Source organism: Serratia symbiotica, assembly GCF_000821185.2.
GTDB lineage: Bacteria > Pseudomonadota > Gammaproteobacteria > Enterobacterales > Enterobacteriaceae > Serratia > Serratia symbiotica.
Genome location: NZ_CP050855.1, coordinates 1491466 through 1952838, shown reverse-complemented (window position 1 = coordinate 1952838; position 461373 = coordinate 1491466). Strand labels below are relative to the sequence as shown.

The window sequence follows — 461373 nt, the reverse complement described above, 5'->3', positions numbered from 1 at the left end:
ATGGATCTAAATGCACAACGTTTATGTCTAACTATACCCCGCATCTTTCCGCCGCCAAGGGCAGTGCAAAACCAGCATTAGAAATCAGTAACCAAGGCAATAAAGATGCGGTAGCGGCATTATTGCTTCACCGTGAGGGAGATTTTGCCACTTATTTTGGTTTAGATACCGATAATGCATTGGCCATAGGCGGATTCTCTCTGGATGGGAAACGGTATCGACTTTATCACGAAGGGTTTACCGGTGGCCTGGCGAGGATGTCTGAAGGGGTAGGTTGGCGTAAGGATGAGAACACCGGATTTATCATTCAATGTGGACAAACGGTCACTCGAGGCATTAATGAGGATGCCAATATTTGGCAAAGTTTTAACGTCCCTTTTCATGAAGGTGTCTGGGCAATATCGCTAACACCGTACTGGCCGGGGCGTAACGCCTGGGATAAGTCATATGACTACGGGCCACTACTGGGCGGTTACAACAACGATGGGTTTAACTGGAATAAACAAAGTTTTGGAACGGTTCGCTATGACTGGGACTGTGGCATGCACTGGTTGGCGATAGGAAAATAACCATGGACTACATGTTTAATGCAAAAAATGCGTCTTTCTACCCACTTGTGATGAAGGAAGATTACGAGGCGTCTGGCACATGGCCAGCGGATGGGGTATTGGTGGATGAAGATGTGTTTAAGACCTTTATCGGTCAGGCACCTCCAGGTAAGATGCGTGGTGCAGACGAAAAAGGCTACCCGGCATGGGTAGATATCCCACCACCCCCACCGCCCACGCATGAGCAACGGGTATCGTCGGCAGGCTATCAACGGGAGCAATGGCTGACCAAGGCAGGACTGACGATAGGCCCGCTTCAGGATGCTGTCGATCTCGATATCGCAACGGAAGAAGAACGCACCAGGCTAACCGAGTGGAAACAGTTTCGGGTAGCGGTATATCGTATCGCCCCCACGCTAGCGCCTGATATTGATTGGCCTGAGCCGCCGCGCGGTTTTGAATAACCGCGTTGGGGTTTTGAATTGTGATAGCTCCTCTGGCAGGAGAGGGGGGCTATCCATTCTTGTGCCCCAAAATTTGGAAAAGTCCAGACTGGATTAGTGAAAAATTTGAGGTTTTAATATATGTGAGGGAATGGGATAGTACGAATACTTTATTAAAAGAAGTTTATTCGGGCTGGCATTTTACAATCTTAACAAAGGGTTTTATAAACACTGACCAAAGAAATTTTTTTACTTTGCAGATTATCGGCGTTGAATTTTTCATTTCAAGCCAACTTTTTTTCTTACAGGCTTTCGTAGATTCCAGTTCTCTGCCTGTTATGGTTGTAATGCATTCAAAGTCTGGATGAGTATTGAGTACTGCCGGGATGGTAGCGTGTAACTTTATAAAGCCCATTTGGTAAAATAACGTCCATTGATCTGCAACACACCATACTGGTAAAAGTTTCTCTAAGAGTTTTCTTGCCGCAGATCTGTTTATTATATACCCATGAGCAAATGCAGCGTCAATAGTTCTAAATACTCCCTGGCCATTACTTAACTCATAAACTGGTTTATTGATGTATTTATTTACTTTTGATAATAATGTAACCAATTTTTTTTCATCATCATTTCTGTTTACGATCTCATTTATTATATTTTTCAGGTTGCTTGGAATGATGACGTCATCTTCAATAACTAAAGCAACTTCATTATTAGAATCGATCAACTTTCTATATGCCTTAAGATGACTCAGGGCACATCCAACCTCGCCTTTAGTTACTGCACAACTTATGTCCCTTCTGAAGATGAACATTTCTTCATCTTTAATTTTTTCCCCATCGAAACCTACAATTATCTCAAATGGAATATCTAAGCTCTCCATTTGTTTCGTCATGAGTTCCAATCTATCTTTATGCTCAGGAAGGTTGATGATATAAACCTTTATTATGGAGTTGAGTTTTTTGGATTCCATATTCCATTCCTTTATCTGTAAATATCCCAACGTTATTAGGATAGACAGTGCTGAAAAAATCTCGGTAGCACGGGCTTAATCATAATTATTTTCTTCATAGTGCGGTGTCTTATCTGATTTTAACTCCCGCATTATAAATGCATGAAAAAATACCAATATAATTATTATCGAAATAATGCTGATGATTGACATAAAGGACTCCAGAAAATGTTGTTAAAGCATAATGGATGTTGCTAAAAAGCTCTGACCCATCGGCGTTCAGCAACGATATAGCCTTCATCAGGAAGGCCAAAATCATGCGACTCATATCCACTCTTTAATCTAGTATCACGCCACGTACAAGAACCATCCCACCAATAAGTCTGACCTTGAATACACACTAGGCGTTTTGCCCATTCTGGAGCATTGTCGAAATCCTGCTCATTTCCTGACAGGATTATCCAGTGCATATCTGGAATACTGGTTGGGGCATCATTTTTTTCCTTCATGCACAACATTCTCAGAGTGTAAAAATAAATGCAGCAAACATACATAAACATGGCTGACATATTCAAATGGATATTAGCGATCAATGTTAGGGTGATTGATCGCTTTTAACGATCAGTTGGAGTGTGACCGTGCTTCACCTGCTACTTGATGTAGATGAAATAGGGGGTATAGGAAAAATCTAGGAAGCCTCGCCCTGCTCGATGAGGGGCAGGGTGGATCTATGTGTTGTCTGCTTCAGAAGATTGGGGATTTCTAGGATAAAAGCAAGGTCAAAATGATTGTTAACTTATTGATTTTAGGTAGTGAAAATGTAGTAAATTGGCGTATTATGTAGCTTGTTTTATAAACCATAAATCACTTAACTTATTGAATTTAATCGAATATTTGCAATGCATGAGCGCTTTACCTTGCAAAGGTTCCCCCTCAGGTTTGTGCTGTTCAGCCGACTGTGGCAGGGCAAATGCCCATGTGTAGCCCAGCGTGATGATAGTGTCGCTAAGATGCCGTTGAAAGCCTGGCTGGGTTTTCAACGATACCTGAAAAATAGCGGCGCATTATACCATGCGCCCCCCACTAGCGATATAAACCCTGCAACCCGATATAGCGCTGCACCGAGCGTGGCAGAAGATCGTCGCAGTTTAGCCCCTGATGACGACGCTGGCGGATCTCGGTAGCGGAAATTTCCAGCTCTGGTGTGTCAGCCAGGTAGATATAGCCATGCGGTTGCTGGCTGAGCAGCATGGCATCGGTAACGCGATGGCGTTCCAGCCACTGCTGTAGCTCCGGCGTATCCAGACGATCATGGTAACCTGGGCGTGCCAGTACCAGTAGGTGGCAAAGATCCAGCAGTGACTGCCAGCGATGCCATTTATGCAACGTCAACAGCGAGTCCTGGCCAATGATAAACGCCAGCGGCTGCATCATGCCACGTTCTTCACGCACTGCCTCCAAGGTTTCGATAGTATAAGAAGGGGTGGTGCGGTGCAGTTCGCGATCGTCAACTGTAAACATTGGGTTGCCGGTGATCGCCAACTCCACCATTTTTAGCCGTTGTTGCGCGTTGGCTTCAGGCTGTGGGCGGTGCGGTGGCACGTGGTTCGGCAACAGGGTGACACGATCCAGGCCCACTTCTGCGGCCAGCGCTTCAACCGGCCGCAGATGACCATAATGGATCGGATCAAAGGTGCCACCAAACAAGGCCTGCAGTGCGCTGGTGCTTGGCGGATTATTGACCATAGGTAAAACTCGCAGGCAGGGTTTTGCCGCACAGCAGCATTGACAGGGTTTCTAACGCGGGCCAAACCGACTGACCATAGTCTTGCTTGAGGGTCAGTTCAATCTGCACCAGTTGTTGCACCGCCTGCTGCAGTTGGCTGGCAGACAGCCGTTGTACTGCTTGGGTCATCAGATTGCGGCGATTTTGCCAGACTTTGTGCTGATCGAACAGCGTGCGCAGCGGCACTGAAGCCATACGGCGTTGTAGGGTCAGCAACAGCAGCAGTTCACGTTGTAAAATACGTAGTAGGATCGTCAGTTCGACATCCTCCTGCTGCAACTGTTGCAAAATATGCCAAGTGCGTTTGCTCTTGCCTGCCAGTAGGGCATCCAGCCAATGGAACGGTGTAAAGTGGGCGGCATCGTTAACTGCCTGCTCGACGCGCGGTAGGGTGAGTTTGCCGTCAGGGTGCAGTAGCGATAGTCTTTCCAGCGCCTGCGACAGCGCCAGCAGGTTGCCTTCGTAGCAGTAACACAGCAATTGATTAGCTGCGTTGTCTAATTCCAGTTTCATAAGTTTGGCGCGAGCCGCAACCCAGCGCGGAAGTTGCATTTGTTCCGGCGCTTGGCAACTGACGCAGACAGCCTTTGGGCTGAGTGATTTAAACCAGGCGCTGTTTTCCTGTGCCTTGGTCAAACGTGGGCCGCGCAATATCAGCAATATATCGTTATGCAGCAGGGCAGACAGTTTGATCAACTGATCTCCAATCGGCGCAGTCGGGCCGTTTTCCGGGAACATTAGCAGCAGTGTTTGGCGGCTAGCGAACAGGCTCATCGCTTGGCAAATGCTGAAGATGGCATCCCAGTCGGTATGGGCATCGAGAGAAATGCTGTGGTGCTCGCTGAACTGCTGCTGCTGCGCGGCCTGTCGGATTAAATCCTGGCTTTCCTGTAACATCAGCGGCTCATTGCCGCTCAATAAATAACACGCGCACAGCCCTTCTCGGAGCTGCGTGGCAAGTTGCTCAGGGTAAAGGCGGATCATTACGCGGCGTCACTGGTCGATTTTTCACCGATGACAGCGGCTTGCCGATGGGTTTCTTCTGCTGCTGCATGCACCGTCAGCAGTTTACGCACTAGTTGCTGTGCGGCCTGATCGCGCATTTCCTGACGAATGATTTCCTGCTCGGAATCTTTTGCCAGCGCGGTCAACGGGTTGTCAAAGAATGAGCGGAACACGCTTACTGACAAGGGGTAGAGATCTTGACCAGGAAGCAGTACCTGCGCTTGCACCGTCAGTACCATTTGGTACTCGGCGGTTTTACCGTTCTGGAAGATTGACGCGGTGTCCTGGCTCTCGCGAGTGGTGACGATGCGCAGGGATGGAACGTCCTTACGCTTTGCATCTTTGACGATGGCAACGCCGTTCAGGCGTAATTGTTCATGCACTGCACGGGTCAACGGCCCGTAAAGATCCGGGCTGTCCAATATCAGCGTTTTCATTTCCTGAGGAACCTGCGTGGTGCCACGCAGGTGAAAACCGCAGCCAGCGGTGACCAGCATCGCTAACCCCAGCAACAGCGTCAGAATACGTTGTCGCACAATTCCTCCTTGTGTTAACCCACTACCAAGTTAAGCAGTTTACCCGGAACATAGATCACTTTACGAAGTGTAACCCCGTCCAGATATTTAGCCACCAGATGTTCATTGGCAGCGCGCGCTCGCACCTGTTCTTCGGTTGCATCGGCTGCTACGGTGATTTTTGCACGCACCTTGCCGTTAACTTGCACGACCACCAGTTTGGAATCTTCGACCATGGCTTGTTCATCGGCAACGGGCCAAGGCGCGGTGTCAATATCGCCTTTGCCGCCCAGTGCCTGCCACAGCGAAAAACCTATATGCGGGGTGAACGGATAAAGCATACGAACCACGGCCAGCAGTGCTTCTTGCAGTAGGGCGCGATCCTGTTCGCTTTCCTGCGGTGCACGCGCCAGCTTGTTCATCAGCTCCATCACGGCGGCGATCGCGGTGTTGAAAGTTTGTCGGCGGCCGATATCATCGCTCACCTTGGCGATGGTTTTGTGCAGATCGCGGCGCAGCGCTTTCTGATCTTCATTCAATGTGGTGACGTCCAGCGGCTGTACCGCGCCTTTCTCAAGGTGATCGTAGGTCAGTTTCCAGACGCGTTTCAGGAAACGGCTAGCCCCTTCCACACCGGACTCTTGCCATTCCAGCGTCATTTCAGCCGGTGAGGCGAACATCATGAACAGACGCACGGTGTCCGCGCCGTATTTCTCTACCATCTCTTGCGGGTCGATGCCGTTGTTCTTCGACTTCGACATTTTGCTCATGCCAGCATAGACCAGTTCGCGCCCTTGTGGATCGGTCGCTTTGACAATACGGCCCTTGTCGTCACGCTCGACGGTGGCGTCAGTTGGGGAGACCCAGATGCGCTCGCCGCTATTGCCGGTGTAGTAGAAAGCATCGGCCAGCACCATACCCTGACACAGCAGGCGTTTGGCCGGTTCGTCGGAGTCCACCAGGCCAGCATCGCGCATCAGCTTATGGAAGAAGCGGAAATACATCAGGTGCATGATGGCGTGTTCGATACCACCGATATATTGATCGACCGGCAGCCAATAGTTGGCGGCAGTGGGATCTAGCATGCCGTGATGGTACTGCGGGCAGGTGTAACGCGCGTAGTACCAGGACGACTCCATGAAGGTGTCAAAGGTGTCGGTTTCGCGCAGTGCTGGCTGGCCGTTGACGCAGGTTTTTGCCCACTCAGGATCGGCTTTGATCGGGCTGGTAATGCCGTCCATCACCACGTCTTCCGGCAGTATTACTGGCAGTTGGTCTTTTGGCGTCGGCATCACAGTGCCATCTTCCAGCGTCACCATCGGGATTGGCGCACCCCAGTAGCGTTGACGGGAGACACCCCAATCGCGCAGACGGTAGTTGACTTTGTGCTTAGCCACGCCGTTGGCGACCAGTTTGTCGGCGATGGCATTGAAGCCAGCTTGGCTCTCCAGGCCGTCGAACTCGCCGGAGTTGAACAGTGTGCCTTTCTCGGTCATTGCTGCGGTGTGCACGTCCGGCTGGCTACCATCGCGGTTCAGGATAACCGGTATAATTGGTAGATGATACTGAGTGGCGAACTCCCAATCGCGTTGATCGTGAGCTGGCACCGCCATCACTGCACCGGTGCCGTATTCCATCAACACAAAGTTAGCCACCCAGATCGGTAGCTTTTCGCCGCTCAATGGGTGGGTAACGAACAGGCCGGTCGGCATGCCTTTCTTTTCCATTGTCGCCATTTCGGCTTCGGCGACTTTGGTGTCACGGCACTGTCGGATAAATTCAGCCAGTGCCGGGTTGTTGCGTGCGCCCTGTTGCGCGAGTGGGTGGCCTGCGGCCACGGCCACATAGGTGGCCCCCATAAAGGTATCGGGGCGGGTGGTATAAACCGTCAACTTCTGATCGCTATCGGCAACCTCAAAGGTGATGTCCACGCCTGCGGAGCGGCCAATCCAGTTGCGCTGCATAGTTTTGACCTGCTCAGGCCAGCTTTCCAGGGTATCCAGATCGTTCAGCAGTTGATCCGCATAATCAGTGATCTTGATAAACCACTGCGGGATCTCTTTGCGCTCGACCTTGGTGTCGCAGCGCCAGCAGCCGCCGTCGATAACCTGTTCATTGGCCAGTACGGTCAGATCGTGTGGGCACCAGTTCACCGCCGAGGTTTTCTTGTAGACCAAACCTTTTTCGTACAGCTTGGTAAAGAACCACTGTTCCCAACGATAGTAGTCAGGTTGGCAGGTAGCGATCTCGCGATCCCAGTCATAGCCAAAGCCCAGCAGTTTCAGTTGGTTCTTCATGTATTCGATGTTGTCGTAGGTCCACGGAGCTGGTGCGGTGTGGTTCTTCACCGCAGCGCCTTCCGCCGGCAGGCCGAAGGCATCCCAACCGATGGGTTGCAGCACGTTTTTACCCAGCATGCGCTGATAGCGCGAGATGACATCGCCGATAGTATAGTTACGAACGTGCCCCATGTGCAGCCGACCAGAGGGGTATGGCAGCATGGATAGGCAGTAGTATTTTTCCTTGCTGGCGTCTTCGGTAACCTTAAAAGTTTGCTTCTCTTGCCAGTGAAGTTGTACGCTCGATTCTATGTCTTCTGGACGGTATTGCTCTTGCATGGCGGCTGATGATCCTGTAAGTAAAACCGTTATCCTAGTCAGAGATAACGCAATGGCGATGTAATATGCGTAGATGCGCATAGCATAGCTGATAAGACCTCCCGGCAACAACACCGAGCGCCCGACTCAACGCATTAAAAACTTGGCAGGATATAGCACGCAACGTACAGATCCTACGTGTCGCACACTAGCCAAAATGAACACTGCGTTATTGCCACTTGCAGGCTAAGAACCTATCCCATTAGGCTATTTTATTTGCCATTTTAGCTCTGGGGGATTATTTGCGGCGTTGGCCGAGCATCAGCGCCCAGCCACCTAGCAGCAAGGTGATGATCCACAATGGTGTGGCACCAAAGCGGGCGTAAGGTGTAACTCCGGTGGTTGGGGTGACGTTCACTTCCAACACACGGCGGGTGAACTGTGGGATTTCGGCGATCACCTCACCGTTAGCATCCACTGCTGCGGTTACACCGTTGTTAGTGCTACGCAGTAGCGGGCGACCCAGTTCCAGCGCCCGCATACGGGCCATCTGTAAGTGCTGCCATGGGCCGATAGAGTGACCGAACCAGGCGTCATTGGAAAGGGTCAGCAGGAAGTGGGTGTCTGGTCGGAAATTGTCGCGCAACTGCTGGCCCAACACGATCTCATAGCAAATGGCAGTCGTCAGGTGGTAACCCCTGACGCGCAGTTGTGGCTGGATGTTATCGCCTTGGCTGAAGGAAGACATCGGTAGGTTGAAGAACGGTGCCAGCGGGCGTAGCAGGGTTTCCAGCGGTACAAACTCGCCGAACGGTACCAAATGGTGCTTGTTATAGCGTTCTTTGGCCGGATAGCTGTAGAGTGCAGGTTCGCCTAATACGATGGCGCTATTATAGATCCTCTGGCCTTGTGGCGTGTCACGCACATCGACAATGCCGGTGATCAGGCTGCTGTTTTCTGCGCGCATCCGTTCATCCATCATGGTCAGGAAGCTATTCTGGCTGGCTTCATAATCCGGGATGGCGGACTCCGGCCAGATGATGATCGGAGCTTTGCCCATATAAGGACGGGTTTCATTCAGGTAAGTTTGTAGCGTGCTCACCAGCGCTTTCGGAGACCACTTCAACGATTGTGGGATGTTGCCCTGCACGATGGCGATGTTTACCGCCTTTTCTGGCAATGGGGTAAACCACTGCCAGTGGCGCAACAGCCCGGGCAACAGTAGCAGCGTGGCGGCAATCACCGCAGGCGCTATGCGGCGCTGGTTAACGGCGTATACTAACAGCCCGGCGATGGTCATTAGCATAAAGGTGATGGCGTCAACCCCTAGCAGCGGCGCTACGCCCTTCAGCGGGCCGCTAATCTGGCTGTAGCCAAATTGCAGCCAGGGGAAACCCGTCAGTACCCAGCCGCGCAGGAATTCGGTCACCTGCCACAGCACGGGCGCTGCGATCGCCAGCCGCCACCAACGGGTGGCTGGCCAGAGGCGCGCCAATAGCCCGGCGAACAGCCCGGTATACAGTGATAGGTAGGCGGCGAGCAACGCTACCAGGAAAATGTTGATGACCAACGGCATGCCACCGAAGTTGGCAATGCTGACATACACCCAGTTAACCCCGCTGCCGAACAGCCCCAATCCCCAGCAGAAACCGAGCAGGGCAGATTGTTTTACGGTGCGATTCAAGGTGACGGCCAACAGACCGAATAGAGAGATGATGGCCGCTGGCCAGAAATCGTAAGGAGAGAATGCCAGCGTTCCGCAGGCACCGGATAATAGCGCCAGCAGGGCGCGAACCCGCTGGCGCTCAAAGTAGGAAGCTTTAGCCATGTGGGTTTATTCTTCCAATTTCGGTGGTGGAGAATCGTCTGGGATTTTCACATGAACTTGGATAATACGTCGGCTGTCGGCCATCGTAACTTTAAATAGGTAACCTTCAATTTCAATGGTCTCTCCGCGTGCAGGCAGGTGGCCGAATGCCTGCATCACCAAACCGCCGATGGTATCGACCTCATCGTCGCTGAAGTGGGTGTTGAAAGCTTCATTGAAGTCTTCGATCGGTGCCAGCGCACGTACGGTGTACATATGGCGGCTCAGTTGGCGGATATCCAAATCTTCTTCATCGTCGTATTCATCTTCGATTTCGCCGACGATAAGCTCCAGAATATCTTCGATAGTCACCAGGCCGGACACACCACCGAATTCGTCAATGACAATCGCCATATGATAACGCTGGGAGCGGAACTCTTTCAGCATCCGATCAACCCGCTTGCTTTCCGGCACCACCACTACGGGCCGTAACACCTTATTGATGCTGAATGGCTCGGAATCGTTGCGCATGAATGGCAGCAGATCTTTGGCCATCAGGATGCCTTCAATATGATCTTTGTCTTCGCTGATCACTGGGAAGCGCGAGTGGGCAGATTCGACAATCACGTCCAAGCAGTCTTCAAGCTGTTGGTTGCGTTTGAGCGTGACCATCTGGGAGCGCGGGATCATGATGTCGCGCACGCGCTGCTCCGCGATATCCATCACACCTTCCAGCATATCGCGGGTATCAGGATCAATCAGGTCGTTTTGCTCGGAATCACGGATCAGTTCTACCAGATCGCCGCGGTTTTTGGGTTCACCGTGGAACAACTGGTTAAGGATAAGCGTAAAGAACCCCTTCTTGGGGCTGGGGCTGTCATTGCTTGATGAATGGTCGTCGCTCATGGCGTTCTAGTTAATATCACTCATGTTAGAGTTAAGGGGCGTCAGCGACAGCCTTGCTAGGGGCTGTGGGGGAAATGGCTGACATCAGACGGGATCTTTTTCCGCCAAGTACGGATCAGGATAGCCCAGCCCGTGCATGATTTCGGTTTCCAAAGACTCCATTTCTTCGGCTGCATCGTCTTCGATATGGTCATACCCTAACAGATGAAGACTACCGTGGACAACCATGTGCGCCCAGTGTGCCTCCGACGTTTTGCCTTGCTCGGCGGCTTCCTGTTCAACCACCTGCCGGCAGATGATCAGATCGCCAAGCAGTGGTAGCGCGATGCCCGGTGGGGCTTCGAACGGAAAGGATAGCACGTTGGTCGGTTTGTCCTTACCGCGATAGGTTAGGTTCAACTCGTTACTTTCGGCCTCGTCAACCAGGCGTACTGTCACTTCGGCCTCTTCTTGGAACGGTAGCAGCACAGCCTCTAGCCAGCGCTGGAAAGCGGTTTCATCCGGCAGATTGTTGCTGTCTTCACAAGCAATTTGTAAATCCAAAATCACCTGACTCATGGCGTATCCTGCGGTGAATCGACATTCACTGTGCGCTGACGTTGCTCGGCGATCGCGTCTTTGCGTTTCTGCTCGGCGGCTTCCCAGGCTTCGTAAGCGATGACCACGCGAGCCACCACCGGGTGACGTACCACGTCTTCGCTGTGGAAGAAATTAAAGCTCAGCGCTTCCACGTCTGATAGTACCTCCACCGCATGGCGCAGGCCGGATTTTTGGTTGCGCGGCAGGTCGATCTGGGTGACGTCACCGGTGATCACGGCCTGTGAGTTGAAGCCGATGCGCGTCAGGAACATCTTCATCTGTTCGATGGTGGTGTTCTGGCTTTCATCCAGAATGATAAAGGCATCGTTCAGCGTGCGGCCGCGCATATAGGCCAGCGGCGCGACTTCAATCACATTGCGTTCGATCAGCTTCTCCACGCGCTCAAAGCCGAGCATTTCGAACAGGGCGTCGTACAGGGGTCGCAGATAAGGATCGACCTTTTGGCTTAGATCCCCCGGCAGGAAGCCCAACTTCTCGCCAGCCTCGACGGCTGGGCGCGTCAGCAAAATGCGACGGATTTCCTGGCGCTCCAGTGCGTCTACTGCGGCTGCGACCGCCAGGTAAGTTTTGCCGGTACCGGCTGGGCCGATGCCGAAGGTAATGTCGTGGGCGAGAATATTGGCGATATACTGCGCCTGATTTGGCGTGCGCGGTTTCACCATACCGCGTTTGGTCTTGATGGTGACCGCCTTGCCGTAGTCCGGCACGCTGTCAGCGACCTGTTCCAGCACCCGGCTCTCTTTGATCGCCAAGTGGATTTGCTCCGGATCGATATCAGGGATCAGGTTGCGGATCGGCGCGGTATCCACGTACAGATGGCGTAGTATATCGGCGGCGGCCACCACGCACAGCTTCTTGCCGACCAGTTTGAAGCGGTTATCGCGGCGGTTGATTTCGATGCCTAGCCGGCGTTCGAGCTGTTTGATATTGTCATCAAGAGGACCACACAGGCTGAGCAAGCGCTGATTGTCTGCGGGTTCTAACAAAATTTCTTGTGTTGCGACGTTCAAACTATTCCTCAAGGCTCACATCAAGCCTGGTTGATGAAACATCATGCGTCGATGACGCGTGTGTTTAGGACATCTAGAATTATCTATACCTTAAATAATTCGAGTTGCAGTAAAGCGGCAATGCAGCGACAAATCGGTCGGGAACCGATTTGGACCGCGCTTGCGCTGGGCCGCAGGCTGAACCTCAGGGATGAGGTTCATTAACCCCCAAGCGCTTACACCCGTCAGTGACTGGGGTGAGCGAGGAAAGTTAACGCACAGGCTACTTGAAGTATGACCGGTATATCTGTTCAGCAACGGCGTAATTCAAGGCTGGAGAAAGAAAAAGTGCGGCCTGCTGCTGGTCGCGTGATCACCGATCAATGAGGGTGAGGATCAACTCTTCTTCACAAATTCGGATTTTAGCTTCATGGGGCCGAAACCCTCGATTTTGCAGTCAATGTTGTGATCGCCTGCCACCAAGCGGATGTTTTTCACCTTGGTGCCGATCTTCAACATTGACGCGCTGCCCTTGACCTTTAGATCCTTGACCACGGTCACCACATCGCCATCCGACAGCAAGTTGCCGTTGGCGTCTTTGACAATCAGTTGGTCTTCGTCTTCTGTTGGCGCGCTGTCGTTCCATTCGTGGGCGCACTCAGGACAGATAAACATGGCATGATCCTGATAGGTGTATTCGGAGTGGCACTGAGGGCAGTGTGGGAATTGCATATTATATCGCCTCTTATATAAAAAGAAAAAGCATCCGTCGGACGTGAGCGCCCGGCAGAGAAATCATCAATAAGGATAATGGCTGGAGCGGTGATGCTTGTTCACACTGCCATCGCGTCAAGGCTGGTAAATGCCAACACCCAACGCGTTCTCTTTGCGGGTACGGGTGATCACCGACTGCGGGGATTCATAAACGCGCAGATCCATCTGCTGTTCGGTGCGCACCACGGTGCCACGCAGTGAGTGTGCCCACACCTCGGTAATTTCCACATCGACGAACTGACTGACCATCTCTGGCGAGCCTTCGAAGTTCACCATGCGGTTGCACTCGGTGCGGCCAGCTAGTTCCATCACGTTCTTACGCGAGGTGCCTTCCACCAGAATGCGTTGCACGCTACCCAGCATGCGCCGACTGAACTGCAACACTTGCTGGTTGATGCGATCTTGCAGGATATACAGCCGCTGCTTTTTCTCTTCTTCGCTGACATCGTCGATCATTTCTGCTGCCGGGGTGCCTGGACGTGGGGAATAGATAAAACTGAAGCTGGCGTCGAAGTTAACCTCGGCGATGAGCTTTAGGGTCTGCTCGAAGTCGGCCTGAGTCTCGCCGGGAAAACCGATGATGAAATCTGAGCTGAACTGCATATTTGGCCGCACCTTACGCAGCTTGCGAATGATCGCCTTGTATTCCAGCGCGGTGTGCGCCCGTTTCATCATAGTCAGGATACGATCTGACCCGCTCTGCACTGGCAGATGTAGGAAGCTGACCAACTCCGGGGTGTCCTCGTACACTGCGATAACGTCATCGGTAAACTCTATCGGATGGCTGGTGGTAAAACGGATACGATCGATGCCATCAATAGCTGCCACCAGGCGTAGCAACTCGGCAAAGGTACAGATGTCGCCATCGTAGGTGGTGGCGCGGTATGCGTTGACATTCTGGCCGAGCAGATTCACTTCACGTACGCCCTGCGCGGCCAATTGGGCGATTTCGAACAGCACATCATCGCTTGGTCGGCTCACTTCCTCGCCACGGGTGTAAGGCACTACGCAGAAGGTGCAATATTTGTTGCAGCCTTCCATGATCGAGACAAAAGCGCAAGGGCCTTCAGCACGTGGCTCCGGCAACCGGTCAAATTTCTCAATTTCCGGGAAGCTGATGTCGACGATTGGGCTGCGGGTTCCTTGTACATGATTGATCATTTCCGGCAGGCGGTGCAGGGTTTGCGGGCCGAACACCACATCTACGCAGGGCGCACGGCTGCGAATATGTTCACCTTCCTGTGAGGCAACACAACCGCCCACACCGATGATCAGCGCTGGGTTTTTCTCTTTCAGCAATTTCCAGCGCCCCAACATGGAGAAAACTTTCTCCTGTGCTTTTTCACGGATCGAGCAGGTGTTCAGTAGCAGCACGTCTGCTTCCTCGGCGTTTTCGGTCAACTCGAAGCCGTGCGTGCTGTTCAACAGGTCAGCCATTTTTGATGAATCATATTCATTCATCTGGCAACCCCAGGTTTTGATATGTAGTTTTTTCGTCATTGATTTGCCATTACTCAATGCGGAGAGGAAATTGTGTTACGCGACATGCAGAACGTGCCGGGTATTGTAATCATTTGATAGCGTTATGACCAGCGTGGGGAAACGGCATCTGGCCTGAAACTGGATTAAAAATCCGGTACACTGCGAACCAATGCTATACCGGTTAGGGTAGCGATATTTACAAAGAAAACATAACCAAATGAACAATACATTTCAAAAAGGGTATGACGCAGTGGTGGTGGGCGGCGGAATGGTCGGGGCGGCGGCGGCGCTGGGGTTGGCGCATGCGGGGTGGTCGGTGGCGCTGCTGGAGCATCAGGCACCACAGGTGTTCGAGGCGCAAAATCCGCCGGATCTGCGCATTTCGGCCATTGGCTGCACCTCGGTAGGGTTATTAAAGCAGTTGGGGGCGTGGTCAGCGGTGATGGCGATGCGCACCGCAGCGTACCGTCTGCTGGAGACTTGGGAGTGGGGATCGTCGCGCGTGGTGTTTGATGCGGCCTCTCTCGGCCTGCCAGAGCTGGGGTTTATGGTCGAAAACCGCATTCTGCAACTGGCGTTGTGGCAACAGTTGGCACAGTGCGACAACCTGGTGCTCCGCTGTCCGTCTCGGCTGCAATCGCTCCAACGGGTTGATGGGCGCTGGCGTTTGACGTTGGACAGCGCGGAAACGCTGGAGGCACGTCTGGTCGTGGGGGCAGATGGCGCGCAGTCACAGGTACGCCGCTTGGCGGCCATCGGTATTGACGGCTGGCAGTACCGCCAGTCGTGCATGCTGATTACCGTCGATACCGGCGTGCCACAACAGGACATCACCTGGCAGCAGTTTTTCCCGTCCGGGCCGCGTGCCTTCTTACCGTTATATGACCAATGGGCTTCGCTGGTGTGGTACGACAGCCCGCAGCGCATCCGCCAGTTGCAGGCTATGCCACCGTTGCTGCTCGAAGGTGAAATCGCTGAGGCTTTCCCGGAGCGGTTGGGGGCGGTAAGGGTGCACGCCGCCGGCGCCTTCCCGCTGGTGCGCCGCCATGCACAGCGTTATGTGTTACCGGGGTTGGCGTTACTGGGGGATGCGGCACATACCATTAATCCGCTGGCTGGTCAGGGCGTCAATCTGGGCTACCGCGACGTGGATGTCCTGCTGAAGGTACTGGGTGAAGCGCGAGAGCAGGGTGAAGACTGGAGCTGCGAGTCTGTGCTGATGCGTTATCAGCGCCAGCGCCGTCCCGACAACCTGCTGATGCAGAGCGGCATGGATCTATTCTATAGCGTTTTTAGCAATAATTTGGCACCGCTGAGTGTAGCACGCAACTTGGCCCTAATGGCCGCACAGCGGGCGGGTAAGTTAAAACAGCATGCGTTGAAATACGCGCTGGGGTTATAACGCAAACGGGTTAGTTTGGCTTGACCTGTTGTTAATATTGCCGAGTGGTTGCCCAGCAAAAAGCCCGCCAAAGCGGGCTTTCCTAAATATGGCTGGGGTGCCAGGATTCGAACCTGGGTATGCTGGTATCAGAAACCAGAGCCTTACCGCTTGGCGACACCCCAATAGTTGGTGGCTACGACGGGATTTGAACCTGTGACCCCATCATTATGAGTGATGTGCTCTAACCAGCTGAGCTACGTAGCCAATGCTACTGTCTACTTATTTGAGCTGCAAGCAGTTTATTATGGCTGGGGTACCTGGATTCGAACCAGGGAATGCCGGTATCAAAAACCGGTGCCTTACCGCTTGGCGATACCCCACCTGCGAGCAAATCTAATGTTGAAAGCTTTCACCCCAAGGGTGATGGCTGGGGTACCTGGATTCGAACCAGGGAATGCCGGTATCAAAAACCGGTGCCTTACCGCTTGGCTATACCCCATCAGCATCGGTGCCGACGATAAAGGAAAATGGTGCGGGAGGCGAGACTTGAACTCGCACACCTTGCGGTGCCAGAACCTAAATCTGGTGCGTCTACCAATTTCGCCACTCCCGCAAAATATGGTGGCTACGACGGGATTCGAACCTGTGACCCCATCATTATGAGTGATGTGCTCTAACCAACTGAGCTACGTAGCCCTCTTTTTGCTTTGCCTTCATCAGCGTTGCGGGGCGCATTATGCGTATATGGCCGATTTGCGTCAACAAATTTTTTCCCGATAAAGTGGTCAGAAAGGCCGTTTGTCCGGGTTGTGAACATTGTGGTGAAAAAAGCACCATATCAAACAATTGATGTTAGCAAACATCAACTAAAAGGCTCGCCTGGGTGATAAAGCGCAGTGTGGTTAGTTGTAGGCAGCCTGGTGCACCCCTACTGCCCGGCCAGAAGGATCGTCCATCTTTTTGAACGATTCGTCCCACTCAATGGCCTTGGCCGAAGAGCAGGCGACTGATGGGCCGCCCGGCACACATTCGGCGGCGCTGGGTAGCGGGAACAACGCCTCGAAAATTTCACGGTACAGGTAGCCTTCTTTTGAGGTCGGCGTGTTGTATGGGAAGCGGAAACGCGCGGTTTCGAGCTGTTGATCGCTGATCTGCTGTGCAGCCACCTCTTTCAATGTGTCAATCCAGCTATAGCCCACGCCGTCGGAGAACTGCTCTTTTTGACGCCAAGCCACGCTGCTTGGCAGATAGGACTCAAAACATTCACGAATGATGTGTTTTTCCATTTTTCCCTGGCCGCACATTTTGTCTTTCGGGTTGATGCTCATTGCCACATCGAGGAATTTTTTATCTAAGAATGGCACGCGGGCTTCAACACCCCAGGCGGACATCGCCTTGTTGGCGCGGGCGCAGTCAAACATATGTAATGCCAGTAATTTACGCACCGTTTCATCATGGAACTCGCGGGCGTTCGGTGCTTTATGGAAGTACAGGTAGCCGCCGAACACTTCATCCGCACCTTCGCCAGACAGCACCATCTTGATGCCCATCGCCTTGATCTTACGCGACATCAGGTACATCGGTGTAGAGGCACGGATGGTGGTGACATCGTAGGTTTCAATGTGATAAATCACGTCGCGGATGGCATCCAGCCCTTCCTGCACAGTGAAGTGGATCTCATGGTGCACCGTACCCAAATGGTTGGCAACGTCCTGTGCGGCGTGCAGATCTGGGGAACCTTCTAGGCCAACGGCAAAGGAATGTAGCTGTGGCCACCAGGCTTCGCTGCGTGCCTGATCTTCTACGCGGCGTGCGGCGTATTGCTTAGTGATCGCCGAGATCACTGAAGAATCCAGCCCGCCGGAGAGCAACACGCCGTAAGGCACATCGGACATCAGGTGGCTTTTCACCGCGTCTTCCAGTGCAGTGCGCAGGGCGCTGGCATCGGTGGTGTTGTCCTTGACGTTTTCGTAATTGAACCAGTCGCGCTGGTAATATTCACGGATCTCGCCATCCTGGCTCCACAGGTAGCTACCGGCTGGGAATGTCTTGATAGTGCGGCAAACCGGCACCAGCGCTTTCATTTCAGAGGCGACATACCGGTTGCCATGCGCGTCGTGGCCCATATAAAGCGGGATGATGCCTAGATGATCGCGACCGATCAGGTAGGCGTCTTTTTCGGTGTCGTACAGTACGAAGGCAAACATGCCTTGCAGATCGTCGAGGAATGCTGGGCCTTTCTGCTGATACAGCGCCAGGATCACTTCACAGTCAGAACCGGTTTGGAACTCATAGCACTCGCTTAGCTGCTGGCGTAGCACCTGATGGTTGTAGATTTCACCGTTGACTGCCAGGACATGGCTGTGCGCAGCATTGTACAGCGGTTGGGCACCGTTGTTGACGTCGACGATCGACAGCCGCTCGTGCACCAAAATGGCATGATCACTGGCGTAGATGCCGGACCAATCCGGGCCACGATGGCGCATCAGACCTGACAGCTCCAGCGCTTTTTTGCGCAGTTCAATGGGATCGGACTTAAGATCGAGCACACCGAAAATAGAACACATGCTGCTTCTCCTAACGACTTTTTAGACGGTGATGGTGTTTTACGGTTATGGGCAACATTGCCAGTTTGTCAGTGCTGACGTGGTTTTGCTGCACGATATTTATGAAAATGCGTCAAAAGCGCTAGAGTATGCAAGTGTTTTAGCGTTGTTCTGAAAATTAGTTACTTGTATGGTGGTGAATATTAGCGAATATTCAATAATCACCCTAAAAAATTGAGAAATGTTCAATTTTTTAGGGTGTGGACAAATCACCGATTATTAGACGCTCAACGGCTATAGGCAGCGGTGGATTGGCCGATAATGTGGAGGGTTGTGCGTGTAGGCCTTGGTGGTTCAACTTTCCAGCAATCGCTGTAAGAGCACACCGTTGAGCATTGCCCGCTTAGCCAAGGAAAAGGCCCCGATCGCCGAGCGATGATTAAGCTCGGAGGTGACTACTGGTAGATTTTTGCGGAAGTCTTTCAGCACTTGAGTATTGATGCAGCTTTGGATCGCTGGCAGCAGCACTTTGTCCGCCTCAGTGATTTCACCGGCGATCACCACCTTTTGTGGGTTGAACAGGTTGATGGCGATAGCCACCGCCTTGCCCAGATAGCGGCCAACGTGTTCGATCATTTCGACGGCCAGCCGATCGTTGCGGTTAGCGGCCATACAAATAGCGTTAATGTTGCAATCGTCCAGCTTCAGCTTGCTTGGATAACCTTGCGTCAGCAACTGGCGCACGCGGTGTTCGATCGCCGCACTGGCGGCCACAGTTTCCAGGCAACCGAAATTGCCACAGTGGCAGCGTTCGCCCAGTGGATCGATCTGAATATGGCCGATCTCGCCAACGTTACCGTTGTTGCCGAGGAAAACCTTGCCATTGACGATAATGCCGGCACCCGTGCCGCGATGCAGGCGCACCAGGATCGAGTCCTCACAGTCACGGGTAGCACCAAAGTAATGTTCGGCCAGTGCCAAGCTGCGGATATCGTGGCCGACGAAGCTGGTGACGTTAAAGCGCTGTTGCAGGTTATCTACCAACGCCCAGTTGTTGACGCTGATGTGCGGCATGTAGTGTATTACGCCCAAAACCGGGTCAACTAAGCCGGGTAGGGTCACCGCGATGGCGATCAGTTCGCGCAGCTTGCGCTGGTGGTTGTCGATAAAGTGCGCGATAGCGGTAAATAGGGAATTTTCCAACGTTTCTTGAGTACGCTCCGGCAGCGGGTAGTGTTCTTCACCGAGCGATTTCGCACTCATGTCGTATAACGTGATGGTGGCATCGTGACGACCAAGACGCACTGCGACGGTGTGGAAATGGCGGGTTTCGGAGACGATGGAGATAGCGCGGCGGCCACCGGTGGAGGCTTGCTGATCGACTTCTTTGATCAGCCCGCGCTCCAACAATTGGCGAGTAATTTTAGTGACGCTGGCAGGAGCTAGCTGGCTGAACTCGGCAATTTGAATACGCGAGATCGGCCCCTGCTGGTCGATCAGGCGATAAACTGCCGCGCCGTTGAGCTGTTTGACTAAGTCAACATTCCCTATCTGTGCTTGTACGCCAGTGCTCATCAATGATCTTACTCGCTATTCATTAAAATAAACCTCGTTACCGTTAACGAGCGTTTTAGTGATCTTAAAATCAGGTGTGATAGCGGTCAGGTTGGCTATCTTGCCAGCCTCAATGGTGCCCAATTGGTGGTCAACGCCGATGGCACGTGCCGGGTACAGCGTTGCCATACGCAGTGCTTCGTCCAACGCAATCCCGACATGCTGTACGCTGTTTTTCACCGCCTCGATCATGGTCAGTGCAGAACCGCTCAGCGTGCCGTTCTCATCCACGCACAGACCATCACGATAGTATATTGTTTTATTGGCAAAAATAAATTGGTCAATATCGGCACCGGCTGGCGCTGTGGCATCGGTGACCAGCACCAACTTATCCCCTTTTAGGCGCTTAGCGTTACGGATACTCGCCCAAGCGACATGATGACCATCGGCAATGATGCCGGTATAGACCTCAGGTGTATCGAAGATCGCCCCCATCAATCCAGGTTCGCGACCAGTGATAGATGGCATGGCGTTATACAAATGGGTGGCGAAGCTGATGCCGGCAGCGAAACCGCTGCGAGCTTGATGATAAGTGGCGTTTGAGTGGCCAGCAGAAACTATAATGCCAGCATCGCTTAACTGACTGATAAACCGAGGCTCTACCATTTCTGGTGCCAGCGTCACCTTGATGATCACATCGGCGTTGGCGCACAGGTAGTCGATCATCTCGCTGGTGGGTTGGCGGATAAAAGCCGGGTTATGGGTGCCTTTCTTCACCGGGCTAAGATATGGCCCTTCTAGGTGTAGACCGAGCGCCTGATTACGGTGCGTTTTAAGGTAGGTACGCATCACCGCGATGCCGTGTTTGATAAATTCGTCGCTGCTGGTGATCAGCGTTGGCAAATAGCTGGTGCAGCCGGATTTTTCATTGGCGCGCTGCATGATTTCTAGTGTCTGTTGCGAAATGGCGTCCAATGAATCGTTAAATTGCACGCCGCCACAACCGTTCAGTTGCACATCGATCAATCCGGGGACCAGGAGTGTGCCACTCAAATCGTGCGTTTCGATGCCGGCTGGCAATTGAGCCTCTGGGCAGACACGCTCAATCAGCCCGTTAGCGATAATGACGGCGTGGCCGTCAAGTACATCGTAGCCGGTAAAGACGCGGCCTTGGGTTAAAGCGAACATCATAGCCCTCTGCTAAGATTAAAGACTTTTAACGTTTTCCGCTTCTAACTTACGGAAATATTTAACAGTTTTGACTTTCAATTCCATGGTGGAAGGCTCATCGCACACCACCACCGCTTTGGCGTGCAGTTGCAGGCAACTGATGGTCCACATATGGTTGATGCCGCCTTCCACTGCAGCTTGCAGTGCCAGCGCCTTGGTGTGGCCGGTCACCAGAATCATCACTTCTTCTGCGTCAAGCAATGTCCCTACGCCAACGGTCAGCGCATATTTCGGCACCAGGCTGACATCGCCGCCAAAGAAGCGCGAGTTGGCGATGCGGGTGTCCTCAGTCAGCGTTTTGATGCGGGTTCGTGAGGTCAGTGACGATGCGGGTTCGTTAAACGCGATATGGCCATCAACGCCAACGCCGCCCATGAACAGGTTAATTTTACCGTAAGATTTGATCTTTTCTTCGTACCGGTAGCACTCGGCGTCGACATCTGCGGCATTGCCGTTTAGCAGGTTGATATTTTCGCTTGGGATATCAACATGATCAAAGAAATTGTGGTGCATAAAGGTATGATAGCTTTCCGGGTGCTCCTGTGGCAGGCCAACGTATTCATCCATGTTGAATGTCACAACATGCTTAAAGCTTACTTCACCTGCTTTGTACAGCGCAATCAGATGCTTGTAGGCTTCCAGTGGTGTGCCGCCGGTTGGCAAGCCAAGGACAAATGGGCGCTCTGCGGTGGGGTTGAATGCGTTGATGCGTTGAACGATATGACGTGCGGCCCAGTTGCCGACTTGTGCATTATCTTTCAGTGGGATAAGTCTCATCTAACACCTCTTAAAATAAGTAAAATAAAGCTATACTGTGCGAGCCTGGAGGAAAGGCTAAGAACCTGTCCCATTAGGCTATTTTATTTGCCATTTTGGCCCTGGGCAGTGCTCACCCTCCTCACGGACTCCCTGTATGCTGCGGTTGTTGCGCATTGTCCGTATGCTTGCTGGCTGCAACAATGTACACCTACTGGGATAGGCTCCAAGCGTAACCCAGATGTCTGATCTACGCGGCATCGTCCATCCTGTTTTTTTAGATCATAAAATAAGTCGTGTTATATGGCGAGCATTCTGGCAGTTAAAGATGATTTAAAAGTGATATTAATCACAAATACGGAGGTTATTATTTGCGATGCGAAATATTTTTTTTACACTTCACATCAGGGGTAGGTGCCATGCTTTATTTTGCTAAAAGAGTGAAAACCTCTAATAAACGATCAAAATAGTGTTCGTCCGTGAACAATGTAGGGGAAAAAAGTGAACATTCTTAATTATTTGCAAAAGGTGGGGCGCGCGCTGATGGTGCCGGTGGCCACGCTGCCTGCAGCTGCCATCTTGATGGGGATCGGGTACTGGATTGACCCTGTCGGCTGGGGAGGTGGCAATGTTCTCGCGGCTTTCCTGATTAAATCCGGTTCTGCCATTATCGATCACATGTCGGCATTATTCGCCGTTGGCGTGGCTTACGGCATGTCCAAAGACAAGGACGGTGCCGCTGCGCTGACCGGCTTTGTCGGCTTCCTGGTGCTGACTACCCTCTGTTCGCCGGCCGCCGTGTCGATGATTCAGAAAATTCCCCTCGATCAGGTTCCCATTGCGTTCAGTAAAATTGAGAACCAATTCGTCGGTATTTTGGTCGGTATCATCTCCGCCGAAATTTACAACCGTTTCAGCGGTGTAGAGTTGCCGAAGGCACTGTCATTCTTCAGTGGCCGCCGACTGGTGCCGATCCTCATTTCTTTTCTGATGATCTTGGTAGCTTTTATCATGATGTCCATCTGGCCGATGATCTTCAACGCTTTGGTGAGCTTCGGTGAGCAAATCCAGAAATTGGGTTCTGTCGGCGCGGGCATTTACGCCTTCTTTAACCGATTGCTGATCCCGATAGGCTTGCACCATGCGCTGAACTCGGTGTTCTGGTTCGACGTGGCTGGCATTAACGACATCCCTAACTTCCTCGGCGGCCAGCAGTCTATCGACGCTGGTAAAGCGGTGGCTGGCATTACCGGCCGATATCAGGCGGGCTTTTTCCCAATCATGATGTTCGGTATACCGGGGGCGGCGTTGGCGATCTACCAGTGCGCGCATCCGCACAATAAGGCCAAAGTTCTGGGTATTATGATGGCGGCCGCCTTTGCCTCCTTCTTTACCGGTATTACCGAACCGCTGGAGTTCTCCTTCATGTTTGTGGCACCGATGCTGTATTTTATCCATGCGGTGCTGACGGGTATCTCGGTATTTATTGCGGCTTACATGCACTGGATCTCCGGTTTCGGTTTCAGCGCTGGTCTGGTGGATATGGCGTTATGGGTGCGCAACCCGCTGGCGACCCACTGGTATATGCTGATCCCGCAGGGGCTGGCGTTCTTCGTGATCTACTACGCGGTGTTCCGCTTTACCATTAACAAGTTCAACCTGATGACCCCAGGGCGCGAACTGGCGGTAGCCGGTGAAGAGACTGACGGCTACGACACCGATGTCAGCGCTGATAAAAACGAAAACGATATCACTACCCTGGCGCGTCGCTATGTGGATGCCATTGGCGGCTATGATAACCTGACCAGCATTGATGCCTGCATTACTCGTCTGCGTCTAAATGTAAAGGACGCCGCGCGGGTGAATGACGCGTTGGCGAAACGCCTGGGTGCTTCCGGCGTGATCCGTCTTAACAAGCAAAGTGTACAGGTGATTGTCGGCACCCGTGCGGAGCTGATCGCCAGCGCCATGTACAACCTGGTTGCGGCTGGCCCCGCAGCTGAGGACAAGCCACAGGATGTGCCTAGGGTGGCTCTCGAAACATTGCTGGCTCCAGTGACTGGTGAAGTGGTGGCGCTCGATCAGGTACCTGATGAGGCTTTTGCCCGTAAAGTAGTAGGTGATGGTTTGGCCATTCGCCCGACTGACAAAATTGTTGTGGCACCGGCGGACGGTACTATCGTTAAAATTTTCAACACCAACCACGCCTTCTGTCTGGAAACTGACAAGGGTGTGGAGATTGTGGTGCATATGGGCATCGACACCGTTGCGTTGAATGGTCAGGGCTTCAAACGTCTGGTTGAAGAGGGCGCTGAGGTGAAAGCTGGTCGGCCAATTCTCGAATTGGATCTGGACTTCCTGAACGCCAATGCTCGCTCGATGATAAGCCCGGTGGTGGTCAGCAATGCTGGCGATTACGCTGGTCTGACGGCATTGGCGACTGGTTCTGTGGTATCTGGCCAGACCAAACTGTTTGAGATCCAGAAATAAATCGATTTACCTGATAGTACTTGGGAGTTCACCCTCGTTTTAGCGGGAAGAGAACAGGCTCTTCCCGCTTTTTTTATTTTTACGTGGCCCTGCGATGGAATGTTGCACCATGGGGCAGCCGTGTCCTGCATTTTGCTGAAACAAACGGTTGTTTCCGAACGTGGCTTATTGGAACATAGGCAGTTATGTGTAGCGCTTTGCATTGAGGAATAATGAAATGAGTGAGGCTGAAGCCCGCCCAACCAATTTTATCCGTCAGATCGTCGATGAAGATCTGGCGTCAGGGAAACACACGTCGATACATACCCGTTTCCCGCCGGAGCCGAATGGCTATCTGCATATCGGTCATGCTAAATCCATCTGCCTGAACTTTGGCCTCGCCAAGGATTACCAAGGCCAGTGCAACCTGCGTTTCGATGACACCAACCCGGTGAAAGAAGACATCGAGTTCGTAGAGTCGATCAAGCACGACGTGGAGTGGCTGGGCTTTGGGTGGAGCGGCGACATCCGTTATTCCTCCGATTATTTTGCTCAACTGTACCAGTATGCAGTTGAACTGATCACCAAAGGCTTGGCGTATGTCGATGAACTGTCACCTGAGCAGATCCGCGAATACCGTGGCAGCCTGACCGCACCGGGCAAAGATAGCCCATACCGTGGCCGCAGTGTGGAAGAGAACCTGGCGCTGTTTGAGAAAATGCGCCATGGCGAGTTCGCTGAAGGTACTGCCTGCCTGCGTGCCAAGATCGACATGGCTTCACCGTTTATCGTCATGCGCGATCCCGTGTTGTACCGCATCAAGTTCGCCGAACACCACCAAACCGGCAATAAGTGGTGCATCTACCCGATGTATGATTTCACCCACTGCATTTCCGATGCGCTAGAAGGTATCACCCATTCGTTGTGTACCTTGGAGTTCCAAGATAATCGCCGCCTGTATGACTGGGTGCTGGATAACATCACCATCCCATGCCACCCGCGTCAATACGAGTTCTCACGACTCAATCTTGAGTACGCCATTATGTCGAAGCGCAAGCTGAACCAACTGGTGGCGGAAAAGCATGTTGAAGGCTGGGATGACCCGCGCATGCCGACCCTATCTGGTCTGCGTCGCCGTGGCTATACTGCTGCTGCTATCCGTGAGTTCTGCCAGCGCATTGGCGTGACCAAGCAGGACAATAACGTCGAAATGGTGGCACTGGAATCCTGCATTCGTGACGATCTGAACGAGAACGCGCCGCGCGCCATGGCCGTGCTGGAACCGGTGAAAGTCGTCATCGAGAATAGGGGCACAGGGGAAGAAATGCTCACTATGCCTAACCACCCGAATAAACCTGAGATGGGCAGCCGTGAGGTGCCGTTCAGCCGCGAGATTTATATCGACCGCGCTGACTTTCGCGAAGAAGCCAACAAACAGTACAAACGTCTGGTGTTGGGCAAGGAAGTGCGCCTACGCAACGCCTACGTGATCAAAGCCGAGCGGGTTGAAAAGGATGCAGTAGGGGAAATCACCACTATTTTTTGTAGCTACGATGCCGAGACGCTGAGTAGAGATCCGGCCGATGGCCGCAAGGTGAAAGGTGTGATCCACTGGGTTTCCGCTGCTCACGCATTGCCAGCAGAAATTCGCTTATACGATCGCTTGTTCAGCGTGCCTAACCCGGCGGCGGCGGCAGATTTTCTCGCCACTATCAACCCAGGATCACTGGTGATCAAGCAGGGTTTTGTCGAGCCGAGCTTGGCGGCTGCACAGCCGGAGAAAGCCTATCAGTTCGAGCGTGAAGGTTACTTCTGCGCTGACAGCCACTGCTCTTCGGCCGAACACCTGGTGTTTAACCGCACCGTTGGCCTGCGTGATGCCTGGGCGAAAATCGGAGCCTGAGCCTCACCCAGGTAATGTATTGAAAGCGCAGTTTCGGCTGCGCTTTTTTATTTCTGTTGCTGTCTAGGCTTTCCCTTTAATGCGTATTTCCTCCGCCGTTTTAAATTCTCACTTGCGGTTTTTGTGATCGGCTTATTGATATAACTCATTGTTTATATCATATTTTAAATTATTTTCGTGAAGCGAATTAATTGGGTGTGAAAAATGCTAGCCTATTTTTTTTAGTTGAAAACGTTAATCTTCTCTGATTGACCCGATATCGATATTTTTTCTTATCTTACTGAATTTTTTATCTATAATCCTGTTTGCATCACGTCGTAACGAAATCTCATCGATATGTGCTCTTCATCATAGTTTGAGGAATTCCTCTCATTTTTTACTTGATAATTCGCATCGCGAAAAATAGGCTGTTTGCAGCAATAAGTGCTGTGGTGGTCAAGCTGTGGTCATATTTTTACCCGGTTGGTTTTTTTATTAGCGGTTATACAGGGTGGTAGTAAACACCGGCGGCGGCAACTTTTAATATTAAGCGCCTATCCCAGTAGACGTGCATTGGGAGTCCATGAGGAGGGTGAGCACTGCCCTGGTACAAAATGGCAAATAAAATAGCCTAATGGGCTAATGGGCTAATGGGATAGGTTCTAAGTCAAAGAGGATTGCATATGGGTGTGCATGGATCTCAACGTAAAACGTTGGCGCTCGCTGTGGCGGGCGCGCTATTGGGAGTAGGATTTGCCGTGGTTCCTGAGGCGCAGGCCGCAGGGATTATCGATGATTCCACGTTGACGGGCAGTATTTACTACTGGCAACGTGAGCGTGACCGTAAAGATCTCAACCCGGTCAGTGGCGATGACCACAAATACACCACCAACCTGTCGCACTCTACCGCCAACTTGAGCCTGGACTTCTCCTCAGGCTACGTCTGGAACATGTTCGCACTGGATGTGGGGGCCTTTACCGCCATCGAATTGGCTGACTCCAACGCCAGCAGCCACCCGAACGAAATCGCGTTTTCCTCGAAAAATCGTACCTATGACGAAGATTACTCCGGCGATAAAAGCGGCATCAGCCTGTATAAAGCTGCCGGTAAATTTAAATACGGCCCGATCTGGGCGCGTGTCGGTTACATCCAGCCTAGCGGCCAGACGCTGCTCGCGCCGCATTGGAGCTTTATGCCGGGTACTTATCGTGGCGCGGAGGCGGGAGTTAACGTTGACTACGGTGACGCCGGCATCCTAAGCTTCTCCTATATGTGGACGGACAAATACAAGGCACCGTGGCATAGCGAGATGGATGGCTTCCGCCAAAACGATAAAAAAACCGGCGTTGCCTATTTGCACTCTTTGGGTGTCAAGTATGATTTTAAAAACGATCTGGTACTGGAAGCCGCCTTTGGTCAGGCTCAGGGCTATGTGAACCAGTACTTCACCAAGGCATCTTATAAATTTGCTCTGTTGGGCAACCCGCTGACCACCCGCTACCAGCTCTACGGTGCGCAAGACCGCATCAGCGACAAGGACGATCTGAACAACATCTACGACGGTTTGGCTTGGTTGCAGGCGCTGACCTTCGGTTATACCACCGGCCAGTTCAACTGGCGTCTGGAAGGCACTATGGTCAAAGCGGAAGGCAACCAGGGCTTCTTCCTGCAACGCATGACGCCGACTTACGCCTCCTCCAACGGCCATCTCGACGTGTGGTGGGATAATCGTTCTGACTTCAACGCCAACGGGGAGAAAGCGCTCTATGCTGGGGTGATGTACGATCTTAGCAATTGGAGCCTGCCGGGTATGGCGGTCGGCGGTTCCTACGTTTACGCTTGGAACGCCAAGCCGAGCACCAACCCGATCTACGATCAGAGTCAGCGTCTGAAAGAGAGCGCCTGGAGCTTGGATGCGATGTACACCGTCCAGGAAGGGCGCGCCAAGGGTACTCAGCTCAAACTGCACTACACCCAATATGCTAACCATACCAACATCCCAAGCTGGGGTGGCGGTTATGGCAATATCTTCCAGGACGAGAAAGACGTCAAATTCATGGTCACCGCGCCATTCACCCTTTTCTGATGCAGTTGATTGCGCCGGGAAGACTTAACGGGAATAAAACGATGAAGAAGATGAATAGATTCAAGTTGCGTGCTTTTGCCGCGATGACGGCAACCCTTGGGCTATTTAGCGGCGCGGGGAACGCGCTTGCCAATCAGCAGTTGGTGGATCAACTGAGCCAACTGAAACTGAATGTGAAAATGGTGGATAACCGTGCCGCCGACAGCGGCCTGAACTGCGCCGCCTTGGGTGGCGACTGGGCGGCCTGCCACCGGATGTTGATCACCCTGAGCAATGACGGCCAGGCGATCAAGGGCAGCGACTGGGCGATTTATTTCCACAGCGCCCGTCAAACCCTGAAGGTGGATAATGATCAATTCAACATAACGCATTTGACCGGCGACCTGTACAAGCTGGAACCGACCAATAAATTCAGCGGATTCCCGGCTGGCAAGGTGGTGGAGATCCCGATCATCGCCGAGTACTGGCAACTGTTTAAAACCGACTTTGTGCCTCGCTGGTACGCCACCTCCGGCGACGCCAAACCGAAAATCCTGCTGAATACTGATACCGAAGACCTGAGCCAGTTCGTGATGCCCTTGACCGGCGACCAGTGGAAACGTACCAAGGATGACGACAACATCCTGATGACGCCAGCTTCGCGCTTCATTAAAAACGCCGAGCTGAAAACCTTGCCAGCCGTGGTGCTGCGTGGCCAGATTGTGCCGCCGCCGATGGAAGTGAAGGTACACCCGCAGGACATCGATCTCAGCAGAGGCGTGGCGCTGGAGTTGAGTGCGTTGGTTAAACCGACAGCAGAGGTCATCAGCCAGCGTTTCGCGCTGCTGGGCGTTGCCGCCAACGCAAAGGGGTATCCAATTAAGACTGCCATCCAGCCGGCTAAGTTTAAAGGGCTATCGGCAGTGCCGGGTGCCTATGAGCTGAAGATTGGCGAGAAGGAAGCGCGGGTGATCGGTTTCGATCAAGCCGGGGTGTTCAACGGTCTGCAATCGATCCTGTCGCTGGTGCCGACCGATGGCGGTAGCAACATCGCCACTCTGGATGCCAAAGACGCGCCACGCTTCCAGTATCGCGGCATCTTCCTCGACGTTGCGCGCAACTTCCACCATAAAGACGCCTTGCTACGCCTGCTAGATCAGATGGCGGCCTATAAACTGAATAAATTCCACTTCCATCTTAGCGACGATGAAGGCTGGCGTATCGAAATACCGGGCCTACCGGAACTGACCGAGGTAGGAGGGCAACGCTGCCACGACCTGAGCGAAACCCGTTGTCTGTTGCCGCAGTATGGTCAAGGGCCTGAGGTTTACGGCGGTTTCTTCTCCCGTCAGGACTATATTGATATCGTCAAATATGCTCAGGCGCGCCAGATTGAAGTGATCCCGGAAATAGACATGCCGGCGCACGCCCGTGCTGCGGTGGTTTCCATGGAAGCTCGCTACAAGAAACTGCATGCGGCTGGCAAAGAGCAGGAGGCCAATGAGTTCCGCCTGGTGGATCCGACCGATACTTCTGACACCACGTCGGTGCAGTACTTTAACCGACAAAGTTATCTGAACCCGTGCCTGGATTCATCCAAACGTTTTGTCGACAAAGTGATCGGCGAAATCGCCCAAATGCACAAAGAAGCCGGTCAGCCGCTGCGTACTTGGCACTTTGGTGGTGATGAAGCGAAAAACATTCGTTTAGGAGCTGGCTATACCGATCGCGTGAAACCTGAGCCGGGCAAAGGCGTTATCGATCAGAGTAAAGAAGATAAGCCTTGGGCAAAATCCCAGGTGTGCCAAGCGATGATAAGCAACGGCAAGGTGGCCGATATGGAGCACCTGCCGAGCTACTTCGCGCAAGAAGTCAGCCAACAGGTGAAGGCACACGGCATTGACAGAATGCAGGCTTGGCAGGACGGATTGAAAGATGCGCAGGACGCCAAGGTATTCGCCACGTCGCGCGTGGGCGTGAATTTCTGGGATACCCTGTACTGGGGCGGCTTCGACAGCGCCAACGATTGGGCGAACAAGGGATACGAGCTGATCCTTTCTAACCCGGATTACGTCTATATGGACTTCCCGTACGAAGTGAATCCAGACGAACGCGGTTATTACTGGGGTACCCGCTTCAGCGACGAGCGCAAGATGTTCAGCTTCGCGCCGGATAACCTGCCGCAGAATGCTGAAACCTCGGTGGATCGTGATGGCCACCGCTTTAGTGCCAAAAGCGGCAAACCCTGGCCGGGTGCCTATGGCATTTCCGCCCAGATGTGGAGCGAAACCCAACGCACCGATCCCCAGATGGAATACATGATCTTCCCGCGTTCGCTATCAGTGGCCGAACGTGCCTGGCATCGTGCTTCCTGGGAGCAGGATTACCAGGCTGGTCGTGTGTACCAGGGTGGGGAAACGCACTTTGTTGATGACAACGCCTTGGAGCAGGACTGGCTGCGCTTCGCCAACCTGATCGGCCAGCGTGAGTTGGCCAAGCTGGACAAGGGGGGCATCAGCTATCGCCTGCCGGTACCGGGTGCTCGCGTCATCGGCGGCAAGCTGGAAGCCAATATCTCTTTGCCGGGGTTGGGCATTGAATATTCTAGCGATGGCGGCAAGCAATGGCGGCGTTACGATGTGCAGGCCAAGCCGGTGGTAACAGGTGAAGTATGGGTTCGTGCGGTAAGCCCGGACAACAAGCGTTACAGTCGTGCTGAAAAAGTGTAAGGCAGGTTCCACGGAGACGGAGGTAGCCGGTTACCTAATCCTTTACCCGACCAGCAAAGAGGATTTATTCGATACGGGTGGTTATTCGCGTATTTAATAGCCTGCTGAAATCGGGAGAAAATAGTTGGTGATCAACACAGTATCAGACTGTTCTTAAGTAAGAACCTATCCATTAGGCTACTTATTTGCCATTTTGGCCCTGGGCAGTGCTCACCCTCCTCATGGACTCCCTGCGCGCTGCGGTTGTTGTGCGCTGTCCGTGTCCAAAATGGCTGCAACAATGTACGCTTAGTGTGCGGTACTTTCTTCAGTGACCTGACAAGGGACAAGGGCGGGGCCAGCCGCGTCAGTGCCGGGTTTAGTCTGCTAATCAATAATCCCGCTAGTGGGATTATTTCTTGTCGTGCAGCGTATCGTCTTCGCGGCAATCACCAGTTTCACAGTGGCCGTACAAGTACAGACTGTGGTTGGTGAGTTTGATACCGTGTCGCTTGGCGATATCCCGCTGACGCGTATCGATGGATTCATCACTAAATTCGATCACTTTGCCGCAGTCCAGACAGATTAGGTGATCATGATGGTACTGTTGAGTCAGCTCGAACACTGACTTGCCGCCTTCGAAATTGTGACGCGTCACAATGCCCGCATCATCAAACTGGTTCAGCACGCGGTAAACCGTCGCCAGCCCAATTTCTTCACTCATATCTATCAGTTTTTTGTACAAATCTTCCGCACTGACGTGATGGCATTCCGGATTTTGCAGTACTTCCAGGATTTTGAGTCGCGGAAGCGTGACTTTTAAACCAGCCTTCTTTAATGCGATGTTGTTGTCAGTCATGCGGATTCAGTCCTGTTGCTATACTAATCAACGTAAGGCGTTTTCACCTGTGTCATTGGTTAGCATAAAGAGTTAATTGCGTCTCATTATAGAACTGGTTGTTCTAAATGGAAACCGCACATTGTTAGTAGTGATATGATTAAATTCCTTTACTATATCACCGCAACGCTTTGATGGCTAAGATAAACCGATGACGCAGTTTACCGTGACAATGTGGGAAGCTACAAATGTGTCGCTTCTAATTACAGCAATCTGTACTGCTGATAATACTATGCACTTGGCTGGGCCTACGTTCAACTGTTGGTCAACAACAATGGCGCTCAGCCGACGATATCACCCAGGCTCAGTTCTTCGACGATCTGCGTAACCCAGGCTGAAACGCGCTCGTCGGTTAGCTCGGGCTGGCGGTCTTCGTCGATCGCCAGCCCGATGAAGTTGTCATCGTCTGCCAAGCCTTTGGATGCCTCGAAGTGATAGCCCTTGGTTGGCCAGTGACCAACGATGGCGGCACCGAGCGGCTCGATAATGTCGCGGAGGGTGCCCATCGCGTCACAGAAGTATTCCGCGTAGTCTTCTTGGTCGCCGCAACCAAACAACGCAACCAGCTTGCCGCTGAAGTCCACGTCTTCCAGCATTGGAAAAAAGTCATCCCAGTCGCACTGTGCTTCACCGTAGTACCAGGTTGGTATGCCCAGCAGTAGGATATCGAAACCTTCAAGATCTTCTTTGCTGCTTTTTGCGATATCGTGAACTTCAGATACCCCATCGCCAAACTGTGTCTGGAGAATTTTCTGAATCATTTTGGCAATGTTTTCGGTATTGCCAGTGTCGCTGCCAAAGAAAATGCCTACCGTAGCCATATCGCGTATAACCTTTTATTTCAATAGATTGCATTACACGATGTTAGGGATAACTCCGCTAACATCGGTTGAAATAGTACCCGGCAAGAGTTTGGAGCACCCTAGCGGCGCGCGTTCTTACCGGTAAACATCTTATTCTGAACGCTGCGACGCCTGTGTGGCTAAAGCGATCAATGTTCTGGTCACTGCTCTGCCAGTTGCGCCAGCAGCATGTGCTCGATAAGCTCGCTGCGGCTAATATTGCGCTGTTCCGCCAGTTTGTTCAGAGCGTCTACCGCATTTGCGTTGATTTTCAGCTCCACGCGGCGCAACCCACGCACTTTATCGCGCTGTAGCTGATTGCGCTTATTGATTCTAAGCTGTTCATCTCGAGATAGTGGGTTGGTTTTCGGGCGTCCCGGACGGCGTTCATCTGCGAATAGATCCAGCGTCGTGCGATCCGTTTGTTCTTTTGCCATAGGTAGCGGTGTACTGCAAGGGAGTATGCATCAAAAAGCGCTTATACCCGTCACACTTCAAGTTGCATGTGCGTTAGCTTTCCTCGCTCACCCCAGTTACTTACTGCTGTAAGCCCCTGCGGGAGCGCTGCGTTGTTGCCTTCCTGCAACTTGAATGATTTAAGGTATACATGCTTCTAGACGGTTCGGTTAACACACTTCGGGCCAATTAAACCCTTACTCAAATTTACCCCCAGATTGACGTTAACGAACACGCTGTAAATGGCGGTAAAATCATAACGAGGTATATTACCCCAGCAGGTAGAGCAACGACAATGCCTAACTAAGCCATAAAGGTGCCAAGTGGTTATCTTTAGTACGTTTTCCACCGTTAGTAGGGGGAACTGTCAAGCCTCGTCGAGAAAACGGTGCAGGACACGCAGCACTATTTCCGGTTTTTCGGCATGCACCCAGTGCCCGGTGCCTGCCACCACATGTGCACGAGCCTGCGGGAACTGGCGCACAATGTCTTCGCGGTCGCTGTCTTGTACATAGGGTGATAGGCCTCCACAGATGAACAGCGCCGGATGCGGCCATGCAGGCACTTCTTGCCAACCGATGATATTTTTGTACTGGGCGATCAGCACCGGCAGGTTAAAGCGCCATTCACCGTTATGGAAGGATTTCAGTAGGAACTGGATCACACCATCCTCGCGCAGAGAATGACGCATCAGTTGGGCGGCCTGTTGGCGCTGGGTGATGCCAGCGGCGTTGACGGCTTCCAGTGCGGCAAAAATTTCGTCGTGACGGCGGGTGCGGTAATGCACGGGTGCCACATCGATGACAACCAGCTTATCGACGCGATGGGGTGCAATGGCGGTTAGCGCCATGGCTGCTTTGCCGCCCATTGAATGACCGATGACAATAACTTGCTCCAATTGCAGATCGTCGAGCAGTGTTAGCAGATCCTGCGCCATGGCCGGATAGGTCATCTCTTCAGAACGCGGTGATAGCCCGTGGTTGCGCAGGTCGACCTTAATGACCTTGCAGTGCTGATTCAACTCGCGCGCTAGCACGCCCAGGTTGTCCAGATTGCCGAACAGGCCGTGGATCAGCACCACCGGCAGGGCATCTGACTCGGCGACCAGCAGTTGATAATGTAATTTCATCGAGAAGTTCTTACTAAGAGATATTTAGATTAGGGTATCATGATCGAATCGCATGATGAATAACGCGGATTTTAACGGCGCAAGCTTGGCAGAATCCATTATAGATATTAGTCTGCATTCTCCGTTCTGCGGCCTGCAGTGGTGCTCGCCCCCGCGATTTTAACCGTATAATCCCATAGCTTGAACGTAAGGTTTGGCTTTAGGTTCTAAGTAGAAAAACAGTACTGGATAAAGATGAAAACTATCGAAGTTGATGAAGAACTTTACCGCTATATTGCCAGCCACACGCAACATATTGGTGAAAGCGCGTCCGATATTTTACGCCGCATGCTGAAATTTACCGCAATGCAACCGGTGGCGACTGTCAGCCCGCGAGAAAAAGCGCTGCCTGCGCCACTTGCGTCTGACCGCGTGCGTGCCATGCGTGAACTGCTACTGTTGGATGAATATGCCAAACAGAGCAAGGCCATTGAGCGTTTTATGCTGGTGCTCTCCACGCTTTATACCCTTGATGCCGCCGGTTTTGCCGCCGCCACCGATGCGTTGCATGGCCGTACCCGTATTTATTTCGCCAGCGAGCAGCATACCCTGCTGGCTAACGGTAGGCATACTAAGCCGAAACACGTTCCAGGCACCCCTTATTGGGTGATCACCAATACCAATACTGGTCGCAAGCGTAGTATGATCGAACACATTATGCGCGCGATGCAGTTCCCGGCGGAACTGACGGAGAAGGTTTGCGGGACCATCTGACACTAGCCAACAGTGATAAGAAGGAGATGTCGATGGCAAATAATCCACGTGCTGGGCAACCCGCCCAGCAAAACGATTTGATCAACGTAGCTCAGTTGATATCGCAGTACTACGTGCTGCTGCCAGAGGCAGGCAACGTTGCCCATGCGGTGAAATTCGGTACATCCGGCCACCGGGGTAGTGCAATGCGCCACAGCTTTAACGAAGCGCACATCCTCGCCATTGCTCAGGCGATCGCTGAAGTCCGCCATCAGCAGGGGGTGACTGGCCCTTGCTACGTAGGTAAGGATACCCATGCGCTGTCAGAACCGGCCTTTATTTCGGTGCTGGAAGTACTCACTGCCAACGGTATTGATGTGATCGTGCAGGAAAATAACGGTTTTACGCCTACGCCGTCAGTATCGCACGCTATCCTATGCCATAACCGTCAGGGTGGGGCGCAGGCGGATGGTATCGTCATCACGCCCTCCCATAACCCACCGGAAGACGGCGGCATCAAGTACAACCCGCCGAATGGCGGCCCAGCCGACACCCACCTGACCGCGATGATCGAAAAACGCGCCAATGAATTGTTGGCGCAGCGCTTGAAGGGCGTGCAGCGTCAGTCGTTGGATAAGGCTTGGCACAGCGGTCATCTGCATACTAAAGATCTGGTGCAGCCATACATTACAGGGCTGGTGGATGTGGTTGACATGGCGGCCATTCAGCGGGCCGGCCTAAAGTTGGGGGTGGAGCCACTCGGCGGTTCAGGCATTGCCTACTGGCAGCGCATGGCCGAGCATTACAAGCTGGATCTGACGTTGGTGAATGACTCTATCGATCAGACTTTCCGTTTTATGCATCTGGATCATGATGGCATCATCCGCATGGACTGCTCGTCCGAGTCAGCGATGGCCGGTCTGCTGGCACTGCGCGGCAAATTCGATCTGGCGTTCGCCAACGATCCAGATTACGACCGCCACGGCATAGTGACGCTACAAGGTTTGATGAACCCTAACCATTATCTGGCGGTGGCCATCAACTATTTATTCCAGCATCGTCCGCAATGGGGCGCTGATGTGGCGGTAGGCAAAACGTTGGTTTCCAGTGCGATGATTGACCGCGTAGTCGCCGATCTGGGCCGGAAACTGATGGAAGTGCCGGTCGGCTTCAAATGGTTCGTTGATGGTTTGTTCGACGGTAGCCTGGGATTTGGCGGCGAAGAGAGTGCCGGTGCCTCGTTCTTGCGCTTTGACGGCATGCCATGGTCGACTGACAAAGACGGTATTATCATGTGCCTGCTGGCGGCAGAAATCACGGCGGTGACCGGCGAAAATCCTCAGCAGCATTACGATGATCTGGTCAAGCGCTTTGGCGCACCAAGCTACAACCGTATTCAGGCTCCGGCTAGCCATGCGCAGAAAGCCGCGTTATCCAAGCTATCACCGGACAGGGTTAAGGCCAGCATGTTGGGGGGAGATCCGATCACTGATCGCTTGACTAGCGCACCAGGTAACGGGGCACCGATCGGTGGCCTGAAAGTGATGACCGACAACGGTTGGTTCGCTGCTCGCCCTTCAGGCACTGAAGAAGCCTACAAGATCTATTGCGAAAGCTTCCTGGGTGCTGAACACCGTGAGAAGATCGAGCATGAAGCAGTAGAAATCGTCGCTGAAGTGCTAGCCTCTGCCAAATAATCTCCTTCTATTGATCTGATAAAAGACGCTGTTTTCGCAGCGCTTTCTTATGCCTACCACCACGCACTGAGACTCAGGTTGCCACTTATGAATAGCTCAAAGCTGTGGTTTTTGTCTATAGAGGCAAGGTCGTATTCTGCAAGCCCTTCCTCTACACTTCTACCATTATCCAGCACAGTCGGAGAGCACGATGAGCGATAAGATCCCACTCGGCATCAGCGCCTGCCTACTCGGCGATGCGGTGCGTTTTGATGGCGGCCACAAGCGCTTGGCTTTTGCGGTAGAGCAACTGGCCCCTTATGTGCGTTTTGAGGCTATCTGCCCGGAAATGGCGATTGGCCTGCCGACGCCCCGCCCGGCGCTGCGGCTGGTTAAACAGCCGCAGCGGACAGCGCTGCGCTACAGCAACGATGCCAGCGTCGATCTGGCCGATAATATGCAGCAATTCGCCGGACGGCAAGTGGCAGCATTGCAGCATTTGTGCGGCTATATCGTTTGTGCCAAATCCCCCAGTTGCGGTATGGCGCGGGTACGGGTTTACAGCGAGGACGGTAAAGACTCGCGCAAAAATGGCATTGGGCTGTTCACCGCTGAACTTCTGAGTCAAATGCCATGGCTACCGGTGGAAGAAGATGGTCGACTGAATGATGTAACGCTGCGGGAAAACTTTATCGAACGAGTTTATGCACTGTACGACCTGAATATGCTGTGGCACAAAGGGCTGACCCGTGGCGGTTTGATCGCCTTCCATAGCCGCTACAAGCTGTCGCTGTTGGCGCATTCGCAGCCCCAGTATCGCCAACTTGGACGCTTTGTCGCTGGTATTGGTGAATGGGATTCACTGGAAGCGTTCGCGGTTGAATACCGTCGTCGCCTGCTGGCGTTGCTGGCACTCAAGGCGACACGGCGTAATCACACCAACGTGTTGATGCATGTACAGGGTTATTTTCGCCAGCAACTGAATGCCGCTCAACGGTGCGAACTGGCGCAATTGATCGACCGCTATCGGCAGGGCATGCAGCCATTGCTGGCACCGATCGCGCTGCTCAAACACTATATGGCTGAATACCCAGATAGCTATCTGGCGGATCAACGCTATTTCGACCCTTACCCTGAGGCGTTGCGTCTGCGTTACGGCCATGATTCGCAAGGAGCTTTATGAATGACTACGCACTTGGTCTGGTTGCGTAATGATCTACGTATAACTGATAACAAAGCACTGCATGCTGCCTGCAACGAGCCTGATGCTAGGGTGTTGGCGGTGTTTATTGCCACCCCGCAACAATGGCGGCGGCATGACATGGCACCTCGCCAGGCGGCACTGATCCACGCTAGCCTGAAGCAGTTGCAACAGGCACTGGAGCAAAAAGGCATTCCGCTGTATTGCCATCAGTGCGATGACTTTGCTGCTTCGATTGACTGGCTGACGGACTACTGCGCAAAGCAGCAGGTGACGGTGTTGTTTTACAATCGGCAGTATGAGCTAAATGAATGGCGGCGCGATCAACAAGTGGAACAGCGCCTGGCTGGCCGGGTGCGCTGCCAGCATTTCGATGACAGTCTGCTGTTACCACCGGGGAGCGTGCAAACCGGCAGTGGCGAAATGTATAAAGTTTACACGCCGTTCCGCAACGCTTTTATCCGTCGCTTGACCGAATCTGACGTGCGTTGCCTGCCGGCACCACAACCATGCGCCGGTGCTCTGCCAATACCGGATGCGCCTCCAGCGTTTGAGTACCCGCATGCCGATCCAGGGGAGGATTTCCCCGCTGGCGAACAGGCGGCGCTACAGCGGCTGCGGGCTTTCTGTCGCCAGCAGGTGCAGGATTATCTCACCCAGCGCGACTTGCCGGCTATTGCTGGCACCAGTAGCCTGTCGCCCTATCTGGCGATTGGCACACTATCTCCTCGCCAATGCTTCAATCGGCTGTGTGCTGAGCATCCTTCGGTGTTGGAAGAACGTGAAAGCGGCGCTTTCGGCTGGCTCAATGAGCTGATCTGGCGTGAGTTTTATCGGCATCTGATGGCGGCTTATCCGGCATTATGCAGACATCGGCCCTTTATCGCGTGGACAGATAAGGTACGCTGGCGGAACGATGAATCGCTGCTTCAAGCCTGGCAACGGGGGGAAACGGGCTATCCGATCGTCGATGCAGCCATGCGCCAACTGAATAATACCGGTTGGATGCACAACAGGTTGCGGATGATAAGCGCCAGTTTTTTGGTGAAGGATTTGCTGATCGACTGGCGCGTCGGTGAGCGTTATTTTATGTCGCAATTGCTGGACGGCGATTTGGCGGCCAATAACGGTGGCTGGCAATGGGCGGCTTCTACCGGCACCGATGCTGTCCCCTATTTCCGCATTTTTAATCCGACCAGCCAGAGTGAACGATTTGATCCACAAGGCACATTTATCCGTAAATGGTTGCCTGAACTGGCAGATGTGCCGGACAATGACATTCATCAACCCCACCTTTGGGCACAGAAGCAGCAGCTTGTGCTGAATTATCCACTGCCGGTGGTCGATCATCGGCAGGCTCGTCTGGAGACTCTGGCGGCTTTTGAAGCGGCGAAACAGGGAGGATTTTAAGGCAATGGCAAGGCGCACTGAAAGATTCTCCGGTAGTGATCGGCTATATCAAGCTCAGCCTGGAATGAAGGTATGCGCATCACCATTAAAGCAAGGTAACGATCTGGGGGAGAGGGGGGGGTTGTCCTGATGGGCGTAAGGTGGCCATCAGACATTTACCTATGAAGAGAGAAGATTATGCGTAACCTCGATCTGGAAAATCTGATCAACAGCGAGCTAAATACGGCGGCGTTTCAGGACTATGGGCCTAATGGACTGCAAGTGGAAGGGCGTGCGCATGTACAACGTATCGTCACGGGGGTCACTGCCTGCCAGGCGTTGTTGGACGCGGCGTTGGAACAGCAGGCTGACGCTATTATTGTACATCATGGTTATTTCTGGAAAAACGAAGCGCCAGTGGTGTGTGGCATGAAGCGCAATCGGCTGAAAACGTTGCTGACCAATGACATTAATCTGTACGGTTACCATCTGCCGCTCGACGCGCATCCGGTGCTGGGCAACAACGCACAGTTAGCGCAGGCGCTCGGCATCCGGGTGATTGGCCAGGTGCAACCGCTGGTGCCGCACGGCGAGTTTGACCAGCCACTGACTGGCACTGCATTGCAACAGCGCATCGAGAACTGTCTGGGTCGTAGCGTGCTGTATTGTGGTGATAATGCGCCAGCGCATATCCGCCGCGTGGCCTGGTGTACCGGCGGTGGCCAGGGCTTTATCGACAGCGCGGCACGTTTTGGCGTCGACGCCTTTATCAGCGGTGAAGTATCGGAGCAGACCATTCACAGCGCACGGGAAATGGGGGTTCACTTCTTCGCCGCCGGCCACCATGCTACCGAACGCGGCGGTGTGAAAGCGTTGGGCGAATGGTTGGCGCAGCAGCACGGCTTTAGCGTGACCTTCATCGATATCCCTAATCCCGCCTGATGTCTCTTCTCATGATCCCGCCCGGTTTCACCGTCGGTTGTTGCGCGCTGTCCGTGTGCAAATGGGCGGCAACAATATACGCCTACTGGGATAGACTCTTAACGCGTAACGCGACCTGCGGGTGTGGTTGGAAACCGCCCAGAGTGCCATTTTGCTCTATAGTACCTCGGATATCACCCTGGGGCCGAGTTTACTGGCCCCCTTGCTTTGCTGTCAGACACATGCAAAAGAATGCCGCCCAATCGGGCGGCGCTGTGCGGCATTAGCCAGGGTAAAGCTGCATTATGTGTTCTTAAGCTGGGGTTTGAAATCACGCTCAGTATAGCCGGTGTACAACTGGCGAGGGCGGGCAATTTTGATGCCTTCATCGTGCATTTCGTTCCAATGCGCGATCCAGCCGATGGTACGGGCGATGGCGAAAATAACGGTAAACATGGAAGAAGGAATACCCATCGCCTTCAGTATGATGCCTGAATAGAAATCGACATTCGGGTACAGTTTTTTCTCGATAAAGTATGGATCATTCAGCGCAATGTGTTCTAGCTCCATCGCTACCTGTAGCAAGTTGTCGTCCTTTTTGTTCAGTTCTTTCAGCACTTGGTGACAGGTTTCACGCATCACGGTGGCACGCGGGTCATGGTTCTTATACACGCGGTGGCCGAACCCCATCAAACGGAACGAGTCGTTCTTATCTTTGGCACGCTTGATGAATTCTGGAATGTGATCGACGGTATTGATCTCTTCTAGCATTTTTAGTGCAGCTTCGTTGGCACCACCGTGCGCCGGGCCCCATAGAGAAGCGATACCAGCTGCAATGCAGGCGAACGGATTGGCACCGGAGGAGCCTGCGGTACGTACGGTAGACGTGGAGGCATTCTGTTCATGGTCAGCATGCAGGATCAAGATGCGATCCATGGCGCGTTCCAACACCGGGTTCACTACGTATTCTTCGCATGGGGTAGCAAACATCATGTGTAGGAAGTTGCCAGCGTAAGAGAGATCGTTGCGCGGATAAATAAACGGCTGGCCCAGAGAATATTTGTAACACATCGCCGCCACGGTCGGCATTTTTGACAGCAGGCGGAAAGCGGTGATCTCGCGGTGACGTTCGTTGTTGATGTTCAGCGCATCGTGGTAGAACGCGGCTAACGCGCCGGTCACGCCGCATAGCACTGCCATCGGGTGCGAGTCGCGGCGGAATCCACGGAGCAAATGGGTGATCTGGTCGTGGATCATGGTGTGGCGGGTCACGGTGGTTTTAAAGGTATCGAATTCTTCTGCGGTTGGTGCCTCGCCGTATAGCAGGATGTAGCACACTTCCAGATAGCAAGACTCTTTCGCCAACTGCTCGATCGGGAAACCACGATGCAGCAGAATGCCCTTGTCGCCATCGATGAAGGTGATTTTTGATTCACATGAGGCGGTAGAAGTAAAGCCGGGATCAAATGTGAAATAACCTTTGGAACCGAGAGTGCGGACATCAAGGACATCAGGCCCCAGTGTTGGGGTTAATAAACTCAATTCGATCGGGGTTTCGCCATCATTACTAATCGTTAGCGTCGCTTTCTTATCAGTCATTTATGTCTCCTTAGCGCCTTAGAATCTATCCCACTAGGCTATTTTATTTGCCATTTTGGCCCTGGGGCAATGCTCACCATCCTCACGTACGCCATGTACGCTGCGGTTGTTACGCGCTGTCCTGATCCAAACTGGCTACAACAATGAACGCCCACTGGGATAGGCTCTTAATTTTAAAAACGCCTAAAACCTGAAATACCTTAAATCTTGTCAGGTTGCCCGCACAAAATGGAGCGGACGTTAACCCTATGAGCGACATTTGCTTTTTGCGGTAAAGCTGGGCGGGAAACCACAGCTATCGGGATAGGCTTGACAGGTACACTGTTACATATCTTGGATAATGGAGAAGGTGTAGCTGCTGACCTAGAGCGCATCATAAAACTTTTTGCAATCAATATGTAATTCAAATGCTTACTTATTGTAAATTTAAGCGATTAATATCGTAATAATTGTGAGATGTGTGATCTGAATCACTGTTCGGTAGAAATATTATCAAAGTGATTGTATGTTAATTGTAATAAGAATGTAACCCTTCTATACTGCCGCGAGGTCTCCGGATTACCACGAAGTTGGGACTCCCAGCGTTATAAATGCGCGCCGTTTGAGCACAGAGGATATTGATGTTTAAGCGCGTGACGCGTAGGGGTTTTGGCTCTTAACGCTGTTTGATTCTTACCCAGACCCGGAGGAAGGAAAATAATAAGAGCTGTGTGGAATAAATGTGAAAAAAAAACGACCTGTCAATATGGATCTGCAAACGATCCGCTTTCCCGTAACTGCAATAGCCTCTATCTTACATCGAATCTCTGGCGTAATTACCTTCATTGCTGTGGGCATTCTCCTTTGGCTACTGGGCCTGTCTCTCTCTTCCCCTGAAGGTTTCATGCAGGCGGCCGCCATCATGAATAGCTTCATTGTCAAATTCATATTCTGGGGCATCCTCACGGCGCTGGCCTATCACATTTGCGGTGGCGTGCGTCACTTGCTGATGGATTTTGGCTGCATCGAAGAGAGTCTGGCCGCTGGTACCCGCTCAGCTCAGGTGGCGATCTGTCTGACCATTGTGCTATCAGTTTTGGCTGGAGTTTGGGTATGGTAAACAATGTTTCTGCATTAGGGCGCAACGGCGTGCACGATTGGTTGTTGCTACGAGCTTCCTCCATCATCATTATTCTGTATGTCCTGTATCTCCTTGGTTTTTTTATCTTGGCCCCAGACCTCACCTATGAAATCTGGCACGGCTTCTTCGCTACCTCCATGACAAAAGTATTCACCTTGCTGACCTTGCTGTCGATTCTGGTTCACGCTTGGATCGGCTTGTGGCAGGTACTGACGGATTATGTCAAACCGCTGGCGGTTCGCTTAGTGTCGCAACTGGCGATCGTTGTCGTATTGTTGGTCTATTTACTGTATGGAACTATCGTCGTGTGGGGTGTTTAAATGAAACTGCCGGTCAGAGAGTTTGATGCAGTGGTTATCGGTGCCGGTGGCGCAGGTATGCGTGCTGCGTTACAGATTTCCCAAGCGGGTTTAACTTGCGCCCTGCTGTCCAAAGTATTCCCGACCCGTTCCCATACTGTCTCTGCGCAGGGTGGTATCACTGTTGCGCTCGGCAATAGCCATGAAGACAACTGGGAATGGCATATGTATGACACGGTGAAAGGTTCCGACTATATCGGTGATCAGGATGCCATTGAGTATATGTGTAAAACCGGCCCGGAAGCCATTCTGGAACTGGAACATATGGGGCTGCCGTTCTCCCGACTGGACGATGGCCGAATCTATCAACGCCCATTCGGTGGCCAATCGCTGAACTTCGGCGGTGGGCAGGCAGCACGGACTGCTGCGGCTGCTGACCGTACCGGTCACGCACTGCTGCACACCTTGTACCAACAGAACCTGAAGAACCACACTACCATCTTCTCCGAGTGGTATGCGCTGGATCTGGTGAAAAACTCGGAGGGTGCCGTAGTGGGTACTACCGCTATCTGCATCGAAACCGGTGAAGTGGCTTACTTCAAAGCCAAGGCTACGGTGCTGGCCACTGGTGGTGCAGGCCGTATTTATCAGTCTACCACCAACGCCCACATCAACACCGGTGACGGTGTCGGCATGGCGCTGCGTGCTGGTGTACCGGTGCAGGACATGGAAATGTGGCAGTTCCATCCGACCGGTATCGCTGGTGCTGGGGTGCTGGTGACTGAAGGCTGCCGTGGTGAAGGCGGCTATTTGCTGAACAAACACGGCGAGCGCTTCATGGAGCGTTATGCGCCGAACGCCAAAGACTTGGCAGGGCGCGATGTGGTTGCCCGTTCCATCATGATTGAAATCCGTGAAGGCCGTGGTTGTGATGGCCCTTGGGGGCCACACGCCAAGTTGAAGTTGGATCACTTAGGCAAAGATGTGCTGGAATCCCGTTTACCGGGCATTCTGGAACTGTCACGCACTTTCGCGCATGTCGATCCGGTGAAAGAACCCATTCCGGTTATCCCGACCTGCCACTACATGATGGGCGGTATTCCGACCAAAGTGACGGGTCAAGTGCTGACTGTGAACGATCAAGGCGAAGATGTGGTCATTCCGGGGCTGTTCGCTGTGGGTGAAATTGCCTGCGTATCGGTGCATGGTGCTAACCGTCTGGGGGGCAACTCGCTACTGGATCTGGTGGTATTCGGCCGTTCTGCTGGGCTGCACCTACAAGCTTCGCTTGAAGAGCAGGGCGAGAACCGTGACGCCAGTGAGTCTGATGTAGCAGCCTCGCTGGAGCGTTTGAACCGCTGGAATAATACCCGCTCAGGTGAAGACCCGGTTGAAATTCGTAAGGCACTTCAATCCTGCATGCAGCACAATTTCTCAGTGTTCCGTGAAGGCGATGCGATGGCCAAAGGGCTGGAAGAACTGAAAGTGATCCGTGAACGTCTGAAGCATGCCCGGCTGGACGATACCTCCAGCGAGTTCAACACCCAGCGTATCGAATGCCTGGAGTTGGATAACCTGATGGAGACCGCGTACTCCACTGCGGTGTCGGCCAACTTCCGTACTGAGAGCCGGGGCGCACATAGCCGTTTCGACTATCCGGAACGTGATGACGCCAACTGGCTATGCCATTCGCTATATCTGCCGCAATCGGAAAGCATGACGTGCCGTAAGGTGAATATGCAACCGAAGCTGCGTCCGGCATTCCCGCCGAAAGTGCGTTCTTACTAATTGCGGAGATTGATTGATGAAACTCGAATTTTCGGTTTATCGCTACAACCCGGATGCCGATGATGCGCCGTACATGCAGGATTACACCCTGGAAGCGGAAGAAGGGCGTGACATGATGCTGCTGGATGCATTAATCCAACTGAAGGAGCAAGACCCGACTCTGTCATTCCGCCGTTCATGCCGTGAGGGCGTGTGCGGTTCCGATGGGATCAATATGAACGGCAAAAACGGCTTGGCGTGCATCACTCCAATCTCTTCGCTGCGTAAAGGCCACGACAAAATTGTGATCCGCCCGCTGCCGGGGTTACCGGTGGTACGCGATCTGGTGGTAGATATGGGCCAGTTCTACGCTCAATATGAAAAGATAAAACCTTATCTGCTAAACGATGGCAAGTATCCCCCGGCGCGCGAACATCTACAGTCACCGGAGCAACGGGCTAAACTGGATGGTCTGTACGAGTGCATTCTGTGTGCTTGCTGCTCAACGTCTTGCCCATCGTTCTGGTGGAACCCTGACAAGTTCATCGGCCCGGCAGGGCTACTGGCAGCGTATCGCTTCCTGATCGACAGCCGTGATACGGAAAAACAAGAACGTTTAGATGATCTAGACGACGCTTTTAGTGTTTTCCGCTGCCATAGCATCATGAACTGTGTCAGTGTATGTCCTAAAGGCTTGAATCCGACGCGTGCTATTGGGCATATCAAGTCCATGCTGCTGCAACGCAGCGCATAAAGGGAATGAGAGGCTGCGCCGGGCAGTGTTCCGGCGCATATCGCACGGAAGGGAACCGCTAAAAGCTGCCCCGTGGTTGTGGTGTTCCATACAGCCTGATTTGTTCGCCGGTTTTTAGAGGTTCCTTGTATAAGGAACCCAAGGTTCATAACAGCGTATATCAGTTCTTTTAGTGGCTATAAGATACGTCTAGTGAATCGTTTACGGATAACCGTATTTATCACGGTAATTATGCTAACTACGGCGAAAACTAAAGCTTCCAAGCTTAAGGAATCATGATGCAGAACGGCGCAATGAAGGCCTGGCTGGATTCCTCCTATCTGACGGGCGCGAACCAGTCTTACATAGAGCAACTCTATGAAGATTTTTTAACTGATCCTGGCTCCGTTGAAGATAGCTGGCGTTCCATTTTTCAGCAATTTACCTCTGGGGGGACAAAATCCGATCATCTTCACTCTAAAATACGCGATTACTTCCACCGCCTGGCGAAAGACACCACAGGGTACAACACCACGAACACTGATCCAGAAACCGATGCCAAACAAGTCAAGGTATTGCAACTAATCAATGCCTTCCGTTTCCGTGGGCATCAGCATGCTAACCTCGATCCGCTTGGCCTGTGGCAGCAGGAGAAAGTGTCTGACCTTGATCCCGCTTACCACAATCTGACTGAAGCCGATTTCCAGGAAACCTTTAACGTGGGGTCTTTCGCCATCGGCAAAGAAACCATGAAATTGGGTGACCTGTACGCTGCGCTGAAGCAGACCTACTGCGGTTCGATTGGTGCAGAGTACATGCACATCACCGATACCGAAGAGAAACGCTGGCTCCAGCAACGCATCGAATCGGTGGTGGGGCACGCTAGCTTTACCCGCGATGAGAAACGCCGTTTCCTGAATGAGTTGACCGCAGCGGAAGGTCTGGAACGTTATCTGGGTGCCAAGTTCCCTGGCGCGAAGCGCTTCTCGCTAGAAGGTGGTGACGCGTTGGTGCCCATGCTGAAAGAAATGGTGCGTCACGCGGGCAAGAATGGCATGCGTGAAGTGGTATTGGGCATGGCTCACCGTGGCCGCCTGAATGTGTTGATCAATGTGCTGGGCAAAAAGCCATCCGACCTGTTTGACGAGTTCGCTGGCAAGCATAAGGAACACCTTGGCACTGGTGACGTGAAATACCACCAGGGCTTTTCCTCCGATGTAGAAACTGAAGGTGGCATGGTTCACCTGGCACTGACGTTCAATCCATCGCACCTGGAGATCGTCAGCCCAGTTGTGATGGGCTCGGTACGCGCTCGCCGCGATCGTCTGGACGAAACGCGCAGTAATAGGGTGCTGCCAATTACTATCCATGGTGACGCGGCCATTACCGGTCAGGGCGTAGTGCAGGAAACCCTGAATATGTCGCAGGCGCGCGGTTACGAAGTGGGCGGCACGGTGCGCATCGTCATCAACAACCAGGTGGGTTTCACCACCTCCAATCCGCTAGATGCCCGCTCCACCCAGTATTGTACCGACATCGCCAAAATGGTGCAGGCACCGATCTTCCATGTCAACGCGGACGATCCAGAAGCGGTGGCGTTCGTCACCCGCCTGGCATTGGATTTCCGTAACACCTTTAAACGTGATGTGATGATCGATTTGGTCTGCTACCGTCGTCATGGGCATAACGAGGCTGATGAGCCAAGCGCCACCCAGCCAGTGATGTACCAGAAGATCAAAAAACACCCAACGCCACGCGAAATCTACGCTGATATTCTGACCGAACAAAAAGTAGCCAGCCTGGAAGATGCCACAGAAATGGTCAATCTGTACCGTGACGCGCTCGATCGAGGCGACTGTGTGGTTGAAGAGTGGCGTCCGATGAACCTGCATTCCTTCACCTGGTCGCCATACCTGAACCATGAGTGGGATGAGGAGTACCCAAGCAAAGTCGAGATGAAACGCTTGCAGGAGCTGGCTCGCCGCATCAGCAGCGTGCCGGAAGCGATCGAAATGCAATCACGCGTAGCGAAAATCTACCGTGACCGTGCAGAGATGGCCGCAGGTAACAAACCGTTTGACTGGGGGGCGGCTGAAACGCTGGCCTATGCCACCCTGGTGGATGAAGGCATCCCTATCCGCATCTCTGGTGAAGACGCCGGCCGTGGCACCTTCTTCCATCGCCATGCGGTGGTGCACAACCAGAAAAACAGCTCGGTCTATGTTCCGCTGGCGAATATCCACAGTGGCCAGGGCGAATTCAACGTCTGGGACTCGGTACTGTCTGAGGAAGCCGTGCTGGCGTTCGAATATGGTTACGCTACCGCTGAACCACGCACACTGACCATTTGGGAGGCGCAATTCGGCGACTTTGCCAACGGTGCGCAAGTTGTTATCGATCAGTTCATCAGCTCCGGCGAGCAGAAATGGGGGCGCATGTGTGGCCTGGTGATGTTGCTGCCACACGGTTACGAAGGCCAGGGGCCAGAGCACTCTTCGGCGCGTCTGGAGCGTTACTTGCAGCTTTGTGCAGAGCAGAATATGCAAGTATGCATCCCATCTACTCCGGCGCAGGTTTACCATATGCTACGCCGACAGGCACTACGCGGAATGCGCCGCCCGCTGGTGGTGATGTCGCCTAAGTCACTGCTGCGTCACCCGCTGGCGGTTTCTTCCCTGGAAGAGTTGGCCAATGGCACTTTCTTGTCGGCTATCGGCGAGATCGACGATCTGGAGCCGAAAGCGGTCAAACGCGTGGTGCTGTGCGCTGGCAAAGTGTACTACGACCTGCTGGAGCAGCGCCGCAAGAATGAGCAGAAAGACGTCGCCATCATCCGTATCGAGCAGTTGTATCCGTTCCCGCATCAGGCGGTTCAGGCGGTGCTGGAGAAATATGCACATGTGCATGATTTCGTTTGGTGTCAAGAAGAGCCGTTAAACCAGGGGGCCTGGTATTGCAGCCAACACAACTTACGAGAAGTGGTGCCATTCGGCGCTTCTTTACGTTACGCCGGACGTCCTGCCTCTGCCTCTCCGGCGGTGGGTTATATGTCGGTACACCAGAAGCAACAGCAGGCTCTGGTGAATGACGCGCTGAATATTGATTAGTGCTTGTTCATTTGCTAGCAAATGAAGGGTAAAAACATTAAGGGGAAGCTAAATGAGTAGCGTAGATATTCTGGTTCCTGACCTTCCTGAATCGGTTGCCGATGCAACGGTAGCCAACTGGCACAAGAAACCGGGTGACAACGTTCAGCGTGATGAAGTCCTGGTGGAAATCGAAACCGACAAGGTAGTGTTGGAAGTGCCGGCCAGTGAAGCGGGTATTCTTGATGCGATCGTGGAAGAAGTGGGTGCTACTGTGCTGTCTCGCCAGATCCTTGGCCGCATCCGTCCGGGCGACAGCTCCGGCAAACCGACCAGCGAGAAAAGCCTGGCACCTAAAGACGCCACCTCTGTTCAGTGTGCTACCGCCAGCCTGGAAGCAGCAAGTAATGACGCGCTCAGCCCGGCAATTCGCCGGCTGATCGCTGAACACGATCTCGACGCCAGTGCCATCAAAGGCAGCGGTGTAGGCGGCCGCATCACTCGTGAAGACGTGGAAGCGCATCTGGCTAACGGCAAGCAAACGGATAAACCGACCGCTGAAGCGGCACTACAACCGACTCTGAGCAATCGCTACGAAAAACGCGTGCCGATGACCCGCCTGCGTAAACGCGTGGCTGAACGCCTGTTGGAAGCGAAGAACAGCACTGCCATGCTGACCACCTTCAACGAAATCAACATGCAGCCGATCATGGATCTGCGTAAGCAGTACGGTGAAGCCTTCGAGAAGCGCCACGGTGTGCGTCTAGGCTTTATGTCCTTCTACATCAAGGCGGTGGTTGAAGCGCTGAAGCGTTATCCAGAAGTGAACGCGTCGATCGACGGTTCTGATGTGGTTTATCACAATTACTTTGATATCAGTATCGCGGTATCTACCCCACGTGGCCTGGTGACGCCAGTGCTACGTGATGTAGACACCATGAGTATGGCAGATATAGAAAATAAAATCAAAGAGTTAGCTGTTAAAGGCCGCGACGGAAAATTGACTGTAGAAGAACTGACCGGCGGTAATTTCACCATTACCAATGGCGGCGTATTCGGTTCATTGATGTCCACCCCAATCATCAACCCACCCCAGAGCGCTATTTTGGGTATGCATGCCATCAAAGATCGCCCCATGGCGGTTAATGGTCAGGTGGTGATCCAACCGATGATGTACCTGGCGCTGTCTTATGACCACCGCTTGATCGACGGCAAAGAGTCCGTCGGTTACTTGGTGACAGTTAAAAATATGTTGGAAGATCCGGTTCGTCTGCTGCTGGACGTCTAGTAACCCTGATGGGCGCAATACCTTAGCTGCATCGCGATGGCAACGGAGCGAACCCCCAGGAGCATAGTGAACTATGCTCCTGGGGGGAGAGAAGGCAACCAACAAAGATGCAGCTTTAAGTATGACGGGTATAACGCCGCGCCCATATTTTGTACTACGTGGCCGGAAAGTCATGCGCATTATCGTGCATCCCTGACCCGGCTAAAACCTTCAGAACTGAATGGATAGAACACCATGAATTTACACGAATATCAGGCAAAACAGTTGTTTGCTCGGTATGGTATGCCAGCACCTACCGGCTACGCTTGTACCACGCCGCATGAAGCAGAAGAAGCCGCATCCAAAATCGGCTGTGGCCCGTGGGTGGTTAAATGTCAGGTTCATGCTGGCGGACGAGGTAAAGCTGGCGGCGTTAAAGTGGTTAACAGTAAAGAAGATATCCGTGCTTTCGCGGAAGCCTGGTTGGGCAAACGTCTGGTGACCTACCAAACTGACGTGCTGGGCCAGCCAGTACACCAAATCCTGGTAGAAGCAGCGACCGACATCGATAAAGAACTGTATTTGGGCGCAGTAGTTGACCGCAGTTCCCGTCGCGTGGTGTTTATGGCATCCACGGAAGGCGGTGTTGAGATCGAAAAAGTGGCGCAAGATTCCCCGGAGCTGATCCACAAAATGACCATCGATCCGTTGGTCGGCCCACAGCCTTACCAGGGTCGTGAGCTGGCCTTCAAGTTGGGGCTGACCGGCAAGCAAGTCAGTCAGTTCGCCAAGATCTTCATGGGGTTGGCAACGCTGTTCCTGGAGCGTGACCTGGCGATGGTTGAGATCAACCCGCTGGTGATCACCAAACAGGGCGACCTGGTGTGCCTGGACGGCAAACTGGGTGCCGATGGCAACGCCTTGTTCCGCCAGCCTGAACTGCGCGAAATGCGTGATCTTTCTCAAGAAGACGAGCGTGAATCCCGTGCGTCACAGTGGGAGCTGAACTACGTAGCGCTTGACGGCAACATCGGCTGCATGGTTAACGGTGCTGGATTGGCAATGGGTACCATGGACATCGTTAAACTGTATGGTGGAGAACCGGCTAACTTCCTGGACGTAGGTGGTGGTGCAACCAAAGAGCGTGTCGCTGAAGCATTTAAAATCATCCTGTCCGACGATAAAGTGAAAGCGGTGCTAGTTAACATCTTCGGTGGTATCGTGCGTTGTGATCTGATCGCTGATGGCATCATCGGCGCAGTGGCTGAAGTGGGCGTTAACATTCCAGTGGTGGTGCGTCTGGAAGGGAATAACGCCGAACTGGGTACCAAAAAATTGGCGGACAGTGGTCTGAATATCATTGCTGCGACCAGCCTGACTGATGCGGCTTGGCAAGTTGTTGCGGCAGTGGAGGGTAAATAATGTCCATTTTAATCGATAAGAACACCAAAGTAATTTGCCAGGGTTTCACCGGGAGCCAGGGAACTTTCCACTCCGAACAAGCTATCGCTTACGGCACCAAAATGGTTGGTGGTGTGACTCCAGGCAAAGGTGGCACTCAGCATCTGGGGTTGCCGGTGTTTAATACCGTGCGTGAAGCGGTTGAAGCCACGGGGGCGAATGCATCGGTGATTTACGTTCCTGCACCGTTCTGCAAGGACTCTATTCTGGAAGCCATTGATGCTGGCATCAAATTGATCATCACCATCACCGAAGGCATCCCAACGCTGGACATGCTGACGGTGAAAGTGAAGCTAGATGAAGCTGGCGTGCGGATGATCGGCCCGAATTGCCCAGGCGTTATCACCCCAGATGAATGTAAAATCGGCATTATGCCAGGCCACATCCACCAGCCAGGCAAAGTAGGTATCGTTTCCCGCTCCGGCACCCTGACCTATGAAGCGGTGAAACAAACCACCGATGCCGGTCTAGGCCAATCCACCTGTGTGGGTATCGGTGGCGACCCCATCCCCGGCTCCAACTTTATTGATATTCTGAAGCTGTTCCAGCAAGATCCACAGACCGAAGCAATCGTGATGATCGGCGAAATCGGCGGCAGCGCTGAAGAAGAAGCGGCAGCCTACATCAAAGAATACGTTACCAAGCCGGTGGTCGGCTACATTGCTGGTGTCACCGCGCCTAAAGGCAAGCGTATGGGGCACGCTGGTGCGATCATTGCTGGCGGTAAAGGCACGGCAGACGAGAAGTTTGCGGCGCTGGAGGCGGCGGGGGTGAAAACCGTGCGCAGCCTGGCTGATATTGGTGATGCAGTGAAAGCGGTGTTGAATCGTTAATACGACAATACTATGCCCTATGGATTTCAAGCGATAGCCAGGCGGCGTTCGCCCATCATCGGGAACTTACGTTAGCCAGTGACTGGGTTGGGCGAGTGCAGCCACATATCTTGATCTTTTTGGTCGCCTAGAACGCGTTCATAATTTTGGGGCTAGTTAAAAGTCACAACACCATCATCACGTTTGTCGAGGCAGTTCTCAAAATAAATCGCTTACCAGGGCAATGTCACGTTCCCACTTTGGATTGGCATTGTCCTTTTTCTTGCACATCCATTACCCCCTGATAAAACGGCTTCAGCCAACTGTTTTCAGTAGAGTGGATCGCATCCCGCCAGACTAAGGACTCTACCGCTGTCGGTGCTTCAAGCGCCGAATAACTTTCGGTGATGGCGCTAATCGTGGTGATGGAGACACGGAGGTCATACAAGTCTTTTCACCGCTGCGGCAAAAGTGCCGTTACGGGCGCGTGGCATGACCAGTTCAAAAGCACTGGTAGGTGATTTGGCTGTTACGGTTAGCCTCAATAGCCTGAGTGAGATGAGGATGCTGTTCAGCAGCCAGGTTAGCATCGACAAAAATGCAAGTCATACCTGCATTCCACTGGTATTTACATAGCCATTCAAGCTCTTGGTGTTCAACTTCCCACCGTTTGCAGCCCAAGGTGAAACGGATATATATCGCCATAGAAATGTCATATTTTTCGTTTAGCTTGGCTACCAGCATGGTTAACTTCTCGATGAAAAAAGGATGATTTATGCGCACTCGTTTCACATTACTGACTGCTACGCTGCTGGTTAGTTTATCCACCCAAGCAAAAAACGCGGCCGACCTGCCGCAGGTGGCGGCGATGGCTACTGAAACCACCATGGCGAGCAGTAGCACCGCTTTCGTTGCGCTAGAAAAACAGCTGCAACATTCGCTGATTGACGCAATAAAAGGGGTAAGAGGTACGCTGACCCGTAGCCAGCTTGCATCGGCTAAGCAGGGTAAGGTGCTGGCAAACAAAGATTGGATACAGTCTGCCGGTTACGATTTTGGCAAAAAAGACCAGCAGCAAGCAGGCATTGCGCTGTTAGGTGCTTTTAGTAAGCTGCCAGCCCACACGTTGCAACAGAACTTGGCAGCGGTAGAGAGTATTAACCTTAGTGCGACAGACGGGCTGCGACAGCAGGCGCTGATAGATGCTGAAGGACAGAATTATCTCTTTTTCCTCGCTGATGCGTTAGGGCCACGTCTTGGTCAGGCATTTATCCGTGCTTATGAGAAAGGCGAACTGAATAAGGTGGCTGCACTGATCAAGGCTAGTGAAGTCAGTACCCGTGAAGCGAAAAAGTACTTCGGCTACCAACGTCCGTTCCTGATCCCTGATAACAGAATTCATCTGGTGCCGGACGATGCGGTAGTGAAAGATAGCCATCGGTACATCGCCGATGGCGGTTCGTTCCCCAGTGGTCATACCAATACCGGCTATACCGATGCCCTGTTGCTGGCTGAGATGGTGCCGGAACGCTTTGTTCCGCTTTTGGATCGCGCAGCGCGCTACGGCTATTCGCGCATCGTGCTCGGTGTGCACTACCCACTGGATATCATTGGTTCACGTATGATAGCGCAGCGTAATGTGGCGCATTACCTGAATGATCCGCAGTACCGCACCCTGTTCAAAATGGCTAAGACACAGTTGCGCATGGCACTAGAGAAGGAGTGCGGAATGTCGTTGCGTGCCTGTGCACAGGTACCGCTAAAAGACGATCCTTACGTAGTGGCATCAATGCAAACCTTTTATCGCTTTACCCTGACCTACAATCTACCGGCCAAACGGGTGTCGCCAGCAGTGATGATGGTGCCGCAGGGAGCTGAAATGCTGCTGGAAGCGCCATTGCCCCATCTAAGTGTGGCGCAGCGTCGTCAGATAATGGTGAAGACGGCGCTAGCGGACGGCTATCCGTTGTCGGGCAACGCCGACCAGAGCTTCTGGCAGCGCTTGAACTTGCATGATGCAGTAACCACAGCGTATTACCCACCCGCGAATCACCCATCAGTTTTTACGGCTGGAGGATCAAAAACTGTTAAGCGCCTTTAGTGGCATGGGGTGCAATGGGTTAAAGCCGCATCACTGTTTGTGGCAAATAAAACGTTATACCCGTCATACTTCAAATTACCTGTGCATTAGCTTTCCTGGCTCACCCCATTCACTTACTAGTGTAAGCGCCTGGGGATTAATAAACCTCATCCCTGAGGTTCAGTCTGAGACCTAGCGCAAGTGCTGTTCAAACTGGTTTCCGACCGATTTATCGCTGCATTGCCGCCTTACTGCAACTCGAATTTTAGACTATAGTTATTTCACTAAAAAATCACCAGAAGTGCGATATTGTTTTTTATAATTACACTTAAATAACACTGAATCATAATTAAAAAACAATTAAACCATTGAGCAACATGAACTTAAAAAAAACAGGAGGAATGCGCGGGTGAATATAGAAATAAAATGCCGATAGGATTAAATTGTGGCGAATCAAATGACGCCAGATGACCTCATTTGGCTGAAGTTTGGTTTTGAATCAAAAGCCTAATCCACACCACACCAAAACCTATTTATTGTGTGGGATTGGGCGAGTATCACCTATGTTGTGATTGTGGGTGGTTGATCTTGTTGTATTTGTTACCTGTTATCGGTTTTTTGGTATGCTTGGCCTTGGTCGGTGTAGTTTTGTGCTGAGGGAATGCTAGAAAGCGGAAAAGCTGGATCAAATTTGTTGTGTTTAAGGGCATTCACTGTAGGCATTACAGGCGGCTTTGAAAACGCCATACCAATGACCCCATGCTGGAGCCTTTCTGTTAGGAGCAAGAGTCAAGATGTTTGATATTGTCGAACTATCGCGCTTACAGTTTGCTTTAACGGCAATGTACCATTTCTTATTTGTTCCACTAACGCTGGGTATGGCGTTTTTGCTGGCAATTATGGAAACGGTATATGTACTGTCAGGCAAACAAATCTATAAAGACATGACCAAATTCTGGGGCAAGTTATTTGCAATTAACTTTGCTCTGGGGGTGGCCACCGGTTTGACCATGGAGTTCCAGTTTGGGACTAACTGGTCTTACTTCTCCCATTACGTCGGAGATATTTTCGGTGCCCCACTGGCTATCGAAGGTCTGATGGCGTTCTTTCTTGAGTCAACGCTGGTCGGCCTATTCTTCTTCGGCTGGGATCGTCTGAGCAAAGTGCAGCACATGGCGGTCACCTGGTTTGTGGCCCTCGGCTCCAACCTGTCTGCATTGTGGATACTGGTCGCCAACGGCTGGATGCAGAACCCGATCGCCTCCGACTTCAATTTTGAAACCATGCGCATGGAAATGGTCAGTTTCTCCCAACTGGTACTGAACCCGGTTGCGCAGGTGAAGTTCGTTCACACGGTGGCAGCCGGCTACACCTGTGGTGCTATGTTTGTGTTGGGCATCAGCTCCTACTATCTGCTAAAGGGGCGCGATGTCGCCTTTGCCAAGCGTTCTTTCGCTATTGCTGCCAGCTTCGGTATGGCGGCGATTCTGTCTGTTATCGTGCTGGGTGATGAATCCGGTTACGAAATGGGCGACGTGCAGAAAACCAAACTGGCCGCTATCGAAGCAGAATGGGATACCCAGCCGGCTCCGGCTTCCTTTACCCTATTTGGCATCCCGAATCAGGATAAAATGGAGAACGCCTACTCGATTCAGATCCCGTATGCGCTTGGCCTGATCGCCACCCGTTCCACGGATACCCAGATCGCTGGCCTGAAGGATCTGATGGCGCAGCACGAAGTGCGTATCCGCAATGGCATGAAAGCTTACCAGTTGCTGGAAGAGTTGCGCAGCGGTAATACCGAGCCTGACGTGCGTGACGAGTTCAATAAAACCAAGCAGGATTTGGGCTACGGCATGCTGTTGAAGCGCTATACCCCAAACGTCACCGACGCAACGCAAGCGCAGATCCAACTGGCGGCCAAAGACTCTATTCCACGCGTAGCACCGCTGTACTTCGCCTTCCGTATTATGGTGGCCTGTGGCGTACTCATGCTGTTGATTATCGGTCTGTCATTCTGGAACGTGATCCGCAGCCGCATCGGGCAAAAGAAATGGCTACATCGTGCGGCATTATATGGCTTACCGCTGCCCTGGATCGCCATAGAATCCGGTTGGTTTGTGGCGGAATATGGCCGCCAGCCTTGGGCGATTGGTGAGGTGCTGCCGACTGCGATCGCCAACTCTTCACTGACAGCGGGTGACATTCTGTTCTCAATGGGGCTGATCTGTGGCTTGTACACCCTGTTCTTGGTGGCTGAAATGTACCTGATGTTCAAGTTTGTGCGTCTGGGGCCAAGCAGCCTGAAAACTGGCCGCTACCATTTTGAACAACCGACTGCCGCCGTGCAGGAAGCACGCTAAACAGGAGTCCACGATATGTTTGACTATGAAGTACTGCGGTTTATTTGGTGGGCTCTGGTTGGCGTACTGCTAATCGGCTTCGCTATCACCGATGGTTTTGACATGGGCGTGGGTATTTTGGTGCCCATCATCGGTAAAACCGATACTGAGCGTCGGATAATGATTAACGCCATCGCTCCGCACTGGGATGGCAACCAGGTTTGGCTGGTCACCGCTGGTGGCGCGTTATTTGCCGCTTGGCCCATGGTCTACGCCGCCGCCTTCTCTGGCTTCTACGTTGCCATGATCCTGGTGTTGGCTGCCTTATTCTTCCGCCCGCTCGGTTTCGACTACCGTTCCAAGTTAGAGTGCAGACGCTGGCGCAACATGTGGGACTGGGGCATCTTTATCGGCAGCTTTGTACCAGCATTGGTGTTTGGCGTGGCGTTCGGTAATTTGCTACAGGGCGTGCCGTTCCATATAGATGAGTATATGCGTCTGTTCTACACCGGAAACTTCTTCCAACTGCTGAATCCGTTTGGCCTGTTGGCAGGCATTGTCAGCCTGACCATGTTGGTGACTCAGGGCGCGACCTATCTACAAATGCGCACTACTGGTGAGATTTACCTGCGTTCGCGTGTGGCGGCTCAGATCGCTACGCTGATGATGGCGCTGTGCTTCCTGCTTGCGGGTATCTGGTTGATGAAAGGTATCGACGGTTACGTGGTGACCTCAGCGCTGGATACCATGGCGGAATCCAACCCACTACGTAAAGCAGTGGCACATCAGGCTGGTGCCTGGTTGATCAACTTCAACACCTATCCGCTGTTGTGGGCGTTGCCTGTGCTGGGTGTGGTGCTACCGCTGTTTACCGTACTGTTCTTGCGTTTGGAAAAAGGGGCGCTGGCATTTATCACCTCGTCGCTGACCATTACCTGTGTGATCCTCACCACCGGGATCACTATGTTCCCGTTCGTGATGCCTTCAAGCACGGTACCTGGCGTCAGTCTGACCATGTGGGATGCCACTTCTAGCCTGTTGACGCTGAAAGTGATGACCATTGTCGCGTTGATCATCTTGCCTATCGTTCTGGCGTACACCAGTTGGTCGTACTACAAAATGTTTGGCCGCCTCGACAAGAACTACATCGAAAACCACAAGCATTCGCTGTACTAAGGATAAGGATCTAAACCATGTGGTATTTTGCCTGGATTCTCGGAACGCTGCTGGCTTGCGCCTTTGGCATCATTACGGCACTGGCGCTTGAGCAAAGTGAAGTGACTAAAACGCAGCAAGATGGCAAGTGATGGGTTGGTCACTGGCTGATAAGTTGTACGCCATCACTGACAAGGGCCTCATTCGGGCCCTTTCACTGGCGTTAGCGCTGATTTTGGCGGGTTGCATTTTTTGGCAACCAACGCGTTTTGCCGCCAAAACCAGCTCGCTGGAGATTTGGCAAGGGCTGCTGCTTATTTGGGCAGTGTGTACCGGCGTGATCCATGGCTTCGGCTTTCGGCCGCAGCGTAATTTCTGGCGTGCTCTTTTCGCGCCACTTCCTGCCATTGTGGTTTTGTGTGCAGGATTACTTTACGTTTCTTTATAATCTCCGTGATATCCCCATGTGATAGGCTAATGCAGCCCATAATTATTTTCATTCTAACTTACCCCCATTTCCAACCCGATCCGTCTTGCGTATAGTAACAGCGTTAAATCGCATTATCGGGAAATAGAGTCAGAGTGAGTAATATGTTGTTTCGATGGCCGGTTCGTGTTTACTACGAGGATACCGATGCCAGTGGTGTGGTCTATCACGCCCGTTATGTTGCTTTTTTTGAAAGAGCGCGCACTGAGATGCTGCGTCAGCATAACTTTCATCAACAGCAACTGCTCAGTCAACATGTCGCTTTCGTTGTCCGGCGTATGGCGGTGGATTACCTGGCTCCGGCTCGTCTCGACGAACAACTGGAAGTGCAGAGTGAAATCACTGTTATCCGCGCGGCTTCTCTCATGTTTGCTCAATGCATTGTCAACTCAGACGGAACTCTGCTGAGCCAAGCCAATGTATTGATTGCATGTGTTGATCCACACCTAATGAAGCCGAGAGCGCTTCCTAAGTCTATTGTCGCGGAGTTAAGCAGTGACTGACATGAACATCCTAGATTTATTCTTGAAAGCGAGCCTACTGGTTAAGCTTATCATGCTGATTTTAATATGCTTCTCGGTAGCCTCCTGGGCGATCATCATCCAGCGCACGCGCATCCTTAATGCGGCAACGCGCGACGCCGAAGCCTTTGAAGACAAATTCTGGTCTGGTGTCGAGCTTTCCCGTCTGTACCAGGAGAGCCAGGCGCGTCGCGATAGCTTGACTGGCTCAGAACAGATTTTCTATGCGGGTTTTAAAGAGTTTGCCCGTTTGCACCGTGCCAACCAGCATGCGCCGGAGTCGGTTATTGAAGGGGCATTGCGAGCGATGCGCATCTCAATGAACCGCGAACTGGAAGCGTTGGAAAACCATATTTCGTTCCTCGGCACCGTTGGTTCGATCAGCCCGTATATTGGTCTGTTTGGCACCGTGTGGGGGATCATGCACGCCTTTATCGCACTGGGTGCGGTGAAGCAGGCTACGTTGCAGATGGTGGCACCGGGTATTGCCGAAGCGTTGATCGCCACCGCGATCGGACTTTTCGCTGCGATCCCAGCTGTGATGGCCTATAACCGCCTCAACCAACGTGTCAACAAACTTGAGCAAAATTACGGCAACTTTATGGAAGAGTTCACCGCTATTCTGCACCGTCAGGCTTTCTCCAGCGACAGCAAATAAGTAGGGGGTAGCATGGCGAGAATACCTGGACGCCATCGGCGCGAACTGAAGTCCGAAATTAACATCGTTCCTCTGCTTGATGTGCTGCTGGTGCTGCTGCTGATCTTTATGGCAACCGCGCCAATTATCACGCAGAGCGTGGAGGTTGAGCTACCGGATGCCGCCGATTCCAAAACAGTGTCCAGCGCTGATAATCTGCCGGTGATCCTTGAAGTTTCCGGTGTGGGTCAATATACCCTGGTGATGGATCACCAGCGTATGGCATTGCTGCCACCGGAGCAGGTGGCAGCCGAAGCCAAATCACGCTTGGTAGCCAATCCGAAAACGGTCTTTTTGATCGGCGGGGCGAAGGATGTTCCTTATGATGAAATTATCAAGGCATTGAATATTCTCCATCAGGTGGGTGTAACGTCCGTGGGGCTGATGACTCAGCCAATTTGATCGTAACGTATGGCACCTGGTTCCTGTGCTGTGGCTCAGGAACCCCGTATAAGCAACAGCAGTTTTGGGAACTTATTTTGGTAAAGGCAACTGAGCAAAACGATAAACTTAATCGTGCCGTTATTGTTTCGGTCGTGCTGCATTTGATACTGATTGCCCTTCTGATTTGGGGATCGTTGCAGGAAAACATCATGAGTGCTGGCGGCGGTGGCGGTGATGGTTCCGTTGTCGGCGCGGTAATGGTCGATCCTAATGCCGTGGTGGAGCAATACAACCGCCAGCAGCAGCAGAGCAATGACGCACAGCGTGCCGAGAAACTGCGTCAGAAAAAAGTGCAGCAGCAGGCCGAGGAACTTCAACAGAAGCAGGCGGCGGAACAGCAACGCCTGAAAGCGCTGGAAAAAGAACGTCTGGCGATGCAAGAAAAAACCGCGCAGCAGGCCAAAATGCTGGCGGAACAGCAGAAAGCAGCGGCAGAGGCCAAAGAACAGCAAAAGGTTGCGGAAGTCGCAGCGGCGAAAGCCAAAGCAGAGGCTGATAAACTTGCCCTAGCGCAGGCCGAGGCGCAGAAGAAAGCCGAAGCCAGGAAACGGGCGGAAGAAGCCAAGAACGCCGCAGAACAAAAAGCCGCAGCGCAAGCCAAGAAGAAAGCTGCTGCCGCAAAGCAGTCCGCAGAAGTCGATGATCTGTTTGATGGCCTGTCGGACGGCAAGAACGCGCCCGAAGAGGGGGGCAAACAGAAGGGGGACGGCAAGCCTGCGGGGCAGGGTAATGCCAAGGCCGCAGGAGCTAGCGGTGCGGATATCAACGGTTATATGGGGCAGATTCAGGGCGCGATCCAAAGCAAGTTTTATGACCCCGGTTCGTTCACCGGCAAAACCTGTGATCTGCGCATCAAGCTGGCACCGGATGGCTTGCTGATCAGCGTGCAGGAGGTAGGCGGCGATCCAGCGCTGTGTCAGGCGGCAGTCTCTGCTGCTAAGCTGGCACAGATGCCTAAACCGCCAAGCGATGCCGTTTATCAGCATTTTAAAAATTTTACATTGGGATTTAAGCCGCAATAACGCCCGATTAACACAGCGATGCTACAGGGATATACTAGGCTGTGTCCCTCAATGGTTCGTGAGCGCCGCTGGTGGTCATTTTTCACACGTAGCAAGGCGCGGGCCAGGAGGGGGGCCAAAAATCAGCGGATCGTCACTTAGATGCGCGCCCAAATGGCCCTAAGCCCTGCGGGTCGCGTCCCAAAATCCGGTACTCGGTGTTATCGGTTTTGGACATAGGCCCGCCCCTTCGCCTTGATTACCGGCTTTTGGGTTTGCTATGGTGCCAGGGTCAATGACGGAGCACCGCCTAATGGTAACCAATAGAGATTATGCAGCTTTGTTTGCGTTGGGTTATTAAAATTCTGCTAATTTATCGCAGGCATTCTGCTTGGATAAGGGAGATGAGATGAAGCAAGCATTTCGAGTAGCGCTAGGCTTTTTAATACTGTGGGCTTCCGTTCTTCACGCGGAAGTTCGCATTGAAATTACCCAAGGGGTCGATTCTGCTCGTCCGATTGCTGTGGTGCCGTTTAAGTGGGCTGGTTCTGGCACGCCTCCAGAAGATATTGGCAAGATTGTCGGCGCAGACTTGCGCAACAGCGGCAAATTCACCCCGATTGATGTGGCACGCATGCCGCAGCAACCCACCACCGCATCTGAAGTGACGCCAGCGGCCTGGACTGCACTGGGCATTGATGCTGTAGTTGTCGGCCAGGTGCAACCTGGCGCAGACGGTAGTTACCTGATCTCTTATCAATTGGTGGATACCTCAGGTTCCCCAGGCAGCGTATTGGCACAGAACCAGTTTAAAGTGACCCAACAATGGTTGCGCTATTCTGCACATACTGCCAGCGACGAAGTATTTGAAAAGCTGATCGGCACTAAGGGGGCTTTCCGCACGCGTATCGCCTACATAGTGCAGACCAACGGCGGGAAATTTCCCTACGAACTACGTGTAGCAGACTATGATGGCTACAACCAGTTTGTGGTGCACCGCTCTCCTGAGCCGCTGATGTCACCAGCGTGGTCACCGGATGGTAGCAAGCTGGCCTACGTGACCTTCGAAAGCGGCCGCTCGGCGCTGGTGGTGCAAACTTTAGCTAACGGGGCAATCAGCCAGATCGCCGCGTTCCCGCGTCACAACGGTGCGCCGGCGTTCTCCCCGGATGGCAGCCGCCTGGCGTTTGCGCTGTCCAAGAGCGGTAGCCTGAACCTGTACGTGATGAACCTCGGTTCCGGCCAGATGACGCAAATCACCGATGGTCGTAGCAACAACACCGAGCCAGCCTGGTTCCCGGATGGTCAGACGCTGGCCTATACTTCCGATCAGGGGGGCCGTCCGCAAATTTACAAGATCAGTGCTAGCGGCGGAGCGTCGCAGCGACTGACATGGGAAGGCTCTCAGAATCAGAACGCTAAGGTCAGTTCCGATGGTAAATTTCTGGTGATGGTGAGTTCCAATAATGGAGTTCAGCATATCGCCAAACAAGATCTTGGTTCGGGAGCCGTTCAAGTATTAACCGGCACTCTCCTTGACGAAACGCCTAGTATTGCGCCAAACGGCACTATGGTTATCTATAGTTCCATGCAAGGTATGGGTTCCGTGTTGCAACTGGTATCAACTGATGGGCGTTTTAAAGCGCGTCTTCCGGCAACTGATGGACAGGTCAAATCCCCTGCCTGGTCGCCGCATCTGTGATGCATGTGCCAATATGTATGGCAAACTATAAGAGGATCAAAGAAATGCAATTGAATAAAGTGCTGAAAGCGCTTCTGCTGGCATTGCCCGTTCTGGCTGTAGCAGCTTGTAGTTCTAACAAAAGCGCAAACGACGATCAATCTGGGATGGGGGCTGGCACTGGCATAGAAAACGGCAGCAGCAACCTGTCTTCTGAAGAGCAAGCGCGTTTGCAGATGCAAGAACTGCAAAAGGAAAACACGGTATACTTCGGCCTCGACAAGTATGACGTCAGCGCTGATTTTGCTCAGATGTTGGACGCACATGCGACGTTCTTACGTAATAACGCGTCTTACAAAGTGACTGTTGAAGGCCACGCGGACGAACGTGGTACGCCGGAATACAACATCGCTCTGGGCGAGCGTCGTGCTAACTCGGTTAAAATGTACTTGCAGGGAAAAGGCGTTTTAGCTGACCAGATCTCTATCGTTTCCTACGGCAAAGAAAAACCAGCCGTACTGGGTCACGACGCAGCGGCTTATGCTAAAAACCGCCGTGCCGTTCTAGTTTACTAAGAAAATCGTATGAATAGTAACTTCAGATGTCATGTGTTCAGTCTGTCGTTGCTGATTGGCGTAGCGGCTCCATGGGCCGCTGCTGCCCAAGCGCCAATCAGTCATGTGGGTTCCGGTTCGCTTGAAGAGCGCGTCACCTTGCTTGAGCGCATCAGCAATGCTCAGGGCCAGCTTTTAAACCAACTCCAGCAACAACTCTCTGAAAATCAGCATGATATTGACGCCTTGCGCGGGCAGATTCAGGAAAATCAATATCAATTAAACCAAGTGGTCGAGCGCCAGAGGCAAATCTATCAACAGATGGATAACCTCAGCCAGGGCAGTGCTCAGGTGGGGGGAGTTACAGACGAGGCAGCAGTAGCTGGCACCTCTAACGGCAGCACCAGCACGTCTGTGGTACCCCCCAACCAAGGGGATGAAAACAGCGACTACAATACCGCTGTTTCTTTGGCACTGGAAAAAAAACAGTATGACCCAGCGATCTCTGCTTTTCAGTCCTTCGTAAAACAGTACCCAAAATCTACCTACCAGCCTAATGCCAATTATTGGCTGGGTCAGTTGTTTTACAACAAAGGTAAAAAAGATGATGCGGCCTACTATTTTGCGGTGGTGGTGAAGAATTACGCAAAGTCACCTAAAGCGCCGGATGCCATGTACAAAGTAGGTATCATCATGCAGGAAAAAGGGCAGGCTGATAAAGCCAAAGCCGTGTTCCAGCAGGTAATTAAACAGTATCCAACCAGCGCGGCGGCCGCACTGGCGAAAAGTCGCGTAGCCGGTTAACAAGGGGAAAGCCGCCTGAAAATTAGCCAGACTGACCGATTTTTGGGCTGGTCGTCTGAAGAACAAGCAGTTAAACCTATTAATCAAAAATTTAGGTTGCGCTAAAAAGATAAATTAGTAATATATGCCGCCGTTGCCAAGACATCTTGCCCGGTGTTAAAGCAGCAAAGAAATTGGGTCGTTAGCTCAGTTGGTAGAGCAGTTGACTTTTAATCAATTGGTCGCAGGTTCGAATCCTGCACGACCCACCAGTTTAGAAATGAAAAAAGAAGTGGCATCAGCAACAATAATATCACCTAGTGATAATGCCAAAGGGCAAATAATTTTGTACGTATGTCACTTTCTGAAGAAGTAGCCATAACCAGACAGTGGGTGATTAGCTCAGTTGGTAGAGCATCTCCTTTACACGGAGGGGGTCGGCGGTTCGAGTCCGTCATCACCCACCATTTCTGCGGGTCGTTAGCTCAGTTGGTAGAGCAGTTGACTTTTAATCAATTGGTCGCAGGTTCGAATCCTGCACGACCCACCAATTCCAAAATGAAAAAAGACGTGAAATCGGCAAGGATAGCATCCTCCAGTGATGGCCTTGAAGGCCGAGCTATCTGGCATAATCCACCACGCTAAAAAGTGATTGAACGTGAAATCCACGTTTATTGCTATCTCTGCATCAAACACCTCTCCTGGCATATTGCCGTTTATTAGCATTTAATAAATTAAATATTCTTGCGCATATATGAAAATATCTGCGGACTTATCGCACAATTTTAGTTATTTTGTTTAGTATATAAAACAAATGGGTGTTGTGCGGGGGAGTACAGCCGAAAGCGCCCAGCCTAGCATGAGATTGTAGTGATGAGTGAAATGTTTGATGCCAATGGATATCCCTTCCCACCCAAACCGGTTCCGTTGGACGTTGCGGCTACGCTGTACTACCGCGAGCGGATTAAAACCTTGCTCAAGAAGCATAACGCGGTGATGGTTGCCCACTATTATACCGACCCGGAAATTCAGGCACTGGCGGAAGAAACTGGCGGCTGTGTGGCGGATTCGCTGGAGATGGCACGCTTTGGCAGCGCGCATCCGGCTTCGACGCTGTTAGTCGCTGGGGTGCGTTTTATGGGGGAAACCGCCAAGATCCTCAGCCCGGAAAAAAAGGTGCTGATGCCAACATTGCACGCCGAATGCTCGCTGGATCTGGGCTGCCCGGAAGAAGCGTTTCGCGCATTTTGCGATAGTCACCCCGATCGCACCGTAGTGGTCTACGCTAATACTTCGGCGGCGGTCAAAGCGTGCGCCGACTGGGTTGTGACCTCCAGCATTGCCGTTGAGCTGATTGAACATCTCGACAGCCTGGGTGAGAAAATCATCTGGGCGCCGGATCGCCATCTCGGCGGCTATGTGCAGAAGCAGACCGGGGCCGATGTACTATGTTGGCAAAGCTCCTGTATTGTTCATGATGAGTTTAAAACTCAGGCACTGAGGAATATGAAGGCGCTGTACCCCAACGCGGCGATATTGGTGCATCCAGAGTCGCCACAGGCGGTGGTCGAACTGGCCGATGCCGTAGGATCAACCAGTCAACTGATCCAAGCAGCGAAAACGTTGCCGAATAAACGGCTGATTGTGGCCACAGATCGCGGTATTTTTTACAAGATGCAGCAGGCTTGCTCGGACAAAGAGTTGTTTGAGGCACCGACAGTCGGTGAAGGAGCGAGCTGCCGCAGTTGTGCGCATTGCCCGTGGATGGCGATGAACGGCCTGAAGGCTATCGCCGAAAGCCTGGAGCAGGGGGGTATTGAGCATGAGATACAGATAGACGCTACGCTGCGTAAAAAGGCGCTAGTCCCCCTGAATCGTATGCTGGATTTTGCCGCCCAGTTGAGCATATAGGCCAAAGGGAACGCTTAACCGTTTAATTTAATGAGGAACACTGCATGAGTTTCTTTAGTACCGGCAATATATTGGTGCATATCCCCCTCGGTGTGGGCGGTTACGATTTATCGTGGATTGAAGCTGTCGGCACACTGTTTGGTCTGTTATGCATTTGGTGCGCCAGCAAAGAAAAGATCATCAATTACCTGTTCGGCCTGATTAACGTCACGTTGTTCGCGGTGATTTTCTTCCAAATCCAGCTCTATGCCAGCCTGTTGCTGCAACTGTTCTTCTTTGGTGCCAATATCTATGGCTGGTATGCTTGGAGCCGTCAGACGCACAACCATCAGGCTGTGCTGCACATCCGCTGGTTGTCGCTGCCGAAGGCGCTAGTATGGGCAGCAGTGGGTACCAGCGGCATTGCCCTGATGGCGGTTAATATCGACCGCGTGTTTGCTTGGCTCACGCAGATTGCGGTAGCGATGATGCAGGCGCTGGGGATCAGTGTGCAGATACCGGCCTTGCAGCCGGATGCCTTCCCGTTTTGGGATTCAGCGATGACGGTGTTGTCTATCGTGGCGATGATCCTCATGACGCGAAAATATGTCGAGAACTGGCTGCTATGGGTAGTGATCGACGTGATCAGCGTAGCTATTTTCGCCTATCAGGGCGTCTACGCGATGGCGCTGGAATACATCATCCTGACCCTGATCGCCCTCAACGGCTCTTGGCTGTGGATCAAAAGCGCCCGCCAGAATGATTCCTGCCCGTTATCTTCCGCACAATAATTTATGCAAAGGGGGCATTTTGCCCCCTCCTGATATCTAGTGATGATGCATGCGTGATGGATAAGCCGATGCCGATAAAACAGCTTAATTTGGCCGTTCGGCAAAGGTGATTTATAGTGCCGTTCACATAGGCTAGATTGGTGGGATCTATGCACTATGAAATACCCTTCTATACCAATGGAAAAGCAATGAATTACCAAAACGACGACTTACGCATTAACGAAATCAAGGAACTCTTGCCACCGGTTGCTCTGTTAGAGAAGTTTCCGGCCACTGAACGCGCGGTAGAGACGGTATCGCAAGCGCGTAGCGCCATTCATAATATCCTCCGCAGCAGCGATGATCGCCTGCTAGTGGTGATCGGTCCATGCTCTATTCATGATACTCAAGCGGCCAGGGAATATGCGGCACGCCTGCTAACTCTGCGCGAAGAGCTGAACGGCGAGTTGGAAGTGGTGATGCGCGTTTACTTTGAAAAGCCGCGAACTACCGTGGGTTGGAAAGGGCTGATTAACGATCCGCAGATGGATAGCAGCTTTCATATCAACGATGGCCTGCGTTTGGCGCGTAAATTGCTGCTGGGAATCAACGATAGCGGCTTGCCAACTGCTGGCGAGTTCCTTGATATGATTACCCCGCAGTACCTGGCAGATCTGATGAGTTGGGGGGCCATCGGCGCACGCACGACCGAATCTCAGGTGCACCGTGAGCTGGCTTCCGGCCTGTCTTGCCCGGTCGGCTTCAAAAATGGCACCGATGGCACCATCAAGGTGGCGATTGACGCCATCAACGCGGCCAGCGCCCCGCATTGCTTCCTGTCGGTGACCAAGTGGGGCTATTCGGCGATCGTTAACACCAGCGGTAACGGCGACTGTCATATCATCCTGCGCGGCGGTAAAGAACCGAACTACAGTGCAGCGCATGTCAAAGAGGTCAAAGATGGCCTGACCAAAGCAGGGTTGACGGCGCAGGTGATGATCGATTTCAGCCACGCCAACAGCAGCAAGCAGTTTAAGAAGCAGCTTGACGTGAATGCCGATGTTTGCGGCCAGATCGCTGGTGGTGAAAAAGCGATTATCGGTGTGATGATTGAAAGCCATCTGGTGGAAGGCAATCAGAGTTTGGAAAGCGGCGAACCATTGGTTTACGGCAAAAGCGTGACCGACGCTTGCATCGGTTGGCAAGATACTGAGACCGTGCTGCGGGAACTGGCGGCGGCAGTGAAAGCGCGCCGCCGTGGCTGATGTTTCTACTTGTTTTGTGCCTGGCTAGTCCTACTATAGGTTGACACTTTTCAGCCTTATAACGCCCGATGAGTCTCATCGGGCGTTTTTTATTTTAGCGGCAGAGGGGGAGGCATCTAATTAGTAGAACCTGTGTTTTTCAGTAAAGGAAGCGATGGCTTTTTCATGTAGCGCAATAGAACGTGAGAAGCAGAGAGTTTTGCGAACCACTCTTTTGAGGCGTGTACTATTCGCTTCAGCGCGAGTTTTTTAACGTGCGAATAACCCTGTTGATACCGATTTTAAGCGTTGTTGCTGTATCGCGAACCCAGCGCCATATCAACGATTGGCTCTTTAACGCCGGGCTTTCTGCCTGATAAGTGTAGGTGAGCTGGAATACACACCGGCACTCACGATAGGGAAGCGCTCCTGGCCCTATAGGGTTTGGTACGCTGAAATCATCTTAACGAGTTCGGCAGTATCGATGAATTGAAGCAAGCGATGGCGGAATACCTCCATGACTACAACACCGAACGAATCAGTCTGAAACCCAAAGGCCTGAGTTCGCTAGAATACCGAACCCAGTCCCTGAAAGCCGCTTAATCTGGACTGTCCAACTGAATGGGGTGCAGTCCATTTTCACTGGACTTTTTGTCACATCAACGGATAAAAATTATTTCGCCTTACCCTGGTTTGCCACGGCAGCCGCTTTAGCGGCGATTTCGTCGGCATTGCCCAAATAGTAGCGCTTGATTGGCTTAAAGTTGTCATCGAACTCATACACCAATGGCACTCCGGTTGGGATGTTCAGCTCAAGGATCTCATCCTCGCTCAGGTTATCCAGGTATTTCACCAGTGCGCGCAGCGAGTTGCCGTGAGCCGCCACGATAACGCGCTCACCGCTCTTGATGCGTGGCAAGATCTCTTCGTTCCAATATGGAATAACGCGATCGATGGTCAGCGCCAAGCTTTCGGTTAGCGGCAGCTCTTGCTCAGTGAGCGCACTGTAGCGCGGATCGTAGCCTGGGTAGCGTTCGTCTTCTTTAGTCAGTTCTGGCGGGGTCACAGCGAAACCACGACGCCATTGTTTGACCTGTTCATCGCCATATTTCTCAGCGGTTTCTGCCTTGTTCAGGCCTTGTAGAGCGCCATAGTGACGCTCGTTCAGCTTCCAGGATTTTTCACTGGGTAGCCAGGCTTGGTCCAGCTCGTCGAGGATATGCCACAGGGTGTGGATCGCACGCTTCAGTACGGAGGTATAGGCAAAATCGAAAGAAAAACCTTCGTCTTTCAACAAATTGCCTGCTGCTTTCGCTTCAGCACGGCCTTTATCGGACAAATCAACATCATACCAACCGGTGAAGCGATTTTCGTTGTTCCACTGGCTTTCGCCGTGACGCACAAGAACCAGCTTAGTTACAGCCATAGCTTAACTCCTCAATAATCTGACAGTTCAATAATAACGAAAATCATTATATTGCCGCTGCCTGGGCCTCGGCAATGGATAGCGTTTCACCATAGCCAATTTATCGCTGCAAAGTAAGGGGGGGGCCGAGGAAAAGCTGAATCGATCAGGTGGGAGGGGCTGGAAGAAGAGGCGCGGCGAAGCTTTATCTCGCCGCACCCTGGTATGGAAAAAATCAGGCTGATTTCTTCAGGCAGGCGCTCATAAAGGTTTTACGCTCATTGCCTTTCAGGCTTTTGGCTTTGGCATCAGCATTACAGTCTTTCATTTTTTGCTGCTGCGGGGTCAAGGATTTGCCCACAGTGGAGGAGCTTTTAGCCTTCAGACAGGTGCTCATAAAGGTAGAGCGGTTTTCGCCTTTCAGCGATTTGGTGGAAGCTTGATGGTTGCAATCGGTCATACGTTTTTGCTGGGCCGCCTGCGCCGGAGAAGGCGTTTTCACCGCCGTATCGGCTGCCATCAGGTTAGTACTCAGCATGAAGCTTCCCAGAACCAATAATGGAAATGCAGTAATCAAACGCATAAATATTCCTTAAGCTATTGATGGGCCAGCATTGGCCGAAAAATGTGACGTCATACTAGACGTTGTGCTTATCACGGTATACCCGTCATACTTCACGTTGCTTGGGCGTTAGCTTTTCTCAATCACCCCAGTCACTTATGGGGGTAAGCGCCTGGGGATCTGCCGCCTTTTTGCAACTCGAATTATTTAGGGTATAGCACTGATTTTAGTGCGCACTTTGGAATAAGGAAAGGTAAACACCAACAGACAAAATGGGTACAAAGGTAAGTATTTATAAAAATCTCATGCTACAGGGGCATTGATACTTCGTTCTCAGGGCTGAGGTTTATGGCTGTTGATACCATGGAAAGGTGAAGAACAACAGGTGAGCCAAGTTAAGCCCGAAATGGAACAGGGTCGGCACCCACAGCCGACCACTCCACATCCAGGCCAGGCCATAAATTAAACCGGCCAGTGTGGCGAACATCACCATCCACATGCCGCCAGCCAGGTGCGCTGTGCCGAATATTAGCGCTGTGATAATCAACGCTGGCCAGGCACTTAGCCACTGGCTGAGACGTTGTTGCAGGTAACCGCGAAACAGTGCCTCTTCAGCCATACAGGTGAAGAACAGATTGGCCATGGCATACTGTAAGAGCCAGGATGGGGTATGCCACTCTATCTTCAGCCTGCCTAGCGTGACGGCCAACAGCAATAACGCGGCCATGCTGATCAACAAGGCTATCCAGCCCGCTTTGCCAACGCGCTGGCCGCTATCGGCGGAAAATAACGTTGGCAGGCAGGCGAACAGCAGGAACGGCACCAGCGCTTTATCGAAGTGGTAATATAAGGTAAAAGGTGGGCTGAGAGGGCCGGTTTTTTCACCGTTTATCATCAAGGGGTTATGAATGCCTGGCACCAGGTGCAAGAAAAGCGCCAGGCAACTGGCGACCAGCAATGTTTCAACGGTTATCGCCAGGTGACGTATGGCGTGAAAGTGATATCGCAGCCATGCCAGCGCGGCGATAACCAGCAGGTATCCTAGGCTGAGCGGCGTCAACACGCCATGATAAAGCCCCATAGCCGCAGACGCAGCCAAAATTAGCCAGGCTAACAGTCGGTTAAACGGCAAGAAAAATAACGAAGCAGCAAGTACGCCCCACATAAAGATATCCCTTTAAATGTCTACGGCGCTGAGTGCCAAAGTGCCGCGCAAATATGGTGAAGTGAAGTTGAGTACCAGGTTGGATAGTAGCACAGCAAGGGAGCATATCCAGGGTGTACAGGGTTTTGCCATCGTTCAATCATATCTCCAGATGCTGTTGCCCCTATTCCAAGGGGGCGACGCGGATTGGCGATCCGCTTTTAGAGTTTCAGGTAAGAAGAATTTCGGCCTGTATAACGCGCCCTGTCGGCTGTAAAAGTTTTAGTACCTATCCCATTAGGCTATTTTATTTGCCATTTTGGCTTTGGGCAGTACTCACCTTCCTCACGGCCCCCTGTACGCTGCGGTGGTTGCGCGCTGTCGGTGTATAGACTGGCGGCAACAATATACATCTACTGGGATAGGTTCTTATTGTTGCCGATTGGGTCGTTAAAGCGCCAAAAGCCACGTTTGTGGGCGGTTACTAATTTTTCCCTGTGTCTAAAATAACCGCGTTTTGCCGATATTTTAGGTTAAACTACTCATTTCGCAGCGGCGTGCATTGTCGCTCAATAGGCAGTTAAGTGAGGCTACCGTGCTGGAATTATTGAAAAGTCTATTGTTTGCTGTGGTAATGGTGCCGGTGGTTATGGCCATCATACTCGGTCTGATTTACGGTTTGGCAGAAGTGTTCAACCGCTTTTCCAGCCTTGGCCGTTCAAAAGAAAATCGCCGTCAAACGCACTAAGTGTCTTCCCCCTTCAATGCCTGTCGGCACTGTTCGGTGGGTGTTATCTTCTCCCTATCGATCAACCGCGTGATAAGCTAGCGCACGCGGTTGTCCCCATCAGACTTCAAGTTGCCTGGGTGTGAGCTTTTCTCGCTCACTCCAGTCATATGATTTTTATATAACGAAGAGTGATAATACGCGTTAACTTACGGAGAAAAACCATGAAACAGCAATTGATCAAATGGGTTGGTGGTTTTGTCATAGCATCCTGCCTGGTGATGCAGGCGGCGGCGGAGAAAATTACCCTGTTTGCTGCCGCATCATTGACTAACGCACTACAGGACATCGCCAGCCAGTATCAAAAAGACACAGATGTGCAGGTGATGTCTTCCTTTGCTGCGTCGTCAACCTTGGCGCGTCAGATTGTACAAGGGGCACCGGCCGATCTGTTTATCTCCGCCGATCAGCAATGGATGGATTATGCGATTGATAAGCAGCAAATGGTGAAAGATACCCGTTATACACTGCTGGACAACGAGCTAGTGCTGATCGCACCTCAAGACGCTAAACAGCAGAAAGTCACCCTCGACAAGCAGACTGACTGGAGCGCGTTACTGAATGGTGGCCGCCTGGCGGTGGGCGATCCCGATCATGTGCCTGCTGGTATCTACGCCAAAGAAGCGTTGCAGAACCTCGGCCTCTGGCGTGCGCTGGAGCCTAAGTTGGCACGCGCCAATAACGTTCGCAGCGCCATGGCGTTGGTGGAACGCGGTGAAGCAGCGCTGGGCATCGTTTATGGCTCTGACGCGATAGCCAGCGACAAGGTCAAGGTGGTCGGGCGCTTCCCAGAGGGTAGCCATAAACCGGTTGAATATCCTATGGCGATAGTTAAAGATCACCGTACCCCGGCAGTCAATGCTTTTTATAGCTATCTGACCAGCCCGGCAGCGGCAGCTATTTTTAAGCATTATGGATTCATCCCGCGCAAATGATGCTGAGTGAGTACGAGTGGCAGGCGGTTGAACTGAGCTTGCAAGTGTCTGTGTTAGCGGTGATCTGTAGCCTGCCATTTGGCATTCTTATGGCTTGGCTCCTGGTGCGCTGCCAGTTTCCCGGCAAAGCGCTACTGGAGGGGGTTATCCACCTGCCGCTGGTGTTACCGCCGGTGGTGGTGGGTTACATGCTGTTGATCGCCATGGGGCGGCGTGGCGTGATAGGTGAGAAACTGTATGACTGGTTCGGTTTCAGCTTCAGCTTTAGTTGGCGTGGGGCGGCGTTGGCTTCTGCTGTGGTGGCGTTTCCGTTGATGGTGCGCGCCATCCGGCTAGCGTTGGAGGCGGTGGACATCAGGTTGGAGCAGGCGGCGCGTACGCTGGGAGCCACCCCGTGGCGGGTATTTTTCACCATCACGTTGCCGTTGTCTTTGCCCGGTGTGATCGTCGGCGTGGTATTGGCCTTCGCCCGCTCGCTGGGTGAATTTGGCGCCACTATTACCTTTGTTTCCAACGTTCCCGGCGAGACCCGTACCCTTCCCTTGGCGATATACACCTTGATTGAAACACCGGGGGCGGAAACTGCCGCCGCGCGCCTGTGTGTGATCGCCATCGTGCTGTCGCTGGTTGCGCTGATGGTGTCCGAGTGGCTGGCTCGCTGGAGCCGTAACCGGATGGGGATATAAATGCTGGAGCTGGATTTTTCACAGCGGCTGGGCGACCTCGAACTGGATATCTGCGCCGATCTGCCAGCACAGGGTGTTACCGCTATCTTCGGTTTGTCTGGGGCAGGTAAAACCTCATTAATTAATGCGATTGCTGGCTTGGCGCGTGTGCAGCAGGGACGTATTGCGCTCAACGGTCGCTCATTGGTGGACACCGTCAGCGGGGTATGTTTGCCGCCGGAAAAACGCCGCATCGGCTATGTGTTTCAGGATGCTCGCTTGTTCCCGCATTATCGAGTACGCGGCAACTTGCAATATGGCATGGCGGCTGGCATGCGTACCCAGTTGAATGACATCGTGGAACTGTTAGGCATCGGGCCGTTGTTACACAGGTTGCCGCTCACGTTGTCCGGCGGCGAAAAGCAGCGGGTGGCGATTGGCCGTGCCCTATTAACGGCACCGGAATTGTTGCTGATGGACGAGCCGTTGGCCTCGTTAGATCTGCCGCGCAAGCGCGAGCTATTGCCGTATTTGGAGCGACTGGCACAGGACGTCAATATTCCCATTCTCTATGTCAGCCACAGTATGGATGAGATCTTGCGCTTGGCCGAACAGGTGATGGTGCTGGATCGCGGTCAAGTGCGGGCGTTTGGCAGCCTGGAGGCGGTTTGGGCCAGCAGCGTACTGCGTCCATGGTTGCAACGTGAGGATCAGAACAGCGTGCTGCTCGTCAGCGTAGTCGAACATCATCCGCGCTACGCCATGAGCGCGCTGGCTCTCGGTGAACAGCGCTTGTGGATTAGCGGCATCGACGCCGCGTTGGGCAGCCAACTGCGCATCCGTATCAACGCCGCCGAAGTATCGCTGGTGTTGCAACCGCCGATCAACAGCAGCATCCGCAATGTATTGTTGGCGAAGGTGAGTGAGTGCATGGAGGTTAACGGCCAGGTTGAAGTGAAGTTGGCGCTGGGGGAACATGTGCTGTGGGCCTGTATCACGCCCTGGGCGCGTGACGAACTGGCGATCTGCCCCGGAAAGTGGTTGTATGCGCTGGTGAAAAGTGTCGCCATCAGCCGCGAGCTACGCTGAAAATGTGGGAGACAAAATTTTACTGCCCCAACACCCGCGTGCGGATCACCTCGGCGATGCCGGGCTGCATGTGATCGGCGATGGTCAGATCAGCACGCGCTTTGATCGCGTCATCGGCATTGCCCATCGCTACCCCCAAACCGACCGCCTCCAACATACTGAGGTCGTTATAGTTATCCCCAAACGCCACCACCTGATCCATGCTCAAGCCCTGGGCGCTAACCCATTGTTGAAGGCGTTTGCCCTTACTGTTACCACTTTTGGCGATATCTACCTGATCGTGCCACGACCACTCGCAGGCTAACCCCAGTTCTTTTTCCAGCGCCTCGGCAAAGTGGCGCAGCGCCGGGATATCCGCGTGCGAGAGGGCAAATTTCCAAATGGATTGTGCTTCGTCAGCGGCCTGAGCCAGGCTGTTAACCTGCTGTAGCGTTGGCCGTTGTGCCTTTGGCAATGTCTCTGCCCAGGCCAGCGAACGGATAACATTGCTGCTTGGCACCTGATACAGCATGGCATCATCCACATACATCAGAGCGTTGATATCGCTCTGTTTCAGCATTTGCAGCACTAGCCTGGCCTGGTCTTGCGGCAGTGGATCGGCTGCCAACACTTTTTTCTGCTGAAAGTCATACAGATAGGTGCCATTGCAGCAGATGGCCGGGGTTGTTATCTGCAACGCTTGATAGAACGGATGGATGGCGATATGGTGGCGACCCGTGACCACCACCACCTCGACACCGGCGGCGCGCGCTTCCGCCAGCGCAGCCAGTGACTGCGGCAAAATGCGTTTTTGGTTATCCAGCAAGGTGCCGTCCAGATCGAGGGCGATAACACGGTAGTTCATAGGGATCCCATTATTGTTAGCGACAAAACTAACCTGATAGTACACCGGATAAGTGAGGGATAAAACTGCGTAGATTTCAGGTGAACAACAGGGCTGTTAGGTCGTCGATGTAAAAATAAGTCAGGGAAACCGAGCAACTGAATCGGTTTATCTTTTATCCTTGCAAGGAGAATAAATGAAGCAAGTTGTTTATGTTGGCAGCCCGGAAAGCCAGCAAATTCATGTCTGGCAGTTGGACGATGCTGGCGCGCTGGCGCTGCTACAGACTGTTGATGTGCCGGGGCAAGGGCAACCGATGGCCATCCACCCAGATAAAAGCCATTTGTATGTCGGCGTGCGCCCACTATTTAGCATTGTCAGCTACCGCATTCAGGCGGACGGTACGTTATGCCAGGCTGGTATAGCACCGTTGCCGGGTAGCCCAAGCTATATTTCCACCGATTTGCTGGGGCGCTACCTGTTTTCTGTCTCCTACAGCGGCAATTGCGTCAGCGTCAGCCAGATTGGTCATGACGGCGTGGTAACGGCACCTATCCAGCAGATCGACGGCCCGATTACACCGCACTCTGCCAATATCGATCCGGCTAATCAACGCTTGCTGGTGCCTTGCTTGAAGGAAGACCGCATCCGTTTGTTCAACCTTGGCTTGGACGGCCAATTGACGACGCATGTGCAGGAAGCCGTAAACACTGCCACTGGTGCTGGCCCACGGCATATGGCGTTCTACCCTAACGGCAAGTATGCCTACTGTGTGAACGAGTTAGACGGTACGGTGGACGTGTTGACCATCTCGGAAAATGGCAGCAAATACCGTGTGACGCAAACGCTGGACATCATGCCGGTGGGGTTTGCTGGCACGCGCTGGGCGGCGGATATTCATATCACGCCAAATGGCCGCTTCCTGTATACCAGCGAGCGCACTGCGAGTATTCTGACTATCTTTAGCATTTCCGCAGACGGCAGCACGCTGTCGGTGGTTGGTCATCATCCAACCGAAGTGCAGCCGCGCGGCTTCAACATCGACCACAGCGGTCGCTTCGTAATTTCGGCCTGTCAGCAGTCTGGCCATATTGTGGTGCATGAGATTGACCAAAGCAGCGGCAAACTGAGTACGCTGGCGCGTTATCCGGTGGGCAAAGGCCCGATGTGGGTGAGCGTATTGGCGCAATAACCGACGAAGGCGCAGCAATGCGCTCCAGATTGAGACAAACCCCAGATGATGTCTTTCTAGGGTTTGTTTCTAATGCGCCTTGGCGGGCGCTGTCCTTTGACTGTGGGGGTTAAAGGGCAACTGGGAGGTGAAAGTCCTCTACACACCTGATGAGGGGAAGGGTTAGCTGAACAGCCAGGTGCTCATCGCAAGGTGGGATCTAAAGAAAGCTGAAAGCAAAATGCTGGCCTGACGAACAGGAAGCGGCTTAGGCATGACAGTGGGGTGATGCGGTTGTAACGGTCAACTGAAACCGGACACTTTAAGCGATGCTTATACTCATCCGGGCTGATATTTCCCAGAGGCGATAATGGTGCCGACGGCTGTGATAAAATAAGCGGTAACTGTCAGATCAGGTCTGAGCTAATACAGGTAATCCATCACGTCCCGCGTTCTTTCACTCCGACTTTCTTCACGACGCCAGTTCACTCACTCTGATTTTAGGCTACGGAAAAATCTCTCCGTCAGCGCATTATCCAGGCCGTTCCCACCGCGACTCATACTGCAAAAGATCCCATTCACCTGCCGTATTTTCCAGCGGCCGACGGTAAAACCCTGCTGCCAGTTTTCGGTACACCTCCGTCGACTACCGTAAGTAGCATCATTTTTCCGGTGAATATGCCGGGCAGCGGCGATTGGGCCATTACAATAATGATTTTTAACGTGGCACAGCATTCTGAACACTCTTAAGTTCACCGTGTGCTTACGATCTTTTTACACTCCCGTATCTACGATTATTTTATCCTTTTGCAACATTTTTCCTAAAGCTTTCCACTTCGCTGCCGTTGCTCTCGTTAAGGTGTGAAACATGCTACAACCCGGCAGTTGCACAATCGGTACTCCTTACACTGCGCCGATGAAGCTACTGGTTAATGCAGGGAATGTGCTGCGAGAAGTAACCCCTGCACGTCCGTTTTTAATGACTAAAAACTAAATGGATTCAGGATATTTACATGAATAAGCAGTTAGTTTCTTTGTCCCTGCTGGTTGCAGCATCAATGGCCTCGCTGCCGACCTCAGCGGCAACAAATTCTATCTCTAAAACAGCCGCTGCGAAAATGTTCACTGTCCTTTCGGATGGACGCGGCATGCCAGCCATCACCTTTTTTATTCTTTCCCCATCAAATTTCTCGTCTGCCACAGTTAACAAACCTAATACTCTGTCTAGCGTTGCCTATTCAATTGCCGCTTATCCAGTTTCATTGACTGACACAGTACAACTCTGCTATTACCGCCCATATACTGCCGCTCCATCCCTGTGTAGGGGCGTAACGAGTGGATCAACTTCGGCCACCCCTGATTTTAATAGTTTACCTTCGATAACGGAGCAGGAATAGAAATCATGCACACCTAGTTCGCGACTTAAGCCTTCACGTCAGGAAAATATCACCTATACATATAGCTACTAATCGCTAAGTGCCAAATAATTTTTAAACAGGCTGGAGTGAACCAAATTATGAAAGTCGAAAAATCAACCAATGTTAGTAGCGATGTAAAAAGCACATTGGGTAACGTTGCTAAAACAACCGGCTCCCCGCCTGCCGTAGCAAGCCGTGCCACGCTAGCACAATCAACCTTTTCGGGCCAAACGAAGATAAGTGGTCAGGGGCTGATGATCTCCCGTCTGTTTGGCAACACAAACACCATCCCGCCGGTGCAGACACAATTAACGAAAGAAGCATCGGGCATGAATGCAGTGAACTTCCTGACCCAGGGCGATCGCAATATGTTGTCAGATCTCTACGCGCAGGCACAAGATCAGGGAACTGACCTTCGCTATGTAGACGATTTAGCGCGTGATTTGGGAAAATACAGGAAGTTTGGTAGCGAATCGGGTAACCTTAATACCGGTAATACCTATGATAAAGCCGGGCATAAACAAACAATTGAATTTACTCAAAAGGATGCGGCTACCGCTTTACGCATTCTCAATAGTGGTAATGTTTCCCGCTCTGTACTGGATCCGGGCTTTCTGAAATATGAGCTTGATTCCGGTTACTCTTTTAGTCATAAAGCTAATTTCGAATATCTGGAGTCAATTGTGAACAACTTCGGTCAAAATAAAACTACTGCGCATCAGAGTCAGGCCACTAAGTTCTCCACCTATGTAAGTCAGGGACAGAATAATTTTATTGTTAACACCGCCAGCGAGGTGACTTTTAAAGCTGATGAGCCGGATGTAATCAATAAAGATGGTGTGTTCTATGTAACAGAAACCGGAAAAAAACATGGTTTCCGCTTGGAAGATAAAGACGTAGTGCAGGATAACGGATTTCCATTGATTGTCTCTCAGCCTAAGACGCTAACCAGGTTATTAGATCATGTATTCAAGATATTGATCATTTTGTAAAATTGTTCTTTTACAGAGAGCATGTGATGGCTAATTTTGACGTGTAACGGTCAACTCAAACCGGATACTTTTTCAGATATATTCTTTAAGCGATGCTCATACTCATCCGGGCTGATATTTCCCAGGCGATAATGACGCTGACGGCTGTGATAAAATAAGAGGTATTCCATCACGTCCCGCGCTCCTGCACACCGACTTTCTTAACGACGCCAGTTCACTCGATCTGATTTCAGGCTACGAAAAAATCTCTCCGTCAGCGCATTATCCAGGCAGTTCCCACCGCGACTCATACTGCAAAAAATCCCTTTCACCTGTGGGACTTTCCAGCGGCCAAGGGTAAAACCCTGCTCCCGGCGTTCAGTACACATTCGTCGACTACCATAAGTAGCATCTTTTTCCCGGTGAATATGCCGGGCAGCGGCGATTAGACTATTACAGTAATGATTTTTAACGTGACACAGAATTCTAAACGCTCTCGATTATTCAGCACAGAACTGATATTGACCGATAAAAGCGACATACAAAAGCAGCCGTAGCGCATGAGATGATGACAAAAAGAGAGAGCATGACGTTACTTGGATAATAATGCTGATGGGAAAGGGAAGTCGTTGAAGGTGTGAGAGGTCGGCGGGAGCGAACCCGCCTCCTATTCGAGAGTTGATGATGCTTAACTTATTGATTTATATTGCCATGATGAGGTGGTTAAGTTACCGCTACCGGATCTGACAGCACTTTGTCAGCAGCCTGAGGCGCAGCCATGCGCCCTTTTTACTGGCGGAAAATCAGGTGTATTTCACCGTCAGGGTGGCGCTGCCGAGGTGGTGGAAGTGCACATTAAAGCCCACCAGCGCCCCGCTACTACCTTCATCCACTTCAATGCTGTCTACGTCTAACGCATGTATGATGAACTGATAACGGTGGCTCTCGCCCTGCGGGGGGGCTGCGCCGCCGTAACCGGTTGAACCGAAGTCAGTACGGGTTTGAATGGCGCCGGCTGGCAGCGAAGCCTTACCGGAACCCGCACCTTGCGGTAATTCACGCGTGTCCTGCGGAATATTGGCTACCACCCAGTGCCACCAGCCGGAACCGGTTGGGGCATCGGGATCGTAAAGGGTGATCACGAAGCTTTTGCTGCCTTCCGGTACGCCATCCCAGGCCAGGTGTGGCGATAGGTTGCCGCCGTGGTAGCCCATGCCATTGAATACCTGTTGCGCGGGCATTTTTGCGCCGTCTTGCAAGTCGTTGCTGTACAAGCGAAAAGCCATAAAGACCTCCAGTTGTCGGTAAGAATGGAGCTTTTAAGTTAGGTCGTTTGGCTAGAACAATGCAAGTCCATCGTCGGCAATAGGCTATAGACGCGGGTTATCGGCAGCCGAATCTGTTGCTTCAGCGCACTGCGGCCGCTACCGCCGCAGTCAGACGGCTAAGCGGCTCCGGCTCGATAATGTAGGGAGGCATCAGATAAATCAGCGTGCCGAACGGCCGTAGCCACACTCCGCGCTCGACGAATTCGCGCTGTAACTGCGCTACATCTACCGGTTTGCGCATTTCCACCACTCCAATGGCCCCTAACACCCGTACATCCGCCACTTTTGGCTGTGTAGCCAAGGGCAACAACTGCTGTTTAAGCTGCGTTTCGATAGCGTTTACCTGTGCCTGCCAGCGATTTTCTGCCAGTAGCGTCAAGCTGGCTTCAGCCACCGCACAGGCCAGCGGGTTGCCCATAAAGGTTGGCCCGTGCATAAAGCAGCCAGCGGCACCTTTGCTGATGGTGTCCGCGACCTGGCGGCTGGTCAGGGTGGCGGAAAGCGTCATGTAGCCGCCAGTCAGCGCTTTGCCCAAGCAGAGAATGTCCGGCACCACCCCGGCATGCTCACAGGCAAATAGCTTGCCGGTACGGCCAAAGCCGGTGGCTATCTCATCGGCTATCAGCAGTACCTGATAATGGTCGCATAGTTCGCGTACCCGCTTGAGGTAGGTTGGGTGATAGATGCGCATACCGCCAGCGCCTTGTACTATGGGTTCGAGGATCACAGCGGCCACCTCGTCAGCGTGCTGTTGCAGCAACGCGGCGAACGGCGCAATGTCTTGTTCATTCCACTCTTCATCGAAGCGGCACGGCGGCGCAGGGGCAAACAAATGCTGGGCGAGGAAGCCCTGATACAAGCGGTGCATCGAGTTGTCGGGATCGCACACCGACATCGCGCCAAAGGTATCGCCATGATAACCGTGGCGCAGGGTCAGCATATGCTGCCGCCGTTCTCCGCGTGCCTGCCAGTATTGCAGCGCCATCTTCAACGCCACTTCTACTGCCACTGAACCTGAGTCCGCCAAAAATACGCATTGCAACGCCTGCGGCGTCATCGCCACCAGCCTACGGCATAGCGCGATGGCGGCGGGGTGGGTAATACCGCCGAACATCACATGCGACATTTTCTCCAACTGCTGTGTGGCAGCCAGGTTCAACTGTGGGTGGTTATAACCGTGGATCGCCGCCCACCAGGAGGACATGCCATCTACCAGACGCCGCCCATCAGCCAGATGCAACTCAACGCCAGCGGCTGCTTCAACCGGATAGCAGGGCAATGGATGGCTCATAGAGGTGTAGGGGTGCCAGATATGGTGCTGGTCGAACGCCAAGTCAGACTGGGTGACAGACATGATTGTAAACCAATTTGAATTAAGAATGGTTGACAGTATATCCACAATATTTACACTGACGACACTTTATTCGTTTTGGAGACGCCATAATGGCCGATCGCATTCACTGGACAGTGGGTCTTGCCCAGGCCCTGTTTGATAAACCGTTGCTTGAGCTGTTATTTGAGGCGCAGACAGTACACCGCCAGCACTTTGATCAGCGCCAGGTTCAGGTCAGCACGTTGCTGTCGATCAAGACGGGGGCCTGCCCGGAAGATTGCAAATATTGCCCGCAAAGCTCGCGCTATAAAACCGGCCTGGAGTCAGAACGTTTGATGCAGGTGGCCCAGGTATTGGAGGCCGCCCGCAAGGCCAAGGCGGCCGGTTCTACCCGCTTCTGTATGGGGGCTGCGTGGAAAAACCCCCATGAGCGCGATATGCCGTATTTGCAGCAGATGGTGCAGGGGGTGAAAGCGCTGGGGATGGAAACCTGTATGACGCTGGGCATGCTGGAGGGTAGCCAGGCCGAACGGCTGGCGCAGGCCGGGCTGGATTATTACAACCATAACCTCGACACCTCCCCGGAGTTTTACGACAGTATCGTCACTACCCGCAGCTATCAAGAACGCTTGGATACGCTGGACAAGGTGCGTGATGCGGGCATTAAAGTGTGCTCCGGTGGTATTGTCGGATTGGGCGAGACAGTACGCGATCGCGCCGGGCTGCTGGTGCAACTGGCTAACCTGCCAAAGCCACCGGAGAGCGTACCGATCAACATGCTGGTGAAAGTGAAAGGTACTCCACTGGCGGACAATGAGGACATCGATCCGTTCGATTTTATCCGTACCATTGCGGTGGCGCGCATCATGATGCCCGCTTCCTACGTGCGTCTCTCTGCGGGGCGCGAACAGATGAACGAACAGACTCAGGCAATGTGCTTTATGGCTGGAGCCAACTCGATCTTCTACGGCTGCAAGCTGTTGACTACGTCTAACCCGGAAGAAGACAAGGATCTGCGGTTGTTCCGCAAGCTGGGGCTGAATCCGCAACAGACTGCCACCGAGTACGGCGATAATCAGCAACAGCAAGTATTGACTGAGCAACTGATGCATGCCGATAGCGCTCAATTTTACAACGCGGCGTTGTGATGAGCTGGCAACAACGCATCACGCAAGCACTGGATGAGCGACGGCAAAGCGCGACTTACCGCCAGCGGCAGGTGAATCGAGGCGGTAATGCTCGCCAAATTCAGCTTGGCGGTGAACATTATTTGAATTTTTCCAGCAACGACTATTTGGGCCTGAGCCAGGATGCACAGGTGATCGCCGCCTGGCAGCAGGGAGCGCGACAGTATGGTGTGGGCAGCGGTGGCTCCGGCCACGTCACCGGCTTTTGCACCGCGCATCAGGCGTTGGAACAGCAGTTGGCGGAGTGGCTCGGCTCTCCGCGTGCGTTGCTGTTTATTTCCGGCTATGCCGCTAATCAGGCGCTGCTGGCGGCATTGATGCAGGCGGGCGATCGCATTCTGGCCGATCGTCTCAGCCACGCTTCGCTGCTGGAAGCGGCCAGCCAGTCGCCAGCGCCGTTGCGCCGTTTTCGTCATAACCACCCGCAGTCGCTGGCTAATCTGTTGGCAAAACCCTGTGTAGGGCAGCGGTTGGCGGTGACTGAAGGGGTGTTCAGCATGGACGGCGATCGCGCACCGCTGGCGGCGCTACATAGTCTGACCCGTGCGGCAGGGGCCTGGCTAATGGTGGATGATGCGCACGGCATTGGCGTGTGCGGCGAGCAGGGACGCGGCAGTTGCTGGCAGCAGGGGGTGCGGCCAGAACTATTAGTGGTGACCTTTGGCAAGGCGTTTGGTATCAGTGGCGCGGCCGTGTTGTGCGACGAACCCACCGCAGAATACCTGCTACAGTTCGCCCGCCACCTGATTTACAGCACCGCGATGCCGCCAGCGCAGGCCTGCGCACTGCGGGCGGCGCTACGGCGCATTCAGCAGGGCGACGCATTGCGCGCCCGGTTGCAGGACAACATCCGGCGCTTTCGCCAAGGGGCGGCTCAGTTGTCGTTGGCGCTGACAGCGTCCGATACCGCCATCCAGCCGCTGTGGGTGGGTGATAATCAGCGCACCCTCGATCTGGCGCAGCATTTGCGTGAGCATGGCCTGTGGGTGAACGCCATCCGCCCGCCCACGGTGCAACCGGGTGGCGCACGTTTGCGCATCACCCTGACCGCCGCCCACCAGCCACAGGATATTGATCGCCTACTGGAGGTCTTGCATGGCGTCAACGTTTAAGTGGGTGAACAAGCAGGCAGTGGCATCGGCCTTCAGTCGGGCGGCTGGCAGCTATGATGCGCTGGCGACGGTGCAGCGTGAAGTCGGTGAGCGTTTGCTGGGGATGGGGAAAGATCTGCCGGGCGTGCAACTGCTGGATGCTGGTTGCGGCACCGGCTATTTCAGCCGCCGTTGGCGTGCGCTGGGGAAGCAGGTCACCGCGCTCGATCTGGCACCGGGCATGCTGGCGTTTGCCCGCCAGCAGCAGGCGGCGGATCACTATTTGTTGGCGGATATTGAGCAAGTGCCTTTACCTTCTGCGGTGATGGACATTTGCTTCAGTAGCCTGGTGGTGCAGTGGTGCAGCGATCTGTCGGTGGCACTGACAGAACTGTATCGGGTAACGCGTCCTGGTGGCGCGATCCTGTTTTCCACGCTGGCGCAGGGTTCGCTGCATGAATTGGGCGATGCTTGGCAGCAGGTAGATGGCGAGCGTCATGTGAACGATTTTCTGCCGCTGGCGGCTATTGATGCTGCCTGTGCGGGCTACCGCCACTGTCTTGAGGCGCAATGGCGAACCCTGAACTACCCGGATGTGATGGCACTGATGCGCTCACTGAAGGGCATCGGTGCGACGCACTTGCATCAAGGGCGCGAAAGCGGGCTGATGTCACGCCGACAGTTTGCCGCATTGCAAGCGGCCTATCCGCGCCTTCAGGGGCAATTCCCGCTTAGTTATCATCTCATATATGGTGTGATTTACCGTGATTAAACGTTACTTCGTCACCGGCACCGACACCGAAGTGGGCAAAACCGTGGCCAGTCGTGCGCTGCTACAAGCGGCTAACCGGGCGGGTTACCGCAGTGCTGGCTACAAGCCGGTGGCCTCTGGCAGTGCAATGACCGCCGAGGGATGGCGCAATGGTGATGCGCTGGCGTTACAGGCCAACAGCAGCGTGGCACTAAGCTACGACGAAGTGAATCCTTACGTTTTTACCGAACCAACCTCGCCACATATCATCAGCGCCGCTGAAGGTCGGCCAATCGAACTGGCGCGGCTTTCCGCTGGTTTACGCCATCTGGAACTGCGAGCCAACTGGCTGCTGGTTGAAGGCGCGGGGGGATGGTTCACGCCGTTGTCGCTGCAATACACTTTCGCTGACTGGGTACGTAGGGAACAACTGCCCGTGATTTTGGTGGTGGGTGTCAAGTTGGGTTGCATCAACCACGCGTTGCTGAGTGCGCAGGCGATTTGGCAAGCGGGTTTGCCGTTGGTTGGCTGGATCGCCAACGATGTCATTGTGCCCGGCAAACGGCATGAGGAATACCTGGCAACGTTGTGCCGTATGCTGTCAGCGCCGTTGCTGGGCGAGATCCCCCATTTGCCTGATGTTGAGCGCCAGACTCTGGGGCCGTATTTAGATATCAGCCAGTTGTAATCCTGCTGGGGCAGCTTGGGTTTCCTCATTGAATTGCCAGAGTAGCATTGCTCAATGGTTCAATGGGGTTCCCAGGGGGGATATATCCTAGCGCGCTGCTGATGTCCGCTGGATGTTGGGGGCAATAGGGCGGGAAACGTTAACGCGGACACGGCCTGCACACTTCCCAAGTTGTACGCATCGTTATTAGGCAAACGATTTGGCTGCTTGCAACCTGCCGGACAGGGCTTGAAATGACTTCAAAATAGGATTTTTAGCATTAATTGGCATAAAAAAAAGGATATTTTTATAAAAAATAACTAAAAAGGTCGTTTAGCTGTTCGGAAAAGTGAAAAATAATATTTCTGCAACTCCCGTCATGGGCGGGATGATAAGAGTTATCCACTATTCCTGTGGACAACCATGTGTATTAGGTTTAGAAAAGCGGCGTAAAGCGAGAGGGGACGCGGGTTTATACGCTTTGCCGCCATTCTCGGCTTTTTAATTAAGTTGTTATATATCAACTTGTTATTTAAAATCAAGCCACTGACTATTGATCGGATTTTTATGTACGTGTTATACCCCAGAACTATAAATAGGGTAATTTGAGATAAATTCTGTGGATAAATCTATCACTGATACCAAAAATGTTATGGCAGGATCACGCTAAGAAGGGTAGCCACTCCGGGCTAATGCACGCTAAAGTGGCAACTTCCGCTCGAGTCTGGTTTTATACCCAGTCACATAAGCACTGGCGTAAATTACCGCCGCTTTCCATACTCAACAGGGTGGGTCACTCGGCACCTCCCCCGACGATCATTTGTCCGCGTATATCTCCACAAGGCAGCCGAAGCAATGAGTAAAATTTTCAAACTTCATGCGGATTTCAAACCGGCTGGCGATCAACCGGAGGCAATCCGTAAACTGGAAGCGGGGCTGGAAGATGGCCTGGCTCACCAGACGCTGTTGGGGGTCACTGGTTCAGGCAAAACCTTTACTATCGCTAATGTGATCGCCGATCTTAATCGACCCACCATGGTGCTGGCACCCAACAAGACGCTGGCAGCGCAGTTATACGGTGAGATGAAAGGGTTCTTTCCTGAAAATGCGGTGGAGTATTTTGTTTCTTACTACGACTACTACCAGCCAGAAGCTTACGTACCCAGTTCCGATACCTTTATCGAAAAAGATGCCTCGGTGAACGAACACATCGAACAAATGCGGCTTTCCGCCACTAAGGCGTTACTTGAACGCCGTGACGTGGTGGTGGTGGCTTCCGTCTCGGCGATCTACGGCCTGGGCGATCCAGATCTGTACCTAAAGATGATGCTGCACCTGAACCAAGGTATGATCATCGATCAGCGCGCCATCTTACGTCGGCTGGCGGAATTGCAGTACAGCCGTAACGATCAGGCTTTCCAACGCGCCACCTTCCGCGTGCGCGGCGAGGTGATTGACATCTTTCCAGCAGAGTCGGACGATCTGGCGCTGCGCGTTGAGTTGTTCGACGATGAGGTGGAACGGTTGTCGCTGTTTGATCCGCTCACCGGGCAGATCGAACAGGTGGTGCCGCGTTTTACTATTTACCCCAAGTCACACTATGTAACGCCGCGCACGCGGATACTCCAGGCGATGGAGGAAATCAAAGCCGAATTGGCCGAGCGTCGCCAAGTGCTGTTGGCTAACAACAAGCTGCTGGAAGAACAGCGCTTAAGCCAACGTACTCAGTTTGATCTGGAAATGATGAATGAACTGGGTTACTGCTCAGGCATTGAAAACTATTCGCGCTACCTGTCCGGGCGCAGTGCAGGTGCGCCGCCGCCGACGCTGTTTGACTACCTGCCAACAGACGGCCTGTTGGTGGTGGATGAATCTCACGTCACTATCCCGCAGATTGGTGGCATGTTCAAAGGGGATCGTTCGCGCAAGGAAACCCTGGTGGAGTACGGTTTCCGGTTGCCGTCGGCGCTGGATAACCGCCCGCTGCGCTTTGAAGAGTTTGAGGCGCTGGCACCGCAGACCCTGTATGTATCCGCCACGCCGGGTAAATATGAGCTGGAGAAATCCGGTGGTGATCTTATCGATCAGGTGGTGCGCCCCACCGGGCTGCTGGATCCGGAAGTGGAAGTGCGCCCGGTTACCACCCAAGTGGATGATTTACTCTCGGAGATCCGCAAACGGGTAGCGCTCAACGAGCGTGTGCTGGTAACCACGTTGACCAAGCGCATGGCAGAAGACCTGACCGACTACCTGGAGGAACACGGTGAACGCGTGCGCTACCTGCACTCAGATATCGATACCGTGGAACGCGTTGAAATCATTCGTGACCTGCGCCTGGGTGAATTTGACGTGCTGGTGGGCATCAACCTGTTGCGTGAGGGGCTGGACATGCCTGAAGTGTCTCTGGTGGCAATTTTGGACGCAGACAAAGAAGGCTTCCTGCGCTCTGAACGCTCATTGATCCAGACTATCGGCCGTGCGGCGCGTAACCTCAATGGTAAAGCGATCCTGTACGGTGACCGCATCACTGACTCGATGGCCAAAGCGATCGGTGAAACCGAGCGGCGGCGTATTAAGCAGCAGGCGTACAACGCAGAAAACGGCATTGTGCCACAGGGGCTGAACAAGAAGATTGGCGATATCCTGCAACTGGGCCAGCAGCCGGGCAAGCGTCACAAGGGTAAAGGTAAAAGCCAGGCCAGCGAAAACGCCGCTCAGTACCAAAGTCTTACGCCAGCAGCGCTGGAGCACAAAATCCGTGAGCTGGAAGCGCAGATGTACAGCCATGCGCAAAACCTGGAGTTCGAGCAGGCCGGCGCACTGCGCGACGAAATCCACCACCTGCGCGAGCAATTTATCGCCCGTTCGTGACAGCGATGCGGCAGCGGTTGCCTTTGTACGGGTAACGAAATTTCTTATCGCACCCAGCAAAGTTGATGTAAGGTGTGCGGCTTATTTGACGACGACGAGCATCGACCATGACCCCACATCTGTCCAAAGATCCGTTGCATGGCGTTACGCTGGAACAACTGTTGAACAAACTGGTGGAAAGCTATGGCTGGCCAGGGCTGGCTGAGCGCATTCGCATCAATTGCTTCAGAAGCGATCCGAGCATCAAATCCAGCCTGAAGTTTCTGCGCCGTACCCCCTGGGCGCGCCAGCAAGTGGAAGATCTTTATATCGATATGCTCAGTCGGGCCTCTAGCGACAACCCCTGGCTGCGTGGGCGCGACGGCACATCAGACGCGGGCGGCTAGCCCTACCAATGCTTGATCCAACGCCTGACGCAACAGTTGGCGATCATGACGATGTGGGATGTCGCTGGCCTCCAACGGTTGCTGAATCACCACCCGCTCCCGTATCTGACGAGTGTCAACGCCGGGGCCGACGATCAGCGCATCGATCATTTGGCGGCCAATTTTTTCCTCCATCAGTACCAGCTTGTCTTTCAGCGGTAGCGACGCGGCGGCAACGCTCAACTCGCGGCCCAAGTTGTCGATATAAATCATATTGGCGCTGCTGCGGCGCAGGGCTTGGGTGAGGTCATCCAACAATAACAACGGCATCAGGCTGGTCAAGAAACTGCCTGGCCCAATCAGGATCACATCGGCTTGGGCAATGACCTCCAGGGCTTCACGCGTGGCCGTGACCTGCGCTGACAGCATCAATTCCCGTGGCATGTTGATTAACTGATCGACATTCACCTCGCCGTAGACGTGGTTGCCTTCGTGGTCATACGCCACCAGATCAACCGGCTGCTCGGACATTGGGATCAAGGTGGCGTCCACTTTCAGCAGGCTGCGTACCAGATTGATCGCCTCCAGCGGGCGTACACTGAGGTGATCCAGCGCTTTCAGCATCAGGTTGCCGAGGTTGTGACCAGAGAGTTCACCGTTACCGCTGAAGCGGTACTCGAACATCGCCGAGGCTACGCTGGGTTCGGCAATCAACTGGTTTAGGCAGTTGCGGGTATCGCCCCAGGCAATACCGCCTTCTGAGCGGCGTATGCGGCCAGTGGAACCGCCATTATCAGTGGTGGTGACGATGCCGGTTAGGCGGGAGCCCAAAGACGACAGGGCAGACATCAGGCGACCAAGGCCATGACCACCGCCTAATGCTACCACCCGATCAAGATCAGCCAGGGTTCGATTTCGCATAAATTTCCTTACAAAGGCGCTGACGGCCCGCATACCCTAGCCTATCTGCGTGGTGAGGGTCAATTCGTCTGTACAATTGGCGTTTATTCAGGCTTGGCAAGATCTACCCCATGTAAAAACGCTGTAGAGACAATTGTATAGTGACATTGGCTATCACCGCTGTTTAGCGCTAGACTTCTGCCGAGAATCTCGGTTTCATTCCGCTCGCGCAGACAGCGACGATTGCAATCAAAACTCCTGGCCTTTGATCCTACGCTGTTCTTTCAAGACAATATGGCGCTTGGGCCGTGGCGAAGGGAGCCACCAGGGTGCAGAGTGGAAACGCTCGTATCTCCCGACTTAGGAAAGGTGTGATAGTGCCGCAACTCACAGATGCTTATGAGCGTAAGTTTTACTATTTGCGTTTATCGATCACCGACGTGTGCAATTTCCGTTGTACCTACTGTTTGCCCGGCGGTTACACACCTACCGCCCGCCCTAAATCTTTTTTATCGCCGGATGAAAGCCGGCGCGTCAGCCGCGCGTTTGCAGAACTCGGCACCGAAAAGGTGCGTTTGACCGGTGGTGAACCGTCACTACGCCGCGATTTTACCGAGATTATTGCCGCAGTGCGTGAAAACCCGGCGATCCGCACACTGGCGGTCACCACCAATGGCTACCGTATGGCGCGCGATGCTGCCAGTTGGCGCGACGCCGGCCTGACGGCGATCAATGTCAGTATCGACAGCCTTGATGCCCGCCAGTTTCACCTCATTACCGGTCAAGACAAGCTCCGCCAGGTGATGGATGGCATTGATGCCGCTTTCAGCGCCGGGTTCAAGAAGGTTAAAGTCAACACAGTGCTGATGCGTGATGTTAACCATCAGCAGCTTGGTGCCTTTTTGCATTGGATTAAGCCCCGTCCAATCCAACTGCGTTTTATCGAACTGATGGAAACGGGCCAAGGTGGCACTCTGTTCCACCAATGCCATCTATCCGGTGAAGTGATTCGCCTGCAACTGGAGCGGCTGGGTTGGCGGCGTCAGCCGCGTGGCCGCAGCGATGGCCCGGCGCAGGTGTTCAGCCATGCGGACTATCAGGGGGAAGTCGGGTTGATCATGCCCTATGAAAAAGACTTTTGTGCCAGTTGCAATCGGTTACGGGTCTCCGCTGTTGGCAATTTGCACCTATGCCTGTTCGGCGAGCAGGGCATCCCCTTGCGCGATCTGCTGGCGGATGATGACCAACTTGCTGCATTGAAGGATCGTATCGTGCGCAGTCTACTGAGCAAAAAGCAGAGCCATTTCCTGCATCAAGGCAACAGTGGTATAACACAGAACCTGTCATTTATCGGGGGTTAGGTTATGTCGCGTCATTGACCGTAGCACTACCGCAGACCCGAGAGACTGGGGCCACTAGAACCATCGCCGATGCACCACATCCAGCCACATTTCATTTGAAGAAGCAATAAAAGATGACACAACTAACCCACATTAACGCTGCCGGCGAAGCCCGTATGGTTGATGTTTCCACCAAGGCGGAAACGGTACGCGAGGCGCGCGCCGAAGCCTTTATCAAGATGTTGCCCGCCACGTTGGCCATGATTATCGACGGCAGCCATCACAAGGGCGATGTGTTCGCCACGGCGCGCATCGCTGGTATTCAGGCGGCCAAACGCACCTGGGAGTTGATCCCGCTGTGCCATCCACTGCTGCTGAGCAAGGTTGAGGTACACCTGGAGGCGCAACCGCAATACCATCGGGTGCGCATTGAAACCTGCTGCCGACTGAGCGGCAAAACTGGCGTCGAGATGGAAGCGCTGACTGCCGCCTCAGTGGCGGCACTGACCATTTATGATATGTGCAAAGCGGTACAAAAAGATCTGGTTATCGGCCCAGTGAGGCTGCTGGCAAAAAGCGGCGGTCAGTCCGGTGATTTCAAGGTGAATGCATGATTGATATTCTTTTTTTTGCGCAGGTGCGCGAACTGGTGGGCATTGGCGCTTTGGCGCTGCCAGCCCACTATCCAACGGTGGAATCGCTGCGTCAGGCGTTGTGCACACGCGGTGACCGTTGGGCGTTGGCGCTGGAGCCAGGCAAGCTGTTGATGGCGGTCAATCAATCGTTGGTGGCGGCAGATCATCCATTGCGCGCTGGCGATGAGGTGGCGTTCTTTCCACCGGTAACAGGGGGGTAAGCATGGAGAATACCCGTATCCGCGTTGGTGAAGCCCCGTTCAGCATTGGTGATGAATATCAGTGGTTGGCGCAGCGCGATGACGATGGTGCGGTAGTGACCTTCATCGGCAAAGTGCGCAACCACAATCTGGGCGCGGATGTCAGCGCACTGGCGCTAGAGCACTACCCAGGCATGAGCGAAAAAGCGTTGGCGGAGATCGTGGCACAAGCGCGGGGCCGTTGGCCATTACAACGCGTGACGGTGATCCATCGTGTTGGCGTATTGTTCCCCGGTGATGAAATTGTGTTTGTTGGCGTGACTAGCGCGCACCGCAACATGGCGTTCGCCGCCAACGCATTTATTATGGACGACCTAAAAACCCGCGCGCCGTTCTGGAAGTGTGAGACCACCAGCCAGGGTGATCGCTGGGTTGATGCGCGAGCCAGCGATCATCGGGCGGCGGGATCTTGGCGGCGCGGTTAAACAGCGGAAACAAAATCACCCTTTCGTGCCATAGTTTCTGTGGTAGGCTTATTACAGGCTAGACCCGTTTTCCCGCTACGCTTTTCATGGCGGCAACGTGAAATTCATTGGGAATATAGGGTATAGAGAAACATTTAAAATCTTATTCCACATGCAAAAGGTAATCGCCATGGATCGATATCCACGCTCTAATGGTTCTATCGTCGAACGTGCTAACAGTGGCATTCAGGCTTATATGGCGCAGGTTTATGGCTGGATGACCTGCGGCCTGTTGTTGACGGCGTTCGTCTCCTGGTATGCGGCTCAAACGCCCGCCATCCTCAACTTTATCTTTTCTAGCCAGATCACTTTCTTCGGCTTGATCATCGCGCAATTGGCACTGGTGTTTGTGATTTCCGGCATGGTCAATCGTCTTAGCGCTGCACTGGCTACCTCGTTGTTTATGCTCTACTCGGTGCTGACCGGGCTGACGTTGTCGAGCATCTTTATCGCCTACACCTACAGCTCGATCGCCAGTACCTTTGTGGTCACCGCTGGCATGTTTGGCGCAATGAGCCTGTACGGATACACCACCAAGCGCGACCTGAGTGGTTTTGGCAGCATGCTGTTTATGGCACTGATCGGCATCGTGCTGGCATCGCTGGTGAATATCTGGTTAAAAAGCAGCGCACTGATGTGGGTGATCACCTATATCGGGGTGGCGGTGTTCGTTGGCCTGACCGCTTATGACACCCAAAAATTGAAGGCGATGGGCGAGCAGTTAAATACTGATGATCACGACAGCTTGCGCAAATACGCCATTGTCGGCGCACTGACACTGTATCTTGATTTCATCAACCTGTTCCTGATGTTGCTGCGCATTTTCGGCAATCGTCGCTAACAGCGCTTTATCGATATTGCGACATGGCCTGCGGTGTGATTATCAGCATCACACCGCAATTAAAAACAGATTGATGTGTTGTTAGCGTGTAAAGTTGCCGCTTGTAGTTCGACTTCTGTTATAATCTCTTCCATGTGGTGCACCGCAGTTTGTGCCAATCCCTCGTGGTCATATTTAATGCCCCGTCTGAATTATCCTCCCAAGATACTGCGCCCAACACTAATAGGTTAGGGAGGATCTGGAGTTTTTCTCTATTATGTCATTTAAAACCCTCGGCTTAAGTGCTGAAATATTGCGCGCTGTTGAAGAACAGGGCTATCGCGAACCTACGCCAATTCAGCGTCAGGCTATTCCTATGGTGTTGGCAGGGCGTGACCTGATGGCCAGCGCCCAGACCGGTACCGGTAAAACCGCTGGCTTTACCCTGCCGTTGTTGCAATTGCTCAGTCAACATGAGCAGCCGGCCAAAGGCCGCCGCCCGGTGCGTGCGCTGATCCTGACGCCCACTCGTGAGTTGGCGGCGCAGATTGGCGAAAACGTCGATGCCTACAGCAAATACCTGCGCCTGCGTTCATTGGTGGTGTTTGGCGGCGTGAGCATCAACCCGCAGATGATGAAACTGCGGGGTGGCGTTGATATCCTGGTGGCGACCCCAGGTCGCCTACTGGATTTGGAACATCAGAACGCCGTCGATCTATCCAAAATTGAAATTCTGGTATTGGACGAAGCTGATCGAATGCTGGATATGGGCTTTATCCATGATATCCGCCGTGTGTTGACCAAACTACCGGCCAAGCGTCAAAACCTGCTGTTCTCTGCCACCTTCTCCGACGATATCAAGGCGCTGGCGAATAAGCTGCTGCACAATCCGGCATCAGTTGAAGTGGCGCGCCGTAACACTGCCTCTGAGCAGATCGAACAGAGCGTGCACTTCGTCGATAAGAAGCGTAAGCGGGAACTGCTGTCGCAGATGATAGGCGCAGGTGATTGGAAGCAGGTGCTGGTATTCAACCGCACCAAGCACGGTGCCAACCATTTGGCCGAACAGCTTAACAAAGACGGTATCACCGCAGCGGCGATCCACGGCAATAAAAGCCAGGGCGCGCGTACTCGTGCACTGGCCGATTTTAAAGAGGGCAAAATCCGTGTGCTGGTCGCTACTGACATCGCGGCGCGTGGTCTGGACATCGACCAACTGCCACATGTGGTGAACTACGAGTTGCCTAACGTACCGGAAGACTATGTGCATCGCATTGGTCGTACTGGCCGCGCTGAGCGTACCGGTGAAGCGATTTCACTGGTGTGCGTGGATGAGCACAAACTGCTACGCGATATTGAACGCTTGCTGAAGCGTGAGATCCCGCGCATTGCCTTGCCGGGCTACGAACCGGACCCAACCATTAAAGCTGAACCGATCATCAACGGTCGCCAGGGGCGTGGGGCTATGCGTGGCGGTGGCAATAGTGGTCAGCGTGAAAATCGCAGTGGCGGCAACGCTCGGCCACAGGGGGAAGGCCAACGCCGCTCTGGTGCGCCTTCGCGCGGTTCTCGCAGCCGCAAGCCAACCGAATAAGCTTTAGTGCTCATAGCATAGCCGCCAAAATCTGGCGGCTTTTTAGATTGTGGTGGTGTCTGACAATGGCCCGTGAGCGCCGGGCGCGGGCCGTGGGGTCTGATGGGCCATGTTCAAATGACCCCAGCCCTTTAGGTCGCGTCCCCAGAGCCGATACTGCGCGTTGTCGGGGTTGTACATAGGCTTGTCCTGCCCCACCTGCTTAATTACGGGCTTTTGGGTCTGCGAGGCCGCCACGGTCAATGACGGAATACAACCTAGTTTAGGGGAGGAGCATGCGCGTATTATTGGCTCCGATGGAGGGTGTACTTGATTCTTTGCTGCGTGAATTGCTCACCGAAGTGAACGACTACGACCTGTGCATCACCGAATTTCTGCGCGTGGTCGATCAACTGCTGCCAGCCAAGTCGTTTTACCGCCTATGCCCAGAGCTGCATCACGCCAGCCGCACCGCGTCTGGCACCCTGGTGCGTGTTCAACTGCTGGGTCAACATCCACAATGGCTGGCGGAGAATGCTGTGCGTGCGGTCGAACTGGGGTCTCACGGTATCGATTTCAACTGCGGTTGCCCATCGAAGCTGGTCAACGGCAGCGGCGGTGGGGCGGTACTGCTGAAAGATCCGGCGTTGATCTATCAGGCGGTCAAAGCGATGCGTATCGCCGTGCCAAACCCGCTGCCGGTGACGGTTAAAGTACGTCTGGGTTGGGATTCTGCCAGCCGTAGCCTTGAGATTGCCGATGCTGTGCAGCAGGCGGGGGCCAGTGAATTAGTGGTGCATGGGCGCACTAAAGAGGACGGCTACCGGGCGGCGTGTATCAATTGGGCAGCGATTGGCGAGATCCGCCGGCGCCTGACCATCCCGGTGATCGCCAACGGTGAAATCTGGAACTATCAGAGCGCGCAGGATTGCCTACAGGTGACCGGCTGCAACGCGGTGATGTTAGGGCGTGGTGCGCTCAACGTGCCGAACCTGAGCCGGGTGGTAAAATATAACGAACCGCGAATGCCCTGGCCACAGGTGGTGCAACTGTTGCAAAAATACGTTCATTTGGAAAAACAGGGCGATACCGGCCGATACCATGTGGCGCGTATCAAACAGTGGCTGGGCTATTTGCGCAAGGAATATGACGAGGCAACGGTATTGTTTAGCAACATACGTACTCTGACCCATTCCAAGGATGTCGCGCGAGTGATTTGCCGCTGACGAGAAATAATCGCCCCGTCAGCGGTGGCTAGGCTCAATTTAGTGAGAGCCTGGTGCTTCGTGGATCTGCTGCTCCTGCTTAACTTCCTGCGCATGTTTGCGTAGGCCGAACCAACCGAGCACCAGCAGCACGGCCAGCACCGGAATGGTGGCGATAGTCCAGGTGCCGTTAGGGTAGTCGAACGCCATCATAATCACCACCGCCAGTAGGAACGCCAGCGTTAGCCAGGAGGTGAATGGCGCGCCGGGCATCTTGAAGGAGACCGGCTTTGCGTGGCCTGCGTGGATGGCTTTGCGCAGACGCATTTGACAGACGATGATAAATGCCCAGGAACTGATAATGCCCAGCGAGGCGATGTTTAGCACGATTTCAAATACCCGCGAAGGCACCAAATAATTCAACAATACACCGATTACGTAGATGCCGCAGGTTACCAGGATGCCGGCATAAGGCACCTGCTGGCTGCTCATTTTGGCCATGAATTTAGGCGCAGATCCTCCCATCGACAGCGAACGCAGGATACGGCCGGTGGAGTACAGGCCAGAGTTGAGGCTGGACAACGCGGCGGTCAGTACCACGATGTTCATGATAGTGCCGATATAAGGCACCCCCAGTTTGCTGAAGAAGGTAACGAACGGGCTTTGACCTGCCTGGTAGGCATTCCAGGGTAGCAGCAACACCAGCAGTACCACGGAACCTACGTAGAACAGGCCGATACGCAAGATAATGTTGTTGATCGCCTTCGGCAGCATTTTTTCTGGCTCCCGGCACTCGCCAGCGGCGGTGCCGATCAGCTCAATGCCAGCAAAGGCGAAGATCACCCCTTGCACCAACACTAGCGCTGGTAGCAGGCCATGCGGGAACATCCCACCGTTTTCGGTAATCAGGTGCAGACCGGTGGTGTTGCCTGCCACCGGGGTGCCGATGCCAAGGAACACCACGCCAGCTATCAAAAACAGCGAGATGGCGGCAACTTTGATCAGCGCAAACCAGAACTCCATTTCAGCAAACCACTTCACGCCGATCATGTTCATGGTGGCGACCACCCCAAGGGCGCAGAGCGCGAACAGCCACTGCGGCACTTCGGCGAAGGTACCCCAGTAGTGCATATACAGCGCAACGGCGGTGATATCGACGATACCAGTCATCGCCCAGTTAAGGAAGTACATCCAGCCGACGACATAAGAGGCTTTTTCGCCGAGGAACTCACGCGCGTAAGAGACGAAGCTGCCGCTGGTGGGGCGGTGCAACACCAACTCGCCCAACGCGCGCAAAATGAAGAACGAGAAAACCCCGCACACCAGATAAACCAGCGCTAATGCAGGCCCAGCCATTTCCAAACGGCCACCGGTGCCAAGGAACAGGCCGGTACCGATTGAGCCGCCGATGGCGATCATTTGTATCTGCCGGTTGCCCATGCTTTTGTGATAACCGGCTTCATGGGTGTCTAACCAACGTCTTTTGGCTGTGTGCTTGTCATGTGCAGATTTGCTATGTGATTGCATCATCCGTCCTGTTTACCTGTCTATGATTAACCCTGTGTTTGCCAAAGGGAAACGTTTACTACCGCTATTCGTTATGAGAATGAGAGCTTGGCATCATTCTGTTGTTTATTGTGTATATAGCTGCTACCGAATAACGGCGGGACATGCTACCTGTTCTCGGTAAATGAGGCAAAAAAATACTGCGGAAATGCACCGTGAGGCATGGCGTTGCAGCAGGGAAGGGGGGCGGATTGCTTTATCCGCTGTGCTCTATTGCTCGATGGTTAGGGATCTCAATCGCTTTTTTTAAGAGCGCCTGACCATGACTGCTGGCACGCTTCATCCCATTGATGGCACGTGGCTGATATAGCGGCCAATCATCTCTTCCTGTGTCAGCGTCTGTTGCCGGTGCCGTTGCGTCTGGTGGTCATAACCCTGATCCGAATGAAACAACAGCCGCCCAGTATGTTGTCGCGTTTCCACAGCATTACGCAAAGCCCTGCACACCAAATCAGCATCGGCGGTTAATGAAAGGGCTGAACCGATAATTCGGCGTGCATATAAATCAACGACAAGTGCGAGATAGCATCATGTGTCCTGCAGGCGAATAAAACGGATATCACCACACCAGACGCGGTTTGGGGCTGCAGGGTTAAACTGCCGACTCAATAAGTTCGGCAATGCCGGACTGTTATCATCGTTTTTTCGGTAACGGGGTTTAACCGGCTGGCTGCTTGTCAGTCCGCACTCTTGCATCAGGCGTCGCGCCAGCCATCGGCCCGCATCAATCCCACCCTGTCGCAGCATCTGGCTGATTGTTCGGCTACCTGCGGCACCACGACTAAGAGCGTGGAATGCGCTGACCCGACTTCGTCACTCAACTCTTTGCACATTTATGGGGCTTTTCAGCTGCGCGTAATAAACGCTACGGTGAACACCGAACAAATGACAAAGAACCCGTACAGGCCATTTCGTTTTTAGCCGTGTGATTAACGCGATAATTTTCCGGGGATTTCGCTCATCAGCCGGCTTTAGTATTTCTTTTTCCATCTCAAGGCGCTTTATCTGCGCTTTAAGCCGCTGAATTTCACGTTGCTCGGGTGTAATGGCATTCCCAACCGGCCCAATACCCAGAAGTTGACAGTGCTTGCCGCCACGCTCGCGCTGTCATCATGTTCACTGAATGAAATCAGTAAAATGGACAAAGAGGCCATGGGTCAGGCAAACACCGCTCAGTGTGTTCTGCATAGCCAGCAGGCCGTGTCACAGCCCTCGGTGATCTGGTCTGATAAGCCGTGGGTTAACCTGCAACCGCCGTGCAGTAGACCGAAGGGCTGATGCGTAATACTTTTCACCTGCATGGTGGCTTCCAGCGTTTCTGCGGTCAGCGCTGAAAACTTAATACCAAGGTGGTCGATCAGCGTGTTCTGACAGCGCTGATTTAGCTCATCGAGCGAGATGGAACGTGTAGATCATCAGTTTCCTTATGGCGCATCAGAGCGGGCTTGGCCCGGCGTCGTATTCAGGCACCAAGCGTGGCACCACCGTCAATCACGATATCCTGCAGCGTGATATGGCTGGCGGCATCAGAGGCAAGGAACAGCACGCTGTCGGCAATTTCATCCGGCTGAGCCACTTTCCCGAGCGGGATCCCCAGCTTGAACTGCGACGGCAATCCGTCGATTAGCCGCTGCTGTGCGGCGGGATCTTCGCCCAGCATGCCCTTCAGCATTGGCGTCAGGGTTGATCCGGGGGATACAAGGTTACAGCGCACTCCGTAAGGTGCCAGTTCAAGCCCCACGCTCAGGCACAGGCTACGCATCGCGGCCTTAGAGGCGCAGTAAACCGCCATATTGACGCGCGGAACGTGGGCGGTATTGGAGGCGACCGAAACGATACTTCCGCCGCGTTGGCGCTGAAAGTGCGGAACCGCTATACGGAACAGGTTAAAAACCGCACCGGCGTTGACGTTCAGCGACTGCTGCCAGTCTTCCCAGCTAAGCTTTTCTATAGTACCTAAGCGAAGAATGCCGGCACCGTTGACCAGAATATCCAGACCGTCTTTCTCCAGAAGTTCGGTGCCGATCTTATTGACCGCTTCCGGAGAACTGACGTCCAGGCGAATACAGCGAAACGGCACATCATCGCGCTCGAAAGCAAGATCGAGTCCGATGACCGAAGCGCCGGATTCAGCAAATCGAAGGGCGATTTGTTGCCCGATACCGCGCCCCGCGCCTGTAACCCAGACAACTTTATTTTTGAAACTCATCATTACGCCTCCTGACGGGCGTTCAGCAGCGTCAGCCAGGCTTTCAGCGTGGGCTGCTTTACCAGCGCAACAAAGTTGAGCTTGTGTCCCTCTTTGCGCCAATGAGAAGCCAGGGACATGATGCGTACTGAATCCAGGCCGTAGTCCAGCAGGTTGTCGTCATCGGCCAGCGCTTCGGTATCTTCATCCAGAGCGTTGGCCAGCAGGGCAAGCAGCTTTTCTTTGTTCCAGGCCCGATCGTCCGAGGCTTTAAGCTCCGCCAACGCGGCTTCCGTGCTGAGTATTCGTCCGGAGCGCCCTGCGGTATAGCGCAGCGCCATTTCATGCTCCTGCTGGCTAAAGTCGGCAAGCGCGTCTGCCACCATAAATGGCTGAATATCTCGCATAAAAGCGTCGGTGGCGGTGGTCAGGCAGCCGATATGTGCGTACACCCCGCCGATAATTAACTGGTCGCGCTTTAGTTCCCGCAGACGAGACTCCAGGTCTGAACGCTGAAAAGCGCTGTAGCGCCATTTAACCAGCACGGTGTCCTGCTCCGCCGGGGCCAGAGGTTCGACGAACTGTTGTTGTTCCGGGTGTCGGTTAAGCCCTGGCCCCCACATATCGTTGAGCAGCGCGCGATCCTCTGGTTGTTGGTGATTAGGCATCCCGGTGTAAAACACCGGGATGCCAAGCTGGTGGCCGCGTTCGCGAAGGGCCACCAGGTTCGCAATTACCTGGCGGATCATCGGGCTTTGCTCATCCCAGAAATTGAGGAAATAGTTCTGCATGTCGTGGATCAACAGAGCGCAGCGTTTGGGTTCCAACTGCCAGCTAACCCTATTTTCCGGCAGCGTCTCTGTGTGGGGTGGCAATCATTTCTGGACTATTACAGGGCAAGGTGATCTAGCCGCTAAGCCTTCATTGGCGCGGTATCAGACTGGTTGGCGTTTTCTGGACTATCTGATAGAAAATGACAAAAAATTGAGTTTTTTGCATTATTTTCTGGATTGCTATGACAGTAGTTTGAACTATTTTTAAGGCCGTTTTGACATTGGAATCAATGATTAATATGTATATCATCCAAGTTTGATGGATTAAACGGCCTTCTTGTGTTTGCTGGTAAGGCCTAACTGCGTTGATTTTTCTGCCTCAGGGCTAGCACACACTTTATTATTATTTAAAGCCTCTGCTGAATTTGCTTGGTGCGCAGTGAGAATTTGCTCCTTTAGAACACTTGGAAGCTGTAATAGTCTGATGTTGTCATCATTTAGCAGGTAGAGTATTGTTACTAACCCCTTCATTGTTAACTGTTTTGTTAGTGCCTCAAGTTCATTTTCCCCCAATAAAAATAACATTTCTGATAACCGCTTATGCCATTGGCGTTCTTCAACAGTTATTCCACATCTTTTGTTTTTGGACTCAAATGAATCCTTTTCACCGAGGAGCCATTCTACTGAGACGCCTTCTACGTTTGATATCTTGGATAGAACTTCATATCGAGGCTTGGCATCTGGTCTAGAGAAGTAGTTCTTTAGGGTACTTAAGTTGATACCCCAGTCTTCTGAGCACCTGCGTACTGTTCTACCTCTCATGAGCATTTTTAATTTATTGGCAAATGGTTCTTTATCATTGGAATCAAAAGAACCTTCATGTTGTTTTTCATTACTGACGTTTTTTTCCATATAATCACCATTAAATCATGTATTTAGAACAGAAAACTTTAATTTTTATTTTTACTCAAAAGAACCTTGAAAATGTTTCTTTTGAGTATTATTATTTATCCGTAGAGATAACCGCGCGATTACCCGGGCGGGTAACTTTTTAGGATAGATGAATGACGAGTCAAAAAGAAGATCAGCGTGCTGATTGGCACCCTGAAATCATCAAGGCAGAGATCCACAAGCGTGGCCTGTCTTTCCGTACGCTCTCTTTAAACGCTGGTTACAGCAGGGATTCACTTAAAAGTGTCCTCCGCACCCCCTGCAAGCCTTACCAACAAGTGGTTGCTGACGCCCTGGGAATTGCGCCAGAAGTTATTTGGCCCAGCCGTTATAGAACAGAAAGCTACATGCGTAAGGCGTCCTGATATGTATGTAGTCGCGAAAGAATTATTGGGTTTGCCAGGTCTTCCCACGACAACAAAGGGAATTCGTGAAGCGCTAAGCCGTTATTCGGGCGGATTGCCTGAGATGGTACGTAAACGCGCAGGTAGCAAAGCATTCGAATATCACATTGACTGTTTACCAGCTCAGGCCAGAGAGGCCGTTCGCCAGCGCCACTTTAAATCGGTGCTTGAGCAGTCAGGCTGCAAGTCTGACGGCCTGCCGATCAAGCGCAATTCCTTGGTTAAACCGCGTGAAGAACTGGAGATCATGCGTCAGTGCCCGGCACTGGTGGAGCGCGAGGTCGCCACACTGACCGACGACCAGAAAAAAGTGGCCGATGCGCGCGCCCTGCTGGCTCAGGAGGTGGAGAAACTGCGCGCTGCCGGTATGTCCCGAATTGCGGCGGTAACATTCATCGCCGACGGTTCTCGCCAGGGAACGCTGCCCGCGCGGGTCATGGTAGCGGCTGGGTTGGCCAACGCCCGCAAAGGCTCGAGTCGTATTGGCGTCAGCAAGAGCTGCCTGCAGGCGTGACTGACCCTCTATTTGACTACCAAGCCAGGCCTGGAGCGGTTGGCGTTATTGGCACCCGGTCAGCCCAAACGCAAACGCCCGGAAGACGTGGTCTGGTTCTTCGGCATGTTCTGGCCACACTACAGCAACCAGAACGGCCCCAGCGTCAAAGAGGCATACCGCTCGTTCAAGCGCGACTGGTACGAGACGTACAGCGACCAACCCGCCATGCTGATGGCCCTGCCATCGTATGACGCGGTAATACGTTTGGTGGATAAGCTGCCATTGCGGGAGCGTATGCGCGGACGCGTGTCGGGGTCAGCGGCAAAAGCCTTTGAAGTTTATCAGCAGCGTGACTGGTCACAAATGCCGGTGAACGGGTGCTGGATTTCGGATGGCAAGTCGCTGAATCTAAAAGTGGCGCATCCTATCCATGGCAGACCTTTCACGCCGGAGCTGACGCTGGTTATTGACGGCCGTACACGCTATATCGTTGGCTGGAGCGTTTCCCTGGCGGAGAATGCCATTGCGGTGGCCGATGCCTACCGGCATGGCATGAAACATTACGGCAAGCCACTGTTCGTGTATTCCGATAACGGCGGCGGGGAAACCAACAAGATGCTGGATGCGGACATTACCGGTATTTTTCCGCGCTTGCACATCGAGCACATGACCGGTATTCCCGGTAATCCGCAGGCGCGCGGCATCATTGAACGGTTGAACGGTGTAATGCCTGACCGACTGGCCAAGCGGTTCCTGACCTACAACGGCATCGGAGCCGACCCTAACGCTGTCCGTATTCGGGGGCAACAGATACTCAGTCTGTCAAACGCCTTGCGGGATGGGCGCGAACTGACCGCGCAGAACAAGAAAACGTTGAAGATCCTGCCCACCTGGCGGCAATTGATTGACGCCGTACAGGAGGAAATAGACGACTACAACAATCACCACGGGCATAGCGAATTACCCAAGGTTAATGGGAAATGGATGTCGCCAGCAGCTTACCGCCAGTGGGTACTGGAGCAGGAAGGTGACGACATCGAATACATGACGGACGGTGAATTGCGCGAAATGTTTATGCCGGAAGTTAAACGTGTTGCGCAGCGTGGCTGGATAGCCTTGGAGAATAACCAGTATTTTTCGAAAGAACTGATTACTGTTGACCGGCAGGAAGTCCGGGTGGCCTTTGATATCCATGATCCGACTGAAGTCATTGTTCGCCAAATGGATGGCACCTATGTTTGTACCGCCATCTGGAATGGTAATACCGCATCGCCAGTGCCGGTGGCCAGAGTCCAGAAAGCCCTGGAAGAGCGCGCGAAGCGTAAAATTAAACTGGCAGAGACCAAAATTCAGGATGCGGAAGACGAGTTGCGTCCCGCGCTGGAGCATAAAGCCGACACTGATTTCAGCAAATTCATTCCGATGGAGTCAAAACCGGATCGCATAAGCAGTAGACCCTATTTATTCGAATCCGAATATGAAGATGATTTAAAAAAGTACGGTAATTACCGTTAAGGCTTAAAAATGACTGTGATTGATAATTTAAATCGCCTGATGGCGAGGAAGTGTTACACCCAAAGCAAGGTTGCAGCGAAAACTGGCTTGAGTCCTGCTGTTATCTCGCAATATTTGAAAGGCGTTTATAACGGCAATATAGATAACGTTGAAGCGGCGATTAATAACTTTATTACCCGTGAGGGAGATAAAGAGAAAAACCGTGAGGTCAAAGCGTGTTTTGTTAAAACGCAATTATCCAGTAAATGCCTGACCTTGCTGAGAAACACCCATCTGGATGCCGATATCGGTGTAATTTATGGCAACGCAGGGTTGGGCAAGAGCATGGTATTGCGTCAATACGCCAGCAGCTATAACGACGTGATTTTAATTGAGGCTGACCCTGGCTATACCACCAAGGTGCTGCTGCAGGAGTTATGTGACCGTTTGGGGGTCAACAAGCGCGGCAATATCCACGACCTCAGTGAGAACTGTATCACCGCGTTACATGATACGGGCTGGTTGGTGCTTATTGATGAGGCTGAGTTGTTGCCTTACCGCGCCCTGGAAGCGATGCGGCGTATCCATGACCGGGCGGGTGCTGGTGTCGTGCTGGCTGGTATGCCACGCCTGCTACTCAACCTCAAGGGTCGCCGGGGTGAATATGCCCAACTTTATAGCCGCGTGGGTATGGCTATCGATCTGGATAGAGAAAAAGCAAAGCATGACCGAACCGACTTTGATCGCATTCTGGTGAGTTTATTACCCACTAATGACGATGAAAGCAATATCAAAATGCTACCTGAGTTAGCTGATGCCTTTTATAAGGCCTCAAAGGGGAATTACCGCCGTTTATTTAAATTGGCGCGGGGTGTAGTCCGCGCCAGCGGTATCGGTGATCAGGGTATTTCGGTGGCCCTGGTTGAAGAATATTCCAGCATGTTAATTAATTGATAATGGGAGGGGCTATGCAAGCCAGCGATTTTGATAATAACGCCAACACGTCATTGATCTCTGCGATGGTACGCGCTGAGTCCGTCATTCTGTCTTTAACGGCACGTGGTATCACGGTTCAAAGCATTATGTTTCATGGCGGTAAACCGGTCATTCGTATCAACTGCCATGCGTATTGTGAGCATATGGCCAGCACGGGCGAGGCCAGTTACCTGCATTTTGGTAACGGTCGCCAGGGCGAGTTTAAACAAGGGGTATTCGTCCAGGACGGATGCCGGGTTATTTGGTCTGAATCATTACATTAACAGGAGAGTATATGGCAAAGGTTATTTTTGATATTACTGAGAATGATGCTGTACCTACTGATAAATCCGGGCACATATCTGTCCCAGTCACCATCAGTGTAGGTATTGAAGGGCTTAATGATGGGCGGCCTGGGCATTCTGAATGCCTGGCGTTAATCATGAAACAAAATGCCGCTGACATTCTCATGATAATAAAGGAAATTTACATTATGAAATTAAAGGGTTCTGGCAATATTGAAGTCAACGCCGCGTTATTCAACGTTAATGAGCAGCAAGGAGATAAAAATGTCCACTAATACTACTGAAAATACCATTCCAGCGGGTTACTGGAAAGATGCACGTGGCATCCTTACCCCGGAAAGCCTGATTAAACCGGTAGATAAAGAGCGTGATGCGCTGGTTAAAGCCATTGTTGAACGCGCCAAGCCACTGCAGCAGGCATTGCGAGACTTTAAACAGGATACCTTTGCCGATATTCAGGCGCTGGTTGACCTCTCTGCAGAGCAGTACGGGGCGACCATTGGCGGCAAAAAAGGCAATGTCACCCTGTACAACTATGATGGCCAGTTTAAGGTTCAGCGAGCCATGCAAGACCGCATCGCCTTTGATGAACGTATCCAGGCCGCTAAAGAGCTGATTGATGCCTGTGTGGCTGAGTGGACTCAGGGCGCTCGCCCAGAACTGCTGGCCATCATTGACCGCGCATTCTCCACCGATAAAGAAGGCGAGATCAACCCTGGCCGCGTACTGCAGCTGCGCCGCCATGATATTACCGACCCTCGCTGGTTACGGGCGATGGATGCGCTTGCCGAAGCTGTCCAGGTGGTCAGCAGTAAAAGCTATATCCGTCTCTATGAGCGTATCGGTGACTCCGACCAATATGTGCCGATCTCTTTGGATATTGCCGGGGTTTAACATGCGGATTAATGAAAAGGAAGTTAATAACAGTTATATGGCTTATGCACGTGGCGCTGTTCGCGCCGAGCAACGCGGCGATTATACAACTGCGTCAACCTTATGGAATAAGGCAGCAACTGCAACATGCAATAGCCATAATCTGCACTGGGCATTATACCGTAAATCCCACTGCAATCATGCGGCGACAAAACAGTGGAGTAATCCAAATGCAAGCCAAGCAGTTTAATGAGACCTACAAGGTCGGATGCCATTTCATCTATACACCTAACCCTATCTTACGCGGTGGCCGGATAGTCAAGACGGTGGATGTGGCGCGTGATTTAAGTGAGTCCACCGTGGTGGAAATTAATATTGAACCTTGGTTTGCAAATATTAAATCGTTAACGCCTGCGGGCTGATTTAAATCGATTTCAATCATTATTTAATTAATGGCGTAAACCCGCAGGGGCAGGCTTGCGCCAAATTCAGGAAAACCCCGTATGGAAAATAATGACAAACTTCTCGCCAAAATTAAAAAGCTGTTGAATCTTGCGCGTAAAAATACCAATTCGCATGAGGCGTCGCTGGCGCTGGAGCGGGCGCAAAAAATGATGCGCGAACATCGGGTGACTGAGACTGACGTGGCGTTGACGGAAATCAGCGAGGCCAGCAGTGAAGGTGCCCCCTCCCATGCCAATAAAACGCCCCGCTACATGTCCATGCTTATCGAGATTATTCGCCAGGCTTTTGGCGTACAGAGTTATCTCGCATGGCGTATCGGCAAGCGCACGGTGGTGTTTTATGGGCCTGATGAACGTCCGCAAGTCGCGGCCTATGCTTTTGACGTGTTGACGCGCCAGATGATGTCCGCCCGCCGTGAGTTCAGCGCGGGTCAGCGCAGGAGTGTCAAGCGAACCACCAAGACAGGGCGGGCTGATGCATTTTGTGAGGCGTGGGTGCATGGCGCGTACCAGGTTATTGACGCATTTGCTGTGACACCTGCCGAAAAAGGCCTGATGGAAGCTTACTACAAAAAAATCAGCCGCAATTTTGTCACGGTGGCGCATCGTCCCGCTAAAAAAGTGCGCGGTGATGAGGATGCGCGTGGAGCAGGCTATGTCGCTGGCACGAACGCCAGGCTGAGTCATGGTGTGGATGGCAGCTCCAGCGCCGAGCAAGAACCTCTGCAGATTGGGAGGTAAGGTCTATGTATCTTTGCGTCAGCGGTTGCGAGTACCAGGATAACGGCGATCGGCGCATCTATCACCTCAACGACAGCAGTACCGTGGTGGAGTGCCCGAAGTTGCCAGGTAAATCCCGGTTCAAGTTCTATGACGGCCATAACCGCACCGTCTATACCAGCCAGGCCAGAACGGCGATGAAAAGCGCCGTTGAACGTCATAAAAAGCAATGGAGAATTCAATGAACAACATCATGATCGATATCGAAACCCTGGGTAAGAAGCGCGGCTGTCCGGTGCTCTCCATTGCTGCCGTACAGTTTGATCTGCAGACCGGCAGTGTCGGCGAGACCTTCTATGAACGAATGAGCTGTGATGCGGCTCTCACCTATGGCCTGCCTGAAATTAGCACCCTGGAGTGGTGGGATAAACAGAGCAACGAGGCACGCGATGCCGCCTTTAACGGTACACGCCCCCCTGTCAGTGTCGCCGCTGAACTGCGAGCCTTTCTGCAACGCACTGGCGGTGGTCGCTGTATTCCTTGGGGCAATGGGTCGGTCTTTGATATCACCATTTTGGAGGGCTGGTTTGACCGCGTAGACCCACAGGTTGACGCCAGGGGGGACGACATCTACCCGTGGAAGTTTTGGAATATTGCCGACCTGCGCACACTAGTGAGCTTATCGGGGATTAATGTGAAAACGATCCCGTTTGCCGGTGAAAAGCACAATGCGCTGGCCGATGCTCTGCACCAGGTAAAAATTGCCCATGCAGCCTGGCGACAGCTATTCCCAAGATGGAATGTTGATCATTACCAGCGTTGTGAGATCCGCACGGAGCCGCTGTCGTCCAATGATGTGGCTCCGTGTGAGCGAGTATTGAGAACACTAGGGCACTGGCCAATACAGTCCTGTCCGGGGGAAATGAGCATTTATCCACTCGGTCAACACCCCCATGGACACAAAACGTTTATCTGCAATTTGGGACATAACCACATTGGTGAGTATATGCCTGAACCAAGCAGTGACGGTCATGACCATTCCGTTTTTATCAGGAAGCAAGACGATGAAAAACAACCCTAATGTGGATCGCCTTAAACTGGCGCGGCGGCAGATTAATCGACTGAAAACGATGTCGCGCAATCTGACGGATATGAGCATTGACTGGGATGGGTTGGACGGTGGTATGGAGGCCGATTTTGAAGCTTTAGCCTCTACAGTTGAAGCCCAAATAAAGACCCACAATGAAATGATCGACGAGTGGAGGCAGTGATGAATAAAGAGATTTCAAAGCGTGATTATTACGCTTCGGGTTTGTTAGCCAGCGGCTTCACACAAGTGGAAGTCGCCGCACTCACTCAATTTTTGGATGCGCCAGCTGATAGCCTCTCATTCCAGGATGAGCTAATCCATAGTAAGCAACTGAAAATAGCCGAGGCTTTGAGCATATATGGGATCGTGAGCCATCTGCGCCGCCTGGCCGAAAGCCCCGATCATAAAGCTGCCGTTGCTGCTGTGGGGCTGCTAGTGCAACTGTCGCAACATACTGGAATGCTTGACATTTTGACGCATCCTAACCGTATTCATACTGCTCGTACCAACATACACGGGGGGTAACCGGATGATTATTCTCTATGTTCCAACAGATAACGCATTGCTGGATATCATTTCAAACCATCCATTATCAAAGGATTGGGACGGGAGCTACAGTCTGGCGACCTGGAATATCCGCAATGCGATCAGAAAGTTGCATCCCAACCAGCATGTAACGACGGCAGCGCTTCGCAAGCACCTCCGTGGTATGGCATTGCGCGGGCTGCTTAAATCGACCAACAGTAACGGAAACAATATTATTTGGACGCTGGTTGTACCATGTGGGGGGGATAATGGCGAACCTGATTAAAGTAATCCACACCGGCAAAAAAGCCCTGGGCTGGGACGACGAGACCTACCGTGCCGTGCTGGCGCGGGAGACCGGCAAGCGCAGCGCCCGTGACTGTAGCGATGCCGAGCTGGAGCGCATGGTGCGGTATATGCGTTCGCAGGGCTTTGCCCCGGTTGCCAGTCACGGCAAAAAGCCAAACGTGGCTGCAGGGCGTAAAGCCATGGTCAGCAAGATGGAGGCGTTGCTGGCCGAGGCCAATCGCCCCTGGTCATATCTGGACGGCATCATCAAGCGGATGCTGGGCGAAGTGAAGCCGCTGGCGTGGCTGAACGACGAGCAGGTGCGCAAGGTGCTGCAGATGTTGATTATCGACGCCAAACGGCACGGGAGGCTCTAACATGCAGACCCTCCACCCTGACTATGAGCAGGTGCAGGAATTGCTGCCGGAATCTGTTCAACAGATTGCCAGTCTGATAGGCTTTCCCGCAACCAGTAAGCTGATCCAACAGTTTGGAGGCGTCCAGTTTCGGATTGGCAAGGGTTTGCGCAGCTCCGGCCAGCGCCGCATTGCGTTACTGCAGGAGACGCTGACGCCGGAGCAGGTCGCGCTGCTGATGCAGCATTTCAGCGGTGAAGACCTGTATATCCCTCGCTGCCAGGATGCCTGGCGAGCATGGCGTAACCGCTGCTTTCTGGCGGAGATTGAGCAGTTGAAAGCCGAGGGTGAGTCCCTCACGATGGCGTTGACATTGCTCTGCCCTAAGTACGGCATCGCCGCCACTCGTGCCTGGGAACTGCTGCGCCCCCGCCATTCTTCATGCGATAGCGAACAGCCCTCCCTATTCTGAAAAGTACCCACTACGCCCCCGTAACGGGTTAGCCACAGCCACTTTCCCCACAATAACCCTCATCAACAGATGAGGGTTATTTTTATGTCTCGCTTAATCAATCTCCTGATCGTGCACTGCGCCGCCACCGCGAACGGCAAAGCCCTGGGTAACGCCAAAGAGAACGCCGCCCAGGTTATCGACCGTTGGCACAAAGAGCGCGGCTTCCACCGCGTCTCGCCAGGCAACAGCAATGGGCTGACCAGCATCGGCTACCACTGTGTGATCGACACCGACGGCACCTTGCTGACCGGGCGCGATGAGTCGGAGGTCGGCGCACACGTCGCCGGGCACAATGCCACCTCGATCGGCGTCTGCATGGTCGGCACCGACAGCTTCACACCGGCCCAGTGGGCGACGCTCAAAAGCACCATTCTTCGCCTGCGTGACAAATACCGTAACGCGGAGATCTGCGGCCATAACCAGTTCGCCAACAAGATTTGCCCCGGTTTCCACGTGCCTGACTGGGTCGATGGCGAGTTTGCGCCACTGCCGGGTCATATCGTCGACCCGCAGTGATGACCTTACTGCGCCTGCTGGAGCTTATCAGCAATCCGCACGGGCGGATCTCGACCTCGGACACCACGGTGGTGGGTGCCTTTATCGTCAGTTCCCTGGTGCTGCTGTGGTGCGCCTTCACCCGCCAGATTAATGACCTGTTGTTTGGGGCGTATCTGGCGGCCTGGGTGGCGCAGAACCAGGCGTCGAAGTTTGCCGCCCTGAAACGTGACCGCGAGGTGCCCAAAGATGGCAATCGTCCTGACAACACTGATTAAGCGCCTGACTCCTGGTATTGCGGGATGTTTGGCGCTGGGCACTGCCGGGTGGTTCCTTCACCACCAGGGCTATGGGCAGGGCTATAACCAGGCCGAACTCCACTATCAGGTCAAATTAAGCCAACAGCAGTCCGACTGGGATATCGAACGCCGCCAGCGTGCCGAGAAAAATCAGGCGGTGCTGCAGGCGGCGCTGGCCAAACAGGCGGAGCTGGCCGAGCAGGCGCGATTGTTGAGCCTGAGCCTGGAGGCTACGCAGCGCCAGTTAGCCACCACCCAACAACAGCTTAAAAAGAGGATCGCCCATGCCGTACAAACCGATGGTCACCATTTTACTGGTCTTGGCCCTGACAGCCTGCGGCTCTACCGCGCCGTCCTTGGCTACCCCAACACCGGTGCTGCAGGTGTGTCAAACACCACCGGTGGCGCTGCTGAGCATTCCGCCGATGCCCGCACCGCCGGGGGAATAAGTCCTGGCCCCTTGCTTGACCATGCGACCGAGTACGGTGCCTGGTGCCTGACGCTACGCAATAAACTGGAAGCCTTGAATGCCTTTTACACCCCTGGGAGCGCCCCCAATGACCATTGATATGGCGTTCAACCTTGCTATCGGGATCATCGCGTTTTTGGGCGGGTTATGGGTGCGCACCCTGCAGGAAGATATCAAGGGTGTGCGCGGTGATTTGATGAATGTCCGGCAGGACTACCAGCGCCGAGAAGACGCCCAGCGGGACATGACGTTAGTCACCGGCATGATGCAGGACATCAAGAACAGCGTGCAACGCATAGAAAACAAACTCGACCGCAAGGCCGACAAATAAACGAGAAAGCCATGGCCAGAAAACACAGTACCCGCCGTACCCGTTGCAACCGCATCGCGCCCGAACTGGCCGAACTGCGAAAAATCAGCACCCAGCTCGACAGCATCGAGCTGCGCCTGGACACCATGCAGAACGCCGCCGTGAAAAGCGGTGCCATTGCCGGTGCGGCGGCGGGCGCGGTCACAGGCGGCATCGTGGCTGCCGGTCTTGCCATGATCAAGGCTCGATTGGGGTTTTAATGGCACATCCAAAGGAAACCCGTGACGCCCTGCGCAGGGCTTATGTGTTCAGCACCCTGTCTCTGGAGCTGGCGGCTATCCAGTGCGGCGTCAGCTTTGCTACGGCAGGACGCTGGAAGAAAGAGGCCAAAGAAAACGGTGATGACTGGGACGTGATCCGCAGCGCCAACATGCTGGCCAGCGGCGCGCCGGAAGATGTGGCGCGCTCCATCCTGGCCAGCCTGATGACCCAGTTCCAGGTCACGCTGGAGAAGGTCAACACCGCCGACGACATCCCGGCCCAGGAGCGCGTCACGCTGCTGGCATCGTTGACCGATGGCTACAGCAAGGCCATTGCAGCAAGCAAGAAGATTTTGCCGGAGACCAGCCAGTTGGCGACGTCGATGGAAACCATGAAGCTGTTTTCCACCTTCATCCAGGAACATTACCCTCAGCATTTGACGGCGTTCGTCGAGGTGCTGGAAGCCTTCGGGCCAGTATTGGAGAAAAACTATGGCTAATAAACTGATTGCGCTGACGGCAGAGACCACTGTCCGGGCTGACGAGATAACCAGGGTCTGGGTCAGCAACGACGGCGACGTCTTTGCCAAACTGCGCGACAGCGCAATCCACACCGTCGATCGCCAGTACGGTGAAACCCCTTTCCAGGCGTCAGCGCGTATCAAAGCCCAGATAGAGGCGGCGCTGGCATGAAACAACTGATTGATGCCGGGAACGGCGTATATGTCGATCCTGCCGAGGTCAGCGCCGTTATGGCAGAACGCCAGGGACGCGTGTGCATCCTGCTGCGTGGAATTTCGCAGCCGCTTCTCGTGCGCTGTGAGAACGGTGCCGGTGCGGATGTTCTGGCCCAGGCAATGACGGCTCGCATCAATGCCGTGATGGCCGACCGCTACAACGGCGTTTAAAGCGTATTTACAGGGTATTCAGGGCGAGATATGGCGGCTAAATTTTCCATCCGTGAGTTCCAGAAATCGCTGGCGGAGCTGGCCTCCAGCCTGCGCCGGACGATTGAAGCGGAGTGCATCGGCTTCGATACCGGCGCGGCGGCCATGGCACAGCGACGCCAACTGGTTGCCGATCCGCAGAACGGCTACCGCTATTTCGTGCAAACCTACTTCCCGCACTATGTCCGCCATGCTGACCCCAGCGAGCTGCATCTGTACCTGTTTAGCCGTCTGCCGCAAATCGTGGCCAGTCGCAAGGGCGAGCAGGACGCCATCGCCGCCCCCCGTGGCGAGGCAAAGTCGACGCTGGTCAGTCAGTTGTTTGTATTGTGGTGCATTATTCGCGCTATCAAACGCTATCTGGTCATCATTATGGACAGTATCGACCAGGCGTATCCGATGCTGGAGGCGATCAAGGCGGAGCTGGAGTTTAACCCGCGTCTGCTGGCCGATTTTCCAGAGGCGTGCGGCGCGGGCCGTGTCTGGCAGATGGGCACCATCCTGACGCGCAACGACATCAAGGTACAGGTCGCCGGTAGCGGCAAAAAGCTGCGCGGCCTGCGTCACGGCCCATACCGTCCCGATCTGGTGGTACTTGATGATATCGAGAACGACGAGCAAGTCCGCAACCCCGACCAGCGTGACAAGGTCGAGAACTGGTTAAAAAAGACCGTGCTGCCGCTGGGCGGTGCCGGTGCCAAAATGGACGTCGTCTATATCGGCACTATCCTGCATTACGATTCGGTGCTCTCCCGCACCTTGCGCAATCCGCTGTGGCGTCACGCGCGGTTTAAAGCTCTGCGCCAGTGGCCCGCCAATATGTCGCTGTGGGATACCTGGGAAGAGATCCTGCGTAACGACGGCGACGATGCCGCCAACGACTTCTATACGCTGCACCAGGCGGAAATGACCGAAGGCGCGGTGGTGTCCTGGTCGGCGCGTCCGCTGCTGGCGTTGATGCTTATCCGCGCCCGTGATGGCCACGGCACCTTTGACGCCGAGTACCAGAACGACCCGGTCAGTGGTGAAGGGGCGATATTTGCCCATTGCCTTCAATTCTGGGTTAACCGGCTCAACGAATGGCTGTTTTACGGCGTATGCGACCCCAGCCTGGGCAAGGCCGGTGCCAGCCGTGACCCGTCGGCGCTTCTGGTGGGCGGTTTCAACCGCGCGACCGGCATTCTGGACGTGGTCGAAGCCCAAATCCGCAAACGTCTGCCGGACAAGATAATCAGCGACATCATCGACCTGCACATCGAATACCGCTGCCTGGTCTGGGGCATCGAATCGGTGCAGTTCCAGGAGTTCCTGCGCACCGAGCTGGTCAAGCGTTCGGCGGCGCTGGGGTATCCCGTTCCGGCGCGGGCCATCATTCCCCACGCGGATAAGCTGCTGCGTATCGAGACCCTGCAACCCCATATGGAGAACGGCTTGATCCGCCTGCACGCCACGCAGAACACGCTGATCCAGCAGTTGCGCCATTTTCCCAAAGCAGACCATGACGACGGCCCGGATGCCCTGCATATGCTGTGGAGCCTGGCGGTCAGCAGTACACCGTCATTTGAGTACCGTTCCGCTACTTCATCCCGTGGCCGTCGTGGGCGCGGTGGTTTTTCTAAAGGAGGCTGGTGATGCCTACATTGGTTGATATTCACGGCAATCCCCTGTCATCCGGGACGCTGAAACAGCAGCAATCAGAGACCACCGGGAGCTACCTGCGCCGCCAGTGGGCAGAGCATCCCTCTCTGGGCATTGATATTCGTCGGCTGTACCGCATTTTTCAGGAAGCCGAACAGGGCAACCTGACCCGCCAGGCGGACTTTTTCAGCGATATGGAGGAGCGCGACGGCCACCTGTTTGCCGAACTGAGCAAACGCCGCCGCGCAGTGATGCCGCTCAGCTGGAGCATAGCGCCGCCACGTAATGCCAACGCCCGCGAAAAAGCCATGGCGGCGGAGGCCACCGAGTGGTTTCAGGACTTGCCGGACTTCGAATCGCTGTTGTTCGATATGCTGGACGCCATCGGGCACGGCTTTTCGCCGGTTGAGCTGGAGTGGGAACGCGCCGAGGGGATCTGGTTGCCTAAAGCTTTCCACAAGCGCCCGCAACGTTGGTTCCAGACGCCCCAATTCCAGGGCAACACCATTACGCTGATTGACGGCTCCCAGGACGGCGCACCGCTGCAGCCGTTCGGTTGGTTGTTACACAAGTACCGAGCCAAAAGCGGCTGGCTGGCCGAAAGCGGCCTGTTCCGTGTCCTGGCCTGGTCGTATCTGTTCAAGAACCTGTCCGCCCGTGACCTGGCCGAGTTCCTGGAGATCTACGGCTTGCCCATGCGCGTGGGTAAATATCCGTCGGGCACCACCGAAGACCAGAAAGACATCCTGATGGACGCCATCATGAGCCTGGGACACGATGCGGGCGGCATTATCCCCGATGGCATGATTATTGATTTCCAGTCTGCCGCCCAGGGCCAGGTTGATCCGTTCCAATTCATGATCGAGTGGTGCGAACGTACCCAGTCAAAAATTATCCTGGGCGCGACGCTGACCGCGCAGGCCGACGGCAAGAGCAGCACCAACGCCCTGGGCAATGTGCACAACGAAGTCCGTCATGACCTGATGGCCAGCGACGCCGTACAGCTGGCGGGCACCTTGACTCGCGAGCTGCTGTACCCGCTGCTGGTGCTCAACGGCTACGGCGATATCACGCCGCGCCGGATGTGTCGGTTTAAATTTGATACCCGTGAACCGGACGACTTGGCCCAGACCGCCACCGCCATTGACCGGCTTGTCCGCGCCGGGGTACCGGTCACTGTGGATTGGGCCTTGGAAAAAACCGGGATGCCTGCACCGAAAAAAGGCCAGGCGCTGCTGCAGCCGATAACGTCCAGTTTTGGCCCGGTGGGACTGAGCCAGTCTGCTGCTCTGACGCGGCTGGCCGCGCTGAACACTGCCGGAGCAGCAGTGGAAAACGACCCTATCCAGGTGGCGATTGATGATGCACCGCCGTCAGTTGCCGATGCCGTTGGCCAGGCCATGGACAAGATGTTGTCGCCGGTGATTGCCGCGTTAGATCGGGGACACTCGCCGGATGAGGCCATGGTCATGTTGGCAGAGTCCTACCCACGACTGGACGACGGCGAGCTGCGCCAACTGATTGCCCAGGCCATTTTTGTGGCAGACGTGTGGGGGCGACTCAATGGACGTTGACCTGGGGTTCGCCATGACCCTGCAGCCGGAGAAGGCGATCGCCTACTTCGAGTCGAAGGGCTACACCATTGGCTTCAACTGGCACGATGTGAAAGATTCAGCCCATGCCACTGCCTTCACCGTGTCCGGTATCCTGAAGCTGGATGTGCTGACCGATATCAGCACTGCCCAGGCCAACGCACTCAAAGAGGGCAAATCCCAGGCCCAGTTCAAGAACGAACTGCTGCCCGAACTGGCCCGCAAGGGCTGGATCGGCAAGGGGCTGAAAGCCTCCCCGGACGGAGAGCTGGAGGGCAAGCAGCTGCTGCCGTACCGGCTGGACACCATCTTCCGCACCAACATGCAGTCCAGCTACATGGCGGGCCGCTACCAGAGCATGATGGAAAATGTCGCTTTCCGCCCCTACTGGGAGTACAGCGCGGTGATGGATACGCGTACCCGCCCGTCCCATGCCTCGCTTAACGGGCGCGTTTACCGCTATGACGATCCGTTCTGGGATACCTTCTTCCCGCCGAACGGTTACCACTGCCGGTGCACCGTTCGCGCCCGTAGCGAACGCGACATGGCCAACCATCCGATCGGCGTCGAAGCGACGGGCGACCGTCTGGAGACCATCCAGCAACCCTATGGCACCGACGGTAAAACCCGCCCGGTGACAGCCTATCAAGACCCCAAGTCCGGGCGGCTCTTTACGCCGGATGCCGGGTTCCACCTCAACCCCGGCAAAGGGTACATGCAGGAATTGGGGCAACAGCTGCTGCGCAAGGGCGATACAGCACCGCCGCCGCTCACGGCCCAGGCGGTAAAAACGGTATTTTCTTCCCCGCGTGAGCTGGAGACGTTTACCCGTGACCTGTCCGACTGGGTACGCCGTGCGGCAGCCGACCCGGCACTGCACCAGGACTGGCGTTATGCCGGAGCCTTGTTGCCGTCGGTGTTGGATGCGCTGCAGGCTGCCCCGCAGCGTGCAGCCATTACGCTGACGGGCGCGGCGGTGCGTGATGCCGGGAACGCCTCACTGTCCAATGCCTGGCTACGACTGCCCGCGCTGCTGGCGCATCCCGACGTGGTACTGCGGGAGACCAATGGCGACCTGGTGTATGTGGTCACGCAAAGCGCCACACCACGCGCCGCACAGGTTAGCCTATTCACCGGTAGCCCTGTCGTTAAGCATACCTGGCTGTTGTTTGACGGCGATGAGGCGGAGCTGATGCACCTGCCTGTCCTGGTGGGAGAGTGGCACGATGGTTGAGTTGTTTATTGACGTGCCCGACACGTTGCGGCGTGCCCTGGAGCGCATGGTGCGTTCGCTGGAAAACCGCCAGCCGCTGATGCAGGCGATCAGTGAAGACATGCTAAGCGCGGTAATGGAGAACTTCGAACAGGAGGGGCGGCCCAAGTGGCTCCCTGTCCAGCGGGCGGGAAAAATACTGCAGAACACCCGCCGCCTGATGTCCTCCATCGACAGCGACGCCGACAACAATATGGCGGTGGTCGGCACCAACGTGGTGTACGCGCGCATCCATAACGAAGGCGGCACCACGCGCCCGCATGTGATCCGCCCGCGCTACAAGCAGGCGCTGGCCTTCAACGGTCGGTGGTCAAAAAGGTCAATCACCACCGGCTCGTGTTATCCGGAGCGGCGCTTCCTGAGCTGACGGAAAGCGATCACGACACCATCAACCACACCATCCAGGACTACCTGGGCAGCGCGCTGGATGATTAGCGCCTGTGAACGCCTCTTCACGCTAATGACCGCCTGAAATGGATACGATGTTACCACCCCAGCCCCGTTAACCGCTTATACGGCGATTTAAAACGGGGTTTAAAGGGGGTGTCGGTCGCCGCGTTTGCCTGTTATCTTCTTTTCTCCGCATTATCCTTGTTTTCGCCCCCACGGTATTACCCACTACGCCCCGGTCACTGCTTGCTGTTTCCCCCTCCCGGTAAAGTGCTACCTATCAGCCACTTTCGGGAATGACTACTCTGTGAAATCACCGTTACGCCTCGCCGCGCTCAGTGTTGCTATCAAAAGTGCCGGGCCGCGTGTGCAACTGTTCCCAGCCGGTGCCTTTTGTGCCAGGGACGGCAGACCCACCGATGCACCGCACTGGTATATCGATGCGGCTCTGGCACAGGGGCTGATTGATGAAGCGGCGCAGCGCAACACGCCGTACTGCTTCGACTACGAACACCAGACCCTACACAGCAAAACCAACGGCAAACCCAACCCTGCAGCGGGCTGGTTTACCCGGCTTGAATGGGTGGAAGGCGAAGGCCTGTTTGCCATTGATGTGAAATGGACAGACGCCGCCCGCGCCATGATTGAGGCCGAGGAATACTGCTTTATATCTCCGCTGTTTAATTACGACTGCCAGGGAAACGTAAAGCATTTGATTAACGCCGCGCTGACGAATACGCCTGCGCTGGATGATATGGAGGCGCTGATTGCGGCGGCGTCTCAACAACTGACGGGAGAGAACACCGTGGACGACGATGAACTGTTACAACAACTGCGCTGGCTGTTGACGCTGCCGCTGTCTTCGACGGCAGACGATATCAAGGCCGAGCTGCAAAAGCTGATTAACCGGCTTTCCAACAACCAGGGCACTGCGGCGGCCAGCGTCAACCTGCTGGAGCTGCTGACCCAACAGGATGATCGCATCGCGGCGCTTTCAGCCCAGGTACCTGGCGTGCCCGATCCGGCCAAGTTTGTGCCGGTGAGTGTACTCACTGCCGTGCAGCAACAGTTGGCCGCGCTGAGTGAGAAAGTGACTGGCGGTGAAGTGGATGGGCTTATCCAGGCTGCGCTCAGCGACGGTCGTCTGCTGCCGGATATGCAGGAGTGGGCCAAATCATTGGGCAACAACGATATTGCATCGCTCAAATCGTACCTGGACAAAGCGCCGAAGGTTGCTGCTCTCAGCGCACTGCAAACCGGTGGCAAACCGCCCGCCAATGCCCAGGATAAAACGGGCCTGGATGCGGATGCCCTGGCCGTCTGTAGCCTGTTCGGCCATGACCCAAAAGACGTCGCCACCTTATCACAGGAGATCTAACCATGGCAGCCACTACCCAAGACCGTAACACCCCGTACCGTGATTGCGAACTGACGCCCATCCCGGTCGCCGCCAAGGAGAAGATCCCCGCTGGCGTCATTGTCTGCATCAACGCGGACGGCTACGCCATCAACGGCAAGGAAGCCCCCGGCTTGTTCTACGCCGGGCGCGCCGATGATTCGGTGGACAACAGCGACGGCGGGAACGGCGAGCAGTACATCCTGGTGCGCAGCCACAAGGCGTTCTGTTGGGAGAACGACGGCAGCATCACCCAGGCGCACCTGGGCAAACGTGCCAGCATCCTCGACAACCAGACGGTGACGGCGGATGACGGCAGTGCTCCGGCGTCCGAGGATGGCAAGACAGCAGCCACGGCGGCCACCCGTTCCCAGGCAGGCACCATCATCATGATCGACACTGACGGTGTCTGGATCTACTAAGGAGTAAAGACACATGTTAGTTAACGCATCGACGGTCAAGGCCATTTTCGTCAACCTTAAACTGACCTTTAACCAGGCGTTTGAGGCGGCCCCTTCGCAATGGCAGCGGGTGGCCACCCTGGTGCCGTCTACCGGCAAATCGAACGATTATTCCTGGCTCAGCAACTTTCCGAAAATGCGCAAGTGGATCGGGGACAAGCAGGTCAAGGCGTTGGAGGCCAACGGCTACAGCCTGATCAACGACGACTTCGAAGCCACGGTGGCCGTCAAGCGCAATGATATCAAGGACGATCAACTGGGTATCTATGCGCCCCAGGCCCAGGACGCGGGATTCAGCGCCAAGCAGTGGCCGGATGAAATCGTATTTGAACTGCTTAACCGTGGCTTCAGCGCGCAATGCTATGACAAGAAGCCGTTTTTCTTTGACAAGCACGCGGTGGGCAAGGCGTTTTACTCCAACAAGGGTAACAAGCCGCTGTCCATCGATACCGTGGCAGCAGCCAGGGCGTCGTATGGGGCCGCCCGTACCCAGATGCGCAAGGTGAAGGACGAGGAAGGCCGACCGCTGAACATCCTGCCCGACCTGTTGGTGGTGCCGCCAGCGCTGGAAGATGTGGCCAACGCGCTGATGACGGCTGACCGCCTGGAAGACGGCAAGGTCAACCCGTACAAGGGCACGGCGGAAGTGCTGGTTGAGCCGCGTCTGACCTCCGACACCGCCTGGTTCCTGCTGGACACCAAACGCCCGCTCAAACCGCTGATCTTCCAGCAGCGTGAAGCGCCGGAGTTTGTGTCGCAAACCGACATGAACGCGGACGACGTCTTTATGCGCGGTGAGTTCAAGTTCGGTGCAGAAGCGCGCGGCCAGGCCGGTTTCGGCTTCTGGCAGATGGCCTTCGGCTCCACCGGCGACGGGAAATAATCATGTACGCCACCCGCGACGATATGGTGACCCGGTTCGGTGAACGGGAAGTGATCGCCCTGACTGACCTCACCTATACCGGTGCGATTGACGATCAGGTGCTGGCAGGCGGGTTATCCACGGCCAGCGACGAGATCAACGGGTATATCGCGGGACGTTATCGTCTGCCGTTGCCCAAGCTGCCGCCGATTCTGAAAGGGCTTGCCTGTGACATTGCCCGCTACCGGCTGAGCGGCACCGAGCGCGTCTGCAGTGACGAAATTCGCGACCGTTACCGGGATGCCATCCGCTATCTGGAAGGCGTGGCGGCGGGTCGCGTCAGCCTGGGCACCTTTGACGATACCGGTACCACCGTACCCTCCAGCGCTACAGGGGTGAAGTTCTTTTCCGGGCGGCGTACCTGGGCACGGCGCTCTACCGGTGGAGGGGGTTACTGATGATTAACGAAACCGAACTGGCCATGATTGAGCGCCTGCGTACCGGACTGGGCGACATGGTGAAAGAAGTGAGCAGCTATGGCGGCGAACTGGACGACGTCGGGGCTATCGTCCGGGCGTTACCGGCAGTGTGGATCACCTTTCTGGGTATCCAGAGCACCACGCCGGTCAGTACGCATAAAAACCGTTTTCGCGTGAATGCCCGCTTTGCGGTGATGGTCACGGCGTACAACGTGCGCCAGGAGGCGGCGCAGCGTCGTGGCGGGCCTCGACTCGATGAAGTGGGATGCAATCTTATTATCCGCTCCGTTCGCCGCCTGCTGACCCGCCAGGATATGGGCTTGCCGATTGAACCGCTGCTACCGGGCCGGGTGCGTTCGCTGTTCAGTTCCCGGCTCAATGAAAAAGCCATGTCGGCCTATGCCTGCGAGTTCGACACCGTCTGGATCGAAGAGGCGCTGGAGTGCGGCCACTGGCCCGCGCCGGAAGGTGACGACGACCCCGACCGGGTGTTTGCCTGGTATCGCGGGCGGCTCGATAAGCCTTATCCGATGCATGAAAGCACCGGGCTGGCGTATCACCTGGATGGCCAAGGCCCGGCGGTAGCGCAAGACATTATTTCTACAGAGGCAAAAGACCATGATTAACGTGATCGCCCGCAACGGTGTCCGGGTGCCGAAAGAAGAGACGCCCGATCGTTATATCACCGACCGCGAAGCGGTCAGCGTGGCGCAATCCGCTTACTACCGCCGCCGCTTGCGCGAAGGTGATTTGTTGTTGGCCAAGGACGCGCCGTCAGGCGATGAACCGGCGGCCAGCGCTCCAGATGAACAGGCTATTCCCACCAAGGTTAAGGGGGCGAAATGAGCATTGATGCCACTATCCCGATCCCGACGTACAAACCGGGGTATTACTTCGGGTTTAACACCACACTGGCCTCCCGCGCCCTGGCGACCAATGACCAGAAACTGCTGATTTTGGCCCAGCGTACCACGTTGCCTACGGTGGCGGAGCGATTGACGCCGGTCGATGTGTTCAGCGACGAAGAAGCTGCCGTCTATTTCGGGCGCGGCTCCCAGGCGCACCGTATGGCCAAGGCAGCGATTTACGCCAATGGCTCTCTGCAGCTGGCGATTGTCGGCCTGGAGGATGCGGCGGCCGGTGTGGCGGCAACCGGTGCCCTGGCGTTGTCGGGTGCGGCCACCGGCACGGGCCAGGCGCGGCTGTCGGTCTGTGGCGTCACCGTTGCCACCGCCGTGGCCAGCGGCGATACGGCGGATGTGGTGATGACTGCGCTGGCGAAAGCCATCAACACGCGCCAGGAACTGCCCCTGTCTGCCAGCGTGGAAGACATCCCGGTGGAAGGCGGAGCCAAAGCGACAGGCAAGCAAATTACCCTGATTGCCCGTAATAAGGGCACCGTGGGCAATCAGGTCGGCTTGACGGCCACGGTGAACGCTGCCGGGCTAACGGCCACCTTGAAGGCCATGAGCGGCGGCCAGGGCGACCCCCAACTGGATGATGCCCTGGCGGCTATCTTCAGCGCCGGTCATACCCTGGTGATTTCGCCGTACTCCGATGCCGGTTCACTGCGCACCTTGTCCACCTACCTGGATAAGGTCTCCGGGCCGCTGGAGCAGCGCGGCGCGGTTGGCGTCACCGGGTGGAACGGCACGCTGTCCGCTGGCACCACGCTGACCACGACTGTTAACGCCGCGCGCATCACGATGGGCTGGTACAACGGCTCCGCACTGCCGAACGGTGAGCTGGCCGCCGTGTATGCCGCCATCATGGCCAGCGAGTCCGATCCGGCGCGCCCGCTCAACACGCTGACACTGCCGGGGCTGGATATCACCGCGCAGGACAAGTGGCCGGGGCGTACCGAACAGGAGAACGCACTGAGTAACGGGCTGACGCCGTTTGAGGTCAGCGGCAGCACCGTACAAATCGTGCGCGCCGTCAGTACCTACGTCAAAAACGCGCTGGATGTCACCGACCGGTCACTGATGGATATCACCATCATCCGTTCCCTGGACTACGTGCGCCTGGCGTGCCGTACCCGCATGACGCTGCGTTTCCCGCGTGAAAAGCTGACCGATACCCGCCGGGCGCGTATTCGCTCCGAACTGCTGGACGTACTCTATAGCCTGGAAACGTTAGAGATCGTCGAGAACGTGGACACGCTGAAAGACCAGCTCCTCGTCACGCGTAATCGGCAGGACGACACCCGCGCCGATGCCACTATCCCGGCGTCCATCGTTCGCGGCCTGCATGTGTTCGCGGGCACCATTTATCTGCTGTAAAGGGGGCCAAGATGGCACTGGAATACACAGGCTCTATCGTGCTGGAGGTTAACAGCACCGAAGTGGAGGTGACGGAGTTCAGCCCCCGCGAGACCACCGGTAAAAAGCTGGTCAAGACCATGAACAGCGCCGGACGCGCCAAGGGCTACACGCAAGGGATTGCGACCTGGGAGCTGTCCATCACTGCCGTGGTGCCGCTCGACCAGAACATCAACTGGGCGAAGATTGCCGGGGCGAAACTGACCCAGTACCCGCTGACCGGCGGCAAACGTACCACCTATCAGGATGTGTTTGTGACTGAGGTGGGCGAGCAATACACCGTTGATAACGAGGCCCGTATCAACATCAGCGCCTTTGCACTTAACAAGATTGAGGAGTAACCGATGGAGTTTACCCACAGCGCCACCTTGCCGATCGGCGTCTTTTATCAGGGACAGCTGCACCGTGATTTTACCATCCGCATGAGCACCGTCGGCGATGAGATCGCCGTGGTGGAAGACGGTATCCCGGACTCCGGCACCCTGGTCGGTGTGCTGGCACGCTGCCTCACCACCTTGGGCAGCATTCCGGAAGAGGAGATCACTTATCAGTTGTTGTGTGATGCGCTGGTGTCCGAGGACTACCAAGCCCTGCGCACCGCCCAGCAAGAGGCGAAAAAAAAGCTCAGCGAGCTGAGGAACGCCTCGGTGATTACCGATACGCCATTATCCGGCTTGGCCAGTACGGCTTCAGCGAAGAACGCGTTAGAGGACTTAGCGCTGTAGCATTGAGCGGGGTTCTTGATGCCATCCACCGACTGGAGAACCCCAAAGGCTGGAAAAAGAACACGTCGAACACCGTTAAAAGTCTCCGCCGCCCACGTAGCGGGCGCGGTGGCTCTCCTGCCCGCTGCCGTAAGCACAACCGGAAATAGCGTATGGCCCGTGAATTTGATACCCAGATAAAGTTTGGGGTAACGGATAACACGACGCCGCGCATCCGCGCCCTGTCTGCTGAATTCCGCCGCATGAGCAGCGCCCGCGAGACGCTGGGCATCCGCTCGGAGCGTAATATTCAGCGCGAGATCGCCCGCACTATGGCCGCCTATAACCGCCTGGAGCGCAGTGGTACACTGTCGGCCAACGAACAAATCCGCGCCTATGACAAGATGCAGTCGAGCATTGCCCGGCTGCGCCAGGAGATGGCCGGAGCCGAACGTCAGCAGCGCAGCTGGGGCAAGGCGGCATTCGCCATCGGCAGCGGTATAGCGGCAGGAGCCATGACGCTGCGCAAGCCGATCAACGACCAGGCCAGCTACAGTATGCACCTGGCGGAGCTGGCCAACCTCGCCTTCAATAAAGAGGACGTGGCCGGACGCATCACGGGCAAAAAGCAGCTGGATGCCAGTATCCGTAGGGCGCTGCGGTTGGGAGGTGGCACACCGGAGCAGGCGTTTGCCGCCCTGCAGTCGATGATCCGCTCCGGCTCCATGACCGTGACCGAGGCGCAGCAGTCGTTGCCTGGCGTCATGATGAATGCCTCCGCCACCGGCTCTGACCCGGAGGCCGTGTCTAACCTGCAGGCCAGCGCCTATAACTTCGGCTTGTCAAAAAAAGATGCACTCTCCGCGCTGAGCGTGACCACCACGGCGGCGCAGCATGGCCGCGTCGGCGTACCGCTGCTGGCCAGGGAAATGCCCAAGGCGCTGGAGTCGGCGAAATCAGCCGGTTTTAAAGGCCGTGCGGGGTTCTCCCAGGTCGCGGCGCTGTTTGAAGCTGCCGCCATCGGTGCCGGTACGCCGGAAGAGGCGGCGACCAACGTCACCAACCTGTTGGCCGAACTGACCTCCAGTAACCTGTCCAACAACGCCAAGCACATCACGATCAAGGGGAAAGGCGTCGATTTTAAGGCGCTGTCCGTCAAGGATGCGGCCAAAGGGCTGACGCCCCTCGACACCGTCAATAACCTGGTCGATACCGCCCTCAAATATGACAAAAACTATCAGGGTCTGGGTAAGAAACTGGCCAGCACCCAAGACGAAGGCGAACGCACCTCGCTGGAAGCTCAGCGTGATCTGATTGAGGGACAGTACATTTCGCAACTGTTCCCGAACCAGTATTCTAAAAACGCCTTCCAACTCTATCGCCGGCAAATACCCTATTTCAACAAGCTGCAGCATGAGCAGATGGCGCAGTTTGATCTGCCGGCAGAGAAGCGGTCTGCCGAGCTGGACTTTGACCTGATCAAGCAGGAGCCGGAGTTCCAGATGCACCAGGCGCAGAACGAGAAGCGGTTTGCCACTAACGACGCCATAGCCCCAGTTGCCAAAACCCTGGGCGATCTGGCCGACTACAGTTCCAAGCTGGCCCATGAGTTCCCAGGGCTGACCACAGCGGCAGCCGGTGCAGCCGTCGCCATTACGGCGCTGGGGGCTGCTGCTGCAGTGAAATCTGGTGCTGACCTGCTGATGAGCCGTGGCGACGATAGCAAGGGCGGCAAGGCTGGCGGTGGCGTGCTGGGTAAGCTCAAGGGACTTTTCAGCAAAGGCAGTGCCGGAGTGGCCGAAGGTGCAGTGACTGCCGGTAAAGCGGCGGGCATGTTGAAGTGGGTGCCATTCCTGGGCGAAGCCGCGATGGCTTATCAGGGTTCACAGGATTTTCCGCTGATTGATATCCAGCGCGGTAAAGATCAGGCCGCCAAGGCCCGCGCCAGGGGCGGCGAATCCAACCCGGCAATGATGGCGCTGATGCCCAAACCTGCCGGAGCGCTGGATACCCTGGACGAGATCCGCAAGTGGTTCTCCGGCAGCGGCCAGGATAAAGCTGCTGCAGCGGCACCTGCGCCAGCAGCACCGACCGTTAATCTGGCGGTCACGCTGGATGGGCGCGAGATTGCTACCGCTGTAGAGCAACGTTTTGACCGCGATGGGAGAAGAAAATAATGGATGATATCGTGCATGACCTGGCAGGTGCGCTGGGCATCGATACGCTGCTTCCGGCCTCGTTCCGGGGCGTTGAGTTCGATTGCCTCTATACCCGTGACACGCTGTCCAGGGATACCGTGGCCTATGAGTATCCTTACCGCGACGGGGCCGAGGTCGAAGACCAGGGCATGAAGGCGATGAATTTTCGTCTTTCTGCGTTGTTCTGGGGCAACCGCTATCAAACCGAACTGAAAGCTTTCCTGAAGACGCTGAAAAAGGCCGGTTCTGGTGAACTGATCCACCCGGTCTATGGCTCCATCCCCAAGGTGCAGTTTTTGGAGGCCGGTGTCGAGCATGAGGTCGAACCGCTCAATGCCGTCACCGTTGAGCTGGTCTTTATCGAGGCGACCACCGAGCAGGCGCTGTTTGCCACAGTCTACCCGGAGACCAGCACCGACAGCCTGCTGGACAGCGTGAAGAAAGGCTTCAGCGATACCATGGGCTGGGTCAAACAGGGACAAGATACGCTGGGCCGGGTCAGTAACATTATTGCGTCGGCGGAGTACGTGGTGCAATCGCTGGCCAATGAGATCCAGAGCACCCTCGGCAGTGCCCTGAACTATCTGGACTACCCGGCAGCCTTTGTCTCAGACCTGAAAACCCTGCTGTCGGCCTTTACCGATCGCCTGGACTTCAACGAGGTGACACGCCTGACTGATTGGCAGGCGGTACGCGCCCTGGGCAAGCAAGTGATCACGTTGCAGGACAACCGTTTCACCGCCTCACACTCTGCCGATAGCGGCGGCGTGTTTGTGTCAACGCGGCACCGCGCCAGCATCATGCCCCAGGAAGACAGAGACCGGGTCAATCAGGTTGTCCGATTGACCGTTATCAGCGAGTGGGTGGAAGTTGCCGCCGATATCATGCAGTACGAAAGCGAGACGCCGACGTTGGCCGCGACGGATATCGAGCGCATCACCCATGATGTCCGGTCACTGATTGTTGAGGCCATCCAGGTACAGCGATCCATGGTGGCCACGTGGCAGCAGCAGGCGCAATTGACCTATGGTGTTACGCAGGATATCAGCAATGATGCGGCACAGATTGCGGAGCTGCAGGCGTTGGCCTACACGCTGCAGACGTTGGCCAGGGGCGTTATCTTGACGTTGCCACCGTTGGTACGCCGTGAAGTTAAACGCGCTTGTAACCTGCATTTACTGGCGTTTGAATGGTATGGTGATCGCCACCGTGCTGTCGAGCTGGCGCGGCTCAATCCGACCTTACGTCATCCCAACAGTTTACAGCCGGGGGACGTGCTCTATGCCTTCGCTAAATGACGGTGCCGAGCGTATTACGCTGCGTATCGGCGGGGTGTCCCATAATGACTGGCTGGACTTCGAAGTCGATTCCGACTTGCAGACCCCTGCCGATGGCTGGTCGTTCTCCGTTGGCAATGTGGAAGCGGTGTTACCGGCAGAAGTCCAGGCGGGTGCCAGGGCAGAGCTGCGCACCGGCGACGATGTGATCATGACCGGCCAGGTGGATGAAATCACCGATAATATCGGCAGAAATCAGCATAGCCTGGGGCTGTTTGGCCGTGACGCGTCGGCAGTCTTGGTAGATTGTTCTGCGCCTATCTTCACCGCCCGTGACATGACCCTGCAGGAAGTGATTGCCCAAATCGTCAAGCCCCTGGGCGTCACGGCGATCCGTATCCAGGCAGAAAAACCGCTACCGTCGAAGAAAGCAAGCGTCGACCCAGGCGACACCGCCTGGGATGTACTGAAGAAAGCGGCGGAGGCCAGCGGCCTGTGGCCCTGGGTCATTGCGGACGGCACGCTGGTGATCGGCGGGCCGGATTACAGCACACCGGCAGTCGATACGCTGATCATGCGCGAGGATGGCCAGGGCAATAACCTGCTACGGCTGTCCGTGACCCGTAACGTCAGCGCCCGTTATTCCGAGGTCACGGTACTGGCCCAGGGGCACGGCAGTGCGAAAGCTGACGGCAAGCATGACCGACGCTGCACGGTGCGCGACACCTCCGTGCCGTTCTACCGTCCCCTGATTGAGGTGGTGGCCGATACCGACAGCGACGAAGAGGTACAGTTTCGTGCCCGTAAGCTGATGGCTGACGCCCGGTTGCAGGGTTTTTTGATGACCGCCGTCGTCAAAGGACTGCGCACAACCTCCGGGCAACTTTGGGAGCCGGGGCAACGTGTCCAGGTCAAGAGTGAGAAGCACGGTATTGACGACATTTATTTTGTGATGCATCGCCGCTTCAGCGGCGGACGTGGCCAGCAGCTGCTGACTACGCTGACCCTGCGCGAAGACGGCATCTGGTTGCCGGATGCCTTCCCTAAATCCAAGCGCAAACGCAAAGGGAAAGGCAAAAAAGCCCTCTGGAGCAGCTGGGAGCAGATCGACAATGGCTAATTTGACAGATTTGATTGATAAACGTATCCGCCGCGCTCTGGGCGGCCTGCGCCTGGCGTATCGTGGCGTGCTTAAGCGGGTGAATACCGAGGGTGGCGTCCAGATGACGCAAGTCTCTGGTCTTGCCAGCGAGACCCACCCGGAGGTGGAGTTCTTCCAGCATTACGGGCTGACGTCTGTACCGCCCGACGGTGCCATGGCCATCATGCTGCCTGTCGGCGGCGCGACCTCCCACAGCATCGTTATTGCTACCGAGCACAGCCGCTACCGCCTGCAGGGGCTGGAGGGCGGCGAGGTGGCGCTCTATACCGACGAGGGAGCCAGCATCATCCTCAAGCACAACAAGGTGATCGCCGTCGAGTGCGATGATTACCAGGTCAAATGCAAGCGTTACCGCGTAGAGGCCGAAGAGAACGCCGCCTTCGACACGCCGGAACTGACGGCTACACAGCAGGTCATTGCCGAGGGCAAAATCAGCGGCAACGGCGGGATGGCCATCAAGGGCGGAAAAGGCGCGACCGCCAGCTTCGAGGGTAACGTCGAGCACACAGGCGGCACAATCAGCAGCCCCGACGTCGAGATCAACGGGGTCAAGCAAGGCACCCACAAACACACTACGCCGTCCGGGCTTTCCGACGGCCCGATCAGTGGGTAAACTGGTTCTGGCGCGGCAATACCCGCGCCAATCTTACCCACTACGCCTCCGTCACTGCCCACCAGACCCCACATTTTCTATTCTGCGCCCTATGGACGCACTCATTGACAGCCAGACCGGCGACTACACCGGCACACGCACCTATGACCTTCACACTGCGGTTTATCTGCGGTTGAAAACCCCGCTGGCCAGCTACTGGGCCGACCCGTGGTTAGGCTCTCGGTTGCATGAGCTGGAACGCGCCAAGGACTCCGCCACAACCCGCCGTTTGGCGCAACAATATGCCGAACAGGCACTGCAACCGTTGCTTGATGACAAGCGTGCCACCGCGTTGGCCGTTGGCGTGAGTCGCCAGCAGGATGGCTGGCTGTTGCTGACGATTGTCGTCACGCAGGCCAATAGCGCCGTCCAGACCTTCACCCATTCGGTAAAAGTGATTTAAACGGGGTTTACATGGCGTACACACTACCGCTGCTGGATGATACCGCCGCCACGCTGCTGCGGGATATCAGCAACCAGTTGCCGGATGCCGACGTCGGCAAAGACAGCGATTTTGCCATCCGCGCCAATTCCATCGCCAGCGCGGTGCAGGGACTCTACCAGCACCAGGTGTGGATTGTCCGCCAGATGTTCCCCGACACCGCCGACCATGATTACCTGGTGATGCATGCCCGGACACGTAACCTGCACCCCAAACCCGCCACCTATGCCGGTGGCAAGGTGCAGCTCACAGGCAACACCGGTGTTGCGGTAAAGGCCGGTCTGCAGTTTCGCCCCAAAGGCAGCAGCCTGCTGTGTCAGACCACCGAAGATGCAATCATCAGCAGCGATGGCAAGGTGGCGGTAGCGGCCAGGCCGCTGGAGACCGGCACCGTGGGCAATCTGGCCGACAATACGCCGGGGACGTTGCTTATCGCACCGGAGGGCATCGACAGCGACGTCACCATCCTGCACATGACCGGCGGCACTGACGACGAGAAAGATGCCTCGTTGCTGGCCCGATTGCTCGAAGTGATCCGCCGCCCTGCAGCCGGAGGCAACAAGTACGACTATCACCGCTGGGCGGTTGAGGTGCCGGGTGTCACAGAAGCCTACGTGTACCCTCTGCGCCGGGGCTATGGCACCGTAGACGTGGTGATAGTGGCCAATAACAGTATGCCGTCAGAGGACACCATCAAGGCCGTCCAGGCACATATCGATGAAGAGCGCCCGGTCACGGCGAAAAATACCCTGGTACTGGCCCCGGAAGAGGTTGTAACGGATGTGTCCGTCAAGGTTAAGTTATCGGGACTTTCGCTGGATGAAGCAAAAAAACAAATTAGGGTTGCCATAACCGATTATTTTAATCGCCTGGCACCGGGTGAGATTGCCGTTTTAAAACAAATCGGCGGGAGTATTACCAATATTGTCGGCGTCATCGATTACGACTTTATTAAGCCCACGGGAAATATTGTGCCCGTGGTGGATAAAACCAAAGTGCAATGGATACGCCTGGGCACCGTGACCGTGGATAACATGCCATGAACGGCCAGGATTACGCCGAGCTACTGGGGCTGTTGTTGCCGCCTAAAAGCTATTCCCTGGACGGCAAGCAATTAAGCGCGGAGCTGCTGGCGGAAGGCAATTGCCTGGCGCGCACGGAAATCAAGTCGGACGAGGTATTGAATGGGATTACGCCGTTCTTTGCCGTCAGCCTGCTGTCGGACTGGGAACGGGTGCTGGCTATCAGCGTTGACAGTAGCATGACAATACAGCAGCGCCGCCAGCAGGTGCTGGCCAAGATTAACGCCACCGGCGGCCTGAGCCGGAAATATTTTATCAACCTGGCCAAATCGCTGGGCTACAACATCACTATTGACGAACCGGAACCCTTTAGAGCGGGCATTAACCGCGCAGGTGATCGTCTTTGGGTGCCGGAAATTATCTGGGTCTGGATAGTGAATATCGACGATGCCCAGGTGCCGGTGTATCGCTTCCGGGCAGGCAGTTCGGTCGCAGGTGAAAGGCTTATGACATTCGGCCAAAACTTGATTGAAAACATATTCCAGGATTTAAAACCTGCACATACGCAAGTGGTCTTTAATTACAAGGAGAAACCCACGCCATGAAAGACATTATTTCTCCGGTCAATACTGAGGACGGCCTGTTTCATGATGGTGACCCGTCAACAGGTATAGAAGGCACTGCGGTGTCTGCCAAATGGCTGAACCCAGTACAGGGTGCCATTATCGGCAACCAGCAAGAATTAGCCTCCGTACTTAAAGAAGCGGGAATTAAAATCGACCCGTCCAAGCAAGACCAATTACTGGCGGCAATCAAGAAAATCACAGGCACGGCAACGGAAGGATTTTTGAGGGTCGGTGATTTTGGTTTGGGCAGAGGCTCAAGGCATCTTGATGATGCGCTAAGTGAGTTATATCAATTTTACCGGGTTAATAATACATCAAAAAACAGGCCGGGAGACGGCGTTTATGGAGTTGTTAGCCTGCCTTGCGATGGTGGCCCCTCAGCTGGTTATCTGGCTGTATCGAACAACGGAGAGCTGTGGGTCGGTAATTCGAACGGCACTGCAATGAAATGGCGACGAACTTTAACGTCGGATAATGAAAACTATCCGATCGGCGCGCCCATTCCCTGGCCAAGTGACACGCCCCCCGCAGGTTACACGTTAATGCAAGGCCAAACGTTTGATAAGGAAAAATACCCTGCACTTGCAGTCGCTTATCCTAATGGCGTGATCCCTGATATGCGTGGCTGGATGATTAAGGGTAATCCAGCCAGTGGCCGGACTATATTAAGCCAAGAACAAGATGGCGTAAAATCACATGCTCATACAGGCACAGTGAGCGTAACGGATTTAGGCAGGAAGAATACCAGTGGTTTCGATTATGGTTCTAAAGAAACTACAGTCTTTGATCATGGTACAAAAGGGACGGATGTGCAGGGACATCATGCACATGGCGGGGTGCCGTCTCGTAACCATCCATGGGAAATTGGTGGTGATAACTGGACATCATTTAACTATCAAGAAGTGGGGGCCACTGACGGCGCGGGTGAGCATGCACACAGTATCTATATCGGTGGGCACACTCATCGGGTAGTGATTGGTGCTCATAACCATTATATTGATATTGGCGCTCATGGCCATAACGTAACAATCAATGCGACAGGCAATAGCGAAAACACAGTTAAAAACGTTGCGTTCAATTATATTGTGAGGCTTGCATAATGTTTAAATTCTCAGATAATGCACAAACTATTCGCGTCTTCAATTTTCTGGCAGACACCAAGGAATTCATTGGCGCAGGAGATGCATATATTCCTGCAAACACAGGCCTACCTGCTTGCTGTACTGAAATTGAAGGCCCGCAGCCAGAGAAAGGATGTGTTATCTGCTTTGATCCTGATAAACAAGCATGGTTTCAAATTGAGAACCACCGAGGCGAGGTGGTTTACGATAAAGCTACAGCGCATGAGCGGGTCATTGAGCTTTTAGGCCCATTGCCCGATGGATATACTTACGTGAAGCCAATCGGAGATTATGTTAAGTGGGATGGTGAGAAATGGGTCAGTGATATCGAAGCTGAAAATGAGGCATTGATAAGCCAAGCGAGAGCTAAAAAAGCTCAACTTACCAGAGACGCCGACTCAATCATTAATACACTTACTGATGCCATTGAACTGGGCATGGCTACTGAGTCAGAGAAAAACAAACTGATCGAATGGAAGAAGTACCGTATCCAACTAAGCCGCATTGATTGCACTATTCCCGCTGATATTTGCTGGCCAGCCATATCAGCGGAATAAATAATTACAGTGACAAAATACGCCCTAGAGGCTCTTTTCGACACCATCTGTCCTTGTATGCAGCTGTGGGGCGTCCGAACGAATAGCGCATGGTTTTACCGGTTGAGTTACAAAGTTCATAGGCTGACTTTATATTGACCCAAGTTACGATCGTACCAGGGCAAAAAGAGTGATGAGTCTTGTCGTAGCCACCGTTGACATAATCAAAATTGATCCACGTAGGACTGTCAGCTTTGGTAATGAATTGAAAGGCACAGGGCTTACCAGCAAGAAAAAGAACATGACCAAAGAAGAATGATCGAAGTGAGGTAAGCATATCGACGGTTTCTAAGTAATTGTCTGGCCGATGCCCCCATCGAGATTCAAAAAGGTCAAAATAGATTGTTGTAAGTTCATCAGGTGAGAAAATTGATTGTTCAACTATTTCGCCACCGGCAGCAAGAAATTTATTTAGCTCTCTATTTCTGCTATTTTTAGTTTTTGAGGAAAACCCATTATTACCACATCCTTTGGCTATACATACGGCACGATCACTGTTTAGTTTAAAAGTTGAATTAAATATATTAGCTCGATTAAGCGAGGATATTAACTTTGTCCTAAATGGGAGGATGCCTCTTAATTTTTGGTTAAAGGGTAGAATTATTTCATCTTTATTAAACGGGTAACGCTCGATACCTAATTTTTGTGTTATAGCAATATCCCCGGCAAGGTGCGCTTTCTTCCATGCACAGAAAGCGCCGAGCAACGCACCATTAGAATCTCTTTTTATGTGGACAGAGGGAGAGCAATCAAAACGGGCGTGAATGAACGCCAACACATCAGGATGCGTGATGAAACTGCCACCGTACATGTGATGGCACATCTCGTAATCTAAGGCGGTTCCCAAACTCCAGCCCAGGAAAGCTGGATTTATCAATTTTTTTAACATAACAGTCAGTTGAGTGCGTCTCTATAAAGGACGATATTTTATAGGTGAAATTGGTCTGGATGAAACATTTTTACAGCTGCTCATGCAGTTTTTTTAGTCTCTTGACAAATTTGATCGGTTTAAGCGATTAAATTGCATAAATTGATCTATTTGGTCGATCATATTAATAACTAAGGAGATTTACATTGAGTAATCCAATCGTCCCTTGGGTGGGAGGAAAACGCCGTATGGCAAAGCATCTGTTACCCCTTTTTCCTGAGCATAAGTGCTACGTTGAGCCATTTTGCGGCGGGGCAGCACTTTTTTTCAGAAAAAATGCTTCAAAGGTTGAAGTCATTAATGACGTAAACGGTGAGCTAATTAATCTGTATCGCGTGGTCAAAAATCACCTGGAGGAGTTTGTTCGCCAGTTCAAGTGGGCGCTTAGCAGTCGGCAGATATTTGAGTGGGAAAAAGCAACTCCAGTTGAAATATTGACCGATATACAACGGGCGGCTCGGTTTTATTACCTCCAGAATATGGCCTTTGGGGCAAAGGTCGAGGGACAAACTTTTGGAACCGCAACGACTGCTCCAGTAGGTATTAATCTGTTAAGGTTGGAGGAAAACCTCTCAGCAGCTCATCTGCGGCTTGCTCGTACAACGATAGAACATCTGAGCTGGCTTGAATGCATAGAGAAATATGATCGTCCTCATACCTTGTTTTATCTTGATCCTCCCTATTGGGGCACGCAGGGTTATGGTGTTGAGTTTGGGCTGGAACAATACGATGCCATAGCCAAAATGGCTCGCAAAATCAAAGGTAGCATGATCATATCGGTAAATGACATCCCGGAGATGCGACAAACGTTCTCTGGCTTGAACATTGAAGCAGTCGAACTTAAATATTCAATAGGCAGCAACCGTCATCAGGGAAAAGAGTTAATCATCAGTAACTTTACCTGACGGCTATTTGCAAACAATTCCGGACTGTCCGAATCACACGTTTTTTATGGGGTTCAGCAGTTCAGAATTACCTGCAAAACAGTCCGGAATTTTTCGCCGCGCTACATCTGGGGCTGGCAGTGGGTAATCCTGTAAGCGTGGAATACTCATAGTGCGTCTCCTTGTGTTTGCGCAGCGGCGGCCATTGCCCGCAACTGCTGTTTGTTGATTTTCCCGACCGGCGTCAGTGGCAGCGACGCCAGATACTCAAAACGGTCTGGCAGTTTGTAGTCGGCGATGTCCTGTTCGCGCAGATAACGGCGTAACGCAACGGATTTAACCGCCTCGCGGCTTACGATAAAGGCGCAGCTTTTTTCCCCCATCAGCGGATCGGGCACGGCAACCAGCGCGGCGTGTAGCACCGAGGGATGGCGCAGCAGCAGGTGCTCAATTTCTTCTGCGGCGACCTTTTCACCGCCACGGTTAATCTGATCTTTTTCACGACCCACCACCTGCAAATAACCATCGGCATGCTGAATGACGACGTCGCCCGAGCAGTAAAAACCGTCTTTATCAAACACCATCTGGTTATGCTGCGGGCTGTTGTAGTAGCCGCGGAAGGTATAGGGGCCACGCGTCATCAGCAGCCCGGCTGAGCCATGCGGGAGCGGATTGCCCTCGGCGTCGGCGACCCAGACTTCATCGTCTTCGCTGATAGGGCGACCCTGAGTAGTGAAGATATGCTGCTCGTCGTCATCAAGACGGGTGTAGTTCACCAGCCCTTCAGCCATGCCGAACACCTGTTGAAGCTGGCAGCCCAGCTCGACTGGAATGCGGCTCGCCAGGCTGGCTTCGAGCCTTGCACCGCCGACCTGTAGCAGGGTCAGGCTCGCCAGCGCGCTGGCGTTACCGGCAAGCTTTACAGCTTCCAGCCAAACGCTAAGAGCGGGAGGGACCAGCGCGGCGAGGGTGATATTGTAGCGCGATATCAGCGGGAAACAGCTGTCCGGGCTGGGGTCGGGTGCCATGATGACGCAGCCGCCCGCGTAGAAGAGGCCGAGTGCGCCGGGGGAGCTCATCGGGTAGTTATGTGCCGCCGACAGAGCGCACAGATAGCGGGTTTGCTCCGTGACGCCGCACAGCGGGTTGCTGGCCCGGATACTGTAGTAGTAATCGTTATGTGTGCGTGGGATAAGCTTTGGCGTGCCCGTGCTGCCGCCGGAAAGCTGAAAGAAAGCGACTTCATTGGCGGGCGTTGGCGTGGGGATAAATTCACCCACCTCTTCTTCCATCAAAGAGCCGAGCGATTCTTTTCCATCCGCATGATGCAACAGCACGGTTTGCAGCGTAAGCAGGCGATTCATTAGCGATTCAATGAAAGTCTCCTCTGCAAACAAGCGATGCCGCTTGTCGGCAATCAGCAGCGCCGGGGCTACCTGGTCGGCATAGGCCGTTAGTTCGCTGCGCTGGTGACTAAACAGGGCATTGACCGGCGTTACGCCAAGATGCAGCAGCGCGAAAAATACAATGTAGAACTCAGCTTCATTGCCCAGTTGCACCAAAGCGGTTTGCCCCTGACGCACGCCACGCCTTGCGAGCGCAGCGGCTAACCTGAGCGCGCTATCGTTCAACTGTTGATAGCTGACGTGTTTATCGTTGCAGATAACGGCCGTATTCGCATTTTCAGCGTGGCGGGTGAGAATGTCGGTCATCGGGAGATCGAGCCAATATCTCCGTTCGCGGTAGCGCCGGGCGAAAGAATCTGGCCAGCGGTTGAAGGCAATCATGATGCGTTTTCCTGGGTCTGCATAAAGCCGAGCGCCCTCAGCATGGTGCCGAGCTTCACGCTGGTTTCGTGCCATTCACTTTCAGGTTGGGAGTCGGCGACGATCCCGGCTCCGGCGAACAGCGTTATCTGCTGTGGTTGGATATAACCGCAGCGAATGGTGACGACCCATTCGCCGTTGCCCTCGTCGTCGCACCAGCCGACGATGCCGCCAAACCAGCCGCGTTTGAACGGTTCCAACTGGCCGATAAGTTCGTGTGCCCGTTGGTAGGGCGTGCCGCAGAGGGCCGGCGTAGGGTGAAGTCGGCAGGCCAGCGAAAGGGCATTTTCCTGCGGATTTTGTACCCGTCCGTGGATTTGGGTGGCGAGGTGCCAAAGGGTTGGTGTGCTGAGCAATTCTGGATCGGGTATGGTCAACTGCAGGCAGTGTTCACCTAGCCTGCGGCGAATGGCTTCGATGACAATCCGGTGTTCATGCTGGTCTTTGCTGGAGGCAACCAGCGCTTGCTTCAGCTTGGCATCAACCGCCGAATCATCGGCACGACGTGCGGAACCTGCCAGCGGCGTGGACAAGATCTCGTCGCCCTGCTTGCGCAGCAGTAGCTCTGGGCTGGCGCCGATCAGCGTGCCGCCCGCCAGCGGTAGGTGGAAGTTATAGCTTGCCGGGTTTTGACAGTTTAACTGCTGCCAGAGAAGCAGCGCGTTTTGCGGTTGGGACGACGTGATGTGCAACAGGCGCGACAGCACAACTTTACTCAGTTCGCCCGCTTTAAGCTGGCTGACCGCCGAGCTGACCATCTGGCAAAAATCGTCGTGGTTCGGCTGAAAGCGGCACTCCCCCTGAATATGGCTGCCAGAGGTGGGCTGAGTCCAGGCCTTACGGTCGAGCCAGTGATAGCTTTCAGGCGTGAAAAGCGCACTGGGCTGGCTTTTATCAAAGGGGATTGCCCCTATCACAATCGGCCTCTCCACCCCCGCGCGGCGAGCTTCGCCAAAGAGTGCCTGAAACTGCTTGCTGAACTCGCTGTTGTCGAGATGGGCGAATTCGGTGGGATGGGCCAGTGAAGCAATCCTTCCCCGGGCCAGCAAACTCCTGTGCGGAGAGAGGAAAATTGCGTCTCCCCGCTGTGGGAGCGGAGTTATACGGGGAACGTTGGCGATACCAGACAAAATAAAATCCCTCTTGTTGGCTTGGACTGCGCCGAGCCTTTCCTTCTGATATCGGAAGAGATGCCCCTGGCCGCAGGAGATGCGGCAGGGGCACCGGGCGCTATTACCAGCTGTAGCTGACCGTAGCGAACATCGTGCGGCCGGAGCCGTAGAAGCACGCTGAGGTTCCGCCGCAGGAGGCGACGTAGTGCTTATTGGTCAGGTTGTTGACGTTGAACTGAACGGTGGTGCCTTTCAGGGCAGAACTGGCTTCACCCAGGTCGTAGCGGGCCATCAGGTCATACAAGGTGTAGGCAGGGACTTTGAACGTTTCGGTATTGTCGCCGTAGCTGGTGCCGGTGTAGCGCACGCCGCTGCCCAGGGTGAAACTTTTCAGCGGCCCTTGCTGGAAGGTGTAGCTGCCCCACAGGGAGGCCATATGGTGCGGGATCACGGCCAGTGCTTTATCGATCTGAGCGGCGGTATTGCTCTCTTTGATTACCGCGTCGGTCAGGGTGTAGTTGGCGATTACGGCGATTTCAGGGGTCAGTTGCGAGTGAAGCTCAGTTTCCACGCCTCTTGAGCGCGTTTTCCCGATCTGCTCGTTGTAGCCAAGGATACTGTTGTACGAGGTAATGTTCTTCTGGTTGATGTCGAACAGCGCCAGGCTCAGCATGGTATCGCTGCCCTTAGGCTGGAACTTCAGGCCCACTTCCGTTTGTTCGCCGGTGGTTGGTTTAAACGGTGCCGCACCCGGTGCACCCCGGTCGAGGTTAGGCTCGAATGAAGTGCTGTAGCTGACGTAAGGCGACAGGCCGAAGTCAAAGGCGTATAACAATGCCGCGCGTCCGGTGAACTTGCTGTCGTTCTGCTGCATTTTGGTATTGTTGGTGCGATCCTGTGTGCGAATTTCGCTCCAGTCGTGGCGGCCGGACAGCAGCAGGTTCCAGTTTCTCCACTCCAACTGGTCTTGCAAATAGAGGCCAATCTGGTCGAGCTTTTTCACGCTGTCGATGGTTTTGGACATCTGGCTTTCATCGACCGGAATGCCGTAAACCGGGTTCGCCCAGTCGAAATAGTATTTCTCTCCCCCTACGCGCCGCAGCTCGCTGGTGCTTTTGCTCCACTTATAATCCAGCCCGCCGACGACGTTATGAGACAGCGCGCCGGTGTCGAATTTGGCGTTCAGGTGGTTATCGAAAGAGAGCTCATCGGCGCTGGTATCTTCGCGCTGGGCACGGCGCGCGATGTTGGTCTGGGATATCTCCGGGTTGTTCCACGTGTAGACCATGTACTTGTATTTACTGTTCATGGTCGAGTAGCGCAGGTTCTGCACCAGGGTGACGTTTTCGTTGAAGCTGTGATCAAACAGATAGCCGACCGACGTTTGTTCGCGTTTCGAGAGGTTATAGGTCGGATCGCTGACGTTTATATCGTAAGGAATGTACTGCCCTTTATCGGTCGCGGTGACGGTGCCAAGGGAAGGCAGGAAGTTGCGATAGCCGGATTTAGGATCGTTCTGGTAGCTGGTCAGGAGGGTAAAGCTGGTATCGCTATTCGGTAGCCAGGTGAGGGCTGGCGCAATCGCCACACGCTGCTCTTTGTAGTCTTTCACAAATTGGTGCTGGGTACTGGCGATACCGTTCAGACGGTAGAGCAGGGTATTTTCATCGTTCAGCGCGCCACCGAAATCGAATGCCACTTCACCGAGATGCTTGTTGCCGCCGCGTGCCTGAACGTTATGGATTGATTCGGCGGTCGGGCGTTTGCTGGTCATGTTAATGAGTCCGCCCGGGTTCACCTGGCCGTACAACACGGATGCCGGGCCGTGCACCAGCTCCACCCGCTCCAGTAGCCACGGGTCAATTTTCCCGGTTGTGCTGCCCTGGCCACCAAGGCCGTAGCTTAATCCGTCGAGGAATTTAGGCGCGTAGCGGAAGCCGCGCACTACCACTTCATCGTTGCGGTTGGAAGAGCCGCGATAGTTGGTGAATGCACCGCTGGTGTAGTTCAGCGCATTAGAAACCGTAGTTGCGCCCTGGGCGTCCATCTGGGCGCGTGTCACCACCGAAATGTTCTGCGGCGTTTTTACCAGCGGAACCGCCGTTTTGGTTCCGGCATCGCTGTTTTTGGCCACCAGGCCCTTAAGCGGGGAGGAGGGCACTTCAGGGGCCGTTGCCGTAACCACCAGTGTTTCTTCCCGCTGGTCTGCCGCGTGCAGTGGGAAAGCGGCGGCCAGCAGCGTGGTGAATACGGCAAGACGTTTCTTGCCGGTGAGCGGCGAGGTGCTTGTTACCGCCAGATGTTTGTTTTTTATCATCATCAATGTCTCTTGAAATGTCCGTTTCTGAAAAAGCACTGAAAATTAAATGCTTAAGATGTATCGGCGGGGCTTTGTTGCCGTTTCTTTGGGTGAAACCGCTCGGCATTGTGATGAGTTGAAACGGCGCTCCTGTCCGAAACGTCAATAATCGTATTGTAAACGCAGATCGTTATCAATATCATTTGTATTAATATTTGATGTGAAAGTGTTCGCTATTGATAACTGCCGTGGTACGCGGTTTTCACGCATAAAAAAAAGGAGGGGGTATGGTGCGACATCCGGCCGGAGCGGCCGCCGCTTTGCTGGCAGAAAACGAGGCTGGAAGTCCGGCGTGGTGGCAACGGGTTGCTGAGGTGGGAACGCCGATAGTGGAGGAGGTGCCTGGCTTCCCGCATCTAAAACTGACCTTCTTCTGGCGCGATCCTCAGGGCGATGAATCCACTTCTCCCATTTGTCGGGTCTACCTCGATATAAACGGCGTCACAAATCATCACAGTTTTTCCCCCGCCAGTCTGGAACGCCTGCCCGGCAGCGATATCTGGACCACATCTCTTCAGCAAGCTAATGATTGGCGCGGAAGCTATAGCCTGATCCCGGTAAACGCAGCGCAGCTTCCGCCGGAACCAACCGGTATGCCTGAGCAGCAGCGTGAATGGTGGTGCTCGCTCTTTCCTTTCACCCTCGCCGACCCGCTAAACCCTTACGCGCCTCACGGCAACGCACGTGGGATGCGTTTGTCCGGTATTCACCTGCCGGAAGCACTCAGCCAGCATGACTGGCGTGAGGTTGATTCAGGTCGCGCTCCAGAAAGGGATGAAAAGCATTTTCGACTCGAATGGAAAAGCGCGCGGCTTGGCAATCAGCGGCGCTGCTGGCTCTGGAGGCCAGAAGGTACAGAAGAGATGGCGCTGCCGCTGGTGGTGGTGCTGGACGGGCAAAACTGGGCAACCCAGATGTCGTTACTTCCGGTACTGGAACAGCAAACCCGGCGGGCGGGCCTGCCGGCTGCGGTATGGCTGATGATTGACGCCGTCGACGACGCGACCCGCTCCCGCGAGCTGCCTTGTAATGCCGACTTCTGGCTGGCGGTACAGGAAGAGCTTCTCCCGCAGGCCCGTAACCTTACGCCTTTTACCGATGACCCTGCTTTAACGGTGGTGGCCGGGCAGAGCTATGGCGGCCTCTCGGCACTATACGCCGGGCTTTACTGGCCGCAGCGATTTGGCTGCGTGCTTACCCAATCAGGTTCTTTCTGGTGGCCAAACATGAAGTTTATGACCCACTACGAAGCGCGCGAGCAGCATGAAAAAGGCTACCTCACTCAGCAGGTTTCACGGCGGCCTGGCGCTGCCCCGCTGCGCATATTTCAGGAGGCCGGGCTGCTTGAACAGGACATCCATTTTGTGAATCAGCAAATGCTTCAGGCTCTGCTTGAAGCCGGGCACGAGGTGCACTACCGCAGCTATCACGGTGGCCACGACGTGCTGTGCTGGCGAGGTGGTTTGATGGATGGCGTTCGCTGGCTGCTTGGGGATCGCCCGGCGGCAGGATTTGATGCAGACAAGGAAAAGAGATGAGCCAGCAACATCAGAATCCGTTTGATGACGAGTCGCAGCCGTTTTTCGTCCTGATGAACGCGCAACAGCAGTATAGCCTGTGGCCAGAGTTTGCGGCCATTCCGGCAGGGTGGCAGAGCGTATTTGGCCCGGAGAGTCGCGCCAACTGCATCGCGTGGGTTGAACAGGTTTGGTAGGACATGCGCCCGGCCAGCTTACGCACTACGGCTTACTAAAGGCGATATGCCAGGGATACGATTTATGACCGATACGCAGAATAAAGCGCATTTCTCTTCAGCTTTGCCGCTGGTGGCGGCTCAGCCAGGGATCTGGATGGCGGAGCAGGTAGCCGAGCGTAGCGGGACATTTACCGTTGCCCACTACGTTGAATTTCATAGTGAACCAAACTGTGCGCTGTTTGATGAAGCCGTTCGTCGTGGGCTTGCCGACGCCGATATGGTGCATGCCCGGTTTGGCGAAAACGATGCCGGTGAGCCGGTTCAATTCCTGTGCGCCGGCATCACGCCGGCAGAGATTAATGGGCCAGAGTGGCTGGACTTTAGCCAGGCTGCTGATGCCGAAACGCAGGCGCTTGCCTGGATGAAAGCCGAAATGACCCAGCCGCTTTCCACCGCTGGTGAAGCGCCGCTTTGGCATCAGGCGTTAATTCGCGTGGAAGCCTTCCCGGCTCCACGTTGGTTCTGGTATCAGCGCTTTCACCATCTGCTGCTCGACGGCTTCAGTTTTACCGCGCTAACCGCGCACATCGTCGCTATTTATCAAGCGTTGCTGGCAGGGGAAGCACCTCCGGCGTCGCCGTTCACCTCTTTTGCTGCCGTCGTTGAGGAGTACCTTGCTTTTAACGGTAGTGAAGCAGAACAGAAAAGCCGTGAGTTCTGGCTTCAACATGCCAGAGACCAGGCCGCACCGGTCAGCCTGGCGTTGCCTGAAGAGATCGCGGATGCTGAAGCGGTACTACCTTTACAACAGCATTGCTCGCTTGAGGGCATTGATTTCAGGGCTGCCGACGGTCAGGCCGCAGCGCTGTTAATGGCCGGGCTTTGCCTCTACTTTGGGCGCATGAGCGGCGAGCGCAGGCTTAGCTTCGGTGTTCCCTTTATGCGTCGTATGGGTTCCGCAGCGCTCACTGCCGTTGGGCCAGTGGTTAATGTGCTTCCTTTGCAGTTGGAATTCGGCGTTAAAACATCTCTTCAGGATGCCGCCACATTGCTCGCCAGGGAACTGAACACGCTTCGTCGTCATCAGCGCTATGAGGCGGAACAATTGCGCCGCGATTTGGGGCTGGTTGGCAGCGACAAGGGACTTTATGGCCCGGTACTGAACTACAAGGTCTATCACGAAGAACTGTTGATAAACGGACAACCTACCGTCACCCATACGCTCTCAATGGGGCCGGTGGACGATTTGGACGTTGAAATTGCCCAACATGACGACGAGCTGCATCTGCGGCTGGTGGCTAACCCTGAACGTTATTCGCAGACAACGCTACAACGGCACGCTAAGCGGATACAGAACCTGCTGACTAAGCTGTTTGCCGAGCCAGAAAAACCAGCGTGTTGTTTCTCATTGCTGACCGATGAAGAAGATAAACATATCGCAGCATGGTCAACGGGCGGGCGTATTGCCCCCGATGAGGGTGAAACTTCCGTATTGGACTGGTTGGTTCGCCGTACTGCGCAGACACCTGATGAAATCGCGGTTGTCAGCGGTGAACAGCGCCTTACCTGGCAAACGCTGCACGACAGAAGTATGCGGCTTGGGCGGGAGCTGATTGCCCGTGGTATCGGCGCAGAAGACGTGGTGGCGCTTGGCCTCGCGCGCAGCGAAACAAGCGTAGTGGCTATCTTCGGGGTGCTGGCAAGCGGCGCTGCCTACCTGCCGTTGGATATGGATTACCCTGCAGAGCGCCTGGCGCTGATGTGCGAGGACGCTCGCCCGGCGCTGATACTTGCCAGCGGTTCTACCGCTTCCCGCTTACCCTCGAATTTCGCCATTTGCAGGCTGGACGCTGATGAAACACTGAAACAGTTTGCGCGCCATGCATCGGGATCCATCTCCGACGCAGAGCGGCGTGAACCTCTGCATGGCGACCACCTCGCGTACATGATTTACACTTCCGGCTCTACCGGCAAACCGAAGGGCGTGATGAGCACCCATAAAGGGTTGCTGAACCTGCTGGTTTCCCACGCCAACCGCCTGTTCGGGCCGGCAATAGTCTCGCTGGGAGAGAAATACCGGCGGAAAATTCGCGCAGGCCATACGGCTTCCTTCTCGTTTGACTCCTCATGGGAGCCGTTGTTCTGCATGCTGATGGGCGCGGAGCTGACCCTATTCGACGAGGAAATGCGGCGCGACGCCTGGGCAATGGTGCAGTTCATGCGCCATACGCCGGTAGACATCATGGACGTTACGCCTTCCTTCCTGTTGCAGATGATCGACAGCGGCCTACTGGAACCGGAGCAGCCAGCGCCCCACGTCATCATGATCGGCGGCGAAGCCGCTACGCCTCGCCTGTGGGAGATCATGCAGGCTAACCCACAGATCGCTTTTTATAACTACTACGGCCCGTCTGAATACACGATTGATACGCTCGGTACGGCGGTCAGCGCCTGCAGCCAGCCGGTTATCGGCCATCCGGTCGCGAATACGGACGTCTGGTTACTGGACAACCAGTTGCAACCGGTGCCCGTTGGCGTTGCCGGAGAGTTGTATATCTCCGGAACCGGGATAGCCCGTGGCTATCTGCGCCGCCCGGATCTGACGGCGACCCGTTTTGTGGCTAATCCGTTTGTGCCGGGCGAAGTGATGTACCGCACCGGCGACCTGATGCGCTGGCGTGCCGATGGGCAACTGGCATTTATCGGGCGAGTGGATCACCAGATTAAAGTGCGGGGCTTTCGCGTGGAACTGGGCGAAGTGGAAAGCGCTCTCGCCGGGCTTGAGGATATCAGCGGAGCAGTCGTTATCGCTCAGCCGCACGGTGCCAGCTGGCGTCTGGTTGGCTACTGCGCGATTGCCGATGCGGAAAGACGCAACCGGGAAAATGTAGTCAGCGAATTGCAGTCCGCGCTGGCTCAGCAATTGCCAGAATACATGGTGCCCGGCGTGCTGGTCGTGCTGGACGCGCTGCCGCTCACCGTTAACGGCAAAGTCGACCGCCAGGCGCTTCCGGAGCCACTTGAGGTGCCCTGTCAAAGCGGGCGATCGGCGAATACACCGCAGGAGCGGCTGATTTGTCAGGCGATGGAGAAACTGCTGAACCTGCAGGTCGTTAGCGCCGAGGATGACTTTTTCGCGCTGGGCGGCGACAGCATCTTTGCCATGTCGCTGGGGAACCAACTGCGGCGCGAAGGCTGGAGCCTGCGTCCGAAAGAAATTTTTGCCGGCAGAACGCCAGCCGCAATGGCGCGCCTGATGATGCCGTTTGCTGATGAACATGCCTCTGCCTCTCAGCGTAGCGGGGCAGTGGACAGCCTGCCCATCTTGCGCTGGTACAATCAACAGGGCCAGCAGGCTTTTTTGCATGGCGTCTGGCTTAATACGCCTGCCGGGTTAACCGTGCCGCAGCTTGTGCTAATCATGGGGCAGCTATTGCAGGCGTATCCAACGCTGGGCGCGACTCTTAACGGCGAAAGCTTGCTTATTACGCAAGCGGATGGGGCGGAGCAACAGTGCCAGGCTCTCGCGGTGGACATTACCCCGGAACAGAGCGCCGGGCAGGCATTTGATTTGGCTATCTCGCAGATTGATCCACAGGCTGGCAGGCTCTGGCACGCAGTTCTGCTGGAACAGAATGGCCGCGCAGAAGGCGTGGTGTTGGCTATTCACCATCTTGTGACCGACGGCGTCTCTTGGCGATTGCTGCTGGAAGCGTTGCCCGCTGCGTCGCAGGCGGTAGATAACGGAACGGTGTTGCCAGCCTCCACAGGGACGTCGTTGGTCGACTGGAGCCATTGGCTGGCTGAACATCATGAGCGCTACCGTGCAGAGTTGCCGTTCTGGCGTTCGATGCTGGAAGCGTCTTGTGCCTGGCCGGAAACAGGGCCGCTCGACCCACAAGTCGATACTCAGGCTACACGCGGCGAAATTCGAACCTTATTATCACCTGAACACAGTGCGGCGCTGCTTGGCTCCTCACCTGGAGCATGGCGAACTCGCACCGACACGCTGTTGCTTGCGGCACTTTTGCTTGCATGTCGCGCGCGAACCGGGCTGAGAGAGTTGCGGGTAAGCGTGGAGTCCCACGGCCGCCCTGACGGTCTGTCTGGAATCGATCTTTCTGACTGTGTGGGTTGGCTGACGGCCGAATATCCGCTGCTGTTAAGCCTGAGTGACAACACCGATAGTGACGCTTTAGCGGCCGTACGGGCGGTGAAAGAGGTTATGGAGGCGGTGAAGGATTACGGTGTGGGATTTGGCGTGCTGCGCTACCTGCTGCCAGACGATCCGCTGCGCGAGCTGGCCGTCAACAATGCAGCGCCGGTACTGTTTAACTACCTGGGGCGGCTGGGGAAAACCAGTCGCAATGATTGGGCACCGCGCCAAACTTCAGGCCTATTCCGCGATACCCTGGCGGTTCATACCTGCCCGCAAATGCCGCTTTCTCACCTGTTGGAAATCAATATTTTTGCCGGGCAGGGCGATACCCCGCAGATAGCGATCCACTGGGGCTTTGCCCGCCGCTGGCTGAGCGAAGAGAGCATTGTTGGGTTGTCATCCGCCTTTGAAGCGGCGGTCGGGCAATTGATTCAGTTTGCTCAGCAGCATCCGCTGGAGGCGCAGGATACTCTGGTGGCGGCGCAAACAGGCATTCCGTCGCTAACCGCGAAAGGCGTTCAAGCGTTGCGCAATGAGCATGGTGCACCAGCCGATATTCTGCCACTGCTCCCGCTTCAGCAGGGCCTGCTTTTCCATGTACGAACCGACAGCACCGTCGGCCGCTATAACTCTCTGACTCGTCTGACGCTGCAGGGGGAGCTTTGCGAAGCCCAACTGGCCCGCGCATTGAATCAGGTTGTCGCTCGCTACCCGCAGCTCGCAGCTCGTTTTGATAGCGAGAATGCACCCCAGCCGGTTCAGATCCTGCCGTTGGCGGGGGACGAGCGTCTGCGCTGGCCGCTGACCTGCGTCACGCTCGATCCTTCTGAGGGAGTAGAGGTCGCTCTCGCCCGGCATGAGCAGGAAGAGCTGGGCTGGCCTCTGCTGGAAGGGCAAGGGCCGATGTTACACGCTCGCTGGGTTCGTCATGCCGACTTTCACACTCACTCGCTCTTCCTGACGGCACACCATCTTGTCGTTGACGGCTGGTCAACGCCGGTAATTACCGGCGATCTGATGGCGCTGCTAAGTGATGCAGAAGCACAGTTGCCTGCACTCCCAATGCCTTATGGGACTTTGGTTCGCCAGCTTGCGGCTCGCGATGCGCAGGTTTGCGTGTCAGCCTGGGCCGAAAGGCTAGAAGGGGTAAGCCCGACGTTGCTGTTTGCAGAGCAGCCGGATAACGGGCCGGTTTCAACCCTTACGCGGACCCTTAGCACTGCCCAGGAACAGGCAGTTAATCAGCTTTGTCGTCGCTACGGGCTAACGCTGAACACAGTTATGCAGGGGATCTGGGGGATGTTGCTGGCTATCCAGTCCGGCAATGATGACGTGGTGTTTGGCTCTCCGGTTTCTGGCCGCATGGCGTATGCCGAAGCACTTGAGCAGCAGGTTGGCCTGTTTAGTAACACCTTGCCGGTCAGGGTGAGCTTCGATATGAAGCGACCTTTAGTGCCGCAGCTACAGGCGCTTCAGCATCATCAAATCGCGCTGCTGGAACACGACAATATTGGCCTGGCAGACATTCAGCGCCAGGCTGGAGCAGGGACGTTGTTCGACACGTTGCTGGTGGTGGAAAACTATCCGGCACCCCATGAGAGCAAAAGTTCTCCCTCCGTGTTGCATTGCGTGGAAATTCATAACCGCGGCTATACGCACTACCCGGCGACGCTGCTGGTGCTGCCGGCAGAAGGTATTTCTCTCCACCTGGAGTACCGTCCGTCGCTTCGGGATCCGCAGGCGTGGCTGGATCGCTTTGAGTGGCTGCTGGCACAACTCATTGCCAGCCCTGAACTGCCGTTGTGGCAGTGGTCGCTGCAGACAGAGGAAGAGGCGGCCTTTATTCACCGGGTTAACCAAACCGCTTATGCCGTGAAGAGCGAAACATTGTATTCGGCTATTCAGAACCAGTGCGCCGCCACGCCGGACGCGCTGGCGCTCCAGGACAATGAACATCGCCTGAGCTGGTTCGAAATGCATCAGCAGGTTTGTGCGCTGGCACAACGTTTGCGTGACGCCGGCGTCGTGCCTGGGGATGTGGTGGCGGTTGCGTTGCCGCGTTCCGTGCGGCTTAGCCTGGCCTTACAGGCCATTGTCGCGCTCGGCGCGGCGTGGTTGCCGCTGGACGTTGGTTATCCGGATGAGCGCCTGCACTTGATGCTGGAGGATGCTAAGCCGCGGCTGGTGATCGCCAGCTACGATCAGGCTCCTCGTTTTGATGCCGTCGCGGTCTGCCTGCGCTTTGATGATCTGGCCCCTAAAGCGGTTTGCCGGCTGGTGTTGCCAACGGTTTCACCGCAGCAGGCAGCCTATGTCCTTTACACCTCCGGCTCTACCGGGCGGCCTAAAGGCGTAGTAGTTAGTCATGAGGCGATTATCAACCGTCTGCGCTGGATGCAGGCCGCTTTCCCACTTAGCGCGCAGGATGTGGTACTGCAGAAAACACCGAGTAGCTTTGACGTCTCGGTCTGGGAATTTTTCTGGCCGCTGATGGTAGGCGCATCGCTGGTGATGGCTCCGCCGGATGCCCATCGCGACCCGGAGGTGCTGCAGCAGCTTATCGAAGATTATCGCGTGACTACGTTGCACTTTGTCCCGTCGATGCTGGCGACCTGGATAGACACGCTTATGCAGCAGTCGGAAAGTGCAACCCGTTGTGCCAGCTTACGGCAGGTATTTTGCAGCGGCGAAGCGCTATCGGGTGAGCTGGCACGGAGGTTCCGCCAACTGCTGAGCGCTGCGCTACATAATCTTTATGGTCCTACGGAAGCGGCGGTGGATGTGACCTGGCAGCCGGCCGATGAGGCAACGCTGGCGCAACTGACCGGTCCGGGCGTACCGATTGGCAAGCCGGTTTGGAACACGCAGTTACGTATTCTCGACCGCTGGTTGCGCCCCGTTCCTCCCGGTGCGCCGGGGGAGCTCTGGCTCAGCGGTATACAGCTTGCCCTGGAGTACCTGAAGCGTCCGGATCTGACGGCAATCCGCTTTGTCGCCGACCCGTTTGCCCCTGGGAAGAGGATGTACCGCACGGGGGACATCGCCCGCTGGCTGCATGATGGTGTTGTGGAGTACCTGGGGCGCACCGACGATCAGCTCAAGATCCGCGGGCAGCGCATCGAGCTGGGTGAGATTGAACAGGTATTGCTGAGCCTGCCGGGCATTGCTCAGGCTGCTGTTGCGCCAAGAGAACTGAGTCGCGGCAGGGCGGGAACGGACAACCGGCAACTCGTTGCCTGGCTGATTGCCAGCGGCGAACGGCCCGACCCGCAGGAGATACAGCGGGAGCTGGCTACGCGCCTGCCTGCCCATATGGTGCCGGTGCGTTATCTGTATCTTGAGCATTTCCCGTTAAGTCCTAGCGGCAAACTGGATCGTAAGGCACTACCTATGCCGATGCTGGTTGAGAGCGGTAGAGAGATGCCGATAAGCGATGCTGAACGTCGAATCGCCTCACTGTTCATGCAGTTGCTGGGCGTTGAGCAGGTGTATGCCGACGACGATTTCTTCACGCTTGGCGGCCATTCTCTGCTGGCGATGCAGTTGGCGCTGGCGCTACGTCGACAGTTTGAGCGCCCTATCACTATCGGGCAGGTCATGGCGGCTCGCAACGTTCGTCAACTGGCGTCGCTGATGGACGGTAGCCAGCAGGGAGAAAGTGCAGAGCAAAATGGGGCCGAGGAAGTCTTGCCGCTTAGAAACGGTGAAGGTGCTGTCCTGTTCTGTTTCCATCCTGCGTCCGGGTTCGCCTGGCAGTATAGCGGGCTGTTGCGCTATCTGAGTGGCAGCTATTCGGTTATTGGCCTACAGTCGCCGCGTCCCGGCGGCGTAATCGCCAGCGCAGCCGATATTGACGTTGCCTGTGAGCGCCACCTTGCCACGTTGCGCAGGCACCAGCCGCATGGCCCTTATTATCTGCTGGGCTACTCACTTGGCGGGACGCTGGCGCACGGAGTGGCCACGCGCTTGGTTGAGCAGGGCGAAAAGGTCTCCTTCCTGGGGTTACTCGACACCTGGCCGCCGGAAGGGCAGGACTGGAGCGGGCCGGGTGAAGATCAGGCCCGGGAAGAGGTGGCGCGTGAACAGGCTGAATTTATGGCCGACACCGGGCAAGAGAGCGATCCGTATTTGCTGGCAGAAAAGCAGGCGATGTTCAGCAAGATCGTCGCCAACTACCAGGATGCGGTGCGCCTGCTGTCCGGGGCGAGCACCGTAAGGTACCCAGGGAAGGCGACGCTGCTGATGGCTACCCGAACGCTTCCGCCGGCTATGGATCCTCAGCAGACCTGGGCGCCTTATGTTGGCGAGCTGGACGTGTTCCCTCAGGACTGCGAGCACGCGGACATTCTTTCTCCATCGACGCTCGTCACGCTTGGGCCATTGCTTAACCAACTTATTCAGCCTGAAGAAAAATAGGCTAAACGGGGCGGAGCTGCCAGCGGCTACGCCCGATACCGGAATGACGCCGCGCGGGTTGCCCGGCAGAAATGGAATGCTATGCGTAAAAAATCTATCTTTCTCGACTTCAGCCTGCTGAAGTCAAACCGCTACTTCCGGGCGATTTTCATCGCTCGCATGCTGTCGGTCTTCGCCCTGGGGATGCTGGCCGTCGGCGTCCCCGTTCAGGTACAGCAGATGACCGGTTCCACGCTTCAGGTTGGGGTAGCGGTGATGATTGAAGGTGTTGGCACTTTCGTCGGCCTGCTATGGGGCGGCGTTCTGGCCGATCGCTTCGATCGCCGCAAGCTGATCCTGTTTGCCCGCAGCACCTGCGGGATCGGCTTTGTACTGCTGAGTATCAATGCTTATGCATCTTCGCCGTCTCTGTGGGTACTTTACGTGCTGGCGGCATGGGATGGCTTCTTCGGTGCCTTGGGGATGACGGCGCTGATGGCATCGATCCCGAACCTAGTGGGGCGTGAAAATCTTGCGGCGGCAGGTGCGCTAAGTATGCTGACGGTGCGCCTGGGGGCAATCATTTCCCCGGCGCTCGGCGGCATTATTATCGTTGCGGGTGGGGTGGGGCTTAGCTTCGCGGTGGCGGCTGCCGGGACGCTGGGGACGCTGATCCCGTTGGTGCGTTTACCGGCGATGAAACCGGAAGCCAGCGAGCCGGAACATCCGCTGCGAGCGATGCTGGGTGGCGTGCAGTTTGTCTGCCGTCATCCCATCGTGGGTTGTGTGGTGCTGTTGGGCTTATTAATAAGCGTTGCCGGAGCGATACGTATCTTGTTCCCCGCGCTGGCCCAGGACACGTGGCACGTTGGCTTCTCTCAGGTCGGGCTGATGTATTCTGCGGTACCGCTGGGGGCAATGATCGGCGCGTTTACCAGCGGTTGGATAGCGCATCATCAGCGCCCCGGTGTGATGCTGCTGGTTAGCGCCTGCGCGGCTTTCGGCGCAGTGGCCTGTCTGGGGATCGTCGGGCACTACGCGCTGGCGCTGGTGGCGCTGGTTTGCTATGGCTACTTCAATGCTATGGCTTCTCTGCTGCAGTTTACGCTGATCCAAAGCCATACGCCGGATCGCCTGCTGGGGCGGGTTAATAGCCTCGGCACGGCTCAGGACGTTAGTGGCGATTCGCTGGGGGCGCTTGGTCTTGGCGCGCTCGGACGCGTGCTGCCGCCTTCGCTGACGGCGCTGGCTTTCGGTGCTTGTGCGATGGGAATTGGTCTGCTGCTGAGCCTACTGGTCACGCCTTTACGCCGTTGTCGCTTTACTTCTTCGGAAGAGGAAGCGGTCGCTGAATCTTAATCAGTAAATAATGGTGGTTACGCCGTTATCCTGACTATCGCTACTGGCGAATATAGCACTCACGTCTTCATCTGAAGGGACAGGAATTGTCTGGTGTTTATCCAGTTCAGCAAAAGGGATACGCACGAATTTACTGTTGCCTGCGTCATGATAAACCACATAGAGTGAATCAAGACTGATGCTTAACGGCGTTAGCTCGCCATTTGACCAGTTCATCACTGGCTCCCGAGCGGATGTTGGCGCGGCCAGATCGACTCGTGAGATATTATAACCGGATGAGGAATTATCACTCGCCAGATAAATCCACCTCCCGGAATAGACAAAGGCAGAGACATTTTCAACGGCATCAACGATTTTCGACCAGGTGAGTCTGCCATTGTTATCAGCGTTTTTTTAGCGGAAAAAAGATACCCGCCATAACCGCTGATTGATTTTGAAAAGTTAACAATGAGGTATTCAGAATCAGGAGATGAATACAGATTAACGTTTTCACATGATTTTTGCGCGAATTCTGAAATAACACGCCAGTCAAACGTCATGACATCTCTTTCACTGCCTAAACGATGAAGATAGACCTTGCCACAGGTTTGTCATCCTGAAGCCTGAGTGGTGGCGTTCAGACTGTAATAAAATGACTGATTATCCGCTGCCCAGACAACATTGGGGTAGCGAACATGGTATTTATTCTTTCTCTGTCAGGCTTTTTCATTTCCCGTGTGTTAAGCGCAATATCGGATACACGTTCGTTATGAAGATGGATCATGCGCAACCTCATCAGAAAATTGGTGAGTGACCAGATTCTGTCGGCAAATTGTTCCCTGAATACGCCGAAAGCGATGAACATGCCAATCGTCATAGCATTATCCATGACGAGTCTAGAACCCAGCCATAGGATTGCTATCTGTTCGCAGGCAATGATAAAGTCGTTTACACCACCAAAAAGCAAATCTATTTTGGTGATTTTTATTTCAGTGTTGATTGTGTCAATTTCCAGATTTAGCCAGTGAGTACCTCTTCGTTCATTCAAACCCTGCATTTTAACGGTCGCGATACCCTACAACGTTTCCATAAAATAAGACCGGGTGCGGGCATCTCTGATGAGAGTTTCTTCCGATAATTCGCGATAGGTACTGCATAAGTCTGGTAAGGACATACAGTGCGGTAAAGCCAATAACAACGCCAGTGAGCCAGCCGCCATAAAGTACCATCATCACAATGACACCAATTACCATCGTTCCGTCGATGAGTGCCCCAACGATGCTACTGGTAAAGGTTTCCCGAAGCGTGTTCAGCGACCCAAAACGCGACTGAATATCACCAAGCTTGCGCATATCCCAGTGCAAGATGCAGGGGGCCTTAAGCGCACTGAGTTCATGAAGTCCCAGGGATAAACAACGTGATGCGAGGCCGAGTTGTTCAGCCATCTGAGTCATACCTGCCAGCGTGGTACCGCGTGCAGACAGATTAAATTGCTGGCGCAAGGCGATAAGATTGCTCTGTTTGCCGTAGTGACTACAGATCATCGCCAGGCATGCCAAACCACACTCTGGGGATTCCGTTTGATGAACCAGCGGAACCCGTGGGCGTAGTTGAAACTCCAGTTGTCCGATGAGTGTTTTAAAAAAAACGTTTACTCATTTACCGGACCCTCGGTGCTATTTTTCATATCGTAGAAGGGAGAGAGCATCCACTGGTAGATCTTCCTTTTTCCAGAAATAAGGTGCTTTGGGCTGGCATACCATTACCTAAACTCAGACGCTTGCCAGCGTAGGCAATGTTTTGTCTGTCGGGCCTGATAATAATTTTGTAGTAGGGTGCAGCCGAAGATGAGGCCGCTTTAAGCGACCCCTGATAGGTTTGCATCTCCTGAGGGGAGGCAGGAGATCGTGAGATAACCGAAATGGTCCCGCCAAACATGCCAAATTTTTGTGCGGGAAACGCTTCGTAGCGTATATTCACGCGATCTCCAGCAGAAAGATAGGGGACGGCATCATTGGGTACCCAGGTGACAAGGGAAAAATGATCGATAATTTGCAGGAGGCTGTCGCCAGGTTTAATCATCTGCCCGACCGTAACGCTAAGGGAATCTATCCGCCCGTCAGCCATGGCCCGGATAATAATCTCGCCCCCCGCATCAATATTCAGACGCTCTTTTTGTTTTTTTAGCATTTCAATGGTGTTTTTTTATTCTCCTGGAGGAGAGCCATGATTTGAGAAATGCGCGCGAGTTGGTTATCGACATCCATTCGCTGATTATCACTCACAACACCACTACGCGTACTTTTACTGACATCTACTATGTATATGGCATCGCCTGTTTTGATCAATTGCCCTTCTGTGACAAATTGTTTAACCACAACGCCCTGGACACTGGCATAAACGTTGGATGAGCGAGGATAAGTGGATATTTCACCCATCACCGTGACCCTTCTTGTATAGGTGAACGTTATAATGAAAACCAGAAAGGCGACAACAAAAAAACAGATAACCCTGCAACAAGCCAAACCGGAACCCCTGGCATTAATAAGGCCTTTCCTTGCCATCGCATTTTTTGTGTTCAACCGCTTTTTGGCGATACACGCATGCTGTTCCTTTTGTAAAACGATCCTTTGAATTTAAACGTAATAGACCAGGCGACATTTTAAGTTCAATGGCACCTGATTATTCTGCATATTCAGGGGGTTGCACACATGGTTTTGATAATTATCTGTCTCTTGATGTCAGTCGTTAGGGTTTGGCCAGACAGGTCACTAGAAACTCGCCCTCCCCATCAAATAAACAAATCAGCGGGAACGTTAAAACGTGATGCCAACGCCTTAATGTGCTTCACAGTCAATGCGCGGCGACCACTGAGAATGTTACTGACATTGCTTTTAGATCCCAGTTCGTCAATCAGATTAGCCGCTTTTAAACCATGCTGATCCATCAGGGTATGCAACGCGGCGACCCCGGTAGGGATCTCAGCCAAGCGACGGTTAAACGCCTCAAATTCCGGGGCGCTGTTTTCATATTCTGTAATTTTGGCCGCAAGCGGTTCAAAAAGCGGGTTGCTCAACTCGTCGCGATCGACAAGATATTCAATCAGCTCAAGGGCTTTGTTATATTCAGCCTCGCTTTTATCACCCGTCATTAGAGGAATGCATTTCACCGCGTTGGCAAATGTCGCGATCATGCTTTCGGCACTGGCGGTGTCGATATGAGTTGCAACAGTCATTCTTTATGCTCCCTATAATACTTGGTTAACTTATCGTATTCGGCATGAGTCGCAATGTGCTTAACAAAAACCTTTTGCTTTTCAAAGTCAATGAAGGCCATCAGCCGCACCGTGTTACCGAACACATCGATGACCCACCACTTTTTTCGGTACTTGAAGTTATTCAGTGAAGGGATCGCTCTTTTCATCTCATCCGGACTGTTGAAGGTTTTTTTTTCCAGAACCCTCATCAGATACAGAAGCGCCAACGCGCTATTAGGGTATTTCCCGGCAGCCTCATTAAACGGTTGTCTGCTGATCACATGCACCGCGAATCCCTCAACCCTGTTTTCATTTTGAAAACGATGGTGCCCTCTGACGAAATTATTTTCAAGTTGAAAACTCATCTTTTCCACACAGTACACGCTTTTTCCCTCATTCCCCTCACTGGGGGCGGATCCATGGACTTCATCAGTCTGATCCAGTCCCACTCACGTTGAGACAGCTTATTAGCGGCAACGGAGAGCAGGACGGTGTCGATACTTTTACAGGTCATCATGGGGGAAAGCGCTGAGAAAAATAGGTTGTCAGATCATACATATTTCGCTCACTGTATGGCAACTACGGGGCTAGAAGATGGCGGGGTTTAAATTTGCGGCCGTTTTGCTGATAAATTCTGCCAATCCCTTTGATATTGCCGACATAATAGGTGTCTTGTGCACCCAGATAGCCTGGGTGCTGTGTCTCTATTTCACCGTGAGATTCTCGTTGGGATTTAGCTTGCTCCAGTGCCTGCAACTGAGCCTCGGTGAGAACACCGTCCTCCTGAGCCATCTTGGTTTCCAACGCGGTGAGCCGCTTTTTAAAGCATTCCAAATCATATCGTCACCAAACAGAACGAACCCCGCTGCCTGAAATCAGTATTCCTTGCCGGGTGAGTTCCTTGGCGACACGGTGCTGGCCATATGCGGGGAATCCATAGGCCATATTTATGACGGCTTGTTCGATATGAGCTTCAACACGATTTTTTTCGATAGGTTTTTTACGACTGATTTCCTGTAGCGCCAACTCGCCACCTTGTTCGTAAAGCGTTTTGAAACGATAGTAGCGGTCTCTGCTGTAGCCCATGATTTTACAGGCTTCCCGAACATTACCCAGTTGTCGTGCCAGTTCTCACAAACCGAGTTTAGGTTTAATGATTTTTGCTGTCCGATTCATTTTTCACCTCTCTGGTATTTTTTATATACAACAAGAGAGGTCAGATCAAGGTTGTATTAAAAGCGACTACAGGCTGTCAGATTGTTACTTTTTCTGGCAGTCTACTATGCTTTTTCGGTTTCTACTGGTGGTATGTGACCGATACGTTTGAGCCATCTGCGATTGTTATACCAGTCCACCTACGCCAGTGTTGCCAGCTCCACCTCTGCGTGGTTTTTCCCGCTATTACGGTGTATGACTTCAGCTTTGTAAAGGCCATTGATACTCTCGGCCAGTGCATTATCGTAGCAGTCACCTGTGCTGCCCGTTGATGCCAGCAGATCCGCGTCCTGCAGCCGCTGCGTGTATGCCAGCGAGACGTACTGCGTTATGATGGATGGTTCCCGCAGGGAAGCCCTCACGGAGTCACTGACGCCAGATTTTTCGTGCCCCATAGACGCGGTAATTTTCTTCGTAAACGCATTTTATCTCCTGGCTGATTTGAGCATCGTGCTTTTCTCGTTGGCTACATTTTTCAGGATGCAGCCGACGTTGCTGATGCCAGTAATATGCCTACGGGGCAATCTCCAGCTCGCGACATACCGGCCCGACCCCGTGTGTGCCACTCAGACGCTGCATAAGCTTAAGGTCAATCGCTGTAACGCCGCTGCCACCAGAAGCGTAGCAGCAGGAAAGCGACGATCACCAATGCCACCAGCAGCAGGCTGGAAAGCTTTTTGTTAAAGCCGGTGACGAAGCTTTCTATCGCTTGGCCGCCAAAGTAGCCGAGCATAACAAAAAGAGTGGCCCACAGGATGGCTCCGAGGATATTCAACGGCACGAAATGCGCAGGTGGCAATCGGCTGGCACCGATCAGAACCGGGCCGATAATGCGCAGACCATACATAAACCGCACGCCAATCACGAACAGCACCGGATGACGGGCAATCAAACTTCTGGCGCGTGCGAGGTGTTTTTCTTGACTTTTAAGACGCGAAATTACCTGGCCTTCGTAGCGGCGTCCAACGAAGTACAGCAGTTGATCGCCCAGTGTACCGTCAAACGCCACCACCGCAATCACCCATGGCCAATGCAGCAGCCCATCATGGGCGGCGATGCCTCCCAGCAGGGTGAGAGTTTCACCTTCCGCCAGGCAACCAATAAACAACGCCCAGTAGCCATATTGCGTAATGTAGTGAGCTAGATCGGTCATTTTTACTCCTTAATGTCGCCGACGCCGAAGAGCCTATGCCAGTAGGTGTACATTATTGCCGCCAGTTTGGACACCGGCAGCGCGCAACAACCGCTGCGAACAGAGAGTCCGTGAGGAGGGCGAGCACTGCCCAAGTGCAAAATGGCAAATAAAATTAGCCCAATGAGATAGGTTATAAGTATAGGTTTATCACCATCATGAAAGGCATGGGCTTGGTGGTTTTTTCCGGTTTGAACCTGTTAGGCCGTTGGTGGCGTTTCATCACCTCACATCGTTTACCAGCAGCTTGTGCTGCGTGATAACTTTATGATTTGTCACAAGCGCAGCGCAGAATTACCGTGCCAACCGCCGATCCTTCACTTATAATTGGCTAAGTTCAAGCCCCAATTTCAGAGTAATTCCGGTGAAAATACGTGTTTTGCTACTCACCCTGCTCACTTTCCTGGCGGCGGGAGCAGGTTTTGCGCCGTACACCTTAGCTAGTGGCCAACTGCAACTGGCGTCTGGCAGTGCGATGGTGGTGGATATGCAGACTCACCAGGTGCTGTATGCGCACAATCCCAACAAAGTGGTGCCGATCGCCTCGCTCACTAAGCTGATGACGGCGATGGTGACATTGGACGCCCATTTGCCGCTGGGTGAGAGGCTATCGGTGGACATTCACCAGACGCCGGAAATGAAAGGGATTTACTCGCGGGTGCGTCTGAATAGCGAAATCAGTCGCCAGGATATGCTGCTGTTGGCGTTAATGTCTTCGGAAAACCGCGCTGCCGCTAGCCTGGCGCATCACTATCCAGGCGGCTATCACGCCTTTGTCAGCGCGATGAACGCCAAAGCCAAATCGCTCGGCATGATCGATACCCATTATGTGGAACCGACAGGGCTGTCAATTCATAATGTCTCGACCGCACAGGATCTGACCAAACTGCTGATCGCCAGCCAACAGTATCCGCAGATCGGCCAGCTTAGCACCACCACCGAGTGGCTGGCCCGTTTCAAAGCGCCGAGCTATACGCTACCGTTCCGCAACACCAACCACCTGGTATATAACCCGAAATGGCACATTCAACTGACCAAAACTGGCTTTACCAACGAAGCGGGCCACTGCCTGGCAATGCGTACCATGATCGGTAGCCACTCGGTGTCGCTGGTGGTGTTGGACGCGTTTGGCAAGTATACCCACTTTGCTGATGCCAACCGTCTGCGTAGTTGGATTGAAACCGGCAAGGTGACGCCAATTCCGCCCGCTGCCCGTGACTATCGCCACCAAAAAGATGCCCGCCTGGCGAAGCGCACAACCGAATCACTCTGATAGTTTGCCGCGTTTGCTCAGGCCAGAACTGGGGCACCAGCGACCAGGCTGAAACGTGACGAAGATGATAACCTGACTCCCGTATGCCTGGACGCAGGGGAAATCTTACCGGGAATGGTCAGCGCAACCTTTGCGCTTGCTGGTCTTCCCGATGCCAGGGTTGAAACTGTTGCTCGGATCGGCAGCACGGTAGAATGCCTGTAGATCCGGCTTGGCTTGATACAAGTGGCCGACGTTATGTTCAGCTGGGTACTCGGCATCGCGCTGATCGAGGATCTTAAGCATCTTTTTTTTCAGTGCATGGCTGTCAACGCCTTTCTTCACCACGTAATCCTGATGGAACACATGGCACATAAAATGACCGTAATACCGCTTATGCACCAGTTAGCTGTCGATGTCTGGCGGCAGGGTTTCAAACCAGTTGGTATCGTTGCGACGCAGTGCGATATCTAACGCCAAAATGTCTTCCACCTGCTCGGCGTGCACCGCATGGTAACGCACAGCAGCACCGGTGGCGGCAAAGCGGTGCAGAAATGCTTTCTTACCCTCTTCGGCAGTGCAGGAGAAGAACGCGCCTGCGGCCAGGGCGAAGACTGGTTCAGGTAGTGCTGTGCTTCTTCAATTCCCGATCCGGCCATCTTTAGCAGCAGATGGTTTCGTAGCGCTCGTGGTACTCTTTCATGCGTTTGGGCAGATGGCTGGGAGCCAGGTGGCTCAATCCCTGCATCAGCCGATCTGTCAGGTTGAGTGGCAGCAGCGGCAGCTTATTCAGGCTAGCGTCTATACGCCCCTTAAGGGTGAAGAAGCAAGGCATTTTGCCAGTGCCGAGTTTGTCGATCATCATAAAAGTGTCTTTGCCATACAGCTCCGCGATGTCGAAAATATCGCGGTGCAGGTACTCGCCAACCACGTGCAGATGCTCGAACTTGCTCAGCATATGGCGGCGGAACTCAGTCAATACCGCTGTGTCATTGGTGCCGATATAGAACACCTGTTCTTTGTCTTCCTGCTCGAAGGTATCGAGCCGCACCGTAAACACCGCCAGCTTGCCAGCGCAACCTGAGGCTTTGTACAGGCGGCGTTTGTCGGCATTAAAGCGGGCTGGGGTGTCAGCATCAATATCGCGCACCCGGCTGGCGTATTGGTGATCGGAAGCGCACAATTTGCCATGTTCGACGTCTTCCGCCCGATAATCGCCTTTCTCCAGCCGAGTGAGGATCGCTTCCGGCGTATCGCCCAGCTCAATCCCCAAATGGTTCACCAGCTGCAACTGGCCATCCTCAGCCAATTGGGCGTAAAGCGCCATTTCGGTGTAGGCCGGGCCACGCTTCACCAGCGATCCGCCGGAGTTGTTGCACACGCCGCCTATCACTGCGGCACTGATGCAGGAAGAACCGATCACCGAATGGGGTTCACGGCCATAGGGCTTCAGTAATTTTTCCAACTGATTCAAGGTACGGCCGGGGAAGGCGACCACCTGTTTGTCGGCGTCCAGCACCTGTACCTGATTGAGGCGCAGCGTGCTGATGATAACGATATCTCGGTCATAATCATGGCCACTGGGGGTAGAGCCTTCGGTCAAGCCGGTATTGGCTGCCTGCATGATGACAATTTTGTCGGCAGCCACGCAGGTTTCTAGCATGCGCCACAATTGCAGCAGATGGCTGGGGAATACCACCGCCAGTGCTTTACCTGCGCCGGAGCGGAAGCCCTTGCGGTAACGTTCGGTGCTGCGTTCGCCAGTCAGCAGTTGCGCACCGCCGACGATATCTTTGAGCTGAGTGAGAAACCTCCGGTTGCCTGCATGATTCATACTAATCTTCCTGTGAAACCATAGGGTTATTCATTATTAGCGTAATTTTGTCTAGCACTGTTCGTCACCTGGCGCCAAGATCAATCTGGCTGAATGATGGAATGCCGTGGCGCTTTGCCTCATCGAACCTGGTGTTCAGCACTGAGAGAAAATCATGTCGCTTGAGTTGATCTACGCTAGGTTGTGTCCCGTCATTGACTGTGGTGGTATCGCAGACCCAAAAGCTGGGTGGGTGCAGGGCCCATATTCAAGCCAGCCTAAAGGTAAACGGAAATTGCGTTGGGTAATGATAATCTGATGGAGCTTTACCAACGTCACATGCGGCATATTTATATTTCCCATTTTTTACCGTCAGTATTAGCCTTTATATCAGGCAGATATTAAAAACTTATCCCCGTAGGGTATTTTTTTTGCCATTTTTCACCTGGGCAGTGCTCGCCCTTCCCAGATACTCCCTGCACGCGGCGACTGTTGCGTACTGTCGGTGTGCAAGCGGGCTGCAACAACGTACGCCTATTGGAATAGGCTCTAAATAAATGGAAATAATTTTCCTTAAATTACATGGGATTTATTTTTTTTAACTATTTCAACGGCACATTTGTTTGATTTATGACGAAATGAATAATATGTTTATCTTAGATTAGGTGCATTATCAGCAGTTTTATAAAATAGGGAGTGATAATGAAAAAGTATTCCAGGCTATTAATTGCTTTGTTTATTATTTTGGTGTTGGCGGCTGTGCTGTGGTTTTGGAACGGGCGCAACAACTCGGATTCGGTTACCTCTTCGGATGCGCTATGGCACACCATCAGCCAGCAGTGTATACCCAACCAGCAGCAGAATAATGATCCCGCGCCTTGTTTGAAGGTCGATCTGGCCGAGCGTTATATATTGTTTAAAGACCGTAATGGGCCTTATCATGATTTGCTGATACCAACAGATAAAGTCAGCGGCATTGAGAGCCAAGATCTGCAAACGGGAAAAGCGCCGCCGTATTTTTATCTGGCTTGGGAAAACCGTGGCCATATATCCACTGAATTTGGTAAACCGCTAAAAGATCCACTGATATCGTTGGCGATAAATTCGCAATATGGTCGTTCTCAGAATCAATTACACATTCACATTGCCTGCTTGCGTCAGGATGTTTATAACATGCTGGGCAAGCTCGCGGACAAAATAGGCCAAAATTGGCAGCTGTTGCCTGAAAAATTGGCTGGAGATCACTACCTGGCCAGAAAGCTGGTCGGCACCGATTTGATCAAAGAAGATCCTTTCAAACTGTTGCAGCAGTATGCCGTTGAGCAGGGTGACAGCGTGGCCAATTATGGGCTGGCGCTGGCGGTGACCCCGAAAGGCGAGATGCTTTTATTGGCTAACCGCTTGGATCAGGCTAAGCAGAACACAGGCTCTGCCGTCTTGATTCTGGACTTTCAGTGCGAGATAGGCGGACAGTGATCGAGAGGGTCTCGGTTCGCCTGGCCCGGTCAGTTGACCGGGCCAGGTTGTTTCGGTCAGTTGACTGGAGTAGGGCCGCAGGCCCAAAAGCCGGTAAGCAAGGTGGAGGGGGGCGGGGCCTATGCTCAAGCCCGACAACGCGGAGTATCGGCTTTTGGGGCACGACCCTAAGGGCCAGAGCCATTTGAACGCGATGGTGCACCAATCCTCTCGGCCCGCCCCTTGCTAGGCGTTTAAATGGCCGCCAGCGGCGCTAACCTGCCATTGCCTCAATCCTTTTGGTTGCGTGCCATCAGTTGGCGCTGGTGCTCTTCGCTGGCAACGTGGATCTCTGCCAACACTGAGCCTATGTCGGCGCGGGTGCTGCTCTCGATAAACTTGCCGCTGAGTATGCTCTCTTGCGTCAAATTGCCTTCCTGATACAGCGCCCAGATTTCCTGTGCATACTTACTGCTGAGCAGTTCCGGCGCATACTGACCATAATGCCGTGACATATTGTTAATGTCGCGCTCGAACATGCTTTTGGCGTGGTTGTTGGCGGCGGCATCCACCACCTGCGGCAGATCGATAATCACCGGCCCATTGTTGTCCATCAACACGTTAAATTCTGATAGGTCACCGTGCACCAACCCAGCGCACAGCATGCGCACTGCGTAGTTCATCATCAGCGCGTGGTCGTTTCGCGCTTGTTCCGGTGTCAGGGTGACATCACTCAGCCGTGGTGCCACCCGTCCTTCTTCGTCGGTGATCAGTTCCATCACCAGCACGCCATCCAGACAGATATCCGGCTGCGGTACGCGCACTCCGGCCTTGGCCAGCAGGCACAACGCCTCCATTTCAGTTTGCTGCCAGGTTTTTTCTTGTTGCTGGCGGCCAAATTTGGAGCCTTTGCTCATGGCGCGTGCATTACGGCTATTGCGTACCTTGCGCCCTTCCTGATAGTGAACGGCCTGCTTGAAGTTGCGTTTTTCTGCTTCTTTATACACTTTGGCACAGCGGATCTCTTTGCCACAGCGTACAATAAATACATCGGCTTCTTTGCCACTTTTTAAACGGCGGATAACATCGTCGATTAAGCCATCATCTACTAATGGCTGGAGTCGTTTTGGAATTTTCATACAGCCTTTTACCCTATTTAGGCCCCGCTGTGAATGGTTTGCACAGTTTGATGGCGTAATATTAGTTCAGAAAGGCAAAAGCATTGGCAACAGAGGAAACTCGATGCGGGTGGCCGCTTGCGGCCACCCAGGGAGGGGGGTTAACGCTGGCTGGCGTACTGCGGTGAACGCGGGCCATAGAGAATGTCGCCGTTCTGGCCGGTAGCCGACAACAGCCGGGTATTTGCGATGGCACCGATATCGAAGCCTTTATCGCTGATAGTATCGGCGATTTGTGCAATGGCGGCGTTGATCACCATGCCTAGCAGACCGCCGCTGGAGTTATTGCTATTTTCGTTGCTGGATGCAGTGGCGGTGCCGGACCAAAGCTGTTTACCGTTACGCAGATCGACCAACCGGGCGTTGACGGTAACCCGCGTTTCGCTATCAATCACTCTATAACTGGTGCCGTATTGTGTGACATCCAGATACAACACGGCATCAGCGCCAAAAATCGTATGCAGCTTTTGGAGGCTGACGGCGCGAATATCGTTGGCGTTGGTCAAGCCGTTTTGCTGGAAGGTTTCTTCCACCACAGCAACGGGCAGCACATAGTAGCCAGCTTCCGCCAGCGGCAGTGTGGTGCTGGCAAGCACGCTATGGCTGGCCTTGACATCCGGCGACTGATTGACTGGGGGCAGCACCAGTATCGATTTCGGCTTGCTCTGATGGAACGCTGCGTAATCATAAGGTGTGTTTTTAGCGCAGCCGCTCAGCAGCAGGGCGACAACAACGCTGAAGAAAGCTAATGCGCGTTTCATTGGAAACTCCCTTTATCTTTGGCCCTTAGGAAATTCATAAACGGTGCTGATTCCGGGAACAGCGTTTTTTCGGTATTGAATTCAGCCAGTGCTTGCCCGTTATTGCCGGTCTTGCTGTACAGCAACCCGAGTTGTGCATGTAGCCCTGGCGGCACGGCTTTATCCCTGGCCCGTGATTTTTCAACGATTTCCTTCAGCGTCATGATCTGTTGTTCAGGGCTGAGTCCGTCCTGTTGATAATATTGATAGATCGACGTTTGGTAGCCATCCCAGTTGTACAGCGTTTTCGGTGCTGCGCAGCCAGCCAGCAGGGCCGCTGTGCACAACACCCCAGCTATTTTTTTAGTTATCATATTTTTGCCTCAATTCCGTTAGTTAGCAGGGTGCCATGCGCCACTTTCGATGCCAGCGACCAGATTGTTAACAGCTTCACGCACCGCCAAATCCAGTACTTTACCGTTGAGGGTGGAATCGTAGCTGGCGGTACCGCCGAAACCGATGACTTCACGGTTCGACAATACGTATTCCCCTGCGCCCTGCGAGGAGTAAACGACCTCAGACGTTTGCACGTTGACCACGTTCAGGTTGATTTTGGCATAGGCCACTTGCGATTTGCCACGTCCCAAGATGCCCCACAATTGCTGATCGCCCACTTCTTTACGGCCAAACTCGGTCACATCGCCAGTGATCACAAAGTTGGCCCCTTTCAGCGTTTGTGCTTTACCTTTAATGCTGGCCTCGGTTTTCAACTCTTCCATGTTGGCGCGATCCAGCACATTGAAACGGCCTGTCTGCTGCAAGTGGGTGATCAGGATGGTTTTAGACTGATTGCCCAGACGATCAACGCCATCGGAGAAGATGCCGTTCATATAGCTGGAACGGTTATCGAATTTGCCAACAGCGATTGGGCTGCGCTGGCCTTGGTAGTGGGTCTGGTAGGAGGCGACTTTCGGCACTTCCAGAGAACGGGAGGATTCGGTGGCACAGCCTGCCAGCAGGCTGATAGAAATGGCTATGGAACAGACAATGAGTGATTTTTTCATTGGAATGTCATCTCTCTACGATGATAGAACAGCGCAGGGCATGCAGCCGTGCGCCCAATGTTTATAAATCAGCGGGGATTGACCACCTTTAAATAAACGGCGCAATCGTGCCATGGATAGACAATAAATGACAACAAGATATTAACATCAGCCAAGAAGCCAAATTGATTGAGAAACCCCTCATCGAGTCCTATACTGCCGCAAAGGATTATTTGTCTCGCCCCGTTTTTTGCCCCTCCCCTTGGCTAATGACCCAATTACAGCTAGGCGGCAACGGAATGAACCCCAATGCAGTTCCAATTATAAAAGGTATAAGGTAATTCCATGATCAACAACGATGTGCTGCGCAGCGTGCGCTACATGCTGAGTATTAATGATGCGAAAATGGTTGAGATTATCAAGTTGGATAATGTTGATGTCGAGATCTCAGCAATGGCCACTTACGTCCTTAAAGAAGGCGAACCGGGCTTTGCAAAGTGTCCAGACGAGGTGATGGCGCACTTCCTGAATGGCCTGGTATTTTTTAAGCGTGGCAAAGACGACGCCTTGCCAGCACCGGAGATTGAACTGCCGATCACCAATAATCTGGTGTTGAAAAAGCTGCGTGTGGCGTTCGAGCTAAAAGATACCGATCTGCACCAGATCTTTAGCGCTGTGGATTTTCGCATCTCTAAGTCGGAGCTGAGCGCGCTGTTCCGTAAAGCAGGCACTAAAAACTACCGCCCGTGTGGCGATCAGATGTTACGCTATTTCCTTAAAGGTTTGGCGCAGCGTGTTCGTGGCGCGTAATTCACCAGCGACAGCGATGCAAGGAGCAATGGCAGTATTACGCTTTTTTATTTCCGTTAGCCCCCAGCACCATGAGTCGTTATTTGTTGTATGGCTTCCCTGTGCTCACTTTATTATCACCGTTCGTCGGTGATAACGATGCTCACGGCAACAGGCTATATCATCTCGCGGTAAAAAAGAGCGCTAAATAATGATGATTAACGAAATTAACTTATCACGTCTCAGTTGCATCATTTTGTCACTGTTTCCGGCACTCTGGGGGATCTTCAGCCTGCTGAATAATATCGCGGATTTTGCCAACACCGCCCGGCATGCTGTGGGGCCACTGCTGGCGATGCAAGATACTTATCAGGTTCCCGCACTGATGTGGCGTGCCCTTTCCGGTCAATGGGCCGGTATGGTTGGGTTGGGTATTATCACCGTGTTGGAATCGCTGGCTGGGATGGTTGCAGCGGTGGGTGTTGTGCTGATGGTGAAACATTTGAGCCACCCCTACGAGATGTTCGCCAAAGGTAAAGCCTGGGCGATGCTGGGGGCACTGTGTGCGATTGTGGTGTGGGGCCTCGGTTTTATGGTGGTCGCCGGTGACTGGTTTATGGCCTGGCAGGCCAAAGAAAACCCGCTGGCGATTCAGTTGGGCGCGTTGGTGTATATGCTACCCAATACGCTGGTGTTAATAGTGCTGATGCAACAACGGGACAAGCGTTAACCTTTGTTGGCATAGCAGCTCTGACGGAACGCTTTAAGGCGAACCGTTGGCAGGCTTACCTGCTGCGCTGGAGTGACTTCTGTGCGATCGGTTGCTTGCCGCTGAGTGCCCCCCATTCTGTCCAGGATCCGTCATACAGTTTGACCAAAGGCGCACCGAGCGACAGCAGGCCGAACGCCAGCACTGCCGCCGTTACGCCGGAGCCACAAGTGGTGATGATCGAACCCTGGATGTCTACCCCTTTCTCGCTAAAGGTTTGCTTGAGTGCAGTGAGCGATTTGAAGTGGCCGTTTTCTAGCAGATCGCTGTAAGGAATATTGATGCTGCCGGGAATATGGCCGCAATGCAGACCTGGGCGTGGCTCTGGCGCTTCGGCATAGAAGCGCAGCGCAGCGCGGGCGTCCAGAATTTGCACCTCACTGTTCAACGCCTGCTCCACCTCTTGCATATTCGCCACCGCATCGGCGTTGAAACGTGCGTTGAAGGTTTGTGGTTTCGGCTGTGCCGATCCGCTTTCCAGTGGTTGGCCCAATGCCTGCCAGCCGCTCAACCCTCCGTCTAGTACATAGACATTCTGTGCGCCGAAATGGCGGAAAGTCCACCAACCGCGCGGTGCCGAGAACGAGTCGCCATCGTCATAAAAGACGATGCGCTGCTGTTCGTTGATGCCCAGTTTGCCCACTGCTTTGCTGAACGCCTCTGCTGTTGGCAGCATATGGGGTAGGTCGGTGTTTTTGTCCGCCACATCATTGATATCGAAATACACCGCGCTCGGAATATGGCCGTTGGCAAACGCGTCGTGCATAGCCTTTTTCGGCGATAGGCCAACCGGCGGCATACGTACATCGACCACCACCAGATCTTCATCGTTGATATGTTGCGCCAACCATTGGGGAGTCACCAGAAACGGGGATTTCATCGTCATTGCTTGTTCGCATAGAGTGAAAACGGAATTTCACTATACACCAGATCATACGAGAGGGGGATGATGTTCTGTCAAAGGCATAATGGAGTCAGCCTTTGGTGCTGCCCGCACTGAATGGACGATCATGGGGCTTGAATGTTTTCTACTGGGGTTGGTGTGGCGTCAGTTTCTTCTAGCGGCGTGGTGGAACGAGTATAGATGTTTAACCCGGCGAGGAATACGCCGCTCAGAGAACCAAAGGCGCACAGGACGATGATGACGATGAACGCTTTTTTCAACATAGGAATGATTCACAGGGGGTTCAGATTAGCAGCAATTATAGACGCTTCACCGGGTGAAACAAGCCGCGTTTTAGTGGTGTTTTGTCAGTTTCTCTTTTGTCAGGGCAAAGATCGTTGAACTTCACCCCGCAATATTTTTTCAACTGCGGCCAGCTCACGGCTGGCAAAGAGATGGCCCAGCCGATCGGGATCACTAACAGCATGATTTCCGGCGGCACGTCTGACTGCAATATTTCTAACTTCCAGCAGAGGGCATAGGTGAAAGGCTTGACAATGGCACCAGACAACGCCAGCGGCCAAGACGTAACCAGATAACCTTTAACAGCCAATACCATCAGCAGCCAAAGCCAATCCACAGTGCTACCATCCATAGTGGTAGGCTGACATGATCGCTGTAATGCAACACGCCACTATAACTCCATAGGCCATCCATTCCGATGCTGCTCATCGCGGTCAACAGTGCACCTTTACGCCGGGCGGCAGGTGTGAAGAACAGAGCCAGCACGCTACCCGCCAGCAGCACGCCGTTGAACTGGTCGTGGGTCAACAAGACCAGCAGCCAGCTCATGCCAAGCTCCAACATTGCCAGCCAGAACCCGACATGGGGCTTGTTCATATTTTCCTCACCTTGCAATTTTCAGCCTCTTGCAATGCTAGGTTCCGTTTGTTCAATCAGTCGGACACTACTGCCAATAACGCGGATATTCAGCCCTAACGACCACCATTCGGCCAGCATCTTTTGTTGTAGGGTATTTGGCTTGTCTCTGGAGTGAATGAAATAGTGATCGGCTTTAAACAGTTGGGGCTGCGGATGCGTTAGCGTCCCCGGCAGAATATCGATATGCATACCGTTCTTCGCCAGTATGATGGCCTCTAGCCACAGCTCGATGTGGTCGACATTGTGCCATCCCAGTAATAGGGCGGTGGGGCCGGTTTTTTTTCGTGCGCGGATCATGCAGAAGGTGGCGTACTCGATGATGACACCGTCCAGCAACCCGCGCAGCATTTGCAGCAGTTCATGATCACCGCTCAGTTGGCTGCGTAATGGCCGCAGAACGTTTTCAATCAACCGTTCCGCAGGGTATTCGCGGCCTAGTTCGAACAGGCGTCTGCGTAGTTTACTGGGTGAGGGGGTGTGCAGGAGTGTTAACAGTTGCTGCTGCAACAGCGCCCAGTTGGCGGTGTGATCCGGCTGCGCTTTGCCGTCCAACAGCGCTTTGACCATATTGACAGGCACGCCGCGCTCTATCCAAATGCGGATGGCACGAATACGCGCCACGTCCTCGTTGTCAAACAGGCGGTGGCCGCCTTCGCTGCGTTTCGGTTTCAGCAGCCCGTAGCGCCGCTGCCAAGCGCGTAGCGTGACGGGATTGATGTCGCAGAGTTGGGCTACTTCACCGATGCTGTAAAGGAGCATATCCTTCTCCTAGCTTAAAATATCGAACACTAAACCATAGCGGGGAAGGCTAAAGTTGTACAAAAAAATAACCTGTACAACTTTAGACGCTGTGGAAAACGTGAGCTACAACCTGGAAAGGCGATAAGTACAGCGAGACATAGCCTACCACTCATCCTTAACTCAAGCTGACGTGCTAGCCGGTCTGTGGAACAATACGCCATCATTTCGTTTAGATAAGAGTCAAATGTCGCTCTCCTGTGCAATTAAACATCAGATCGGGCAGTGGTACAAAGCTTTGCAGCAGCAAATACCGGATTTTATTTCCCGTACTTCCCAGCGCCAGATGATCGCCGAAGTGGCGAAAACTCTGGCCGGTGATTCTCCGCGCCATCTGGCGATCGAAGCGCCGACGGGTGTTGGCAAAACGCTGTCATATTTGATCCCTGGCATCGCCGTGGGGCGGGCGGAGGGCAAGCCGCTGGTGGTCAGCACGGCTAATGTGGCGTTGCAAGATCAGATCTACAGCAAAGACTTGCCGCTGCTGAAAAAGATCATCCCCGATTTGAAGTTCACTGGGGCCTTTGGGCGCGGGCGTTACCTGTGCCCACGCAACCTGGCGGCGATAAGTTCTGATACCCGGGAGCAAGGCGATTTGCCGCTGTTTCTCGACGACGAACGGGGATCTTCCAGTGGAGCAGAGTTGGCATTGTGCCAGAAGCTGGGCAAGGCGTTCAGCTGCTGCGAATGGGATGGACTGCGTGATCACTATTCCCTATCGATCGATGATCCCCTGTGGGCCAGGTTGAGCACCGATAAAGCCAATTGCCTAGGGCGCAACTGCCATTATATCCGCGAATGCCCGTTTTATATCGCCCGTAAAGAGATTGAGAGCGCCGATGTAGTGGTAACCAACCATGCTCTGGTGATGGCGGCATTGGAAACTGAGTCGGTGTTGCCGAACCCGAAAGCGCTGCTGCTGGTGCTGGATGAAGGGCATCACCTGCCTGATGTGGCGCGCGATGCGTTGGAGATTAGCGGTGAAATCACTGCGCTGTCGGCCAACCTGCAACTGGATATGCTGGTGCGTCAGGTCGAACAGTGTATGAGCCAGTATCGGCCGAAAAACCCGCCAGGGCTGGCCAATAGCGCGCGACTCAACCACCACTGTGAGACGTTGCGCGAGCAGGTGCAACTCTTCGAGCGCCAGGTCAGCGCCTATCTGCCCAGCGACAGCGTGGTGGCCGAGCACCGTTTCGAGATGGGGGCATTGCCAACGGAAATGATGGAAAACTGTGTGCGCTTGTTCAATCTCACCGATGCCCTACGCGGGCTGACAGGGTTTGTGCTGAACGCGCTCACCGAACAGACTGGCAAGCACGACATCATCGCTTTGCAGCGTTCAGTTATTCAGCTAAGCCGTACCCTGGGTTATCTGGAGGCGATGAGCAAATTGTGGCACCTGGCAGCACTGGATAACTGTTCTAATGCGCCAATCTCCAAATGGGTGACGCGTGATCAGCGCGATAATGTGAGCCATCTTTACTTGCACTGCGTTGGCATCCGCGTCAGCGAGCAGTTGGAAAAACTGCTGTGGCGCAAGGTGCCGCATGTGGTGATCACCTCGGCAACGCTGCGTTCGCTAAACAGCTTTGCGCGGTTACAGGAAATGAGTGGTCTGAACGAGCAGGCAGGCGATCGCTTTATGACGTTGGCATCGCCGTTTAACCATGTTGCACAGGGCAAGATCATTATCCCGCAAATGCGTTTTGAACCGGTAATTGCCACCGAGGCGCAGCACTTGGAAGAGATGGCGCGCTTTTTCCGCGCCGAGCAGGCCAGCGGTCAGCACCAGGGCATGCTGATCCTGTTCAGTAGCCACCGGGCGATGCAGACTTTTCTCGGCTACGTGACCGATCTGCGCCTAACGTTGCTGGTACAGGGCGATCAGCCGCGTTACCGCCTGGTGGAAGAGCACTGCAAACGGGTGGAAAAGGGGATCGCCAGCGTGTTGGTCGGCTTACAGTCGTTTGCCGAAGGGCTGGATCTGAAAGGTGAGTTACTGACTCAGGTGCATATTCACAAAATAGCCTTCCCGCCGATCGACAGCCCGGTGATCGTTACCGAGGCCGAATGGCTGAAATCGCTGAAGCGCTATCCGTTTGAAGTACAGAGCCTGCCGAGCGCCTCGTTTAACCTGATCCAGCAGGTGGGCCGCCTGATCCGCAGCAACCAATGCCACGGCGAGATAGTGATCTATGATCGCCGGTTGTTGACCAAAGGCTATGGCGCAAGGTTGTTGGCGGCGCTACCGGTGTTCCCTATTGAGCAGCGTGCGCTGCCGGAAGCTGACAAAGCATATTTGGCGGCGTTGAAATCTGCCGCAGCAGCGGCGCAGAAAGAGAAAAAACGCCGCCACAAGCGTTAGGTGACCTAAACAAAATGATGGGCGCAAAATCGCCCATCATTGAGAGGGATAAATCAGGAAACGTGCTGGAGGAACTCCTGTAAACGCACGCTGGGTGGATGATTGATCAAATCGTGGGGATGACCGTCCTGCGCAATTCGTCCTTGGTCGATGAAGATCAGACGCGATGCCACTTTTTCGGCAAAGCCGATTTCGTGGGTGACGATCACCATGGTCATGCCTTCTTCTGCCAGATCCTGCATAACCTTCAGCACTTCATGGCGTAGTTCTGGGTCGAGCGCGGAGGTTGGTTCATCAAACAGCATCATTTTCGGCTTTACCGCCAGTGCGCGGGCGATCGCCACGCGCTGCTGTTGTCCACCGGACAACTCAGATGGGTAATGATGGGCTCGTTCGGCCAAACCTACTTTGGCCAACAGCTCACGTGCCAACTTTTCTGCTGCTGACTTCTTCAAACGGCGTACGCGGATCGGGCCGAAGGCGACGTTTTCCAACGCTGTCAAGTGAGGGAACAGGTAGAACTGCTGGAACACCATGCCGGCTTCTTGGCGGATCAGACGATCGTCCACCTTGGGATCGTTAGCCTTCAGGCCATCGACGATCAGCTCACCGCTGGTGATCGCTTCCAACTTATTGATGCAACGCAGCAGAGTGGATTTGCCGGAGCCGGAAGGCCCAATAATCACCACCACTTCGCCCTGGTTAATCTTCAGATCGATATCATGCAGCACCTGGGTTGAACCAAAGTGCTTGGAGACGTTGTTAAATTCAATCACAGGATTTTCATCCTTCTTTCCAGACGCCGCAGCACGAAGCTCAGCACCAAAGTAATAATCAGATAAATAACTGCCACAGCGCTCCAAATTTCCAGTGCGCGGAAGTTACCGGCAATAATTTCCTGACCTTGACGGGTCAGTTCCGCTACGCCGATCACGATGAACAGCGAGGTGTCTTTAATGCTGATGATCCATTGGTTGCCCAGCGGTGGCAGCATGCGGCGTAACGCCAGTGGCATAATGATGTAGCGGATGGTTTCACACCGCGATAGGCCGAGTGCCAGACCGGCTTCACGGAAGCCGTTATGGATCGACAACACCGCGCCACGGGTAATTTCCGCAATATAGGCCCCGGAGTTGATCATGATGGTGACCACTGCGGCGCTGAACGGATCGATGCGCAAATCGCTAAAGGCCATCGGCAGGGCAAAGTAGATGAACATCACTTGTACTACGATCGGCGTGCCACGGATTATCTCGATAAATACCAAGGCGATATGGTTGACAATCCAACCGCCGTAGGTGCGGGCAATGCCGGCGACAAGACCAATAATCAGCCCACCAATCAGACCGAGGGCCGAAATCCACAAGGTCATTTTTGCGCCTTCTAACAGAATGGGGATGGTGGGCCAGATGGCGCTCCAATCGAACTGCATGGTAATTCTCCCGGTGAACTCACAACATAAAGATCAGACGCAACAAAACTCAGGGGTTAAGTGATTCCCCCCTGGGTTTAAGTGAATATTGCTACTGTCTGAATTACTTAGGCTCAATACCGAACCATTTTTTGTAGATTTTGTTGTAGGTGCCGTTGTCGCGCAGGGTTTTCAGCGCGCCGTTCACCTTTATACGCAACTCATCGTTACCCTTCGGAAAGGCGATGCCATACTGCTGAGCTTCCAGCGAGTCGCCCACGGTTTTAAACCTACCAGCACCTGCGGTCTTGATGAAGTACAAGATGTTGGGCGTATCGTGCAGCACGGCATCAGCGCGCTTGGTGCCTAATTCCATATAGGCGTTGTCGATGTTAGGGAACTGACGTAGATGCGTGGTGTTGATGTGTTGCTTGGCGTAGTCCACCGAACCGGTGCCGCTTTTTACCGCGACCACTTTGCCGTTCAGATCGTCGATACCTTTTACCGTGGTGTTGTCGGCGTTGACCATGACCAGCAGACCGCTGGTGTAGTAGCCATCAGAGAACTCGACAGCTTTCTTGCGTTCGTCGGTAATGGTGATGCCAGCCAGAGCTAGATCAATGTTCTTGGTTTGCAGGGCAGGGATGATACCGCCGAAGTCCATGGGTTTCAGGGTGTAATTTAGCTTCAGCTCTTTTGCCACCGCCGCCCATAGATCGATATCGAACCCTACATAATGCTCGCCCTGCTTGAATTCAAAGGGAACGAAGGCGGTATCGACAGCGACAACCAGTTTATCTACTGCGTGAGAACTTACGGCAAAGGCTAGGGAAAGTGCAGCCAATAAGAGATTAAATACTGATTTCATATGAAGAATTCCTGTACAGGTTGCGGGTTACCCATTTTTTATAATGCAGTCGTTGCTATGAAAAAAGCGTGCCATGTCTGCAAATTTTATAAAAACAATAGGTTATAACCAAAAAAGAGGCCTGAGAGGCAGACTGTTATTTTTATGCACCAAAGCAAGGCGCTAAAATGAGGCGTTAGGTCTTATTTTGGTGCGCTGGGTTATCATTAACAGAGAATGGGGTGTGAAACAATCAATTGATAACATTTTTGTTTCAATATTGATAACTGGATATAACTTTTTCACCATCCATGAGTGGGGCTGGTGCACTGAGGAGGAAAACGGGGTAACGCTGATACACCAAATGATCGTGGTGCATCAATTCATTTGTTGCCGCATTAGCTAACGGTACGGCACGGGTATCAAAGGTTACGGAGACCGCGATGGAACTTCAGGCTAGAGACGTTGCCGACACACCACATAGTTTGTGCCGGTGTCGCTTTGGCGGTAGACATCACCCTCGCCCAAGGAAACGTAATAGTGCTGGCCGCTACTAGCCTGCTCTGACGTCCAATGGTTTAGGCCAACAAAATCAGACCCAGAATAACCACTAATAAACCCCCATTCACTCCAAAGCGCGCCTAGCGTGCCACGGGTGCCATCATCATGGCTGGCATTCCCGTTCAGTTGTTCCACCGTAGGCTGGCTGTAGCCGGTCTGGTTACTACAATATGCAGCGGCGTTAGACCAGGTCATTTTCGTACCATCGTTGCTGATATACCAGTCCTTTAGTGTGAAGGTGTAAGTAATTTCCGTACCCGCTCCGTTCTTCGGTGTACCTGTAATGGTGACTTTGTCTCCTGTGGCTTTACCCGTGAAGGTGACCTCGCCGTTGCGCACTGATATCCATGAAGCATTGGATGCCCAGATATAATCTGACGCGTTGCCGTTGCTCAGTTCAAGGGTGAAGGTCGCCTTTTCAAACCCGGTGGTTGGGAAGCCCTCATCAGGTTTGAAGATATAGCTGTTCACGGAGATATCTTTTATCGCGGCTGGTTCGCTGATGGCGTAGGCTGCTGATTCATCCGCGCTATTCCAGTCCGGGAGTTGCAGCGTGGCTTTCAGGGCGCTGCCCGCCTGTTGCGCGGTATAGGTGCGGGTGTAGATGCCGTTTCCGGCGTCTGTCCAGGCCGTGGCCTTGGCGGCGGCATTGGCTACCTGCACCCGGTCATCGGTCAGGGCAGAGGCCTGGCCGCTGACCGGGTTACCCTGCGCATCCTTGAGCGTCACTGTCAGCACCATCTCGCTGCCTGCCAGGTAGCTGTCCTGGTCACGCGCGATGGCCGAGTTGGCCTGCGCGGCTTCCCCGGCGCTGATGGTATAGGCTGCTGATTCATCGGCACTATTCCAGTCCGGGAGTTGCAGCCTGGCTTTCAGGTTAGTACCGGCCTGTTGCGCGGTATAGGTGCGGGTGTAGGTGCCGTTTCCGGCGTCTGTCCAGGCTTCCGCCTTGGCCGTCGCATTGGCTACCTGCACACGGTCATTGGTCAGGGCCGCCGACTGGCCACTGACCGGGTTACCCTGCTCATCCTTGAGCGTCACCGTCAGCATCATCTCGCTGCCCGCCAGGTAGCTGTCCTGGTCACGCGTGATGGCCGAGTTGGCCTGGGTGGCTTCCCCGGCGCTGATGGCGTAGGTGGCCGATTCATCCGCGCTATTCCAGTCCGGGAGTTGCAGCGTGGCTTTCAGGGCGCTGCCCGCCTGTTGCGCGGTATAGGTGCGGGTGTAGATGCCGTTTCCGACATCTGTCCAGGCCGTGGCCTTGGCCGTCGCATGGGCCACCTGCACGCTGTCATTGGTCAGGGCAGAGGCCTGGCCGCTGACCGGGTTACCCTGTGCATCCTTGAGCGTCACCGTCACCATCATCTCGTCGTCAGCCAGGTAGCTGTCTTTATCACGCGTGATGGCCGAGTTGGCCTGGGTGGCTGCTCCGGCACCGATGGTGTAGGCGGGCGAGCTATTGGCACCGCGCCAATCGTTGAGTTGCAGCCTGGCTTTCAGGTTAGTACCGACCTGTTGCGCGGTATAGGTGCGGGTGTAGATGCCGTTCCCGGCGTCTTTCCAGGCCGTGGCCTTGGCCGTCGCATGGGCTACCTGTACGCGGTCATTGGTCAGGGCAGAGGCCTGGCCGCTGACCGGGTTACCCTGCGCATCCTTGAGCGTCACTGTCACCATCATCTCGCGGCCAGCCACGTAGCTGTCCTGATCACGCGTGATGGCCGAGTTTTCCTGCGCGGCATGACTTTCAGTGATCACTGGGGCCAGTACCGTGACCCTGATTTCGCTGCGCTCTGTGCGATTCCCCCGGGTGTCCACTGCTACGCCACTCAACAGGTAGGTGTTTATCTCTCGCCCCACTTTCTGGTACGGCGGCAGTACTACGCTGTAATCTACGCCGACCTGCACGATTTTACCGCCTGAAGCCAGCAGTGTCGGTGCCGTCCATTCAATGTGTGCCAGACCGTATTTGCTGGTCACCGATACGCCCAGCGACTTTTGCTCGCCCGTGTAGCCGCTTACCTGTTCTGCCGTTTGCAGGTGTATCACCTGCTGCTGATGGTACTCCAGGAGGATATTGTTGTTACGTGCCACCAGGTCGTAGCGGCTGCCTGCCAGGCTGCGCATCGCTGCCACCGCCTCTGGATTGAGCTGCTGATGCCAAGGCACGCCCAATTGATAGTGCAGCTCAACACCCAGATGAGTGTCGCTTTTGCCGTGCTGTCCCTGACGCTGTTCCGCACTGAAGGTGATGAGAGGAACTGGGGTATAGTCCAACCCGGTTGTGAGGGTGTGGGGGTTGTGCTGCCGGGTCTCCTTTCCAAACAGTGCCACTTCTTTACCGTAATACTGCTGATACGCCAGTTTCACGCCAAGCTGAGGCAGTGAGGGTAGCCAAGCCTGCGCATGCACGTCCCAGCCGTTGGCAGGACGAACTTCATAGTCTTCCACATCCGGTGAATCCTTCCAGCCTGTCAGACGTCTATAGCTGTTGGCATTCAGCTTCAGGAAATCACGCCAGTATTCTACGCCAATGCCTGCCCGTGCGTGTTCTTGGGATAAATCATAATCACCAAAGACATTGCCGCCCAGCATGTAGCCGGGTGAAAAGTGGCGGAATCCCACCCCGATATTTGACTGGGTTCGGTCATCAGTGCGGTGCAGGCTGCCTTGGGTAAAAACCAGCCTATCCTTTTGTTCGTACAAAGGAACAAGCAGGTCAAATTGTGAGTTTTTCAGGGAAAAGTTTTTGTCGGTATCAAGCTGCACGCGAGCAGTACCAAACTGGTTCAGCCATTGCTGGGTCTTGCCGCTGACCACACTATTTACTGTTCCTCTGGCTCTGTTTGCTGCGGTGTCCCCCGTCGGATTATTGGACAGGAAATCCCCCATTTGTGAGGCCAGACTCGCTATTTTCTGCAACTGCCCATCATCACGTTGTTCCGCCGCTTTAGAGATGGCTGCATCATTCCATATGATTTCGGGAAGCGGTGCCAGCGGCACATCCAGCTCATCACCAGGTTGTAGATGCTCAAACCCGTGCGCAAAGGTGCGAAACTGATTAAGTTTGCGCAGCTCCTCCAATGTCATGTGATATTTTTGAGCCAGTAATGCGCTATTTTCGCCGCTGGAGAGGATATGCACCTGCGTTTGCAAAGATGTATCCGCTGGCTTTTTCAGGAAAGGGTTATCGCTGCCAACCTCTGACCCATTCAGGGTGCCCGTAGCGGCCAAAGGAAAATTAAACTGCGTTACAATAAGCAGCCATACAAACAGTTTTGTACGAAACGAGACAGCGTTGGGTAACATTGCTTTTATAAAGCCTTTTCTCAAAAAAACTCTTCCGCTAAAGTCAGGATAGCATCTATTGAAAACCGGACAGCCTTTCAGGCATTTTTATTAGTATCATTGAGTTGAAATGAGATCCTCCCAATCAAAAAAGTGGCTTTAACGGCATGGGCAGAATGCTGAAAATTGTTTGCTACAGGGTTATTTGCGCTTTAAAAATTCACGCTACGAAGGATAACTTTTTCACCTGTGGTTCACGCTGATACGACATTTTCCATGAGCTTCGGGTAATCAACAGCAATCCGCGTATAGACAGGCTCCTGTGGCAGACTTCGCTGTGTTTGTAAGATGTATACATGCAAGCAATTTACTGAACTTAATCGTAAAATATCTTCCTGATTGATATAAAGGGTTAATAACCTGTGAGAGTGATTCTCTCAATAAATCTATTCTAGTGTAGAACACACACAAGATTATGGTTGTGAATTTTGGCACGTTTCATTTTTCCCAACGTACTGCTGAATGCACAGGAGCGATAGTTTCGTGGCAATCAGCATGTCGCCAAATACCCTCTGTTACTTCGCGGTGCAGTGGATACCTTGGTACAAAAAAAGCTGAGCGAACTTTCACCGAGGGTTGAATAGCCACTGATTACGGATCGGTTTAGGCAACGGGATTTTGTCTGTTTATGTTTAGGGCATATTTGGGCGGCCAGTGACACACAGCAGATTGATCGGGATCAGTGCCTATCGCTTTTAAGTTATATCGAATTGATTATGCCTACCGCAGCAACTGTTCAGGTAATAAAGCTAATGTTGCTATTGTTTGTTCGGCTTTACTCGTCGAAAAGTGCTATAACTGGCATCAATATGAACGGTTCACGGTGGACGGCAAACTCAGGGCGTGATATCCGCCAACGTCGTTGTGCCAAATTTTTGACCTTTATCGCAGTAGCTAGCACCACTGGCGGGGTGGAACCAATAAACTATTAATATTTTTCTAATGCGATGATGTTGCCGCTGGTGCACTAAGGAGGGAAATGGACACTGATGTGCCGGTAATATTACCGTAACTGGCTGTCTTTACTGCCGCGCCGGTTATATAAGCTACTGGCAGTCTGCTTTTTAATCTGACAGGACAGGCAGTAGCGCACGCCTGTGGGATCTCTTCGCCGCATTCCTGACAAACACGTTCACTCTCGCCGCCCCCCAACGCATCGCGTGCACGTTGCACCGCATCATCAACGGTAGAATCAATTTGATCCTGTACGGCACCGTCCGGCCCCCAGCCGCTCGCCATTGTGACCTCTCTTCATCTTACCGTCGTCTCTGGGTTTTAACCTACTGGTGTGATGACTTTCTATACAACGCAACTGCGACGCAAGAAAAGCAGGCTGGGGCAAAGCTCGCAGCCTGTCATCGGTGTTGCGCCAAAAAGCGTTTATTCAATATTTGATTCGATAAACCACAGGAATTTGTCCAGATCGCGTGATGCGGCGGTGAACATGTCAGCGGTGTCTTCATCTGCCACTTGGCTAACCGCTTGGCGAATGTCGTTTGCTACCGCGCCGTAACGGTCGGCCAGCGCTTTCAGGTGATCCTGTACGCTGTGGATATGGGTTGGGTAACTTTGCAACGGTGTTTGGTTATTCACCACCTGTACCGTACCTAACGCTACACCGCCCAACTGCACTACGCGTTCAGCAAAGTTATCCTGATGCTCTATAATGGCGGCGCGGAAGTCATCCAGCATTTCATGAACCGCGATAAAGTTGGCGCCACGCATGTTCCAGTGCGCTTGTTTGGTGATCAGCGACAAGTCGATGAATTGCACCACCTGATGATTCAGAGCATCAATGGCGTCCAGTTTGGTTTTGTCGTCCAGATCATTGCGGGTGTACAGCAGATCAGAAGATTTCGTTTTCACCAGTTTAGCGGTACTCATATTTGATATCCTCGTAATTAGTCATCGTCCTATTCGGTTACCTAAATCATTATAGCAGCGTTAATTATTCTTGCAGAGTGATACGGGCTATTGGATAAATAGGATTGGCCGAATGAAAAATCACTAACCCAAACTGCATAGTTATCACTTTTTTCGCATTAAATTGCGTTAAATAAAACATTTATAGGGATAGATGAAATAATTGAAATTTCTATTTCAATTATTTAGCGACATAAATAATGAGATGGTAGGCGCTGTTCACGTTGCCCCTATTATGTTCAGGAGAGATTTTCGGCCAGGGGGCTAGACCTTATCGTTAATGTGGCACCCATTGAGGCGGCGATGATCGCCGCCAGTGCCAGCCATTGCGTATTGGTCAGGTGTTCGTTGAGGAACAGCATACCGGAAAATGCCGCCATTGCTGGTTCAAGGCTCATCAGTGTGCCGAAGGTGCGCGCCGGGATTTTCGGCAGCGCAATGATTTCAAGCGAATAAGGCAGCGCGGTGGAGAGGAGAGCTACCGCTAGTGCGCTGGGTAAAATGTCGAGGTTCAGTAATGCGCTGCCAGTTTGCCACACGCCTATCGGGCAAAAAATCACGGCGGCAATCAACGAGCCGACTGCGACAGAGCCTGGGCCGAGATCGCCGCCCGCTTTCTGGCCAAAGATGATATAAACCGCCCAAAAGGCCCCAGCGCCTAGCGCACAGGTGGCACCAAACGGATCGATGTGGCCCATGTTATGGCCCAGCGGGAGTAGGAACCACAGGCCAGTTATCGCTAACACGACCCACAAAAAGTCGATCGGTCTGCGCGATGAGAACATAGCGACCACCAGGGGGCCGGTGAATTCCAATGCTACGGCAATGCCGAGTGGCAAGGTGCGCAGCGACAGATAAAACAGGTAATTCATCGAGCCTAGCGCCAGGCCGTAAATCAGCAGGGGCAAACGGCTACCAGCAGCAAAGCGCATCCGCCAGGGCCGGAAGATGATAAACAAAATGAGTGTGCCAAAGCCCAGCCGCAGCGTGGTGATGCCTTCGGCCCCAACCAGCGGGAACAGACTTTTGGCTAACGAGGCACCGCTCTGGATAGATACCATGGCGACGATTAACAAGCAGATGGGCAACAGCGTGGATGCTGTTTTGCCGGATACAGATAAAGACATCTTTATAGACCTTATTAATTATGTGCCATGCCACAGCCATGGGAAGAGGGTCAACATTGCGGGTGCGAGCAGTATAAATGAAATGAGGTTAATCTGTCTGGCAAAAGGGAACGTACCGGTGAGATTTTGCCGTAGGATGGCTTATCGTTAGCAAGTTATGATCAAAGAGTGCACTTTTTTTAAGGATTACCTAGATATTTAATGGGTAATTTGTGTCACAGAAAAACCTAAAATACAGCCGAAAATAGAGCGAAAATAATAGGATATACTAAACCTGTAACTTTCTGTTACAGGATATAAAGTGTTAGACATCTAATTCAAGGCAGAGTTTCACGCTATTTTTGTTATAATTTTAGGGCATGAATTAATAGATGTACTTAAAATAAAACGCGTTTGAGGTGGTTATGAAAAAAAATGCATGTTTTTCCGCAGTAGTAGCTTGCCTATTTGCCGTGAGCGCAGGTAACGCATTTGCTGGTCAGAGCACCGTCTCCGCTGGCTATGCGCAGGGTGATCTCCAAGGCGTTGCTAATAAAGCCGATGGTTTTAACCTGAAGTACCGTTATGAGTTCGACGACAGCCTGCTGGGCGTGATCGGTTCCTTTACTCATGTGGAAAAGAACCGTTCCCAAAGCGGTTACTACCATAAATCCCAGTATCACTCCCTCACTGCCGGTCCCGCATACCGCTTCAATGATTGGGCGAGTCTCTACGGTGTGATTGGTGTTAGCTACGGCAAAAACATCGACAACGCTCAAAACGGTAACCACCACAGCAGCAACAGCGATTATGGCTTCACCTATGGTGCTGGCTTGCAGTTCAACCCAATTCAGGACATTGTTCTGGATGTGGGTTACGAGCAGAGCCGTATTCGCAGTGTTGATGTTGGCATCTGGAATGTCGGCGTAGGCTACCGCTTCTAAGATTTCTCCACGCTTGGCGTGAGCCTGTGGTGTAGGTTGTCGCACCAGATAAAAATCCGCCTTGGTGAAGTGAACCCCATATATTGGACACTTTGCCTCAACTGGCGGCTGATATGGCCTGAGTTCGATATTGTACCGGACTCAGGCCGTTCAGTTTTACCTTGATTCGCTCGTTGTAGTAGTGGAGGTATTCTTCCACTGCGTCTCTCAGATGTTCCGTGTTTTCTTACTCTTCGTGATACCAGACATTCTGTCTTTAAACAGACCAAAAAAATTTTCTATCACGGCATTATCCAGACAATTCCCTCTACGTGACATGCTTTGCTTTATGTCTTTCGCTTTCAACGTTTCCTGATACCGGGCCATCTGATACTGCCAGCCCTGATCAGCGTGAAGAACCCGTTCGCCGCCCGGTTTCAGGGTTTTTAGGGCATCACTAAGCCTATCTTCGACCAGACTCATTCCCGGATGCGTCGTCATATTCCAGGCTATTATCTCGCTGTTGTACAGATCCAGCGCCAGCGACAGATACAGCTCTTCCCCTTTTATCTTAAACTCGGTAACGTCCGTGACCCATTTCTGGTTTGGGCCGTTGGCCTTAAAGTTCCGCGCTAAGATGTTTGGCGCCACTTTGCCGTAGGTGCCTTTATATGACTGATATTTCTTGCTTCTCAGGCATCCCATCTTACGCATCAGCTTTCGAACTGTTTTATGATTTATGCCATAGCCTTCATTCCGTAATGCCAGAGTCATACGCCGGTAACCGTATCGCCCTTTATGGTGATGGAACAACGCAACTATTCTGTGTTGTTCCTCCTCATAACGGCCACTACGGTCACCTGACTTTAGGTGTCAGTGATAGGTAATACGGGATAATCCGGCAATATGAAGTCACATTTTCAGCTTATGGCTTTGCCTTAATTCGGTGATTATTTTCGCTTTATCTTCTGTTTTTCCCGAATCAAGGCATGAAGCTTTTTTAGGTAGGCATTCTCGGCCCGCAGCTATTCCAGCTCTTCCTCAGTACTAGGGAACTCTGGACGGGTATTGTTATGTTCTTTATCTGACGTATTGTTCTTCCCTGACTTCACCGGGTGCCCTCTGCGTTAGTCACGTAGGGCGATGATACCGCCTTCACGATAAAGACGCTCCCATTTGCTGACGGTACAGGCTACAGCGATACAAAACTTCGTAGCAGCTTTCCGGGATGACGGGTTGTGTTCCTGCATCCAGCGAACAACGGACTCTTTAAACTCGGTAGAGTAAGCTCTGGTTGGAATGGTAAAGTCGTTCACGCCATTCACTTTCCAGTGTTCAGTCCAGCGCCGGACTGCACCGTGGTTGACGCCAAACAACCAGGCTGTTTTTTCGCACCGTCATCGCTGTTCAGGTAGTGATGAACAACTTGCTGCTTGCATTCAAAAGAGTATTTTTTCTGCCCATTGAAACGCAAAACCCTTAATCGTTGGATGTCCAACTTTCGGGGTTCACTTCATTCCGGGCGGTTTTTGGCTTGCTTTCCCTTCTTCTGCTTCTTTAGCGCTATGGCGAAAGATGGGCGGTAACCATCTGCAACGTACAATCCGCTTGCTGTTGAGCAGTAATCGTTATAATTATCTTATTAATTATTTGTAAATTAAATTAATTTTCATTGGTCGATCATTTTAATTTATTAAATCTTTGCCGAAGGTGCAGTGACACGCTGAGCCAGCGCTATCGCCGGTGGTCAGTTGTAACAGTGGCTGGGTTGCTGCGTCACCGCCCGTGTTCGGATAAACACTTCACGCTGAAAAAATCGCAGTTTGATCTGCTGGCTCCGCTGTATGACCAAGGCGACAACCTGCTCTTACAACAACAACTACTACGAAAAGTGGGTTGCGTGTTGACAACGCCTTTAAGCTTTAGCGTTTAGTTTTTATCCTTCCCCTGTAAGGGATCACTGATCCTCTACACTTCGCGTCTGTCGGGGGCGCAGTTCACTAGACTGCGCCCTTGTGTTGTAGGCCATTGCATTAGCTATATACTGCGTAGCGGTTGCTTACCAGCGACAAAAATGGTGCTCATGCTGTTAAGCCGCAGCTTTCTCATCGCGCTGTATTTCTGCGAGAAGATAGTTTTGGGGTGTGTGCCACGTTTTTCCGCGATGTGCAGTAGGCTATCACCACGCAGCAAGTTAAAGAGAACGTCGCTCTCTGCCGGGCTTAGTTCACGAGTTTTTTGCACTTTGATCCCACCAGGTTCATAGCTTTCCAGTAGTCGCTGTATTTTTTCTTGCAGCGAATAAAGTGAGATACGGCTTGATACCAACTCAACAGAAATACCCATTATCGACAATAGTTTTACTACACGCTCATCATCATAAAACACCAGAATACGCGTCTTAGCGCTGTATTGTTGATGCAAGAGCACTAGACTTTCAATTACGTTGACGCTTTGTTCCAGATTATGTGAAGTGAAGATCAGGGCAATATCGTGCTTGATGATTCTTTCCGCTTTTGCCCCCCCCTGCTTAAAATCGGAAAATAGCCGAATATTGTAAGCACCATAATGTTCCTTCAGCAGCCTCGACATGCCGATATTACTGTACTTACACTCACTAATGACCAAAATATTGTTTTTAGACATAATGGAAAACACCATACTGAGTTAAAAATATTTAGCTGCAAGTAGGGAATTCAAATCCGTAATGCTGGATTCTTTCCACAGTTTTCCTTGCAGTGCGTAATAGGGCATTTCGTCCAGCCATTTTTTATGTTCGAGAGTTTCAATTCCTTCGATGATTACTTTGTAATGATTAAGGTAAAAGAAATGTAACAAGGCGTGCATTAAACTTTCACCACCGGATTTTTTCATTAATTCCCATAATAAAAATCGGTCGAGCTTAACAAAGCGGAACGGGCTGTTATAGAGGGCGGAAAAGCCTGCATAACCCGTTCCAAAATCATCGAGCCAAAATGAATAATGATCCAGTGTAGGAACGCTGTGAATGTACTGTTCCGTCAGCCGGGTTGCGTTCTCACTGATTTCGAAATGGATACAGTGCATGGCATTAATTTTTTCGGCAAAGCGGCTGTTGGCCAACTCTCGCAAAGAGTCATCGTCCACGTTCAGCGTGGCTATTACCTGATTTTTATGAAACCAATATTTATATTTTTCTATCAGGTTGACCTGATCTAACAGAATCTCAACTCGGGTTTCACTATCGGCATATCGAAAGAACTGTTCGGGAGAAAAATGAGCATATTCACTATTGAAAGTGAAGCGAGATAAGCACTCAACGGCCAGCAATTGTCCAGATTTCGCGAACATAGGCTGAAAGACATAATTGATACCGTTATTTTTTTCTCTGAAGAAACCACCCATTTTTACAAACCTTAGATTTGTATTTAAATTGTTGATTTAAATTTAAAAAAATAATAAACCTGCTATGAATAGGTGATTTTCCTATTCATAGCAGCCGGATGACCAGGTGCTGCTAACAGGCACATGCGATGTGCATTAATTTCTCAAGTTAAAATGCTTCTAAATGTAACAAAAAGTAAATTACCGGTATGATATCCTGATTTTCTCGCCTTAATGACAAATTAATCGCTATATGAACTTTTATACACAGACTATTCTCATTCACATGAATCGTCAATATTGATCTATAGGTGTTTTTTGATAGTTTATATCTATCAAGAGAAGGGTTATAAATGTTATAAACGATTTATCAATAAGAATCGTCGTGTCCTAATATTACGTTGCGAAATGGATTCATCAAGGCTGCACCCTCTTTATCAGCAAGGAATGCTATCGACATGTGTATATTCAGTTTCGGATATATAAGCCCGTCATTGAATTGATTCTTTTATTTTTTTATATTTTTCTACGGAGATGAAAATGAAAAAATTATTATTGCCTGTGGCTACACTGGTATTGTCTGCTGTTGCCTGCAACGCAATGGCCGCCAATGGTAACGTAAAATTCACCGGCGAAATTGTACAGTCTACCTGTAAGATTGTTGATAAAGACCAAAGTAAAGAAGTTTTCCTGGGTAAATACCCTACTACCGCATTCCCAACTGCTGGTTCTGCCAGTGGCGATAAAGCGTTTGATATTAGCCTGGAAAAATGTGACGAAGGTAACTACACCCTGCGTTTTGATGGCAACACCCCGGCTGGCCACCCAGACCTGTTGGCTGTGACTGGTGGCGCTGTTGGTGTTGGCGTTGAAATCCTGAATAACAAAGGCGAAACTCTGCCAATCTCTCAGGAAGTGACGGGGCCAGCTGAGGTGACTGTTACCAGCGGCGGTGACAAGCCCGGCACTGCGACGTTCAACCTGCGCGCTCGTTATAAATCTTACCAGAACCAGATCACTGCTGGTCAGGCAAACTCTAACGCTACCTTCACCATCGCATACAAATAATTTTTGTGTAGTATAGCGAGCGTTATTAGCCAAGGACGGCTAAATTCTGAGAGTTGAGATATCCCGATGAAAAAGTTTCTTTCTTATATTTTATTCGCGTTTTCCATTCATGCTTTTGCCGGTATTCAGGTCAATGCAACGCGTGTAATTTATAATAGCACAAGTAAATCAGCATCGCTTTCAATCAGCAATGACAGCGACGACACCTACATGGTGCAAACTTGGCTGGACACGGGGGATGCCAGCCAGATGCCGAAAAATTTGCCGATCGTCGTGACGCCACCGATTTTAAAACTGGCGACCAAAAAAGAGGCTATTTTGCGTTTTATCTATTCGGGCAGCGGGTTACCCCAGGACAAAGAATCTCTATTTTGGGTCAACGTACAGGAAATACCACCGACACCTAAGCAGGAGAACGTATTGCAGGTGGCGATCCGTACTCGCATAAAATTGCTTTACCGCCCGGATTCGCTAAAGACCAATCTGCAACAGCAGGCGGAAGCGTTGAAGTGGCAGCATCAAGGCGGCAATTTGCTGGTAACCAATGAGGGGCCACTGCATGTCACCTTGGGTAAGCTAATGCTGAAAAGCGGCGGCAAAAGCTGGACAGTGAATGCTGATATGGTTAAGCCGCACGATAGTCTGCGGGTGTCTCTGCCTCAGGGCGCGCAGTCGGCCAATAATATGTCATTCACTTATATCAATGACTACGGTGGTTACACGGAAATTAAAAATATTGCTATACATTGATTGAAACATTTTAAGGGATGATAAAAATGGCACGTAAAAAAATAACAACCTCCACACCAGGTTATTTGGCCAGGCTTATTAATGGTATAATCTATTTTTCTGCTGTGCCATTTTCATTCTCTCATTTGGCCATGGCGGAGGAGCAGTTCAATACCTCTTTCATCCATGGTGATGATAACGTTGCTCAGGTAACCGCCCTGGATAGTGGCGATGATATTCTGCCGGGTAAATATCCGTTTGATATTTATCTGAATGGGCAGCGCATTGACCACCGCGATATTGAATTTAAAAAAGTAGCCAAAGATACACCCGTGGTTCCTTGCCTGATGGCGCAAGATTATCAGGATTATGGGGTTAAGCTGCCGGACGACTTGACTATGACGCAGTGTTACGCGTTGTCGCAACAAATATCAGGTGCCAAGTTGAGCTATGATGCCGCTATCCAGCGGATAGATCTGGATGTGCCACAGGTTTTTTTAGTGCCGCGTCCGCAGGGCGCTATCCCGCCAAAGGTCTATGATCGCGGCATCAATGCGGGCTTTGTCAATTACAATTTCAGCGGCAATCATAACCGTTACAGCAACACTCAGAATGGTAAAACCGCTGATTATTACTTCCTGGGCTTGAACAGTGGTCTGAATCTGGGCGATTGGCGTTTACGCAATAACTCCGCGATGAACCAGCAATCTGGCGTAAGAGCGCACTGGAACAATATTTCCAGTTGGGCGGAAACCGACATCGTTCCCCTGCGTAGCCGTTTGGTGATCGGCCAGTCCAGCACCCACAAGGAGGTATTTGACAGCATTCAGTTTCGTGGCGTGCAGCTATCAAGCTCCAACGACATGCTGCCTGAAAGCCAACGCGGTTATGCGCCGGTGGTACGTGGCGTGGCATCGAGCAATGCCCGCGTTGAGATCCGCCAGAATGGTTACACAATATATAGTACCAATGTGCCACCTGGCCCATTTGCGCTGACGGATATTTTCCCTAGCACCTTGAGCGGTAACCTGGACGTCATGGTGATCGAGGCTAACGGGGCGATCAGTAGCTTCGTCGTGCCGTTCTCTTCGGTGCCGAATATGCTGCGTGAAGGGCTATGGAACTATCAGTTGACTGTCGGTAAATACCATGATGGCAGCAGCCGTTATCAGCCAAAGTTTATGCAGGGCACCTTATCGCACGGTATGACGTTTGACGTCACTCCCTATGGGGGGGGGCTGGTGGCGGAAAACTACCGTTCGGCGGTGGTAGGGTTGGGTAAAAACCTTGGCAACTGGGGAGCACTCTCCTTTGATATGTCGTATTCTGACACCCATTTGGTCAATGGTGACGACAAACAGGGAGAAAGTTTCCGCTTCCTGTATTCCAAATCGCTTAACGACTGGGGTACTGAATTCCAGATCGCCGGCTACCGTTATTCGACTTCAGGTTATTACGATTTCACTGATGCCGTGGCCGAGCGCGATCGCTATGAAGATGGCTATTACCATAATAGTTATTACGACGAAACTGACCGCAATCTGGGCGTACCAGATTGGGCTGAGTCACGTCGTCGTACCTATTATACTCACCGCTTTAGAAACAAACGCCAGCGTGTGGAGCTGTCTGTCAACCAACGTATCGCTGGCAGTTCAACGTTGTACGCCAACCTCAGTAATCAGTCCTACTGGGGCGGCTCTGGCGAGGATCGCTCGGTGCAGGTTGGTTTTAACAGCAGTTATAAAAATATCAGCTATGGTGTGTTCTATCAGGACAACCGCAGTAACTACGGTTACGAGGATCACAGCGTCAACTTGATCGTATCGATCCCGTTCAGTTTCTTCAGCAAGGATTCGTCTGATATGAGCGCCAGCTTCAATGCTGGCCACAGCAAACAGAGCGGCAACACCTATAGTGCTGGCTTGAACGGTACTGCGCTGGACGATAATCGGTTGAATTATTCAGTGCAGAGCGGGCACGATCGCCACTCCGGCCAGATAACTTCTGCCAATATCGGCTACCAGAGCAGCATAGGTACAGTCAATGCCGGTTACAGCTACAGCAACGGTTACCAGCAGTCTTCACTGAGGGTAGCGGGGGGCATCGTGGCTCACGCTGGCGGCGTGACCTTGACCCAGCCGTTGCAGAATAGCTTTGTGTTGGTAGAAGCCAAGGACGCCAAAGGGGTTCGCTTGGAAAATCAGCCGGGGGTAGCCATCGACCGCTTCGGCTATGCGGTGATGACCTCCGCTTCGCCTTACCGCCATAATCGGGTGGCGCTGCGCACCGAGGATATCGGCAACGGCCTGGATATCCCGATGGCGGCAAGAGATGTAGTGCCGACTTACGGCGCGATCGCCCGCGTGAAGTTTGAGACCCATACTGGCCAGAGCCTGCTGGTACACAGCAAAATGGCAGACGGTAGTGTGCCGCCGATCGGTGCTAACGTATTTAACGCCGATGGTAAAAATAACGGTATCGTGGGTACCAATGGCGATATTTATATTTCCGGTGTCTTGGCAGGGGATCGTCTGTTGGTGAAATGGGGCAGTGATATCGGCGAAAGCTGCTCGCTGTTGGTGCCAGATCTGCAACCTGCCACCAAACAGTTGATGGGCTATCAGGAACTGTCATTGAGCTGCGGAAAACCGCACAAGGAATAAACATGTCATCTTTGTCAAAATATAAACACTTGGGGCTAGCGACTGGGCTGCTCGTCACGCTGGGGGCTGTCTCGCAGAACAGTTACGCGCTGTCGTGCAAACAGAGTGGCAACATCCGCCAGGACATCGTGCTGGATAAGCCGATCAAGGTCTCCACTGCCAACACCAAGCCCGGTACGTTGCTCTGGCGTTCGCAGACTTATACCTCGACATTTCAGTGTGTAGATGATCGGAATCACCCTCAAGGGGAAGATGCCTTTTTGCATTGGGATCCCGAGGCGCGTATGGGGAAGATCCACAATTCGCTCGAAGTCGGCGTGACCTATAACAGCGTGGATATCAAACCGGTCAAGGGGCTGAAACAGAGCGTAGGCCCTGGCACTGCGTGCAACCGCGACAGCCAAGGCAAATGCCAGCCGCCAGCACAGTCGCTGTCGGTGACAGTCTCCTACGCCGTTTATATCAAGGCCACTGGCAACCCGCCGCCACCGGGCGGTAAGATCGAAGACAACAATGCGTATTCGGTTTTTCAGGTCGATGGCGTATTGGGCTTGAACACTAAGCCGAATAGTAATTTTAACGCCTATATTTCTGGGCTGGGCAATATTCAGTTTATTTCCTGTAACCCGACAATTACTGTGATGGCCAATGGGGGGGCCAGTGTGGATTTTGGCGCTATTCCGCAACTGAAAGCGGTAGTGGGTAAGATTGAAAAACAGATGCCATTCTCTATTGCTGCTAACATGTCTGGCCCTGAGAGCGGCCAGGATTGCCAGGGTGAAACGCTACAGGCTAGCTTCAGTTCCACCTACCCGGTTCAGGACAACAGTGTGATCCTGCCGACCCGCGACAGCGGCTTCGGTATTTATATCTCGCAGGAGGAAACGCCGGAGACACCGATCATGATGAACACCCCGGTAGATCTGGGTCTGATCGATGGCACCCGTGTTGAGAAAAACTTTATCGCCAGCTTGCAGTGGCTAAGCAATGATCCAAAGGTTGGCCCCTTCACTGCCTCGGCGAATATCGACGTGACCTTCAAGTAGTCTCGGTTAGCACTCCCTTCTAGCGCCCAATGAACGTCATTGGACGCTTTTTTATGTGCGCCATGTATGGAGTCTAACTGAACCGCACCGGGTTTCTTGGAGACTAAACTCGCAGTGAAAGGAGATCCTAAATGAAATCAAAATCAGCAAACCGTTATCCGCTAGAGTGATGTGAACCTGCCGTCAGCATGATTCTTGAACATCGTGGTGAATATGACTCTGAGCCGGGTGCCATTTGTGCCATCTCATCAAAAATTGGTTGCCATTACGATATCCTTCAGGCCTGGTTGCGGCAGCACAGAACTGACGTTCGTGGTGATGTGTCCCCCATAAGTTCTGATGATGGGGGACTTACTAGCGATAAACGCCAACCTTTAAGAGAGCTGGAACGTGAGAATCGGGAACTGCGCCGCAGCAATGACATATTGCGCCAGGCCTCCGCTTATTTTGCTTGACCGCCACTGGAAAAAATAATGCCACTTATGCAGCGCCTGAGTGGCACACACGGGGTCGGGCCGGTATGTCGCGAGCTGGATATTGCCCCGTCGACATATTACTGGCATCAGCAACGCCGGCTGCATCCTGAAAAATGTTGTCAACGAGAAAAGCGTGATGGTCAAATCAGCCAGGAGATAAAACGCGTTTACGAAGAAAATTACCGCGTCTATGGGGCACGAAAAGTCTGGCGTCAGTGACTCCGTGAGGACTTCAGTGTTGCACGATGTACCGTTGAACGCCTGATGAAAATCATGGGGCTTTTCTTTACCCGCAGTGGTTCAAAGGAGCTGTCGCGATCGCGGGGAGTACGCAGTTCCAGTGTGCCATCACTGGTGCTTACGCGCTTTGCTGCATAGCCGTTACGGGTATTGGCTGCGGATTTGGGCTGATTTTTTCAGTAAGCGATCGAACGAGTTGAGATCCTCAGGAGGTTTGATATTTTTGGCCAGTTCATTAGCCAGAGCCTGCATCTGTTTTTCGCCCATAAATTAACTTTCATTTGATGCTGGGTTGAACATATCAAAATCAGGTAATTACACAAATTTATGTACAGGCTTCGCCTCCTACTCTATGGGGCCATTGAAACAAAAAGCCGCACGACAAGCGAGCGGCCTTTGCAGCAGAAGGTGACCAGGATTAGTTCGCTTCTGGCTCTACTTCAATGTAGTTCAGACCCAGCACACTGCTGGTATAGCTACGGATTTTGTTGGTCATTTCAACGTCGCCGTTCAGCTTTTTGCCATAAGACGGGATGATCTCTTCCAGTTTACTCTGCCATTGCGGCGTTGCTACCTTATCTTTAAACACTTTCTCCATTAGGTGCAGCATGATTGGCGCTGCGGTTGATGCGCCCGGCGAGGCACCAAGCAGAGCAGCGATACTGCCGTCTTCAGCACTGACGACTTCAGTGCCAAACTGTAGCACACCGCCTTTATTAGCGTCTTTCTTGATGATCTGCACACGCTGGTCTGCGGTCCACAGCGTCCAGTCTTGCTTGTTGGCTTGTGGATAGTACTCTTGTAGTGTCGCTAAGCGATCATCGTCGTTCATCATCAGTTGGCCAACCAAATATTTCACTAGATCGAAATTATCCAGGCCAACGTGGATCATCGGGATTATGTTTGAGGTGTTCAAGGAGTGCAGCAGATCGAATATGGAGCCATTTTTCAGGAATTTGCTGGAGGAGGTGGCGAAAGGCCCAAACAGCAGCACGCGTTTGCCATCCAGCATGCGGGTATCTAAATGTGGCACCGACATCGGCGGTGAACCTACGCTGGCCAAGCCGTAAACTTTAGCCAGGTGCTGATTGGCCACTTCAGGGTTGGTGGCTACCAGGAACTGACCGCCGACGGGGAAACCGCCGTAGCCGTCTGCTTCTGGAATGCCAGATTTTTGCAGCAGCGTTAGCGCAGCCCCACCAGCACCGATAAAGACGAACTTGGCATTAACGGTGGTGGCTTTACCGTCGTGGCTCAGATCGGCCACAGTTACGCGCCAGGTGTTGTCAGCATTGCGTTTGATATCGCGGACTTCGTGCTTTAGGTTTAATGTGAACTTGTCGCTCTGGCTCAGTGCAGCAACCAACTGATGGGTGATCACACCGAAGTTGACATCGGTACCCAACGGCATACGAGTGGCGGCAACTTTTTGTGCCGCGTCGCGGCCATCCATCACCAGCGGCACCCACTGTTTGATCTGGTTGGTGTCTTCTGAGTATTCCATACCTCGGAACAAGGTGCTGTGTTGCAGCGCTGCGTAGCGTTTGCGTAGGTAATTGACATTGTCGTCACCCCAGACAAAGCTCATGTGCGGCACATTATTAATAAAGGATTTTGGATCTTTCAGGACGTTATTTTTCACCTGATAAGACCAAAACTGGCGAGAGATTTCGAAAGATTCGTTAATGCCAATGGCTTTACTGATATCGATGGTGCCATCGGCTTTTTCCGGGGTATAATTCATTTCACAGAATGCAGAGTGCCCGGTACCGGCGTTATTCCAGCCGTTGGAGCTTTCTTCCGCCACGCCATTCAAACGTTCATACATGTTAATAGTCCAGGTCGGTTCCAACTCATGCAAGTAGGTACCCAAGGTGGCGCTCATGATGCCGCCACCGATTAACACAACATCGACGGTTTTATTCTCTTCCGCTGCAACCTGTTGCGTGACGCCAAACAGGTTTAGACAGAAGATCAGAACGAGTAATTTTCTCATTAAATAAAGTCTCTTGTGTATAAATTCTTTTACTTGCAAGTAAAAGAATTTATTGGGTGTACCCCAGGTAAAGTTGATGAAGAGAACCAACCATGAGTGGCAACCCACTCCCTTTTGTTAATAAAGCTTTAACGAAAAGTGAGTTATCATCGGTTGCCTGAATACACATTGATCGGCTCATGGCGACTGTCAGGATATTATTGGTTGCAATTAATGTTAAAAACCACTTTTGTAACTAAAAAAATCAAATCCAATAACAAATCCCTGTTTAGGGCAATAAGCCGGGGCTGAGGATGCTCACGATGTTAGGCCCGAGAGCGACAAATGAGTGGTGCAAGCCGTTCCCTGCCCATGCCAGCGTGATATAAGAATTTATCCCATTAGGCTATTTTATTTGCCATTTTGTACCTGGGCAGTGCTCCCCCTCCTCACAGACTTCCTGTACGCGGTACGTCTACTGGGATAGGTTCTCAGTGACTGGGGTGAGCGAAGCAGGCTAACGCACAGGAAGCTTGAAGTATGATGGGATAACTGTAGACGATCCTGCTGTCACATTGTGGCATAATGTGTCCAAAATCACATTTCTAGAAGGGTAAATCCTTTGCTATTAAGTAACAACATCACGATGCAATTTGGCAGTAAGCCATTGTTTGAAAATATCACCGTCAAATTCGGTGGCGGTAACCGTTACGGTTTGATCGGCGCTAATGGGTGTGGCAAGTCCACCTTTATGAAAATCCTCGGCGGTGACTTGGTGCCAAGCGGCGGCAACGTGTTCCTCGATCCCAATGAACGTCTGGGGAAACTGCGTCAGGATCAGTTTGCCTTTGAGCAGTACAGCGTGCTGGATACGGTGATCATGGGGCACAACGCATTATGGGCGGTGAAGGAAGAGCGTGACCGCATCTACGGCTTGGCCGAAATGAGCGAAGAAGACGGCTATAAAGTCGCCGATCTGGAAGTGGCTTACGGTGAGATGGACGGTTATACCGCTGAAGCGCGCGCCGGTGAATTGCTGCTCGGCGTGGGGATCCCGGTTGAACAGCACTACGGCCCGATGAGCGAAATCGCACCAGGCTTCAAGCTGCGCGTATTGCTGGCGCAAGCGTTGTTCTCCGATCCGGAAATCCTGCTGCTCGACGAACCGACCAACAACCTGGATATCGATACCATTCGCTGGTTAGAGCAGGTGCTAAACGAGCGTAACAGCACCATGATCATTATTTCGCACGATCGCCACTTCCTGAACATGGTGTGTACCCACATGGCGGATTTGGACTACGGCGAGCTGCGCGTGTATCCGGGCAACTATGACGAGTACATGACCGCCGCCACCCAGGCGCGTGAGCGTCTGATGGCCGATAACGCCAAGAAAAAAGCGCAGATTAACGAATTGCAATCGTTCGTGAGCCGCTTTAGCGCTAACGCCTCCAAGTCTAAGCAGGCAACCTCGCGCGCCCGTCAGATCGACAAGATCCAACTGGCAGAGGTAAAGGTTTCCAGCCGTCAGAGCCCGTTCATCCGTTTCGAACAGGACAAAAAATTGTTCCGTAATGCGTTGGAAGTGGAAGCGCTGAGCAAGGGCTTTGATAACGGCCCGCTGTTTAGCAAGCTCAATTTGATGGTTGAAGTGGGTGAAAAAGTAGCGGTGCTAGGCCCGAACGGTATTGGTAAATCCACTCTGTTGAAAACATTCGTGGGTGACGCGCAGCCGGACAGCGGCACGGTGAAATGGTCTGAAAATGCCAAGATCGGTTACTATGCGCAGGATCATGAATACGAGTTCGATGACACCCTGACAGTGTTCGAATGGATGAGCCAGTGGAAGCAGGAAAAGGACGACGAGCAGGCGGTACGCAGCGTGCTGGGGCGTTTACTGTTCAGCCAAGACGATATCAAGAAGAAAGTAAAGGTACTGTCCGGTGGTGAAAAGGGGCGTATGCTATTCGGTAAGCTGATGATGCAGCGTCCTAACATTTTGGTTATGGATGAACCAACCAACCACCTGGATATGGAATCCATTGAGTCGTTGAACATGGCGTTGGAAATGTACGAAGGTACGCTGATCTTCGTTTCCCACGACCGTGAATTCGTCAGTTCGCTGGCCACGCGCATACTGGAAATGACACCGAACAAGGTGATCGATTTTACCGGCAACTATGAAGATTATCTACGCAGCCAAGGTATCCAGTAGCCTGTGCGATAAAATAATAGAGCGGGAATGCCCCGCTCTGTTTGCCTCTGTTAATTCCTGCTACATACCTCACATTGCGGGTGTTTTAGCAGTGTCATTTCGCAAAATTGCATGGTCATGGCGTCGAGTATCAGCAGCTTTCCGGCCAGCGTGTGGCCGTAGTTCGTCAGCAGCTTGATGGCCTCCATCGCTTGCAAACTGCCGATAGTGCCGACCAGCGGTGCTATGACGCCGGACTCGACGCAGGTCAGGGCATTTTCACCGAACAGCCGGCTCAGGCAACGATAACATGGCTCCCCCGGCTGATAAGTGAACACGCTGAGCTGGCCTTCCAGGCGGATCGCCGCACCGGAGACCAGCGCTTTGCGCTGTGCATGACACAAACGGTTCAGTCGGTCACGCGTTGCCACGTTGTCGGAGCAGTCCAGCAGCAGATCGCAGGCGGCGATGTGCGCCGCCATGTGTTTATCGTCCAGTTGGTCATTGATGGCATCGATGCGAATATGTGGGTTGATGGCGCTCAGCTCTAGCTGCGCCGATTCAACCTTGGGCATACCGATGCGCTCGTCACGGTGCAGGATTTGACGTTGTAAATTAGAGAGCGTAATACTGTCGAAATCGACCAGAACCAGATGGCCTACCCCCGCCGCCGCCAGGTAGAGCGCGGCAGTACAGCCTAGGCCACCCAGCCCGACGATCAGCACCCGCGAGGCTTTCAGCTTCTCCTGACCCTCTAAGCCAAAGCCGCGCAGCACAATCTGACGATTATAACGCAAGGTTTCAGCATCGGTTAATTCCGCCGACATACTTAACTCCTCAGCAGGGCATTGAACGGTTCAATCTTGACCCTTTCACCCACAGCGACCGAACCACGTTCGCGCTCTAGCACGATAAAGCAGTTGCCTTGGCTGTAAGAACTGAACACATGCGAACCCTGATGACCGGTGGTGCTGACTTCCAGTTCACCCTGGGCGTTACTGCTGAATACACCGCGTTGGAAGTCGAGGCGGCCGGGCGTTTTCTTCAATGGGGTTAACGCCCGTGCAGTTAGGCGTGGCGGTAAATGCCAACCACTGTGACCAGCGAGTTTGGCCAGCAGCGGCTGCACCAACTGATAGAACGTCAGCACGGCAGAAACCGGGTTGCCCGGTAGGCCGCAAAACCAGGCCTTGCTTAATTTGCCGAAGGCGAAAGGCTTACCGGGTTTGATCGCCAACTTCCCAAAGTTGACTTGGCCCAACTCGTCCAGTATCTGCTGGGTGTAATCGGCTTCTCCTACTGACACGCCACCGCTACTGATCACCACATCAGCCTGGCTGTCGGCTTGTTGGAAAGCGGCGCGCAACGCGTTGGGGGTGTCGCGGATGATGCCCAGGTCGATCACCTCGCAACCCAGTTGCGATAGCATCAGGTGCACGGCAAAACGGTTGGTATCATAGATTTGGTCGGGTTGTAGCGGCTGGCCGATCGGCTGTAACTCGTCACCAGTGGAGAAGATCGCCACCTTCAGTTTGCGTATCACCTGCACTTTGGCAACGCCGAGTGAGGCCAGCAGCGGCAACTGTGTTGCTCCCAGCATAACGCCGGCTGGGAGCACCTCTGCGCCCTGGCGAATGTCTTCACCCGCCAGCCGGATATGTTGTCCGGCGTGCACCACAGCATTGAAGCGTACCCCTTGCTCGTTCACCTCAGCCTGTTCCTGCATGATCACCGCATCGGCACCGGCTGGAATAGGGGCACCGGTCATGATGCGTATGCAACTGTTGGCTGACCATTCACCGTTGAACGCTACGCCGGCAAAAGCTTTGCCGGAGACCGGCAGCGGCGCGTTGGCGGGCAGCTCAGCGATGCGCACCGCGTAACCGTCCATTGCCGCATTGTCAAACGGCGGTACGTCGATCGGGGAAATCACTGGCGTGGCGGTAATGCGGCCAGCGGCGGCGGTCAGGGTGATGGATTCGGTCTGTTGCAGGGGGGAAAGCTGGCTGAGCATGTTATCCAGCGCCTGCTCCAGCGAGATAAGGTCAGAAGTAGAGCAATGATCCATAAAAGACACTCCGTGATCAGGGGGGCGCGAGATTCTCGGCAAGGTAAAGTTATTATGAAGGATGCTATGCTGAAGTAAAATAGCAGGCAACCTCATGGACAGAAATGAGTTTTTAGGCGAGGAAAGCGTTGGTCACAAGGTTAGCAAGGATCGCGCTCATCCACGTTGTATTATTAACAAAAAACCTCGCGATTATTTCCGTGCAGTAAGCTCTCCTCTAGATTTATTCCACTACGCTATTTAAGTGTGCAAAAAGAGTCTAAGCGGATTAGGCTAAACGCTGGGCGTTGATTTGATGCATTACTAGAAATGTCGGGCTGAATATATAGCCTAAAAATGCCAAATAATAACGGCTTGCTGAGATTAACACAGGGTATCAGGCCAATGAGTAAACCAGTGATTACCATGCACCATGGCGTAGGTACCCTTCAACCCACGGCCAACTCTGGGTTGCCGTTGCCAGCGCAGCGCGTGTTGACGGTGCGCGATCTGAGCGTCAACTTTTATCAGCAGGGCGGCACTGTCGAGGCGGTGCGTAACCTGTCCTTTGAGGTCAATCGTGGCGAAACGCTGGCGATTGTCGGTGAATCCGGTTCTGGTAAGTCGGTGACCTCGTTGGCGCTGATGCGGTTGGTTGAACAAGGCGGCGGCTGCATCGTTAGCGGCAGCATGCCATTTTGCCGCCGCAACGGCGAACTGCTTGATCTGATGCATACGTCCCAAAACACACTGCGCAAAGTGCGTGGTGCCGATATGGCGATGATCTTTCAGGAGCCAATGACCTCGCTCAACCCGGTATTTCCCGTAGGGGAACAAATCGCCGAGTCGTTGCGGTTGCATCAGGGCATGGATCACCGTAGTGCCAGGCTGGAGGCCCTGCGTATGCTTGATCTGGTTCGCATCCCGCAGGCCCAAGCCGTGCTTGGCCGCTACCCATATCAGTTGTCTGGCGGTATGCGCCAGCGGGTGATGATCGCCATGGCGCTGTCCTGCAAGCCATCGCTGCTGATTGCTGACGAACCGACCACTGCGCTGGACGTCACCATTCAAGCGCAGATCCTGCAACTGATACGCATGCTGCGCCAGGAAATGCAGATGGCAGTGATCTTCATCAGCCATGATATGGGGGTGGTGGCGGAAATCGCCGATCGGGTGCTGGTGATGTGTCGTGGAGAACAGGTAGAACAGAACACCGTACACAAGCTGTTCGCCGCGCCGCAACATCCTTACACCCAAGCGCTGCTGGCGGCGGTGCCGAGGTTGGGGGCGATGGCAGATCAACGCTTTCCGGCCAAATTTCCCTTGCCGGACGGCGGCGAAAACGGCGTGCCGCAGGATACCGTGCCGGCCAACGCCCCGCCGATCTTACGAGTGGAACATTTGGTCACGCGCTTCGATCTGCGCAGCGGCATTCTGAACTGTGTCACCCGTCAGGTGCACGCGGTGGAAAATGTCAGCTTCGATCTCTACCCCGGTGAAACGCTGGGGCTGGTGGGCGAATCTGGCTGCGGCAAATCCACTACCGGGCGTGCGCTGCTGAAGTTGGTGGATAGCCAGCGCGGAACCCTCACCTTCGATGGCCGTCAGATCAATCCGCTGCATGGTTCGGCGTTGCAGCACCTGAGGCGTGACATCCAGATTATCTTCCAAGATCCCTATGCGGCGCTCGATCCGCGTCTGACGGTCGGTTTTTCCATTATGGAACCACTGTTGGTACATAACGTGATGCGTGGCAAAAAGGCGCAGCGGCGAGTAGCCTGGTTACTGGAGCGGGTCGGGCTGTTGCCAGAGCATGCGCGCCGCTATCCGCATGAATTTTCCGGTGGCCAGCGCCAGCGCATTTGTATTGCGCGCGCACTGGCGCTGAACCCAAAGGTGGTGATCGCTGATGAAGCAGTATCAGCACTTGATGTGTCGATCCAAGCGCAGATTATTAATCTGTTGCTCGATTTGCAACGTGAGTTCGGCATTGCTTTCCTGTTTATCTCGCATGATATGGCGGTGGTGGAGCGCATCAGCCATCGCGTGGCGGTGATGTACCTTGGGCAGATTGTGGAAATTGGCCCACGGCAGGCGGTGTTTGACCACCCGCAGCATGCTTACACCCGCAAGCTGATGGCGGCGGTGCCGGTTGCCGATCCTAACCACGTCTACCAACGCCAGCCGCTGCGGGTGGATGACATGCCCAGCTCGATCCGTACGCTGGGCGATGAACCGGTTACCGCACCGCTAGTACAGGTTGGCCCTGGGCATTTTGTTGCCTGTCATCCGATTGCGGGTGCCTTTTAAAACATCTGGAGAGAAAAGCGACATGAAGCACACAATCAAACGTAATGCGCTAGTGGCCGCCGTACTGCTGGCAGGAACCGGTTCGGTCTGGGCGGCAAAGGATGTAGTCATCGCTGTGGCCTCCAACTTCACCACGCTCGATCCCTATGATGCCAACGATACTCTGTCGCAGGCAGTCGCCAAGTCGCTTTATCAGGGACTGTTCGGTTTTGACAAAGACATGAAGCGGGTGAACGTGCTGGCGGACAGCTACGAGGTTAGTAAGGACGGCCTTACCTACACCGTCAAGCTGCATCCGGGCGTCAAGTTCCATGACGGCACCCAGCTCAATGCCGAGGCGGTGAAAATCAACCTTGATCGTGCCAGCAACCCAGACAACCACCTCAAACGCTATAACCTGTTTAAGATGATCGATAAAACCGAGGTGGTGGACGCTAACAGGGTGAAAATCATGTTGAAGGCCCCGTTCTCAGCGTTTATCAACAATCTGGCGCACCCGGCGGCGGCGATCATCTCGCCAGCGGCGCTGGCGCAGTACCGCAAGGATATCGGCTTCCACCCGGTCGGCACTGGGCCGTATCAGTTCGTCACCTGGAATCAGACTGAATTCGTTAAGGTGAAAAAATTCGATGGCTACTGGAGGCCAGGGTTGCCGAAGCTCAGTAGCATCACTTGGCGGCCGGTGGTCGACAGTAATACCCGTGCTGCGATGTTACAGACCGGTGAGGCGACTTTCGCCTTCCCGATCCCCTACGAGCAGGCTAAGGTGCTGGCCGGCAACTCCAAGCTTGATGTGATGACAGCATCGTCGATCCAGCAGCGCTATATCAGCTTGAATGTCACCCAGAAGCCGTTTGATAACCTGAAGGTGCGGCAGGCACTGAATTATGCCATCAATAAGACCGCGCTGATCAAGGTGGCGTTTTCTGGCTATGCGGTGCCGGCGGAAGGGCCGGTGCCGCCAACGATCGACTTTGCTGCTCGCTACCAGCCATGGCCGTATGATCCTGCCAAGGCACGCGAGTTGCTGAAAGAGGCGGGCTACCCGAACGGTTTCACCTCCCCCTTGTGGTCTTCCCATAACCACAGCACCGCGCAGAAAGTGTTGCAGTTCGTTCAGCAGCAACTGGCGCAGGTAGGGGTGAAAGTGACGGTGACCGCGATGGACGCCGGGCAACGCGCGGCTCAAGTGGAAAGCGTCGGGGTGAAGGATACCGGTGTACGCATGTTCTATACCGGCTGGTCGGCATCGACTGGCGAGGCAGATTGGGCGCTGTCGCCGCTGTTCGCCAGCCAGGCTGCTCCGCCGAAGCAATTCAACACCGCGTTTTATAGCAACCCGCAGGTGGATGATGATTTGAGCGCTGCATTGGCCACCACCGATCGCGCCGAGAAGCAAAAGTTTTACCAGGATGCACAGGATCGCATCTGGGCTGATGCGCCATGGATTTTCCTGACGACTGAACGCCTGCTGTCGGCTAGCAGCAAACAACTGAGCGGTTTCTATGTGATGCCTGACATGTCGTTTAACTTTGATCATGCCGACCTCCAATAAAGTATTGCCGCCTCCTGCTTCCTGCGTGGGGCGAGAGGGATGAAAGGGATCGACCTGAAATGCTTGATTATTTTCTGAAACGACTGCTGGGGTTGATCCCAACGCTGCTGATGGTGGCGGTACTGGTATTTCTGTTTGTACATATGATGCCCGGTGATCCGGCGCGGCTGGCTGCAGGGCCAGAGGCCGATGAAACCGTGGTGCAGTTGGTGCGCCACGATCTGGGGCTGGACAAACCGTTGCCGCAGCAGTTCATGCACTTTTTTGTTAACGTGCTACGGGGGGATTTCGGTACTTCGATGGTGTCAAAACGCCCGGTGAGTGAAGAAATCGCCTCGCGTTTTATGCCGACCTTTTGGCTGACGATCACCAGCATGCTGTGGGCAGTGATATTGGGTCTGGCGGTTGGTATGGTTTCGGCGGTATGGCGCAATCGCTGGCCAGACCACCTCGGCATGATGTTGGCAATATCGGGGATTTCATTCCCAGCTTTTGCACTCGGAATGCTGTTGATGCAGGTGTTTTCGGTCAATCTCGGCTGGTTGCCGACGGTCGGTGCCGACAGTTGGCGGCACTACATCCTGCCGTCTATCACCTTGGGGGCCGCAGTGGCGGCGGTGATGGCACGCTTCACCCGCGCCTCGTTGGTGGAAGTGTTGCAGGAAGACTATATACGCACTGCGCGCGCCAAAGGTGTACCGGAGAGCCTGGTGGTGGTGAAACACGGGCTGCGCAACGCGATGATCCCGCTAGTGACCATGATGGGGTTGCAGTTCGGCTTCTTACTCGGCGGTTCGATCGTGGTGGAGAAAGTGTTCAATTGGCCAGGGCTGGGTCGGTTGCTGGTCGATGCAGTGGGGATGCGTGATTACCCAGTGATCCAGGCTGAAGTGTTACTGTTTTCGCTGGAGTTCATTTTGATCAATCTGCTGGTGGATATGCTGTATGCGGCGGTTAACCCAACAATACGCTACCAATGAGGGGGCAACATGATTAAACATTGGCGGCGCAACGCGGCACTGAAGGCGATGCCGATCCTTGAACCCAATGCGCTGCGCACGCCGTGGCAAGAGTTCTGGCGGCGTTTCCAGCAGCAACGCGTGGCGATAGTCGCCGGGCTGGTGGTGGTGGTGCTGCTGCTGGCCGCGCTGCTGGCTCCGTATCTGGCCCCTTTTGATGCCGAGAACTATGTCGATTATGATCGGCTGAACGATGGCCCTTCGCGAGTGCACTGGATGGGCGTGGATTCGCTTGGACGCGACATCTTCAGCCGCATCCTGATGGGGGCCAGCATCTCGTTGGCGGCGGGAGTGTTCTCGGTACTGGTGGGTGGGTTAATCGGCACCTTGCTGGGGTTGCTGGCTGGCTACTATGAAGGGTGGTGGGATCGTCTCACTATGCGTGTGTGCGATGTGCTATTTGCCTTTCCCGGTATTCTGCTGGCGATCGGCGTAGTGGCGCTCATGGGCAGCGGCATGGCCAATGTGATCGTCGCGGTGGCGGTTTTCAGCATACCGGCTTTCGCTCGGTTGGTGCGCGGCAATACGCTGGTACTGAAACATTTGACTTATATTGAGTCGGCGCGCAGCATCGGTGCTTCGGACTGGGCTATCATTCTGCGGCATATTTTGCCGGGTACCCTTTCGTCGCTGGTGGTGTATTTCACCCTGCGCATTGGCACCTCGATCATTACCGCTGCCAGCCTATCGTTCCTTGGCCTTGGCGCGCAGCCGCCAACGCCGGAGTGGGGGGCGATGCTCAACGAGGCACGGGCCGATATGGTGATTGCGCCGCATGTGGCGGTTTTCCCCATCCTGGCGATATTTATCAGCGTGCTGGCATTCAATCTGTTGGGCGATGGACTGCGGGATGCGTTAGTTCCGAAACTGCGTGGGTAAAGGAGTATCGAGCGAAGAGGCAACACAATGACTGGATAATCACCACACGCTCCTCTACAGTGGAACGAAATTTTGACCGGGTTACGTATCAGCTACCGGAACTCTGCCACTAGGAAAGTCAGCCATCCGCTTACCGTGCTGCAATAGGGGCATCGGCGGGGTGAGGTTCGTTGGAGAATATAAATGACATCACGACTCAGTAAAGAAGCTGCGCTGGTTCATGCAGCGCTGGAAGCCTGTGGCTTGGAAACCCCGTTGTGGGGGGATGTGTTGGATCGCGAAACGCGTAAACGCCGGATTAAAGAGCACATGACGGAAATCATGCAACTGCTCAATCTCGATCTGTCTGATGACAGCCTGGCAGAAACGCCACACCGCATTGCTAAAATGTACGTCGATGAGATTTTTTCCGGCCTGGATTACGCCAATTTCCCAAAAATCACCGTTATTGAGAACAAGATGCAGGTGGACGAAATGGTGACGGTGCGCGACATTACGCTGACCAGCACTTGTGAGCACCACTTTATCACTATCGATGGCAAGGCAACGGTGGCCTATATCCCGAAAGACGCGGTGATCGGTCTGTCGAAAATCAACCGCATTGTTCGGTTCTTTTCCCAGCGTCCACAGGTGCAGGAACGTCTGACCCAGCAAATCCTGGTGGCTTTGCAGACCCTGCTGGGTACTAATAACGTCGCGGTATCTATTGATGCAGTCCATTATTGTGTTAAGGCTCGCGGCATCCGTGACGCCACCAGTGCGACGGCTACCACCGCGCTAGGCGGGCTGTTTAAATCCAGCCAGAATACGCGTCAGGAGTTCCTGCGTGCGGTGCGTTATTGCCAAAAGTAATGGATTATTGAGCGGGGCTTAGCGCCTAGCCTACAGGCACCTCTCGGTGCCTTTTTAATGATTGAAATACAGCGGCATAGAAATGAACAGTGACACATTGCCCCGTATCGCCACGCTGGACTGTGTACGTGGTATCGCCATTTTCGGTATCTTATTGCTGAATATCTGCGCGTTTGGTCTGCCTAAGGCGGCCTACTTGAACCCGGCCTATCTGGGGATGCCTTCATCGCGTGATGCTTGGAGCTGGGCGCTACTGGATATTTTCGCCCAGGCCAAATTCCTGGCCATGTTTGCGCTGTTGTTCGGTGCTGGGCTACAGATGCTGTTGCGGCGCGGCAAAAACTGGATACGCGCACGGCTGTCGTGGCTGGTACTGTTTGGTCTCGGCCATGCGATCTTACTGTGGGATGGCGATATCTTGCTGGCTTACGGCCTGATTGGCCTGCTGTGCTGGCGTATGATCCGTGATGCTAAAGAGTCAGCCCAACTGCTGAAAACCGGCATGGTGCTGTACCTGTGCGGTGTGGGGGTGCTGCTCGTGTTGGGCTTTATTTCACCCGGCGAACCAGGGGACTTTTGGCAGCCCGGCGTTGCTGAGTTGCAGTATGAAAAAATTTGGAAGCTGCGGGGCGGTTTCGATGCCTGGTGTCATCGCGCCGACCTGCTGTCTTCCAGCCTGTTGGTCATCGGCGTGCAATACGGCTGGGAACTGGCGGGGTTGATGTTATTTGGTGCCGGGTTGATGCGCAGTGGCTGGTTGCGTGGCAGCTATTCACCGGGTGACTATCGCCAGCAGGCCGTGTGGCTGATAGCGATTTCATTGGTTATCCAATTGCCCGCAGTGGCGCTGCAATGGCATCTGCACTGGGGTTACCGTTGGAGCGGCTTTTTACTGCAAGTGCCGCGTGAACTGAGCGCACCGTTGCAGGCGATGGGCTATCTGGCACTGTGTTACGGGTACTGGGCAACGCTGTCGCGTTGGCGCATCGTCCATTGGCTGTCGCAGGTTGGGCGCATGGCGCTGAGCAACTATCTCTTGCAGACGCTGATCTGCACCACATTGTTTTACCGCTTCGCTTTGTATCAGCAGTTCGACCGGTTGCAACTGCTGGCGTTTGTACCGCTGGTATGGCTGGCTAACCTGCTGTTTTCACACCTCTGGTTGTGCTATTTCTCCCAAGGGCCGGCAGAATGGCTATGGCGCAGCTTGACGCTGAGGGCTGCGAGCAACAATAGACCCAAAAATCAGCACTGAGATTTGGCATTGGAACAAACAGGCTAAAAAGCATTTCTCTACCTTGCAGACCCCCTCCACCGCATGGCTGCGGTTGTGCCTATCAGGGCTGTTTGGCCTTGTGCTTTTCTTGCGCCAGCTTGTGCTCCAATTCAACCAATTGTTCCGGTGAGACCGCCGGGTAGCCTTGGGCATCCTCCGGCACGCTGTGTATGGCGACGATCGGGAGCTGCGGGCCGAGAAAGCGTGGTTCGCGCTTGAGGATGTACAAGTCGGTGAGTGCCGCGAGGCGGGCGAAAATTTCACGGGCGCGAACCGTCATCATGTCTTTCGGTGAAGGCACCGCATAGCACTGCGCTTGAATCCCCCTATACAGGGCGATAAACAGCGCCCGCTCGCAGTGGAAACGCTGGGTGATAATAATGAAATCGTTGGTGTCGAACACTTTGCGGGTGCGCACGATGGAGTCCAGCGTGCGGAAACCGGCGTAATCCAGCACGATATCGCTCGGTGCTACGCCAGCAGCGATCAGATCGCGGCGCATGGTCATTGGCTCGTTATAGCTTTGTTGGGCGTTGTCACCGCTCAGCAACAGATATTGCACCTTGCCGCTGTTGTAAGCATTAATCGCCCTCTGGATGCGATAGCGGTAATACTGGTTAATAACGCCGGTGCGGTAATACTTGGCAGTACCGAGCACCATGCCTACTTGGCGATAGGGCAGGCTCTGTAGGTCGTCATAAACGTAAGGTGCCGTTTTCCAGCTTATCCAACGGTCAAGTGCGATAGCCGCGAGCATCAACAGCGCAATGATGATGAATAAGGTGATGATCAGGCGTTTCCACATGTTATTGCTTAATGCGCTCAGTGGCTAAAAGAGAGGGCTCAAGGCTACTTTACCTGGCTGGCTGAGGCAAGCTGTCCAAGGTTACCAGCCCACATACCGAGCCTGGGGCTTTTGAGCGCCAAGATCAAAACGAGGTACGCTTGTAGCTGCGGTACTGTGGCCGCCAGAAGTTATGCTCGATAGCTTTCGATAGCACATCTTCAGAGGTGACCATCGCCACGCCCTGCAACTGCGCCGCTTTGCCCACCGCCATCGCGATGCATTTTGATACCCCCTTAATATCATCGATATTCGGCAATAGTGCGCCGTGGCCATCAGTGGCCAGTGGCGAACAGTCGGCCAGCGCGCGGCTGGCAGCCATCAGCATGGCGTCGGTGACGCGGGTGGCACCGGAGGCCAATACGCCCAGCCCGATGCCTGGGAAGATGTAAGCGTTGTTGCACTGGGCGATTGGGAACTGCTGCGCTTGGTAGGTCACCGGGGCGAACGGGCTACCGGTCGCCACCAATGCGGCACCTTCAGTCCAGTTGATGATGTCTTCTGGGCGGGCTTCCACACGGGAGGTTGGGTTGGACAGCGGCATCACAATCGGGCGGGCGCAGTGCTGGTGCATTTCGCGGATCAGTTCTTCGGTGAACAAGCCAGGCTGGCCGGACACGCCGATCAGAATGGTCGGCTTGGCGTTGCGTACCACATCCAGCAGCGAAATGGCCTTGCTCTCTGTCTGCCAGGTGGTCAGGTTTTCGTGCTTTTGCACCAGCTTGCTCTGGAACTCCAGCAGGTTAGGCAGCTTGTCAGTCAGCAAGCCGAAGCGGTCAACCATGAATATACGGGCGCGCGCTTCGTCTTCGCTTAGCCCTTCAGACTTCATTTGCGCGATGATCTGCTCGGCAATGCCGCAGCCTGCGGAGCCTGCGCCTAGGAAGGTCACCGTTTGGGCGCGCAACTGGCTACCGGCGGCGTGGCTGGCGGCGATCAAGCTACCGAGCGTGACTGCGGCGGTGCCTTGAATGTCATCGTTGAAGCAGCAGATTTCGTCACGGTAGCGGTTAAGCAATGGGGTGGCATTGTTCTGCGCGAAGTCTTCGAACTGCAACAAAGCGTTCGGCCAGCGGCGCTTGACTGCTTGAATAAACGCTTCGACAAAGGCGTGGTATTCGTCGCCAGAGATACGCGGATGACGCCAGCCCATGTACAGCGGATCGTTGAGGCGCTGCGGGTTGTTGGTGCCGACATCTAGCACCACCGGTAGCGTGTAGGCCGGACTAATGCCGCCGCAGGCGGTGTACAGTGATAACTTGCCGATCGGAATGCCCATGCCGCCGATGCCTTGGTCGCCGAGGCCGAGAATACGCTCACCATCGGTGACGACGATCACCTTAACGTTTTGCTTAGTGGCATTTTGTAGCATGTCATCGATGCGGTTTTGGTTCGGGTAGGAGATGAACAGCCCTCGCGCGCGGCGGTAGATATCAGAAAAGTGCTCACAGGCTTCACCGACCGTTGGCGTGTAGATGATCGGCATCATCTCGCTTAGGTGCGAGTCCAGCAGGCGATAAAACAGCGTTTCGTTGGTGTCCTGAATATTGCGCAGATAGAGGTGCTTGTCGTTGTCGTTTTTAAAATCCTGGTATTGGCGATAAGCGCGCTCAACTTGTTCTTCGATAGTTTCTACCGCTTCTGGCAACAGGCCATGCAGATTGAAGTGGCTACGTTCTTCCTCGGTGAAAGCACTGCCTTTGTTAAGCAGCGGAGACTCCAGCAAAATTGGGCCGGCGTAAGGGATGTAAAGAGGGCGTTTGTTTTCGTGTTCCATTAGTTTCACTTTTTGCGTATCAAATAATTTTATTGTTGGCTGATCCTAAAAGATAGGGAGAATATGTACAGCATTTGTTGCGAAATAGCGGTTTTGTTATTGGCTTTCAAAAGCTGACGCGGCTAACGTTGTGGCAACCTAGCGCTGCCAGAGTGGCGCGGGTCATATCCCATTGGCTAAGGATAGCACTCTGCGGTTCGGCCAGCACCGCGCGGCGGATTTTCATACAGTCACCGCCTAGGAGGTTGAACAGGATCAGTGCGGCCTGCAACGGCGGCAGACTTGGGTTAAAGGCGGCGTTTTCAGCATAGCGACCCGCATACACCCGGCCATCTTCCGCTGCTAACGCCAGGCCGCTGTGGGCGTTGCTGTACGGCGCATAGCTTTGATTGGCCGCCGCCAGCGCCAACTTATCAGTCAGTGTCAATTGATAACCGTGATTGATCTGATCCATCAGCAGTGTGGCGATGCCCAGATCTTTCGGGCCAAAGGCATCCGGCAGGTGATCCGCCAGTGTTGTCGGTTCAGCACCCGGCAGACGGATTTGTAGGCCAGCGCCGCTGTTCAGCTCATTCATAAACTGGCGGCAGTGGCCGCACGGCCTGTAGTTGACAGTGATGGCAACCAGCGCTGTTTCACCGCGTAGCCAAGCATGGATCACCGCAGATTGCTCGGCATGCACGGTTTGCTGCATCGGTACCCCGCTGAATTCCATGTTGGCACCAAAATACAGATTACCGCTTTGCCCTTGGGCGATGGCACCCACGTTGAAATGTGATATTGGCGCTAACGAGTAAGCTGCTGCCAAAGGCAGTAGGGCACATGCCAGAGCATCATCATCCAGCCCGCTGAGCTGGCGGATCGCCGCTGTTTGCTCAGCCGTCAACATCGCCGGAAAGTCAGGTGCAGCGATATATGGCCGCAAGGCGGATTGCAATGTTGCAGGCAATTTACCGAAGGCACTGTGAAAACGTAGGTGCATAAAAAGTCTCTCAACAGGTTAACGGGATAACATGCTAGGTAGCTCGATCAGATAGAAATGTGATTAAGTCGTCTTTTATTGATGAAATGACGGCGATAAAACATTTTAATGTGAGATTACTGGCAATTTTTACTGCTGTCAGGCGCACAAACGCAGCAGCACCGGGAATAGGATGGGGGCCAGCAGCGAGGTGATGATCCCACAGATCACCAGCGCCAGAGAACTGAAAGCCCCTTCTTGGTAATCCACCTCCGCGCAGCGCGCTGTTCCGAGCGCATGGGATGCCGTACCCATCGCCAGCCCACGCGCCAAAGGGGGGATGATTTTCAGCATGTTGAATAGCGCATGCCCGAACACCGCACCGAGAACACCGGCGAACATCACGCAGACTGCGCTGATTGCCGGAATGCCGCCAAGCGATTGCGCCACTGCCATGGCGATAGGCGTGGTAACCGATTTCGGCATCACTGAAGCGGTGATTTCTGGTGTAGCGCCCAGCCATAGTGCAATGACGACACCGCTGATCATTGCGGTCATACTACCGATAAAGCATACCGCGATGATTGACTTCCAGCGGGCGCGGATCTGGTGCAACTGCTCATACAGTGGGAAGGCCAGTGCCACTACCGCCGGTTGCAGCAAATCATTGAGAATTTTACTGCCCTGAAAATAGCGTGGGTAGGATATGTCGGCCAGTAGCAGCAGCGGAATAATCACCGCTATGGAAACCAGCAGTGGGTTGAGCAGCGGCGTGTTAAGCCACTGTGCCAGCCTGCGGGCGGCAAAATAGACCGCCAGCGTCAATGGCAGTGACCACCAGATTTCATGGATCATTTCCCTTCCTCCGCCTCGTCTGGCTTACTGACAATGCGGCGCTGGCGCTGGAAATAATGGGCGCTGTAACCGACCACCACCAGCACAAGCAGCGTGCTGACCAGGCAGGAAATGACCAGTGGGCCGAGGTTAGCGATGATCTGGGGGGAATATTTCATGATGCCTACGCCGATCGGCACGAACAGCAGCACCATGTAGCGGATCAGCAACTGGCAGCCGGGTTTGACCCATTTTGTTGGCAGGATTTGTAGGGAGAGCAGGGTGAACAGCAGCAACATGCCGATGATGCTACCGGGAATGGCGATGGGCAGCAGTGCCGCCAAGGCATCACCGGTGAACAGACAGAGGTAGATAAGGGCGATTGCCCTTAGGTATTTCCAGCAGAGCTTAAACACCTTGGTTATACTCCATTGCCTGTTTAATTAACATATTTATCATACAATTAAGCCCATGAGTAATGCCACCGCCCACACCATGAATTCTCGCTATGCGCTCGCTAAGGTAGCGGGTAATGAACGGCAGCATCACGCGTGACCGAGGGCCAACCCCGGTGGACGAAAAGGCCAAGCATGCTCGGCCCTTGCAACAGGCAATAGCACAGTTATTTAACCGGCATGCCCGGTTGGGCGCCGCTGTCTGGGCTGAGCAGGAAGATTTCTTTCCCCCCTGAACCCGCCGCCATCACCATGCCTTCGGAGATGCCAAAGCGCATTTTGCGGGGTGCCAGGTTGGCGACCATGATGGTTAAACGGCCTTCCAGTGCTTGCGGGTCTGGATAGGCAGCACGGATGCCGGAGAAGATCTGGCGTGATTCGCCCCCTAGATCCAGTTGCAGTTTCAGCAGTTTGTCAGAGCCTGCGACAAACTCGGCGCGGGTGATCAGCGCGATGCGCATATCCACCTTGGCGAAATCATCAAAGGTGATGGTACTCTGAATCGGATCATCAGCTAACGGGATGCCCACCGATTGGACAACGGTCATATCTTCTTTCGAGGCGTTGACCATGTGGTTTACCTGGTCGAGATCGATACGCTTGAATAAAGTGCTGAACACGTTGATCTGATGTCCCAGCAGCGGCTGCTGAAGTGTATCCCAGCGCAGTTCGGTGTTGAGGAAGGCTTCGCTGCGCGTAGCCAACATTGGCAGCACCGGTTTCAGATAGGTCATCAGCACGCGGAATAGGTTGATGCCCATCGAGCAGATGGTCTGTAGGTCGGTATCGCGGCCTGCTTCCTTCGCCACTACCCACGGCGCTTGCGTATCCACATAGCGGTTGGCCAGATCGGCCAGCGCCATGATTTCGCGGATCGCACGGCTGAATTCGCGGCTGGCGTAGGCGTCACCAATACGCTCTGCCGCATCGACGAAGGTGTGATAGAGCGCCGGATCAGCCAGTTTATCGGCCAATTGACCGCCAAAACGCTTGCTGATAAAGCCGGCGTTGCGGGACGCCAGGTTGACCACCTTGTTGACGATATCGGTATTCACACGCTGCACGAAATCTTCCAGGTTCAGGTCGATATCGTCGATGCGCGAAGACAACTTAGCGGCGTAATAATAACGCAGACAGTCAGCATCCAGATGCTGTAGATAAGTCCCAGCTTTAATAAAGGTACCGCGTGATTTAGACATTTTGGCACCGTCCACGGTCACGTAGCCGTGCACGAAGAGGTTGGTTGGTTTGCGAAAGTGGCTACCTTCCAGCATCGCTGGCCAGAACAGGCTATGGAAATAAACGATGTCTTTGCCGATAAAGTGATACAGCTCGGTGCTGGCGTCTTTACACCAGAACTCGTCGAAATCCACATCACTGCGCTTGTCGCACAAATTTTTGAAAGACCCCATGTAACCGATGGGCGCGTCCAGCCAGACGTAGAAATATTTGCCCGGTGCATCTGGGATTTCGAAGCCGAAGTATGGCGCATCGCGGGAGATGTCCCACTGCTGTAGACCCGACTCGAACCACTCCTGCATCTTGTTCGCCACCTGCTCTTGCAGTGCACCAGAACGGGTCCATGCTTGTAGCATTGCGCTAAACCCAGGCAAGTCGAAGAAGAAATGCTCGGAATCACGCATCACTGGTGTAGCGCCGGAAATCACAGATTTTGGCGCGATCAGTTCGGTCGGGCTATAGGTTGCGCTGCACACTTCGCAGTTATCGCCGTATTGATCCGCTGCTTTGCATGTTGGGCAGTTGCCTTTCACGAAACGGTCAGGCAGGAACATGCCTTTCTCTGGATCGTACAACTGGGAGATGGTGCGCTTCTTGATGAAGCCGTTTTCCTTCAGGCGAGTGTAAATCAGGTTCGACAGCTCACGGTTTTCATCACTATGGGTTGAATGATAGTTGTCATAGCTGATGTTAAAACCGGCGAAATCCTGTTGGTGTTCTTGGCTCATTTCCGCGATCATTGCCTCCGGCTTAATGCTCAATTGCTGTGCTTTCAGCATGATTGGCGTACCGTGCGCATCGTCTGCACAGATGAAATAAACCTCGTGGCCGCGCATTCGTTGGTAACGAACCCAGATATCTGCCTGGATGTGCTCGAGCATGTGGCCGAGATGGATGGAGCCATTTGCGTAAGGTAGCGCGCACGTCACCAATAATTTTTTCGCGACTTGAGCCATAGTGAGAATTTGCTTTCTGTTGAATAAAAAGGGCCTTTGATGTTAACCGATTAGGCTCTTTGCGGCTAGGGTGGTTTCTTGCAAGTTATGTGCGCCAGCCGTGCGGCAGTTCTGGTATGCTTGCCACCAGTGCCTCATTTAAAATCAAGGAGCCGGGATGAATGCGAAATCCCCTGAGCCAAGCAACTCCGAAGTTCTGCGTGCCTTGGTGACCGGTGTATTGGCCGCCTTTGAGCACCCAACGTTAAAAAACAATCTGACCGTACTGAAGGCCATCCATCATTGCGTGTTGCTCGACGGTGTGCTGCATATTGAATTGATCCTGCCATTTGCCTGGCGCAGCGGCTTTGAGGCGCTGAAGCAGCACGTGGGTGGCGAATTGCTACGCGTGACCGGGGCCAGCGTCATTGACTGGCAGCTCAAGCATGATATCGCCACGATGAAGCGGGCCAATGGTCAGCCTGGCGTTAAAGGCGTACGCAATATTATTGCCGTCAGTTCCGGTAAAGGTGGGGTAGGGAAATCCAGCACCGCCGTCAACTTGGCATTGGCGTTGGCCGCCGAAGGTGCCAACGTCGGCCTGCTAGATGCCGACATCTACGGCCCGTCGATCCCCACTATGTTGGGTACCGTGCATGAGCGTCCGACTTCGCCGGATGGTCAACATATGGTACCGATTAGGGTGCATGACTTGGCGACACACTCCATCGGCTATCTGGTCAGTGATGATCGCGCTATGGTGTGGCGTGGGCCGATGGCCTGCAAGGCACTGATGCAGTTGTTGCAGGATACCTTGTGGCCAGATCTGGATTATCTGGTGCTAGACATGCCGCCGGGTACCGGCGACATCCAATTAACGTTGTCGCAGACTATTCCGGTGACCGGCGCGCTGGTAGTCACCACGCCGCAGGACATCGCGCTGCTGGATGCGGCCAAGGGCATCGTGATGTTTGAGAAAGTGCAGGTGCCGGTATTGGGCATTGTAGAAAACATGAGCGTGCATATTTGCAGCCACTGTGGCCATCATGAACCGATCTTTGGCACCGGCGGGGCGGAAAAGCTGGTGAAGAAATACCACAGCCGCCTGCTGGGGCAGATGCCGCTGCATATTTCGTTGCGTGAAGATTTGGATCGCGGTGCGCCAACAGTGATCAGCCGCCCGAACAGCCCGTTCACTGAGTTGTATCGCCAGCTTGCTGGCCGCGTTGCTGCGCAGTTGTATTGGCAGGGAGAGGCGATCCCTACGGAGATTGCGTTCCGCGCGCTGTAATTGATGGTGTCGAGAGAGTGGCGTAAAGTCTGCTGACTCCCTATAATTGGCGCGTTTAGTTCCCCCTTTTTTACACTACGAAATCAGGTCGTTAATTTTATGACTGACAAGCCGCATCAGTGCGTCATTATTGGTATAGCTGGCGCATCTGCCTCTGGAAAAAGCCTCATTGCCAGTACGTTATATCGTGAACTCCGCGAACAGGTAGGTGATGAACATATCGGCGTGATCCCTGAAGACAGTTATTACAAAGACCAAACGCATCTGACCATGGAAGAACGGATTAAAACCAATTACGACCACCCCAGCGCCATGGATCACAACCTGCTGTTCCAGCATTTGCAAATGCTGAAATCAGGCCAGGCGATAGAAGTGCCACTGTACAGCTATGCTGAGCACACGCGCAAGAAAGAGACTGGGCACCTGGAGCCTAAAAAGGTGATCATTCTGGAAGGGATCTTATTGCTGACAGACATTCGCCTACGCCAGGAAATGAATTTCTCGATCTTCGTCGATACTCCGTTGGACATTTGCCTTATGCGCCGCATGAAGCGCGATGTGAATGAACGTGGTCGTTCGATGGATTCGGTGATGGCGCAATATCAGAAAACTGTGCGTCCGATGTTCCTACAGTTTATCGAACCTTCCAAGCAATATGCCGACATTATTGTGCCGCGAGGCGGCAAGAACCGTATAGCGATCGATATTCTGAAAGCCAAAATCAGTCAATTTTTTCAATAATGCTGTTTAACGGTTGAAAAATTGTCTTCCCTGCTGGTAGCAAACTATTTACACCCTGACGTAGATCTTTCGCCCGTGGTGTGGCAATTTTCGTTTAGCTACGCGCTTTGATGGAGAAAAGAGATGAGACTGTGTGACCGCGATATAGAAGCCTGGCTGGATAACGGAAAACTGGTGATTTCGCCGCGTCCGCCGATTGAGCGCATTAACGGGGCCACAGTGGATGTCCGCTTGGGCAATCAGTTCCGGGTGTTCCTTGGTCACACTGCCGCCTTTATTGATCTTAGCGGCCCGAAAAATGAAGTCAGCGCCGCGCTTGATCGCGTGATGAGCGACGAGATCGTCTTGCCGGAAGGAGAGGCTTTCTTCCTGCACCCAGGTGAACTGGCGCTGGCGGTAACATTTGAATCCGTGACATTGCCAAATGATCTGGTCGGCTGGTTGGATGGCCGCTCTTCTCTGGCGCGTCTGGGACTGATGGTACACGTTACGGCGCACCGTATCGATCCCGGTTGGCAGGGGTGCATTGTGCTGGAGTTCTATAATTCAGGTAAGTTACCGCTGGCGTTACGCCCTGGGATGTTGATCGGTGCCCTGAGTTTTGAACCCTTATCTGGGCCAGCTGCGCGTCCCTACAACAGCCGCCAGGATGCCAAATACCGCGATCAGCAAGGCGCTGTGGCGAGTCGAATCGACAAAGACTAAAGGCGGGTGGTATGAGAAGACTACTGACGGCATTGGTGATCTTACTGGTTGTATTGGTTGCGGGAATGTCCGCGTTGGTGCTCTTAGTTAATCCTAATGATTTTCGCGCCTATATGGTTAAGAAAGTCGAACAAAATAGCGGCTATCAGTTAATGCTCGCCGGCGATCTACGCTGGCATATTTGGCCGCAGTTGAGCATTCTTTCTGGCCACATAACGCTGACCGCGCCAGGGGCTCAAGCGCCATTGGTGAGCGCTGAGAATATGCGCCTTGATGTCAAACTGTTGCCGCTGTTGTCTCACCACCTGTTTGTCAAACAAGTGATGTTGAAAAATGCTGTTATCCGCCTAACGCCGGACAGTGAAGAACAGCCTCCGGTTGATGCCCCTATCGCGCCAGTTGACCCTGTCGCTGAGTCAGTAGACACACCGTGGAAATTGGGTATTGATAATCTGCGGATCGTGGATAGCCTGCTGATTTGGCAGCGCGCCAATGATGAACAGATCAACGTCAGGGACATCAATCTCACCCTGCAACAAAATGACCAGCGTCAGGTGCAAATGGCGCTTTCCAGCCGGATAAATCGTGATCAGCGCGATTTGACCTTCACGATGGCGGCCGATATCGATTTACAACACTACCCGCGCCAGATCAACGCGAAGCTAACCCGGTTCAATTACCTGTTGGCAGGGGCGGATATCTTGAATGGCGGCATCAAAGGTGAAGGCCACGCGCAGGTGGCTTATCAACAAACGCCACCGCATATTGTGTTCAACCCGGTGAGTATCAGTGCCAACGACAATCAGTTCACCGGCGATGTCAGCGCGACTGTGGCGGAGGTGCCAGCGTTGGTAATGAACTGGTCCTCGGCCAATCTCAATTTGGATGCACTTTCTGGCTGGCAATCCCGCACGAGTTCGTCTGAACCGCAGGTGACGGCCTCCGCGCCGGTTATCGCCAGCCAAATTGATGACCAGCAACAGGATCTGGCTGCACTGCGCGATTTCAACGCACAGCTCATTATGCAAGTCGATCAATTGACCTATCGCGGTATGAATATCGCCCAACTGGCCGTTCAGGCCGATAACCAGCGAGGGCTGCTCAGGCTGCATAAACTTTCAGGTCAACTGGCCGATGGGCGTTTTTCCTTGCCCGGTTCGCTGGATGCGCGTGGCGATAAGCCGATCATCGCCCTACAGCCCCTATTGAAGCAGGTTGAACTGGGTACGCTGCTCAAAGCTTTTGATATGCCGCAGGTCATGAGTGGCAAATTCAGCATGCAGGGGGAACTGACCGGCGATCGCCTCACGTTACCTTCTTTTATACATCGCTGGCGCGGTAGCGCCCAGTTGGCGATGCAGGAGGGGCAACTGCATGGCTTGAATGTGCAACAGTTGGTCCAGCAGGTCGTGGCACGCAGCGACAGCAGCGTACGTGGGCAGGACACTTACCCGCATTATACCGCCGTTGCACAGCTAGCGGCGAAGGCCAGCCTGAACCAAGGCAGGGTGAAAATCAGCGAGATGAATGCTCAGTCTCCCCTGCTGAGTCTGGATGGCAGCGGCACCGTCAATATGATGGGCAAACAGTGTGACATGGCGCTCAACGTGCGGGTGACAGGCGGCTGGCAGGGCCGCAGTGACCTGATCGAACAGTTGCGAAAAACGTCAATTCCTTTGCGGGTATACGGTCCCTGGGCACAGCTCAACTACCAGCTACAAGTCGAACAGATACTACATAAAACGTTGGAGAACCGAGCCAAGAACGCGCTAAGTAATTGGGTTGAAAAGAATAAGGACTCGCGTGAAGGCCAGGATCTGAAAAAGCTGCTCGATAAGCTTTAATCCCTCCCTGGTCAGTATCCCGGCTTTTGTCAGGTTTCATCATCAGGTTCTGGCGGCGACAACGGGGTAATTTTCACCTTCAAAACACGGTGGCTGTTGACTTCCAGCGGTTCAAACAGGTAGTCCCCGATGCACAGGTGTTCTCCTTCCTGCGGAATGCGCTGGCTATGCTCCATCAGCAGGCCCGCCAGTGTATGATATTCACGCTTTTCTTCCAGCGACAGCGGCAGATACAGCACCAGATCTTCCAGTGGCATATAGCCGTTGGCCGTCCAGCTACCGTCTTCGTTTTGCTGAATGTCATGCCGTGCGTCAATTTCTTCACCGTCCTCCGGCAGGTTACCGGCGATGGTTTCCATGACGTCGGTCAAGGTGACAATGCCTTCAACCGAACCGAACTCATCGACCACAAAAGCAAAGTGCGTCTGCGCCTGACGGAACTGCTCCAACGCGCTCAGTAATGTGAGCTGTTCGGGGAAAATCAGCGGCTGGCGCACCAGCGAGCGTAACGCCAGCGGTACCTGGGCTAACTGTTGTTTCAGCACGTCAATGGTATAAATGACACCCAGAGGTTCGTCACTGGCACTATTTTCTACTACCACGATGCGCGTATGCTGGTTTTTCTCCAGCAGTTGGGTCAACTTTTCCTGTGGATCGTTCAGTTCGAGATATTCCACGTCATGGCGGGAGGTCATGATACTGCTGACCGTGCGCTGCGCCATCCCCATCACACGCTCGATCATATGCCGTTCTTGCTGGTTAAAAACTTCACCGCTTGCGCTATCGACCAGCAAACTGGCGTAATGGCTGTCAAGCTCCGCTTCTTCATGCTTGCCGCTCAGCATGCGCAGCACCGCTTCTGCGGTGCGCTCGCGTAATGGCCGCACCCGGGATAGAAAGCGTCGGCGGTTGAATTGTGCCAGTTGGTTCAATGCTTCAATCATTACCGAGAAACCGATCGCTGCATACAGATAGCCCTTCGGAATAAGATAGCCTAAGCCTTCGGCGACCAGGCTAAAGCCGATCATCAGCAGGAAACTCAGACACAGAATGACGATAGTGGGATGAGCGTTGACGAAATGAGTCAACGGCTTACTGGCCAGCAACATCAGGCCGATGGCGATACAAACCGCAATCATCATCACGGCCAGATGATCGACCATGCCAATGGCAGTGATCACCGAATCGAGCGAGAAGACGGCATCCAGCACCACAATTTGCGCCACCACTGGCCAGAAACGAGCGCCTTTGCGTGACTCTTGTTGTACTTGATCCTTGCCTTCCAGCCGTTCGTGCAATTCCGTGGTGGCTTTGAACAACAGGAATAACCCGCCGAACAGCATAATGAGATCACGGCCACTGAAGGAGTATGCAGCAACCACAAACATCGGTTGGGTAAGTGTGCCCAACCAGGAAATGGAGGCCAGTAGCGCCAGCCGCATTAGCAATGCGATCAGCAGGCCGATAAGGCGAGCTTTATCTCTTTGTTTTTTTGGTAATTTTTCCGCCAGAATGGCGATAAAGATAAGGTTATCTATACCCAGAACGATTTCAAGCACCACCAAAGTGGCCAAGCCGATCCAAATTGTTGGATCTGCGATCCATTCCATACGCCTAATTTCACCTGCAAGTTAGACGGCTTATGCCGCATAGGAATGATGAGTGTTGCAGCGGGAAAATTCAACTTCAATCAGGAAAGTTTAGGAAAAAGCAGGCGTTTGTTTTGACCAAGGTGTGGAATACAATGGTACATTCGCCGTTCTTCGTCTCCTCTCATCTTCCCCTTTACGGGCAACGCGGTTGCGTTCATGCGTTTTAAGAAGTATCCTGATTTTTGATTTCAAAATGCACGAATTGCACCATAACTACATGATGTTTATTATTTTTATAGCGAAATATAAATTTGCATATTTACTGAACGCCTATTTCACATAGCCCTGAAATAACGAATGATAGGCAGGTGTTTTGATGGGCAAGATGGTAGCATACTGAGTAAAAAAAATTTATTGCGTTTACTCTCTCTATAGCCTGTCTCGATGCCAATCACACGACAACTTGTGCTGATTTTACTCGGAGCCAAACAGGCTGGGGGATAATAAGTAACACATTGACTGTCAGTTGGTTGGTAGCTGTTGAGCCAAGGGCGGTAGCTTGCCTGCTGGTGGGGTAAGCTGTGGCTTGTTGAGCTACGGGTAGCCCATTCGTCGTTTGACATGCTTGAAGTTTCAGCCCGCTAGCCGCGTTAAGAATGCGCACATACACACAGTGATATTTATTTAATTTATTGTATTTTTAGGTTATTTTACGGACCGTGATAAAGGATTAGAAATGTTATTACCTGTAATTATGGCAGGCGGCACTGGTAGCCGTTTGTGGCCGATGTCCCGTGAACTTCATCCAAAGCAATTTCTGCGTTTGCATAGCTTCCATTCAATGTTGCAGGAAACATTAAACCGCCTTGATGGTGTTGAGATCAGTGAACCTGTCGTCATCTGTAACCAGGATCACCGCTTTATGGTGGCTGAACAACTGCGTCAAATCGACATGTTGTCACACAACATCATCTTGGAACCGGTAGGACGCAATACTGCGCCAGCGATCGCGCTGGCAGCACTAAACGCCCTTGCGCAAGGGCACGATCCCATCATGTTGGTCTTGGCGGCAGATCATATCATCAAGGATATTGGGGCGTTTCATGCGGCTATCGAGGCAGCACAGGCTTTTGCTGCGGGGCAAAGCCTGGTGACATTCGGTATTGTGCCCACTGGGCCGGAAACAGGATATGGCTATATCCAGCGTGGCGAAAGCTGGGGTGAGCATGTTTCTGCGACTTGCGTAAAGCGTTTTGTCGAAAAACCCGATCTTGCCACCGCCCAAAATTACGTGGATTCTGGAGAATATTTTTGGAACAGCGGTATGTTCATGTTCCGTGCCAAGCGCTATTTAGAAGAATTGGAGAAGTTTCGTCCAGATATTTTGGCTGCCTGCCAGCACGCTCTGAGTGATACCGGGGGCGATAAGAATTTCATCAACGTTAAACAAGACGCTTTTGCGTGCTGCCCTGATGAATCGATCGATTATGCGGTGATGGAGAAAACCCAGGATGCCGTCATGATACCGCTAGATGCTGGATGGAGTGATGTTGGATCATGGTCTGCTTTGTGGGAAGTCAGCCCGAAGGATGAGGCCGGCAATGCATTAACTGGTGATACCTTCCTGCATAACACTCATGACTGTTATATCAATACCGATGAAAAATTGGTGGCTGCTGTTGGCGTCGATAATCTGGTGATGGTTAATACCAAGGATGCTGTACTGGTGGTTGATAAATCAAAGGTACAGGATGTCAAAAAAGTAGTTGAATATCTGAAAAAACACAATCGTAGCGAATATAGAAGACATCGTGAAGTTTACCGGCCATGGGGCATCTGCGATATCTTGGTCGCCGAAAAACGTTTCTGTGTAAACCGCATAACCGTGAACCCAGGCGAAGCGTTTTCCTTGCAGATACACCATCATCGTACTGAGCATTGGGTGGTGCTTGCAGGTACGGCCAGAGTGACAACCGGAGATAAAACTTTTCTATTGACTGAAAATCAGTCGACATTCATTCCCATTGGCGTGGTTCACCGTTTAGAAAACCCAGGTAATATACCTTTGGAACTGATTGAAGTGCAGGCGGGTTCTTATTTAGGGAACGATGACATTATTCGTATCAAAGATCATTACGGTCGTTGCTAAATTTTGAGGTTTTAATGAATAGCCTAACCTGTTTTAAAGCATATGATATTCGTGGCCAACTTGGTGAAGAGCTGAACGAAGATATTGCCTACCGCATCGGCCGAGCTTATGGGGAATATCTTAAGCCGTTACGCGTGATTGTCGGTGGGGACGTGCGCCTTAGCAGCGAAGCTCTTAAGTTGGCGTTAGCGAATGGGCTGCAAGATGCAGGTGCTGATGTGTATGACATTGGCGTGAGCGGAACCGAAGAGGTCTATTTTGCTACTTTCCATCTTGGCATGGATGGCGGGATAGAAGTGACCGCAAGTCATAACCCAATGAATTACAACGGTATGAAACTGGTACGCGCCAACGCCCAGCCAATAAGTGGCGATACCGGCCTGCTGGCAATCAAACAGTTGGCGCAAGACAATGCATTTCCTCCGGTTGCAGCAAACAAACGCGGTAGCTATCAGCAAATAACGATCTTGAACGAGTACGTTAATCATCTATTGAGTTATATCGATACAACGGCGTTGAAGCCAATGAAGCTGGTTATCAACTCTGGTAACGGCGCGGCGGGGCACGTCATTGATGAGATTGAACGCCGTTTTAAGCGCGACAACATCCCTGTCTCTTTTGTGAAAGTGCATCATCAGCCGGATGGTAATTTCCCGAACGGTATCCCTAATCCATTATTACCTGAATGCCGTGACGATACGGCTAAAGCGGTGCTGGCGCATCAGGCCGATATGGGCATTGCTTTTGATGGCGACTTTGACCGCTGTTTCCTGTTCGATGAGCAAGGGAGTTTTATCGAAAGTTATTACATTGTCGGGCTGCTGGCACAGGCTTTCTTGCACACCAACCCAGGGGCCAAGATTATCCACGATCCTCGCTTGTCCTGGAATACTATTGATATTGTTAACCAAGCGGGGGGTGTTCCGGTCATGTCTAAAACTGGCCATGCATTTATTAAAGAACGGATGCGTAAAGAAGACGCTATCTACGGCGGCGAGATGAGTGCGCACCATTACTTCCGTGATTTTGCCTATTGCGACAGCGGGATGATCCCATGGCTGCTGGTGGCTGCGTTGCTTTCCGCCAAAGAGAAGACATTGAGCCAACTGGTTGGTGATCGCATGAATAAGTTCCCTTGCAGCGGTGAAATTAACTATAAGGTTGCGGATATCGACAAAGTGCTTAATGAGATTGAGGCTATTTACGGGTGTGATGTTGAGATCGATAAAACGGACGGTATCTCTATTGAGCTTAATGATTGGAGATTTAATCTACGCTGCTCGAATACCGAAGCCTTGTTAAGGCTGAATATTGAAGCCAAAGATGATAAAAACACGGTTACCAGACAGATTAAAGAAATAGAAAACATCATAACAGGATTCCATAAATAATGTTTAATATGATTCAGGGATTATGGCAGTATCGCAGTTTTATATTTGGTAGTATTAAGCGAGAGTTTCAGGCGAAATATAGGAATTCGCTGCTGGGTGCAGTGTGGAATATTCTCAATCCCTTGGCGATGATAGTGATTTATACGGTTATTTTTTCACAGATTATGCGTGCGAAATTACCAGGTGTTGATCACTCATTTGCATACAGTATTTATCTTTGTGCGGGGGTATTAAGTTGGGGGCTGTTTGCCGAAATAGTCTCTCGCTCACAGGTAATGTTTGTCGACAACGGAAATTTGCTGAAGAAGATTAATTTTCCGCGAATTTGTATTCCAGCCATAATCATTGGCAGCGCATTACTTAACTTCCTTATTGTATTCGCTATTTTCTGCATTTTTCTGTTGATTAGCGGCTACTTTCCCGGAGTTGTGATTTTGTCAATTATTCCAGTTATCGCGGTGTTGATAATATTCGCAGTTGGCTTAGGTATGACTATCGGCGTGCTCAATGTGTTTTTTAGTGATGTTGGTCAATTCTTTGGAATATTCTTACAGTTTTGGTTCTGGTTGACCCCAATCGTTTATTCGGTAACTATCTTGCCAGAAAATTTACGAGAATATGTATCCTATAATCCTTTAGCGGGCATCGTTATGGCTTGCCAAGCAGTATTGGTTAAAGGTGAATGGCCTGACTGGTATGGCATACTGCCTACAACAATTGTAGGTTTGTTGCTTTGCATACTGGGAATGCACTTATTCCAAAAGCGTGCAGCAGAAATGGTGGACGAACTTTAATGAGCACTATCAGCGTAAGTAATATAGGTAAAGCGTTTAAGCAATACCCTAATCGTTGGGCACGCCTTATTGAATGGTTTTATCCCGGGAATATCGTCAAGCATCAGTTGAAATGGGTGTTGCAAGATATCAATTTCACCGTTAATCCGGGTGAGGCCGTTGGGATCATTGGCATCAACGGGGCTGGTAAGAGTACGTTGTTGAAAATGATCACTGGCACCAGCCAGCCGACGAAAGGGAATGTCCATATTTCAGGGCGTGTAGCCGCGCTGTTGGAGTTAGGAATGGGGTTTCATCCCGACTTTACTGGTCGCCAGAATGTCTACATGGCGGGTCAACTGATGGGGTTACATGCTGATGATATCAGCAAATTAATGCCGAAAATTGAGGCATTCGCTGAGATTGGCGATTATCTTGACAGTCCTGTACGACTCTATTCCAGTGGTATGCAGATGCGCCTGGCGTTTAGTGTGGCGACCTCAATCAGGCCTGATGTACTGATAGTGGATGAAGCATTGTCCGTTGGTGATGATTACTTTCAACATAAAAGCTTTGAGAGAATCCGCGATTTCCGACGGCAAGGTACCACTCTGTTAATTGTGTCTCATGATAAGCAGGCGATTCAGAGTATGTGCGACAGGGCTATTTTGCTCAATGCTGGCCGTATTGAAATGGAAGGCGAACCTGAGGCAGTAATGGATTACTACAATGCTTTACTTGCGGCAAAACAGAACCAGAAGGTAGAGCAAAAAATCACCCCTGAGGGAAAAATACAGACTATCTCGGGTACCGGTGAGGCGGAGGTTTTTGAGATTAGTTTATTAGATAAAAACAATAAACCGGTAGAAATAGTCAATGTTGGTCAGGCTGTAACTTTACATATTGAAGTCAAGGTTAATGAAGATATTCCTCGTTTAGTTTTGGGATATGGAATTAAGGATCGCTTGGGGCAGGTGCTGTATGGTACCAATACTGATCTCAAAAATAGTGTCGTCGATAATGTAAAGGCTGGAACAATATTGGTTTATGATTTCAGTTTCGATGTTAATCTTGGATCGGGAAGCTACTCTATACAGACCGCCCTTGTAAGTACTGATACTCATTTAGTCAATAATTATGAGTGGCGTGACTTAGCCTTACTTTTCAATGTCGTCAATATTGATAAAGCCAATTTTGTCGGACTGACCTGGTTAGACCCAAAAGTAGGAGTTTATACGAAATGACTTTTATTTCATATGCCCAGAATTTAGAAGACGTGATGCTTTGGAAAGCACTGAAAAATGTTGAAAATGGATTCTACATTGATGTTGGTGCTAACGATCCTGTTAGCGACTCTGTGACGCATTCATTCTATAATCAAGGGTGGCGTGGCATAAACATTGAACCGAACTGTGGGCATTTTCGTGAGCTGGTTACCGATCGGCCTCAAGATATTAATTTGAACTGCGCATTGAATGAAAGTGTGGGTGAATTAGAAATCTGGGAATGCGATATCCGGGGCTGGGATACCCTTGACAAAAACATTGTTAAAGCCCATAAGGCTGAGGGATACAAAGGGCAATGGCGTAAGGTTGCGGTAAGGACGTTAGCAGACATATGCGTTGAGTTCCAACCTGAGAATATCCATTTTTTAAAAATTGACGTTGAAGGTTCTGAATTATCCGTGCTTAAGGGGAATGATTGGGATAAATATCGCCCGTGGGTTGTGGTAGTTGAATCGACATTTCCTAATACTCAAACAGAAACATACTTGGAAATTGAAGAGCTGCTGATAGATAAAAACTACCTGTTTGCTTATGCTGATGGTCTCAACCGTTTTTATGTTTCAATTGAACATCAAGAACTCTTACCATCGTTTAAGTATCCACCTAATATATTTGATAATTATCAAACTTTCAGTGAATTTATTGCCTTAAAGAATGTGGAAAAGGAAATGCAGAAGTTTGACGATTTTTCTAAGGTTCATGAAGCTTCCCTGAAGCGTATCCGAGATCTTGAACATGAAATCAGCCTGTGTAAAAATCATATTGAGCAAATTTACAACAGTACATCGTGGCGCGTTAGCGCGCCAGTCCGTTTGCTGGGGTGGATAATAAATGGCAAGAATGGCAGGGAGCAGAAGGCGTGTTTGTTTAGCCGTGGTGGAAGCAAGCTGATTCGAATTTTCAACAATAACCAAAGGCTGAGATATTACACTGTCATTACTGCCAAGAAGATGGGACTGTATTTCGTATTACACAAACTCTATCTCAAAGTTCTGGTTGGTAGCAGCACGCGAACCCCCTTCTCAGTAAATGAAATGCTGGCAGGGCAAAGCCACGCATTTTTTTCATTTAAGTCATCTAATTCGCTGAGTCTTGACGAATTACACAGCAGAATTAAGGACGAGCTTAAAGCCACCAAAGACGAAAGAGGTCAGCAGTGAACTACTGTAATCAATACGCTGAACTTGAGCAGTTCAAAGGGTTACGTGTTGCCGTATTAACGACAGAGTCCGCACAGGGAGAGGTAGGCGGTGCTGAACGTCTCTACCAGGGATTATTGGCGGGGTTAATCGAAATAGGGTGTGAGGCGGAAACTGTACCGGTCATTGCCGACGAATCCTCCTTCGAGCAGATTGGCAAAAACTATCAACACTGTCGTGAATTGGATCTCAGCCGTTTTGATGCAGTCGTCTCTACCAAAACGCCAACTTATGCTGTTAATCATCCTAACCACGTAATGTATCTAGTGCATACGGTACGAGTGTTTGATGACATGTTTTACGAAACCTTCCCCGGTCACGATCCCATTCGCCTTGCTGAACGGGCGATGTTACACCAATGGGACTTTGAGGCGATATCGAAAGTGAAGGCCAGATTCACCATTGGTCATGAAGTTTCCAATCGTCTCTACCGCTGGTGTGGCATTCACTCGGATGTCATACACCCGCCACTGGGCGTTAATGGTTTCAAACAGGGTAAAACAGGGGATTATTTCTTCTTGCCTGGACGTTTGCATCCCTGGAAACGCGTTGATCTTGCTATTAATGCCATTAAGGCTTCTTCATTGCCGCTCCGGCTCGTTATCGCAGGTACGGGGGAAACTGAGCGGGAGCTTAAGGATCTGGCCGCAGGTGACAGCCGGATTGAGTTTGTTGGCCGTCTGAGTGATGAAGAACTGCTGGGTTATTACGCCAATGCTTTGGCGATCGCTTTTGTTCCTAAGAAAGAAGACTACGGATACGTGACGTTGGAAGGATTCTCCAGCGCCAAGCCGATCATTACCTGCACCGATTCAGGTGAGCCAACCTACTTTGTTAAACACCTGAAAACTGGGTTTATCTGTGAGCCTACCCCTGAGGCGTTGTGCGGGGGGTTTGAGTGGCTGTTCAATAATACGTCTTCTGCGACTGCTATGGGTCAACAGGGCTATGAGATGATTCAGGGGATGTGCTGGTCAACCGTTGGCAAACAGCTTATTTCCGCCGCCATGGCTCCTCAGGTCATGATAAAGCAAATGCATCTCAATGTGAGTGTTGCAGATATGCAGCCGATCGATCCGCCTATTGGCGGTGGCCGATTGCGCTTGCTGGGGCTTTATCACAATTTGGGGCAAGACGTAAAAGCGACCTATGTTGGTTCCTATGATTGGCCGGGTGAAAAGTATCGCCGGCATCAGCTTAGCCCTAGCCTGGAAGAGATTAATATTCCGCTGAGCCAGGAACATCATTTGGCAGCGAACGAGTGGGCCGTCCGGGCTAACGGCAAAACGGTCATTGATGTCATATTCAGTCAGCAGGGGCATTTATCACCTGATTATCTGGCAGGCGTTCTGGAAAATATCAAGCAGGCCGAAGTGGTGGTGTTTTCCCATCCTTGGGTTTATCCACTTATCGACCCCAGCTTATTGCAGGGTAAAGTTGTAGTTTATGACTCACATAACATCGAAGGGTATTTGCGCGCACAGCTGTTTGATGAAAGTAATGCTGCCGAGTTAGCGGCAATTCGTCAGGTTATTGCCGACGAATACCTGCTTGGTCAGCGAGCGGATCTCATATTGGCGTGTTCGCAGGAAGACCTGCTACGTTTTAGTCGCGTATATGAGTTCTCGGTGGAAAAAATGCGGGTGGTGCCTAATGGTGTAATGGCGTTTACGCATCCTGTGCCGGGAGACGAAGAACGCGCGGCGGCAAAAATGGCATTAAATTACTCCGCCGAGGACAAGCTGGTCATTTTTATTGGTAGTGCATACGAACCGAACGCCGAAGCCGCCAAATTCATCGTCAATATGTTGGCTCCTGCCGTTCCTGAAGTGACGTTCATCATTGCTGGTGGGGTTGGTAGTATTGTTGAAAAAGTTAATCACAAGAACGTACGTGTTACCGGCATGCTGAATGAGGAAGATAAGGCGCTGTGGTTATCCGCTGCTGACATGGCGGTAAACCCAATGTTCTCGGGTTCGGGTACCAACATCAAAATGTTCGACTTCATGTCGATGGCGATGCCAACAGTAACCACCAAGATCGGTGCTCGCGGTATTGATACTGGTGGCTTGAATGCTATGCTGGTGGTTGATCCGACGAAAGAGGCATTCGCCACCGCTATTCGGGCTTTGTTTGACCAGGAATACCGTGGCAAAGTTGGCGCCGCAGCTCGTGCCTGTGTAGAAAGCGGTTATGCATGGGAACGTATCTCTGATGTTGTTGGCCGAATGTTCTCTTCTCGCGCTCAGTGGTCGAACCAACCGCAGCCTTGTTTTTCTGTGGTGATCCCAAGCTATGAACGCCCGGATCAACTACTGATTCTGGTTGACTGTTTGCAGAAACAGGTAGAGCGCGATTTTGAGGTCATCATTATCGATCAAAGTGAGCAGCCTTGGTTTGCTCGTGACTCTGATTTCGGTTTTCCTCTTTGCTATTACCATTCCCCGGTTAAAGGGGCTGTCAGAGCAAGGAATACCGGTGCCCTGTTAGCGCAGGGGAAAGTGATTGCCTTTACTGACGACGATTGTCGGCCTAATCCAAACTGGCTAGCCAATGCCCGTAAATATTTCGATATTAAAGGTGTTGTAGGCATTGAGGGGATGATCACTTCAGATAATCACTGTGATGAAAACTGGCGGCTGGTGACCAACGTCGGGTTTGAAGGCATCGGTTTTATGACTGCCAACCTGATGGTCAGAAGCACCGTATTCAATTATCTGGGGGGGTTCGATTTACAGTTTGATCATCCTCATTTCCGTGAGGACACGGATTTTGGTTGGCGCATGCAGCAATTAGGCATGGTGCCTTACGCCAAAGATGTTGACGTATTCCATCCGGCACAACTGCGTTCAAAAGAGCGTGAGTCATCGGCTATTCGCGCACGTTTTTTCCAGAAAGATGTTCTGCTTTACCGTAAACATCCAGAGAAGTACCATGAGCTATTTTTACGCGAGAAACATTACGAAAGAACCTGCGGATTTAAGGAAAACCTGCTGTTAGGGTTCGAGAAAGAGAATGAAGCCGTGCCGCAATGGATGGCTGAGTTATTGGACGCGTAGTCATGTTTTTTTGATCTAAAATAGGAATATTTCAGTGCAAAAGATTGCAGTAATTACTGGTATCACCGGCCAAGACGGCGCTTATCTTGCTGAACTGCTGTTGGAAAAAGGCTACGTGGTTTATGGAACCTATCGCCGTACCAGTTCTGTCAATTTCTGGCGTATTGAAGAATTGGGTATTGCTAAGCACCCAAATTTGAACTTGGTTGAGTACGATTTGACCGATCTTTCCACCAGCATTCGTCTGTTGCAGCAAACAGGGGCCACCGAAGTGTATAACCTGGCGGCGCAGAGCTTTGTTGGCGTTTCATTCGAACAGCCAATCACCACAGCTGAAATTACAGGTATTGGCCCAGTAAATTTGTTGGAAGCAATCCGTATCGTTAATCCCAAAATTCGCTTTTACCAGGCATCAACCTCTGAAATGTTTGGTTTGGTGCAAGCGGTACCGCAAAAAGAAGATACGCCATTCTATCCGCGCAGCCCATATGGCGTGGCGAAGCTATACGCACACTGGATGACCATCAATTACCGTGAAAGCTACGGCATTTTCGCCTCCAGCGGTATTTTGTTCAATCATGAATCCCCTTTGCGTGGCCGGGAATTTGTTACCCGCAAGATTACTGATTCCGTCGCCAAGATTAAATTAGGTCAACTGGCGGTGCTAGAGCTGGGCAATATGGACGCGAAGCGGGATTGGGGCTTTGCCAAGGAATATGTAGAAGGTATGTGGCGTATGTTGCAGGCCGAACAGCCGGATACCTTCGTGCTGGCGACCAACCGTTCCGAAACCGTGCGTGATTTCGTGTCTATGGCTTTTAAAGCTGCGGGCATGACCTTGCGTTTTGAGGGTAAAGAAGAGCAAGAAGTGGGTATCGATGTGGCGACGGGCAAAACGCGGGTTCGCGTCAATGCCAAATTCTACCGCCCAGCCGAGGTTGAACTGTTGATCGGCAATCCTGAACGCGCCAAAGAAATTTTGGGGTGGCAGCCAAAAACCAATCTGGAGCAGTTATGCCAGATGATGGTTGAGCAAGATATTCGCCGTAATCAGAATGGGTTCTCATTTTGATGTTTGGCAGCGGCAAACGCGCGCTGATTACCGGCATTAATGGCTTTACCGGCCACTATGTGGCAGCGGAATTATCCGCTGCCGGATACCGTGTTTTTGGTTTGGGATCGCTGCCTTCATGCCAAACGGATTATTTACAGGTTAATCTGCTGGATGCGCATGCATTAAACGATGCCATTGAACAAGTGAAGCCAGATGTGATTGTTCATCTGGCCGCCATTGCCTTTGTCGGTCATGGTGACGCAAACGCATTCTATAACGTCAATGTCATCGGCACTCGTAACTTACTGCAAGCAGTGTACCGCAGTGGCCATCCGCTGGATGCGATACTGATTGCTAGCAGTGCTAATGTATACGGTAATAGCATTGGTGGGCGGTTGGCAGAGACCACGCCCACAGATCCGCTGAATGATTATGCGGTCAGCAAGCTGGCGATGGAATACATGGCTAAGCTTTGGTCGGATAAATTGCCGATATTTATTACCAGGCCCTTTAATTACACTGGTGTTGGTCAGGCTGATAATTTCCTGCTGCCGAAGCTTGTCAAGCACTATAAAGAGAATGCGGCAATGATTGAATTAGGGAATATCGACGTTTGGCGTGATTTCACCGATGTGCGCGCTTTAAGTAAAGCCTACGTAGCGCTGCTGCAAATGAGGCCGCTAGGTGAAACGATCAATGTATGCTCGGGTAAAACCTATTCTCTGCGTGAGGCGATCAGGTTCTGTGAAAAGATCACTGGTCATTCCTTAGAGATCCGAGTGAACCCTGCTTTTGTTCGCCCGAACGAAGTGAAACGCCTGTGTGGGGATGCAACTAAATTGCGTGCCATCATCGGCGAATGGCAGACACCACCTCTAGAAGAAACATTAGGCTGGATGCTGGAAAACGGATAATGAAAGTTATATTTGGTACTGACCCGATTAAATTTCCTTTGACCGGGATTGGCCGGTATGCTTATGAATTAGCCAACTGCCTGCAAGAAAGCTCAGAGATATCTGAGCTTTTATTTCTTCAGGGGCGTCATTTAAGCCGACAGATCCCTACTGCCAGGGAGACGACTTCCGCAGTTCAGGGGCTGCGTCGGCGGCTACAAAAAAGCCATTTTGCTTCAGAATTATATCGCTTGACTGCCCCCTGGTTAAAAACGCATACGCTCAGAAAATACCCGGATGCGATCTACCACAGTCCTAATTTTTATTTGCCGCCCAATGTCGATCGCTGCCTAGCGACTTTTCATGATCTCTCGGTATTTACTTGGCCACAATGTCATCCGGCGGAACGTGTCCGTTTTATGCAGAAAGAACTGCTGCTGACGATTAAGCGCGCCGATATTCTTATAACGGACTCCGAATTCACGCGCCTTGAATTGGCTGAGTATTTTAATCTGCCTTTGAGCCAAGTGTATGCCGCTAAGCTAGCCAGTAGCGATGATTTTTATCCACGTGAAGCTGATGAGCTTAAGCCGTTTTTAGCCCCGCTCGGTTTAAAAGCTGATCACTACTGTTTGTTTACCGGCTCTATAGAGCCGCGAAAAAATATTGAAACACTGCTGGATGCTTACGAGCGTTTGCCGTTGGCATTGCGTCTGGCTATTCCTTTGGTTATCAGTGGATTCGAGGGGTGGAGCAGCGCAGGGTTGCACCAGCGTTTCGAACGTGCTGAAAATGCTGGCTGGCTGCATTATCTGGGCTACGCGAAGTCCGCAGTGTTGCCGTACCTATTTGCCGGCGCTCGCAGTTTCCTATTTCCGTCGCTGTATGAAGGATTTGGATTACCAGTGCTGGAGGCAATGGCATCCGGCATACCGGTGGTTTGTTCTGACAGTGCATCATTACCTGAAGTGGCTGGCGACTGCGCATTAATGTGTGCGGCAATGGATGTTGACACACTCACTGAACTTATCCAAAAAAGCATTGAAGATGACGCCTGGCGTGAGCAGGCGAGGATCAACGGGATAAATCAGGCAAAACAATTTTCTTGGCAACGCTGTGCACAAGAAACTCTTTTCGCTTACCAGCAGGTTTGAAATTTTCATGTTGCAAGTTCTGCATTTTTATAAAACTTATTACCCAGATTCATTTGGTGGTATAGAGCAGGTTATTTTTCAATTAAGTGAAGCCGGTGTGCGTCACCAGATTGAATCGACGATATTGTCTCTCAGCACGCGTGGCGATATCGATAATGAACGGGTTGGAAAACATGTGGCTTACTATGCCGCCTGCGATTTTGAAGTGGCATCCACCCCCTTTTCGATGAGCGCAATAAGTAAATTTAAAGCGCTGGCGGCTAAGGCAGATATCATTCATTACCATTTCCCTTACCCATTCATGGATTTGTTGCACTTTATTACCGGGATAAAAAAGCCAACGATAGTGAGCTATCACTCGGATATTGTTAAGCAACAAATAGCATTGAAAATTTACGCGCCATTGATGGACAAATTTTTGAACTCTGTCGATTGTATTGTTGCCGCCTCTCCAAACTATGTTAAGACCAGCCCGGTACTGCAAAAGTATTTATCCAAGGTAAAAGTCATTCCCTATGGCCTGGATAAAAAGTCTTATCCTGTTGCTGATGAGGTTCACCTGGCGTATTGGCGTCGGCAAGTTGGCGAGCGTTTTTTCTTGTTTGTTGGCGCATTCCGCTATTACAAAGGTCTGCATATTTTGCTGAAAGCCATTCAGCACACTGACTTCCCATTGGTCATTATCGGTGCTGGCCCTATCGAAGCGGCACTCAAGCAACAGGCGCAGGATCTGGGATTGAAAAACATTCACTTCCTTGGAGCACTGCCTGATGAACATAAAGCTGCATTGTTGCAATTATGCTATAGCGTGGTGTTTCCGTCCCATCTGCGCTCTGAAGCCTTTGGCATAACCTTGCTTGAGGGGGCTATGTATGGTAAGCCGCTGATCTCAAGTGAGATTGGTACAGGAACCACTTATATCAATATCGATCAGGAAACCGGCATTGTTGTGCCGCCGTCCAACCCGCAAGCACTGCGCGCGGCGATGGACACATTATGGCAAGATCCTGAGCAGGCACAGCGCTATGGCGAAAACGCCGCCAAACGCTTTCAGACTTTGTTCACCTCCGAGCGTATGGCGGAAAGCTATATCGAGTTGTACCATCAACTGATCAGCAATTGTTCATAAAATAAACAAACTGCTTTTTTTCAAGGTTTATGCATCGCAAAAATGTGACCTATAGCACCAATCACTACCCGCGCACTGCCATCCTGAGTTAACATATTCGCCGCGTCGAAACCTGTTGGCCGTGGGTCGTTAACAGGTGTCATCCTCAGACAGGAGTTCCTAAATGTCCAAACAACAAATCGGTGTTGTCGGCATGGCGGTGATGGGCCGTAATTTGGCACTGAACATTGAAAGCCGTGGTTATACCGTTTCCATCTTTAACCGTTCAGGCGACAAGACGGATGAAGTTATCGCTGAGAACCCAGGCAAGAACCTGGTTCCATACTATAGCGTCGAAGCGTTTGTCGAATCGCTGGAAAAACCGCGCCGTATTTTGCTGATGGTTAAAGCGGGCGAAGCCACGGACAACACCATTGCTTCCTTAACGCCGCACCTGGATAAAGGCGACATTTTGATCGATGGTGGCAATACCTACTACCAGGATACCCTGCGCCGTAACCAAGAACTGTCTGATCAGGGCTTCAACTTTATTGGCACTGGCGTTTCCGGGGGAGAAGAGGGCGCGCTGAAAGGGCCTTCCATTATGCCTGGTGGCCAGAAAGAAGCCTACGAACTGGTGGCACCGATCCTGAAGAAAATCGCCGCAGTAGCGGAAGGCGAGCCTTGTGTGACCTATATTGGCGCTGACGGTGCCGGCCACTATGTCAAGATGGTGCATAACGGCATCGAGTATGGCGACATGCAACTGATCGCGGAAGCCTACTCGCTGTTGAAGCAGGCGTTGAACCTCAGCAACGAACAGTTGGCAGAGACTTTTGCCGAATGGAACCAAGGTGAACTGAACAGTTACCTGATCGATATCACCAAAGACATCTTCACCAAGAAAGACGCAGAGGGTCACTACCTGATAGATGTGATCCTGGACGAAGCGGCCAACAAAGGTACTGGCAAATGGACCAGCCAGAGCGCTCTGGATCTGGGCGAACCCTTGTCACTGATCACCGAATCCGTGTTCGCACGTTACCTGTCCTCACTGAAAGACCAGCGTGTTGCGGCTGCTAAGGTGCTGAGCGGCCCTAAAGTCACGCCGTTTAGCGGTGACAAAGCCGAATTTATCGAGAAAGTGCGTCGTGCGCTGTATTTGGGCAAAATCGTTTCTTATGCGCAGGGCTTCTCTCAGTTGAAAGCCGCCTCTAAGGAAAACAACTGGGAGCTGCACTACGGTGAGATTGCCAAGATCTTCCGCGCGGGTTGCATCATCCGCGCCCAGTTCCTGCAAAAAATTACCGATGCTTACGCCGCTGATGCCGATATCGCCAACCTGCTGCTGGCACCTTACTTCAAGCAGATCGCTGATGAATACCAGCAGTCACTGCGTGACGTGGTATCTTATGCGGTGCAAAATGGCATCCCTACCCCCACCTTCTCTGCGGCGATCGCTTACTACGACAGCTACCGTTCAGCGGTGCTGCCTGCCAACCTGATCCAGGCACAGCGTGACTACTTCGGTGCTCATACTTACCAACGCATCGATAAAGAAGGTGTGTTCCATACCGAATGGATGTAATAATCCCTGCCGTTGAACAATAAAAAAGCCGCCGAGGTTAAACCCGGCGGCTTTTTTATTGCCTGTATCACCGATGTCTTTCAAACTATCTTTGATGCCGCTCACGCAGCCGGCCAATCACTTTGCTCAAGTCCAGTTCCTGGTCTTGCAACAACACCATTAAGTGGTAAATCAGATCCGAGGCTTCGTTAGTCAGCTCCTCACGGTCATTGACCGTGGCAGCCAGCGCGGTTTCCACACCTTCCTCTCCGACTTTTTGTGCGATGCGCTTGGTACCGCTGGCGTACAGGCTAGCGGTGTAAGAGCTGCCTGGGCTGGCGGTTTTGCGCTTCGCTAGCAGTTGTTCCAACTGATACAAAAAGCTCCAGTCGCTGGTGGCCGGGTAGAAACAACTACTGTTGCCCAGATGGCAGGTTGCGCCAATGGGATTGACCAAAATCAGCAGCGTATCTTTGTCACAATCCGGGGTGATGCTGACGACGTTGAGAAAGTGGCCAGAGCTTTCGCCTTTGGTCCACAGCCGCTGTTTAGTGCGTGAAAAAAAGGTGACTTTACCACTCTGCTCGGTTATCGCCAGCGCGGCCTGATTCATATAGCCCAGCATCAGCACTTCGCCAGAGACAGCATGTTGTACGATAGCTGGTATCAAGCCAGCGGTCTTTTCCCAGTCTAGTGGGTTGTTCTGTGGGTCGGTTAACACACGCGGATCTCCACGCCTTGTTCGGCCAGAAACTTTTTTAGTTCGCCGATATTAATGATTTGTTTGTGGAACACTGAAGCCGCCAGAGCGCCGTCGATGTCCGCATCACGGAAGGCTGCCAGGAAGTGCTCCAGGGTGCCAGCACCGCCAGAGGCGATCAACGGCACTTTGCACACATCACGCATCCGGCGCAGTTGTTGCAGATCGTAGCCGTTGCGCATGCCATCTTGGTTCATCATGTTTAGCACAATTTCGCCAGCCCCGCAGCGCTGTACTTCCTGCACCCAGTCCAGGGTTTCCCACTGGGTGACGCGGATACGGCGCTCGTCGCCGGTATATTGGTTGACGTGATATTTGCCGGTTTCACTGTCGAACCAGGTATCGATACCTACTACGATGCACTGCACGCCGAAGCGATCCGCCAGGCGGCTAATCAAATCAGGATCGGCCAGTGCCGGTGAATTAATGGAGATCTTGTCGGCACCGAAGGAGAGGATCTGGCTGGCGTCCTCAGCACTTTTGATGCCACCGGCAACGCAGAAGGGAATATCGATCACTTCTGCTACCCGTGATACCCAGCTTTTATCCACCACCCGGCTCGCGGAGGAGGCGGTGATATCGTAAAACACCAACTCATCAGCCCCTTCCTGCGCATAGCGTTGTGCCAGTGGTACGATATCACCGATGATCTCGTGGTTACGGAACTGTACGCCTTTCACTACTTGCCCATCTTTGACATCCAGACAGGGGATTATCCGTTTTGCCAGCATGCGATCGCCTCCTCAACGCTAAATTTCCCTTCCAACAGAGCGCGCCCAACGATCACTCCGGCAACGCCACTGCCACGTAGTTGGGCGAGATCCTCCTGGCTACCGATGCCACCGGAGGCTTGAAAGGCGACCTGTGGGTAACAGTGGGTGATTTCCTGATACAGTGCCACGTTACAGCCAGCCAGGGTGCCATCGCGCGAAATGTCGGTGCACAGCACATGCTTCAGGCCGTAGGGCAGGAACTGCTCAATCACCTGCTCCAGCGTGGCGCTGGAGTTCTCCTGCCAGCCGCTGATGGCCACGCGCTTGCTGCCTTGCGCGTCAATACGCACATCCAGCGCCAGCACTACGGCGTCGCTGCCGTAGCCGGTGAGCCAGCTCTGCACCCAGCGGGGTTGCTTCACTGCGGTGGAGCCAATCACCACACGGGTGGCACCGGCCTCCAGTAAGGTGGCTACATCCTGCTCGTTGCGGATACCGCCGCCGACCTGTACCGGCAGATCAACCCCTGCCAGCAGCTTGCGCAGCAGTGGGATTTGGCGTGCCGTTGGCGTCTTGGCACCGGTTAGGTCAACCAAGTGCAGCAATTGTGCACCTTGCCGTTGATAATCCTGCAAGCGCAGCAGCGGATCCTTGCCGTAGTCACGTTGCTGGCGGTAATCGCCCTGATGCAAACGCACCACTTTGCCGTCGATCAAATCTAAAGCGGGAATAATCATGCTGCTTACATCTCCAGAAAGTTTTTCAACAATTGTGCGCCGGTTTTTCCAGAACGCTCTGGATGAAACTGCACGCCGAAGAAGTTGTCTTTTTGCACGGCGGCGCTGAAAAGTGCGCCGTAGTTGGCTTGGGCGATGGTGCTTGGGCATATCGGCATCGCATAGCTGTGAACAAAGTAGCAATAGGCACCGTCCTTGATGCCACGGAATAACGGGTGTCCCGCCTGCACAGAGATCCGATTCCAGCCCATATGCGGCAATGGCAGACCGTAGTCAGCCATTTGCTTTACCGGGGTGTCGATGATGCCCAGTGTGCTGATGCCGCCGTTCTCTTCACTGCTTGCCGCCAGTAGTTGCATACCGAGGCAAATGCCCAGCACCGGCTGGGAGCAGGCTTTGATCAAGTCAATCAGCGCGCGCTGTTGCAATTGGTTCATCGCCGCCTGTGCGGTGCCCACACCGGGCAGCAATAGCTTGTCGGCGTGCCGCACGATCTCTGGAACGCGGCTCACTTTCGGCTGGTAACCCAAACGCTGTACTGCGTAGATGACAGAAGACAGGTTGGCACAGCCGGTATCTAGGATCACCACCTTCATCACAGCACTCCTTTTGAGCTTGGCAAGGTCTCACCGTCAACGCGGATCGCCTGGCGCAGCGTGCGGCCAAACACCTTGAACAGACTTTCCACCCGGTGGTGGTCGTTCTTACCTTTGGTTTTCAGGTGCAGCGTGCAGCCCATGGTGTAGGACAGCGAACGGAAGAAATGCTCGACCATTTCGGTACTGAGATCGCCGACATGCTGGTAGCTGAACTCGGCCTTATACTCCAGGTGTGGGCGGCCGGAAATATCTAGCGCGCAGCGCGCCAGGCATTCATCCATCGGCAGCATAAAGCCGAAGCGCGCGATGCCACGTTTATCACCCAGTGCCTTGTTCAACGCCTCGCCGAGCGCCAGACCGGTATCTTCCACCGTGTGGTGATCGTCGATATACAGGTCGCCTTTGACGTCGATATCCATGCGCAAGCCACCGTGGGTGGCAATCTGGTCTAGCATGTGGTCGAAGAAGCCGACGCCAGTTTTGATCTTGCTGCCACCTTCACGATCCAGCCAGACATTGACCTCGATCTGCGTCTCTTTGGTGACTCGGTTAACCTGGGCATGGCGGTCACGCTGGGTCAACTGGCGAATGATTGCTTTCCAGCCCAGCGTTTCACGCTGGTAGCGTAGCCCCTGGATGCCCATATTTTCCGCCAACTGCATATCGGTTAGCCGATCGCCAATCACGTAGCTGTAGGTGCTATCCATCACGCCCGCTTCGAGATAGCCCCTCACCAGCGCAGTTTTCGGCTTACGGCAGTCACAGTTGTCTGTTGGTAAGTGCGGGCAGATCAGGATATCGGCGAAGTGGATACCCTGCGAACGGAAGATCTGCATCATCAGATGGTGTGGCGGATCAAAGGATTCCTGTGGGAAACGGGCGCTACCCAGCCCATCCTGGTTGGTGATCATCACCAACTGATAGCCCGCCTGTTGCAACGTCAGTAGCGCAGGGATCACCTCTGGCTCCAACGCCAGCTTGTCCAGGCAGTCGACCTGGAAGTCTTCCGGTGGCTCGGCAATCAGCGTGCCATCACGGTCAATAAAGAGGATTTTTTGGCTCACATTCGCTCCTGGCAAGTCTCATTGGCGGTGGTTAGCGCGTCAACCAGGCGTTGGCATTCGTCACGGGTGCCTATGGTGATGCGCAGGCAGCCGGATAATCCAGGCTGTTGATGTTGGTTTCTTACGATAATGCCTTGAGCCGACAGATGGTTAAATACCTGACGTGCAGCGGTGAAACGCACCAGCAAATAATTACTGTCGCTGGTGAACACCTGTTCTACGCCAGCGCAGTTTTGCAGTGCCTGTTGCAGCCAGCGGCGGTGGGTTGCAATCTCGCTAACCTGCTGACGCATCAAAACGATCCCCTCGCTGCTCAGTGCTTGAGTGGCGATATCAGCCACGGGTGTCGGTAGTGGATAAGGTGCGATCACCTTCAGCAGCAGGGCGATCAACGTTTCGTTCCCGAGGACAAAACCGCAGCGCAGACCGGCCAGCGCAAAGGCTTTCGACAAGGTGCGCAGGCAAGCCAGGTGCGGATAGTCGCTCAGCCAGCCAGCCAGGCTGGCCTGCGGACAAAACTCAATATAAGCCTCGTCAACGGCAACGATCGCCTTGCCTTTGGTCATCTCCAGCAGGCGGCGCAGATCGTCGGGGTCGATCAGGTTGCCGGTCGGGTTGTTTGGGTTGCAGACGTAGACCAGCTTCACGTTGTCCAGGTTGTCGGCGATGGCTGGCAAATCTAACTGCCAATCCTGTTTTGCCGCCACCATGCGCCGCTCCACGCCGCAAGTCTCAGCGCTAACGGCATACATGCCGTAGGTCGGCGGGCAGAATAGCATCGCGTCCTTGCTGGGCTGGCAGAAAGTGCGGATCAGCAGCTCGATGCCTTCATCGGCACCACGGCTGACCAGCACCTGCTCCTTTTTCACCCCGGCATAAGCGGCGTAGCGTTCAATCACCTGTGCTGGTTGGCACTCCGGGTAGCGGTTGAAGGTCTGTGCGGTCAGTTGGAACGCTGGGGCAATGGGGTATTCATTGGCATTCAGCCACACATCACCGCTACCGCCGAGGCGGCGCGCCGATTGATAAGGCGTCAGCTCGCGAACGTTGGTACGCGCCAGGTTTTCAATGCTCATGCTTGCTCCTTTAGGGCAGCGACACGCAGAGTTACCGCGTTTTTGTGGGCGATCAACTGCTCGGCGCTCGCCAGCGTTTCAATCGTGGTGGCCAGACCCATCAAGCCCTGTGGGGTAAGCTCCTGCACCGTCATGCGTTTCTGAAAGTCCGCCAGCCCCAGACTAGAGCAGGTCGCGGTGTAGCCGTAGGTCGGCAATACGTGGTTGGTCCCGGAAGCATAATCGCCCGCAGATTCCGGCGACCAGTCGCCGAGAAACACCGAGCCGGCATTGGTGATGCTGTCCACCAGATCACGGGCGTTACGGGTCTGAATGATCAGGTGCTCAGGGCCGTACTGGTTACTGATCGCCACACATTGTGCCAAATCTTGTGTCACGATCAAACGGCTGTGGGCTAATGCCTGGCGGGTGGTTTCCGCACGCGGCAACCCGACCAATTGGTGTGTTACTGCATCGGCTACTGCCTGCGCCATCGCGGCATCGGGTGTCAGCAGGAGCACTTGTGAGTCCGCACCATGCTCGGCCTGTGACAGCAGATCGCCAGCGACAAACGCTGGAGTGGCACCGGCATCGGCGATCACTAGCACTTCGGAAGGACCAGCCGGCATATCGATCGCCGCACCGTCCAGCCGCTGGCTGATCTGGCGTTTGGCCTCGGTGACGAAGGCATTACCCGGTCCAAAGATCTTCGCCACCCGTGGCACGGAATCGGTGCCGAAAGCCATGGCGGCGATCGCCTGTGCGCCACCGATCTGAAATACCTCCTGCACGCCACACCGTTGCGCGGCATAGAGGATCTCATCGGCAATCGGCGGCGGCGAGCATAGCACCACCCGGTGGCAGCCAGCGATGCGCGCCGGTATCGCCAGCATCAATACGGTGGAGAGTAGCGGGGCCGAGCCGCCGGGAATATACAGCCCGACCGAATCGATCGGCCGGGTTATCTGCTGGCAACGCACACCGGGCTGGGTTTCAATATCGACCCTTGGTAGTTGTTGCGCATGGTGAAAGGTTTCTACATTGGCAATAGCCACCGCTATCGCTTGCTTGATCTCCTCGCCCAGCCGTGTGCTGGCGGCGGCGATCTGTGCGGCGCTGACGCGCAACGCATCGACCTCGGTTTTATCAAAGTGGGCGCTGTATTCGCGCAGCGCTTGGTCGCCGTTGGCCTGCACGTTGTCGAGGATCTCGCGCACTGAGCGGGTGGTGCTGTCGGAGGCGGAGATCGCCGGGCGCATCAGCAGTGCGCTGCGCTGGTCGTCGCTACACTGCGCCCAATTGATCAGGGTATTAAAGTTCGACATGGCTTTATTCCATCATCATCTCAATGGGCAATACCAGAATGGAGCTGGCACCGAGCGCTTTCAGTTTTTCCATGGTTTCCCAGAACAGGGTTTCGCTGCTGACCATGTGCATCGCCACGTGGTTCTGCGCGCCGGCCAACGGTAGAACGGTCGGGCGTTCAGCACCCGGCAGCAGTGCGACGATATCGTCTAGGTGTTCACTGGGCGCATGCAACATGATGTACTTGGATCCACGTGCTTGGATCACCCCTTGAATACGCGTCATCAGACGGTCGATAAGTTGCTGTTTGTTTTCTGGCATTGCGCCATCACGTTGGATTAAGCAGGCTTGGGAGCGGTAGATCACTTCTACTTCACGCAGGCCATTGGCTTCCAATGTGGCACCGGTGGAGACCAGATCACAGATAGCGTCGGCCAGGCCCGCGCGGGGGGCCACCTCGACTGAACCGTTTAGCAGGCAGGATTTGAAGCGCACGCCTTGCTTGTCGAGGTACTGCTTTAGTAGGTGAGGGTACGAGGTGGCGATACGGGCATCTTGTAAGCTTTGTGGGTTGATATATTCACTGTCGAGCGGGGTAGCAAGCGACAAACGGCAAGCGCCGAAGTCCAGGCGGCGCAAGGTGAGATAGCGCGGATCTTCGCCCTGGGCGCGGCGATTGAGCAGCTCTTCTTCCAGCACGTTTTCACCAATGATGCCCAGATCGACCACGCCGTCCATCACCAGGCCAGGGATATCGTCATCGCGTACACGCAGGATATCGATCGGCATATTTTCCGCGAAGGCGATCAGGCGTTGCTGTTGCAGATTGATTTTGATACCGCAGCGCGCCAGTAGTTCTTGAGATCCTTCGCTCAGGCGGCCCGATTTCTGCATGGCTAGGCGTAACCGTGTTTTGTCCAGCATGGTAACCTCTGTCTAAGTTGTAATTTCATGAAATTTATCTAAAAATTTTTATTTTCTGTCTATCCTGAGCCAAAAAAAAGCCCCGGAAGATTTCTTCCGGGGGCTTCTCTTGCGTTCTGCGCGCCACTGGAAGATTAAAAAACTATCTTCCAGCACACATCGCCTGAAAGACTAGCCAGGGTGATGGTGATGAGGGTGGTTGAACTGAACGCGTGTCATAATGTTTTCTCTGTATAGATCGCAATAAGCTGAATTGCTGAACAAACTAAACTATTCGCCAGCTATCATGCAACCCTTTTTTACCGGCATAAATTTAATTTATTGAAACCGGTTGGATTATTAGCTAAACATAATTTAGCCGAAAAGCCTATCCCAGTAGGTGCACATTGTTGCAGCCAATTTGAACCAGGACAGCGCGCAACAACCCGCGCGTACAGGGAGTATGAGAAGATAGTGAGCATTGCCCAGGTCAAAAATGGCAAATAAATAGCCTAATGGGATAGGTTCTAAGGGAGAGCGCGAATTGTGTCGCCATACCGCGTGGCATAGCCTTAACATGCGGCGATCACAAGAAAGGAAGACGATGAAAAAGGTAGCCATTATAGGTTTGGGTTGGTTAGGCATGCCGCTGGCCTTGTCGCTGATGAGCTGTGGGTATGAGGTGGTAGGCAGCAAAACCACGCCGGACGGCGTCGGGGCCGCGCGCATGAGTGGCATTGAATGTTATCAGTTGGTGCTGACACCGGAACTGCTCTGCGAGCCGGGCGATTTGGACTCGCTGCTGCGCGTTGATGCCCTGGTGGTGACGTTGCCCGCCCGGCGCAGCATTGCAGGCAGCGAGAACTACTGCAACGCGGTGCGTATACTGGTGGACAGCGCGATGGCCAGCGGTGTGCCGCGAGTGATTTTCATTAGTTCTACCTCGGTATATGGCGAAACCGTCGGCATACTACGCGAGGATTCGCCGCTACGACCGAACATGCCATCGGGGCGAGTATTGGCCGAACTGGAACGCTGGCTGCATGAACTGCCTCACACCTCGGTAGACATTCTGCGGTTAGCGGGATTGGTGGGAGCTGATCGTCATCCTGGCCGTTTCCTGGCGGGCAAAATTGATGTCAAGGGGGGATCGCAGGGGGTCAACTTGGTGCATCAAGATGATGTGATGGCAGCAATTCAACGGCTGCTGAAACTACCGAAGGGGGGGCATGTGTATAATCTGTGCGCGCCGAACCACCCCGCCAGGCAGGATTTCTACCCGGTGATGGCGCAACAGCTACATCTGGAACCGCCGCAGTTTGCCGACGAAGCGGAGCAGGGCGCACGGCTAGTGGATGGCAGCCGTATTTGCGACGAACTGGGGTTTGAGTACCAGCACCCCGATCCCGCGCGTATGCCGGTCAGTTAATGACTTAGAGCCTAATGGAATAGGAGCTTAGGCGGTGTCCCGTCATCGTCCGACACTGGTTCACAGGCAATTGCCGGACACAGCCTAACGTTTCTTGTCTGCTCAGCGTTGCCAGCGGCACACCTGCCAACCGTGCTCTGCCGCCAGCGCGCCCAGTTCTTTGCTGGGGTTGATCACCGTAGCGCTATCGACGTATTGCAGCATCGGCTGGTCGTTAATTGAATCACTATAGCCGTAGCTTTGTTCGAACTTCAGCGTTGGCTGCTGCGCCAGCCATTGCTGTAGGCGGATAACCTTGCCCTGCTGATAGGTCAGGGTGCCGTAGGTATTGCCAGTAAAGCAGTTATCGACCACCTCAACGCCGATCGCCAGCGCACCCTTTGTGCCGAGCTGTTCGGCGATCGGTGCCACCAAATGTTCGCCGTTAGCAGAAATCACCAAAATGTAGTCACCACGCTCGCGGTGCCACTGTAGGCGTTGGCGGGCGGCGGGGTAAACGCGCGGCAGGATATCGCTACGGATATAGCGTTGCACCCAACCGGCCACCGTCTGGGTGTTCAGGCCGATCAGCGGTGCCAGCGTGGCACGCATGTAATCTTCCATTGATAGCTTGCCCTGATAATAGAGCTGCATCAGTTGCTGTTCCTGCAATTCCAGCTCTGCCGGTGCGACCCCCTGAGCAACCAGCCAGCGGATCCACAGGCTGGCGCTGTCAGTGTCAATTAGGGTTTCATCCAGATCGAATAAGGCTAAATTCATCAGTGTTTCTCCGTCAGGTCAGTGAAGGGGGCCACATACAGACTAGCGTATATCGCACGTTGCTAACCCACGGCACCGGTGAAAGGATGAAATTAAGCAGGCGCTACAAGGTTGCAGGTATGCATCACCGAGTGCGTCACACCACTTACTGAGCGGCTGATTGACGCCACTAGCACTTGCTGCAAATCGGCGATCAGATCATTTGCATCCTCAATCTCTACTGATAGCCGCAGCAATTTTTTATCAAAAGTGATTAGCCGATCAGGCTGAACAAGATAGCGGAGATGGCGATTAACCCCATCACAACCACAAACAGATTGCTGATGTGGCCGCGGTACTTGCGCATGGCGGGCACTTTACGGATAGCGTACATCGGCATCAGGAACAGCAGCATGGCGATGATCGGGCCACCGAGGGTTTCGATCATGCCCAGGATGCTGGGGTTCAGGGTAGCGACCAGCCAGGTGGTCACCAACATGAAGATGCCGGTAATGCGGTTCAGCTTGGTGGTGCTGATGGTTTTGTTGTGGTTTTTTATCGATTTGGTTATCAGGCCGTTGAAGCCTTCACGTGCGCCCAGGTAGTGACCGAGGAAGGATTTGGTGATGGCGACGAAGGCGATAATCGGTGCAATGTACTCGATCATCGGGTTGTTAAAGTGGTTGGCCAGATACGACAGAATCGAAATGTTCTGTGTTTTGGCTTCCGCCAGGTTTTCCGGCGACAAGCTCAGCACGCAGCTAAACACGAAGAACATCACGGTCAGCACCATCATAATATGTGCGTAAGCCAGGATGCTTGAACATTTTTTCTCGGCGTTTGTACCGTATTCTTCACGCTTGGCGACCGCAAAGGCAGAGATGATCGGTGAGTGGTTGAAAGAGAATACCATGACCGGGATCGCCAGCCACAGGGTTATGAGCAGGCCATCGCCGATAGTGTTGATGGAGCCAGACAGTGAAACGTTCTCGAAGATAGCACCGCTCCAGTGAGGGATCAGGTACAGAGCCAGCAGCATTAGCACGGCAACAAACGGGAATACCAGGATGCTCATGGTTTTCACAATGGTTTGTTCACCGAAGCGCACGATGGTCATCAGAGCGACGATCAACATCAGCGACAGGAGGGCGCGAGGCGGTGAGGGCATACCCAACTGGTGGACGATGAAACTATCAACAGTGTTGGTGATTGCTACACTGTAAACCAGCAGGATCGGATAGATAGCGAAGAAGTACAGCAGGGTGATTAATTTGCCTGCGCTGATGCCGAAATGCTCTTCCACCACTTCAGTAATGTCTTCACCGGGGTTTTTACCGGACAAAACGAAACGGCACAGGCCACGGTGGGCAAAGAAGGTCATTGGGAAGGCGATGACAGCCATGATCAGCAGGGGAATCAAACCGCCGATACCTGCGTTGATTGGCAAGAACAGTACGCCGGCACCGATGGCGGTGCCATACAGGCCCAACATCCACATGGTGTCCGTTTTACGCCAGGCGCTGGTGGAGCGAGAAGCCGCAGAGGCAAGGGGGCTGGTCTGTGTAGTGTCCATAAATATCTCCGAAGTGAACACGTTAATTTAAGGGTAAGAGCGCCTATGGTGATACGCAATATCAGATGATGTTCGACGGTAAAATGTTGATTTACAGTAGAAACAACGGTGATACTGCATTTCAAATGCGCGATGTGGGCAGTTATCTACCTTTTTATCAGTTTTTCATGCCTGTGCTGTGGGTTGGTGCAATATGTTGTGCTGAAAGCACCTCTAGGCAACGGTAGGTTGATCCGATGTGGTCAATCAGTAACCTGGTAAAGCGTTGCTCGCCAAATCAGCCAAGCAATATATTTTAAGAGTGATTTATGATCTAGCTAAAAACCCAAATTAATTGGGTTTAGTGATGCAAGTCACGTTGAATTTTAGTTAAGGCTCTATGCATCTCATTGCTTTTGAATGGTTTTATAGGGGAGTGCATCATAGCGGATGATTTGGCGACAGGAGTAGCCGCGCCTAATTCAATTCACTACGGGTTGGGTGTGATAAACAGCGGACAGTAACCCCTTTTGTTACGTTGTACAGCTATGCTTTCACCCAACCTTTGCGGATGGCGAAGATAAACAGGAAACGGTACAGACGCGTCAGTTGGGCAGCGATAAAGTCGCCAAACAGGTTCCATACCCATTGGGCAAGCAGACAGCCGACCAGACCTAACAGGAAACCACCGACCATGTCTAATGGCCAGTGTACGCCGAGATAGACGCGTGACCAGGCGATGCCCATCGCGACGATCATCAGCAGCCCGCCGAGCCAGATCTGATACCAGAATAGGAATGCCAGCGCACAGGTAAAGATGGCAGTACCATGATTGCTGGGAAAGGAACTGTCTGGCGCGTGCGCCAGGAAGAGATAGCCGATGCCAGCGACGAACGGCCTTTCGTGCGGCAGCAGCCTGCCGATGGCAGCGGCGGCAAGCATAGCAAATAACAGCGCAATTGTCGTTTTGGCTACCACTTCACGTTGTGATATCAGTTGGCTTTGCGGCCCCCACAGCCATAAGCCGACGAGCAACAGTGGCACTAGGGCGATCGCATCGCGCGCCAGAAAGGTGGCGACGTCGAGAAGCCATTTGGAAGACGCTGGGCTGGCATTGACCCAGGCGAAAAGAAGATAATTCAACTGATCCAAAACCTTTACCGTCCCATTAATTGCCAATTGACCAGGCCAAACCCTCCGACCTGCCGATAACCCGTAGGATAAAACCTTTCAATTCTAAAAGGATACAATCAAGGAGTAAAGTCAGGTACTCTTATTTGGGCATGTTGTTAATACTTTATTTAAAGCTTATCCCAGTAGGCGTACATTGTTGCAGCCAGTTTGCACAGGGACAGCGTGCAACAACCGGCGGGTACAGGGAGCATGTGAGGAGGGTGAGCACTGCCCAGGGCCAAAATGGCAAATAAAATGGTCTATGGGATAGGTTCTTAATGAGTGGTGTCGAACTTACGCACTGGCTCGATGACGGCGACTCACGAGGCAGACTTATGCCATATGATTCATTTCCTGGTGCCGACTGATCGACAATATCTGCCAATTTTTACTGACAATCACCCATTGTAAAAAGATGAAACCTGTGGCGGGGCTAGCGGTAGTGTATTAATTTATAGATGGGTTATCTGGTAAATCGTAGGAATAAAACTATGAACAAGACCTCTGTTATATTCTCCGGCTTGCTGATGGCTGTTTCCGTCAGCGCCCTTGCTGCAAAAGATATCGATATCAGCAAGCAGCCACTGGAAAAAATCGCGCCATACCCACAAGCTGAAAAAGGCATGAGCCGACAAGTAATTTTCCTGCCGAAGCAAGAAAATGAACAAAATTACCAGGTTGAACTGCTGATTGGTAAAACGTTGTCAGTGGATTGCAACCGTCGCCGGATGGGCGGTACGCTAGAAAGCAAAACCCTCCCCGGATGGGGCTATGACTATCTGGTGCTGGAGAAACTGTCCGCACCGGTTTCCACCTTAATGGCCTGCCCAGATCACACTAAGACGAAGAAATTCATCGCCGCAATGCTAGGCGATGACGCGATGCAGCGTTACAACAGCCGTCTGCCGATCGTGGTTTACGTGCCAAAAGACGTAGAAGTGAAATACCGCATCTGGAAAGCAGCAGACACCGTCAGCCAGGCGGAGCCTAAGTAATCAGCGCGGTATGTTGCCAATAGGACAACATGGGTAAAGTTGTTTGATGCTGAGACCGCTAGACGTGTCTGGAAATTGACCGTGGCGGCGACGCAGAGCCAAAAGCCGGAAATTAGGCGGAAGGTGCAGGGCCTATGTACAACCCCGACAACGCGGAGTATGGGCTTTTTGATCCACACCTTTAGGTGCTGGGTGGCGAGCCGCTTATTTGGTCACCAACCCTTACGGCCTGTGGCGTGCTGCGTGTTTAAATGGCCGTCAACAGCGCTTAACTCGTTGATGCCCTAGGAGAAACGTACTCACTTGATGTCACACCAGGGCTATTCGCCGGATCATGCGGCGTGCCAAGGGTTCTTCGGCCGACTGAAAAATGAAATGTATTACGGCCGTGAGTGGTCAGACGTGGCGCTGGAAAACTTCGTGCAGCGTGTGGATACTGACATCCGGTGGTATAACGAACGACGTATTAAACTGTCGTTAGGTGCAGTCAGTCTGGAAATGTATCGGCATCAGTTTGCGATCACACAATAAATCAGTCCAGGAAATCGTCCGTCCCCCTCCTGCCAAAGTAACGCTACGCAGTGGCTCACAAAATCAGGACACCCGCATAGCCTCTTTCCACTACTCTACGTATTTACAAAGCGATAACTCGCCATTGTGGCGGTGAGGGGGTTAGCTATCCTCGCTCACCCTAGTCACTGACGGGTACAAGTTCCTGGAGATTAATGAACCTCATTTTTGAGGTTCAGCCTGCAACCCAGCGCAATGTATTGTTCAAATCGGTTGCTGATTCTATTTGCCATGCTCTTGCTGCCAAATCCATTGGCGATCTATCGTCATACATAAAATATTATTCTGCTGCGTAAAGCAGAGCATTAAAATGCAAAAAAGCGCTCATTGGTAAATAAGAGGCGGAGATCGACGCGCTCGATGAGTAGAAATTATGCACCAAGGTAGCCGAAGGTGGCTTTTTATTACGCATGTTCCACCGGTTTCGTCTATTTGCGATACAGTTATAGTAGCCGAATGGCTAACGTTAACTGTTTGAACGGGTGAGGAGATAAGTATGGATTATTACGGGTACGTTTTGCTTAAGTTTGTCATTGGCTTTGCTATTGTCATCACTCACCTGAACCTATCAGGCAAAACCCAATTGTCGCAGATGAGCCCGGTCGATTTTATCGGCAACTTTGTGCTGGGGGGGATCATTGGCGGGGTGATTTACAGTGATAGCATACCGATTCATCAATATGTGATTGTGCTATTAATTGGGGTGGGGCTGATCTCATTGTTGAATGCCATCAGCAAGCATTACCATATCTTCCGTTCGGTCACCATCGGCAACCCGATTCCAATCATCAAGAATGGACGCTTCGTGATGGAAAATATTCTGACCAAGCAAAACAAAATTGATATTTTGAATCTTTCATCACAACTGCATGCCCAGGGTATTCATGCTTTTCAGGAGATTAACTACGCACAGATTGAACCGGACGGCCAGGTCACGGTGGTGTGTGAAGGGCATCGTCTGCCTTCGGTGATCGTGATGAAAGACGGTAAGCCCAGAACCTATGAGCTAAAGGAAATTGACAAGGATGAAGCGTGGTTGAAGCAGGAAATAGAGGCTCACCAGATCGCGCCGGAAGATATTTTTATTGCTGAGTTCTGGGATGGCCGGATAGTATTTATTCTGAATGATGGCAGGGTTATAAAATAGACAAGTAGGGGGGCTGAACGCCCCCCGAATAGCATTAGCTACGGATTTTGCGATAAACATACAGCACCACGATGGCACCGATAACCGCGACCATAAAGCTGCCGAAGTTGAAACCGTCAACTTTGCCGAAGCCGAAGATGGTGCTGATATAACCACCCACTACCGCACCGATGATCCCCAATACTATGGTTAGGATAAAGCCGCTGTTTTCTCTGCCCGGCATGATCCATTTAGCCAAAATACCGGCAATCAGGCCGAAAATAATCCAGGAAATAATCCCCATTTACCGCTCCTTTCATTGTTGCTGAATCATGATTACTGTTGGGTATCGGACGGCGCATGATGGTTATGTGCTGCGTCGATATTGCTCTTCAATTCTTCCGCTTTATTTTCAGCACTGTTTTTAAGAGACTCGGTTTTCGTCTTAGCTTGCTCGGCCAGATCGTTGGCACCACTGATCGCATCATGCTTGATCGCCTGAGCCTGGTCGACCAACTGCTGGCTGTGCTTGCTGACCTCGTCTTTGATGGAGCCAGCCTTGGCCTCGGCGTCATCGATGATAGCGCCAGCCTGTTTGTCTGCCTCATCCTTAATGGCCGATGCTTTGTCTTTCAACTGATCAGCCTGAGTGGCGGCCTCTTTTTTGATTTCATCAGCGGTGGTTTGTGCTTTATCTGTCAGATTTTTCGCTTTTTGCTCTGCGGCATCCTTCATTTGTTCGGCGCTGTCCTTGGCTTTATCCAAGTTATCGTCAGCCTTGGACGAGTCATCACAGCCAGCAACCAGCAATGTAATAATGGAGGCTAAAAGCACTTTATTCCAAATTTTCATCGTCTGTATCCTCTAAGAAACTTTGTTGATGGTGATTGCGTTTTACCTTCTTAATATTAGGACAGATCTTGATTAAATGACAAATTTCGCCTGTTGTGGCAGAGAGTTAGTTGCCAATATAAGATTTTTTTTAATTAAATAGTGGTGAAGCATCATTTACCATTGTGATTGTGGCATTAAGAACTTATCCCACTAGGCTATTTTATTCGCCATTTTGGACTTGGGCAGTGCTCACCCTCCTCACGGACTCCATGTTTCCGCCGGTTGTTGCGTGCTGTCTGTATCCAAAGGGGCTGCAACACTGTACGCTTACTGGTATAGGCTCTAAATCCTGCCGGTTCAACAGCGCTGATTTTCTGTGTTAAACTGGCCGTGTTTTCCTGCCTGTTTTGGTTGAGGTACTTTTCTGAATACGCCGGCACAGCTTTCATTGCCACTTTATCTCCCCGATGATGAGACTTTCGACAGTTTTTATCCGGGAGAGAACCCATCCCTGCTTGCCGCCATCCGATCAGCCGTGTGCCAAGAGCATGGCAGCTATATCTATTTTTGGTCACGTGAGGGGGGGGGGCGCAGCCATCTGTTGCATGCGGCCTGCGCCGAACTTTCACAGCACGGTGAAGCCGTGGGTTACGTGCCACTGGATAAGCGCACCTATTTTATGCCTGAAGTGTTGGACGGCATGGAACAGTTGGCGTTGGTGTGCATCGATAATATTGAGTGTATCGCTGGCGATGAAGCGTGGGAAATGGCGATTTTCAACCTCTACAACCGCATTCTGGAAACCGGCCACACGCGGCTGTTTATTACCGGCGATCGGCCACCGCGTCAGTTGAATCTATACCTACCGGATCTCGCTTCGCGCCTAGACTGGGGACAGATTTATAAGTTGCAGCCGCTATCGGATGAAGAAAAGCTGCTGGCCTTACAGTTGCGTGGCAAACTGCGCGGCTTCGAGCTGCCAGAAGACGTGGGGCGTTTTCTGTTGAAGCGGCTGGATCGCGAGATGCGCACGTTGTTCATGACCCTGAATCAGCTCGATCATGCCTCAATCACCGCCCAGCGCAAGCTGACCATCCCGTTCGTCAAAGAAACCCTAGGGCTGTAGCAGCAGCGCAAGGCATGGGTCAATTGTTTGGCGTGCAGCTCGGGGGTTTTCAGCCTAGACCCGATGCTCATCATAGGCACGCGCTGAGCGCGCAAAGTGCCATTGATGCGGCCCATTGCTTGCACGAAATGCCCATCCAGGTGACATGGGGTAAGCGAAGTAGCCCTAATCAGGGGTATTATTATAATCGCAGGCAATCAGAACTGCTGAAATTACAAAATCTCCAGCACCTGCTCTGCTGGCCGGCCAATGCGTGCCTTGCTGCCTGCGACCACGATAGGGCGTTCGATGAGCTTTGGGTATTCCGTCATCGCGGTGAGCAACTGCTGTTCGCTCAAGCTGGTGTCTGCCAGCTTCAATTCCTGGTATAAATCTTCTTTTTTGCGCATCAGATCGCGTGCGGAGCGGAAGTCCAGTGCTTTCAGCAGGTTGTGCAATTCATCGCCAGATGGCGGCGTTTCCAGGTACAGTACCACGTTGGCATCAACGCCACGCTGCTTCAGCAGCGCCAAGCATTCGCGGCTCTTAGAACAGTGTGGGTTATGATAAATAGTCACGTGCTTCATGGCTTTTATTCCTGATGAAATCAGTGTCGTTGGTATTGGCGGAAGCGCTGTTGCAACTGGCGCAGTTGGTCGATACGCGCATCATAGCGCGCCTGTTTCAGGCTACCGAGCTTCTGTAGCGAGCTGGCGTTGCTGAGCAGGCCGATAGCTTGATCTAGCTTGCCGGTCAGCGCCAGGCTCTCGGCGCGAGCCGCCAACTCTTCATCGCGCAGCCCTTGGGCGGCGCTGGCCTGCGCCAGCAGTTCCCAGCCATTCGGATCGTTCGGATGATCAAAGGTGTAACGGTTAAGCATTTTCGACGCCATGGCGGGTTGGTTGCCTTCAACATAAGCGTTGGCCAGGTTAAGTTGCAGCACAACATTATTGCTTTGCGCGGTGTTGGCAGCTTCCAGACGGGCAATAGCTTGCGCTGCGCGTTTTTGACCGATATCGATATCGACCATCAGGTCGAGTAACCAGAGGTTTTTCGGGTTCTGCGCCAACATTGGCTGGAGGATATGGCGTGCTTCATCGTACTTTTTCGCTTCATATAACAGGATGGCATGGCCGTATTTGGCGGCCAGTTGCTCGCGCACGTTGCCTTGGCTGTAGGTATTAAGTTGTTCATCGGTCAAGGCCCCTTCAGTACTGTACATGCCAAGCGAACGCACCTTAGCCATCAGGTAGTCCTGCGAGGACTGTATAAGATGCTTCGGCATTTGGTTAGCGCGGTTGCGTGCATCGGCGAGACGGTTGTCCGGCAAGGGGTGGGTCAACAGCATTTCCGGCGGTTTAGACGCATAGCGTGATTGATCCGACAGCTTCTGTAAGAAAGCGGGCATCGCCTGCGGATCGAAACCAGCGCGTTGCAACACCTGAATGCCAATGCGGTCGGCTTCTTGTTCATTTGATTGGGTAAAGCTGATCCTGCCTTGCTGGGTGCCGGCCAGGGTGCTGCTCAGTGCCGCCATCCCCATGGTAGGGCTGACCATCGCCAGCAGAATGGAGCCGAACGTACCGACCCAAGTCAGCGGAGCCTGCCGCTGCTGGTCTTCCATCGCGCGCGCCAAATGGCGTTGGGTAACGTGTGAAATTTCGTGTGCCAGCACCGAAGCCAGTTGGCTTTCGTTATCGCTGACGCGGAACAGCGCGGAGTGTAGCACGACGTTGCCGCCAAAGAAGGCGAAGGCATTGATCTCGTCATTGCGTACCAGATAAAAATGGAAGGGCATGCGTACCGAATAGGCGCTAGCCACCAGCCGATTACCCAGTTGGTTGATGTATTGCGTCAGCAGCGGATCATGGATTAAAGGCGCGCTGGCGCGTAGCTGGCGCACATAGAAGTCGCCCATCGCCCGCTCTTGACCGATGCTCAGCGTGCCGCCAGCGGAGGTGCCTATGTCAGGTAGCTGATCATGGCTCTTCGCCAGTGGAGGGGCGGAAAACGTAGCGAGCAACAGTACTGCTATCGCTGTTTTGGTTAACTGAATGGTCATCGCCAGGGACTTCCGTTAAATAAATATTTAATTTTTTCAATACGTTAGTATCGGACAAACGTTCTTCTTCGTATGCCGCACTCACCAGTACAATCCGCGCAAAAGTGTGTTGAAACGCAGCGAACTGCCACGCTTCGTGTGGATCACTGTTGTTGCAGGTAACTCAGCACGATATCGTGATGATTGGTGGTCTTGAAATTATTAAACACTTTCTCAACCTTGCCTGTTGCGTCGATCAGGAAGCTAGTACGGTGAATACCATCGTAGGTTTTGCCCATAAAGGTTTTTTCACCCCACACGCCAAACTGTTGCGCTACCTGATGATCTTCGTCAGACAGTAGCGTGAAGTTGAGTAACTCTTTTTCAGTAAAACGTGACAACTTTTCCGGTTTGTCGGTACTGATACCTAGCACCTCAACACCGGCCTTTTTCAACTCGTCCATGTTATCCCGCAGCCCGCAGGCTTGCACGGTGCAGCCTGGCGTCATCGCCTTGGGGTAAAAATAAATCAGTACACGTTGTCCTTGGTAATCGGACAAATTAATTTTCTCGCCGTCTTGGTCAGGCAAACTAAATTTTGGCGCTATATCGTTAACTTTTAATGGGTTCATGTCGGTACTCCCTCTTTACTCATCGTGCTGTCGATAGTTCATAACGCTAATATTGCCTTGTGCGTTTAATTCTGTATATAGACGATGACAGGCTTGCTCAATTCTTAACTCAATGGGTTTATCAAGGTAAACATAAAAAAAACCGCCTGCCAAGCGCTGACAAGACGGTTGTTTACTTGCTTTTGGATAGGCAGCAAAAGTACCATGAATGACTTGTTTGTGGAGAGGACGGTCAATGTTTACGGGAAGTATTGTTGCTCTGGTTACGCCGATGGACAATAAAGGTACTGTTGATCGCGCGAGCCTAAAAAAACTGATTGATTATCATGTAGCCAGTGGAACTGCGGCTATTGTTTCCGTTGGGACTACTGGTGAGTCCGCAACGCTTGCCCACGACGAGCATATTGACGTGGTATTGCAGACGCTGGAACTGGCCGATGGCCGCATTCCAGTGATCGCCGGTACTGGTGCTAACGCCACGGCTGAAGCCATTTCGCTTACCCATTGCTTTGCCGATACGGGGGTAGTGGGGTGCCTGACGGTGACGCCATACTATAATAAGCCGACTCAGGAAGGGCTATACCAGCACTTCAAGGCGATCGCCGAAAGCACGGCGCTGCCGCAGATTCTGTATAACGTACCCTCGCGCACCGGTTGTGATCTGCTGCCCCCGACTATCGCGCGGCTGGCAAAAATCAACAATATTGTTGCTGTTAAAGAGGCGACAGGAAACTTAAGCCGTGTCAGCCAGATCCAACAGCAGGTTGATGATGAAGATTTCATCCTGCTGAGTGGCGACGACGCCAGTGGCCTGGACTTCATGAAATTGGGTGGCAAAGGGATTATTTCTGTTACGGCTAACGTGGCCGCGCGTGAAATGGCACAGCTTTGTGCGTTGGCGGCACAAGGCAACTTTGCGAAAGCACACCGCTTGCATCAGCATTTGATGCCGCTGCATCAGGATTTATTTGTAGAAGCAAACCCGATTCCAGTGAAGTGGGCCTGTAAGGTGCTGGGATTATTGGCAACCGATACGCTGCGTCTGCCGATGACGCCGTTGAGTGACGCCGCCCGTCCGGTAGTGGAACGCGCGCTGAAAAGCGCCGGTTTGCTGTAACTCTAAAGGAAATTTAATGGCTTATTCATTGCAAAAATCGACGGTAGCAAAAGTCGTTGGCCTCTCGCTGGTTATGATGCTGGTGGGCTGTAGCAGCGATCAGCGCTACAAACGCCAAGTGAGTGGCGACGAGGCGTATCTTGACGCCGTACCGCTCAAAGCGCTGAACGCGCCGGTTGGCATGATCTTGCCGGTGCAAAGCGGCAACTATGAGGTGCCAGCTATCACGTTGAAAGGCAGTGTTGGCAAGCAGCTAGATATTCGTCCACCGGTGCAGCCTCTGGCACTACTGAGTGGTTCACACGCACAATACAACGGTGATAGCGGCACGCTGCTGCTGGAAAACAGCCCGCAGAACCAACACCTGTGGTCGCGCGTGGTCAGCATGCTGCAAGCAAAACAGATCACTATCGCCTCACGCCAGGATGCCGCTCAAACCTTGACCACTGACTGGGTGAAGTGGAACCGCTTGGATGAAGACAGCCAGTACCAAGGCCGCTACCAGATCAGCGTGCAGCAGCAGGGTTACCAGCAGGCGCTGGTGGTGAAAAGCGTCGGCCTACAGCAGCAAGGTAAAACCGCTCCAGAGAGCGATCTATCTGCAATCCAACGCTACAATGGTGTGATGATGAACACCATCATCGAAGCTTTGGATAAGCAGGACAACCTGGCGAGCAGGCAGTCGGCGAGCCGTTTCGGCGAGCTGGACGTGCAGAGCGGTGCTGATGACACCGCTCTGCCAATGTTAGTGGTGCGCGGCCCTTACACTGTGGTGTGGGATCGCCTGCCGGCAGCGCTGGAGAAACTGGGGATGAAAGTGGGTGACCGCAACCGCCCGCAGGGCAGCGTGGCCGTCTCCTACAAAACGTTGAGCCGCAGCGATTGGGATGCCTTGGGTGTCAAGGAGCCTGAACTGGCTAAAGGGAATTACAAGCTGCAAGTCGGTGACCTGAACAACCGCACTAGCCTGCAATTTATCGATGCTAAGGGCAGGCCGTTGACCCAGTCGCAAAACGACGGGTTGGTAGCAGCATTCCAGTCTGCATTCAGTCATACCAGCAGTAAATAAACAAAAAGGAGCCTTGGCTCCTTTTTGTTTGGTTAGCACGGTATCGTTTGCGTGGCAGGTTTGGCACAATAGCCCGGTATCATGCTAAAGAATTCTTTAGGTCAATTTTCTACCCGTGCATTTCTGGCCTCCGCCTGAAAGATGACGGGGCAACATCATTGGAGTAAGTGAGATGCAAAAGCTAGCTGAGCTGTATCGTGGAAAGGCAAAAACCGTCTACACCACCGAAAATCCCGATCTACTGGTGTTGGCGTTCCGCAATGATACGTCAGCACTGGATGGTCAGCGCATCGAACAGTTCGCTCGCAAAGGCATGGTGAACAACAAGTTCAACCATTTCATCATGAACAAATTGCAAGAAGCTGGCATCCCGACCCAAATGGAGCATCTACTCTCCGACAATGAAGTGTTGGTAAAGAAGCTGGAGATGGTGCCTGTCGAATGCGTGATCCGCAACCGTGCAGCCGGTTCACTGGTAAAGCGGCTTGGCATCGAAGAAGGCCAGGTATTGACTCCGCCGCTGTTTGACCTGTTTCTGAAAAATGACGCTATGCATGATCCTATGGTCAACGAATCGTACTGCGAGACCTTTGGCTGGGTAAGCAAAGCGCATCTGGCGCGCATGCGCGAACTGAGCTACCAAGCCAATGATGTGCTGAGCAAGCTGTTCGACGATGCGGGCCTGATCCTGGTTGACTTTAAGCTGGAGTTCGGTCTGTTCAATGGCGAAGTGGTACTGGGTGATGAGTTCTCGCCAGATGGTTGCCGCCTATGGGACAAAACCACCCTCGATAAGATGGACAAAGACCGTTTCCGTCAGAGTTTAGGCGGCCTGATCGAAGCCTACGAAGAAGTGGCTCGGCGCATCGGCGTGAAGCTGGGCTAAGCCTCTGCCTGCCCTACGGGCGATCTGGCCGGATCGCCCGAACATTAATGTTTCCCGGCGGTATCACTGGATATCAAGAAGCTACACAACATTGGTAACCAGCACAGGCTAAGAACCTATTCCATTAGGCTATTTTATTTGCCATTTTGCATTTGGGCAGTGTTCACCATACTCACGTATTCCATGTACGTGCCAGTTGTTGCGCGCTGCCTGTGTTACAACAATGTACGCCTACTGGGGTAGGCTCTAAGGGGGGCTGACTAATAGGATAATCTTGGACTGCCCCCACTGCCGGATTCATTCTCCACACTGCCAGAAAAATTCTACATTTACATTACCGCTGACTCTTTATAATGGTAATCACTCAGTGAGTTTCCTACCATTATAAAAAACCTAATCTGGAGTTGAATTATGCGTTGGCAAGGGCGTCGAGAAAGTGACAATGTTGAGGATCGTCGCGGGCAGTCTTCAGATCTGGGCGCGGGAGGGGGGTTCCGCGTGCCGGTAGGTGGTAAGGGCGGTATTGCCATTCTGGTGGTGGTGTTGGTGGCTGGTTACTACGGCATCGACCTATCGCCGCTGCTCAACGGCGGAGATGGGGTTGCGTCCAGCCAGCCGCAAAGCACCAATATCAGCCCGAAAGACAATGAACTAGCGAAATTCACCTCGGTGGTGCTGGCATCGACCGAAGATAACTGGAATGAGGTGTTCCAACGCATGGACAAAATTTATCAGCCACCCAAGCTGGTGATGTATCGCGGCGTCACGCGCACCCGTTGTGGTACTGGCCAGGCGGCGATGGGGCCATTCTATTGTCCAGCAGACAAAACAGTGTATATCGACTTGTCGTTCTATCAAGACATGAAAATCAAACTGGGCGCTGGCGGTGATTTTGCGCAGGCTTACGTAGTGGCGCATGAAGTCGGCCATCATGTGCAGAACTTGCTGGGTATTGAACCTATGGTACGCCAGATGCAGCAGGGTGCCAGCCAGGCAGAAGTTAACCGCTTGTCGGTGAAGATGGAGCTACAAGCGGACTGTTTCGCTGGCGTGTGGGGCAAATTCGCCGAGAAACAGCAGATGCTGGAAGCCGGGGATTTGCAGGCGGCGCTGAACGCCGCACAAGCGATCGGTGATGACCGCTTGCAGCAGCAGAGCCAAGGGCGGGTAGTGCCAGACAGCTTTACTCATGGCACCTCACAGCAACGTTATTTTTGGTTGAAACAGGGCTTCGACAGCGGTGATCCCAAAACCTGCAACACATTTGCCTCCCGTTAGCACAACCTATGCCGCAACCTGAGGCTGGCATGTTTTCAGTTTGGACTCTGATGTTACAAGCAATGCAACAGCGTATGCAGCAGCAGGGCATCAGGCGTCTGCTGGTGATCAGCGGTGAATCTGAATGGTGCCGACAGCAGGCGCAATGGCTGGCTGCTACGCTACCGGGCGACTGGCCGTGGATCGGCGCACGCCCGCCACCCGGTTTGTCGGCATTGGCGAGCGGTGCGGTGCGTCAGTTGTTGGGGCAGGAGCGGCTGCATGCGGTATTTGACGCCACGCAGACGCTGGATGTTGAAGCGCTGGCGGTGTTGTCCGGCGCATTGCGTGCTGGCAGTTGGCTGCTGCTGTTGACGCCGCCGTGGCGGCAGTGGCACCGACTGACGGATGACGACAGCCTGCGCTGGAGCGATGGATCGCAGCCAATTACCACCCCGCATTTTATCCAGCATCTGCAACGTCAACTGGCCGCTGACGACGAGGTGACGCTGTGGCAGCAGGGTGAGGCTTTGGTACTGGCACCGCTGGCTGAACGTGCTAGCTGGCGGCAACCTGATGGTCGCCCTTCCACGGAACAGCAGGCGCTGTTGAGGCAGTTGCTGAAGGCTACATCCGGCATCTGGGTGTTGACTGCGGCGCGTGGTCGCGGCAAATCAACGTTGGCGGGTATGCTGGTGGCGAACTCACCGCTGAGTTGCTGGATCACCGGGCCGAGCCGGGCAGCTACCGAAGTCGCGGGCGAATGGGCGCAAGGCCGTGCGCAGTTCTGGGCGCCCGATGCACTGCTGGCGCACTGCCGTAGGCAGGACGTCGGTCAAGTGGGTTGGTTGTTGGTGGATGAGGCGGCCGCCATTCCTGGCCCGCTATTGCAACAATTGGTCAGTTATTTTCCTCGGGTGCTATTGACCACCACGGTGCAGGGGTATGAAGGCAGCGGGCGCGGCTTTTTGCTCAAGTTTTGCGCCGGGTTGCCAGCGTTTCGCTCGCTTAGCCTGCAACAACCGATGCGCTGGGCGCAGGACGATTCGCTGGAACGGGTGATAAATAATGCGCTGCTGTTCAACGAACTGCCAGAATGGCAGGCGACTAAGCAGGAGATCAGCGTCAGCCAGGTCGAACAGCGGGAGCTGTGTGCAGATCCGCAGCGGCTACGGTGTTTTTATGCCTTATTGAGTAGTGCGCATTACCGTACTTCGCCGTTGGATTTACGTCGGCTGATGGATGCGCCCGGCATGCATTTTGTTTTGGCACAGATGGCGCAGGAGGTAGTCGGTGCGCTATGGCTGGTGGATGAAGGCGGCCTTAACGCCGAATTGGTGCATGGGGTCTGGGCTGGGCGGCGGCGACCGCGTGGCAATTTGGTAGCACAGTCTTTGGCGGCGCACGGCGGCCAGTGGTGGGCACCAATGTTGCATTCACGGCGCATTACGCGCATTGCCGTACTGCCCGCACTGCGGCGGCAGGGTATCGCCCGCCGCTTGATAGCACAACAGCGTCAACAGGTGCAGGGACTGGATTTTCTCTCGGTCAGCTTCGGTTATACTGAGCCACTGTGGCGCTTCTGGCAGTCCTGTGGCTTTGAGTTGGTGCGCATTGGCAGCAAGCTGGAGAGCCGCAGCGGATGCTATACCGCCATGGCCATCCTGCCGTTGAGCAAACAGGGAGAGGCACTGCGGCAGGCGGCACATCAGCGCCTGGCGCGCGATTGGCAGTGGTTGCAGCAGCGCATCAATGTGCAATTGGTGCTCCCCTTTGATGGCGACGACTCACAATTAGCGCAGGAGGATTGGCGCGAGTTGGCTGGTTTCGCCTTCGCCCATCGGCCGCTGGAGGCAAGCCTGGGAGCGCTACAGCGACTGCTACGTATCAGTCGCCTGCCACTACCGGCATTGCGCCTGCATTTACAACGGCAGCAAACGCCAGCGCAGTGCATCATACAGTTGGGCCTCAGTGGTCAGAAAACCCTACTGCGTCACTGGCGGCATGAGGTAGCGGAAGCATTGACACAGCTTGATGCTCAACATTGCCACCAGTGGCGCGCTTGGACCATCCGTTGTTGTTGATTTAGCGGCGATAGACAGGAGGTTGGAATGCGGCGCGTTGATGTTATTTCTTTTTCGGCCAGTCGTCTTCGTCGTCCCATTGAGCGTTGTTATCGCGGTGCGGCGGCAGTTCTGGCTTGTCGGTCAGATAGCTTTTGAGGTTCACGCGCCGTAGATCTTTGACGGCGCTGACGATCATCCCCACCGGGATCAGTAGCATAATCCACCAGTGATTTGCTAACCATTGCATATTCAGTCTTTTTCTTCACGGCGTATAAAACGCGAAAATATTGATGGCAAATGGCGTTCAAGCCATTCGGCACCGGCCACTTTTTGGTTCTGCCAGGCCAGCAGCAGCCGCGCCGGCGTCAGTAGATGTTCGGCCTTCCGTGCCAGCGGTCGGTAGCTCAGATGCCAAGGTTCGACCGCCACGCCGTTACCCGCTGTGCTGAATGGGCGATAAAAACCAAATTCCGCCATATGTGCCGTCAGCCACTGATCGAGCGGGTGGAAGTTCCCCCCTTGCTCATATTCCCAAGGTTCCAGTTGCAGCTTTTGGCCTTCTGGTAGCAGTGACGGATCGTACACGTCCAGATCACTGCCCCAGTGATGGCGGCTGGCACCTGGCAATGCCGACCAGCGTAGGATGGCTTCACAGCGCTCGGCGGTGGACAGCAGTGTGACGTCGATCGGTTGGCCGACCTTATCAAATACTGGGCGCTCGCCACAAAATTTTCCATTCCAGATCGCCAATTGCCGCGCGAAATCACGGAACGTGCTGGCGGGTTGTAGATCGAATCCCGCCACCTGCGCTGCCTGCTGCATGGCGAGGAATGCGACCACCGCAGCAGGCTGTAGACGGTGGTTGCCACTGAGTGGTGCCAAGTGTTCGGTAGAGCGCCCGGTAAGCATTTCCGTGGTGATCATGCGACCAGTTGCTCCATGATGCGTTGGTACATACGGCTCAGTAGTTGCAGATCGGCGGCATTCACGCACTCGTTAACCTTGTGGATGGTGGCATTGACCGGCCCCAACTCCACCACCTGCGCCCCCATTTGAGCGATAAAGCGGCCATCGGAGGTACCGCCTGTGGTCAGCAACTGTGGTGTTAATTCAGAATAGTGCTCAACTGCATTGACCACGGCGTCCACCAGTGCCCCGCGTGCAGTAAGGAAGGGTTGCCCGGACAGATGCCATTCGATGCTGTAGTTCAGTTGGTGGCGCTCTAGCAACGCTTCAACGCGTTGCTTGATCAGCGCATCGGTCAGTTCAGGGCTGAAGCGGAAGTTAAATTGCACCCATAGCTCACCAGGGATCACATTATTGCTGCCGGTGCCAGCCCTAATATTGGCGATCTGCATGCTGGTCGGCGGGAAGAATTCGTTGCCCTGATCCCATTGGATCGCCACCAACTCATTCAGTGCTGGTATGGCGCGGTGTACTGGGTTATCTGCCAGATGTGGATAGGCAACGTGACCCTGAACGCCGTGAATACGCAGGCTGGCAGTGATCGAACCACGGCGACCGTTTTTTACCACATCGCCAACGCGGTCAGTGCTGGAGGGTTCGCCGACCAAGCAATAATCCAGTCGCTCATTGCGTGCCATTAGTGCCTCCACCACTTTGACCGTGCCGTGGGCGGCGCTGGCTTCTTCGTCGGAAGTGATCAGAAACGCCAGCCGGCCTTGATGAGTCGCATTGGCAGCAACAAAGCGCTCCGCCGCTACCACCATCGCCGCTAACGATCCTTTCATATCCGCAGCGCCACGTCCATACAGCATGCCATCGCGGATGGTTGGTTCAAACGGCGGGTTGTGCCAGCATTTCTCGTCGCCGACCGGCACCACATCGGTGTGGCCAGCAAATGCTAGCGTTCGGCCTTCACCGCGCCAGGCCCAGAAGTTCTGAGTATCGTCGAAATCCAGCGTTTCGACGGTAAAGCCGATCGCCTTCAGACGCGCAATCAGCAATTGCTGGCAGCCTCCGTCATGTGGGCTGAGGGAAGGGCGTTTGATCAATTGTTGAGCCAGTTCGATAACCGGGCAAATCATGCGGTGACCTCGGAGATAAATTGCTGATAGCTATTGGGACTGAAACCGAGCAGGGTGTGCCCCTGGCCGTCGTCCAGCAGTGGCCGTTTGATGATCGCCGGTTGCGCCAGCATCACCGCGATGGCGGCATCGGCGTTATCACAGGTGTTACGCTGCGTTTCATCCAGCTTGCGCCAGGTGGTGCCGCGAGTATTCAGCAGTGGCTGCCAACCTAGCCGCTCGACAAAATCGCGTAGCTGCTGTTCCTCCAGCCCGTCAGCGCGGTAATCGTGAAATTGATAGGCTATGCCTTGTTCCTCCAGCCAGCGGCAGGCTTTTTTAATGGTGTCGCAGCTTTTAGGAGAAAGGCCGTACATGGTGAGCTTAAGCTCTGCATGATTTGTCATGATGGTTCACCGTGTTCTGTCTGATTAGGTTTGTAGCATACAGGCGATCATAAAGCGTGAAAACTTCAATGAAATTTTATAATAATCATTATGTTAATTATATCATGGCTAATGTGATAAAAATCAATGGTTGTGGATGTTGTTAAAAGTGCCGCGTTTTTGACAAGGTGATCTCATCTGAATTTTTATCCTTGGTTTACTGGCACACCTCACTAGCAAAGGGACTATTATGAGAAGTCCTAAAGCGTATTCCTATGTTCGTCAAGCTCAAGGGGATAGTTATCGCCGCCAACCTCAGCAGGCTCGAGATTACTGTGCAACTCATAACCTTGAGCTAGACGACAAAACGATTGAAGACATTGGCGTCAATGCTTTCGTGATAGCAACCGAACTGATGGTGCATTCTGGCAGATGAAAGAACGGGGAAACCACTCAGCTCACCAAGCGAAAACCCGATGCCGAACCAAGCCGAGTGCAAAACCGGACTGTTGCAAGGATTGAAATCGGCTCGTGACCATGGGAAGCCAAACACGGCTTTGTTCTTTTTCAATTCGGTTCAAGATTAGCCACACATGACTACACGCCACTTATAAATATCAGGCCCTGAATGCAGAGCCTGAAAGGGCTTGACAAATTCTAGGATTTTTCCGTTTCCGGTTTGACTAATTCGTGATTTCACCATAAATTTCGTTTTACGAATACGGAAAATAGGCCAAGTAATAATGCCTACCCCTCATCCTCAGCACTTCGAACACGTCCTTACTGAAGAGCGTTGAAATATCTTAGCAAAAGCGTTGCTGGAAGAATGTTACACAACTTAAGATGACCTGCAATCCACCTACGATTCTGGGTATTCACGAGGCTGTACGCGTTTCGATAGACAGAAAAATAAGTTGAAGCTGCTTGCATTGGAACATGGCTGGCTGACTATCTGTGAGGGTAGTAATCGGTTAGTTATGTCGATTGAGGGGCTTCCCTTCCGGTTTGCCCGTGATGAGCATAAAGCCCCCCGAAAGCCAGCAACATTATTGGTATCTGGTACAGAAGCAGTTCAGCGAGAAAAATTTATTCTCGAAAGCCAGATGGAAATGGATTTTGATGGTGCGTCGTATAGTGAGCGGGCTAGAAAACCATCAGTTTGGCGTTTTTTTGTGGAAGTCAGTGAAAGCTTGGAAGATGGGCGTGACTACAATATTTACTTTGTTGGCTTTAATGAATTAAAAGATGCGGTTTGCGTTTGGGAATACGCTAATAAGGTCGCTGTTGCAACCAGCACTGACGATACCAAACGTGATTTATACGACGAATGCGATTGAATCCGTGCACAGTCAGTTCAGGAAACTGACAAAAACTAAAGGCGCATGCCTGAATGAAAACAGTCTGTTGAAGCTACTTTATCTAGGATTAATGAATGCACAAGAAAAATGGACAATGCCGATCCAGAGCTGGAATTTGACATTGTCTCAGTTGGCGATTTATTTTGAGGGTCGCCTCGATAAAGTGATTACGTTGTGATGATTTTTTAACGTGACACAGAATTATGAACGCTCTCTAGTTTATTGTTATTCTATGATTTCATTGGGATTTCAATGAATCTTTTCCCCTCCGCCCTCTCTGTTGGCAGCATGTAACCGTCCGGCGAACTCATATTGTTAACAAAACTCTACTGCCACATGCTGCCCTCACTCAATGCAACGTCCCTGAGGTGAAGCATGGTAAAACGGTATTCTCACCGTGAACGGCAACAGCCTCTCGACGCCTGGCAACACAGCGGATTAACTAAATAGCACTCTATGTCGGCAGCATGATTTCAACCCGGCCACCTTTTATTACTGGCTCAACCATCATCACGATGACGCTACTGTGGCTATTCCCGCAGCCTTTATTCCTGCACGCCGGGTTATGCCTGGGAATAACGACGTCGACACGGTGACCCTCAACCTCCCCAACGAATGTTCGGTCAACTGTCTTCCCGCTCAGTTGCCGGCCGTGATGCAGGCCTTGTCCCTATGTTAACGCCGCCGCACATCTGTCTGGCGCGGGAACCGGTCGATATGCGCCGGGGTATCGATACCCTGACGCAATACGTTACCGACCCTCTGCACCAACCCTGGCAAGGGGAAGCCGCTTGTGTCTTTTGCAACAAGGCACGCTCACGCAGCAAAGTCCTGCGCTGGGACAAGCACGGAGGCTGGCGGTGTCTTCGCCGTCTTCATCAGGGCCACCACGGTTATCGATGGGCCTATATCACCGCACGGAGTGCCGAGCGGGAGATAGTGTTTTATGACTGCCAACCGGGGCGCAGTGGTCAGTATGCCCGCGATGTGCTTGAGGGCTAGTGCGCTACCCTGGTGGTGGACGGTTATGCCGGTTACCAGACGTTGTTCGACAGCGGCCAGGCGGTTGACGCCGGGGGTTTGGCGCACGCTCGGCGCAAGTTCTTCGAGTTGTGGCGGCTATTCTGAGTCTGTTGGAAACCGCCAAGCTCAACGGCCACGCCCCTTACGTTTGGTTGCGTGATGTGTTGGCTCTCTTCCCCACCTGGCCCTACAATAGGCTCCAGTAGCTATTACCCTACGCCGAAAACAGCTTCAGTTAATATCCGCCCGCTTATTACATTATTTTAATCATACAACGTGGGTTCACCGTTCGGTTACGTTAATATCCGCCCGCTTATTACATTATTTTAATCACATAACGCGAGTTCGCCGTTCGGTTACGTTAATATCCGCCCGCTTATTATATTATTTTAATTACACAACGCCGGTTCACTGTTCGGTTACGAAGTAAATTAATATTTGTTTATTGATCGTTTAAATTTTTCAAATACAGATCGACTTATAATGCATCACTGCTTATTGGCTGTTTAGGCTCGCGACTACCGGAGTGGGGGTCCCCTGTCTCTTTTATAGCAAACCCAGCCATTACGAAAGCTTCTAATTATTATCCATCTATCTGGTGAATATAATGAAGAATAGACTCTTTTGTAGTGATGTTCCTTCGTCTTGCCTGCGGCGGGTGGCCTGGGTTACCATAGCTATTCAGGCAGCCTTGCCGCTGGCGGTGGCTTTCACTCCGGCCATCGCTGGCGTAGACAGCGGTCAGCATGTCTTCCCTTCCCCACCCACACCGCCCCTGCTCCACACCCAGACCTACCGCCTGGCAGACGGCGAAACCGTTGACTCTGTGGCGCAAAAATACCACCTCACCCCGGCGGCACTGCGCCAGCTTAATCAATTGCGTACCTTCGCCCATGGCTTTGACCACCTGCAACCCGGCGATGAACTCGACGTGCCCATCGCCCCCTTGCCGCAGGTGCAGTGGCACGATGAACCGGCAGTAGCGCCAGCGGCCGATGACCCGGCACAACGGGTTGCCGGGGTGGCATCACAGGCAGGCAGTTTCCTGGCAAACCACCCGAACGGCGAGGCCGCCGCTGCCATGGCGCGCGGGATGGCGACCGGCGCAGCCAGTGGTCAGTTGCAACAGTGGCTGAGCCGCTTCGGCACCGCCCGTGTGCAGTTGGGCGCGGATAAGCACTTCTCGCTGAAAAACTCGCAGTTTGACCTGCTGGCTCCGCTGTATGACCAGGGCGACAACCTGCTCTTCTCCCAGGGCAGCCTGCACCGCACCGATGAGCGTACCCAGCTTAACCTCGGTGCCGGGCTGCGCCACTTTGCGCCCCGTTATATGCTCGGTGCCAATTTCTTTACTGATTATGACCTGTCGCGTGACCATGCCCGTATCGGGCTGGGGGTGGAATATTGGCACGATTTCCTGAAACTGAGCGCCAATGGCTATCAGCGCCTGACCGGCTGGAGAGACGCACCTGAGTTGACGGATTATGAAGCGCGCCCGGCCAACGGTTGGGACATCCGCGCCCAGGCGTGGCTGCCGGCACTGCCGCAACTGGGTGGCAGGCTAAGCTATGAGCAGTACCACGGCGATGAGGTAGCGCTGTTTGGCAAAGACCAGCGCCAACGCAGCCCGTATGCTTTCACCGCCGGGATTGAATACACTCCGGTGCCGCTGCTGGCCTTCAGCGTCGCACAGCGTCAAGGGAAATCGGGAGAAAATGACACCCGGCTGGGGGTCGAGATGCACTACCAACTGGGTATGCCATGGCAGCAGCAGATCAATCCCACTGCCGTGGCGGCAATGCGCAGCCTGGCAGGCAGCCACTACGCCCTGGTGGAGAGAAATAACAACATTATCCTGGCGTACCGCAAGAAGGAACTGCTCCGCCTGCATACCGCATCGCAGGTGACCGGCTATGGTGGGGAGAAAAAATCCCTGGAAGTCTCGGTCACCAGCAGTCACGCGCTAGCGCGTATCGATTGGTCAGCCCCGGCGCTGTTGGCAGCAGGCGGCAAAATCGTTCAGGACAGCGCCCAGGACTATAGCCTGGTGTTGCCCGCCTATCAGTTCAAACCGGGCGTCAACCATTACACCGTCAGCGGTGTCGCCGTAGACAGCCAGGGCAATACCTCGGATCCGAGCGAAACCCGGGTAACGGTGCAAGCCCCACTGATTGACGCCAACAGCAGCACCTTGACGCCCCGCCACAGCACCTTGACGGCAGACGGAAAAAGCAGCCAGTTGCTGACCCTGGTGCTGAAAGACATGCAAGGCCAGCCGCTAGAGATGCCGCTTGCCGACATCCACATGGCTGTCAGCGCACTGAAATCAGCCCACGTCTCGGCGGTAACCCAAAAGCAGGCTGGGGTCTATCAAGTGACGGTGACAGCGGGAAGCGAGGCGGAAAACATCACGTTGACGCCGGTGCTGGGCAACCTGACGTTGGGCGCGGCACAGGTGGTGATCAGCTATTCGCCGCCGGATGGCGCGCACTCAAAATTTGTCGCCGACCGCGAAAGTATCACCGCAGACGGCCAGGATAGCGCCACCCTGACGTTTACCGCACAGGACGCCAATGGCAACCCCCTCGCTGGGCTGAGCCACGTGACCTTTATGCTCCCAGACGGCACGCCAACCGATAAGGTCAACCTGAGCACCGTGACGGATAAGGGCCACGGGGTATATCAGGCGACATTGCGCGGAACGCGGGCGGGCAGCTACAAGGTGACCCCGCAGGTTAATGGCAAAGCAGTAGGCAACCTGAATGCCACCGTGACCCTGAAGGCAGGTCAAACGCCGGATGGCGCGCACTCAAAATTTGTCGCCGACCGCGAAAGTATCACCGCAGACGGCCAGGATAGCGCCACCCTGACGTTTACCGCACAGGACGCCAATGGCAACCCCCTCGCTGGGCTGAGCCACGTGACCTTTATGCTCCCAGACGGCACGCCAACCGATAAGGTCAACCTGAGCGCCGTGACGGATAAGGGCCACGGGGTATATCAGGCAACATTGCGCGGAACGCGGGCGGGCAGCTACAAGGTGACCCCGCAGGTTAATGGCAAAGCAGTAGGCAACCTGAATGCCACCGTGACCCTGAAGGCGTTCGTGACAGCTGTGCAGGATATCCAGGTGAACGGCTACGAATTTGCGCCAACAGCCGGCTTCCCAAAAACTGGCTTTACGAGGGCGTACTTTACTGTCAGGTTGAACGGTGGGGCTGCACAGGACTATAACTGGAGCACCAGCGCCCCAGACTGGACAGCGGTATCGGCAGACGGCGTGGTGCGCTTTACCGACAAGGGCAATGCCAACGAGGTGACCATTACGGCAACCGCCAAGAACAACCCAGCCAGGGTGTCCCGCTACGCCTTTAAGCTGAGTGATTGGTATATCTACAATTCAACCGGAATGAGCTGGCCTGATGCAAACAGCTACTGCGCCAAACAGAGCGCCAGTCTACCCACCCGCCTGCAACTGGGTGGAACAGCGACAGAAGGTCAAAACCAGCGCCGTGGTACGATAGGTTCGCTGTGGAGTGAATGGGGTGATCAGAGTACTTATTTGGGCATCACCATGGCTCCTACTGACACAACCTGGTCATCTGAACTCTATCAAGATAATAAACATTACGTCATCGCTATGAGTCATTGGCGTGGCTGGATCAGTGCCGTCAGTGACGAGGATAATAAAGTTCTTGTTGCATGTCGAATCGAACTTTAACTTTTAACCGCTCTTTCTCTCTGACCGGCCCCTACGGGGCCGGTTGTTTACGGGGCTTTAAACATCTATACCCGTCATACTTCAAGTTGCCTGTGCGTTAGCTTTCCTCGCTCACCCCAGTCACTTAAAGCCTAATGGGATAGATCCTTAGGGTATAAAGTGGGCGGATAGTGCAGAAGTGTCGGTATTGATGGTTAAATGGCGTTTTCATTTCCCGGTTAAAAACATGATTAGGGCATGTTTAATGCTATCGAGGAATGGCCTCAAAGTAAGCGTAACGTTGCAGTTTGTATAGCAGGGCGTGCGCCACTACGAGCGTTTCACCTGTTGCAGCCATTTGTCCAGTTCGTTGGCAAACTGCTGACGGTTCCGCTGGTTGAGCGCGTTAGGGCCACCGGTTTGGATGCCGCTGGAGCGCAGGGTGTCGATAAAGTCGCGCATGTTGAGGCGCTCGCGGATAGTATCGGGCGTGTAGCGTTCGCCACGCGGGTTCAACGCAAATGCGCCTTTTTCTATCACCTGTGCCGCCAACGGGATGTCAGCGGTGATCACCAGATCGCCTTTCTCGCAGCGGTGTACGATCGCGTTATCCGCTACGTCAAAACCCGCCGCCACTTGCAGGCTGCGAATAAATTTCGACGGTGGTGTCTTCAATGGCTGGTTGGCCACCAGCGTTATCGGCATGGCAGTGCGATCGGCTGCGCGGAAAAGTACATCCTTGATCACCTTCGGGCAGGCGTCCGCATCGACCCAAATCTGTATCATTCAGGATCCATTAGCCAGTTGCGCACTGGCAGGAAATCGCGGTACAGCGCCGCTTCATGACTATCGTCTGGCGGTTGGTAGTGGTATTCCCAGCGTACCAGCGGCGGCATCGACATCAGAATCGACTCGGTACGGCCGCCGGTTTGTAACCCGAACAGTGTGCCGCGATCCCACACCAAGTTGAACTCCACGTAGCGACTACGGCGATACAGTTGGAATTGGCGTTCACGCTCACCCCAGCCCAGCGTTTTGCGCTTTTCGACGATTGGCAGATAGGCGTCAAGGAAGCCTTCACCTACCGCGCGGGTAAAGGCGAAGCAGTGGTTAAAGTCTGGCGTGTTCAGGTCGTCATAGAACAGGCCGCCGATGCCACGTGCTTCGTTACGGTGTTTGATAAAAAAGTAATCATCACACCATTTTTTGTATTTGGCATAGACCTCATTGCCGAAAGGGGCGCACAGCCGCTGGGCGGTACGGTGCCAGTGTACTGCGTCCTCTTTAAAGCCGTAGAATGGTGTCAAGTCAAAGCCACCACCGAACCACCACACCGCATCTTCACCCGGTTTTTCGGCGATAAAGAAACGCACGTTGGCGTGGCTGGTGGGAATGTAAGGGCTGAGCGGATGAACCACCAGCGATACCCCCAGTGCTTGGAAGCTGCGCCCGGCCAGTTCAGGGCGGTGCGCGGTAGCGGATGCGGGTAGCGTGGCACCGGATACGTGGGAAAAGTTTACCCCTGCTTGTTCGAACACCGTGCCGTTAGCCAGTACGCGGCTACGGCCGCCGCCGCCTTCTTCACGCGTCCATTGGTCTTCGGTGAAAACGGCACTGCCGTCGGCTTGGGCTAGTTGCGTGCAGATGCCATCCTGCAATGCCAGCAGGAAGGATTTTACTTCAGCGAGGGCGAGTATACTCATCTGGGATTATTCATAGCGCTTAACTAAACAAGGCACAGAGTATACCCTTAGAACCTTTCTCATTAGACTATTTTATTTACCATTTTGGCCCTGGGCCATGCTCACCCTCCTCACGTACTCCGTGTACGCTGCGGTAGTTGCGTGCTGTCCCTGTGCAAACGGGCTGCCACAATACACGTTTACTGGGATAGGCTCTTATTCGCCGCTGGCGGCAGCACCCGTGTGCTGGAGTAATGATTGAAGCGTTTCAGGACGGCCAAATAGCGGGGGAAATTGCAGTTTGGTATTGCGTATGCCAATAATCCCACGATAATCAGATAAACACCTTAATTAACAGCGGCCAACATCGATGGAAATTCGCGTATTTCGACAAGACGATTTTGAAGAGGTCATCACCCTGTGGGAGCGGTGCGATCTGCTGCGGCCATGGAACGATCCGGAGATGGATATTGAGCGTAAGCTGAATCACGATGCTGATCTGTTCTTGGTGGCGGAAGTGGGTGGCGAGGTGGTGGGTTCAGTGATGGGGGGGTACGATGGCCACCGTGGTTCGGCCTATTATCTGGGAGTACATCCTGATTACCGTGGGCGTGGTATTGCCAACGCATTGATTAGCCGTCTGGAAAAGAAGCTGATCGCCTGTGGTTGCCCAAAGATCCAACTGATGGTAAGTGAAGACAATGACAGCGTGGTCGATATGTACGAAAAGCTCGGTTACGAGCTTCAGGACATTGCCAGCCTGGGTAAGCGACTGATCGAAGATCAAGAATACTGAGTTGCGCCCCAGGCAGCGAATTGCGGCAGGGCGCTCCTCGTAACCTATACCATTGAGGTTAAAGAGTAATAAGATGAATATTCGCCCACTATTATTAGGGTTGCCGCTGCTACTCACTGGCTGTTCGGCCCTATCCAATTTTTCCTGGCCCAGCCGATGGCCGTTCAACGGGTTGGGCAGCAACCTTGAAGTCAGCGCCAAGGGCGTTGGCGATCTCAACGCCAGCACGCCAATGTTGCAAAGCGCCATCAATGCTGGGTTGGGCGGCAACTATCGCCTACGCGGCGGCATGGCGACCCGCAATGGCCAGGTCGTTGCCTATTATCAGGCACTGTCCGGCGATAAAGTGAAGCTGGTGATTATTGGTCAACCCAAGGGCCGGGTGCAGCAGGTGGAGATCATGGATCAAAATGTGGTGACCGTATGGGGCAGCAAGCTTGGCACGCCGTTTAGCAATATGTACAGCAAGGCGTTCGGTGCCTGTAAACTTGCTACCGACGAAGACGCTGGCAAGGTGGCGTGTATAGCGGAGCAAAGCAAGTATGTCACCTACATTTTCAGCGGCAAATGGGCCGGTTCGCAGGAGATCATCCCGCCGGACGACACGCTGAAAAACTGGGCCATCAGCAAGATTATCTGGCATGCTAACCCACAGGTCTGAATGAAATCTCGCTGAACTCCTTAGCCAGAAGGAACCCAATAATGATAGGCATAACACCGCCTACAAAAAACTGGCTTTATCAATGCTAAGCGTGGATGGTAGGTCACCGCTCACTACCTTAGCTTTAGGAAGGGGGGGCTGGTTGCTGGTGAGACATCATCCCCGCCATAGACAGTGACAAATTCACCCCCAGAAAACCTGCTTCTCGCCTGCCTTATAGCATTTTATGCTTGAAAATCACTAAACGGTATATAAAAGCGTTACAGCTCTGCAGTGAGTTATAAATACACTGACTCCATTAAGATGAAAGCCGGATAAATTGACTCAGCGAGCTAAGGTGCATAATGAAACAAACTGCGGTAAAAAATATCGTGCTGAAAGGATGGCTGGCTGCCGCGCTGTTAGCCAGCGGTGCTGCGTCGGCAGCGGAATTGCTGAACAGCTCTTATGACATTTCCCGTGAGTTGTTTACCGCGCTGAACAGCGGCTTTGAACAGCAATGGAACCAGCAGCATCCGCATGACAAACTGACGATTAAGCAGTCCCACGCTGGTTCCTCCAAGCAGGCGCTGGCGATCCTGCAAGGGTTGCGTGCGGACGTGGTGACCTATAATCAGGTGACCGATGTGCAGATCCTGCATGACCGTGGTCAACTGATCCCGGCTGGTTGGCAGTCCCGCTTACCCAACAACAGTTCGCCATTCTATTCCACCATGGCGTTCTTGGTGCGCAAGGGCAACCCGAAAGGCATCCACACTTGGCACGATCTGGTGCGTGACGATGTGAAGCTGGTGTTCCCAAATCCAAAAACTTCCGGTAATGGCCGTTACACCTATCTGGCCGCTTGGGGTGCTGCTAGCCAGGCTGATGGTAACAATCAGGCCGAGACCCGTGCCTTTATGACTCGTCTGCTGAAAAATGTGGTGGTGTTCGACACTGGTGGTCGTGGCGCGACCACCACTTTTGTTGAACGTGGCCTGGGTGATGTGCTGATCAGCTTTGAGTCGGAAGTAAACAACATTCGCCAGCAGTACGGTGCAGACAAATATGATGTGATGGTGCCACCCGTGGATATTCTGGCGGAGTTCCCAGTGGCTTGGGTGGATAAAAATGTTGAGAGAAATGGCAATATGCAGGTCGCCAAGGATTATCTGCATTACCTCTACAGCCCAGCGGCGCAGCAGGTGATCACTCGCTTCTATTATCGCGTCTATGATCCAACAGCGATGGCAGCGGTGAAGGGACAGTTCCCGGACACACGGCTGTTTCGGGTGGAAGATCAATTTGGTGGCTGGCCTCAAGTAATGAAAACCCATTTTTCCACCGGCGGCGAGCTGGATCAGCTATTAGCGGCAGGACATAAGTAAATGTTGTCATGGTCCGGGAAGCGGGTTCTGCCTGGATTTGGTCTTAGCCTCGGAAGTAGCCTATTTTACACCTGCCTGATCCTGTTGCTGCCGCTCAGCGCGCTGGTGATGCAGTTGGCGCAGATGAGCCTGGCGCAGTATTGGGCGGTGATTTCCAATCCTCAGGTGGTGGCAGCGTATCAGGTGACACTGCTGGCGGCGGGTGTTGCCAGCCTGTTCAACGCGCTGTTCGGCATGCTGATGGCCTGGATACTGACTCGCTATCGTTTTCCTGGCCGTTCACTGCTGGATGGTTTGATCGATCTGCCGTTTGCGTTACCAACGGCGGTGGCCGGTTTGACGCTGGCCGGGCTATTCTCCACCTCCGGCTGGTATGGTCAATGGTTGGCGCATTTCGATATCAAGGTCAGCTTTACCTGGTTGGGTATAGCGGTGGCGATGGCGTTCACCAGCCTGCCGTTTGTGGTGCGCACCGTTCAGCCGATTCTGGAAGAGCTGGGGGCGGAATATGAGGAAGCGGCCGAAACTTTGGGGGCTACCCGTTGGCAGAGCTTCCGCCGTGTGGTGCTGCCGGAAATGGCCCCGGCATTGCTGGCTGGCACAGCTATCTCCTTCACCCGCAGCCTGGGGGAATTTGGTGCAGTGATTTTTATTGCTGGCAACATCGCTTGGAAGACGGAAGTAGCCTCGCTGATGATTTTTGTGCGCCTGCAAGAGTTCGACTACCCGGCAGCCAGTGCTATCGCTTCGGTGATCTTGGCAGTGTCGCTGTTGTTGCTGTTTAGCATTAACGTTTTGCAAAGCCGTTTTGGTCAACGCATCGGGGGAACTGGTGGCTGATATTTCCGCTTTCAACGCTGTCGAGCGTCCCAGTATCAACTGGGCCAAATGGTCGCTGATCGCCATCGGTATGCTGTTCTCGGTGTTACTGCTGGTGGTGCCCATGGTATCGATTTTTGCCGAGGTTTTCTCCAAGGGTATCGGCGTGATATGGAGCAACCTGATCGATCCAGACATGTTGCACGCCATTTGGCTCACGGTTGTGATCGCGTTGTTCACTGTGCCGTGCAACCTGATTTTTGGCACACTGCTGGCGTGGTTGGTGACACGTTTTACCTTTCCAGGACGCCAGTTGTTGCTGACCCTGATCGATATCCCGTTAGCCGTATCGCCAGTGGTGGCGGGGCTGATTTACCTGCTGTTTTACGGCAGCAACGGCCTGCTAGGCGGTTGGCTGAATACGCATAGCATCCAGATTATGTTCTCTTGGCCGGGCATGGTGTTGGTGACGATCTTCGTCACCTGCCCATTTGTGGTACGCGAACTGGTGCCGATGATGCTCAGCCAGGGTAGCCAGGAAGACGAGGCCGCCATAATGCTGGGTGCATCTGGCTGGCAGATGTTCTGGCGCGTCACGCTGCCTAACATTCGCTGGGCGCTGCTGTATGGTGTGGTGCTGACCAATGCGCGCGCCATCGGTGAGTTTGGTGCAGTCTCGGTGGTATCCGGTTCAATTCGTGGTGAAACCTATAGCTTGCCACTACAGGTTGAACTGCTACAACAGGATTACAACGCCGTAGGCTCTTATACTGCTGCCGCGTTGCTGACCTTGATGGCGATAGTGACCCTGTTTTTGAAAAGCGCTTTGCAATGGCGTTTGGAACGCCAGAACGCACGGTTCGAACGGGAGGCGAATCATGAGCATTGAGATTAACGGCATTAACAAATCCTTTGGCCGTACCAAGGTATTGAATGATATCTCGCTCGATATTCTTTCCGGCGAGATGGTGGCGTTGCTAGGGCCATCGGGTTCCGGTAAAACCACGTTGCTGCGCATTATTGCCGGGCTGGAGAGCCAAAGTAGCGGTAAGCTGGGCTTCCACGGTACCGATGTTAGCTATATGCATGCGCGCGATCGCCGCGTGGGCTTTGTATTCCAGCACTACGCCTTGTTCCGCCATATGACGGTGTTCGATAACATCGCCTTTGGTTTCAGCGTGTTGCCGCGTCGTAAACGCCAGAGTGCGGCGGCGATCAAACAGAAAGTCACCCAATTGCTGGAGATGGTTCAGTTGAGCCACTTGACTAACCGCTATCCATCGCAGTTGTCCGGTGGCCAGAAACAGCGCGTGGCGCTGGCGCGTGCCTTGGCGGTGGAGCCACAGATCCTGCTACTCGATGAGCCTTTTGGCGCGCTGGATGCGCAGGTGCGCAAAGAATTGCGTCGCTGGTTGCGTCAGTTGCATGAAGAGTTGAAGTTCACCAGCGTGTTTGTAACTCACGATCAGGAAGAGGCGATGGAAGTGGCTGACCGCATCGTGGTGATGAGCCAGGGCAATATTGAACAGGTTGGTTTGCCAGAAGCGGTTATACGGGCACCGGCGAGTCGCTTCGTATTGGAGTTTATCGGTGAAGTGAACCGCTTTAGTGGTGAAATCCGGGGTTCACAGTTGTTCGTTGGTGCGTACCAGTGGCCGTTGTTGTTCCAGCCGGTGTATCAGGGCAGCGTTGATTTGTTCCTGCGTCCGTGGGAAATAGAAGTGGCTAGCGAGAGCACTGAGCGTTGCCCGCTGCCAGTGCAGGTGTTGGAAGCGAGTCCTCGGGGGCACTTTTGGCAACTGACCGTGCAACCGATCGGTTGGCATCAGGGGTTGCTCAACGTGGTGTTGCCGGAAGGTGATGCAACGCCTGTGCGCGGTGGCCGTTATTACGTTGGTAGCCTCAATGCGCGCCTGTATGCTGGCGATCAATTGCTGCAACCTATTGCGTTGGCCAAAAGCGCCTGATAGCTTTAACGGTTAATAAATTTCATTTTAAAGGCAATCCTGGGGTTGCCTTTTTACATTATGTACCTCAACACACAGGACAAGATTGTGACAACGCTGGAACAATGTATCGGGAATACCCCTCTGGTAAAACTGCAACGGCTGGCCGCCGCAGCCGGCAGTGAAGTATGGGTCAAACTGGAAGGCAATAACCCGGCAGGTTCAGTGAAGGATCGCGCTGCGCTGGCGATGATCCAGCAGGCGGAACTGCGCGACGCGATCAAACCTGGTGATGTGCTGATCGAGGCCACCAGCGGCAACACCGGTATTGCGTTGGCGATGATCGCTGCGCTAAAAGGCTATCGGCTAAAGCTCCTGATGCCGGAGAACATGGGCCTGGAGCGTCAGGTGGCGATGCGCGCTTACGGTGCTGAACTGATTATGGTTAGTTGCGAGAAAGGCATGGAGGGCGCGCGCGATCTGGCGTTGGAAATGCAGCAGCAGGGGCAAGGAAAAGTCTTGGATCAATTCAATAACCCGGACAACCCATATGCCCATTTTTCCACCACCGGCCCGGAAATTTGGCACCAGACCGCAGGCCGTATAACGCATTTCGTTTCCAGCATGGGTACTACCGGCACCGTTACCGGCGTGGGCGGTTACTTGAAAAGCCAAGATCCGCAGGTGCAGATTATCGGCTTGCAGCCAGCACAGGGCAGTAACATTCCCGGTATTCGCCGCTGGACACCGGCCTACCGACCGGGCATCTTTCGACCAGACCTGGTGGATCAGGTGTTGAATATTGAACAATGTGATGCCGAGCAAAAGATGCGCCAGCTGGCGCAACTGGAAGGTATCTTTTGTGGTGTTAGTTCTGGCGGCGCGGTGGCCGGCGCGTTGCGTATTGCGGCGGACAACCCTGGTAGCTTGGTTGTGGCGATTATCTGTGATCGTGGCGATCGCTATATCTCCACTGGGGTGTTCAACTGAGCGCAGCATGTGGTCTGTAGCTTAACTGAAGCGCTGATAATCATCGGCAAGGGCATTGGTTAATCTCCCCTACATTGCAGGCATAAAAAACGGCATTTTTAAGCGTAATGCTTGTCAGTTAAGCTTTTGAGGACGCCGCAACGGGTAACGTTGCGGCTTCTTTTTTACCGCTCTTGGATAATGTCTTTGCCGTCGGGCTGGCAGGACGAAGCTTTCAGCCATCGCCAGGATTTCATTCATCACTTTCGGCACCTTTCCCGGAGCCACCGCTGGCAGTATGCTCAGTTGCGCTGTTAGATACAGTGCAGCCTGTTTAAACCCTATCTGGTAAGGCTCCACGTTTTTCAGGCTGTAAGCCATCTGTGCCATCATGAACCTCAGCAGGTTATAAGCCAGCACTACACCCCAGAGTTCCTGTCTTATTAGCTCTGGCTTTCTGCTTCTCAGCGTCAGTTCATTTTGCAACAGATGCTGTTTCATTTCTCTGAAGCCCTGCTCGATTTCCCAACGCTGCCCGTAAAGGTCAACGATATCAGCTTTAGGGTAACGTAACGGATCGCACATTGACGTCAGGATCTGTATTGTTTTTCCGTTGATTTCTTTACTTATCAACCTCGCCGTCAGTGTTTGAGGCGCATCTTTCCATTTCTTACGGGCCTGAGGGGGTAAGCTGAGTTCGACCAGTTCATGTCCTGCACCCAGCTTCTCGCGCACCTGATACTGCGCGCCTTTGCGCAGTGGGATCATCCAGTGTTTTTCTGTTCCTGATGACCACCAGTGGTGAAGCAACCCGAGTGCATAGAAGCCTTTATCCAGTATCGTCAGTGAGTGGTCCTGCGTCTGCCCGGCCAATTGAGCGGCAAGGTCAACTTCGCTGGTTTCTGACACGCTGCCAAAGCTCACACCGGATAACAGATGACTGGTCACTTCCATCTGACAGACCATACGCAGCTGTGGCCAGTCGGACTGGGCATACTCATTAGCTGTTCGTCCAAAAGCAGCATCATTTTCCGGCGTGTCCGGTGTTCTCCACAGAGTGCCGTCTACAGCCATCAATGTCAGACCGTTCCAGTGGGATAACGGTGTTTTCTCGAACCAGAGTTGGCGTGTTTTCTCGAAAACCAGTCTAACCACATCTTCCCCGAGCCGCTGACGGGCTTGTACCACGGCGCTGGGTGCGACAAAAGGACGCTTACCCGGCAGCATAATATCGAGATGTGAAACCAACTGATTCATGGAAAATGAGCGGAACAAGGACATACCGGCGACAGCCCAGACCATCATCTCCATGGGGAGACGGCGCTTGCGAAGCGTCACGACCCCGGTATCAGCCAGGCACTCATCGATAAGCTCAGGTGAGAGCAAATCAGACAGTGCAGCAAACTCTTTAGGAGAGAATTTAAGAACGGCATCAAGCGCCTGACTCAGTAACATAAAAAAATCCGTAATCTCAGGGAGATTACGGATTTTCACACAGAGGTAGGATCGTTCAAGTGATCCTTAACTGATCGGCATTACATTTTTAAGCGCCGTTTTTTATGCTGATTGACAATTACTTTCTGATGCGGATGATCGGGGTTTCGCCGGCAATAACATTGCCAGAAAGTTTAATCAGCTCTTTGAGTTCGTCCATGTTGGAGATGACAACTGGAGTCAAGATTGACTTGGCTTTCTCTTCCAGCACGGGCAGGTTGAACTCGATAATGATATCACCTTTTTTGACATGCTGGCCTTCTTCAGCAATACGCTTAAAGCCTTCGCCTTTCAACTCAACGGTATCGATACCGAAATGCACGAACAGCTCAATACCGTTGTCGGATTCGATAGAGAAAGCATGGTTGGTTTCGAAAATTTTGCCGATAGTGCCGTCAACAGGGGCAACCATTTTATTGCCGGAAGGTTTGATGGCAATACCATCACCAACGATCTTTTCAGCGAATACGACATCCGGCACATCCTCAATATTGACGATTTCGCCAGAAAGGGGGGCGATGATCTCGATAGTACCCGTATCTTTCTTGTCATCAGAAACCAGTGATTTCAGTTTATCGAACAACCCCATGATATTCTCCTAAGCATTAAATTGGGCTGCGCTCCCACGTTCCAGTACTGTGGAAGTTTAGCAGAGCGTTTTTTCTTCGATGAATATATTCACGCAATTCATTAGGTCTTGTGCTGTTGGCTGTGCCAAGACCTGCGCTGCCAGCGCTTGCACATCTGTAAAATTGGTATTCCGAATGATTTTCTTGATGCGTGGGATTGAGATCGCACTCATACTGAACTCATCCAGCCCCATGCCTAATAACAGTAGTGTAGCACGTTCATCGCCAGCCAGTTCACCGCACATGCCCGTCCATTTCCCCTCTGCGTGCGATGCATCAATAACTTGTTTGATCAAGCCAAGCACTGACGGGGATAACGGATTATAAAGATGAGAAATCATCTCATTGCCGCGATCGACTGCCAGAGTATATTGGGTGAGATCATTTGTTCCAATACTAAAGAAATCAACCTCTTTTGCCAAATGGTGGGCAATTGACGCTGCGGCGGGTGTCTCCACCATCACACCCACTTCGATGGCTTCATCGAACGCTTTACCTTCTTCGCGTAATTGTGCTTTCAACTTGTCGATTTCGTCTTTTAGATCGCGCACTTCTTCCACGGAAATAATCATCGGGAACATGATGCGCAATTTACCGAATGCTGAAGCGCGCAGGATGGCGCGTAGCTGGGCGTGCAAGATCTCTCTACGATCCATCGCGATGCGGATGGCGCGCCAGCCAAGGAACGGATTCTCTTCCTTCGGCAGGTTCATGTACGGCAGGTCTTTGTCGCCGCCGATGTCCATGGTACGGATGATCACTGCCTGCGAACCCATGGCTTCCGCAACGGCTTTGTAAGCCTGGAACTGCTCGTCTTCAGTCGGTAGCGTATCACGATCCATAAACAGGAATTCAGTACGATACAGGCCGATGCCTTCAGCGCCATTGCGCTCGGCACTAGCAACATCGCGTACGGTGCCGATATTGGCGCAAACTTCAACCTGATGGCCATCTAGCGTAATCGCGGGTAGATCTTTCAGCTTAGCTAGATCGTTTTTCTCAGTGATGTACTGACTCTGGGCGGTTTTTAACTGATCGATAACTTCAGCAGTGGGGTTAACGTAAATCTTGTTGTTAATCGCATCCAGGATCAGGTAATCACCGGTTTTCACCTGCTTGGTCACATCGCTGGTGCCCACAATGGCTGGCAGCTCTAGAGAGCGTGCCATGATGGAGGTGTGCGAAGTGCGGCCACCTAGATCAGTGATGAAGCCCAACACTTTTTTCAGGTTTAACTGTGCGGTTTCAGACGGGGTCAAATCGGTGGCCACTAGGATCACTTCGTCTTGAATAGTACTCAGATCGACGATAGGCATGCTGAGCATGTTGCGCAGCAGGCGCTTGCCGATGTCGCGTACATCGGCTGCACGCTCTTTCAGATATTCGTCGTCCAACTCTTCCAACGCATGCGCTTGGCTTTCGATCACGGTGTAGACCGCTGCATCGGCAGTGACATGTTCATCTTTGATTAGGGCTATGATTTCCTGCTCAAGCTCTTCGTCTTCCAGCAACATGATGTGGCCTTCGAAGATTGCTTCTTTCTCTTCGCCGAAGGTTTCGCCTGCTTTGGCCTTGATCACTGCCAACTGTTCAGATGCTTTGGCGCGGCCAGAAAGAAAACGTGAGACTTCCTGCTCTACATGATCTGTAGAGATTTTCTTTCGGTTGATGACAATTTCATCTTCTTTCAGTAGGAGAGCCTTACCAAAAGCGATACCTGGTGATACTAAAATGCCTGAAATCATAACCCTACCTTACTCTTGACTGGTGTTAAGTAACAAAGACGGGCCAATTACTCAAGCTCTGCCATCAGTTTTACCAAGTGCTCAACGGCTTTCTGCTCATCTTCACCAGTAGCTTCGATGGTCACTATGGTACCTTGAGTTAGGCCCAGAGTTTGCAGTTTAAACAGGCTTTTGGCGCTGGCGCTTTTACCGTTAGAAGTCACGGTGATGTCAGAGGTGAAGCCTTTGGCTTCTTTTACGAACTGAGCGGCAGGGCGGGTGTGCAGACCATTCGGAGCAGTAATAGTAATTTCTTGCTGAAACATTGATATTTCCCCAACTTATTAGAAGTAATTGTTGTGGTACTAAAATTTAGCCCACGAGCATGAGTCTAGTTTCTCTGGTTTTAGCGCCTGACTACGGCAAGTGTTGATGCAACAGAAAACGACACGTTAGGCACTGTAAACCAGAAAATTTGATTTTTGACGTCGTTTCAACCAATCCCTATTATGCCTGTTCTAGTGCCTCGGCGACAAACAAGTAAAACGATTCAGCCCTAAGCCAAAAAAAAGGGCGATTAATTTTGCACATCGAAATAATGCACCGTTAAATACTAAAGCCAGCGCACAAAATCAATCTTTGACTGCTATAAAATTTGATCCAGCCCACAAAAAAGCACCTTGAAAGGCGCTTTTTTTAACTTTTTGTGCTTTGTGAGCCTCATGGCTGCAATTCTTGTTTGGTGAATAAACCAGCGAACAAAGCGGTGCTGAGATAGCGCTCGCCGGAAGACGGCAGGATCACCACGATGGTTTTGTCGGCGAAGTCGGTTTCTTCGGCCAGTTTTACCGCCGCCACCACTGCCGCACCGGAAGAAATCCCTGCCAGAATACCTTCTTCGTTCATCAGGCGGTGCGCCATGTTGATGGCCTCATCGTTACTGATTTGCTCGACACGATCCACCAGAGCCAAATCAAGGTTGCCTGGAATAAAGCCTGCACCAATACCCTGGATCTGGTGTGGGCCTGGTTTCAGCTCTTCGCCAGCTAGCGCCTGGCTGATCACCGGAGAGTCGCTTGGCTCCACCGCTACCGTGGTGATTGCCTTGCCTTTGGTGTGCTTGATGTAGCGGCTGACACCAGTCAGGGTACCGCCAGTGCCTACGCCGGAGATAAATACGTCTACCGTACCAGCGGTATCTTCCCAGATTTCCGGGCCAGTCGTTTTCTCATGGATCGCCGGGTTAGCCGGGTTGCTGAATTGCTGTAGGATAATATAACGGTCTGGATCAGTGGTAACGATTTCTTCCGCTTTGGTGATGGCACCTTTCATGCCTTTTGCGCCTTCGGTTAACACCAGGTTAGCTCCCAGTGCTTTGAGTAGCTTGCGGCGCTCAATGCTCATGGTTTCCGGCATGGTTAGCGTCAGCTTATAGCCGCGTGCCGCAGCAACAAAGGCCAGTGCGATGCCGGTGTTGCCGCTGGTTGGCTCTACCAGCTCTTTGCCAGTGGTCAGGATACCGCGTTGCTCAGCGTCCCAAATCATATTGGCACCAATGCGGCATTTGACACTGAAGCTTGGGTTGCGTGATTCAATCTTGGCTAAAATGCGCCCGTTGCCGATATGGTTCAAACGAACTAGCGGTGTATGTCCGATGGTTAAAGAGTTATCTTCATATATTTTGCTCATAAGTTTGTTCTTTAACTCTATGAAAATGTAAGGAATATCTGAAGTATACGCTAACAACACCAGCAGGGAAGTAAAGAATTAGTATATCTATATGTTATTAGGAAATAAGTTTTAAGCACAATGATAAGGGCGAAAGAAAGTGCACGTCTTACTGAAGTCATTGGCTCAGGAACGGACGAATTGCGCGCGATAACGATCCACCCACATCGCAGTAGCCCCGCAAACTGCCACTGGCAGGATCACCAGGTTGAGGATTGGGATGATGGTGAACAGGCTGACTAGCGTACCGAACTGCACGTTATCGGCTTTATACTGACGCAGCGCACGGCGCATATCGGCAAAGCTGACCTTGTGGTTGTCGAACGGATAGTCGCAATATTGAATCGCTAGCATCCAGGCGCTGAACAAAAACCACAGTATTGGCGCTACCGTTTGGCCTAGACCGGGGATGAAATAAAGCGCTAAAAGCAGCAGGGCGCGTGGCAGGTAATAGGCCAGTTTGCGCCATTCGCGTGCCATGACGCGCGGTAGATCCTTCACGATGCTGAAGATACCAGTGTCCGCTAGCGGTTTACCGGTCAGGTGGCCTTCCAGTTGTTCTGCTAGCAGACCGCAGAACGGCGCGGCGATCAGGTTGGTGATGGTACTAAACAGGTAGCCGAACACCAGCAGCACCGAAATGACCACCAGCGGCCACAGTAGATAGCTTAGCCACTGCAACCAGTGGGGAATATGGCTCAGCATTGCCGGGAGCCAGTCGCCGAGTTGGCTGAATAGCCACCAAAAGGTGGATCCCATCAGCAGCATGTTGACCAGCAACGGCAGGAAGACATAGCGTTTGATCCCTGGTCGTGAAACCAGACGCCAGCCTTCGGCGAAATAGTGAATGCCATTGGTGGATTTTGCAGGAAACGGGGTATAAGGCATATCTTAAGTTATCTCATCATCTGAACAGGCAGCAGTATCATATCGGGATGATTTTCTACTGGCTAGGGTGTGGTTGGCGGAAAAAACAGCAAAAAAAGCAGTGTAGTCATCTTTATTAGCATAAAATTCAGCACAGACTTGCACTTGTGTGTGCGGGCAAATAGAGTTAATAAGTGAATGTTTGCCGCCGTGGCAATGTATTGGAACAACAGAGATAGCAATGATGCAAGATTTGCGTCTGATATTAATCGTTGTTGGTGCGATCGCTATAATAGCGTTGTTATTGCACGGTCTATGGACCAGCCGCAAGGAACGCTCATCGCTTTTCCGCGATCGTCCAGCTAAACGTTCCAATAAGGAACGGAAACAAACTCTGAGCAACGATCTCGATGAAGGCGTGGGGGAGGTGCGTATACGCGCTGCTCACCCGCAGGATAAAGCATTGTTGGGGCATTTTGGTGCCGCGAAAAAAGAGCCTGTGGTTACGCCCAAGCCTGATCAATCGGTTGCCTATCAAGCTCTGGCCCCGGGTGATATCTCACGAGATAGCAGCATGCAACAGGATCAAGGCGGCGAACCGCAGCCTGCGCTGCGTCGTGAACCTTGCCTCGATGATCTACCGCCAGCGGCAGAGCCTGAAGCGGTGCCCGTGTTGCACGACACATCTGTGCATCAGCACCAGCCGGAAGCGAAACCGCAGCCGCTTCCCGCCGAGTCGATCGCGGCAAAGCCAAAAGAAACCGTACTGGTATTACATGTGGCGGCTCATCAAGGGGGAATGATCGACGGCGAAGTCTTACTACAGAGCGTGCTACAGGCGGGCTTTCAGTTTGGTGAAATGGGTATTTTCCATCGCCATATTAGCCCGGCGGGCAGCGGTTCGGTACTGTTCAGCTTGGCGAACATGGTTAAACCGGGTTCTTTTGAGCCTGATATGATGTCTGATTTTATTACGCCGGGCGTATCATTGTTCATGATGGTGCCCTCTTTCGGCGATGCCAATCAGAACTTTAAGCTGATGTTGCAGTCGGCACAGCGTATTGCTGATGATGTTGGGGGCGTGGTACTTGATGACGAACGCCGCATGATGACGCCGCAAAAGCTGGAAACCTATAAAGCGCGCCTCCGTGCCGTGCTGGAAAACAACGCCTGACCCGTTGCCAGGCACACTGGATCTCCATAATAACCCAGCCCCCGCTTTGACGGGGGTTTTTTATCTTTGATGATGAGCTATGAAATCGATAACCGAACAAATCAAACAACTACGAGCCTCATTGCGCCATCATGAATACCAGTATCATGTGCTTGATGCGCCGGAAGTACCGGATGCGGAATATGATCGCTTGATGTGCGAACTGCGCGAACTGGAAAGCGCACATCCTGAACTGATCACTGCCGACTCGCCGACTCAACGTGTTGGCGCTGCGCCCCTGGCGGCCTTTGATCAGGTGCGCCATGAACTGCTGATGTTGTCGCTGGATAATGTGTTCGATGAAGAAAGCTTCCTGGCATTCTATAAGCGCGTGCAGGAGCGGCTGAAAATCAGCGATCCGCTGACCTTCTGCTGCGAGTTGAAGCTAGACGGGCTGGCGGTCAGTCTATTGTATGAAGATGGCGAACTGGTGCGTGCTGCCACGCGGGGTGATGGCACTACCGGTGAAAATATTACGTCTAATGTGCGCACCATCCGCGCTATCCCGCTGCGCTTGACCGGTGCCAATATCCCGCGTCGGCTAGAAGTACGCGGCGAAGTGTTTATGCCGCAGGCTGGTTTTGAACAAATGAATACAGAGGCACGGCGCAAGAACGGCAAGATTTTCGCCAATCCGCGCAACGCTGCCGCCGGCTCGATTCGCCAACTTGATCCACGCATCACAGCCAACCGCCCGTTGACTTTCTTCTGCTACGGCGTAGGTCTGCTGGAGGGCGGCGAACTGCCGCGTAGCCATTTTGAGAGGCTGATGCAGTTCAGGGCATGGGGCTTGCCGGTCAATGATGGCGCGCGGTGCTGCACTGGCAGCGATGAGGTGCTAGCCTTCTACCACCAGGTGGAGCAAGATCGCGCGCAGCTTGGTTTTGATATCGATGGTGTGGTGGTAAAGATTGACGATATCGATCTGCAAGAAAAGCTGGGTTTCGTAGCGCGCGCGCCACGCTGGGCTACGGCGTTCAAATTCCCGGCTCAAGAGCAGATCACTTTGGTACGCGAAATTGAATTTCAGGTGGGGCGCACCGGTGCTATCACTCCGGTAGCGCGGCTGGAGCCGGTGCTGGTGGCGGGCGTCACTGTCAGTAATGCTACATTGCACAATGCCGATGAGATCGAACGCTTAGGCTTGCGTATCGGCGATACGGTGATCGTGCGCCGCGCTGGGGACGTGATCCCGAAAGTGGTAGGTGTGTTGGAAGATCGTCGCCCACCGGACACGCGCGCGGTGGTGTTCCCGCAGCATTGCCCGGTGTGTGGTTCTGATGTTGAGCGGCTGGAAGGTGAAGCGGTGGCGCGCTGTACCGGTGGGTTGATCTGCGCTGCACAACGCAAAGAGGCGCTTAAGCATTTCGTCTCGCGTCGGGCGATGGATGTGGACGGCATGGGTGACAAAATCATCGAACAGTTGGTGGAAAAAGAGTATGTAAAAAATCCGGCTGACCTGTTCCGCCTGTCCGCCAACATGCTATCTGGGCTGGATCGTATGGGGCCGAAATCGGCGCAGAACCTGGTCAACGCGTTGGAGAAATCCAGGCAGACCACCTTCGCTCGCTTCCTGTATGCCTTAGGCATCCGTGAGGTCGGTGAAGCGACCGCCGCTAATCTGGCGGCACATTTCGGCTCATTGGAGAAACTGTACGCTGCCGATATCGCAGCGTTGAAAGAGGTGCCGGATGTTGGTGAGGTGGTAGCGCAGCACACGCGTCATTTCCTCGATGAAGCACTCAATCAAAAGGTTATCGCTGAGCTGGTTAGCGTCGAGATAGGCATCAACTGGCCGGTGCCAGTCGTGGTGGCAACGGAAGAGATCGACAGCCCATTCGCTGGCAAAACTGTGGTGCTGACAGGCTCGCTCAGTCAACTGTCACGTGATGATGCTAAAGACCGCCTGAAGGTATTGGGTGCCAAGATCAGTGGCAGCGTGTCGAAAAAAACCGATCTGGTGATCGCAGGTGAGGCGGCTGGTTCCAAACTGGTGAAGGCGCAGGAGTTGGGCATCGAGGTGATCGACGAAGCGGAATTGCTCCGCCTGATAGAAATTGTTCACAGCGAGATGTCATCCGCCAATTCCCCGCAGTAGCACACCCAGAGTTGCGGTAAAGCCCTGCTGCTTCACAGTCAACTGGGGGCTGACTGAGGCTTTGTTGCAGTAGGTTGCTGAAGGCTGCCCGTTGGGCGGACATTTTCGCCACCGGCACAGTAGATAGATACTCTGCTGTTCATCGCCTGGCTTTTCAAGCACCTGCTGTAGCTGACCACGCAATATCCAACCCTATGGCAGAAAGGAGCTACCCAGTGCCGCTTGGCAGTAAAGTCGTCGTAGCGTAGCACCTGAAGATTTGCGCACAGCGATGGAGATGCAAGGGGCGGTGGAAGTGACCATTCCTGTCAGTTGTACGGACAGCGACTCACTGATGGCACAGATGATTTAAATCCACCGGGGTGTCGCTAGTGTGGCCCCCGTTTAAACGGCTGTGCTATCGCAATCAACCGTGGATATACGGTTGATTATTGCGCAGAACCGCAGTGAAAGCGGCCACGCGGGATCACCAGTGGGCTATGGGACAGGGGATCGTCGATGATCATGCAGGGCATGCCGAAAACCTGCTCTACTAGCTCGGCGGTGATGATCTCGGCCGGTTTCCCCTGCGCGACGATCTGCCCATCGCGCATGGCGATGATATGGTCGGCATAACGGCAGGCGTGGTTTAGATCGTGCAGCACAGCGATCATGGTTTGACCGCGCTCCTGATTCAGTTGGCGTAACAGATCCAACAGATCAATCTGGTGGGCGATGTCCAGATAGGTGGTCGGCTCATCCAGCAATAGCAGCGGGGTTTGCTGTGCCAGCACCATCGCCACCCACACCCGCTGTCGCTGACCGCCGGAAAGCTCGTCGACGCTACAGCTGGCCAGTTGGTTGACGTTGGTGGCCACCATCGCTTCCTCGACTGCTTGCTGGTCGGCACGAGTCCATTGTTTCAACAGGCTTTGGTGTGGGTAACGCCCACGGGAAACCAACGCCGCCACGGTAATACTGTCCGGCGCAATTGAGGTTTGCGGCAGTAGGCCCAGTTCACGTGCCAGCGCCTTGGTGGCAAAACGGCTGATGCTTTTGCCATCAAGGAATACCTCGCCAGCGCTGGGTTTCAGCAGGCGACACAGTGCGCGCAGTAGCGTGGATTTGCCGCAGGCATTCGGCCCGACAATCACCGTGAAGGCACCATCAAGGATCGCCACGCTCAGGTCATCGGCGATGATTTTATGGTCGTAGCCTAGTGTCAGATGCGAGGCGTGCAGGCGGTGGTTCATAGTATTTTTACTCTTCATTATTATCTGTGAGATTCACGGATTAACAGCCAGATCAAATACAGGCCGCCGATGCTGACAGTCACTACGCCAACCGGCAACTGGATTGGCGCGAAAAGCGGCTGGGAAATGGTGTCAACGCCCAGTAGCAACGCTGCCCCTACCAGCGCCGACGAGGTCAAAGTGACTGAAGACTGGCCAGTCAGGCGGCGCGCGATCTGTGGGGCAGCCAGGGCGATAAACGAAATTGGCCCGGCGGTGGCGGCAGCAGTCAGGGTCACGCCGAATAGCATCAGCCACATTCGGCTGCTTTCTGCATTTACCCCCAGCGCCTGCGCCGCATCGTCGCCCATCTCTAGCAGTTGTAGACGTTTGCTCATCAGCAGTGCGGCGCTGGCCGCCAGGCCGATAAATACGATTGCTGGCTGCGATTTTTGCCAGGTCAAGCCATTGAGAGAACCGGCCTGCCATATGGCGGCATCCATGGCACGTTCCACAGAAGCGGTGATGATCAGCCAGGTGTTGGTAGAGACCAGCACCGCGCTGATAGCGATACCGACAATAATCAGCCGGAAACCGACAATGCCTTGTCGCCAGGCAAGCAGATAGATCACCACAGCGGAAAGGAGACCGCCAGCCAGCGCGCCAATTGCGATGTGGTAATAACCGCCGCTGAACAGAATAATAGTGATCAGCGCACCGGTGTAAGCACCCATGTTGAAACCGATCACATCCGGGCTACCGAGTGGATTACGGGTAATCGATTGGAAGATGGCACCGCTCATGCCGAGCGCGCCGCCTAGTAGCAGTGCCATAGTGATGCGCGGTAAGCGCCATTGCGTGACTACGATCATCAGGCTCTCCGGTGCCTGGCCGCTGAGTGCGGAAAATAGCTGTTCCAACGAAAGATGCAGCGTGCCGTAGCACAGTGCCGCTATGGCTAACAGCAGGCAGAGTACCAGCAGCGACACATTAATCACCAGCACGCGCAGCGGCAAGCGCCAATTCAGGAGGCCGTCCGGGTGACCAATAAGCAGGATGCGTTGTCGTGACATCACAACCCCCCTAGCGTTTTCTTACGGCGTACCAGCCAGATCAACACCGGCGCGCCGATAAAGGCGGTGACGATCGAAACCCGCAGCTCGCCAGGCACCAACAGACGGCCGATGATATCGGCACACAGCAGCAAAACCGGTGCCATCAGCATGGAATAGGGCAATATCCAACGCTGATCGGGGCCGACCCACCAGCGGGCAATATGCGGCACCATCAGACCGACAAAACCGATCGGGCCAACGGTGGCGGTCGCCGCACCGCACAGCAGCGTGATGGCGATAACGGCGATAGTTTGGGTTAGCACCATCGGTGTGCCGAGCGCGATGGCGAGATCTTCCCCCATACTGATAGTGTTTAGCGGACGAACGATAGCCAGCGTCAGCAAGACACCGAGCAAAATGGCGGGTGCGGTGACAGACAGGCTAGCCAAAGTGCGAATATCCAGCGTGCCAGCCTGCCAGAAACGCAGTTGGTCAAAGGTTTGCGGATCGAGCAGCGAGAGGCCGGTGGTGATGCCGGTTAGCACCGCGCCTATCGCTACACCGGCTAACGTCAGCCGTACTGGGTTGATGCGCCCACCTGCCAGCGTGCCGATCAGGTATGCCAATAAAGTGGTGATAGCCGCGCCGATAAAGGCCCAGCTCATATAACTCTCGATTGATGTGGCACCAAAAAACATAATGCTCAGCACCACGGCGAAGCTGGCACCGGCGTTGATGCCGAGTACGCCGGGATCGGCCAGTGGGTTGCGTGTCAACGCCTGGATCAGGGCACCGGTACCGCCCAACGCTATGCCGACCAGGATGCCGACCAGCGTGCGCGGCAAACGCGCGTTGAGGATAATGGTGCTGTCAGCGTTGGTAAGCTGGCCCAGCAGGCTGAACCAAACGTCATTAAATGGAATAGGTTTGGAACCTATCATCAGGCTGGCCATAACGCACAGTGATAGCAGCATCAGGCAGACGCCAAGACCAGAAACGCGTTTCAGGCTACGGGGGCAAGCTGTGCGCGTGGCAGGTGGAGTGGATAACATCACACCGGTAACTCCTTTATAATTTTTATTCTCAGTATTATTTATTTGCGTCCATGAAAGTGGGTACAGGTTAGCATGAGATCACTGAGGAATGCATCTATCGGATATGCGCGATGAGGCATTTAAATTGCCTATTAATATTTATATTTCAACAAATTAAATATCATCATTGCACCCTATACTTCATCTGGCGATGAAATGAGAAACGGCAGGCACCCGACCTGCCAGCGCCAAAATCAGGATTTTTTGAATTGTTGTTCGAGGCTATTCAGCATATTAGTGGCGCTGTAGTAATCAAGGCGAAAGGTATCATTGCCAACGGCGTAAACATGGTGTTGTTTTACCGGTTCCAAATGTTGCAAGAAAGGGTTAGCCAACAGTTCTTTGACCTTACGATCATCGGCTGAGAATAGCATCAGCGTTTTGCCGTTCAGGCCCTCGGCCATTTTCTCTCCTGAAAGCTGAATGATGTCCTGGCGTTTTCCCATGCTGGCGTTGCCCTTGGCGCTTTCCGGCGGGATGGCCAGTTGGAAACCCAGTTGGGTCAGCAATCGCCCTTGGGCGGAATCCGGCGTCCATAGCATGGCTTCACGCCCATTGTCGACATAAACTAGCGCGGAAGTGGGCTGTGGCGGTAAGGTGATGGCCTGTTTCATTTGGTTCACCCGTAGTTCAAAGCGGGCTTTGGCCTGCTGTGCTCCTTGCTCATGGCCAGTGATATCACCCAACTCGCTAGCCAGTTGCTGCCAGCTCTTATCGCCATAATTGAGTACCAGTGTTGGCGCTAGGGTTGATAGCTGGTCGTACAACTTCAGCGCAGAGTCTCCACCGGTGGATGCGATAATAATTAAGTCAGGATTGGCGGCGGCAATGGCTTCGGCGTTGGCTTCTAGCTGGTACAACGGCTTGACATTGCGCTGGGTTGCCACTTTGCTCCATTGGGTAAAGAAACCGCGAGCGTCAGAGAGCGAAGAGTTGGCGCTGGTAGCACCGCTGGCGACCACGGGGGCATCAATGGCCAGCAGGGTGCCGGTAAGGGTAACGCTAGTGGAGACGATACGCTGTGGCGGTTTTTCCAGAGTAAAAGGGCCTATGACGCTGTTAATCGTACGCGGCCAGCCATGGTGTTCAGTACTGAAAGGCACGTGCTGATTAGCCGTTTTATCGTCCAGGTCACAACCACTGAGCAGTAGGCATGCGCCGATAAATGAAATGAGCAGAGGGCGTAAGGATAGTGTCATAGCAAGCTCTTTCTTTTTCCTTAAATAAAGGCGTATCAATCTGGCTAGCAGATTGGCTTGGTGAAATAACTGCGCTAATTTACCACGCAAAATATTAAAATGATAACCATTCGTATCCCTTGTGGCGAACACATAGCAAGGATGCGCATAAGGTTGACCGAGAAAGGTGTTTCAAGCTGAAAATGCAAAAAAGCGCCTCAAAGAAGGCGCTTTTTTTGAATTGGTGGGTCGTGCAGGATTCGAACCTGCGACCAATTGATTAAAAGTCAACTGCTCTACCAACTGAGCTAACGACCCGCAGAAATGGTGGGTGATGACGGGTTCGAACCGCCGACCCCCTCCGTGTAAAGGAGATGCTCTACCAACTGAGCTAATCACCCACTTCAGGGCTTCCTGGTTACTGCAAAATGACAAACACGTGGTGGGTGATGACGGGCTCGAACCGCCGACCCCCTCCGTGTAAAGAAGGTGCTCTACCAACTGAGCTAATCACCCTGATGTTCTCATTTCTTACTGTTCGACAAGATGGTGGGCGATGACGGGTTCGAACCGCCGACCCCCTCCGTGTAAAGGAGATGCTCTACCAACTGAGCTAATCGCCCCAACTTGTTGGAGTCGCATTATAGGGATAGTTCAAAGTGAGTCAATGGTTTTTAAAATGATTTCAATCGTTCGGCGTAAAATTACGCAGGGTGCGATCATTATCGCCAGCAATGCCAAATTTTGCCTCATCGTCATGCGAAACCAGCCGCAGAGAGCGCGGAATTAGCCAGCGAAATATCGTGTCAACGTTGAGGAATCAGCCTGTGGTGATACAATGTCGCCCACTTTTTTAAATTCCGAGCAACCGTTGGCAACCTGCCGACACGCGTTGCGTAATAAGGCAGTGAACCCAATGAAAATCAAAACCCGTTTTGCGCCGAGTCCTACCGGCTATCTGCACGTCGGTGGTGCCCGCACTGCACTTTATTCCTGGTTGTTTAGCCGCCATGCGGGCGGAGAGTTCGTTCTGCGTATCGAAGATACTGACTTGGAACGTTCCACTCAGGAAGCGATCGACGCAATTATGGCTGGCATGAACTGGTTGAATTTGGATTGGGATGAAGGCCCCTACTTCCAGACCAAGCGTTTTGACCGCTACAACGCGGTGATCGACGACATGCTGGTGCAGGGCACGGCCTATAGATGTTTTTGCTCCAAAGTACGTCTAGACGCGTTGCGTGAAAAGCAGATGGCAAACGGTGAAAAGCCACGTTATGACGGCCACTGCCGTGATAGCCAGTGCAGCCACACTGATGATGAACCGCATGTGGTGCGCTTTCGCAATCCGCAGGAAGGCTCGGTGATCTTTGACGACAACATCCGTGGCCCAATCGAATTCAGTAATCAGGAACTGGACGATTTGATCATCCGCCGTACCGATGGTGCGCCAACCTATAACTTCTGTGTGGTGGTGGACGACTGGGATATGGAAATCAGCCATGTGATCCGTGGCGAAGACCACATCAACAACACCCCACGCCAGATTAATATCCTGAAAGCGCTGGGTGCGCCGGTGCCGGAATATGCGCACGTCTCGATGATCCTCGGCGACGACGGCAAGAAACTGTCCAAGCGGCACGGTGCAGTGGGGGTGATGCAGTATCGTGATGATGGCTACCTACCGCAGGCGTTGCTGAACTACCTGGTGCGTCTGGGTTGGTCGCATGGTGATCAAGAAATATTCTCCCTCGACGATATGAAAACGTTCTTTACCCTGGATGCGATTAACAAGTCCGCCAGCGCCTTCAATACTGAGAAATTGCAATGGCTGAACCATCACTACATCAACCATATGCCAGCGGAAGAAGTGGCGGTACATCTGGCGTGGCACGTTGAGCAACTGGGCATCGAAACCCGCAATGGCCCTGAATTGAAAGATATCGTCAAGCTGCTGGGTGAACGTTGCAAAACCTTGAAAGAAATGGCTGAGTCTTGCCGCTACTTCTATGAAGACTTCCACCAGTTCGACGCCGATGCCGCCAAGAAACACTTGCGACCGGTCGCCCGCCAGCCGCTGGAAGCGGTGCGTGCCAAGTTGGCAACCATCAGCCCATGGACGCCGGAAAATGTGCACCATGCTATTCAGGGTACCGCAGATGAGCTGGGTGTGGGGATGGGCAAGGTCGGCATGCCGCTGCGCGTAGCAGTGACGGGGGCTGGGCAATCGCCTGGCATGGACGTCACTGTGTATGCGATCGGCCAAGCGCGTTCCCTACAGCGTATCGATAGGGCGTTGGCATACATCGCCGAGCGCGAAGCGCGGGGTTGATTGCCCGTCGCGCGGTATCAATCAAGCCACCCTGTGGAACGATCTCGCGTGACGATCTAGCCTCTATTGACGATTTTGGGCGTTAAGCAGGCTAATTTGGCGGCTTTTTCAGCGCTTGATCGAGGAATTCCATTTAGCCGTTGACAGTGTTTCTGGGGTTTCATATCATGCGCCCGGTTCGCAGCACAACCGCGTTGTGGAATGGGGCTATAGCTCAGATGGGAGAGCGCTTGCATGGCATGCAAGAGGTCGACGGTTCGATCCCGTCTAGCTCCACCAAACTTGTTTTGCGAAGGGGTAAAAGATACCATAACGTCGGTAACACCTAGCACTTTTATGGGGCTATAGCTCAGTTGGGAGAGCGCTTGCATGGCATGCAAGAGGTCGTCGGTTCGATCCCGTCTAGCTCCACCACGATTAAAGCGTGTTTTCTACCCCCACCTCTTCATCATCCTACTCTATTCTGCTCCCGGCTATCTTTAGCCTCTAATTATCGTACTAAACTCCTGTTACCAAGTGCTACTTCTTATACCAAGTGCTACTTCATAGCGTCAGATTGTTTCTCTGCGAAAAAATCCGGAAACATTTCCCGTTTCCGGATTTTACACCGCCACTGAATGGGTCAACGGCCCCTTAACTGACACCGCATACCTGGTCACATTTTCGCGGTGCCGTTTAGCTGAGCACCAGACCTGCTATAGCGGCAGACAGAATACTGACCAGCGTTGAACCATATACCAGCTTCAGACCAAATCGTGACACCACATTGCCCTGATGTTCGTTCAGCCCTTTGATCGCCCCAGCCACGATGCCGATGGAAGAAAAATTGGCGAAGGAAACCAGGAACACCGACAGGATGCCTGTGCTGCGTGGTGACAGTTCGGCAGAGACTTTTTGTAGCTCCATCATCGCCACAAATTCGTTAGAGACTAACTTGGTCGCCATGATGCTGCCGACTTGTAAGGCTTCGTGTTTAGGGACACCTATGATCCAAGCGAACGGATAGAAGAAGTAACCGAGGATGTGCTGGAAACTCAGGCCAAAGATGGCGCTGAACAGGCCATTGAGCGCAGCGAGCAGGGCAATAAAACCGATCAGCATCGCAGCAACGATAATCGCCACTTTAAAACCAGTCAGGATGTATTCACCCAGCATTTCAAAGAAACTTTGGCCTTGATGCGGGTTGCCCAAGTGCAGATCTTCTTCTTTATTGATGTCATACGGGTTGACCAATGACAGCACGATAAAGGTGCTAAACATGTTCAGCACCAATGCTGCTACCACGAATTTGGCATCCAGCATGGTCATGTAAGCACCGACGATAGACATGGAAACCGTAGACATCGCGGTTGCTGCCATGGTGTACATGCGCTTTTCTGACATCTTGCTCAGGATATCTTTATAAGCGATGAAATTTTCAGACTGACCAAGGATCAGCGAACTGACGGCATTGAACGATTCCAGCTTACCCATACCGTTCACTTTTGATAGCACGGTACCGACAATCTGGATAATAAACGGCAACACCTTGATGTATTGCAGAATACCAATAAGTGCAGAGATAAAGACGATGGGACACAGTACCTTCAGGAAGAAGAATGCCAGGTTTTTTTCTGCCATGCCACCGAATACAAAATCAGTCCCTTGCCCAGCAAATCCGAGTAGTTTGTCGAACGATGCTGCACATCCCTTTACAAAGCCTAAACCCGCTTCCGAATGCAGGAGAAAATAGGCTAGCAGTACTTCAATGATCAATAATTTAATAATGTAGCTAATGTGGATGTTTTTGCGATCTTGGCATACTAATAGCGCCAAAATCGCCACCACCATCAAAGCTAACGCAAAGTGCACAAAAGGGGACATGCTTGCTCCAAATATGAGGCTGGTTGGACTTCGGACGTCATTCTATGTAACGCTGCATTTAAAAACGAGACTTCTATTAAAAATATGCAAATTTTCAATGGGAATATTCTTAATTATTAATTTTTTTGATTAAAAATCAATGTATTATAACATTTGTATGAAAATTATATTCTTGTGCTAGTGTTGTTTTTGCTGCGGGATTTTACAGTGTGGGTAGCTTTTTATTTTTCATATTGCGGAGAAGATGGTGATGATCTATGCCCTGGTGGGGGATGTTGGTGGCACAAATGCTCGCTTAGCGCTGTGCACTGTTGCTACGGGTGAGATTATCCAGGCAAAAACCTATGCTGCCCTAGAGTTTGAAAGTCTGGAGGCGGCGATCCGCGAATACCTGAAGGAACAGGAGGTTAGGGTGCAAGATGCCTGCATTGCTATTGCCTGTCCAGTGTCCGAAGACTGGGTGGCGATGACCAACCATAGTTGGGCGTTCTCGATCAAAGTGATGAAAGCCAACCTAGGGCTGAAACACCTGGAAGTGATCAACGATTTCACTGCGGTATCGATGGCGATCCCGATGTTATCGCAAGACGATGTGCTGCAATTTGGTGGCGGCAGCGCACAGAAGGATAAGCCGATCGCGGTATACGGTGCAGGCACTGGGCTGGGTGTTGCTCATCTGGTGCATGTTAGCCAGCGCTGGGTCAGTTTGCCAGGTGAGGGCGGACATGTTGATTTCGCGCCGAACAGCGAAGAAGAGGATCTCATCCTGGCGGTGCTGCGTGCCGAAATGGGGCACGTTTCCGCTGAAAGGGTGCTATCTGGCCCAGGATTGGTCAATCTCTACCGTGCCATTGTCAAGTTGGATAATCGTTTGCCGGAGCCGTTGGAGCCGCAAGACGTCACTACACGCGCCTTGGCAAACAGTTGCATTGATTGCCGACGCGTTCTGGCACTGTTCTGTGTGATTATGGGGCGTTTCGGCGGTAATCTGGCGCTGAATTTGGGCGCTTTTGGCGGCGTGTATATTGCCGGCGGCATTGTGCCGCGCTTTATGGCGTTTTTTAAAACGTCCGGTTTCCGCGCTGCTTTTGAAGACAAAGGACGTTTTAAGGACTATGTGCATGACATCCCAGTGTTTATGATCACCCACAGTCAACCAGGGTTACTAGGGGCAGGCGCTCATCTGCGTCAGGCGCTAGGTATGCATTTGTAATAACCTCTCCCATTAGGCTATTTTATTTGCCATTTTGGCCCTGGGCAGTGCTCTCCCTCCACAGGTACTCCCTGTACGCTGCGGTTGTTGCGCGCTGTCGGTGTCCAAACTGGCTGCAACAATCGTACACCCACTGGGATAGGTTCTTAATCCTGTTTGTTCACGCTGCACCAATGGATTAACATAGTTCCCACTTATTCCTTGCAGGGTTGTATGAATATCTGATGCGTTATCTGGTTGCTCTCCTCCCTCTGATCACCTTGCTGGCTGCTTGCGGCACGGCTACCACTCTGCCTCAGCGCACCACGGAGAAAGGCGGCTTTTTGCTGACGCCTGCCCACAGTGGCAAACTGCCAAGTGGGGATTTCGCCTACAACCCAAATACGGCGCGCTTTATTGATAAAATGGTGCGGGAGCACGGTTTTGATCGCCAACAGCTACACAACTTGCTGGCGCAGACCAAACGGCTGGATTCGGTGCTGCGGCAGATGGAACAACAAGCACCAACGCCCACCACACAGGCACCGGCTGGCCCTAACGGCTTTTGGTTGCGCTACCGCAACAAATTTATCACAGCGGATAACGTGCAAAACGGCGTGGCGTTCTGGAACCAGTATCAAGATGCCCTGCAACGCGCTTGGCAGGTCTATGGTGTGCCACCGGAGATCATCGTCGGTATTATTGGGGTTGAAACTCGTTGGGGGCAGGTAATGGGGAAAACCCGCGTTATCGATGCCTTGGCAACGTTGGCCTTCGACTATCCACGTCGCGCCGACTATTTTGTTGGCGAGTTAGAGACATTCCTACTGATGTCGCACACGGAGGGGAATGATCCGCTGGAACTGCGCGGCTCATTTGCCGGCGCTATGGGCTACGGCCAGTTTATGCCTTCCTCATATAAGCGCTACGCGGTTGACTTCGATGGTGACGGTCATATTAACCTGTGGGAACCGGTGGATGCCATCGGCAGTATTGCTAACTACTTCAAAGCGCACGGCTGGGTCAAAGGCGGAGCGGTGGCGGTACAGGCTTATGGTCAGGCTCCTGGGCTGGAGCATGGCTTCAAAACTCGTTACCCGATCGACAGCCTGGCAGCGGCGGGTTTAAGTCCACAGGGATCGTTGGGCGACAATCATCAGGCTAGCCTACTGCGTCTGGATATCGGCACTGGCTATCAGTATTGGTACGGCCTGCCTAACTTCTACACTATTACTCGCTATAACCACAGCACTTATTATGCGATGGTGGTATGGCAGTTGGGTGAAGCGGTGGGGCGCTCGGCACGCGGTTCATTCGAAAGCGTTCATCACTCTGTGTCACGCTAAAAATCACTGCAACCATCATTTATCGATGGCGACTCTCAACATAAATTGCCCACTAAGAACATCGTTTTGTGGAACTCTTCGCAGATGCCATTGCTCTGCGGCGACATCGCTCTGCTTGTAACCAAGTGGAGAACCCACATTGGGGTTGTACGCTGGAACCGCCGGAAATTTCCTGACTGATAGTTTTGTCACTTATGCTGAGGGCAAACATCCGTATGATCTTGCGTTCGATCTCATCGGACAGCGTGGTCTGATGTTTCTTCACCCGTTGAGGTTCAAAAGAGCCGTTGCGATCCCGATACGTGGCCAGTTCAAAAGCGCCTGTGGGTGTTATGACTGTTTTTGGGGTCGAGCCGTTTTTACGATTGGCTTCAAGGTATTGAGCCAGATGGGCGTCAAATTCAGCGGCCAAAGCAGTTTCCGTCAACGGCTTGATTAACGGAGTTAAATACCATCTTTGCCCGTCAAGGCCTGGCTATCCTGACGTGCTTTCAGGGCTTTATCGAAATTGAAGGGTTGGGACATGTGTCATTCCTTTTTGATTATATATTGACTTGAATGACACGGAATTTCTAACACTCCCTACAAATGACAATACGGTGTCGTTATGGGGGACAATAAATTTTGCACGGCTTAGTTGAATAAATCGAACTTTTGCCCTCGCCCAGGATCAGCGCACGCATCCCCCTGGCAATGCACAATGTACGCCCACAGGGATAGACTCTTAACCTGCGGCGCGTTGTTATGCTACTCTCATCTACCTTCACTTTCCCAATAATGTATCTCCACCCTGGAGGAAACATGGATCACCGTTTACTCGAAATCGTTGCTTGCCCGGTCTGCAACGGTAATCTTTATTTCAACAAAGAAAACCAAGAACTGATTTGCAAGGTGGATGGCTTGGCTTATCCATTGCGCGATGGCATCCCAGTGCTGTTGGAAGATGCCGCGCGTGCACTCTGTGTGGATGAGAAGCACGCATGAGTTTCATCGCTATTATCCCTGCCCGCTATGCATCAACCCGTTTGCCTGCTAAACCGTTGGCCGATATTAACGGCAAGCCGATGGTGGTGCATGTGATGGAGCGAGCGCGTGAATCCGGTGCCAGCCGCGTGATCGTGGCGGTCGACCATCCAGAGGTAGCCAAAGCGGTTGAGGCCGCAGGCGGTGAAATCTGTATGACCCGTCTGGATCACTATTCCGGCACCGAACGCTTGGCAGAAGTGATTGAACATTATGGCTTTGACGATGACCAGATCATTGTCAATGTGCAGGGTGACGAGCCGATGATCCCACCGCTTATCGTGCGTCAGGTGGCGGAAAATCTGGCCGCCAGTTGCGCTGGTATGGCCACATTAGCGGTGCCGATCAACAGTGCCGAAGAAGCCTTTAACCCCAATGCGGTTAAAGTGGTGATAGATGCGCAGGGCTACGCGCTCTATTTTTCGCGCGCCACTATTCCCTGGGATCGTCAGGGCTTCGCCACATCGCAAGACACCATTGGCGATACCCTGTTGCGGCACATCGGCATTTACGCCTACCGTGCTGGATTTGTCCGCCGTTACGTCAGTTGGCAGCCGAGTCAGTTGGAACAGATTGAATTGTTGGAACAGTTGCGGGTGCTATGGTACGGCGAAAAAATCCATGTGGCGGTTGCCAAGGTCATACCGAGCGTGGGCGTCGATACGCCTGATGATCTACAGCGTGTGCGCGACAGCCTGCGCTAAATTCCGCTGGCCTACAGTTTATGTCGCCGGGTGTGACTCATCGCCACCAGCCTCATCGGTGCCTGTTAACCGCTGCCACAGGCTACCCAAAGTCTCATACCATGCGTGTTCGCTGTGGCTGAGGAACATGGAGGAAGGCATAACGCGCTGCCAAGTATTCAATGGTGGGCTGATCGCCAGTTGGTTGGCTGGTGCGGGGATGGGGTGCAGCCCCTTGGCTTTGAAAAAACGCATTGCTCGCGGCATATGGCTGGCTGACGTTACCAGTATAAACGGCTGGTTGCCGACCAGCGCCGCCACTTGTCCGGCTTCTTGCTCGGTGTCCAATGGGCGATCCAGCCTAAGGATATCGCGCGATGGCACGCCCAGACTTTCCGCGACTCGGGCGGCGGTAGCGGCGTTGCTGAGTGTATTTACGCCACGCGCGCCGGTAAACACCAACTTGGCACCCGGATGGGTGAGATATAACCTTACCCCCTCTGTTACGCGCGGCAGGCTGTTACCGATCAGGTTTGAACTCGGTGCCCAGTCTGGGTTGAAGGTATAGCTTCCCCCCAGCACCACGATATAGTTCACCGGATCATGGCCCCGGTAGGTCTGGTATTCGGATTCGATCGGCCGCAGCAGCCGATCGGCCACGGGGTGCAGGCTGAAAAGCAACAGCAACAGCCAACTGAGCGTCAAAATCGTTTTGCCACTTTTTTGCCAGCGAGTACACCACAGCAACAGCAGCGCCAGGCCCATCAGCAACAGCAGCGTGGGCAGCGGCATCAACAGTGCGCCAATGAGTTTTTTCAGGTTGAACAGCAGCAAAATCAGATCCTCTTGGGCGAAAAAACGGCATCAGAGCATAAACCGGTCGCAAGAAGATACATTCTAAGCCAGTCTGTGCCAAAATAGCAGGTTTGAATGGGCGATGCCTTGTCCCCCGAATCAGTGGAGCCGCAACCCATGCAGGATCGCAATTTTGACGATATTGCCGAAAAATTTGCGCATAATATTTACGGTACCACCAAAGGGAAAATTCGCCAGGCGGTGGTGTGGCAAGATCTGACCACACTATTGGCGCAGTTACCGCAGCGGTCACTACGCATTCTTGATGCCGGTGGTGGTGAAGGCCATATGGCCTGCCAGTTGGCACAGGCAGGCCATCAGGTGCTGCTGTGCGACCTTTCTGGTGAGATGATCCAGCGTGCTGCACAGTTGGCTGAACAGAAAGGTGTCAGCCAGAACATGCAATTTATACAAAGCTCGGCGCAGGAGATCGCTCAACATTTAGCACAGCCGGTAGATCTGATATTGTTTCATGCCGTGCTTGAATGGATCGCTGAACCCGAAGCGGCGTTGCAGCAGTTATTCGGCTGTCTGCTGCCGGGTGGCGCGTTATCGCTGATGTTCTTTAACGCTAATGGCCTGGTGATGCGCAACGCGGTATTGGGTAATTTTCAACTGGTAGATCCGGTGGTCAGAAGACGCAGAAAGCGCTCGCTGTCGCCGCAACATCCCCAGCAGCCGCTGCAGGTATATGGCTGGCTGGAACAGATGGGCATGCGCATCAGTGGGAAAACTGGCGTGCGAGTGTTCCACGATTATTTACAAAGCAGACAGTTACAGACACAAAAATTTGAACAGTTACTGGCGCTTGAACAGCACTATTGTCGTCAGGAGCCTTACGTGAGTTTGGGACGCTATATCCACGTCATGGCGCACAAACCCAACCTGAAGGACGAACTATGAGTGAATTTTCCCAGACCGTACCCGAACTGGTCGCCTGGGCACGGAAAAATGACTTCTCTATTTCGCTCCCTACAGAGCGTCTCGCCTTTCTGCTCGCTGTCGCCACCCTTAATGGCGAGCGGCTGGACGGCGAAATCAGCGAAGGTGAACTGGTTGATGCATTTCGCCACGTCAGTAAGGGTTTCGAACAGACGCATGAAACGGTCGCCATACGTGCCAACAATGCGATCAACGATATGGTACGCCAGCGCCTGTTGAACCGCTTTACCAGCGAACTGGCGGACGGCAACGCCATTTACCGCCTAACGCCACTGGGTATCGGCATTACCGACTATTATATTCGCCAGCGTGAGTTCTCCACACTGCGGCTGTCGATGCAGCTGTCAATTGTAGCGCAGGAACTCAAGCGTGCCGCCGATGCTGCCGAAGAGGGGGGGGATGATTTCCACTGGCACCGCAACGTGTTTGCGCCGTTGAAATATTCGGTGGCCGAGATCTTTGACAGTATCGATATGACCCAACGGGGAATGGACGAACAGCAGCAGAGTGTGAAGGCGGATATCGCGGCGTTGCTGAACCAGGATTGGCAGGCGGCAATTTCCAGTTGCGAGATGTTGCTGTCAGAAACCTCCGGTACCCTGCGCGAGTTGCAAGATACGCTGGAGGCGGCGGGCGATAAGTTGCAGGCTCACCTGCTGCGTATCCAAGACGCGACCCAGGGCGGCGCGGAACTGGGCTTCGTCGATAAACTGGTGTTCGATCTGCAAAGCAAGCTGGATCGCATCATCAGTTGGGGCCAACAGACCATTGACTTGTGGATCGGTTATGACCGCCATGTACACAAATTTATCCGAACCGCCATCGATATGGATAAAAACCGTGTGTTTGCCCAACGTCTGCGCCAATCGGTGCAAAACTATTTTGACCATCCGTGGACACTGACCCATGCCGCTGCCTCCCGTCTGCTAGATATGCGCGACGAAGAGCTAACGCTACGCAGTGAAGAAGTGACCGGGGAGCTACCGCCAGACTTGGCGTTTGAAGCGTTCAGCGAGATCTGTGAACAGTTGGCAGCGATGATTGAACAGGCGCTGAAGATCTATCAGGAACAGCAAAAGCCGCTCAATCTTGGGGCGGTGATGCGCGATTATCTGGCGCAATATCCGCGTGCGCGTCATTTTGACGTAGCGCGTTTAGTGGTCGACCAGGCGCTGCGCCTTGGTGTGGCTGAAGCAGATTTTTCAGGATTGCCAGCGCAATGGCAGGCAATCAATGATTACGGAGCCAAGATCCAGGCCCATGTCATCGACAAATATTGAACAACTCATGCCAGTCAAACTGGCCAAGGCATTATCCAATACGCTGTTTCCGGCGTTGGACAGCCAACTGCGTGCGGGTCGTCACATCGGTATCGATGAGTTGGACAACCACGCTTTCTTGATGGATTTTCAGGATGAACTGGAAGAATTTTACCACCGCTATAGCGTCGAGTTGATTCGGGCGCCGGAAGGGTTCTTCTATTTGCGCCCACGCTCCACCACCTTGATCCCGCGTTCGGTGTTGTCAGAGCTGGACATGATGGTCGGCAAGATCCTGTGCTACCTCTATCTTAGCCCTGAGCGTCTGGCACACGAAGGTATCTTCAGCCATCAAGAACTGTACGATGAGCTGCTGAGCTTGGCGGATGAGAGCAAGTTGCTGAAGTTTGTTAACCAGCGCTCTAGCGGCTCGGATCTTGATCGTCAGAAGCTGCACGAAAAAGTACGCACCTCGTTGAACCGCCTGCGTCGGTTGGGCATGGTCTATTTCATGGGCAATGACAGCAGCAAGTTCCGTATCACTGAGGCGGTATTCCGCTTTGGTGCCGATGTGCGCAGCGGTGATGATCCGCGTGAAGCGCAGTTGCGCATGATCCGCGATGGTGAGGCGCTGCCGGTTGAGCACAGCCTGTTGCTGAATGATGACCATGATGCTGAAGATCACCAGGTTGATAATGTTCCAGACGGTGCAGAGGATGAACAGCAATGATTGAACGCGGTAAATTTCGCTCGTTGACGCTGGTTAACTGGAACGGCTTTTTCGCCCGCACCTTTGATTTGGACGCGTTGGTGACCACGCTGTCCGGCGGCAATGGCGCAGGGAAATCCACCACTATGGCGGCTTTCGTCACCGCATTGATCCCCGATCTGACGCTGCTGCATTTTCGCAACACCACCGAGGCCGGTGCGACCAACGGATCGCGCGACAAAGGTTTGCACGGCAAACTGCGTGCCGGTGTTTGTTATTCCACGCTTGACGTGGTCAACTCGCGCCACCAGCGTGTGGTGGTTGGTGTGCGTTTGCAGCAGGTGGCGGGGCGTGATCGCAAGGTCGATATCAAACCCTTCACCATTCAGGGGCTGCCGATTGCGGTACAGCCAACGGAGCTTTTGACCCAGACAGTGGGCGAGCGCCAAGCACGCGTACTGCCGTTGCATGAGCTGAAAGAACGCGTGGAAGAGATGGAAGGGGTACAGTTCAAGCAGTTCAACTCCATCACCGATTACCACTCGCTAATGTTCGATCTGGGAGTGATCCCGAAACGCCTGCGATCATCCGCCGATCGCAGTAAATTCTACCGCCTGATCGAAGCCTCATTGTACGGCGGTATTTCCAGCGCCATCACCCGCTCGCTGCGTGACTATTTGCTGCCGGAAAACAGCGGCGTGCGCAAGGCGTTCCAGGATATGGAAGCCGCGCTGCGTGAAAACCGTATGACGCTGGAGGCAATCCGCGTCACCCAGTCTGATCGTGACCTGTTTAAACATTTGATCTCTGAGGCTACTTCCTATGTGGCGGCGGACTACATGCGTCATGCCAACGAACGCCGTATTCATCTGGATGGTGCGCTGACATTGCGCAGCGATCTGCTGGGCAGCCGCCAACAACTGGCCGCCGAGCAGTATCGCCATGTGGAAATGGCGCGAGAACTGGTAGAGCAAAGCAGCGCGGAATCCGATCTGGAAACCGATTACCAAGCTGCCAGCGATCACCTGAATCTGGTGCAAACGGCGCTGCGCCAACAGGAAAAGATCTCGCGTTATGAAAGCGATCTGGAAGAACTGGCCTACCGTCTGGAAGAACAGAGTGAGGTGGTGGCCGAAGCCAGCGAGCAACAAGCCGAAAACGAAGCGCGCACTGAGGCGGCTGAGTTGGAAGTGGATGAACTGAAAAGTCAACTTGCCGACTATCAACAGGCGCTTGATGTGCAGCAGACCCGCGCCATTCAATACCAGCAGGCGTTGCAGGCGCTGGAGCGCGCCCGCAGCCTATGCCAGCTACAGGAACTGACTGCCGATAATGCTGAACAGTGGCTGGAAACTTTCCAAGCGCACGAGCAGCAAGCGACGGAAGCCTTGCTGATGTTGGAGCAGAAACTGAGTGTGGCCGACGCCGCGCATGGCCAATTCGAACAGGCTTACCAACTAGTGGGTAAAATTGCCGGGCAAGTCAGTCGCAGTGAAGCTTGGCAGTGTGCACGTGAATTGCTGCGTGACTGGCCTGCGCAGCAACATCTTGCCGAACGCGTGCAGCCGCTGCGCCTGCGTCTGAGCGAACTGGAACAGCGTTTGCGTTTACAGCACGATGCCGAACGGTTGTTGCAGGAGTTCTGCAAACGCCACGGCCAAGACTATCAGCCGGACGATCTTGATGCGCTGTTGCAAGAGTTGGAGGAACGCCTGGACTCGCTGTCGCAGAGCGTTAGCGAGGCTGGCGAACAGCGGATGGGCATGCGTCAGGAACTGGAACAGCTTCAGCAGCGTATTCGTGAATTGACGGCGTGTGCGCCGGTGTGGCTGGCGGCGCAAGATTCTTTGCGCCAGCTTTGTGAGCAGAGCGGTGAGCCACTGGAAAGCAGCCAGCAGGTGACCGAGTACATGCAACAACTGCTGGAGCGCGAACGTGAAACCACCGTTGAGCGCGACGAGGTGGCGGCGCGCAAAAGCGATGTAGAAGCCCAGATCGAGCGTCTCAGTCAGCCAGACGGTGCCGAAGACCCACGTCTGGTTACCCTGGCTGAACGCTTTGGCGGTGTGCTGCTGTCTGAAATCTACGACGATGTCACTCTTGACGACGCCCCTTATTTCTCGGCGCTGTACGGCCCTTCGCGCCATGCCATCGTAGTGCCGGATCTGTCGCGGGTACGCGAGATGCTAGAAGGTCTGGAAGACTGCCCGGAAGATCTCTATCTGATCGAGGGGGATCCGCAGTCGTTCGATGACAGCGTGTTCACCGTCGAAGAACAGCAACGGGCGGTCTTGGTAAAAACCGCTGACCGTCAGTGGCGTTATTCGCGCTATCCACAGGTGCCGTTGTTTGGCCGCGCTGCGCGCGAAAACCGTTTGGAGGTGCTGCACGCCGAGCGCGAAACGCTGGCGGAACGTTACGCGACGCTATCGTTCGACGTCCAGAAAACACAGCGTGCACATCAGGCGTTCAGCCGCTTTATCGGTAGCCATCTGGCGGTAGCATTTAACGCCGATCCAGAAGCCGAAATCCGTAGCCTGAACGCTCGGCGCGGTGAAATTGAACGTGCGCTAAACACTCATGAGGCACAGAACCAGCAGCAACGCCAGCAGTATGAGCAGGCGAAAGAGGGCATTTCCGCGCTGAACCGCTTAATGCCACGGGTATCGTTACTCAATGACGATACTTTGCAGGATCGGGTGGAGGAGATCCATGAAGAGCTGGAACAGGCGCAGGATGCTGCGCGTCATATTCAGCAGCACGGCGTATCCCTGACCAAACTGGAACCGTTGCTGCCGGTGTTGCAGAGCGATCCGCAGCAGCATCAACAATTACAGCAGGACTATGCGCAGGCACAGAACGTGCAGTGCCAGCTCAAACAGCAAGCGTTTGCGCTGACCGAAGTGGTGCAGCGCCGTGCGCACTTTAGTTATACCGACTCGGCGGGCATGCTGAACGCCGACAATGATCTTAACGACAAGTTGCGCCAGCGTTTGGAACACGCGGAGGCGGAACGTACCCGCACCCGTGAACAACTGCGTCAATACCAAACTCAGTTTACTCAGTTCAGCCAGGTGCTGGCTTCACTGAAAAGTGCCTATGATGCCAAACACGACATGCTGAAAGAGTTGAGCCAGGAACTGGTGGATATCGGCGTGCAGGCTGACGCCAATGCTGAAGCACGTGCGCGCCAACGCCGCGATGAACTGCATGCGGCGCTGAGCAACAACCGCACGCGCTGCAATCAACTGGAGAAACAACTGACCTTCTGTGAAACAGAAATGGACAGCTTGCAGAAGAAACTGCGCAAGTTGGAGCGCGATTACTATCAGTTACGTGAGCAGGTAGTGACCGCCAAGGCGGGCTGGTGTGCGGTAATGCGCATGGTGAAAGACAATGGTGTGGAGCGCCGTCTGCACCGCCGCGAACTGGCTTATATGGATGGTGACGCTTTGCGTTCGATGTCGGATAAGGCGCTCGGTGCACTGCGTCTGGCGGTGGCGGATAACGAACATCTGCGCGATGTGCTGCGTCTATCGGAAGATCCGAAGCACCCGGAACGCAAAATCCAGTTCTACATAGCTGTTTACCAGCATCTGCGTGAACGTATTCGTCAGGATATTATTCGCACCGACGATCCGGTCGAAGCCATCGAACAGATGGAAATCGAGCTGGGCCGTCTGACTGAGGAACTGACCGCCCGTGAGCAAAAGCTGGCGATCAGTGCCAAGAGCGTGGCCAATATCATCCGCAAGACCATCCAGCGTGAGCAGAACCGCATTCGCATGCTCAACCAGGGTTTACAGGCGGTCTCTTTTGGTCAGGTGAAAAGTGTGCGGTTGAACGTCAATGTGCGTGAAGCACACGCCACCTTGCTGGACGTGCTCTCCGAGCAGCAAGAACAGCATCAGGATTTGTTTAGCAGTAACCGTCTAACCTTTTCGGAGGCGCTGGCTAAACTGTATCAGCGCTTGAACCCGCAGATCGATATGGGGCAGCGTACGCCGCAAACCATCGGCGAAGCACTGCTGGATTACCGCAACTACCTTGAACTGGAGGTGGAGGTATTCCGTGGTTCTGATGGCTGGCTGCGCGCAGAGAGCGGTGCTTTATCCACGGGGGAAGCGATCGGTACCGGGATGTCGATTCTGGTGATGGTAGTGCAGAGCTGGGAAGAAGAGTCGCGCCGTCTGCGCGGCAAAGACATCTCGCCGTGCCGTCTATTGTTCCTTGATGAGGCAGCGCGTCTGGACGCCAAGTCCATCGCCACGCTGTTCGAGCTGTGTGACCGTCTAGAAATGCAGTTGATCATCGCTGCGCCGGAGAATATCAGCCCGGAGAAAGGCACCACCTATAAGCTGGTGCGCAAAGTGTTCCAAAACCATGAGCATGTGCATGTGGTGGGGTTGCGTGGTTTTGCCAGCGAGCCGCCAGTGTCAGGCAGCGCAGCGGTAGAAACGTCATAGAGTAAAAACGCGCTAAACTCTGAAAATAGCCACCCTAGCTTGGGAGGCTATTTTTTTGTGCGCATAGCAGTAAATAGACCGGTTTTTTTGATGAGAACGGGAATCAACGGTTATTCAACGCTCGCGGGACAAAATAACCTTTCTATTTGTATACTGAAAGCATAAGCATTTTTTGTGAGCATACAGGGGGCAAGGTGCTTAAAAATGGAAACTCAATACGGCGTTTGGCGTTCAGTGGCGTAATCGCCTGTAGTGCTGCGTTGTCGTTATCCGCATGGGCAACCGTGCCAGCGTTTTCGGCGGCGTTATCCAGTATGTCGATTGAGCAAAGCCGTTCAGAGCTGCTTGCCGCATTACCACGAGGCACGGCTGTGTATTATCTTTCAACGCTGGCTCCTCTGTATGCGGCGAATCATATGCAGCCGATGTGGCGTGATCGCGCGGCAATACAGCAGTTTCAACAACAGTTGGCTGGGTTGGCGATGTCTGGCGTACAGCCACAGTTTAGCCAGTGGGTGACAAGTTTGACCGATCCGGCAGTTAATGACGTGGGGCGTGACATTGTGTTGTCCGATGCCATGCTGGGCTATCTGCAATTTGTTTCTGCTATAGGAACCCACGGTAACAGTTGGCTGTACAGCAACATACCTTACAAGCTAGGTTTGCCGCCGAACGCGGTGATTAACCAGTGGCAGTTGGCAGTGCGTCAGGACAGGCTACAGAGCTATGTCAATTCACTAGTGCCGCAGCACCCCCAATATACCAAGATGTATCAAGCATTGCGTGACATGTTGGTCAATAATCGGCCCTGGCCGCAAGTGAGCAATGGGCCGAATTTGTACCCTGGTCAATTGAGTAATGATATTCCGGCATTGCGCGAAATCTTGATGCGTACCGATATGTTGACTCACTCAGCACCAGTAGCGCAGGCGCGGGGGAGGTTGGCACGTAATGAACCCGACGACAGCGGTCTCTCAGTTGGCGAAGAGAACAATCGGGAAAGTCTGGTAGCGACATCGGCGCGGGATATCACGCTCGCAGCAGGCTCTACGGTAATCACTCAATCGGCCGCCAGCGTGACGGTGGGCGAGACTGTTTACAGCCCAGATCTGGTCGCCGGGGTTAAACGCTTCCAGAAATGGCAGGGATTGAATACTGATGGCGTGATTGGTGCACGCACGCGTGAATGGCTGAATGTCTCGCCGCAGACCCGCGTTGCGCTGCTGGCATTGAATATTCAACGTTTGCGTATTCTACCGGGCTACATCAGCTCCGGCATTATGGTGAATATCCCAAACTACTCGCTGACCTACTACCAGAACGGCCGTGAGGTGCTTTCGTCACATGTCATTGTCGGACGGCCAAGCCGCAAAACGCCGTTGATGAACAGCGTGTTGAGCAACGTAGTGCTCAACCCGCCGTGGAACGTGCCGACATCCCTGGTGCGTGCAGATATCGTGCCGAAAGCGATGCGTGATGGCAGCTACTTCCAGCAACATGGCTATACTTTGCTTTCTGATTGGAGCAAGGATGCTAAGGTGATCGACCCGGCGATGATTGACTGGAACAGCGTGTCCGCACGTAACTTCCCGTATCGCGTGCGTCAGGCACCGGGTGCCAGCAATTCGCTGGGGCGTTTCAAATTCAACATGCCGAGTTCAGACGCCATCTATCTGCATGATACGCCGAACCACAATCTGTTCCAAAAGGATATGCGTGCACTCAGCTCCGGCTGCGTGCGGGTGAACAAAGCAGATGATTTAGCAAATATGCTGCTACATGACGCTGGTTGGAGCAACGATCGTGTTGCTTCCACGCTGCAAGAGGGCAATACCACTTACGTGAATATTCGCCAGCGGATCCCGGTAAAACTGTATTATCTGACGGCGTGGGTTTCCGATGATGGTCAAATGCAATTCCGCACAGATATTTATAATTATGATCATGCAGTGAGGTCAGGCGTACAAATCTTGGCTCAAGCAGAAAAATTAATGTAATAAATGCTGTCATTATACCTAAAATAATTCGAGTTGTAGGAAGGTGGCAGTGCAGCAGCACCCCAGTCACTTACATCAGTAAGTGACTGGGGTGAGAGAGGAAAGTTAGCGCACAGGTAACGTGAAGTATGACGGGTAGATAAATAGCCGTCAGAATGATTGACTATATCCTAGGTAATTATCAATGAGAGGCTGTAAACCCAGGCGTCATGCGGATTGACTCGGCGTAAGTAGGCGGTTATGGTGTGGACAGGGCGCTATGCATATTTGACATCCTTTGCTTGCTGGGTTTAATAGAATTATGGAAAAAATTGATTATCATCGCCGTAAATGGCTGGCGCTAGGAGGTGCCGCTATGGGCATAGCGCTGCTCCCAAGGTCTGCCTTTGCCAGCTTCTCCACCGCTCGTCCGCGTATTTTAGTGGTAAATAACCTGAATACCGGTGAATCCATAAAAGCCGAATTTTTCGACGGCAAAGGTTACAATAAAGAAGAACTGGTGCGGCTTAATTATCTGTTCCGTGATTATCGTTCCCATAAGATTAAATCGATCGATCCCTGTCTGTTTGATCATCTTTATCGCCTGCAAGGGCTGCTGGGTACTAGCAAGCCGGTACAGTTGATTTCAGGATATCGTTCTCTGGATACCAATAACGAATTGCGTGCGCACAGCCGTGGCGTGGCTAGGCACAGTTACCACACCAAAGGGCAGGCGATGGATTTCCATATTGAAGGCATCCAACTGAGCAATATCCGTAAAGCGGCGTTAAAAATGCACGCTGGTGGTGTAGGATATTACCCACGAAGCAACTTTGTACACATCGATACTGGCCCGGCAAGGAGTTGGTAATCGTGCTGCCCATAGGTGAATAGCGCCAGCCCGCTGAGTATGGCGTTGGTGTTATTATTGGAGCCTTATGAAATATCATATTATTCCCGTTACTGCTTTCAGTCAGAACTGTAGCCTGATTTGGTGTGAACATACCCAGCAGGCAGCGCTGGTCGATCCCGGCGGTGATGCGGAAAAAATCAAAGCCGAAGTGGCTCGGCGGGGGGTGACTCTCTCTCAGATCCTGCTGACGCACGGCCACCTTGATCATGTCGGTGCCGCAGCAGAGCTGGCTGAGCATTATCAGGTGCCTATTTTGGGGCCGGACAAAGAAGATGCTTTTTGGTTGGGCGGCCTGCCAGCGCAAAGCCAAATGTTTGGTTTGGAAGAATGCGCGCCGCTGATACCGACTCAGTGGTTGGCGGAAGGCGATGAGGTTAAGGTGGGGGAGATGACGCTCAAGGTGTTGCATTGCCCTGGTCATACTCCGGGTCATATTGTCTTTATCAACCAGCAAGCGCGCATAGCGCTGGTAGGCGACGTGCTGTTTAACGGCGGCGTCGGGCGCAGCGATTTTCCGCGTGGCGACCATCAGGCGCTGATCAACGCTATCCGCACCAAGTTGTTGCCGCAGGGTGACGACATGGGCTTTATTCCCGGCCATGGATCTATGTCTTCCTTCGGCCATGAGCGTCAAACCAACCCGTTCCTGCGTGAGGCTCCACCGCCCAGGTAAAGGTTATTATTTCCTTGCAGAAATATATAAGGGGGGCGGTGAGCGCCCCTTGTGGCTATATGCCGGTATGCTTACAGCACGGCAACGATGGCTTCACACAACGGTGCCATGTTGTCTGGCGTCATGCCCGCAACATTAACACGGCCAGAGTTTACCGCGTACACGCCAAATTCATCACGCAGGCGTAGAACTTGTTCTTTGGTCAGACCGCTGAATGAGAACATGCCGTTCTGGCTGATGATAAACTCAAAGTCCTGCTGAGCGCCTTTCTCCTGTAAGGTATTCACAAACAACTGACGCATACTGTGGATACGCTGACGCATATCAGTCAGTTCCTGCTCCCACAGTGTACGCAGTGCGTCGTTGGTCAGGATGGTAGCTACTATGGCTGCCCCATGAGACGGCGGGTTGGAATAGTTAGCGCGAATAGCCGCTTTCACTTGGCTGAATGCGCGATCGGCGGTTTCAACGTCTGCGGCCATCAGAGTGCAGGCCCCCACGCGTTCATTGTACAACCCGAAATTCTTCGAGTAAGAACTGGCGACGATCAACTCCTGATGTTGGGCAGCAAAAATACGCAGGCCCTCAGCATCTTCTTCCAGGCCCTTGGCAAACCCTTGGTATGCAAAATCGAACAGCGGTAACCAGCCGTGGATGGCGGAAAGCTCAGCCAATTGACGCCATTGTTCGGCGGTGGGATCGATGCCAGTCGGGTTATGGCAGCAACCGTGGAACAGCACCACGTCGCCGGCCTGGGCCTGCTTCAGGCTACCTAGCAGGCCATCAAAGTCCAACGCATGGTTGGCAGCGTCATAGTAGGTATATTCCCGCACTTCCAGACCCACGGCGGTGAAGACGTTTTTATGGTTTGGCCAGCTTGGGTTGCTGATCCAAATGCGCTTAGCATTGGTTTGATTGGCGATAAAGTCAGCCGCTACCCGCAGGGCACCGGTGCCACCGGGCGTTTGCGCGGTACGTGCGCGCTTGTCGGCGATGATAGGGCTTTGTTTGCCGAACAGCAGCTCTTGCGTACAGTTGGCGAATGCCGGAATACCTTCAATACCGAGATAGTTTTTGGTGGTCTCATTCTCCAGCAGATATTGCTCAGCTTTTTTGACGCTGGTTAGCACCGGAGTTTTACCGGTTTCATCTTTATAAGTACCAATGCCCAGGTTGATTTTATTTGGGCGGGCGTCCGTGCGGAAGATGTCGGCCAGGCCCAGGATTGGGTCGGCTGGTGCAGCTGTGATTTTTTTAAACATGTCGGGTGTTTCCAAATCTCGGGGTTAAGCAGACGGTGGGCATCAGGGTAGCGCCAGTGATGGGGTTTGCCAACCGCCTGCGATAAAAACACTGCAATATTATGAAGTAGGTGATGAAGCCAACAGAAAAAACGATTGAGAAGGGGAAAGTAGCAGGATAAAAAGTTAGCGGAACGCACAAAAAAACAGAGCCGAAGCCCTAATGCTGATCATTTAAGGATCGGTTGAACGATGCGCATACGGGTGTAACAAGGGTTCATTTATGGCCCTTTTTTATGCAACTATCTCAAGCAATTGGCATCATCACGCTTAGTGCGCCAGAGCAGCTTCAACCCTTTGCCGACTTGCTGCCGTCAGCCTGATCGAACAAGCATTAACGCCTACTGAGACTGTCACTTTTCGCAAGTGCAAACTCCCACTGGGATCTAGGATGTAGCTGGGCATCGGTATGGCGGTATTCAGCCAGTGTCCTGTTTCCCAGACCGTTAATCTCAAGGATATTGTCGCTTGCGTTATCCGGCCACGCGCGTGAATGAACTTTATGCGCAACGTTGGGCAATAGAATGAGGATACCCTGAGGCCAAACAGGGGCTGTTGGGCGACTGCGGGTAGTACATTCAATAAGGTTTGGCATTTTGCTTATCAGCCAATGTTGTGGACGATAGCGGGTCATTTGAAGCACTTTTATGGATAGGCCTGTTAATCTGGTATTACCTTTCGGTGGGCGTGAAATTATCCCAAGAGGTTAGAGCAAGACGAGTCAAAGACCTATCAAAAAACAATGCCGATCACCTTAGGTGACCGGCATTAAGCCGAAGCCTTATTTCTAACTAAGTATACCCGCCATATTTCACCTTGCCTGTGCGCTAGCTTTCCTCGCTTACCCCAGTCACTGACTGTTGTATGCTCCTGGGTATCCATAAACCTCATCCTTGAGGTTCCGCCTGCGGCGCAGCACAAGCGCCGTTCGAATCGGTTCGCGACCTATTTGTCGCTAGGTTGCTGCCTTCCTGCAACGTGAATTATTTAGGGTTATAGACGCTAAACCAGCGTTAAGCGCAATAACTTAGAACTGGTAAACCAGACCCACAGCGACGACATTATCGGTAGTGGTGCCAGTGGCTTTAGTGAACTCGTTGTCGTTCAGCAGGTTGATTTTGTAATCAACATAAGTGGACATATTTTTGTTGAATTCGTAAGTGCTACCAACAGAAATATATTTAACCAGATCTTGGTCATGCCCCGTGCCTGCGTAGTGTATGTTCTTACCTTTAGATTGCAGGTAGGATACTGCTGGACGTAGGCCAAAGTCGAATTGGTACTGTGCGGTCACTTCGAAGTTGTGAGTTTTGTTAGCGATGCCATTCACATAGGAGTCTTTACCGAATGGCGTCATGTTGCGGGTTTCTGCGTACATAGCTGCCAGGTAAACGTTGTTGGCATCGTATTTTGTACCCACAGTCCAGGCCTCAGCCTTTTTGCCAAGCTCTTTATCTTTCAACTTCTGCGTTTCGGTACGGTTAGAAGACGCATAGGCAGCACCAATGCTTATGCCTTCACCGATGTCATAAGTAGAGGAGATACCCCAGCCTTCGCCGTTTTGTTCCTCGATGTCGCGCTCTTTCGCAGTGTTTTTACCTTGATACTGCAAAGCGAAGTTCAGGCCGTCAACCAAGCCGAAGAAATTGTTGTTACGGTAAGTTGCAACGCTGTTGGTACGACTAGTCATGAAATTGTCGGTAGAAGAGTAAGTGTCGCCACCAAACTCCGGCAGTGAATCTGTCCAGCTCTCCACGTTGTACAGTACGCCGTAGTTACGGCCATAGTCGAATGAACCGTAGTCAGCAAATTTCAGACCAGCGAAGCCCAGACGAGTTTCGCTATCTCTGGAACCTTGAGATTCAGCGTGGTTAGTCGCAAGGTTGTATTCCCACTGACCATAACCAGTCAGTTGGTCAGTAATCTGGGTTTCCCCTTTGAAGCCCATACGAGCATAGGATTTATCTTTATCCTGGTGTTTGTCCTTGGAAAAGTAATGCCGACCGACAACTTTACCGTACAGATCCAACTTATTGCCGTCTTTGTTGTAGATTTCTGCTGCGTTTGCTGCACCAGCAGCTAACAGAGCTGGGATTACTACTGCAAGAATGTTGTGCTTCATCATTGATTACCCTCATTGGTGTTATTCGGGCACCTGTGCCACTGCCACCAATAATCCTTTTGAACTATTGTTGATAGATTGGTGCCGACCTGTGTCTGAACGCAGTGTTCCATTCACGGGCAGGTTAATCTAGAACGAAAGTGCTACCAATCTCTCAATGTGGTTTCAAAAAGAAATCATGTGTTACAAATTGTAAATTTTTGGGAACTTTGTGATATGGGTCAATATCCATAAATGCGCAAGGCCAGCATAAATCTGGCCTTGTTTTGTAACAAATATCGTTGAAAAGGTATTTGAACGGGTTAATTCAGAAGCTTGCATTGCGTGGGGTACGTGGGAATGGGATCACATCACGTACATTTTGTACACCGGTGACGTAGGCGATTAAACGTTCAAAGCCCAAACCAAAGCCGGCGTGAGGTACGGTGCCGTAGCGGCGTAAGTCACGATACCACCCGTAGTCTTCTTTATTCAGCCCCATTTCTGCCAGACGCTGATCCAGCACATCTAGGCGCTCTTCACGCTGAGAGCCGCCAATGATCTCACCAATGCCCGGTGCCAATACGTCCATTGCGGCCACAGTTTTGCCATCGTCATTCATACGCATATAGAAGGCTTTGATGTCTTTTGGGTAATTTTTCACCACCACAGGGGCCTTGAAATGTTTCTCCGCCAGATAGCGCTCATGCTCGGAAGACAAGTCAATGCCCCAGGATACTGGGTTTTCGAAGGTCTGGCCGGAAGCGAGGAGGATCTCTACTGCTTCGGTGTAGCCAACCTGCGCGAAATCGGAAGAAACAAAACGTTGCAGGCGATCAATGGCGTCTTTGTCGACGCGCTCGGCGAAGAATTTCATATCGTCTATACGCTCATTCAAGACGGCCTGGAACACATACTTCAGCATTTTCTCCGCCAGTGCGGCAACGTCATCCAGTGTAGCAAAAGCGACTTCCGGCTCGATCATCCAGAACTCCGCCAGGTGGCGGCTGGTGTTGGAGTTTTCAGCACGGAAGGTTGGGCCAAAGGTATAGATTTTTGATAGCGCGCAGGCGTAGGTTTCGCCGTTTAACTGGCCAGATACGGTCAGGAAAGCTTCTTTGCCGAAGAAGTCTTCGCTGAAATCGATAGCACCTTGGTCGGTGCGCGGTAGGTTTTCCAGATCCAGCGTAGAAACGCGGAACATTTCGCCAGCACCTTCGGTATCAGAGGCGGTAATCAGTGGGGTAGATACCCAGAAAAACCCATTCTCATGATAGTAGCGGTGAATAGCCTGTGCCAAGGTATGGCGCACGCGCGCCACAGCGCCGATCAGGTTGGTACGTGGGCGCAGATGGGCTACTTCACGCAGATACTCAATGCTGTGGCGTTTGGCTGCCATGGGATAGGTGTCTGGATCGTCTACCCAGCCGACCACGTTGATAGCAGTGACCTGCAACTCGAAACTTTGGCCTTCACCTGGCGATGCGACAACCTTGCCGGTGACTTCAACCGAACAACCGGTGGTCAGGTGTAGTACTTCATCTTGATAATTCGGCAGAGAATGATCAACCACAGCCTGTAACGGATTAAAGCAGGAACCGTCATAAACGGCCAGAAAGGAGATACCCGCTTTAGAATCTCTCCGGGTACGTACCCATCCGCGCACGGTGACTTCACTGTCAACCGCAGCACGACCATGCAGCACATCGACTACAGGCACTACGCTCATAGATTTCTCTCTTCAATATTTGGTTTAGAATTGGCTGATAACCCAAGAATATGGGGATGTTTGCTATGTTACTTGCCGCAGGGCAGAGCACAAGCAGAAATCGCCAGATGGTTGCCACATTTCTTGGTGCTATATCCGGCAAAGAAAGCGTCAACAGGTTTTTTTCACCAGCGGCAGAGATCGAAGGCTTTGCGCAAGGCTTTGACGAAGGCTTGATCCTGACAGATGGTTTTCCCTGGGCTATCGGAAAGCTTGGCTACCGGTTTGCCTTTACATTCGACCAATTTAATCACGATATTCAGCGGCTTGACGCCCGGAATATCGCAGGTCAGGCGGGTGCCGATGCCGAACACCAGATTGATGTGCTGGTAGAAGTGGCGGTACAGCGCCAGCGCCTTATCCAGATCCAAGTTATCCGAGAACACTAGTGTTTTACTCATCGGGTCGATGCCAAGTGCCCGGTAATGGGCGATCGCTTTCGTGCCCCATGCGAACGGATCGCCCGAATCGTGGCGCAGCCCCTGGTAACGTTGAGCGAATTGCGGGCCAAAATCGCGCAGGAAAGCATCCATGGTGATGCAGTCGGTTAGCGCGATGCCGAGTTGATCCGGATATTCATCCAGCCAAGCCTGCAACGCAGCGCGTTGGCTGTTGGCTAAAACCGGGCTGATCTGCTGGTGAGCCTGGAACCACTCATGCGCCTGGGTACCAACCGGTGCCAGATCCCACAGATGCGCCAGATCATAATTGCTGGTACCGGCCAAATACGGAAACTCTGCCTTCATGGTGCTGACAATCGCCTGTTGCACGCCCTGCGAGAAACGGCGACGCGTGCCAAAATCCACCAGCTTGAAACGCGATATATCTACATCGCTAGCCAGGTTTTTGAACTGCAACAACTTGCTGCGCAGATGGGCGACAGCCCGTTCCGGGGTGACCTCTGGCGAGCGGTGGCGGTGTACCACCTCGCTGATTACCGCCAGTAGCGGCACTTCCCACATGATCACCTCGCACCACGGCCCGGCGATACGTATCTGTAGTTTGCCACTGCGGTTTTCGATGCTCACCTGCTGCGGATGGTAGCGAAAATCTCGTAGCCAATTCAGGTAGTCGTGGCTGAAGAAGGGGAGTCCTGAGAGATAGGCAAATTCCGCGTCGGTCAGCGCCAATTGGCTCATCAGTGCGACTTGCGCACGGATCTCATCGGCGTACTCACCCAGCAACTCGTTACCACGACAGCGGAATTCCGCTGCAACGCTGATTGTGGGATAGCGGTGCAACACAGCTTGCTGCATATGAAACTTATAGGCGTCAGTATCAAGCAGTGATGTCAAAATGGGGGAAGCGTATTGAGTCATAGCGTGTTACAGCACCCTCGCCAGATGTATTATCTTATCAATCAGTTATTTGAATGATTTTTTTATTTTGCTTGCAAATAGTTTATGCAAAGTGGAAAACAAAACAGGACTAAGGGCCTATCCCGGTAAGCGTACCTTGTTGCTGGCCAGTTTGCGCAGGGACAGCACGTAACAACCGGAGCGTACAGGGGTACGTGGGAATGGTGAGCGCTGCGCAGGTACAAAATGGCAAATAAAATAGCCCAATGGGATAGGATCTAAGTTCTCGACACTAAAGAATATCATAGCTAGGAACGGAATCTATGACTTCTACATCGGTTTATCGGGAAAAGGTTTTTTTCGCTCAAATTCAAATGTTGGCTGTAGCCGAGGCCACTTTGGAATCAACGGACACAACAGACTTGACGTCGTTGAGAGCATGTGGAGTGCTGCAAAGGTAACAGGTTCAACGTTATAGTGCTTAGCTGTGATACATTTAATCACCATCGGGCTAATCGGGCAAACGCGCACTGACGTCTCTCTACGCATTCGTAGATGATGCTGGCCTGACATTTGTCACTTACTAAAGACGTCGAAGGATTTTATGACACAACAACCGCAGGTGCAGTATCGCCACAATTATCGTGCGCCAGATTACACTATCACCCATATCGACCTGGATTTTGAACTGGATGCAGACATCACCCACGTCACTGCCGTCAGCAAAATTAAACGCCAAGGAGACACCGAGGCGGCGCTGGTACTGGACGGTGAAGAGCTGACGTTGGTGAGTATTCAGGTTGATGGCCAGGCGTGGAGCGCCTACCGTTTTCAGGAGAACCAACTGGTCATCGATGGTTTGCCAGACCATTTTACTCTTACTATCGTTAATGATATTTATCCGGCGAAAAACACCGCGCTGGAGGGGCTTTACCAGTCCGGTGACGCATTGTGCACTCAATGCGAAGCCGAGGGTTTCCGCCACATTACTTACTACCTGGATCGTCCAGACGTGTTAGCGCGCTTTACCACGCGCATTGTGGCTGATAAGGCACGTTATCCGTTCCTGCTGTCGAATGGCAACCGCATTGGTCAGGGTGAACTGGAAGGCGGCCGTCACTGGGTACAGTGGCATGATCCATTTCCCAAACCTTGCTACCTATTTGCGTTGGTGGCTGGTGATTTCGAGGTGTTGCGCGACAGTTTCACCACCCGCTCCGGGCGTGAAGTCGCGCTGGAGTTGTTTGTTGACCATGGCAATCTGGATCGTGCCGACTGGGCAATGACCTCACTAAAGAATTCGATGAAGTGGGACGAAACCCGTTTTGGTCTGGAATACGATCTCGACATTTATATGATCGTGGCGGTGGATTTCTTCAATATGGGGGCGATGGAGAATAAAGGGTTAAATATCTTTAACGCTAAATATGTGCTGGCAAAGGCGGAAACCGCGACCGATACGGACTACTTGAACATTGAAGCGGTGATTGGCCACGAATATTTCCACAACTGGACGGGCAACCGCGTGACTTGCCGCGACTGGTTCCAACTCAGCCTGAAAGAGGGATTGACGGTATTTCGCGATCAGGAGTTCAGCTCTGATCTGGGTTCTCGTGCGGTTAACCGCATTAGCAACGTGCGTGTGATGCGTGGCGCACAGTTTGCCGAAGACGCCAGCCCAATGGCGCACGCCATCCGCCCGGATAAAGTGATCGAAATGAACAACTTCTATACCTTAACGGTGTACCAGAAAGGGGCTGAAGTGATCCGCATGCTGCATACCTTGCTGGGCGAGGTGAACTTCCAGAAAGGGATGCAGCTTTATTTCGAGCGTCATGATGGCAGCGCCGCTACCTGTGATGATTTTGTGCAGGCGATGGAAGATGCTTCCAATGTCGATCTGTCGCTGTTCCGCCGTTGGTATAGCCAGTTTGGCACCCCGCTACTGACAATACGCGATGACTATGACGCTGAAAATCAGCAATATCGCCTGCACATCAGCCAGAAAACCACGCCAACCGCTGAGCAGCCGGAAAAACTGCCGTTGCATATTCCGCTGGATATTGAACTGTACGACAGCGAAGGCAGCGTCATTGCGCTGCAAAAAGACGGTTCGCCAATCAATAACGTGCTGAACCTGACTGACGCGGAGCAGACCTTCGTATTCGACGGCGTGGCGCACCAGCCGGTACCCTCACTGTTGCGCGAGTTCTCTGCGCCAGTGAAGTTGGACTATCCGTACAGCGATCAGCAACTGACCTTCCTGATGCAACATGCGCGTAATGAATTCGCCCGTTGGGATGCTGCGCAGAGCCTGTTGGCCACCTATATCAAGCTTAACGTGGTCAAGCATCAGCAGCAGCAACCGTTGACGTTGCCGCTGCATGTCGTCGATGCGTTTCGCGCGCTATTGCTAGATGAACAACTAGACCCGGCGCTGGCGGCGCAGATCCTGACTTTCCCATCCGAAAATGAGATGGGCGAACTGTTCGCTACTATTGATCCAGAAGCGATCTCAGCAGTGCATGAGGCGATTGTCCGCTGCTTGGCGGAGGAAATGGCTGATGAATGGTTGGCGGTTTATCACGCCAACAAGACAGACAGTTACCGCGTTGAGCATAGCGATATCGCCAAGCGCACCCTACGCAATGTATGCCTGGGCTATTTGGCTTTCGGAGAGGATATGGCGCTGGCTGACAAGCGGGTGAGCGAACAGTATTATCAGGCCGATAACATGACCGACTTGCTGGCGGCTTTGGCTGCGGCAGTGGCCGCGCAGTTACCATGCCGTGACGCGTTGCTGGCAGCGTTCGACGAACGTTGGCACAATGATGGGCTGGTGATGGACAAATGGTTTGTGCTGCAAGGCAGCAGCCCAGCGGCGGACGTGTTGAACAAAGTGCGCGGCTTGCTGCAACACCGTTCGTTCAGCCTGAACAATCCAAACCGCACCCGTTCGCTGATCGGCGGCTTCGCCTCCGGCAACCCGGCGGCATTTCATGCTGCCGATGGCAGTGGCTATCAGTTCCTGGTGGAAATCCTTAGCGATCTTAACCAGCGCAACCCGCAGATCGCTGCGCGGCTGATCGAACCGTTGATTCACCTGAAACGCTATGATGCGGGCCGCCAGGCATTGATGCGACAAGCGCTGGAGCAGTTGAAAGGATTGGAAAATCTATCGGGCGATCTGTACGAAAAGATCAGCAAAGCGCTCAATGCCTAACCGATCATACCACGATACAAAGGGGGCGGCAGGTGCCGTCTCCTTTATAATTCACCGTCTGGCGCTGGGGGGATAGATCCTGGGTTGTGTTCCGTCATTGCCCCGTGAGCGCCGCTGGTGGGCCAAATAAGCGACGTGTAACCTAGGAATACCTTCACATGGCCCAGCCCTACGGATCTGCAACGCTGCCACGGTTAATGACCGGACACCGCCGAGTGTGTGCAGCGTACCTTGTGGAATATTCTAATTTGGCAGGGGATGCCAGATAATACCCCGCCAATGTGCCATCGGGAAATCAGGAGAGTTTATGTATTATCCCATCATGAGGAAAGTGTTGTTCCAGCTCGATCCTGAGTGCGCGCATGCATTGACCTTACAACAATTGCGCCGTATTACCGACACCCCATTAGCGTTTCTTGTCCGCCAGTCAATGCCAACCAAGCCGGTAAGTTGCATGGGGCTGTCGTTTAAAAACCCGTTGGGATTGGCAGCTGGCCTGGATAAAAATGGTGAGTGTATCGACGCATTTGGCGCGTTGGGTTTTGGCCATGTGGAGATAGGCACCGTGACACCGCGTCCACAGCCGGGCAATGACAAGCCGCGCCTGTTCCGCGTTGTGGAAGCTGAAGGCTTGATTAACCGTATGGGCTTTAATAACCATGGTGTGGACAATCTGGTCGAAAACGTTAAGCAATCCCATTTCGGTGGCATTATCGGGATTAATATCGGCAAGAATAAAGACACGCCGGTCGAACAGGGTAAAGACGATTATCTGACCTGTATGGAGAAAGTTTATCCCTATGCAGGGTATGTCGCGATTAATATCTCATCACCCAATACCCCAGATTTGCGATCCCTACAGTATGGCGAAGCGCTGGACGATCTTTTAGCGGCGATTAAAAATAAACAACAGGAACTCCATGAAGCTCACCACAAATACGTGCCGGTGGCGGTAAAGATCGCCCCGGATCTTTCTGAAGAAGAATTAATCCAAATAGCCGATAGCCTGGTGCGGCATAATATCGATGGGGTGATAGCCACCAATACCACGTTAGATCGTAAACTGATCCAGGGATTAAATTACTGTGAGCAAATGGGAGGCCTCAGTGGGCGTCCATTGCAATTGCGCAGTACCGAAGTGATCCGCCGCCTGTCGGACGAGCTGCAAGGGCATCTGCCGATTATTGGCGTGGGGGGTATTGATTCACTGACGGCGGCGCGTGAAAAAATAGTGGCGGGTGCGACTCTGGTACAAATTTACTCCGGCTTTATCTTCCACGGGCCGCGTTTGATTAAAGATATTGTTACCCATATATAATTTTTTCCTTTCATTTTATCTCTGGGGGTGTATTTATGCCCCCGGTTCGTCTATATTTTGTTCATTGGCATAAATATGGCTCGCGGAATTATTCGATATTCAAGCAAATCTATTGATGATAAAATTACCTTTCAGGTAAATACGATGTGGCGTAGGCAGCGAGAAGGATAAGAGATGAAGATAAAACCTGACGATAATTGGCGTTGGTATTTCGACGCTGAGCACGATCGGCTAATGTTGGATTTAGCCAATGGTATGATCTTTCGCTCACGCTTTCCGGCTAAAATGTTAACGCCAGACGCCTTCAATGAATGTGCTTTTTGTGTTGACGACGCCGCCCTTTATTTCACTTACGAAGAACGCTGCAAACAACTAAAACTCAGCCATGAACAGCGCGCGGAACTGGTATTGAATGCGCTGGTCGCCTACCGTTTCCTCAAGCCGCTGATGCCGAAAAGTTGGCACTTCTCACAGCAACACTACCCGCTACAGCCGAAGAACGGTGAACTGGCGGTGGTGAAGGTGATGGAAAGCGGTGTTGAAGCTTGCCTGCTCGTGGTAGAGGTCGGCGATAACGCTAGCCTGTGCCTGCTGGCGCAGAACCACCTGCCGGTGGCGGGTCGCACCATGGTGCTGGGTGATGCGATCAAAGTGATGCACGATCGGCTCAAGCCCTGCGCGCTGGAAGAGTCCTCCGCCCCGGCTTACGATAGGGCGGTGTAAACCTATTACGCCAGCGTCAAATCGCTTTTCGGAATGCAACTACAGCAAAGAATGCTGCTGTTGCCAGCCAGTGCGCTGTTCTTCAGCGGCGCGACCTCACCACTGACCAATGTTATGCGGCAATTGCCACAGATACCCGCCCGGCAGGAATAAGGCACGCGAATTCCCTGTTGTTCCAACTGTTCGAGTAATATTTGCTGGTTATTGCCGGTAAATATCTGGCCTTCATATTCTATGGTCACGCTGTGCACGTTATTCTGCGGTGCGGCCAGGCTTGCTTCCAGGTTGCCTGCACCATAAGCGCGGGGCGGCTTGGTCGACAACACTTCCACGGTATCGCCCACACGGATAATGCCACTGTTGCACGCAATCATATTCTGACCAAAGTCGATGTCGCCGTTATCGGCGGTGCGGAATTCTTGCAGCGTGCGCAATGGTTCACCGTTCGGATGCTTGCGGCCATGTTCGGTGCTGACAGTGGTCAACACGCAGCGGCTGCAAGGTTTCACCAGATCGAACCTCACATCGCCCACACTGATCCTCTGCCAGCCGTCTTCGGCCCAAGCGCTGGCACCGGCGATCACCAGATTGGGACGGAACTGCTCCAGCTTGATGCTACTGGGGCAACGCTGTTGCAGGGCATTAAACGAAGCTTGGTTAATCAATAGATAAGGATAACCATCGGCAAACGACAGCGGAATTTCCGGGTGCTTCTTGACCCGGCGGGAGAGTTCTGTACCCAGCCAGCGTAGCTGCACATCGTGCTGGAAATAGCCGCTCAGCCAGCGGTTGATCTCTGCCGGCGCAATCAGGGCGGTGAAATGGTTGCCCCACACCTCGGTAGCTTGCGCTGCGGTGGCGAAATCGCTGAAATGAATGGCCGCACTTACGCCGTCTGGCGCGGTCAGGAACAGGCCGTTTGCCAGCAGTGCCGGGGTGAACAGCACCATCTGCGGATATTGGCGTGCAGTAATAAAGGTGCCATCTACATCGGTGATCATAAAAGTACGATCGGAGGCCAGGCCGCTGCTGGATACTTGGGCATGTGAAAGCTGCAAACCCCGCAGTGATTTAACCGGATGAACGTAAAGTCTGGCAAGCGTGATCACCCTTATCTCCGTGCGATGATTAAATAGCAGGGAGCAACTTTATGACAAGCGGTCTGGATTAGCTATAATGCGCAACAATTTTCTTTTTGGTGATAAGTACGATATGAACTCTCTGTTTGCCAGCACGGCGCGTGGGCTGGAAGAACTGCTAAAAAGCGAGCTGGAAGCGCTGGGCGCTCACGACTGCAAAGTGGTGCAGGGTGGGGTACATTTTCAGGGTGACGATCGTCTTTTGTACCAAAGCCTGCTGTGGAGCCGCCTGGCATCGCGCATTCTGTTGCCACTGAACGAGTTCCGCGTGCACAGCGATCTGGATCTGTACCTAGGTGTGCAAGCGGTTGACTGGCCGAGCATTTTTGGCGTAGAAAAAACTTTTTCCGTGCATTTCAGCGGTGTCAACGAGGAGATCCGCAACAGCCAGTACGGTGCGCTGAAGGTGAAGGACGCCATCGTCGACAGCTTTACCCGCAAGATCAATCAGCGCCCGACGGTGGCTAAGCAACAGTCAGATATTCGCGTCAATGTGTTCTTGCAGCGTAATGTAGCCAGTGTGGCGCTCGATCTCAGCGGCGAAGGTTTGCACCAACGCGGCTACCGCGATCTGGCGGGTCAGGCACCGCTAAAGGAAAATCTGGCGGCTGCTATCGTGCAGCGATCTGGCTGGCAGCCGGGCGCGCCGATGCTCGATCCGATGTGCGGTTCTGGCACCCTGCTGATCGAAGCGGCGATGATCGCCTCCGATCGCGCGCCGGGGTTGCATCGCCAACACTGGGGCTTTACTGCCTGGTATGGTCACAATGCCGATCTGTGGTGCGAAGTGATGAGCGAAGCCCAGGAACGTGCACGCGATGGCCTACAGCAGACAACCTCGCGCTTTTTCGGCTCCGATAGCGATCGCCGGGTGATCGAGATAGCACGCAGCAATGCGCGCCGTGCGGGCGTAGCCGAACTGATCACCTTTAATATTAGTGACGTCAGCAAACTGACTAATCCGCTGCCGGAAGGCCCGATCGGCAGCGTGGTCAGCAATCCGCCGTATGGTGAGCGTCTGGAAAGCGAGCCGGCGCTGATTGCGTTGCACAATATGCTCGGGCGCATCATGAAAAGTGCCTTTGGCGGCTGGCAACTGTCGCTGTTCAGCGCCTCACCGGCGTTGTTGAGCTGCCTGCAACTACGCGCAGAGCGCCAGTTCAAGGCTAAAAATGGCCCGCTGGACTGCGTGCAGAAAAACTATCAGTTGGCGGCTAACCCGCCAGGCGCTGGCGGTGTGCCGGTGGCGGAAGATTTCGCCAACCGCCTGCGCAAAAACCTGAAGAAGCTCGATAAATGGGCGAAACAGCAGGGCATCGAATGCTACCGACTGTATGATGCCGATCTGCCAGAATACAACGTGGCGCTAGACCGCTACGGCAGTAAAGTGGTGGTGCAGGAGTATGCGCCGCCGAAGACCGTGGATGCGCAGAAGGCGCGCCAGCGCCTGTTCGATGTGATCAACGCTACGCTGGCGGTGCTGGAATTGCCATCCAACCAGTTGATCCTTAAGACCCGTGAGCGGCAGAAAGGTAAAAACCAGTATGAGAAGCTGGCGCAGAAGGGCGAGTTCCTGCTGGTGGAAGAGTTCAACGCCAAGCTATGGGTTAACCTGACCGATTACCTCGATACTGGCCTGTTCCTCGACCACCGCATTGCGCGCCGTATGCTGGGCGAGATGAGTAAGGGCAAGGACTTCCTCAACCTGTTCGCTTATACCGGCACTGCCAGCGTGCACGCGGGGTTAGGTGGCGCGCGCAGTACCACCACGGTGGATATGTCGCGCACCTATCTGGAGTGGGCGGAGAAGAACCTGCGAGCCAATGGCTTGACCGGCCGTCAACATCGCTTGATCCAGGCCGACTGCCTGTCGTGGCTGAACAACGCCAGTGAGCAATTTGATGTGATTTTTATCGATCCGCCTACCTTCTCCAATTCCAAACGCATGGAGAGCAGCTTTGATGTGCAGCGCGATCATCTGGAGCTAATGAAAAATTTGCAACGGTTACTGCGCCGCAACGGTACTATCATGTTCTCGAACAACAAGCGTGGCTTCCAGATGGATGTGGTGGGTCTGAGCACGCTAGGTCTGGCAGCGAAAGAAATCACTGCCCAGACCTTATCGCAGGACTTTGCCCGTAACCGTCAGATCCATAACTGCTGGCTGGTCACCCATGTCGGCGAAGGAAAATAATCACTATGTCGTTAATCAGCATGTCTGGTGCCTGGCTGTCCTTCAGCGATGCGCCGCTTTTAGACAACACCGAAATTCATATCGAAGACCACGAACGCGTTTGCTTGGTGGGGCGCAATGGTGCCGGCAAATCGACGCTGTTGAAAATCCTCAGCAAAGAAATCCCGTTGGATGATGGCCGGGTGATTTACGAGCAGGATCTGATTGTGGCGCGTTTGCAACAGGATCCGCCACGCAATATCGGTGGCAGCGTATTCGATTTTGTGGCAGAAGGTGTTGCGGAGCAGGCGGAGCATCTGAAGGCATATCACGCGATTTCCCACCTGGTGGAAACTGAACCAAACGAGAAAAACCTGGCGCGCATGGCACAGATCATGGAAATCCTTGATCATCAGGGGCTGTGGCAGCTCGACAATCGCATCAGCGAAGTGTTGCGACAGTTGGGCTTGAATGGTGATGCCCAACTGTCCTCGCTTTCAGGCGGCTGGTTGCGTAAAGCGGCGCTGGGCCGCGCGCTGGTCAGCTCGCCGCGCGTGCTGCTGCTCGACGAACCGACCAACCACCTGGATATTGAAACTATCGACTGGCTGGAAGGCTTTCTGAAAGAGTTCCAGGGCAGCATCGTCTTTATCTCTCACGATCGTTCGTTTATCCGCAATATGGCAACGCGCATTGTCGATCTTGACCGTGGCAAACTGGTGTCCTGGCCGGGCAACTATGATTTGTATCTGCTCAGCAAAGCAGAGGCGCTACGGGTAGAGGAGTTACAGAATGCTGAATTTGATCGCAAGCTGGCACAGGAAGAAGTTTGGATCCGTCAAGGCATCAAAGCGCGCCGCACCCGTAACGAAGGCCGCGTGCGTGCCCTGAAAGCACTGCGCAATGAGCGTGCGCAACGCCGTGAGGTGATAGGCACCGCCAAGATGCAGGTGGAAGAGACGGTGCGTTCCGGCAAAATCGTGTTTGAGTTGGAAGACGTCAACTATCAGATCGGGGAAAAAGTCCTGGTGCGCGGTTTCTGCGCTCAAGTGCAGCGTGGCGACAAAATCGCACTGGTGGGGCCGAATGGCTGTGGTAAAACGACGTTACTTAAATTGATGCTCGGTCAACTAAAGGCCAACAGCGGCCGCGTGAACTGTGGCACCAAACTGGAGGTGGCCTATTTTGATCAGCACCGCGCTGATCTTGATACCGAACGTACAGTGATGGATAACCTGGCAGAAGGCAAGCAAGAGGTCATGGTCAACGGCCGCGCCCGCCATGTGCTGGGTTACCTACAGGACTTCCTATTCCACCCGAAACGTGCAATGACGCCGGTGAAGGCGCTGTCTGGCGGTGAGCGTAACCGTCTGTTATTGGCTAAGCTGTTTCTGAAACCAAGCAATCTGCTGATCCTTGATGAACCCACTAACGATCTGGACGTTGAAACACTGGAACTGCTGGAAGAACTGATCGATAGCTATCAAGGCACCGTGCTGCTGGTCAGCCATGATCGCCAATTCGTTGATAATTCGGTGACTGAGTGCTGGATCTTTGAAGGCAATGGGGTGATCAACACTTATGTTGGCGGTTATGACGATGCACATCATCAACGTGCCATGGCTAAGCCGATCCGTACGGCGGTGGTCAGCCAGAGTAAACCGGTTGCGGAAAAGAAAATCGCACAGCCGAAGAAACCGGCCGCCAAGTTGAGTTATAACTTGCTGCGCGAATTGGAACAATTGCCGCAGCGCCTTGAGCAACTGGAAGCGGAAATGGAGGCACTACAGGCACAAATAAGCGATGCTGACTTCTTCACGCGTCCGCATAGCGAAACTCAGCGCGTGTTGACGGCGCTGGCTACCGCCGAACAGACGCTAGAGCAGGCTTTCGTCCGTTGGGAAGCGTTGGAAGCGATGAAAAACGGCTAACTATTGTGAACACCGTCCGCGTTGTGAACGATATCGTTGTAGTGCTAAGCAATATTATTAAGGAGAAATAGGGTGTGTTCCTACGAAAATCACCCGCAGCATAGCCATACGCTACCCGCCGCCGGGCGGCAGGATAACCTGATGTTGTGCCCGCAATGCGACATGCTGGTGGCGCTGCCTCCGTTGGCGTTTGGCACCAGAGCATTATGCCCACGCTGTAAAACGACACTCAGCACTCGCTGGGAGGAACCGCGTAAGCAGCCGATCGGTTATGCCCTCGGCGCATTATTCATGTTGCTGCTGGCGAATATTTTCCCGTTTATCAATATGCGCGTTGCTGGCTTTAGCAACGAAATCAGACTGTTCCAGATCCCACAGGTGTTGGTGGCGGATGATTATGCTAGCTTGGCCACGCTGTTTATGGTGTTGGTGCAGTTGATCCCGGCGTTCTGTATGCTAGCGATTATTCTGCTATGCGCTAAGGTGCGCATGCCGCTGGTGCTAAAAGAGTGGATAGCTAAAATGCTATTCCAATTTAAAATCTGGTGCATGGTGGAAATCTTCCTGGCCGGGGTACTGGTCAGTTTCGTCAAGCTGATGGCCTACGGTGATATCGGCATCGGCAACAGCTTTGTGCCTTATTGTCTGTACTGCCTGCTGCAAGTGCGCGCCTTACAGTGCATCGATCGCCGTTGGCTGTGGCAGGATATAGAACCCGCACCGCATCTGGATCGCTCGTTGAAGGTAGGGCGCACCGGCATGTGCCAGGGTATGCGCTCTTGCCATTGCTGCACGGCGATCCTGCCAGCCGATCAGACTCATTGCCCACGCTGCCACAGCACTGGCTATGTGCGGCGACGCCACAGCCTACAGTGGACGTTGGCGCTGTTACTCACCTCGTTCATCTTGTATATCCCGGCCAATATGTTGCCGATCATGGTGACTGAGGCGTTGGGTAGCAAAATAAACTCAACCATCATGGCCGGGGTGATCCTGCTGTGGGGAGAAGGCTCCTACCCGGTGGCGATGGTCATTTTCGTTGCCAGCATCATGGTACCTTCGCTGAAAATGTTGGCGATCTGTTGGCTGTGCTGGGATGCCAATGGCAAAGGGAAAAAGCGTGCCGACAGCGAACGTATGCATTTGATTTATGACGTTGTCGAATTTGTTGGCCGCTGGTCCATGATCGATGTGTTCGTCATCGCCGTACTTTCAACGCTGGTGCGTATGGGGCAATTGATGAACATTTATCCAGATACCGGAGCGGTACTGTTCGCCCTGGTGGTGATCCTCACCATGTTTGCTGCCATGACGTTCGATCCCCGTCTGACGTGGGATTGCGGAAATGAAACAATAAAAAAGGAGCCGAAAGGTGACGGAAAATAATCATAGCATCGCCGACGTTGAGAAGATAAAACGCTGGTCGCCGGTGTGGATCATTCCTATCGTGACTGCGCTAATCGGTGCCTGGATACTGTTTTACCACTTCAGCCATCAGGGACCGGTGGTGACGCTGGTCACCACCAGGGCAGAAGGGCTGGAGGCAGGTAAAACCAAAATCAAGAGCCGTAGCGTCGATGTCGGTGTGGTGGAAAACGTGTCGTTGAGCGAGGATCTGAGCAAGGTGCGGGTGCAAGCGCGTCTCAACAGCGGCATGGAAAAGCTGCTGCGCCAGGATTCCGCCTTCTGGGTGGTGAAGCCGCAGATTGGCCGTGAAGGTGTTTCTGGCCTGGGTACGCTGCTGTCCGGTGCTTATATCGAATTGCAACCGGGAAATACAGGCAAAGTGGGCCAGGATAACTACCCACTGCTCAATGCCCCGCCATTGGCTTCTCCCGATGCTAAAGGACTACGCATCGTGCTGGATAGCGAAAAATCAGGCCAGATGAATGCTGGCGATCCGGTGCTGTTTCGTGGCTATCGCGTCGGTTCGGTAGAAACCCGCTATTTTGACCCCAACATGCGTGCTATGCGTTATCAACTGTTTATCCCGGCACCTTACGATCAGCTAGTCACCCGCAACGTGCGCTTCTGGAAAGACAGCGGCGTGGCATTTGACATGTCGGCGCAAGGCATGCGCGTAGAAATGGGATCGTTGGCGACGCTGTTTAGCGGTGGTGTCAGCTTTGACGTCCCGGATGGCTGGGATCGCGGCGAACTGGCGAAAGAGAAGGCCGAGTATCAGTTGTTCGATAATCAGCGTAGCATTCAGGATTCGCTGTATACCGTGCATAAAGACTATCTGCTGTTCTTCTCTGATTCGGTTCGCGGCCTGCAACCTGGCGCGCCAGTGGAGTTCCGTGGTATTCGTTTGGGAACAGTCGCACAGGTACCGTTCTATAAAAATGGTATGGTGCAACGCCTGGATAACGACTATCGCATCCCAGTGCTGATCCGCATTGAACCGGATCGTTTCCGGCAACAATTGGGCGACAGCTTCGATTTTGAAAATCATCTAAAAGATGCAGCAAGACGCGGCATGCGTGCTTCCTTGAAATCTGCTAACATGTTGACCGGTTCGTTGTATGTCGATCTGGACTTCTATCCTCAGGAAAAAGCCGAGAAAGACCCGCATGAGTTGTTCGGTTACCCGCTGATGCTGACGACCAGTGGTGGCTTGACGCAGATCCAGCAGAAATTGATGCAGGTGCTGGATAAGATCAATACGATACCCTTGAACCCGATGATCGATGAAGCAACTAAAGCGCTGGCTGAAAGCCAGAAGACAATGAAAACGACCCAGCAAACCATGACGTCGTTAAATGATATTATTGCCAGCAAAGAGATGAAAGTGTTGCCTCAGGACATGCAAAGAACCTTGCAGGAACTGAATCGCAGCATGAAAGGGTTCCAGCCCGGTTCACCGGCCTACAACAAAATGGTTGGTGACATGCAACGTCTTGATCAGGTGCTGCGTGAACTGCAACCGGTGCTGCGCACCCTGAATGAAAAGAGCAACGCGCTGGTATTTGAAGCCGCGAGCAGTCACGATCCTCAGCCGAAGAAGGCCAACAAATAGATGAAATGGATCCCGGTAGCCCTATTACTGTTCCTCAGTGCCTGTAGCAGTACGCCACAGAAAACCTACTATCAGTTACCTGCGCTGGGTGTACCGGCGCAGGTGAGTAGCAGCGGTGTCTCGGCACGTCAGTTATGGCTGGAACACATAAGCGTGGCCGATTATCTGGCACAAAACGGCGTGGTTTACCAGACCAACGATGTGCGGTATGTGATTGCCCAGAACAACCTGTGGGCTAGCTCGCTCGATCAACAGTTGCAACAGACGCTGGTCACCAACCTGAGCAGTGCGCTGCCGGGGTGGGTGGTGTCATCCCAGCCGATGAGCAGCGATCAAGATGTGCTTAACGTCACCATTAACGGCTTTCATGGCCGCTTTGACGGCAAGGCTATTATTCGCGGCGAATGGGTGGTGAACCATCAGGGGCAACTGATCAAACAGCCGTTCAGCCTGGCATTGAAGCAGGGTGAAGACGGCTACGACGCGCTGGTGCGTACTTTGGCACAGGGTTGGCAACAGGAAGCTCAGGCTATTGCTTCACAGGTCAGCGGTTTTTAGTCAATATTGCGATTAAAACGCACAAGGCGGTGTTCCGTCATTAGATCGTGGCACCGCCGCACACTCAAAAGCCGGTAATCAAGGGGAGGGGGCAGGCAGGGCCTATGTACAAGCCCGGAGACGGAGGCTATCCCTAATTCTGTGTAACTGCCAGCGTATTAAAGGTGATCGCTCAGGCGGTCACCGAACTCGATAATAAAACGACTCATCGCCAGCCGCCAGTTCTGGATCGGCATACTCCATTTTTTTGACGCATCCTTGATTGCCAGATAAATCACTTTCCGCACTGAGTCGTCTGTCGGGAACACCTTACGTTTCTTTATCGCCTGTCGGATCACGCTATTTAGCGACTCAATCGCATTCGTGGTGTAGATAGCTTTCCGAATATCAGGCGGGTAGCCGAAGAACGTATTGAGATTTTCCCAGTGCGCACGCCAGCTTTTGCTGATTTGCGGGTATTTATCGTCCCAGACACCCGCGAATGTACCAGCGCCATCAACGCCGCTTCCTCTGTCGGAGCCTGATACACCATTTTCAGCCCGCCGGTGACGGCTTTGTAGTCTTTCCACGCCACGTATTTCAGGCTGTTACGCACCCTATGGATGATGCACAGCTGGATATGTGTCTGCGGATAGACGCTGTTTATCGCATCCGGGAAGCCCTTCAGACCGTCCACGCAGGCAATCAGTATGTCCTGAAGGCCACGATTTTTCAGCTCCGCCAGCACATTCAGCCAGAACTTTGCGCCTTCATTTTCGGCTAGCCACATCCCCAGCAACTCTTTCCGGCCTTCAGTGTTGATACCCAGTGCCAGGAAAACGGCTTTGTTTATTACGCTGCCATTCTGGCGGACTTTTATGACAATACAGTCCAGATAAACAATGGGATACAGCGTATCCAGCTGCCGGTTTTGCCACTCAGCAACCTGCTCTTTTACGGCGTCGGTGACCTTAGATATCAGCGTGGGTGACACATCGGCGTCGTACATCTCTTTGAAGGTGGCGACGATTTCACGCGTGGTCATGCCTTTGGCGTACAGAGATAAAATCTGGCTGTCCATCTGCGTAATACGCGTCTGGTTTTTCTTAATCAACTGCGGTTCGAAGGTATTTTCACGGTCACGCGGCGTGTTCAGTTCGATTTCGCCATCGTCGCAGAGCAGCGTTTTTGACGAGTAGCCATTGCGGGTGTTGGTGCCGGTTTTAGGTGCATTTTTCTCATGCCCGAGATGGTCAGTCAGTTCCGCATTGAGCGCTGTTTCGACGGTTAATTTCGTCAGCATCCGGGAAAACTGATTGAGGTCGGCTTCGGTTTTGAGGCCTTTAGCCAGTTCTGCCGCAAGGGCTCTGAGTTTCTTGTCGTCCATAATTTGCCTGTCTCCGTTGTTGGAGTGAACATATCAAAAACAGGCAATTACACAATTTAAATTACAGGCTCCGCCATGTGCCTGTCAGGCGAACTTTGGTGTTCAATCAGACAATAAACATACCCCTCGCCCTTCCCCGTTTTGAGTGAATAGAGGACGTCGGAATAATAGGCGCGCAGATCTTCTTCGACAAAGTTGCCTGATTCCAGCCGCAAGGTACTCAGATCACAGGTTTGCAGCAGAGCTGGCGGCAGGTGCTGTTGCAAAAAATCGCGGGCCGTTTCCGGGTGAGTCAGAAACTGCTTGAACAGGGCATCATGGGGAGTTGGCGTTGTTTTCATGAAGCTATCGTAGCACGTTCGGCCCCCAGCTCAATATAGCTGCTCTGAGGTTTCACCCGTTCTCCAGGCAGGATGGCGTCAGGATGTTGTTGACGCCATGCTTTTAGTATCCGATAGACGCTGGCCTTGCCCATTTCCAGGTGGGCGGCAACCGCCTCGCGTGTTAATCCGGCCATCGTTAAGTCAATGACCTGTTGCGCTTTGGCCTGGGCTGTTGGTTTTCTTCCTTTATAGGCTCCATTGGCTTTAAGCCCGGGCAATACCTTCCTTTTGCCGTTCCTGACGCAGACGCGTCTCGAACTCGGCAAAGACGCCCAGCATATCCAGAAAAGCTTTGCCGGAGGCGGAGGACGTATCGATGGCCTGTTCCGTTGCCTTGAGTTTGATTTTCTGACCTTCAAGGTCATGCACCAGGTTTTGCAGATCCCGTAAACTTCGTGACAGGCGATCAATGCGTGTGACTACCAATGTATCGCCCTCCCGCAAATAATCCAGGCACTCATCGAATGCCTGGCGCCCTTCTTTCTTTGTCCCGCTGATTTTCTCCGCGAAAATTTTACGGCATCCGGCGTTGGTCAAAACGGCAATCTGGTTAGTCAGATCCTGGTCGGTAGTAGAAACACGTGCATAACCTACGAATTCCATGCCATTAATCTTAATAGATACTAGGATATGCGATTCTTAAGTATTATATCGACTAAATCAAGTCTAGTGAGACCAGGTTTGGCAAAGTTTATCTTGCTATCACAAGGGTACACTCATAAAACACGAAAGGGGACACAATGGGGGATTTTCATTTGCAGTTATTGTGAACAGCCTAAAGAAATTACAACAGCATGCAATTGCGACGATATGTATTTCAAGCTATGCTCCTCAGTAATCGGAATTTCTTGAACTATTTGAAAGCTTATGTTTGGAAAAGAAAAAAGTAATTTGCTGCGCTCAAATCTGGAACATTTACTTAACAGTAAGGGGGAAACACAGGTTTCTATCAGTGAGAGCACGGGGCTTAATCGTACGACAATTTTTAAGATCCTGGATGGTCGGGTCACCTGTGTACAGAAACAGACATTACGGAAAATATCAGATTTTTTCGGTGTTACAATGTATGAACTTCAAAATGTGGATATTGCTACAGTCGAAAAAATCAATGCCAGTATTTCAGTTTATGGAAATATGAATGCAGCTGCCTTACCTATTATACCTTTGACATCATTCATTGAGCAAGTAAATTCTGGGCGCTCAATTGGGGAACTGACGTTATCTTGGCCACTGACTTACTATTATGGGCAAGGCCCGAATTTGATTGCCGTGTTGATAGACAAAAATTTACCTGCCCGCTATCAGAATGGGGATATCATCATCATCCGAAAAGGCGTATATAAAAGTACTAATATGAAGCTTCTCTTTAAGAAGAGTAGTGGATTTTTCATCAATGTGCATATGAATGTAGACGAGCTTGAAACTGAAATTATGATTTTAGGAGATATCCTTGAAGAACGTTATGGGAAATGAACCAGAATATAAACTTTTGGGGTTCGAGCCAAAGACGCATGCAGCGAGAATACTGATATGCACCTCAGGGAAAATATTAAGCATTCATGTTAATGATCTAGAGAGAAGCGAGATCGCTGAAAAACTCTCCTCACGAGAAATAAAAGCTCTGTATCGTCATATTTATATGGACAAGCTGGCTCCAGAGACAGAGTACCAATTGAAGGACAGGAGTGAGCGATCATGGGGAGCCTATGTTGCGTTTGTTCTGGCATTGGCGGTATTTTATCAATTCAGTAATATAGCGGCAATTAAACCTGTTTATATAAGCTACCTTGATATCATTGTAACCCCGGGTACATTTATTTATCCATTTACGTTTCTTATAATCGACCTGCTAAATGAGTTTTACGGTTTTCGCTTAGCAAGAAAAGCTATCCTGTGTTCAGTCATATCAAATATTGTTATCACGCTACTACTTTTTTTTCTATGACATTGCCGGTTATTCCAGAATGGCACTTTAACGTTGCGTATAATGATTTTATGACGCAGTTATATGTTGTATTGCTTGCGTCCACAATGGCTTTTATTACTTCTGAGTTGTCAAACTCATGGATATTGTGTAAAATAAAAGCAATCACACGTTCTCGACACCTTTATTTACGGATCTTTCTGAGTACGTTTGCCGCTTCTATTATCGATAGCTTCGTCTTTTGTTTCCTTGCATTTTATGGAAAAATGGATAATTCTGTTATATTAAAAATAGCTATGATACAGATTATCATTAAGTCTGTATATGCTGTCTTAAATATATTACCCGCTTATTACGCTCGTTTCCTTTACAGAAAACACATCCTCCACCCTGGTGAGGATATGGTCTCTGCATCTTCTTAATACAATGATTTTTTTAGATATTAATTTTACGTTGCAATGCCTGCATGACGTTTTTCCTATTAGAAAGGTATGTTTCCAGTCCTTTTCGGCGCAAATGGCAGGCAGCACATTCACCACACCCAGCCCCTTTAATTCCGTTATAGCAGGTCAGGGTCTCGTCACGTATCAGGGATAATTGTTGCCAGTGATCTGCCAGTGCCCAAGTTTCTGCTTTATTCAACCACATCAACGGTGTTTCAAAACGCACGTCTTTCGCCATACCAAGGACTATGGCGTGGTTAAGCGCTTTGACGAACTCATCACGACAGTCGGGATAGCCTGAGAAGTCGGTTTCACAAACACCAGTGATAACAACGTCTGCTTGTACCTGATAAGCGTAGATAGCAGCAAGAGTCAGAAAGAGGATGTTTCGTCCGGGAACGAACGTATTGGGGATCCCCTCTTCGGTTTGAGTTGGTATGGGAATATTATCGCGGGTGAGGCTGCTGATCGCCAGTTCATTGAGCAGACCAACATCCAGTACCTTATGAGCTGTGGCACCTAGTTTTAAGGCTAGTTCTCGCGCTACGTCGATTTCAGCACGGTGGCGTTGACCGTAATCGAAAGTGATACAATGAATATCATCATAAAAATGTCTCGCATGTATAAGGCAAGTTGTTGAATCTTGACCGCCACTATAGACCACTACAGCTTTCTTCTTTTCCATTGTCATCACCTATCAATTTGATAAACAATATAAATTATCTTCCCGACTTCCTTTCTGGGGACGAGCGCTAAGCTCAATGGGATGTCACATAAAGCTTATCCCTACACAATACGTGAAAGCGTTTGTCCATAACCAGAAGAATGATGCTAATGACGGCCTGGTTATCTGTGAAACTGTATGTCGCCCGGGAATTCATTTTGTATCGGTAAAAGCAACGGAACAATAGGACATAAAAGCGTTATATAATACCCGGTAACTAATGGTTGAGCAGAGAACAACGCTGGCTAACCAAATCCTTTCTCTAGCAGAGTGGGTCCATTGATCGCAGCGGTTTTTGTCAGTGAAGTGGATACCGCACAGTTTTCCAGCGGTAGAGAGTTGTCGGCATGGTGTGGACTGGCCCGCCGATAGCATAGTTCCGGCAGCAAAACACGATTATCCTCTATGACAAAGTATGGAAACCGATGTATACGGACCTTGATTATCCATGGTGCACGGGCAGTAATGCGTTGTGCGAAAAAACGTAATGACAATCTGGCACGATGGGTTAATGCCCTTGAAGCCCGACAGGGATTCCTGGAAGGAACGGTAGCGCTGGCAAACAAACTAACCAGGATTGTCTGGCGGGTAATGACGGATGCGGTTGATTTCAGCGTAAAGAAGGCATTTTCCATGAATTAACAATAGTTACTGAATTAAAATAAGTATTTAACTGAGTTTGCAGCCACTAGTGAGAAAACAGCTACCGTCCCTGTAACAGTTTGGAGTTGACCTGGATAATCATATATCGCCGTAGTGATAAGGAAATAGGGCTCGGATGACATCATGGCACGGGTAACTGAACCCTCTAATGACACCGGATATATCAAAAATCGCATCGAATTAGTACTTGCATCACCCTGGGTGTCCATTACATCACTACATATGAGCTTAAAATTCGTCAGGAAAATAAGGTATGAGTCGGCGAATTACATAGGGACTGGCAGCTTTAAGACTGTAAAAAGCCGGATATAAAGTTGCAATCTCTCTGTCAGAGTCAAAAAAACAATGGAAGCCGTTGCAAACGGGACACGTTCATATAAAAAACCATGAGGAAACCATGTGAGAAAAAAATCACGCGGTTTCGTCATGATATAAACATTTTCATCTTATTAGGACAGTTATTTTATAGTTACTCTGCCTTTTATTAGATATTCCCCAGTATTGACTATGCTTAGATACCGTTCACTACTTTGAAGTCGTTCCCTCTTGTGATAATGTAGTTCTTGCCACCCTGATTTGTCAACACTTGAATACTAAAATGATGCTTTTTTTGAGTTCAAAAAGAATCGGGATGATAATTTATATTGTTTATCAAATTGATAGGTGATGACAATGGAAAAGAAGAAAGCTGTAGTGGTCTATAGTGGCGGTCAAGATTCAACAACTTGCCTTATACATGCGAGACATTTTTATGATGATATTCATTGTATCACTTTCGATTACGGTCAACGCCACCGTGCTGAAATCGACGTAGCGCGAGAACTAGCCTTAAAACTAGGTGCCACAGCTCATAAGGTACTGGATGTTGGTCTGCTCAATGAACTGGCGATCAGCAGCCTCACCCGCGATAATATTCCCATACCAACTCAAACCGAAGAGGGGATCCCCAATACGTTCGTTCCCGGACGAAACATCCTCTTTCTGACTCTTGCTGCTATCTACGCTTATCAGGTACAAGCAGACGTTGTTATCACTGGTGTTTGTGAAACCGACTTCTCAGGCTATCCCGACTGTCGTGATGAGTTCGTCAAAGCGCTTAACCACGCCATAGTCCTTGGTATGGCGAAAGACGTGCGTTTTGAAACACCGTTGATGTGGTTGAATAAAGCAGAAACTTGGGCACTGGCAGATCACTGGCAACAATTATCCCTGATACGTGACGAGACCCTGACCTGCTATAACGGAATTAAAGGGGCTGGGTGTGGTGAATGTGCTGCCTGCCATTTGCGCCGAAAAGGACTGGAAACATACCTTTCTAATAGGAAAAACGTCATGCAGGCATTGCAACGTAAAATTAATATCTAAAAAAATCATTGTATTAAGAAGATGCAGAGACCATATCCTCACCAGGGTGGAGGATGTGTTTTCTGTAAAGGAAACGAGCGTAATAAGCGGGTAATATATTTAAGACAGCATATACAGACTTAATGATAATCTGTATCATAGCTATTTTTAATATAACAGAATTATCCATTTTTCCATAAAATGCAAGGAAACAAAAGACGAAGCTATCGATAATAGAAGCGGCAAACGTACTCAGAAAGATCCGTAAATAAAGGTGTCGAGAACGTGTGATTGCTTTTATTTTACACAATATCCATGAGTTTGACAACTCAGAAGTAATAAAAGCCATTGTGGACGCAAGCAATACAACATATAACTGCGTCATAAAATCATTATACGCAACGTTAAAGTGCCATTCTGGAATAACCGGCAATGTCATAGAAAAAAAAGTAGTAGCGTGATAACAATATTTGATATGACTGAACACAGGATAGCTTTTCTTGCTAAGCGAAAACCGTAAAACTCATTTAGCAGGTCGATTATAAGAAACGTAAATGGATAAATAAATGTACCCGGGGTTACAATGATATCAAGGTAGCTTATATAAACAGGTTTAATTGCCGCTATATTACTGAATTGATAAAATACCGCCAATGCCAGAACAAACGCAACATAGGCTCCCCATGATCGCTCACTCCTGTCCTTCAATTGGTACTCTGTCTCTGGAGCCAGCTTGTCCATATAAATATGACGATACAGAGCTTTTATTTCTCGTGAGGAGAGTTTTTCAGCGATCTCGCTTCTCTCTAGATCATTAACATGAATGCTTAATATTTTCCCTGAGGTGCATATCAGTATTCTCGCTGCATGCGTCTTTGGCTCGAACCCCAAAAGTTTATATTCTGGTTCATTTCCCATAACGTTCTTCAAGGATATCTCCTAAAATCATAATTTCAGTTTCAAGCTCGTCTACATTCATATGCACATTGATGAAAAATCCACTACTCTTCTTAAAGAGAAGCTTCATATTAGTACTTTTATATACGCCTTTTCGGATGATGATGATATCCCCATTCTGATAGCGGGCAGGTAAATTTTTGTCTATCAACACGGCAATCAAATTCGGGCCTTGCCCATAATAGTAAGTCAGTGGCCAAGATAACGTCAGTTCCCCAATTGAGCGCCCAGAATTTACTTGCTCAATGAATGATGTCAAAGGTATAATAGGTAAGGCAGCTGCATTCATATTTCCATAAACTGAAATACTGGCATTGATTTTTTCGACTGTAGCAATATCCACATTTTGAAGTTCATACATTGTAACACCGAAAAAATCTGATATTTTCCGTAATGTCTGTTTCTGTACACAGGTGACCCGACCATCCAGGATCTTAAAAATTGTCGTACGATTAAGCCCCGTGCTCTCACTGATAGAAACCTGTGTTTCCCCCTTACTGTTAAGTAAATGTTCCAGATTTGAGCGCAGCAAATTACTTTTTTCTTTTCCAAACATAAGCTTTCAAATAGTTCAAGAAATTCCGATTACTGAGGAGCATAGCTTGAAATACATATCGTCGCAATTGCATGCTGTTGTAATTTCTTTAGGCTGTTCACAATAACTGCAAATGAAAATCCCCCATTGTGTCCCCTTTCGTGTTTTATGAGTGTACCCAAAAGTCACTAAAAAACCAGCAATGCAACAGAACCATTATCTAACGATGAGGCCCAGTAAAATACCCAGCGCGCTAAAATCAGCATCGCTGAAAGTAGTATTGGCAAATCCAATATGGCCCAACACTGGCAGCAGGAAGACAGGCAGGAAGGTAATCAACAGGCCTTGAGCAAACGCCCCGAGAATGGCCCCACGACGTCCACCGGTAGCATTACCAAAGACCCCAGCTGCGGCACCAACAAAGAAGTGGGGTACCACGCCTGGGATTATTACCGTCATGTTCATCAAATACAACGCGAACATACCAATAAGACCTGCTGCAAAGCTGCTCAGGAAGCCAACCAATACCGCATTGGGTGCGTAAGGGAACACCACCGGGCAATCCAGCGCAGGTTTGGCATTAGGAACTAATTTGTCGGAGATCCCTTTAAATGCTGGCACTATCTCAGCAATAACCATACGTACACCTTGTAAAATGATGTACACACCGGCGGCAAAGGTAATGGATTGCATCAATGAGAACATAAACCAGTTTTTGCCACCGCTGAAGTTTTTTACCACTTCAGAACCAGCAAACAGGCAGGTAACAATGAAAATAATACACATGGTAAAGGAGATAGCGACCGGTGTGTCACGTAAGAACAACAGACTTTTCGGTACGTCCATGTCTTCAGTCGAATGTTCTTTATTACCAAACTTGCTGCCTATAAAACCGGATAATACATAAGACAGGGTAGAGAAGTGGCCAATTGCCACGTCATCAGAACCGGTGACTTTTTTCATATAAGGGTGGGCAATGGCTGGAAAGAACACCATCGCAACCCCAACAACCAACGAACCGACGGTAATCAACGTCACACCACTGATCCCCGCAGTTGCCAGAATAACCGCTACCATCATCGACATAAACAGTGTGTGATGCCCCGTCAGGAAGATAAATTTCCATGGCGTAAAGCGGGCAATCAGAATATTTATCACCATAGCGAAGAACATAATCATCGCCATCTCTTTACCGAAGCTCTTTTGGGCTACTGAAACAATAGCTTCGTTATTCGGTACTACACCCGGAATACCAAATGCATGTTGAAAGATATTGGCAAAATCACCCAAAGATGAGACAACCAGTCCAGCACCGGCTCCTAAAATAACAAAACCCATGATGGTTTTTACTGTGCCTTTAATACATTCAGTCAGCGGTTTTTTCTGGGTAATAAGTCCGATTAAGGCAATCAAACCGACCAGCAATGCCGGTTCGGAAAGAACGTCACTCATTAAAAAGCGAAAAAAATTCATACCAATCTCCGATTATAAAACGCCTAATTCGGTTAATGCCACAGATAAACGTTCTTTCATTGCTTTTTTGTCAACCATGTTATCCAAAGCAACGATTTTACCGTCAACTGCTTGGATAATTAACTGCTCGGCAATATCTTTGGTGCCGATGAAAATATCGCTCGCCGTGCCTTTTGCTGAACCGAGATCGACATGATCTACTTCAGCACTGACAATCAACTATTTCAGAATGTTTTTGATGCTGATTTCCATCATCAGGCTGGTACCTAAACCGTTACCACAAACCACTGTAATTTTCATTTTCTTTCCTCTTAAAATCGTTATCCATACTGAATGCCGTGATTAATAGCGCGCAATAACTGACAGAATATCCTGCGGGTTTTTAGCATTAAGCAAGGCTTGTACATCGTTATCACTATCGAACAATTGAGCGAGTTGAGAAATAGCCTCTATATGGCTATTACTGTCTGTTGCTGCTAACACTATAAGCAGTTTTACCGGGTCGTTACCTTCTGCATTGAAAGTAACGCCATCAGAAATAAGGGTTAATGCCAGTGAGAATTTGTTTACGCCGTCTTCCGGGCGGGCATGTGGCATCGCAATACTGGGGCCAATCACATAATAAGGCCCAATAGCCTCATGGGAGCGATAAATTGCCTCGACATAGCGTGCTTCAATGGAGCCATTATCAATCAGCGGTTGACATGAAATTGTGATGGCCTCACGCCAGTCTTTTGCCTGACTAACAATTTGAATAACGTCTGAAGTTAACAGTGCTTTTAACATGACTTTTATGACTCCCGATAACTGTTAAACGGAGAGTAGCTAGTTATTATTGATATTAATGTGACTGACATTACAATTGATAGCGCTACCTAGCAGGGTTATCAAAGTATGTGATAGCGCTATCATTTATTATGTTATGAGCTTTTGGTTATCTCCCTATAAGATATATACAATACGGTATAGGGTCGGAAACAGTGCTAAATGGCCTGTTTTTAAGTAGATAGAAGCTTTAAGCAAACAGGACAGCAGTATGGAAAAAATGCGTAAGCGTCGTAATACTGGACGAGTCACTCTACAAGAAGTGGCACATTACGCTGGAGTAGGATCGATGACTGTTTCCAGAGCGCTACGAATGCCGGAACAGGTTTCAGATAAGTTACGTGAAAAAATAGAAAAAGCGGTTGAAACTCTTGGTTATATTCCCAACCGAGCTGCGGGTGCGTTAGCTTCAGGGTACAGTAACGTCGTCGTTGTTTTGATCCCGTCATTGATAGATAAAGCCAGTTCTAAATTCATGCAGGCTCTACAGCAGATTCTGAATAAGAATGAGTTTCAGCTATTACTTGGCTGCCACGAATATAATCAGCGTAAAGAAGCGGAAATACTGATGACACTATTGAAAAGCAACCCAGCAGCAGTGGTGATATTCGGCTCACAACTGACGGAAAAAACCTATCAACTCCTTGAGCGGGCGAATATTCCTACGGTCAATGTGGTTGGTTCGTATTTTAAAGGGGCGAAAATGACTCTTGCAGCGGCTTCCTTTGAGTCAGCCTATGAATTGACCCGCTATTTATTAGAGCGGGGCTATCACCATATTGGTTATGTGGGGGCTTATAGGGATAACCGATTACAGCACCAGCAGCTGAATGGATGGCATAAAGCGATGTTAGATCATTACAAAAATGCTGACCAGATTGTCACGACACCGGATATGGCCAGCTTACAGTTTGGCCGTTATGCACTAACGGAAATATTGCTGCGCCTCCCTGAATTAGACGCAGTGATATGCAGCCATGAAGATATTGCGCTTGGCGTGTTGTTTGAGTGTCAGCAGCGGCTATTGAAAATTCCAGGTGACATTGCGGTTGCCTGCCTTGATGGCTCAGATAGCTGTGATCAAACCCACCCAACGCTGACCTCAATGCGTATTGATTATAAAAAAATGGGAAGAGAGACCGGTAAAATGCTAATAGAGTTGCTCAATAATGACGAAGACGGCAGGGAGGATGGGATCATTAACCAAACGTTCAGCTATAAATTCGAGCGTCGGCAGAGTACCTGAAGAACGTTAGCAGATTCTGTTGCATTAAGAGGCAATCAGGTGACATGCTGTTTTTTTGCGATGTTATCTGACCATGTCTCTGATGAGATGTATTAGCTCTTGGTGCGGCTATCATATGGATACTATTTTATTTTGTAGATCTTTACTGGTTTCATCCATTATTGAAAGGTGCAGTAACAAAGGGTTTATCCCTTGAACAAGAAATAGCCGTTGATTTAGTTAACATCGATCTAACCAAAACAATTGGAGATAGCAGCTCTAAAGATTTTTTATTTTTTAAAGGACTACATAGCGAGGGCAAAGCTAATATATTTTATTTAGGAATCTTATTTGTTATAATAATTTTCTTTCTCTGCATGCTTTTAAATAATGTTCCAGCCAAAAAAAACCAACTTGAAATGTTAAAAACAGAAGCACAGTGCAAAAGAAAATTTTGACGGATATAGGCCCAATGGGAGCGAACGCGCAATTTCACGACATTTGCTGATATCCGAAACTGACCGGTTTCGGACACTTATTATAACACCTGTACAAAACCTAGTGAAATTAGTTTCGTACAGGTGTTATAATTCGAACATCCATTTCGTACAGACAATTACGCTATGTCACGAGTTTTTGCTTACTGCCGGGTCTCCACTCTGGAACAGACCACAGAAAACCAGCGTCGTGAAATTGAAGCGGCGGGTTTTGCCATCAGACCCCAGAGGCTAATTGAGGAACAAATCAGCGGTTCATTGCACGCCAGCGAACGGCCAGGTTTTGCCCGGTTACTTGATCGCATGGAAAATGGCGATGTGCTGATAGTGACCAAACTTGACCGCCTGGGCCGCGACGCCATGGACGTGCGGAAGACTGTTGAGCAGCTGGCTGCGGCCGATATTCGCGTGCACTGCCTCGCCCTGTGCGGGGTAGACCTTACCAGCGCGGCCGGAAAGATGACCATGCAGGTTATTTCGGCTGTCGCTGAGTTTGAGAAGGACTTGCTGATTGAGCGTACACATTCCGGTCTGGCAAGAGCCAGAGCAGCCGGAAAACGATTTGGCAGACCGCCCGCGCTGAGCCAGGAACAGCAGAAGACCGCAATCGAATACCTCAAATCGGGTGCTAGTGTCAGCGCGGTGGCGCGCGAATTCAGAACCTCACGACAAACGATTATGCGTCTGCGTGACAACGCCGTAAGCCATGAACGACAAGTCTAGATATGAGGGTCGAAGCCCCCAGGAACGCTCATGCGAAACAACAGGCAAAGTGATGGTTTCATGGTCAGCAAACCGCTGCCATCAAATGTCATATCGTCTGATGAATAACACAAATCGGTCAATATGACCTCCGATACACACTTACGAAAATTTCAACGGAAAAAAACTGAGGTTCCTGCGTAAAATCCTGAACTAGATCCCTCAATTAACAGGAAAGAAGCAGCCCCCCCTGTAAAAGATGCAGCTTTCACTTTTCATAAAACTGAAGTCCGGTTTTCCAGATAAAGAAACTTACTACGTCGACTAATTTTGAATCGGCTTCTGCATAGGTAGCAGCACTGTGTCCTCCCCGGCGGTAAGCTAATACCAGCACATCTTGTGGCGTGTTTATCGCCTGTAAACGGGCGGCGAATTTAGCTGTTTGCCAGGGAGATACTCGCTGATCCTGCAGGCCAACTGTTAACAGGACGGGAGGATAATTTTTCCCTAGTTTAAGATGCCGGTAAGCATCTATTTTCAATAAACTCTGCATGCCTGACGGTGTCAACGGTGAACCCAGTTCTTCATAGTTCATCACCCCTATAGGAATTTTATCCAGTCGACTCGTGTTGAGCATCCCAACATCTATAGCCACAGCGGAGAACAGTTCCGGGCGACGGGTGAGAGCCATACCCATGATTATTCCCCCTGCGCTCTCGCCGCTGATCGCAAGTTTCGACGGCGAGGTGTAATGATTATCGATAAGGAACTCAGCACAATGAATAAAATCTGTTATGGAATTCTCTTTTTTATTTTCTTTTCCTCCTTCATGCCATGCTGGCCCCAGCTCACCGCCTCCACGTACATGCGCGATCGCGAGGATGCCATCCTGTTCAAGCCAGAGCAAACGGGACAGATCGAATTCAGGAAACGAACTGACGCCATAAGCGCCGTAAGCTGTCAACCAGGTGGGATTCGTCCCCGTGCGCTTAATCCCTTTTCGGTAAATTAAAGTTAGCGGGACGCGAATATTATCCTTTGTAGTCACCCATTTTTCTTCAGTCATATAGTCTGTCAGCGGCTGGTTTATCGGCTGTATAAGCTTCGTATCCAGGATAGAGTTAGTCTCAGGGAGATATTGATAAATAACGGGGGGGTTAATCCAGCCCTGTCGGGTGAAGAGAATATGCTGACTGTCACTGCTGGCGAATACAGCACTCACATTTTCATCTGAAGGGACAGGAATTGACTGAGGTTGTTTTATGTCAGCAAACGAGATACGCATGAATTTACTGTTGCCGGCCTCATGATAGACCACATAGAGGGAATCAGGGCTGATGCTTAGCTGCGTTAGCTCCCCATTGGACCAACTCATCACTGGTTCCCCGGGGGATGCTGGTGAGTCCAGATCAACCCGAGAGATATTATAACCGGATGAGGAATTATAACTCGCCAGATAAATCCATCGACTGGAATAGACAAAGGCAGAGACATTTTTATCAGCATCAACGATTTTTTTCCAGGTAAGGCTGCCATGGTCTCCCGCGCATTTTTTTGCGAAGAAAAGATATCCCCCATAACCGCTGATTGATTTTGAAATATTAACAATCAGGTATTCAGAATCAGGAGAGGCGTATAGATTAGCGTTTTCACATGATTTTTGTGCGAGCTCCGGAATAGCATGCCAGTCAAATGTCATAACATCCCTGTGGCTCTCTAAATGATGAAGGTAGACCTTGCCACAGGTTTGACGGCCTGAATCCTGATTGGTGGCATTCTGGCTGTAATAAAACGACTGATTATCCGCAGCCCAGACAACATTAGGGTAGCGAACGGCGGGGATATGGTCGTCTATTACGACGTTATCAGCAACCCGGATAACTCTGATATCAGTGCTTTCAATTCCGTTTTTTGATAACCCAAACGCCACGGAGCGACCATCATGGGAAGGGGTAAAAAAGTTAATCCTGTAACCAACAGGAGGATCGATTATCACACGTTCAGGCATTCCTTTTTGCTTCACATACAGTCGCAGATAAGGATGTTCAGGGGTTGAGCGCAGATAAAAACGATTTTCTCCCGCATCATAAATATCAGAAATAGTGGGAGCCGTACTGACTAACTGATTTAACCTTTTCGCCAGCGAGTTTCTCCAGGGAAGGGCATGAAGCATGTTAACTGCCAGGTCTGAACGTTCGCTTAACCAACGTGCAGTATGTTGTGGCTGGGTTTCCATCCAGCTATAAGAGTCCATGTTATCCTCATAGCTCTTTTCGTTAGCATGAGCAAAAATGAGACAGCCGGGCAGGGTAAGGGAAACCAATAATACCGGCTTACCGAAGAGTTTTATTATTTGTATCAGACGATCTTTCATTTCGGCCAGAGTCCATCATGTGATTCTGTCAGCGGCGTTAGTCGAACCACACGTTCAGCGGATGCGATAGTTGATTTTCTGTGAGCAATGATAATTCTCGTGATGTTTAACTTTTTGATGGCTTTATTGACATAATTCTCACTCTCCTCGTCCAGCGCGCTGGTCGCTTCATCCATAAATAAAATTCCGGGTTTACGATACAGCGCACGCGCAATAAAGATTCGTTGTTTCTGTCCCCCCGATAATCCCTCACCGAGTTCACCAATTAAGGTATCGTATCCCATCGGCATGTTTACGATCACATCATGGATATAGCTGGCTCGGGCGCATACTTCCATCCAGTCGTTATCAGATTTATCATCGAACCCACAAAGATTTTCTCTTATTGAACCAGAAAATAACTTGTCATCCTGCATAACGCAGCCGATGATTTTACGATAGTTATTTAAACCCAGTTGTTGAATGTCATAACCGTCGATCATGACAGACCCCGCTCCTGGTTCAAATAACCAACAAAGGACCCTCATAAGCGTTGTTTTCCCCACTCCTGATGGCCCCGTAATCGCCACACTTTCTCCAGCGGAAACCCGAAAAGAGAGTCCACGAAAAACATCAGAGGAATGGTCATCATAACGATAGCTCAGCGCACAGGCTTCCAGCGCAACGGGTTGCATGGTATTTATTATTTCACTGTCAGGCTTTTTCGTTTCCCTTTTGTTCAGCGCAATATCGGATACACGTTCGTTATGAAGGTGCATCATACGCAACCTCATCAGAAAATTGGTGAGTGACCAGATTCTGTCGGCAAATTGTTCCCTGAAAACACCGAAAGCGATGAACATCCCAATCGTCATCGCGTTTTCCATGACGAGTTTTGAACCTAGCCATAGCATGGCTATCTGTTCGCAGGCAATGATAAAGGAGTTTACACCACCAAAAAGCAGATCCATTTTTGTGATTTTTATTTCAGTGTTGATCGTGTCAATTTCAAGATTTAGCCAGTGGGCAGCACGTCGTTCACTTAACCCTTGCATTTTAACAGTCGCGATACCATACAACGTTTCCATGAAATAAGATCGGGTGCGAGCATCTCTGATGAGGGTTTCTTCCGATAATTCACGATAGGTACTGTAGGTGAGAAGTCTGGTCAGGATATATAACGCGGTAAAGCCGATAACAACCCCCGTAAGCCAGCCGCCATAAAGTACCATCATCACGATGACACAAATCACCATCGTTCCATCGATGAGTGCCCCAACAATACTACTGGTAAAGGTTTCCCGAAGCGTATTCAGCGACCCAAAACGAGACTGAATATCATCCAACTTGCGCCGCTCAAAATAGCTCAGAGGTAGCCTAAGTAAATGAGTAAAGAGCCCTGACTGCCATTGAACATTGATAAGCGTCGTCATCACCAGTGAGGACCATGAACGCAATGCACTCAACGCCACGCGTAGTAAAGTAAAGAGAAAAAGGCCAATACAAATCAGTGTTAATAATCCCACATCTGCGGCGGGAATAGCATGATCCATAGTGAGTTGAGTACCTACGGGTATAAGCAGGTTGATAGTTTCGATGATGAGAGAATAGAAAAATATAATGAACTATGGTCATTCATAACACAGATTACCAGAAACAGCCATCGGTAGAAAAATCGCATCGAATCCTGGCATCAGCTTCGCTCAGCGATCGCACGGGTCAGTGGCAAAAAAGAGATGACGGGTCAGAACGATATTGAGCTGGAAATCAGCAATCAGGGCGGGCGGCTGCTCAACATCATTATTATTTATTATAACTCAGCCCTGCTGTCGCATTTGTCGCCGTTAGGTTGGGAGCACATCATTTTGATAGGCGATTATCATATCGGTTAATACATACTTTATGGAAGTAAAACCTAATACCGAACCGGGGTAGGGGAAAGCCACCGGCCCATGGAATGCCCCACCCAACACAACATATAGTATGTCTATCAGCGATGACCGATACAACATATAGCGTTATCCACAGAAGCGGGGGATAAGTGACGAGGCTGGGGGGCGGTTCGGTAAACTGCGGGTTTTACCGAACTCAGTTACAAAAGTGCTGGAGTTACGCCTGTCGGTTGGGTTGAAGCTTGGTCATACCGTATTGGGTTGACTTATTCGTCAATAGTAGGCTATTATAGGTGCAAGTACACCCGCCACGCCTAGTCTCACTCAGATGCGCATTATGGCGGGTTTTTTTTGCTTAATTTCTTTGAGTGGAAAGGACGCGATGGCACTTCATCCGACTAATAGACCTCGCATATACCAAAAACCTCCCGAAACAAGTGAAGCATTGATTTCAAAGCTGCGTCTCAGAGGTTTAATCATCGCTGATGATAATGCCGCTAAAACTGTGCTTACATTTATTGGCTATTACAGGTTAAGGGGATATTTTATCCCTTACTATTGTATGACTCAGGATAGAAAGCCTCAGATACAAGAGCCTAAAATTTTCTTACCGGGAACAACTCTAGAAAATGTTATAGAACTGTATGAATTTGACAGAAAACTACGCCTAATTGTTCTGGAGAAAATTCAGAAAGTCGAGATTGGCCTGCGAACCTGCCTTTCTGAATATATGAGTGAAAAGTACGGTTGCCACTGGTTTATGAACCTAACTAACCTTAATAATGAATATAATTATGAAGATTTCTTTAAGCAAATCAGAGCCTCAAAGGAAATTTTTATAGACCATTACAAGGCAACATATGATCATCCGAAATATCCGCCTTCCTGGATGATTACAGAGACACTCAGTTTCGGTGCATGGTCGAGAATTTATAAAAACCTTCATCACTACGATCAAAAAAATATTGCACAAAAATTTAATATACGAAGTGCAGAAGTTATGGCCTCATGGTTCCATACTTTAAGCCATTTACGAAATTTGGCCGCACACCATAATCGTATATGGAACCGTTCTTTCAAGGCTTTCCCACCAAGAACACTTAAAGGATATGAAAACCATATGAGCAAACCGCAAACGCTTTACAGCCGACTTGTGGTCTTAAAATATCTCTCGGATCAGGTTTCATGGTCTGATGGCCTAAAGAGCCAGTTGGAAACTTTGATGGCCGATAAACCTAGCTGTGTGACATGGCAAAAAATGGGCTTCATCGAGGGATGGAAACTTGATCCGCTCTGGACACGCCCTCTTAAACCGCCTACACAGGCTTAAGAGGGCTTTGTTATAAGTGTGCCAGTGGGTGACTCTGAACTTCTGTTTAGCCACGGGACTGCCTGCGTTATCAGGGAATGCGTGATCTGATCCTTCAACTCAGCAAAAGTTCGATTTATTCAACAAAGCCCATACCAACGTCAACATCCGTGAAATCCCGCCTCCTCAGCAAGACATACTCGCCGCGTTGCGTCTTGCTAGTAGTTGGGGGCTAATGCTCAGTCGAACGAAAACTCACGTTTAGGCGAAAAAACCGTCTGAAAAATCGATTAACAGGCATGCGTGTACACTATTTGCCGTTTTCCGACTTAAAAGACTTCATTTCGATCCTGGTATTTACTGTCCATATTATTATGATTTATCAGACAAAAAATCCTTAACGTGTGAAACCGTTCCGTTGAGCGTCAACCCCCTAGAACCCCCCGTTCTTAGGGGGCAATGCGCTACTACCCGACCATCCTGTGCAGTTCCCGGCTTTCCGGAATGAGACCCCCTTCTTTCAGGTGTGCCTTGGCCGCTTCATTTCGGCTGAGTTTATCTGCCTTTTTTGCGCGTTCGTAGAAATCTGCAGCTTGGTCACGCTTAAGCTGACTGAACCTGTCGCCGGGCAATTTCAGCGACAGACGCGCCATGATGTCCTGACGTGAATTTTCATCGCTGCCGGCAACGTCAGACAGCAGGGCGCAAAGCTTCGTTGCGGCCTCAGAATTCCATGCTGCGCCGGCAATGGCATGAGCGAGGGATGCAACGCTGTGCTCCTTTTTATGCGGCAGCAGCGCTGATATTACCTCCTCTTTGTCGAGGTATTTGTTTTCGTACAACCGGTGTAATAAAGAAACCCATGCCTCTGCAAGGGGAGCCATTCCGCCTGCTGCTACCCTGGTTGCCAGCAGGCTGCCGGGGTGGGCCTCGTTGACATTGCCGGGTCGGACTGCCATAGCCGCCACCGCAGGGGCGGAGGCAGCAACCGAAGTCAGTTCACTCACGGCTTTCAGGACCTGCTCCGGTCGCTTATCAGCCATCAGGGCATGGTACCGGTTTTGCAGGAACGCGCGAGTAAGGGCGGTATCGTTCTCACCCGTCATTTCATCCCAGACTTTTTTGCCGACAGTAGCTTCGGCATCAGCAATACCCTCTACCCCGGCAGCCCTCAGTTCTGCATCCACGCGGTGCTGGTAACGGTCGTTTAAAATCCTTGTCTGCTGCTCCTGCATGTTGTGGACAAATCCGGGGCTGGTCCGGTACAGTGCCGTTTTCCAGGGGGTCCACTGTGCCAGCCAGGTGGGAAACGCCCGTTTTTCCCGTCCTCTGACCTGTACCAGTGCCCGATCCAGGTCTTCCTGCGTCACGCCGGAGACGTCACCATAGCGCATTCTTTCTCCCGCAGAGGTCAGCCTCAGTGCATCGCGCAGGCCGGTCTGGTATGCCAGGTAAACCTCAACTTCATCAACGAACCGGAGCGTATTAACCTTGTCACGGGCTGCCTGCTCAAGCTGTTCAAGGCGGAACATCTCGCATCCGGCAGTCATTAATTCCGGCAGTCTGTCATCCCAGGTACCGTTTTCAACGTCATACACCAGCGCCACTTTCTGCATATCGTTCCAGGCGAGTGTCACCCTGTCTTCGCAGCTTGTGGTGGCCTCCTGGGCCACGGCAAATGTTGTCTCCCGCAGCGCGGGGGTTTCCACCAGCCGGGTCAGCCAGTCAGAAACCTGCGCCTTAAATGCCAGATTTTCTCGCGCGTTTCGGGTCTCGCCCAGGCGGCTGAGGAAAGCGCTGAAGGTCGCCGCGTTTTCCTCCTTTTCAATGGCCGCCCATGTGCTGTCTGATAACTGTGCTGACAACCAGTCTTTCACCGCTTCAGTCAGGGGACGGGGCGCGACATCAGACCCGTCTTCTGACAGGGAAAAAAAGATCCGTGGCCCATTATAATCCGCCATCTGCACCCAATGAATGAGTCTGCGGAGGGTTCGTTCTGACAGCGGATTATCTTCAACAAAAATATTAACTTCCGGTGGAAGATGCCCGATGGAAGCAGGAAGTGTGTGAAATTGATTATCTCGTAAATCTAAATACTCCAGGCTATCAGGTAAATGATCCGGCAGGGTTGATAATCTATTTTCAGCTAAATTAAGATCCCTAATCGTATCAGGTAGATTACTGGGGATATTTTCCACCTGATTTTTTTTAAAAACAAGATAAATAATATCGCGAGGTAAATTTACGGGGATTTCTGTAAGTTCATTATCGGAAGCATTAATGCCGGTCAGTGTCTCCGGTAAATTATCAGGTAATTTACAGAGGTGATTGCAACTAACGTTCAGTAAATTTATTTCTGGGGGGAGAAAGTCGGGCAACGAACTGAGTTGTAGTTCGGCCAGGTTAAGCAACTTTCTGCCTGTTTCCAGACACTCGCGCATTCTTGCCACTGCAATGTCCCGTTTCTCCCCCATACCTGGTGGGGCATTTTCTTCCCACTCAGACCAGAGGGCATAATACTCGTCTGGTCTGAGTGGAACGGTGGCAGTCTGAGAAACATTGCCGGAAGACGGGGTATCCGTTGCAGAATGATGATACGTCTGCAAAGGAAAATCAGGGCTGTTATTGACAGGAAGCATACACTCTCTTATTTGTTCTCATGAAAGGGGTATTTTGGCTGGTTAAAGAGAAGCTATTTAAAAACCAACCTGGCGGCAAATATTATTGCTTTTGGTGTTTACAGTGTTAGCCATCTTTAAAATCTGGCTGTGGTGTATCAGCGATCGAGCTAAATTCTGTGTCTGACAGTACAACAGATACCAATTTTTCATCGTTGCCTATTAGGGTAAAGCCCGCCCTATATCGCGCCCAATGGGGGATATTCTTAAAATCAACAGATAGCGCATTGGGATGCTACATCAACTTACAGATTAGTAATAATTAACATCTATAGGATTAAGTTAAGCAAAAATGAATCACACGTCAACAAATTAACGCAATAATTTTACGTTAATAAAAATAAATGTAACTTTTAATCGTTTTTATGCGATTTAAGTTACTGTAATATTTAATAATCACAGATTCGCTTGAAGCGAGAGCTACCGTGCTAGATACCCTAGGAAAAAGACTCAAGTGCTGTAGGGCTGCAACTTCAACCACCCCACAAGAAGTGGTTGCCTATATAAATCAAAACGGTGGAGAGCTATCTTATCCGTCATACACTCGTTGGGAGTCAGGCCATAACATCCCTAAAAGGAAAGCATATCTACTTCGCTACATAGCAGATTTCTTTAAAGTAAAGGGGTTCACTGTTTCAAGTGAGTGGATTGAATCAGGGGAAGGGTTTCCTCCGCAATTTTCGGAATACTCAAATTTGGATGAGGATACACTGTTTATCCTAACTGCTAGAAGCTTAAGTAACTCAGAACTAATACAAATTGGCGGAAGCTACGGAGAACCCTTCGTCAACTTAGGTGAAATGTGCATTATATCTAAAGAATCTGAGATTATTAATAATAACGGAAAACTTTGCTGGATAAAAGTCAATAAAGATCCACATCCAATGATAGGGATAGTAAAAATAGCCAGTGAAGATACTGTCTTGGTAAAGATGAAAAAAGAATGAAAAGCGTCACAAGCTTTCCATCTGATTTTTTTAACTTTTTTGAAAAAAACTCTCATCTAATGAGCTAAAGCTCATAGGCTCCGCACTTTTTATTTACTATCTTGCTATGTTTCGCACTAGCGGATAGAAAGATATTTTCTGATCCCGTAAATTATATAATTATAAAGATAGCAGCACGTCGTGATTGTCTAAACAATCACTCTGCTGAACAGGACTTGTTCCTGTTAATGATTGGATTTATCCAAAAATATCGCAAAAGTAAGAGTGAAACAATTAATCAGTATGGTATGTACTTGGCAGCGCTTAGTGATTGTCCAAAACAATCACATCGCTGAAAGGTAAATATAAGGTAAAAATTAATTAACCACTTGAAGAATGAAACCCCACATGGCGATAATAAAAATCGTCCGGTTATTATCTCTTACTTCTTGCAAAATTAAATTAAGGGAAAATCGGGCTGTAGCCCTTGTGGCATAAGGCTTTTAACGAAAATACGTGACTGACTGTACGGTCAGTGTTACGGACTCTGTAGTCAGGATTCCTGACTGTACAGTGAGTTTTTCTGACTCTGTGGTCAGTTTTTATGTCATTTCCCGCCTTGAAAACGACAGTTCTTTAAATAATCTACGCTGAAATACTTGCGTTTTTTAAAATATTTTAGCAAAAAAATATGCGAAAAACTTGATATCTATTTCATGCATGGTATTTAATTGAGTGTAAGTAAAATGATCGGAGGTAATAACATGGCAAATGATATAGACGTTGATTTGGATTTAGGCTTGAATCCTTTCTGTTATGAAACAGAGCTAAAGATTGAAACATGAAAGAGGAATCTGACCGTTTCGAGAGGTACTGAATTTGTAGAAAAAGAAAACGCTGGGAAAAGCTATTTTGCTAATATTGTACATTCACAAGAGGTTGATAGAGAAGAGTTCATTAAGCTCTATACGTCACAAATAAAAGCATACTTTGACCTTACGAAAACAGCGTATAAGGTGTTTTTTATCTTTTTACGCATTTATCAGGATGCGATAGGGAAGGATCACTTTTATCTGAGTTGCAAAAAAGCGATGTCCCTTGCGGAAAAGATAGATCACTTTGTCTTGTCTGAATCAATTTTTTATCGCGGGGTAAAAGAGCTTATTGAAAAACGTATTATCGCTAAAACCAATGTGAAAAACTGGTATTTCATCAACCCGGCTATTGTTTTTAATGGTGACCGTGCTCGCTTTGTTTCAGAGATTATAAAGAAAAAAGAAGAGGCGAAGAGTGAAAATATAGGATGGGCTTCCAATAGTAAGGAGAGTATCTCGCCAGCTAAGCATAAGAATCGAACCATTGATAACGCTATAAATGAAGTGGACAGTGAAGAAGATATTGATGCTTTGATAGCGAAGCTTCAAGCTAAAAAGAAATCATCAGTTAACCATTCAGAGCAACCGCTGACGTTGGTTCCTCCTGAAGAGGAAATTGATTGGGATTCGCTTGTAGCGAATGGCACCTTTGATAAATAGCAAGGTGTAAAGAGACATTGTAGTTGCCTTCGTTTATAAGATCGCCAGATTTAATAAATTTGATCTAAGCTATCACATAGGGGCTAATCTCATAGCTCATTTTATTGCGAAGAAAATTAGTAGCTAGGTCATTCTGGAATGTTTTTCAAGCTCTCAATATGATCCATGCAGCGGAATGTATATCAGATGTGCTGATAAAAGAACCGCAATAGATAAGGTTCAGTCTGTGGGTCATGACGGGTTGTATGAGAGGTATCATAAGCAATTAAATGAAGAGATGCTGGCGTTTGATTATGTGCTTTCTCGGATAGCACGCATGTATAAGAAATAAATATCTAGTGCATAGGTTTATATACACTGGAATCATATCAGGCCTAATCAAAAAGACCGCCACATAAATGTAAAGATAAGGTGGATAAGGCCTGATTTAATATAATTTACATCCCCCTCTTATTTTTTCTTAATTTCTGAAGTTGATATATGTTGGCTATAACAATGAAGCCATCGAGTAAAACTATAGGCCATGCGTGAGTCAGGGCCGCATATAATGTAACAAAAGAAGCACCAATAGCGTTTAAAATTCTAAGTTTCACGATTGAACTACACAGGAATGATAGAACTACTAGTGCAGTTCCTATATATCCTAATATATCAATTATTTGCATTAGGGTAATTGCTCCGAAGAGGTTTTTTACTTTCTAAAAAATCAATAATCGTAGGTATGTAATCTATAGTGATATAATAATTAGCTGATTGATATGCATCTCTGTTGCCAACGAATACAGATACTTCGGCATTGTCTAGGACAAGATGGTCATTCAAGTCATTCCCAAATGCTGTATATTTACACTCACCAATTAGTTTGGTCAGTGTTATATATTTATTGTTACCACTGGGAGTGATATCATAGAACCCGTCTTTATGGGTGTGTATGCTGACATCTCCTATTTTGGTTATTCTGTCTTTTTCTGTTTCAGATAAAATAAGTATTTTTGTAATACCATCGTGGATTAACTGATCTTTATCCGTTTCATAACTACTTAAATCACGGATATATCATGGAATGGATGATGTGTTTTTGAGAAAGAGAAATGCCACTCACCGTCTAAAACATACGGTATTCCTAAATTATCCATTAAGTTGATGGTTGATGAGAGGTAGTCTCTATCTAAAAGTGACTTGGATATGATTTTCCCATTTTCAAATGATATGCCGCCATTGCAGCCAATAAAAAAAGAGTTATGCAGCTCTGATGCTAACATAGGTAACATATCTCTGATTGGCCGAGCCGAAGCAAAAATCAATCTATTATTTTCTCTTAGCTCGATAAGCTTTTTACAAATAATGGGATGCACCTTTAATCCATTTCTGGATATAGTGCCATCAATATCAAAAATATAAGTGTCCATGTTTATTCCTACAGGTTAATTTATTTCTCTGTTTTCTTCTAATATGATCGGTCTGGAAAATATTAAGTTTTTATCTATTGACATTGGTATAAGCCAACGCAGATTATCGATGATATTATGAGGTAGGTTACTAACTTCATATACACCCACGACTTCCTTTTCAACACTTCTTGTGCTGAAAACATTGTCATTAATAGATACTAAAAAGTTAACGCTGTATTTATCGGGCCTATTTATTATGCAGTAGCATGTCCATTGCTCTGGTAATGTGTGGACACCTGTTTCTTCATGAAACTCGCGAGACATAGCCTGTTCTGGCGTTTCTCCTAACTCTATCTTTCCGCCAATTCCATTTATTAGTCCTTTCTGCCATGCTGGATTTATTTTTGTTATTAGGGCCACGTTTTTTTTATCAGATGAAAACATAAAACCAGTTACGTAGTTAATCATAATTAATCCTCTTATCTAAACGATTGTCCTATCTTATTAAATTTTGCTCTCTTTCTGGCCCATAGGATATATATTTCACAGGAATTCCGCATTCAGCCTCAATATACATAATGAATTTCATAAGTTCAACTGGTAATTCATCAACACTATTATAATGGGCATTGAGTTCTTCCCAGCCAGCAAGCTCAGTATATTGAGGAATAACCTTTTCAAAGTTCATCAATGCTGCGTTGGTACAGGTTTTCTTATTATCGATAAGGTAGGATGTTGCAACGTTTATTTTATCCAGACCTGCTAGCACATCAATGTTAGTAATTGCTATTTCATTTACACCGTTGAGTTCTATAGCATGTTTGATAAGATTGATATCCAGCCAACCACATCGGCGAGGTCTTTTTGATACAGTTCCATACTCATTTCCTTTCTCTCTAATATAATGTGCCTTCTCATCGAAAATTTCAGTAGGGAAGGGGCCATTACCAACTTCTAATCATATATGCTTTCATTACTCCAATTACATGCATCAGATGTGCAGGTATCCCTATCATAGGAAAACATGATTGTACAAGAGTCTGATAGGCCACGGTATATGGATATGAACCAAAAGCATTGTCCAGAAAAGTTGCTTGTGATGTTTCAAGTAAAATATTTTGCTTTTTCTTCAAAAGTGAAGAGATCTTCTCATTCGTAAAAGAGAAGTAAGGCGAAAGCTTTTCACCATAAAAAAGTAATTCTCTTATAATTTGCTCGTAATCTAAGGCGTTGTTACCTTCAAATACCTTCTTTATTTGTCTATCGCGGATGTCCCATAGAAATGTTAGTTTGGATCTTAGCAGTTTTTCATCAGTTAAATCAATAAGTCTAATGCCATGTCTGTTCGATTTATCCTCAAAACATGCACCTACCCCTTTCCCTACGGAACCAATTTTCTTATCACCTTTAAAGTTCTCTGACGCCCTATTTAATTCAGCATGCAATGATAATACAACATGGCACCGAGGGTCTATATGTATAGATGAATCAATACACAACTCTTTTAGAGCTTCAATTTCTTTATAAAGAATTTCTGGACTGATTAAGGCCCCTTGGCAGACATATAAATTTTTATTCCTTAGCGTAGCCGGAAGTTGTGAGAATGCTAGTCTCATGCCTTTATATTGAACACTATGCCCTGCGTTTGCACCGCCGTTAAATCGGGCTATGTGTTCGATGTGGTTTGAAAGGTAGTCAACAAACTTACCTTTTCCTTCATCGCCAAATTGAAGTCCAACAACTGCATTAAACATTTTATACTTTCCTTTTTTCGATGTTAACTACTAATTTTTCAAGTATTTTATAGCCAATAGTACTAATCCATTTCTCATCAATATGATGTAAAGATATTTTTCCATTTATCTTATTCATATTTAAAAAGAATTTTGTTGCTACTTTTTTTGATAAATTAGCACCCAAGCATAAGTTCTCTATTTCTGGACATTATATTGTCAGAAAGCTCAAAGACAGCAGGGTCTCTGTTTGCTGATAAAATAAAGGACATGATTCTCTCGCCTTTTTTTATCTTATAGCTACCGAGATAGAGATCTTCTGCAGGCACTCTTGAACAATATTGAAATGGCGGTTCCAACCTAACAATTTCATCGAAAAGCTCATTAGGTGCTATATCTTCCGGTATCCTTTTTTTATTTGAAATTATCTGGAAATAATTGCTTATAATGCTGGCGAGAGGGTCATAACCATCAATAGCCACATTAATGAGTAGTGGGGAGATGGCTTCAATCGCGATGTCTTCCTTAAGGAGATAGTCAATAACACTTTCATCGTTATTACAATTGTTGATGCATTGCATGAGCAATGTTTGAGTTTCTTTAAGACACTCTAAAACTTTTTTCCTTTCATCTTCATTACCAATATCCCCGTTCCCTAAAAACATGGCGATTGGTTTTGAAATTTTTATAATATTATTATAGTCCTCATGTTCAATGCCTAATACACGAGATAAGACATTGACGGTAAAGGGAACTGTAATGTCCTGAATAATGTCTATATTACCCTGAGTTTTCAATAATATATCTTCTACATATAATGAAAAGGCTAAATTAACTGTCTTTTCTATTTTTTGTGTTGATTTAGATAGTGAATATGTTATTAGTCTCCTCGCATCTTTATGGGTTTCCCCATCCATATACATAAGCCATTGGTCATAAAAATCAACTATATCTTTAGAAAAAGGACATTTCCTTAATTTATCAAATTGACTCTTTTTACGGTTCGATGAGGTCTCTGAGGATTTCAGAAGATAGATAACATCCTCATATTTAAGAACTATATGAGATCTTAGGTCGGGATCAAAGAATGGTGATTTTTCCCGATATTCCTGGTAGCTTCTATATCTGTTTTCTAATAAATCGGCTTTGAAGTTCATTATTACTCCCTGAGCGCGCGCAAACGTTTGCTATTAAGTGTTGCAGAAAAGTAACATTTGTTTTTGTGTCATGTTAAATCATAAAATGTAACAAAATGTACCATTTGGTTTGATTGGTTTGTGATAAAAACCATTATAAATCACAATATTGCGATATATATTTTATTATATAACGCTTTTTGATGTTTCTGATTAATGCCTCTTTTTGCTAATTTATTAGTTTTGATCCTTTTAATTTAGTGATGCATATCACAAAATTATTTTTGATAAAAAGATGATTTTGACATCCGCAATTTGGGATTCCTCGTTTGTTCCGCTGAGGGGAGTGGTGTAACAGCTATGCTACTATTAATATTCAATTGCTCCTTTTTTGGACGACTCGGAAAGCGCGTGACCTCCTCTGATATTGGTTTGTAGTCATCGCTGTTAAACCTAGCGCGTTGCTCATGTTCGGAACGGGACACATAGACACCCGCCACCTCATCGAAGACGTAGTTTTCACCGATGCGTTTATCATGCTCTAGATCTGTAGTATCAATCAGCCTTTTGGCCCAGATGAATTTCTCTTTGAAGAAGTCTATGACCAGAGCCGTGAAACGTTTGAAGAGATTACTCTGATGTGGGGTTGTCTGCTTCCTCTTGGGATGGATCGGGGTGCTTCTGGCTGCCCTGTTGTTTGGGGCCTGAGATGATGGATTTTTCAAAATAGTGTTTACAGCATTATCCGCAATGCTCACTGATGAGCTACGCGCTCTGGTAACTTTACTTACCTTGCTGGTATTACGGTAGGATTTGACTCCTCTTGGCCTTGTATGTGGGACTGGAGCTACCAAGACAGGTTGCCTGACTCTGTTACCGGAAGCGCCGGAGCGGATATCTGGTAAGACAATCTCTTCTGTTTGATGAGGAAGGAATACAGTAAAGCTTCTGACACCAACGATAATTTCAAGCGGAAGCTCTTTAAACGTCTTATAAACCTCAAATGCTGCTTGTTTGGCTTCATCACGAATAGCTTGCTCGGCTGCGCGTTGTTCTTGGGCTGCAGGACGATTCCATTTGGCACGATGGATACGGCGCATCGGCGGACGATTAGCTTCTGTCGCTTTAGCAAGCCAAAATGCTTTGTCTTCATTACTGGATGCGGTTTCTGCTTAAGCGAGTGCAGCAGCACATTGTGATCTGAGAGAGCGGTGATCGATACGTGCTGCCACTCCCGCTGCTTCAAGGTAGCTGTTCGATATCGTAGACCATGCCTCACGCCACTGAAATACCATTTTCTTGTCATTCCAGCTTCTTTCTTTTTTACCGAACCCATTTTTATCTATTGTCTTTAATGTCAACATAACGTGAGCATGTGGGTTATTACTCTCAAGATCATGGAAAGCTATATCGGCAATCATTCCCTTATCGACGAAATTCTTCTGACAATATTCGAGAACAAGCTTTTTCTTTGCATCGTTATTTAGCTCGGTAGGAATAGCAACATCGAAATATCGGGATGTTTGACCGTTTTGCTGGCGCTCAACTTCTTCAACTTCTTCAACTTCATTCCACAATGCTGTGGAGTCTTTTACTATATGTTCTGGAGCATTAACCGGGGCTAATATGAAATGCCCGTATAAATCAGTACGGCGGCTATAATCATACGTATCACTTGTTCTTTCATCTGTGATTCTGCAACGAGCATGGTAAGCAGCTTTCGCAACGGAAGATCTGCCCTCACTTCGTTTCACAACTTTAAAATCAAGATGAAAAATAGCCATACAATAAAAACAACCTCAATATAAATTAAAATATCAAACCAAAATATTAATCTCCAATGCGACTATACTGGTTTTAGTTTTAAGTAAGAAAAACTCTGGTGTTGACGTTGACCTTGCTTTTAGCCTGCGGCAGGCAACCGTCGGTAGACCCCACACGCTCACGAAGTGAGTGTATAGGTGGGCATTGCTTTATTTTTATATCTCCTGACGGAGCTAAAAATAATGACAATGTAAAAAGTTTTCCTATGGTTAAATAATAACGCTAGTTTTAATGCCTGTGAAATTAACAGGACAGGAATCGGATGGACGGCTGAGGTAGGATAATAATATTGAATATTTTGGTTTTAGATAGTGCCCGAAAGGGCAAATGTAATATTTCCCTCACGCCGTAAGGCGGGAAAGCGGAAATTAGATGAAATTGTGAAAATAACAGATACTTTTATGTGTTGCACAATTCACAGGTTAAGATCAAAAAGCAGAGTCTAAAAACAACAGGTGAAATGTTTTTCATTGATTTGATAAAATAAGTAACGCGGAGAGTGTCAGATATTTTAAGTTAGTGGTTACACTCGTTTGTGTTGCATCGTTTTATTTTGAGATTACTGACATCTAATTTTTAAAACCAAAACACTATTTTTTCGGGATGAATCCCATCATTAACAGGACAAGCCTATCAGCAGGCTGATTGTTTAAAAAAATCATACAGCGCTGTTTCAGTATTCATAACAGATCATTGCTATATTAATTGACCTTTTCATTTTTTAATTGTATTGCAAGGGAGGATAATTAAATAACAAAAGGAAAAACAAATGACACATAAATACATTAACTTCATTGGGCTGGATTTCAATAATATAGCGGTGATGAAAAAAACGTTCACGGGATTTGAAAAACGAATACAAATCAACAATGATGACTTTGACGATGAGCTATTCTATTTTTGTTGCTTTATGGATTACTTTCTTGAGCGCCATGACAGCGTATCTTTCCCTGCTTATTATAAATTTTGCGTGTCTCTGGATACTTACCTGTATTCACTCATGTATCTCGAAGAAAACACCTCAATGACGAACTTAATCGGTTTCTTTCCCGGTAAACTGTTCTGGCATACCGTTGATAATGGGAATGATGATGTTTTTTATATACTTCTTTCATTTTATATGAATGAATGGAAAAAAGGGAGGAGTTCTGATGAGTAAACAGGGAGATTTTCTTGAAAGTGATAAGGTAAGCAGAAAACCAAGAACAGAAAAAACAATTAAGCAAAAAATAGCATCAACGCAGATGCGTTTGAATCGTCTCAAGACCAAAGAGAAATCTTTGTCCAAGAGTGCTGAGACACGCCTGAAGATCATTCTTGGTGCTGAAGTAGCTAAAGCTGTGGGCTTTAAAGTAGAAGAGGTGGATAAAGAGTTAATATTAGGACTGATATTACAATCATCGAATATTGATGCGGAGGCTAAAGAAAGAATTAAATTACGAGGGAAAAGATTTCTTGAGGATATGGTGGGTAGGCAGGAATGATATATTCATAAAATCGAAGTGAGATTAATTTTTGTTGTGGCGATTAAAATGAGTTAGTGATCCCATCATAATAACAAAAAGTCATTATATACTTTGCCCTGACATTCATAAATATAACATGAGATATAAGATAGATAAGGTGTCAGGAACTCGGTTTAATACTCCAGACTTTTTATAGTGGATTAAAGTCATTCGTGATTAGCTATTATGATAATGTTTTTTCAAAAATAGTTAAATATATTTGACAATCAGTATTTAATGTCGTATTTAATAAGAGTTCCTTGAGAATATTCACTTCGTGAAGTGTCTGATTGCCCCATCCATGGGGAGTGGTTTACAGCCCAATGGGCTGATTGCGTTGCCCCAAGTATGGGGATATATATTCTCTCCAATGGAGAGTTCCCTTAAGGAAAAAAAGAAAGGGCCGGAAGGCCCTTTTCCATTTATAAAATGTTATCATCCAACTTGTTTAATCAGTTCAGCTATTCTGTCTGCAGGAAATTGTGTTCTAAAGTCGACTTTGACAGATTTACTTATTTGACTGAATAGTGCTTGTGCATGTTTTATCTTACGTTCTTCTTCAAGTCTTAAGCTATCCTTCCCGTCTACATTTTTTGTTTCGATAATAAAGTTTAAATAATCACCTTTTGCTGTTTTGACAACATATGCAAAGTCAGGGGAGTAGGTGTATCCACCTGCTACCGGGATCTTAATGGAGTTCTTCGGTATCTTTGTAAAAACAGCTACAGACTGGATCTCCCCATCTGATATGTTGAGCCTTTCAAGCTCTGAGTCATAAAAGACTTCTTCAAAAAGATAAGAATCTAATGGTGGTTTTGTGTTGTCATTCAATATACCAAGATCACTTGATAATACTTCATTCACAGGCTCACCGTCTGCATTAGTGAACTTTGTAGGATGAATTGAACCTGAAATCACATTATATCCAAGACTAAATTTGTTAAATGAATTGTTCAACAAATATTTGCTAAAACCAGATTTAATTTTTCTGATTGTTTGAATGTTCAGATATTCAGTGATATTGATAGTGTCTTTTATATCACAAAAAACCTTATGCAAGGTATCGTGTTTAGCAAACATAGTTTGTGACAAGTTCTCAAGAAATTCTCGATAGCTCATTGTGTTTAGTTTAGCAAAATCATCATCATCACTGACAATGCTTTTCGACATTGCCGTATCATTATGGATGTAAATTCTATCAATACGTGTATGAACGCCTGATTTAGTAAATCTTTCTGTTTCTTCGAGCATGAATGACTTGAAAATGGATAAGAATTCATTTTCGTTGTTTATTTTATACTCAATAACTGCTTTTTGATTGATCAAACCCCATAGTTCTTTCAGCTCACCGAACTTACCAACACGCATTTTAGTGCGTCTTTTTCCATCAGTGGCTTTTTTGATTTTGCTTGGTTTCACTCCTGCCGGGAAAGCCGCAGGGTATTTACCTTTTAATCGAGTATAAGAGTCAGAATCTTTAAAGTTGTCATTATCATCAATGATTTCATCATCAAAAACTTCATTCATGAGTGTTCTGGATGAAAGCTCAGGATACTGAGATAGGATTTTATCCTTAAGTTCTTGAGTAAACTTGTTTGGAAAAGTTTCTTTGAAGGAGTTATCGTTGACCTCTTTGACAAGAGAATCGACAAAATCTTTTTCCGTAAAATCAACATAATAGTTCAAAGTAAAATTGCGATCTTTAACACGGCACATGTATTCATTCACAGGAAGACGCAAACCACGCCCTACCTCTTGAAGTTTAGATGTGGTGCTACCGCTCGAACGAAGCTTACAAATCTGAAAAACGTTTGGGTTATCCCACCCCTCCCTCAACGTCCATTTAGAGAAAATGAAACGGCGAGGATTCTCTAAAGACAATAAAAGCTCTTTGTCATGAAGGATTTCGTTGATTTCCTGCTCAATTTTATCATCTTTATCGCTGTTATCTTTTGAAAAATACCCACCATGAACAGAAGATATATCTTTAACAGTTTTTTCGAGGTAGTTTCTATAAAATTCGTCTTTTTCTGTTTTTAACAGTTCATTAGCTTCTGCCAAGACGTATTCTTCGAACTTAGTTTTCAGACTTCCAGCAATATCATTACCATCACGATAACCTTCAATGTCATCAATGAAGAAAAGAGTTAGAGGCTTTATGCGTGGCCTTTGTGTAAGATACTCTTTTTCTAACTTAAAGTGCTCTTTGACAGCTTTAAGCATCATGTTATCAGCAAGCGTCTGATCGTAAGAGTAGGGGTTTATTGAACTACCAATTTTTAGTTCAATACCATTACTCAATACAGCAGTGCTCTTGTTTAAGGAATCCAGTGTTAATTCATGGATCGCACTATGCGTTTTAGATAGTGATTCATCTTTCGATAATTTAAATGTTTTTTTGTTGCCATTTTCATTCAGTTCAAATGTAGCTTCTTTGCCGTCAGATTTGACGAACTTGAGATTAGCACTACCATCACCAACAATATCTTCAATGTAAGCATCAATACCTTTAACAAGATCTTCATTGAACGCATCTACGGCTGTCAGACGATAAACTAAGTTTTTATAGCCTTCACTGAAGGTTGCACCATAACGAACAATATATTGAGCATTAAATTTCTCAATGTTTTCCCATGTTTTTTTACCTGTAGGGAACTTATGAGGTTCATCAATAATAATGAATGGTTTAACCGCACTAAGAGCAGCAAATGGTGTATCAAACTGATTATCAAGCAAACCAACATCATAAGTGTCAGTTAAAGACTTGGAGTTAATCATCCCTGAGTTGATTACAAGGACGTGTATATATTTCTTGTTAAAATTACTTGCTTCAACAAAATCATGAATAGCTTGAGGCATATACGATTTTGTGTTTTTTCCAGAGCTTTTCTGACTTTCAACAACATAAGTCTTTAGTTCACGCTCGTAATCATCTCTAAAATGTTCTTTCAAAGCATCACTTTTTAAAAAGTTAACTGTCCCGGCCTTGATCGATAGGGTAGGAATAATAATTATAAACTTGTTAACGCCAAAGGATTTGTTCAGGTCAAAAATAGTTTTCGTGTAGGTATAGGTTTTACCTGTCCCTGTCTCCATAGAAACATCAATTACGTTGCTCTTAGCATCGTAATTATCTTTTAAGTGCTCAATGCTATTGAACGCCTGAACATTTTTTATGTTGCTGTAGTATTGTTGTTCAGTAAGGCTCAGTTCTGGATTAGCTAACAGGCGGATAGAAACATTATCCGTCTGATGAGGTATTGCGGAAACAAAAACATTCATGACCGCATCAACACCTGCCTTTTGATGAGGTAAGTTCTTTTCGAATGTGAACCCTTTAGACATGATTAGTTCCTCACCACCAAATCTAAATCAATAGATTTTTTATTAGCATAACTTTTTAGTGCTTCATTAAGTTCCATCTGTTTCGCACTTTCGAAGTTGCTGCCATAAAACACGACTTTGTTAGGGGCAAAGTCTTTGTCTGAATCTAATTTTAGAAGTAAAGCTTTGAGTGACTCACTGGTAAAGTTAGGCGCAATCAGGTACAGACGACCATCGCACAAGTGCGCTTTGTAGCCATTAAGATTAATATCTTCAATTGGCGTTGTTAACAAGCTACCATCATACACACACCATGTAGTCAATAGGGTCTGATACTGCTCAGGAGTCAATACAGCATCATCAAAGAAGGTATGGTTCGATAACGTAAGCTCTGACTCATCTTTTGCTCTAAAGTCCTCAATAGTATGAATTATTTTGAAACCTGCATTAGCCGCATTATCACTTGCAGCTGAACTTTTATTAAAAACTTCCTGTATCCTTTTTTTAGTTATTTCAAAAATAGATCTATAACCAATAGAATAAGCGTGTTTTGTTTTATTTATATCTTCATCTTTTTGTATGCATATAAAATGCCTGCAACCAGAATCTTTGTCATTTAAATATGCAACAGCTTCAGCTGTCGTACCTGAACCGGCAAAAAAATCAAGAACTAATGAATCCTTCTCTGTTCCAATTTTTATAAGATCGGATATGAGAGGTACTGGCTTCGGACCTTCAAATAGTTTATCCCCTAAAAGGTTTTTAAGTTCAGTTGTTGCTGTGCTCGTACTATATTCAGGTTTATACCAAATTGATTTTGGCTTTTTAGTTGGTAGATCACCAAGAGCAGGTCGCTGTTTTTTATAGATGTTTCTACCATCTTTTATATCTATTACTATTAAATTATAATACTCATCATTTATTTTCCTCTTTCCCCATGACCACGAAAGTTCTTCACCTGTAGGGCTTACTGGATAAAGCACATAATCATTTTCATGTAGGGGCTTATCATCATCTGTTGCATAAACCTTGTTTTCTGAATTAATGAATACTGGAAACCAACCTTTTGGTCTGGATTGTCTAGAAGCATCTTGACCAGTACGTTTTAATGTATCAGCTCTTTTAAATAGGCCATACTCATCTTCATTCCACTCTTTTTCAACTTCACTTTCATCTATATCGAATTGTCCTAAATGACAAATATCTTTGTTTTTAGCATACACATATATATATTCATGCGTATCTGAAAAACCAAAGTTATCATGGTTTCCTTTGAGATTCATGATGGTAGGAAGTTTTGCAACAAAATTAGCTTGACCAAATACTTCGTCGCATAATAATCCCAACTGTTTATCTTCATTGTCATCTATAGATATGAAAATAACTCCATCCTCTTTTAAAAGTTCGCGAGCAATATAAAGGCGAGGATAAATGAAAGTCAGCCATGAACTATGGCTGCTTGAACCTTTTATAGTAAATTCAAGAATACGTGTAGCCTCATCAAGATCGATACCAGCCAGATCAGAAAGCTGTTCAGGTGTAAACTTTCGATCATCGTTATAGGCGAACCCATCAGAACCCGTGTTATAGGGCGGGTCAATATAAATCATTTTAACCTTCTCAGAATAAGCATTAACCATATGCTTCAATACTTCGAGGTTATCCCCTTTGATTAACAGATTCTGACTGTTCTTGTTCTCTTCACGTTGGTTATGATTTTTATCTTCTGTCAGCAAGGTTTTCGGTGGTAGGTTAGCCAACAGACGGGCATATGATTTGCCAAGCCAGTTTAAGCTGTATGACTCTTTAGAGAGTTCAACATCTGATGACTTGACGATCTCAAGCAACTTTTCTTGAATGAAAGCTCCGTTTTTATCAAAACACTGTGGGAAGTTAGCTTTCAAGACAGCAAGTTGTTTACTGTTAGCAGTTTCAACTTCTGAAAAAATAGTTTCTTTTTGCATATCCATTTTAAACCTGATTATTTAGTGTTCGATTTTGTGGTGTTTTTGATTGAAGCTTCACTTAGACCTATGCGTAGTAGTTCTGCAGCTGCACCATCTATGCTTTTGAAGACTCGCGCTTCGTAAGGCTGTCTGGAGCTACATAAGACCAATGGCTTACCTTCCCACTCTGAACCATCAAAAATCACGGTATACTCGCCTTTAGAGCCTTCAATTGTTGCTCTATCAAGTAGACCCGATTTGACTCTTACCTTAGCAATCGAGCTAAGGATGAAATTTCCACCATCAAGACCTGATATCATGATATTCCCTCGGTATTTAATACTGCTACGATATCAAATATTGCTGAAAAATGATAATAGAATGGTTTAATAGCCATCAACCAGTGATGGCTATTCAAACATTTTCAAAACAAAGGGTTACATACAGTTATGTGATGGGTTATCAAACAGTTAGCCGTAATTTTCTAACTCAAAGTGTTCACCTTTGGGCAAACTCAAACGGCCTGATCATACTGTTGCTATTAGCATCAAGGAAATCAGCCCACCACTGGAGCATCAGGCGGCGCTGGTCAAGGTGCTTGGCTTTGTGGGTATAAGCTGCACGGACGCTATTGCTTTCCTTGTGGCTCATTTGAAGCTCTACAGCGTCTTCTGACCACAAACCAGACTCAATTAAGGCACTACAGGCCAGTGTGCGGAAGCCATGACCACAAATGTCCTGCCGGGTATCGTAGCCCATCTTACGTAGCGCCTTGTTTATGGTGTTTTCACTCATCGGTTTGAAGCTGTCATAGCTGCCCGTGAAGATAAAACCATCATCATTGCCATCTTCATAGGTAAGCTGTTTAATTTCTTTCAACAGCGCAATTGCCTGACGGCAGAGAGGGATGAAGTGCTTACGCTTCATCTTGGTGCCACGGCCTGAATATTTCACCCCTTCGATGACTTCCCGCTGTTCGGGGATAACCCACAGCTTGCTCCTGAAATCGATCTCTGACCATCTGGCGAAGCGCAGCTCACTGGAACGAACAAATACCAGCAGGTTAAGCTGAATCGCCAGCGTAGTCAGTCTACGGCCCTTGTAGGTATCAATACGTTTAAGCAGCAACGGAATCTCTTCAAGTTCCAGAGCAGGACGGTGTTCAGTTTCAGGTTTCTGTATGGAGCCTTCCAGATCGTAAGCCGGGTTATAGCGGATAAGTTGTTGCTGGACGGCATAACGCAGGATAGAGGTGACGTATTGCTTAACTCGTGTAGCAACTTCGAGATAGCCAAGGGCTTCAACTTTTTTTATGGGGGCTAACAGATCGCCAGTGGCAAGCTCGGTAACGTCTCTGTTGCCAATATCCGGGAAGATATAGGTTTCAAGGCGATTTAATACGGTATGACGATAATCTTCTGACCATTTCTTTTTGGTAGAAAACCACGCTTTGGTAACAGCTTTGAAAGAACGAGTGCTGTCGCGTTTGGCTTTCAGCTCTTTCACTTCGGCCTGTTTCTTTACATTAGGGTCAATGTCCTGAGCAAGAAGTCTTTTAGCTTCATCACGGCGTTGTCTTGCATCAGCAAGTGAAACAGCAGGGTAAACACCTATGGAGAAGATTTTTTGCTTGCCGTCGAAGCGGTAAGCCATCTGCCAGTATTTAGAACCCTTAGGGGTAACGCGAAGGAACATACCAAAGCCATCAGTCAGCTTGTATTCCTTATCGAGGGGCTTGGCGTTTTTTACTTTAGCATCAGTAAGTGGCATAACGACATCCCCCGTTTGTTGGTAAAAGCGCAATCGAACTACCATTACCAACATTTTTACCAGCAAATGGGTATGGCTTCGAGTGGTTTTTAGTGAACGAGGGTGAACCTGAAGAGAGGGATAACCAGCTGATAGAAATGCAGAAAGCAGACGTTAGTGAACGTCTGCTTTCCTTAAATTGGCTCTCTGACTGGACTCGAGCACTGATTTAATCTCCTGTTTAATAATGATAATTTATTTATATAGTTATTTTGTTACATCATTTATGCCATCATTTTTATCTGTGAGGGATAAAAAGTCAATTTTAATCAATTGTTTACTTCACCGTTCTCTGGCGAACGCTATCGAACTCATACTCTTTTTACCACCTTCTGTCAAATTGCGCCGATTGTTTACAGCGGTAGTTGAATGACCACCTCACTGATAGTATCTATGCAGGAAAATATGTAAGTGAGGTTTTGATGAGGAACTGGTCTTCGGAATTTAACAAAAAAATCAGGAAGTGGCTGGATATAGATACTTACCGGAAGTTTGACTCCCTGACGTTGCAGGAGTTGTACTATGAAATCTGGGTGAGAACACTTTTCTTTAAAGAGAATCCGGATGAGGAGGAAAAACAGTTTTTAGGCATGTTTTATGGACAGATCGTGTCAGGAAAGCCATTTCTGGTAACGTCCGAGATGGTAAAAAACATGAACCCTGATGTGCGTCTTTACCAGCCCCCACACTTCTTTTTCACTACGACAGAAAGGCTGGCTCAAATCAGCGTGACGGCCATGCTGAATGAGATGTACTACTGGATTGGAGATAACACGTACCGTATCAATCTGGCTCACTCAGGAAAGGTGATAACAGAGGCGATGGAAGATAAATTTCCAACAAGCATACTTCTTGAAGTGGATCTGGCTAATGGGACCGATGAGGAAATCACGGAGTCCATAAAGGCCGCTTTACCGCAATGGAGAAGATTTAAAGGTATACCCGAATCTCCACCTGATCCGGTTCGCTTTGGTCATGGCACCATTAAAAAGCTGATTAACTACCGTATCATACCTATGCTGGACATTATTATATGGGCTGCAAAAAACAATCTGCGCATGGCAGATGACCGTCTCTCACGGTTACTTTATACAGATGACGACGACGACAACCGAATCCGACATGCACATCATATCAAGGACACGGACAGACCGCTGGCGATGAAAGCTGTAAAGGTCGATTTTTTGCGTCAGTTTAATCTATATATCAATAAAAACAATGAGATGAAAAACTGGAGAGTTTCAGACGTCATGAAACTCTCGGAAACAGAAGCTGATTAACTTCCGTAAACTCCCGGACAGGAAATTGCAGTCACTCCCTGTCCGGATCGTCACTCATTTCTGACCTTCACTCACCATATAATTCTCCTCGTTGACACAGCAGAGGAGAAATCAACATGTCTGAAAGAAAAGAAAACCTTATTCGTCTACCGGAAGTGATTAAAAGAACGGGTATCAGTAAAACCACAATATATGAGCTTATAAATGAGAAGCGATTCCCATCGCAAGTGAAGATCGGTGCGAGGGCTATTGCATTTATTGAAAGTGAAATAGATGAATGGATTTATAAGTTAATTAACAGTTCACGTAATAAAGCAGCCTGAAAAACTCTGGCATGTCAGTGCCCCTGATATGTCCTTTACGTAATTCTATTAAAACCGGCAGGTTTACATTTTAGAGGAAAAATTATGAAAAAATTTGCATTTATTAATGAAGCAGCAGAAAGAGAATATAAAGCATTACCGGAAGACGTTCAGGACGCATTTGGAAAGGATTTACGCCGTATCCAGTATGGACAATTAACTGAACTGCCCGTTGGTGCTATGGATAGCATGGAAACAGGTGTCTTCGAGCTTAAAATAAACGGTAGTCCGGCTTATCGCTGTATCCACATCAGCAGGTATCTTGATACGGTGGTTGTGCTGCATTCTTTCAAAAAAACAACCAACGGCGTTGACCGTAAGGCTCAGGCCGTTATGGAGAAGAGGTTCAGAGAGCTTATGTCTGGCGTAAGAGCAAACGAACGCGAGAAGAAATATAAGTCTGCGGCTTAAATCTCATTTATCCCGATGATAGCGTGGTGCAGATCCGGCATAGTCATTCTGGCTTTGAAGCCGAGAGCATCCAGCATATCGAACATGGCATCAATGGTAAAAAGCTCTATTTTGGCATTCTTCAACTCCGATATACGGGACTGACGAACGCCGAGCTTTTCGGCGGCTTCCTTTTGTGTCCAGCCTTTGTCTTTTATCAGGTTGCTGATCATGATGGACAGATCCACTTTCATTGCGATTTTATTAGCAGTGTCTGCATCATGTGTTACGTGGAAAGGGCTGTCGTAATATTTTAATGTCATAGATACCTCCGTTGGTTAATAAATGGATTATCTAATATTTTAGATAAAATGTCAATTGATTTAATTGCTTATAGTTCGCTGAGATAAAGTTTAATGTCAGCGTTGATTACTGCCTGAGTAAAAAACAAGAGGGTTAAAATGATTGATGAATTCCATATCCTGTATCAGTACAGAAAAGTCCAGCAGGCGGTTGCTAGCACTGATATCAAAACTCTGGAAAAAATTTTAGTTAAGTTCAGAAAAATAGTAGCTGAGAGGCGTGCTGAGCACTATGCAGAGATCGGGGAGGGGGCAGCAAGGCAGCTTAAATGAAGAAAATTCTTGGACAGATGGAGAGGGATGGGGTTTGTGTTGAGGATCTGTTGCTTGATCCCCATTAAGCGGGTTAGCTTATGAGCAAGGGCAGCTATGTGCCCAGAGCGGAAATTGCGAAAGTAAAGGCACGTCAGATATCTAAAAGCTCATGGTTCGTCTGGATGGGGCACTTACACTATGACATACGTAACTTTCGAACGATTCGGCATAAGATGCCGAGCATGATATCTTGAATACGTCAATTTTTAACTATATTTTTCGGTTCTGAATGAAGATTCTTTAACTTATCAGTTGCCATCGATAATTTCTTGACGGTAAAATTAAAGAATTCATTCTGTGTAATTTTAAACCCGAAAGGATTTTTGATGAGAAATTTTTTTACAGAATATGAAATCGATAGTTATAAACCAGTTAAATTATTTGGGGTAAGTGATGAATCTCAAAAAATATTTAAATTTTGTAATTTAATATGGTCTGATGATTGGGTTATAAAGAGAGGGATATATAATTTCAATCCAACTATATTACTTCATGGCTCACCTGGGACTGGTAAAACAACATTATTGAAAAATATAGCAAAACGCCTGAGTGGGGAAGGGTTCAAGTATTTTTACATAAGCTTGGAGCTATTGTTAGATAAAGATCTTGGCATGTCTTCGAAAAACTTGAATGAGTTTTTTAAGCATCTGGATAGTTTAGCATTGGCGGAAATTAAAATATTTGTTCATTTTGATGATGTAGATTCAGTCTTATGCTCAAGATATATTTCAAATGAGTCTTCTGGTGTAAAACGCTTAGTTAACACCTTTATTAAAGAGATTGATGAAATTGAGTCAATGAATTATAAATACCCTCCTATTATAACAGTAACGACAAATATGTACTCAATGATTGATACGGCTGTAAAACGTAGGTTTTCACTCAAATTCTCAATAGAAAATAACATCACAATATCCGAATTTGAGATGTGGCTTAAACCCATAATATCAGATTTGGGTATGGCAGATGATTTTGACTATTTTTCTTTATATGAAAAAATGAACCAAAAAAAACTAACAAATTATGACGTATATCTCATTATGCAGAGTGTTTTTTTAGATAAAATAGCTGGCAATGAAATTTCATTCGAAACGATAGCTCTAAGATTCGAACTAACAGAATCTTCAAATATCGGATTTGAAAACAGTAAAGCGTCACTCAGCTGCTTATAGATGGGATATTATAATGGTGAAAAAAATAAGCGCAGCTCGTAAAGCTGCTGAATCAACAATTAAGCATGAAGATCTTGTTGATGCAATAGAAAATCTTGGAAAAAAAAATGGACTAGATATAGAGGCTACTGAAGGTAATGATGAACGAGGTGATATTCGAGTCAATAAAAAAGACCTCAGTAAATTAATTCATCTCATTGATTTAAAACTACAAAATAAATAATTAGGAGAAATAATGTCTGATGATCAGGATGATTTTATTGAAGTAAAAGTTCATAGGGATGGTGTTGGTACAACTACTGCACGAAAAATAGTAAAACAAGGAGCTAAGGTGGTTGTCTCAGGACATGACATTCAACCTGGTGCGAAGAAAATTTTTGAAGAAAATGAAATCATCTATTTTGAAAATGTAGATGCAGCAGATTTAGACACAGACTCGGAGGTTGAATAATATGGATCTCGATTTCTACAAAGGCTTTGAATATCAAGACTCGGTAAGTGTTAGCAAGGAGTTATGGAATGATATCTTGGCAATAGATTGCCTTGACAAAGTAACTGATGAAGAATCACTCATCCCTGAGGGATTCGATGGTGCAGGTGAAAAAATATCAAGAATTTCACTTAATAATAAGAAAAATGAATTTCTTCTTGGTTTCTCAAGATTGTTAATAAAATTCACCTCTATCGATAGAACGGAAAAAATCAGTTCAACTATATCTCATATCTTAAAAATAATGTCATATTTAAATGATGATGAAATAACTCATTTTAGATTAGATGTTTAGATTAAATAGTACTAAATTCATGTAAAAGAACTCAGCGTTTGCTTTAAACGTTGAGTTTGAATTTCTGAGATAGTGGTTGTACATATTGTTTAAGTCTTGCTTATGTATCAACTTCCGTTTTTCGCTCATCACGGACCCAATAGCCAATCTGGGCGTGGGTGTGGCTGCTACGTAGCGCGTCAGTGGCTGATTATGGATAAGAGTAGCCTGTTATTAAAAAGCTCAGCCAGAACCATTTCCACCGCTTCTGGTTGCCACTGGCAGGATTGGTAAAGCTCCACTGGTTCGACGTTCTCTAAAAGATCGTCCCGGACTATTGACATGACAGTGCTGAAAATCTGATCTTTGTATGACAATAATTTTTCTTTATCCAGAAAATAGAACTGATGCCCGGTGAAAAGCATTCTGAGGTAGTTCAGATAATTATCCTCGAACTGGTCATGGTGGAAGCCATTAACGGAGTAATAGCGAATCAGTGATTTTTCGATAACGCTGACTATGCCGTCCTCGTCGTTATGGATGTTAAGTATTATATTTGTTTCATTTTTTAGCATTATGGTTTTCCTTATAGTTATGTAGGCGGTAACTGGAAGTCGGGGAGATCCCAGTCCTTCATATAAAACACGTTATCTTCTTCTGTGCCGTTATCCTCTGGTTTTTCTGGAGGAGGGATTAAAACTGGTTTGGTTGATTCATCTTGATCCTGAGAAGCGAAATTTTCTGTTTCTGACAGGCTCTCATTAATATCGTTCTCTGAGTGGTAAGAGTAAACATTCTGGAACATTGGATTGTCGGCAACATTGAATAGTTGCGCTTTTTGAACGTTAGGACGCTGTTTTTCGTTAATTGTGTGGTACTGGCCTTTTAGAAATATATTTGAGTTCATAAAAAGATCGCCGTCTTTGTCAATGATTATCGATTTGCTTTTGAGCTTTTTGAAAATAATAGACATGTTGGATTTCTTGATATTTAGTTCTTTGCATAGCTTTGCCTGTGAAACGTGAAAGCAGTTACCAAACTCCATTTTATTAAGAATCTTAGCTATTACTTTTAGCTCGTTGCTGGATATATCCATATTAGCGAGTTCCTCGAAGTTTTTAGTAAAAATATGAACATAGTCAATGCCTTTTGTAATAGATCTTATGCCTTCTTTTCTGGCTATATAGCGCATTTCGTTTTTATGGTTTTTGTTATGGTGCTGGTATATTTTAAGCGCTTGTGTATCAGAGAAGTGGTTTTTATCAATGTAGTCCTGTAACTGCTCCGGTGTCATTCGCTCAATTATTTTAAAGTTTATATTCTGCATGTTTTTATCCTTTATTATTATATTTGTTTTGCTATTAATGCATTTAACACTAATGTTAATAAAAAAGTCAAAAATAAATGGAAAAAGTTTAATATAAGTGGACGGTCGTCCAGAATGTCAGTTAATAACGCAACGTTATTAACGTTATATTTAAGCATAACTATGGTTATCTTTAAACATAACCGTAGTTATGTAATTTTATAACCCAGGTTATGCTTCAACATAACCTTTTTTCTGTAACTTTATGAATATAATGACAAATTCGTCCGGTAATATATTTAATATTATTAATAAAGTAAAGGGATTACAACCATGTGAGATTTTAAATCTCACCAATCGGTTTCGACTGGAAAATGTTTACTCAAGCTGGACGTCCCGCCACTTTTTATTAATGAAACCCTTTTTCTTAATTATGTTATTAAACCCCTGCACAACATAAGGTTGTGCCTGTGGGGTTCATGGTAGTTGAAGATCTTCTTTTATAAATAACAGAAGACAACAACAGAGCATTTGCTTCTTTGCCTTTTAGGGGCAACCAGCAATGCCTGTATAGGCTGAATATTTTAGCAATAACGTTTTACATAGCTACATGTTCGCTTGCTCACACTACGCGAAAATTAAAAATCTTGGATAAATGGTTGGTCTTGATTGAGCTAACGCGCTCAATCGCTAAAACCTTGGCTCTCGCCCTTAGGATTTAAATTTTAAAGCAGATTTTCTTCACCTGATGAAGTGATTTACTTCATTTTTCACCATTAAAATGAAGAGAAATCTTCACGCGATGAAGAAAATAGTTTTGACATAAAATCTATGTTTTTTAAGTCGTCAGTGCGCGTGAGCGCATAGCGGTTTTGCTGACAGTAGGAAGCAAAAACAAGAAAGCTTCCTTAACAAAGGTTTTGATTTTAAAGCAGCATATGAGCAGGCGAATATGCTGCAAAGAAAAACTAATAAAAAAATAATAGTTACGTCCTGACCTGCTGGTTGCCCCCTCAAAAGGCAAAAAAGCATGAGTCAGGGACTATGTGTGTTTTAGTTAAAGAAGAATACTGATCAAATCCTTTGAACCCAATGACGCAACCTAAAAGTTGCGTAGGTTCTTTAAATAAAAAATAAAACCTACTGACGCGGAATAAAATCCGTATAAGGTTACATAAAATGAACGAAGATCATAAGGTATTTTTACCTCATAAAAAGCAATGACGATCATCTGACGCTTCGCTATATATTAATAATGAAGAAGGAAACTGCCCTCAGACCAGATATAGCTTAAAACAGAGTTCGCGATCCGGGGACTTTAAGTCCGTGGTTTGGGGACTATAATCGATTATTATTCTCATTTAAACTCTGTGAGTTCATTTTTAAATAATATTTTGATACTTCAAGTGTCAGTCTTTGATACTTGAAATGCTATTTATTTAAAAATAAATGGACTTTAAGTGTTGACTATTAAAATAAATGTGTTAATTAAAAATATAATAACAATAATAAAAGGAAAATAAAATGTCACAGGAGATAACGAATAAATCAAGAAGAGGATTACAACGCCATGTGAAAAACCCATTTATAATGTCTGCGAGCAACAATACAAAAGGAGGAGTAAAAAGAATATCAACAGGGAAAGACAGACTTATGGTTGTTAATGAGAACACAGGAGAATATTTAGGTGGGGCTGGTTTTTTTCAATACCAAGAAGTGGATAAAACACAATTTTTAAAACTTTATGTTAATGGCGTCAGAGCGATTACTGAATTATCCTCGGCAGGGACAAAGGTTTTCGAAATATTGTACAGAGCAATGCAGGAGCAAAAGGACACCGACACAATTTTAATGTCGTATGATATTGTAGATAAAACGATTATTAAAATATCCAGAACAACTTATTTTAAAGGTATGAAAGAACTTGTAGAAAAGAGTTTCATCGCTGAAACTATGATCCAGAATTATTACTTCATTAATCCTGATTTTATGTTCAATGGTGATCGTCTGTCATTTGTTAAATCCTATATTTTAACGGAATCGAAGCAAACCAAGATGGTAAGCAGAAAAATTAAATAGCTGCATCTAACATCGCTACATTTGCCATTTATGGTCATCTGACAGGCCGTTTATAAACATAAGTGAGGAGTATTCGGCCATCTGCTAAGAGCCTATCCCAGGGTAATGGATGCTGGTTCCACCTGGTGTTCTGGTTGCGGAAAGATCACCGGATTACATGGACCGGAGCATTAAAACTTACTATTTTAAGCCCCGGTTTTATCGCCTATTGAGATAGGCTCTAAGTGGCATTGTCCTTAGTGCATTTCACCATGCTGTCAGTGACAATGGCCGGAGGTCTGTCGTCCATGAACACATTATGCAAAACGGGGGCAATATCTCAATATAGGCGGTTACGACAGCCGTAATGCTGTCCCTGGCCTTGGTTGCCAGTTCGCCAGTAAAGTACCCACCGCCATACCGGCTTCGACAAACAGCAAACCAATGTCGAGACAGGATGCACCGATAGTAGTCACCACAAGTGCGCCTGTGGCGATCCCACACAGCTTCAATCAGTCCACCGCTGACGAATGGTACGCGTTATGAGTCAAGTACCTTTTCAGAAGCTGGCTTGTTAAGTGAATAGCTGCCAGACCGGAGTGCAAAACAGTCAATTAGTCTCGCATTTCATTAATTTATTGATCTGTAATATCGATCAATATTTAAATATTGATAGTTATTGACGATTAATGGGCTCTTATCGATCGGTAATTAATTGTATCTATCGATCGATATGTTTGTTTTGATAGTCTATATCTATCATATGCTGTGGGTTTGATCGATAAAAACGATATGACAGGCCCTTTGTTCAGATCAATTATATCAATTACTTAGAGTTAATCTGGCGAGGAAAAGAGCATGTCTGAATGTCCGTTTTGTGGTACAGAAGTGCAGGAGCATGTGTCAGTGTGCAGGGGATGTGGTGCGGAAAGAGTAAAAGGTTATGTCAGCCAGCAGACTATGAAGGGGCTGGTAGTCGTTGGAACGATTATTGGCATTCCTGCGGGATTTGTCATGGCCTATCTCACCAAATCCACGCCGGTAATGGTGATTACTTTGCTCGCGTTAATGCTTGGCCCTTTGCTGATTCTGAAATTCAAAACCAAAGATAAAGTCAGCTGGATTCGTCCGACCGCACGTTAATGGCTTTGCCGACATCAAAGAAACCAACACTACTCACTGTTCTGAATGACAAGTTCAGGGCAGTGAGTTTTTTATAATCCTTTGTAGGTTATTTAAAATGAAAAAAACGATCACGGCTTTATTAGCATCTGCCGCTTTTACGCTCGCAGGTTGTCAACAGTTGTCTGACGCAACAGGGAAAGTAGGGGAGTCTATCAACTCTTCTTTATCTTCTCTGAGTGGGGTTTTAAGTTCATCAACCAGCAAGAGCGCAACTCTTGCCTCTGATAATCTTCCTGTGAACACCGTTAACGGCTTAGACGTTATTTGTCGTGATTATGAATCCAACGCTATGGCGGGTAAAAAGAACTGGATTGGCAAGAAAGTCAGCATCAGCAATGCCACTGTGTTAGAAGCGCAGGAAGCCTATGATACAATGAAGTACCTAGGTGCGCAGAGAGACCATAAAACTTACGCCATCATCTTCCAGACGCCTGATACCAACTACTGCGGTGGGGCTGTATTATTGTCTTACTATGTAGGTCAGGATGAAGATATTCTGAAATACAGAAAAGGGCAGAAAGTCAATATAACTGGTGTCGTTTATGACATTGGAGATAGGTTATTCAACACCCATAATAACGGTAATATGGCATGGAAGGTGATTAAAATGGATCATGGATTGATTCGATAAGTATATTGAATATTTAATTGATGGCAGAGGCTCTGCTATCGTGCATTTGACTACTACCTTTTTCAACTAAACTTCTGGGCTATGTTTTAATACTTCCATTTTGATATTTTTTCTACCATTAACATGGAATGCCCAGTTGTGTATTATTTGTTATTCTTGATTTTAGGTGTATAATTAACTCAATTATTCAAGAGTAAAGGTGATAGAGATGGCAGGGTTGAATACGTTCAAAAATTTGAATGTTAAGTGTGAGAGGTATTATAATCTTCTTACAAAAACGATTCCCATTAAAAAAACATTGCCAGAAGAAAAGGTAATCGATAAGCGTAGGATTGGATTCTATCTTTTTATTTTAGAATCTTTTGGTAGAGGAAAAGATATCGTTGATCTTTCACAATGTATTATAGATTCTGATTTCAATGATATTGTTTATGGTGTGGGGCATGATGATCTTGGCATTGATGCTGTCTTGTTTGATGACGAAAACCAAGAAATAAATCTCTTTAACTTCAAATATAGAGAAAAGTTCAGCGCAACATCTACGCAAGCTATTAATGATCCTTTCATAAGTTCAAAGTATTTTAACGCAATTGAAACTGAAAATCTGTCTGGTGTTAATGGAAAGGTGAAGGATTCGTTAGAGAGAATCATAGAGTTATTAAATGGAAATAATATATGGAGAATAACTTTTTATTCGGTAAGTAATGAGAGTAATAACATACGGTTAAACGATGCTCACTTGGATAGGTTAAGAGATATATATGATCTCGAAGTGAAGTCAATATCATTAGATTATATTTCAGATATGATGTCTTTAAGGCCAGAACCAATATGTGCATCAATACTTTTCGATTCTAATTGTATTATGCCCTATGTTGAACATGATCTGTCATCTTCAAAATCTTATATTGTAAGAATGAAAGCCAGTGAATTAATAAGAATTACTTCTAAAAATTCTTCTTTAAGGGATGATTATAATATTGAAGATATAAATCCTTTATCAAAAACCGAATTGGATTATGGTGTTTTATTTGATAATGTTCGTGGTTTTGTCATGAACTCAAAATATAATGTAAACATAAAAAAAACGCTAAGTAATAGTCCGTCAAAGTTATTCATGTATAACAATGGAATTACAATGGTAGCTAAAGAAATTCATTCTGAAGGTATCAATGGTAATAGAAAGCAAAAGATGAGGATAAATGATTTTCAGGTTTTGAATGGTGGGCAAACTTTACGAACTATCCATGATTTTAATAAAGAGTCGGAAAAGAATATATCTGATATTCTGAATGAATGTGAAATTCTTGTGAGGATTTTCTCTTCTAGCGGTAATGATAATACAATAAATAAGATTGCAGAATATACTAATAGCCAAAATTCAATATCGACAGCCGATCTAAAATCTTTAAGCTCTGAACAAATAGATATTGAAAATTATTTGTCAAATTATGATATTCTCTATTCTAGAAAGAGTGGCGATATAGGCGATAGTGATAAAAATTACAATTATCAAATCACAATGGAGAAATTTGGTCAGCTTTTGTTAGCGATTAAAAAAGGAGAACCGGATAAATCATCAAATCACAAACAATATATTTTTAGCAAATATTATGATGATCTTTTCTTGAATGGCTTTGATATTTCTGAATCACTTGAAATTATTAATAGATATAAAAAATCAATTGCAGCATATTATAATAGACCAGATATTTTTTTTATGGAACAAAAAATTTATTATTTAGTTTATATGATTAGTAAATATCCATCATGTAGTGTTGATGTTCTGATTAATATCCTTGAAGAAGAAATATCTTCTTTCCGTGAGGGTGATAAGACTTTATCAGATGCAAGAAAAATGATACAGGTGCGTTTCCGTGAGGGGCTTGAATCGACTCTTAAACATAAAGTTGCAAGTCTTGGGTAATACCAATAGAAGGGCTTAATTAATTAAGCCCGCTGAATGTAAAACATGTAAAAATAGCAGTGCATAGTTTAGGGAACATTAATGCTTATTTTTTCTCATCACTTATTATTTTTTTTGGCGTCTCAGTAATAACTGACCAGTTTAAATTAAATACTAGACAGGATTTATCATCAACCCTTATATAAGTTCTGTTTTTTTCTTTTTCACCACAGTCCGATATGAAAGTTGAATCTGTAAACAATGCCACTCTTATAAAATAGGGTGAAATATAAGCAACAGCCAGTAAAAAAGGAACAAGTAAAACCATTAGATAATAAAATCTGCTTGCAAATATATAATATTCTGATTTTGTAATTTTAGTTTTTAATTTTGTAGTCATGAAAAAGGATAGTTGAGCTAAGACCTGTATTGATAATAACATAAAAAGAGAAGCCAAGGCTATTAGCATATAAATTAATATTATAGAAACAGGTATTGCCATAATTACAGGTGCGTATTTTAACTTGTCCTCGCTGATGCCAATTGAGTAACTTAATACTTTTAGAGATATTACATAGGATAAAAACCAAATAAATATATTGTAAAACTTTATCATGAATGCACTTTTAGCTATTTTAATTGGTTTTTTACTTATGGGATACGTTTCTTTTAAACTGATTAAAAACATTAACGCAAAAGCAAAGTAAACATGTTGCTTTAACAGGAGAGCAGCAAGGATGATGTATGCTAAAAATATAATGACATTATGTCTTTTTTCATACAGCCAATTTAAGGTAAGTATAACAAATCTTTCCATTTTAAATTTCCCAAAAGGATACTATGATTCAGTGTTTATTTTACAAAATATATAACTTTTCATTTGGTGCTGTATCTTATTTTTTCAACTAAATTTTATCAAAAGAATAAAATTAAATGTTATTACTTTTCCATTTGAAAGACAATCTGCCTACTGATTTAAAAGTTATTTTTCTGGTTTGAGCATTTTTGTTTTCTGCATCATCTGGCAATGGCGGAAAGGTAATAGTCTTGTTGTGTTCATTTGCTACTGGTTTCTTCTTAGAATCGTAGATGTAGTTAGCATCCGTAGGCTTGGAAACATCTGCTGATCTATTTCCTGTACCCATAGCCTCCCATTGGCGCTTGGTAATCTTCAATTTCGTAACAGGGTCAATCATCACTTCATCAAGCGGGTCAGGAACAGCCGGATTTGGCACTGTGCCCGTAGCTGGTTCTGGCTGAGTTTCTTTCGTCGGACGCTTAATTAACACACTCACAAAAGTTTCAATAAAATCATATAGCTTCTGTAAATTTATCTTACGCTTACGTCTTAACAGCGGTAGCGTTGCCATTTTGGGCTTAACACCATAGTAAAGGGACATATCCTTTGGCTTAATCTCGGCAGGCTTAAAGTGGCGTTTTCTTTCTGGCATGACAAGTACAGGTTGCTGTTGTGTAGGTTTAGCCTTAACCGTCTCGATACGGAAAGTGTTGAGGTTGACGGTCATGAGATGACCCACATCACTGTTAAACAACTGCCTGAAATCGTTAGCAGCTTGTTTGGTCTGTGCTGCCTGCACCTGTTCTGCGGCACGTAACGCTTTGGCTCTTTTGGTGTGCCATGATTTACGGTCTATTCGAGTCAGCGCGGGGCGGTTAAGCTCAATGGCCTTAGCCAGTTGTTCATTAGCGATATCCTGTCTTCCCGTTTCCTGTGCTGCCTTCGCAAGAGCAATGGCTTCTTCACGCTGTGCAGCAAGAGAACGGTGATCCATACGACTTCTGGAACCAACACGTTCCAGTGCACGGTTAGACATTCTGGACCATGACGCACGCCATTCATCCATCAAATCATGCTCGTTCCAGCTTCTGTTCTTGTTGCCGAAACCTTGTGGTGTTATCTCACGCAAAGTAAGCATGACATGAGCATGTGGATTATGACCGTCAAGGTCATGGAAAGAGATGTCGGCAATCATGCCCTTACTGACAAAATTACGTTTGCAGTAGTTTTCAATCAACGCGATTTTGGCATCGTTATCAAGTTCAACAGGAATAGCGATATCAAAATAACGTGAGAGCTGGGCGTCTTTCCTTTTTTCAACTTTCTCAATTTCATTCCACAACACAGTAGAGTTTTTAATAAAATTGAAAGGTGTGTGTTCTGGCGCAAGAATGCAGTGATGGAACAGGTCGGAACGATATGAATAATCGTACACTTCTCCTGTTCTCATGTCTTCTATTCTTTCTCTTGCATTATATGCGGCAAGATAACAGGACGATTTGCCTGCGGATCTTTTGAGCATACTAAACGATAAATGAAATATTGCCATACTACAATAATTACTCCTGTTGGTTTTAATTTTTTAAAGGTGTTGACCTTTTCTGCTTTTAGTTTTTTGCAAGAAAAACTTATATTTTGACTTTAAGGCCCCCGCCAGGCCCACACGTTGCGAAGCAATGTATAAGTGGGCATTGTATTTATTTTTTATTCAGATTGCGCCGAATCAAAATAAAACAATGGTCAAGTTTTTCTTTGGATTTAAGCGCCGAAAGAAGAGGCGCGTAAGCTTTGGGGTAAAGGGATATAAATCGAAGAAGGGATGTTTCCTTAATGCTTAATTAAAATATAACCCGGAATTATCATCTTGTAAAATTTGCAAGTAAAAATAAATCTGTTATTTATCGATAAAAACGTTTAATAAAATAATGAAAATACCCAAAAGAGTGAGTAGCCCTCTGCGTGAAGGCTTAAAATATCAAAAAACCTTGGAAGCCCTGATGTCTGGATTCAAAAATCAATGAAAGGCAATTTTATTTTTTGATCTGTCAGGAATGAAAAACCAAAAAAACAGGAGATAATTATGGAAAGAAAAGATTTACGTCAACTATTAGCATCAGCACAACAGGAACTGAACAGATTGACCACAAAAGAAAAGGCACTGAGCCGTAAAGAGAAAACGCACAGGAAAATTGTGCTGGGAGGTGAGGTTGCAAAGTATCTTGGGCTGGACGTTGATCAGGATATGTTGGTGGGTTTTCTTATTACTTGTGCCGGGCTGACAGAAGAACAACGCAAAAGGTTCATAAGTAACGGGGCCAGAGCCAGAGAAAATGAAAATATGAAAAAAGAGCAGAAAAATAAAATTTCAACAGTAAAAAGTAAACGAGAGAAACAGCAAGTCGGAACAGTAGATCCTGAATTAAAAAATGATGATTCAATACAAGGAAATAAGGAAACGGAAAATGGACTGAATCTGCGTTACCAGAGCCGTTTTTCTTCCATGCTGGGAAAGGCAATAGACAAAGAAAAATAATATTATCTTCTGATAAACGCTGAGCAGTCGAAAACTTGTTTTCCGCTGTGAAGGGTTGAGCAAGCCAGATGGCGCGGTAGAAATTAGTTAATCATTTAATGTGGATATTATAAATGTATATGTTATTAAAGTATTATGTAATCTGCTTTAAAGTATATAATGGGGCTGTTATATGCCTTGCCATTTCTTTTAGAAATATAACGGTTTTACTATGAAGCAGGGAAGAGTGTGGAGAAATGGGTTCAATCACCTGACGGTAAACCACTCAAAAATCTAAGTCTGATCAATAAAAGTCTGCGTTGTGCTGGTAGAACAGAATATATACAGAAAAGCGACTTCCCTGATGACATTTTAAATTATATTCTTAAGTTTTTATCAAGAAAATGATTTTCAATAACGTTTATCTCGGCGGCGCCTGATTTTTCTCCAAAATTGAAATTGGGCTTACTGTATCTGAAAGCAAGTACTAAAACAGTATTTTTATCAACGAAAGAACAAATAAATGAAAAATTATTTAAATGAATTACAAAGGGGGTTTTAATAATACCCCCTATATCTGACAGCTTTGTTTTGAAAAGCAGTAAGGATTTTTTCGATATCAGGCTTAGTATTCTTTTAATTCCTCCATTATTAGAAATAATTAGCATTAAGCGACATTTCCCTTTCTTTGTTATAGTTTTCTCTTAATTTATCATTGTGTGCAATCCATTCTTCAACTGACATTGCATTTTTCTTGATTTTGTCAATATCTAAGGAATCAATTATCCTTTGGCTTTTTAATAAATCATGTTCAGATAATTCGCTCATAAAAACCCCCAATATTTTTATATAGCTTCATTATCACATAAAAGAGCGGGAAGTCAAGTCTCGTTACCACTGGCATCGAATTGTGTTCAATGTTCTTTTCATTACCTGGTAAACTGCCCGTATAATAAGCAGATACGGGCGAAGGCGACCCCGGCTTCGGACATTTAATGCTTCCGTGCAAACTCAAACGGCCTGACCATACCTTCCCGGTTAGCATCCAGAAAATCAGCCCACCATTGCAGCATAAGCCTGCGCTCATCCAGATGTTCGGCCTGATGGATGTAAGCAGCGCGTACATTATTCCGTTCCTGATGGCTCATCTGCCGTTCCACAGCGTCTTTTGACCATAAACCTGACTCAATAAGTGAACTGCATGCCATTGTGCGAAAACCATGACCGCAGACCTCTTTCTGCGTGTCGTAGCCCATAGTGCGTAGTGCTTTGTTGACCGTGTTTTCACTCATGGGTTTGTCGGCATAGTGGTCGCCGATAAAAATGAAATCATGGTCGCCACTGATTTCCTGTATTTCTTTCAGGATGGTAATGGCCTGCCTGCTAAGTGGAACCAGGTGCGGGGTTTTCATTTTGGCTCCACGATGTGCGTTTTTTACGCCCGGTAGTGCTGTACGCTCACCTGGTATCGTCCATAACGATTTTTTAAAATCAATTTCAGACCAGTGTGCGAAACGTAGTTCGCTGGAACGAATAAAGGTCAGCAGGGTAAGTTTCACAGCCAGCCGGGTAAGTAATCGTCCACGGTAACCGTCAATACGTTCTAAAAACTCGTGGTATCGTTCAAAGGGCAGGGCGGGACGGTGAGCGCGTTTACCTGTGGTAATCGCACCTGACATTTCCTGAGCAGGATTGTAATCAAGAATGCCCTGTTGAACGGCGTAACGCATAATGGCGGTGGTACGCTGTTGAAGACGCACAGCCACTTCATTAAAACCCTTATCCTCAACCGCTTTTATCGGCACCAACAGGTCGCGGGTTTTTAGTTCTGCGATATGGCGATTGCCGATTACCGGAAAAAGATAGGTTTCCAGCGTACGCAGAATTTTTCCTTTGTATTCTTCTGACCATTTTTTATTGCCCGCATGCCATTGTCTGGCGACCGATTCAAACGAATAAATGCCGCTGTTTTCCCGTTTGTCGTCCTGCTTCTTCATAACAGGGTCGCTTCCTTTCGCCAGCAGCTTTTTTGCTTCGTCACGGCGTTGCCTTGCATCAGATAAAGAGATGGCAGGATAAACGCCAAGTGCCAGAGTTTTTTGCTTACCGCCAAAACGGTACTGCATGCGCCAGTATTTTGAGCCGTTGGGGTGTATGAGCAGATACATACCGAGGCCGTCCGTAAGTTTGACGGCTTTCACGGAAGGCTTTGTATTTCTTATTTTTATATCAGTAAGCGCCACAGGTCAGCCCTCCGTCTGATGGTACAAAACAGATCGAACCGGATATACCAGCAAATGTACCATGAAATGAGGGTGGATGGTGCCGTACTTTATCGGACGTGGTGGAACGTGGGGGAAAGGATAACTGCCTGACTGAAAAGCGGAAGGCAGACGTTAGGAAACGTCTGCTGACCTGAATATGGCTCCTCTGACTGGACTCGAACCAGTGACATACGGATTAACAGTCCGCCGTTCTACCGACTGAACTACAGAGGAATCGTGTGAACGGGGCGCATCATATCCAGCTGCCCTAGGAGTGTCAACGCTAAATTGACCATTTCGGTTCGATTGCTCGCTATCTGAGCAATGCACGGCGTATCCCAATGCCAGCGCATTACCCCACTGGGTTAGGCGTGCGAGGTGGTTTGGCGTAGAACTGTTTTCCACGGCCATTTAAATCATCGGGTTGCTATCGTCACATGAATATGACACCTAGGTAACGAAAAAATGCTTAACCCACTGATCAACAGTGCTCTCGTTGAGGAAACGAGATTTTATAGTGGCATTGTAGAGTGAAAGTTCATCGTTGATGATGGCCTGTGCAAGCTTTCATCCAGAAATCAGGTGCATATATTCTCCTTTTTTCCAGTTCAGTTTACGCTGAGCTTTTTATCTTATTGCACCAGAAATGCCTTGAACTGCGGCGTCATCACCGTACTAAAACCATCGTTAGTTTTGCTGATCAGATATGCCGCTAGCCCTTTTTCTTGCGCTAACTGTAACGCTTTTTCTGTGTCCAGCACCATCAGCCCAGTATCCCAGCCATCAGCTTCCAGCGCGGTGGAAGCGATCACCGTGGCGGACACTAGCCGATGTTGAATTGGCTTGCCGGTGCTTGGATCGATGATATGCGAATAGTGCTGGCCATCTAGCTCAAAATAGTTGCGATAGCTGCCAGCTGTGCTGATGCTGTAGCCCTGTAAATCGACCAGCGCTTGCACGGCATTCTCACGATCGGTTGGTTTCTGGATTGCCACTCGCCAGGGTTTGCCCTGACTGTTAACGCCGTGTGCAGATACCGCGCCGCCTACCGAAACCAGATAGTTGGTGATGCCGTTGCGCGTCATCAGCCGCACCAGTTCATCGGTGCCATAGCCTTCGCCCAACGTCGAGAGATCGACATACATACCAGGCAGGTCTTTCTGTAACCATTCTCCCCGGCTGTCACTGAACAGATTCAGGTGCTGTAACCCTACCTTCTTCTGCGCCGCTGCTATTTGCTGCTGGGTTGGCACCTTGACCGGGCGTTTGTCCGGCCCAAAGCCCCACAGGTTCACCAACGGGCCAATGGTAATGTCCATGGCACCCCCGGTATCCTGGCCAATGCGCTGAGCCATCAGTATGATATTTGCCATACCGCGCGGAATGGCTTGTGGGTTAGTACTGCGGGAATGATTAAAACGAGACAGCACCGAATCGGCACGATAGGTGGAAATATCGTCGTTGGCCTGTTCTAGTAGCGTATCGATTTGGTGCTGCAACTGCTCTTTGCTGATGGCGATATCACCGCTCACCTTAACGCTATAAAAGGTACCCATGGTTTTGCCGTTGATGTCGATCTGCGGGCGGGATTGCGGTTTGTTGCAGGCGGAAAGCAAGGTGATTACGCTACTCAGCAGTAACCCTTTGGTGAAAGTGTTAGTCATAAAACATCCTTTGGTGCTGTAAAAAGGTGCTACAGATAAAGCAATGCGCGGCAAATGAAAAGTGGGTAAAGGAAAAATAGCATTTTTTTGGCCTGGGCGAGGAGCGATTGGTGGAGCACAGCAGCTTGCGGGCGCATTTTCAACGGTTGTCCTGATCCTTGCAGAATGCCCCCCCGGTGGTGGGTATTTTTGCGCGCTGGCCCCACGAGGTGGGTAGGCATTGGGATAAAATCACGCCGAGCAGGGTGATATCGCCGCCTAACAGATGGTAGCTGTGTAATTGTTCATGCAGGAACAGTACGGCGATGATGGCAGTGAACACCGGTGTTAAGTTCATAAAGATCGCGGCGGTATTAGCCCATTGACACGCACCGCCTGTCGGTTGCCGATCACCCCCGGCAATACAAAGGGTGTCAGGATGATTAGCGCCAGTAGCTAGCGGTAGAAGGAGATGGCTGCTGGATCGATGGTAGTGACGGCAAGTTTGTTGACTATGGCACTGATTGACCAGATCAGCACTGCTAGCAACGGGAACAGTATACTCATGATAATTATTATCAATAAGGTCTAATTAGCCACATAGCCACATAGCCACATAGCCACAATGGGGCCCAACTAATGTGGGTGAAAGCCGGGTTGATTGTGCTACGCATCGGTTTCAGCGTTTTCTGGCACCGCCAGATTTGTTCTATTGACAATTTATGCTTCTCACAGATTAATATTTAGGTTAGTTATCCATTTGTATGGATCTCCTAATCAATGACCCACAATAATTGAAAGGATGTTATATAAAAGCAATCTATCTATTCTATAAAAGAAGCTCCTAATAACAGATTGTGCCATTTGTTATTTCTCCAATGAGAGAAGGGTGATAAGAACTGCTATGCAGGGAACTCTAATGATAAGTAACGGTATCTTATTTAAGGTTTTTAACCATGAGTGATGAATTATATCTATTCGTTTAAAAAGGAATAGATATTGGTGGAAATAGATTCTTTGCTAGAAATATCACCTAATCCGCCGCAATAACGATAAGCTCCTCCACCAGAGAAAACTAAAAAAATCCTCAATGCCATAAATGTGGGAAGAGAATAATTTACATCGTTTAATTTGAACTTTCCTTGTCATGCCCTTCATTCCTCAAAGATATGCCAATTACCTGGCTGATATTACGTCTCCGCTTGACTATTATCCAGTATGATTAAATGATCTTAATCAAAAAATGTAAAAATAATATTACCTCAATCCCCTATCCAGCAAAATTACCTGCCATCGTCCGAGGACAAGTTTTTGGTACTGACGCTCCCCCTAAGTGCTTCCGCCGGGCATGATTCAGTGGCACACTATTTCACAGATAAGTTGCGGTAAAGCGTCGGAGAACGCAGTGAAAATTCTGGTTGATGAAAATATGCCCTATTCGGCTGAGCTGTTCAGTCGCCTGGGCGATGTACAGGTGGTGCCAGGTCGCCCGATCCCGCGTGATGTGCTGGCGGACGCCAAGGCACTGATGGTGCGTTCGGTTACCCAGGTGAATGCGGAATTGCTGGCTGGTAGCCGCGTTGGTTTTGTCGGCACCGCCACCGCTGGCACCGACCACATTGATGAGGCTTGGCTTCAGCAGCAAGGCATCGGTTTTTCCGCCGCACCAGGCTGTAATGCTATCGCGGTGGTCGAGTATGTGTTTTCCGCTTTACTGGTGCTTGCTGAACGTGATGGTTTCCAACTGCGTGATAAAACCATCGGTATCGTCGGCGTGGGTAACGTTGGCTCGCGTCTGGATGCGCGGTTGAAAGCATTGGGCGCGCGTACGCTATTGTGTGATCCACCGCGCGCAGCGCGCGGTGACGTGGGGGAGTTTTGGCCGCTGGAGAAGCTGGTGGCAGAAGCCGATGTCCTGTCCTTCCATACGCCGCTTAATAAGTCTGGCCCTTATACCTCATGGCATCTGGCTGATGCCGATCTGCTAGCAGCACTACCGGACAACCGTATTCTGATCAATGCCTGCCGTGGCGCGGTGGTCGACAACGCAGCGCTGTTGCAGGCATTGGAAAAAGGCAAAAAGCTGAGCACGGTGCTGGACGTCTGGGATCCGGAGCCGGATCTTTCCCTGCCGTTGCTGGCACAGGTGGACATCGGCACCGCGCATATCGCGGGCTATACCCTGGAGGGCAAAGCGCGCGGCACCACGCAAGTATTTGAGGCCTACAGCTGTTATCTTGGGCAGCCACAGCAGATTGCATTGGCCTCACTGCTGCCGATAGCAGAATTCAGCCATATCCAACTCAATGGGGTGTTGGATGAAGGCAAATTAAAACGATTGATTCACTTGGTGTATGATGTGCGCCGTGATGATGCGCTGCTGCGCAATGTCGCGGGGCTGATGGGTGAGTTTGATCGCCTGCGCAAATACTATCAGGAGCGCCGCGAATGGTCTTCGCTGCGCGTTCAGTGCCATGACAGTGCCAGCGCGGAGTTGCTGCTTGAGCTGGGTTTCAACGTCCTGTAAATATTCCGTAAGGTTGTCTGTAGTGGCACACTGAATTTGGCCACCTGAACAGAGGTGATATGCTCACCTCAGGACATTACAGGTGCTTCAATGAAAAAAAGAAATTTCAGTGCAGAGTTCAAACGCGAATCCGCTCAACTGGTCGTTGACCAGAACTACACCGTGGCAGATGCAGCCAGTGCTATGGATGTCGGCCTTTCCACAATGACGCGATGGGTGAAGCAGTTGCGTGATGAGCGGCAGGGAAAAATACCTAAAGCCTCTCCCATTACTCCTGAACAAATTGAAATACGTGAGCTGAGGAAAAAAATACAACGTATTGAAATGGAAAACGAAATATTAAAAAAGGCTACCGCGCTCTTGATGTCAGACTCCCTGAACAGTTCTCGATAATCGGGAAACTCAGAGCGCATTATCCGGTGGTCACACTCTGCCACGTGTTCGGGGTTCATCGCAGCAGCTACAAATACTGGAAAAACCGTCCTGAAAAACCAGATGGCAGACGAGCTGTATTACGCAGCCAGGTACTGGAACTGCATAGCGTCAGCCATGGCTCTGCTGGCGCAAGGAGTATCGCAACTATGGCAACCATGAAGGGCTTCAGGATGGGACGATGGCTCGCCGGCAGGCTCATGAAAGAGCTGGGGCTGGTCAGTTGTCAACAGCCCACTCATCGGTATAAATGCGGTGGCCTTGAACACATCGCTATCCCGAATCACCTTGAGCGGCAGTTCGCAGTGACAGAGCCTAATCAGGTGTGGTGTGGCGATGTGACCTATATCTGGACAGGCAGGCGCTGGGCCTACCTCGCCGTTGTTCTCGACCTGTTCGCGAGAAAACCGGTGGGCTGGGCAATGTCGTTCTCACCGGACAGCAGGCTGACCATCAAAGCGCTGGAGATGGCGTGGGAGGCCCGGGGAAAACCAGCCGGAGTGATGTTCCACAGCGATCAGGGCAGCCATTACACAAGCAGACAGTTCCGGCAGTCACTGTGGAGGTATCGGATCAGACAGAGTATGAGTCGGCGTGGAAACTGCTGGGATAATAGCCCAATGGAGCGCTTCTTCAGGAGTCTGAAGAACGAATGGGTACCGGTGACGGGTTACATAAACTTCAGCGATGCAGCCCACGCAATAACGGACTATATCGTTGGGTATTACAGCGCGCTCAGGCCGCATGAATATAACGGTGGGTTACCACCAAACGAATCGGAAAACCGATACTGGAAAAACTCTAACGCGGTGGCCAGTTTTAGTTGACCACTACAGTCTTATGTTATCGCCGCTATGGTAGGCTGTGTCCGGCCCTTGCCCGTGAGCGCCGTTGGGGGGCTGTTGAATACGTAGCAAGGCGTGGGTTGCGAGGTTTGCTGCGCCAAATAAACGGTGCGTCAAATGGCCCCAGCTCTACTGGCCGCGCCCCAAAAGTCGCTATTCTGCGTTGTCGGGCTTGAACTCCCCCCTCCGCTTGATTACCCGCTTTTGGGGCAACCAGGGGGCCACAATCAATAGCCGGACACAGCCAAGAGTCAGCGGCAAAGATTATCGGGCGGTGGCAACACGACTCATTTGCTTTTAAATGCAATACTCAGGAGAAAACCCAATGTCTGACGGCTGGAATATCGCTCTGCTTGGCGCTACTGGCGCGGTGGGGGAAGCGTTGTTGGAATTGTTGCAGGAACGCCAGTTTCCAGTAGGTGAGCTTCATCCCTTGGCAAGTGTTGGTGGCGCCGGTGCGACCGTGCGCTTCAACGGTAAGTCCATTCTGGTGCAAAACGTGGAGAAGTTCGATTGGTCGCAGGCACAGCTAGCGTTCTTTGTCGCCGGTAGCGAAGCCTCGGCCCGCTATGCGCAAGAGGCTGCCAATATGGGCTGTCTGGTGATCGACACCAGCGGCCTGTTCGCTTTGGAGCCGGACGTACCGCTGGTGGTACCGGGCGTCAACCCGCAGGTGCTGGCCGAATATCGTAACCGCAATATCGTTGCCATCGCTGATAGCATGGTCAGTCAATTGCTGACGGCGATCACACCACTAACCGAACAAGCGGGGATTTCGCGCCTACACGTGATGACATTGATGTCGGCCTCGGCGCACGGCAAAGTGGCAGTGGATGATCTGGCTGCTCAGAGCGCGCGTTTGCTTAACGGTATTCCGGCTGAACCTGGCGTGTTCGCCAAACAATTGGCATTTAACCTGTTGCCGCTCCTGGCTGATGAACAAGGCAGCGTGCGCGAAGAACGCTTAATCGTCGATCAGGTGCGCAAAGTGTTGCGGGACGTGGGGTTGCCGATCTCGGTGAGCTGCGTTCAGTCGCCGGTATTTTACGGCCATGCGCAGGTGGTGCATCTGGAAGCCTTACGCCCAATTTCCGCAGAAGAAGCGCGCAGTGAGTTGGAGCAGGCCGAAGACATTCAACTGAGCGAGGAAGAGGATTATCCGACTCAAGTGACCGAAGCATCCGGCAGCGATGCGTTAAGTATTGGTTGCCTGCGTAACGATTACGGTATTCCGGCGCTGTTACAATTCTGGTCGGTAGCGGACAATGTGCGTTTCGGCGGGGCGTTGATGGCTATCGAAACCGCAGAACGTCTGGTGCAGGAGCAGATGTACTGATGTCTGAGGTTGCTTTGCCCGTCCAACCGACACAAAAGATTGCGCTGGGCATTGAATATGACGGCAGCCGTTATTACGGCTGGCAGCAGCAACGGGAAGTGGCTAGTGTGCAGGGCTGCCTGGAACAGGCGTTGAGCAAGGTCGCGGATGCACCGATCAACGTGTTGTGCGCCGGGCGTACTGACGCTGGGGTACACGCTACCGGGCAGGTGGTGCATTTTGAAACCAGCGCACGGCGCAAGGACGCCGCTTGGTCTATGGGAGTGAACACCCATCTACCGCCGGATATTGCTGTGCGCTGGGTAAGCGCTGTCGCCGACGATTTTCATGCGCGTTTCAGCGCTATCGCACGCCGCTATCGCTATATCATCTACAATCATCGTAACCGTCCGGCAGTATTGCAGCAAGGAGTGACCCATTTTTACCATCCATTGGACGCCGTTCGGATGCATCGCGCTGCGCAGGCGCTGCTGGGTGAGAACGATTTTACTTCGTTTCGCGCCGCGCAATGCCAATCGCGCACGCCGTGGCGCAAGGTAAAACATGTCAAGGTCACGCGCCAAGGCGAATATATTGTGGTGGATATCAAGGCCAATGCCTTCGTGCATCATATGGTGCGCAATATTGTCGGCAGCCTGATGGAAATTGGTTGCGGCAAGCGGAATGAGAACTGGCTGGCTGAGCTGTTGGCGTTGAGGGATCGTAATCTGGCGGCAGCGACGGCACGAGCCGAAGGTCTATATTTGGTCTCAGTCGATTATCCTGAGCATTTTGCTCTCCCACGATCGCCGCTGGGGCCGCTGTTTTTACCTGACGATTAAACGCTGGCGTGTTTGAATCTATTGTTCCCTACGCTTGCTGCTGGGGGAAGGTCACCGGCGTTAAAGAGAGAACTGATGGATATCATCAAATTTATTATTGATTTTATTCTGCATATTGATGCCCACTTGGTCGAATTAGTCGCACAGTACGGCATATGGGTCTACGCTATTTTGTTCTTGATCCTGTTTTGCGAAACTGGCTTGGTGGTGACGCCTTTCCTGCCGGGGGATTCTCTGCTGTTTGTTGCCGGCGCGCTGGCGGCATTACCGACCAATGATCTCAATGTGCACACCATGGTGGTGCTGATGGTAGCGGCGGCGATTATTGGCGATGCGGTCAATTATACCCTCGGCCGACTGTTTGGTGAAAAACTGTTCAGCTACCCAGACTCGAAGATTTTCCGTCGCAGCTATCTGGATAAAACGCATCGATTTTATGAGAAATACGGTGGGAAAATGATTATCTTAGCGCGATTCGTGCCGATCGTACGTACTTTTGCACCGTTCGTCGCTGGTATGGGGCATATGTCCTACCGCCACTTTGCTGTCTATAACGTCGTGGGCGCACTGGTTTGGGTATTGCTGTTCACTTATGCTGGCTATTTTTTCGGCGGTTTGCCCGTGGTGCAGGAAAACCTGAAACTGTTGATCATGGCTATCATCATTATTTCAATTCTACCGGGTATCATTGAGATCTGGCGGGCTACCCGCCAGCAAAAGTAAAAACATCGCCTAGCTTTTCGGTTCGACCAGTTTTTTATCCACAGTGTTGAGCTGATATGGTTTAATGAGCGACATTTATGGTCTGTTCTTGTGCACAATCCTGAGGCTTCTTCGGGGGGACATGAACAGCGGACTGGCGTTTGCCAGGTTCAAGCAGAAAGGTTATCGATGAGCTGGATTGAACGAATTCTTAACAAAAGCAATATTACACAAACCCGTAAAGCGAGCATTCCTGAAGGGGTCTGGACCAAATGCGATAGCTGCGGCCAGGTTCTCTATCGCGCCGAGCTTGAGCGTAATCTGGAAGTGTGCCCTAAGTGTGACCACCACATGCGCATGACATCGCGTATGCGTCTGCACACCCTGCTGGATAAAGGCAGCGAAGTGGAATTGGGCGGCGAACTGGAGCCGAATGACATTCTGAAGTTCAAAGATTCTAAAAAGTACAAAGATCGTTTGGTCGCTGCGCAGAAAGCGACTGGTGAAAAAGATGCATTAGTGGTGATGAAAGGCACGTTGTACGGTATGCCGATCGTGGCCGCTGCTTTTGAATTTGCCTTTATCGGTGGTTCTATGTCGTCCGTGGTTGGTGCACGTTTTGTGCGAGCAGCCGAGCAAGCACTGGAAGACCACTGCCCGCTGGTCTGCTTTTCCGCCAGCGGTGGTGCGCGCATGCAGGAAGCACTGATGTCGCTGATGCAGATGGCGAAAACTAGCGCGGCGCTGGCCAAAATACAGGAACGTGGTCTACCTTACATCTCCGTGCTGACTGATCCGACGATGGGGGGGGTTTCTGCCAGTCTGGCGATGCTGGGCGACATCAACATCGCCGAGCCGAAGGCGCTGATCGGCTTCGCTGGCCCACGCGTTATCGAGCAAACAGTGCGTGAAAAACTACCGCCTGGTTTCCAGCGCAGCGAATTTTTGATCGAAAAAGGCGCGATTGACATGATCGTTCGTCGGCCAGAAATGCGCCGAACCCTGGCCAGCATTCTTTCCAAGCTGACCAACCAACCGCAGCCACATTTTGATGAGGAAGCGCTGGTCATCGCCCAGGAAAATCAGGCCGACGCCTGAGGTGCAGGCAGAGACCCCGCACGGGTGCAGGCCAGTGTGGGGGGCCTGAGAATTAATGAACCAAGTCCAGCGATGGCACTCATGCAAAACCACCCAATTCCCCAAGCCACATCGCCATTGAACGAGTGGCTTTACTATCTGGAACATCTGCACAGCCAGGCGATCGAACTCGGCTTGGAACGTGTGCAACGCGTTGCGGCGCATCTTGAGTTATTGACCCCCGCAGCAACGGTATTCACCGTTGCTGGCACCAATGGCAAGGGTACCACCTGTCGCACGCTAGAAGCCATGCTGTTGGCCGCTGGCCTACGTGTTGGCGTTTACAGTTCGCCGCATCTGGTGCGCTATACCGAGCGGGTACGCATCCAGGGTGAAGAACTGAACGAGGCGGAATTTAGCCACTCCTTTGCTGCTATTGAGAACGGCCGTGGCGAAACCTCACTGACCTATTTTGAATTTGGTACTCTGTCTGCATTGCATCTGTTTAAGCAGGCACGGCTGGATGTGGTGATCCTGGAGGTTGGTTTGGGTGGGCGCTTGGACGCCACTAATATCGTTGAGCCGAGCGTGGCGGTGATCACCAGCATTGCGTTGGATCATACCGATTGGTTGGGCAACGACCGGGAAAGTATCGGCAGCGAGAAGGCGGGCATTTTCCGTAGTGGCAAACCGGCCGTGGTGGGCGAAGCGGACATGCCAGCGAGTCTCCAGCAGGTGGCCGAAGCACTGGGCGCACCGCTTTACCGCAACGGGGTGGCCTGGAGTTATAGTGAACAAGGCGAGCACTGGCAGTGGCAAGGTGGTGAAACGCTGCTGGCTGGTTTGCCGATGCCGAATGTGCCGCTGGTCAATGCCGCTAGCGCACTGGCGGCGCTGAGCTATTCCTCGCTGGACATCGACCATCGGGCAATCCATGCCGGGCTACAGCAGGCGATGCTGCCTGGCCGTTTTCAACTTGTGTGCCAAGAGCCGAGACTGATCCTTGATGTGGCGCATAACCCGCACGCTGCCAGCTATCTGGCTGGACGTCTGGCGAAGCTGCCGCGCAACGGCGGCAAGGTGCGTGCTGTGGTCGCCATGCTGTCGGACAAAGACATCGCCGGCACGTTGGCCTGCCTGCGCGCGCAGGTGGATGAATGGTATTGTGCGCCGCTTGACGAGCCGCGCGGTGCTCGCGCTGAATTGCTGGCACAGCATTTGATGCAACCGCGCCAGTTTATCGATGTTGAAACCGCTTGGCGGCAGGCTATGCAGGATGCTGATAAACAAGATATTGTTATCGTCTGTGGATCGTTCCATACCGTGGCACAGGTGATGGTGGCATTAGACGAGAGGCGAGGAGTGTGAGTGGCAAGTAAATTTCAGAACCGACTGGTTGGCACCGTAATTCTGGTCGCGCTGGGGGTCATCATCCTGCCAGGGCTGTTGGACGGCAAAAAAAAACATTATGAGGATGAGTTCGCGGCGATCCCATTGGTGCCGAAGCCGGGAGACGTGGAAGAAAACACCATGCTGCCGCCAGTCACTCAGCCGTTGCTCGCGCCGCCAACAGTGGGGGCAGAGGCTTTAGTTGAACATCAGCTAGCCCCTGAGGTGGCGGTTCAGCAGGCGGGGCACCAAAACACGCCACCGCCGGTGCATAAGCCCATGCCCCTGCCGACACCGGTCGATGTGAAACCTGACCTAATGCCGAAACCTAAACCTGCTCCTGTGCAGAAATCGGTGAAAGAGCAGGCCCCGGTTGGACAAGCTTATGTTGTGCAACTCGGGGCGCTGAAAAATGCTGCCAGGGTGGACGAGATCGTCGCTTCGCTGCGTTTGTCTGGTTATCGCGTCTTTACCGTGCCATCGACACCGGTTCAGGGGCAACTCACGCGCATTTACGTTGGCCCAGATGCCTCGAAGCAAAAGCTACAGTCTTCTTTGTCGGCGCTGAATGCCATCAGCGGGTTAAGTGGGCAGGTGAAGCCGTATAGCGTGCGTTAGGCGATGTCCCGCCATTGCCCGTGAGCACCGCTGACGGTCATTTGAAGGCGGCCTCAGTGATAGGGTGAAAGACGCTGAGGGCGTGAAAGGCGTGATGGCTGACATGAAAGAGCTTGATATTGTCGAAACCCTAAAAGATGAGCGTATCAATATGCCCGCTCTCTAACGAGTTGGTTTTGGCAGGCGAAGTGGAAGCGTCCGCCGAGAAGTTGCATGGTGATCGAGCGGGTCGTGGTTTATCAGTATTCTCTATAATGCGGTGCGAGAACACGCCCTTATTGACTATTTTTATTTATAACGTGGTGGGAAATTCCCTACGAAAACGTTTTCTTTTTCTGTTAGAATTCGCCGCAAATTGGATGCGCCTGGTAAATTTCAAGTTGCCTCAAAGTAGTCACTGAGCAGTTCCCTGGGGCGGGGAGTAAGTTGAGGGCTGCCGCTAGAAAGATAAAGGGAGCAAGGGCGATTCATCATTGGGATAGTTCATGGTCTGGATTGATTACGTCATTATAGCGCTGATTGGATTTTCGGCTCTGGTGAGCCTGATCCGAGGGTTTGTTCGCGAAGCATTGTCACTGTTGACATGGGGATGTGCGTTTTTCGTTGCCAGCCATTTCTACTCTTACCTTGCGGTTTACTTCACTCGTTTTGAAGATGCACTGGTGCGAAACGGTATCGCGATCGTCATTTTGTTTATCGCGACGCTGATCATTGGTGCAATGGGTAACTATGTGATTAGCTCTCTGGTAGAGAAAACCGGGTTATCAGGTACTGACCGGGTGTTGGGCATCTGTTTCGGTGCACTGCGTGGCGTGCTGATCGTTGCAGCGATCCTGTTCTTCCTGGATACCTTTACCGGCTTATCGCAAAGCACAGATTGGAAACAGTCGCAGCTTATCCCCCAATTTAGTTATATCATCAGGTGGTTCTTTGACTACTTGCAAAGCACGTCGAGTTTCTTACCGGCCCATTTACCGGGGCGGTAGCGGCTTAGAGGAAAAAACAGCATGTGCGGTATTGTCGGTATTGCCGGTTTTACACCGGTTAACCAGTCGATTTATGATGCGCTGACGGTGCTCCAGCACCGTGGTCAAGATGCCGCAGGCATCGTCACCATTGATGCCCAAAACGGGTTCCGTCTGCGTAAAGCAAACGGTTTGGTGAAAGATGTGTTCGAGGCACGTCATATGCAGCGTTTGCAGGGCAACATGGGTATTGGTCATGTGCGTTACCCAACGGCTGGCAGCTCCAGTGCCTCGGAGGCTCAACCTTTCTACGTGAACTCGCCGTTCGGCATTACGCTGGCACACAATGGCAACCTGACTAATGCCCATGAACTGCGTCATAAGTTGTTTGAGGGGGGCCGCCGCCACGTCAACACTACCTCCGATTCTGAGATCCTGCTGAACGTGCTTGCCAGCGAGCTGGATCATTTCACGCATTATCCTTTGGGGGCCGACAACATTTTCAGCGCTGTGGCCACCATGCATCAGCAACTGCGCGGCGCTTATGCCTGTGTGGCGATGATCATCGGCCACGGTTTGTTGGCGTTTCGCGACCCGAACGGCATCCGTCCGCTAGTGCTGGGCAAACGCCAGCTTGAAGACGGTTGTAACGAGTATATGGTGGCTTCTGAAAGCGTGGCGCTCGATACGCTGGGTTTTGAATTTCTGCGCGATGTGGCACCGGGTGAAGCCGTCTACATCACCGAGAAAGGTCAATTGTTCACCCGTCAGTGCGCGGAGAACCCGAAAACCCATCCATGCCTGTTTGAGTATGTCTATTTCGCCCGTCCTGACTCCTTTATGGACAAAATTTCGGTCTACAGCGCCCGCGTACGTATGGGGCAAAAGCTGGGCGAGAAAATCGCCCGTGAGTGGGAAGATCTGGACATTGACGTGGTGATCCCGATCCCGGAAACGTCTTGCGACATCGCGCTGGAGATTGCCCGCATCCTGGACAAACCATATCGCCAGGGTTTCGTAAAAAACCGCTATGTAGGACGCACCTTCATCATGCCGGGCCAGCAGGTTCGTCGCCAGTCAGTGCGCCGTAAGCTAAACGCCAACCGCGCCGAGTTCCGTGATAAAAACGTGCTGCTGGTGGATGACTCTATCGTGCGCGGCACCACCTCAGAGCAGATCGTCGAGATGGCGCGCGATGCCGGTGCCAAGCGGGTGTACTTGGCCTCCGCCGCGCCAGAAATCCGCTTCCCCAATGTCTACGGCATTGACATGCCGAGCGCGAACGAACTGATCGCCCATGGCCGTGAAGTGGATGAAATCCGCCAGATCATTGGTGCTGACGGTTTGATCTTCCAAAATTTGGCTGATCTAATTGAAGCGGTGCGTGACGAGAACCCGGATATCGCCCAGTTCGAATGCTCGGTGTTCGATGGCATCTATGTCACCAAAGATGTTGACCAGAGCTATCTGGAGTATTTGGCGTCGCTACGCAACGACGATGCTAAAGCGCTATGTGGGCAGAGCGAAGCGGAAAATCTGGAAATCCATAACGAAGGCTAAGTGCTATCTTGGTGCACTGCGGCGTTCGTCGCGGTGCATTGCCCTTCTCTGGCTTGCTTATCCCTCGCCATTGCGGCAAAGTTTGACTGAGCTTATATTTCCAAGGCAGAGGTCTACTTTATGAAACGACTTATCATCGGTATTTCCGGTGCCAGCGGCGCGATCTACGGCGTGCGCCTGTTGCAGGCATTACATGATGTCGCGGAAGTGGAAACCCATTTGGTGATAAGTAATGCGGCGCGACAGACACTGGCGCTGGAAACCTCGCTGAGCTTGCGTGAAGTACAGGCGCTGGCTGATGTGGTGCACGATGCACGCGACATCGCCGCCAGTATCTCCTCCGGTTCGTTCAAAACGCTGGGCATGGTGATTTTGCCCTGCTCGATCAAAACCCTGTCTGGTATCGTCAACAGCTATAGCGATGGCCTGCTAATCCGCGCCGCCGATGTGATATTGAAAGAACGCCGACCGTTGGTGTTATGTGTGCGGGAAACACCGCTGCACCTTGGTCACCTGCGCTTGATGATTCAGGCGGCGGAAATGGGCGTGGTGATTATGCCGCCGGTGCCAGCGTTTTACCACTTGCCGAAAAGCGTGGATGACATTATTGATCAGACCGTCAATCGGGTTATCGATCAGTTTGACATTGCATTGCCAGTAGATCTGTTTACCCGCTGGCAAGACCCCAACTAGCAGAGTTATCGGCAAATTGGCCTATGGTTGCCCCACGGCGTGGCGTCACTTCTGGCGGTGGCTCATGGTTATTGAAACCGAATCGGCGTAGCGCAGAGCCAGTAATTTATCTATCTCTACTTCCGCATAGGTTACCCAAGCATGTTCTTTGACGATATTGAGCACATCCTGAGTTAATTTTTCCAGCAAGGCGAAGCGGTTATCTTCAACATGGCGAATGATCGCCTTGGTGATGGTGCGGTAGTTGAGCGTGTCGTTAATATTTTCGCTGTTACGTGCTTTGTCCGCCGCGTAGTGGATCACCACGTTGATCAAGATGTCCTGACGGTTATTGATTTCTTCATCCTTAATACCGATGAAAGTACGCAACCTAAGATTTTTAATACGAATGATTGCATCGGGTTGACTAAATGACATCAGAGAATTTCCACAGGTCTTATTATTGGTGCTCAGCATACACGGAAAATGGAGAATAAGGTTATGTTGTATCCCGCAATTCTACGTGAACGCGGCTGGCGGTTAATTACGGGATCCAGCCTGGGGTTAACTTTGTTCGTCCAGTTTGTAGGCACGCTCGGTTGCTGGCCGTTTGCTGATGCGCTCGAACCAATTGCGTACCGTTGGGTAATCCGCCAAATTGATGCGTTGACGTAGGTGCGGCACCACCCAGGGATAGGTAGCGATGTCGGCGATGCTATAGTTGTCGCCGCCTAAGTAGGGATGTTTTTGCAGTTCGGCTTCCAACACGCTGTACAGCCGCTTGGTTTCCAGATGGTAGCGCTCGATAGCGTATGGTACGGGCTGCGGTGCGTAATGGTTGAAGTGGTGGTTTTGCCCAAGCATCGGCCCGAAGCCCGCCACCTGCCAAAACAGCCACTGTAGCGTGGCGGCGCGCTCGCGCAGCCCTTTGCTTAGCAACTTGCCGGTTTTCTCCGCCAGGTACAATAGGATCTCGCCGGATTCGAACAGGCTCATGGGTGCACCGCCATCTACCGGTTGTCGATCGACGATCGCCGGGATTTTGTTGTTGGGTGAAATGCTCAGAAAGTCCGGTTTGAATTGGTCGCCAGCGCTGATGTTTATCCGGTGGATACGGTAGGGTAAGCCCACTTCCTCCAGAAATAGAGTGATCTTGTAGCCATTGGGAGTTGGCGCGTAATACAGGTCGATCATGTTGCCTCCAGCGGTAAGGTGATCTGTCATTCATTACACGTTGTTGCGGTTTTCGCCGTGCATAAAGTTATTTCAGAAATTCAACTAAAGCGCCATCAACAATAGCAATTAAGAATAGCAGGCTGTGTGAGATTTGTCTGATGCTATGGCGCGCCAGCCTGGAACACATTCTCTACAGGCGCAAGGGGCAGATCTTGGGCTAGGAGCCTAATGGGATAGGTTCTAAGTTTGCTGATGCGGGCAAGGCAATAAGGTTGATATTCACTGTGGCCGATAGATTATCTGCTTGCCGAACATTTGAAGGTGGTCAAAGGGTTGCAGAGGGGATGTCAACGCACTAATTTATACACAATAAAAATCTTTGAAAAGCACGCATTGATTAACCAGCGCGCCGGATGCACCGCGCATAAAAATAGAAGGTTTTAGAGGATGGCAGAACAGGTTCAGGCTGCAAATACCGAGTGGGTTGATATCGTCGACGAGCAAAACGAGGTGATTGCTCAATCCAGTCGTCAACAGATGAGGACTCAACGGCTGCGCCATCGCGCTACTTATATTGTGGTGCATAATGGTATGGGAAAAATCCTGGTGCAGCATCGCACCGATATCAAGGACGTCTATCCAGGTTGCTTGGATGCCACTGCTGGTGGTGTAGTACAGAGCGGTGAAAATGTGCTGGATTCAGCGCGCCGCGAAGCGGAGGAAGAGCTAGGTATTGCTGGCGTACCCTTCGCCGAGCACGGTCTGTTTTACTTTGAAGAACAGCAGTGCCGAGTATGGGGTGCGCTGTTCAGTTGCGTATCGCACGGGCCTTTTGCGTTGCAGGAAGAAGAAGTGGCTGAAGTGAGCTGGCTGACGCCGGAAGAGATCACTGCCCGTTGCGACGAGTTCACGCCGGATTCGCTGAAGGCGTTGTCGCTGTGGCTGACGCGCAACAACGAACAGGGCTATGGCAAACCACGACACGATGTAGATAAAAACGCCTGACTTCGCGTGATGCTGAATATAAAAAGCCGATCAATGACCTAATAGAGCCAGTCCATAATTTTATTTCACTGCCTGCGTATTAAGGCCTGAATAACTTGACGCTGTTTATCGATGACAACGAGCAGCAACTGGATGGCCTGTTGGACGACGTGATCAAATCGTTTGACCTGCCCGGCAAGTTCCACGCCTTCGGCTTTGAGGCATAGACTATCCAAGGGTAACGACATCGCCGCATTGCGCGATGCGGTTTCGCCGATGCGCAGCGGCGAGCAGCGGCCATTGGTGGTCATTCTCGACAGCATCAAGAGGCAGGGCGTGGCCTATCAGGGAAAACCTGCAGAACTTGCATCACCTGTGCCTGACGCCGGAGATGCGGTGGGAAATTCCCCATCGGCAAGGGCAACCTGCTGCGCGATGGGAGCGACATCACGCTGATCGCCAATGGCATTATGGTGGCCGATGCGCTGAAGGCGCAGATGCTGGGGCAGCACCCACGAGAACTACAACATCCATTAACCGGTTGGGATAGGCAGTGGTCGAGGTGCTGGCGGAGGAATGCCCAGTACCGATGTGCTGGGTGTGTGGGGAGGGGGGGGGAGTTACGGCCAGGTGGCTACCTAGGTATTACTGCAACAGGAATACGGCCTGATCGCCGAGCATATTCTGGACGCTGCCAACCCACTGCTGCGCCGAGCGGGCTGAATAAGGAAAACGCCGGTCAGTGACCGTAATGCTTGTCAGTTAAGCTTTTGAGGACGCCGCAACGGGTAACGTTGCGGCTTCTTTTTTACCGCTCTTGGATAATGTCTTTGCCGTCGGGCTGGCAGGACGAAGCTTTCAGCCATCGCCAGGATTTCATTCATCACTTTCGGCACCTTTCCCGGAGCCACCGCTGGCAGTATGCTCAGTTGCGCTGTTAGATACAGTGCAGCCTGTTTAAACCCTATCTGGTAAGGCTCCACGTTTTTCAGGCTGTAAGCCATCTGTGCCATCATGAACCTCAGCAGGTTATAAGCCAGCACTACACCCCAGAGTTCCTGTCTTATTAGCTCTGGCTTTCTGCTTCTCAGCGTCAGTTCATTTTGCAACAGATGCTGTTTCATTTCTCTGAAGCCCTGCTCGATTTCCCAACGCTGCCCGTACAGGTCAACGATATCAGCTTTAGGGTAACGTAACGGATCGCACATTGACGTCAGGATCTGTATTGTTTTTCCGTTGATTTCTTTACTTATCAACCTCGCCGTCAGTGTTTGAGGCGCATCTTTCCATTTCTTACGGGCCTGAGGGGGTAAGCTGAGTTCGACCAGTTCATGTCCTGCACCCAGCTTCTCGCGCACCTGATACTGCGCGCCTTTGCGCAGTGGGATCATCCAGTGTTTTTCTGTTCCTGATGACCACCAGTGGTGAAGCAACCCGAGTGCATAGAAGCCTTTATCCAGTATCGTCAGTGAGTGGTCCTGCGTCTGCCCGGCCAATTGAGCGGCAAGGTCAACTTCGCTGGTTTCTGACACGCTGCCAAAGCTCACACCGGATAACAGATGACTGGTCACTTCCATCTGACAGACCATACGCAGCTGTGGCCAGTCGGACTGGGCATACTCATTAGCTGTTCGTCCAAAAGCAGCATCATTTTCCGGCGTGTCCGGTGTTCTCCACAGAGTGCCGTCTACAGCCATCAATGTCAGACCGTTCCAGTGGGATAACGGTGTTTTCTCGAACCAGAGTTGGCGTGTTTTCTCGAAAACCAGTCTAACCACATCTTCCCCGAGCCGCTGACGGGCTTGTACCACGGCGCTGGGTGCGACAAAAGGACGCTACCCGGCAGCATAATATCGAGATGTGAAACCAACTGATTCATGGAAAATGAGCGGAACAAGGACATACCGGCGACAGCCCAGACCATCATCTCCATGGGGAGACGGCGCTTGCGAAGCGTCACGACCCCGGTATCAGCCAGGCACTCATCGATAAGCTCAGGTGAGAGCAAATCAGACAGTGCAGCAAACTCTTTAGGAGAGAATTTAAGAACGGCATCAAGCGCCTGACTCAGTAACATAAAAAAATCCGTAATCTCAGGGAGATTACGGATTTTCACACAGAGGTAGGATCGTTCAAGTGATCCTTAACTGATCGGCATTACGGTCAGTGACCGACGTTTTTTTAGCGAATAGCCCTACGGTTATCGGGCCTTGTCGGCTGCAGCGTCAGCCTGGGAAGACTGGATCGCCGTCAGTGCCACGGTGTAAACGATATCGTCTACCAGTGCACCACGCGATAGGTCGTTCACCGGTTTGCGCATACCTTGCAACATTGGCCCGATAGACACCAGATCGGCAGAACGTTGTACCGCTTTGTAAGTGGTGTTGCCAGTGTTTAGATCCGGGAAGATGAACACGGTAGCCTGGCCAGCAACCGGTGAATTCGGTGCCTTGGATTTCGCTACATCGGCCATGATGGCAGCATCGTATTGCAACGGGCCGTCGATGATCAAATCAGGGCGTTTTTCCTGCGCCAAACGGGTCGCTTCACGGACTTTCTCCACATCGCTACCCGCGCCAGAGTTGCCGGTGGAGTAGGAGATCATCGCTACGCGTGGTTCAATGCCGAAGGCTGCGGCAGAGTCCGCCGACTGAATAGCGATTTCAGACAGTTGCTCGGCGGTCGGGTCTGGGTTGATGGCACAGTCGCCGTACACCAGCACCTGATCAGGCAGCAGCATGAAAAACACGGAGGATACCAGCGAGCTGCCTGGTGCAGTTTTGATCAGTTGCAACGGCGGACGGATGGTGTTGGCGGTGGTGTGAACTGCGCCAGACACCAAGCCATCGACTTCGCCCTTCTCCAGCATCAGGGTGCCGAGCATCACGTTGTCTTCCAACTGCTCACGTGCTACCACTTCGGTCATGCCCTTGCTTTTACGCAGTTCAACCAAACGCGACACATAGCTTTCACGCACGGCGACGGGATCGACGATCTCGATACCTTTGCCGAGTTCAATGCCTTGTGCCGTAGCCACGCGCTGGATCTCGTCCGGGTTGCCTAGCAGCACGCATTTTGCAATGCCACGTTCGGCACAGATGATGGCTGCTTTCACGGTGCGTGGTTCATCGCCTTCCGGCAGCACGATGCGTCTACCCGCTTTGCGTGCCAGTTCGGTCAGTTCGTAGCGGAACGCCGGGGGAGAAAGGCGGCGTGAGCGCTCGGAGGCAGCGGACAGCGATTCGATCCACACAGTATTGATGTGGCTGGCAATATAGTTCTGCACTTTCTCAATGCGCTGATAGTCGTCAGACGGCACTTCGAGGTTGAAGCTTTGCAGGTTGAGCGAAGTTTGCCAGGTATTGGTATCGACCATAAAGACTGGCAGGCCAGTTTCAAAGGCACGTTCGCACAGCTTCTTGATCAACTCGTCGATGGCATAGCCGCCAGTGAGCAGAATAGCGCCGATTTCCACGCCGTTCATTGCTGCCAGACAGGCGGAAACCAGTACGTCGGGGCGGTCTGCTGAGGTGACTAACAGGGAACCCGGGCGGAAGTGTTCCAGCATGTGCGGAAGGCTGCGTGCACAGAAGGTCACGGATTTCACGCGGCGGGTCATAATATCGCCTGCGTTGATCACACGTGCCTTCAGGTGACGGGCCATGTCGATGGCGCGCGTAGCGATCAGATCGAAGCTCCATGGCACGCAGCCTAGCACCGGTAACGGGCTGTTAGCGAACAACTGTGTAGGATCGACATGGGTAATGCTGGCTTTGGTGGAGTCGTCAAAGATTTCGGACAAGTCAGGGCGGGTGCGACCTTGCTCGTCAACCGGGGCGTTCAGTTTATTGATGATCACGCCGGTAATGTTCTTGTTTTTGCTGCCACCAAAGCTGCTGCGTGCCAGTTCGATACGTTCTTTCAATTGTGTTGGGGAGTCGTTGCCCAGCGCCAGCACGAAGACGATTTCTGCATTCAGTGTCTTGGCGATTTCGTAGTTTAACGCGTTGGCGAACTGGTGTTTACGGGTTGGCACCAGCCCTTCGATCAATACCACTTCCGCGTCTTTGGCGCTCTCGTGGTAGCGAGCCACAAGCTCTTCCATCAGCACATCCTGCTGGTTGGCACCGAGCAAACTTTCAACATAGCTCATGCGCAGCGGTTCGGCCGCTGGGATGGGGGAATGGCTGCGGATGATGGTAGTGGTTTGATCCAGGGCATCGTCGCCAGCACGGGGTTGGGCGATAGGTTTGAACACGCTCAGGCGAATGCCTTTCTGTTCCATGGAACGAATGACACCTAAACTGACGCTGGTTAGACCAACGCTGGTGCCAGTGGGGATCAACATAATTGTACGTGACACAGAACAGTTCTCTTCACAGTTAACATGAGGCTGAAATAACCCTGTCCGCCTGGGCTGACAGGACTTGAGCGCATTACATGGTCAGACGAAAAGCGTCCTGCGCGATGACCCGTTCTTCGTTGGTCGGGATAACCAGTGCCAGACGGCTGCCGTCTTTGGTGATGGTGCCAGACTTGCCGAAGCGGGCGGCGATATTGCGTTCATGATCGATGTCAAAGCCCAATAGGCCCAGTTTACCGAGGGCCAGTTCACGCACTTTACTGGAGTTTTCGCCGATGCCGCCGGTGAAGATCACCGCGTCGAGACGCCCGTCCATCAGGGCGCTGTAGGCAGCGATGTATTTGGCTAGGCGGTGACAGAACACATCCATTGCGCGCTTAGCATCGACTTTACTGTCATAGTTGTCTTCCACATAACGGCAGTCGCTAGTGATGCCAGTCAGGCCTAGCAGACCGGACTCTTTGGTGAGCATGTGGTTGATCTGGTCGATGCTCATGCCCAGAGTGTCGTGCAGGTGGAAGATGATCGCCGGATCGATGTCACCGCTGCGGGTGCCCATCACCAGACCTTCCAGCGGGGTCAAACCCATTGACGTGTCAACGCACTGGCCGTTGCGCACTGCGGTTACTGAACCGCCGTTACCCAGATGGCAGGTGATCACATTCACTTCTTCCACTGGTTTGTTCAGCATTTTCGCGGCTTCTTGGGTCACGTAGAAGTGGCTAGTGCCGTGTGCACCGTAGCGGCGAACACCGTGATCACGGTACAGGCTGTACGGCAAGGCGTACAGATAGGATGTTTCCGGCATGGTCTGATGGAACGCGGTGTCGAACACGGCAACGTTTTTATCCGCCAGTTGAGGAAAAGATTTGAAAGCTTCTGCGATACCGATCAAGTGCGCCGGGTTATGCAAAGGTGCAAATGGTACAGAATCTTTGATACCCTGTAGCACATCGTCGTTGATGATGGCCGAGGTGGTAAATTTCTCGCCGCCGTGTACGATGCGGTGGCCGATAGCGGTCAACTGCGCGGAAAGCGCCGGTTTTTGTGCCAGAATAGTGCTAACAATGAAGTTCAGTGCCTCGCGGTGCGCAGCACCAGCACCCAGGTCAGCTTGGTGTTTGGCACCGTCAATTTTCCACTTTATACGTGCTTCAGGCAGGTGGAAACACTCAGCCAAACCGGAAAGGAACTCTTCACCGCTAGCAGCATCGATAATGGCGAACTTCAGGGAAGAACTGCCGCAGTTAAGAACCAGTACTAGCTTACTCGACATGGAAGTACCTACTTAAATAGTTGAGTTTGTGTCGTTAAAGGAAAACCAAGAACACACGGTGAATTATTTGCCAATCAGGCAACAGCATAGCGCATACTGCCATCAACACGGATAATGAACCTCATGTAAAGGGAAAAGATTACACGATGATGAAAAACCGATGATTTCACTGTGGTTTAGATAAAATTGATTTTTATAAGGCTAAAGGTTGACGAAATTTTTATCATCTTTGGTGGTCAAAATGCCCGCCTAGGATAGCGATAGCCTGCTGCAAACACAAAATAAATTTTAAAAATTCAAATTTTTAGGCTTGTGTAGCACTTTAGGTGAAGTGGAGGTACGCAATGACAAGCAAACCAACCGGTTCTGTAAGCTGGTTCCAGGTCTTCCAGTGCGGGCAGCATTATATGAAAACCTGGCCGTCAGACAAACGCCTGGCTCCGGTCTTTCCAGAGCACCGCGTGGCATGCACCACCCGTTTTGCTATCCGTTGTATGCCGCCCTTGGCGATATTTACTTTGACCTGGCAGATTGCGTTGGGTGGTCAGCTCGGCCCGGCGATCGCCACCGCGTTGTTCGCCTGTGTTCTGCCGATGCAGGGGTTGTGGTGGCTAGGCCGCCGCTCGCTCACGCCATTGCCACCGATGCTGTTGCAGTGGTTCATTGATGTGCGCAACAAGCTGGCGGCATCCGGCCAGGGGGGCGTTCCGACTGAAGGCACACCTACCTATCAGGCGCTGGCCGATTTGCTGAAACGTGCCTTCAAGCAACTGGATAAAACTTTCCTCGACGATCTGTAAGCGTAAAAAAAGTTGCAGTGATGGCGATCACACCTTGGCTGTTGGATTTTGGCCGGTATCATGGGAGCCGCGCCGATGGGGTTACAGCGAGGAATCGAGGCTGATTTCGTCCAGCGACAGGCTAAAGCTTGGGATAAACACCGCCATGAAATAGTCCATCTCCGGGCTGTGGCGCTGCTGTAAGATTTTGTCCAACCGCGTCTTGGCTAGCGTGAATTCATTATTGCCGGCGTACAGCTCTTCCAGGCACTTTAGGTAGGCACACAGCGCGTCGGCTTGTTTCACCACCTGCTTTTCATCTTCACTATAGTAATGCTCATCAAGAATCGAACGGAAATCATCACGCAGTTCTACCGGGATCATATCCAGCAACTTCTGTTGGGCTATTTTTTCGATTTTCTTGTACTCGTGGGCGATCTGCGGATTGTGATACTTGATCGGTGTCGGCATGTCACCGGTGATCACTTCACTGGCATCGTGGTACATCGCCAACAATGCCACGCGATCAGTGTTCAGGTTGCCATTGAATTTGCGGTTCTTGATCACCGCCAGCGCGTGGGCGACGAAAGCCACCTGTAGGCTGTGCTCGGAAACGTTCTCGGTACGCACGTTGCGCATCAGCGGCCAGCGGTTGATCAGTTTCAAGCGGGACAGGTGGGCAAAGAAATGGCTCTGGCTCATGATTGTCTCTATCTACAACGGCAAATGTGAAGGTGTCATTGTGAGCAGTGCTGGCGGGTTATGCAAATATCCTTCACACTGCAAACCGCGTTCAAGTCTGCTCTCGACAGATTTATCTCCCTGGTCACGGAGTTATCTATGCTTATGGGGATAATGCGCCTCATCCTTGAGGCTCATCTTACGGGCCAGCGCTGTTCAAATCCGTTCCAGACCGATCTGTCGCTCAGTGGCCGCCTAGATGCGTCTCGAAGTATTTCAGCCATTGCCAGAGTGTGCTCGTTTTTACTGCCGGTAGTTTTCCAGGAAATGGCTTAATTTGCCGATCGCCATTTCTAACTCATCCACGCGGGGTAGCGTGACGATGCGCAGGTGGTCTGGATACGGCCAATTGAATGCGCTGCCTTGCACCAACAGCACCTTTTCTTGCAGCAGCAGGTCAAGCACCATTTTTTGGTCGTCGTGGATGTTGAAACGTTTGGTGTCGATGCGCGGGAACAGGTACAGCGCACCTTGCGGTTTCACGCAGGAGACGCCGGGGATATCGTTGAGCATTTCCCAGGTGCGGTTGCGTTGTTCATATAGCCGGCCGCCGGGCTGAATGAATTCGCTGATGCTTTGGTAGCCACCCAACGCGGTCTGGATGGCATGTTGCATCGGCACGTTGGCGCACAGGCGCATTGAGGCCAGCATTTCCAACCCTTCGATGTAACCCTTGGCCTGTTTCTTCGGCCCGTTAAGCACCATCCAACCTTGGCGAAAGCCCGCCACGCGATAAGTCTTCGACAAGCCGTTAAAAGTAACAGTCAGTAGATCGGGTGCCAGCGCGGCGATCGAATGGTGCTCAGCCTCGTCATACAGGATTTTGTCGTAAATCTCGTCGGAAAAGATGAGCAGATTATGCAGACGGGCGATCTCGACGATCTGCTCCAGCAAGGCTTTGCTATAGACTGCGCCGGTTGGGTTATTCGGGTTGATGATCACAATGCCACGGGTGCGTGGGGTGATCTTGCTGATGATGTCGTCCAAATCCGGGAACCAACCGGCCTGCTCGTCACACAGGTAATGTACCGCCTTGCCACCGGACAGCGACACTGCTGCGGTCCACAGTGGGTAATCGGGTGCTGGCACCAGCATTTCATCACCAGTGTTGAGCAGTGCCTGCATGGATTGGACGATCAACTCGGATACGCCGTTGCCAATGTAGATATCCTCAACGGTAACGTCACGCATATTGCGCGCTTGGTAGTGCTGCATGATCGCCTTACGTGCCGAAAAAAGCCCTTTGGAATCACAATAACCTTGCGCAGTAGGCAGATTGCGCAGCACATCAACCAGGATTTCGTCTGGAGCATCGAAGCCGAACGGGGCAGGGTTACCGATGTTCAGTTTCAGGACATTATTGCCTTCTTCCTCAAGACGTTTAGCTTCTTTGAGCACCGGGCCGCGAATGTCATAACAGACGTTGTCCAATTTGCTGGATTTCTCAATGGGTGACATAGGAAGTTGAACCTTTTACTTACTGGGATAGGGCGTTGTTACTGTGGAACAGCGCAAACCACCTAATGTACTACTGGCGCTGATGTTTTTGAAGCGTTGCACATGTCTTTGGTGCCAACACAGGGCGCGAAGGGATATTTTAGTGATGATAAACAAGGCAAAACTTCATTTTGATTTACATGGCTTGTTTTGCCATGATTTTGTCATTTTATGTTGAATTGCAAACGTGATGTAGCCGTTTATTTTCGCTACGGCGTTTTACGAGCATCCAGGTGCTGAGCAGAGAGCCAGGATTGCATCAGATAACTGTGAAGAAATGATAATACCGGAGTAGTCTGATAGCAGATTGTTGTTAAGCAAATCATAATAGTGAAAGTAGTTAACTGCATTAATAATACATTACCTTTAACTTAAGAAACTCTTAATTAACTTTCGTGATAATACTCACTGTAATGAATATTATCAATTGAATTCATTATAGTCAGATGATTAGATACTATGTGATACCTCAAACCCAGCTTATATTTATTGACGGAAAGCCGAGTCTCCTCACATGGTATGCGGGTGTTGCTGTCATGCGAATGAAGTGGGAATTGGGCGCAAGCATGAGTGAAATTTTCAGTTTGTTAAGAATCAAACATTTTTACTCGTATTAAGCTCCTGCTTTGTACAAGCAATTTCGATAGAACACATTTTAAAAAACGTCAGATGTAACGAAATATAAGTAATCTTTTGCCCTCTTCTAATGAGTAGAGTAATGTCATAAAGCAGGAGTCGTTACTATTCAACGATGCCTGAGATACACACCAGGGTAGTGGGTAAATTAGAATTTAAAAAAAAGTGAAGAATACACTATGATAACTGTAAATCGTCAAACACTTAATCTCGACCTCGATCTGCTAAGAACCTTTGTTGCTGTTGCTGATTTGAACACCTTTGCGGCGGCGGCCGTCGCTGTTTGTCGCACTCAGTCAGCAGTCAGCCAACAAATGCAACGGTTAGAGCAACTGGTTGGCAAAGAGCTGTTTGCTCGCCATGGACGCAACAAGTTATTGACAGAACAGGGTATTCAACTTCTCGGCTACGCCAGGAAAATCCTGCGTTTTAACGATGAAGCCTGTGCTTCTCTGATATACAACGATATAAAAGGTGTTCTGACTATTGGTGCTTCGGATGATACCGCTGATACCATTTTGCCTTTCCTGCTGAACCGCGTGACCTCGATTTACCCCAAGTTGGCGATTGACGTGCGGGTGAAACGTAGCCCGCAGATGGTGGATATGCTGAAAGATGGCGAGGTTGACCTGGCGATCACTACGGCACATACCGAGGATCAACCGCATATTGTGCTGCGCACTTCGCCGACACTGTGGTATTGCGCGGCGGATTATCATTACCAGACCGGTGAACCTATTCCATTGGTGGTGATGGATGAGCCTAGCTCATTCCGCGTTATAGCGATCCAACATCTGGATCAGGCGGGCATTCCATGGCGTATTGTCTATGTGGCTTCGACTCTGTCCGCTGTTCGCGTAGCCTGTAAGGCTGGCTTGGGTATCACCACACGGCCGATCGAAATGATGACTCCCGACCTGCGGGTGCTGGGGGCAGTGGAGGGCTTACCACCGTTGCCGGATACCCAGTATGTCTTGTGCAAAGACGCCCAGTGTAGCAGCGAACTGGCGAAGGTGATCTTCAATGCGATGCAGGGGAGCAGCGACAGCTATAACATCATCCGGCAGGGCGAAGCCATGCCGGATGATGTTAGTTTGGTTGATGAAGGTGACCTTTAACTGGGTTGACGAACAAGAATAACGCCTGAGCGCGTTCAATCTGAATGAGACAGCCTTTGCTTCGGCAGAGGTTTTTTTTTGGCTCTAGCTCGATAAAAGTGTATTTTTAGTGGTTTTGTTTATAGTTTGTTTGTAAATTATTATAGGTTGGTTATTTTTTTGGTTTTTGTTGTCATTGAAACGCGGTTTTTCGGTATAAACATGTTTTACCGTTTCTTAATAAGGGCAATGAGGGCGGGATGGTGCTGAACTTAAAAAAATTGTTAAATTCACACACTTTTTTTGAGGATTTATGCTAAAAGTCTATCCTAGATCAAAGCATACCCTTAGTTTATGAGTGGAATATTGGGATATTTCTGAGATAATGGTGGTATAGTAAAACGAGAATAGCTCTGTTTTTCATATCTATATGTTGCTAAAAAAAATTAGCTGGCACGATTTAGCTTGAATTCGAGGCATTAAATGTTAATGTAATGGTGACTATGTAAACAAAAATGTGGTTACTTTTGCTAAAGTTGACAAAAGGTTGTAAACAGGAGTAAAAAGCCCACAGTAAAATGCTGCCTAGCTCGCTGTAAAACAGTTTGTTTGTGTGGTTAATTTATCCTTCCCTTGAATCGATGTGGTGCACTAACTGCCAGTTCATTAGCAGAGTGATCGACGCCACTTTTGATGAGTAAGCATAGAGAATGTCAACAGCCACTGAAGTTATCGCTCATCACTGGGCGTTCGCCGTATTTCTTGTCGTAGCGATTGGGCTTTGCAGCTTAATGCTGCTAGGTGCTTTCTTTCTGGGCGGGAGGGCGCAGGCGCGCGCCAAACACACCCCGTTTGAATCCGGGATCGATGCGGTGGGTACGGCGCACATGCGTCTATCCGCCAAGTTTTACCTGGTGGCTATGTTCTTCGTTATTTTTGATGTTGAAGCCTTATACCTGTATGCCTGGTCGGCCTCGATCCGCGAGAGTGGTTGGGTAGGCTTTATCGAAGCTGCCATTTTCATTTTGGTGCTATTGGCGGGCTTGGTGTATCTGGCGCGCATCGGCGCATTGGATTGGACGCCAGCGCGTTCCAAGCGCCAGAGCAAACCCGGCACCATCACTAACTCTAACAGTCATCCGCAGTAGTCATTTGTGTTTAAAAACGAGGCATTAAGATGGATTATACGCTCACCCGCATAGAGCCGAACGGTGAGAATGACCGTTATCCCCTGCAAAAACAGGAGATCGTCGCCGATCCCTTGGAACAACAGGTTCATCGTACAGTTTACATGGGTAAACTCGAACATGCGTTGCATGACATGGTGAATTGGGGGCGTAAAAACTCTATTTGGCCGTATAACTTCGGCCTTTCATGCTGTTACGTGGAGATGGTGACCTCGTTTACCGCTGTTCATGATGTGGCGCGTTTCGGTGCAGAAGTATTGCGTGCATCGCCACGTCAGGCTGACCTGATGGTGGTGGCTGGCACCTGTTTCACCAAAATGGCTCCGGTCATTCAGCGCCTGTACGAGCAGATGCTGGAACCGAAATGGGTAATCTCAATGGGTGCCTGTGCTAACTCCGGCGGCATGTACGATATCTATTCCGTGGTGCAAGGCGTGGACAAATTCCTGCCGGTTGACGTGTATATTCCCGGTTGCCCGCCACGTCCAGAAGCATACATGCAGGCGCTGATGCTGCTGCAAGAATCCATTGGCAAAGAACGCCGCCCGATGTCGTGGGTAGTCGGCGATCAGGGCGTTTACCGCGCCAACATGCAGTCTGAAAGAGAGCGTAAACGCGGCGAGCGGATTGCGGTAACCCACCTTCGCACGCCTGACGAGATTTAAGACGTCCATCTGAGTAGTGTGCGCTATTGGTTAACACAGCGAAAAGTAAAACTTGCGGCGAAATGACCCTTTAGTGTGGTGAAAAAAATTATGACAGATTTAACGACGCACGACGCCTTGTCTGCCTGGCAAACCCGAGATCATCTTGACGATCCGGTGATCGGCGAACTGTGCAACCGTTTTGGGCCGGAAGCCTTCACTATTCAGCCCACCCGTACCGGAATACCTGTGGTATGGGTCAAACCTGACCAGTTGCTGGAAGTCATGACGTTTCTGAGAAAACAGCCGAAGCCTTACGTCATGCTGTTCGATCTGCATGGCGTGGACGAGCGTCTTCGCACCCACCGCGATGGTTTGCCTGCTGCGGATTTTTCTGTTTTCTATCATCTCATTTCTATTGAACGCAACCGCGACATCATGCTGAAAGTGGCGTTGTCTGAAAAAGACCTGCATGTGGCCACTGCCACCAAGGTATTCCCGAATGCCAATTGGTATGAGCGCGAAACCTGGGAAATGTTCGGTATCACCTTTGATGGGCACCCGCACCTGACGCGCATCATGATGCCCCAAACCTGGGAGGGTCACCCGCTACGTAAAGACTACCCGGCACGTGCCACCGAGTTCGATCCTTTCGTGTTGACCAAACAGAAAGAAGATCTGGAAATGGAAGCACTGACCTTTAAGCCGGAAGACTGGGGCATGAAACGTGGCACCGAGAACGAGGATTTCATGTTCCTCAACCTTGGCCCAAATCACCCCTCGGCACACGGGGCATTTCGCATCATCTTGCAACTGGACGGCGAAGAGATCATCGACTGCGTACCTGACATCGGCTACCACCATCGCGGTGCCGAGAAGATGGGTGAGCGTCAGTCTTGGCACAGCTACATTCCGTTCACCGACCGCATTGAGTATCTCGGCGGCTGTGTGAATGAGATGCCTTACGTGCTGGCGGTTGAAAAGTTGGCAGGCATCGAGGTGCCGGCGCGTGTTGATACCATCCGCGTGATGCTGTCCGAACTGTTCCGCATCAACAGCCACCTGCTGTACATCAGCACCTTCATTCAGGACGTCGGTGCCATGACTCCCGTGTTCTTCGCCTTTACCGATCGTCAGAAAATCTACGATCTGGTGGAAGCGATAACCGGTTTCCGCATGCACCCGGCTTGGTTCCGCATTGGTGGCGTGGCGCATGACCTGCCACGCGGCTGGGATCGCCTGCTGCGCGAGTTTCTTGAGTGGATGCCGAAACGCCTGGATTCCTACGTCAAGGCGGCACTCAAGAACAGTATCTTGAAAGGCCGTTCCGTGGGAGTGGCGTCTTATAACGCTAAAGAAGCGTTGGAGTGGGGCGTCACTGGCGCAGGCCTGCGCGCCACTGGCATCGAGTTCGACGTGCGCAAATGGCGTCCGTATTCCGGTTATGAGAATTTCGACTTTGAAATTCCGGTTGGCGACGGCCACAGCGACTGCTACACCCGCGTGATGCTGAAGGTGGAAGAACTGCGCCAGAGCCTGCGTATCCTCGAACAATGCCTGAACAACATGCCGGCAGGCCCGTTCAAGGCCGATCACCCACTGACCACGCCACCGCCGAAAGAGCGCACGTTGCAGCATATCGAAACGCTGATCACCCACTTCTTGCAAGTTTCCTGGGGGCCGGTGATGCCAGCCAACGAATCATTCCAGATGATCGAAGCCACCAAAGGGATCAACAGCTACTACCTGACCAGTGACGGCAGCACCATGAGCTACCGCACCCGGGTACGTACGCCAAGCTTTGCGCACCTACAGCAAATACCGGCGGTGATCCGTGGCAGCCTGGTCTCCGACCTGATCGTTTATCTGGGTAGTATCGATTTTGTCATGTCAGATGTGGACCGCTAACTATGCACTCTCAAAAAGACAATCACGCAGTCAACGATGCGCTTAAGCCTATCAATGCAGCCACTCCTCAGAGCGGCGCTGGTGCGTTTGAACTGAGTGCGGAAGAACGTGATGCGATCGAGCATGAAAAGCACCATTACGAAGATCCGCGCGCCGCGTCTATCGAAGCGCTGAAAATTGTGCAGAAGAAGCGCGGCTGGGTTCCAGACGGTGCGATTTACGCCATCGCGCAAGTGTTAGGCATTCCTGCCAGCGATGTAGAAGGCGTGGCCACATTCTATAGCCAGATTTTCCGTCAGCCGGTAGGGCGTCATGTGATCCGTTATTGTGACAGCGTTGTTTGTCATATCACCGGTTATCAGGGTATTCAGGCCGCGATAGAACAGAAGCTGAACATCAAGCCGGGTCAAACCACTGTTGATGGCCGCTTCACTCTGCTGCCGACCTGCTGCTTGGGCAACTGCGATAAAGGGCCGACCATGATGATTGATGAGGACACACACAGTCAGCTAAAGCCTGAAGATATCGAGACGCTACTGGAGCAGTATCAATGATTAAAGACATTATACGCACTCCCGAAACACACCCGCTGACCTGGCGGTTGCGCGATGACAAACAGCCGCTGTGGTTGGATGAGTATCGCAGCAAGAACGGCTATGCTGGTGCAGAGAAAGCCCTCAGGGAACTGGCACCGGATGAGATCGTTAATCTGGTGAAAGACGCCGGGCTGAAAGGCCGTGGCGGCGCAGGTTTCTCCACCGGTATGAAATGGAGCCTGATGCCAAAAGACCCCTCAATGAACATCCGTTACCTACTATGTAATGCCGATGAAATGGAGCCGGGTACCTATAAAGACCGTTTGCTGATGGAGCAGTTGCCGCACCTGCTGGTGGAAGGCATGCTGATCTCCGCCTTTGCGCTGAAAGCCTATCGCGGTTACATCTTCCTGCGCGGCGAGTACATCGAAGCGGCGGCGCACCTGCGCCGCGCCATCACGGAAGCCACCGCCGCCGGCTACTTGGGAAAGAACATTCTCGGCACTGGTTTTGATTTCGAACTGATGGTTCACACCGGTGCTGGCCGCTATATCTGCGGTGAAGAAACCGCCTTGATCAATTCTCTGGAAGGCCGCCGCGCCAACCCACGCTCCAAGCCGCCATTCCCGGCCTCTGCTGGCGCATGGGGCAAACCGACTTGCGTCAACAACGTAGAAACGTTGTGCAATGTGCCGGCGATCCTGGCGAATGGCGTGGCATGGTACACCGGTATTTCCAATAGTGAAGATAAAGGCACCAAGCTGATGGGTTTCTCTGGCCGGGTAAAAAATCCGGGCGTCTGGGAACTGCCGTTCGGTACCACAGCGCGTGAGATCTTGGAGGATTACGCTGGCGGCATGCGTGAGGGTCTGCGTTTTAAAGCCTGGCAACCGGGCGGTGCGGGTACCGACTTCCTGACCGCTGAACACCTCGATCTACCGATGGAATATGGCGCGATCGGCAAAGCCGGTAGCCGTCTCGGCACCGCGCTGGCGATGGCGGTAGACCATGAGATCGGCATGGTGCCGCTGGTGCGCAACCTGGAAGAGTTCTTCGCCCGCGAGTCTTGTGGCTGGTGTACGCCCTGCCGCGACGGCCTGCCGTGGAGCGTGAAGATCCTGCGCGCGCTGGAAAATGGCGAAGGGCGGCCGGGGGATATCGAAACCCTTGAGCAGCTATGCCGTTCCCTCGGACCGGGTAAAACCTTCTGCGCCCACGCGCCAGGTGCCGTAGAGCCACTGCAAAGCGCGATTAAATATTTCCGTGCAGAGTTTGAAGCAGGCATTGCCGCTCAGCACTATGGCAATCACGCCCATGCGATTGGCGGCATTCAGCCGAATAATCTGCTGAAGCAACGTTGGTAACGCTTCAGGCAAATGAGAGGCGTCAAATAGGGCATCTCAATGCTGCGCTTAAAAAAGATTTTATAATTAACGCTTGAAGAATGGCCCCATCATTTACGTGGCAGCAAGACGGCAACTGAGGGAAACGCCGGGAGTTTAGTGAACTCAATGATCGGTGTGAACACAGGCAGCCAACGCAGCAGCAACGTAAAGGATGAAGGTTATTTCAGGCCAACTGGAAGCATGCTGACTATGGCTACGATTCATGTAGACGGCAAAGAATACGATGTAGAGGGTGCGGACAACCTGTTGCAGGCTTGCCTTTCTCTCGGCCTTGATATTCCTTATTTTTGCTGGCATCCGGCGCTGGGAAGCGTCGGCGCTTGCCGCCAATGTGCGGTAAAGCAATACCAAAACGCGGAAGATACGCGTGGCCGTTTGGTAATGTCTTGTATGACACCGGCATCCGATGGAACCTTTATCTCCATCGACGATGGTGAGGCGAAACAGTTCCGCGAAAGCGTGGTCGAGTGGTTGATGACCAACCACCCGCACGACTGTCCGGTTTGTGAAGAGGGCGGTAACTGCCACCTACAAGACATGACAGTAATGACCGGCCACAGCTTCCGTAAATACCGTTTCACCAAGCGTACCCACAACAATCAGGAACTAGGGCCATTTATCTCGCACGAGATGAACCGCTGCATTGCCTGCTACCGCTGCGTGCGTTACTACAAAGATTATGCGGATGGCACCGACTTCGGCGTCTATGGTGCGCACGACAACGTCTACTTCGGCCGTACCGAAAGCGGCACGCTGGAAAGCGAGTTCTCCGGCAACCTGGTGGAAGTCTGCCCAACCGGCGTATTCACTGACAAAACCCACTCCGAACGCTACAACCGCAAATGGGATATGCAGTTTGCGCCAAGCATCTGCCAGCAGTGCAGCATTGGCTGTAATACCAGCCCAGGTGAGCGCTATGGTGAACTGCGCCGCATCGAAAACCGCTACAACGGTAGCGTAAACTACTATTTCTTGTGCGATCGTGGCCGTTTCGGTTACGGCTATGTCAACCGCCAGGATCGTCCGCGTCAACCGCAGCAGTTACGTGGTAACGACTGGATCACCTTAAACGCTGAACAGGCGATGCAGGGTGCTACAGATATTCTGCGTCAGGCGAAAAAAACCATCGGCATTGGTTCGCCGCGTGCCAGCCTGGAAAGCAACTTCGCGCTGCGTGAACTGGTCGGTGCTGAGAACTACTATACCGGCATCGCTCAGGCCGAACAGTCGCGCTTGGCGCTGATGCTGAAAGTGCTGAAAAACGGCGGCATTCACACTCCGGCACTGCGCGAAATCGAAGAGTACGACGCGGTGCTGGTGCTGGGTGAAGACCTGACACAAACCGGTGCGCGCATCGCGCTGTCGGTACGCCAGGCCGTTAAGGGCAAGGCACGGGCGATGGCGGCGGCGCAGCGCGTTGCCGACTGGCAGATCGCAGCGGTGCAGAACATTGGCCAGCAGGCCAAATACCCGCTGTTCACCACCAATGTGGATAACACTCGCCTAGACGACGTCGCTGCCTGGAACTACCGCGCGCCAGTAGACGAGCAGGCACGCCTTGGTTTTGCCATTGCGCATGCGCTGGACAACGCCGCACCGGCAGTGAACGACCTGGCTGATGGCCTGAACAAGAAAGTCGACATCATCGTGCAGGCGCTGACTGATGCCCGCAAACCGTTGATCATCACCGGCAGCAACGCCGGCAGCGAAGCCATCATCGAAGCGGCGGCGAACATCGCCAAAGCGTTGAAAGGCCGTGGAGCTGACGTCGGCATCACCTTCGTGGCGGGTGCCGCCAACAGCATGGGGCTGGCAATGATCGGCGGCGGTTCACTCGATCAGGCTTTAGAGCAATTGATCAGTGGCGCGGCTGATACCGCCATCGTGATGGAGAACGATCTCTATCGCCATGCGCCGGTGGCGCAAGTGAACGCGGCGCTGGCCGAGGTCAGCAACCTGATCGTCGCCGACCATCAGCGCACCGCCATCATGGACAAGGCCAACCTGATCCTCTCGGCGGCCAGCTTCGCCGAGAGCGATGGCACGCTGATCAACCAGGAGGGTCGTGCGCAGCGCTTTTTCCAAGTGTACGATCCGGCTTACTACGATGATGCCAAAAAGAATCAGTTCACCCTGATGCTGGAAAGTTGGCGCTGGATGCATGCGCTGCACGCCACCTACACCAACTGCCACGTGGACTGGACGCAGCTTGATGACGTCATCGCTGCTTGCGTCGCCGCCTTGCCGCAGCTACAGGGTATCGTCGATGCTGCGCCGGATGCGAGCTTCCGCATTCGCGGGCAGAAACTGGCGCGCTCTCCGCATCGATCCAGCGGCCGTACCGCCATGCGTGCCAACATCAGCGTGCATGAACCGCGTCAGCCGCAGGATAAAGACTCCATGTTCGCCTTCTCGATGGAAGGTAACAACAGCCCGCTGGCCGATCGTCAACAGATCCCGTTCGCTTGGGCACCAGGCTGGAACTCACCGCAGGCCTGGAACAAGTTCCAGGCCGAAGTGGGCGGCAAGCTACGCCATGGCGATCCGGGCGTGCGCTTGATCGAAGCGGGGGAGGGTAGCCTGAACTATTTCACCCAGGTGCCTGCCGCTTTTAACCCGATCGACGGTTGGCGTGTCGCGCCTTACTACCATCTGTTCGGCAGCGATGAAATGTCGCAGCGCTCCAGCGTGATCCAGCAGCGCATGCCGGATGCCTACGTGATGGTGAACCCAGCCGATGCCGCACAGCTCGGCGTTAACACTGGCAGCATGTTGGAGTTCAGTTGTGCAGGGCAGTGGCTGCGTCTGCCGGTACGCCTGAGCGCAACCTTAGCTCAGGGCCAGGTTGGTTTGCCGCTTGGCTTGCCAGGGATCTCGCCGATTTTGGTGGGTGCAACGGTTGAAAATCTGCGGGAGGCAACACAATGAGCTGGTTTACCCCTGAGGTGATCGCCATTCTGATCGCCATCCTAAAAGCGGTAGTGATCCTACTGGTGGTGGTGGTTTGCGGCGCATTAATGAGTTTTGGCGAACGCCGTTTGCTCGGCTTGTTCCAGAACCGTTATGGGCCAAACCGCGTCGGCTGGGGGGGATCGCTGCAACTGGTCGCTGACATGATCAAAATGTTCTTCAAGGAAGACTGGGTTCCGAGGTTCTCTGATCGGGTGATCTTCACCTTGGCACCGATGATCGCTTTCACTTCCCTGTTATTGGCCTTTGCCATCGTTCCGGTCAGCCCGACCTGGGCGGTGTCTGATCTCAACATCGGCATTTTGTTCTTCCTGATGATGGCTGGCCTGACGGTGTACGCCGTGCTGTTCGCTGGCTGGTCGAGCAACAACAAATACTCGCTGTTGGGGGCGATGCGCGCCTCGGCGCAAACCCTGAGCTATGAAGTGTTTATCGGCCTATCGTTGATGGGCGTGGTAGCGCAGGCGGGGTCTTTCAACATGCAGGCCATTGTTCAATCGCAGGCGCACCTCTGGAACGTCATCCCGCAGTTCTTTGGTTTTGTGACCTTTGCGATTGCCGGTGTAGCGGTGTGTCACCGTCACCCGTTTGACCAACCGGAAGCCGAGCAGGAACTGGCTGATGGCTATCACATCGAATATTCTGGCATGAAATTCGGTTTATTCTTCGTGGGTGAATATATCGGTATCGTCACCGTATCCGCCCTGATTGTGACGTTGTTCTTCGGTGGTTGGCAGGGGCCACTCCTGCCACCCTTCATCTGGTTTGCAGTGAAAACGGCCTTCTTCATGATGATGTTCATTCTGATCCGTGCTGCCTTGCCGCGCCCGCGCTACGACCAGGTGATGTCTTTTGGCTGGAAAGTGTGCCTGCCGCTGACGCTGCTGAACCTGCTGGCAACCGCCGCAGTCATTTTGTACAACGCTCAATAAGGGGTGAATAAACCATGACATTGAAAGAGTTAGTGGTTGGTTTCTGCACCCAGGTGCGCAGCATTTGGATGATTGGCCTGCATGCCTTCGCCAAGCGCGAAACCCAAATGTATCCAGAAGAACCGGTTTACCTGCCGCCGCGCTACCGGGGCCGCATCGTGCTGACGCGTGACCCGGATGGCGCAGAGCGTTGTGTCGCCTGTAACCTGTGTGCGGTGGCCTGCCCGGTCAGTTGTATCTCGTTGCAAAAAGCAGAACAGCAAGACGGCCGCTGGTATCCGGAATTCTTCCGCATCAACTTCTCGCGCTGCATCTTCTGCGGCCTGTGCGAAGAGGCCTGCCCGACCACCGCTATTCAACTGACGCCAGATTTCGAAATGGGTGAGTTCAAGCGCCAGGATCTGGTGTATGAAAAAGAAGATCTCTTGATATCGGGGCCGGGTAAATATCCGGAATATAACTTCTACCGGATGGCCGGTATGGCGATTGACGGCAAAGCCAAAGGCGAAGCCGAAAACGAAGCCAAACCGATCGACGTCAAAGCTCTGTTGCCGTAAGGAGCAAGCCAAGCATGGAAATTGTATTTTATCTGGCAGGTTTAGTGGCGGTGGCCGCAACGCTTCGTGTGATCACCCATACCAATCCTGTGCATGCATTGCTGTATCTGATCGTCACACTAGTGGCGATCTCGGCAGTCTTTTTCTCCCTCGGCGCTTACTTTGCTGGTGCGCTGGAAATCATCGTCTACGCGGGGGCCATCATGGTGTTGTTCGTGTTTGTGGTGATGATGCTGAACCTCGGTAACGCGGTGCAGCAGCAGGAACGCGCATGGATGAAGCCATCGGTGTGGATCGGCCCCGGGCTGATGTCGCTGGTATTGTTGGTGGTGCTGATTATCGCCATCCGTAGCCTATCTGATCAAGATATCAGCGGCGAGATGGTGGATGCTAAAGTTGTGGGTATCAGCCTGTTTGGGCCTTACGTGCTGGCGGTTGAATTGGCTTCAATGCTGCTGTTGGCGGGGCTGGTTGTCGCCTTCCACATTGGCCGTGAGCACAAGTCGGGCGAGGTGCTGGGCAACAGCGAAATGACGAGAAGAAAATCGGAGGAGCAAGCATGATCCCTTTTCAACACGGCCTGATCCTGGCGGCCGTCCTATTTGTGCTTGGACTAAGCGGACTGCTGGTGCGCCGCAACCTGTTGTTTATGCTGATCAGTTTGGAAGTGATGATCAACGCTGCGGCGTTGGCGTTTATCGTGGCGGGCAGCTACTGGGGCCAAGCGGATGGGCAAGTGATGTACATCCTGGCGATCAGCCTGGCGGCAGCCGAAGCCAGCATCGGTTTGGCGCTGCTACTACAGCTCTACCGCCGTCGTCACACTCTGAATATTGATACTCTCAGTGAGATGCGCGGATGAACCTACTATATTTAACCATTCTGCTCCCGTTGATCGGCTTCCTGCTGTTGGCCTTTTCCCGTGGTCAAGGGTCTGAGAACACGGCGGCAATCGTCGGCGTAGGCTCTATCGGCCTGGCCGCGTTGGTCACAGTTTATGTGGCGATGGACTTCCTCACCCAGAAAGCCGCTGGCGTGCCACTGTTCGAGCAAAGCCTATGGAACTGGATGACTGTCGGCAACTTCAATATTGGCGTGATCCTGACACTGGACGGCCTGTCGCTGACCATGCTGTCAGTGGTCATCGGTGTTGGTTTCTTCATCCACATGTTCGCTTCCTGGTACATGCGTGGTGAAGAAGGCTACTCGCGCTTTTTTGCCTACACCAACCTGTTTATCGCCAGCATGGTGGTATTGGTGCTGGCGGACAACCTGCTGTTGATGTACCTGGGTTGGGAAGGCGTGGGCCTGTGCAGCTACCTGCTGATCGGCTTCTACTACAAAAATCGGGCCAATGGTGCGGCGGCGATGAAAGCCTTCATTGTGACCCGCGTTGGCGACGTGTTCCTGGCGTTCGCGCTGTTTATCCTCTACAACGAGCTGGGCACCCTGAATATCCGTGAGCTGACTCTCTTGGCACCGCAGAAGTTGGCGCTAGGTGATACCACCCTCACCTGGGCAACCCTGATGCTGCTGGGCGGCGCGGTGGGTAAATCGGCGCAGTTGCCGTTGCAAACATGGCTAGCGGACGCGATGGCGGGGCCAACCCCGGTTTCTGCTCTGATCCACGCGGCAACCATGGTGACCGCAGGCGTTTACTTGATTGCCCGCACGCACGGCCTGTTCCTGATGGCACCGGAAGTGCTGCATCTGGTGGGCATCGTCGGTGCAGTAACCCTGCTGCTGGCTGGCTTTGCCGCGCTGGTGCAGACCGACATCAAACGCGTGCTCGCTTACTCCACCATGAGCCAGATAGGCTACATGTTCTTGGCGCTGGGCGTGCAAGCGTGGGACGCGGCGATCTTCCACCTGATGACCCACGCGTTCTTCAAAGCGCTGTTGTTCCTGTCAGCCGGTTCGGTGATCCTGGCGTGCCACCATGAGCAAAACATTTTCAAGATGGGCGGCTTGCGCAAGAGCATTCCGCTGGTCTATGTCTGCTTCCTGGTTGGCGGTGCGGCATTGTCGGCCTTGCCGCTGATCACCGCTGGCTTCTTCAGCAAGGATGAGATCCTGGCGGGCGCGATGGCCAGCGGTCACCTCAATCTGATGGCTGTCGGTCTGGTCGGTGCGTTCATGACCTCGCTATACACCTTCCGGATGATTTTCATCGTGTTCCACGGCGAAGAGAAAATCAAAGCCCACGCAGGTATTGGTATCGCTCACCACCTACCGCTGCTGGTTCTGCTGGTGCTATCCACCTTCATCGGTGCGATGATCGTACCACCGCTGCAAGGCGTACTGCCGGAGACTACCGAGCTGGCGCAGGGTAGCGTGCTGCGGCTTGAAATCACCTCCGGCGTAGTGGCTATCGTCGGCATCCTGCTGGCGGCTGCACTGTGGCTGGGCAAACGCAGCCTGGTGACCCGCATCGCCAACAGCACACTGGGGCGTTTCTTCTCAACCTGGTGGTTCCATGCCTGGGGTTTCGACTGGCTGTATGGCAAAGTCTTCGTCAAACCGTACCTGGGCATTGCGAAGCTGTTGCAACGTGATCCGCTGAACTCGCTGATGAACCTACCGGCTATATTCTCCCGCTGGGGGAACCGTGGCCTGACGGTGAGTGAGAACGGCCAGGTACGTTGGTATATCGCCTCTATGGGGGTGGGTGCAGTGGTCGTATTGGCGCTGTTGATGTTGGTTTAACAGAACCATTCGAATACGGTTATCGGGCGTAGCGCTCTTTATATTCAGCGCTATGTACAATGTTTTTGCTTTATACCCAAGAATTTCGAGTTGGGGCTAGGCGGCAAGTACGTGGCCCCCAGGAACTTACTGAAGTAAGCTCCTGGGGTGAGCATAGGTAGCCAACAACGCACCAGCTTGAAAGACGAAGGGTAGAATCAAGGGACACAAAACGCCATGCTATTACCTTGGCTAATTCTTATCCCCTTTATCGGCGGTCTGCTGTGCTGGCAGTTGGAGCGCTTTGGTACTAAGGTACCGCGCTGGATAGCGTTGATCACAATGGGGCTGACGTTGGTGCTTTCTCTGCAACTGTGGTTACAGGGGGGCTACACACTGACCATGCCACAAGGCATTCCGCAGTGGCAAAGCGAGTTCCTGCTGCCGTGGATCCCACGCTTTGGCATTTCCATCCACCTGGCGCTGGACGGCCTATCGTTGTTGATGGTGGTGCTGACTGGCCTGCTTGGCGTGTTGGCGATCCTCTGCTCCTGGCGTGAAATCCAGAAATATCAGGGTTTCTTTCACCTGAACCTGCTGTGGATACTGGGCGGCGTGATCGGCGTGTTTCTGGCCATCGACATGTTCCTGTTCTTCTTCTTCTGGGAAATGATGTTGGTGCCGATGTACTTTTTGATCGCCCTGTGGGGGCACAAGGCATCGGATGGGAAAACTCGCATCACTGCGGCTACCAAGTTCTTCATCTACACCCAAGCCAGTGGGATGGTGATGCTGATTGCCATTTTGGGCCTGGTATTTGTGCACTGCAACGCCACCGGTGTATGGACTTTCGATTACGAAAACCTGCTGCACACCCCGATGTCGCATAACGTGCAATACCTGTTGATGTTGGGCTTCTTCATCGCCTTCGCGGTAAAAATGCCGGTGGTGCCGCTGCACGGCTGGTTGCCGGATGCACACAGCCAGGCACCGACTGCTGGCTCCGTTGATCTGGCGGGGATCTTGCTGAAAACGGCGGCCTATGGCCTGCTGCGTTTCAGCCTGCCGCTGTTCCCGGAAGCCTCACATGCGTTTGCGCCAATCGCCATGTGGCTAGGGGTGTTTGGCATCTTCTACGGTGCTTGGATGGCGTTCGTACAGACCGACATCAAGCGTCTGATCGCCTACACCTCGGTTTCCCACATGGGGTTCGTGCTGATCGCCATTTACACCGGTAGCCAGTTGGCTTATCAGGGAGCGGTGATCCAGATGATCGCCCACGGTCTGTCTGCGGCTGGCATGTTCATCATCTGTGGTCAACTGTACGAACGTCTGCACACCCGTGACATGCGTCAGATGGGCGGCCTGTGGGGGCGTATCAAATACATCCCTGCGCTGTCGCTGTTCTTCGCGGTGGCCACACTGGGGATGCCAGGCACCGGTAACTTCGTCGGCGAGTTCATGATCCTGTTCGGCAGCTTCCAGGTGGTGCCAGTGATCACCGTGATCTCGACCTTCGGCTTGGTGTTTGCCTCCGTTTACTCGTTGATCATGATACAGCGTGCTTACTACGGCACACCGAAATCTGACCAACCCTTGCCGGGCATGACCGCGCGCGAACTGTTCACTATTCTGCTGTTAGTGGTATTGCTGGTTCTACTGGGGGTTTACCCGCAGCCGATCCTTGATACCTCTGCGGTTGCCATGAGCAACGTGCAACATTGGTTTGCTTCGTCAGTTTCAGCAATTTCAACCACAAGGCCGTAATTCGCCATGACAATAACTCCTCAACAACTGATCGCACTGTTACCGCTGTTGATCGTCGGATTGACGGTGGTGGTTGTGATGCTAGGCATTGCGTGGCGGCGCGACCACTTTATCAACGCCACTCTGACGGTGATCGGCCTCAACCTGGCGCTGCTCTCGCTGTATTTTGTCGGCCAGGCTGGCCCAATGGACGTTACCCCGCTGCTACGGGTCGATGGCTACGCAATGTTCTATACCGGGCTGGTACTGCTGGCCAGTCTGGCAACCTGCACCTTCGCCTATCCGTGGCTGGCCGGTTACCCGGACAACCGCGAAGAGTTCTACCTGCTGGTGTTGATCGCCAGTATGGGCGGCATTTTACTGGCGAGCGCGAACCATTTGGCGTCCTTGTTCCTCGGCATTGAATTGATCTCGCTGCCGCTGTTTGGCTTGGTGGGCTATGCCTACCGCCAGAAGCATCCATTGGAAGCGGCTATCAAATACATGCTGCTGTCCGCTGCCGCATCGTCATTCCTGCTATTCGGTATGGCGCTGCTGTATGCCGAATCCGGCGATTTGTCGCTGGCTGGCTTGGGTAAAAGCCTGCAAGAAAACCTGATGTACCAGCCGCTGATCTTGGCTGGCATGGGCATGATGATCGTCGGTCTGGGTTTCAAACTGTCGTTGGTGCCTTTCCAGTTGTGGACGCCAGATGTGTATCAGGGGGCACCAGCACCGGTTGCAACCTTCCTGGCCACCGCCAGCAAAATTGCCATCTTCGCGGTAGTAATGCGTCTGTTCCTGTATGCGCCTGCTGCTGATAGTGAGGCACTGCGTCTGGTGTTGTCGATCATCGCCTGCGGTTCAATTTTGTTCGGCAACCTGATGGCCATCAGTCAGACCAACATCAAGCGTCTGCTGGGGTATTCGTCGATCGCGCATCTGGGCTATCTACTGGTGGCATTGATTGCGGTACATAGCCATGAGATGTCGTTGGAAACTGCCGGGGTTTACCTTGTGGGTTACCTATTCAGTAGCCTAGGGGCATTCGGCGTGGTCAGCCTGATGTCCAGCCCGTATCGTGGCCCGGATGCCGACTCGCTGTTCTCCTACCGCGGCCTGTTCTGGCATAAGCCCATCCTGTCTGCGGTGATGACGGTGATGATGTTGTCGCTGGCCGGTATCCCAATGACTTTGGGCTTTATTGGTAAGTTTTTCGTGATTGCGGTGGGTGTCAGCGCACGCCTGTGGTGGTTAGCTGGCGCGGTGGTGGTGGGCAGTGCGATTGGCCTGTACTACTATCTGCGCGTCACTGTCAGCCTGTACCTCAGCGCACCGGAAGCATTGCGCCGCGACACCCCTAACAACTGGGCGTTGACCGCCGGTGGTGTGGTGGTGCTGATCTCCGCTGTGCTGGTGCTGGGGCTAGGCGTTTATCCGCAGCCGCTGATTACTTTGGTGCAAATGGCACAACCGTTGTTCTGATAAGCTTTCTGGCAGCAAAGGTCAGCTTTGGCGCTCAGGCCCCCATAAAATCAGCGCGAATAGGTCAATACCCTGTTTAGTAGGTATCGGTGAGGTGGCTGAGAACAGCTTCCAGCGCTGTTTGTCTAAGGATCTAGCGGGGAATGTCGTAAGACATTCCCCGCTAATGTCACCGATGCGTAGTGGATCATAAAATCAGGACACCTTTGTCGCCTCCTTCCATTGATTTTCATACCTGCAGGGCGATAACCCGCCGTTGTGCCTGTATGGACGCACCTGGTTTGGGTTGCTTACGCTGACTCATTACTTGATTACCTCAATTTTCAGTTGTTACATTCACAGGCTATTGACGTGTCTGGTATTACTGATCCCCTAGATAACTTCATGGAAAAATAACACCGGCTTTAACACCCCCATTATTCTTATTTCGTAATGATTTTTTACAGCTTTAAAAAGCCAGTGTGAAACACGAAAAAAAATAGTGCAGCAAAAAAGCGTTTAGTGTGCCCCCCTCACTGACAGGCTACGTGCTTATAGGTAGCACGCTAACGGTTACCTATGATTTTGATAGCCAGGGCGCGGGTAGCGATGGCTCCCTGTTCCAATGGTATTACAAGGCAAGCAACGGCCAGTGGATGCTGACCGGACATCTTTAATGTGTAAGAGCCTGGTGATATTGCATGGAGCGCTTATATTTTCTGCTTTCAGAGGTTTTTTTGTAAAGGTAAACGTATTCGCCGTATTTGGTGTAATCAACGCGAGCAGTGACGCGGAATTATATACAGCATCTTTTTACTTAATTAACTAATATAAAAAATATCACGCTAGAGCCATTATTAATACCCATCATAACGTCATGGGAAAATAATGCTCGCTTAGCATTATAATTAATTTTCACGTCGTGATAGTTTTCGTTTGGTTTTAAAATGTAGCGTGAAATACTAAAAAAAATAATTAAATGGAGTATTATACTAATAAAGTTCTTTTTGTCGATATTTTATATAATCAATATGCTGTGTCAAATTTCAGATAATTCTATGGAAATAAACTGTATTTTTGACCTAACTAAAATCCGCCTATACGATGCGCATAAATTTCTTGTTACAATCAGAATCATTGAGAAGGACTTCGTTTTTTTAACAAGAAGAGATAATTTAAAGTGTTTACCTTACTTAACTATTATTCTATTAAACGAGCCTGCGCTTGGTTAATACTATCTAACTATATCTTTACACTATTTATTGTCACTTTCCCCAACACGCTCTCGGCTGCCTCAATGAACCTGGCTTTCCCTCAGCGTTCGCCTGAATTGGCCCTCGCCCTTATGCCTGCTGATGCTGATAGCCCCTCTTCTTTTCTACGTGCGCCTGCGGATCTAGCCACCTTGCGCACACGGGTGCACCCTTTATCGAGCGGAGAAACCACCGCTTCTGTGGCTAAAACATACAACATGAGCTACGAATCTTTGCGTAAACTCAACCAGTTCCGTACCTTTGCCCGCAGCTTTGAGCATCTGCAACCCGGTGATGAAATAGACGTGCCACTGGCACCCTTGCCAGCAGTGCAATGGGATAATGCCCCTGGTCAGCAGCCATCATCACCGCAGGATGATGCACAGGCACAAACACTCGCCACTGTGGCCACGCAGACGGGGGAATTTTTCGCTCACCATCCCAATAGTGATGCAGCAGCCTCCATGGCTAGAGGTTTAGCAACGGGTCAGGCGAATGCGCATCTTCAACAGTGGTTGAGCCATGTTGGCACCGCCAGGGTGCAACTGGATATGGATAAAAATTTCTCACTTAAAAACTCACAACTTGATCTGCTTTTCCCTTTGTATGAACAAAAGGACAAGCTATTTTTCACCCAGGGCAGCCTGCACCATACTGATAGCCGTCAGCAGTCAAACCTGGGGCTGGGCTATCGGTGGTTTAATGACGGTTGGATGTTGGGTGGCAATACGTTCCTTGATTATGACTTCTCCCGGCGTCATGCCCGTCTGGGCATAGGGGCAGAGTATTGGCGTGATTTCTTGAAATTGGGGACAAACCACTATTTTCCCCTGTCAAACTGGCAGGATCTACCCGAGCTGGAAGGCTATCAGGCGCGCCCGGCACGTGGCTGGGATATCCGCCTACAGTCATGGTTACCGGCGTTGCCACAACTGGGTGGTAAATTGGCGTATGAAAAATATTACGGTAATGAGGTTGCCCTGCTCGACAGAGAGCATCGCCAGCACAACGCTGAGGCCATAACAGCCTCTATCAGCTACACCCCGTTCCCCTTATTAACCCTCAATGCTGAATATTTGCAAGGACGGGCGGGGGAAAAAGACGCCCGATTCGGGATCCAGCTCAATTATCAACTGGGTGTGTGTAGTGGCACACTGAATTTGGCCACCTGAACAGAGGTGATATGCTCACCTCAGGACATTACAGGTGCTTCAATGAAAAAAAGAAATTTCAGTGCAGAGTTCAAACGCGAATCCGCTCAACTGGTCGTTGACCAGAACTACACCGTGGCAGATGCAGCCAGTGCTATGGATGTCGGCCTTTCCACAATGACGCGATGGGTGAAGCAGTTGCGTGATGAGCGGCAGGGAAAAATACCTAAAGCCTCTCCCATTACTCCTGAACAAATTGAAATACGTGAGCTGAGGAAAAAAATACAACGTATTGAAATGGAAAACGAAATATTAAAAAAGGCTACCGCGCTCTTGATGTCAGACTCCCTGAACAGTTCTCGATAATCGGGAAACTCAGAGCGCATTATCCGGTGGTCACACTCTGCCACGTGTTCGGGGTTCATCGCAGCAGCTACAAATACTGGAAAAACCGTCCTGAAAAACCAGATGGCAGACGAGCTGTATTACGCAGCCAGGTACTGGAACTGCATAGCGTCAGCCATGGCTCTGCTGGCGCAAGGAGTATCGCAACTATGGCAACCATGAAGGGCTTCAGGATGGGACGATGGCTCGCCGGCAGGCTCATGAAAGAGCTGGGGCTGGTCAGTTGTCAACAGCCCACTCATCGGTATAAATGCGGTGGCCTTGAACACATCGCTATCCCGAATCACCTTGAGCGGCAGTTCGCAGTGACAGAGCCTAATCAGGTGTGGTGTGGCGATGTGACCTATATCTGGACAGGCAGGCGCTGGGCCTACCTCGCCGTTGTTCTCGACCTGTTCGCGAGAAAACCGGTGGGCTGGGCAATGTCGTTCTCACCGGACAGCAGGCTGACCATCAAAGCGCTGGAGATGGCGTGGGAGGCCCGGGGAAAACCAGCCGGAGTGATGTTCCACAGCGATCAGGGCAGCCATTACACAAGCAGACAGTTCCGGCAGTCACTGTGGAGGTATCGGATCAGACAGAGTATGAGTCGGCGTGGAAACTGCTGGGATAATAGCCCAATGGAGCGCTTCTTCAGGAGTCTGAAGAACGAATGGGTACCGGTGACGGGTTACATAAACTTCAGCGATGCAGCCCACGCAATAACGGACTATATCGTTGGGTATTACAGCGCGCTCAGGCCGCATGAATATAACGGTGGGTTACCACCAAACGAATCGGAAAACCGATACTGGAAAAACTCTAACGCGGTGGCCAGTTTTAGTTGACCACTACATAATAAGCAAAGCAGATGCATGAGTGAGTCAGTATCAACTTGCTTGATACTGACTCACTCATCGCGTGTTTATCGCAGGAACTGCACATTTAAGCGGGGAGCAGCAGAACGCGGTGGCACGTTAAAAAATGACGGCAGCTATCGCAGTAGTAGGCAATATAGGCACCTGGTGGCGTGTAAATGTAAGCAGAGCGCGTTCAGAATTCTGTGTCACGTTAAAAATCATTACCACGTCATCACTTTATCGAGGCGACTTTCAAAATAAATCGCCACTTGGGACAATGTCAAATTCCACCTCTGGATCGGCATTGTCCATTTTTTCTGCACATTCACTAACCCCAGATTGAGTCACTTGAGCAGGCTGTTTTCATTCGAGAAAGCACCTTTCGTTTTGGTCAGCTTTCTGCACTGACGATGCATTGGCATGCGTGGTGTCAATTACCTAAGGGATCGTTCGCGGGATATCGGAAGTAACACGACAGGCTGAATATTTCATTGAGTTGCGGATCGGCTGGATGATGCACAGGTGAACTTCTATATTAGGGGCAATGCTGTTTTATTGCTTCCGGGAACTCCGTCAGGCCATCAACACAGGCAATCAGAATATCGTTCACGCCACGATTGTGTTGTACCACTGCTGATCGGTGGCCTCCCTGCTCGTGGCCTGCAACGGGGCCATGATCGATCCAGATAAGGTCGCCGGTATCAGGCACAAAACGATAAACCATCAGATCAACGCCTTCCCTAGCATACCAGCGAAATTTCTGGGAATACCTCTCAGCGCTTTGGCGACTTTTTTATGTGGTGGGGAGGAGGGACACTCAGTGTCGATGGGAGTGTAAAAATATCGTGTTATTTTTATTTATTTTTTGTTATCAACTAAATGATTGACTGACATAACGTCACAAAGATATACCGCTTTTTTGCGCTGGCGCAAAAGCCGGGAATATAACTACCCATATAATACTGAGCCTATGACTGTTGGTGCGGTGCTATACCCGTCATACTTCAAGTTGCCGGTGCGTGAGCTTTCCTCACTCACCCTAGTCACTTACAGATGTAAGCGTCTGGGATGAATGAACCTCATCCCTGAGGTTCAGCCTGCGGCCCGGCGCAAGCGCTGTTCAAATCGATTCCCAACCGATTTGTCGCTGCGTTGCTGCCTTCCTGCAACTCGAATGACTTAGGGTACAGAGCCTATCCCATTAGGCTATTTTTTTTGCCATTTTGGCCCTGGGCAGTGCTCACCCTCCTCACGTACTCCCTGTACGCGCTGGTTGTTGCGTATTGTCCGTGTCCTAACGGGCTGTAGCATTGTACGCCTACAGGGATAGGCGCTTGATTGGCCGTGCCCAAGACCCTTCCTGCCAACTGACCAGTGAGCAAACTATGTCGATAAGTGTTTTTAATCGCCGATGGGCGGCGTTGTTGTTGGAAGCGCTATTCCGCCATGGGGTGCGACATGTCTGTATTGCGCCAGGATCGCGATCCACCCCTCTGACGCTGGCTACGGTGGCTAATCAATCTTTTATCTGCCATACCCATTTTGATGAGCGTGGGTTAGGCCATCTGGCGCTAGGCTTGGCGAAGGCGGCGCGTGAACCGGTAGCGGTGATCGTCACCTCTGGCACCGCAGCGGCGAATCTTTACCCCGCAGTGATCGAAGCTGGCTTAAGTGGTGAACGGCTGGTGTTACTCACTGCTGATCGGCCAGCGGAATTAATCGACTGTGGTGCAAATCAGGCCATTCGCCAGCCTGGTCTCTATGCCCGCCACCCGGCATTGGATCTCGATCTACCCCGCCCGACGCCGAATATTCCGGCCAGTTGGCTGGCATCTGCTGTTGATAGTGCCATGGCACGCCTACAGCAGGGCGCTTTACATATCAACTGCCCATTTGCCGAACCGCTGTACGGTGGTGACGAACAGCGCTATGCCGAGTGGTCGGCGGCGCTGGGTGACTGGTGGCAAGAAAGCCTCCCCTGGCTACGGGAAATAGATGAGCGCAGGGTGCAGAAGCAGCCGGACTGGTTTTTCTGGCGACAAAAGCGCGGGGTGGTAGTGGCTGGACGTATGAGCGCTGAAGAGGGCGCGATGTTAGCAGAATGGGCCGAGCGGCTTGGTTGGCCGCGTTGATCGGTGATGTGCTATCGCAGACCGGCCAGCCGCTGCCCTGTGCCGATCTCTGGCTGGCTCAGCAGCAGGCGCAACGCATATTGCAAAGCGCGCAACTGGTGCTGCAATTTGGCAGCCGCTTGACAGGCAAACGCCTGCTGCAATGGCAGGTGCGCTGTCGTCCTGAAGAATACTGGCTGATCGACGATTTACCGGGGCGTCTCGATCCGGCTCATCATCCTGGACGGCGTATTCGTGCCAGCGTGGCGCAGTGGTTGGCATTGCACCCGGCACAGTCAAGCGTGCGCTGGGCAAGTGAACTGGTACAGTTGGCGGATGATGCGCTGGCTGTGGCTGCAACTCATTTGGTTAACCGCTTTGGCGAGGCACAGTTGGCGCACCGGCTGCCAGAATTGCTGCCGGAAAAGGGTCAGTTATTTCTCGGCAACAGCCTGCTGGTGCGTCTGGTTGATGCGTTGGGTCAACTGCCGATCGGCTATACGGTGTTCAGTAATCGTGGTGCCAGCGGTATCGACGGTTTGATTTCCACCGCTGCTGGTGTGCAGCGTGCTACCGCCAAACCGACGCTGGCGCTAGTGGGCGATCTTTCCGCGCTGTACGATATCAATGCCTTGGCACTGCTGCGCCAGTGTTCTACGTCCATGGTGCTGTTGGTGGTCAATAACAACGGCGGCCAAATTTTCTCGCTGTTGCCGACGCCGGAAGCAGAGCGTCAGCGTCTCTACTGCATGCCGCAGGACGTGGATTTCAGCCATGCAGCGGCGATGTTCCGCTTGAACTATGCGCGGCCGGAAAACTGGAACCCACTGGCGCAGGCGGTTGAACAGGGGTGGTGCCACAGAGGGGCAACGGTGATTGAACTACAGGTGCCGCCTAGTGATGGAGCCGAGAGCCTACGCTATCTGGTGCAGCACATGGCGCTGCAATGAGGCTGGCGACATGCGTTTTGCAACCGGGTGAAGCGGGGCGTCCGTGGCTGATTTGGTTGCACGGCTTGCTGGGCAACCACCATGAGTGGCGGGCGATCGCCGCGTGCTGTGCGCAATGGCCATCACTGGCCATCGATCTGCCTGGTCACGGTGATTCCGTTGCCGTTACCTGCGGCGGTTTTGATGATATCAGTGCGCAAATCAGCGCTACTGTGCGACGACACCACATTGAACGTTACTGGCTGGTAGGGTACTCGCTGGGTGGGCGTATCGCCATGTATTACGCTTGTCATGGCCGACATAACGGTTTGCAAGGAGCCATTATTGAAGGCAGTAATCCGGGATTGGACTGTGAACAACGGCGTAGCCAACGTTGTGCACAGGATGCCGCCTGGGCTGAACGCTTTCGCCGCCAGCCGATCACCGAGGGGCTGGCAGACTGGTATCAGCAGCCAGTGTTTACTGAACTCTGTCCTGTGCGCCGCCAAGCGTTGATCACTGCGCGTGCCGACAATAGCGGCTCGGCGGTGGCTGACATGCTGGAGGCCACCTCATTGGGGCGACAGCCTTTCCTGGTGCCGCAACTGCGGCAACTGACGGTGCCACTGCGGGTACTGTGCGGCGAAAATGATGCCAAATTTCAACGGCTGGCGCGCCACGCCGGGCTGCCGTTGCGTATTGTGCCGCGGGCTGGGCATAACGCACATCTGGTCAACCCGCAGGATTTTGTCACCGAGCTACAAGATTTTCTCGTTAACCCTGGTTAAGGAACCGAATCATGCTTTATCCACAACAAGAACTCGGATGTGCCGCCATCGACTGGCAGGATTGCTCTGGCGCTTTCGACGATATCCTGTATCACAAGTCCACCGAGGGCATCGCCAAGATCACTATCAATCGGCCGCAGGTGCGCAATGCATTCCGTCTGCATACGGTGCGAGAGATGATCAGTGCGCTGGCCGATGCCCGTTATGACGACAGCATTGGCACCCTTATTCTCACCGGTGCGGGGGATAAAGCCTTTTGCTCCGGGGGCGATCAGAAAGTGCGCGGCGACTATGGTGGCTATCGCGATGACAGCGGCGTGCATCATCTGAACGTGCTCGACTTCCAGCGCCAGATCCGCACCTGCCCAAAACCCGTGGTGGCTATGCGGTGGGTGGTGGTCACGTGCTACACATGATGTGCGATCTTACCATCGCGGCGGACAACGCCATCTTTGGCCAGACCGGGCCAAAGGTCGGTTCCTTTGATGGCGGTTGGGGGGCATCTTATATGGCGCGTATCGTTGGCCAGAAAAAGGCGCGTGAAATCTGGTTTCTGTGCCGCCAGTATGATGCTGCAGCCGCGCTGGAGATGGGGTTGGTCAATACCGTCGTCCCCTTGGTCGATCTGGAAAAGGAAACCGTGCGCTGGTGCCGCGAAATACTGCAAAACAGCCCGATGGCATTGCGCTGCCTGAAAGCGGCATTGAACGCCGATTGCGATGGTCAGGCCGGTTTGCAAGAACTAGCGGGTAACGCCACCATGTTGTTCCACATGACCGACGAAGGTCAGGAAGGGCGCAATGCATTTAATGAAAAGCGCGCGCCGGACTTCAGCAAATTTAAGCGTAATCCATAATGCGTGCGTTGGATCGTAACGCGGTGGTTTACCGCTATTGCCTGCCGATGGAAGCGGGGGTGGTACTGCGCAATCAGCGGCTAAAAACCCGCGATGGCTTGCTGGTGCGTCTGCAACAGGGTGAACGGCAAGGCTGGGGAGAAATCGCGCCGCTGCCGGAATTCAGTCAGGAAACGCTGGCGCAAGCGACTCAGGCCGCGTTGGCTTGGCTAAAAAGCTGGCAGGTGGGGAAAGCACCCGCCGACAGCCCGTTACCCTCGGTCGCCTTTGGCCTCAGTTGTGCGCTGGCGGAGTGTGAACAGCGCCTGCCACTCCAGGCGGATTACCGTAAGGCTCCGCTGTGCAGCGGTGATCCTGATAAATTGTTCCAGGTGCTGAGTGCGTCACCGGGCGAGAAGCTCGCCAAGCTGAAAGTGGGGCTGTATGAGGTGGTGCGTGATGGCATGATTGTTAACCTACTGCTGGAAGCGTTGCCAGCCCTGCCTGCGTCGATGATTTCCTTGGCCTTGTCGTCCAGCAAACGGCGCTGGTTCAATCCGGTACTTTGGGTGCCACAGCGCTTGGCAACGCTAACGCTGACCTCCGGTTCCAGCGGTGCACCCAAAGCCGCCGCACACAGCTACGCGGGTCATCTGGCCAGCGCCTCCGGGGTACGGCAATTGTTGAGGTTCCAGCGGCAAGATCGCTGGCTATTGTCATTGCCGCTGTTTCACGTTTCCGGTCAGGGCATTGTCTGGCGCTGGTTGGCGGCGGGGGCCACGCTGGTGTTGCGCGATAAGTCTCCGCTGGTGGAAGCGCTGGTGGGCTGCACCCATGCTTCATTGGTGCCGACGCAGCTATGGCGGCTGTTGGCGCAGCCACTCGAAGGGATGACGCTAAAAGGGGTGCTGTTGGGCGGCGCGATGATCCCGGAAGTCTTGACCGAAAAAGCCGCAGCGCTGGGTATCCACTGTTGGTGTGGCTATGGGCTGACCGAGTTGGCCTCAACGGTGTGTGCCAAGCGCGCTGATACGCGGCCGGGCGTTGGTCTGCCGTTAGACGGTTGCGAAATTAAACTGGTGAATCAAGAGATATGGGTTCGTGCGTAGAGCCTGGCGCTGGGCTATTGGCGGCAGGGTGGTTTGCAACTGCTGGCCGATGACCAAGGCTGGTTCCATACCCAGGATCGCGGCGTGATGGTGCAGGGGGAACTGCGTGTTTTCGGTCGGCTGGACAACCTGTTTTTCAGCGGTGGGGAAGGCGTACAACCGGAAGATATTGAGCGCGTACTGGCAACACACCCACAAATTTTGCAGGTGTTTGTAGTACCGATGGATGATATGGAGTTTGGTCAACGCCCGGTGGCGGTGATCGACAGCGAGCGGCCATTGACACTGGAAGCACTGCTGAATTGGGCACAGGAACGGCTGGCTAGTTTCCAACGCCCCGCAGCCTTGTTCAACTTGCCTAATGAGTTGAACAAGGGCGGCATCAAGATCTCGCGCCAGCAGTTGCAGCAATGGGTGGCGGTACAAATTTCTGCGGCGTAAAAAACCGCCCAGGTTGAAGTTCAGGCTGGGCGGTTTTGATCCCAAGCGGCGGCTTACTTCAGGCCGAGTTCTTTAGCAACACCGGCACCGTAATCTGGATGCACCTGGGTAAACAGTGCGATTTGGCGGCGCTGGATCGGCTCAGGCACTTGCGACAGCTCAGCGGCGATGCGGGTGAACATGCGTTGATGTTCTTCGGCACTCAGCAGATTAAACAGTGCGCGCGGTTGGCTGTAGTAATCGTCGTCCTCGCGATGATTCCAGTGTTCAGCCGCACCTTCGATACTCAACGGCGGTTCGCTGAAGTTCGGCTGATCCTGGAACAGACCGAAGCTGTTCGGCTCGTAGGTTACCCCGTTGCCGCTGTTACCGTCCACGCGCATCGCGCCATCGCGGTGATAATTGTGGAACGGGCATTTTGCCGCGTTGACCGGGATCTGGTAATGGTTCACGCCCAAACGGTAGCGGTGCGCATCACCGTAGGAGAACAGACGGCCCTGTAACATTTTGTCCGGTGAGAAGCTGATGCCTGGCACGATGTTAGCTGGGTTCATCGCCACCTGTTCAACCTCGGAAAAATAGTTGTCCGGGTTGCGGTTCAGCTCGAAGAAGCCAACATCGATCAGCGGGTAGTCGCCGTGTGGCCACACCTTGGTCAGATCAAACGGGTTATAAGGAGTTTGCGAGGCTTGGTGCTCCGGCATGATCTGGATCTGTAGCTTCCAGCGAGGGAAATCACCGCGCTCAATCGCCTCAAACAGGTCGCGCTGCGAGCTTTCGCGATCCTTGGCGATGATGGCTTCCGCCTCGTCATCCATCAGATTTTCAATGCCCTGTTGGCAGATGAAGTGGAACTTCACCCAGAAACGCTGGTTATCGGCATTGATGAAGCTATAGGTGTGGCTACCGAAGCCGTGCATATGACGGTAGGATTTCGGCAGGCCGCGATCGCTGAAATCGATGGTCAATTGGTGCAACGATTCTGGCTGGAGGGAGAAGAAATCCCATTTGTACACCGGGTTGCGCAGGTTGGTGTGCGGATCACGTTTCACTACGTGGTTAAGGTCGGGGAACTTCAGCGGATCACGCAGGTAGAACACGGGTGTATCATTGCCCACCAGATCCCAGTTGCCCTCTTCGGTATAGAACTTCATGGCGAAGCCGCGAATATCACGCTCGGCATCGGCAGCGCCGCGCTCGCCAGCCACGGTGGAGAAGCGGACAAACATGTCGGTTTTTTTGCCAATGTCGGAGAAGATTTTCGCGCGGGTATATTGGGTAATATCGTGGGTGACGGTGAAGGTGCCGTAGGCACCAGAACCTTTAGCGTGCATGCGGCGCTCAGGGATGACCTCGCGGTCAAAGTGGGCCAGTTTTTCTAAGTACCAAACGTCTTGCAGAAGCATCGGTCCGCGTTTTCCTGCGGTGATCACGTTGTTGTTGTCAACAACCGGTGCGCCAGCGGTGGTGGTCAGTCCTTTCTTGCTCATCATGTGCTCCTTATCGTATTTGGGTTAAGGCTCGGGCGGTTTAAACGTTCAACATCATCATGTTGCCAAAGAACTGTCGTCTTTGATCTTGGTTAATACATTAATAGTTGTAGACCTATTGAACGCCTACGGCAAATGGGTCTGAGTGATTTTTAGTATCGCCTTGGTAAGTTTTATTCTTGTTTTTACCGTTTTACATTTATTTGATTAATTAAGAATTTTTTGAGTTTTTATCCCTAAAGGAAGGTGACGCCTTGGTATAGACTGGTGAGGGTATTGGGTGAAAAATTATTGACGGCCTTCTATCATGGAATGATCAAAAAATAGGGGAGAAATCGATGTTAAGGGTGGAGATGCTCAGCACCGGTGATGAGGTGTTGCACGGGCAAATTATTGATACCAACGCCGCCTGGCTAGCGGATTATCTGTTCGAGCAAGGTATGCCAATGAGCAGGCGCGAAACGGTAGGGGACAGCCTCTTTTCTTTGATCGAGACACTGCAAGAACGTAGCCACATTGCCGACGTGCTGATCGTTAATGGCGGTTTAGGGCCAACCAGCGATGATCTCAGCGCATTGGCCGCCGCTAATGCCTGCGGCGTAGGGTTGGTTGAACATGTCGCATGGCTGGCACGTATTGAGGCCTATTTCGCCAAGCGCGGTCGGCCGATGGCTGCCTCCAACCGCAAACAGGCGCAGATACCGGCTAACGCCGAGATGCTGGATAATCCGGTCGGCACCGCGTGCGGTTTCAGTTTGCAGTTGAATCACTGCCTGATGTTCTTCACCCCCGGCGTTCCGTCGGAGTTCAAAGTGATGATCGAGCAGCAGATTGTGCCGCGCCTGCGCCAGCGCTTTGCCCTGCCGGAACCTCCGCTGTGCCTGCGTTTGACCACCTTCGGCACCTCCGAAAGCGATCTGGCGGAGGAACTCGATGACATGGTGCTACCCCCAGACGTAGTATTGGGTTATCGCTCTTCCAGCCCGATTATCGAATTGAAGCTCACTGGCCCGCTAAGCCGACGCGCTGAAATGATGCTGGCCTGGGAGCAGGTGCGGGAGGTGGCGGGAGACAACTGCATCTTTGAAGGCACGACCGGATTGCCAGCAGTGCTGACACAGCGGTTACATCAGCAGGGGTTGACGTTGGCTCTGAGCGAGCAGTTCAGTGGCGGGTTGCTCAATCTGCAACTACAGCGTGCAGGCGCGCCGCTGGTGGAGGGGGAACTGCTGCCTGCCCACTGTGTTGAGACGCTAGGATCTACCCTGGTGCGCGCCCGTTCATTGGCGGAGCTGGCTGGTGCCCCGCTGGTGTTGGCAGTCAGCGCTATGAGCGACGATCAGGTTAGCGTTGTACTGCACACGCCGCGCGGCGGCATGGGGCAAACCGTGCGTTACCGCGCCTCTCACCACAGCTTGCAACTGCGACAAGCATCGGTGGCAATGCTGGCGTTGGACATGCTGCGGCGCTGGTTGGACGGTGGCCAAGTGTGTGGCAAAAACAGTGGGTTGGAGATTATTGAGATCGTCGAGTAAAGAATGCTTGATGGCAGTGAAGTATCCTTTATTAATCCTAATATTATAGTGGGAACTCATGTTATGGGAATGCTGTTACTCTTTACTGCGATTATTTGAGACTGTTCGTCTTGGGCACTGTGTGTGCGACAAGGCGGATAGATATCGCTATGGTAGCCCTTCTGCGGTTAAAGCATGTGATTCACAGGTTACCTGTTGTCTATATTACGATTTTGCTATTTATACCCGGCGCTTTTCAAACTGCAACCAACAACGCGGCAACTCGCAAGTCACAGGGGGATATCCAGATGATTGCAGTCTATTATTGTGAATCAGATATCCAGCTCGATGTCCGTTAGCGGCATGCAACAGCAGGGCAGGATCTCGCCGTCATTGATTAACGCCAGCGGTGGTTGGCAATAGGCCACTTCCCCTTTCACCAGCTTCAGGCGGCAGGCACCACAGTAGCCAGAGCGACACTGGTACTCCACTTCAACCGCATGCAGTTCCAGTACCTCAAGCAGGCAGTGTTCACTTTTTGGGCAGGTAAACTGCGTACCGGTGGTACGCAGCTTCACGGTAGGTGTCGCCATCGCTTATAGCTCGAAATCGCTCAGATCATCGGCATGCACTTCTGCGTCGATCTGACCAACCAGATAAGAGCTGACTTCTACTTCCTGTGGTGCTACCTGTACGTTGTCGGACACCAGCCAAGCGTTGATCCAGGGGATCGGGTTGGAGCGGGTTTTGAATGGCAGCTCAAGGCCAACTGCCTGCATGCGGATATTGCTGATGTACTCCACATACTGACACAAAATGTCCTTGTTCAGGCCGATCATGGAGCCGTCACGGAACAGGTATTCTGCCCACTCTTTTTCCTGTTGGGCGGCCAGCACGAACAGATCGTAGCACTGCTGCTGGCATTCTACGGCGATTTCTGCCATCTCTGGATCATCAGCACCGGAACGCATCAGGTTAAGCATATGCTGAGTGCCAGTGAGGTGTAGCGCTTCATCACGGGCAATCAATTTGATGATCTTGGCGTTACCTTCCATCAGTTCACGTTCCGCGAAGGCGAACGAGCAGGCGAAGCTGACGTAGAAGCGGATCGCCTCTAGCGCGTTGACGCTCATCAGGCACAGATAGAGTTGTTTTTTCAGTGCGCGTAGGTTGACGGTGACGGTTTTGCCGTTCACCTGGTGGCGGCCTTCCCCCAGCAGATGGTAGTAGCTGGTCATTTCGATCAGATCATCATAGTAGCCAGAAATGTCTTTCGCACGCTTGAGGATCTCTTCATTGGTAACGATATCGTCGAACACCAGCGCCGGATCGTTGACGATATTACGGATGATATGAGTATAAGAACGTGAGTGGATGGTCTCAGAGAACGACCAGGTTTCCACCCAGGTTTCCAGCTCCGGGATGGAGATCAGCGGTAGCAGGGCGACATTCGGGCTGCGCCCCTGAATGGAGTCCAACAGCGTTTGGTACTTCAGGTTGCTGATAAAGATGTGCTTCTCATGCTCCGGCAGCGCCTGATAGTCGATGCGGTCACGGGAGACATCAACTTCCTCTGGACGCCAGAAGAAGGACAATTGTTTCTCGATCAGTTTTTCGAATATTTCATGCTTTTGTTGGTCGTAGCGGGCAACATTGACCGACTGGCCGAAAAACATCGGCTCCAGCAACGGGTTGTTTTTATTCTGAGAAAAAGTGGTATATGCCATAAGCCTTAGTCCATCGTAACGTGGCTAAATGAGGGGCCGGAAGTGCTCAATCCCAATTTGCTATCTTGCTTGCCATTTTGGCCTTGGGCAGTGCTCAAAATCCTCACGTACTTTGTGTCCGCTCCGGTTTCTCCGCGCTGCCCTGCCTGTGTCGATAACGCTTACCAGGCGTCGATCCCGGCCCACGGGTGTCAAACATTAGATCTTGCAGGCACCGCTTTCGCAGCCGTCATCATCGGCCTTGGCAGGGTGCAAATCTCCCTGTATGTCTTCCGCACCGTCGCGGGTGTTCTGGTAGTACAGAGTTTTGACGCCGAACTTATAGGCGGTGAGCAGGTCTTTCAATAGCTGTTTCATCGGCACCTTGCCGCCTGGGAAACGGGTCGGGTCGTAGTTGGTGTTGGCGGAGATCGACTGGTCGATAAACTTTTGCATCAGGCCGACCAGTTGCAGGTAACCTTCGTTGTTTGGCATCTCCCACAGCAGTTCGTAGTCATTTTTCAGGCACTCATACTCCGGCACCACCTGGCGCAGGATACCGTCTTTCGACGCTTTGATGCTGATATGGCCGCGCGGTGGCTCGATGCCGTTGGTGGCGTTGGAAATTTGTGAAGAGGTTTCCGATGGCATCAGCGCAGACAGCGTTGAGTTGCGCAGGCCGGTTTCCTGGATCTCTTGACGCAGGGTTTCCCAGTCGTAGTGCAATGGCTCGTTGCAGATGACATCCAAATCTTTTTTATAGGTGTCGATCGGCAGGATGCCTTGCGAATAGCTGGTTTCGTTGAACCACGGGCAAGCACCCTGTTCCTGCGCCAAGCGGTTGGAGGCTTTCAGCAGATAATACTGAATGGCTTCAAAGGTCTTATGGGTCAAGTTGTTAGCACTGCCATCGGAGTAGCGTACGCCGTTCTTTGCCAGATAGTGGGCGAAGTTGATCACGCCAACGCCCAAGGTACGGCGACCCATCGCCCCCCGATGCGCGGCTTTAATCGGGTAGTCTTGGTAGTCCAGCAGGGCGTCAAGTGAACGCACCGCCAAAGTTGCCAGTTCTTCCAGATCGTCCAAGTTGTCGATAGTGCCGAGATTGAAGGCGGACAGCGTACATAGGGCGATTTCGCCGTTTTCGTCGTTGACGTCATCCAGTGGCTTGGTTGGCAGAGCGATTTCCAGACATAGGTTGGACTGGCGCACCGGCGCGATCTGCGGATCGAACGGACTATGGGTGTTGCAGTGATCGACGTTCTGAATATAAATGCGGCCAGTGGAAGCACGTTCTTGCATCATCAGAGAAAATAGCTCAACCGCTTTTACCCGTTTCTGGCGAATGCTGTCGTCTTGCTCATATTGGGTGTACAGGCGTTCGAATTCGTCCTGATCGGCAAAAAACGCCGCGTACAGTCCTGGCACATCGGACGGGCTGAATAAAGTGATGTCTTGCCCCTTGATCAGGCGCTGGTACATCAGGCGATTCAGTTGCACGCCGTAGTCCATGTGGCGCACGCGGTTGCCTTCAACGCCACGGTTGTTTTTTAGCACCAGCAGGCTTTCCACTTCCAGATGCCACATCGGGTAGAACAGCGTTGCTGCGCCACCGCGTACGCCGCCTTGCGAGCAGGATTTCACGGCGGTCTGGAAGTGTTTGTAGAACGGGATACAGCCAGTGTGGAATGCTTCACCACCACGGATCGGGCTGCCCAGTGCACGGATGCGGCCAGCGTTGACACCGATGCCAGCGCGTTGCGAAACATATTTCACAATAGCGCTGGAGGTAGCGTTGATCGAATCCAGGCTATCGCCACACTCGATCAGCACGCATGAGCTGAACTGGCGGGTTGGGGTACGCACGCCCGACATGATCGGTGTAGGCAGTGAAATCTTAAAGGTGGAAATCGCGTTGTAGAAACGTTTGACGTAGTCCAGACGGGTTTCACGCGGGTAGTTAGAGAACAGGCAGGCGGCTACCAGAATATACAGGAACTGGGCGCTCTCGTAGATCTCACCGCTGACGCGGTTCTGCACCAGATACTTGCCTTCTAGCTGCTTGACGGCCGCATAGGAGAAGTTCATGTCACGCCAGTGATCGATAAAAGCGTCCATCTGCTCAAACTCTTCAGCGCTGTAATCTTCCAGTAGAAGCTTATCGTACTTGCCCATCTCTACCATGCGCATCACATGAGCGTGCAGCTTCGGCGGTTCAAACTGCCCGTATGCTTTTTTGCGCAGGTGAAAAATTGCCAGGCGCGCGGCCAGATACTGATAGTCTGGTGCATCACGGGAGATCAGATCGGCAGCAGCTTTAATGATGGTTTCGTGAATATCGGCGGTTTTGATGCCGTCATAAAACTGAATATGCGAACGCAGCTCTACTTGAGAGACCGAGATGTTGTTTAACCCCTCGGCAGCCCAGTCGATGACCCGGTGGATTTTGTCGAGGTTGATGCGCTCTTTGCGGCCATCGCGTTTAGTTACAAGCAGACTTTGGTTCATGTGGTGTGTTACCTGTCTGTAGGGTACCCCTAAGCAGAAGTGTAGTCGCTCTGCTCCATATGTAAACACTATATATAGGGGGTACGTGTCGGTGAAGTAACAAGATAGTGGGAAAGCAGGGCGTTTGCAAGTGAACAAGACTGTGGATAACATGGGGTCAAGATGTGGCTTTGGGTTGTGAGCGCGCGCTGTGGCTGGGGCGACAAGTTTGTCAATATCGGGATATTATTTTTCTTTAAAACCCAAATATCTGGTCGTTTGCCGTTTTATTAAACGTTAGAGAAAACGCCATTTGAGCCAGGATGCGCCAAACCCCAGAAAAACAGAGCCGGCGCTTGGGATGATTAACCTTCGTGCTGCATATGAACCATGTAATTTACATCAACATTGCGGCCAAGTTTGAAATGATCGGTGAGTGGATTGTAATGCAGGCCGATCATGTGTTTTTCGCGCAGTGGCGTGCCGTCAACCCAGCCGATCAGTTCGGAAGGGCGGATGAACTTCTTATGGTCGTGGGTGCCCTGCGGCACCATTTTCAGGATATATTCCGCACCGATCACCGCCAGCAGCCAGGCTTTGGCATTGCGATTGATGGTAGAGAAAAACACATGCCCCCCCGGTTTCACCAGACGAGCGCAGGCATACACCACCGAGGCCGGATCAGGTACGTGCTCGAGCATTTCCATGCAAGTAACCACATCGTACTGCTGTGTATTGGCTTGGGCATGGCTTTCCACCGTTTCCTGCACGTAAGTCACACTCACACCGCTTTCCAATGCGTGCAGACGGGCGACTTGCAGTGGTTCTGCCCCCATATCCAGGCCTGTCACCTGCGCGCCTTCGTGTGCCATGCTTTCCGCCAAAATGCCACCGCCGCAGCCAACATCAAGCACCTTTTTGCCAAAAATGCCATCGGCGTGCTGCATGATGTAGTTCAGGCGTAATGGGTTGATACGGTGCAGAGGCTTGAATTCGCCTGCCAGATCCCACCAGTGGGCGGCCACGGCCTCGAACTTGGCGATTTCCTGGTGATCGACATTTTGTTGCGCACGGTGGGATGATTCTGCATTCATGGGCGTGTCTGGCTCCTGGTTTTCATTGCACGGATTATACATGTTCCGGCGCAACGCCGATGCGTTTTTACTGCACTACAGATGTACGACTCGCGCGAAATGGCAGCGTTATTTTCCCGTAAAGCGTGCTTTATGGTATAATTTTACACCTTTGCCACTATGGCAGTGGGCAGATGAATCATTAGTAGAGGGATAGCAGCTCCATGAGCGACCTTGCCAGAGAAATCACACCGGTAAACATTGAAGACGAGTTAAAAAACTCGTATCTGGACTACGCGATGTCCGTTATCGTCGGACGTGCCCTGCCAGATGTCCGTGATGGACTAAAGCCGGTTCACCGCCGCGTGCTGTACGCGATGAATGTATTGGGTAACGACTGGAATAAACCCTACAAAAAATCGGCTCGTGTCGTTGGGGACGTGATCGGTAAATATCACCCACACGGTGACACCGCTGTTTATGACACCATTGTGCGTATGGCTCAGCCATTTTCGCTGCGCTATATGCTGGTGGATGGTCAGGGTAACTTTGGTTCCGTTGACGGCGACTCCGCTGCGGCGATGCGTTATACCGAAGTGCGTATGTCCAAGATTGCTCACGAACTGCTGGCGGATCTGGAAAAAGAAACGGTGGACTTCGTGCCTAACTACGATGGCACCGAGCAGATCCCGGCCGTTATGCCGGCAAAGATCCCGAATCTATTGATTAATGGTGCCTCGGGCATTGCTGTGGGTATGGCCACCAATATTCCACCGCATAACCTGTCAGAAGTTATCAATGGCTGCCTGGCCTATATCGATGATGAAAACATCAGTATAGAAGGCTTGATGGCACACATCCCAGGGCCGGACTTCCCGACTGCGGCGATCATCAACGGTCGCCGTGGCATTGAAGAAGCCTACCGTACTGGGCGCGGTAAAATCTACCTGCGCGCGCGCGCAGAGGTGGAAAGCGATGCCAAAACCGGACGCGAAACTATCATCGTTCACGAGATCCCCTATCAGGTGAACAAGGCGCGTTTGATTGAAAAGATCGCCGAGTTGGTGAAAGAAAAACGCGTAGAAGGTATCAGTGCACTGCGTGACGAATCCGACAAAGACGGCATGCGTATCGTGATCGAAGTTAAACGCGACGCGGTGGGTGAAGTGGTGCTGAACAACCTGTATGCGCTAACCCAGTTGCAGGTGACTTTTGGTATCAACATGGTGGCGTTGCATCAGGGGCAGCCGAAATTGCTGAACCTGAAAGACATTCTGCTGTCCTTTGTTCGTCATCGCCGTGAAGTGGTGACACGCCGTACCATTTTCGAACTGCGTAAAGCCCGCGAACGCGCTCATATCTTGGAAGCGCTGGCTATCGCGCTGGCTAACATCGATCCGATCATTGAGCTGATCCGTCGTGTACCAACCCCTGCGGAAGCCAAAGTTGCGCTAGTGGCTCAGGCTTGGGAACTGGGCAACGTGCGTGCGATGCTAGAACGTGCCGGTGATGATGCCGCTCGCCCAGAGTGGTTGGAGCCGGAATTCGGCATCCGTGATGGCAAGTATTATCTGACTGAGCAACAGGCTCAGGCGATTTTGGATCTGCGGCTGCAAAAATTGACCGGCTTAGAGCATGAGAAGCTGCTGGACGAATATAAAGAGTTGCTGAACGTTATCGCTGGGCTGATTTTTATTCTGGAAAACCCGGATCGTCTGATGGACGTGATCCGCGAAGAGTTGGTGGCGGTCAAAGAGCAGTACAGCGATAGCCGTCGCACCGAAATCACCGCCAATACGTCAGACATCAACATTGAAGACCTGATCAATCAGGAAGATGTAGTGGTGACACTGTCGCATCAGGGCTATGTGAAGTATCAGCCGCTGTCTGATTATGAAGCCCAACGCCGTGGCGGCAAAGGCCGCTCTGCCGCCCGCATCAAGGAAGAAGATTTTATTGATCGTCTGTTGGTGGCCAACACCCATGATACCATCCTGTGCTTCTCCAGCCGTGGCCGTCTGTACTGGATGAAGGTATACCAACTGCCTGAAGCCAGTCGTGCTGCACGCGGTCGTCCAATCGTCAACCTGCTGCCGCTGGAAGCCAATGAGCGTATTACCGCTATCTTGCCGGTGCGTGAGTATGAAGAAGGACGCCATGTATTTATGGCGACGGCCAGTGGCACGGTGAAGAAAACTGCATTGACCGAGTTCAGCCGTCCGCGCAGCGCCGGTATTATTGCCGTTAATCTCAATGAGGGCGACGAACTGATTGGTGTCGATCTGACTGACGGTAGCAACGAAGTGATGCTGTTTTCCGCCAGTGGTAAAGTGGTGCGCTTCCCTGAAACGCAGGTGCGTTCTATGGGGCGTACCGCCACTGGTGTGCGCGGTATCAACCTGGGGGTAGGCGACAGCGTTATCTCGCTGATCGTGCCGCGTGGTGCAGGCGATATCTTGACTGTGACCCAAAATGGCTTTGGCAAACGCACCGCAATTACCGAATACCCGACTAAGTCGCGCGCCACTCAGGGGGTTATCTCCATCAAAGTGAGTGAGCGCAATGGTCAGGTAGTCGGTGCCGTACAAGTAGAAACCACTGACCAGATCATGATGATCACTGATGCCGGTACCTTGGTGCGCACCAGGGTGTCGGAGGTCAGCGTGGTGGGTCGTAATACCCAAGGTGTCACACTGATCCGCACTGCTGAAGACGAGAATGTTGTCGGCCTCCAGCGCGTGGCTGAACCCGTGGAAGACGAAGAGCTGGACAGCTTGGAGCCGGGTGCAGAAGAGACGGGAGAAGAGGCGACACCGCTGGATGATGGCGATGACACCGATACCACAGACTAAGTGGGATGATGAGTACGTCTAAGTGGTGAAACACCATTGCTACAAAAGGGCCTAGCGGTGATGCTAGGCCCTTTTTGGGTTACATGGTTTAATTACTAGGCTAATAAACCGCAGACTAAAGCTTTGTTGATCGCGTGCGCCGACGTTTACTTTTATATGGTATCAGATTGAAATATTTAGCTTCTTTCCGAACTGCGCTGAGGATATCCCGCTATCTTTTCAGGATGCTGGCGATTATGCTGTGGTCGTTGGGGGCGCTGCTCACCACCTTATATATTCTGAATATCCTGCATCAAAAAGAATCAGATATCCGCATGGAATACAACTCGGAGTTTGAGCAGGCTCAGGGCTATATCCGTCACTCTGCCGATATTATCCGCGACATCAAGTACATGGCGGAAAATCGCCTCAATGGTTTGGTCAGCAGTCAGGACATATTCACTAGCCTCATTCCTGGCAAAGGTCAGCCGCCGCAATTTTTCCCGCTGTCCCCAGGATCCAATTGTACGCTGAATCCCCCCTATCGTAGATCGCTTGAGTCACTGAGCCGATTAATCCAGTCTTGGAAAGAGAACTTTGTCGCGGCCTATGATCTTAACCGGGTATTTTTTATTGCTGGTAATGGCCTGTGCATGGTGGAACTGGGCGGCGGTAACGACGTGGGCAACCATGATAACGTGCTGAAATCTCTGCACGAACGTACCTTGAGCCACTACAATGCCATGAGTCAGGGCAAAGACAATAATCTGTACTGGGTAAGCCCCAGCCAACAGCGGCCAGATATTGGTTATCTGTATATGCTGACGCCAATTTATATTGGCAATAAGCTGGAGGCACAGATGGGTATTGAGCAGACCATAAGGTTGGAGGATTTTGTCACCACGGGTAACCTGCCGATCAGCATTACCCTACTGGACGAGAACAATGAACCGATACTGCGCCTGGCAGACGGCGAGCGTTCTGCCACATCGCTCAAGAGCTACCCCGATGCCCCTGCCTACTTCGGCTATGCTGATAACTACCGTGACCTGATTATGAAGAGGATGCTACCGCCATCCTCACTCAGCATTGTTTATGCGCTGCCGGTGGAGATCGTGGCGGAGCGTTTCAACACACTGATCATCAATGCAGTGCAGTTAAACCTGCTGTCAGCTTTGGTACTGTTTTCGCTGGCCTGGCTGTTTGAACGCAAAATGTTCTTGCCAGCGGAAGACAACGCTTTCCGGCTGGAAGAGCATGAGCAGTTCAACCGCAAAATTGTTGCGTCGGCCCCAGTAGGTATCTGTATCCTACGCATCAGCGATGGCACTAATATTTTGAGCAATGAACTGGCACACAATTATATCAATCTGCTAACGCACGAAGACCGCGAGCGCATTATGCGCATCATCTGCGCGCAGCAGGTAAACTTTGTCAATGTGATGTCCAGTAATAAAAATAATTTGCAAATCAGCTTTGTGCATTCGCGCTACCGCAATGAGGATGTGGCGATCTGTGTACTGGTGGATGTCAGCGCCCGCGTCAAAATGGAAAAGTCGCTGCAAGAGATGGCGGCGGCGGCGGAGCAGGCCAGCCAGTCTAAATCGATGTTCCTGGCCACGGTGAGCCATGAACTACGCACGCCGCTATACGGTATTATCGGCAACCTTGATCTGTTGCAAACCAAGACGTTGCCACAAAGTGTTGACCGCTTAGTCACTGCGATGAACAATTCTTCTGGGCTGTTACTGCAGATCATCAGCGATATCCTTGATTTCTCCAAAATCGAATCCGAGCAGTTGAAAATTGAACCGCGAGAGTTTTCCTGCCTGGAGGTCATCACCCATATCGCTGGCAACTATTTGCCGCTGGTGGTGAAAAAACGTCTGGGATTGTACTGCTTTATCACACAGAACGTGCCGGAACGCATCTGCGCTGATCCGATGCGGTTACAGCAGGTGCTGTCCAACCTACTCAATAATGCCATCAAATTTACCGATACTGGCTGTATCATCTTGCAGGTTTGCACCTACGACAGCTACCTGGAGTTCAGCGTGCGCGATACCGGTATCGGCATTCCAGAGAAGGAAATTCCCCGTCTATTCGATCCGTTCTTCCAGGTCGGCACCGGCGTTCAGCGCCACTTCCAGGGTACCGGACTGGGGCTTGCTATCTGTGAGAAGCTGATCAACTTGATGGATGGCGATATCGCCGTTATATCTGAACCGGGGTTGGGCAGCCTGTTCACTATCCGCATCCCCCTCTTCAACATCCAATTCCCGATCCCGCAGGCCAGCGACATTTGGCAGGGTAAAACGTTGTGGTTAAATATCCGCAACCAGCGGTTGGAAAGCTTTTTGATGGAAATCCTGGACGGTTACGGTGCTAGGGTGCTACGCCATGAAGGGCAGCAGGTCGCAACAAGCGACGTGATGATAAGCGACCATCCAATAATGGTTGATACTCCGTTGCTGGCACAGTTCCAGTTTTCGACCTCACACATTGGCCCCCCGCTGGAAACCCGCTTAGGTTATTGGATATACAGCACCTCAACCCCGCGTGAAATTCTGGCGCGGCTCAACCAACTGTTTGGCGTTGGCGAACAAGGCAGCAGTATGCCGATACCATTGCCCGTGCCTGCTAAGGCTAACATATCAAACAATGGCGATATTCATTTGCTGGTGATCGATGATCATCCTATCAACCGTCAGTTGCTATCCGACCAGATCAGTTCACTGGGTTATCAGGTAGTCACTGCCAATGATGGTGTCGATGCGCTTGGCGTAATGAATCACCATAGCGTTGATATCGTGCTGACCGATGTCAATATGCCGAATATGGACGGCTACCGGTTGACACAGCACCTGAGGCAGTTGAACGTTACCTTGCCGGTGATAGGTGTCACAGCAAATGCGCTGGCGGAAGAGAAACAACGCTGTATTAAGGCGGGAATGGATAACTGTCTGCCGAAGCCAATATCGCTAAAAATGCTGGAACAGACGTTGGCCTATTACAGCCAGCAGGTGCGGCAAATCCCGTTCCGAGACCTGAAAAGCAAAAGGCCCGGAGGGAGGCGTGCTTTTTAAAGAGCATGTGAATACCAGCACGATCATTCTCTGTCCAGCGGCGTCATGCTTATGGAAGACAGGTAGTTGAGTAAGGCGATGTCGTTCTCTACGCCCAGTTTCATCATCGCCGATTTCTTCTGGCTGCTGATAGTCTTGATACTGCGGTTGAGTTTCTTGGCGATCTCGGTGACCAGAAAGCCCTCGGCGAACAGGCGAAGTACTTCGCTTTCTTTTGGCGAAAGACGTTTGTCGCCATAGCCGTTGGCGCTGATTTTTTCCAGTAGTTTGGTTACGCTTTCTGGCGTGAACTTCTTACCATTCTGCAAGGCGGCCAGCGCTTTAGGTAGATCGGTCGGCGCGCCCTGTTTCAGTACGATGCCAGCGATGTCTAGATCCAACACTGTGCTTAAGATGGCAGGGTTGTTGTTCATGGTGAGTACAATAATCGACAACTGCGGATAGTGACGTTTGATGTACTTAATCAGGGTGATGCCATCGCCATATTTGTCACCCGGCATAGAAAGATCGGTGATCAGTACGTTGGCGTCCAGCATGGACAAACTGTTGATCAGTGCTGTTGAGTCTTCAAATTCCCCAACCACATTCACCCATTCAATTTGCTCAAGTGACTTTCGGATGCCAAACAGCACGATAGGATGGTCATCAGCAATAATTACGTTCAGGTCATTCATGTTGTTGGCTACCTTGCTCCAGCAGTCTGCTGACGAAAAAATCAATCTGACTGATGTTATTCCCGATATTGCGTGTATCACCATCAGTGATGTGCTGCTCTAATGATTCACACAGTTGCTTGCCGGGAAGCAGATTTAACATGGCAAACACGCCCTTCAGGCGGTGTACGGTTTGCGACAGCGCATGCAAATTACTGCTGCCTGCCTCAGTATACAGTTTTTTGACATCGTCGGGTACTGTCTCGACAAATAGGTCATGGTAATTGCTTGATTTCAATTGTTTTTCATAGGGTTGGGTATCTTCGATGTTCAACGTGAACGGGTTTTTCTCTTGTTCCGGAACGGCCATTTGCTGTTCGAGCAGCATCAGCACGGCGTCTAGCATTGCACCACTCAAGTTATAGTTTACTCGGATGTAACGTTTTCCTAGTTGTTGCCAGCCCATTTCATCGCCAGCCAACAACAGCGTGTCATCATCTGTCCGCTGTGGGTTATCGGTCAGTAGTAAGTCATAATCGCAGTTGATCTGGCGATCTTCGTCGACCAGGCAATCGGCACCGTAAGCTTGCAGTTGCTCAGTCACAATACCGCGCACCTCTTTCGAGGTGATGTCCAGCAGGGCGGTGACACCATCAAGCAGTTTCTCCTGCTTTTCCGCCGCTTTTTTCTCCATTTCCATGGCGATGCGAATGGTATGGCGGGTACCGATATCCACTTTGCTACAGATATTCAACTGACCATTGAGCTTTTTACACAGTTGGTTGCACAGGAAGAAGGTGAGACCGGAACCATGATTAAAACGATCCACCTGCGTTTGGCTGAGGAAAGGATAGCTAAGGTTACTGATCTCCTCATCGGAGATGCCAGAGCCGGTATCATTGATGTGGAATATCAACCGATCCGCATGGCCTGGCTCATGATCGATCACCAGTGAAACCTTGCCGTAGGCAGTAGTGGTGATGGCGTAATTCACTAACAACGAGATGACCTTGCGTAGCGCACTGGCATCGCTTATGTAACGTTGATCGACATCCAGATGGAAATGGTTAAACAGCGCCAGCCCTTTTTGATTGATCGCTGGCAAGGCTTCCAGCAGCAACTCATCAATCATTGCTACCGGGGCGAATGACTGGTGTGAAGGTTGCCAGTCTTGGGTTTCCAACTGGGTGAGCAGGGTGATGTTTTCAATCAGTTCTAACACCGAGGAGGAACTCGCCGCCAGCTGGTTCAGCAGCGTCTGCTGCTTTCTATCCGGTTGGTTGCGCAGGCGCTCGGCTAGACCATGTATTAGGCGTAGCGGCTCGTTCAGCTCAATGCCCAAATTATGCAGCATCAGCTTGCGTGCCCGGATATTTTTATCGTATTCGCGCCGTGCCTGCTGCAACCATTTGTTGACCATTATTTCTCTATTCTGATCGTTTAGCAGAAACAGATAGGATTCGGGTGATAGCTGGCTACGGAAGATACAGATCTCGTACATCTCATTATTCACCGTTGCCTGTATCATACTGTGATGCTGCTCGGCCATATGGGCGATTTTATTCAGATTGAGATGTGGCAGCAGATGTTCGCCAATTTTATTGCTGACGATCACCCTATTGCTAGCGAAGTTGTACACCAGCAGGCCGCAAGGGAGACTGGTGATGATCTCCTGATTCAATGCGCGTTCGGCCTCTAGCTCAACGGCCATGCTCTCGCTTGGGGGGATGTATTGGCGGCGGATAAAATAAATGCTCATCATCGACAGCACCAACAATAGGAGATTGATAATGATCAACCAGATATTGTTGCGCAGCAGATCGCAAGCCAGATTGAGTGCTGAAACGCGGTAAACCATCTTCAACGGTGTATTGGGAAGTGATGCGCTGAATTCTACCCAGTTGCCAGCCATTGTCACATAGGCGTTGAGCGCGTTTCCCGCAGGTATCGCGCTGTCATCTAAATCGATATTGCTTGGTTCCAACAGGAAGCTTGAGAGCGCCATATTGGCTGGGATAATATCGTTGATTGGCAGAACGAAGGCGATCACTGTGGCCAGATGCCCCGGTTGGTTAAAGGTGGTGAGCATGGAGAAGAAGTAAACATTGCGGAAGTGTTGCTTACGCAAACCCAAGAAACTTTCGCGTTCGTTGAGCATATTGGCCTGTTGCAGCATTTCTGCACGGTGCTCTTCCACCGAGGTGGCCAGATAGCTTTCCTGTAAACGTGAGGCTAGCTCTCTCAACGGCTGGGTGGTGATAAGGCTGAGACTGTTATCTTGGCCGTTGAGATAATACATGGCGTAATTTTCGGTCTTGGCGCCCCAGCGGGTATCCAGATAGTCCGAGATATTGGCGACCATCGCCAGCGTGTTGTCGTCATGGCTACCGAAGATCACCGCATCAGTTTTCTTGTGCATTTTTTCAACGTAGTAGACATTTGGTCGCAGCCGGGTCTCCTGCAAGCTGGGATCGATACTCAGCGAGGGAACATTGCTGAACTTGTCGTAGATCTGATAGGTAATATAGTGATAACTATTGATGCGTTTTTGCAGCGCGTTAGTGATGTTGGTCAGCGCATATTTTTTTTCCACCAGCCAGGCGTTAGTGTAGTTATAACCGTATAGACCGATGCCAATCGTCAGCAACACAATAAACAGCCAGAAGCTACGGGTAATATTACTTGAACTGATAGTCAGTTGTTTGTTTTGCATAGTTGACTGCGTGCTCCTGAAATCAGCGGATGACTGCTCTGTTGCTGTCGGTGACTGCCAGCAACAGCGTCACAATGCAGGTAAAGCTACCGCCAGATTGGATAAAGCCGATTAACGCTGGACTGGCCCGCAGAACCACTGAGCGGCAGTCCCACTTGCCGGTCGGTGGCATTCCCAGCATAGACCCCACACCGATGCACAGCAGCAAACCCAGAGAAGTATTGCCAATGCCGATGTGTATCTTGTCAAATGGCACCATCAGTGTCCAGACGGCGACATAAAAGCCAGATGTGTGGCTATCTGATGAGGAGCGCGAGTATTCGCTGTTCATTGCACCAGGTGGATGTCATGTGGATGCCAGGATCAAGGGTGAAAACGCCCGCAAAAAAATCATGAACTATCTTTATCACAATCTGTGATCCGGGTAGAAAAAATTCGCGTTATCATCGTGCTGCTCTGGTGAACTCGATATAACCTGTACAATAAGAAAATAGGAAATTAAAATAAGAAACCGTGCTAATAAAAGCTGATTTTTCTGGGGCACTCTGTTTATTTTAAACGAGAGCACTCCTGCCTTAATAAATAAAGCGTAAAAACTAGCTGATTAATGGGAATAAATAGCCTCTCGGTAGTACTCACGTTTGATAGAAGCCTAGCGTGGTTCTGGCCTATGCCCCATTAACGTCTGGTGAATGGTAGCGGAAATTCTGCCAAACAGCCTTGATATATCATTGTTTTTTTAAAATTTTATGGTTATGGTCAGGGGGTAAAGGCGCAATGCAAACCATCAGCATCGCGAATAGCCCCAGGTTGGTATACGCCTATGTGTCGTTGATAATTTCACCGTAGGCGGTTCTCGTGGGCTAAAAGAGTGAAACCCAATGTGGCTATATTGTAACATTAATGAGAAATAATACGAAAAAATAATAAAACTATTTGTTAATTGGAGTTGGTTCGGGTAAATTTCGCTGCCATCTTCTATTAATATGAGCAATGCATGATGCCAGAGCATATTTCTACGTTATCAGTGGCTGCCAAAAATAGTAAACAGCGAGTGACAACCGGCAGTTGGTTTATTCCGTTGGTGAAGCGTATTCATTTTTATATCGGTTTATTTGTCGGCCCATTTCTGCTGTTGGCGGCGCTGAGCGGAATTTTATATGCACTGACGCCGCAAATCGAATCGCACCTATACGCACGCCAGTTGTATAACGACAGCAGAGGAACGGTGTTACCGTTGCAACGGCAGGTTAGTGCAGCCCAAGCGTTCGCCCCGTCGCACGCCGTGCTTTCCGCCGTGCGGCCCTCTCCCGTCGACGGCGAAAATACCCGGGTGTTATTCGATGTTGCCGGTTTGCAGCCAGCGGAAAGGCTGGCGGTGTTTGTTGATCCGGTGACGGCGCAGTTGCAGGGTACGCTGATCGTCTATGGCACCAGCGGCGTATTGCCGTTGCGTACTTGGTTGGATCAATTTCATCGAAGCCTATTACTGGGAGATTTGGGACGTAATTACAGCGAGCTTGCGGCCTCCTGGCTGTGGGTTACTGCGCTGGGGGGCTTGATCCTATGGGGCGCACGGCAACGTCGGCAGGCGAAAGCTTCTGGGAAAGGGCTGCGTAGGCTGCATGAAAAATTCGGTGTGCTGCTGCTGATAGGGCTATTGTTTTTCTCCGTTACGGGACTGACTTGGTCGCAATGGGCAGGGGGGAACATCAGCATGCTACGTCAACAATTCGGCTGGGCGACGCCATCCCTATCAACCGTACTGGGGAAAGAGCCTGTTGATGAACATGCTGAACATTGTGGGCATGAAATGCACCCGCCAATATCGTTGGCTCCGATCAACGGTGCAGACTATGACCGCGCATTAGCCGCTGCGCGCTTGGCAGGTATCAAGGCAGCGAAAATTGAAATCAAACAGCCAACTCCTGGAAGAGCCTGGGCGGTGATGGAAATCGATCGCAGTTGGCCGACGCAGGTCGATGCCGTCGCCCTCGATCCTGTGAGCATGGCTGTGGTCGAACGGGTCAGCTTTGCACAATATCCGTTAGCGGCGAAGTTGACGCGCTGGGGCATCGATTTGCATATGGGAGTTTTGTTCGGTCTGGCCAATGAACTGGTGCTGGTGATGTTTGCCGCCGGGCTGGCGGCGATGGTGGTGACCGGGTACGTGATGTGGTGGCGCACCCGGCCGACACGGGTGGTGCGTCAACCCCAGCGATCCCCGCTAATGCTATTACGCAAAACGCCTATCGTCCCGTTACTGCTGATCGTGAGTTTGACACTGCTGCTAGGGTTTTGCCTGCCGGTGATGGGCATCAGCCTGCTGATTTTTTTACTGTGTGACCTGATACGTTATCAGCTAACAAAAGGGAAAAAACGCATCGAGAGATAAAGTGAGATTGATCAAAAAGCCCTTTTGGTCACGTTGGCGGCTTTTTCACCCCTGGTAGCCTGAAGTTTAAGCAAATGCACTTTTAGCTGTGTTTTTTTGCATGAAGACGGTAGACATTTCATAACGGTATCGTTAGTATTTGCGCCCATTGGAAGGATGGCCGAGTGGTTTAAGGCAACGGTCTTGAAAACCGTCGAGTGTAACAGCTCCCAGAGTTCGAATCTCTGTCCTTCCGCCAGACTCTGACCCCAAGTTTATGACAAGCTTGGGGTTTTTAGTATGCCATGGAATGTTAGCTACCGTTACCCTGGTTTGCCTAGGGCTAGGCACGTATTCAAAAACTGTTTGCCACTCTGTGAGTTCCACGGGTGAGTAGCGGAAAATCTGTTCTCTGCCCTCCTACTGCTTATGGAGTGAACGTGAGCAATATTACTGAATTTGATGATCAATCGGTTCATTGTTCTCCGACTGCTCACAGCAAGATGCTGGTTTGAGTGCGCGATGCAATCAACCGGGATAATGCCAAATCTGCTTACAAATGAGGTATGAAAACCTGGGGGATGTCGTTGCAAACCCGCGATCTTGTGGATAGTATCTGCATAAATTTATATAAGTAAGCGTTAAGCGTTTTCTAACAAGGATTGTTTGATGCTCTTTCCCCATTTAGCTTGCCATCTGTTCCGCTATCGTGCCTGTGTCATTCCCCTACCGATGTTGCTGATGGTTTCCCCATTGGCGTTTGCCGCTACCAGTAGCAGTGAACAACTGATCCTGCAACAACAACGCCAGCGTGCCTTGGAGCAACAGCTCTTGCCCCCTATGCCCGATGTACGTCTGTTGCCCCCGGCTTCCCGGTTGGGCCGCTTGGCATTCCCGCAGGAAAAACCTTGTTTCAACATCGACCAGGTGCGCCTGAGTGGCCAGGATGCCCTGCCACGCTGGCTACCACTGCAACGCATCGCCAATCAGGCACAGGGCCATTGCCTGGGGGGTAAAGGCATCAACCTGCTGATGAGCACCCTACAGAACCGCCTGGTGGATCACGGTTATATCACCACCCGCGTGTTGGCCCCGCAGCAGGATCTAACCAGCGGCACGCTGCAACTGAAAATCCTGCCCGGTTATGTGCACCAAGTGAAACTGACGCCAAACAGTGGCCACTACATCAGCCTGTTTAACGCCTTTCCGCCCCGCGCCGGTAACCTGCTGGATTTACGGGATATCGAACAGGGGCTGGAGTCCCTGCAACGCCTGCCCACCGTGCAGGCCAAGATGGACATCGTCCCCGGTGAACAACCGGGTGAAAGCGAC

At 51.6% G+C, this 461373-nt stretch carries 392 protein-coding genes, 17 tRNA genes, 41 pseudogenes, 1 riboswitch and 2 other annotated features (2 of these 453 cut by a window edge); of the genes and pseudogenes, 263 read left to right on the top strand and 187 right to left on the bottom strand.

Annotation, left to right across the window (positions count from 1 at the left end; translation table 11 throughout):
* Together SYMBAF_RS09735 and SYMBAF_RS09730 are read left to right on the top strand one after the other, a co-directional pair.
* Positions 1-569, top strand: partial view of a phage tail protein gene (locus SYMBAF_RS09735; protein WP_052447723.1) — the 3' portion only. It extends 400 nt beyond the left edge of the window; the window shows 569 of its 969 coding nt (coding positions 401-969); its start codon lies beyond the left edge, outside the window; the stop codon is at positions 567-569.
* Positions 570-571: 2 nt separating this feature from the next.
* A complete protein-coding gene (locus SYMBAF_RS09730) occupies positions 572-1012 on the top strand; it encodes a tail fiber assembly protein (protein WP_040264844.1) in 441 nt (146 codons plus the stop codon).
* Between the two features lie 163 nt (positions 1013-1175).
* Here the strand turns inward: SYMBAF_RS09730 and SYMBAF_RS09725 are convergent, their stop codons facing one another.
* The 12 genes from SYMBAF_RS09725 to miaB all read right to left on the bottom strand — a co-directional run bounded on the left by SYMBAF_RS09725 (position 1176) and on the right by miaB (position 14422).
* Positions 1176-1964: a glycosyltransferase family 25 protein gene (locus tag SYMBAF_RS09725; protein ID WP_040264845.1), complete on the bottom strand. Its 789-nt coding sequence runs from the start codon at positions 1962-1964 to the stop codon at positions 1176-1178.
* A 233-nt stretch (positions 1965-2197) separates the two neighbouring features.
* Positions 2198-2452 carry a hypothetical protein gene (locus SYMBAF_RS09720; protein WP_152609089.1) on the bottom strand — a complete coding sequence of 85 codons (255 nt, stop codon included), beginning with the start codon at positions 2450-2452 and terminating at the stop codon, positions 2198-2200.
* Positions 2453-3026: 574 nt separating this feature from the next.
* Positions 3027-3689, bottom strand: coding sequence for a nicotinate-nucleotide adenylyltransferase (gene nadD, locus SYMBAF_RS09715; protein ID WP_040264846.1), 663 nt, complete (start codon positions 3687-3689; stop codon positions 3027-3029).
* Positions 3679-4713: a DNA polymerase III subunit delta gene (gene holA, locus SYMBAF_RS09710; RefSeq protein WP_040264847.1), complete on the bottom strand. Its 1035-nt coding sequence runs from the start codon at positions 4711-4713 to the stop codon at positions 3679-3681. Before holA ends, nadD begins: the two co-directional genes overlap by 11 nt.
* Positions 4713-5270, bottom strand: a complete 558-nt coding sequence (gene lptE, locus SYMBAF_RS09705; protein WP_040264848.1) for an LPS assembly lipoprotein LptE — start codon at positions 5268-5270, stop codon at positions 4713-4715. Before lptE ends, holA begins: the two co-directional genes overlap by 1 nt.
* A 14-nt stretch (positions 5271-5284) precedes the next feature.
* Complete coding sequence (gene leuS / locus SYMBAF_RS09700) at positions 5285-7867, bottom strand: leucine--tRNA ligase (protein WP_040264849.1); 2583 nt, start codon at positions 7865-7867, stop codon at positions 5285-5287.
* Positions 7868-8144: 277 nt separating this feature from the next.
* Positions 8145-9674 carry an apolipoprotein N-acyltransferase gene (gene lnt / locus SYMBAF_RS09695; protein ID WP_040264851.1) on the bottom strand — a complete coding sequence of 510 codons (1530 nt, stop codon included), beginning with the start codon at positions 9672-9674 and terminating at the stop codon, positions 8145-8147.
* Between the two features lie 6 nt (positions 9675-9680).
* The gene (gene corC, locus SYMBAF_RS09690) at positions 9681-10559 is read right to left on the bottom strand and encodes a CNNM family magnesium/cobalt transport protein CorC (RefSeq protein ID WP_006708839.1); all 879 of its coding nucleotides are present in this window, start codon (positions 10557-10559) and stop codon (positions 9681-9683) included.
* Positions 10560-10643: 84 nt separating this feature from the next.
* Entirely contained in the window at positions 10644-11117 is a 474-nt protein-coding gene (ybeY, locus tag SYMBAF_RS09685) for an rRNA maturation RNase YbeY (protein ID WP_040264853.1), read from the bottom strand.
* Positions 11114-12169, bottom strand: a complete 1056-nt coding sequence (locus SYMBAF_RS09680) for a PhoH family protein (protein ID WP_040264855.1) — start codon at positions 12167-12169, stop codon at positions 11114-11116. The genes ybeY and SYMBAF_RS09680 overlap by 4 nt, the downstream gene beginning before the upstream one ends.
* Before the next feature lie 375 nt (positions 12170-12544).
* Positions 12545-12880 (bottom strand): zinc ribbon domain-containing protein YjdM, encoded by a 336-nt coding sequence (locus SYMBAF_RS09675; protein ID WP_040264856.1) that lies wholly within the window; start codon positions 12878-12880, stop codon positions 12545-12547.
* Positions 12881-12997: 117 nt separating this feature from the next.
* Positions 12998-14422 (bottom strand): tRNA (N6-isopentenyl adenosine(37)-C2)-methylthiotransferase MiaB, encoded by a 1425-nt coding sequence (gene miaB / locus SYMBAF_RS09670; protein WP_040264857.1) that lies wholly within the window; start codon positions 14420-14422, stop codon positions 12998-13000.
* A gap of 199 nt (positions 14423-14621) precedes the next feature.
* On the opposite strand from miaB, the gene ubiF reads away from it, so the two are divergent.
* Positions 14622-15806 (top strand): 3-demethoxyubiquinol 3-hydroxylase, encoded by a 1185-nt coding sequence (gene ubiF, locus SYMBAF_RS09665; RefSeq protein ID WP_082026908.1) that lies wholly within the window; start codon positions 14622-14624, stop codon positions 15804-15806.
* Positions 15807-15895: 89 nt separating this feature from the next.
* Here ubiF and SYMBAF_RS09660 read toward each other — a convergent pair.
* The 10 genes from SYMBAF_RS09660 to nagB form a co-directional block, all read right to left on the bottom strand.
* Positions 15896-15970: transfer RNA gene (locus SYMBAF_RS09660), tRNA-Gln, on the bottom strand.
* A gap of 5 nt (positions 15971-15975) precedes the next feature.
* Positions 15976-16052: transfer RNA gene (locus SYMBAF_RS09655), tRNA-Met, on the bottom strand.
* A gap of 41 nt (positions 16053-16093) precedes the next feature.
* Positions 16094-16168, bottom strand: a tRNA-Gln gene (locus SYMBAF_RS09650).
* A gap of 44 nt (positions 16169-16212) precedes the next feature.
* Positions 16213-16287 (bottom strand) — tRNA-Gln (locus SYMBAF_RS09645).
* 29 nt (positions 16288-16316) lie between these two features.
* Positions 16317-16401, bottom strand: a tRNA-Leu gene (locus SYMBAF_RS09640).
* Between the two features lie 6 nt (positions 16402-16407).
* Positions 16408-16484 (bottom strand) — tRNA-Met (locus tag SYMBAF_RS09635).
* Positions 16485-16690: 206 nt separating this feature from the next.
* Positions 16691-18355, bottom strand: coding sequence for an asparagine synthase B (gene asnB, locus SYMBAF_RS09630; RefSeq protein ID WP_040264858.1), 1665 nt, complete (start codon positions 18353-18355; stop codon positions 16691-16693).
* A 333-nt stretch (positions 18356-18688) separates the two neighbouring features.
* Entirely contained in the window at positions 18689-19909 is a 1221-nt protein-coding gene (nagC, locus tag SYMBAF_RS09625; RefSeq protein ID WP_040264859.1) for a DNA-binding transcriptional regulator NagC, read from the bottom strand.
* 15 nt (positions 19910-19924) lie between these two features.
* A complete protein-coding gene (nagA, locus tag SYMBAF_RS09620) occupies positions 19925-21076 on the bottom strand; it encodes an N-acetylglucosamine-6-phosphate deacetylase (protein WP_040265097.1) in 1152 nt (383 codons plus the stop codon).
* A gap of 18 nt (positions 21077-21094) precedes the next feature.
* On the bottom strand, positions 21095-21895 hold the full coding sequence (gene nagB / locus SYMBAF_RS09615; protein ID WP_040264860.1) for a glucosamine-6-phosphate deaminase: 801 nt from the start codon (positions 21893-21895) through the stop codon (positions 21095-21097).
* A gap of 480 nt (positions 21896-22375) precedes the next feature.
* Here nagB and nagE point away from each other — a divergent pair, with 480 nt between their 5' ends.
* The 4 genes from nagE to SYMBAF_RS09595 all read left to right on the top strand — a co-directional run bounded on the left by nagE (position 22376) and on the right by SYMBAF_RS09595 (position 31020).
* Entirely contained in the window at positions 22376-24364 is a 1989-nt protein-coding gene (gene nagE / locus SYMBAF_RS09610; protein WP_040264861.1) for an N-acetylglucosamine-specific PTS transporter subunit IIBC, read from the top strand.
* 217 nt (positions 24365-24581) lie between these two features.
* Positions 24582-26246, top strand: coding sequence for a glutamine--tRNA ligase (glnS, locus tag SYMBAF_RS09605; protein WP_040264862.1), 1665 nt, complete (start codon positions 24582-24584; stop codon positions 26244-26246).
* Between the two features lie 662 nt (positions 26247-26908).
* On the top strand, positions 26909-28312 hold the full coding sequence (gene chiP / locus SYMBAF_RS09600) for a chitoporin ChiP (protein WP_040264863.1): 1404 nt from the start codon (positions 26909-26911) through the stop codon (positions 28310-28312).
* 50 nt (positions 28313-28362) lie between these two features.
* Positions 28363-31020 (top strand): beta-N-acetylhexosaminidase, encoded by a 2658-nt coding sequence (locus SYMBAF_RS09595; RefSeq protein WP_040265099.1) that lies wholly within the window; start codon positions 28363-28365, stop codon positions 31018-31020.
* A gap of 391 nt (positions 31021-31411) precedes the next feature.
* On the opposite strand, the gene fur is transcribed toward SYMBAF_RS09595, so the two are convergent.
* From fur to ybfF, 4 genes are all read right to left on the bottom strand, one after another.
* On the bottom strand, positions 31412-31858 hold the full coding sequence (gene fur / locus SYMBAF_RS09590) for a ferric iron uptake transcriptional regulator (protein ID WP_006708509.1): 447 nt from the start codon (positions 31856-31858) through the stop codon (positions 31412-31414).
* 320 nt (positions 31859-32178) lie between these two features.
* The gene (gene fldA / locus SYMBAF_RS09585) at positions 32179-32718 is read right to left on the bottom strand and encodes a flavodoxin FldA (RefSeq protein WP_040264864.1); all 540 of its coding nucleotides are present in this window, start codon (positions 32716-32718) and stop codon (positions 32179-32181) included.
* A gap of 182 nt (positions 32719-32900) precedes the next feature.
* Entirely contained in the window at positions 32901-33176 is a 276-nt protein-coding gene (gene ybfE / locus SYMBAF_RS09580; protein ID WP_040264865.1) for a LexA regulated protein, read from the bottom strand.
* Positions 33177-33562: 386 nt separating this feature from the next.
* A complete protein-coding gene (gene ybfF / locus SYMBAF_RS09575) occupies positions 33563-34324 on the bottom strand; it encodes an esterase (protein WP_040264866.1) in 762 nt (253 codons plus the stop codon).
* A gap of 234 nt (positions 34325-34558) precedes the next feature.
* On the opposite strand from ybfF, the gene seqA reads away from it, so the two are divergent.
* The 5 genes from seqA to SYMBAF_RS09550 all read left to right on the top strand — a co-directional run bounded on the left by seqA (position 34559) and on the right by SYMBAF_RS09550 (position 40264).
* Complete coding sequence (gene seqA / locus SYMBAF_RS09570; protein WP_040264867.1) at positions 34559-35077, top strand: replication initiation negative regulator SeqA; 519 nt, start codon at positions 34559-34561, stop codon at positions 35075-35077.
* Positions 35078-35109: 32 nt separating this feature from the next.
* Entirely contained in the window at positions 35110-36753 is a 1644-nt protein-coding gene (gene pgm, locus SYMBAF_RS09565; protein ID WP_040264868.1) for a phosphoglucomutase (alpha-D-glucose-1,6-bisphosphate-dependent), read from the top strand.
* Positions 36754-36943: 190 nt separating this feature from the next.
* A complete protein-coding gene (locus SYMBAF_RS09560; RefSeq protein ID WP_040264869.1) occupies positions 36944-37915 on the top strand; it encodes a YbgA family protein in 972 nt (323 codons plus the stop codon).
* Positions 37916-39343, top strand: a complete 1428-nt coding sequence (phrB, locus tag SYMBAF_RS09555; protein WP_040264870.1) for a deoxyribodipyrimidine photo-lyase — start codon at positions 37916-37918, stop codon at positions 39341-39343.
* A 177-nt stretch (positions 39344-39520) separates the two neighbouring features.
* Complete coding sequence (locus tag SYMBAF_RS09550) at positions 39521-40264, top strand: type 2 GTP cyclohydrolase I (RefSeq protein ID WP_040264871.1); 744 nt, start codon at positions 39521-39523, stop codon at positions 40262-40264.
* 282 nt (positions 40265-40546) lie between these two features.
* Here SYMBAF_RS09550 and SYMBAF_RS09545 read toward each other — a convergent pair whose 3' ends face one another.
* Positions 40547-41842 carry a citrate synthase gene (locus SYMBAF_RS09545; protein ID WP_006708518.1) on the bottom strand — a complete coding sequence of 432 codons (1296 nt, stop codon included), beginning with the start codon at positions 41840-41842 and terminating at the stop codon, positions 40547-40549.
* A gap of 706 nt (positions 41843-42548) precedes the next feature.
* On the opposite strand from SYMBAF_RS09545, the gene sdhC reads away from it, so the two are divergent.
* From sdhC to sucD, 8 genes are all read left to right on the top strand, one after another.
* On the top strand, positions 42549-42941 hold the full coding sequence (sdhC, locus tag SYMBAF_RS09540; protein ID WP_228457116.1) for a succinate dehydrogenase cytochrome b556 subunit: 393 nt from the start codon (positions 42549-42551) through the stop codon (positions 42939-42941).
* The gene (gene sdhD / locus SYMBAF_RS09535; protein WP_037388537.1) at positions 42935-43282 is read left to right on the top strand and encodes a succinate dehydrogenase membrane anchor subunit; all 348 of its coding nucleotides are present in this window, start codon (positions 42935-42937) and stop codon (positions 43280-43282) included. The genes sdhC and sdhD overlap by 7 nt, the downstream gene beginning before the upstream one ends.
* Entirely contained in the window at positions 43283-45049 is a 1767-nt protein-coding gene (gene sdhA, locus SYMBAF_RS09530; RefSeq protein ID WP_040264873.1) for a succinate dehydrogenase flavoprotein subunit, read from the top strand.
* 16 nt (positions 45050-45065) lie between these two features.
* Positions 45066-45782 (top strand): succinate dehydrogenase iron-sulfur subunit, encoded by a 717-nt coding sequence (locus SYMBAF_RS09525; RefSeq protein WP_040264874.1) that lies wholly within the window; start codon positions 45066-45068, stop codon positions 45780-45782.
* A 278-nt stretch (positions 45783-46060) separates the two neighbouring features.
* A complete protein-coding gene (gene sucA, locus SYMBAF_RS09520) occupies positions 46061-48868 on the top strand; it encodes a 2-oxoglutarate dehydrogenase E1 component (protein WP_040264875.1) in 2808 nt (935 codons plus the stop codon).
* Between the two features lie 52 nt (positions 48869-48920).
* Complete coding sequence (gene odhB, locus SYMBAF_RS09515) at positions 48921-50135, top strand: 2-oxoglutarate dehydrogenase complex dihydrolipoyllysine-residue succinyltransferase (RefSeq protein WP_040264876.1); 1215 nt, start codon at positions 48921-48923, stop codon at positions 50133-50135.
* 234 nt (positions 50136-50369) lie between these two features.
* Positions 50370-51536 carry an ADP-forming succinate--CoA ligase subunit beta gene (gene sucC / locus SYMBAF_RS09510; RefSeq protein WP_040264877.1) on the top strand — a complete coding sequence of 389 codons (1167 nt, stop codon included), beginning with the start codon at positions 50370-50372 and terminating at the stop codon, positions 51534-51536.
* Positions 51536-52408 carry a succinate--CoA ligase subunit alpha gene (gene sucD / locus SYMBAF_RS09505; RefSeq protein WP_040264878.1) on the top strand — a complete coding sequence of 291 codons (873 nt, stop codon included), beginning with the start codon at positions 51536-51538 and terminating at the stop codon, positions 52406-52408. The genes sucC and sucD overlap by 1 nt, the downstream gene beginning before the upstream one ends.
* Before the next feature lie 226 nt (positions 52409-52634).
* Here the strand turns inward: sucD and SYMBAF_RS09500 are convergent, their stop codons facing one another.
* Positions 52635-52835: a hypothetical protein gene (locus SYMBAF_RS09500; RefSeq protein WP_152609090.1), complete on the bottom strand. Its 201-nt coding sequence runs from the start codon at positions 52833-52835 to the stop codon at positions 52635-52637.
* A 53-nt stretch (positions 52836-52888) separates the two neighbouring features.
* A complete protein-coding gene (locus SYMBAF_RS09495) occupies positions 52889-53170 on the bottom strand; it encodes a hypothetical protein (protein WP_152609091.1) in 282 nt (93 codons plus the stop codon).
* On the opposite strand from SYMBAF_RS09495, the gene SYMBAF_RS09490 reads away from it, so the two are divergent.
* The 18 genes from SYMBAF_RS09490 (at position 53163) to aroG (ending at position 68057) form a co-directional block, all read left to right on the top strand.
* Complete coding sequence (locus SYMBAF_RS09490; protein ID WP_082026909.1) at positions 53163-54488, top strand: acid phosphatase; 1326 nt, start codon at positions 53163-53165, stop codon at positions 54486-54488. The two genes, SYMBAF_RS09495 and SYMBAF_RS09490, sit on opposite strands and share 8 nt — an antisense overlap.
* Before the next feature lie 773 nt (positions 54489-55261).
* Positions 55262-56830, top strand: a complete 1569-nt coding sequence (gene cydA, locus SYMBAF_RS09485) for a cytochrome ubiquinol oxidase subunit I (RefSeq protein ID WP_040264880.1) — start codon at positions 55262-55264, stop codon at positions 56828-56830.
* A 15-nt stretch (positions 56831-56845) separates the two neighbouring features.
* Positions 56846-57985, top strand: coding sequence for a cytochrome d ubiquinol oxidase subunit II (gene cydB, locus SYMBAF_RS09480; RefSeq protein WP_040264881.1), 1140 nt, complete (start codon positions 56846-56848; stop codon positions 57983-57985).
* A 17-nt stretch (positions 57986-58002) separates the two neighbouring features.
* On the top strand, positions 58003-58116 hold the full coding sequence (gene cydX, locus SYMBAF_RS09475) for a cytochrome bd-I oxidase subunit CydX (protein ID WP_061770614.1): 114 nt from the start codon (positions 58003-58005) through the stop codon (positions 58114-58116).
* Positions 58116-58412 carry a cyd operon protein YbgE gene (gene ybgE / locus SYMBAF_RS09470; RefSeq protein ID WP_040264882.1) on the top strand — a complete coding sequence of 99 codons (297 nt, stop codon included), beginning with the start codon at positions 58116-58118 and terminating at the stop codon, positions 58410-58412. The genes cydX and ybgE overlap by 1 nt, the downstream gene beginning before the upstream one ends.
* Before the next feature lie 134 nt (positions 58413-58546).
* Positions 58547-58954, top strand: coding sequence for a tol-pal system-associated acyl-CoA thioesterase (ybgC, locus tag SYMBAF_RS09465; RefSeq protein WP_040264883.1), 408 nt, complete (start codon positions 58547-58549; stop codon positions 58952-58954).
* Positions 58947-59630, top strand: a complete 684-nt coding sequence (tolQ, locus tag SYMBAF_RS09460; protein ID WP_040264884.1) for a Tol-Pal system protein TolQ — start codon at positions 58947-58949, stop codon at positions 59628-59630. Before ybgC ends, tolQ begins: the two co-directional genes overlap by 8 nt.
* Before the next feature lie 12 nt (positions 59631-59642).
* A complete protein-coding gene (tolR, locus tag SYMBAF_RS09455; RefSeq protein WP_040264885.1) occupies positions 59643-60071 on the top strand; it encodes a colicin uptake protein TolR in 429 nt (142 codons plus the stop codon).
* 77 nt (positions 60072-60148) lie between these two features.
* Positions 60149-61135, top strand: coding sequence for a cell envelope integrity protein TolA (gene tolA, locus SYMBAF_RS09450; RefSeq protein ID WP_040265101.1), 987 nt, complete (start codon positions 60149-60151; stop codon positions 61133-61135).
* 388 nt (positions 61136-61523) lie between these two features.
* Positions 61524-62816, top strand: coding sequence for a Tol-Pal system beta propeller repeat protein TolB (gene tolB, locus SYMBAF_RS09445; RefSeq protein ID WP_040264886.1), 1293 nt, complete (start codon positions 61524-61526; stop codon positions 62814-62816).
* Positions 62817-62860: 44 nt separating this feature from the next.
* On the top strand, positions 62861-63370 hold the full coding sequence (gene pal / locus SYMBAF_RS09440) for a peptidoglycan-associated lipoprotein Pal (protein WP_040264887.1): 510 nt from the start codon (positions 62861-62863) through the stop codon (positions 63368-63370).
* 9 nt (positions 63371-63379) lie between these two features.
* Complete coding sequence (cpoB, locus tag SYMBAF_RS09435) at positions 63380-64153, top strand: cell division protein CpoB (protein ID WP_040264888.1); 774 nt, start codon at positions 63380-63382, stop codon at positions 64151-64153.
* Positions 64154-64328: 175 nt separating this feature from the next.
* A tRNA-Lys gene (locus tag SYMBAF_RS09430) sits at positions 64329-64404 on the top strand.
* 119 nt (positions 64405-64523) lie between these two features.
* A tRNA-Val gene (locus tag SYMBAF_RS09425) sits at positions 64524-64599 on the top strand.
* A gap of 7 nt (positions 64600-64606) precedes the next feature.
* Positions 64607-64682: transfer RNA gene (locus SYMBAF_RS09420), tRNA-Lys, on the top strand.
* Between the two features lie 323 nt (positions 64683-65005).
* Positions 65006-66043 (top strand): quinolinate synthase NadA, encoded by a 1038-nt coding sequence (gene nadA / locus SYMBAF_RS09415; RefSeq protein WP_040264889.1) that lies wholly within the window; start codon positions 65006-65008, stop codon positions 66041-66043.
* 44 nt (positions 66044-66087) lie between these two features.
* Complete coding sequence (gene pnuC, locus SYMBAF_RS09410; RefSeq protein WP_040264890.1) at positions 66088-66813, top strand: nicotinamide riboside transporter PnuC; 726 nt, start codon at positions 66088-66090, stop codon at positions 66811-66813.
* 188 nt (positions 66814-67001) lie between these two features.
* Positions 67002-68057, top strand: coding sequence for a 3-deoxy-7-phosphoheptulonate synthase AroG (aroG, locus tag SYMBAF_RS09405; protein WP_040264891.1), 1056 nt, complete (start codon positions 67002-67004; stop codon positions 68055-68057).
* Positions 68058-68177: 120 nt separating this feature from the next.
* Here the strand turns inward: aroG and SYMBAF_RS18440 are convergent, their stop codons facing one another.
* Complete coding sequence (locus SYMBAF_RS18440) at positions 68178-68267, bottom strand: IS1 family transposase (RefSeq protein WP_082026910.1); 90 nt, start codon at positions 68265-68267, stop codon at positions 68178-68180.
* 31 nt (positions 68268-68298) lie between these two features.
* A pseudogene (locus SYMBAF_RS18435) lies at positions 68299-68466 on the bottom strand (IS1-like element transposase); the annotation flags it as partial.
* Positions 68467-68495: 29 nt separating this feature from the next.
* Between SYMBAF_RS18435 and SYMBAF_RS09390 the strand changes: the two are divergent.
* Positions 68496-68639 (top strand): annotated as a pseudogene (locus SYMBAF_RS09390) (IS3 family transposase); the annotation flags it as partial.
* Between the two features lie 70 nt (positions 68640-68709).
* Here SYMBAF_RS09390 and gpmA read toward each other — a convergent pair.
* From gpmA to SYMBAF_RS09375, 3 genes are all read right to left on the bottom strand, one after another.
* Positions 68710-69462, bottom strand: a complete 753-nt coding sequence (gene gpmA, locus SYMBAF_RS09385; RefSeq protein WP_040264892.1) for a 2,3-diphosphoglycerate-dependent phosphoglycerate mutase — start codon at positions 69460-69462, stop codon at positions 68710-68712.
* A gap of 214 nt (positions 69463-69676) precedes the next feature.
* Positions 69677-70024 carry a PsiF family protein gene (locus SYMBAF_RS09380; RefSeq protein WP_006708332.1) on the bottom strand — a complete coding sequence of 116 codons (348 nt, stop codon included), beginning with the start codon at positions 70022-70024 and terminating at the stop codon, positions 69677-69679.
* A gap of 325 nt (positions 70025-70349) precedes the next feature.
* On the bottom strand, positions 70350-71168 hold the full coding sequence (locus SYMBAF_RS09375) for a CPBP family intramembrane glutamic endopeptidase (RefSeq protein ID WP_040264893.1): 819 nt from the start codon (positions 71166-71168) through the stop codon (positions 70350-70352).
* 574 nt (positions 71169-71742) lie between these two features.
* Between SYMBAF_RS09375 and SYMBAF_RS09370 the strand changes: the two genes are divergently transcribed.
* From SYMBAF_RS09370 to modC, 4 genes are all read left to right on the top strand, one after another.
* The gene (locus tag SYMBAF_RS09370; protein WP_006708183.1) at positions 71743-71895 is read left to right on the top strand and encodes an AcrZ family multidrug efflux pump-associated protein; all 153 of its coding nucleotides are present in this window, start codon (positions 71743-71745) and stop codon (positions 71893-71895) included.
* Positions 71896-72098: 203 nt separating this feature from the next.
* Complete coding sequence (modA, locus tag SYMBAF_RS09365) at positions 72099-72869, top strand: molybdate ABC transporter substrate-binding protein (protein WP_040264895.1); 771 nt, start codon at positions 72099-72101, stop codon at positions 72867-72869.
* Entirely contained in the window at positions 72866-73555 is a 690-nt protein-coding gene (modB, locus tag SYMBAF_RS09360; protein WP_040264896.1) for a molybdate ABC transporter permease subunit, read from the top strand. The genes modA and modB overlap by 4 nt, the downstream gene beginning before the upstream one ends.
* Positions 73556-74623 (top strand): molybdenum ABC transporter ATP-binding protein ModC, encoded by a 1068-nt coding sequence (gene modC / locus SYMBAF_RS09355; protein ID WP_040264897.1) that lies wholly within the window; start codon positions 73556-73558, stop codon positions 74621-74623.
* 19 nt (positions 74624-74642) lie between these two features.
* Here modC and SYMBAF_RS09350 read toward each other — a convergent pair whose 3' ends face one another.
* Positions 74643-75467 carry a pyridoxal phosphatase gene (locus SYMBAF_RS09350; RefSeq protein WP_040264898.1) on the bottom strand — a complete coding sequence of 275 codons (825 nt, stop codon included), beginning with the start codon at positions 75465-75467 and terminating at the stop codon, positions 74643-74645.
* A gap of 175 nt (positions 75468-75642) precedes the next feature.
* Between SYMBAF_RS09350 and pgl the strand changes: the two genes are divergently transcribed.
* The 3 genes from pgl to SYMBAF_RS09335 all read left to right on the top strand — a co-directional run bounded on the left by pgl (position 75643) and on the right by SYMBAF_RS09335 (position 79027).
* Complete coding sequence (gene pgl / locus SYMBAF_RS09345; RefSeq protein ID WP_040264899.1) at positions 75643-76638, top strand: 6-phosphogluconolactonase; 996 nt, start codon at positions 75643-75645, stop codon at positions 76636-76638.
* Positions 76639-77630: 992 nt separating this feature from the next.
* A complete protein-coding gene (locus SYMBAF_RS09340; protein ID WP_152609093.1) occupies positions 77631-78014 on the top strand; it encodes a hypothetical protein in 384 nt (127 codons plus the stop codon).
* Positions 78015-78133: 119 nt separating this feature from the next.
* Positions 78134-79027 carry a hypothetical protein gene (locus SYMBAF_RS09335; RefSeq protein ID WP_040264901.1) on the top strand — a complete coding sequence of 298 codons (894 nt, stop codon included), beginning with the start codon at positions 78134-78136 and terminating at the stop codon, positions 79025-79027.
* 782 nt (positions 79028-79809) lie between these two features.
* On the opposite strand, the gene SYMBAF_RS09330 is transcribed toward SYMBAF_RS09335, so the two are convergent.
* Positions 79810-80292 (bottom strand): kinase inhibitor, encoded by a 483-nt coding sequence (locus SYMBAF_RS09330; protein ID WP_040264903.1) that lies wholly within the window; start codon positions 80290-80292, stop codon positions 79810-79812.
* Between the two features lie 121 nt (positions 80293-80413).
* On the bottom strand, positions 80414-81688 hold the full coding sequence (gene bioA, locus SYMBAF_RS09325) for an adenosylmethionine--8-amino-7-oxononanoate transaminase (RefSeq protein WP_040264904.1): 1275 nt from the start codon (positions 81686-81688) through the stop codon (positions 80414-80416).
* Between the two features lie 89 nt (positions 81689-81777).
* Between bioA and bioB the strand changes: the two genes are divergently transcribed.
* From bioB to SYMBAF_RS09295, 6 genes are all read left to right on the top strand, one after another.
* Positions 81778-82815 (top strand): biotin synthase BioB, encoded by a 1038-nt coding sequence (bioB, locus tag SYMBAF_RS09320; RefSeq protein ID WP_040264905.1) that lies wholly within the window; start codon positions 81778-81780, stop codon positions 82813-82815.
* Positions 82815-83966 (top strand): 8-amino-7-oxononanoate synthase, encoded by a 1152-nt coding sequence (bioF, locus tag SYMBAF_RS09315; protein WP_040264906.1) that lies wholly within the window; start codon positions 82815-82817, stop codon positions 83964-83966. The genes bioB and bioF overlap by 1 nt, the downstream gene beginning before the upstream one ends.
* The gene (gene bioC / locus SYMBAF_RS09310; protein ID WP_040264907.1) at positions 83950-84717 is read left to right on the top strand and encodes a malonyl-ACP O-methyltransferase BioC; all 768 of its coding nucleotides are present in this window, start codon (positions 83950-83952) and stop codon (positions 84715-84717) included. The genes bioF and bioC overlap by 17 nt, the downstream gene beginning before the upstream one ends.
* A complete protein-coding gene (gene bioD / locus SYMBAF_RS09305) occupies positions 84710-85384 on the top strand; it encodes a dethiobiotin synthase (protein WP_040264908.1) in 675 nt (224 codons plus the stop codon). The genes bioC and bioD overlap by 8 nt, the downstream gene beginning before the upstream one ends.
* Before the next feature lie 834 nt (positions 85385-86218).
* Entirely contained in the window at positions 86219-88234 is a 2016-nt protein-coding gene (gene uvrB / locus SYMBAF_RS09300; RefSeq protein ID WP_040264909.1) for an excinuclease ABC subunit UvrB, read from the top strand.
* A 107-nt stretch (positions 88235-88341) separates the two neighbouring features.
* Complete coding sequence (locus SYMBAF_RS09295) at positions 88342-88620, top strand: VF530 family protein (RefSeq protein ID WP_040264910.1); 279 nt, start codon at positions 88342-88344, stop codon at positions 88618-88620.
* Here the strand turns inward: SYMBAF_RS09295 and yvcK are convergent.
* Entirely contained in the window at positions 88603-89520 is a 918-nt protein-coding gene (gene yvcK, locus SYMBAF_RS09290) for a uridine diphosphate-N-acetylglucosamine-binding protein YvcK (RefSeq protein WP_040264911.1), read from the bottom strand. The genes SYMBAF_RS09295 and yvcK overlap by 18 nt on opposite strands.
* 222 nt (positions 89521-89742) lie before the next feature.
* Positions 89743-89887, top strand: a riboswitch (molybdenum cofactor riboswitch).
* Here yvcK and moaA point away from each other — a divergent pair.
* The 7 genes from moaA to dusC all read left to right on the top strand — a co-directional run bounded on the left by moaA (position 89874) and on the right by dusC (position 95817).
* Positions 89874-90860, top strand: a complete 987-nt coding sequence (moaA, locus tag SYMBAF_RS09285) for a GTP 3',8-cyclase MoaA (protein ID WP_040265102.1) — start codon at positions 89874-89876, stop codon at positions 90858-90860. Its footprint overlaps the riboswitch before it by 14 nt.
* Before the next feature lie 113 nt (positions 90861-90973).
* Positions 90974-91453: a cyclic pyranopterin monophosphate synthase MoaC gene (gene moaC, locus SYMBAF_RS09280; protein ID WP_040264912.1), complete on the top strand. Its 480-nt coding sequence runs from the start codon at positions 90974-90976 to the stop codon at positions 91451-91453.
* Positions 91450-91695 (top strand): molybdopterin synthase sulfur carrier subunit, encoded by a 246-nt coding sequence (gene moaD / locus SYMBAF_RS09275; protein ID WP_040264913.1) that lies wholly within the window; start codon positions 91450-91452, stop codon positions 91693-91695. The genes moaC and moaD overlap by 4 nt, the downstream gene beginning before the upstream one ends.
* Before the next feature lie 2 nt (positions 91696-91697).
* A complete protein-coding gene (moaE, locus tag SYMBAF_RS09270; RefSeq protein ID WP_040264914.1) occupies positions 91698-92159 on the top strand; it encodes a molybdopterin synthase catalytic subunit MoaE in 462 nt (153 codons plus the stop codon).
* A 169-nt stretch (positions 92160-92328) separates the two neighbouring features.
* The gene (locus SYMBAF_RS09265; protein ID WP_006708081.1) at positions 92329-93039 is read left to right on the top strand and encodes a Bax inhibitor-1/YccA family protein; all 711 of its coding nucleotides are present in this window, start codon (positions 92329-92331) and stop codon (positions 93037-93039) included.
* Between the two features lie 256 nt (positions 93040-93295).
* Positions 93296-94612 (top strand): ATP-dependent RNA helicase RhlE, encoded by a 1317-nt coding sequence (gene rhlE / locus SYMBAF_RS09260; protein WP_040264915.1) that lies wholly within the window; start codon positions 93296-93298, stop codon positions 94610-94612.
* Between the two features lie 275 nt (positions 94613-94887).
* Positions 94888-95817 (top strand): tRNA dihydrouridine(16) synthase DusC, encoded by a 930-nt coding sequence (gene dusC, locus SYMBAF_RS09255; protein ID WP_040264916.1) that lies wholly within the window; start codon positions 94888-94890, stop codon positions 95815-95817.
* A gap of 39 nt (positions 95818-95856) precedes the next feature.
* Here dusC and ansP read toward each other — a convergent pair whose 3' ends face one another.
* Positions 95857-97323, bottom strand: a complete 1467-nt coding sequence (gene ansP / locus SYMBAF_RS09250) for an L-asparagine permease (RefSeq protein WP_040265103.1) — start codon at positions 97321-97323, stop codon at positions 95857-95859.
* 381 nt (positions 97324-97704) lie between these two features.
* A pseudogene (locus tag SYMBAF_RS09245) lies at positions 97705-98442 on the bottom strand (IS3 family transposase); the annotation flags it as partial.
* On the opposite strand from SYMBAF_RS09245, the gene SYMBAF_RS09240 reads away from it, so the two are divergent.
* Positions 98395-98640, top strand: coding sequence for a hypothetical protein (locus tag SYMBAF_RS09240; protein WP_082026914.1), 246 nt, complete (start codon positions 98395-98397; stop codon positions 98638-98640). The pseudogene SYMBAF_RS09245 and the gene SYMBAF_RS09240 sit on opposite strands and share 48 nt — an antisense overlap.
* A 184-nt stretch (positions 98641-98824) precedes the next feature.
* On the opposite strand, the gene dhbA is transcribed toward SYMBAF_RS09240, so the two are convergent.
* From dhbA to SYMBAF_RS09225, 3 genes are all read right to left on the bottom strand, one after another.
* Entirely contained in the window at positions 98825-99574 is a 750-nt protein-coding gene (gene dhbA / locus SYMBAF_RS09235) for a 2,3-dihydro-2,3-dihydroxybenzoate dehydrogenase (protein WP_152609094.1), read from the bottom strand.
* Positions 99574-100425 carry an isochorismatase family protein gene (locus SYMBAF_RS09230; RefSeq protein ID WP_040264921.1) on the bottom strand — a complete coding sequence of 284 codons (852 nt, stop codon included), beginning with the start codon at positions 100423-100425 and terminating at the stop codon, positions 99574-99576. The genes dhbA and SYMBAF_RS09230 overlap by 1 nt, the downstream gene beginning before the upstream one ends.
* A 222-nt stretch (positions 100426-100647) precedes the next feature.
* Positions 100648-101235 (bottom strand): hypothetical protein, encoded by a 588-nt coding sequence (locus SYMBAF_RS09225; RefSeq protein ID WP_052447726.1) that lies wholly within the window; start codon positions 101233-101235, stop codon positions 100648-100650.
* A gap of 152 nt (positions 101236-101387) precedes the next feature.
* Between SYMBAF_RS09225 and SYMBAF_RS09220 the strand changes: the two genes are divergently transcribed.
* The 47 genes and pseudogenes from SYMBAF_RS09220 to SYMBAF_RS08995 all read left to right on the top strand — a co-directional run bounded on the left by SYMBAF_RS09220 (position 101388) and on the right by SYMBAF_RS08995 (position 132731).
* Entirely contained in the window at positions 101388-101639 is a 252-nt protein-coding gene (locus SYMBAF_RS09220; RefSeq protein WP_040264922.1) for a helix-turn-helix domain-containing protein, read from the top strand.
* A gap of 1 nt (position 101640) precedes the next feature.
* Positions 101641-102192 (top strand): DNA-binding protein, encoded by a 552-nt coding sequence (locus tag SYMBAF_RS18170; RefSeq protein ID WP_336884896.1) that lies wholly within the window; start codon positions 101641-101643, stop codon positions 102190-102192.
* Positions 102193-102204: 12 nt separating this feature from the next.
* The gene (locus SYMBAF_RS09215) at positions 102205-103689 is read left to right on the top strand and encodes a Mu transposase C-terminal domain-containing protein (protein ID WP_336884895.1); all 1485 of its coding nucleotides are present in this window, start codon (positions 102205-102207) and stop codon (positions 103687-103689) included.
* Between the two features lie 9 nt (positions 103690-103698).
* Positions 103699-104622, top strand: coding sequence for an AAA family ATPase (locus SYMBAF_RS09210; protein WP_040264700.1), 924 nt, complete (start codon positions 103699-103701; stop codon positions 104620-104622).
* A gap of 14 nt (positions 104623-104636) precedes the next feature.
* Complete coding sequence (locus SYMBAF_RS09205) at positions 104637-104927, top strand: hypothetical protein (protein ID WP_052447727.1); 291 nt, start codon at positions 104637-104639, stop codon at positions 104925-104927.
* Positions 104928-104938: 11 nt separating this feature from the next.
* Entirely contained in the window at positions 104939-105223 is a 285-nt protein-coding gene (locus tag SYMBAF_RS09200; protein ID WP_040264701.1) for a hypothetical protein, read from the top strand.
* On the top strand, positions 105213-105842 hold the full coding sequence (locus SYMBAF_RS09195; RefSeq protein WP_040264923.1) for a DUF3164 family protein: 630 nt from the start codon (positions 105213-105215) through the stop codon (positions 105840-105842). Before SYMBAF_RS09200 ends, SYMBAF_RS09195 begins: the two co-directional genes overlap by 11 nt.
* A 1-nt stretch (position 105843) precedes the next feature.
* A complete protein-coding gene (locus SYMBAF_RS09190) occupies positions 105844-106071 on the top strand; it encodes an ANR family transcriptional regulator (RefSeq protein ID WP_160289791.1) in 228 nt (75 codons plus the stop codon).
* Positions 106052-106243 (top strand): hypothetical protein, encoded by a 192-nt coding sequence (locus SYMBAF_RS09185; RefSeq protein ID WP_040265106.1) that lies wholly within the window; start codon positions 106052-106054, stop codon positions 106241-106243. Before SYMBAF_RS09190 ends, SYMBAF_RS09185 begins: the two co-directional genes overlap by 20 nt.
* Positions 106244-106324: 81 nt before the next feature.
* Entirely contained in the window at positions 106325-107026 is a 702-nt protein-coding gene (locus SYMBAF_RS09180) for a DUF7168 domain-containing protein (protein ID WP_040264925.1), read from the top strand.
* Between the two features lie 5 nt (positions 107027-107031).
* A complete protein-coding gene (locus SYMBAF_RS09175) occupies positions 107032-107250 on the top strand; it encodes a hypothetical protein (protein ID WP_040264926.1) in 219 nt (72 codons plus the stop codon).
* Positions 107247-108086: a 3'-5' exonuclease gene (locus SYMBAF_RS09170; RefSeq protein ID WP_052447728.1), complete on the top strand. Its 840-nt coding sequence runs from the start codon at positions 107247-107249 to the stop codon at positions 108084-108086. Before SYMBAF_RS09175 ends, SYMBAF_RS09170 begins: the two co-directional genes overlap by 4 nt.
* Complete coding sequence (locus tag SYMBAF_RS09165; RefSeq protein WP_040264927.1) at positions 108070-108276, top strand: hypothetical protein; 207 nt, start codon at positions 108070-108072, stop codon at positions 108274-108276. Before SYMBAF_RS09170 ends, SYMBAF_RS09165 begins: the two co-directional genes overlap by 17 nt.
* On the top strand, positions 108276-108620 hold the full coding sequence (locus SYMBAF_RS09160) for a hypothetical protein (protein ID WP_040264928.1): 345 nt from the start codon (positions 108276-108278) through the stop codon (positions 108618-108620). Before SYMBAF_RS09165 ends, SYMBAF_RS09160 begins: the two co-directional genes overlap by 1 nt.
* 4 nt (positions 108621-108624) lie before the next feature.
* Positions 108625-108906, top strand: a complete 282-nt coding sequence (locus SYMBAF_RS09155; protein ID WP_040264929.1) for a hypothetical protein — start codon at positions 108625-108627, stop codon at positions 108904-108906.
* Positions 108878-109285, top strand: coding sequence for a gp16 family protein (locus SYMBAF_RS09150; RefSeq protein WP_419789484.1), 408 nt, complete (start codon positions 108878-108880; stop codon positions 109283-109285). Before SYMBAF_RS09155 ends, SYMBAF_RS09150 begins: the two co-directional genes overlap by 29 nt.
* A gap of 1 nt (position 109286) precedes the next feature.
* Positions 109287-109736: a hypothetical protein gene (locus tag SYMBAF_RS09145; RefSeq protein WP_040264931.1), complete on the top strand. Its 450-nt coding sequence runs from the start codon at positions 109287-109289 to the stop codon at positions 109734-109736.
* 84 nt (positions 109737-109820) lie between these two features.
* Entirely contained in the window at positions 109821-110294 is a 474-nt protein-coding gene (locus SYMBAF_RS09140) for an N-acetylmuramoyl-L-alanine amidase (RefSeq protein WP_040264932.1), read from the top strand.
* Positions 110294-110551 (top strand): hypothetical protein, encoded by a 258-nt coding sequence (locus SYMBAF_RS09135; RefSeq protein ID WP_040264711.1) that lies wholly within the window; start codon positions 110294-110296, stop codon positions 110549-110551. The genes SYMBAF_RS09140 and SYMBAF_RS09135 overlap by 1 nt, the downstream gene beginning before the upstream one ends.
* Entirely contained in the window at positions 110523-111140 is a 618-nt protein-coding gene (locus tag SYMBAF_RS17745; protein ID WP_052447691.1) for a hypothetical protein, read from the top strand. The genes SYMBAF_RS09135 and SYMBAF_RS17745 overlap by 29 nt, the downstream gene beginning before the upstream one ends.
* Positions 111130-111372 carry a hypothetical protein gene (locus tag SYMBAF_RS09125; protein WP_040264933.1) on the top strand — a complete coding sequence of 81 codons (243 nt, stop codon included), beginning with the start codon at positions 111130-111132 and terminating at the stop codon, positions 111370-111372. The genes SYMBAF_RS17745 and SYMBAF_RS09125 overlap by 11 nt, the downstream gene beginning before the upstream one ends.
* An 11-nt stretch (positions 111373-111383) precedes the next feature.
* Complete coding sequence (locus SYMBAF_RS09120; RefSeq protein ID WP_040264712.1) at positions 111384-111611, top strand: hypothetical protein; 228 nt, start codon at positions 111384-111386, stop codon at positions 111609-111611.
* Positions 111611-112111, top strand: a complete 501-nt coding sequence (locus SYMBAF_RS09115) for a DUF1804 family protein (RefSeq protein ID WP_040264713.1) — start codon at positions 111611-111613, stop codon at positions 112109-112111. Before SYMBAF_RS09120 ends, SYMBAF_RS09115 begins: the two co-directional genes overlap by 1 nt.
* Positions 112104-112304, top strand: coding sequence for a hypothetical protein (locus SYMBAF_RS09110; protein ID WP_040264934.1), 201 nt, complete (start codon positions 112104-112106; stop codon positions 112302-112304). The genes SYMBAF_RS09115 and SYMBAF_RS09110 overlap by 8 nt, the downstream gene beginning before the upstream one ends.
* Positions 112301-112519 (top strand): hypothetical protein, encoded by a 219-nt coding sequence (locus SYMBAF_RS09105; RefSeq protein ID WP_040264935.1) that lies wholly within the window; start codon positions 112301-112303, stop codon positions 112517-112519. The genes SYMBAF_RS09110 and SYMBAF_RS09105 overlap by 4 nt, the downstream gene beginning before the upstream one ends.
* A gap of 30 nt (positions 112520-112549) precedes the next feature.
* Positions 112550-114190 carry a phage terminase large subunit gene (terL, locus tag SYMBAF_RS09100; protein WP_040264936.1) on the top strand — a complete coding sequence of 547 codons (1641 nt, stop codon included), beginning with the start codon at positions 112550-112552 and terminating at the stop codon, positions 114188-114190.
* Complete coding sequence (locus SYMBAF_RS09095; protein WP_040264937.1) at positions 114190-115770, top strand: DUF935 domain-containing protein; 1581 nt, start codon at positions 114190-114192, stop codon at positions 115768-115770. Before terL ends, SYMBAF_RS09095 begins: the two co-directional genes overlap by 1 nt.
* A complete protein-coding gene (locus SYMBAF_RS09090; RefSeq protein WP_185899891.1) occupies positions 115733-117022 on the top strand; it encodes a phage head morphogenesis protein in 1290 nt (429 codons plus the stop codon). The genes SYMBAF_RS09095 and SYMBAF_RS09090 overlap by 38 nt, the downstream gene beginning before the upstream one ends.
* Complete coding sequence (locus SYMBAF_RS09085) at positions 117015-117428, top strand: phage virion morphogenesis protein (protein WP_237162855.1); 414 nt, start codon at positions 117015-117017, stop codon at positions 117426-117428. The genes SYMBAF_RS09090 and SYMBAF_RS09085 overlap by 8 nt, the downstream gene beginning before the upstream one ends.
* A gap of 330 nt (positions 117429-117758) precedes the next feature.
* Positions 117759-118829 (top strand): phage protease, encoded by a 1071-nt coding sequence (locus tag SYMBAF_RS09080; protein WP_040264939.1) that lies wholly within the window; start codon positions 117759-117761, stop codon positions 118827-118829.
* Between the two features lie 2 nt (positions 118830-118831).
* Positions 118832-119269, top strand: a complete 438-nt coding sequence (locus SYMBAF_RS09075) for a hypothetical protein (protein WP_040264940.1) — start codon at positions 118832-118834, stop codon at positions 119267-119269.
* A 13-nt stretch (positions 119270-119282) separates the two neighbouring features.
* A complete protein-coding gene (locus SYMBAF_RS09070; RefSeq protein WP_040264941.1) occupies positions 119283-120191 on the top strand; it encodes a Mu-like prophage major head subunit gpT family protein in 909 nt (302 codons plus the stop codon).
* A gap of 2 nt (positions 120192-120193) precedes the next feature.
* Positions 120194-120628 carry a gp436 family protein gene (locus tag SYMBAF_RS09065; protein WP_040264942.1) on the top strand — a complete coding sequence of 145 codons (435 nt, stop codon included), beginning with the start codon at positions 120194-120196 and terminating at the stop codon, positions 120626-120628.
* On the top strand, positions 120628-121275 hold the full coding sequence (locus tag SYMBAF_RS09060; RefSeq protein ID WP_040264943.1) for a DUF1834 family protein: 648 nt from the start codon (positions 120628-120630) through the stop codon (positions 121273-121275). Before SYMBAF_RS09065 ends, SYMBAF_RS09060 begins: the two co-directional genes overlap by 1 nt.
* Complete coding sequence (locus tag SYMBAF_RS09055; protein WP_040263423.1) at positions 121268-121495, top strand: DUF2635 domain-containing protein; 228 nt, start codon at positions 121268-121270, stop codon at positions 121493-121495. Before SYMBAF_RS09060 ends, SYMBAF_RS09055 begins: the two co-directional genes overlap by 8 nt.
* Complete coding sequence (locus tag SYMBAF_RS09050) at positions 121492-122931, top strand: phage tail sheath C-terminal domain-containing protein (protein WP_185899890.1); 1440 nt, start codon at positions 121492-121494, stop codon at positions 122929-122931. The genes SYMBAF_RS09055 and SYMBAF_RS09050 overlap by 4 nt, the downstream gene beginning before the upstream one ends.
* An 11-nt stretch (positions 122932-122942) precedes the next feature.
* Positions 122943-123311: a hypothetical protein gene (locus SYMBAF_RS09045; protein ID WP_040263421.1), complete on the top strand. Its 369-nt coding sequence runs from the start codon at positions 122943-122945 to the stop codon at positions 123309-123311.
* A gap of 3 nt (positions 123312-123314) precedes the next feature.
* Positions 123315-123695, top strand: coding sequence for a hypothetical protein (locus SYMBAF_RS09040; protein WP_040263419.1), 381 nt, complete (start codon positions 123315-123317; stop codon positions 123693-123695).
* Positions 123696-123847: 152 nt separating this feature from the next.
* Complete coding sequence (locus SYMBAF_RS09035) at positions 123848-125851, top strand: phage tail tape measure protein (protein ID WP_185899889.1); 2004 nt, start codon at positions 123848-123850, stop codon at positions 125849-125851.
* Positions 125851-127170, top strand: coding sequence for a DNA circularization protein (locus SYMBAF_RS09030; protein WP_160758827.1), 1320 nt, complete (start codon positions 125851-125853; stop codon positions 127168-127170). The genes SYMBAF_RS09035 and SYMBAF_RS09030 overlap by 1 nt, the downstream gene beginning before the upstream one ends.
* A complete protein-coding gene (locus SYMBAF_RS09025) occupies positions 127154-128269 on the top strand; it encodes a phage baseplate assembly protein (protein ID WP_040264948.1) in 1116 nt (371 codons plus the stop codon). The genes SYMBAF_RS09030 and SYMBAF_RS09025 overlap by 17 nt, the downstream gene beginning before the upstream one ends.
* Positions 128262-128924 carry a phage baseplate assembly protein V gene (locus tag SYMBAF_RS09020; protein ID WP_040263411.1) on the top strand — a complete coding sequence of 221 codons (663 nt, stop codon included), beginning with the start codon at positions 128262-128264 and terminating at the stop codon, positions 128922-128924. The genes SYMBAF_RS09025 and SYMBAF_RS09020 overlap by 8 nt, the downstream gene beginning before the upstream one ends.
* Positions 128917-129366, top strand: a complete 450-nt coding sequence (locus tag SYMBAF_RS09015) for a phage GP46 family protein (RefSeq protein ID WP_419789483.1) — start codon at positions 128917-128919, stop codon at positions 129364-129366. The genes SYMBAF_RS09020 and SYMBAF_RS09015 overlap by 8 nt, the downstream gene beginning before the upstream one ends.
* Before the next feature lie 11 nt (positions 129367-129377).
* Positions 129378-130448, top strand: a complete 1071-nt coding sequence (locus SYMBAF_RS09010) for a baseplate J/gp47 family protein (RefSeq protein ID WP_040264949.1) — start codon at positions 129378-129380, stop codon at positions 130446-130448.
* The gene (locus SYMBAF_RS09005) at positions 130445-131032 is read left to right on the top strand and encodes a YmfQ family protein (protein WP_040263407.1); all 588 of its coding nucleotides are present in this window, start codon (positions 130445-130447) and stop codon (positions 131030-131032) included. The genes SYMBAF_RS09010 and SYMBAF_RS09005 overlap by 4 nt, the downstream gene beginning before the upstream one ends.
* A gap of 470 nt (positions 131033-131502) precedes the next feature.
* Positions 131503-132153 (top strand): annotated as a pseudogene (locus SYMBAF_RS18690) (phage tail protein); the annotation flags it as partial.
* Positions 132153-132731, top strand: a complete 579-nt coding sequence (locus SYMBAF_RS08995) for a tail fiber assembly protein (protein ID WP_052447732.1) — start codon at positions 132153-132155, stop codon at positions 132729-132731. The pseudogene SYMBAF_RS18690 and the gene SYMBAF_RS08995, both read left to right, overlap by 1 nt.
* A 4-nt stretch (positions 132732-132735) precedes the next feature.
* On the opposite strand, the gene SYMBAF_RS08990 is transcribed toward SYMBAF_RS08995, so the two are convergent.
* Entirely contained in the window at positions 132736-133659 is a 924-nt protein-coding gene (locus SYMBAF_RS08990; protein ID WP_040264951.1) for a GNAT family protein, read from the bottom strand.
* Between the two features lie 227 nt (positions 133660-133886).
* On the opposite strand from SYMBAF_RS08990, the gene SYMBAF_RS08985 reads away from it, so the two are divergent.
* Positions 133887-134603 carry a DNA adenine methylase gene (locus SYMBAF_RS08985; RefSeq protein ID WP_052447733.1) on the top strand — a complete coding sequence of 239 codons (717 nt, stop codon included), beginning with the start codon at positions 133887-133889 and terminating at the stop codon, positions 134601-134603.
* 146 nt (positions 134604-134749) lie between these two features.
* On the opposite strand, the gene SYMBAF_RS08980 is transcribed toward SYMBAF_RS08985, so the two are convergent.
* From SYMBAF_RS08980 to SYMBAF_RS08970, 3 genes are all read right to left on the bottom strand, one after another.
* A complete protein-coding gene (locus SYMBAF_RS08980) occupies positions 134750-136369 on the bottom strand; it encodes a (2,3-dihydroxybenzoyl)adenylate synthase (protein ID WP_152609096.1) in 1620 nt (539 codons plus the stop codon).
* Positions 136366-137538: an isochorismate synthase gene (locus SYMBAF_RS08975; protein ID WP_237162853.1), complete on the bottom strand. Its 1173-nt coding sequence runs from the start codon at positions 137536-137538 to the stop codon at positions 136366-136368. The genes SYMBAF_RS08980 and SYMBAF_RS08975 overlap by 4 nt, the downstream gene beginning before the upstream one ends.
* A 103-nt stretch (positions 137539-137641) precedes the next feature.
* Positions 137642-139840, bottom strand: coding sequence for a TonB-dependent siderophore receptor (locus tag SYMBAF_RS08970; protein ID WP_040264954.1), 2199 nt, complete (start codon positions 139838-139840; stop codon positions 137642-137644).
* Positions 139841-140106: 266 nt separating this feature from the next.
* On the opposite strand from SYMBAF_RS08970, the gene fes reads away from it, so the two are divergent.
* The 4 genes from fes (at position 140107) to entS (ending at position 151488) form a co-directional block, all read left to right on the top strand.
* Positions 140107-141417 (top strand): enterochelin esterase, encoded by a 1311-nt coding sequence (gene fes / locus SYMBAF_RS08965; RefSeq protein ID WP_040264955.1) that lies wholly within the window; start codon positions 140107-140109, stop codon positions 141415-141417.
* On the top strand, positions 141414-141593 hold the full coding sequence (locus tag SYMBAF_RS08960; protein WP_006708085.1) for an MbtH family protein: 180 nt from the start codon (positions 141414-141416) through the stop codon (positions 141591-141593). Before fes ends, SYMBAF_RS08960 begins: the two co-directional genes overlap by 4 nt.
* A gap of 64 nt (positions 141594-141657) precedes the next feature.
* Entirely contained in the window at positions 141658-150150 is an 8493-nt protein-coding gene (locus SYMBAF_RS08955; RefSeq protein WP_040264956.1) for a non-ribosomal peptide synthetase, read from the top strand.
* Positions 150151-150231: 81 nt separating this feature from the next.
* Positions 150232-151488 (top strand): enterobactin transporter EntS, encoded by a 1257-nt coding sequence (gene entS / locus SYMBAF_RS08950; protein ID WP_040264957.1) that lies wholly within the window; start codon positions 150232-150234, stop codon positions 151486-151488.
* Here the strand turns inward: entS and SYMBAF_RS08945 are convergent, their stop codons facing one another.
* The 10 genes and pseudogenes from SYMBAF_RS08945 to SYMBAF_RS08905 form a co-directional block, all read right to left on the bottom strand.
* Complete coding sequence (locus tag SYMBAF_RS08945; RefSeq protein ID WP_040264958.1) at positions 151489-151704, bottom strand: hypothetical protein; 216 nt, start codon at positions 151702-151704, stop codon at positions 151489-151491. It lies immediately after the preceding gene.
* The gene (locus SYMBAF_RS08940; RefSeq protein WP_152609097.1) at positions 151704-152027 is read right to left on the bottom strand and encodes a hypothetical protein; all 324 of its coding nucleotides are present in this window, start codon (positions 152025-152027) and stop codon (positions 151704-151706) included. The genes SYMBAF_RS08945 and SYMBAF_RS08940 overlap by 1 nt, the downstream gene beginning before the upstream one ends.
* Positions 152028-152182: 155 nt before the next feature.
* Positions 152183-153098 (bottom strand): annotated as a pseudogene (locus SYMBAF_RS08935) (ABC transporter transmembrane domain-containing protein); the annotation flags it as partial.
* Positions 153099-153118: 20 nt separating this feature from the next.
* Positions 153119-154068 (bottom strand): annotated as a pseudogene (locus tag SYMBAF_RS08930) (HlyD family secretion protein).
* 190 nt (positions 154069-154258) lie between these two features.
* Entirely contained in the window at positions 154259-154702 is a 444-nt protein-coding gene (locus SYMBAF_RS08925) for a helix-turn-helix domain-containing protein (RefSeq protein ID WP_040264960.1), read from the bottom strand.
* On the bottom strand, positions 154699-155010 hold the full coding sequence (locus SYMBAF_RS08920; RefSeq protein ID WP_040265116.1) for a type II toxin-antitoxin system HigB family toxin: 312 nt from the start codon (positions 155008-155010) through the stop codon (positions 154699-154701). Before SYMBAF_RS08920 ends, SYMBAF_RS08925 begins: the two co-directional genes overlap by 4 nt.
* A gap of 119 nt (positions 155011-155129) precedes the next feature.
* Positions 155130-155240 (bottom strand): annotated as a pseudogene (locus SYMBAF_RS17735) (hypothetical protein); the annotation flags it as partial.
* Between the two features lie 104 nt (positions 155241-155344).
* Positions 155345-155851, bottom strand: a pseudogene (locus SYMBAF_RS08915) (helix-turn-helix domain-containing protein); the annotation flags it as partial.
* 152 nt (positions 155852-156003) lie between these two features.
* A pseudogene (locus tag SYMBAF_RS18425) lies at positions 156004-156264 on the bottom strand (integrase core domain-containing protein); the annotation flags it as partial.
* A 263-nt stretch (positions 156265-156527) separates the two neighbouring features.
* A complete protein-coding gene (locus tag SYMBAF_RS08905) occupies positions 156528-157091 on the bottom strand; it encodes a DedA family protein (protein WP_040264961.1) in 564 nt (187 codons plus the stop codon).
* 397 nt (positions 157092-157488) lie between these two features.
* On the opposite strand from SYMBAF_RS08905, the gene pbpG reads away from it, so the two are divergent.
* The gene (gene pbpG, locus SYMBAF_RS08900; RefSeq protein ID WP_040264962.1) at positions 157489-158403 is read left to right on the top strand and encodes a D-alanyl-D-alanine endopeptidase; all 915 of its coding nucleotides are present in this window, start codon (positions 157489-157491) and stop codon (positions 158401-158403) included.
* Positions 158404-158508: 105 nt separating this feature from the next.
* Here pbpG and dld read toward each other — a convergent pair.
* Positions 158509-160216, bottom strand: a pseudogene (gene dld, locus SYMBAF_RS08895) (D-lactate dehydrogenase).
* Positions 160217-160897: 681 nt separating this feature from the next.
* Between dld and SYMBAF_RS08890 the strand changes: the two are divergent.
* A complete protein-coding gene (locus tag SYMBAF_RS08890; protein ID WP_040264963.1) occupies positions 160898-161671 on the top strand; it encodes a CDP-diacylglycerol diphosphatase in 774 nt (257 codons plus the stop codon).
* Between the two features lie 269 nt (positions 161672-161940).
* Here SYMBAF_RS08890 and SYMBAF_RS08885 read toward each other — a convergent pair whose 3' ends face one another.
* The 4 genes from SYMBAF_RS08885 to SYMBAF_RS08870 form a co-directional block, all read right to left on the bottom strand.
* On the bottom strand, positions 161941-162789 hold the full coding sequence (locus tag SYMBAF_RS08885; RefSeq protein WP_040264964.1) for a PA4780 family RIO1-like protein kinase: 849 nt from the start codon (positions 162787-162789) through the stop codon (positions 161941-161943).
* 140 nt (positions 162790-162929) lie between these two features.
* The gene (locus SYMBAF_RS08880; protein WP_040264965.1) at positions 162930-163589 is read right to left on the bottom strand and encodes a DUF799 domain-containing protein; all 660 of its coding nucleotides are present in this window, start codon (positions 163587-163589) and stop codon (positions 162930-162932) included.
* Positions 163586-163942, bottom strand: a complete 357-nt coding sequence (locus SYMBAF_RS08875; RefSeq protein ID WP_040264966.1) for a DUF4810 domain-containing protein — start codon at positions 163940-163942, stop codon at positions 163586-163588. Before SYMBAF_RS08875 ends, SYMBAF_RS08880 begins: the two co-directional genes overlap by 4 nt.
* Before the next feature lie 18 nt (positions 163943-163960).
* Positions 163961-164632, bottom strand: coding sequence for a CsgG/HfaB family protein (locus tag SYMBAF_RS08870; protein WP_040264967.1), 672 nt, complete (start codon positions 164630-164632; stop codon positions 163961-163963).
* Positions 164633-164956: 324 nt separating this feature from the next.
* Between SYMBAF_RS08870 and SYMBAF_RS08865 the strand changes: the two genes are divergently transcribed.
* Both SYMBAF_RS08865 and SYMBAF_RS08860 read left to right on the top strand, forming a co-directional pair.
* Positions 164957-165421 carry a YehS family protein gene (locus SYMBAF_RS08865; protein WP_040264968.1) on the top strand — a complete coding sequence of 155 codons (465 nt, stop codon included), beginning with the start codon at positions 164957-164959 and terminating at the stop codon, positions 165419-165421.
* Positions 165422-165611: 190 nt separating this feature from the next.
* Positions 165612-166130 (top strand): DUF2165 family protein, encoded by a 519-nt coding sequence (locus tag SYMBAF_RS08860; protein WP_226020047.1) that lies wholly within the window; start codon positions 165612-165614, stop codon positions 166128-166130.
* 55 nt (positions 166131-166185) lie between these two features.
* On the opposite strand, the gene sseA is transcribed toward SYMBAF_RS08860, so the two are convergent.
* From sseA to SYMBAF_RS08840, 5 genes are all read right to left on the bottom strand, one after another.
* The gene (sseA, locus tag SYMBAF_RS08855) at positions 166186-167049 is read right to left on the bottom strand and encodes a 3-mercaptopyruvate sulfurtransferase (RefSeq protein WP_040264970.1); all 864 of its coding nucleotides are present in this window, start codon (positions 167047-167049) and stop codon (positions 166186-166188) included.
* A 128-nt stretch (positions 167050-167177) separates the two neighbouring features.
* Positions 167178-167336: a hypothetical protein gene (locus SYMBAF_RS08850; protein WP_162835905.1), complete on the bottom strand. Its 159-nt coding sequence runs from the start codon at positions 167334-167336 to the stop codon at positions 167178-167180.
* Positions 167337-167371: 35 nt separating this feature from the next.
* Complete coding sequence (locus tag SYMBAF_RS17725) at positions 167372-167692, bottom strand: hypothetical protein (RefSeq protein WP_226020048.1); 321 nt, start codon at positions 167690-167692, stop codon at positions 167372-167374.
* Positions 167671-167952, bottom strand: coding sequence for a DUF2878 family protein (locus SYMBAF_RS17720; RefSeq protein WP_226020049.1), 282 nt, complete (start codon positions 167950-167952; stop codon positions 167671-167673). Before SYMBAF_RS17720 ends, SYMBAF_RS17725 begins: the two co-directional genes overlap by 22 nt.
* Before the next feature lie 21 nt (positions 167953-167973).
* Positions 167974-168753: a MerR family transcriptional regulator gene (locus SYMBAF_RS08840; protein ID WP_040264971.1), complete on the bottom strand. Its 780-nt coding sequence runs from the start codon at positions 168751-168753 to the stop codon at positions 167974-167976.
* 226 nt (positions 168754-168979) lie between these two features.
* Here SYMBAF_RS08840 and dinG point away from each other — a divergent pair, with 226 nt between their 5' ends.
* On the top strand, positions 168980-171160 hold the full coding sequence (dinG, locus tag SYMBAF_RS08835) for an ATP-dependent DNA helicase DinG (RefSeq protein ID WP_040264972.1): 2181 nt from the start codon (positions 168980-168982) through the stop codon (positions 171158-171160).
* Positions 171161-171213: 53 nt separating this feature from the next.
* Here the strand turns inward: dinG and glnQ are convergent, their stop codons facing one another.
* The 7 genes and pseudogenes from glnQ to rhtA form a co-directional block, all read right to left on the bottom strand.
* Positions 171214-171936, bottom strand: coding sequence for a glutamine ABC transporter ATP-binding protein GlnQ (gene glnQ / locus SYMBAF_RS08830; protein WP_040264973.1), 723 nt, complete (start codon positions 171934-171936; stop codon positions 171214-171216).
* The gene (glnP, locus tag SYMBAF_RS08825) at positions 171933-172592 is read right to left on the bottom strand and encodes a glutamine ABC transporter permease GlnP (protein ID WP_040264974.1); all 660 of its coding nucleotides are present in this window, start codon (positions 172590-172592) and stop codon (positions 171933-171935) included. Before glnP ends, glnQ begins: the two co-directional genes overlap by 4 nt.
* Before the next feature lie 103 nt (positions 172593-172695).
* Complete coding sequence (gene glnH / locus SYMBAF_RS08820) at positions 172696-173439, bottom strand: glutamine ABC transporter substrate-binding protein GlnH (protein WP_040264975.1); 744 nt, start codon at positions 173437-173439, stop codon at positions 172696-172698.
* 435 nt (positions 173440-173874) lie between these two features.
* Positions 173875-177132: an inverse autotransporter beta domain-containing protein gene (locus SYMBAF_RS08815; protein WP_160289792.1), complete on the bottom strand. Its 3258-nt coding sequence runs from the start codon at positions 177130-177132 to the stop codon at positions 173875-173877.
* Between the two features lie 1195 nt (positions 177133-178327).
* A pseudogene (locus tag SYMBAF_RS08810) lies at positions 178328-178563 on the bottom strand (DksA/TraR family C4-type zinc finger protein).
* A 141-nt stretch (positions 178564-178704) separates the two neighbouring features.
* On the bottom strand, positions 178705-179208 hold the full coding sequence (gene dps, locus SYMBAF_RS08805; RefSeq protein ID WP_040264976.1) for a DNA starvation/stationary phase protection protein Dps: 504 nt from the start codon (positions 179206-179208) through the stop codon (positions 178705-178707).
* Between the two features lie 278 nt (positions 179209-179486).
* Complete coding sequence (gene rhtA, locus SYMBAF_RS08800; protein ID WP_040264977.1) at positions 179487-180374, bottom strand: threonine/homoserine exporter RhtA; 888 nt, start codon at positions 180372-180374, stop codon at positions 179487-179489.
* A gap of 404 nt (positions 180375-180778) precedes the next feature.
* Here rhtA and ompX point away from each other — a divergent pair, with 404 nt between their 5' ends.
* Positions 180779-181297 (top strand): outer membrane protein OmpX, encoded by a 519-nt coding sequence (ompX, locus tag SYMBAF_RS08795; protein ID WP_040264978.1) that lies wholly within the window; start codon positions 180779-180781, stop codon positions 181295-181297.
* A gap of 97 nt (positions 181298-181394) precedes the next feature.
* On the opposite strand, the pseudogene SYMBAF_RS08790 reads toward ompX, so the two are convergent.
* The 3 genes and pseudogenes from SYMBAF_RS08790 to SYMBAF_RS08780 form a co-directional block, all read right to left on the bottom strand.
* Positions 181395-182750: pseudogene (locus SYMBAF_RS08790) on the bottom strand (IS3 family transposase).
* A gap of 563 nt (positions 182751-183313) precedes the next feature.
* Positions 183314-183922 (bottom strand): helix-turn-helix transcriptional regulator, encoded by a 609-nt coding sequence (locus SYMBAF_RS08785; RefSeq protein WP_040264979.1) that lies wholly within the window; start codon positions 183920-183922, stop codon positions 183314-183316.
* 21 nt (positions 183923-183943) lie between these two features.
* Positions 183944-184660, bottom strand: a complete 717-nt coding sequence (locus tag SYMBAF_RS08780; protein ID WP_040264980.1) for an EAL domain-containing protein — start codon at positions 184658-184660, stop codon at positions 183944-183946.
* 519 nt (positions 184661-185179) lie between these two features.
* On the opposite strand from SYMBAF_RS08780, the gene SYMBAF_RS08775 reads away from it, so the two are divergent.
* The 6 genes and pseudogenes from SYMBAF_RS08775 to SYMBAF_RS18420 form a co-directional block, all read left to right on the top strand.
* Positions 185180-185707, top strand: a complete 528-nt coding sequence (locus SYMBAF_RS08775; protein WP_040264981.1) for a fimbrial protein — start codon at positions 185180-185182, stop codon at positions 185705-185707.
* A 66-nt stretch (positions 185708-185773) separates the two neighbouring features.
* Entirely contained in the window at positions 185774-186457 is a 684-nt protein-coding gene (locus SYMBAF_RS08770; protein ID WP_040264982.1) for a fimbrial biogenesis chaperone, read from the top strand.
* A 26-nt stretch (positions 186458-186483) separates the two neighbouring features.
* On the top strand, positions 186484-189099 hold the full coding sequence (locus tag SYMBAF_RS08765; protein WP_040264983.1) for a fimbria/pilus outer membrane usher protein: 2616 nt from the start codon (positions 186484-186486) through the stop codon (positions 189097-189099).
* Positions 189100-189101: 2 nt separating this feature from the next.
* Entirely contained in the window at positions 189102-190145 is a 1044-nt protein-coding gene (locus SYMBAF_RS08760; RefSeq protein ID WP_040264984.1) for a fimbrial protein, read from the top strand.
* A 188-nt stretch (positions 190146-190333) separates the two neighbouring features.
* The gene (locus SYMBAF_RS08755; protein WP_152609098.1) at positions 190334-190600 is read left to right on the top strand and encodes a hypothetical protein; all 267 of its coding nucleotides are present in this window, start codon (positions 190334-190336) and stop codon (positions 190598-190600) included.
* Positions 190585-190690 (top strand) — a sequence feature (AL1L pseudoknot). It overlaps the preceding gene by 16 nt.
* An 84-nt stretch (positions 190691-190774) precedes the next feature.
* A pseudogene (locus tag SYMBAF_RS18420) lies at positions 190775-190903 on the top strand (IS3 family transposase); the annotation flags it as partial.
* Here SYMBAF_RS18420 and SYMBAF_RS08745 read toward each other — a convergent pair.
* Both SYMBAF_RS08745 and SYMBAF_RS08740 read right to left on the bottom strand, forming a co-directional pair.
* Positions 190900-191128 (bottom strand): annotated as a pseudogene (locus SYMBAF_RS08745) (transposase); the annotation flags it as partial. The pseudogenes SYMBAF_RS18420 and SYMBAF_RS08745 overlap by 4 nt on opposite strands.
* Before the next feature lie 151 nt (positions 191129-191279).
* Entirely contained in the window at positions 191280-192857 is a 1578-nt protein-coding gene (locus SYMBAF_RS08740) for a malate:quinone oxidoreductase (RefSeq protein WP_040264986.1), read from the bottom strand.
* A gap of 601 nt (positions 192858-193458) precedes the next feature.
* Between SYMBAF_RS08740 and SYMBAF_RS08735 the strand changes: the two genes are divergently transcribed.
* A complete protein-coding gene (locus tag SYMBAF_RS08735) occupies positions 193459-195051 on the top strand; it encodes an ABC-F family ATPase (protein WP_082026917.1) in 1593 nt (530 codons plus the stop codon).
* A 50-nt stretch (positions 195052-195101) separates the two neighbouring features.
* On the opposite strand, the gene moeB is transcribed toward SYMBAF_RS08735, so the two are convergent.
* Positions 195102-195857 (bottom strand): molybdopterin-synthase adenylyltransferase MoeB, encoded by a 756-nt coding sequence (gene moeB, locus SYMBAF_RS08730; protein ID WP_040264988.1) that lies wholly within the window; start codon positions 195855-195857, stop codon positions 195102-195104.
* A 2-nt stretch (positions 195858-195859) separates the two neighbouring features.
* Positions 195860-197098: a molybdopterin molybdotransferase MoeA gene (gene moeA / locus SYMBAF_RS08725; protein WP_040264989.1), complete on the bottom strand. Its 1239-nt coding sequence runs from the start codon at positions 197096-197098 to the stop codon at positions 195860-195862.
* Positions 197099-197503: 405 nt separating this feature from the next.
* Between moeA and SYMBAF_RS08720 the strand changes: the two genes are divergently transcribed.
* The 6 genes from SYMBAF_RS08720 to yeiB all read left to right on the top strand — a co-directional run bounded on the left by SYMBAF_RS08720 (position 197504) and on the right by yeiB (position 204947).
* On the top strand, positions 197504-199387 hold the full coding sequence (locus SYMBAF_RS08720; protein ID WP_040265120.1) for a dipeptide ABC transporter ATP-binding protein: 1884 nt from the start codon (positions 197504-197506) through the stop codon (positions 199385-199387).
* A 22-nt stretch (positions 199388-199409) separates the two neighbouring features.
* Complete coding sequence (gene gsiB, locus SYMBAF_RS08715) at positions 199410-200942, top strand: glutathione ABC transporter substrate-binding protein GsiB (protein ID WP_040264990.1); 1533 nt, start codon at positions 199410-199412, stop codon at positions 200940-200942.
* 59 nt (positions 200943-201001) lie between these two features.
* Positions 201002-201922: a glutathione ABC transporter permease GsiC gene (gene gsiC, locus SYMBAF_RS08710; protein ID WP_040264991.1), complete on the top strand. Its 921-nt coding sequence runs from the start codon at positions 201002-201004 to the stop codon at positions 201920-201922.
* Positions 201923-201931: 9 nt separating this feature from the next.
* Entirely contained in the window at positions 201932-202840 is a 909-nt protein-coding gene (gene gsiD / locus SYMBAF_RS08705; protein ID WP_173424340.1) for a glutathione ABC transporter permease GsiD, read from the top strand.
* Between the two features lie 183 nt (positions 202841-203023).
* A complete protein-coding gene (gene folE / locus SYMBAF_RS08700) occupies positions 203024-203692 on the top strand; it encodes a GTP cyclohydrolase I FolE (RefSeq protein ID WP_040264992.1) in 669 nt (222 codons plus the stop codon).
* Between the two features lie 82 nt (positions 203693-203774).
* Positions 203775-204947 (top strand): DUF418 domain-containing protein YeiB, encoded by a 1173-nt coding sequence (gene yeiB, locus SYMBAF_RS08695; RefSeq protein ID WP_040264993.1) that lies wholly within the window; start codon positions 203775-203777, stop codon positions 204945-204947.
* An 82-nt stretch (positions 204948-205029) separates the two neighbouring features.
* Here yeiB and sanA read toward each other — a convergent pair whose 3' ends face one another.
* From sanA to metG, 6 genes are all read right to left on the bottom strand, one after another.
* On the bottom strand, positions 205030-205773 hold the full coding sequence (gene sanA, locus SYMBAF_RS08690; RefSeq protein WP_040264994.1) for an outer membrane permeability protein SanA: 744 nt from the start codon (positions 205771-205773) through the stop codon (positions 205030-205032).
* A 124-nt stretch (positions 205774-205897) separates the two neighbouring features.
* A complete protein-coding gene (locus tag SYMBAF_RS08685; RefSeq protein ID WP_040264995.1) occupies positions 205898-207589 on the bottom strand; it encodes an NAD-dependent malic enzyme in 1692 nt (563 codons plus the stop codon).
* Positions 207590-207695: 106 nt separating this feature from the next.
* Entirely contained in the window at positions 207696-208571 is an 876-nt protein-coding gene (gene cdd, locus SYMBAF_RS08680; protein WP_040264996.1) for a cytidine deaminase, read from the bottom strand.
* Positions 208572-208709: 138 nt separating this feature from the next.
* Positions 208710-209405, bottom strand: coding sequence for a CidB/LrgB family autolysis modulator (locus SYMBAF_RS08675; RefSeq protein ID WP_040264997.1), 696 nt, complete (start codon positions 209403-209405; stop codon positions 208710-208712).
* Entirely contained in the window at positions 209402-209809 is a 408-nt protein-coding gene (locus SYMBAF_RS08670) for a CidA/LrgA family protein (RefSeq protein WP_040264998.1), read from the bottom strand. The genes SYMBAF_RS08675 and SYMBAF_RS08670 overlap by 4 nt, the downstream gene beginning before the upstream one ends.
* A gap of 197 nt (positions 209810-210006) precedes the next feature.
* Positions 210007-212034: a methionine--tRNA ligase gene (gene metG / locus SYMBAF_RS08665; RefSeq protein ID WP_040264999.1), complete on the bottom strand. Its 2028-nt coding sequence runs from the start codon at positions 212032-212034 to the stop codon at positions 210007-210009.
* Between the two features lie 157 nt (positions 212035-212191).
* Here metG and apbC point away from each other — a divergent pair, with 157 nt between their 5' ends.
* From apbC to asmA, 4 genes are all read left to right on the top strand, one after another.
* Positions 212192-213304, top strand: a complete 1113-nt coding sequence (gene apbC / locus SYMBAF_RS08660; RefSeq protein WP_040265000.1) for an iron-sulfur cluster carrier protein ApbC — start codon at positions 212192-212194, stop codon at positions 213302-213304.
* 99 nt (positions 213305-213403) lie between these two features.
* On the top strand, positions 213404-214045 hold the full coding sequence (gene udk / locus SYMBAF_RS08655) for a uridine kinase (protein ID WP_040265001.1): 642 nt from the start codon (positions 213404-213406) through the stop codon (positions 214043-214045).
* Positions 214046-214168: 123 nt separating this feature from the next.
* Positions 214169-214750 carry a dCTP deaminase gene (dcd, locus tag SYMBAF_RS08650; protein ID WP_040265002.1) on the top strand — a complete coding sequence of 194 codons (582 nt, stop codon included), beginning with the start codon at positions 214169-214171 and terminating at the stop codon, positions 214748-214750.
* Between the two features lie 11 nt (positions 214751-214761).
* The gene (gene asmA / locus SYMBAF_RS08645) at positions 214762-216594 is read left to right on the top strand and encodes an outer membrane assembly protein AsmA (protein WP_040265003.1); all 1833 of its coding nucleotides are present in this window, start codon (positions 214762-214764) and stop codon (positions 216592-216594) included.
* Positions 216595-216623: 29 nt separating this feature from the next.
* Here the strand turns inward: asmA and SYMBAF_RS08640 are convergent, their stop codons facing one another.
* Positions 216624-218204, bottom strand: coding sequence for a TerC family protein (locus SYMBAF_RS08640; RefSeq protein ID WP_040265004.1), 1581 nt, complete (start codon positions 218202-218204; stop codon positions 216624-216626).
* 718 nt (positions 218205-218922) lie between these two features.
* On the opposite strand from SYMBAF_RS08640, the gene SYMBAF_RS08635 reads away from it, so the two are divergent.
* The 11 genes from SYMBAF_RS08635 to gndA all read left to right on the top strand — a co-directional run bounded on the left by SYMBAF_RS08635 (position 218923) and on the right by gndA (position 233840).
* Entirely contained in the window at positions 218923-220335 is a 1413-nt protein-coding gene (locus SYMBAF_RS08635) for a mannose-1-phosphate guanylyltransferase/mannose-6-phosphate isomerase (protein ID WP_040265005.1), read from the top strand.
* Between the two features lie 14 nt (positions 220336-220349).
* On the top strand, positions 220350-221726 hold the full coding sequence (locus tag SYMBAF_RS08630) for a phosphohexomutase domain-containing protein (protein ID WP_040265006.1): 1377 nt from the start codon (positions 220350-220352) through the stop codon (positions 221724-221726).
* Positions 221726-222520, top strand: coding sequence for an ABC transporter permease (locus SYMBAF_RS08625; protein ID WP_040265007.1), 795 nt, complete (start codon positions 221726-221728; stop codon positions 222518-222520). Before SYMBAF_RS08630 ends, SYMBAF_RS08625 begins: the two co-directional genes overlap by 1 nt.
* Positions 222520-223743: an ABC transporter ATP-binding protein gene (locus SYMBAF_RS08620; RefSeq protein WP_040265008.1), complete on the top strand. Its 1224-nt coding sequence runs from the start codon at positions 222520-222522 to the stop codon at positions 223741-223743. Before SYMBAF_RS08625 ends, SYMBAF_RS08620 begins: the two co-directional genes overlap by 1 nt.
* Positions 223740-224945 carry an FkbM family methyltransferase gene (locus SYMBAF_RS08615; RefSeq protein WP_052447738.1) on the top strand — a complete coding sequence of 402 codons (1206 nt, stop codon included), beginning with the start codon at positions 223740-223742 and terminating at the stop codon, positions 224943-224945. Before SYMBAF_RS08620 ends, SYMBAF_RS08615 begins: the two co-directional genes overlap by 4 nt.
* On the top strand, positions 224942-228043 hold the full coding sequence (locus SYMBAF_RS08610; RefSeq protein WP_052447739.1) for a glycosyltransferase: 3102 nt from the start codon (positions 224942-224944) through the stop codon (positions 228041-228043). The genes SYMBAF_RS08615 and SYMBAF_RS08610 overlap by 4 nt, the downstream gene beginning before the upstream one ends.
* A 34-nt stretch (positions 228044-228077) precedes the next feature.
* Complete coding sequence (gene gmd, locus SYMBAF_RS08605) at positions 228078-229115, top strand: GDP-mannose 4,6-dehydratase (RefSeq protein ID WP_040265009.1); 1038 nt, start codon at positions 228078-228080, stop codon at positions 229113-229115.
* Positions 229115-230011, top strand: coding sequence for a GDP-mannose 4,6-dehydratase (locus tag SYMBAF_RS08600; RefSeq protein WP_040265010.1), 897 nt, complete (start codon positions 229115-229117; stop codon positions 230009-230011). The genes gmd and SYMBAF_RS08600 overlap by 1 nt, the downstream gene beginning before the upstream one ends.
* A complete protein-coding gene (locus SYMBAF_RS08595) occupies positions 230011-231144 on the top strand; it encodes a glycosyltransferase family 4 protein (RefSeq protein ID WP_040265011.1) in 1134 nt (377 codons plus the stop codon). Before SYMBAF_RS08600 ends, SYMBAF_RS08595 begins: the two co-directional genes overlap by 1 nt.
* Positions 231145-231151: 7 nt before the next feature.
* The gene (locus tag SYMBAF_RS08590) at positions 231152-232273 is read left to right on the top strand and encodes a glycosyltransferase family 4 protein (protein ID WP_040265012.1); all 1122 of its coding nucleotides are present in this window, start codon (positions 231152-231154) and stop codon (positions 232271-232273) included.
* Between the two features lie 163 nt (positions 232274-232436).
* Positions 232437-233840: an NADP-dependent phosphogluconate dehydrogenase gene (gene gndA / locus SYMBAF_RS08585; RefSeq protein ID WP_040265013.1), complete on the top strand. Its 1404-nt coding sequence runs from the start codon at positions 232437-232439 to the stop codon at positions 233838-233840.
* Positions 233841-233925: 85 nt separating this feature from the next.
* Here the strand turns inward: gndA and hisIE are convergent, their stop codons facing one another.
* From hisIE to hisL, 9 genes are all read right to left on the bottom strand, one after another.
* Positions 233926-234540 (bottom strand): bifunctional phosphoribosyl-AMP cyclohydrolase/phosphoribosyl-ATP diphosphatase HisIE, encoded by a 615-nt coding sequence (hisIE, locus tag SYMBAF_RS08580; protein ID WP_040265014.1) that lies wholly within the window; start codon positions 234538-234540, stop codon positions 233926-233928.
* Positions 234534-235310: an imidazole glycerol phosphate synthase subunit HisF gene (hisF, locus tag SYMBAF_RS08575; protein WP_040265015.1), complete on the bottom strand. Its 777-nt coding sequence runs from the start codon at positions 235308-235310 to the stop codon at positions 234534-234536. The genes hisIE and hisF overlap by 7 nt, the downstream gene beginning before the upstream one ends.
* Complete coding sequence (gene hisA / locus SYMBAF_RS08570) at positions 235292-236029, bottom strand: 1-(5-phosphoribosyl)-5-[(5-phosphoribosylamino)methylideneamino]imidazole-4-carboxamide isomerase (RefSeq protein ID WP_040265016.1); 738 nt, start codon at positions 236027-236029, stop codon at positions 235292-235294. The genes hisF and hisA overlap by 19 nt, the downstream gene beginning before the upstream one ends.
* Before the next feature lie 5 nt (positions 236030-236034).
* A complete protein-coding gene (gene hisH / locus SYMBAF_RS08565) occupies positions 236035-236625 on the bottom strand; it encodes an imidazole glycerol phosphate synthase subunit HisH (protein ID WP_040265017.1) in 591 nt (196 codons plus the stop codon).
* Positions 236625-237692, bottom strand: coding sequence for a bifunctional histidinol-phosphatase/imidazoleglycerol-phosphate dehydratase HisB (gene hisB / locus SYMBAF_RS08560; protein ID WP_040265018.1), 1068 nt, complete (start codon positions 237690-237692; stop codon positions 236625-236627). The genes hisH and hisB overlap by 1 nt, the downstream gene beginning before the upstream one ends.
* Complete coding sequence (gene hisC / locus SYMBAF_RS08555) at positions 237689-238768, bottom strand: histidinol-phosphate transaminase (protein ID WP_040265019.1); 1080 nt, start codon at positions 238766-238768, stop codon at positions 237689-237691. The genes hisB and hisC overlap by 4 nt, the downstream gene beginning before the upstream one ends.
* Positions 238765-240072, bottom strand: coding sequence for a histidinol dehydrogenase (hisD, locus tag SYMBAF_RS08550; RefSeq protein ID WP_040265020.1), 1308 nt, complete (start codon positions 240070-240072; stop codon positions 238765-238767). The genes hisC and hisD overlap by 4 nt, the downstream gene beginning before the upstream one ends.
* A gap of 4 nt (positions 240073-240076) precedes the next feature.
* Positions 240077-240976 carry an ATP phosphoribosyltransferase gene (gene hisG / locus SYMBAF_RS08545; RefSeq protein WP_040265021.1) on the bottom strand — a complete coding sequence of 300 codons (900 nt, stop codon included), beginning with the start codon at positions 240974-240976 and terminating at the stop codon, positions 240077-240079.
* A 71-nt stretch (positions 240977-241047) separates the two neighbouring features.
* Positions 241048-241172, bottom strand: a sequence feature (His leader region).
* Positions 241148-241195 carry a his operon leader peptide gene (gene hisL / locus SYMBAF_RS08540; RefSeq protein ID WP_146226740.1) on the bottom strand — a complete coding sequence of 16 codons (48 nt, stop codon included), beginning with the start codon at positions 241193-241195 and terminating at the stop codon, positions 241148-241150. It overlaps the preceding feature by 25 nt.
* Before the next feature lie 364 nt (positions 241196-241559).
* Between hisL and SYMBAF_RS08535 the strand changes: the two genes are divergently transcribed.
* Positions 241560-242384, top strand: coding sequence for an SDR family oxidoreductase (locus SYMBAF_RS08535; protein ID WP_040265022.1), 825 nt, complete (start codon positions 241560-241562; stop codon positions 242382-242384).
* A gap of 102 nt (positions 242385-242486) precedes the next feature.
* On the opposite strand, the gene SYMBAF_RS08530 is transcribed toward SYMBAF_RS08535, so the two are convergent.
* The 3 genes from SYMBAF_RS08530 to ybjG all read right to left on the bottom strand — a co-directional run bounded on the left by SYMBAF_RS08530 (position 242487) and on the right by ybjG (position 245826).
* On the bottom strand, positions 242487-243143 hold the full coding sequence (locus tag SYMBAF_RS08530) for an HAD family hydrolase (protein ID WP_040265023.1): 657 nt from the start codon (positions 243141-243143) through the stop codon (positions 242487-242489).
* 253 nt (positions 243144-243396) lie between these two features.
* On the bottom strand, positions 243397-244695 hold the full coding sequence (locus SYMBAF_RS08525; protein WP_040265024.1) for an HAAAP family serine/threonine permease: 1299 nt from the start codon (positions 244693-244695) through the stop codon (positions 243397-243399).
* A 525-nt stretch (positions 244696-245220) separates the two neighbouring features.
* Positions 245221-245826: an undecaprenyl-diphosphate phosphatase gene (ybjG, locus tag SYMBAF_RS08520; RefSeq protein WP_040265025.1), complete on the bottom strand. Its 606-nt coding sequence runs from the start codon at positions 245824-245826 to the stop codon at positions 245221-245223.
* Between the two features lie 512 nt (positions 245827-246338).
* On the opposite strand from ybjG, the gene eco reads away from it, so the two are divergent.
* The 3 genes and pseudogenes from eco to SYMBAF_RS08505 all read left to right on the top strand — a co-directional run bounded on the left by eco (position 246339) and on the right by SYMBAF_RS08505 (position 248559).
* A complete protein-coding gene (gene eco, locus SYMBAF_RS08515) occupies positions 246339-246842 on the top strand; it encodes a serine protease inhibitor ecotin (RefSeq protein ID WP_040265026.1) in 504 nt (167 codons plus the stop codon).
* 306 nt (positions 246843-247148) lie between these two features.
* Positions 247149-247373 (top strand): annotated as a pseudogene (locus SYMBAF_RS08510) (IS3 family transposase); the annotation flags it as partial.
* A gap of 535 nt (positions 247374-247908) precedes the next feature.
* Complete coding sequence (locus SYMBAF_RS08505) at positions 247909-248559, top strand: DUF421 domain-containing protein (protein WP_040265028.1); 651 nt, start codon at positions 247909-247911, stop codon at positions 248557-248559.
* 34 nt (positions 248560-248593) lie between these two features.
* Here the strand turns inward: SYMBAF_RS08505 and SYMBAF_RS08500 are convergent, their stop codons facing one another.
* Both SYMBAF_RS08500 and SYMBAF_RS08495 read right to left on the bottom strand, forming a co-directional pair.
* Positions 248594-248842, bottom strand: coding sequence for a GlsB/YeaQ/YmgE family stress response membrane protein (locus SYMBAF_RS08500; RefSeq protein WP_040265029.1), 249 nt, complete (start codon positions 248840-248842; stop codon positions 248594-248596).
* 32 nt (positions 248843-248874) lie between these two features.
* The gene (locus tag SYMBAF_RS08495; RefSeq protein ID WP_040265030.1) at positions 248875-249390 is read right to left on the bottom strand and encodes an E3 ubiquitin--protein ligase; all 516 of its coding nucleotides are present in this window, start codon (positions 249388-249390) and stop codon (positions 248875-248877) included.
* Positions 249391-249796: 406 nt separating this feature from the next.
* On the opposite strand from SYMBAF_RS08495, the gene hda reads away from it, so the two are divergent.
* Complete coding sequence (gene hda / locus SYMBAF_RS08490) at positions 249797-250498, top strand: DnaA inactivator Hda (protein ID WP_040265031.1); 702 nt, start codon at positions 249797-249799, stop codon at positions 250496-250498.
* A 212-nt stretch (positions 250499-250710) separates the two neighbouring features.
* On the opposite strand, the gene arsC is transcribed toward hda, so the two are convergent.
* The 3 genes from arsC to bcp all read right to left on the bottom strand — a co-directional run bounded on the left by arsC (position 250711) and on the right by bcp (position 253150).
* Entirely contained in the window at positions 250711-251064 is a 354-nt protein-coding gene (arsC, locus tag SYMBAF_RS08485; RefSeq protein ID WP_040265032.1) for an arsenate reductase (glutaredoxin), read from the bottom strand.
* A 20-nt stretch (positions 251065-251084) separates the two neighbouring features.
* A complete protein-coding gene (bepA, locus tag SYMBAF_RS08480; protein ID WP_040265033.1) occupies positions 251085-252539 on the bottom strand; it encodes a beta-barrel assembly-enhancing protease in 1455 nt (484 codons plus the stop codon).
* Between the two features lie 143 nt (positions 252540-252682).
* Entirely contained in the window at positions 252683-253150 is a 468-nt protein-coding gene (gene bcp / locus SYMBAF_RS08475; protein WP_006708759.1) for a thioredoxin-dependent thiol peroxidase, read from the bottom strand.
* A gap of 235 nt (positions 253151-253385) precedes the next feature.
* Here bcp and dapA point away from each other — a divergent pair, with 235 nt between their 5' ends.
* From dapA to SYMBAF_RS08450, 5 genes are all read left to right on the top strand, one after another.
* The gene (gene dapA / locus SYMBAF_RS08470) at positions 253386-254267 is read left to right on the top strand and encodes a 4-hydroxy-tetrahydrodipicolinate synthase (protein WP_040265034.1); all 882 of its coding nucleotides are present in this window, start codon (positions 253386-253388) and stop codon (positions 254265-254267) included.
* 16 nt (positions 254268-254283) lie between these two features.
* On the top strand, positions 254284-255336 hold the full coding sequence (bamC, locus tag SYMBAF_RS08465; RefSeq protein WP_040265035.1) for an outer membrane protein assembly factor BamC: 1053 nt from the start codon (positions 254284-254286) through the stop codon (positions 255334-255336).
* Positions 255337-255508: 172 nt separating this feature from the next.
* Positions 255509-256222 carry a phosphoribosylaminoimidazolesuccinocarboxamide synthase gene (purC, locus tag SYMBAF_RS08460; protein WP_040265036.1) on the top strand — a complete coding sequence of 238 codons (714 nt, stop codon included), beginning with the start codon at positions 255509-255511 and terminating at the stop codon, positions 256220-256222.
* Between the two features lie 411 nt (positions 256223-256633).
* Positions 256634-257500 (top strand): KPN_02809 family neutral zinc metallopeptidase, encoded by an 867-nt coding sequence (gene ypfJ / locus SYMBAF_RS08455; protein WP_040265037.1) that lies wholly within the window; start codon positions 256634-256636, stop codon positions 257498-257500.
* Positions 257501-257550: 50 nt separating this feature from the next.
* The gene (locus SYMBAF_RS08450) at positions 257551-259563 is read left to right on the top strand and encodes a tRNA(Met) cytidine acetyltransferase TmcA (protein ID WP_040265125.1); all 2013 of its coding nucleotides are present in this window, start codon (positions 257551-257553) and stop codon (positions 259561-259563) included.
* A gap of 43 nt (positions 259564-259606) precedes the next feature.
* On the opposite strand, the gene SYMBAF_RS08445 is transcribed toward SYMBAF_RS08450, so the two are convergent.
* From SYMBAF_RS08445 to SYMBAF_RS08430, 4 genes are read right to left on the bottom strand one after another with little or no spacing between them, the layout of a single operon-like run.
* Positions 259607-259792 carry a YpfN family protein gene (locus SYMBAF_RS08445; protein ID WP_006708763.1) on the bottom strand — a complete coding sequence of 62 codons (186 nt, stop codon included), beginning with the start codon at positions 259790-259792 and terminating at the stop codon, positions 259607-259609.
* 2 nt (positions 259793-259794) lie between these two features.
* Positions 259795-260469: a M15 family metallopeptidase gene (locus SYMBAF_RS08440; RefSeq protein ID WP_040265038.1), complete on the bottom strand. Its 675-nt coding sequence runs from the start codon at positions 260467-260469 to the stop codon at positions 259795-259797.
* Complete coding sequence (gene dapE, locus SYMBAF_RS08435; protein WP_040265039.1) at positions 260466-261593, bottom strand: succinyl-diaminopimelate desuccinylase; 1128 nt, start codon at positions 261591-261593, stop codon at positions 260466-260468. Before dapE ends, SYMBAF_RS08440 begins: the two co-directional genes overlap by 4 nt.
* Positions 261590-261979, bottom strand: coding sequence for an ArsC family reductase (locus tag SYMBAF_RS08430; protein WP_040265040.1), 390 nt, complete (start codon positions 261977-261979; stop codon positions 261590-261592). The genes dapE and SYMBAF_RS08430 overlap by 4 nt, the downstream gene beginning before the upstream one ends.
* 893 nt (positions 261980-262872) lie before the next feature.
* Here SYMBAF_RS08430 and SYMBAF_RS08425 point away from each other — a divergent pair.
* The 7 genes and pseudogenes from SYMBAF_RS08425 to SYMBAF_RS08400 all read left to right on the top strand — a co-directional run bounded on the left by SYMBAF_RS08425 (position 262873) and on the right by SYMBAF_RS08400 (position 268060).
* Complete coding sequence (locus SYMBAF_RS08425) at positions 262873-263295, top strand: hypothetical protein (RefSeq protein ID WP_152609100.1); 423 nt, start codon at positions 262873-262875, stop codon at positions 263293-263295.
* A pseudogene (locus SYMBAF_RS08420) lies at positions 263261-263494 on the top strand (transposase); the annotation flags it as partial. The gene SYMBAF_RS08425 and the pseudogene SYMBAF_RS08420, both read left to right, overlap by 35 nt.
* Before the next feature lie 339 nt (positions 263495-263833).
* Positions 263834-263995 (top strand): annotated as a pseudogene (locus SYMBAF_RS18415) (hypothetical protein); the annotation flags it as partial.
* Positions 263989-264318, top strand: coding sequence for an IS66 family insertion sequence element accessory protein TnpB (tnpB, locus tag SYMBAF_RS08415; RefSeq protein WP_152609101.1), 330 nt, complete (start codon positions 263989-263991; stop codon positions 264316-264318). The pseudogene SYMBAF_RS18415 and the gene tnpB, both read left to right, overlap by 7 nt.
* Positions 264319-264330: 12 nt before the next feature.
* Positions 264331-264444: an IS66 family transposase gene (locus tag SYMBAF_RS18410; RefSeq protein WP_160289793.1), complete on the top strand. Its 114-nt coding sequence runs from the start codon at positions 264331-264333 to the stop codon at positions 264442-264444.
* Positions 264429-264545 carry a transposase domain-containing protein gene (locus SYMBAF_RS08405; protein ID WP_082026918.1) on the top strand — a complete coding sequence of 39 codons (117 nt, stop codon included), beginning with the start codon at positions 264429-264431 and terminating at the stop codon, positions 264543-264545. Before SYMBAF_RS18410 ends, SYMBAF_RS08405 begins: the two co-directional genes overlap by 16 nt.
* A gap of 401 nt (positions 264546-264946) precedes the next feature.
* A complete protein-coding gene (locus tag SYMBAF_RS08400) occupies positions 264947-268060 on the top strand; it encodes an inverse autotransporter beta domain-containing protein (protein ID WP_082026919.1) in 3114 nt (1037 codons plus the stop codon).
* 309 nt (positions 268061-268369) lie between these two features.
* On the opposite strand, the gene SYMBAF_RS08395 is transcribed toward SYMBAF_RS08400, so the two are convergent.
* Both SYMBAF_RS08395 and hemF read right to left on the bottom strand, forming a co-directional pair.
* Entirely contained in the window at positions 268370-268822 is a 453-nt protein-coding gene (locus SYMBAF_RS08395; protein WP_040265130.1) for a YaiI/YqxD family protein, read from the bottom strand.
* Complete coding sequence (gene hemF / locus SYMBAF_RS08390) at positions 268822-269742, bottom strand: oxygen-dependent coproporphyrinogen oxidase (protein ID WP_040265042.1); 921 nt, start codon at positions 269740-269742, stop codon at positions 268822-268824. The genes SYMBAF_RS08395 and hemF overlap by 1 nt, the downstream gene beginning before the upstream one ends.
* A gap of 349 nt (positions 269743-270091) precedes the next feature.
* On the opposite strand from hemF, the gene SYMBAF_RS08385 reads away from it, so the two are divergent.
* From SYMBAF_RS08385 to cysM, 7 genes are all read left to right on the top strand, one after another.
* A complete protein-coding gene (locus SYMBAF_RS08385) occupies positions 270092-270517 on the top strand; it encodes a GNAT family acetyltransferase (protein WP_040265043.1) in 426 nt (141 codons plus the stop codon).
* Positions 270518-270590: 73 nt separating this feature from the next.
* Positions 270591-271178, top strand: coding sequence for an RpoE-regulated lipoprotein (locus SYMBAF_RS08380; protein WP_040265044.1), 588 nt, complete (start codon positions 270591-270593; stop codon positions 271176-271178).
* A gap of 344 nt (positions 271179-271522) precedes the next feature.
* Positions 271523-272545, top strand: coding sequence for a sulfate ABC transporter substrate-binding protein (locus tag SYMBAF_RS08375; protein WP_040265045.1), 1023 nt, complete (start codon positions 271523-271525; stop codon positions 272543-272545).
* Entirely contained in the window at positions 272546-273385 is an 840-nt protein-coding gene (gene cysT / locus SYMBAF_RS08370; RefSeq protein ID WP_040265046.1) for a sulfate/thiosulfate ABC transporter permease CysT, read from the top strand.
* Complete coding sequence (gene cysW / locus SYMBAF_RS08365) at positions 273378-274253, top strand: sulfate/thiosulfate ABC transporter permease CysW (protein ID WP_040265047.1); 876 nt, start codon at positions 273378-273380, stop codon at positions 274251-274253. Before cysT ends, cysW begins: the two co-directional genes overlap by 8 nt.
* The gene (cysA, locus tag SYMBAF_RS08360; RefSeq protein WP_040265048.1) at positions 274243-275331 is read left to right on the top strand and encodes a sulfate/thiosulfate ABC transporter ATP-binding protein CysA; all 1089 of its coding nucleotides are present in this window, start codon (positions 274243-274245) and stop codon (positions 275329-275331) included. Before cysW ends, cysA begins: the two co-directional genes overlap by 11 nt.
* Before the next feature lie 87 nt (positions 275332-275418).
* Entirely contained in the window at positions 275419-276300 is an 882-nt protein-coding gene (gene cysM / locus SYMBAF_RS08355; protein ID WP_040265131.1) for a cysteine synthase CysM, read from the top strand.
* 114 nt (positions 276301-276414) lie between these two features.
* Here the strand turns inward: cysM and SYMBAF_RS08350 are convergent, their stop codons facing one another.
* The 6 genes from SYMBAF_RS08350 to cysZ form a co-directional block, all read right to left on the bottom strand.
* On the bottom strand, positions 276415-277734 hold the full coding sequence (locus SYMBAF_RS08350) for an IS4 family transposase (protein WP_040263633.1): 1320 nt from the start codon (positions 277732-277734) through the stop codon (positions 276415-276417).
* Between the two features lie 118 nt (positions 277735-277852).
* On the bottom strand, positions 277853-278362 hold the full coding sequence (gene crr, locus SYMBAF_RS08345) for a PTS glucose transporter subunit IIA (protein WP_040265049.1): 510 nt from the start codon (positions 278360-278362) through the stop codon (positions 277853-277855).
* Positions 278363-278419: 57 nt separating this feature from the next.
* The gene (gene ptsI / locus SYMBAF_RS08340; RefSeq protein WP_040265050.1) at positions 278420-280147 is read right to left on the bottom strand and encodes a phosphoenolpyruvate-protein phosphotransferase PtsI; all 1728 of its coding nucleotides are present in this window, start codon (positions 280145-280147) and stop codon (positions 278420-278422) included.
* 47 nt (positions 280148-280194) lie between these two features.
* Entirely contained in the window at positions 280195-280452 is a 258-nt protein-coding gene (ptsH, locus tag SYMBAF_RS08335) for a phosphocarrier protein Hpr (protein ID WP_040265052.1), read from the bottom strand.
* A gap of 394 nt (positions 280453-280846) precedes the next feature.
* On the bottom strand, positions 280847-281815 hold the full coding sequence (cysK, locus tag SYMBAF_RS08330; RefSeq protein WP_040265053.1) for a cysteine synthase A: 969 nt from the start codon (positions 281813-281815) through the stop codon (positions 280847-280849).
* Between the two features lie 165 nt (positions 281816-281980).
* On the bottom strand, positions 281981-282742 hold the full coding sequence (cysZ, locus tag SYMBAF_RS08325; protein WP_040265054.1) for a sulfate transporter CysZ: 762 nt from the start codon (positions 282740-282742) through the stop codon (positions 281981-281983).
* A 220-nt stretch (positions 282743-282962) separates the two neighbouring features.
* Between cysZ and zipA the strand changes: the two genes are divergently transcribed.
* The gene (gene zipA / locus SYMBAF_RS08320) at positions 282963-283895 is read left to right on the top strand and encodes a cell division protein ZipA (protein WP_040265055.1); all 933 of its coding nucleotides are present in this window, start codon (positions 282963-282965) and stop codon (positions 283893-283895) included.
* Between the two features lie 79 nt (positions 283896-283974).
* The gene (ligA, locus tag SYMBAF_RS08315; RefSeq protein WP_040265056.1) at positions 283975-286032 is read left to right on the top strand and encodes an NAD-dependent DNA ligase LigA; all 2058 of its coding nucleotides are present in this window, start codon (positions 283975-283977) and stop codon (positions 286030-286032) included.
* A 428-nt stretch (positions 286033-286460) separates the two neighbouring features.
* On the opposite strand, the gene SYMBAF_RS08310 is transcribed toward ligA, so the two are convergent.
* From SYMBAF_RS08310 to SYMBAF_RS08275, 8 genes are all read right to left on the bottom strand, one after another.
* Positions 286461-287264, bottom strand: coding sequence for an ABC transporter ATP-binding protein (locus SYMBAF_RS08310; RefSeq protein ID WP_040265057.1), 804 nt, complete (start codon positions 287262-287264; stop codon positions 286461-286463).
* Positions 287265-287284: 20 nt separating this feature from the next.
* Entirely contained in the window at positions 287285-288316 is a 1032-nt protein-coding gene (fepG, locus tag SYMBAF_RS08305) for an iron-enterobactin ABC transporter permease (protein ID WP_040265058.1), read from the bottom strand.
* On the bottom strand, positions 288316-289350 hold the full coding sequence (gene fepD, locus SYMBAF_RS08300; RefSeq protein ID WP_040265059.1) for a Fe(3+)-siderophore ABC transporter permease: 1035 nt from the start codon (positions 289348-289350) through the stop codon (positions 288316-288318). The genes fepG and fepD overlap by 1 nt, the downstream gene beginning before the upstream one ends.
* Before the next feature lie 236 nt (positions 289351-289586).
* Positions 289587-290591 carry a Fe2+-enterobactin ABC transporter substrate-binding protein gene (gene fepB, locus SYMBAF_RS08295; RefSeq protein WP_040265060.1) on the bottom strand — a complete coding sequence of 335 codons (1005 nt, stop codon included), beginning with the start codon at positions 290589-290591 and terminating at the stop codon, positions 289587-289589.
* 221 nt (positions 290592-290812) lie between these two features.
* Positions 290813-290888, bottom strand: a tRNA-Lys gene (locus SYMBAF_RS08290).
* 7 nt (positions 290889-290895) lie between these two features.
* Positions 290896-290971: transfer RNA gene (locus tag SYMBAF_RS08285), tRNA-Val, on the bottom strand.
* A 39-nt stretch (positions 290972-291010) separates the two neighbouring features.
* Positions 291011-291086 (bottom strand) — tRNA-Val (locus SYMBAF_RS08280).
* A gap of 31 nt (positions 291087-291117) precedes the next feature.
* Positions 291118-291193: transfer RNA gene (locus SYMBAF_RS08275), tRNA-Val, on the bottom strand.
* A gap of 293 nt (positions 291194-291486) precedes the next feature.
* Here SYMBAF_RS08275 and gltX point away from each other — a divergent pair.
* The 3 genes from gltX to SYMBAF_RS08260 all read left to right on the top strand — a co-directional run bounded on the left by gltX (position 291487) and on the right by SYMBAF_RS08260 (position 293316).
* Positions 291487-292902 (top strand): glutamate--tRNA ligase, encoded by a 1416-nt coding sequence (gene gltX, locus SYMBAF_RS08270; protein ID WP_040265061.1) that lies wholly within the window; start codon positions 291487-291489, stop codon positions 292900-292902.
* 203 nt (positions 292903-293105) lie between these two features.
* A tRNA-Ala gene (locus SYMBAF_RS08265) sits at positions 293106-293181 on the top strand.
* Between the two features lie 59 nt (positions 293182-293240).
* A tRNA-Ala gene (locus tag SYMBAF_RS08260) sits at positions 293241-293316 on the top strand.
* A gap of 261 nt (positions 293317-293577) precedes the next feature.
* Here the strand turns inward: SYMBAF_RS08260 and SYMBAF_RS08255 are convergent.
* On the bottom strand, positions 293578-294765 hold the full coding sequence (locus tag SYMBAF_RS08255; RefSeq protein WP_040265062.1) for a NupC/NupG family nucleoside CNT transporter: 1188 nt from the start codon (positions 294763-294765) through the stop codon (positions 293578-293580).
* Positions 294766-295015: 250 nt separating this feature from the next.
* On the opposite strand from SYMBAF_RS08255, the gene glk reads away from it, so the two are divergent.
* Positions 295016-295978: a glucokinase gene (glk, locus tag SYMBAF_RS08250; protein ID WP_040265132.1), complete on the top strand. Its 963-nt coding sequence runs from the start codon at positions 295016-295018 to the stop codon at positions 295976-295978.
* Positions 295979-296202: 224 nt separating this feature from the next.
* Positions 296203-297303, top strand: coding sequence for a lytic murein transglycosylase B (mltB, locus tag SYMBAF_RS08245; protein WP_040265063.1), 1101 nt, complete (start codon positions 296203-296205; stop codon positions 297301-297303).
* Between the two features lie 166 nt (positions 297304-297469).
* Here the strand turns inward: mltB and SYMBAF_RS08240 are convergent.
* Positions 297470-297828: pseudogene (locus SYMBAF_RS08240) on the bottom strand (transposase); the annotation flags it as partial.
* Positions 297829-298104: 276 nt separating this feature from the next.
* On the opposite strand from SYMBAF_RS08240, the gene SYMBAF_RS08235 reads away from it, so the two are divergent.
* The gene (locus tag SYMBAF_RS08235; RefSeq protein WP_006709665.1) at positions 298105-298287 is read left to right on the top strand and encodes a Trm112 family protein; all 183 of its coding nucleotides are present in this window, start codon (positions 298105-298107) and stop codon (positions 298285-298287) included.
* Positions 298284-299030, top strand: coding sequence for a 3-deoxy-manno-octulosonate cytidylyltransferase (gene kdsB / locus SYMBAF_RS08230; RefSeq protein WP_040265064.1), 747 nt, complete (start codon positions 298284-298286; stop codon positions 299028-299030). The genes SYMBAF_RS08235 and kdsB overlap by 4 nt, the downstream gene beginning before the upstream one ends.
* An 18-nt stretch (positions 299031-299048) precedes the next feature.
* Here the strand turns inward: kdsB and elyC are convergent, their stop codons facing one another.
* Positions 299049-299840, bottom strand: a complete 792-nt coding sequence (gene elyC, locus SYMBAF_RS08225) for an envelope biogenesis factor ElyC (RefSeq protein ID WP_040265133.1) — start codon at positions 299838-299840, stop codon at positions 299049-299051.
* Between the two features lie 141 nt (positions 299841-299981).
* On the opposite strand from elyC, the gene cmoM reads away from it, so the two are divergent.
* From cmoM to SYMBAF_RS08190, 7 genes are all read left to right on the top strand, one after another.
* On the top strand, positions 299982-300767 hold the full coding sequence (cmoM, locus tag SYMBAF_RS08220; RefSeq protein ID WP_006709662.1) for a tRNA uridine 5-oxyacetic acid(34) methyltransferase CmoM: 786 nt from the start codon (positions 299982-299984) through the stop codon (positions 300765-300767).
* The gene (mukF, locus tag SYMBAF_RS08215) at positions 300764-302086 is read left to right on the top strand and encodes a chromosome partition protein MukF (protein WP_040265065.1); all 1323 of its coding nucleotides are present in this window, start codon (positions 300764-300766) and stop codon (positions 302084-302086) included. The genes cmoM and mukF overlap by 4 nt, the downstream gene beginning before the upstream one ends.
* Complete coding sequence (mukE, locus tag SYMBAF_RS08210; RefSeq protein ID WP_040265066.1) at positions 302067-302795, top strand: chromosome partition protein MukE; 729 nt, start codon at positions 302067-302069, stop codon at positions 302793-302795. The genes mukF and mukE overlap by 20 nt, the downstream gene beginning before the upstream one ends.
* The gene (mukB, locus tag SYMBAF_RS08205; RefSeq protein ID WP_040265067.1) at positions 302792-307240 is read left to right on the top strand and encodes a chromosome partition protein MukB; all 4449 of its coding nucleotides are present in this window, start codon (positions 302792-302794) and stop codon (positions 307238-307240) included. The genes mukE and mukB overlap by 4 nt, the downstream gene beginning before the upstream one ends.
* Before the next feature lie 194 nt (positions 307241-307434).
* Positions 307435-309237 (top strand): L,D-transpeptidase, encoded by a 1803-nt coding sequence (gene ldtD, locus SYMBAF_RS08200; protein WP_082026920.1) that lies wholly within the window; start codon positions 307435-307437, stop codon positions 309235-309237.
* A gap of 301 nt (positions 309238-309538) precedes the next feature.
* Entirely contained in the window at positions 309539-310087 is a 549-nt protein-coding gene (gene mepK, locus SYMBAF_RS08195) for a peptidoglycan L,D-endopeptidase MepK (RefSeq protein ID WP_040265068.1), read from the top strand.
* 67 nt (positions 310088-310154) lie between these two features.
* Positions 310155-310802 carry an MBL fold metallo-hydrolase gene (locus SYMBAF_RS08190; protein ID WP_040265069.1) on the top strand — a complete coding sequence of 216 codons (648 nt, stop codon included), beginning with the start codon at positions 310155-310157 and terminating at the stop codon, positions 310800-310802.
* A gap of 71 nt (positions 310803-310873) precedes the next feature.
* Here SYMBAF_RS08190 and SYMBAF_RS08185 read toward each other — a convergent pair whose 3' ends face one another.
* The 4 genes and pseudogenes from SYMBAF_RS08185 to pncB all read right to left on the bottom strand — a co-directional run bounded on the left by SYMBAF_RS08185 (position 310874) and on the right by pncB (position 317291).
* Positions 310874-312064, bottom strand: a complete 1191-nt coding sequence (locus SYMBAF_RS08185; RefSeq protein ID WP_040265070.1) for an amino acid aminotransferase — start codon at positions 312062-312064, stop codon at positions 310874-310876.
* A 1066-nt stretch (positions 312065-313130) separates the two neighbouring features.
* Entirely contained in the window at positions 313131-314228 is a 1098-nt protein-coding gene (gene ompC, locus SYMBAF_RS08180; RefSeq protein ID WP_040265071.1) for a porin OmpC, read from the bottom strand.
* Between the two features lie 304 nt (positions 314229-314532).
* Entirely contained in the window at positions 314533-315933 is a 1401-nt protein-coding gene (gene asnS, locus SYMBAF_RS08175; protein WP_040265072.1) for an asparagine--tRNA ligase, read from the bottom strand.
* Positions 315934-316083: 150 nt separating this feature from the next.
* Positions 316084-317291 (bottom strand): annotated as a pseudogene (pncB, locus tag SYMBAF_RS08170) (nicotinate phosphoribosyltransferase).
* A 583-nt stretch (positions 317292-317874) separates the two neighbouring features.
* Here pncB and pepN point away from each other — a divergent pair.
* From pepN to SYMBAF_RS08155, 3 genes are all read left to right on the top strand, one after another.
* Positions 317875-320493 (top strand): aminopeptidase N, encoded by a 2619-nt coding sequence (gene pepN, locus SYMBAF_RS08165; protein WP_040265073.1) that lies wholly within the window; start codon positions 317875-317877, stop codon positions 320491-320493.
* A 307-nt stretch (positions 320494-320800) separates the two neighbouring features.
* Positions 320801-321811 carry a quinone-dependent dihydroorotate dehydrogenase gene (gene pyrD, locus SYMBAF_RS08160; protein ID WP_040265074.1) on the top strand — a complete coding sequence of 337 codons (1011 nt, stop codon included), beginning with the start codon at positions 320801-320803 and terminating at the stop codon, positions 321809-321811.
* Between the two features lie 174 nt (positions 321812-321985).
* The gene (locus tag SYMBAF_RS08155) at positions 321986-322534 is read left to right on the top strand and encodes a cell division protein ZapC (protein ID WP_040265075.1); all 549 of its coding nucleotides are present in this window, start codon (positions 321986-321988) and stop codon (positions 322532-322534) included.
* Positions 322535-322539: 5 nt separating this feature from the next.
* Here the strand turns inward: SYMBAF_RS08155 and SYMBAF_RS08150 are convergent, their stop codons facing one another.
* Positions 322540-323643 (bottom strand): YcbX family protein, encoded by a 1104-nt coding sequence (locus tag SYMBAF_RS08150; RefSeq protein ID WP_040265076.1) that lies wholly within the window; start codon positions 323641-323643, stop codon positions 322540-322542.
* A gap of 103 nt (positions 323644-323746) precedes the next feature.
* On the opposite strand from SYMBAF_RS08150, the gene rlmKL reads away from it, so the two are divergent.
* The 5 genes from rlmKL to pqiC all read left to right on the top strand — a co-directional run bounded on the left by rlmKL (position 323747) and on the right by pqiC (position 331354).
* A complete protein-coding gene (gene rlmKL / locus SYMBAF_RS08145; RefSeq protein ID WP_152609107.1) occupies positions 323747-325867 on the top strand; it encodes a bifunctional 23S rRNA (guanine(2069)-N(7))-methyltransferase RlmK/23S rRNA (guanine(2445)-N(2))-methyltransferase RlmL in 2121 nt (706 codons plus the stop codon).
* Between the two features lie 5 nt (positions 325868-325872).
* Complete coding sequence (locus SYMBAF_RS08140; RefSeq protein ID WP_040265078.1) at positions 325873-327777, top strand: ABC transporter ATP-binding protein; 1905 nt, start codon at positions 325873-325875, stop codon at positions 327775-327777.
* Between the two features lie 141 nt (positions 327778-327918).
* Positions 327919-329163, top strand: a complete 1245-nt coding sequence (gene pqiA / locus SYMBAF_RS08135) for a membrane integrity-associated transporter subunit PqiA (protein WP_082026926.1) — start codon at positions 327919-327921, stop codon at positions 329161-329163.
* Positions 329150-330796, top strand: a complete 1647-nt coding sequence (gene pqiB, locus SYMBAF_RS08130; RefSeq protein WP_040265080.1) for an intermembrane transport protein PqiB — start codon at positions 329150-329152, stop codon at positions 330794-330796. Before pqiA ends, pqiB begins: the two co-directional genes overlap by 14 nt.
* A complete protein-coding gene (gene pqiC / locus SYMBAF_RS08125) occupies positions 330797-331354 on the top strand; it encodes a membrane integrity-associated transporter subunit PqiC (RefSeq protein ID WP_040265081.1) in 558 nt (185 codons plus the stop codon).
* A gap of 158 nt (positions 331355-331512) precedes the next feature.
* Here the strand turns inward: pqiC and SYMBAF_RS08120 are convergent.
* From SYMBAF_RS08120 to SYMBAF_RS18100, 3 pseudogenes are all read right to left on the bottom strand, one after another.
* Positions 331513-332720 (bottom strand): annotated as a pseudogene (locus SYMBAF_RS08120) (IS256 family transposase).
* Positions 332721-332791: 71 nt separating this feature from the next.
* Positions 332792-333061 (bottom strand): annotated as a pseudogene (locus tag SYMBAF_RS08115) (Rpn family recombination-promoting nuclease/putative transposase); the annotation flags it as partial.
* Positions 333058-333706 (bottom strand): annotated as a pseudogene (locus tag SYMBAF_RS18100) (recombinase family protein). The pseudogenes SYMBAF_RS18100 and SYMBAF_RS08115, both read right to left, overlap by 4 nt.
* A gap of 264 nt (positions 333707-333970) precedes the next feature.
* Between SYMBAF_RS18100 and SYMBAF_RS08105 the strand changes: the two are divergent.
* Positions 333971-334576: a helix-turn-helix domain-containing protein gene (locus tag SYMBAF_RS08105; RefSeq protein ID WP_040265083.1), complete on the top strand. Its 606-nt coding sequence runs from the start codon at positions 333971-333973 to the stop codon at positions 334574-334576.
* Positions 334566-335449 (top strand): annotated as a pseudogene (locus tag SYMBAF_RS18405) (queuosine precursor transporter). Before SYMBAF_RS08105 ends, SYMBAF_RS18405 begins: the two are co-directional and overlap by 11 nt.
* Positions 335450-335462: 13 nt before the next feature.
* Here the strand turns inward: SYMBAF_RS18405 and queC (SYMBAF_RS08095) are convergent.
* Positions 335463-336155, bottom strand: a complete 693-nt coding sequence (queC, locus tag SYMBAF_RS08095) for a 7-cyano-7-deazaguanine synthase QueC (protein WP_040265084.1) — start codon at positions 336153-336155, stop codon at positions 335463-335465.
* Positions 336156-336464: 309 nt separating this feature from the next.
* Between queC (SYMBAF_RS08095) and SYMBAF_RS17690 the strand changes: the two are divergent.
* The 3 genes and pseudogenes from SYMBAF_RS17690 to queC (SYMBAF_RS08085) form a co-directional block, all read left to right on the top strand.
* Positions 336465-336617 (top strand): annotated as a pseudogene (locus SYMBAF_RS17690) (transposase); the annotation flags it as partial.
* 42 nt (positions 336618-336659) lie between these two features.
* Complete coding sequence (locus SYMBAF_RS17685; protein WP_237162980.1) at positions 336660-336836, top strand: hypothetical protein; 177 nt, start codon at positions 336660-336662, stop codon at positions 336834-336836.
* A 693-nt stretch (positions 336837-337529) separates the two neighbouring features.
* The gene (queC, locus tag SYMBAF_RS08085; RefSeq protein WP_040265084.1) at positions 337530-338222 is read left to right on the top strand and encodes a 7-cyano-7-deazaguanine synthase QueC; all 693 of its coding nucleotides are present in this window, start codon (positions 337530-337532) and stop codon (positions 338220-338222) included.
* Between the two features lie 13 nt (positions 338223-338235).
* On the opposite strand, the pseudogene SYMBAF_RS08080 reads toward queC (SYMBAF_RS08085), so the two are convergent.
* The 5 genes and pseudogenes from SYMBAF_RS08080 to SYMBAF_RS08060 all read right to left on the bottom strand — a co-directional run bounded on the left by SYMBAF_RS08080 (position 338236) and on the right by SYMBAF_RS08060 (position 341952).
* A pseudogene (locus tag SYMBAF_RS08080) lies at positions 338236-338942 on the bottom strand (queuosine precursor transporter).
* Between the two features lie 166 nt (positions 338943-339108).
* Positions 339109-339714: a helix-turn-helix domain-containing protein gene (locus tag SYMBAF_RS08075; RefSeq protein WP_040265083.1), complete on the bottom strand. Its 606-nt coding sequence runs from the start codon at positions 339712-339714 to the stop codon at positions 339109-339111.
* 195 nt (positions 339715-339909) lie between these two features.
* Positions 339910-341166: a PTS ascorbate transporter subunit IIC gene (locus tag SYMBAF_RS08070; RefSeq protein ID WP_040265085.1), complete on the bottom strand. Its 1257-nt coding sequence runs from the start codon at positions 341164-341166 to the stop codon at positions 339910-339912.
* Between the two features lie 12 nt (positions 341167-341178).
* Positions 341179-341466, bottom strand: a pseudogene (locus SYMBAF_RS08065) (PTS sugar transporter subunit IIB).
* Positions 341467-341508: 42 nt separating this feature from the next.
* Positions 341509-341952 carry a PTS sugar transporter subunit IIA gene (locus SYMBAF_RS08060; RefSeq protein ID WP_040265086.1) on the bottom strand — a complete coding sequence of 148 codons (444 nt, stop codon included), beginning with the start codon at positions 341950-341952 and terminating at the stop codon, positions 341509-341511.
* Positions 341953-342202: 250 nt separating this feature from the next.
* Between SYMBAF_RS08060 and SYMBAF_RS08055 the strand changes: the two genes are divergently transcribed.
* The 3 genes from SYMBAF_RS08055 (at position 342203) to SYMBAF_RS08045 (ending at position 344436) form a co-directional block, all read left to right on the top strand.
* Positions 342203-343237 carry a LacI family DNA-binding transcriptional regulator gene (locus tag SYMBAF_RS08055; protein WP_040265087.1) on the top strand — a complete coding sequence of 345 codons (1035 nt, stop codon included), beginning with the start codon at positions 342203-342205 and terminating at the stop codon, positions 343235-343237.
* Positions 343238-343398: 161 nt separating this feature from the next.
* A complete protein-coding gene (locus SYMBAF_RS08050) occupies positions 343399-343674 on the top strand; it encodes a hypothetical protein (RefSeq protein ID WP_052447741.1) in 276 nt (91 codons plus the stop codon).
* Positions 343675-343839: 165 nt separating this feature from the next.
* Positions 343840-344436, top strand: a complete 597-nt coding sequence (locus tag SYMBAF_RS08045; RefSeq protein ID WP_040265088.1) for a recombinase family protein — start codon at positions 343840-343842, stop codon at positions 344434-344436.
* Positions 344437-344683: 247 nt separating this feature from the next.
* Here the strand turns inward: SYMBAF_RS08045 and SYMBAF_RS08040 are convergent, their stop codons facing one another.
* Both SYMBAF_RS08040 and SYMBAF_RS08035 read right to left on the bottom strand, forming a co-directional pair.
* On the bottom strand, positions 344684-346789 hold the full coding sequence (locus tag SYMBAF_RS08040; RefSeq protein ID WP_052447742.1) for a prolyl oligopeptidase family serine peptidase: 2106 nt from the start codon (positions 346787-346789) through the stop codon (positions 344684-344686).
* Positions 346786-348387, bottom strand: a pseudogene (locus SYMBAF_RS08035) (peptidase domain-containing ABC transporter); the annotation flags it as partial. The gene SYMBAF_RS08040 and the pseudogene SYMBAF_RS08035, both read right to left, overlap by 4 nt.
* A 24-nt stretch (positions 348388-348411) precedes the next feature.
* On the opposite strand from SYMBAF_RS08035, the pseudogene SYMBAF_RS08030 reads away from it, so the two are divergent.
* Together SYMBAF_RS08030 and SYMBAF_RS08025 are read left to right on the top strand one after the other, a co-directional pair.
* Positions 348412-348660, top strand: a pseudogene (locus tag SYMBAF_RS08030) (Tn3 family transposase); the annotation flags it as partial.
* 382 nt (positions 348661-349042) lie between these two features.
* Positions 349043-349990, top strand: coding sequence for an Abi family protein (locus tag SYMBAF_RS08025; RefSeq protein ID WP_040265139.1), 948 nt, complete (start codon positions 349043-349045; stop codon positions 349988-349990).
* Here the strand turns inward: SYMBAF_RS08025 and SYMBAF_RS18400 are convergent.
* The 3 genes and pseudogenes from SYMBAF_RS18400 to SYMBAF_RS18395 all read right to left on the bottom strand — a co-directional run.
* Positions 349985-350088: pseudogene (locus SYMBAF_RS18400) on the bottom strand (IS5/IS1182 family transposase); the annotation flags it as partial. The gene SYMBAF_RS08025 and the pseudogene SYMBAF_RS18400 sit on opposite strands and share 6 nt — an antisense overlap.
* 348 nt (positions 350089-350436) lie before the next feature.
* Positions 350437-351930, bottom strand: coding sequence for an NEL-type E3 ubiquitin ligase domain-containing protein (locus SYMBAF_RS08020; RefSeq protein WP_052447743.1), 1494 nt, complete (start codon positions 351928-351930; stop codon positions 350437-350439).
* 495 nt (positions 351931-352425) lie between these two features.
* A pseudogene (locus SYMBAF_RS18395) lies at positions 352426-352608 on the bottom strand (leucine-rich repeat domain-containing protein); the annotation flags it as partial.
* 464 nt (positions 352609-353072) lie between these two features.
* On the opposite strand from SYMBAF_RS18395, the gene SYMBAF_RS08015 reads away from it, so the two are divergent.
* Together SYMBAF_RS08015 and SYMBAF_RS08010 are read left to right on the top strand one after the other, a co-directional pair.
* Positions 353073-353594 (top strand): hypothetical protein, encoded by a 522-nt coding sequence (locus SYMBAF_RS08015; protein WP_052447744.1) that lies wholly within the window; start codon positions 353073-353075, stop codon positions 353592-353594.
* A 743-nt stretch (positions 353595-354337) separates the two neighbouring features.
* A pseudogene (locus SYMBAF_RS08010) lies at positions 354338-355108 on the top strand (hypothetical protein).
* A 437-nt stretch (positions 355109-355545) separates the two neighbouring features.
* Here the strand turns inward: SYMBAF_RS08010 and SYMBAF_RS18390 are convergent.
* The 8 genes and pseudogenes from SYMBAF_RS18390 to mobQ (SYMBAF_RS07975) form a co-directional block, all read right to left on the bottom strand.
* Entirely contained in the window at positions 355546-355782 is a 237-nt protein-coding gene (locus SYMBAF_RS18390; RefSeq protein ID WP_226020431.1) for a CBU_0592 family membrane protein, read from the bottom strand.
* Positions 355760-356092, bottom strand: coding sequence for an HAD hydrolase family protein (locus SYMBAF_RS18385; protein WP_419789501.1), 333 nt, complete (start codon positions 356090-356092; stop codon positions 355760-355762). Before SYMBAF_RS18385 ends, SYMBAF_RS18390 begins: the two co-directional genes overlap by 23 nt.
* 56 nt (positions 356093-356148) lie before the next feature.
* Positions 356149-356517: an HAD hydrolase family protein gene (locus tag SYMBAF_RS18095; RefSeq protein ID WP_040265089.1), complete on the bottom strand. Its 369-nt coding sequence runs from the start codon at positions 356515-356517 to the stop codon at positions 356149-356151.
* 15 nt (positions 356518-356532) lie between these two features.
* Positions 356533-356967, bottom strand: coding sequence for an NUDIX hydrolase (locus SYMBAF_RS07990; RefSeq protein WP_040265090.1), 435 nt, complete (start codon positions 356965-356967; stop codon positions 356533-356535).
* 28 nt (positions 356968-356995) lie between these two features.
* Entirely contained in the window at positions 356996-357400 is a 405-nt protein-coding gene (locus SYMBAF_RS18090; RefSeq protein WP_272899528.1) for an adenylosuccinate synthetase, read from the bottom strand.
* 43 nt (positions 357401-357443) lie between these two features.
* The gene (locus SYMBAF_RS18085) at positions 357444-358253 is read right to left on the bottom strand and encodes an adenylosuccinate synthetase (protein ID WP_272899526.1); all 810 of its coding nucleotides are present in this window, start codon (positions 358251-358253) and stop codon (positions 357444-357446) included.
* Between the two features lie 155 nt (positions 358254-358408).
* Complete coding sequence (locus SYMBAF_RS07980) at positions 358409-359389, bottom strand: cytochrome P450 (RefSeq protein ID WP_040265091.1); 981 nt, start codon at positions 359387-359389, stop codon at positions 358409-358411.
* 257 nt (positions 359390-359646) lie between these two features.
* Positions 359647-361152 (bottom strand): annotated as a pseudogene (gene mobQ / locus SYMBAF_RS07975) (MobQ family relaxase).
* A gap of 809 nt (positions 361153-361961) precedes the next feature.
* Between mobQ (SYMBAF_RS07975) and SYMBAF_RS07970 the strand changes: the two are divergent.
* Together SYMBAF_RS07970 and SYMBAF_RS07965 are read left to right on the top strand one after the other, a co-directional pair.
* Complete coding sequence (locus SYMBAF_RS07970; protein WP_040265092.1) at positions 361962-362351, top strand: hypothetical protein; 390 nt, start codon at positions 361962-361964, stop codon at positions 362349-362351.
* Complete coding sequence (locus SYMBAF_RS07965) at positions 362344-362676, top strand: conjugal transfer protein TraD (protein WP_040265093.1); 333 nt, start codon at positions 362344-362346, stop codon at positions 362674-362676. Before SYMBAF_RS07970 ends, SYMBAF_RS07965 begins: the two co-directional genes overlap by 8 nt.
* Positions 362677-363132: 456 nt before the next feature.
* Here SYMBAF_RS07965 and SYMBAF_RS07960 read toward each other — a convergent pair whose 3' ends face one another.
* From SYMBAF_RS07960 to SYMBAF_RS07945, 4 genes are all read right to left on the bottom strand, one after another.
* Positions 363133-366042, bottom strand: coding sequence for a type III restriction-modification system endonuclease (locus SYMBAF_RS07960; RefSeq protein WP_185899933.1), 2910 nt, complete (start codon positions 366040-366042; stop codon positions 363133-363135).
* Positions 366043-366044: 2 nt separating this feature from the next.
* Positions 366045-367991, bottom strand: coding sequence for a site-specific DNA-methyltransferase (locus SYMBAF_RS07955; protein WP_040265232.1), 1947 nt, complete (start codon positions 367989-367991; stop codon positions 366045-366047).
* An 11-nt stretch (positions 367992-368002) separates the two neighbouring features.
* Positions 368003-368287, bottom strand: coding sequence for a hypothetical protein (locus SYMBAF_RS07950; RefSeq protein ID WP_082026938.1), 285 nt, complete (start codon positions 368285-368287; stop codon positions 368003-368005).
* Between the two features lie 178 nt (positions 368288-368465).
* Positions 368466-369737, bottom strand: a complete 1272-nt coding sequence (locus tag SYMBAF_RS07945; protein ID WP_040265235.1) for a tyrosine-type recombinase/integrase — start codon at positions 369735-369737, stop codon at positions 368466-368468.
* Positions 369738-370198: 461 nt separating this feature from the next.
* Between SYMBAF_RS07945 and SYMBAF_RS07940 the strand changes: the two genes are divergently transcribed.
* The 3 genes from SYMBAF_RS07940 to SYMBAF_RS07930 all read left to right on the top strand — a co-directional run bounded on the left by SYMBAF_RS07940 (position 370199) and on the right by SYMBAF_RS07930 (position 371829).
* Complete coding sequence (locus SYMBAF_RS07940) at positions 370199-371056, top strand: DUF6387 family protein (RefSeq protein ID WP_040265236.1); 858 nt, start codon at positions 370199-370201, stop codon at positions 371054-371056.
* Positions 371057-371172: 116 nt separating this feature from the next.
* Complete coding sequence (locus SYMBAF_RS07935) at positions 371173-371379, top strand: helix-turn-helix transcriptional regulator (RefSeq protein WP_040265238.1); 207 nt, start codon at positions 371173-371175, stop codon at positions 371377-371379.
* 84 nt (positions 371380-371463) lie between these two features.
* Positions 371464-371829 carry a type II toxin-antitoxin system RelE/ParE family toxin gene (locus SYMBAF_RS07930; protein ID WP_040265240.1) on the top strand — a complete coding sequence of 122 codons (366 nt, stop codon included), beginning with the start codon at positions 371464-371466 and terminating at the stop codon, positions 371827-371829.
* Here SYMBAF_RS07930 and SYMBAF_RS07925 read toward each other — a convergent pair.
* Positions 371826-372131, bottom strand: a complete 306-nt coding sequence (locus SYMBAF_RS07925) for a helix-turn-helix domain-containing protein (RefSeq protein ID WP_040265242.1) — start codon at positions 372129-372131, stop codon at positions 371826-371828. The two genes, SYMBAF_RS07930 and SYMBAF_RS07925, sit on opposite strands and share 4 nt — an antisense overlap.
* A 138-nt stretch (positions 372132-372269) precedes the next feature.
* Here SYMBAF_RS07925 and SYMBAF_RS07920 point away from each other — a divergent pair.
* From SYMBAF_RS07920 to SYMBAF_RS07900, 5 genes and pseudogenes are all read left to right on the top strand, one after another.
* A pseudogene (locus tag SYMBAF_RS07920) lies at positions 372270-372511 on the top strand (H-NS family histone-like protein).
* Positions 372512-372811: 300 nt separating this feature from the next.
* Positions 372812-373657, top strand: a complete 846-nt coding sequence (locus SYMBAF_RS07915) for an ATP-binding protein (protein WP_040265244.1) — start codon at positions 372812-372814, stop codon at positions 373655-373657.
* A gap of 13 nt (positions 373658-373670) precedes the next feature.
* Positions 373671-373880 carry a hypothetical protein gene (locus tag SYMBAF_RS07910; RefSeq protein ID WP_040265246.1) on the top strand — a complete coding sequence of 70 codons (210 nt, stop codon included), beginning with the start codon at positions 373671-373673 and terminating at the stop codon, positions 373878-373880.
* A 12-nt stretch (positions 373881-373892) separates the two neighbouring features.
* Positions 373893-374108, top strand: coding sequence for a hypothetical protein (locus SYMBAF_RS07905; protein WP_040265248.1), 216 nt, complete (start codon positions 373893-373895; stop codon positions 374106-374108).
* Position 374109: 1 nt separating this feature from the next.
* Positions 374110-374442: a hypothetical protein gene (locus SYMBAF_RS07900; protein ID WP_040265249.1), complete on the top strand. Its 333-nt coding sequence runs from the start codon at positions 374110-374112 to the stop codon at positions 374440-374442.
* Between the two features lie 179 nt (positions 374443-374621).
* On the opposite strand, the gene SYMBAF_RS07895 is transcribed toward SYMBAF_RS07900, so the two are convergent.
* Both SYMBAF_RS07895 and SYMBAF_RS17675 read right to left on the bottom strand, forming a co-directional pair.
* Entirely contained in the window at positions 374622-374996 is a 375-nt protein-coding gene (locus SYMBAF_RS07895) for a hypothetical protein (protein WP_185899932.1), read from the bottom strand.
* Positions 374997-375013: 17 nt separating this feature from the next.
* Positions 375014-375748 (bottom strand): DNA-binding protein, encoded by a 735-nt coding sequence (locus SYMBAF_RS17675; RefSeq protein ID WP_237162950.1) that lies wholly within the window; start codon positions 375746-375748, stop codon positions 375014-375016.
* Positions 375749-377251: 1503 nt separating this feature from the next.
* On the opposite strand from SYMBAF_RS17675, the gene SYMBAF_RS07885 reads away from it, so the two are divergent.
* The gene (locus tag SYMBAF_RS07885; protein WP_185899931.1) at positions 377252-377806 is read left to right on the top strand and encodes a replication/maintenance protein RepL; all 555 of its coding nucleotides are present in this window, start codon (positions 377252-377254) and stop codon (positions 377804-377806) included.
* 332 nt (positions 377807-378138) lie between these two features.
* Here the strand turns inward: SYMBAF_RS07885 and SYMBAF_RS07880 are convergent, their stop codons facing one another.
* A complete protein-coding gene (locus SYMBAF_RS07880) occupies positions 378139-378297 on the bottom strand; it encodes a hypothetical protein (RefSeq protein ID WP_185899930.1) in 159 nt (52 codons plus the stop codon).
* 346 nt (positions 378298-378643) lie between these two features.
* Between SYMBAF_RS07880 and SYMBAF_RS07875 the strand changes: the two genes are divergently transcribed.
* From SYMBAF_RS07875 to SYMBAF_RS07865, 3 genes are all read left to right on the top strand, one after another.
* Positions 378644-378928 carry a hypothetical protein gene (locus SYMBAF_RS07875; RefSeq protein ID WP_185899929.1) on the top strand — a complete coding sequence of 95 codons (285 nt, stop codon included), beginning with the start codon at positions 378644-378646 and terminating at the stop codon, positions 378926-378928.
* Between the two features lie 97 nt (positions 378929-379025).
* Positions 379026-379601 carry a hypothetical protein gene (locus SYMBAF_RS07870; RefSeq protein WP_185899928.1) on the top strand — a complete coding sequence of 192 codons (576 nt, stop codon included), beginning with the start codon at positions 379026-379028 and terminating at the stop codon, positions 379599-379601.
* A gap of 208 nt (positions 379602-379809) precedes the next feature.
* Positions 379810-381528: an AIPR family protein gene (locus SYMBAF_RS07865; RefSeq protein WP_185899927.1), complete on the top strand. Its 1719-nt coding sequence runs from the start codon at positions 379810-379812 to the stop codon at positions 381526-381528.
* A gap of 85 nt (positions 381529-381613) precedes the next feature.
* Here SYMBAF_RS07865 and SYMBAF_RS07860 read toward each other — a convergent pair whose 3' ends face one another.
* Positions 381614-382324, bottom strand: a complete 711-nt coding sequence (locus SYMBAF_RS07860) for a hypothetical protein (RefSeq protein WP_185899926.1) — start codon at positions 382322-382324, stop codon at positions 381614-381616.
* Positions 382325-382436: 112 nt separating this feature from the next.
* Positions 382437-383855 carry a MobQ family relaxase gene (mobQ, locus tag SYMBAF_RS07855; protein WP_185899925.1) on the bottom strand — a complete coding sequence of 473 codons (1419 nt, stop codon included), beginning with the start codon at positions 383853-383855 and terminating at the stop codon, positions 382437-382439.
* 531 nt (positions 383856-384386) lie between these two features.
* Here mobQ (SYMBAF_RS07855) and traD point away from each other — a divergent pair.
* Positions 384387-384839, top strand: a complete 453-nt coding sequence (gene traD / locus SYMBAF_RS07850) for a conjugal transfer protein TraD (RefSeq protein ID WP_052447807.1) — start codon at positions 384387-384389, stop codon at positions 384837-384839.
* Between the two features lie 630 nt (positions 384840-385469).
* Here traD and SYMBAF_RS07845 read toward each other — a convergent pair.
* The 5 genes and pseudogenes from SYMBAF_RS07845 to SYMBAF_RS18380 form a co-directional block, all read right to left on the bottom strand.
* Complete coding sequence (locus SYMBAF_RS07845) at positions 385470-385646, bottom strand: hypothetical protein (protein WP_160289806.1); 177 nt, start codon at positions 385644-385646, stop codon at positions 385470-385472.
* Between the two features lie 164 nt (positions 385647-385810).
* On the bottom strand, positions 385811-387061 hold the full coding sequence (locus SYMBAF_RS07840) for a tyrosine-type recombinase/integrase (protein ID WP_040265574.1): 1251 nt from the start codon (positions 387059-387061) through the stop codon (positions 385811-385813).
* A gap of 179 nt (positions 387062-387240) precedes the next feature.
* A tRNA-Asn gene (locus tag SYMBAF_RS07835) sits at positions 387241-387316 on the bottom strand.
* 398 nt (positions 387317-387714) lie between these two features.
* Positions 387715-388746 carry an FAD:protein FMN transferase ApbE gene (gene apbE, locus SYMBAF_RS07830; RefSeq protein WP_040265576.1) on the bottom strand — a complete coding sequence of 344 codons (1032 nt, stop codon included), beginning with the start codon at positions 388744-388746 and terminating at the stop codon, positions 387715-387717.
* 139 nt (positions 388747-388885) lie between these two features.
* A pseudogene (locus SYMBAF_RS18380) lies at positions 388886-389104 on the bottom strand (EamA family transporter); the annotation flags it as partial.
* 1026 nt (positions 389105-390130) lie between these two features.
* On the opposite strand from SYMBAF_RS18380, the gene pdxB reads away from it, so the two are divergent.
* The 11 genes from pdxB (at position 390131) to SYMBAF_RS07770 (ending at position 401690) form a co-directional block, all read left to right on the top strand.
* On the top strand, positions 390131-391252 hold the full coding sequence (gene pdxB, locus SYMBAF_RS07820) for a 4-phosphoerythronate dehydrogenase PdxB (protein WP_040265580.1): 1122 nt from the start codon (positions 390131-390133) through the stop codon (positions 391250-391252).
* Positions 391253-391342: 90 nt separating this feature from the next.
* Positions 391343-392511, top strand: a protein-coding gene (locus tag SYMBAF_RS07815; RefSeq protein WP_152609001.1) for an IS3 family transposase whose coding sequence is annotated in 2 segments (ribosomal slippage) — positions 391343-391592 and positions 391592-392511 — 1170 coding nt in all. Because the reading frame shifts where the segments join, the coding sequence is not laid out codon by codon here.
* A gap of 343 nt (positions 392512-392854) precedes the next feature.
* Complete coding sequence (locus tag SYMBAF_RS07810; protein WP_040265582.1) at positions 392855-393865, top strand: aspartate-semialdehyde dehydrogenase; 1011 nt, start codon at positions 392855-392857, stop codon at positions 393863-393865.
* Entirely contained in the window at positions 393865-394686 is an 822-nt protein-coding gene (gene truA / locus SYMBAF_RS07805; protein WP_040265584.1) for a tRNA pseudouridine(38-40) synthase TruA, read from the top strand. Before SYMBAF_RS07810 ends, truA begins: the two co-directional genes overlap by 1 nt.
* Before the next feature lie 75 nt (positions 394687-394761).
* Positions 394762-395409, top strand: a complete 648-nt coding sequence (locus SYMBAF_RS07800; RefSeq protein ID WP_040265586.1) for a DedA family protein — start codon at positions 394762-394764, stop codon at positions 395407-395409.
* 168 nt (positions 395410-395577) lie between these two features.
* The gene (accD, locus tag SYMBAF_RS07795; RefSeq protein ID WP_006709637.1) at positions 395578-396486 is read left to right on the top strand and encodes an acetyl-CoA carboxylase, carboxyltransferase subunit beta; all 909 of its coding nucleotides are present in this window, start codon (positions 395578-395580) and stop codon (positions 396484-396486) included.
* An 81-nt stretch (positions 396487-396567) separates the two neighbouring features.
* On the top strand, positions 396568-397833 hold the full coding sequence (gene folC, locus SYMBAF_RS07790) for a bifunctional tetrahydrofolate synthase/dihydrofolate synthase (protein WP_040265587.1): 1266 nt from the start codon (positions 396568-396570) through the stop codon (positions 397831-397833).
* On the top strand, positions 397834-398472 hold the full coding sequence (gene dedD / locus SYMBAF_RS07785) for a cell division protein DedD (RefSeq protein ID WP_040265589.1): 639 nt from the start codon (positions 397834-397836) through the stop codon (positions 398470-398472).
* A 485-nt stretch (positions 398473-398957) separates the two neighbouring features.
* On the top strand, positions 398958-399458 hold the full coding sequence (cvpA, locus tag SYMBAF_RS07780; protein WP_040265592.1) for a colicin V production protein: 501 nt from the start codon (positions 398958-398960) through the stop codon (positions 399456-399458).
* A 21-nt stretch (positions 399459-399479) separates the two neighbouring features.
* Complete coding sequence (purF, locus tag SYMBAF_RS07775; RefSeq protein WP_040265593.1) at positions 399480-400997, top strand: amidophosphoribosyltransferase; 1518 nt, start codon at positions 399480-399482, stop codon at positions 400995-400997.
* Positions 400998-401117: 120 nt separating this feature from the next.
* Entirely contained in the window at positions 401118-401690 is a 573-nt protein-coding gene (locus SYMBAF_RS07770; protein ID WP_006709632.1) for a UbiX family flavin prenyltransferase, read from the top strand.
* A 45-nt stretch (positions 401691-401735) separates the two neighbouring features.
* On the opposite strand, the gene folX is transcribed toward SYMBAF_RS07770, so the two are convergent.
* Positions 401736-402107 (bottom strand): dihydroneopterin triphosphate 2'-epimerase, encoded by a 372-nt coding sequence (gene folX / locus SYMBAF_RS07765; RefSeq protein ID WP_040265594.1) that lies wholly within the window; start codon positions 402105-402107, stop codon positions 401736-401738.
* A gap of 126 nt (positions 402108-402233) precedes the next feature.
* Positions 402234-402863: a GSH-dependent disulfide bond oxidoreductase gene (gene yfcG, locus SYMBAF_RS07760; protein WP_040265595.1), complete on the bottom strand. Its 630-nt coding sequence runs from the start codon at positions 402861-402863 to the stop codon at positions 402234-402236.
* Positions 402864-403292: 429 nt separating this feature from the next.
* Between yfcG and yfcD the strand changes: the two genes are divergently transcribed.
* From yfcD to SYMBAF_RS17665, 3 genes and pseudogenes are all read left to right on the top strand, one after another.
* The gene (gene yfcD / locus SYMBAF_RS07755; RefSeq protein WP_040265597.1) at positions 403293-403850 is read left to right on the top strand and encodes an NUDIX hydrolase YfcD; all 558 of its coding nucleotides are present in this window, start codon (positions 403293-403295) and stop codon (positions 403848-403850) included.
* 86 nt (positions 403851-403936) lie between these two features.
* Positions 403937-404235: pseudogene (locus SYMBAF_RS17670) on the top strand (thiamine pyrophosphate-dependent enzyme); the annotation flags it as partial.
* Positions 404225-404552 (top strand): annotated as a pseudogene (locus tag SYMBAF_RS17665) (transketolase family protein); the annotation flags it as partial. The pseudogenes SYMBAF_RS17670 and SYMBAF_RS17665, both read left to right, overlap by 11 nt.
* Positions 404553-404587: 35 nt before the next feature.
* Here the strand turns inward: SYMBAF_RS17665 and SYMBAF_RS07745 are convergent.
* The 3 genes and pseudogenes from SYMBAF_RS07745 to ackA all read right to left on the bottom strand — a co-directional run bounded on the left by SYMBAF_RS07745 (position 404588) and on the right by ackA (position 409468).
* Positions 404588-405906: pseudogene (locus SYMBAF_RS07745) on the bottom strand (IS4 family transposase).
* Between the two features lie 123 nt (positions 405907-406029).
* Positions 406030-408192 carry a phosphate acetyltransferase gene (gene pta / locus SYMBAF_RS07740; protein WP_040265601.1) on the bottom strand — a complete coding sequence of 721 codons (2163 nt, stop codon included), beginning with the start codon at positions 408190-408192 and terminating at the stop codon, positions 406030-406032.
* A gap of 73 nt (positions 408193-408265) precedes the next feature.
* Positions 408266-409468 (bottom strand): acetate kinase, encoded by a 1203-nt coding sequence (gene ackA, locus SYMBAF_RS07735; RefSeq protein WP_040265604.1) that lies wholly within the window; start codon positions 409466-409468, stop codon positions 408266-408268.
* A gap of 344 nt (positions 409469-409812) precedes the next feature.
* On the opposite strand from ackA, the gene yfbV reads away from it, so the two are divergent.
* Entirely contained in the window at positions 409813-410268 is a 456-nt protein-coding gene (yfbV, locus tag SYMBAF_RS07730; protein ID WP_040265605.1) for a terminus macrodomain insulation protein YfbV, read from the top strand.
* 81 nt (positions 410269-410349) lie between these two features.
* Here the strand turns inward: yfbV and yfbR are convergent, their stop codons facing one another.
* Both yfbR and SYMBAF_RS07720 read right to left on the bottom strand, forming a co-directional pair.
* Positions 410350-410949: a 5'-deoxynucleotidase gene (gene yfbR / locus SYMBAF_RS07725; RefSeq protein WP_006709625.1), complete on the bottom strand. Its 600-nt coding sequence runs from the start codon at positions 410947-410949 to the stop codon at positions 410350-410352.
* A gap of 282 nt (positions 410950-411231) precedes the next feature.
* Entirely contained in the window at positions 411232-412446 is a 1215-nt protein-coding gene (locus SYMBAF_RS07720) for a pyridoxal phosphate-dependent aminotransferase (RefSeq protein ID WP_040265607.1), read from the bottom strand.
* Positions 412447-413300: 854 nt separating this feature from the next.
* Here SYMBAF_RS07720 and lrhA point away from each other — a divergent pair.
* The 16 genes from lrhA to SYMBAF_RS07640 all read left to right on the top strand — a co-directional run bounded on the left by lrhA (position 413301) and on the right by SYMBAF_RS07640 (position 433889).
* A complete protein-coding gene (lrhA, locus tag SYMBAF_RS07715) occupies positions 413301-414239 on the top strand; it encodes a transcriptional regulator LrhA (protein ID WP_040265609.1) in 939 nt (312 codons plus the stop codon).
* A 689-nt stretch (positions 414240-414928) separates the two neighbouring features.
* Entirely contained in the window at positions 414929-415366 is a 438-nt protein-coding gene (locus SYMBAF_RS07710; RefSeq protein WP_040265611.1) for an NADH-quinone oxidoreductase subunit A, read from the top strand.
* A 29-nt stretch (positions 415367-415395) separates the two neighbouring features.
* Positions 415396-416070, top strand: coding sequence for a NuoB/complex I 20 kDa subunit family protein (locus tag SYMBAF_RS07705; RefSeq protein WP_040265613.1), 675 nt, complete (start codon positions 415396-415398; stop codon positions 416068-416070).
* 90 nt (positions 416071-416160) lie between these two features.
* Complete coding sequence (nuoC, locus tag SYMBAF_RS07700) at positions 416161-417957, top strand: NADH-quinone oxidoreductase subunit C/D (protein ID WP_040266203.1); 1797 nt, start codon at positions 416161-416163, stop codon at positions 417955-417957.
* A 2-nt stretch (positions 417958-417959) separates the two neighbouring features.
* Positions 417960-418511: an NADH-quinone oxidoreductase subunit NuoE gene (gene nuoE, locus SYMBAF_RS07695; protein WP_006709620.1), complete on the top strand. Its 552-nt coding sequence runs from the start codon at positions 417960-417962 to the stop codon at positions 418509-418511.
* The gene (gene nuoF / locus SYMBAF_RS07690) at positions 418508-419857 is read left to right on the top strand and encodes an NADH-quinone oxidoreductase subunit NuoF (protein WP_040265614.1); all 1350 of its coding nucleotides are present in this window, start codon (positions 418508-418510) and stop codon (positions 419855-419857) included. The genes nuoE and nuoF overlap by 4 nt, the downstream gene beginning before the upstream one ends.
* A 231-nt stretch (positions 419858-420088) precedes the next feature.
* Positions 420089-422827 carry an NADH-quinone oxidoreductase subunit NuoG gene (nuoG, locus tag SYMBAF_RS07685; protein ID WP_152609139.1) on the top strand — a complete coding sequence of 913 codons (2739 nt, stop codon included), beginning with the start codon at positions 420089-420091 and terminating at the stop codon, positions 422825-422827.
* Positions 422824-423801 (top strand): NADH-quinone oxidoreductase subunit NuoH, encoded by a 978-nt coding sequence (gene nuoH / locus SYMBAF_RS07680; protein WP_040265616.1) that lies wholly within the window; start codon positions 422824-422826, stop codon positions 423799-423801. The genes nuoG and nuoH overlap by 4 nt, the downstream gene beginning before the upstream one ends.
* 14 nt (positions 423802-423815) lie before the next feature.
* The gene (gene nuoI / locus SYMBAF_RS07675; RefSeq protein WP_040265617.1) at positions 423816-424358 is read left to right on the top strand and encodes an NADH-quinone oxidoreductase subunit NuoI; all 543 of its coding nucleotides are present in this window, start codon (positions 423816-423818) and stop codon (positions 424356-424358) included.
* Between the two features lie 14 nt (positions 424359-424372).
* Entirely contained in the window at positions 424373-424921 is a 549-nt protein-coding gene (nuoJ, locus tag SYMBAF_RS07670; RefSeq protein ID WP_040265618.1) for an NADH-quinone oxidoreductase subunit J, read from the top strand.
* Positions 424918-425220: an NADH-quinone oxidoreductase subunit NuoK gene (gene nuoK / locus SYMBAF_RS07665; protein ID WP_040265619.1), complete on the top strand. Its 303-nt coding sequence runs from the start codon at positions 424918-424920 to the stop codon at positions 425218-425220. Before nuoJ ends, nuoK begins: the two co-directional genes overlap by 4 nt.
* Positions 425217-427064, top strand: a complete 1848-nt coding sequence (gene nuoL / locus SYMBAF_RS07660; protein WP_040265620.1) for an NADH-quinone oxidoreductase subunit L — start codon at positions 425217-425219, stop codon at positions 427062-427064. Before nuoK ends, nuoL begins: the two co-directional genes overlap by 4 nt.
* 216 nt (positions 427065-427280) lie before the next feature.
* The gene (gene nuoM / locus SYMBAF_RS07655) at positions 427281-428810 is read left to right on the top strand and encodes an NADH-quinone oxidoreductase subunit M (protein ID WP_040265621.1); all 1530 of its coding nucleotides are present in this window, start codon (positions 427281-427283) and stop codon (positions 428808-428810) included.
* Positions 428811-428816: 6 nt separating this feature from the next.
* Entirely contained in the window at positions 428817-430274 is a 1458-nt protein-coding gene (gene nuoN / locus SYMBAF_RS07650; RefSeq protein ID WP_040265622.1) for an NADH-quinone oxidoreductase subunit NuoN, read from the top strand.
* Between the two features lie 1450 nt (positions 430275-431724).
* Entirely contained in the window at positions 431725-432678 is a 954-nt protein-coding gene (locus tag SYMBAF_RS07645; protein ID WP_152609140.1) for an inverse autotransporter beta domain-containing protein, read from the top strand.
* 42 nt (positions 432679-432720) lie between these two features.
* Positions 432721-433889, top strand: a protein-coding gene (locus SYMBAF_RS07640) for an IS3 family transposase (RefSeq protein ID WP_152609001.1) whose coding sequence is annotated in 2 segments (ribosomal slippage) — positions 432721-432970 and positions 432970-433889 — 1170 coding nt in all. Because the reading frame shifts where the segments join, the coding sequence is not laid out codon by codon here.
* A gap of 233 nt (positions 433890-434122) precedes the next feature.
* On the opposite strand, the pseudogene SYMBAF_RS07635 reads toward SYMBAF_RS07640, so the two are convergent.
* Positions 434123-434523: pseudogene (locus SYMBAF_RS07635) on the bottom strand (transposase); the annotation flags it as partial.
* 3 nt (positions 434524-434526) lie between these two features.
* Positions 434527-434625: pseudogene (locus SYMBAF_RS07630) on the bottom strand (toxin MazF); the annotation flags it as partial.
* A 661-nt stretch (positions 434626-435286) separates the two neighbouring features.
* Between SYMBAF_RS07630 and menD the strand changes: the two are divergent.
* The 5 genes and pseudogenes from menD (at position 435287) to SYMBAF_RS07605 (ending at position 440114) form a co-directional block, all read left to right on the top strand.
* Positions 435287-436962, top strand: a pseudogene (menD, locus tag SYMBAF_RS07625) (2-succinyl-5-enolpyruvyl-6-hydroxy-3-cyclohexene-1-carboxylic-acid synthase).
* Positions 436959-437729, top strand: coding sequence for a 2-succinyl-6-hydroxy-2,4-cyclohexadiene-1-carboxylate synthase (menH, locus tag SYMBAF_RS07620; RefSeq protein WP_040265623.1), 771 nt, complete (start codon positions 436959-436961; stop codon positions 437727-437729). The pseudogene menD and the gene menH overlap by 4 nt, the downstream one beginning before the upstream one ends.
* 11 nt (positions 437730-437740) lie before the next feature.
* A pseudogene (menB, locus tag SYMBAF_RS07615) lies at positions 437741-438585 on the top strand (1,4-dihydroxy-2-naphthoyl-CoA synthase).
* Positions 438585-439673 carry an o-succinylbenzoate synthase gene (gene menC, locus SYMBAF_RS17660; protein WP_082026979.1) on the top strand — a complete coding sequence of 363 codons (1089 nt, stop codon included), beginning with the start codon at positions 438585-438587 and terminating at the stop codon, positions 439671-439673. Before menB ends, menC begins: the two are co-directional and overlap by 1 nt.
* Before the next feature lie 33 nt (positions 439674-439706).
* The gene (locus SYMBAF_RS07605) at positions 439707-440114 is read left to right on the top strand and encodes an AMP-binding enzyme (protein ID WP_082026980.1); all 408 of its coding nucleotides are present in this window, start codon (positions 439707-439709) and stop codon (positions 440112-440114) included.
* Between the two features lie 53 nt (positions 440115-440167).
* On the opposite strand, the gene SYMBAF_RS07600 is transcribed toward SYMBAF_RS07605, so the two are convergent.
* A complete protein-coding gene (locus SYMBAF_RS07600; protein WP_052447810.1) occupies positions 440168-441607 on the bottom strand; it encodes a catalase in 1440 nt (479 codons plus the stop codon).
* 335 nt (positions 441608-441942) lie between these two features.
* On the opposite strand from SYMBAF_RS07600, the gene SYMBAF_RS07595 reads away from it, so the two are divergent.
* A complete protein-coding gene (locus tag SYMBAF_RS07595) occupies positions 441943-443139 on the top strand; it encodes a nicotinamide mononucleotide deamidase-related protein YfaY (RefSeq protein ID WP_040265625.1) in 1197 nt (398 codons plus the stop codon).
* Positions 443140-443450: 311 nt separating this feature from the next.
* On the opposite strand, the gene yfaE is transcribed toward SYMBAF_RS07595, so the two are convergent.
* The 4 genes from yfaE to ubiG all read right to left on the bottom strand — a co-directional run bounded on the left by yfaE (position 443451) and on the right by ubiG (position 448405).
* A complete protein-coding gene (yfaE, locus tag SYMBAF_RS07590; RefSeq protein WP_040265626.1) occupies positions 443451-443711 on the bottom strand; it encodes a class I ribonucleotide reductase maintenance protein YfaE in 261 nt (86 codons plus the stop codon).
* A gap of 3 nt (positions 443712-443714) precedes the next feature.
* Positions 443715-444845 (bottom strand): class Ia ribonucleoside-diphosphate reductase subunit beta, encoded by a 1131-nt coding sequence (gene nrdB, locus SYMBAF_RS07585; RefSeq protein WP_040265627.1) that lies wholly within the window; start codon positions 444843-444845, stop codon positions 443715-443717.
* Between the two features lie 198 nt (positions 444846-445043).
* Positions 445044-447332, bottom strand: coding sequence for a class 1a ribonucleoside-diphosphate reductase subunit alpha (gene nrdA / locus SYMBAF_RS07580; protein ID WP_040265629.1), 2289 nt, complete (start codon positions 447330-447332; stop codon positions 445044-445046).
* Positions 447333-447676: 344 nt separating this feature from the next.
* Positions 447677-448405 (bottom strand): bifunctional 2-polyprenyl-6-hydroxyphenol methylase/3-demethylubiquinol 3-O-methyltransferase UbiG, encoded by a 729-nt coding sequence (gene ubiG / locus SYMBAF_RS07575; protein WP_040265630.1) that lies wholly within the window; start codon positions 448403-448405, stop codon positions 447677-447679.
* 203 nt (positions 448406-448608) lie between these two features.
* Between ubiG and gyrA the strand changes: the two genes are divergently transcribed.
* Positions 448609-451236 carry a DNA topoisomerase (ATP-hydrolyzing) subunit A gene (gene gyrA / locus SYMBAF_RS07570; RefSeq protein WP_040265632.1) on the top strand — a complete coding sequence of 876 codons (2628 nt, stop codon included), beginning with the start codon at positions 448609-448611 and terminating at the stop codon, positions 451234-451236.
* 167 nt (positions 451237-451403) lie between these two features.
* Complete coding sequence (rcsC, locus tag SYMBAF_RS07565) at positions 451404-454301, top strand: two-component system sensor histidine kinase RcsC (RefSeq protein WP_052447811.1); 2898 nt, start codon at positions 451404-451406, stop codon at positions 454299-454301.
* Between the two features lie 23 nt (positions 454302-454324).
* Here the strand turns inward: rcsC and rcsB are convergent, their stop codons facing one another.
* The 3 genes from rcsB to SYMBAF_RS07550 are packed head-to-tail and all read right to left on the bottom strand — an operon-like array spanning position 454325 to position 457998.
* Positions 454325-454975, bottom strand: coding sequence for a response regulator transcription factor RcsB (rcsB, locus tag SYMBAF_RS07560; protein ID WP_006708199.1), 651 nt, complete (start codon positions 454973-454975; stop codon positions 454325-454327).
* Positions 454968-457667 (bottom strand): phosphotransferase RcsD, encoded by a 2700-nt coding sequence (gene rcsD / locus SYMBAF_RS07555; protein WP_040265633.1) that lies wholly within the window; start codon positions 457665-457667, stop codon positions 454968-454970. Before rcsD ends, rcsB begins: the two co-directional genes overlap by 8 nt.
* 22 nt (positions 457668-457689) lie before the next feature.
* A complete protein-coding gene (locus SYMBAF_RS07550) occupies positions 457690-457998 on the bottom strand; it encodes a hypothetical protein (RefSeq protein ID WP_040265635.1) in 309 nt (102 codons plus the stop codon).
* Between the two features lie 669 nt (positions 457999-458667).
* Here SYMBAF_RS07550 and SYMBAF_RS07545 point away from each other — a divergent pair.
* From SYMBAF_RS07545 to SYMBAF_RS07535, 3 genes are all read left to right on the top strand, one after another.
* Positions 458668-460062, top strand: coding sequence for a PepSY-associated TM helix domain-containing protein (locus tag SYMBAF_RS07545; RefSeq protein WP_040265637.1), 1395 nt, complete (start codon positions 458668-458670; stop codon positions 460060-460062).
* A gap of 150 nt (positions 460063-460212) precedes the next feature.
* Positions 460213-460300, top strand: a tRNA-Ser gene (locus SYMBAF_RS07540).
* Between the two features lie 473 nt (positions 460301-460773).
* A protein-coding gene (locus SYMBAF_RS07535; RefSeq protein WP_237162960.1) for a ShlB/FhaC/HecB family hemolysin secretion/activation protein crosses the window boundary here: on the top strand, positions 460774-461373 show its 5' portion. 1041 nt of this gene lie beyond the right edge of the window; only the first 600 of its 1641 coding nucleotides appear in the window; it begins with the start codon at positions 460774-460776; the stop codon falls past the right edge of the window.

Coding starts and splice junctions, on each gene's coding strand:
- SYMBAF_RS07990 (WP_040265090.1), bottom strand. CDS start 356,967: ATGATTAACTACGTAACTGGTTTTATGTTTTCATCTGATAAAAAAAAC.
- SYMBAF_RS07600 (WP_052447810.1), bottom strand. CDS start 441,607: ATGATGAGCAAGAAAGGACTGACCACCACCGCTGGCGCACCGGTTGTT.
- SYMBAF_RS07545 (WP_040265637.1), top strand. CDS start 458,668: ATGCCAGAGCATATTTCTACGTTATCAGTGGCTGCCAAAAATAGTAAA.
- glk (WP_040265132.1), top strand. CDS start 295,016: ATGATCTATGCCCTGGTGGGGGATGTTGGTGGCACAAATGCTCGCTTA.
- nrdB (WP_040265627.1), bottom strand. CDS start 444,845: ATGGCATATACCACTTTTTCTCAGAATAAAAACAACCCGTTGCTGGAG.
- SYMBAF_RS07550 (WP_040265635.1), bottom strand. CDS start 457,998: ATGAACAGCGAATACTCGCGCTCCTCATCAGATAGCCACACATCTGGC.
- modB (WP_040264896.1), top strand. CDS start 72,866: ATGATGCTGAGTGAGTACGAGTGGCAGGCGGTTGAACTGAGCTTGCAA.
- SYMBAF_RS08595 (WP_040265011.1), top strand. CDS start 230,011: ATGAAAGTTATATTTGGTACTGACCCGATTAAATTTCCTTTGACCGGG.
- SYMBAF_RS08765 (WP_040264983.1), top strand. CDS start 186,484: ATGGCACGTAAAAAAATAACAACCTCCACACCAGGTTATTTGGCCAGG.
- gyrA (WP_040265632.1), top strand. CDS start 448,609: ATGAGCGACCTTGCCAGAGAAATCACACCGGTAAACATTGAAGACGAG.
- aroG (WP_040264891.1), top strand. CDS start 67,002: ATGAATTACCAAAACGACGACTTACGCATTAACGAAATCAAGGAACTC.
- SYMBAF_RS07710 (WP_040265611.1), top strand. CDS start 414,929: ATGTCAACAGCCACTGAAGTTATCGCTCATCACTGGGCGTTCGCCGTA.
- SYMBAF_RS08870 (WP_040264967.1), bottom strand. CDS start 164,632: ATGAAAAAATCACTCATTGTCTGTTCCATAGCCATTTCTATCAGCCTG.
- SYMBAF_RS09185 (WP_040265106.1), top strand. CDS start 106,052: ATGCAAGCCAAGCAGTTTAATGAGACCTACAAGGTCGGATGCCATTTC.
- leuS (WP_040264849.1), bottom strand. CDS start 7,867: ATGCAAGAGCAATACCGTCCAGAAGACATAGAATCGAGCGTACAACTT.
- pgl (WP_040264899.1), top strand. CDS start 75,643: ATGAAGCAAGTTGTTTATGTTGGCAGCCCGGAAAGCCAGCAAATTCAT.
- SYMBAF_RS09020 (WP_040263411.1), top strand. CDS start 128,262: ATGGCTAATTTGACAGATTTGATTGATAAACGTATCCGCCGCGCTCTG.
- ackA (WP_040265604.1), bottom strand. CDS start 409,468: ATGTCGAGTAAGCTAGTACTGGTTCTTAACTGCGGCAGTTCTTCCCTG.
- lnt (WP_040264851.1), bottom strand. CDS start 9,674: ATGGCTAAAGCTTCCTACTTTGAGCGCCAGCGGGTTCGCGCCCTGCTG.
- SYMBAF_RS08720 (WP_040265120.1), top strand. CDS start 197,504: ATGCACCATGGCGTAGGTACCCTTCAACCCACGGCCAACTCTGGGTTG.
- bepA (WP_040265033.1), bottom strand. CDS start 252,539: ATGACCATTCAGTTAACCAAAACAGCGATAGCAGTACTGTTGCTCGCT.
- SYMBAF_RS17720 (WP_226020049.1), bottom strand. CDS start 167,952: ATGAACAAGCCCCATGTCGGGTTCTGGCTGGCAATGTTGGAGCTTGGC.
- pqiC (WP_040265081.1), top strand. CDS start 330,797: ATGAAATGGATCCCGGTAGCCCTATTACTGTTCCTCAGTGCCTGTAGC.
- pgm (WP_040264868.1), top strand. CDS start 35,110: ATGGCAAATAATCCACGTGCTGGGCAACCCGCCCAGCAAAACGATTTG.
- fes (WP_040264955.1), top strand. CDS start 140,107: ATGGTGCGACATCCGGCCGGAGCGGCCGCCGCTTTGCTGGCAGAAAAC.
- SYMBAF_RS08860 (WP_226020047.1), top strand. CDS start 165,612: ATGATGATTAACGAAATTAACTTATCACGTCTCAGTTGCATCATTTTG.
- tolB (WP_040264886.1), top strand. CDS start 61,524: ATGAAGCAAGCATTTCGAGTAGCGCTAGGCTTTTTAATACTGTGGGCT.
- ubiF (WP_082026908.1), top strand. CDS start 14,622: ATGAACAATACATTTCAAAAAGGGTATGACGCAGTGGTGGTGGGCGGC.
- SYMBAF_RS09120 (WP_040264712.1), top strand. CDS start 111,384: ATGGCCAGAAAACACAGTACCCGCCGTACCCGTTGCAACCGCATCGCG.
- pnuC (WP_040264890.1), top strand. CDS start 66,088: ATGAGTTTCTTTAGTACCGGCAATATATTGGTGCATATCCCCCTCGGT.
- SYMBAF_RS07895 (WP_185899932.1), bottom strand. CDS start 374,996: ATGCTAAAAAATGAAACAAATATAATACTTAACATCCATAACGACGAG.
- sucA (WP_040264875.1), top strand. CDS start 46,061: ATGCAGAACGGCGCAATGAAGGCCTGGCTGGATTCCTCCTATCTGACG.
- menC (WP_082026979.1), top strand. CDS start 438,585: ATGCGTGCGTTGGATCGTAACGCGGTGGTTTACCGCTATTGCCTGCCG.
- nuoN (WP_040265622.1), top strand. CDS start 428,817: ATGACAATAACTCCTCAACAACTGATCGCACTGTTACCGCTGTTGATC.
- SYMBAF_RS08865 (WP_040264968.1), top strand. CDS start 164,957: ATGATCAACAACGATGTGCTGCGCAGCGTGCGCTACATGCTGAGTATT.
- tnpB (WP_152609101.1), top strand. CDS start 263,989: ATGTTAACGCCGCCGCACATCTGTCTGGCGCGGGAACCGGTCGATATG.
- chiP (WP_040264863.1), top strand. CDS start 26,909: ATGGGTGTGCATGGATCTCAACGTAAAACGTTGGCGCTCGCTGTGGCG.
- SYMBAF_RS07900 (WP_040265249.1), top strand. CDS start 374,110: ATGGATCTCGATTTCTACAAAGGCTTTGAATATCAAGACTCGGTAAGT.
- SYMBAF_RS08785 (WP_040264979.1), bottom strand. CDS start 183,922: ATGTCTAAAAACAATATTTTGGTCATTAGTGAGTGTAAGTACAGTAAT.
- SYMBAF_RS07720 (WP_040265607.1), bottom strand. CDS start 412,446: ATGTCACCCATTGAGAAATCCAGCAAATTGGACAACGTCTGTTATGAC.
- SYMBAF_RS08775 (WP_040264981.1), top strand. CDS start 185,180: ATGAAAAAATTATTATTGCCTGTGGCTACACTGGTATTGTCTGCTGTT.
- nuoL (WP_040265620.1), top strand. CDS start 425,217: ATGAACCTACTATATTTAACCATTCTGCTCCCGTTGATCGGCTTCCTG.
- hisC (WP_040265019.1), bottom strand. CDS start 238,768: ATGAGCATTGAAAACCTGGCGCGTACCAACGTTCGCGAGCTGACGCCT.
- dinG (WP_040264972.1), top strand. CDS start 168,980: ATGTCGCTCTCCTGTGCAATTAAACATCAGATCGGGCAGTGGTACAAA.
- pyrD (WP_040265074.1), top strand. CDS start 320,801: ATGTATTATCCCATCATGAGGAAAGTGTTGTTCCAGCTCGATCCTGAG.
- moeB (WP_040264988.1), bottom strand. CDS start 195,857: ATGTCGGCGGAATTAACCGATGCTGAAACCTTGCGTTATAATCGTCAG.
- nrdA (WP_040265629.1), bottom strand. CDS start 447,332: ATGAACCAAAGTCTGCTTGTAACTAAACGCGATGGCCGCAAAGAGCGC.
- SYMBAF_RS08960 (WP_006708085.1), top strand. CDS start 141,414: ATGAGCCAGCAACATCAGAATCCGTTTGATGACGAGTCGCAGCCGTTT.
- gltX (WP_040265061.1), top strand. CDS start 291,487: ATGAAAATCAAAACCCGTTTTGCGCCGAGTCCTACCGGCTATCTGCAC.
- SYMBAF_RS09595 (WP_040265099.1), top strand. CDS start 28,363: ATGAATAGATTCAAGTTGCGTGCTTTTGCCGCGATGACGGCAACCCTT.
- nuoK (WP_040265619.1), top strand. CDS start 424,918: ATGATCCCTTTTCAACACGGCCTGATCCTGGCGGCCGTCCTATTTGTG.
- nuoM (WP_040265621.1), top strand. CDS start 427,281: ATGCTATTACCTTGGCTAATTCTTATCCCCTTTATCGGCGGTCTGCTG.
- SYMBAF_RS17745 (WP_052447691.1), top strand. CDS start 110,523: ATGGCAATCGTCCTGACAACACTGATTAAGCGCCTGACTCCTGGTATT.
- SYMBAF_RS09040 (WP_040263419.1), top strand. CDS start 123,315: ATGGAGTTTACCCACAGCGCCACCTTGCCGATCGGCGTCTTTTATCAG.
- yeiB (WP_040264993.1), top strand. CDS start 203,775: ATGAACAGTGACACATTGCCCCGTATCGCCACGCTGGACTGTGTACGT.
- SYMBAF_RS08940 (WP_152609097.1), bottom strand. CDS start 152,027: ATGACGTTTGACTGGCGTGTTATTTCAGAATTCGCGCAAAAATCATGT.
- kdsB (WP_040265064.1), top strand. CDS start 298,284: ATGAGTTTCATCGCTATTATCCCTGCCCGCTATGCATCAACCCGTTTG.
- SYMBAF_RS09190 (WP_160289791.1), top strand. CDS start 105,844: ATGCGGATTAATGAAAAGGAAGTTAATAACAGTTATATGGCTTATGCA.
- SYMBAF_RS18170 (WP_336884896.1), top strand. CDS start 101,641: ATGTATGTAGTCGCGAAAGAATTATTGGGTTTGCCAGGTCTTCCCACG.
- nuoE (WP_006709620.1), top strand. CDS start 417,960: ATGCACTCTCAAAAAGACAATCACGCAGTCAACGATGCGCTTAAGCCT.
- nuoF (WP_040265614.1), top strand. CDS start 418,508: ATGATTAAAGACATTATACGCACTCCCGAAACACACCCGCTGACCTGG.
- SYMBAF_RS09055 (WP_040263423.1), top strand. CDS start 121,268: ATGATTAACGTGATCGCCCGCAACGGTGTCCGGGTGCCGAAAGAAGAG.
- SYMBAF_RS09525 (WP_040264874.1), top strand. CDS start 45,066: ATGAAACTCGAATTTTCGGTTTATCGCTACAACCCGGATGCCGATGAT.
- terL (WP_040264936.1), top strand. CDS start 112,550: ATGGCGGCTAAATTTTCCATCCGTGAGTTCCAGAAATCGCTGGCGGAG.
- bcp (WP_006708759.1), bottom strand. CDS start 253,150: ATGAACCCATTAAAAGTTAACGATATAGCGCCAAAATTTAGTTTGCCT.
- menH (WP_040265623.1), top strand. CDS start 436,959: ATGAGGCTGGCGACATGCGTTTTGCAACCGGGTGAAGCGGGGCGTCCG.
- SYMBAF_RS09560 (WP_040264869.1), top strand. CDS start 36,944: ATGAGCGATAAGATCCCACTCGGCATCAGCGCCTGCCTACTCGGCGAT.
- SYMBAF_RS08945 (WP_040264958.1), bottom strand. CDS start 151,704: ATGAACTGGTCAAATGGCGAGCTAACGCCGTTAAGCATCAGTCTTGAT.
- nagB (WP_040264860.1), bottom strand. CDS start 21,895: ATGAGACTTATCCCACTGAAAGATAATGCACAAGTCGGCAACTGGGCC.
- SYMBAF_RS09165 (WP_040264927.1), top strand. CDS start 108,070: ATGAAAAACAACCCTAATGTGGATCGCCTTAAACTGGCGCGGCGGCAG.
- SYMBAF_RS08155 (WP_040265075.1), top strand. CDS start 321,986: ATGAAGATAAAACCTGACGATAATTGGCGTTGGTATTTCGACGCTGAG.
- pepN (WP_040265073.1), top strand. CDS start 317,875: ATGACACAACAACCGCAGGTGCAGTATCGCCACAATTATCGTGCGCCA.
- SYMBAF_RS07870 (WP_185899928.1), top strand. CDS start 379,026: ATGAAAAAAACGATCACGGCTTTATTAGCATCTGCCGCTTTTACGCTC.
- rcsB (WP_006708199.1), bottom strand. CDS start 454,975: ATGAATGACCTGAACGTAATTATTGCTGATGACCATCCTATCGTGCTG.
- SYMBAF_RS08685 (WP_040264995.1), bottom strand. CDS start 207,589: ATGGAACACGAAAACAAACGCCCTCTTTACATCCCTTACGCCGGCCCA.
- SYMBAF_RS08615 (WP_052447738.1), top strand. CDS start 223,740: ATGACTTTTATTTCATATGCCCAGAATTTAGAAGACGTGATGCTTTGG.
- SYMBAF_RS08235 (WP_006709665.1), top strand. CDS start 298,105: ATGGATCACCGTTTACTCGAAATCGTTGCTTGCCCGGTCTGCAACGGT.
- SYMBAF_RS07925 (WP_040265242.1), bottom strand. CDS start 372,131: ATGACATTAAAATATTACGACAGCCCTTTCCACGTAACACATGATGCA.
- nuoH (WP_040265616.1), top strand. CDS start 422,824: ATGAGCTGGTTTACCCCTGAGGTGATCGCCATTCTGATCGCCATCCTA.
- queC (WP_040265084.1), top strand. CDS start 337,530: ATGGAAAAGAAGAAAGCTGTAGTGGTCTATAGTGGCGGTCAAGATTCA.
- SYMBAF_RS08970 (WP_040264954.1), bottom strand. CDS start 139,840: ATGATGATAAAAAACAAACATCTGGCGGTAACAAGCACCTCGCCGCTC.
- SYMBAF_RS09375 (WP_040264893.1), bottom strand. CDS start 71,168: ATGTGGGGCGTACTTGCTGCTTCGTTATTTTTCTTGCCGTTTAACCGA.
- SYMBAF_RS08020 (WP_052447743.1), bottom strand. CDS start 351,930: ATGGCGGATTATAATGGGCCACGGATCTTTTTTTCCCTGTCAGAAGAC.
- nuoC (WP_040266203.1), top strand. CDS start 416,161: ATGACAGATTTAACGACGCACGACGCCTTGTCTGCCTGGCAAACCCGA.
- SYMBAF_RS09180 (WP_040264925.1), top strand. CDS start 106,325: ATGGAAAATAATGACAAACTTCTCGCCAAAATTAAAAAGCTGTTGAAT.
- SYMBAF_RS08430 (WP_040265040.1), bottom strand. CDS start 261,979: ATGACAAATCATGCAGAGCTTAAGCTCACCATGTACGGCCTTTCTCCT.
- SYMBAF_RS09205 (WP_052447727.1), top strand. CDS start 104,637: ATGCAAGCCAGCGATTTTGATAATAACGCCAACACGTCATTGATCTCT.
- rlmKL (WP_152609107.1), top strand. CDS start 323,747: ATGAACTCTCTGTTTGCCAGCACGGCGCGTGGGCTGGAAGAACTGCTA.
- SYMBAF_RS08075 (WP_040265083.1), bottom strand. CDS start 339,714: ATGTTTGGAAAAGAAAAAAGTAATTTGCTGCGCTCAAATCTGGAACAT.
- SYMBAF_RS08350 (WP_040263633.1), bottom strand. CDS start 277,734: ATGTTACTGAGTCAGGCGCTTGATGCCGTTCTTAAATTCTCTCCTAAA.
- SYMBAF_RS09030 (WP_160758827.1), top strand. CDS start 125,851: ATGGATGATATCGTGCATGACCTGGCAGGTGCGCTGGGCATCGATACG.
- gsiB (WP_040264990.1), top strand. CDS start 199,410: ATGAAGCACACAATCAAACGTAATGCGCTAGTGGCCGCCGTACTGCTG.
- queC (WP_040265084.1), bottom strand. CDS start 336,155: ATGGAAAAGAAGAAAGCTGTAGTGGTCTATAGTGGCGGTCAAGATTCA.
- SYMBAF_RS08140 (WP_040265078.1), top strand. CDS start 325,873: ATGTCGTTAATCAGCATGTCTGGTGCCTGGCTGTCCTTCAGCGATGCG.
- ubiG (WP_040265630.1), bottom strand. CDS start 448,405: ATGAATGCAGAATCATCCCACCGTGCGCAACAAAATGTCGATCACCAG.
- SYMBAF_RS07940 (WP_040265236.1), top strand. CDS start 370,199: ATGAGGAACTGGTCTTCGGAATTTAACAAAAAAATCAGGAAGTGGCTG.
- SYMBAF_RS08495 (WP_040265030.1), bottom strand. CDS start 249,390: ATGAAAATTTGGAATAAAGTGCTTTTAGCCTCCATTATTACATTGCTG.
- SYMBAF_RS09105 (WP_040264935.1), top strand. CDS start 112,301: ATGAAACAACTGATTGATGCCGGGAACGGCGTATATGTCGATCCTGCC.
- SYMBAF_RS08445 (WP_006708763.1), bottom strand. CDS start 259,792: ATGCAATGGTTAGCAAATCACTGGTGGATTATGCTACTGATCCCGGTG.
- tolR (WP_040264885.1), top strand. CDS start 59,643: ATGGCGAGAATACCTGGACGCCATCGGCGCGAACTGAAGTCCGAAATT.
- SYMBAF_RS09295 (WP_040264910.1), top strand. CDS start 88,342: ATGACCCCACATCTGTCCAAAGATCCGTTGCATGGCGTTACGCTGGAA.
- SYMBAF_RS07875 (WP_185899929.1), top strand. CDS start 378,644: ATGTCTGAATGTCCGTTTTGTGGTACAGAAGTGCAGGAGCATGTGTCA.
- SYMBAF_RS07905 (WP_040265248.1), top strand. CDS start 373,893: ATGTCTGATGATCAGGATGATTTTATTGAAGTAAAAGTTCATAGGGAT.
- fepD (WP_040265059.1), bottom strand. CDS start 289,350: ATGTTATCCACTCCACCTGCCACGCGCACAGCTTGCCCCCGTAGCCTG.
- ompC (WP_040265071.1), bottom strand. CDS start 314,228: ATGATGAAGCACAACATTCTTGCAGTAGTAATCCCAGCTCTGTTAGCT.
- SYMBAF_RS08905 (WP_040264961.1), bottom strand. CDS start 157,091: ATGACCGATCTAGCTCACTACATTACGCAATATGGCTACTGGGCGTTG.
- SYMBAF_RS09175 (WP_040264926.1), top strand. CDS start 107,032: ATGTATCTTTGCGTCAGCGGTTGCGAGTACCAGGATAACGGCGATCGG.
- SYMBAF_RS09075 (WP_040264940.1), top strand. CDS start 118,832: ATGGCAGCCACTACCCAAGACCGTAACACCCCGTACCGTGATTGCGAA.
- SYMBAF_RS08060 (WP_040265086.1), bottom strand. CDS start 341,952: ATGTTAAAAGCACTGTTAACTTCAGACGTTATTCAAATTGTTAGTCAG.
- nuoI (WP_040265617.1), top strand. CDS start 423,816: ATGACATTGAAAGAGTTAGTGGTTGGTTTCTGCACCCAGGTGCGCAGC.
- yfbV (WP_040265605.1), top strand. CDS start 409,813: ATGACAAGCAAACCAACCGGTTCTGTAAGCTGGTTCCAGGTCTTCCAG.
- SYMBAF_RS08755 (WP_152609098.1), top strand. CDS start 190,334: ATGATTCTTGAACATCGTGGTGAATATGACTCTGAGCCGGGTGCCATT.
- SYMBAF_RS09170 (WP_052447728.1), top strand. CDS start 107,247: ATGAACAACATCATGATCGATATCGAAACCCTGGGTAAGAAGCGCGGC.
- gsiD (WP_173424340.1), top strand. CDS start 201,932: ATGATTAAACATTGGCGGCGCAACGCGGCACTGAAGGCGATGCCGATC.
- bioC (WP_040264907.1), top strand. CDS start 83,950: ATGGCGTCAACGTTTAAGTGGGTGAACAAGCAGGCAGTGGCATCGGCC.
- moaE (WP_040264914.1), top strand. CDS start 91,698: ATGGAGAATACCCGTATCCGCGTTGGTGAAGCCCCGTTCAGCATTGGT.
- SYMBAF_RS07800 (WP_040265586.1), top strand. CDS start 394,762: ATGGATATCATCAAATTTATTATTGATTTTATTCTGCATATTGATGCC.
- yvcK (WP_040264911.1), bottom strand. CDS start 89,520: ATGCGAAATCGAACCCTGGCTGATCTTGATCGGGTGGTAGCATTAGGC.
- SYMBAF_RS09720 (WP_152609089.1), bottom strand. CDS start 2,452: ATGAAGGAAAAAAATGATGCCCCAACCAGTATTCCAGATATGCACTGG.
- uvrB (WP_040264909.1), top strand. CDS start 86,219: ATGAGTAAAATTTTCAAACTTCATGCGGATTTCAAACCGGCTGGCGAT.
- SYMBAF_RS07960 (WP_185899933.1), bottom strand. CDS start 366,042: ATGTCTAAAGGGTTCACATTCGAAAAGAACTTACCTCATCAAAAGGCA.
- SYMBAF_RS07885 (WP_185899931.1), top strand. CDS start 377,252: ATGTCACAGGAGATAACGAATAAATCAAGAAGAGGATTACAACGCCAT.
- hisH (WP_040265017.1), bottom strand. CDS start 236,625: ATGAAGGTGGTGATCCTAGATACCGGCTGTGCCAACCTGTCTTCTGTC.
- SYMBAF_RS18085 (WP_272899526.1), bottom strand. CDS start 358,253: ATGTTTAATGCAGTTGTTGGACTTCAATTTGGCGATGAAGGAAAAGGT.
- mukB (WP_040265067.1), top strand. CDS start 302,792: ATGATTGAACGCGGTAAATTTCGCTCGTTGACGCTGGTTAACTGGAAC.
- sdhA (WP_040264873.1), top strand. CDS start 43,283: ATGAAACTGCCGGTCAGAGAGTTTGATGCAGTGGTTATCGGTGCCGGT.
- SYMBAF_RS08985 (WP_052447733.1), top strand. CDS start 133,887: ATGGCAAAGCATCTGTTACCCCTTTTTCCTGAGCATAAGTGCTACGTT.
- mltB (WP_040265063.1), top strand. CDS start 296,203: ATGCGTTATCTGGTTGCTCTCCTCCCTCTGATCACCTTGCTGGCTGCT.
- SYMBAF_RS08055 (WP_040265087.1), top strand. CDS start 342,203: ATGGAAAAAATGCGTAAGCGTCGTAATACTGGACGAGTCACTCTACAA.
- asnB (WP_040264858.1), bottom strand. CDS start 18,355: ATGTGTTCTATTTTCGGTGTGCTCGATCTTAAGTCCGATCCCATTGAA.
- SYMBAF_RS08105 (WP_040265083.1), top strand. CDS start 333,971: ATGTTTGGAAAAGAAAAAAGTAATTTGCTGCGCTCAAATCTGGAACAT.
- SYMBAF_RS09330 (WP_040264903.1), bottom strand. CDS start 80,292: ATGGCTTTTCGCTTGTACAGCAACGACTTGCAAGACGGCGCAAAAATG.
- phrB (WP_040264870.1), top strand. CDS start 37,916: ATGACTACGCACTTGGTCTGGTTGCGTAATGATCTACGTATAACTGAT.
- dps (WP_040264976.1), bottom strand. CDS start 179,208: ATGAGTACCGCTAAACTGGTGAAAACGAAATCTTCTGATCTGCTGTAC.
- SYMBAF_RS08995 (WP_052447732.1), top strand. CDS start 132,153: ATGTTTAAATTCTCAGATAATGCACAAACTATTCGCGTCTTCAATTTT.
- SYMBAF_RS09070 (WP_040264941.1), top strand. CDS start 119,283: ATGTTAGTTAACGCATCGACGGTCAAGGCCATTTTCGTCAACCTTAAA.
- SYMBAF_RS08620 (WP_040265008.1), top strand. CDS start 222,520: ATGAGCACTATCAGCGTAAGTAATATAGGTAAAGCGTTTAAGCAATAC.
- SYMBAF_RS09005 (WP_040263407.1), top strand. CDS start 130,445: ATGAACGGCCAGGATTACGCCGAGCTACTGGGGCTGTTGTTGCCGCCT.
- ybfF (WP_040264866.1), bottom strand. CDS start 34,324: ATGAAATTACATTATCAACTGCTGGTCGCCGAGTCAGATGCCCTGCCG.
- hisA (WP_040265016.1), bottom strand. CDS start 236,029: ATGATTATTCCCGCTTTAGATTTGATCGACGGCAAAGTGGTGCGTTTG.
- holA (WP_040264847.1), bottom strand. CDS start 4,713: ATGATCCGCCTTTACCCTGAGCAACTTGCCACGCAGCTCCGAGAAGGG.
- asnS (WP_040265072.1), bottom strand. CDS start 315,933: ATGAGCGTAGTGCCTGTAGTCGATGTGCTGCATGGTCGTGCTGCGGTT.
- glnS (WP_040264862.1), top strand. CDS start 24,582: ATGAGTGAGGCTGAAGCCCGCCCAACCAATTTTATCCGTCAGATCGTC.
- SYMBAF_RS08505 (WP_040265028.1), top strand. CDS start 247,909: ATGGATTATTACGGGTACGTTTTGCTTAAGTTTGTCATTGGCTTTGCT.
- modC (WP_040264897.1), top strand. CDS start 73,556: ATGCTGGAGCTGGATTTTTCACAGCGGCTGGGCGACCTCGAACTGGAT.
- SYMBAF_RS07950 (WP_082026938.1), bottom strand. CDS start 368,287: ATGATATCAGGTCTTGATGGTGGAAATTTCATCCTTAGCTCGATTGCT.
- corC (WP_006708839.1), bottom strand. CDS start 10,559: ATGAGCGACGACCATTCATCAAGCAATGACAGCCCCAGCCCCAAGAAG.
- SYMBAF_RS08525 (WP_040265024.1), bottom strand. CDS start 244,695: ATGGACACTACACAGACCAGCCCCCTTGCCTCTGCGGCTTCTCGCTCC.
- SYMBAF_RS09115 (WP_040264713.1), top strand. CDS start 111,611: ATGGCACATCCAAAGGAAACCCGTGACGCCCTGCGCAGGGCTTATGTG.
- SYMBAF_RS08635 (WP_040265005.1), top strand. CDS start 218,923: ATGTTATTACCTGTAATTATGGCAGGCGGCACTGGTAGCCGTTTGTGG.
- SYMBAF_RS17685 (WP_237162980.1), top strand. CDS start 336,660: ATGCGTTGTGCGAAAAAACGTAATGACAATCTGGCACGATGGGTTAAT.
- eco (WP_040265026.1), top strand. CDS start 246,339: ATGAACAAGACCTCTGTTATATTCTCCGGCTTGCTGATGGCTGTTTCC.
- SYMBAF_RS08500 (WP_040265029.1), bottom strand. CDS start 248,842: ATGGGGATTATTTCCTGGATTATTTTCGGCCTGATTGCCGGTATTTTG.
- fepG (WP_040265058.1), bottom strand. CDS start 288,316: ATGTCACGACAACGCATCCTGCTTATTGGTCACCCGGACGGCCTCCTG.
- ybfE (WP_040264865.1), bottom strand. CDS start 33,176: ATGGCAAAAGAACAAACGGATCGCACGACGCTGGATCTATTCGCAGAT.
- SYMBAF_RS09550 (WP_040264871.1), top strand. CDS start 39,521: ATGCGTAACCTCGATCTGGAAAATCTGATCAACAGCGAGCTAAATACG.
- SYMBAF_RS07965 (WP_040265093.1), top strand. CDS start 362,344: ATGAGTAAACAGGGAGATTTTCTTGAAAGTGATAAGGTAAGCAGAAAA.
- entS (WP_040264957.1), top strand. CDS start 150,232: ATGCGTAAAAAATCTATCTTTCTCGACTTCAGCCTGCTGAAGTCAAAC.
- folC (WP_040265587.1), top strand. CDS start 396,568: ATGCAAAACCACCCAATTCCCCAAGCCACATCGCCATTGAACGAGTGG.
- sucD (WP_040264878.1), top strand. CDS start 51,536: ATGTCCATTTTAATCGATAAGAACACCAAAGTAATTTGCCAGGGTTTC.
- purC (WP_040265036.1), top strand. CDS start 255,509: ATGCAAAAGCTAGCTGAGCTGTATCGTGGAAAGGCAAAAACCGTCTAC.
- SYMBAF_RS09195 (WP_040264923.1), top strand. CDS start 105,213: ATGTCCACTAATACTACTGAAAATACCATTCCAGCGGGTTACTGGAAA.
- fepB (WP_040265060.1), bottom strand. CDS start 290,591: ATGACACTATCCTTACGCCCTCTGCTCATTTCATTTATCGGCGCATGC.
- SYMBAF_RS09335 (WP_040264901.1), top strand. CDS start 78,134: ATGAAAGTCGAAAAATCAACCAATGTTAGTAGCGATGTAAAAAGCACA.
- ligA (WP_040265056.1), top strand. CDS start 283,975: ATGAAATCGATAACCGAACAAATCAAACAACTACGAGCCTCATTGCGC.
- SYMBAF_RS08530 (WP_040265023.1), bottom strand. CDS start 243,143: ATGAATTTAGCCTTATTCGATCTGGATGAAACCCTAATTGACACTGAC.
- SYMBAF_RS08045 (WP_040265088.1), top strand. CDS start 343,840: ATGTCACGAGTTTTTGCTTACTGCCGGGTCTCCACTCTGGAACAGACC.
- SYMBAF_RS08385 (WP_040265043.1), top strand. CDS start 270,092: ATGGAAATTCGCGTATTTCGACAAGACGATTTTGAAGAGGTCATCACC.
- nadA (WP_040264889.1), top strand. CDS start 65,006: ATGAGTGAAATGTTTGATGCCAATGGATATCCCTTCCCACCCAAACCG.
- ompX (WP_040264978.1), top strand. CDS start 180,779: ATGAAAAAAAATGCATGTTTTTCCGCAGTAGTAGCTTGCCTATTTGCC.
- apbE (WP_040265576.1), bottom strand. CDS start 388,746: ATGACTAACACTTTCACCAAAGGGTTACTGCTGAGTAGCGTAATCACC.
- SYMBAF_RS07810 (WP_040265582.1), top strand. CDS start 392,855: ATGTCTGACGGCTGGAATATCGCTCTGCTTGGCGCTACTGGCGCGGTG.
- arsC (WP_040265032.1), bottom strand. CDS start 251,064: ATGAAGCACGTGACTATTTATCATAACCCACACTGTTCTAAGAGCCGC.
- SYMBAF_RS08440 (WP_040265038.1), bottom strand. CDS start 260,469: ATGATCACCACGGAAATGCTTACCGGGCGCTCTACCGAACACTTGGCA.
- bamC (WP_040265035.1), top strand. CDS start 254,284: ATGGCTTATTCATTGCAAAAATCGACGGTAGCAAAAGTCGTTGGCCTC.
- yfaE (WP_040265626.1), bottom strand. CDS start 443,711: ATGGCGACACCTACCGTGAAGCTGCGTACCACCGGTACGCAGTTTACC.
- rcsD (WP_040265633.1), bottom strand. CDS start 457,667: ATGCAAAACAAACAACTGACTATCAGTTCAAGTAATATTACCCGTAGC.
- SYMBAF_RS09110 (WP_040264934.1), top strand. CDS start 112,104: ATGGCTAATAAACTGATTGCGCTGACGGCAGAGACCACTGTCCGGGCT.
- SYMBAF_RS08255 (WP_040265062.1), bottom strand. CDS start 294,765: ATGTCCCCTTTTGTGCACTTTGCGTTAGCTTTGATGGTGGTGGCGATT.
- SYMBAF_RS07645 (WP_152609140.1), top strand. CDS start 431,725: ATGAGCTACGAATCTTTGCGTAAACTCAACCAGTTCCGTACCTTTGCC.
- moaD (WP_040264913.1), top strand. CDS start 91,450: ATGATTGATATTCTTTTTTTTGCGCAGGTGCGCGAACTGGTGGGCATT.
- bioA (WP_040264904.1), bottom strand. CDS start 81,688: ATGTCTGTCACCCAGTCTGACTTGGCGTTCGACCAGCACCATATCTGG.
- bioB (WP_040264905.1), top strand. CDS start 81,778: ATGGCCGATCGCATTCACTGGACAGTGGGTCTTGCCCAGGCCCTGTTT.
- SYMBAF_RS07915 (WP_040265244.1), top strand. CDS start 372,812: ATGAGAAATTTTTTTACAGAATATGAAATCGATAGTTATAAACCAGTT.
- cysT (WP_040265046.1), top strand. CDS start 272,546: ATGTTGTCATGGTCCGGGAAGCGGGTTCTGCCTGGATTTGGTCTTAGC.
- gsiC (WP_040264991.1), top strand. CDS start 201,002: ATGCTTGATTATTTTCTGAAACGACTGCTGGGGTTGATCCCAACGCTG.
- traD (WP_052447807.1), top strand. CDS start 384,387: ATGGAAAGAAAAGATTTACGTCAACTATTAGCATCAGCACAACAGGAA.
- ypfJ (WP_040265037.1), top strand. CDS start 256,634: ATGCGTTGGCAAGGGCGTCGAGAAAGTGACAATGTTGAGGATCGTCGC.
- SYMBAF_RS08840 (WP_040264971.1), bottom strand. CDS start 168,753: ATGCTCCTTTACAGCATCGGTGAAGTAGCCCAACTCTGCGACATCAAT.
- SYMBAF_RS07980 (WP_040265091.1), bottom strand. CDS start 359,389: ATGAACTTCAAAGCCGATTTATTAGAAAACAGATATAGAAGCTACCAG.
- SYMBAF_RS08675 (WP_040264997.1), bottom strand. CDS start 209,405: ATGATCCATGAAATCTGGTGGTCACTGCCATTGACGCTGGCGGTCTAT.
- SYMBAF_RS08590 (WP_040265012.1), top strand. CDS start 231,152: ATGTTGCAAGTTCTGCATTTTTATAAAACTTATTACCCAGATTCATTT.
- SYMBAF_RS08890 (WP_040264963.1), top strand. CDS start 160,898: ATGAAAAAGTATTCCAGGCTATTAATTGCTTTGTTTATTATTTTGGTG.
- nagA (WP_040265097.1), bottom strand. CDS start 21,076: ATGTTCGCTTTAACCCAAGGCCGCGTCTTTACCGGCTACGATGTACTT.
- SYMBAF_RS08955 (WP_040264956.1), top strand. CDS start 141,658: ATGACCGATACGCAGAATAAAGCGCATTTCTCTTCAGCTTTGCCGCTG.
- SYMBAF_RS17675 (WP_237162950.1), bottom strand. CDS start 375,748: ATGCAGAATATAAACTTTAAAATAATTGAGCGAATGACACCGGAGCAG.
- SYMBAF_RS09220 (WP_040264922.1), top strand. CDS start 101,388: ATGACGAGTCAAAAAGAAGATCAGCGTGCTGATTGGCACCCTGAAATC.
- folE (WP_040264992.1), top strand. CDS start 203,024: ATGACATCACGACTCAGTAAAGAAGCTGCGCTGGTTCATGCAGCGCTG.
- fldA (WP_040264864.1), bottom strand. CDS start 32,718: ATGGCTACGGTAGGCATTTTCTTTGGCAGCGACACTGGCAATACCGAA.
- SYMBAF_RS09065 (WP_040264942.1), top strand. CDS start 120,194: ATGTACGCCACCCGCGACGATATGGTGACCCGGTTCGGTGAACGGGAA.
- SYMBAF_RS08450 (WP_040265125.1), top strand. CDS start 257,551: ATGTTACAAGCAATGCAACAGCGTATGCAGCAGCAGGGCATCAGGCGT.
- SYMBAF_RS09730 (WP_040264844.1), top strand. CDS start 572: ATGGACTACATGTTTAATGCAAAAAATGCGTCTTTCTACCCACTTGTG.
- SYMBAF_RS09225 (WP_052447726.1), bottom strand. CDS start 101,235: ATGGAAAAAAACGTCAGTAATGAAAAACAACATGAAGGTTCTTTTGAT.
- sanA (WP_040264994.1), bottom strand. CDS start 205,773: ATGTGGAAACGCCTGATCATCACCTTATTCATCATCATTGCGCTGTTG.
- pqiA (WP_082026926.1), top strand. CDS start 327,919: ATGTTGTGCCCGCAATGCGACATGCTGGTGGCGCTGCCTCCGTTGGCG.
- SYMBAF_RS08740 (WP_040264986.1), bottom strand. CDS start 192,857: ATGAGAAAATTACTCGTTCTGATCTTCTGTCTAAACCTGTTTGGCGTC.
- SYMBAF_RS09125 (WP_040264933.1), top strand. CDS start 111,130: ATGACCATTGATATGGCGTTCAACCTTGCTATCGGGATCATCGCGTTT.
- SYMBAF_RS08190 (WP_040265069.1), top strand. CDS start 310,155: ATGAAATATCATATTATTCCCGTTACTGCTTTCAGTCAGAACTGTAGC.
- SYMBAF_RS08600 (WP_040265010.1), top strand. CDS start 229,115: ATGTTTGGCAGCGGCAAACGCGCGCTGATTACCGGCATTAATGGCTTT.
- dusC (WP_040264916.1), top strand. CDS start 94,888: ATGCGCGTATTATTGGCTCCGATGGAGGGTGTACTTGATTCTTTGCTG.
- cmoM (WP_006709662.1), top strand. CDS start 299,982: ATGCAGGATCGCAATTTTGACGATATTGCCGAAAAATTTGCGCATAAT.
- ptsI (WP_040265050.1), bottom strand. CDS start 280,147: ATGATTTCAGGCATTTTAGTATCACCAGGTATCGCTTTTGGTAAGGCT.
- SYMBAF_RS09155 (WP_040264929.1), top strand. CDS start 108,625: ATGATTATTCTCTATGTTCCAACAGATAACGCATTGCTGGATATCATT.
- modA (WP_040264895.1), top strand. CDS start 72,099: ATGAAACAGCAATTGATCAAATGGGTTGGTGGTTTTGTCATAGCATCC.
- SYMBAF_RS09085 (WP_237162855.1), top strand. CDS start 117,015: ATGGTTGAGTTGTTTATTGACGTGCCCGACACGTTGCGGCGTGCCCTG.
- moeA (WP_040264989.1), bottom strand. CDS start 197,098: ATGGATCATTGCTCTACTTCTGACCTTATCTCGCTGGAGCAGGCGCTG.
- gndA (WP_040265013.1), top strand. CDS start 232,437: ATGTCCAAACAACAAATCGGTGTTGTCGGCATGGCGGTGATGGGCCGT.
- SYMBAF_RS08875 (WP_040264966.1), bottom strand. CDS start 163,942: ATGATAACTAAAAAAATAGCTGGGGTGTTGTGCACAGCGGCCCTGCTG.
- SYMBAF_RS09145 (WP_040264931.1), top strand. CDS start 109,287: ATGCAGACCCTCCACCCTGACTATGAGCAGGTGCAGGAATTGCTGCCG.
- SYMBAF_RS07595 (WP_040265625.1), top strand. CDS start 441,943: ATGTTAAGGGTGGAGATGCTCAGCACCGGTGATGAGGTGTTGCACGGG.
- nuoJ (WP_040265618.1), top strand. CDS start 424,373: ATGGAAATTGTATTTTATCTGGCAGGTTTAGTGGCGGTGGCCGCAACG.
- dapA (WP_040265034.1), top strand. CDS start 253,386: ATGTTTACGGGAAGTATTGTTGCTCTGGTTACGCCGATGGACAATAAA.
- SYMBAF_RS08850 (WP_162835905.1), bottom strand. CDS start 167,336: ATGTTGAAAAAAGCGTTCATCGTCATCATCGTCCTGTGCGCCTTTGGT.
- SYMBAF_RS09350 (WP_040264898.1), bottom strand. CDS start 75,467: ATGAACTACCGTGTTATCGCCCTCGATCTGGACGGCACCTTGCTGGAT.
- odhB (WP_040264876.1), top strand. CDS start 48,921: ATGAGTAGCGTAGATATTCTGGTTCCTGACCTTCCTGAATCGGTTGCC.
- ansP (WP_040265103.1), bottom strand. CDS start 97,323: ATGCAATCACATAGCAAATCTGCACATGACAAGCACACAGCCAAAAGA.
- SYMBAF_RS09135 (WP_040264711.1), top strand. CDS start 110,294: ATGACCTTACTGCGCCTGCTGGAGCTTATCAGCAATCCGCACGGGCGG.
- SYMBAF_RS07945 (WP_040265235.1), bottom strand. CDS start 369,737: ATGCCACTTACTGATGCTAAAGTAAAAAACGCCAAGCCCCTCGATAAG.
- SYMBAF_RS08925 (WP_040264960.1), bottom strand. CDS start 154,702: ATGACTGTTGCAACTCATATCGACACCGCCAGTGCCGAAAGCATGATC.
- SYMBAF_RS09140 (WP_040264932.1), top strand. CDS start 109,821: ATGTCTCGCTTAATCAATCTCCTGATCGTGCACTGCGCCGCCACCGCG.
- yfcD (WP_040265597.1), top strand. CDS start 403,293: ATGGCAGAACAGGTTCAGGCTGCAAATACCGAGTGGGTTGATATCGTC.
- SYMBAF_RS07845 (WP_160289806.1), bottom strand. CDS start 385,646: ATGAGCGAATTATCTGAACATGATTTATTAAAAAGCCAAAGGATAATT.
- folX (WP_040265594.1), bottom strand. CDS start 402,107: ATGTCATTTAGTCAACCCGATGCAATCATTCGTATTAAAAATCTTAGG.
- ptsH (WP_040265052.1), bottom strand. CDS start 280,452: ATGTTTCAGCAAGAAATTACTATTACTGCTCCGAATGGTCTGCACACC.
- SYMBAF_RS09045 (WP_040263421.1), top strand. CDS start 122,943: ATGGCACTGGAATACACAGGCTCTATCGTGCTGGAGGTTAACAGCACC.
- SYMBAF_RS07910 (WP_040265246.1), top strand. CDS start 373,671: ATGGTGAAAAAAATAAGCGCAGCTCGTAAAGCTGCTGAATCAACAATT.
- mobQ (WP_185899925.1), bottom strand. CDS start 383,855: ATGGCAATATTTCATTTATCGTTTAGTATGCTCAAAAGATCCGCAGGC.
- zipA (WP_040265055.1), top strand. CDS start 282,963: ATGATGCAAGATTTGCGTCTGATATTAATCGTTGTTGGTGCGATCGCT.
- SYMBAF_RS08185 (WP_040265070.1), bottom strand. CDS start 312,064: ATGTTTAAAAAAATCACAGCTGCACCAGCCGACCCAATCCTGGGCCTG.
- SYMBAF_RS09200 (WP_040264701.1), top strand. CDS start 104,939: ATGGCAAAGGTTATTTTTGATATTACTGAGAATGATGCTGTACCTACT.
- SYMBAF_RS08885 (WP_040264964.1), bottom strand. CDS start 162,789: ATGAAAATTCCAAAACGACTCCAGCCATTAGTAGATGATGGCTTAATC.
- SYMBAF_RS08780 (WP_040264980.1), bottom strand. CDS start 184,660: ATGGGTGGTTTCTTCAGAGAAAAAAATAACGGTATCAATTATGTCTTT.
- SYMBAF_RS07970 (WP_040265092.1), top strand. CDS start 361,962: ATGACACATAAATACATTAACTTCATTGGGCTGGATTTCAATAATATA.
- SYMBAF_RS09160 (WP_040264928.1), top strand. CDS start 108,276: ATGAATAAAGAGATTTCAAAGCGTGATTATTACGCTTCGGGTTTGTTA.
- ybgE (WP_040264882.1), top strand. CDS start 58,116: ATGGGTTGGTCACTGGCTGATAAGTTGTACGCCATCACTGACAAGGGC.
- cdd (WP_040264996.1), bottom strand. CDS start 208,571: ATGCACCTACGTTTTCACAGTGCCTTCGGTAAATTGCCTGCAACATTG.
- pal (WP_040264887.1), top strand. CDS start 62,861: ATGCAATTGAATAAAGTGCTGAAAGCGCTTCTGCTGGCATTGCCCGTT.
- mukE (WP_040265066.1), top strand. CDS start 302,067: ATGTCATCGACAAATATTGAACAACTCATGCCAGTCAAACTGGCCAAG.
- cydA (WP_040264880.1), top strand. CDS start 55,262: ATGTTTGATATTGTCGAACTATCGCGCTTACAGTTTGCTTTAACGGCA.
- bioF (WP_040264906.1), top strand. CDS start 82,815: ATGAGCTGGCAACAACGCATCACGCAAGCACTGGATGAGCGACGGCAA.
- hemF (WP_040265042.1), bottom strand. CDS start 269,742: ATGAGTATACTCGCCCTCGCTGAAGTAAAATCCTTCCTGCTGGCATTG.
- SYMBAF_RS08630 (WP_040265006.1), top strand. CDS start 220,350: ATGAATAGCCTAACCTGTTTTAAAGCATATGATATTCGTGGCCAACTT.
- apbC (WP_040265000.1), top strand. CDS start 212,192: ATGAATGCGAAATCCCCTGAGCCAAGCAACTCCGAAGTTCTGCGTGCC.
- SYMBAF_RS07955 (WP_040265232.1), bottom strand. CDS start 367,991: ATGGATATGCAAAAAGAAACTATTTTTTCAGAAGTTGAAACTGCTAAC.
- SYMBAF_RS08400 (WP_082026919.1), top strand. CDS start 264,947: ATGAAGAATAGACTCTTTTGTAGTGATGTTCCTTCGTCTTGCCTGCGG.
- hisF (WP_040265015.1), bottom strand. CDS start 235,310: ATGCTGGCAAAACGGATAATCCCCTGTCTGGATGTCAAAGATGGGCAA.
- SYMBAF_RS08760 (WP_040264984.1), top strand. CDS start 189,102: ATGTCATCTTTGTCAAAATATAAACACTTGGGGCTAGCGACTGGGCTG.
- SYMBAF_RS08375 (WP_040265045.1), top strand. CDS start 271,523: ATGAAACAAACTGCGGTAAAAAATATCGTGCTGAAAGGATGGCTGGCT.
- hisD (WP_040265020.1), bottom strand. CDS start 240,072: ATGTCGAACTTTAATACCCTGATCAATTGGGCGCAGTGTAGCGACGAC.
- cysK (WP_040265053.1), bottom strand. CDS start 281,815: ATGAGCAAAATATATGAAGATAACTCTTTAACCATCGGACATACACCG.
- nadD (WP_040264846.1), bottom strand. CDS start 3,689: ATGGTCAATAATCCGCCAAGCACCAGCGCACTGCAGGCCTTGTTTGGT.
- nuoG (WP_152609139.1), top strand. CDS start 420,089: ATGGCTACGATTCATGTAGACGGCAAAGAATACGATGTAGAGGGTGCG.
- truA (WP_040265584.1), top strand. CDS start 393,865: ATGTCTGAGGTTGCTTTGCCCGTCCAACCGACACAAAAGATTGCGCTG.
- SYMBAF_RS09025 (WP_040264948.1), top strand. CDS start 127,154: ATGCCTTCGCTAAATGACGGTGCCGAGCGTATTACGCTGCGTATCGGC.
- udk (WP_040265001.1), top strand. CDS start 213,404: ATGACTGACAAGCCGCATCAGTGCGTCATTATTGGTATAGCTGGCGCA.
- glnH (WP_040264975.1), bottom strand. CDS start 173,439: ATGAAATCAGTATTTAATCTCTTATTGGCTGCACTTTCCCTAGCCTTT.
- nagC (WP_040264859.1), bottom strand. CDS start 19,909: ATGAGCACTGGCGTACAAGCACAGATAGGGAATGTTGACTTAGTCAAA.
- seqA (WP_040264867.1), top strand. CDS start 34,559: ATGAAAACTATCGAAGTTGATGAAGAACTTTACCGCTATATTGCCAGC.
- SYMBAF_RS08310 (WP_040265057.1), bottom strand. CDS start 287,264: ATGAACCACCGCCTGCACGCCTCGCATCTGACACTAGGCTACGACCAT.
- SYMBAF_RS09060 (WP_040264943.1), top strand. CDS start 120,628: ATGATTAACGAAACCGAACTGGCCATGATTGAGCGCCTGCGTACCGGA.
- SYMBAF_RS08990 (WP_040264951.1), bottom strand. CDS start 133,659: ATGTTAAAAAAATTGATAAATCCAGCTTTCCTGGGCTGGAGTTTGGGA.
- mepK (WP_040265068.1), top strand. CDS start 309,539: ATGGAAAAAATTGATTATCATCGCCGTAAATGGCTGGCGCTAGGAGGT.
- SYMBAF_RS08535 (WP_040265022.1), top strand. CDS start 241,560: ATGAAAAAGGTAGCCATTATAGGTTTGGGTTGGTTAGGCATGCCGCTG.
- miaB (WP_040264857.1), bottom strand. CDS start 14,422: ATGACGAAAAAACTACATATCAAAACCTGGGGTTGCCAGATGAATGAA.
- SYMBAF_RS07860 (WP_185899926.1), bottom strand. CDS start 382,324: ATGGAAAGATTTGTTATACTTACCTTAAATTGGCTGTATGAAAAAAGA.
- SYMBAF_RS09095 (WP_040264937.1), top strand. CDS start 114,190: ATGCCTACATTGGTTGATATTCACGGCAATCCCCTGTCATCCGGGACG.
- SYMBAF_RS07930 (WP_040265240.1), top strand. CDS start 371,464: ATGAAAAAATTTGCATTTATTAATGAAGCAGCAGAAAGAGAATATAAA.
- dcd (WP_040265002.1), top strand. CDS start 214,169: ATGAGACTGTGTGACCGCGATATAGAAGCCTGGCTGGATAACGGAAAA.
- SYMBAF_RS09380 (WP_006708332.1), bottom strand. CDS start 70,024: ATGCGTTTGATTACTGCATTTCCATTATTGGTTCTGGGAAGCTTCATG.
- SYMBAF_RS08640 (WP_040265004.1), bottom strand. CDS start 218,204: ATGGAATGGATCGCAGATCCAACAATTTGGATCGGCTTGGCCACTTTG.
- fur (WP_006708509.1), bottom strand. CDS start 31,858: ATGACTGACAACAACATCGCATTAAAGAAGGCTGGTTTAAAAGTCACG.
- rhlE (WP_040264915.1), top strand. CDS start 93,296: ATGTCATTTAAAACCCTCGGCTTAAGTGCTGAAATATTGCGCGCTGTT.
- SYMBAF_RS18095 (WP_040265089.1), bottom strand. CDS start 356,517: ATGGACACTTATATTTTTGATATTGATGGCACTATATCCAGAAATGGA.
- SYMBAF_RS09050 (WP_185899890.1), top strand. CDS start 121,492: ATGAGCATTGATGCCACTATCCCGATCCCGACGTACAAACCGGGGTAT.
- SYMBAF_RS09035 (WP_185899889.1), top strand. CDS start 123,848: ATGGCCCGTGAATTTGATACCCAGATAAAGTTTGGGGTAACGGATAAC.
- cvpA (WP_040265592.1), top strand. CDS start 398,958: ATGGTCTGGATTGATTACGTCATTATAGCGCTGATTGGATTTTCGGCT.
- SYMBAF_RS07705 (WP_040265613.1), top strand. CDS start 415,396: ATGGATTATACGCTCACCCGCATAGAGCCGAACGGTGAGAATGACCGT.
- asmA (WP_040265003.1), top strand. CDS start 214,762: ATGAGAAGACTACTGACGGCATTGGTGATCTTACTGGTTGTATTGGTT.
- metG (WP_040264999.1), bottom strand. CDS start 212,034: ATGGCTCAAGTCGCGAAAAAATTATTGGTGACGTGCGCGCTACCTTAC.
- purF (WP_040265593.1), top strand. CDS start 399,480: ATGTGCGGTATTGTCGGTATTGCCGGTTTTACACCGGTTAACCAGTCG.
- SYMBAF_RS09010 (WP_040264949.1), top strand. CDS start 129,378: ATGGCGTACACACTACCGCTGCTGGATGATACCGCCGCCACGCTGCTG.
- SYMBAF_RS09675 (WP_040264856.1), bottom strand. CDS start 12,880: ATGCAATTCCCACACTGCCCTCAGTGCCACTCCGAATACACCTATCAG.
- cysA (WP_040265048.1), top strand. CDS start 274,243: ATGAGCATTGAGATTAACGGCATTAACAAATCCTTTGGCCGTACCAAG.
- lrhA (WP_040265609.1), top strand. CDS start 413,301: ATGATAACTGTAAATCGTCAAACACTTAATCTCGACCTCGATCTGCTA.
- crr (WP_040265049.1), bottom strand. CDS start 278,362: ATGGGGTTGTTCGATAAACTGAAATCACTGGTTTCTGATGACAAGAAA.
- glnP (WP_040264974.1), bottom strand. CDS start 172,592: ATGCAGTTCGATTGGAGCGCCATCTGGCCCACCATCCCCATTCTGTTA.
- SYMBAF_RS08770 (WP_040264982.1), top strand. CDS start 185,774: ATGAAAAAGTTTCTTTCTTATATTTTATTCGCGTTTTCCATTCATGCT.
- dapE (WP_040265039.1), bottom strand. CDS start 261,593: ATGATTTGCCCGGTTATCGAACTGGCTCAACAATTGATCAAACGCCCT.
- SYMBAF_RS08880 (WP_040264965.1), bottom strand. CDS start 163,589: ATGAAACGCGCATTAGCTTTCTTCAGCGTTGTTGTCGCCCTGCTGCTG.
- yfcG (WP_040265595.1), bottom strand. CDS start 402,863: ATGATCGACCTGTATTACGCGCCAACTCCCAATGGCTACAAGATCACT.
- gpmA (WP_040264892.1), bottom strand. CDS start 69,462: ATGGCTGTAACTAAGCTGGTTCTTGTGCGTCACGGCGAAAGCCAGTGG.
- moaC (WP_040264912.1), top strand. CDS start 90,974: ATGACACAACTAACCCACATTAACGCTGCCGGCGAAGCCCGTATGGTT.
- sseA (WP_040264970.1), bottom strand. CDS start 167,049: ATGAAATCCCCGTTTCTGGTGACTCCCCAATGGTTGGCGCAACATATC.
- yfbR (WP_006709625.1), bottom strand. CDS start 410,949: ATGAGCCAGAGCCATTTCTTTGCCCACCTGTCCCGCTTGAAACTGATC.
- cysZ (WP_040265054.1), bottom strand. CDS start 282,742: ATGCCTTATACCCCGTTTCCTGCAAAATCCACCAATGGCATTCACTAT.
- cydX (WP_061770614.1), top strand. CDS start 58,003: ATGTGGTATTTTGCCTGGATTCTCGGAACGCTGCTGGCTTGCGCCTTT.
- mukF (WP_040265065.1), top strand. CDS start 300,764: ATGAGTGAATTTTCCCAGACCGTACCCGAACTGGTCGCCTGGGCACGG.
- ybeY (WP_040264853.1), bottom strand. CDS start 11,117: ATGAGTCAGGTGATTTTGGATTTACAAATTGCTTGTGAAGACAGCAAC.
- SYMBAF_RS08025 (WP_040265139.1), top strand. CDS start 349,043: ATGGCACTTCATCCGACTAATAGACCTCGCATATACCAAAAACCTCCC.
- SYMBAF_RS09340 (WP_152609093.1), top strand. CDS start 77,631: ATGAATAAGCAGTTAGTTTCTTTGTCCCTGCTGGTTGCAGCATCAATG.
- SYMBAF_RS09725 (WP_040264845.1), bottom strand. CDS start 1,964: ATGGAATCCAAAAAACTCAACTCCATAATAAAGGTTTATATCATCAAC.
- SYMBAF_RS09545 (WP_006708518.1), bottom strand. CDS start 41,842: ATGACTGATAAGAAAGCGACGCTAACGATTAGTAATGATGGCGAAACC.
- accD (WP_006709637.1), top strand. CDS start 395,578: ATGAGCTGGATTGAACGAATTCTTAACAAAAGCAATATTACACAAACC.
- SYMBAF_RS07935 (WP_040265238.1), top strand. CDS start 371,173: ATGTCTGAAAGAAAAGAAAACCTTATTCGTCTACCGGAAGTGATTAAA.
- SYMBAF_RS07770 (WP_006709632.1), top strand. CDS start 401,118: ATGAAACGACTTATCATCGGTATTTCCGGTGCCAGCGGCGCGATCTAC.
- SYMBAF_RS08070 (WP_040265085.1), bottom strand. CDS start 341,166: ATGAATTTTTTTCGCTTTTTAATGAGTGACGTTCTTTCCGAACCGGCA.
- hisG (WP_040265021.1), bottom strand. CDS start 240,976: ATGCTGGACAAAACACGGTTACGCCTAGCCATGCAGAAATCGGGCCGC.
- SYMBAF_RS09490 (WP_082026909.1), top strand. CDS start 53,163: ATGCGCACTCGTTTCACATTACTGACTGCTACGCTGCTGGTTAGTTTA.
- cydB (WP_040264881.1), top strand. CDS start 56,846: ATGTTTGACTATGAAGTACTGCGGTTTATTTGGTGGGCTCTGGTTGGC.
- SYMBAF_RS08040 (WP_052447742.1), bottom strand. CDS start 346,789: ATGAAAGATCGTCTGATACAAATAATAAAACTCTTCGGTAAGCCGGTA.
- SYMBAF_RS08380 (WP_040265044.1), top strand. CDS start 270,591: ATGAATATTCGCCCACTATTATTAGGGTTGCCGCTGCTACTCACTGGC.
- SYMBAF_RS07865 (WP_185899927.1), top strand. CDS start 379,810: ATGGCAGGGTTGAATACGTTCAAAAATTTGAATGTTAAGTGTGAGAGG.
- rhtA (WP_040264977.1), bottom strand. CDS start 180,374: ATGTCTTTATCTGTATCCGGCAAAACAGCATCCACGCTGTTGCCCATC.
- SYMBAF_RS08980 (WP_152609096.1), bottom strand. CDS start 136,369: ATGATTGCCTTCAACCGCTGGCCAGATTCTTTCGCCCGGCGCTACCGC.
- cpoB (WP_040264888.1), top strand. CDS start 63,380: ATGAATAGTAACTTCAGATGTCATGTGTTCAGTCTGTCGTTGCTGATT.
- sucC (WP_040264877.1), top strand. CDS start 50,370: ATGAATTTACACGAATATCAGGCAAAACAGTTGTTTGCTCGGTATGGT.
- dhbA (WP_152609094.1), bottom strand. CDS start 99,574: ATGATGAGTTTCAAAAATAAAGTTGTCTGGGTTACAGGCGCGGGGCGC.
- sdhD (WP_037388537.1), top strand. CDS start 42,935: ATGGTAAACAATGTTTCTGCATTAGGGCGCAACGGCGTGCACGATTGG.
- SYMBAF_RS09265 (WP_006708081.1), top strand. CDS start 92,329: ATGGATCGATATCCACGCTCTAATGGTTCTATCGTCGAACGTGCTAAC.
- SYMBAF_RS09210 (WP_040264700.1), top strand. CDS start 103,699: ATGACTGTGATTGATAATTTAAATCGCCTGATGGCGAGGAAGTGTTAC.
- SYMBAF_RS08625 (WP_040265007.1), top strand. CDS start 221,726: ATGTTTAATATGATTCAGGGATTATGGCAGTATCGCAGTTTTATATTT.